General features: G+C 66.6%; 420 protein-coding genes, 4 tRNA genes, 1 other RNA gene and 1 other annotated feature (2 of these 426 running past the window's edge). Of the genes, 212 read left to right on the forward strand and 213 right to left on the reverse strand.

Annotation, left to right across the window (positions count from 1 at the left end; translation table 11 throughout):
• Positions 1-692, forward strand: the 3' portion of a protein-coding gene (locus tag V5F89_RS00595) for a retroviral-like aspartic protease family protein (RefSeq protein ID WP_338446330.1). 286 nt of this gene lie to the left of the window's left edge; the window shows 692 of its 978 coding nt (coding positions 287-978); the start codon falls outside the window, past its left edge; its stop codon occupies positions 690-692.
• A gap of 65 nt (positions 693-757) precedes the next feature.
• Positions 758-2,575 (forward strand): ABC transporter ATP-binding protein/permease, encoded by a 1,818-nt coding sequence (locus V5F89_RS00600; protein ID WP_338446331.1) that lies wholly within the window; start codon positions 758-760, stop codon positions 2,573-2,575.
• A gap of 63 nt (positions 2,576-2,638) precedes the next feature.
• Here the strand turns inward: V5F89_RS00600 and V5F89_RS00605 are convergent, their stop codons facing one another.
• The 4 genes from V5F89_RS00605 to V5F89_RS00620 form a co-directional block, all read right to left on the reverse strand.
• On the reverse strand, positions 2,639-3,067 hold the full coding sequence (locus V5F89_RS00605; protein WP_338446332.1) for a GFA family protein: 429 nt from the start codon (positions 3,065-3,067) through the stop codon (positions 2,639-2,641).
• An 18-nt stretch (positions 3,068-3,085) separates the two neighbouring features.
• Positions 3,086-4,387 (reverse strand): ATP-dependent protease ATPase subunit HslU, encoded by a 1,302-nt coding sequence (gene hslU, locus V5F89_RS00610; RefSeq protein WP_338447474.1) that lies wholly within the window; start codon positions 4,385-4,387, stop codon positions 3,086-3,088.
• A gap of 122 nt (positions 4,388-4,509) precedes the next feature.
• Positions 4,510-5,070: an ATP-dependent protease subunit HslV gene (gene hslV, locus V5F89_RS00615; protein WP_338446333.1), complete on the reverse strand. Its 561-nt coding sequence runs from the start codon at positions 5,068-5,070 to the stop codon at positions 4,510-4,512.
• 51 nt (positions 5,071-5,121) lie between these two features.
• Positions 5,122-5,592 (reverse strand): outer membrane protein assembly factor BamE, encoded by a 471-nt coding sequence (locus V5F89_RS00620; RefSeq protein ID WP_338446334.1) that lies wholly within the window; start codon positions 5,590-5,592, stop codon positions 5,122-5,124.
• 167 nt (positions 5,593-5,759) lie between these two features.
• Between V5F89_RS00620 and V5F89_RS00625 the strand changes: the two genes are divergently transcribed.
• Complete coding sequence (locus V5F89_RS00625; RefSeq protein ID WP_338446335.1) at positions 5,760-6,278, forward strand: ubiquinol-cytochrome C chaperone family protein; 519 nt, start codon at positions 5,760-5,762, stop codon at positions 6,276-6,278.
• On the forward strand, positions 6,275-6,793 hold the full coding sequence (locus V5F89_RS00630; RefSeq protein ID WP_338446336.1) for a DUF177 domain-containing protein: 519 nt from the start codon (positions 6,275-6,277) through the stop codon (positions 6,791-6,793). Before V5F89_RS00625 ends, V5F89_RS00630 begins: the two co-directional genes overlap by 4 nt.
• A gap of 38 nt (positions 6,794-6,831) precedes the next feature.
• Here the strand turns inward: V5F89_RS00630 and ssb are convergent, their stop codons facing one another.
• The 7 genes from ssb to V5F89_RS00665 form a co-directional block, all read right to left on the reverse strand.
• Positions 6,832-7,362 carry a single-stranded DNA-binding protein gene (gene ssb / locus V5F89_RS00635; RefSeq protein WP_338446337.1) on the reverse strand — a complete coding sequence of 177 codons (531 nt, stop codon included), beginning with the start codon at positions 7,360-7,362 and terminating at the stop codon, positions 6,832-6,834.
• A 106-nt stretch (positions 7,363-7,468) separates the two neighbouring features.
• Positions 7,469-7,933 (reverse strand): Rrf2 family transcriptional regulator, encoded by a 465-nt coding sequence (locus V5F89_RS00640; RefSeq protein ID WP_338446338.1) that lies wholly within the window; start codon positions 7,931-7,933, stop codon positions 7,469-7,471.
• 125 nt (positions 7,934-8,058) lie between these two features.
• Positions 8,059-8,469: a nuclear transport factor 2 family protein gene (locus tag V5F89_RS00645; RefSeq protein ID WP_338446339.1), complete on the reverse strand. Its 411-nt coding sequence runs from the start codon at positions 8,467-8,469 to the stop codon at positions 8,059-8,061.
• Positions 8,470-8,618: 149 nt separating this feature from the next.
• Positions 8,619-9,041, reverse strand: coding sequence for a nucleoside-diphosphate kinase (gene ndk, locus V5F89_RS00650; RefSeq protein ID WP_338446340.1), 423 nt, complete (start codon positions 9,039-9,041; stop codon positions 8,619-8,621).
• A gap of 106 nt (positions 9,042-9,147) precedes the next feature.
• Positions 9,148-9,645 (reverse strand): hypothetical protein, encoded by a 498-nt coding sequence (locus tag V5F89_RS00655; RefSeq protein ID WP_338446341.1) that lies wholly within the window; start codon positions 9,643-9,645, stop codon positions 9,148-9,150.
• 53 nt (positions 9,646-9,698) lie between these two features.
• A complete protein-coding gene (locus V5F89_RS00660) occupies positions 9,699-10,142 on the reverse strand; it encodes a DNA polymerase III subunit chi (protein WP_338446342.1) in 444 nt (147 codons plus the stop codon).
• Positions 10,143-10,152: 10 nt separating this feature from the next.
• Entirely contained in the window at positions 10,153-11,610 is a 1,458-nt protein-coding gene (locus V5F89_RS00665; protein ID WP_338446343.1) for a leucyl aminopeptidase, read from the reverse strand.
• A 114-nt stretch (positions 11,611-11,724) separates the two neighbouring features.
• Between V5F89_RS00665 and V5F89_RS00670 the strand changes: the two genes are divergently transcribed.
• From V5F89_RS00670 to rsmA, 4 genes are all read left to right on the forward strand, one after another.
• On the forward strand, positions 11,725-14,088 hold the full coding sequence (locus V5F89_RS00670; protein WP_425334363.1) for an LPS-assembly protein LptD: 2,364 nt from the start codon (positions 11,725-11,727) through the stop codon (positions 14,086-14,088).
• A 155-nt stretch (positions 14,089-14,243) separates the two neighbouring features.
• Positions 14,244-15,575, forward strand: coding sequence for a peptidylprolyl isomerase (locus V5F89_RS00675; protein ID WP_338446344.1), 1,332 nt, complete (start codon positions 14,244-14,246; stop codon positions 15,573-15,575).
• On the forward strand, positions 15,572-16,597 hold the full coding sequence (pdxA, locus tag V5F89_RS00680) for a 4-hydroxythreonine-4-phosphate dehydrogenase PdxA (RefSeq protein WP_338446345.1): 1,026 nt from the start codon (positions 15,572-15,574) through the stop codon (positions 16,595-16,597). The genes V5F89_RS00675 and pdxA overlap by 4 nt, the downstream gene beginning before the upstream one ends.
• Positions 16,594-17,415, forward strand: coding sequence for a 16S rRNA (adenine(1518)-N(6)/adenine(1519)-N(6))-dimethyltransferase RsmA (gene rsmA / locus V5F89_RS00685; RefSeq protein WP_338446346.1), 822 nt, complete (start codon positions 16,594-16,596; stop codon positions 17,413-17,415). Before pdxA ends, rsmA begins: the two co-directional genes overlap by 4 nt.
• Positions 17,416-17,455: 40 nt before the next feature.
• On the opposite strand, the gene V5F89_RS00690 is transcribed toward rsmA, so the two are convergent.
• Together V5F89_RS00690 and V5F89_RS00695 are read right to left on the reverse strand one after the other, a co-directional pair.
• On the reverse strand, positions 17,456-18,340 hold the full coding sequence (locus V5F89_RS00690; protein ID WP_338446347.1) for an OmpA family protein: 885 nt from the start codon (positions 18,338-18,340) through the stop codon (positions 17,456-17,458).
• 281 nt (positions 18,341-18,621) lie between these two features.
• Positions 18,622-20,721: a malate synthase G gene (locus tag V5F89_RS00695; protein WP_338446348.1), complete on the reverse strand. Its 2,100-nt coding sequence runs from the start codon at positions 20,719-20,721 to the stop codon at positions 18,622-18,624.
• A 227-nt stretch (positions 20,722-20,948) separates the two neighbouring features.
• Here V5F89_RS00695 and V5F89_RS00700 point away from each other — a divergent pair, with 227 nt between their 5' ends.
• From V5F89_RS00700 to V5F89_RS00715, 4 genes are all read left to right on the forward strand, one after another.
• On the forward strand, positions 20,949-22,157 hold the full coding sequence (locus V5F89_RS00700) for a hydrolase (RefSeq protein WP_338446349.1): 1,209 nt from the start codon (positions 20,949-20,951) through the stop codon (positions 22,155-22,157).
• A complete protein-coding gene (locus V5F89_RS00705; RefSeq protein ID WP_338446350.1) occupies positions 22,154-23,170 on the forward strand; it encodes an arginine N-succinyltransferase in 1,017 nt (338 codons plus the stop codon). Before V5F89_RS00700 ends, V5F89_RS00705 begins: the two co-directional genes overlap by 4 nt.
• Before the next feature lie 52 nt (positions 23,171-23,222).
• Entirely contained in the window at positions 23,223-24,473 is a 1,251-nt protein-coding gene (locus V5F89_RS00710; RefSeq protein WP_338446351.1) for an N-succinylarginine dihydrolase, read from the forward strand.
• Positions 24,474-24,604: 131 nt separating this feature from the next.
• The gene (locus V5F89_RS00715) at positions 24,605-24,850 is read left to right on the forward strand and encodes a hypothetical protein (RefSeq protein ID WP_338446352.1); all 246 of its coding nucleotides are present in this window, start codon (positions 24,605-24,607) and stop codon (positions 24,848-24,850) included.
• 49 nt (positions 24,851-24,899) lie between these two features.
• Here the strand turns inward: V5F89_RS00715 and ssrA are convergent.
• Both ssrA and mscL read right to left on the reverse strand, forming a co-directional pair.
• Positions 24,900-25,246, reverse strand: a transfer-messenger RNA (tmRNA) gene (gene ssrA, locus V5F89_RS00720).
• A 43-nt stretch (positions 25,247-25,289) separates the two neighbouring features.
• Complete coding sequence (mscL, locus tag V5F89_RS00725) at positions 25,290-25,727, reverse strand: large conductance mechanosensitive channel protein MscL (protein WP_338446353.1); 438 nt, start codon at positions 25,725-25,727, stop codon at positions 25,290-25,292.
• Between the two features lie 157 nt (positions 25,728-25,884).
• Between mscL and V5F89_RS00730 the strand changes: the two genes are divergently transcribed.
• Genes V5F89_RS00730 through V5F89_RS00750 form a run of 5 tightly spaced genes read left to right on the forward strand, consistent with a single transcriptional unit; the run spans position 25,885 to position 29,411 of the window.
• Positions 25,885-26,565, forward strand: coding sequence for a LemA family protein (locus V5F89_RS00730; RefSeq protein WP_338446354.1), 681 nt, complete (start codon positions 25,885-25,887; stop codon positions 26,563-26,565).
• 5 nt (positions 26,566-26,570) lie between these two features.
• Positions 26,571-27,410 carry a TPM domain-containing protein gene (locus V5F89_RS00735; RefSeq protein ID WP_338446355.1) on the forward strand — a complete coding sequence of 280 codons (840 nt, stop codon included), beginning with the start codon at positions 26,571-26,573 and terminating at the stop codon, positions 27,408-27,410.
• A gap of 3 nt (positions 27,411-27,413) precedes the next feature.
• Positions 27,414-28,088 carry a TPM domain-containing protein gene (locus V5F89_RS00740; protein WP_338446356.1) on the forward strand — a complete coding sequence of 225 codons (675 nt, stop codon included), beginning with the start codon at positions 27,414-27,416 and terminating at the stop codon, positions 28,086-28,088.
• Positions 28,088-28,627, forward strand: a complete 540-nt coding sequence (locus V5F89_RS00745) for an NUDIX hydrolase (protein ID WP_338446357.1) — start codon at positions 28,088-28,090, stop codon at positions 28,625-28,627. The genes V5F89_RS00740 and V5F89_RS00745 overlap by 1 nt, the downstream gene beginning before the upstream one ends.
• 1 nt (position 28,628) lies before the next feature.
• On the forward strand, positions 28,629-29,411 hold the full coding sequence (locus V5F89_RS00750; RefSeq protein ID WP_338446358.1) for an SDR family oxidoreductase: 783 nt from the start codon (positions 28,629-28,631) through the stop codon (positions 29,409-29,411).
• A 37-nt stretch (positions 29,412-29,448) separates the two neighbouring features.
• Here V5F89_RS00750 and V5F89_RS00755 read toward each other — a convergent pair whose 3' ends face one another.
• Entirely contained in the window at positions 29,449-29,670 is a 222-nt protein-coding gene (locus V5F89_RS00755) for a PspC domain-containing protein (protein ID WP_338446359.1), read from the reverse strand.
• Positions 29,667-29,786: a recombination protein F gene (locus V5F89_RS00760; protein WP_338446360.1), complete on the reverse strand. Its 120-nt coding sequence runs from the start codon at positions 29,784-29,786 to the stop codon at positions 29,667-29,669. The genes V5F89_RS00755 and V5F89_RS00760 overlap by 4 nt, the downstream gene beginning before the upstream one ends.
• Positions 29,787-30,014: 228 nt before the next feature.
• On the opposite strand from V5F89_RS00760, the gene recF reads away from it, so the two are divergent.
• Entirely contained in the window at positions 30,015-31,094 is a 1,080-nt protein-coding gene (recF, locus tag V5F89_RS00765) for a DNA replication/repair protein RecF (RefSeq protein WP_338446361.1), read from the forward strand.
• 255 nt (positions 31,095-31,349) lie between these two features.
• On the opposite strand, the gene V5F89_RS00770 is transcribed toward recF, so the two are convergent.
• Positions 31,350-32,054 (reverse strand): arylesterase, encoded by a 705-nt coding sequence (locus tag V5F89_RS00770; RefSeq protein ID WP_338446362.1) that lies wholly within the window; start codon positions 32,052-32,054, stop codon positions 31,350-31,352.
• A gap of 47 nt (positions 32,055-32,101) precedes the next feature.
• On the opposite strand from V5F89_RS00770, the gene V5F89_RS00775 reads away from it, so the two are divergent.
• Entirely contained in the window at positions 32,102-32,791 is a 690-nt protein-coding gene (locus V5F89_RS00775) for an ABC transporter ATP-binding protein (RefSeq protein WP_338446363.1), read from the forward strand.
• Positions 32,784-35,303 carry an ABC transporter permease gene (locus V5F89_RS00780; RefSeq protein WP_338446364.1) on the forward strand — a complete coding sequence of 840 codons (2,520 nt, stop codon included), beginning with the start codon at positions 32,784-32,786 and terminating at the stop codon, positions 35,301-35,303. Before V5F89_RS00775 ends, V5F89_RS00780 begins: the two co-directional genes overlap by 8 nt.
• A 943-nt stretch (positions 35,304-36,246) precedes the next feature.
• On the opposite strand, the gene V5F89_RS00785 is transcribed toward V5F89_RS00780, so the two are convergent.
• The 4 genes from V5F89_RS00785 to ligK all read right to left on the reverse strand — a co-directional run bounded on the left by V5F89_RS00785 (position 36,247) and on the right by ligK (position 41,810).
• Positions 36,247-38,871: a TonB-dependent receptor gene (locus V5F89_RS00785; RefSeq protein WP_338446365.1), complete on the reverse strand. Its 2,625-nt coding sequence runs from the start codon at positions 38,869-38,871 to the stop codon at positions 36,247-36,249.
• Between the two features lie 332 nt (positions 38,872-39,203).
• Positions 39,204-40,091 (reverse strand): amidohydrolase family protein, encoded by an 888-nt coding sequence (locus V5F89_RS00790; RefSeq protein WP_338446366.1) that lies wholly within the window; start codon positions 40,089-40,091, stop codon positions 39,204-39,206.
• Complete coding sequence (locus V5F89_RS00795; protein ID WP_338446367.1) at positions 40,084-41,142, reverse strand: 4-oxalomesaconate tautomerase; 1,059 nt, start codon at positions 41,140-41,142, stop codon at positions 40,084-40,086. Before V5F89_RS00795 ends, V5F89_RS00790 begins: the two co-directional genes overlap by 8 nt.
• Positions 41,139-41,810, reverse strand: coding sequence for a 4-carboxy-4-hydroxy-2-oxoadipate aldolase/oxaloacetate decarboxylase (ligK, locus tag V5F89_RS00800; RefSeq protein WP_338446368.1), 672 nt, complete (start codon positions 41,808-41,810; stop codon positions 41,139-41,141). The genes V5F89_RS00795 and ligK overlap by 4 nt, the downstream gene beginning before the upstream one ends.
• A 94-nt stretch (positions 41,811-41,904) precedes the next feature.
• Between ligK and V5F89_RS00805 the strand changes: the two genes are divergently transcribed.
• From V5F89_RS00805 to V5F89_RS00840, 8 genes are all read left to right on the forward strand, one after another.
• Positions 41,905-43,056, forward strand: a complete 1,152-nt coding sequence (locus V5F89_RS00805; RefSeq protein ID WP_338447476.1) for a LysR family transcriptional regulator — start codon at positions 41,905-41,907, stop codon at positions 43,054-43,056.
• Positions 43,057-43,119: 63 nt separating this feature from the next.
• The gene (locus V5F89_RS00810) at positions 43,120-43,929 is read left to right on the forward strand and encodes an NAD(P)-dependent oxidoreductase (RefSeq protein WP_338446369.1); all 810 of its coding nucleotides are present in this window, start codon (positions 43,120-43,122) and stop codon (positions 43,927-43,929) included.
• Complete coding sequence (locus V5F89_RS00815) at positions 43,926-44,951, forward strand: amidohydrolase family protein (RefSeq protein WP_338446370.1); 1,026 nt, start codon at positions 43,926-43,928, stop codon at positions 44,949-44,951. The genes V5F89_RS00810 and V5F89_RS00815 overlap by 4 nt, the downstream gene beginning before the upstream one ends.
• On the forward strand, positions 44,948-45,982 hold the full coding sequence (locus tag V5F89_RS00820; protein ID WP_338446371.1) for an aromatic ring-hydroxylating dioxygenase subunit alpha: 1,035 nt from the start codon (positions 44,948-44,950) through the stop codon (positions 45,980-45,982). The genes V5F89_RS00815 and V5F89_RS00820 overlap by 4 nt, the downstream gene beginning before the upstream one ends.
• Complete coding sequence (ligA, locus tag V5F89_RS00825) at positions 45,979-46,380, forward strand: protocatechuate 4,5-dioxygenase subunit alpha (protein WP_338446372.1); 402 nt, start codon at positions 45,979-45,981, stop codon at positions 46,378-46,380. Before V5F89_RS00820 ends, ligA begins: the two co-directional genes overlap by 4 nt.
• Position 46,381: 1 nt before the next feature.
• Entirely contained in the window at positions 46,382-47,281 is a 900-nt protein-coding gene (locus tag V5F89_RS00830) for a class III extradiol dioxygenase subunit beta (protein ID WP_338446373.1), read from the forward strand.
• 31 nt (positions 47,282-47,312) lie between these two features.
• Complete coding sequence (locus V5F89_RS00835) at positions 47,313-48,275, forward strand: Gfo/Idh/MocA family oxidoreductase (RefSeq protein ID WP_338446374.1); 963 nt, start codon at positions 47,313-47,315, stop codon at positions 48,273-48,275.
• Positions 48,275-49,261 (forward strand): aldo/keto reductase, encoded by a 987-nt coding sequence (locus V5F89_RS00840; protein WP_338446375.1) that lies wholly within the window; start codon positions 48,275-48,277, stop codon positions 49,259-49,261. The genes V5F89_RS00835 and V5F89_RS00840 overlap by 1 nt, the downstream gene beginning before the upstream one ends.
• 176 nt (positions 49,262-49,437) lie before the next feature.
• Here the strand turns inward: V5F89_RS00840 and pobA are convergent, their stop codons facing one another.
• From pobA to V5F89_RS00865, 5 genes are all read right to left on the reverse strand, one after another.
• Positions 49,438-50,610, reverse strand: a complete 1,173-nt coding sequence (gene pobA / locus V5F89_RS00845) for a 4-hydroxybenzoate 3-monooxygenase (protein WP_338446376.1) — start codon at positions 50,608-50,610, stop codon at positions 49,438-49,440.
• Positions 50,607-51,497, reverse strand: a complete 891-nt coding sequence (locus V5F89_RS00850) for an amidohydrolase family protein (protein WP_338446377.1) — start codon at positions 51,495-51,497, stop codon at positions 50,607-50,609. Before V5F89_RS00850 ends, pobA begins: the two co-directional genes overlap by 4 nt.
• 1 nt (position 51,498) lies before the next feature.
• The gene (locus tag V5F89_RS00855) at positions 51,499-53,613 is read right to left on the reverse strand and encodes an acetate--CoA ligase family protein (protein WP_338446378.1); all 2,115 of its coding nucleotides are present in this window, start codon (positions 53,611-53,613) and stop codon (positions 51,499-51,501) included.
• Positions 53,614-53,627: 14 nt separating this feature from the next.
• Positions 53,628-54,470 carry a p-hydroxycinnamoyl CoA hydratase/lyase gene (locus V5F89_RS00860; RefSeq protein ID WP_425334364.1) on the reverse strand — a complete coding sequence of 281 codons (843 nt, stop codon included), beginning with the start codon at positions 54,468-54,470 and terminating at the stop codon, positions 53,628-53,630.
• A gap of 137 nt (positions 54,471-54,607) precedes the next feature.
• Positions 54,608-56,035, reverse strand: coding sequence for an aldehyde dehydrogenase (locus tag V5F89_RS00865; RefSeq protein WP_338446379.1), 1,428 nt, complete (start codon positions 56,033-56,035; stop codon positions 54,608-54,610).
• Between V5F89_RS00865 and V5F89_RS00870 the strand changes: the two genes are divergently transcribed.
• Both V5F89_RS00870 and V5F89_RS00875 read left to right on the forward strand, forming a co-directional pair.
• Positions 55,950-57,479 (forward strand): MFS transporter, encoded by a 1,530-nt coding sequence (locus V5F89_RS00870; RefSeq protein ID WP_338446380.1) that lies wholly within the window; start codon positions 55,950-55,952, stop codon positions 57,477-57,479. The genes V5F89_RS00865 and V5F89_RS00870 overlap by 86 nt on opposite strands.
• 15 nt (positions 57,480-57,494) lie before the next feature.
• Complete coding sequence (locus V5F89_RS00875) at positions 57,495-57,965, forward strand: MarR family winged helix-turn-helix transcriptional regulator (protein ID WP_338446381.1); 471 nt, start codon at positions 57,495-57,497, stop codon at positions 57,963-57,965.
• Between the two features lie 98 nt (positions 57,966-58,063).
• Here the strand turns inward: V5F89_RS00875 and V5F89_RS00880 are convergent, their stop codons facing one another.
• Complete coding sequence (locus V5F89_RS00880) at positions 58,064-59,089, reverse strand: LacI family DNA-binding transcriptional regulator (RefSeq protein ID WP_338446382.1); 1,026 nt, start codon at positions 59,087-59,089, stop codon at positions 58,064-58,066.
• A gap of 63 nt (positions 59,090-59,152) precedes the next feature.
• Entirely contained in the window at positions 59,153-60,334 is a 1,182-nt protein-coding gene (locus V5F89_RS00885; protein ID WP_338446383.1) for a cytochrome P450, read from the reverse strand.
• 198 nt (positions 60,335-60,532) lie between these two features.
• Between V5F89_RS00885 and V5F89_RS00890 the strand changes: the two genes are divergently transcribed.
• The 4 genes from V5F89_RS00890 to V5F89_RS00905 all read left to right on the forward strand — a co-directional run bounded on the left by V5F89_RS00890 (position 60,533) and on the right by V5F89_RS00905 (position 66,528).
• The gene (locus V5F89_RS00890) at positions 60,533-61,825 is read left to right on the forward strand and encodes an MFS transporter (protein WP_338446384.1); all 1,293 of its coding nucleotides are present in this window, start codon (positions 60,533-60,535) and stop codon (positions 61,823-61,825) included.
• 209 nt (positions 61,826-62,034) lie between these two features.
• Positions 62,035-64,227, forward strand: coding sequence for a TonB-dependent receptor (locus V5F89_RS00895; RefSeq protein ID WP_338446385.1), 2,193 nt, complete (start codon positions 62,035-62,037; stop codon positions 64,225-64,227).
• Positions 64,228-64,288: 61 nt separating this feature from the next.
• Entirely contained in the window at positions 64,289-65,761 is a 1,473-nt protein-coding gene (locus tag V5F89_RS00900) for a hypothetical protein (RefSeq protein WP_338446386.1), read from the forward strand.
• Entirely contained in the window at positions 65,758-66,528 is a 771-nt protein-coding gene (locus V5F89_RS00905) for a hypothetical protein (RefSeq protein WP_338446387.1), read from the forward strand. Before V5F89_RS00900 ends, V5F89_RS00905 begins: the two co-directional genes overlap by 4 nt.
• A gap of 10 nt (positions 66,529-66,538) precedes the next feature.
• Here V5F89_RS00905 and V5F89_RS00910 read toward each other — a convergent pair whose 3' ends face one another.
• The 17 genes from V5F89_RS00910 to V5F89_RS00990 form a co-directional block, all read right to left on the reverse strand.
• Positions 66,539-67,915 (reverse strand): MmgE/PrpD family protein, encoded by a 1,377-nt coding sequence (locus V5F89_RS00910; RefSeq protein ID WP_338446388.1) that lies wholly within the window; start codon positions 67,913-67,915, stop codon positions 66,539-66,541.
• Entirely contained in the window at positions 67,905-69,470 is a 1,566-nt protein-coding gene (locus V5F89_RS00915) for a tannase/feruloyl esterase family alpha/beta hydrolase (protein ID WP_338446389.1), read from the reverse strand. Before V5F89_RS00915 ends, V5F89_RS00910 begins: the two co-directional genes overlap by 11 nt.
• Entirely contained in the window at positions 69,470-72,094 is a 2,625-nt protein-coding gene (locus V5F89_RS00920; RefSeq protein WP_338446390.1) for a TonB-dependent receptor, read from the reverse strand. The genes V5F89_RS00915 and V5F89_RS00920 overlap by 1 nt, the downstream gene beginning before the upstream one ends.
• Positions 72,095-72,158: 64 nt before the next feature.
• Positions 72,159-73,202: a hypothetical protein gene (locus V5F89_RS00925; RefSeq protein ID WP_338446391.1), complete on the reverse strand. Its 1,044-nt coding sequence runs from the start codon at positions 73,200-73,202 to the stop codon at positions 72,159-72,161.
• Positions 73,199-74,308: a CapA family protein gene (locus V5F89_RS00930; protein ID WP_338446392.1), complete on the reverse strand. Its 1,110-nt coding sequence runs from the start codon at positions 74,306-74,308 to the stop codon at positions 73,199-73,201. The genes V5F89_RS00925 and V5F89_RS00930 overlap by 4 nt, the downstream gene beginning before the upstream one ends.
• A gap of 204 nt (positions 74,309-74,512) precedes the next feature.
• Entirely contained in the window at positions 74,513-77,005 is a 2,493-nt protein-coding gene (locus tag V5F89_RS00935) for a CocE/NonD family hydrolase (RefSeq protein WP_338446393.1), read from the reverse strand.
• A gap of 175 nt (positions 77,006-77,180) precedes the next feature.
• Positions 77,181-78,332 carry a CoA transferase gene (locus V5F89_RS00940; RefSeq protein WP_338447478.1) on the reverse strand — a complete coding sequence of 384 codons (1,152 nt, stop codon included), beginning with the start codon at positions 78,330-78,332 and terminating at the stop codon, positions 77,181-77,183.
• Positions 78,329-79,270: a hypothetical protein gene (locus tag V5F89_RS00945; RefSeq protein ID WP_338446394.1), complete on the reverse strand. Its 942-nt coding sequence runs from the start codon at positions 79,268-79,270 to the stop codon at positions 78,329-78,331. The genes V5F89_RS00940 and V5F89_RS00945 overlap by 4 nt, the downstream gene beginning before the upstream one ends.
• A 1-nt stretch (position 79,271) precedes the next feature.
• Entirely contained in the window at positions 79,272-80,300 is a 1,029-nt protein-coding gene (dctP, locus tag V5F89_RS00950) for a TRAP transporter substrate-binding protein DctP (RefSeq protein WP_338446395.1), read from the reverse strand.
• Positions 80,297-81,586 carry a 2-hydroxyacyl-CoA dehydratase family protein gene (locus V5F89_RS00955; RefSeq protein ID WP_338446396.1) on the reverse strand — a complete coding sequence of 430 codons (1,290 nt, stop codon included), beginning with the start codon at positions 81,584-81,586 and terminating at the stop codon, positions 80,297-80,299. The genes dctP and V5F89_RS00955 overlap by 4 nt, the downstream gene beginning before the upstream one ends.
• Complete coding sequence (locus V5F89_RS00960; protein ID WP_338446397.1) at positions 81,583-83,673, reverse strand: CoA transferase; 2,091 nt, start codon at positions 83,671-83,673, stop codon at positions 81,583-81,585. The genes V5F89_RS00955 and V5F89_RS00960 overlap by 4 nt, the downstream gene beginning before the upstream one ends.
• Complete coding sequence (locus V5F89_RS00965) at positions 83,670-84,518, reverse strand: hypothetical protein (protein ID WP_338446398.1); 849 nt, start codon at positions 84,516-84,518, stop codon at positions 83,670-83,672. The genes V5F89_RS00960 and V5F89_RS00965 overlap by 4 nt, the downstream gene beginning before the upstream one ends.
• Before the next feature lie 28 nt (positions 84,519-84,546).
• Positions 84,547-85,854 carry a TRAP transporter large permease gene (locus V5F89_RS00970; protein ID WP_338446399.1) on the reverse strand — a complete coding sequence of 436 codons (1,308 nt, stop codon included), beginning with the start codon at positions 85,852-85,854 and terminating at the stop codon, positions 84,547-84,549.
• The gene (locus V5F89_RS00975) at positions 85,851-86,297 is read right to left on the reverse strand and encodes a TRAP transporter small permease subunit (RefSeq protein WP_338446400.1); all 447 of its coding nucleotides are present in this window, start codon (positions 86,295-86,297) and stop codon (positions 85,851-85,853) included. The genes V5F89_RS00970 and V5F89_RS00975 overlap by 4 nt, the downstream gene beginning before the upstream one ends.
• A complete protein-coding gene (locus V5F89_RS00980; protein ID WP_338446401.1) occupies positions 86,294-87,400 on the reverse strand; it encodes a CapA family protein in 1,107 nt (368 codons plus the stop codon). Before V5F89_RS00980 ends, V5F89_RS00975 begins: the two co-directional genes overlap by 4 nt.
• A 24-nt stretch (positions 87,401-87,424) precedes the next feature.
• Positions 87,425-90,109 (reverse strand): TonB-dependent receptor plug domain-containing protein, encoded by a 2,685-nt coding sequence (locus V5F89_RS00985; protein ID WP_338446402.1) that lies wholly within the window; start codon positions 90,107-90,109, stop codon positions 87,425-87,427.
• 53 nt (positions 90,110-90,162) lie between these two features.
• Positions 90,163-91,881, reverse strand: coding sequence for a CocE/NonD family hydrolase (locus V5F89_RS00990; protein ID WP_338446403.1), 1,719 nt, complete (start codon positions 91,879-91,881; stop codon positions 90,163-90,165).
• A 127-nt stretch (positions 91,882-92,008) separates the two neighbouring features.
• On the opposite strand from V5F89_RS00990, the gene V5F89_RS00995 reads away from it, so the two are divergent.
• Both V5F89_RS00995 and typA read left to right on the forward strand, forming a co-directional pair.
• A complete protein-coding gene (locus V5F89_RS00995) occupies positions 92,009-92,683 on the forward strand; it encodes a GntR family transcriptional regulator (protein ID WP_338446404.1) in 675 nt (224 codons plus the stop codon).
• A gap of 172 nt (positions 92,684-92,855) precedes the next feature.
• On the forward strand, positions 92,856-94,691 hold the full coding sequence (gene typA / locus V5F89_RS01000) for a translational GTPase TypA (protein WP_338446405.1): 1,836 nt from the start codon (positions 92,856-92,858) through the stop codon (positions 94,689-94,691).
• 22 nt (positions 94,692-94,713) lie between these two features.
• Here the strand turns inward: typA and V5F89_RS01005 are convergent, their stop codons facing one another.
• Entirely contained in the window at positions 94,714-95,475 is a 762-nt protein-coding gene (locus V5F89_RS01005) for a hypothetical protein (RefSeq protein ID WP_338446406.1), read from the reverse strand.
• A 212-nt stretch (positions 95,476-95,687) separates the two neighbouring features.
• Here V5F89_RS01005 and putP point away from each other — a divergent pair, with 212 nt between their 5' ends.
• Positions 95,688-97,160, forward strand: a complete 1,473-nt coding sequence (putP, locus tag V5F89_RS01010) for a sodium/proline symporter PutP (protein ID WP_338446407.1) — start codon at positions 95,688-95,690, stop codon at positions 97,158-97,160.
• A 64-nt stretch (positions 97,161-97,224) separates the two neighbouring features.
• Positions 97,225-97,899 carry an extensin family protein gene (locus tag V5F89_RS01015; protein ID WP_338446408.1) on the forward strand — a complete coding sequence of 225 codons (675 nt, stop codon included), beginning with the start codon at positions 97,225-97,227 and terminating at the stop codon, positions 97,897-97,899.
• Positions 97,900-97,943: 44 nt separating this feature from the next.
• Here the strand turns inward: V5F89_RS01015 and V5F89_RS01020 are convergent, their stop codons facing one another.
• From V5F89_RS01020 to V5F89_RS01045, 6 genes are all read right to left on the reverse strand, one after another.
• A complete protein-coding gene (locus tag V5F89_RS01020; protein WP_338446409.1) occupies positions 97,944-98,702 on the reverse strand; it encodes a proteasome-type protease in 759 nt (252 codons plus the stop codon).
• Positions 98,699-99,517 carry a transglutaminase family protein gene (locus tag V5F89_RS01025; RefSeq protein ID WP_338446410.1) on the reverse strand — a complete coding sequence of 273 codons (819 nt, stop codon included), beginning with the start codon at positions 99,515-99,517 and terminating at the stop codon, positions 98,699-98,701. Before V5F89_RS01025 ends, V5F89_RS01020 begins: the two co-directional genes overlap by 4 nt.
• 3 nt (positions 99,518-99,520) lie before the next feature.
• Complete coding sequence (locus tag V5F89_RS01030; RefSeq protein ID WP_338446411.1) at positions 99,521-100,465, reverse strand: alpha-E domain-containing protein; 945 nt, start codon at positions 100,463-100,465, stop codon at positions 99,521-99,523.
• 16 nt (positions 100,466-100,481) lie between these two features.
• Positions 100,482-101,909 (reverse strand): circularly permuted type 2 ATP-grasp protein, encoded by a 1,428-nt coding sequence (locus V5F89_RS01035; RefSeq protein ID WP_338447479.1) that lies wholly within the window; start codon positions 101,907-101,909, stop codon positions 100,482-100,484.
• A gap of 71 nt (positions 101,910-101,980) precedes the next feature.
• Positions 101,981-102,754, reverse strand: a complete 774-nt coding sequence (locus tag V5F89_RS01040; RefSeq protein WP_338446412.1) for an alpha/beta hydrolase — start codon at positions 102,752-102,754, stop codon at positions 101,981-101,983.
• Positions 102,755-102,879: 125 nt separating this feature from the next.
• On the reverse strand, positions 102,880-103,422 hold the full coding sequence (locus V5F89_RS01045; protein WP_338446413.1) for a DUF3617 domain-containing protein: 543 nt from the start codon (positions 103,420-103,422) through the stop codon (positions 102,880-102,882).
• A gap of 102 nt (positions 103,423-103,524) precedes the next feature.
• Between V5F89_RS01045 and uvrB the strand changes: the two genes are divergently transcribed.
• The 6 genes from uvrB to V5F89_RS01075 all read left to right on the forward strand — a co-directional run bounded on the left by uvrB (position 103,525) and on the right by V5F89_RS01075 (position 108,962).
• Positions 103,525-105,714 (forward strand): excinuclease ABC subunit UvrB, encoded by a 2,190-nt coding sequence (gene uvrB, locus V5F89_RS01050; protein WP_338446414.1) that lies wholly within the window; start codon positions 103,525-103,527, stop codon positions 105,712-105,714.
• A 63-nt stretch (positions 105,715-105,777) separates the two neighbouring features.
• Entirely contained in the window at positions 105,778-106,245 is a 468-nt protein-coding gene (locus V5F89_RS01055) for a hypothetical protein (protein ID WP_338446415.1), read from the forward strand.
• Positions 106,232-106,606 (forward strand): type II toxin-antitoxin system RelE/ParE family toxin, encoded by a 375-nt coding sequence (locus V5F89_RS01060; RefSeq protein ID WP_338446416.1) that lies wholly within the window; start codon positions 106,232-106,234, stop codon positions 106,604-106,606. The genes V5F89_RS01055 and V5F89_RS01060 overlap by 14 nt, the downstream gene beginning before the upstream one ends.
• Positions 106,587-106,871 (forward strand): addiction module antidote protein, encoded by a 285-nt coding sequence (locus V5F89_RS01065; RefSeq protein WP_338446417.1) that lies wholly within the window; start codon positions 106,587-106,589, stop codon positions 106,869-106,871. Before V5F89_RS01060 ends, V5F89_RS01065 begins: the two co-directional genes overlap by 20 nt.
• 38 nt (positions 106,872-106,909) lie before the next feature.
• Entirely contained in the window at positions 106,910-108,397 is a 1,488-nt protein-coding gene (locus tag V5F89_RS01070; protein ID WP_338446418.1) for a S10 family peptidase, read from the forward strand.
• Entirely contained in the window at positions 108,369-108,962 is a 594-nt protein-coding gene (locus tag V5F89_RS01075) for a hypothetical protein (protein WP_338446419.1), read from the forward strand. The genes V5F89_RS01070 and V5F89_RS01075 overlap by 29 nt, the downstream gene beginning before the upstream one ends.
• Here the strand turns inward: V5F89_RS01075 and V5F89_RS01080 are convergent.
• Positions 108,880-111,009: a protein-disulfide reductase DsbD family protein gene (locus tag V5F89_RS01080; protein WP_338446420.1), complete on the reverse strand. Its 2,130-nt coding sequence runs from the start codon at positions 111,007-111,009 to the stop codon at positions 108,880-108,882. The genes V5F89_RS01075 and V5F89_RS01080 overlap by 83 nt on opposite strands.
• 64 nt (positions 111,010-111,073) lie before the next feature.
• Here V5F89_RS01080 and V5F89_RS01085 point away from each other — a divergent pair, with 64 nt between their 5' ends.
• Positions 111,074-112,285, forward strand: a complete 1,212-nt coding sequence (locus tag V5F89_RS01085; protein WP_338446421.1) for an FAD-dependent monooxygenase — start codon at positions 111,074-111,076, stop codon at positions 112,283-112,285.
• A gap of 58 nt (positions 112,286-112,343) precedes the next feature.
• Here the strand turns inward: V5F89_RS01085 and V5F89_RS01090 are convergent, their stop codons facing one another.
• From V5F89_RS01090 to hemC, 3 genes are read right to left on the reverse strand one after another with little or no spacing between them, the layout of a single operon-like run.
• Positions 112,344-113,258, reverse strand: a complete 915-nt coding sequence (locus tag V5F89_RS01090) for a hypothetical protein (protein ID WP_338446422.1) — start codon at positions 113,256-113,258, stop codon at positions 112,344-112,346.
• 51 nt (positions 113,259-113,309) lie between these two features.
• On the reverse strand, positions 113,310-113,993 hold the full coding sequence (locus tag V5F89_RS01095; protein WP_338446423.1) for a uroporphyrinogen-III synthase: 684 nt from the start codon (positions 113,991-113,993) through the stop codon (positions 113,310-113,312).
• Entirely contained in the window at positions 113,990-114,919 is a 930-nt protein-coding gene (gene hemC, locus V5F89_RS01100) for a hydroxymethylbilane synthase (RefSeq protein WP_338446424.1), read from the reverse strand. The genes V5F89_RS01095 and hemC overlap by 4 nt, the downstream gene beginning before the upstream one ends.
• A 45-nt stretch (positions 114,920-114,964) precedes the next feature.
• Here hemC and tsaD point away from each other — a divergent pair, with 45 nt between their 5' ends.
• From tsaD to V5F89_RS01145, 9 genes are all read left to right on the forward strand, one after another.
• Entirely contained in the window at positions 114,965-115,993 is a 1,029-nt protein-coding gene (gene tsaD, locus V5F89_RS01105) for a tRNA (adenosine(37)-N6)-threonylcarbamoyltransferase complex transferase subunit TsaD (RefSeq protein WP_338446425.1), read from the forward strand.
• The gene (locus tag V5F89_RS01110; RefSeq protein WP_338446426.1) at positions 115,990-117,015 is read left to right on the forward strand and encodes an NAD(P)H-dependent glycerol-3-phosphate dehydrogenase; all 1,026 of its coding nucleotides are present in this window, start codon (positions 115,990-115,992) and stop codon (positions 117,013-117,015) included. Before tsaD ends, V5F89_RS01110 begins: the two co-directional genes overlap by 4 nt.
• The gene (locus V5F89_RS01115) at positions 117,012-118,511 is read left to right on the forward strand and encodes a lipopolysaccharide biosynthesis protein (protein ID WP_338446427.1); all 1,500 of its coding nucleotides are present in this window, start codon (positions 117,012-117,014) and stop codon (positions 118,509-118,511) included. The genes V5F89_RS01110 and V5F89_RS01115 overlap by 4 nt, the downstream gene beginning before the upstream one ends.
• Positions 118,512-118,597: 86 nt before the next feature.
• Positions 118,598-119,338, forward strand: coding sequence for an OmpA family protein (locus V5F89_RS01120; protein WP_338446428.1), 741 nt, complete (start codon positions 118,598-118,600; stop codon positions 119,336-119,338).
• A 112-nt stretch (positions 119,339-119,450) separates the two neighbouring features.
• Positions 119,451-120,038, forward strand: coding sequence for a hypothetical protein (locus tag V5F89_RS01125; protein WP_338446429.1), 588 nt, complete (start codon positions 119,451-119,453; stop codon positions 120,036-120,038).
• Positions 120,039-120,122: 84 nt separating this feature from the next.
• Positions 120,123-120,488 carry a response regulator gene (locus V5F89_RS01130; protein ID WP_338446430.1) on the forward strand — a complete coding sequence of 122 codons (366 nt, stop codon included), beginning with the start codon at positions 120,123-120,125 and terminating at the stop codon, positions 120,486-120,488.
• A 153-nt stretch (positions 120,489-120,641) separates the two neighbouring features.
• Positions 120,642-121,817 (forward strand): acyl-CoA dehydrogenase, encoded by a 1,176-nt coding sequence (locus tag V5F89_RS01135; RefSeq protein ID WP_338447480.1) that lies wholly within the window; start codon positions 120,642-120,644, stop codon positions 121,815-121,817.
• Positions 121,817-122,467, forward strand: coding sequence for a maleylacetoacetate isomerase (gene maiA / locus V5F89_RS01140; protein WP_338446431.1), 651 nt, complete (start codon positions 121,817-121,819; stop codon positions 122,465-122,467). The genes V5F89_RS01135 and maiA overlap by 1 nt, the downstream gene beginning before the upstream one ends.
• On the forward strand, positions 122,464-123,474 hold the full coding sequence (locus tag V5F89_RS01145) for a fumarylacetoacetate hydrolase family protein (protein WP_338446432.1): 1,011 nt from the start codon (positions 122,464-122,466) through the stop codon (positions 123,472-123,474). The genes maiA and V5F89_RS01145 overlap by 4 nt, the downstream gene beginning before the upstream one ends.
• A gap of 95 nt (positions 123,475-123,569) precedes the next feature.
• Here V5F89_RS01145 and V5F89_RS01150 read toward each other — a convergent pair whose 3' ends face one another.
• The 4 genes from V5F89_RS01150 to V5F89_RS01165 all read right to left on the reverse strand — a co-directional run bounded on the left by V5F89_RS01150 (position 123,570) and on the right by V5F89_RS01165 (position 130,807).
• The gene (locus V5F89_RS01150; RefSeq protein ID WP_338446433.1) at positions 123,570-126,773 is read right to left on the reverse strand and encodes an autotransporter outer membrane beta-barrel domain-containing protein; all 3,204 of its coding nucleotides are present in this window, start codon (positions 126,771-126,773) and stop codon (positions 123,570-123,572) included.
• A gap of 127 nt (positions 126,774-126,900) precedes the next feature.
• On the reverse strand, positions 126,901-129,285 hold the full coding sequence (locus V5F89_RS01155) for a TonB-dependent receptor (RefSeq protein ID WP_338446434.1): 2,385 nt from the start codon (positions 129,283-129,285) through the stop codon (positions 126,901-126,903).
• Positions 129,286-129,287: 2 nt separating this feature from the next.
• On the reverse strand, positions 129,288-130,223 hold the full coding sequence (locus V5F89_RS01160; protein WP_338446435.1) for a FecR family protein: 936 nt from the start codon (positions 130,221-130,223) through the stop codon (positions 129,288-129,290).
• A 56-nt stretch (positions 130,224-130,279) separates the two neighbouring features.
• A complete protein-coding gene (locus tag V5F89_RS01165; protein ID WP_338446436.1) occupies positions 130,280-130,807 on the reverse strand; it encodes an RNA polymerase sigma factor in 528 nt (175 codons plus the stop codon).
• 192 nt (positions 130,808-130,999) lie between these two features.
• On the opposite strand from V5F89_RS01165, the gene V5F89_RS01170 reads away from it, so the two are divergent.
• The 5 genes from V5F89_RS01170 (at position 131,000) to V5F89_RS01190 (ending at position 137,573) form a co-directional block, all read left to right on the forward strand.
• Positions 131,000-132,304 (forward strand): acyl-CoA dehydrogenase family protein, encoded by a 1,305-nt coding sequence (locus V5F89_RS01170; protein ID WP_338446437.1) that lies wholly within the window; start codon positions 131,000-131,002, stop codon positions 132,302-132,304.
• Positions 132,301-133,836, forward strand: a complete 1,536-nt coding sequence (locus V5F89_RS01175; protein WP_338446438.1) for an MFS transporter — start codon at positions 132,301-132,303, stop codon at positions 133,834-133,836. The genes V5F89_RS01170 and V5F89_RS01175 overlap by 4 nt, the downstream gene beginning before the upstream one ends.
• Positions 133,837-133,854: 18 nt before the next feature.
• Complete coding sequence (locus V5F89_RS01180; RefSeq protein WP_338446439.1) at positions 133,855-135,066, forward strand: acyl-CoA dehydrogenase family protein; 1,212 nt, start codon at positions 133,855-133,857, stop codon at positions 135,064-135,066.
• A gap of 121 nt (positions 135,067-135,187) precedes the next feature.
• Positions 135,188-136,258: an acyl-CoA dehydrogenase family protein gene (locus tag V5F89_RS01185; RefSeq protein WP_338446440.1), complete on the forward strand. Its 1,071-nt coding sequence runs from the start codon at positions 135,188-135,190 to the stop codon at positions 136,256-136,258.
• A 4-nt stretch (positions 136,259-136,262) separates the two neighbouring features.
• The gene (locus tag V5F89_RS01190) at positions 136,263-137,573 is read left to right on the forward strand and encodes an MFS transporter (protein WP_338446441.1); all 1,311 of its coding nucleotides are present in this window, start codon (positions 136,263-136,265) and stop codon (positions 137,571-137,573) included.
• On the opposite strand, the gene V5F89_RS01195 is transcribed toward V5F89_RS01190, so the two are convergent.
• The 3 genes from V5F89_RS01195 to V5F89_RS01205 form a co-directional block, all read right to left on the reverse strand.
• Positions 137,574-138,806, reverse strand: coding sequence for a TetR/AcrR family transcriptional regulator (locus tag V5F89_RS01195; RefSeq protein ID WP_338446442.1), 1,233 nt, complete (start codon positions 138,804-138,806; stop codon positions 137,574-137,576).
• Positions 138,807-138,870: 64 nt separating this feature from the next.
• Positions 138,871-140,625, reverse strand: a complete 1,755-nt coding sequence (locus V5F89_RS01200; protein WP_338446443.1) for a class I adenylate-forming enzyme family protein — start codon at positions 140,623-140,625, stop codon at positions 138,871-138,873.
• Positions 140,626-140,628: 3 nt separating this feature from the next.
• The gene (locus V5F89_RS01205) at positions 140,629-141,807 is read right to left on the reverse strand and encodes an acetyl-CoA C-acyltransferase (protein ID WP_338446444.1); all 1,179 of its coding nucleotides are present in this window, start codon (positions 141,805-141,807) and stop codon (positions 140,629-140,631) included.
• Between the two features lie 194 nt (positions 141,808-142,001).
• On the opposite strand from V5F89_RS01205, the gene V5F89_RS01210 reads away from it, so the two are divergent.
• The 8 genes from V5F89_RS01210 to V5F89_RS01245 all read left to right on the forward strand — a co-directional run bounded on the left by V5F89_RS01210 (position 142,002) and on the right by V5F89_RS01245 (position 152,490).
• Positions 142,002-143,237, forward strand: coding sequence for a serine hydrolase domain-containing protein (locus V5F89_RS01210; RefSeq protein WP_425334365.1), 1,236 nt, complete (start codon positions 142,002-142,004; stop codon positions 143,235-143,237).
• A gap of 15 nt (positions 143,238-143,252) precedes the next feature.
• The gene (locus V5F89_RS01215) at positions 143,253-145,292 is read left to right on the forward strand and encodes a 3-hydroxyacyl-CoA dehydrogenase NAD-binding domain-containing protein (RefSeq protein WP_338446445.1); all 2,040 of its coding nucleotides are present in this window, start codon (positions 143,253-143,255) and stop codon (positions 145,290-145,292) included.
• A 124-nt stretch (positions 145,293-145,416) separates the two neighbouring features.
• Positions 145,417-145,638 (forward strand): hypothetical protein, encoded by a 222-nt coding sequence (locus tag V5F89_RS01220; RefSeq protein WP_338446446.1) that lies wholly within the window; start codon positions 145,417-145,419, stop codon positions 145,636-145,638.
• Between the two features lie 83 nt (positions 145,639-145,721).
• On the forward strand, positions 145,722-148,712 hold the full coding sequence (locus V5F89_RS01225) for a TonB-dependent receptor domain-containing protein (RefSeq protein WP_338446447.1): 2,991 nt from the start codon (positions 145,722-145,724) through the stop codon (positions 148,710-148,712).
• A gap of 230 nt (positions 148,713-148,942) precedes the next feature.
• On the forward strand, positions 148,943-149,866 hold the full coding sequence (locus V5F89_RS01230) for an acyl-CoA thioesterase (RefSeq protein ID WP_338446448.1): 924 nt from the start codon (positions 148,943-148,945) through the stop codon (positions 149,864-149,866).
• Positions 149,863-150,879, forward strand: a complete 1,017-nt coding sequence (locus tag V5F89_RS01235; protein WP_338446449.1) for a phosphotransferase family protein — start codon at positions 149,863-149,865, stop codon at positions 150,877-150,879. Before V5F89_RS01230 ends, V5F89_RS01235 begins: the two co-directional genes overlap by 4 nt.
• A gap of 37 nt (positions 150,880-150,916) precedes the next feature.
• On the forward strand, positions 150,917-151,681 hold the full coding sequence (locus tag V5F89_RS01240) for an SDR family oxidoreductase (RefSeq protein ID WP_338446450.1): 765 nt from the start codon (positions 150,917-150,919) through the stop codon (positions 151,679-151,681).
• Positions 151,678-152,490 carry an SDR family NAD(P)-dependent oxidoreductase gene (locus tag V5F89_RS01245; RefSeq protein ID WP_338446451.1) on the forward strand — a complete coding sequence of 271 codons (813 nt, stop codon included), beginning with the start codon at positions 151,678-151,680 and terminating at the stop codon, positions 152,488-152,490. Before V5F89_RS01240 ends, V5F89_RS01245 begins: the two co-directional genes overlap by 4 nt.
• A 29-nt stretch (positions 152,491-152,519) precedes the next feature.
• Here the strand turns inward: V5F89_RS01245 and feoB are convergent, their stop codons facing one another.
• The 4 genes from feoB to V5F89_RS01265 all read right to left on the reverse strand — a co-directional run bounded on the left by feoB (position 152,520) and on the right by V5F89_RS01265 (position 155,976).
• The gene (gene feoB, locus V5F89_RS01250) at positions 152,520-154,376 is read right to left on the reverse strand and encodes a ferrous iron transporter B (protein ID WP_338446452.1); all 1,857 of its coding nucleotides are present in this window, start codon (positions 154,374-154,376) and stop codon (positions 152,520-152,522) included.
• Positions 154,373-154,612 carry a FeoA family protein gene (locus V5F89_RS01255; protein WP_338446453.1) on the reverse strand — a complete coding sequence of 80 codons (240 nt, stop codon included), beginning with the start codon at positions 154,610-154,612 and terminating at the stop codon, positions 154,373-154,375. The genes feoB and V5F89_RS01255 overlap by 4 nt, the downstream gene beginning before the upstream one ends.
• Positions 154,613-154,682: 70 nt before the next feature.
• Positions 154,683-155,357: a COQ9 family protein gene (locus V5F89_RS01260; protein ID WP_338446454.1), complete on the reverse strand. Its 675-nt coding sequence runs from the start codon at positions 155,355-155,357 to the stop codon at positions 154,683-154,685.
• Between the two features lies 1 nt (position 155,358).
• Positions 155,359-155,976: an ankyrin repeat domain-containing protein gene (locus tag V5F89_RS01265; protein ID WP_338446455.1), complete on the reverse strand. Its 618-nt coding sequence runs from the start codon at positions 155,974-155,976 to the stop codon at positions 155,359-155,361.
• A 103-nt stretch (positions 155,977-156,079) separates the two neighbouring features.
• Here V5F89_RS01265 and V5F89_RS01270 point away from each other — a divergent pair, with 103 nt between their 5' ends.
• From V5F89_RS01270 to V5F89_RS01300, 7 genes are all read left to right on the forward strand, one after another.
• On the forward strand, positions 156,080-156,703 hold the full coding sequence (locus V5F89_RS01270) for an SCO family protein (RefSeq protein WP_338446456.1): 624 nt from the start codon (positions 156,080-156,082) through the stop codon (positions 156,701-156,703).
• The gene (locus V5F89_RS01275) at positions 156,691-157,134 is read left to right on the forward strand and encodes a YcgN family cysteine cluster protein (RefSeq protein ID WP_338446457.1); all 444 of its coding nucleotides are present in this window, start codon (positions 156,691-156,693) and stop codon (positions 157,132-157,134) included. Before V5F89_RS01270 ends, V5F89_RS01275 begins: the two co-directional genes overlap by 13 nt.
• Positions 157,131-157,856, forward strand: a complete 726-nt coding sequence (locus tag V5F89_RS01280) for a SprT family zinc-dependent metalloprotease (protein WP_338446458.1) — start codon at positions 157,131-157,133, stop codon at positions 157,854-157,856. The genes V5F89_RS01275 and V5F89_RS01280 overlap by 4 nt, the downstream gene beginning before the upstream one ends.
• Positions 157,825-158,370, forward strand: a complete 546-nt coding sequence (locus V5F89_RS01285; protein ID WP_338446459.1) for a hypothetical protein — start codon at positions 157,825-157,827, stop codon at positions 158,368-158,370. The genes V5F89_RS01280 and V5F89_RS01285 overlap by 32 nt, the downstream gene beginning before the upstream one ends.
• Entirely contained in the window at positions 158,351-159,397 is a 1,047-nt protein-coding gene (gene ribD, locus V5F89_RS01290) for a bifunctional diaminohydroxyphosphoribosylaminopyrimidine deaminase/5-amino-6-(5-phosphoribosylamino)uracil reductase RibD (protein WP_425334366.1), read from the forward strand. Before V5F89_RS01285 ends, ribD begins: the two co-directional genes overlap by 20 nt.
• Positions 159,397-160,014 carry a riboflavin synthase gene (locus V5F89_RS01295; RefSeq protein ID WP_338446460.1) on the forward strand — a complete coding sequence of 206 codons (618 nt, stop codon included), beginning with the start codon at positions 159,397-159,399 and terminating at the stop codon, positions 160,012-160,014. Before ribD ends, V5F89_RS01295 begins: the two co-directional genes overlap by 1 nt.
• 311 nt (positions 160,015-160,325) lie before the next feature.
• On the forward strand, positions 160,326-160,766 hold the full coding sequence (locus tag V5F89_RS01300) for an META domain-containing protein (RefSeq protein WP_338446461.1): 441 nt from the start codon (positions 160,326-160,328) through the stop codon (positions 160,764-160,766).
• Positions 160,767-161,097: 331 nt separating this feature from the next.
• Here the strand turns inward: V5F89_RS01300 and V5F89_RS01305 are convergent, their stop codons facing one another.
• Positions 161,098-161,700, reverse strand: coding sequence for a DUF4168 domain-containing protein (locus tag V5F89_RS01305; RefSeq protein ID WP_338446462.1), 603 nt, complete (start codon positions 161,698-161,700; stop codon positions 161,098-161,100).
• A gap of 90 nt (positions 161,701-161,790) precedes the next feature.
• Here V5F89_RS01305 and V5F89_RS01310 point away from each other — a divergent pair, with 90 nt between their 5' ends.
• Positions 161,791-162,294: a hypothetical protein gene (locus tag V5F89_RS01310; protein ID WP_338446463.1), complete on the forward strand. Its 504-nt coding sequence runs from the start codon at positions 161,791-161,793 to the stop codon at positions 162,292-162,294.
• Between the two features lie 47 nt (positions 162,295-162,341).
• On the opposite strand, the gene V5F89_RS01315 is transcribed toward V5F89_RS01310, so the two are convergent.
• Together V5F89_RS01315 and V5F89_RS01320 are read right to left on the reverse strand one after the other, a co-directional pair.
• The gene (locus V5F89_RS01315) at positions 162,342-163,517 is read right to left on the reverse strand and encodes an amino acid aminotransferase (protein WP_338446464.1); all 1,176 of its coding nucleotides are present in this window, start codon (positions 163,515-163,517) and stop codon (positions 162,342-162,344) included.
• Between the two features lie 90 nt (positions 163,518-163,607).
• Positions 163,608-164,438, reverse strand: coding sequence for a DUF1134 domain-containing protein (locus tag V5F89_RS01320; RefSeq protein ID WP_338446465.1), 831 nt, complete (start codon positions 164,436-164,438; stop codon positions 163,608-163,610).
• Positions 164,439-164,666: 228 nt separating this feature from the next.
• On the opposite strand from V5F89_RS01320, the gene V5F89_RS01325 reads away from it, so the two are divergent.
• From V5F89_RS01325 to V5F89_RS01340, 4 genes are all read left to right on the forward strand, one after another.
• Positions 164,667-164,757: transfer RNA gene (locus tag V5F89_RS01325), tRNA-Ser, on the forward strand.
• 126 nt (positions 164,758-164,883) lie between these two features.
• On the forward strand, positions 164,884-165,033 hold the full coding sequence (locus V5F89_RS01330) for a hypothetical protein (protein WP_338446466.1): 150 nt from the start codon (positions 164,884-164,886) through the stop codon (positions 165,031-165,033).
• Complete coding sequence (locus tag V5F89_RS01335) at positions 165,026-166,465, forward strand: DUF5935 domain-containing protein (protein WP_338446467.1); 1,440 nt, start codon at positions 165,026-165,028, stop codon at positions 166,463-166,465. The genes V5F89_RS01330 and V5F89_RS01335 overlap by 8 nt, the downstream gene beginning before the upstream one ends.
• A gap of 49 nt (positions 166,466-166,514) precedes the next feature.
• Positions 166,515-169,364: an EAL domain-containing protein gene (locus tag V5F89_RS01340; protein WP_338446468.1), complete on the forward strand. Its 2,850-nt coding sequence runs from the start codon at positions 166,515-166,517 to the stop codon at positions 169,362-169,364.
• 91 nt (positions 169,365-169,455) lie between these two features.
• Here V5F89_RS01340 and arsB read toward each other — a convergent pair whose 3' ends face one another.
• From arsB to V5F89_RS01375, 7 genes are all read right to left on the reverse strand, one after another.
• Positions 169,456-170,526 (reverse strand): ACR3 family arsenite efflux transporter, encoded by a 1,071-nt coding sequence (arsB, locus tag V5F89_RS01345; protein ID WP_338446469.1) that lies wholly within the window; start codon positions 170,524-170,526, stop codon positions 169,456-169,458.
• Positions 170,523-171,023, reverse strand: a complete 501-nt coding sequence (locus tag V5F89_RS01350) for an arsenate reductase ArsC (protein ID WP_338446470.1) — start codon at positions 171,021-171,023, stop codon at positions 170,523-170,525. Before V5F89_RS01350 ends, arsB begins: the two co-directional genes overlap by 4 nt.
• An 8-nt stretch (positions 171,024-171,031) precedes the next feature.
• Entirely contained in the window at positions 171,032-171,502 is a 471-nt protein-coding gene (locus V5F89_RS01355) for an ArsI/CadI family heavy metal resistance metalloenzyme (protein ID WP_338446471.1), read from the reverse strand.
• Positions 171,502-171,840, reverse strand: coding sequence for a metalloregulator ArsR/SmtB family transcription factor (locus V5F89_RS01360; RefSeq protein ID WP_338446472.1), 339 nt, complete (start codon positions 171,838-171,840; stop codon positions 171,502-171,504). The genes V5F89_RS01355 and V5F89_RS01360 overlap by 1 nt, the downstream gene beginning before the upstream one ends.
• A 144-nt stretch (positions 171,841-171,984) precedes the next feature.
• Entirely contained in the window at positions 171,985-172,614 is a 630-nt protein-coding gene (locus V5F89_RS01365) for a glutaminyl-peptide cyclotransferase (protein ID WP_338446473.1), read from the reverse strand.
• Between the two features lie 10 nt (positions 172,615-172,624).
• Positions 172,625-173,845 (reverse strand): HTH domain-containing protein, encoded by a 1,221-nt coding sequence (locus V5F89_RS01370; RefSeq protein WP_338446474.1) that lies wholly within the window; start codon positions 173,843-173,845, stop codon positions 172,625-172,627.
• A gap of 129 nt (positions 173,846-173,974) precedes the next feature.
• Complete coding sequence (locus V5F89_RS01375; protein WP_338446475.1) at positions 173,975-174,124, reverse strand: hypothetical protein; 150 nt, start codon at positions 174,122-174,124, stop codon at positions 173,975-173,977.
• A gap of 75 nt (positions 174,125-174,199) precedes the next feature.
• Here V5F89_RS01375 and V5F89_RS01380 point away from each other — a divergent pair, with 75 nt between their 5' ends.
• The 4 genes from V5F89_RS01380 to V5F89_RS01395 all read left to right on the forward strand — a co-directional run bounded on the left by V5F89_RS01380 (position 174,200) and on the right by V5F89_RS01395 (position 176,762).
• A complete protein-coding gene (locus tag V5F89_RS01380) occupies positions 174,200-174,913 on the forward strand; it encodes a thioredoxin family protein (RefSeq protein ID WP_338446476.1) in 714 nt (237 codons plus the stop codon).
• 35 nt (positions 174,914-174,948) lie between these two features.
• The gene (locus tag V5F89_RS01385; protein WP_338446477.1) at positions 174,949-175,608 is read left to right on the forward strand and encodes a glutathione S-transferase family protein; all 660 of its coding nucleotides are present in this window, start codon (positions 174,949-174,951) and stop codon (positions 175,606-175,608) included.
• A 129-nt stretch (positions 175,609-175,737) separates the two neighbouring features.
• On the forward strand, positions 175,738-176,313 hold the full coding sequence (locus V5F89_RS01390) for a hypothetical protein (protein WP_338446478.1): 576 nt from the start codon (positions 175,738-175,740) through the stop codon (positions 176,311-176,313).
• Between the two features lie 14 nt (positions 176,314-176,327).
• Positions 176,328-176,762: an EF-hand domain-containing protein gene (locus V5F89_RS01395; RefSeq protein WP_338446479.1), complete on the forward strand. Its 435-nt coding sequence runs from the start codon at positions 176,328-176,330 to the stop codon at positions 176,760-176,762.
• Positions 176,763-176,860: 98 nt separating this feature from the next.
• On the opposite strand, the gene V5F89_RS01400 is transcribed toward V5F89_RS01395, so the two are convergent.
• Positions 176,861-178,561: a M20/M25/M40 family metallo-hydrolase gene (locus V5F89_RS01400; RefSeq protein WP_338446480.1), complete on the reverse strand. Its 1,701-nt coding sequence runs from the start codon at positions 178,559-178,561 to the stop codon at positions 176,861-176,863.
• 3 nt (positions 178,562-178,564) lie between these two features.
• Positions 178,565-179,179 (reverse strand): CPBP family intramembrane glutamic endopeptidase, encoded by a 615-nt coding sequence (locus V5F89_RS01405; protein WP_338446481.1) that lies wholly within the window; start codon positions 179,177-179,179, stop codon positions 178,565-178,567.
• An 81-nt stretch (positions 179,180-179,260) separates the two neighbouring features.
• Between V5F89_RS01405 and V5F89_RS01410 the strand changes: the two genes are divergently transcribed.
• A complete protein-coding gene (locus V5F89_RS01410) occupies positions 179,261-179,773 on the forward strand; it encodes a PadR family transcriptional regulator (RefSeq protein ID WP_338446482.1) in 513 nt (170 codons plus the stop codon).
• A gap of 25 nt (positions 179,774-179,798) precedes the next feature.
• On the opposite strand, the gene V5F89_RS01415 is transcribed toward V5F89_RS01410, so the two are convergent.
• From V5F89_RS01415 to V5F89_RS01425, 3 genes are read right to left on the reverse strand one after another with little or no spacing between them, the layout of a single operon-like run.
• On the reverse strand, positions 179,799-181,193 hold the full coding sequence (locus V5F89_RS01415) for a sensor histidine kinase (protein ID WP_338446483.1): 1,395 nt from the start codon (positions 181,191-181,193) through the stop codon (positions 179,799-179,801).
• A gap of 2 nt (positions 181,194-181,195) precedes the next feature.
• On the reverse strand, positions 181,196-181,939 hold the full coding sequence (locus V5F89_RS01420; RefSeq protein WP_338446484.1) for a response regulator: 744 nt from the start codon (positions 181,937-181,939) through the stop codon (positions 181,196-181,198).
• Positions 181,940-181,969: 30 nt separating this feature from the next.
• Positions 181,970-182,614 carry a TetR/AcrR family transcriptional regulator gene (locus tag V5F89_RS01425; protein ID WP_338447483.1) on the reverse strand — a complete coding sequence of 215 codons (645 nt, stop codon included), beginning with the start codon at positions 182,612-182,614 and terminating at the stop codon, positions 181,970-181,972.
• Between the two features lie 78 nt (positions 182,615-182,692).
• Between V5F89_RS01425 and V5F89_RS01430 the strand changes: the two genes are divergently transcribed.
• The 6 genes from V5F89_RS01430 to V5F89_RS01455 all read left to right on the forward strand — a co-directional run bounded on the left by V5F89_RS01430 (position 182,693) and on the right by V5F89_RS01455 (position 188,376).
• Positions 182,693-183,322, forward strand: a complete 630-nt coding sequence (locus V5F89_RS01430; protein ID WP_338446485.1) for an NAD(P)H-dependent oxidoreductase — start codon at positions 182,693-182,695, stop codon at positions 183,320-183,322.
• Positions 183,323-183,356: 34 nt separating this feature from the next.
• Positions 183,357-183,770, forward strand: a complete 414-nt coding sequence (locus V5F89_RS01435; RefSeq protein WP_338446486.1) for a DUF2946 family protein — start codon at positions 183,357-183,359, stop codon at positions 183,768-183,770.
• Positions 183,771-183,845: 75 nt separating this feature from the next.
• Entirely contained in the window at positions 183,846-184,409 is a 564-nt protein-coding gene (locus V5F89_RS01440; RefSeq protein ID WP_338446487.1) for a copper chaperone PCu(A)C, read from the forward strand.
• On the forward strand, positions 184,402-185,004 hold the full coding sequence (locus V5F89_RS01445) for an SCO family protein (protein ID WP_338446488.1): 603 nt from the start codon (positions 184,402-184,404) through the stop codon (positions 185,002-185,004). The genes V5F89_RS01440 and V5F89_RS01445 overlap by 8 nt, the downstream gene beginning before the upstream one ends.
• Before the next feature lie 35 nt (positions 185,005-185,039).
• Positions 185,040-187,040 carry a TonB-dependent receptor family protein gene (locus V5F89_RS01450; RefSeq protein ID WP_338446489.1) on the forward strand — a complete coding sequence of 667 codons (2,001 nt, stop codon included), beginning with the start codon at positions 185,040-185,042 and terminating at the stop codon, positions 187,038-187,040.
• Between the two features lie 13 nt (positions 187,041-187,053).
• Entirely contained in the window at positions 187,054-188,376 is a 1,323-nt protein-coding gene (locus tag V5F89_RS01455; protein ID WP_338446490.1) for a PepSY domain-containing protein, read from the forward strand.
• A gap of 326 nt (positions 188,377-188,702) precedes the next feature.
• Here the strand turns inward: V5F89_RS01455 and V5F89_RS01460 are convergent, their stop codons facing one another.
• Together V5F89_RS01460 and V5F89_RS01465 are read right to left on the reverse strand one after the other, a co-directional pair.
• Complete coding sequence (locus tag V5F89_RS01460; RefSeq protein ID WP_338446491.1) at positions 188,703-189,284, reverse strand: hypothetical protein; 582 nt, start codon at positions 189,282-189,284, stop codon at positions 188,703-188,705.
• Positions 189,284-201,478, reverse strand: coding sequence for a hypothetical protein (locus V5F89_RS01465; protein WP_338446492.1), 12,195 nt, complete (start codon positions 201,476-201,478; stop codon positions 189,284-189,286). Before V5F89_RS01465 ends, V5F89_RS01460 begins: the two co-directional genes overlap by 1 nt.
• 371 nt (positions 201,479-201,849) lie before the next feature.
• Here V5F89_RS01465 and V5F89_RS01470 point away from each other — a divergent pair, with 371 nt between their 5' ends.
• The 23 genes from V5F89_RS01470 (at position 201,850) to V5F89_RS01580 (ending at position 217,203) form a co-directional block, all read left to right on the forward strand.
• Positions 201,850-202,518, forward strand: coding sequence for a flagellar hook basal-body protein (locus tag V5F89_RS01470; protein ID WP_338446493.1), 669 nt, complete (start codon positions 201,850-201,852; stop codon positions 202,516-202,518).
• Positions 202,515-203,288 (forward strand): flagellar hook basal-body protein, encoded by a 774-nt coding sequence (locus V5F89_RS01475; protein ID WP_338446494.1) that lies wholly within the window; start codon positions 202,515-202,517, stop codon positions 203,286-203,288. Before V5F89_RS01470 ends, V5F89_RS01475 begins: the two co-directional genes overlap by 4 nt.
• A gap of 4 nt (positions 203,289-203,292) precedes the next feature.
• A complete protein-coding gene (locus V5F89_RS01480) occupies positions 203,293-203,979 on the forward strand; it encodes a hypothetical protein (protein WP_338446495.1) in 687 nt (228 codons plus the stop codon).
• Positions 203,976-204,554 carry a flagellar basal body L-ring protein FlgH gene (locus V5F89_RS01485; RefSeq protein ID WP_338446496.1) on the forward strand — a complete coding sequence of 193 codons (579 nt, stop codon included), beginning with the start codon at positions 203,976-203,978 and terminating at the stop codon, positions 204,552-204,554. The genes V5F89_RS01480 and V5F89_RS01485 overlap by 4 nt, the downstream gene beginning before the upstream one ends.
• Positions 204,555-204,559: 5 nt before the next feature.
• Positions 204,560-205,687 (forward strand): flagellar basal body P-ring protein FlgI, encoded by a 1,128-nt coding sequence (flgI, locus tag V5F89_RS01490; protein ID WP_338446497.1) that lies wholly within the window; start codon positions 204,560-204,562, stop codon positions 205,685-205,687.
• A gap of 10 nt (positions 205,688-205,697) precedes the next feature.
• Positions 205,698-206,045, forward strand: coding sequence for a hypothetical protein (locus V5F89_RS01495; protein ID WP_338446498.1), 348 nt, complete (start codon positions 205,698-205,700; stop codon positions 206,043-206,045).
• Positions 206,042-206,479 (forward strand): flagellar basal body rod protein FlgC, encoded by a 438-nt coding sequence (gene flgC / locus V5F89_RS01500; protein ID WP_338446499.1) that lies wholly within the window; start codon positions 206,042-206,044, stop codon positions 206,477-206,479. The genes V5F89_RS01495 and flgC overlap by 4 nt, the downstream gene beginning before the upstream one ends.
• Positions 206,476-206,802 (forward strand): flagellar hook-basal body complex protein FliE, encoded by a 327-nt coding sequence (gene fliE / locus V5F89_RS01505; RefSeq protein ID WP_338446500.1) that lies wholly within the window; start codon positions 206,476-206,478, stop codon positions 206,800-206,802. The genes flgC and fliE overlap by 4 nt, the downstream gene beginning before the upstream one ends.
• A gap of 31 nt (positions 206,803-206,833) precedes the next feature.
• Complete coding sequence (fliF, locus tag V5F89_RS01510; protein WP_338446501.1) at positions 206,834-208,045, forward strand: flagellar basal-body MS-ring/collar protein FliF; 1,212 nt, start codon at positions 206,834-206,836, stop codon at positions 208,043-208,045.
• A 4-nt stretch (positions 208,046-208,049) separates the two neighbouring features.
• The gene (locus V5F89_RS01515) at positions 208,050-208,421 is read left to right on the forward strand and encodes a hypothetical protein (RefSeq protein ID WP_338446502.1); all 372 of its coding nucleotides are present in this window, start codon (positions 208,050-208,052) and stop codon (positions 208,419-208,421) included.
• Positions 208,418-209,161, forward strand: coding sequence for a hypothetical protein (locus tag V5F89_RS01520; protein ID WP_338446503.1), 744 nt, complete (start codon positions 208,418-208,420; stop codon positions 209,159-209,161). The genes V5F89_RS01515 and V5F89_RS01520 overlap by 4 nt, the downstream gene beginning before the upstream one ends.
• Positions 209,158-210,480, forward strand: coding sequence for a FliI/YscN family ATPase (locus tag V5F89_RS01525; RefSeq protein WP_338446504.1), 1,323 nt, complete (start codon positions 209,158-209,160; stop codon positions 210,478-210,480). Before V5F89_RS01520 ends, V5F89_RS01525 begins: the two co-directional genes overlap by 4 nt.
• Positions 210,470-210,928, forward strand: a complete 459-nt coding sequence (locus V5F89_RS01530) for a hypothetical protein (protein WP_338446505.1) — start codon at positions 210,470-210,472, stop codon at positions 210,926-210,928. Before V5F89_RS01525 ends, V5F89_RS01530 begins: the two co-directional genes overlap by 11 nt.
• 614 nt (positions 210,929-211,542) lie before the next feature.
• Complete coding sequence (locus V5F89_RS01535; protein ID WP_338446506.1) at positions 211,543-211,701, forward strand: hypothetical protein; 159 nt, start codon at positions 211,543-211,545, stop codon at positions 211,699-211,701.
• Positions 211,702-211,703: 2 nt separating this feature from the next.
• Positions 211,704-212,159, forward strand: a complete 456-nt coding sequence (locus V5F89_RS01540) for a flagellar hook assembly protein FlgD (RefSeq protein ID WP_338446507.1) — start codon at positions 211,704-211,706, stop codon at positions 212,157-212,159.
• Position 212,160: 1 nt separating this feature from the next.
• Entirely contained in the window at positions 212,161-213,336 is a 1,176-nt protein-coding gene (locus tag V5F89_RS01545; protein WP_338446508.1) for a flagellar hook-basal body complex protein, read from the forward strand.
• Entirely contained in the window at positions 213,333-214,097 is a 765-nt protein-coding gene (locus V5F89_RS01550) for a FliM/FliN family flagellar motor C-terminal domain-containing protein (protein WP_338446509.1), read from the forward strand. The genes V5F89_RS01545 and V5F89_RS01550 overlap by 4 nt, the downstream gene beginning before the upstream one ends.
• Positions 214,091-214,369, forward strand: coding sequence for a FliM/FliN family flagellar motor switch protein (locus V5F89_RS01555; protein ID WP_338446510.1), 279 nt, complete (start codon positions 214,091-214,093; stop codon positions 214,367-214,369). Before V5F89_RS01550 ends, V5F89_RS01555 begins: the two co-directional genes overlap by 7 nt.
• Positions 214,366-214,776 (forward strand): flagellar biosynthetic protein FliO, encoded by a 411-nt coding sequence (locus tag V5F89_RS01560; RefSeq protein WP_338446511.1) that lies wholly within the window; start codon positions 214,366-214,368, stop codon positions 214,774-214,776. The genes V5F89_RS01555 and V5F89_RS01560 overlap by 4 nt, the downstream gene beginning before the upstream one ends.
• Before the next feature lie 26 nt (positions 214,777-214,802).
• Positions 214,803-215,492, forward strand: coding sequence for a flagellar type III secretion system pore protein FliP (gene fliP, locus V5F89_RS01565; RefSeq protein WP_338446512.1), 690 nt, complete (start codon positions 214,803-214,805; stop codon positions 215,490-215,492).
• Between the two features lie 2 nt (positions 215,493-215,494).
• Complete coding sequence (locus tag V5F89_RS01570; protein ID WP_338446513.1) at positions 215,495-216,241, forward strand: sigma-70 family RNA polymerase sigma factor; 747 nt, start codon at positions 215,495-215,497, stop codon at positions 216,239-216,241.
• An 11-nt stretch (positions 216,242-216,252) separates the two neighbouring features.
• A complete protein-coding gene (locus V5F89_RS01575; protein ID WP_338446514.1) occupies positions 216,253-216,831 on the forward strand; it encodes a hypothetical protein in 579 nt (192 codons plus the stop codon).
• A 12-nt stretch (positions 216,832-216,843) separates the two neighbouring features.
• Positions 216,844-217,203: a hypothetical protein gene (locus V5F89_RS01580; RefSeq protein WP_338446515.1), complete on the forward strand. Its 360-nt coding sequence runs from the start codon at positions 216,844-216,846 to the stop codon at positions 217,201-217,203.
• A gap of 6 nt (positions 217,204-217,209) precedes the next feature.
• Here the strand turns inward: V5F89_RS01580 and V5F89_RS01585 are convergent, their stop codons facing one another.
• The 6 genes from V5F89_RS01585 to V5F89_RS01610 all read right to left on the reverse strand — a co-directional run bounded on the left by V5F89_RS01585 (position 217,210) and on the right by V5F89_RS01610 (position 225,982).
• Complete coding sequence (locus V5F89_RS01585; RefSeq protein ID WP_338446516.1) at positions 217,210-218,322, reverse strand: tetratricopeptide repeat protein; 1,113 nt, start codon at positions 218,320-218,322, stop codon at positions 217,210-217,212.
• A complete protein-coding gene (locus tag V5F89_RS01590) occupies positions 218,319-220,373 on the reverse strand; it encodes a flagellar biosynthesis protein FlhA (RefSeq protein WP_338446517.1) in 2,055 nt (684 codons plus the stop codon). The genes V5F89_RS01585 and V5F89_RS01590 overlap by 4 nt, the downstream gene beginning before the upstream one ends.
• Before the next feature lie 8 nt (positions 220,374-220,381).
• Entirely contained in the window at positions 220,382-221,470 is a 1,089-nt protein-coding gene (locus V5F89_RS01595) for an EscU/YscU/HrcU family type III secretion system export apparatus switch protein (RefSeq protein WP_338446518.1), read from the reverse strand.
• A gap of 2 nt (positions 221,471-221,472) precedes the next feature.
• Complete coding sequence (locus tag V5F89_RS01600) at positions 221,473-222,243, reverse strand: flagellar biosynthetic protein FliR (RefSeq protein ID WP_338446519.1); 771 nt, start codon at positions 222,241-222,243, stop codon at positions 221,473-221,475.
• Between the two features lie 11 nt (positions 222,244-222,254).
• A complete protein-coding gene (fliQ, locus tag V5F89_RS01605) occupies positions 222,255-222,524 on the reverse strand; it encodes a flagellar biosynthesis protein FliQ (RefSeq protein WP_338446520.1) in 270 nt (89 codons plus the stop codon).
• A gap of 125 nt (positions 222,525-222,649) precedes the next feature.
• The gene (locus tag V5F89_RS01610; RefSeq protein WP_338446521.1) at positions 222,650-225,982 is read right to left on the reverse strand and encodes an amidohydrolase family protein; all 3,333 of its coding nucleotides are present in this window, start codon (positions 225,980-225,982) and stop codon (positions 222,650-222,652) included.
• A gap of 112 nt (positions 225,983-226,094) precedes the next feature.
• Here V5F89_RS01610 and V5F89_RS01615 point away from each other — a divergent pair, with 112 nt between their 5' ends.
• Together V5F89_RS01615 and V5F89_RS01620 are read left to right on the forward strand one after the other, a co-directional pair.
• The gene (locus V5F89_RS01615; RefSeq protein WP_338446522.1) at positions 226,095-228,284 is read left to right on the forward strand and encodes a dehydrogenase E1 component subunit alpha/beta; all 2,190 of its coding nucleotides are present in this window, start codon (positions 226,095-226,097) and stop codon (positions 228,282-228,284) included.
• Positions 228,281-229,324, forward strand: coding sequence for an ACP S-malonyltransferase (locus tag V5F89_RS01620; RefSeq protein ID WP_338446523.1), 1,044 nt, complete (start codon positions 228,281-228,283; stop codon positions 229,322-229,324). The genes V5F89_RS01615 and V5F89_RS01620 overlap by 4 nt, the downstream gene beginning before the upstream one ends.
• Here V5F89_RS01620 and V5F89_RS01625 read toward each other — a convergent pair.
• Positions 229,318-231,342: a TonB-dependent receptor gene (locus tag V5F89_RS01625; protein ID WP_338446524.1), complete on the reverse strand. Its 2,025-nt coding sequence runs from the start codon at positions 231,340-231,342 to the stop codon at positions 229,318-229,320. The genes V5F89_RS01620 and V5F89_RS01625 overlap by 7 nt on opposite strands.
• Before the next feature lie 307 nt (positions 231,343-231,649).
• On the opposite strand from V5F89_RS01625, the gene V5F89_RS01630 reads away from it, so the two are divergent.
• From V5F89_RS01630 to V5F89_RS01645, 4 genes are all read left to right on the forward strand, one after another.
• Positions 231,650-233,167: an NAD(P)/FAD-dependent oxidoreductase gene (locus V5F89_RS01630; RefSeq protein WP_338446525.1), complete on the forward strand. Its 1,518-nt coding sequence runs from the start codon at positions 231,650-231,652 to the stop codon at positions 233,165-233,167.
• Between the two features lie 88 nt (positions 233,168-233,255).
• Positions 233,256-234,017, forward strand: a complete 762-nt coding sequence (locus V5F89_RS01635) for a competence/damage-inducible protein A (protein ID WP_338446526.1) — start codon at positions 233,256-233,258, stop codon at positions 234,015-234,017.
• A 35-nt stretch (positions 234,018-234,052) separates the two neighbouring features.
• The gene (locus tag V5F89_RS01640) at positions 234,053-235,015 is read left to right on the forward strand and encodes a hypothetical protein (protein ID WP_338446527.1); all 963 of its coding nucleotides are present in this window, start codon (positions 234,053-234,055) and stop codon (positions 235,013-235,015) included.
• The gene (locus tag V5F89_RS01645; RefSeq protein WP_338446528.1) at positions 235,015-235,926 is read left to right on the forward strand and encodes a GNAT family N-acetyltransferase; all 912 of its coding nucleotides are present in this window, start codon (positions 235,015-235,017) and stop codon (positions 235,924-235,926) included. Before V5F89_RS01640 ends, V5F89_RS01645 begins: the two co-directional genes overlap by 1 nt.
• A 48-nt stretch (positions 235,927-235,974) precedes the next feature.
• Here V5F89_RS01645 and V5F89_RS01650 read toward each other — a convergent pair whose 3' ends face one another.
• The 5 genes from V5F89_RS01650 to secE all read right to left on the reverse strand — a co-directional run bounded on the left by V5F89_RS01650 (position 235,975) and on the right by secE (position 238,405).
• Positions 235,975-236,154 (reverse strand): hypothetical protein, encoded by a 180-nt coding sequence (locus tag V5F89_RS01650; protein ID WP_338446529.1) that lies wholly within the window; start codon positions 236,152-236,154, stop codon positions 235,975-235,977.
• Positions 236,155-236,281: 127 nt separating this feature from the next.
• The gene (rplA, locus tag V5F89_RS01655; protein ID WP_338446530.1) at positions 236,282-236,977 is read right to left on the reverse strand and encodes a 50S ribosomal protein L1; all 696 of its coding nucleotides are present in this window, start codon (positions 236,975-236,977) and stop codon (positions 236,282-236,284) included.
• Positions 236,978-236,981: 4 nt separating this feature from the next.
• Positions 236,982-237,413 carry a 50S ribosomal protein L11 gene (gene rplK / locus V5F89_RS01660; RefSeq protein WP_338446531.1) on the reverse strand — a complete coding sequence of 144 codons (432 nt, stop codon included), beginning with the start codon at positions 237,411-237,413 and terminating at the stop codon, positions 236,982-236,984.
• A gap of 228 nt (positions 237,414-237,641) precedes the next feature.
• Positions 237,642-238,178 (reverse strand): transcription termination/antitermination protein NusG, encoded by a 537-nt coding sequence (gene nusG, locus V5F89_RS01665; protein WP_338446532.1) that lies wholly within the window; start codon positions 238,176-238,178, stop codon positions 237,642-237,644.
• Between the two features lie 32 nt (positions 238,179-238,210).
• A complete protein-coding gene (gene secE / locus V5F89_RS01670; protein ID WP_047806895.1) occupies positions 238,211-238,405 on the reverse strand; it encodes a preprotein translocase subunit SecE in 195 nt (64 codons plus the stop codon).
• 257 nt (positions 238,406-238,662) lie between these two features.
• Between secE and V5F89_RS01675 the strand changes: the two genes are divergently transcribed.
• A complete protein-coding gene (locus tag V5F89_RS01675) occupies positions 238,663-240,201 on the forward strand; it encodes an alanine/glycine:cation symporter family protein (RefSeq protein ID WP_338446533.1) in 1,539 nt (512 codons plus the stop codon).
• 78 nt (positions 240,202-240,279) lie between these two features.
• On the opposite strand, the gene V5F89_RS01680 is transcribed toward V5F89_RS01675, so the two are convergent.
• Positions 240,280-240,429, reverse strand: a complete 150-nt coding sequence (locus tag V5F89_RS01680; protein WP_338446534.1) for a hypothetical protein — start codon at positions 240,427-240,429, stop codon at positions 240,280-240,282.
• 272 nt (positions 240,430-240,701) lie between these two features.
• Between V5F89_RS01680 and V5F89_RS01685 the strand changes: the two genes are divergently transcribed.
• Complete coding sequence (locus tag V5F89_RS01685) at positions 240,702-241,583, forward strand: LysR family transcriptional regulator (protein ID WP_338446535.1); 882 nt, start codon at positions 240,702-240,704, stop codon at positions 241,581-241,583.
• 69 nt (positions 241,584-241,652) lie between these two features.
• Here V5F89_RS01685 and V5F89_RS01690 read toward each other — a convergent pair whose 3' ends face one another.
• The 7 genes from V5F89_RS01690 to V5F89_RS01720 form a co-directional block, all read right to left on the reverse strand.
• Positions 241,653-244,505, reverse strand: coding sequence for a TonB-dependent receptor domain-containing protein (locus V5F89_RS01690; protein WP_338446536.1), 2,853 nt, complete (start codon positions 244,503-244,505; stop codon positions 241,653-241,655).
• Between the two features lie 127 nt (positions 244,506-244,632).
• Entirely contained in the window at positions 244,633-246,264 is a 1,632-nt protein-coding gene (locus V5F89_RS01695) for an N-acyl-D-amino-acid deacylase family protein (protein WP_338446537.1), read from the reverse strand.
• Between the two features lie 99 nt (positions 246,265-246,363).
• A complete protein-coding gene (dgcA, locus tag V5F89_RS01700; protein WP_338446538.1) occupies positions 246,364-247,353 on the reverse strand; it encodes an N-acetyl-D-Glu racemase DgcA in 990 nt (329 codons plus the stop codon).
• On the reverse strand, positions 247,311-248,390 hold the full coding sequence (dgcN, locus tag V5F89_RS01705; protein ID WP_425334367.1) for an N-acetyltransferase DgcN: 1,080 nt from the start codon (positions 248,388-248,390) through the stop codon (positions 247,311-247,313). Before dgcN ends, dgcA begins: the two co-directional genes overlap by 43 nt.
• A gap of 209 nt (positions 248,391-248,599) precedes the next feature.
• Positions 248,600-249,355 (reverse strand): Fe-Mn family superoxide dismutase, encoded by a 756-nt coding sequence (locus tag V5F89_RS01710; protein WP_338446539.1) that lies wholly within the window; start codon positions 249,353-249,355, stop codon positions 248,600-248,602.
• A gap of 12 nt (positions 249,356-249,367) precedes the next feature.
• On the reverse strand, positions 249,368-250,681 hold the full coding sequence (chrA, locus tag V5F89_RS01715; RefSeq protein WP_338446540.1) for a chromate efflux transporter: 1,314 nt from the start codon (positions 250,679-250,681) through the stop codon (positions 249,368-249,370).
• Between the two features lie 232 nt (positions 250,682-250,913).
• Positions 250,914-251,000, reverse strand: a tRNA-Leu gene (locus tag V5F89_RS01720).
• 203 nt (positions 251,001-251,203) lie between these two features.
• Here V5F89_RS01720 and V5F89_RS01725 point away from each other — a divergent pair.
• A complete protein-coding gene (locus tag V5F89_RS01725) occupies positions 251,204-252,154 on the forward strand; it encodes an SDR family oxidoreductase (RefSeq protein WP_338446541.1) in 951 nt (316 codons plus the stop codon).
• Between the two features lie 43 nt (positions 252,155-252,197).
• Here V5F89_RS01725 and V5F89_RS01730 read toward each other — a convergent pair whose 3' ends face one another.
• The gene (locus V5F89_RS01730; RefSeq protein ID WP_338446542.1) at positions 252,198-252,683 is read right to left on the reverse strand and encodes an NfeD family protein; all 486 of its coding nucleotides are present in this window, start codon (positions 252,681-252,683) and stop codon (positions 252,198-252,200) included.
• Positions 252,684-252,699: 16 nt separating this feature from the next.
• Positions 252,700-253,710, reverse strand: a complete 1,011-nt coding sequence (locus V5F89_RS01735) for an SPFH domain-containing protein (RefSeq protein ID WP_338446543.1) — start codon at positions 253,708-253,710, stop codon at positions 252,700-252,702.
• Between the two features lie 246 nt (positions 253,711-253,956).
• Between V5F89_RS01735 and V5F89_RS01740 the strand changes: the two genes are divergently transcribed.
• Complete coding sequence (locus V5F89_RS01740; protein WP_338446544.1) at positions 253,957-254,322, forward strand: hypothetical protein; 366 nt, start codon at positions 253,957-253,959, stop codon at positions 254,320-254,322.
• 92 nt (positions 254,323-254,414) lie between these two features.
• Entirely contained in the window at positions 254,415-254,765 is a 351-nt protein-coding gene (locus tag V5F89_RS01745) for a response regulator (RefSeq protein ID WP_338446545.1), read from the forward strand.
• A gap of 825 nt (positions 254,766-255,590) precedes the next feature.
• Here the strand turns inward: V5F89_RS01745 and V5F89_RS01750 are convergent.
• A complete protein-coding gene (locus V5F89_RS01750) occupies positions 255,591-256,472 on the reverse strand; it encodes a dienelactone hydrolase family protein (protein ID WP_338446546.1) in 882 nt (293 codons plus the stop codon).
• 132 nt (positions 256,473-256,604) lie between these two features.
• Between V5F89_RS01750 and V5F89_RS01755 the strand changes: the two genes are divergently transcribed.
• Positions 256,605-258,119, forward strand: coding sequence for an aldehyde dehydrogenase family protein (locus V5F89_RS01755; RefSeq protein WP_338446547.1), 1,515 nt, complete (start codon positions 256,605-256,607; stop codon positions 258,117-258,119).
• A 12-nt stretch (positions 258,120-258,131) separates the two neighbouring features.
• Here the strand turns inward: V5F89_RS01755 and V5F89_RS01760 are convergent, their stop codons facing one another.
• The 3 genes from V5F89_RS01760 to V5F89_RS01770 all read right to left on the reverse strand — a co-directional run bounded on the left by V5F89_RS01760 (position 258,132) and on the right by V5F89_RS01770 (position 260,622).
• Positions 258,132-258,677 (reverse strand): DUF421 domain-containing protein, encoded by a 546-nt coding sequence (locus V5F89_RS01760; RefSeq protein WP_338446548.1) that lies wholly within the window; start codon positions 258,675-258,677, stop codon positions 258,132-258,134.
• Positions 258,678-258,749: 72 nt separating this feature from the next.
• Positions 258,750-259,604 carry a formyltetrahydrofolate deformylase gene (gene purU / locus V5F89_RS01765; protein WP_338446549.1) on the reverse strand — a complete coding sequence of 285 codons (855 nt, stop codon included), beginning with the start codon at positions 259,602-259,604 and terminating at the stop codon, positions 258,750-258,752.
• Position 259,605: 1 nt separating this feature from the next.
• Positions 259,606-260,622, reverse strand: a complete 1,017-nt coding sequence (locus V5F89_RS01770; RefSeq protein ID WP_338446550.1) for a nitronate monooxygenase — start codon at positions 260,620-260,622, stop codon at positions 259,606-259,608.
• Between the two features lie 238 nt (positions 260,623-260,860).
• Between V5F89_RS01770 and katG the strand changes: the two genes are divergently transcribed.
• On the forward strand, positions 260,861-263,080 hold the full coding sequence (katG, locus tag V5F89_RS01775) for a catalase/peroxidase HPI (protein ID WP_338446551.1): 2,220 nt from the start codon (positions 260,861-260,863) through the stop codon (positions 263,078-263,080).
• Between the two features lie 126 nt (positions 263,081-263,206).
• Positions 263,207-265,258: a S46 family peptidase gene (locus tag V5F89_RS01780; RefSeq protein ID WP_338446552.1), complete on the forward strand. Its 2,052-nt coding sequence runs from the start codon at positions 263,207-263,209 to the stop codon at positions 265,256-265,258.
• A 34-nt stretch (positions 265,259-265,292) separates the two neighbouring features.
• Here the strand turns inward: V5F89_RS01780 and purT are convergent, their stop codons facing one another.
• From purT to V5F89_RS01805, 5 genes are all read right to left on the reverse strand, one after another.
• Positions 265,293-266,459, reverse strand: coding sequence for a formate-dependent phosphoribosylglycinamide formyltransferase (gene purT, locus V5F89_RS01785; RefSeq protein ID WP_338446553.1), 1,167 nt, complete (start codon positions 266,457-266,459; stop codon positions 265,293-265,295).
• Positions 266,460-266,511: 52 nt separating this feature from the next.
• Positions 266,512-267,669: a DUF3089 domain-containing protein gene (locus V5F89_RS01790; protein WP_338446554.1), complete on the reverse strand. Its 1,158-nt coding sequence runs from the start codon at positions 267,667-267,669 to the stop codon at positions 266,512-266,514.
• A 68-nt stretch (positions 267,670-267,737) separates the two neighbouring features.
• Positions 267,738-268,646: a GGDEF domain-containing protein gene (locus tag V5F89_RS01795; RefSeq protein ID WP_338446555.1), complete on the reverse strand. Its 909-nt coding sequence runs from the start codon at positions 268,644-268,646 to the stop codon at positions 267,738-267,740.
• A 224-nt stretch (positions 268,647-268,870) separates the two neighbouring features.
• Positions 268,871-269,536, reverse strand: a complete 666-nt coding sequence (locus V5F89_RS01800) for a helix-turn-helix domain-containing protein (protein WP_338446556.1) — start codon at positions 269,534-269,536, stop codon at positions 268,871-268,873.
• An 84-nt stretch (positions 269,537-269,620) separates the two neighbouring features.
• The gene (locus tag V5F89_RS01805; protein ID WP_338446557.1) at positions 269,621-270,901 is read right to left on the reverse strand and encodes an aspartate kinase; all 1,281 of its coding nucleotides are present in this window, start codon (positions 270,899-270,901) and stop codon (positions 269,621-269,623) included.
• Between the two features lie 80 nt (positions 270,902-270,981).
• Between V5F89_RS01805 and ubiG the strand changes: the two genes are divergently transcribed.
• Positions 270,982-271,740: a bifunctional 2-polyprenyl-6-hydroxyphenol methylase/3-demethylubiquinol 3-O-methyltransferase UbiG gene (gene ubiG / locus V5F89_RS01810; protein WP_338446558.1), complete on the forward strand. Its 759-nt coding sequence runs from the start codon at positions 270,982-270,984 to the stop codon at positions 271,738-271,740.
• Here ubiG and V5F89_RS01815 read toward each other — a convergent pair.
• The 11 genes from V5F89_RS01815 to V5F89_RS01865 all read right to left on the reverse strand — a co-directional run bounded on the left by V5F89_RS01815 (position 271,737) and on the right by V5F89_RS01865 (position 278,533).
• Complete coding sequence (locus V5F89_RS01815) at positions 271,737-272,795, reverse strand: glycerophosphodiester phosphodiesterase (protein ID WP_338446559.1); 1,059 nt, start codon at positions 272,793-272,795, stop codon at positions 271,737-271,739. The two genes, ubiG and V5F89_RS01815, sit on opposite strands and share 4 nt — an antisense overlap.
• A complete protein-coding gene (locus tag V5F89_RS01820; RefSeq protein ID WP_338446560.1) occupies positions 272,774-273,124 on the reverse strand; it encodes an arsenate reductase in 351 nt (116 codons plus the stop codon). The genes V5F89_RS01815 and V5F89_RS01820 overlap by 22 nt, the downstream gene beginning before the upstream one ends.
• An 85-nt stretch (positions 273,125-273,209) precedes the next feature.
• Positions 273,210-274,181, reverse strand: a complete 972-nt coding sequence (locus V5F89_RS01825; RefSeq protein WP_338446561.1) for a CorA family divalent cation transporter — start codon at positions 274,179-274,181, stop codon at positions 273,210-273,212.
• A 118-nt stretch (positions 274,182-274,299) separates the two neighbouring features.
• On the reverse strand, positions 274,300-274,614 hold the full coding sequence (locus V5F89_RS01830; protein ID WP_338446562.1) for an antibiotic biosynthesis monooxygenase: 315 nt from the start codon (positions 274,612-274,614) through the stop codon (positions 274,300-274,302).
• A gap of 7 nt (positions 274,615-274,621) precedes the next feature.
• The gene (gene ruvC / locus V5F89_RS01835; protein ID WP_338447485.1) at positions 274,622-275,092 is read right to left on the reverse strand and encodes a crossover junction endodeoxyribonuclease RuvC; all 471 of its coding nucleotides are present in this window, start codon (positions 275,090-275,092) and stop codon (positions 274,622-274,624) included.
• Between the two features lie 133 nt (positions 275,093-275,225).
• The gene (locus tag V5F89_RS01840) at positions 275,226-275,969 is read right to left on the reverse strand and encodes a YebC/PmpR family DNA-binding transcriptional regulator (protein ID WP_338446563.1); all 744 of its coding nucleotides are present in this window, start codon (positions 275,967-275,969) and stop codon (positions 275,226-275,228) included.
• 93 nt (positions 275,970-276,062) lie between these two features.
• Complete coding sequence (locus tag V5F89_RS01845) at positions 276,063-276,524, reverse strand: AAC(3)-I family aminoglycoside N-acetyltransferase (protein ID WP_338446564.1); 462 nt, start codon at positions 276,522-276,524, stop codon at positions 276,063-276,065.
• Positions 276,525-276,538: 14 nt separating this feature from the next.
• The gene (locus tag V5F89_RS01850; RefSeq protein WP_338446565.1) at positions 276,539-276,886 is read right to left on the reverse strand and encodes a heavy metal-binding domain-containing protein; all 348 of its coding nucleotides are present in this window, start codon (positions 276,884-276,886) and stop codon (positions 276,539-276,541) included.
• A gap of 12 nt (positions 276,887-276,898) precedes the next feature.
• Complete coding sequence (locus V5F89_RS01855; RefSeq protein ID WP_338446566.1) at positions 276,899-277,780, reverse strand: SDR family oxidoreductase; 882 nt, start codon at positions 277,778-277,780, stop codon at positions 276,899-276,901.
• Between the two features lie 96 nt (positions 277,781-277,876).
• Positions 277,877-278,113, reverse strand: coding sequence for a DUF2312 domain-containing protein (locus V5F89_RS01860; protein ID WP_338446567.1), 237 nt, complete (start codon positions 278,111-278,113; stop codon positions 277,877-277,879).
• Between the two features lie 96 nt (positions 278,114-278,209).
• Positions 278,210-278,533 (reverse strand): DUF1244 domain-containing protein, encoded by a 324-nt coding sequence (locus V5F89_RS01865; RefSeq protein WP_338446568.1) that lies wholly within the window; start codon positions 278,531-278,533, stop codon positions 278,210-278,212.
• 47 nt (positions 278,534-278,580) lie between these two features.
• Here V5F89_RS01865 and pyk point away from each other — a divergent pair, with 47 nt between their 5' ends.
• Positions 278,581-280,035 (forward strand): pyruvate kinase, encoded by a 1,455-nt coding sequence (gene pyk, locus V5F89_RS01870; protein WP_338446569.1) that lies wholly within the window; start codon positions 278,581-278,583, stop codon positions 280,033-280,035.
• Between the two features lie 59 nt (positions 280,036-280,094).
• Complete coding sequence (locus V5F89_RS01875) at positions 280,095-280,733, forward strand: cation diffusion facilitator family transporter (RefSeq protein WP_338446570.1); 639 nt, start codon at positions 280,095-280,097, stop codon at positions 280,731-280,733.
• Positions 280,734-280,739: 6 nt separating this feature from the next.
• On the opposite strand, the gene gltX is transcribed toward V5F89_RS01875, so the two are convergent.
• From gltX to rpoB, 4 genes are all read right to left on the reverse strand, one after another.
• Positions 280,740-282,083, reverse strand: coding sequence for a glutamate--tRNA ligase (gene gltX / locus V5F89_RS01880; RefSeq protein WP_338446571.1), 1,344 nt, complete (start codon positions 282,081-282,083; stop codon positions 280,740-280,742).
• A gap of 27 nt (positions 282,084-282,110) precedes the next feature.
• Positions 282,111-282,545 carry a hypothetical protein gene (locus V5F89_RS01885; RefSeq protein ID WP_338446572.1) on the reverse strand — a complete coding sequence of 145 codons (435 nt, stop codon included), beginning with the start codon at positions 282,543-282,545 and terminating at the stop codon, positions 282,111-282,113.
• Between the two features lie 163 nt (positions 282,546-282,708).
• Positions 282,709-287,034 (reverse strand): DNA-directed RNA polymerase subunit beta', encoded by a 4,326-nt coding sequence (gene rpoC, locus V5F89_RS01890; protein ID WP_338446573.1) that lies wholly within the window; start codon positions 287,032-287,034, stop codon positions 282,709-282,711.
• A gap of 118 nt (positions 287,035-287,152) precedes the next feature.
• Positions 287,153-291,346, reverse strand: coding sequence for a DNA-directed RNA polymerase subunit beta (gene rpoB, locus V5F89_RS01895; protein ID WP_338446574.1), 4,194 nt, complete (start codon positions 291,344-291,346; stop codon positions 287,153-287,155).
• A gap of 420 nt (positions 291,347-291,766) precedes the next feature.
• Here rpoB and V5F89_RS01900 point away from each other — a divergent pair, with 420 nt between their 5' ends.
• The 3 genes from V5F89_RS01900 to rplL all read left to right on the forward strand — a co-directional run bounded on the left by V5F89_RS01900 (position 291,767) and on the right by rplL (position 293,336).
• Positions 291,767-292,036, forward strand: a complete 270-nt coding sequence (locus V5F89_RS01900) for a hypothetical protein (RefSeq protein ID WP_338446575.1) — start codon at positions 291,767-291,769, stop codon at positions 292,034-292,036.
• A gap of 329 nt (positions 292,037-292,365) precedes the next feature.
• A complete protein-coding gene (gene rplJ, locus V5F89_RS01905) occupies positions 292,366-292,881 on the forward strand; it encodes a 50S ribosomal protein L10 (protein ID WP_338446576.1) in 516 nt (171 codons plus the stop codon).
• A 74-nt stretch (positions 292,882-292,955) separates the two neighbouring features.
• Positions 292,956-293,336, forward strand: coding sequence for a 50S ribosomal protein L7/L12 (gene rplL, locus V5F89_RS01910; RefSeq protein WP_338446577.1), 381 nt, complete (start codon positions 292,956-292,958; stop codon positions 293,334-293,336).
• A 98-nt stretch (positions 293,337-293,434) separates the two neighbouring features.
• Here the strand turns inward: rplL and V5F89_RS01915 are convergent, their stop codons facing one another.
• Positions 293,435-293,830, reverse strand: coding sequence for a c-type cytochrome (locus V5F89_RS01915; protein WP_338446578.1), 396 nt, complete (start codon positions 293,828-293,830; stop codon positions 293,435-293,437).
• Between the two features lie 214 nt (positions 293,831-294,044).
• Here V5F89_RS01915 and V5F89_RS01920 point away from each other — a divergent pair, with 214 nt between their 5' ends.
• The 4 genes from V5F89_RS01920 to V5F89_RS01935 all read left to right on the forward strand — a co-directional run bounded on the left by V5F89_RS01920 (position 294,045) and on the right by V5F89_RS01935 (position 299,724).
• On the forward strand, positions 294,045-295,400 hold the full coding sequence (locus V5F89_RS01920) for an MATE family efflux transporter (protein WP_338446579.1): 1,356 nt from the start codon (positions 294,045-294,047) through the stop codon (positions 295,398-295,400).
• A 150-nt stretch (positions 295,401-295,550) separates the two neighbouring features.
• Positions 295,551-295,838 carry a co-chaperone GroES gene (groES, locus tag V5F89_RS01925; protein WP_338446580.1) on the forward strand — a complete coding sequence of 96 codons (288 nt, stop codon included), beginning with the start codon at positions 295,551-295,553 and terminating at the stop codon, positions 295,836-295,838.
• A gap of 60 nt (positions 295,839-295,898) precedes the next feature.
• On the forward strand, positions 295,899-297,542 hold the full coding sequence (gene groL / locus V5F89_RS01930) for a chaperonin GroEL (protein ID WP_338446581.1): 1,644 nt from the start codon (positions 295,899-295,901) through the stop codon (positions 297,540-297,542).
• A 217-nt stretch (positions 297,543-297,759) separates the two neighbouring features.
• On the forward strand, positions 297,760-299,724 hold the full coding sequence (locus tag V5F89_RS01935) for a protein-L-isoaspartate(D-aspartate) O-methyltransferase (RefSeq protein ID WP_338446582.1): 1,965 nt from the start codon (positions 297,760-297,762) through the stop codon (positions 299,722-299,724).
• A 61-nt stretch (positions 299,725-299,785) separates the two neighbouring features.
• On the opposite strand, the gene V5F89_RS01940 is transcribed toward V5F89_RS01935, so the two are convergent.
• The gene (locus V5F89_RS01940; RefSeq protein WP_338446583.1) at positions 299,786-302,011 is read right to left on the reverse strand and encodes a DUF305 domain-containing protein; all 2,226 of its coding nucleotides are present in this window, start codon (positions 302,009-302,011) and stop codon (positions 299,786-299,788) included.
• On the opposite strand from V5F89_RS01940, the gene V5F89_RS01945 reads away from it, so the two are divergent.
• From V5F89_RS01945 to V5F89_RS01955, 3 genes are all read left to right on the forward strand, one after another.
• The gene (locus V5F89_RS01945; RefSeq protein ID WP_338446584.1) at positions 302,010-302,183 is read left to right on the forward strand and encodes a hypothetical protein; all 174 of its coding nucleotides are present in this window, start codon (positions 302,010-302,012) and stop codon (positions 302,181-302,183) included. The two genes, V5F89_RS01940 and V5F89_RS01945, sit on opposite strands and share 2 nt — an antisense overlap.
• Before the next feature lie 27 nt (positions 302,184-302,210).
• Positions 302,211-302,618, forward strand: a complete 408-nt coding sequence (locus tag V5F89_RS01950) for a host attachment protein (protein ID WP_338446585.1) — start codon at positions 302,211-302,213, stop codon at positions 302,616-302,618.
• 115 nt (positions 302,619-302,733) lie between these two features.
• The gene (locus V5F89_RS01955; RefSeq protein ID WP_338446586.1) at positions 302,734-303,786 is read left to right on the forward strand and encodes a serine hydrolase; all 1,053 of its coding nucleotides are present in this window, start codon (positions 302,734-302,736) and stop codon (positions 303,784-303,786) included.
• A gap of 148 nt (positions 303,787-303,934) precedes the next feature.
• Here the strand turns inward: V5F89_RS01955 and V5F89_RS01960 are convergent, their stop codons facing one another.
• Positions 303,935-304,240 carry a hypothetical protein gene (locus tag V5F89_RS01960; protein ID WP_338446587.1) on the reverse strand — a complete coding sequence of 102 codons (306 nt, stop codon included), beginning with the start codon at positions 304,238-304,240 and terminating at the stop codon, positions 303,935-303,937.
• Positions 304,241-304,448: 208 nt separating this feature from the next.
• Between V5F89_RS01960 and polA the strand changes: the two genes are divergently transcribed.
• The 3 genes from polA to V5F89_RS01975 are packed head-to-tail and all read left to right on the forward strand — an operon-like array spanning position 304,449 to position 309,705.
• Entirely contained in the window at positions 304,449-307,307 is a 2,859-nt protein-coding gene (gene polA / locus V5F89_RS01965) for a DNA polymerase I (RefSeq protein ID WP_338446588.1), read from the forward strand.
• On the forward strand, positions 307,307-308,578 hold the full coding sequence (locus V5F89_RS01970; RefSeq protein ID WP_338446589.1) for a sensor histidine kinase: 1,272 nt from the start codon (positions 307,307-307,309) through the stop codon (positions 308,576-308,578). The genes polA and V5F89_RS01970 overlap by 1 nt, the downstream gene beginning before the upstream one ends.
• Positions 308,579-308,625: 47 nt before the next feature.
• Positions 308,626-309,705: a mechanosensitive ion channel family protein gene (locus V5F89_RS01975; RefSeq protein WP_338446590.1), complete on the forward strand. Its 1,080-nt coding sequence runs from the start codon at positions 308,626-308,628 to the stop codon at positions 309,703-309,705.
• Positions 309,706-309,757: 52 nt separating this feature from the next.
• Here the strand turns inward: V5F89_RS01975 and V5F89_RS01980 are convergent, their stop codons facing one another.
• Positions 309,758-312,064: a CDC48 family AAA ATPase gene (locus tag V5F89_RS01980; RefSeq protein WP_338446591.1), complete on the reverse strand. Its 2,307-nt coding sequence runs from the start codon at positions 312,062-312,064 to the stop codon at positions 309,758-309,760.
• A 446-nt stretch (positions 312,065-312,510) separates the two neighbouring features.
• On the opposite strand from V5F89_RS01980, the gene V5F89_RS01985 reads away from it, so the two are divergent.
• Genes V5F89_RS01985 through V5F89_RS02000 form a run of 4 tightly spaced genes read left to right on the forward strand, consistent with a single transcriptional unit; the run spans position 312,511 to position 315,804 of the window.
• Positions 312,511-313,233 (forward strand): CoA transferase subunit A, encoded by a 723-nt coding sequence (locus V5F89_RS01985; RefSeq protein WP_338446592.1) that lies wholly within the window; start codon positions 312,511-312,513, stop codon positions 313,231-313,233.
• Complete coding sequence (locus V5F89_RS01990) at positions 313,230-314,018, forward strand: hypothetical protein (protein WP_338446593.1); 789 nt, start codon at positions 313,230-313,232, stop codon at positions 314,016-314,018. Before V5F89_RS01985 ends, V5F89_RS01990 begins: the two co-directional genes overlap by 4 nt.
• A gap of 3 nt (positions 314,019-314,021) precedes the next feature.
• On the forward strand, positions 314,022-314,657 hold the full coding sequence (locus V5F89_RS01995; RefSeq protein ID WP_338446594.1) for a CoA transferase subunit B: 636 nt from the start codon (positions 314,022-314,024) through the stop codon (positions 314,655-314,657).
• A 4-nt stretch (positions 314,658-314,661) separates the two neighbouring features.
• Positions 314,662-315,804 (forward strand): CoA transferase, encoded by a 1,143-nt coding sequence (locus V5F89_RS02000; protein WP_338446595.1) that lies wholly within the window; start codon positions 314,662-314,664, stop codon positions 315,802-315,804.
• A gap of 46 nt (positions 315,805-315,850) precedes the next feature.
• Here the strand turns inward: V5F89_RS02000 and metK are convergent, their stop codons facing one another.
• The 6 genes from metK to hisS form a co-directional block, all read right to left on the reverse strand.
• Positions 315,851-317,059 (reverse strand): methionine adenosyltransferase, encoded by a 1,209-nt coding sequence (gene metK, locus V5F89_RS02005; RefSeq protein WP_338446596.1) that lies wholly within the window; start codon positions 317,057-317,059, stop codon positions 315,851-315,853.
• Between the two features lie 46 nt (positions 317,060-317,105).
• A complete protein-coding gene (lnt, locus tag V5F89_RS02010; protein ID WP_338446597.1) occupies positions 317,106-318,692 on the reverse strand; it encodes an apolipoprotein N-acyltransferase in 1,587 nt (528 codons plus the stop codon).
• Positions 318,693-318,734: 42 nt separating this feature from the next.
• Positions 318,735-319,418, reverse strand: coding sequence for a DUF4167 domain-containing protein (locus V5F89_RS02015; protein WP_338446598.1), 684 nt, complete (start codon positions 319,416-319,418; stop codon positions 318,735-318,737).
• 234 nt (positions 319,419-319,652) lie between these two features.
• On the reverse strand, positions 319,653-320,495 hold the full coding sequence (prmC, locus tag V5F89_RS02020; protein ID WP_338446599.1) for a peptide chain release factor N(5)-glutamine methyltransferase: 843 nt from the start codon (positions 320,493-320,495) through the stop codon (positions 319,653-319,655).
• Positions 320,488-321,558: a peptide chain release factor 1 gene (prfA, locus tag V5F89_RS02025; protein ID WP_338446600.1), complete on the reverse strand. Its 1,071-nt coding sequence runs from the start codon at positions 321,556-321,558 to the stop codon at positions 320,488-320,490. The genes prmC and prfA overlap by 8 nt, the downstream gene beginning before the upstream one ends.
• A 118-nt stretch (positions 321,559-321,676) precedes the next feature.
• Positions 321,677-322,987 (reverse strand): histidine--tRNA ligase, encoded by a 1,311-nt coding sequence (gene hisS, locus V5F89_RS02030; protein WP_338446601.1) that lies wholly within the window; start codon positions 322,985-322,987, stop codon positions 321,677-321,679.
• A gap of 106 nt (positions 322,988-323,093) precedes the next feature.
• On the opposite strand from hisS, the gene ppa reads away from it, so the two are divergent.
• Positions 323,094-323,621: an inorganic diphosphatase gene (gene ppa / locus V5F89_RS02035; protein ID WP_338446602.1), complete on the forward strand. Its 528-nt coding sequence runs from the start codon at positions 323,094-323,096 to the stop codon at positions 323,619-323,621.
• Between the two features lie 101 nt (positions 323,622-323,722).
• On the opposite strand, the gene V5F89_RS02040 is transcribed toward ppa, so the two are convergent.
• From V5F89_RS02040 to V5F89_RS02050, 3 genes are all read right to left on the reverse strand, one after another.
• Entirely contained in the window at positions 323,723-325,099 is a 1,377-nt protein-coding gene (locus V5F89_RS02040) for a mechanosensitive ion channel family protein (protein ID WP_338446603.1), read from the reverse strand.
• Positions 325,096-326,439: a TldD/PmbA family protein gene (locus V5F89_RS02045; protein WP_338446604.1), complete on the reverse strand. Its 1,344-nt coding sequence runs from the start codon at positions 326,437-326,439 to the stop codon at positions 325,096-325,098. Before V5F89_RS02045 ends, V5F89_RS02040 begins: the two co-directional genes overlap by 4 nt.
• Positions 326,440-326,585: 146 nt before the next feature.
• Complete coding sequence (locus V5F89_RS02050; protein ID WP_338446605.1) at positions 326,586-326,978, reverse strand: hypothetical protein; 393 nt, start codon at positions 326,976-326,978, stop codon at positions 326,586-326,588.
• Positions 326,979-327,144: 166 nt separating this feature from the next.
• Here V5F89_RS02050 and lptB point away from each other — a divergent pair, with 166 nt between their 5' ends.
• From lptB to V5F89_RS02080, 6 genes are all read left to right on the forward strand, one after another.
• Entirely contained in the window at positions 327,145-327,930 is a 786-nt protein-coding gene (lptB, locus tag V5F89_RS02055) for an LPS export ABC transporter ATP-binding protein (protein ID WP_338446606.1), read from the forward strand.
• Between the two features lie 67 nt (positions 327,931-327,997).
• The gene (gene rpoN, locus V5F89_RS02060; RefSeq protein WP_338446607.1) at positions 327,998-329,455 is read left to right on the forward strand and encodes an RNA polymerase factor sigma-54; all 1,458 of its coding nucleotides are present in this window, start codon (positions 327,998-328,000) and stop codon (positions 329,453-329,455) included.
• A 180-nt stretch (positions 329,456-329,635) separates the two neighbouring features.
• Complete coding sequence (gene ctrA, locus V5F89_RS02065) at positions 329,636-330,331, forward strand: response regulator transcription factor CtrA (RefSeq protein ID WP_160734401.1); 696 nt, start codon at positions 329,636-329,638, stop codon at positions 330,329-330,331.
• Between the two features lie 199 nt (positions 330,332-330,530).
• Positions 330,531-331,295, forward strand: a complete 765-nt coding sequence (locus V5F89_RS02070) for a sulfite exporter TauE/SafE family protein (protein WP_338446608.1) — start codon at positions 330,531-330,533, stop codon at positions 331,293-331,295.
• A gap of 52 nt (positions 331,296-331,347) precedes the next feature.
• Positions 331,348-332,049, forward strand: a complete 702-nt coding sequence (trmB, locus tag V5F89_RS02075) for a tRNA (guanine(46)-N(7))-methyltransferase TrmB (RefSeq protein ID WP_338446609.1) — start codon at positions 331,348-331,350, stop codon at positions 332,047-332,049.
• A gap of 146 nt (positions 332,050-332,195) precedes the next feature.
• The gene (locus tag V5F89_RS02080) at positions 332,196-333,410 is read left to right on the forward strand and encodes an MFS transporter (RefSeq protein ID WP_338446610.1); all 1,215 of its coding nucleotides are present in this window, start codon (positions 332,196-332,198) and stop codon (positions 333,408-333,410) included.
• 87 nt (positions 333,411-333,497) lie between these two features.
• On the opposite strand, the gene V5F89_RS02085 is transcribed toward V5F89_RS02080, so the two are convergent.
• The 4 genes from V5F89_RS02085 to V5F89_RS02100 form a co-directional block, all read right to left on the reverse strand.
• Positions 333,498-333,740: a TraR/DksA family transcriptional regulator gene (locus V5F89_RS02085; RefSeq protein ID WP_338446611.1), complete on the reverse strand. Its 243-nt coding sequence runs from the start codon at positions 333,738-333,740 to the stop codon at positions 333,498-333,500.
• Positions 333,741-333,837: 97 nt separating this feature from the next.
• Positions 333,838-334,689 carry a universal stress protein gene (locus tag V5F89_RS02090; RefSeq protein ID WP_338446612.1) on the reverse strand — a complete coding sequence of 284 codons (852 nt, stop codon included), beginning with the start codon at positions 334,687-334,689 and terminating at the stop codon, positions 333,838-333,840.
• Positions 334,690-334,702: 13 nt separating this feature from the next.
• Positions 334,703-336,187 (reverse strand): SulP family inorganic anion transporter, encoded by a 1,485-nt coding sequence (locus V5F89_RS02095; RefSeq protein WP_338446613.1) that lies wholly within the window; start codon positions 336,185-336,187, stop codon positions 334,703-334,705.
• A gap of 61 nt (positions 336,188-336,248) precedes the next feature.
• A complete protein-coding gene (locus V5F89_RS02100; protein ID WP_338446614.1) occupies positions 336,249-337,538 on the reverse strand; it encodes a cyclopropane-fatty-acyl-phospholipid synthase family protein in 1,290 nt (429 codons plus the stop codon).
• A gap of 137 nt (positions 337,539-337,675) precedes the next feature.
• Positions 337,676-337,729 (reverse strand) — a sequence feature (sul1 is cis-regulatory element that is thought to sense ions involved in sulfur or methionine metabolism; They are found in Alphaproteobacteria).
• Between the two features lie 115 nt (positions 337,730-337,844).
• Between V5F89_RS02100 and V5F89_RS02105 the strand changes: the two genes are divergently transcribed.
• A complete protein-coding gene (locus V5F89_RS02105; RefSeq protein WP_338446615.1) occupies positions 337,845-338,576 on the forward strand; it encodes a hypothetical protein in 732 nt (243 codons plus the stop codon).
• An 80-nt stretch (positions 338,577-338,656) separates the two neighbouring features.
• Here the strand turns inward: V5F89_RS02105 and V5F89_RS02110 are convergent, their stop codons facing one another.
• Positions 338,657-340,921: an NADP-dependent malic enzyme gene (locus V5F89_RS02110; protein WP_338446616.1), complete on the reverse strand. Its 2,265-nt coding sequence runs from the start codon at positions 340,919-340,921 to the stop codon at positions 338,657-338,659.
• A gap of 159 nt (positions 340,922-341,080) precedes the next feature.
• On the opposite strand from V5F89_RS02110, the gene mutS reads away from it, so the two are divergent.
• The 3 genes from mutS to V5F89_RS02125 are packed head-to-tail and all read left to right on the forward strand — an operon-like array spanning position 341,081 to position 344,547.
• Positions 341,081-343,717: a DNA mismatch repair protein MutS gene (gene mutS, locus V5F89_RS02115; protein WP_338446617.1), complete on the forward strand. Its 2,637-nt coding sequence runs from the start codon at positions 341,081-341,083 to the stop codon at positions 343,715-343,717.
• Positions 343,718-343,742: 25 nt separating this feature from the next.
• Positions 343,743-344,168, forward strand: a complete 426-nt coding sequence (locus V5F89_RS02120; RefSeq protein ID WP_338446618.1) for a hypothetical protein — start codon at positions 343,743-343,745, stop codon at positions 344,166-344,168.
• Positions 344,146-344,547, forward strand: a complete 402-nt coding sequence (locus tag V5F89_RS02125; RefSeq protein ID WP_338446619.1) for a DUF202 domain-containing protein — start codon at positions 344,146-344,148, stop codon at positions 344,545-344,547. Before V5F89_RS02120 ends, V5F89_RS02125 begins: the two co-directional genes overlap by 23 nt.
• An 18-nt stretch (positions 344,548-344,565) precedes the next feature.
• Here V5F89_RS02125 and V5F89_RS02130 read toward each other — a convergent pair whose 3' ends face one another.
• The 5 genes from V5F89_RS02130 to gluQRS all read right to left on the reverse strand — a co-directional run bounded on the left by V5F89_RS02130 (position 344,566) and on the right by gluQRS (position 347,600).
• A complete protein-coding gene (locus tag V5F89_RS02130; RefSeq protein ID WP_338446620.1) occupies positions 344,566-344,904 on the reverse strand; it encodes a hypothetical protein in 339 nt (112 codons plus the stop codon).
• A 53-nt stretch (positions 344,905-344,957) separates the two neighbouring features.
• Positions 344,958-345,827: a 3-hydroxyacyl-CoA dehydrogenase NAD-binding domain-containing protein gene (locus V5F89_RS02135; RefSeq protein ID WP_338446621.1), complete on the reverse strand. Its 870-nt coding sequence runs from the start codon at positions 345,825-345,827 to the stop codon at positions 344,958-344,960.
• 94 nt (positions 345,828-345,921) lie between these two features.
• Positions 345,922-346,491 carry a cob(I)yrinic acid a,c-diamide adenosyltransferase gene (locus V5F89_RS02140; RefSeq protein ID WP_338446622.1) on the reverse strand — a complete coding sequence of 190 codons (570 nt, stop codon included), beginning with the start codon at positions 346,489-346,491 and terminating at the stop codon, positions 345,922-345,924.
• A gap of 19 nt (positions 346,492-346,510) precedes the next feature.
• The gene (locus tag V5F89_RS02145; protein WP_338446623.1) at positions 346,511-346,741 is read right to left on the reverse strand and encodes a hypothetical protein; all 231 of its coding nucleotides are present in this window, start codon (positions 346,739-346,741) and stop codon (positions 346,511-346,513) included.
• A gap of 16 nt (positions 346,742-346,757) precedes the next feature.
• Positions 346,758-347,600, reverse strand: a complete 843-nt coding sequence (gluQRS, locus tag V5F89_RS02150) for a tRNA glutamyl-Q(34) synthetase GluQRS (protein WP_338447486.1) — start codon at positions 347,598-347,600, stop codon at positions 346,758-346,760.
• A gap of 136 nt (positions 347,601-347,736) precedes the next feature.
• Between gluQRS and V5F89_RS02155 the strand changes: the two genes are divergently transcribed.
• The gene (locus V5F89_RS02155) at positions 347,737-348,342 is read left to right on the forward strand and encodes an HNH endonuclease (RefSeq protein WP_338446624.1); all 606 of its coding nucleotides are present in this window, start codon (positions 347,737-347,739) and stop codon (positions 348,340-348,342) included.
• Between the two features lie 154 nt (positions 348,343-348,496).
• Here V5F89_RS02155 and kynU read toward each other — a convergent pair whose 3' ends face one another.
• The 6 genes from kynU to dksA form a co-directional block, all read right to left on the reverse strand.
• Positions 348,497-349,729: a kynureninase gene (gene kynU, locus V5F89_RS02160; protein ID WP_338446625.1), complete on the reverse strand. Its 1,233-nt coding sequence runs from the start codon at positions 349,727-349,729 to the stop codon at positions 348,497-348,499.
• On the reverse strand, positions 349,729-350,520 hold the full coding sequence (locus V5F89_RS02165; protein ID WP_338446626.1) for a tryptophan 2,3-dioxygenase: 792 nt from the start codon (positions 350,518-350,520) through the stop codon (positions 349,729-349,731). The genes kynU and V5F89_RS02165 overlap by 1 nt, the downstream gene beginning before the upstream one ends.
• 35 nt (positions 350,521-350,555) lie before the next feature.
• A complete protein-coding gene (locus V5F89_RS02170) occupies positions 350,556-350,963 on the reverse strand; it encodes a DUF4112 domain-containing protein (RefSeq protein ID WP_338446627.1) in 408 nt (135 codons plus the stop codon).
• Between the two features lie 17 nt (positions 350,964-350,980).
• Complete coding sequence (locus V5F89_RS02175) at positions 350,981-352,456, reverse strand: ABC transporter substrate-binding protein (RefSeq protein WP_338446628.1); 1,476 nt, start codon at positions 352,454-352,456, stop codon at positions 350,981-350,983.
• Between the two features lie 80 nt (positions 352,457-352,536).
• A complete protein-coding gene (locus V5F89_RS02180; protein WP_338446629.1) occupies positions 352,537-352,914 on the reverse strand; it encodes a PilZ domain-containing protein in 378 nt (125 codons plus the stop codon).
• Positions 352,915-353,055: 141 nt separating this feature from the next.
• Positions 353,056-353,514 carry an RNA polymerase-binding protein DksA gene (gene dksA / locus V5F89_RS02185; RefSeq protein ID WP_338446630.1) on the reverse strand — a complete coding sequence of 153 codons (459 nt, stop codon included), beginning with the start codon at positions 353,512-353,514 and terminating at the stop codon, positions 353,056-353,058.
• Between the two features lie 321 nt (positions 353,515-353,835).
• Between dksA and V5F89_RS02190 the strand changes: the two genes are divergently transcribed.
• Complete coding sequence (locus V5F89_RS02190) at positions 353,836-354,138, forward strand: hypothetical protein (protein WP_338446631.1); 303 nt, start codon at positions 353,836-353,838, stop codon at positions 354,136-354,138.
• A 48-nt stretch (positions 354,139-354,186) separates the two neighbouring features.
• Here V5F89_RS02190 and V5F89_RS02195 read toward each other — a convergent pair whose 3' ends face one another.
• From V5F89_RS02195 to V5F89_RS02215, 5 genes are read right to left on the reverse strand one after another with little or no spacing between them, the layout of a single operon-like run.
• A complete protein-coding gene (locus tag V5F89_RS02195; protein WP_338446632.1) occupies positions 354,187-355,326 on the reverse strand; it encodes a GNAT family N-acetyltransferase in 1,140 nt (379 codons plus the stop codon).
• The gene (locus V5F89_RS02200; RefSeq protein ID WP_338446633.1) at positions 355,323-356,087 is read right to left on the reverse strand and encodes a glycerophosphodiester phosphodiesterase family protein; all 765 of its coding nucleotides are present in this window, start codon (positions 356,085-356,087) and stop codon (positions 355,323-355,325) included. Before V5F89_RS02200 ends, V5F89_RS02195 begins: the two co-directional genes overlap by 4 nt.
• Positions 356,084-356,542: a RidA family protein gene (locus tag V5F89_RS02205; protein ID WP_338446634.1), complete on the reverse strand. Its 459-nt coding sequence runs from the start codon at positions 356,540-356,542 to the stop codon at positions 356,084-356,086. The genes V5F89_RS02200 and V5F89_RS02205 overlap by 4 nt, the downstream gene beginning before the upstream one ends.
• Positions 356,539-357,183 (reverse strand): HAD family hydrolase, encoded by a 645-nt coding sequence (locus V5F89_RS02210; RefSeq protein WP_338446635.1) that lies wholly within the window; start codon positions 357,181-357,183, stop codon positions 356,539-356,541. Before V5F89_RS02210 ends, V5F89_RS02205 begins: the two co-directional genes overlap by 4 nt.
• A complete protein-coding gene (locus tag V5F89_RS02215; protein WP_338446636.1) occupies positions 357,180-357,452 on the reverse strand; it encodes a DUF3572 domain-containing protein in 273 nt (90 codons plus the stop codon). Before V5F89_RS02215 ends, V5F89_RS02210 begins: the two co-directional genes overlap by 4 nt.
• Before the next feature lie 101 nt (positions 357,453-357,553).
• On the opposite strand from V5F89_RS02215, the gene V5F89_RS02220 reads away from it, so the two are divergent.
• The 5 genes from V5F89_RS02220 to V5F89_RS02240 all read left to right on the forward strand — a co-directional run bounded on the left by V5F89_RS02220 (position 357,554) and on the right by V5F89_RS02240 (position 361,277).
• Complete coding sequence (locus V5F89_RS02220) at positions 357,554-357,931, forward strand: response regulator (protein WP_338447487.1); 378 nt, start codon at positions 357,554-357,556, stop codon at positions 357,929-357,931.
• Between the two features lie 337 nt (positions 357,932-358,268).
• The gene (locus tag V5F89_RS02225; RefSeq protein WP_338446637.1) at positions 358,269-358,514 is read left to right on the forward strand and encodes an acyl carrier protein; all 246 of its coding nucleotides are present in this window, start codon (positions 358,269-358,271) and stop codon (positions 358,512-358,514) included.
• On the forward strand, positions 358,511-359,761 hold the full coding sequence (gene spt / locus V5F89_RS02230; RefSeq protein WP_338446638.1) for a serine palmitoyltransferase: 1,251 nt from the start codon (positions 358,511-358,513) through the stop codon (positions 359,759-359,761). Before V5F89_RS02225 ends, spt begins: the two co-directional genes overlap by 4 nt.
• 68 nt (positions 359,762-359,829) lie before the next feature.
• Positions 359,830-360,807 (forward strand): GSU2403 family nucleotidyltransferase fold protein, encoded by a 978-nt coding sequence (locus V5F89_RS02235; RefSeq protein WP_338446639.1) that lies wholly within the window; start codon positions 359,830-359,832, stop codon positions 360,805-360,807.
• A gap of 38 nt (positions 360,808-360,845) precedes the next feature.
• Complete coding sequence (locus tag V5F89_RS02240; RefSeq protein ID WP_338446640.1) at positions 360,846-361,277, forward strand: OsmC family protein; 432 nt, start codon at positions 360,846-360,848, stop codon at positions 361,275-361,277.
• An 86-nt stretch (positions 361,278-361,363) separates the two neighbouring features.
• On the opposite strand, the gene V5F89_RS02245 is transcribed toward V5F89_RS02240, so the two are convergent.
• Positions 361,364-362,002, reverse strand: coding sequence for a YqaA family protein (locus tag V5F89_RS02245; RefSeq protein WP_338446641.1), 639 nt, complete (start codon positions 362,000-362,002; stop codon positions 361,364-361,366).
• 412 nt (positions 362,003-362,414) lie between these two features.
• Here V5F89_RS02245 and V5F89_RS02250 point away from each other — a divergent pair, with 412 nt between their 5' ends.
• The 20 genes from V5F89_RS02250 (at position 362,415) to V5F89_RS02345 (ending at position 379,761) form a co-directional block, all read left to right on the forward strand.
• Positions 362,415-362,912, forward strand: coding sequence for a hypothetical protein (locus V5F89_RS02250; protein ID WP_338446642.1), 498 nt, complete (start codon positions 362,415-362,417; stop codon positions 362,910-362,912).
• The gene (locus V5F89_RS02255) at positions 362,902-364,254 is read left to right on the forward strand and encodes a DNA-packaging protein (protein ID WP_338446643.1); all 1,353 of its coding nucleotides are present in this window, start codon (positions 362,902-362,904) and stop codon (positions 364,252-364,254) included. The genes V5F89_RS02250 and V5F89_RS02255 overlap by 11 nt, the downstream gene beginning before the upstream one ends.
• Positions 364,255-364,659: 405 nt before the next feature.
• On the forward strand, positions 364,660-365,796 hold the full coding sequence (locus tag V5F89_RS02260) for a phage portal protein (protein WP_338446644.1): 1,137 nt from the start codon (positions 364,660-364,662) through the stop codon (positions 365,794-365,796).
• A 173-nt stretch (positions 365,797-365,969) separates the two neighbouring features.
• Positions 365,970-366,278, forward strand: a complete 309-nt coding sequence (locus V5F89_RS02265; RefSeq protein WP_338446645.1) for a DUF6127 family protein — start codon at positions 365,970-365,972, stop codon at positions 366,276-366,278.
• Complete coding sequence (locus V5F89_RS02270) at positions 366,278-366,679, forward strand: HK97 family phage prohead protease (RefSeq protein WP_338447488.1); 402 nt, start codon at positions 366,278-366,280, stop codon at positions 366,677-366,679. The genes V5F89_RS02265 and V5F89_RS02270 overlap by 1 nt, the downstream gene beginning before the upstream one ends.
• Positions 366,680-366,854: 175 nt before the next feature.
• Complete coding sequence (locus tag V5F89_RS02275) at positions 366,855-367,997, forward strand: phage major capsid protein (RefSeq protein WP_338446646.1); 1,143 nt, start codon at positions 366,855-366,857, stop codon at positions 367,995-367,997.
• Between the two features lie 309 nt (positions 367,998-368,306).
• Entirely contained in the window at positions 368,307-368,858 is a 552-nt protein-coding gene (locus tag V5F89_RS02280) for a head-tail connector protein (protein WP_338446647.1), read from the forward strand.
• Positions 368,855-369,025, forward strand: coding sequence for a hypothetical protein (locus V5F89_RS02285; RefSeq protein WP_338446648.1), 171 nt, complete (start codon positions 368,855-368,857; stop codon positions 369,023-369,025). Before V5F89_RS02280 ends, V5F89_RS02285 begins: the two co-directional genes overlap by 4 nt.
• A gap of 3 nt (positions 369,026-369,028) precedes the next feature.
• Positions 369,029-369,421, forward strand: a complete 393-nt coding sequence (gp17, locus tag V5F89_RS02290; RefSeq protein ID WP_338446649.1) for a tail completion protein gp17 — start codon at positions 369,029-369,031, stop codon at positions 369,419-369,421.
• 103 nt (positions 369,422-369,524) lie between these two features.
• Positions 369,525-369,932, forward strand: a complete 408-nt coding sequence (locus V5F89_RS02295) for a phage major tail protein, TP901-1 family (protein ID WP_338446650.1) — start codon at positions 369,525-369,527, stop codon at positions 369,930-369,932.
• The gene (locus V5F89_RS02300) at positions 369,929-370,258 is read left to right on the forward strand and encodes a gene transfer agent family protein (protein ID WP_338446651.1); all 330 of its coding nucleotides are present in this window, start codon (positions 369,929-369,931) and stop codon (positions 370,256-370,258) included. The genes V5F89_RS02295 and V5F89_RS02300 overlap by 4 nt, the downstream gene beginning before the upstream one ends.
• Positions 370,259-370,663 (forward strand): phage tail assembly chaperone, encoded by a 405-nt coding sequence (locus tag V5F89_RS13905; protein WP_425334368.1) that lies wholly within the window; start codon positions 370,259-370,261, stop codon positions 370,661-370,663.
• Positions 370,650-371,210 carry a tail tape measure protein gene (locus V5F89_RS02310; RefSeq protein ID WP_338446652.1) on the forward strand — a complete coding sequence of 187 codons (561 nt, stop codon included), beginning with the start codon at positions 370,650-370,652 and terminating at the stop codon, positions 371,208-371,210. The genes V5F89_RS13905 and V5F89_RS02310 overlap by 14 nt, the downstream gene beginning before the upstream one ends.
• Positions 371,211-371,627: 417 nt before the next feature.
• Complete coding sequence (locus tag V5F89_RS02315) at positions 371,628-373,952, forward strand: DUF2460 domain-containing protein (RefSeq protein WP_338446653.1); 2,325 nt, start codon at positions 371,628-371,630, stop codon at positions 373,950-373,952.
• Positions 373,949-374,764 carry a DUF2163 domain-containing protein gene (locus tag V5F89_RS02320; RefSeq protein WP_338446654.1) on the forward strand — a complete coding sequence of 272 codons (816 nt, stop codon included), beginning with the start codon at positions 373,949-373,951 and terminating at the stop codon, positions 374,762-374,764. The genes V5F89_RS02315 and V5F89_RS02320 overlap by 4 nt, the downstream gene beginning before the upstream one ends.
• On the forward strand, positions 374,761-375,177 hold the full coding sequence (locus V5F89_RS02325) for an NlpC/P60 family protein (protein ID WP_338446655.1): 417 nt from the start codon (positions 374,761-374,763) through the stop codon (positions 375,175-375,177). The genes V5F89_RS02320 and V5F89_RS02325 overlap by 4 nt, the downstream gene beginning before the upstream one ends.
• A gap of 5 nt (positions 375,178-375,182) precedes the next feature.
• Positions 375,183-377,366: a phage tail baseplate protein gene (locus V5F89_RS02330; RefSeq protein WP_338446656.1), complete on the forward strand. Its 2,184-nt coding sequence runs from the start codon at positions 375,183-375,185 to the stop codon at positions 377,364-377,366.
• A gap of 28 nt (positions 377,367-377,394) precedes the next feature.
• Positions 377,395-377,856: a DUF2793 domain-containing protein gene (locus V5F89_RS02335; RefSeq protein WP_338446657.1), complete on the forward strand. Its 462-nt coding sequence runs from the start codon at positions 377,395-377,397 to the stop codon at positions 377,854-377,856.
• Between the two features lie 193 nt (positions 377,857-378,049).
• Positions 378,050-379,138: an OmpA family protein gene (locus V5F89_RS02340; RefSeq protein ID WP_338446658.1), complete on the forward strand. Its 1,089-nt coding sequence runs from the start codon at positions 378,050-378,052 to the stop codon at positions 379,136-379,138.
• A gap of 92 nt (positions 379,139-379,230) precedes the next feature.
• Positions 379,231-379,761, forward strand: coding sequence for a superoxide dismutase family protein (locus tag V5F89_RS02345; protein WP_338446659.1), 531 nt, complete (start codon positions 379,231-379,233; stop codon positions 379,759-379,761).
• Between the two features lie 87 nt (positions 379,762-379,848).
• Here V5F89_RS02345 and V5F89_RS02350 read toward each other — a convergent pair whose 3' ends face one another.
• The 7 genes from V5F89_RS02350 to V5F89_RS02380 form a co-directional block, all read right to left on the reverse strand.
• Positions 379,849-381,465, reverse strand: a complete 1,617-nt coding sequence (locus V5F89_RS02350) for an MFS transporter (protein ID WP_338446660.1) — start codon at positions 381,463-381,465, stop codon at positions 379,849-379,851.
• A complete protein-coding gene (queC, locus tag V5F89_RS02355) occupies positions 381,446-382,150 on the reverse strand; it encodes a 7-cyano-7-deazaguanine synthase QueC (protein WP_338446661.1) in 705 nt (234 codons plus the stop codon). The genes V5F89_RS02350 and queC overlap by 20 nt, the downstream gene beginning before the upstream one ends.
• Positions 382,151-382,214: 64 nt before the next feature.
• Positions 382,215-382,598 (reverse strand): hypothetical protein, encoded by a 384-nt coding sequence (locus V5F89_RS02360; RefSeq protein WP_338446662.1) that lies wholly within the window; start codon positions 382,596-382,598, stop codon positions 382,215-382,217.
• A gap of 100 nt (positions 382,599-382,698) precedes the next feature.
• Positions 382,699-383,592, reverse strand: coding sequence for an Hsp33 family molecular chaperone HslO (locus V5F89_RS02365; protein WP_338446663.1), 894 nt, complete (start codon positions 383,590-383,592; stop codon positions 382,699-382,701).
• Between the two features lie 46 nt (positions 383,593-383,638).
• Positions 383,639-384,568 (reverse strand): ornithine carbamoyltransferase, encoded by a 930-nt coding sequence (argF, locus tag V5F89_RS02370; protein ID WP_338447490.1) that lies wholly within the window; start codon positions 384,566-384,568, stop codon positions 383,639-383,641.
• On the reverse strand, positions 384,568-385,758 hold the full coding sequence (locus V5F89_RS02375; RefSeq protein WP_338446664.1) for an aspartate aminotransferase family protein: 1,191 nt from the start codon (positions 385,756-385,758) through the stop codon (positions 384,568-384,570). The genes argF and V5F89_RS02375 overlap by 1 nt, the downstream gene beginning before the upstream one ends.
• Positions 385,759-385,888: 130 nt before the next feature.
• Positions 385,889-386,635: a cold-shock protein gene (locus V5F89_RS02380; RefSeq protein ID WP_338446665.1), complete on the reverse strand. Its 747-nt coding sequence runs from the start codon at positions 386,633-386,635 to the stop codon at positions 385,889-385,891.
• 250 nt (positions 386,636-386,885) lie between these two features.
• Here V5F89_RS02380 and V5F89_RS02385 point away from each other — a divergent pair, with 250 nt between their 5' ends.
• Together V5F89_RS02385 and V5F89_RS02390 are read left to right on the forward strand one after the other, a co-directional pair.
• Entirely contained in the window at positions 386,886-387,692 is an 807-nt protein-coding gene (locus V5F89_RS02385) for a TerC family protein (protein ID WP_338446666.1), read from the forward strand.
• Complete coding sequence (locus V5F89_RS02390; protein ID WP_338446667.1) at positions 387,689-388,129, forward strand: TIGR01244 family sulfur transferase; 441 nt, start codon at positions 387,689-387,691, stop codon at positions 388,127-388,129. The genes V5F89_RS02385 and V5F89_RS02390 overlap by 4 nt, the downstream gene beginning before the upstream one ends.
• Positions 388,130-388,154: 25 nt before the next feature.
• On the opposite strand, the gene V5F89_RS02395 is transcribed toward V5F89_RS02390, so the two are convergent.
• Positions 388,155-389,588, reverse strand: coding sequence for an amidohydrolase (locus V5F89_RS02395; protein WP_338446668.1), 1,434 nt, complete (start codon positions 389,586-389,588; stop codon positions 388,155-388,157).
• Between the two features lie 168 nt (positions 389,589-389,756).
• Here V5F89_RS02395 and V5F89_RS02400 point away from each other — a divergent pair, with 168 nt between their 5' ends.
• Positions 389,757-391,343, forward strand: a complete 1,587-nt coding sequence (locus V5F89_RS02400; protein WP_338446669.1) for a GMC family oxidoreductase — start codon at positions 389,757-389,759, stop codon at positions 391,341-391,343.
• 199 nt (positions 391,344-391,542) lie between these two features.
• Here V5F89_RS02400 and V5F89_RS02405 read toward each other — a convergent pair whose 3' ends face one another.
• From V5F89_RS02405 to glpX, 15 genes are all read right to left on the reverse strand, one after another.
• The gene (locus V5F89_RS02405) at positions 391,543-392,880 is read right to left on the reverse strand and encodes an ammonium transporter (RefSeq protein WP_338446670.1); all 1,338 of its coding nucleotides are present in this window, start codon (positions 392,878-392,880) and stop codon (positions 391,543-391,545) included.
• 29 nt (positions 392,881-392,909) lie between these two features.
• On the reverse strand, positions 392,910-393,248 hold the full coding sequence (locus V5F89_RS02410) for a P-II family nitrogen regulator (RefSeq protein ID WP_338446671.1): 339 nt from the start codon (positions 393,246-393,248) through the stop codon (positions 392,910-392,912).
• A 149-nt stretch (positions 393,249-393,397) separates the two neighbouring features.
• Positions 393,398-394,099: an endonuclease/exonuclease/phosphatase family protein gene (locus tag V5F89_RS02415; RefSeq protein WP_338446672.1), complete on the reverse strand. Its 702-nt coding sequence runs from the start codon at positions 394,097-394,099 to the stop codon at positions 393,398-393,400.
• Between the two features lie 17 nt (positions 394,100-394,116).
• Positions 394,117-394,707 carry a pyridoxamine 5'-phosphate oxidase family protein gene (locus V5F89_RS02420; protein WP_338446673.1) on the reverse strand — a complete coding sequence of 197 codons (591 nt, stop codon included), beginning with the start codon at positions 394,705-394,707 and terminating at the stop codon, positions 394,117-394,119.
• A 103-nt stretch (positions 394,708-394,810) separates the two neighbouring features.
• On the reverse strand, positions 394,811-396,331 hold the full coding sequence (locus V5F89_RS02425) for a peptide chain release factor 3 (protein ID WP_338446674.1): 1,521 nt from the start codon (positions 396,329-396,331) through the stop codon (positions 394,811-394,813).
• A gap of 75 nt (positions 396,332-396,406) precedes the next feature.
• Positions 396,407-397,159, reverse strand: a complete 753-nt coding sequence (locus V5F89_RS02430; protein WP_338446675.1) for an SDR family NAD(P)-dependent oxidoreductase — start codon at positions 397,157-397,159, stop codon at positions 396,407-396,409.
• Positions 397,156-399,546: a phenylalanine--tRNA ligase subunit beta gene (gene pheT, locus V5F89_RS02435; RefSeq protein ID WP_338446676.1), complete on the reverse strand. Its 2,391-nt coding sequence runs from the start codon at positions 399,544-399,546 to the stop codon at positions 397,156-397,158. The genes V5F89_RS02430 and pheT overlap by 4 nt, the downstream gene beginning before the upstream one ends.
• Positions 399,543-400,643 (reverse strand): phenylalanine--tRNA ligase subunit alpha, encoded by a 1,101-nt coding sequence (pheS, locus tag V5F89_RS02440; RefSeq protein ID WP_338446677.1) that lies wholly within the window; start codon positions 400,641-400,643, stop codon positions 399,543-399,545. Before pheS ends, pheT begins: the two co-directional genes overlap by 4 nt.
• 60 nt (positions 400,644-400,703) lie before the next feature.
• Complete coding sequence (locus V5F89_RS02445; RefSeq protein WP_338446678.1) at positions 400,704-401,597, reverse strand: helix-turn-helix domain-containing protein; 894 nt, start codon at positions 401,595-401,597, stop codon at positions 400,704-400,706.
• Positions 401,598-401,747: 150 nt separating this feature from the next.
• On the reverse strand, positions 401,748-402,107 hold the full coding sequence (rplT, locus tag V5F89_RS02450) for a 50S ribosomal protein L20 (protein ID WP_338446679.1): 360 nt from the start codon (positions 402,105-402,107) through the stop codon (positions 401,748-401,750).
• A 113-nt stretch (positions 402,108-402,220) separates the two neighbouring features.
• The gene (rpmI, locus tag V5F89_RS02455) at positions 402,221-402,424 is read right to left on the reverse strand and encodes a 50S ribosomal protein L35 (RefSeq protein WP_160733362.1); all 204 of its coding nucleotides are present in this window, start codon (positions 402,422-402,424) and stop codon (positions 402,221-402,223) included.
• Between the two features lie 148 nt (positions 402,425-402,572).
• Positions 402,573-404,594: a sulfatase-like hydrolase/transferase gene (locus V5F89_RS02460; RefSeq protein ID WP_338446680.1), complete on the reverse strand. Its 2,022-nt coding sequence runs from the start codon at positions 404,592-404,594 to the stop codon at positions 402,573-402,575.
• Between the two features lie 56 nt (positions 404,595-404,650).
• Entirely contained in the window at positions 404,651-405,439 is a 789-nt protein-coding gene (gene hisN / locus V5F89_RS02465) for a histidinol-phosphatase (protein ID WP_338446681.1), read from the reverse strand.
• Positions 405,440-405,449: 10 nt separating this feature from the next.
• A complete protein-coding gene (locus V5F89_RS02470) occupies positions 405,450-406,385 on the reverse strand; it encodes a ribose-phosphate pyrophosphokinase (protein WP_338446682.1) in 936 nt (311 codons plus the stop codon).
• 246 nt (positions 406,386-406,631) lie between these two features.
• On the reverse strand, positions 406,632-407,615 hold the full coding sequence (gene glpX, locus V5F89_RS02475) for a class II fructose-bisphosphatase (protein ID WP_338446683.1): 984 nt from the start codon (positions 407,613-407,615) through the stop codon (positions 406,632-406,634).
• A gap of 57 nt (positions 407,616-407,672) precedes the next feature.
• On the opposite strand from glpX, the gene V5F89_RS02480 reads away from it, so the two are divergent.
• Positions 407,673-408,203, forward strand: coding sequence for a hypothetical protein (locus V5F89_RS02480; RefSeq protein WP_338446684.1), 531 nt, complete (start codon positions 407,673-407,675; stop codon positions 408,201-408,203).
• 9 nt (positions 408,204-408,212) lie between these two features.
• Here the strand turns inward: V5F89_RS02480 and V5F89_RS02485 are convergent, their stop codons facing one another.
• Both V5F89_RS02485 and V5F89_RS02490 read right to left on the reverse strand, forming a co-directional pair.
• On the reverse strand, positions 408,213-409,523 hold the full coding sequence (locus V5F89_RS02485) for a homoserine dehydrogenase (protein WP_338446685.1): 1,311 nt from the start codon (positions 409,521-409,523) through the stop codon (positions 408,213-408,215).
• 89 nt (positions 409,524-409,612) lie between these two features.
• Positions 409,613-410,461 carry a hypothetical protein gene (locus V5F89_RS02490; RefSeq protein WP_338446686.1) on the reverse strand — a complete coding sequence of 283 codons (849 nt, stop codon included), beginning with the start codon at positions 410,459-410,461 and terminating at the stop codon, positions 409,613-409,615.
• A gap of 334 nt (positions 410,462-410,795) precedes the next feature.
• Between V5F89_RS02490 and V5F89_RS02495 the strand changes: the two genes are divergently transcribed.
• The 5 genes from V5F89_RS02495 (at position 410,796) to V5F89_RS02515 (ending at position 414,010) form a co-directional block, all read left to right on the forward strand.
• A complete protein-coding gene (locus V5F89_RS02495) occupies positions 410,796-411,467 on the forward strand; it encodes an energy transducer TonB (RefSeq protein ID WP_338446687.1) in 672 nt (223 codons plus the stop codon).
• Positions 411,468-411,544: 77 nt separating this feature from the next.
• The gene (locus V5F89_RS02500; protein ID WP_338446688.1) at positions 411,545-412,348 is read left to right on the forward strand and encodes a MotA/TolQ/ExbB proton channel family protein; all 804 of its coding nucleotides are present in this window, start codon (positions 411,545-411,547) and stop codon (positions 412,346-412,348) included.
• 74 nt (positions 412,349-412,422) lie between these two features.
• Positions 412,423-412,956: a biopolymer transporter ExbD gene (locus V5F89_RS02505; RefSeq protein ID WP_338446689.1), complete on the forward strand. Its 534-nt coding sequence runs from the start codon at positions 412,423-412,425 to the stop codon at positions 412,954-412,956.
• Positions 412,957-412,988: 32 nt separating this feature from the next.
• A complete protein-coding gene (locus tag V5F89_RS02510) occupies positions 412,989-413,435 on the forward strand; it encodes a biopolymer transporter ExbD (RefSeq protein ID WP_338446690.1) in 447 nt (148 codons plus the stop codon).
• Between the two features lie 152 nt (positions 413,436-413,587).
• Entirely contained in the window at positions 413,588-414,010 is a 423-nt protein-coding gene (locus V5F89_RS02515; RefSeq protein WP_338447491.1) for a biopolymer transporter ExbD, read from the forward strand.
• A 57-nt stretch (positions 414,011-414,067) separates the two neighbouring features.
• Here V5F89_RS02515 and V5F89_RS02520 read toward each other — a convergent pair whose 3' ends face one another.
• The gene (locus V5F89_RS02520; protein ID WP_338446691.1) at positions 414,068-416,527 is read right to left on the reverse strand and encodes a ligase-associated DNA damage response DEXH box helicase; all 2,460 of its coding nucleotides are present in this window, start codon (positions 416,525-416,527) and stop codon (positions 414,068-414,070) included.
• Between the two features lie 242 nt (positions 416,528-416,769).
• Between V5F89_RS02520 and V5F89_RS02525 the strand changes: the two genes are divergently transcribed.
• A complete protein-coding gene (locus V5F89_RS02525) occupies positions 416,770-417,630 on the forward strand; it encodes a BON domain-containing protein (protein ID WP_338446692.1) in 861 nt (286 codons plus the stop codon).
• 52 nt (positions 417,631-417,682) lie between these two features.
• Here V5F89_RS02525 and V5F89_RS02530 read toward each other — a convergent pair whose 3' ends face one another.
• The 4 genes from V5F89_RS02530 to V5F89_RS02545 are packed head-to-tail and all read right to left on the reverse strand — an operon-like array spanning position 417,683 to position 421,073.
• Positions 417,683-418,501: a hypothetical protein gene (locus V5F89_RS02530; protein WP_338446693.1), complete on the reverse strand. Its 819-nt coding sequence runs from the start codon at positions 418,499-418,501 to the stop codon at positions 417,683-417,685.
• A 28-nt stretch (positions 418,502-418,529) separates the two neighbouring features.
• Positions 418,530-419,933, reverse strand: coding sequence for a phosphoglucomutase/phosphomannomutase PgmG (gene pgmG, locus V5F89_RS02535; protein ID WP_338446694.1), 1,404 nt, complete (start codon positions 419,931-419,933; stop codon positions 418,530-418,532).
• A 9-nt stretch (positions 419,934-419,942) separates the two neighbouring features.
• Entirely contained in the window at positions 419,943-420,242 is a 300-nt protein-coding gene (locus V5F89_RS02540) for a J domain-containing protein (RefSeq protein WP_338446695.1), read from the reverse strand.
• Positions 420,243-420,245: 3 nt separating this feature from the next.
• Positions 420,246-421,073, reverse strand: coding sequence for a division plane positioning ATPase MipZ (locus V5F89_RS02545; RefSeq protein WP_338446696.1), 828 nt, complete (start codon positions 421,071-421,073; stop codon positions 420,246-420,248).
• A 58-nt stretch (positions 421,074-421,131) separates the two neighbouring features.
• Between V5F89_RS02545 and panC the strand changes: the two genes are divergently transcribed.
• Entirely contained in the window at positions 421,132-421,998 is an 867-nt protein-coding gene (gene panC / locus V5F89_RS02550; RefSeq protein WP_338446697.1) for a pantoate--beta-alanine ligase, read from the forward strand.
• 55 nt (positions 421,999-422,053) lie between these two features.
• Here the strand turns inward: panC and V5F89_RS02555 are convergent.
• Positions 422,054-422,127: transfer RNA gene (locus V5F89_RS02555), tRNA-Gly, on the reverse strand.
• A 143-nt stretch (positions 422,128-422,270) separates the two neighbouring features.
• Between V5F89_RS02555 and cysD the strand changes: the two genes are divergently transcribed.
• From cysD to V5F89_RS02570, 3 genes are read left to right on the forward strand one after another with little or no spacing between them, the layout of a single operon-like run.
• Positions 422,271-423,206 carry a sulfate adenylyltransferase subunit CysD gene (cysD, locus tag V5F89_RS02560; RefSeq protein WP_338447492.1) on the forward strand — a complete coding sequence of 312 codons (936 nt, stop codon included), beginning with the start codon at positions 422,271-422,273 and terminating at the stop codon, positions 423,204-423,206.
• Positions 423,206-425,131, forward strand: a complete 1,926-nt coding sequence (cysN, locus tag V5F89_RS02565) for a sulfate adenylyltransferase subunit CysN (RefSeq protein WP_338446698.1) — start codon at positions 423,206-423,208, stop codon at positions 425,129-425,131. The genes cysD and cysN overlap by 1 nt, the downstream gene beginning before the upstream one ends.
• Positions 425,132-425,133: 2 nt before the next feature.
• Positions 425,134-425,871, forward strand: coding sequence for a 3'(2'),5'-bisphosphate nucleotidase CysQ (locus tag V5F89_RS02570; RefSeq protein ID WP_338447493.1), 738 nt, complete (start codon positions 425,134-425,136; stop codon positions 425,869-425,871).
• A 3-nt stretch (positions 425,872-425,874) separates the two neighbouring features.
• Here the strand turns inward: V5F89_RS02570 and V5F89_RS02575 are convergent, their stop codons facing one another.
• The 8 genes from V5F89_RS02575 to pepN form a co-directional block, all read right to left on the reverse strand.
• Complete coding sequence (locus tag V5F89_RS02575; protein WP_338446699.1) at positions 425,875-426,462, reverse strand: OmpA family protein; 588 nt, start codon at positions 426,460-426,462, stop codon at positions 425,875-425,877.
• A 17-nt stretch (positions 426,463-426,479) separates the two neighbouring features.
• Positions 426,480-428,333 carry a sodium:proton antiporter gene (locus tag V5F89_RS02580; RefSeq protein WP_338446700.1) on the reverse strand — a complete coding sequence of 618 codons (1,854 nt, stop codon included), beginning with the start codon at positions 428,331-428,333 and terminating at the stop codon, positions 426,480-426,482.
• A gap of 63 nt (positions 428,334-428,396) precedes the next feature.
• Complete coding sequence (locus tag V5F89_RS02585; RefSeq protein WP_338446701.1) at positions 428,397-428,933, reverse strand: adenine phosphoribosyltransferase; 537 nt, start codon at positions 428,931-428,933, stop codon at positions 428,397-428,399.
• 74 nt (positions 428,934-429,007) lie between these two features.
• On the reverse strand, positions 429,008-429,868 hold the full coding sequence (locus tag V5F89_RS02590; protein WP_338446702.1) for a cytochrome c1: 861 nt from the start codon (positions 429,866-429,868) through the stop codon (positions 429,008-429,010).
• Positions 429,869-429,895: 27 nt separating this feature from the next.
• Entirely contained in the window at positions 429,896-431,188 is a 1,293-nt protein-coding gene (locus V5F89_RS02595) for a cytochrome b/b6 (protein ID WP_338446703.1), read from the reverse strand.
• A 17-nt stretch (positions 431,189-431,205) separates the two neighbouring features.
• On the reverse strand, positions 431,206-431,793 hold the full coding sequence (gene petA / locus V5F89_RS02600) for a ubiquinol-cytochrome c reductase iron-sulfur subunit (protein WP_338446704.1): 588 nt from the start codon (positions 431,791-431,793) through the stop codon (positions 431,206-431,208).
• 177 nt (positions 431,794-431,970) lie between these two features.
• Complete coding sequence (gene pgeF / locus V5F89_RS02605; protein ID WP_338447494.1) at positions 431,971-432,672, reverse strand: peptidoglycan editing factor PgeF; 702 nt, start codon at positions 432,670-432,672, stop codon at positions 431,971-431,973.
• Between the two features lie 43 nt (positions 432,673-432,715).
• Entirely contained in the window at positions 432,716-435,370 is a 2,655-nt protein-coding gene (gene pepN, locus V5F89_RS02610) for an aminopeptidase N (RefSeq protein WP_338446705.1), read from the reverse strand.
• A gap of 54 nt (positions 435,371-435,424) precedes the next feature.
• Here pepN and V5F89_RS02615 point away from each other — a divergent pair, with 54 nt between their 5' ends.
• Positions 435,425-436,222, forward strand: coding sequence for an SDR family NAD(P)-dependent oxidoreductase (locus V5F89_RS02615; RefSeq protein ID WP_338446706.1), 798 nt, complete (start codon positions 435,425-435,427; stop codon positions 436,220-436,222).
• Positions 436,223-436,231: 9 nt separating this feature from the next.
• Here the strand turns inward: V5F89_RS02615 and V5F89_RS02620 are convergent, their stop codons facing one another.
• Both V5F89_RS02620 and V5F89_RS02625 read right to left on the reverse strand, forming a co-directional pair.
• Positions 436,232-437,152 carry a DMT family transporter gene (locus tag V5F89_RS02620; protein ID WP_338446707.1) on the reverse strand — a complete coding sequence of 307 codons (921 nt, stop codon included), beginning with the start codon at positions 437,150-437,152 and terminating at the stop codon, positions 436,232-436,234.
• Positions 437,149-438,144 carry a threonine aldolase family protein gene (locus V5F89_RS02625; RefSeq protein ID WP_338446708.1) on the reverse strand — a complete coding sequence of 332 codons (996 nt, stop codon included), beginning with the start codon at positions 438,142-438,144 and terminating at the stop codon, positions 437,149-437,151. The genes V5F89_RS02620 and V5F89_RS02625 overlap by 4 nt, the downstream gene beginning before the upstream one ends.
• 52 nt (positions 438,145-438,196) lie before the next feature.
• Between V5F89_RS02625 and V5F89_RS02630 the strand changes: the two genes are divergently transcribed.
• Complete coding sequence (locus tag V5F89_RS02630) at positions 438,197-438,517, forward strand: GNAT family N-acetyltransferase (RefSeq protein WP_338446709.1); 321 nt, start codon at positions 438,197-438,199, stop codon at positions 438,515-438,517.
• Between the two features lie 67 nt (positions 438,518-438,584).
• Here the strand turns inward: V5F89_RS02630 and V5F89_RS02635 are convergent, their stop codons facing one another.
• Positions 438,585-440,129 (reverse strand): PH domain-containing protein, encoded by a 1,545-nt coding sequence (locus tag V5F89_RS02635; protein WP_338446710.1) that lies wholly within the window; start codon positions 440,127-440,129, stop codon positions 438,585-438,587.
• Positions 440,130-440,131: 2 nt separating this feature from the next.
• Positions 440,132-440,599, reverse strand: coding sequence for a PH domain-containing protein (locus V5F89_RS02640; protein ID WP_338446711.1), 468 nt, complete (start codon positions 440,597-440,599; stop codon positions 440,132-440,134).
• A 131-nt stretch (positions 440,600-440,730) separates the two neighbouring features.
• On the opposite strand from V5F89_RS02640, the gene V5F89_RS02645 reads away from it, so the two are divergent.
• Complete coding sequence (locus V5F89_RS02645; RefSeq protein WP_338446712.1) at positions 440,731-441,759, forward strand: LacI family DNA-binding transcriptional regulator; 1,029 nt, start codon at positions 440,731-440,733, stop codon at positions 441,757-441,759.
• Positions 441,760-441,853: 94 nt separating this feature from the next.
• On the opposite strand, the gene V5F89_RS02650 is transcribed toward V5F89_RS02645, so the two are convergent.
• Positions 441,854-444,859 (reverse strand): TonB-dependent receptor, encoded by a 3,006-nt coding sequence (locus V5F89_RS02650; protein ID WP_338446713.1) that lies wholly within the window; start codon positions 444,857-444,859, stop codon positions 441,854-441,856.
• Between the two features lie 291 nt (positions 444,860-445,150).
• Between V5F89_RS02650 and V5F89_RS02655 the strand changes: the two genes are divergently transcribed.
• Complete coding sequence (locus V5F89_RS02655; protein ID WP_338446714.1) at positions 445,151-447,643, forward strand: exo 1,3/1,4-beta-D-glucan glucohydrolase; 2,493 nt, start codon at positions 445,151-445,153, stop codon at positions 447,641-447,643.
• A gap of 15 nt (positions 447,644-447,658) precedes the next feature.
• Here the strand turns inward: V5F89_RS02655 and V5F89_RS02660 are convergent, their stop codons facing one another.
• The 3 genes from V5F89_RS02660 to V5F89_RS02670 form a co-directional block, all read right to left on the reverse strand.
• Entirely contained in the window at positions 447,659-448,861 is a 1,203-nt protein-coding gene (locus V5F89_RS02660; RefSeq protein ID WP_338446715.1) for an MFS transporter, read from the reverse strand.
• Between the two features lie 58 nt (positions 448,862-448,919).
• Entirely contained in the window at positions 448,920-450,194 is a 1,275-nt protein-coding gene (locus V5F89_RS02665; protein ID WP_425334379.1) for a sugar MFS transporter, read from the reverse strand.
• A 308-nt stretch (positions 450,195-450,502) separates the two neighbouring features.
• Positions 450,503-450,577, reverse strand: a tRNA-Thr gene (locus V5F89_RS02670).
• A gap of 89 nt (positions 450,578-450,666) precedes the next feature.
• Between V5F89_RS02670 and V5F89_RS02675 the strand changes: the two genes are divergently transcribed.
• The 9 genes in view from V5F89_RS02675 to ileS are tightly spaced (at most 49 nt apart) and all read left to right on the forward strand, a layout consistent with a single transcriptional unit that may run on beyond the window.
• The gene (locus V5F89_RS02675) at positions 450,667-450,828 is read left to right on the forward strand and encodes a hypothetical protein (RefSeq protein ID WP_338446716.1); all 162 of its coding nucleotides are present in this window, start codon (positions 450,667-450,669) and stop codon (positions 450,826-450,828) included.
• A 32-nt stretch (positions 450,829-450,860) separates the two neighbouring features.
• Positions 450,861-451,547: a 2,3-diphosphoglycerate-dependent phosphoglycerate mutase gene (gene gpmA, locus V5F89_RS02680; protein WP_338446717.1), complete on the forward strand. Its 687-nt coding sequence runs from the start codon at positions 450,861-450,863 to the stop codon at positions 451,545-451,547.
• Between the two features lies 1 nt (position 451,548).
• Positions 451,549-452,058: a 5-(carboxyamino)imidazole ribonucleotide mutase gene (purE, locus tag V5F89_RS02685; RefSeq protein WP_338446718.1), complete on the forward strand. Its 510-nt coding sequence runs from the start codon at positions 451,549-451,551 to the stop codon at positions 452,056-452,058.
• The gene (locus V5F89_RS02690; protein ID WP_338446719.1) at positions 452,055-453,110 is read left to right on the forward strand and encodes a 5-(carboxyamino)imidazole ribonucleotide synthase; all 1,056 of its coding nucleotides are present in this window, start codon (positions 452,055-452,057) and stop codon (positions 453,108-453,110) included. The genes purE and V5F89_RS02690 overlap by 4 nt, the downstream gene beginning before the upstream one ends.
• Before the next feature lie 7 nt (positions 453,111-453,117).
• On the forward strand, positions 453,118-453,612 hold the full coding sequence (locus V5F89_RS02695; RefSeq protein WP_338446720.1) for a dihydrofolate reductase: 495 nt from the start codon (positions 453,118-453,120) through the stop codon (positions 453,610-453,612).
• Entirely contained in the window at positions 453,609-454,808 is a 1,200-nt protein-coding gene (locus tag V5F89_RS02700; RefSeq protein WP_338446721.1) for a dipeptidase, read from the forward strand. Before V5F89_RS02695 ends, V5F89_RS02700 begins: the two co-directional genes overlap by 4 nt.
• Positions 454,805-455,731: a bifunctional riboflavin kinase/FAD synthetase gene (locus V5F89_RS02705; RefSeq protein ID WP_338446722.1), complete on the forward strand. Its 927-nt coding sequence runs from the start codon at positions 454,805-454,807 to the stop codon at positions 455,729-455,731. Before V5F89_RS02700 ends, V5F89_RS02705 begins: the two co-directional genes overlap by 4 nt.
• Positions 455,731-456,771, forward strand: coding sequence for a glycerophosphodiester phosphodiesterase family protein (locus tag V5F89_RS02710; RefSeq protein WP_338446723.1), 1,041 nt, complete (start codon positions 455,731-455,733; stop codon positions 456,769-456,771). Before V5F89_RS02705 ends, V5F89_RS02710 begins: the two co-directional genes overlap by 1 nt.
• A gap of 49 nt (positions 456,772-456,820) precedes the next feature.
• Positions 456,821-458,121, forward strand: the 5' end (the start) of a protein-coding gene (gene ileS / locus V5F89_RS02715; protein ID WP_338446724.1) for an isoleucine--tRNA ligase. The gene runs 1,666 nt beyond the window's last position; 1,301 of the gene's 2,967 nt are visible here — the first part of the coding sequence; it begins with the start codon at positions 456,821-456,823; its stop codon lies beyond the right edge, outside the window.

The following is a 458,121-nucleotide window of genomic DNA, read 5'->3' on the forward strand; positions in this document are numbered from 1 at the left end:
CCTCGCTCGGCAGCGCGACCGTGGTGGGAATGGCCAGCGCGCGCGAAGTGGAACTGGTGCAGCTCGACGGTCTCGAATTCGCGGCGCGCACGTTCGACAATATCCATGCGCCACTGCTCGAGGCCCGGCACATCGGCGCCGACGGCATCCTCGGGCTCGACAGCCTGCAGGACCTGCGCGTGCTGATCGATTTTCGCGAAGGAACGATCGCAGTCGACGATGCCGAGGCGCTGGGCGGCAATCGCGGATACGAGATCGTCGTGCGCGCGCGGCACAAGCTCGGCCGCCTGATCATCGCCGACGCCGAGGTCGACGGGATCCGCACCGCGGTGGTGATCGACACCGGTGCGCAGGGCAATCTCGGCAATCCGGAGCTGCAAAGACGGCTTCGTGCCAAGAAGCGCGAGGAGGTCCGCACCACCGACATCCATGGCGCCGAGCTGGTCGGCAACCTCGATTTCGTGGATCGGCTGAAGATCGACAAATTCCAGTTGAGCAACGTGCCGGTCGCTTTTGCCGATGGCCCCGCCTTCGCCGCACTCGGCCTGACCAACAAGCCCGCGCTCGTGCTCGGCATGCGGGACCTGCGGCTGTTCGACCGGGTGGCGATCGATTTCGATTCGCGCACAGTCCTGTTCGACCTGCCGCGCGGGACGAGCGTGCGGTCGCGCCATTGGCCCGGCCGCCTCTAGGCTTCAGCAAGGCCCGCACCCCCGCTCCATTGCGCGTCCCTGGTCGCGTCGCCACATAGCGCGCGATGCAGCGCGCACGCCCCTCTCCGGCCTCGACCGCTCACGACGGCTGGGCCACCATTCGCCGCTTTCTCCCGTATCTCTGGCCGCGCGACAACGCCGCGCTGCGGCGCCGGATCGTCGGCGCGCTGATCCTGGTCCTGCTGGCCAAAGGAACGACGCTCGCCCTCCCCTATGCCTACAAGCGGGCGGTGGACGCGATGACGACGCCGGACAACGAAGTCGCGATGGTCGCGATCGCCTTCGTGCTCGTCTATGCCGCGGGGCGCTTCGCCAGCGTCGTGTTCGACAACATGCGCAACGTCACGTTCGAACGGGTCGGGCAGGAAGCGACACGACACCTGGCGGAAGATACGTTCGCCCGACTGCACAGCCTGTCGCTGCGGTTCCACCTCTCGCGCCGCACCGGCGAGGTGGCCAAGACGGTCGAGCGCGGAACCAAGAGCATCGATTCGATGCTCTACCTGCTGCTCTTCAACATCGCCCCGACCGTGATCGAGCTGATCGCTGTGGCCGTGATCTTCTATCTCAACTTCGGCTGGGGACTCGTTCTGGCGACCGCGCTGACCGTCGCCGCTTACGTCGCGGTCACGCGCTGGATCACCGAATGGCGCGCGCGGCTGCGCAAGGAGATGAACGATCTCGACGGGCAAGCCCTGTCGCGCGCGGTCGATTCGCTGCTCAATTACGAGACGGTGAAATATTTCGGCGCGGAAGCGCGCGAACGCGCGCGTTACGGGCAGTCCGCGCGCGCTTATGCCCAGGCCGCGGTTCGCAGCGAGAACTCGCTCGCCCTGCTCAATGTTTCGCAGTCGCTGATCACCAATCTGCTGATGGGCGGCGCGATGGCCTATACCGTCTGGGGCTGGAGCCGGGGCGACCTGACGACCGGCGACCTCGTTTTCGTCAACACCTACCTCACGCAGCTTTTCCGGCCGCTCGATTTGCTCGGTGTGGTCTACCGCACCGTGCGCCAGGGGCTGATCGACATGGCGGCGATGTTCGAACTGATCGACACCCCGGCCGAAGTGGAGGACGCGCCCGGTGCACCCGCGCTCATCGTGCGCCGCCCCAGCGTCGCGTTCGAGAATGTCGTGTTCGGCTACGAACTCGACCGGACGATCCTCCACGGGCTCAGCTTCGAGGTCCCGGCGGGCGCCCAGGTCGCGATCGTCGGCCCTTCGGGCGCGGGCAAATCCACGATCGCGCGCCTGCTGTTCCGTTTCTACGACCCGTGGTCGGGACGGGTAACGATCGACGGGCAGGACATCGCGCGAGTGACGCAGGCCAGCCTGCGCGCCGCCATCGGGATCGTGCCGCAGGACAGCGTCCTGTTCAACGATACGATCGGTTACAACATCGGCTACGGCCGCGACAGGGCGACGCGTGAAGAGATTGTCGCCGCTGCGCGCGATGCAGCGATCTGGTCGTTTATCGACCGGCTTCCCGATGGGCTGGAAACCGAGGTCGGCGAACGCGGCCTCAAGCTCTCGGGCGGGGAGAAGCAACGGGTCGCGATCGCCCGCACCCTGGTGAAGGACCCGCCCATCCTGTTGCTCGACGAAGCGACGAGCGCTCTCGATTCGCGGACCGAGCAGGATATTCTTGCAACCCTGCACCGCGTCAGTGCGAACCGAACCAGCATATCCATCGCTCACCGCCTCTCCACCATTGCCGATGCGGACGAGATACTGGTGATGGATCAGGGCCGCCTGGCCGAAAGGGGGAGCCACGCGGCTCTGTTGCGGGCAGACGGCCTCTATGCCGAAATGTGGCGACGCCAGCAGGCCGCGCGGAGCCGCGATGCCCTCTCCTCCGGCTAGGGACTTGTCATCGCGGCGGCACCGGCCCGCGCCCCCGGCCATGCAGCACGCCATTTCGGCGCACTATCCGGGATATCTTTCGAACCGGGGCAGGTCGGCCAGCTGCGATTCCCACGAAAGCTCGTCCGCAGTCTGGATATGGGCTTGCGGAGCGTAACGCTCCGGGTCGTCCAGCGTCGCGATCTGGACGTCGACCAGGCCGGGCAGCATCTTCTCGTTCACGTAATAGAGCCCGCTGCCGCAGGCGCCGCAGAAATAGCGCCGACCGTCCGCAGACGAGCGATAGAGCGTCGGTTCGCCTTCGACGACCGCGAATTCGTCGACGCCCACCGCCATCCAGGCGACCCCGGCGGCGCCGGCACACTTGCGGCAGTCCTCGCAATGGCAAACGGCCGCATGCCGCGGCTCACCCTCGATCTCATAGCGAACAGCACCGCAATGACATCCACCACCCGTCATGCCCGAATCTCCTTGGAAACCGAAAGAGAACATAACAGGTACAAACGGGCATTACAAGATGTATTTCGAAAGATCGCTGTCTTCCGCCAGGTCCTCCAGCCGCTCCCGCACATAGGCGGCATCGATGGTCACCGTTTCGCCGGTGTGATCCTCCGCCGCAAAGCTCAGTTCCTCGAGCAGCTTTTCCATCACCGTCTGCAATCGCCGTGCGCCGATATTCTCGACGCTCTCGTTCACTTGCGCCGCGATCCGCGCGATCTCGCGCACGGCGTCGTCGCCGAGCGCCAGGGTCACCTGCTCGGTGCCGAGCAGCGCCTTGTACTGCGTGACGAGGTTGGCGCGCGTCTCGCTCAGGATACGCACGAAATCCTCCTCGGTCAGCGCGCGCAGCTCGACCCGGATCGGCAGGCGGCCCTGAAGTTCGGGCAGCATGTCCGAAGGCTTGGCGACATGGAACGCGCCGCTGGCGATGAACAGCACGTGATCGGTCTTCATCGGGCCGTATTTGGTCGAAACGGTCGTGCCCTCGATCAGCGGCAGCAGGTCGCGCTGCACGCCCTCGCGGCTGACCGACCCGCCGCGCACGTCGCTGACCGCGATCTTGTCGATCTCGTCGAGGAAGACGATGCCGTTGGTCTCGGCATTCTCCAGCGCGACCCGGGCGACGTCGTCCTGGTCCATGCGCTTCTCGGCCTCCTCCTCGACCAGCTTGTCCCAGGCATCGGGCACTTTCAGCTTGCGGCGCTTGAGGTTCTGCCGGCCCATCGCCTTGCCCAGCATATCGCTGAGGTTGATCATGCCGACGTTGCCGCCCATGCCGGGAAGCTCGAACGGCATCTGCGGCGTGTCCTCGACCTCGATCTCGACCTCGACGTCGTTCATCGCGTTCTGCGTGATCCGCTCGCGGAACGATTCGCGGGTCGCCTCGCTCGCGTTCTCGCCGACGAGCGCCTTGAGCAGCCGGTCCATCGCCGCCTTCGACGCGGCTTCGCGCACTGCCTCCCGCCGGCGGTCCTTCTCCAGCCGGATCGCCTCTTCCACCAGGTCGCGCGCGATCTGCTCGACGTCGCGGCCGACATAGCCGACTTCGGTGAACTTGGTCGCCTCGACCTTCACGAACGGGGCATCGGCGAGGCGGGCGAGGCGCCGGCTGATCTCGGTCTTGCCGCAGCCGGTCGGGCCGATCATCAGGATGTTCTTGGGCGTCACCTCGTCGCGCAAGTCGGGCGCGAGCCTCTGCCGGCGCCAGCGATTGCGCAGCGCAACCGCGACGGCGCGCTTGGCTTCCTTCTGGCCGACAATGTGTTCATCGAGCGCGGCGACGATCGCCTTGGGGGTCAGTGCTTCGGTCAAGTTCATCTGTCCAATTTCAAACTATCTCGTCATCCCGGCCTTCGAGCCGGGATCCCGCTTTCTTCTGGCCCGCTGCGAGAAGAAAGCGGGACCCCGGATCAAGTCCGGGGTGACGTGGGAACTCAGACGGTCTCCACCGTCACATTGCCGTTGGTAAACACGCAGATGTCGGCCGCCACGGCCATTGCCTTGCGCGCGATCGTCTCGGCGTCGTCTTCGTAGGCGTCGAGTGCGCGGGCCGCGGCAAGCGCATAGTTTCCGCCCGATCCGATCGCAGTGATTCCCGCCTCCGGCTCCAGCACGTCGCCATTGCCGGTCAGGACGAGAAGGCTGTTCTTGTCGGCCACGATCATCAGCGCCTCCAGGTTGCGCAGGTACTTGTCGGTCCGCCAGTCCTTCGCAAGTTCGACCGCGGCGCGCATCAGTTGGCCGCTGTACTGCTCCAGCTTCTTCTCGAGCCGTTCGAACAGGGTGAAGGCATCGGCCGTCGCGCCGGCAAACCCGGCGACAACCGCGTCGTCCTTGCCGATACGGCGCACCTTGCGCGCATTGGGCTTCATCACCGTGTTGCCCATGGAGACTTGCCCGTCCCCGGCGATCACGGTCTTGCCGCCCTTACGCACACCGATGATGGTGGTCCCGTGCCACTGGATCAGGCCGTGGCTTGCTGCGTTTTCGTTCATGCCGCGCGATATGGGGAGGCGCCGGCGCCGGTCAAGCGAAGCCGGCCGGCGTCAGGTCCCCGGCCCCGCGCCCCCGCCCACGCCGGCGGCGCCGACCTGGCCGATATTGCCGAACAGATCTTCGAAGAACCCGCGCTCGCGCCCGAGGGTGGGAGTCCTGTCGCCGTCGGGATCGAGATAGACGACTTTGTCCAGCCCCGATTGCTCGGCTGCCACGACGTTCCCGTTGGCATCGAACTTTACCGCAAGAACCGAGTGCTCCCGGATCGTCGGGGTGACAAAGGGCCGGCGGCCGGTAACGCTGGACACATAATACCAGGTCGGCTGGCCGAACTGGCTGGTGAACGTCGGGCGGCCCAGCGTCGCGGCCACCGACTGCTGGTTGTCGATGCCCGGCTGAATGGCCGAAACGAGTGTCGGGTCCTGGATATAGCCGCGACTTTCGCGGATCGCGCTGCATCCGCTCGCCGCCAGCGCCGCCGCCAGAACAGCCGCCACGCCGAGAACCTTGCCTGCCTTCATCGAGAAACCTTCCGAAATCGTCGCCGGCGCCCTTTGCCAGGCGCGGAGAAACCCTCTATCGGCGCGAGCCTTACGGCGATGCGCGCGCGCTTGCAACTTTGCCACTTGCGCGGATTGGGCGCGGCGGCTTGAATTGCCGCTGAACATTCGGACAGGCACGACGGGCGATGGCATTTCTTGCGAAGATTTTCGGGCGGAGGAACGATCCGAGGGACGAACTCGTGCCCTTGTGGCGCGCGGTCGTCGCCACGGCGCGGCAGCCGGAATGGTACAGCGAATGCGGCGTCGCCGATTGCGAGGAAGGGCGCTTCGACATGCTCTGCGCCGCGCTCGCGACCGTGATCGTCCGCATGGAACGCAACGAAAGCCTGCATGCGCGCACCGCCCTGCTGACCGAGCTGTTCGTCGAAGACATCGAAGGGCAACTGCGCCAGCAGGGGATCGGCGATCCCACGCTGGGCAAACGGATGGGCAAGCTGATGAGCGCGCTGGGCGGACGGATCGGGGCCTATCGCGCCGGCTTTTCGGCTGCCGACGATAGCGCTCTGGCCGAAGCGGTCGATCGCAACGTCACCTTTGCCGGAACGCCCGACCCGCGGTGCGTCGCGCGCCGTCTTCGCGCGTTCCATGGCGCGTTGCTGGGCCTGTCCGACGCCGGGCTTCTGAATGCGGAGTTCGATCGATGACACCCGGCGAAATGCCGCGAATCGTGCGGCTGCGGCATGCCGATGGCGAGACCGTGACGATCGAGGCCGATCCGGACGAGCGCGTCGCCCTGGCGAAGCGGTTCGATGTGGTTGCCGTGAACAGCCTGCGGGCCCGGGTCTCGCTGGAACGCGAAGGAGACGAAGTCGCCGTCGACGGCCGCATCGAAGCCGATCTGATTCAGACCTGCGGCATTTCGGGCGAGGACTTTCCGGTTCGCATCGAAGAGCCTGTCACCATCCGCTTCGTGCCCGAAGTCGCGCGCAGCGTGCCGGACGAGGAGATCGAGCTGGAGGAGAGCCAGCTCGACGAAATCGAATATTCGGGCGATTCCTTCGATCTCGGCGAAGCGATCGCCCAGACGCTCGGCCTCGCGATAGATCCTTATGCCGAAGGGCCCAACGCCGATGCCGCGCGCCGGAAAGCCGGCATAGTGTCCGACGAAGAGCCTTCGGGGCCGCTCGCCGACGCGCTCAGGAAACTGCAGGGGGAATAGGGGCGGCGGAGAAAACCGCCGATCCCGCGAACGCTATCTCAGAACGGGATATCGTCGTCGAGATCGTCGTAATTCGCGCCGCCGCCGGAAGCGGCACCGCCGCCCGATCCCGATCCGCCGCCGCCCTGGTTCCAGCCGCCGCCGCTTCCGCCGCCAGGGCCGCCATCCGATCCGCCACGATCCCAGCTTCCGCCACCGCCGCGCTGACCGCCGCCGGGGGCGCCATCGAGCATCGTCAGCGTTCCGTTGAAACCGCGCAGCACGATCTCGGTCGAATAGCGGTCCTGCCCGTTCTGGTCCTGCCATTTGCGGGTCTGGAGCTGGCCTTCGATATAGACCTTCGATCCCTTGCGCAGATAGTTTTTCGCGACGTTGATCAACCCTTCGGAAAAGATCGCGACGCTGTGCCACTCGGTCCGCTCCTGGCGCTCGCCGGTGTTGCGGTCCTTCCACTGCTCGCTGGTGGCGATGCGCAAGTTGCAGACCGCGCCGCCGTTCTGAAATTCGCGCACTTCGGGATCGGCGCCAAGGTTGCCGATCAGCATGACTTTGTTGAGGCTGCCCGCCATTGGAATCGCTTTCCTCTCGATATCTTGCCCGTGGCTTAGCCAATGGCTCGGTGGCGCGCCACCCCGGGGCGGCGCCAAATTGAAGATAGTTTCGCGCCCCCTGCGCTCAGTCCGAACAAGGGCCCGCACCGCCCTCGCCGCCGGCGAGGCGGGCGAAACGGTCTTCGAAATCGCGGGCCAGATCCGAAACCGCGATCGATTCGAAACGGGCACGCAGCATGGCCTCCGCCTCGCCCAGCGCCTCCGCCATGCGCGCATCGACCGCCTGTTCGACCAGACAATCGGGCCGTTCGGCATTGGGGCCGATATTGAACAGGGCCGGTTCGCCGATCGCACGATAGACGTCCAGCAGGGTGACGGCGTCCAGCGCGCGCGTCAGTTCCCAGCCGCCGCCATGCCCTTTCTCCGACGCGACGATCCCGCGGTCCCGCAACCCCGCCATCATCCGGCGCACGACCACCGGATTGGTCCCGAGCATCTTTGCGATTTCATCCGACGTGGCACGCTTCACGTGGCGATCCAGGTGGATCAGCACGTGCAGGGTTCGGGCCATGCGGGTATCGCGGGACATTCGGCTTTGCCTTCTCGGGAAGCCCGCCGGATATGTCGGATCGGCCGCGCTGGCAACGGCGGGCCCGAACCGGGGCGACGTTCGCATGGCGAGAGCTGCGGCCGGAACCGGCCGGCGCCCCGCCTTCAGCGCAGTTCCGCGCCGCGAGCCGCCTCGGGCATGAGGATACGGGCGAGAGCCGGCGAATCCTCGCCATAGCTTTGCCAATGGGTCAGCTTGCCCCCTCGCGCACGGGCGCGCCACAGCGTGTCGTGCGCCAAACGCTCCTCGCATGCCGAAGTGCGTCCTTTGAGCAGGACATCGCCTTCGTGCATCACGATCGTCATGTCGTGCATCTTGTATTCGGGGTCCAGCTCGAACAGGCGCCGTGTCGCGGTGGCGACGTTTTCGCGCCCCTCGATCCATTCGCCCCGGCTATCGACATAGCGCACATGCTCGTCGAGCAGTGCATCGACACGTTCGGCATCGCGCGAATTCATCGCCGCGACATACGATTTCACGACCCTGATCGGCTCGGGCGTGTTCCATTCGAACATAGGTCGGCCTTCCCGTACCGTCCACGTCGACCGCACCCCCTGACACGGAAATACGGCCTTCGAACGGTACGGTCGCGATCCTAACATTCCCGCCCGAGTCGCGCCTAATCCCGAATATCTGTTCGCCGCGAAATCGGCACGGGCGGCAATCAGCCGACGATTTCGTCCTCGTCGAAGAAGAAATCGATTTCGATCTTCGCGTTCTCGTCGCTGTCCGAACCGTGGACCGTGTTCGCCTCGATGCTTTCGGCAAAGGTCTTGCGGATCGTGCCTTCTTCGGCGTCGGCCGGGTTGGTCGCGCCCATCACGTCGCGGTTGCGCTTGACCGCATCGACACCTTCGAGAACCTGGACCACCACCGGGCCGCTGGTCATGAATTCGACCAGTTCGCCGAAGAAGGGGCGTTCCTTGTGAACGGCGTAGAAGCCTTCGGCCTGTTCGCGGGTCATGCGAATGCGCTTGGACGCGACGACGCGCAGGCCGGCTTCCTCCAGCATCTTGGTGACCGCGCCGGTCAGGTTGCGGCGGGTGGCGTCGGGCTTGATGATCGAAAAGGTGCGGGTGACCGCCATCGGGTGTTCCTTCGGTATCGGGGAGAGGGAAAATTACGCGGCGCGCAACTAGCCTCGCCCGGCGCCCGCCGCAAGCCCGCTCGATCGCCGGCCCGGTTCGCCGCCCCTATTCGAACGCCTCGCCCACCATCAACTGGCCGGTGGTCCGTTCGCCCTCGTCCGATGCGGTGAAGCTGAAAGGGGAATCGTCGGGCGCCTTGCCGCCGATCATGCGCATGGTGTCGGTCGTCATGTCGAGCGTGATGTCGACACCCGCGCGCTCGGCCTGCGTGCGATAGAACGCGACCAGCTCCTCGGGCCCGGCATCCGTTTCCATCGTCACCAGCGCGCCTTTCGATCCGGCTTCCTCGAACACCGTGTTGGTCGTCACGGTCGCGCCGGGATAGATCGTGAAGCCGTGCGGCAGGTCGACCGGGACATCCGGTCCCGAACGCATGACGGCGGTGCCATCGGCCGTTTCCATCCGCGCGGTGACCCCATCGCCGCCGCTTTCGACGGCATAAGTCCCCGACTCGCCCCGGCCATCGCCGATCTCGCCGGAGGTTTCGCCGCCACATGCGGCCAGCAGCAGCACGAGCGCCGGCCCGATCGTCGATTGCTTCATCCGGTCTCTCCTCAGCCCGTCGCGTCGCCAGCCTAGATCGGTTCGGGCAAAGTTCAACGCTTGCGGACCCATTTGCCCGCCTCAAGCTCGTGGAACTCGCGCGCGACATCCTCGCGCCCGTCGAAGCGGCGCCAGACATCGCGCGCGGCGGCGCGGCCGTCTTCGTCGAAGAACAGCAGGGCGCGGTCGAACCCTTCGGCCTCCTCGCGCCATTTCCCGTCGGCCAGGGCCACCACCCGCGCGCCGTTTTCCGCAGCGCAGGCGTGCGACAACAGCACCGGCTGGTGCGCGGCATACGGGCGGTCCGCGCGGCCGTTGGCGAGGAATTCGGCCGGCGCGTATTCCCACAGCGCGCTACCGATACGGTCGAGCAGCGCCCCGTCCTCCGCCACGACCAGCAGGCGCTGGCCTCGGCCCAGCGCGGCGCGCGCGATCAGCGGCAGGACCCGCTCGACCGGCTGCCCCGGCGCGAGATAGAACCCGACGCGCGAGGGCATCCCGCCAGCCTCAGCCTTCGAGCGTGTTGCGCACGAATCGGTCGATCAGCCGGGCGCCATAGCCGGTTGCGCCCTTGTCCCAGGTGGCGCCGGGCTTGTCCGCCCAGACCATCCCGGCGACATCGCAATGGGCCCAGGCCACGCCCTTGTCGATAAAGCGCTGGAGAAACTGCGCCGCGGTGATCGACCCGGCAGGCCGCGGCCCGACGTTCTTCATATCGGCGATCTGGCTGTCGATCAGCTTGTCGTATGCCGGATCGAGCGGCATGCGCCACAGCTTGTCGCCGCTGGCCCTGCCCGCGGCGAGCAAGTCTTCGGCCAGGCTGTCGTCGTTGGCGAAAACGCCCGCGTGCTCATGGCCAAGCGAGATTACCATCGCCCCGGTCAGAGTCGCGAAATCGACGATCCGCGCGGGCGAATACTCTTTCTGCGCCCAGTGCAGCGCGTCGCACAGCACCAGCCGCCCTTCGGCGTCGGTGTTGATGACTTCGATCGTCTGGCCGGACATCGACGTGAGAATATCGCCGGGCCGGATGGCGTTGCCATCGGGCATGTTCTCGACCAGGCCGACCACGCCGACGACATTGGCCTTCGCCTTGCGCCGCGCGATCGCGAGCATCCCGCCGACGACCGCGCCGGCGCCGCCCATGTCCCACTTCATGTCTTCCATGCCCGCGCCGGGTTTCAGCGAAATGCCCCCGGTGTCGAAGGTGACGCCCTTGCCCACGAAGACCGTGGGCGCCTCGTCGCCGCCTCCGTTCCAGCGGATCGCGAGCAGGCGCGACGGCTGGGCCGAACCCTGCCCGACGCCGAGCAGCGCGCCCATGCCGAGGCGCGCCATCTCGTCCTCGTCCAGCACCGTCAGTTCCGCACCGGTCCCGTCGAACGCCTCGCGGCATTTTTCCACGAAGCTCAGCGGATAGACCTTGTTCGGCGGCTCGGTCACCAGTTCGCGGGTGAACTCGACCCCGTCGGCCAGCGCCGCCGCGTCCGCCCAGGCGGCTTCGGCACCGTCGGGCCCCCCCACCGCCACGACGGTTTCGAGCGAGCGCTTCTGCTCGTCCTTCAGCCGGGTGCGATAGGCATCGTGCCGCCAGGCCCGCAGGCGCAGGCCGAGCAGGACCGCGGCAATCGCATCCGCAGGCAGGTTCGCAGCGGAAAAGTCGATCGTCAGCGTTGTCTCGCCCGAGGTCAGATAGCGGGCCGCAAGCGCCGCGCCGGCTTTTTCCAGATTGGCCGTGCGGTCCTCGCTATCGGCCTCGCCGGCGCCCGCGAGCGCCACCCGCACGACCGCCCCGTCGCGCTCGACGAACCCCTCGAACAGTTCGCCCGGGCGGCCCTTGAACCGCGCGGACCGCGCCCCTTCGCCCAGGGTCGCCTCGATCCCCTCGGGCAGCGCGTCCTTGTCGGCAACGCAGGCAACCAGCCGGGTTCCTGACGGGAGGGTGGGGGAAAATTCGAAATTCATGAAAACTCCGGGAATTTGCTTTGCGCGGCACTATGGCGCCAGGCTGCGCCGGGCCGTTGGCGGCGAAATGCGATGGCGATTGCGATTAGGCGCGACCGGTGCAATAGGCAAGCCATGCTCCCCGCTTCGCCGACCGTGCCGCAAGCCGACAAATGCCGCTTGCTTCGCGCTGCATGGCTCGCGGGCGCGGCGCTGGCGGCAATGGCCATGCCCGCAGGCGTGCAGGCGCAGGGCGGGCCGCCCGCCGCGGCGGAGGATGCGAAATCCGGGACCGAGGCGACCGGCGAGAATGCCGGGAACGAAGCCGATCTCCTGCGGACACCCTCGCCCCCTGCCGACCCGGCGGACATGCCCGCCCGCCCGGCGAGCGACGACGAGATCGCGTTCGAAACCGACACGCTGGCTTACGATTCCACCGGCGATATCGTGACCGCCACCGGCAACGTGGTTCTGCGCAGCGCCGACCGGTCCGTCCGGGCCGACCAGGTCACCTGGAACCGCGCGACCGGGCAAATCGTGGGCAGCGGCAATGTCCGCTTCGTCGATGAAGAGGGGAACCAGCTCTACACCTCGCGGATCGAGCTGACCGACGAGTTCGAAGCCGGCGCGATGGAAGATCTGCTACTCGCCCTTCGCGAAGGCGGGCGACTGGCGGCCGAGGCCGGCGCGCGGGGGGAGGACGGCACGGTCGTCCTGACCACCGCGGCCTATACCGCCTGCGCGGTGAGCGACGCCGAAGGCTGCCCCAGGAACCCCAGCTGGCGGGTCACGGCGGACCGGGTGGTTTACGACCCGGCGGACAATCGCGTGCGCTTCACCGGCGCCTTTCTGGAAATCTTCGGTGCCCGGCTGCTCCCTCTTCCGGGCCTGTCGATCCGCACCGACGGCAAGGCGGTTTCGGGCTTCCTGGTTCCCGACCTGCGGGTTTCGGAATCGAACGGGGTGGAGGTCAGCGGCAGCTATTACTGGCGACTGGCGGAAAACCAGGACCTGACGCTGGGCGCCCATGTCTTTACCGAGGCGCCGCCGATGGCATCGGCCCAGTGGCGCCATCTGATGGACAACGGCGCCTACCAGATAACGGCCTATGGGACGCACAGCAGCCGCATCTCCGACATCACCGGCGCGGCCGTTTCGGAAAGCGATCCGCGCGGGTATCTGTTCGCCAACGGCAAGTTCCAGTTCGACCCGAACTGGAGCCTGACCGGATCGATCCGCCTCGCAAGCGACCGCACGTTCCTGCGCCGGTACGATATCAGCCGCGACGACCGCCTGCGATCGACTTTCGATCTGGAGCGGATCGACGACAGTTCGTATCTCTCCATCGCCGGGTGGGCGACGCAGACCCTGCGCATCGGCGCGCCGCAGGGCGAAGTGCCGGTGGCTCTCCCGGTCATCGACTATCGCCGCAGGCTGGCCGATCCCGTCGGCCTGGGCGGCACGCTGGAACTGCAGCTCAATTCGCTGGCGATCATGCGCGACGAAGGGCAGGACACGCAGCGCGCCTTTGCCGGGGCGCGGTGGGATCTGAAGCGCATCACCGGCCTGGGCCAGGTGGTCACCCTGACCGGAATGCTGCGCGGCGACGTCTATCACAGCGACGAGAACGCGCTGACCGAAACCGCCGTCTACCGCGGAAATCCGGGGTGGAAAACGCGGGGGATCGCGGTCGCCGCGCTCGACGTCGAATGGCCTTTCGTCGGCGAGGCTTTCGGCGGCACGCAAGTCTTCACCCCGCGGGTGCAATTCGCGGTCAGCCCGCCGATCCGCAATCTCGCGGTTCCGAACGAGGATTCGCGGGCGATCGACCTGGAGGATTCGAATCTTTTCGCGCTCAACCGTTTCCCCGGTTACGACCGGGTCGAAGACGGCGCGCGGTTGACTTACGGGTTCGATTGGGAACTCCAGATCCCCGACTGGCGCCTTCGCACGACCGTCGGCCAGTCCTATCGCCTGGACAAGGACCCCGGCGTCTTCATCGACGGCACCGGCCTCAGCGAACGGGTATCCGATTTCGTCGGGCGCACCGAAGTGCGCTATCGCGACTTCGTCAGCTTCACGCACCGGTTCCGGCTCGACAAGGACAACCTGGCCGTGCGGCGCAACGAACTCGACGCCACTGTGGGCAGCAAGCGGACTTACGCCGAAATCGGCTATCTCAGGCTCGACCGCGACATCGCCGAGGAGATCGAGGATCTGCAGGACCGCGAAGAGCTGCGCCTGGCGACCCGCATCGCCTTCGCCCGTTACTGGTCGATCTTCGGCGCGGGGGTGTTCAACCTGACCGACCGCCAGGAAGATCCGACCTTCACCTCGGACGGGTTCGATCCGATCCGCACTCGGCTGGGCATCGCTTACGAGGACGACTGCCTCGAACTCGGCGTGACCTGGCGGCGCGACTATACCGACGCGGGCGATGCACGGCGCGGCGACACGTTCCAGTTCTATTTCGCGCTGCGCAATCTCGGCTTCCGCTAGGGCCGGATCGGGCACCGGCCTATCGCGGTTGCCATCGCGATTGGCAGTGCGGCGCAAGTGCGCTATCCGCCCGGTCACTCAGCTTCGGTTAAGTCGACGTCGACGATAAGCCGGGCCAAATGCGGGCGCCAGTTGCGCCGTAACGGGATTTGCACGTGATCGAATACAGGTTTTCCAAGCTGCTTGCCGGACTGGCCGCGATGAGCCTTGCGAGCGCGCCGGTCGCGCTTCAGGCGCAGTCGGCCGTGGCGTCCAATCCGCTCGACATTCCCGACGACGTGTCGCTGCTGGGGCAGAGCGATCCGAACGTGCGCACCGCGACGGCCGTGGTCAACGGGTCGGTCATCACCCGGACCGACATCGAGCAGCGGCTGGCGCTGCTGCTGTCGTCCGCCAACCTCCCGCCCGAGCAGATGCAGGCGGCCCGCATGCGGATTTTCCGCAACCTGATCGACGAGACCCTGCAGATCCAGGCCGCCGAAGCGCAGGAAATGCCCGTCAGCGATCAGGAAGTCGACGCGCAATATGCCGAGATCGCCCGCCGCAACGGGCGGGACATCGCTGCCATGGACAAGGCGCTGATCGCGATGGGATCTTCCCCCGCGTCGCTCAAGCGCCAGATCCGCGCGGAGATTGCCTGGCAGCGCCTGCTGAGCCGCAACGTCGCCCCGTTCGTCAATGTTTCGGCCGAAGAGGTGAAGGAAGTTCTCGCAAGGCTGGAGGCCGACCGGGGCAAGGAGGAATACCGCCTGGGCGAAATATTCCTTGCCGCCACCCCGGCAAACCGCGCCGCGGTGCAGGAAAATGCGCGGCAGATCGTCGAACAGCTGCGCCGCGGCGCCGACTTTTCGGTCTATGCGCGGCAGTTTTCCGAAGCGACCACGGCCGCCAACGGGGGCGATCTCGGTTTCGTCCGGCTCGAGACTCTGCCCGCCGAAATGGCCGCCGTCGCGCGCGAAATGCAGCCGGGGCAACTGGTCGGGCCGTTCGAAATTCCCGGCGGCTTCGAAATCCTCTATCTGATCGACAAGCGGCAGATCGGCATGGCCGATCCGCGCAATGCGATCCTCAGCCTCAAGCAGATTTCGATCAGCTTCCCCCCCGACATCACCGAAGCGCAGGCAAGTGCCCGGGTCGAGCAGTTCGCCGCCGCGATCCAGAGTATGCGGGGCTGCGGCGATGCCGAGCGTGTCGCCGCGGAAATCGACGCCGAGGTGGTAACCAACAACGGTATGCGCGTGGCCCAGTTGCCCGAACAGCTTCAGCCGGCCATCCTGGAATTGCAGGTCGGCCAGGCGACGCCGCCGTTCGGGTCGATCGAGGACGGCGTGCGCGTTCTCCTGATGTGCGGGCGCGACGATCCGCAGGGCGATAGCGGGCCCACGTTCGACCGGGTCATGTCCCAGATCGAAGACGACCGGATCGCCAAGCGCGCGCAGAGCTATCTGCGCGATCTGCGCAACGACGCCTACATCGAGTACAATTGACTCGCGCGCGTCCCGGTCCGCTGGCCATTTCGCTGGGCGATCCGGCAGGGATCGGGCCCGAGTTGATTGCCGAGGCATGGGCGCGGCGCGAGAGTGAGGGCCTGCCGTCCTTCGCGGCTCTCGGCGGGGCCGAGATACTGCAAGCGGCGGCGCGCACGCGTGGGATTGATCTTCCGCTGAAGGTGGTCGCGAACCTGCTCGCGGCCAGCGAGGTTTTTGCCGACGCCCTCCCCGTCATCGGCACCGACGACGGCCCCTGGTCGCCGGGCGCGCCTTCGCGCGAAGGCGCCGAACTGGCGCTGGGCTCGCTCGCGGCGGCCACCCGTCTCACGGTCGAGCGCGAGGCGGCGGCGCTGGTTACCGGTCCTATCGCCAAGGCCCGGCTGGCCGAAGTCGGCTTCGATCATCCCGGGCAGACCGAATACGTCGCCGCCGCTTGCGGGATCCCACCCGCAGACGCGGTGATGATGCTCGCCGGGCCGCGGCTGCGCGCAGTGCCTTTGACTGTCCATGTCGCACTGGCCGAGGTTCCGGCCCTGTTGACGTCGGACCTGATTGCACGGCGCGCGCGAATCGTCGCCGCGGCGCTTAAGCGGGATTTCGGCGTTTCGCGTCCGCGCCTCGCAGTCGCTGGGCTCAATCCCCATGCCGGCGAAGGCGGCAAGTTCGGCGACGAAGAGCAGCGCGTCATCGCCCCTGCCGTCTCCATGTTGCGCGACGAGGGGATCGACATCGTCGGCCCCTTTCCGCCCGACGCCATGTTCACCGCCCGCGCACGGGCGCGATACGATGCCGCGCTGTGCATGTATCACGATCAGGCGCTGATCCCTCTCAAGGCGCTCGATTTCGACGAAGGCGTCAATGTCACGCTGGGGCTTCCGATCGTCCGCACCAGTCCCGATCACGGAACGGCTTTCGACATTGCCGGCAAAGGGCTGGCCGACCCTGGCGCGATGATCGCGGCGATCCGCATGGCGGGCGATTGCGCGGCACGGCGGGCGGGCGACCGCGCATCGGGATGAGCGGTGCGCTTCCGCCCTTGCGCGAAGTGATCGCGCGCCACGGTCTCAGCGCGTCGAAAGCGCTGGGGCAGAACTTCCTGTTCGACGCGCAGCTGCTCGACCGGATCGCCGCGATCCCCGGCGACCTGCGCGACCGCGCGGTGCTCGAGATCGGCCCCGGCCCCGGCGGGCTTACCCGCGCGCTGCTCAAGGCCGGCGCGCGGGTGACCGCGATCGAGATGGACCGGCGCTGCCTTCCGGCCCTCGCCGAACTGGCTCTCGCCTACCCGGACCGGTTGCGCGTGATCGAAGGCGACGCGATGAAGATCGACAACGACGCCACGATGGGCGAATCTTATGCGGTGGTCGCCAACCTGCCTTATAACGTCGGCACGGCGCTGCTGGTGCGCTGGCTGGGCAGCGCAGCCTGGCCTCCGCGGTGGCGCAGCCTGACGCTGATGTTCCAGCAGGAAGTCGCCCAGCGGATCGTCGCCCGGCCCGGCACCGGCGCCTATGGCCGCCTGGCAGTTCTGGCACAGTGGCGCAGCACCGCCCGGCTGGCGATGAAGGTCCATCGCAGCGCCTTTACACCGCCGCCAAAGGTGATGAGCGCAGTGGTTCACCTCGAACCCGCCGCGATGCCCGAAGGTGTCTCCGCGCGCACGCTGGAACGCGTGACGGAAGCCGCGTTCGGGCAGCGCCGCAAGATGCTGCGCCAGAGCCTGAAAGGCGTGCCCGGCGCGCTCGATGCCCTGGCCGCGATCGGTATCGACCCGCAGCGACGAGCGGAAACTTTGTCTGTCGACGAGTTCGTGGCGGTGGCGCGCGCCGTATCGTAGAGCCGGGGGCAGACCCGCAAGGCCCGCCCCCGAACGCGATTTACAGGCCGTCTACACTTTTGCTGACGAGGATGTTCACTGCAACGCGGCGGTTCTGGGCCTTGCCCTCCGGGGTCGAATTGTCCGCCAGGGGATCGGCTTCGGCCATGCCGGTCGGCGTCAGCATGCGATAGGGCGCCCAGCCGCAGGCCTGCTGCAGGTGGTTGACGACGCGGCTGGCCCGCTTCTCGCTGAGCTGCTGGTTAAATTCCTGGCTGCCGGTCGAATCGGTGTAGCCGACGACCAGCATGAGGGCGTTCTCGGTCGCATCGGCCTGGGCCGCGGTCGCGCAGAGATCGGCCTTGGCCTGTTCGGACAGCACGGCCTTGCCCACGTCGAAGTGGACATTGGTCGTGCCCTTGATGTTATACTTGTCGATATCGCCCATGCGGCCGCGCAGCGCCTCGGTCGCCGCGGCCTGCTCGGCAAAGCCCTGGGCGGTGCCGTTGCGGATCATCGACGCGATGCGCAGATCCTTTTGCTTGAGATCGATCCTGCTGGCGATCAGCCCGCCGCCCCATTCCACGGTCTCGACCGATACCGGCAGACCGTTGAGCAGTGCATCGGCGGCGAGCCGATCCCTGTCGAGGCCCAGGAAACCGCCGCGCGCCCTGATCTCGGTGGCAGGACCGACGGCGATCGCGGTACGGGCGCCGTCGGCCCCGGTGACCTGCAGCCTCTCGCCCTCGCGCGCGGAGATAACCCCTTCGACCTCGGGGCCTTCGGGAAGGCCGGACAGATCGGCCGGAAACGAACCATAGACCGTCGCCGCGTACTCGCCCTCCGGCACGTCCTGCGGATGCTGCGCATAAGCGCTGCCGGAAGCCGATACCGAAAGCATCGCCAGCAGGAAGAGACCCTTCGGCCTTCTGGAACTCACATTCATTACGCTACTCCTTGATCTGCATCGGCCGGCCCTGCGCGGCCGGCCGTCGAGACCCCCCTTGTTCTCACAGCACGTCGGAAGCGGCATATCCGCCGCGTTTCGACCATGCGGGGATCAGGGCTGTTCAGACCATCCTTTCGGGCGGATGAACGCCGCGAACGTGTCGCGCGCGGCACGGTTGGCCCGGGCGCGTCTTGCGATGAACCGATACCGCCACCCGCGCAGCGCGGAGACGCCCGGTGCCCGGACATGGGGCGTTCGCAACGCCAACGTCGCGCAAGTTACCTTCGCTTTGCCGCTGCCCGCCACTGGTGAAGCAGCGGTTCGGTATAGCCGCTCGGCTGCTCCACGCCCTTGAACACCAGGTCGCACGCGGCGCGGAAGGCCGGGCCGTCCTCGTTGCCGGTGAGCGGCACATAGAACGGATCGCCCGCGTTCTGCTCGTCCACTTTCGCCGCCATGCGGCGCAGGCTGTCCATGACCTGCTCGCGCGAACAGACGCCGTGGAGCAGCCAGTTGGCCATGTGCTGGCTGGAAATGCGCAGCGTCGCGCGGTCTTCCATCAGGCCAATGTCATGAATGTCCGGCACTTTCGAACAGCCGACCCCCTGGTCGATCCAGCGCACGACATAGCCGAGCAGCCCCTGCGCATTGTTGTCCAGCTCTTCGCGAATCTCCTCTTCCGACCAGTTCGTGCCGTCGGCGAGCGGGATCGTCAGAAGCGCATCCAGCCCCGGCGCCTCGCCCAGCTCCGTCTGCCGGGCGAAGACGTCGAGCCGGTGGTAATGCAGCGCGTGCAGCGTCGCCGCTGTGGGGCTCGGCACCCAGGCGGTGTTGGCGCCGGCCTGCAAGTGGCCGATCTTCTGTTCCATCATGTCGGCCATCATATCGGGCGCGGCCCACATGCCCTTGCCGATCTGCGCCTTGCCCGAAAGGCCGCAGGCAAGCCCGATCGCGACATTGCGCTTTTCATAGGCGTCGAGCCAGACGCTCGATTTCATCGCGCCCTTGCGGATCATCGGCCCCGCCTGCATCGAAGTGTGAATCTCGTCCCCGGTGCGGTCGAGGAAACCGGTGTTGATGAACACGATCCGGTCCCTCACGGCACGGATGCAGGCAGCCAGGTTGGCGCTGGTGCGCCGTTCCTCGTCCATCACACCGACCTTGATCGTATGCCGTTCCAGGCCCAGAAGATCTTCGACCGCGTCGAACAGATCGTTGGTGAACGCGCATTCGTCCGGCCCGTGCATCTTCGGCTTGACGATATAAATGCTGCCCGCCTGGCTGTTGCGGAACCGGGTATGGCCGCGGACATCGAGCGCGCCGATCGCCGCGGTGAAGACCGCGTCCATGATCCCTTCGGGAATCTCCGACCCGTCGGACAGAGCGATCGCCGGACTCGTCATCAGGTGGCCGACATTGCGCACGAACAGCAGGCTGCGCCCCGGCAGCGCGCGATCGCTGCCGTCGGGTGCGGTGTAGCGAACGTCATCGGCCAGCGCGCGGGTCACGCTGCGCCCGCCCTTCTCGAACGTTTCGCTCAGGTCGCCGCGAATGACGCCCAGCCAGTTGCGATAGGCCAGTGCCTTGTCCTCGCCATCGACCGCGGCAACCGAATCCTCGCAGTCGCAGATCGTCGTCAGCGCGGATTCGAGCACGACGTCGGCGATCCCCGCCGGATCGTCCTTGCCCACCGGATGGTCGCGATCGACGACGACCTCGATATGCAGGCCGTTGTTGACGAACAACGGCCCACGCCCGGTCCGTCCGGCGAACTGTGCCGGATCGGCCAGCGGGATATCGCCCGAAAGGTCCGACACATCGGCCCAGCTGCCCGAGGCCAGCGGCACCGTGTCGTCGAGGAACCGGCGCACGCGCGCGATCACCGCGGCGCCGCGTTCGGCATCGTAGCCGCCGGGACGCGCGGCCGGCGCGTCAAGCGCATCGGTGCCGTAGAACGCGTCGTAGAGGCTGCCCCAGCGGGCATTCGCGGCATTGAGCAGGAAACGCGCGTTGAGCACGGGCACGACCAGTTGCGGGCCGGCCATCGTCGCGATTTCCGCGTCCACGTTCTGTGTGCCGATAGTGAACGGCTCAGGCTCGGCAACGAGATAGCCGATCTCTTCCAGGAACGCGCGATAGGCGCGGGCGTCGTGCGCCTGCCCCTTGCGCTCGCGGTGCCAGGCGTCGATCTTCGCCTGCAAATCCTCGCGCCTCGCCACAAGCGTGCGGTTGCGCGGAGCGAACCGGGCCACGAGATTGGCAAAGCCGCGCCAGAAGGCTTCGGCATCCTGTTCCAGCACGGGAAGGACTTCGCCCTCCAGAAGCTCCGCAAGCGCGGGGTGGACCTGCAATCCGGCGCGTTCGATCTTGTCGTTCATCTGTCCTCACTCGTTACTGGCCACACGGACTCCGTGCGCGATTATGGCAGTATCCCGGGGAGGAGGACAGCCGCGCTATGGCCAAGCCGGCGGCGGATTGCAACGGGGCGGCGATGGGGTTGGACTGGCGGCCCCGCGCGGCTAGAGCCGTTTTCATCGAGACGCCATCGGCCCGCGCCGCTTCAGCCTTGCTGAACTGCTGAAAACACCTCTAGACCGGGTTACGAATGAAACCGGATTTCGACAGCAATGCCGCGCTCGACGCGATCGACGCTTCCGCCATGCTCGCGCAAGTGCAGGCGTGGAGCGCGATCAACACCGGCACCGCCAACCTCGAGGGGCTGGCGCGCCAGGCCGATGCACTGGCGGAGGCCTTCGCCGAGCTTCCGGGCGAGATCGAGATGGTCGATCCCGCGCCGGTGACCGCGATTGCCGCCGACGGGACCGAAGTGGAGCGCGAATTCGGCCGGCACCTCGTTCTCAGGGTTCGTCCTGACGCGGAACGGCGGCTGCTGCTCACCGGGCATATGGACACGGTGTTTCCGGCAGACCATCCGTTCCAGGATCAGCGCTGGCTCGACGAGGAAACGCTGAACGGCCCCGGCCTCGCCGACATGAAAGGCGGGATCGCGGTCATCCTCCATGCCCTGAAAGCGTTCGAGAATACCGGCGAGGCCGCGCGTCTGGGTTACGACGTGATGATCAATTCGGACGAGGAAACCGGATCGCTGGCCTCGGCCCCGCTGATCGAACGGCTGGCGCAGGGCAAGTATGCCGCGCTGACTTACGAGCCTTCGGCGCTGCCCGACGGAACGCTCGCCCACGCCCGCGGGGGCAGCGGCAATTACTCGCTCACCGTCACCGGCAAGTCCGCCCACGCCGGGCGCAATCCGGAAGACGGGCGCAATGCCATTGTCGCCGCCGCCGCGCTGACGATGGGCCTGAAGCGGCTCCAGGACGCGGATTGCCCGGTCAATCCGGCACGGATCGAGGGCGGTTCGGCCAACAATGTCGTGCCCGACCACGCCGTCCTGCGCTTCAATATCCGCCCGAAACACCCGGAGGCTGCCGAGCGGTTCGAGCGCGCCCTTTCCGCGCTCGTGGGCGAAGTGCAGCAGGCGCACGAGGTCGCGATCCACCGGCACGGGGGGATCACCCGGCCCCCCAAGCCGGTCGATCGCCGGGCGCAGAAACTGTTCGACCTGGTCCGCGAATGCGGCGCCACGCTGGGCCAGGACATCGGCTGGAAATCGACCGGGGGCGTGTGCGACGGGAACAATATCGCGGCCACCGGCGTCCCCGTGGTCGACACGATGGGCGTGCGCGGCGGCGCGATCCATTCGCCCGACGAATTTCTTGTCGTCCCCTCGCTCGCCGAACGCGCTGCCTTGAGCGCGCTGGTGCTGGGCAGACTTGCCAGTGGAGATCCCGTTTGACTTTCGCTCTGCGCGCCGCGCGCACCGACGACCTCGAGCCCCTGTACGAAATGGCCAAGCTGACCGGCGGGGGGTTCACCAACCTGCCCCCGGACCGCGATGCGCTGGCCGCCAAACTGGCCCGTGCCGACGCCGCCTTCGCCCGGCACGAAGACGAACTGGGCGACGATCAGTTCGTGCTGGTGCTCGAAAACACGGCGACCGGCGAAGTGCGCGGCACCTGCCAGCTGTTCAGCCAGGTCGGCCAGCAATGGCCGTTCTATTCCTATCGGCTGACCACGCTCACCCAGCACTCGCAGGAGCTGAACCGGACCGTTCGGGCCGAACTGCTCAGCCTCGTCACCGATCTGGAAGGGTCGAGCGAAGTCGGCGGCCTGTTCCTCCATCCGGGGGAACGCGCCGGCGGCCTGGGCCTCCTGCTCGCCCGCAGCCGTTACCTGTTCATCGCGATGCACCGCAGGCGCTTTGCCGACCGCGTGCTGGCCGAACTGCGCGGGATCATCGACGAACGGGGCGGCTCCCCCTTCTGGGACGGGGTGGCCGGCCGCTTCTTCGGCATGAGCTTTCAGGAAGCCGACTATTTCAACGCGATCAACGGCAACCAGTTCATCGCCGACCTGATGCCCAAGCACCCGGTCTATGTCGCCATGCTCGACGACGACGCGCGCAGCGTGATCGGCATGCCGCACCCCTCCGGCCGGGCGGCGATGAAGATGCTGGAGAACGAAGGCTTCGCCTACGAAGGCTATCTCGACATCTTCGACGGCGGGCCGACGATGACCGCGCGGACCGACCGGGTGAAAAGCGTCGCCGCCGCCAAGCCGCACGCAATCGAACGCTGCGATCTCGAATACGGCGAGCGGGCGATCCTCGCGACCGGCGAACTCGAAGGCTTCCGCGCGGCATACGGGATGCGCGAGATTGCCGCCGAAGGCACGGTGGCGATCGACCCGACCGCGGCCGAAGCCCTGCGGGTTTCCCCCGGGGACGTGATCTGGAGCGTGGCGCGGTGAGGCCGCCTTTCAAGCCGACGCCACGGAGACGCATTGCGAAGGACAACGCGCGATGGCGCTGACGGAAATCAATTTCGACGGCATCGTCGGCCCGAGCCACAACTACGCGGGCCTGAGCCTGGGCAATATCGCCAGCGCGAGTCACAAGGGCGATCCGTCCTATCCGCGCGCCGCCGCGCTGCAGGGGCTGGCCAAGATGCGGGGCAATCTCGCGCGCGGGCTCGCGCAGGGTTTCCTGCTGCCCCTGCCGCGCCCCAACGACGCGCTGCTGCAGCGGCTGGCGGTCGACGACACTGCCGATCGCGCGCTGCTCGCCGCGGCCTGGTCTGCCAGCTCGATGTGGACCGCCAACGCGGCGACGGTCAGTCCGGCGCCGGATACGGCCGACGGGCGCTGCCACCTGACGCCGGCCAATCTGTCGACAATGCTCCACCGCGCGCAGGAATGGCCCGATACCGCGCGCCAGCTCGCCATCGCCTTTGCCGACAGCCGCCATTTCGCGGTTCACGAGGCCGTGCCGGGCAGTTTCGGCGACGAGGGCGCGGCCAATCACATGCGCTTTTGCGAAGGGCACGGCGCGCCCGGAGTCGAAGTTTTCGTCTATGGCCGGCCCGGCGGCCGCTTCCCGGCGCGTCAGCACGAGCAGGCGAGCCTTGCGGTCGCGCGCCTGCACGGCCTCGCCCCGGATCGCACGGTGTTCATCGAACAGAACCCCGCCGCGATCGAGGCCGGCGCGTTTCATAACGACGTGGTTGCCGTCGCCAACGAACGTGTGCTGTTCTGCCACCAGCAGGCTTTCGCCGACCAGGCCGGCGCCTACGAAGCGATTCGCCAGCGGTTTCCCGCGCTCGAAGTGGTCGAGGTTCCCGCCAGCGCGGTCAGCCTGGCCGAAGCGATCCGAACCTACCTGTTCAACGCGCAACTGGTGACGCTGCCCGCCGGCGAAATGGCGCTGGTCGTGCCCGAGGAGTGCCGCGAAAGCCCGTCGGTATGGAAGTGGTGCGAGGCGATGATCGCGGGCAACGGCCCCATCCGCCAGGTCGTTCCGGTCGACGTGCGCCAGTCGATGGCCAATGGCGGCGGCCCCGCATGCCTGCGGCTGCGCGTGGTCGCCGATCCGGCAACGATCGACCCGCGCTTCCTGCTCGACGAGCGGAAGGCCGAAGCGATGGAACGAATCGTCGCCGCCGCCTGGCCCGAGCAGATCGACCCGGCGGATCTGGGCAGCGCCACGCTCGCCGAACAGGTGCGCGCGGCGCGCCGGGCGCTTCTGGAACAGCTCGATCTGGCACAGCTTTATTAACGCGCTGGACTCGCCGTCGGTGCGGCTTACAATTCCGCGGCGGTTAACCATCGCGCTCCGCAGGCGTCCGCAGCTGGCATGTCGCTTGCTTCGCCGGCCGTTAACCGGGACCTGCTCGCCAAGGGAATGTCATGCTTCGCAAACTGGCCCGGCTGTTCGTGATCAAGACGCGGTTCGAGGCCTATCTGATCATCTACGCCCTGGCGCTGGGCGCCACCGCGCGCGGCACGGCCTATCTCGACCAGTATCCGGGCTGGGGCGGCAAATTGCTGTTCCTCGCCTGCACCGGCGCGGTGTTCCTCGCGGGCGCCAAAATACTCGACGCCCTGCGTTACGAGCGCGAGCGCAAGCAAGCGGACGATCGCGGGGCTGGCTGAAGGGGGGAGCGAAGGTGGGGGATTCTGTTGCTAGGCTCCCCCGGGCCCCCGGTATCCGTTCTGTTGACCGGTCGGTCCAACCGCGCTCTTAGCTTTGTAAATTCAGGCCGCTAGGCCGTCACATTACGCAGCGAGAGCAAGTGCTTCGTTGTCGTTGGCACTTGTGAGTTTTGAGCCTTTAACGGGTTACTCAGCCCGGGCGAAAACAGTGCCTTTCAACACACGTCGATCCTGGTTCGGCCCCATCAGGAAACGTTCGACACCGAACGCCTTTTGGTGGAGCCGCCGGGTACTGCCCCCGGGTCCGTTGTGCCTATTGCACACCGCAATTTATCGCCATAGCCGACTGACGCCGGCACCGCCCTATATAGGGAACTGGCGATTAATGTGAAGTGACCGGAAACCCACCGCCGTGCAAAGCGGGGAAGAAGCGCGCGCTTCACCCGCGCTTCTTCAGCTCGTCGCGGATTTCCTTGAGCAGGTCGAGTTCGGTCGGCCCGGCGGGCTTTTCCTCCGGCGGCTTCTTCTCGAACTCGGCCATGACCTTGTTGGCATAGCGCACAAGCAGGAAGATGATGAAAGCGAGGATCAGGAAATTGATCACCGCGGTCACCAGCGCGCCATAACCGATCATCGCCGCGCCCGCTTCCTTCAGCGCGGCATAGTCGTCGGTCGCCCCCTCGTACCCCTCGGGCACGCTGAGCAGGATGAAATAGCTGGAGAAATCCACGCCGCCGAAAATCCACCCGACGACGGGCATGATCACGTCTTCGGTCAGCGAAGTGACGATCGTGGCGAAAGCCCCCGCGATGATGACCGCGACGGCCAGTTCCATCACATTGCCCTTGGCGACAAATGCCTTGAATTCCGCAAGCACTTTTCCGCACCTCCCTGAAGCTTCACCGCCGAACAGTGCCACCGGGGCGCGCTCCTGCCAAGCCCGGGGTAATTCTTGAAATGCGCTTTGGGTGTGCTATCTGCGCAATACAGACTGCCGCGGCGCATGGTGCTGCCGCGCAAGGGGAGCTTTCTCGATGAACTGGAAGTCCGTCCGCCGTTTTTCGCTCGTTGCCCTCGCCTCGATCGGGCTGGCCGCCTGCGGGATCAACTCGGTGCCCGCGGCCGAGGAGAATGCCAAGGCCAAGTGGGCCGACGTCCAGGCCGCCTTTCAGGAGCGGGCGAACCTGATCCCCAATCTGGAACAGATCGTGCTGTCGTCCGCCGAGCAGGAGCGCGAGACGCTGAATCAGGTGATCCAGGCCCGCGCCTCGGCAACCCGGCCCGAAATCCAGGTCGATGCCGACGATCTCAGCAATCCGCAGGCGATGGCGCAGTATCAGCAGGCACAGAGCCAGCTCGGCAGCGCGCTGAGCCGCCTGCTCGTATCGGTCGAACGCTATCCCGAACTGCGCAGCCAGGAAAATTTCGGCCGCTTCATGACGCAGATCGAAGGCCAGGAGAATCGCATCCGGGTGGCCCTGCGCGATTACAACGAGGCGGTGCGCCAGTATAACACCACGATCCGCACTTTCCCCGACACGATCGGTGCCAACATCATCCACGGCGCGAAACCGATGGTGCCTTACGAGGCGGTGAGCGAAGGGGCGGAAGTCGCGCCGACGCTGAACATGCGCGCCGGCGGCAACGGGGCCGCCGCGCCCGTGGGCGCGAACGACAACGCCGCCCAGCAGTCCGCCGCCGCGGCGAACAATTGAGCCCCGTGCCATCGCGCGCCTTGCGTGAGGGCCTGCGCCTGCTGCTGATCCTGGTGGCGGCGCTGGGGCTGGCGCTGCCTGCCGCGGGGCAGGATTTCCCCGAACGCGGCACCGCGCCCGTGGTCGACGCGGCGAATATCATCGACGATGCGACCGAGGCGGAGCTGACGCAGGCGCTCACTGCGTTCGAACAGCGCAACCAGCGGCAGTTCGTGATCGCGACGATCCCCGATCTGCAAGGCTACGAGATTTCCGACTACGGATACCGCCTCGGACGAACGTGGGGCCTGGGCGATACCGAGAACGACGATGGCATCATCCTGATCGTGGCGCCGAACGAGCGGCGCGTGCGGATCGAGGTCGGCTATGGCCTCGAGGGCGTGATCCCCGACGGCCTGGCGTTCGAATATGTCGAAGAGATGAAGCCCTATTTCCGCGACGGCGACTATTCGCGCGGGATCGCGCTGGGCGCGCAGCGAATCATGACCCAGCTCGAACTGCCGCCCGAGGAGGCGGCGCAAGTCGCCGCCCAGGCCGAACAGGCGCGCGAGAGCGAAGGCGGCGTTCCCTTCGGCGCGCTGATCTGGCTCGCCTTCTTGTTCCTCTTCTTCGTCCTGCCGATGTTCGGCCGCGGCCGCAGGCGCCGCTATCGCAGCGGCATGGGCGGTGTCGTCGGCGACATCGTGCTGTGGGAAGCCGGCAAGGCGATCGCGCGCGGCCTGTCCGACGACGACTGGGGCGGCGGCGGATTCGGAGGCTTCGGCGGCGGCGGAGGCGGCGGCTTCGGCGGCTTTTCCGGCGGCGGCGGAAGTTTCGGGGGCGGCGGCGCCTCCGGGGGGTGGTAGGCGATGGCATATCTCACGACCGACGGGCATCGCATTGTCACCGAAGCGGTCGCCGCGGCCGAGCTGGAGACCTCCGGCGAGATCGTGACCGTGATCGGCGATCGTTCGGACGATTACAACGATATCGCCCTGCTCTGGGCCGTGGCCGCCGCATTCACCGCGATGAGCGCGGTCGCGCTGCTGCCCGAAGTCTTCCTGGCGGGGATCGACTGGCTGATGGGCGGGTGGACCCACGAATGGACCCCGGGCGAGCTGTTCGGCATTCTCACGGCCGTCGGCCTGCTGACCTTTGCCGGGGCCTGGGCGCTTCAGCTGTGGCAACCGCTCAAATTCGCGCTCGTCCCCGGCCCGGTGAAAAGCGCGCGCGTGCACGCCAAGGCGGTCAAGCTGTTCAAGGTCGGCGCGGAGCGGCGCACCCACGGGCGCACCGGCGTGCTGATCTATCTCTCCATGCGCGAACATCGCGCCGAAATCGTCGCCGACCAGCCGATCGCCGAGAAAGTCCCGGCCGAAGTCTGGGGCGAGGCGATGGCGGACATGCTCGCGGAAATCCGCAAGGGCTGCGTCGCGGAAGGGATGGCGGCCGGGGTGCGCGATGTTGGCACGGTGCTCGCCGGCCATTTCCCGCGCGCGGAGGACGACCGGAACGAACTGCCCGACCGGCTGATAGAGGTCTGATGACGGCAGACCGGGACGCGCCCGAAGACATCGTCTGGCAGGGCAACTACGTCGTCGCCAAGAAGCGCGGGCGGTGGGAATATGTCTCGCGCCCGCGCAATATGCGCGCGGCGGCTATCCTGGCGGTGGAGGACGACCACGTCCTTCTGGTGGAGCAGTATCGCGTCCCGCTGGGCCGCGTGTGCCTGGAACTGCCCGCCGGGCTGATCGGCGACGACCCGGGATGCGAAGACGAAACGGCGCAAGCCGCCGCGGTCCGCGAGCTGGAAGAGGAGACCGGCTATACCGCCGCGCGGATGGAGGATCTGGGCGAGTTCCACTCCTCCCCCGGCATGCTGAGCGAAAGCTTCAACCTGCTGCGCGCCCACGGGCTGACCCGGATCGGCGAAGGCGGCGGAACCGACAGCGAAGACATCGCGGTCCACCGCGTGCCGCTGGACGAAATCGGGCAATTCGTTGCCCGGCGCCGCGCGCTGGGCCATGCCATCGACGTAAAGATCGCCCTCTTGCTGGCGGCAGGATTCATCGGGGAGGATTGACATGGCAGGCAGATGCGCGGGCAAGCTGGCGCTGGTGACCGGGGCAGCGCAGGGGCTGGGGGCGGCCCATGCCCGGCGCCTGGCCGAAGAAGGCGCGCGCGTGCTTTGCACCGATATCAACGGCGACGGGGCGGCGGCGACAGCGGCGGCGATCGACCGCGACCTGGGCGACGGCACCGCGTTCGCGTGCGCGCACGACGTGACCGAGCCGGAGCAGTGGGAAGCTGCGGTCGAGGCTGCCCGCAGCCAGCTGGGCGGGCTCAACGTGCTGGTCAACAACGCCGGGATCGGCGTCGGCGGCAATATCGAGGCGTGCGATTTCGCAGATTGGAAGCGCTGCTTTTCGATCAACGTCGATTCGATCTTCCACGGATGTCAAAAGGCGCTGCCGCTGATGCGCGAGCACGCGCCGGGATCGATCGTCAATATCTCCAGCATCGCGGGGCTGATCGCGAGCGACACGATGCCCGCCTATAACGCCAGCAAGGCGGCGGTCTGGATGCTGACCAAGTCGATCGCGCTGCACTGCGCGAAGAACAACATGGACATCCGCTGCAATTCGGTGCATCCCACGTTCGTCGACACGCCGATCCTCGACGGAACGGCGCGGCACCATAATCTGGAAAAGGGCGTGTTGCTCGAGAAGCTGGCGCGGCAGATTCCGCTCAAATTCGTCGGCGAACCGAACGATATCGCCAATGCCGTGGTCTATCTGGCGAGCGACGAAAGCCGCTTCATGACCGGGGCCGAGATCAAGCTCGACGGCGGCATTTCGGCGATGTGACGGGTCGGCGATGTGACGGGCCCCGCCGGGGAGCCCGTCAGTCGGCGATCAAGGCGATGGCGAGATAGACCAGGATCAGCGATCCGAACCCGATCAGCGTTCCGGCGACGAAGCCGATGCGAACCCAGGTGGGATCGATAGCGAAGTAATTCGCGATTCCCCCGCATACGCCGAACAGCTTGGCATTGCCCTTGTCGAGGCGGAAGCTGCGGTCCGGCGATACGGCGGGCTTTTCGGTATGGCGGTCGAGCCGGCTCATACCAGGATACCGGCGGGGCTGGCGGGGACGATCGCGGCGGCGAAGATGACGGCCGAGACGGCGAAAGCGGACACCGCGGCGAGGACCCGGTTGCTCATGTCGTTGAACGATTGCATGGTAATTTTCCCTTCCTTTGTTGCGGTCCGAGGGGCGATCCCTGCGAACACCCGGTGCTTTGCAGGGGGCGTGCCAGTTTCGAAAAACCGCGGAAATCCGCGCTTTGTTGAGCCAGCCGACCCGGTTCACCAGTCATTCATTCCCGCTCCTTGGGAATTTTCGCCACATGTCGGGAGCGGGAAAATCGATAGTCTTGGCCAAGCCGCCCGGCTATCGCCTGCGCTTCGATGGCGCTCGATCTCATATCCCTTTCCGACTTCCGCAATCATGCGCGCAGCGAGCTGTCGGGCACCGGGCATTTCAATCTGCTCACCGGAGAAAACGGCGCGGGCAAGACCAACGTGCTCGAAGCGCTGTCGCTGCTCGCGCCCGGCCGGGGGCTGCGCCGCGCGCCGCTGGCCGAAATGCCGCTGGGCGGCGGCGACGGTTTTTCGGTCGGCGCCACCCTGACCGACGGATCGGGCGAGCCGGTGCGATTGGGCACGTTCGTTCGCCCCGATCGCCCCAATCGCCGGCGCGTCCAGGTCAACGGCGCGGAAGCGAGTGCCGCGAGCCTGGGCGAATGGCTGGCGCTGAGCTGGCTGACGCCTGCCATGGACCGTCTCTTCGCCGACAGCGCGGGCGGGCGGCGGCGGTTCGTCGATCGTATGACTCTGGCGCTCGATCCCGCCCATGCGAGGCAGGCAGCGCGGTACGAAGCGGCCCTGCGCGAACGCAACCGGCTGCTGGGCGACGAGGCCCCGCCCGATCCGGTCTGGCTCGACGGCGTGGAACGGCACATGGCCGAACACGGAAGCGCGCTGGCCCGGTCCCGCGCGCGCACGATCGCGGCGGTGGCGGCGGCTCTCGCCGAATTCCCCGACGAACCGTTCGCGCGCCCGACGCTCGCCTATGCCGCGGGGGGGCCGGTCGATTTGGCCGATTTCGCCGCGGCCCTGCGCGAAAGCCGCCGCCGCGACCGACAGGCAGGGCGTACGCTCACCGGCCCGCATCGCGACGATATGGAGGTCGTCATGGCCGGCAAGGACGTGCCTGCCGCGATCTGCTCCACCGGCGAGCAGAAGGCGATGCTGATCGCGATCACGCTGGCCCATGCCGAGCTGGCCGCGCGGGGGAGGCCCGGCGTGCTCCTGCTCGACGAAGTGGCCGCCCACCTCGATCCCGTGCGGCGGGAGGCGCTGTTCGACCGGCTGCGCGCCGGCGGCTCGCAAGTCTGGCTGACCGGGACCGAACCGACGCCTTTCGCCGCCATCGCCGGCGAGGCGGCAATGTGGATGGTCGAACGCGGACAACTTGCGCGGCGTTGAACTCTAGCGCCGGGACCGATCGCGATTCTGGTGGCTGTCAGCCTCGCCCTACGCCGAAGCCCGGGGGCACCTCTCGCTCCCTCTGTCATTCCCGCGAAAGCGGGAATCGATAGTCGGACCGGCCGGACCCTGGATCCCCGCTTTCGCGGGGATGACAACAGAGGTTGCGCGGGGATGACAACGGAGGTTGCGCGGCTATCGGCCACGCGCGGCTGCCTGTGGCTCGGCCCCCGCTGCACTCGCCGTCGTCCGGGCCTAGTCGCCGCTCGTCTCGTCTTCCGGCAGGGCGGCCGCCACTTCGTCGGCGGTTGCCGCGACCAGCGCATCGATCCCTTCGGCGGTCGGGTGAATGCGGTCGGGCTGGATCAGTTCGGGCCGATCGTAGACCGGCTCGAGGAAGAACGGCACCAGATCGGCGCCGTACTCCGCCGCCAATGCCGGATAGAGCGCGTCGAACGCCTGCTGGTATTCCGGCCCGTAATTGGGCGGCGCGCGCATTCCCATCAGCAGAACGGGAATATCGCGCTCCCGCAGGATCTCCAGCATGCGCGCGAGATTGGCCTGCGTCTCTGCCGGTTGCAGCCCGCGGAGCAGGTCGTTGCCCCCAAGCTCCAGGATCACCAGGTCGGGCGCGCGTTCCTGGGCATCGAGCGTGAAGGCAAGCCGCTGCAGCCCTGCCGCGCTCGTATCGCCGGAAACGCCGGCATTCGCGACGCGCGCGTCGATCCCGCGTGCGCGCAGCGCTTGTTCCAGCCGTGCGGGATAGCTTTCGCCGTCCGCCAGATTGTATCCGGCGAACAGGCTGTTCCCGAACGCGAGAATGCGCCGTTCAGGCCCGCTGACCGGTGCCGCTTCCGCCGCGATGTCCTCGCGCGCGGCGGTTTCGCGCGGCGGCGCGTCGCCGCTGCCGCATCCGGCCAGCAGAATGACGGCAATGATCGACGAACGGGCGAGACGCATCGGCAAGGCTCCTTGTTCCTTCCCCATGCCTATGCCATCGCCGGGACGTGACAAGTCCCCCTCTCGCCGTTTCGGCACGAAATCTTACTCTCACCCTCGGCCAGTCGGGTGCTCCGGTCGAAATCCTTCGCGGGATCGACCTCGACGTGCGCACCGGCGAGATCGTCGCGCTGCTCGGCCCCTCCGGCTCGGGCAAGAGCTCGCTGATGGCGGTCCTGTCCGGCCTCGAACGCGCGAGCGGCGGCACTCTGCAGGTCGCGGGCGAGGATTTCGCGACGATGGGCGAAGACGCGCTGGCGCTGGCCCGGCGGGGACAGATCGGGATCGTCCTCCAGGCTTTCCACCTCCTGCCGACGATGACCGCGCTGGAAAACGTCTCGACCCCGATGGAACTGGCCGGCGAGAGCGACGCGAGGGGCCGCGCGCGCGCCGAACTGACGGCGGTCGGCCTCGGCCACCGGCTCGACCACTATCCGCAGCAGCTGTCGGGCGGCGAACAGCAGCGCGTGGCGATCGCCCGCGCGATCGCGCCGCGGCCGCAATTGATCTTCGCCGACGAACCGACCGGCAACCTCGACGTGGCGACCGGACACGCGATTATCGACCTGCTCTTTGCGCGCCGCGCGGAAACCGGCGCCACCCTGCTGGTCATCACCCACGATCCCGAGCTGGCCGCGCGGTGCGAACGGGTCGTGACGATCGAGGACGGCCGGATCGCGAGCGACACCGGTGGCTAGGGCGCTGCCGCTCGCCACCGCATGGCGGATCGCGCGGCGCGACCTCAATGCGCGGTTCAAGGGGCTGCGCCTGCTGCTCGTGTGCCTGTTCCTCGGCACCGGCGCGCTTGCCGCGATCGGCACGCTGACCGGCGCGATCGAGCAGGAACTTGCCGAAAGCGGTCAGGTCCTGCTCGGCGGCGATCTGGAAGTCGAGGTGTGGCAGCGCGACCTGCGCCCCGACGAAAAGGCCGCGCTTGCCGAATATGGCCGGGTTTCCGGGGGAACGCGGTTGCAGGCGATGGCGAGCGCGGGCGACAGCGCCGCGCCGGTCGAGCTGAAGGCGGTGGACGACGCCTGGCCGCTATACGGCGCGCTGACGCTGGCCGACGGGCGGACGGCCGGCGCACCGGCGGCGGGCGAAGCGTGGCTGGCCCAGGGTGCGATGGACCGCCTGGGCATTGCGGTCGGCGACCGGTTCCGCATCGGCACGCAGGAACTGGTCGCGGCGGGAATCATCGCCGACGAGCCCGACCGCCTTTCCGAAGGGTTCCAGCTCGGCCCCACGGTTATCGTCGCCGAGGACCTGCCGCAACGCGCCGGCCTGATCGCGCCCGGGGCGATGTATCAGAGCAAATACCGCGTGGCCTTCGCGCCCGACCGCGACCCCGAAACGGTGGAGGAGGCGCTGGAGGAGCGCTTTCCCAACGCCGGGTTCGATTTCCGCACGCGCGATCGCGCCTCGCCCGGGGCGGACCGCTTCGTCGGGCGCATGGGCGAATTTCTCACTCTCGTCGGGCTGGCCGCGCTGGTGATCGCGGGCATCGGGATCGGCGGCGGGGTCACCTCCTATCTCGAGGCGCGCCGGGCGAGCATCGCGACGCTCAAGGTGCTCGGCGCGACCAGCGGCGACATTGCGCGGATCTACGCGCTGCAGATCGCCGCCGCCGCGCTGGTCGGCAGCGGGCTGGGGCTGGCGGCGGGCGTGCTGGTCACGCCGCTGCTGTCCGCCGTGCTGCAGGATCTCCTGCCGGTGCGCAGCGGCTTCGTATTCGCACCCGGCGCTCTGGCATTGGCGGCGGGATATGGCCTGCTGGTGGCGCTCGTATTCGCCGCGACCCCGCTCCTGCGCGCGCGGCGCTTTCCCGCAATGGCCCTGATGCGCGCAGGGATCGTCCCCCTCGTCCGCGATCGAACCGCGCTGCGCTGGGTCGTTGCCGGGCTGGCGGGGATCGTCGCGCTCGTCCTGCTCACCTCGCGCGATCCCGGGCTGGCGGCGCTCTTCCTGCTCGGCGCGGCGGCGACGCTGGGTATGCTGACCTTGCTCGGCCGCGCGATCGCCCTGCTCGCGGCGCGCCTGCCGCGGCCGGCGAACCCGCTGCTGCGCAATGCGATCGCCAACTTCCACCGGCCCGGTTCCTCGACCGGCCCTCTGGTCACGGCGCTCGGCTTCGGACTGTCGGCATTCGTCCTGCTGGCCGGGATACAGACCGCGATAAACGGCAATATCGAACGCCGCGTGCCCCAGCAGGCGCCCGACTATTTCGTGCTCGATATCCCGCGCGATCGCGCCGCGCAGTTCGAGGCGCTGGTGGAAAGCGAGCATCCCGACGCCGCGATCAGAATGGTGCCCGCGCTGCGCGGATCGGTTCTGGCCTACGGGCCGCGCGATGCCATGACGCGGGTCGCCGACCTGGAGGAAATTCCCGAAGGCGCCTGGGGCCTGCGGGGCGAGCGCGGGCTGACTTATGCCGACCAGGTTCCCCCGGGAAACACGCTCGTCGAAGGCGAATGGTGGGGCCCGATGTGGAGCGGGGAACCGCTCGTCTCGGTCGACGCGGAACTGGCCGAAGCCGCCGGGATCGCGGTCGGCGATTACATCACGATCGGCGTTCTCGGGGTGGAGCGCACCGCGCGGGTCGCCAGCCTGCGCCGGATCGACTGGGAAAGCATGGGCTTCAACTATGTCTTCGTGTTCAGCCCCAATGTCCTGCGCGACGCGCCGCACAATCTCGCGGCGACCGTCCAGCTGCCCGAAGGCTCGGATACCGGCCCCTTGCTGCGCCGGCTGGTCCGCGCGTTTCCCTCCAGCTCGGTGATCGAGATCGGCGGGGTCCTGGCCCAGGCCCGCACGATCCTGGGCCAGGTGGGCATTGCGACGTTCGCCGCGGCCTCGGTCGCGGTGCTTGCCGGGCTGGCGGTGCTGATCGGGGCGATCGCCGCGGCGCGCGCCGCGCGGACATACGATACGGTGATCCTGCGCGTGCTCGGCGCAAGCCGGCGGCAGGTCCTGACGATGCAGCTGGCCGAATACGGGTTGCTGGCGCTTGCCCTGGCGGCGGTCGCCTTCGCCCTGGGGTCGGCGCTGGCCTGGCTGGTCGTCACGCGCCTGTTCGAATTCGACTGGCTGCCCGACTGGGGCGCGATGCTGGCCGTGCTCGGCGCCGGGCTGGCCGTGGTCGTCGCATTCGCCCTCGCCGGATCCCTCCCCCTCCTCCGCGCCCGCCCGGCACAGGCGCTGCGCGCGCTGTAGCCGCGTTTGCGCGCCCCTCCGAGCCCCTGCGAAGGCAGGGGCCTCAGGCGGTTGGCGCTGTGCCTGATGCCTCCCGATCCCCAGCGCAGGCTGGGGCCTTAGGCGGTTGGCGTGTCGCCTGACAGCACGAGACCCCAGCCTGCGCTGGGGCTCGGGGAGGGGGAGAGGAAAGGGGAGAGAAACGGAGGGAGAGAAACGGAAAGGCAGACAGGCACACCCCACCATCCGCTGGCGAGTGCGGACCTTACGCCGGGGCATGAAGGCAAGCGGACGGAATCGGCCGGTGCCGCCTGGGCATCACAGGATTGCCACCTGGGCGTCACAGGGTTGCCTTGGTAACATCGTTGCGAACGGCGAAAGGGGTTACGGCAACCTTTCGCTCGGCCCTTAAGGGCTGCGAGGCGAGATACGGCCAGGGCTCGCCGGCACCGTATCCGTCGGGGGCATCCCTGGGCTCTGCGGCGTTGAGGCCCACCGCAGGGCCGAAAGGGACAGGTCCCCCGAAAACTCCTCGCAAACCGGCAAAGGGGGCTTTCTCTAAAAGGTCACTAGCCCCCCGAGGCACCGGCCGTCTGGACGAAGCGGCCTGCGTGACGCGTACACGCTCCGCCCCCGTCGCTGTGTGCCAGAGTGGACTGGCGGGGCTCCTATAACCCAATGGGTTATAATTGTCAAGCCATTTTTGCCATAACCTGCCCCCCTCCCGAGTCCCAGCGCAGGCTGGGACCTCGTGCTATCGGGCGACACGCCAGCGGCCTGAGGCCCCAGCCTACGCTGGGGCTCGGGAAGTTTCAAACGCAGCGCCGGTGGCCTGAGGCCCCAGCCTGCGCTGGGGCTCGCGAGGGTTGCCGGCGTTGCGCCGGAAGTCTCTCGATCGCGATACGAAAAGGGGCCGCCTTGCGGCGACCCCTTTGTCGTTGGCAATCGGCCGGACGCCGTACGGTCAGAACTTGAACCGCACGGTGCCGCCGTAAGTGCGCGGCTGGTTGGGATAGCCCGAGACGGTGCCCGCCTGCGCCACGCCGTCGAAGATCTGCGTCATATACCGGTCGTTGGTCAGGTTGCGCACGAAGCCGCTGATTTCCAGCCCCATGTCCAGCGCCAGCGTCAGCGATGCGTTGACCTGGTTGACCTCGCGCCGGAACAGGCGCGCCATCGCGATGCCCGTCTCGTTGCTGTCGAAGCCGGTCAGGCCGTCGGTGATCTGCGTGTTGCTCTCGTGATAATAGTCGAGCCGGCCGATCAGCGCATTGCCCGACATGCCGAACTCGTGCGTGTAAGTGGCCGAAGTCGCGATCGTCCACTCGGGAATGCCCGCCGGGCGCATCCCCGAAAGATCGCCCAGCGTCGAATTCGGGAAGCTGTCGTACTTCGGATCGAGGTAAGTCAGCGCGAAGGTGAACACCAGCGGATCGGCGGGCTGGATCACCGAATCGAACTCGAACCCGCGGGTCGACTGCTCGCCCGCATTGGCCAGCGCGAAGCCGGTTCCGGTGAAGACGTTCGACTGGAAGCCTTCCAGCGTCTGGTCGAACAGCGCCATGTTGAACTGCAGGCCGGGGAAATCGCCCTTCAGCCCGACTTCGTAGACCTCCGCCTCTTCCGGCCCGGCGAAACGGGTTCCGGTGGTGAGGTTGGCCACGCCCAGCCCGGCATCGCGGATCGGCGACGAAGGCGCGAGGATCGTGCTGCCATACGGCCCCGGCGTATAGTCGGCCGGCAGCGGGCGGCTGTCGCGCGAGAGGTTGACCGAGGACGCCTTGAAGCCCGTCGCATACGTGACATAGGCGTTGAGGCGGTCGGTCACGTCGAACGCGGCGCGCAGCGTATAGCTGAAATCGTCGTCGCGCGTGCGCCCCGGCTCGACCGCGTTGGGCACGTTCAGGAACGGCGGCAGGAACTGCAGCGGCTGCAGCGCCAGCAGCGGATTCGTCGCCGGATCGGTCGCCCCGGCGGCAATCGCCTCGAACGCCGCCGGATTGTCCTGCCGGAAGGCCGCGATGGTCGCGCCGTCGACGCTCCCCGGCGGCACGCCCAGCGCATTGGCGATCTGCCCCACGATCACCACGTCGACCAGGTTGACGTTGGCGAGCGGGTCGAACGAATCCTGCTCGAGCGTGAAATCCTTCTTGTCCTTGGTGTAATTGAACCCGGCGGTCAGCGTCAGGCCGTCGAACGGTTCGAAATCGACCGTGCCGAAAACCGAATAGGCTTCGTTGTCGAGGGTGAAATATTCGCGGGTCGACGGCCCTTCGGCGAAGATCGACCCTTGCGCGAAGCCGAGCTGGTTTTCGACGAAGCCGAGCGTGCCGGGCGTGCCGCCGCCGGCCAGCAGGTCGAAGAACGGGCGCGCGTCGGGGCCGTTGGCAAGGCCGCTGTGCTGTTCGACCTGTTCGTTGAAGTAGAACCCGCCGAGGAGGAAGTTGACCGGCCCGTCGAAATCGGAGGCGATCCGCAGTTCCTGCGTGAAAGTGTCGTAAGCCTGGTCGCGCATTTCGCTGACCACGTCGGCGCTGGAGAAGTCGACATCCTGCCGGCTGAGCGAGCGCAGTTCGCGATAGGCGGTGATCGAGGTCAGCGTCAGCGCGCCAAGCTCGAGATCGGCCTGGAGCGACCCGCCGTAGCTCTCGATCTCGTTGACCGGCAGGGTGTTGAGATAGGTCCGGTCCGAAAACAGGTTCTCCGGGTCGATCTCCCCGCCCACCGCGAACAGCAGCGGCACGGTCGGCCCGGCGACGACATTGCCGGCGAAGCAGCACAGCTCGTCGATCTGGGAATAATCGCCGATCGCGCGGATGCGCAGGGGGCCGCCGTTTTCGAACAGCAGTTGCCCGCGCACCGAATACCGGTCGCGCTCGTTGATCTTCTCGTCGAGATTGACGACGTCGACATAGCCGTCGCGCTTGTTCAGATTGCCGTCGAGCGAGAAGGCGATGCTGTCGCTGATCGGGCCGGTGATGTCGCCCTTGAGCACGATCTGGTCGAAATTGCCGTAAGTCGCGCTGACCGATCCGCCGAAGTCGAACTGCGGCGCGCGCGTCACGACCGAGATGACGCCGGCCGAGGCGTTCTTGCCGAACAGCGTCGATTGCGGTCCGCGCAGGACCTCGACGCGCGAGACATTGGCGATATCGGCGATCTGCCCGGCCGAGCGGGAGCGGAACACGCCGTCGATGAACACGCCGACCGACGGTTCGATGCCGGCGTTGTTGGCGCCGTTGCCGAACCCGCGGATGATGAAGGTGGTGTTGGCCGAGCTTTGCAGCTGGCTGACGCGCAGCGACGGCGCCACGGTCTGCAGATCGATGAGATCGCGGATTTCGGCCCGCTCCAGAGTCTCGCCCGACGTCACGCTGACCGAAACGGGCGCTTCCTGCAGCGTCATCTCGCGCTTGGTCGCGGTCACCACGATCGTGGCGCCGGTCGAGACCGGGGGCGGTGCCTCGCTGTTTTCCTGCCCGGATTCGGGCGGCGATGCCGGTGCATCCTGCGCGAACGCCGAAACCGGCAGGGCGACGCCGGCCACGCCTGCGAACAGGGCCGAGCGAACGGAAGCTGAAAAGCGCATTGAGTTTCCTCTCCAAAACCTTCGTGAACGAGGCCATGCGGGATTAGACCCCGTCGGGGCCGCGAATAAGTCCTCGATCGAGACCTCTCAAGCGCGCGAATAGGCCCGGCAGGATACCGGGAAAGGCAATGTGCCTTTCGAGTCACAGGTGCCGCTACGGCAACGCGGCAGACACGGCCGGCAGGATTTCGGGCCTCGCGAAAAAGCGCTTACCTCTGCCGTTTTTCGACGCCGGGGTGGCGCCAGCCGTCCCCCCACAGGTAAACTCTCGCCCAAAGGGAGGAGGCCTGCGCTTGTCCGAAAGCTCCAGGGAGCCTTGCGGACTGTTCGGCTTACGATTCGCCCCAATAGAGGCGCAGCGGATTGCGCACCAACAGCTTCTCCTGAAGGTCTCGATCAGGCGCGATTCGCGGGATCATATCGACGAGATGGCCATCGTCGGGCACCTCGTCCTGCATGTTCGGGTGCGGCCAGTCGGTCCCCCAGATACAGCGGTCGGAATATTCGGCGACCAATGGCGCGACAGCCTCTGCGAAAGCGTCCCAGGGATCCCCGCCCCCGCCGGCCTTCTTCGCATCCAGGCGATCGGGACAGGTCGGCTTGAAGAAAATATCCTCGCGGCTGTCGAGCAGCGCACGAAAGGCCCTCATGTCTGCCCCCTCGGGCCCTTGGGATACGTCCGGCCGTCCCATGTGATCGATTACCACGGGCACGGGGATGGCGTCGATGAACGGCCGCAGTTCCGAGAGAATGTCCGCCTCGAAATAGACGACGACGTGCCAGCCTTCCGGCAACCGACGCGAAACCTCGAGAAACCTGTCCTGCGGCGCGTCGTCGACGAGGCGCTTGAGGAAATTGAACCGGACGCCTCGAACGCCCCCGCTGTGCAGCGCCGCGAGTTCGGCTTCGCGGATCGCAGGATCGACCACCGCCACGCCGCGCGCCCTGCCCTCGGACCTGGCGATGGCGTTAAGCATCGCGGAATTGTCGGTGCCGTGGCAACTCGCCTGCACGATGACATTTTTCGCGAAGCCGAGGTGATCGCGCAGTGCAAACAGATCGTCCGGCCCGGCATCCGCGGGCAGGTACTTCGCCCTGGCGCTGAACGGGAACTGCGCCATCGGGCCGAAAACATGACAGTGCGCGTCGACAGCCCCCGGCGGGGGCAGGAAGCGCGGCTTCGACGGATTGCGGTGCCAACTGGTTATACGATCAGGCATATACGATCCCGTCCATCAGTTTGCGCGCGGTCCGAAGCAGCGCGCTCGAGACCACCTCGCCCGCATCGTTCACTTCGAGGACGCAGCGCATTTCTCCGGTCGGATGTTCGATCCCCAGGGTCTTGCGGGGACCATCGGGCACCCGTGCGACATCCGCCGCCGGAGAACCTTGCACCAGGCAAGCGGTTGCGACGGTAACGGCGCCCAGCACACCGATACTGGCGTGGGCGCGGTGGGGAATGAACACCCGCGCGGTTATGGCCCCCCCGCCGCGCGGCGGGGCGACGAGCGTCATCTTGGGAACCGACTTGGCCGAAACGTCGCCAAGGTTCATCAAGGGGCCGGCGGCCAGACGAATGGCTTCGATCTTATCGCGTATCGGCGCGAACGCCTCGCTTTCCAGTTGCTCACGCGTTTCATAGCCGGTCGCCCCCACGTCGCGGGCGTCGAACACCACACAGGGCATTCCGTTGTCTATCAGCGTGCAGCGCACTCCATCGACCAGGTCGACGGAACGTCCGGTGGGCAGCAAGGCGCCGCAGCTCGATCCGGCGGTATCGAGGAATTCGACCGGTATCGGCGCGTGCGTCCCCGGGACCCCGTCGATCGATGCCTCGCCAGCATAGCACACAGTGCCGCCCGGGGTACGCACGTCCTCGATCGCGACCTGCCCGGTGTTTTCCATGTATATGGTCACGCGCGTCCGGCCATCGGCGGCCGGCACCAGGCCCCGTTCGATAGCGAACGGTCCCACTCCGGCCAAGATATTGCCGCAGTTCTGCTGGTCGCTCACAATGGCCCGATCCACGAACACCTGCAGAAACAGATAGTCGACATCGATCCCCTCGCGTGCCGACTTGCGGACGATGGCGACTTTGCTGGTGAGCGGATCGCCGCCGCCCATCCCGTCGATCTGCCGCGGGTCCGGGCTGCCCATTATGCGAAGAAGGAATTCGTCCCGGGCGCGGCGATCGTCGGGCAGGTCGTCGGCAAGGAAATACGCCCCTTTCGAGGTTCCGCCCCGCATCCACATCACGGGTGCGGAAATCATATGTACCTGAGCCCTTCGCGTTCGAGCCTTTCGCGCATGTCGTACATGTCCAAGCCGAGTTCGCCGTTCGCCAGCCGCTTCCGCTTCGTTTCCTCGCTTGCTTCCCGTGCGCGCGCCTTTTCGAGCACTTCCGCCGCCTCGGCACGTTTCACGACACAGACACCGTCGTCATCCGCCACGATCACGTCCCCCGGTTCGACCGCCGCCCCGGCGCACACCACAGGAACGTTCACGCTGCCAAGGGTGTTCTTGACGGTCCCCTGGGCGAAGACCGCTTTCGACCAGACCGGAAAGCCCATCTCGGTCAGATCCCGTACATCGCGCACGCCTGCATCGATGATAAGCCCGCGGCACCCGCGCGCCTGGGCACTGGTGGCAAGAAGATCGCCGAAGTAGCCATCCTCGCACGGCGAAGTGGGCGCCAGCAGGAGCACGTCGCCTTGCCGCAACTGTTCGATCGCCACATGCACCATCCAGTTGTCTCCGGGCGGCGAACTGATCGTCACGGCGCTTCCGGCGATCCGCGCACCGGAAAAAATCGGGCGCATATAGCGCGCGAGAAGCCCCTTGCGGCCCTGCGCTTCGTGCACGGTGGCAACGCCGCATGCGGCAAGCCCGTCGATCACCTCGCTATCGGCCCGATCGATATTCTGCACGACTACGCCCACCGGAAATCTCCTTTTGCCGCGAGGTTGCGCGTCCGACCCGCAAACCGCCAATGGGAACGTTTCACTCGCTATAAAAAAGTACTAATGACGCATGATGTCGAAGGCGATTCCGAATATCCGCCACCTCGCCGCGTTCGCCGCCACGGCACGCCACGGGAGCGTGACCCGCGCGGCCGAGGAGATTGCCTTGACCCAGCCCGCCCTGACGCAGGCGATCGGAACGCTGGAGCGTGCGCTCGATTGCCAGCTGTTCGAACGGGAGCCCGGCGGCATGCGCCCCACGGAACCCGCCTTGCTGCTGGCGCCGCGCGTTGAGATCGCGCTCCGGCTGATCGGATCGCCGCGAGTGACCGCGACCCAGCTGCGGGCATTTGTCGCGCTTGCCCGCAAAGGCAGCTACGCAGCCGCTTCCGAGGCGGCGGGGGTATCCGCGGCGTCGCTTCACCGGGCAGTCGCCGACCTCTCGCTGGCCCTGGGCGAGCGCCTCGTCGAACGCAAAGGGCGCCATCTTGTCCTGACCGGAAAAGGGCAGGCACGGGCGCGCAAGTTCGGGCTGGCCCTGGCCGAACTTCGTGCCGGCTATGCGGAAATCTCGGCCTGGCTTGGCAAAGCCGGAGAGCGCATAGTGATCGGAGCGCTGCCGCTGTCTCGCGCCCGCTGGCTCCCGCGCGCCCTCGTGGCATTCAGAAAGCGCCGGTCCAACGTGGCGGTGTCGGTGATCGAAGGCAGTCACGCGGAACTGGCCGGGCCACTACGCGACGGGGAGATCGACTTCCTGCTCGGCGCATTGCGTCAAGAGGAGTCGATCGACGATCTCGAACAGATCGCGGCATTTGCCGATCGGCCGCAAATCATGATGAGCGCACAGCATCCGCTGGCGGAAGCGCCGCGGATCCTGCCCCAAGACCTGCTCGCCTATCCCTGGACCTTGCCCGCGCCACGCACCCCGCTGAGAACATACTGGGAAGAGATGATGCTTGCCTGCTGCGGGCGGGTGCCGGACATCGACATCGAATGCGGCTCGGTCCTCACCATTCGGGAATTCATGCTGGAGACCGACTTCCTCACTTTGCTGTCGCCCGACCAGCTCCGGGTCGAGATCGCAGCGGGCACGCACGTATCCAGGGCGCCGCCGCGCCTGATCGAGCGGACGATCGGCATTACGACGCGAAAGGACTGGCGCCCCACCTCCGCCCAACGGGAGATGATCGCCCTCCTGCACAGCTCCGCAAAACACATTTCGTAAAAATTTATCGGCGGCGCAGGCTATTCATTGGCTCCCCGCCGTCCACTCCGACATGCTGGCGGCATGAGCAAGTCGATTGCCCTCATCGGTTTTGGCGAGGCTGCGGCCACGTTTGCCGACGCAGCCCGGTGGGCGGAGCAGGCGACGGCATTCGACACCGATGCAGCCCGCAGCGATGCAATGGCCCGGCTCGGCGTGTGCGCGGCTCCCAGCGCGCGGCGGGCGTTGGAAGGCGCCCCCTTGATCCTTTCGCTCGTCACCGCCGACCAGGCGCTGGCGGCTGCGCGCGACTATGCCGCTTGCATGAAGCCGGGCGCGATTTGGTGCGACATGAATTCGGTCGCCCCCGAAAGGAAACGCGCCTCCGCGCGCTATATCGAGGAGGCCGGGGGATACTACGTCGATGCGGCGATCCTGGCGCCGGTCGATCCCGCACGGCTCGACGTGCCGATCCTCCTTGCAGGGGCGGCCGCGGACCGCGCGCGCGAATCGCTCTTGGCGCACGGGTTCTCCAATGTCCGGCCGATCGGCGAGGAAACAGGCCGCGCCTCGGCGATCAAGATGATCCGTTCGGTCATGGTCAAGGGGATCGAAGCGCTCACCGACGAAATGATGGAGGCGGCGCAGGCCGCCGGCGTGGCCGACGAAGTTCTCGCCTCTCTCGATGCGAGCGAGAAGCAGGAGAGCTGGACCCGCCGAGTGGCCTACAACCGCGAACGCATGGCGACTCACGGTCTCCGGCGCGCCGCGGAAATGGAAGAATCCGCCAGGACGCTCCGGTCGCTGGGCGTCGAGCCGATACTGACGGAAGGCACTGCGAAGCGCCAGCGCGACGCCGCCGAGCGCACGCGAAGAACGGGGGGAACCGCATGAGTCTCGTCATCGATTGCCACGGGCACTACACCGTGCTGCCCAAGGCGCACGACGAATGGCGCGAGCAGCAGAAGATCGCGTTCGAGCAAGGTCGCCCCGCCCCGCCTTATCCCGAAATTCCGAACGATGAGATTCGCCGGACGATCGAGGACAACCAGCTCCGGCTGATCAAGGAGCGGGGAGCCGATTGCACCATCTTTTCGCCGCGGGCGAGCGCAATGGCGCACCATGTCGGGGACCAGCAGGTCAGCGCGGAATGGGCGCGACACTGCAACAACCTGATTTATCGTGTGACGCAGCTGTTCCCCGAAACATTCGTCGGCGCATGTATGCTGCCGCAGAGCCCCCGGTCGGACCTGTCGGAAAGCGTCAAGGAATTGCGCCGCTGCGTGGAAACGCTCGGGTTCGTCGGTTGCAACCTCAATCCCGACCCCGGCGGCGGCCATTTCGACCATCCCCCGCTTACCGACGAGTTCTGGTTCCCGCTGTACGAGGCGATGTGCGAGTTGGACGTACCGGCGATGATCCATGTGTCGGGGAGCTGCAATCCGGCGATGCATGCCACCGGCGGCTTCTACCTGGCGGCGGATACGGTGGCCTTCATGCAGCTGCTGCAAGGGGACCTGTTCGCCCGCTACCCCGACCTGCGGTTCATTATCCCCCATGGTGGCGGAGCGGTGCCTTTCCACTGGGGCCGCTACCGCGGCCTGGCCGACATGCTCGGGCAGCCGGCGCTCGACAGGCATCTGATGAACAACGTGTTCTTCGATACCTGTGTCTACCACCAACCGGGCATCGATCTGCTGGTCGATGTTATCGAGCACAAGAATATTCTGTTCGGCAGCGAGATGGTCGGTGCAGTGCGCGGCATCGATCCGCAAACCGGACACCATTTCGACGATACCAAGCGCTATATCGATGCTCTCGATATCGGCGAGGAAGCGCGCAGTGCCATCTTCGAGGGCAATGCCCGCCGCGTCTTCCCCCGTCTGGACGCCAGGCTGAGGGAGCGAGGCCTGTGACGACATGGCTCGAGAATGCCTGGTACGTCGCAGCGTGGGATTCGGAGGTGGATTCCACCCCCTTGGCACGAACGATCTGCGGTGTGCCGATGATGATGTACCGCAAGCTGGATCGCGCGGTCGTGGCCATGCGCGATGCCTGCCCCCACCGGATGCTTCCCTTGTCGATGGGCCTGCGCGAAGGCGATTCCATCCGATGCAAGTATCACGGCCTCAAGCTGGGGCCCGATGGTGTGGCGCAGGAAATGCCGCTGACCGGCGAGCGCGTGAACACGCGCATCTGCGCCGAAACGTTCGTCACGCATGAACGCCACCGCTTCGTCTGGGTCTGGATCGGCGACAAGGACAAGGCCGATCCGGCCCTGATACCCGACCTGTGGCCCTGTTCCGCGAACGGGTGGACATTCGACGGCGGCTATTACCACGTCGCCTGCGATTATCGCCTGATGATCGACAACCTGATGGACCTGACCCACGAAACCTACGTGCATTCAGGCTCGATCGGACAGCCCGAAATCCTCGAAGCTCCGCTGGAATGCAAGACAGAGGGCGATACGGTCTATCTCTGGCGATGGATGCCAGCGATCGAAGCCCCACCGTTCTGGCGCGGAGCGCTCAAGCAAGATTGTCCCGTCGATCGTTGGCAAATCTGCCAGTTCCTCCTCCCCTCGTCGGTAATGATCGACGTTGGCGTGGCTCCCGTCGGAGCCGGGGCCACGCTGGAAAACCACGACCAGGGCGTGCGCGGCATGGTGGTCGACTTCATGACGCCCGAAAGCGAAACGACCCACCACTATTTCTGGGGCATGGCGCGCAATTTCGACGTCGACGATGCCGGCTTCACCGCCCGGTTCAAGGCGCAACAGGGCGGTGTATTCGCCGAAGACAAGGAAATTCTGGAGGCGCAGCAAAACGCAATCCAGGCCAATCCGGATCTCAAGCTGAACGCCTATTCGATCGACCAGGGCGGCGTTCGAGCTCGCAAGATCATCGAAAAGGCAATCCGGCGGCAACAGGAAGCGAACCGATGATCGACATTCACGAATACCTGGCCGAGTTCGACGATATTCCCGGCACGCGGGTCTATACCGCGCAACGGGCACGGGCGGGCTACCACCTCAACCAGTTCGCGATGAGCCTGATGAAGGCCGAGAATCGCGAGCGCTTCCGTGCCGACGAACGCGCCTATCTCGAACAGTGGCCGATGACCGAGGATCAGAAGCAGGCCGTGCTCGTTCGCGATTACAATCGCTTGCTCGACCTTGGCGGGAACATTTACTTTCTTGCCAAGGTGTTTGCGTCGGACGGGCTCAGTTTCGTCCAGGCCGTATCGACCATGACCGGCATGACCGTGGACGAATACCAGAAGATGATGCTGGATGGCGGGCGCTCTCCCGAAGGGCTCCGCTCCACGAAGGAAGGCAACTGACATGGCGCAGATCACCGCCGGCATCGCGTGCAGCCATATCCCCGTCCTGGGGTTCGCGCACGATCAGGACAAGGAAGGCGATCCCCTGTTCAAGCCGGCCTTCGACGGATTCCGATGGACCCGCGAATGGATCCGCGCCGAAGGCAGGCCCGACGTCGTCGTGCTGGTCTACAACGACCACGCATCGGCGTTCGATATGGATATCGTGCCCACTTTCGCCATCGGCTGTGCCGAAACGTTTCCCATCTGCGACGAGGGATATGGCCCCCGTCCCGTCCCCGAGGTCGTCGGCCATCCCGATCTTGCCTGGCATATTGCGCAGAGCCTGATCCTCGATGAATTCGATATGACGATCCTCAATCGGCTGGAAGTGGATCACGGCCTGACCGTGCCTCTGTCGATGATGTACGGTCGGGTCGACGAATGGCCGGTCAGGGTCATTCCCCTCGCGGTGAATGTCGTGACCTATCCCCCGCCTTCCGGCAATCGTTGCTGGATGCTGGGCGAGGCGATTGCGCGTGCGGTCGCAAGTTTCGGAGAGGATCTGAACGTCCATGTCTGGGGCACCGGGGGAATGAGCCACCAACTGCAGGGACCGCGTGCCGGACTGATCAATCGCGAATGGGACAACATGTTTCTCGATCGGCTGATCGGCGACACGCAGGATCTGCGCCACGTTCCCCACATCGAATATCTGCGCGAAACCGGTAGCGAAGGCATTGAAATGGTGATGTGGCTGATCATGCGGGGCGCGTTGGGGCGCAAGACGCGATGCCTGCATCGGCATTACCACGTTCCTGTCAGCAACACGGCCCTGGGGCACCTCGTGCTGACGCCGGTGGACGGAACGGTTCCTCCTTCCCCCACACTCGAAGGCAACCGCGCGGCCCCCGGGCACTGATCGACTGAACACGCGAACAACGGAGCACAACATGACTGGCATTGCACTCATCGGCGCCGGGGCGTTCGGCGAAAAACACCTCGACGGTCTCAGGAACATTGACGGCGCGGAAATCGTCTCGGTCATATCGCGCCGTGCCGAACAGGCTGCCGAGGTGGCGGCAAAATACGGCGCCCGACACTCCGGGACCGAATTGTCGGAAGCCCTCGCCCTGGACGATGTCGACGCCGTTATCCTTTGCACGCCCACCCAGATGCATGCCGAACAGGCGATCCAGTGCATGGACGCGGGCAAGCATGTCCAGGTCGAAATCCCGCTGGCCGACAGCTGGGCAGACGCGCAGGCCGTGGAAGTGAGGCAGAGAGAAACCGGGCTCGTCTGCATGGTCGGCCACACCCGCCGCTTCAACCCCAGCCATCAATGGATCCGGCGGAAAATCGACGCCGGAGAATTCAATATCCAGGCAATGGATATCGAGACGTTCTTCTTCCGCCGAAAGAACATGAACGCCAAGGGCGAGCCGCGCAGCTGGACCGACCACCTGTTGTGGCATCACAGCGCGCACAGCATCGACATCTTCCAGTACATGACGGGCAGCAGGGTCATCGCCGGCAACGTGCTGCAGGGGCCGCAGCACCCCGAACTGGGCATTGCGATGGACATGTCCATCCAGCTCAAGACCGAAGCCGGCCAAATCCTGACTCTGGCGCTTTCGTTCAACAACGACGGACCCCTGGGGACATTCTTCCGTTATATCGGCGACACCGGAACCTACATCGCGCGCTACGACGATCTGGTCACCGGTCGCGAAGAACCGGTCGACCTGTCGGGCGTCGCGGTATCGTCCAACGGTATCGAGCTGCAGGATCGTGAGTTCATCGCGGCAATAGAGGAAGGGCGCGAGCCGAACAGTTCGGTCGCCCAGGTCCTCGATTGTTACCGGGTCATCGGCGAATTGGCCGCCAGTCTCGAAGCGCAGGACGGGTGGTCCTGATGCAGCGCCGGCTTTGCGGCCGCAGGGTCCATCCCATCGGGCTGGGATGCATGAACCTCTCGTGGGCCTATGGCGATCCGCCATCGCGCGAGGGATGCCTGCGCCTCCTCAACGAAGCGCTGGATCTGGGATACGACCACCTCGACACCGCCAATATCTACGGCAAGGGGGCGAACGAGGAACTGCTGGCCAATGCCGTCATGCACCGCCGGGACGAGTTTCTGCTGGCGAGCAAGACGGGGATTGTCGTCGACGGGCCGAGAAGGGGGGTCGACTGTTCGCCCGCGGCGATCGCTGAATCGCTCGACGCCAGCCTCAGGCGGCTGGGCACGGATCACATCGACCTGTTCTATATGCACCGGTTCGATCCGAAGGTGCCCGTTGCGGACAGCGTTGGCGCAATGATCCGCGCCATGGAAGCCGGCAAAATCGGCGCCTACGGGGTTTCGGAATGGTCCAGCGATCATATCCGCCAGGCCCACGCCGTCCATCCGATGGCCGCGGTGCAGACCGAATATTCGCTCTGGACCCGCAACGTGGAACTCGGCGTCTTGCAGGCGACCCGCGAACTGGGCATCGCGCTCGTTGCATTCTCGCCCGTTGCGCGCGGCGCTCTTGGCGGCAGGTTGAAAGATCCCTCGTCGCTCGCCGAAAACGACCTGCGCCGCTCACATCCGCGATTCAGTGCCGAAAACTGGCCACGCAACCTCGCCCTGCTCGATCGGTTCGACGCCTTGGCCAGCAGTGCCGGCGTGAAACCCGCGCAACTGGCGCTCGCCTGGCTGCTGGCCCAATCCGCCCATGTCCACGCAATCCCCGGCACGACCGATCTCGGCCACTTGCACGAGAACTTTGCCGCGCCGACATGCGAGGTGCCGCAGGCAATCATCCATCAGGCGGGGGAACTGATCAATCAGCAGACTGTGTCGGGCCATCGCTACCCCGAAGTCATGCGGGGCACGATCGACACCGAAGACTTCGTCTAGAGCCGCTTCCGGCAAAGTTGAAGCGGCACCGGCCCGCCCCCGACCACCCAACGGCAGAGTATTTCCTGGGTGGCCGGAAGGGCGCGCGGGCCGGTGCCGTCTCAATGAAAACGAGCCTGGCCAGAACCGCATTCCGCGGACCCCCTCGACCCGATTCAACCTGGGTGAAAACGGTTCTAAACCGGCAAGCCGACGTAGTTTTCGGCGATGCTGGTCTGGGCAGCACGGCTGTTTGCGATGTAATCGAGTTCCGCCACCTGCATCGCGCGCTCGAAAGCGCCGTCTTCCGGGAAACGGTGCATCAGGCGGGTCAGCGACCAACTGAACCGTTCCGCCTTCCACACGCGCGCCAGCGCAGTATCGGAGTAGGCGGCAATCGCATCGTTGTCCGAACGCTGGAAGAAGGCCGTCAGCGCTTCGGCAGCATAATAAACGTCGCTCGCGGCGAGATTCAGCCCCTTCGCCCCTGTAGGAGGGACGATGTGGGCGGAATCGCCGCACAGCATCAGCGCGCCAAGCCGCATCGGCGCGAAGACGTAAGACCGCAGCGGAGCGATGCTTTTCTCGATCGAGGGGCCCCGCGTGATATGCGGGGCCGCGTCAGGCCCCAGCCGGGTTGCCAGTTCGTCCCATATCCGATCGTCGGACCAATCTTCCACGTTTTCGCTGGTGGGAACGTCGATGTAATAGCGGCTGCGTGTCGCGCTGCGCATCGACGCAAGCGCGAAACCCCGCGCGTGATTGGCATAGATCAGCTCGTGATTGCACGGCGGAACGTCTGCCAGGATACCGAGCCAGCCGAAGGGATAGACGCGCTCGAACTCCCGCCCACCCCCGGTGCCGATGATGGCCTGGCGGCTCGGGCCGTGGAATCCGTCGCATCCCACGACGATCCGGGCATCGATCGTGTTCGATGTGCCGCCTTTGGAAAAGGTTACATGCGGGGCGTCGCCATCGATGCCATGGAGGGCGACGTCCTGGGCCTCGTACACGACCTCCAGCCCGCGTTCGTCACATGCTTCCATAAGATCGCGGGTGATTTCCGTCTGTCCGTAGACCATGACCTGCCGACCGGTCAGTTCGGCGCAATCGATGCGGATCAGGCGCTCGCCGTCGGCAAGATTGAAGCCATCGTGCGGCAGCCCCTCTTCCTTCATTCGCGCATCGAGGCCCAGGCGCTCCATCAGGCCCACGGTTACCTGCTCCAGCACCCCCGCCCGGATCCGCCCGAGAACGTATTCCGGTGTCCGTCGTTCGAGCACGATGCACTCGACGCCTTCGGCGCGCAGCAGATGCCCCAGCAAGAGGCCTGCGGGTCCCGCGCCGATGATGCAAACCTGCGTCTTCATTCCATCTCCTCCGCGCCGAACAAGAGATCGAGGGCATTGTCCTTGAGAATGGGCTGGCGCAGGTGAGACTTGAATCCCGCTTCGTCGAACGCCGCGATCCACTTGTCCGGCGGGATCAGCGGGAAATCGGAACCGAACAGGAATTTCCTGCCGAGCTGGCCGTTGGCATAGCGGACAATCTGCGGCGGAAAATACTTGGGCGACCACCCCGAAAGATCGATGAACACGTTGGGCTTGTGCAGCGCCATCGACAGCGCTTCGTCGGTCCACGGCCAGGATGGATGGGCCAGCACGATCTTCATCCCCGGAAACCGGACCGCAACGTCGTCGACCAGGATCGGCTGCCCCCACTTCAGACGGATTCCACCGCCGCCCGGCATCCCGGTTCCCATGCCCGAATGCCCCGTGTGGAAGATTGCCGGCAGGCCGAAGTGATCGATCACTTCATAGATCGGCCATGCAATCGGGTCGCCGGGGTCGAAATCCTGCAAGGGGGGATGAAACTTGAACCCCCGGACCCCGTACTCCTCGATCAGCCGCCTTGCCTCCAGGGCGCCCTTCTTGCCCTTGTGAGGATCGATCGAAGCGAACGCGATCATGATGTCCGCATTGTCCCCGGCCGCTTCGGCGATTTCCTCGTTCGGAATGCGGGTGATCCCGGTTCCCGCCTCCATGTCGACCGTGAACATGACCAGGCCGATCTGCCGTTCGCGGTAGTAGGCGATCGTGTCGGGAATGGAGGGGCGTTCGACCGGAATCCCGAAATACTCCGAAGCCGCCCGATTGAACTCGGCCTGGATCGGATCAAGCGGCTGGCAGCAACTGATCTCCGCGTGGACGTGAACGTCGATCGCGTTCAGCCTCGCCGCTTCTTCGCGGGTCCGCATCTCAAGCCACCGTCACCAGGGCGTCCAGCGCAACGCACCCCTGCCCTTCGGGAAAGACGACAACCGGATTGAGGTCGATTTCGAGAATCTCGCCAGTGCCGCGGACCACCCGCCCCAGTCGCTCGACCAGGCGGGCCACGGCGGCGATATCGAGCGGCGGAGAGCCCCGGAAACCCGTCAAAAGGGCCGCGCCCTTCAGTTGCAGCAACTCCGCTTCGATCGCGGCCGGCGACAGATCGGGACTGAGCAGTCGCACGTCCCGGTACAGTTCGGCCTGAACCCCGCCAAACCCCACCAGGCTCACCGGTCCCCAGTCTGCATCGTTCCTCGCCCCTACGATCAGCTCGGTGCCGCGCGGGCCCATCCGTTCGACGAGCACCCCGTCCAGCGCGAGGTCCGGTGCATGGGAAGCGACATTCGCGAAAAGTCGCGCCCATGCGACCTCAAGCTCGGCGTCGCTGCCGATGTCGAGAAGAACTCCCCCGGCATCGCTCTTGTGCGAAAGCCCGGCGGACTGCGCCTTGATGGCCACTGGATAGCCGATCTGCGATGCAATGGTTCGCGCCTGATCCAAATCGGTCGCAAAGCCTGCCTCCGGAAACGGTATTCCAGCCGGCGCGAGCAGGTCCTTGGCGCGATATTCGGGAATCGTGCCGGATGCGCCTACATCGATCGCGACGGGCGGGGCGACGCTGCGCTCGCGCATCCGTCCGGCCGCCTCCCCGAATCGGCGCAGGGCGCGCAAGGCCCTGTCTGCCGAAGGAAAATACGGCACGCCCAATTCGCGCAGACGCCGGATATACTCGGGCTGAACTTCGGCGCCGTCATCCATCCCAGCAAACACGACGGGAACGTCGGGGCGCAATTGCTCCACCGCATCGATGACTGCAGGGAACTTGCGCGCCGAAGTCTCATGGTCAGTCTGGATGATGGCGAACACCACGCTTCCGAACTGAGGGTCTCGCAGCAGGCCCTCCAGCGCGCGCCGATAGAGGCCTGGATCGACCAGGGCCTGGGCGGTCAGGTCCATCGGGTTCGACACAGGGATGAAGTCCGGCATCGCTTCGCGGAGAGCAGCCCCCGCCGCCGCGTTCGGTGTCGGAAGCTCCAGTCCGATCCTGTCGCACAAATCGAGAGTCAGCGCCTTGAATGCTCCGCTCTCCGTCAGGACCGCGCATCCGCCAACCGGCGGGGTTCTGCAGCGCGCCGCCAGATCGAGGACATCGCCAAGCTCTTCGAGGTCTTCGGCCAGGATCACGCCGGCATCGCGGACTTTAGCCTCCATCAGCTTCCAGTCGCCAGCCATCGCGCCGGTGTGGGTCGCGGCGCTTTCACGCGCTGCGGCGGACTGGCCGGGATGCAACAGAACGATCGGCTTTCCGATTTCACGCGCCCGATGCGCCAGCGATAGAAATCGCGCCGGATCCCTGAACTGCTCGACAATCATCCCGACGATCTGAACGTCGTCGTCTTCGAGCAATGCCCCGACATAATCTTCCACGCCGGTGGCCGCTTCGTTCCCGGTCGACACGAAGTACGAAAGACCCAGTTCCTTCGCGATCAGCGTCGTCGTCTCGACGATGGCCATGGCGCCCGACTGCGACACCAGAGCGATGTTCCGCCCCGGCGCCTTGCGCACTTGCGGGATCTCGACAAAAGTCAAAGGCACCCCATCGACGAAATTCGTCATCCCCAGGCAGTTGGGACCTTCGACGATCATTCCGGCCTCGCGCGCGATTCGCGCGATTTCGCGCTGCGCCTGCATTCCCGCATCGCCCCCTTCGGCAAAACCTGCGGAAAAGATGATCGCCGCGCCGACCTTCCGGGCAGCCGCGGCCTCGATAGCTGGAAGCACCGCCGACCCCGGAATCGCCAGCACCGCAACGTCCACCCCCTCGGGCAGGTCGTGGATCGATTCCAGCGATTGGCGCCCGTCGATCACCGGCCGCTTGGGGTTCACCAGGTGGACCTCTCCGGAAAAGCCCGAGCGGTCGAGATTGCGCAGCACGGAATTGCCCAGCGCACCGCGCGTGGCCGAAGCGCCGACAATGGCCACCGACGCAGGGCGCAACAGGCGGCCGAGGTCGGGCGTCGGGCGAGGAGCAGAATCAACCATCGTTCGAAGGGCCCTCAGTCCTGCTGCTTCGATTTGTCGTAAGCGCCCAGACCAGGGCGGTAGCTCTTCTCGTCGATGAACTGCTTGATCCCTTCCTTGCGCCCCTCGTTATCGTAGCTGTTCGCAGCTTCCTGGGCCCGGACGAGGTAGTCCTCCGCATTGTCGTATGTCATTTCGCCAACCCGCCGGATGGCGTCCTTGGTCGCTTTGAGCGCGACCGGATTCTTTTCGAGCAGCACGCGGGCGACCTCGGTGACGCGCGCTTCCAGAGCGTCGGCGGAAACCGCCTCGTTGATCATGCCCCATTCCGCGGCCGTCTTGCCGTCGACGTTCTGCCCCATCAGCGCGTGGAACATCGCGTTGCGGAAATTGGTCAGTTCGCGGATGATCTTCGTCGCACCGCCGCCGGGCAGGATGCCCCAGTTGATCTCCGACAGGCCGAACTGCGCATCCTCGGCCGCGAAAGCGAGGTCGCAGGCAAACAACGGACCATAGGCCCCACCGAAGCACCAGCCGTTGACCATCGCGATAGTCGGCTTCTGGTACCACCGAAGCTTGCGCCACCAGCCATATGCGTCGGCCTGCGCCCTGCGCGTGGCGCCAAGGCCCTGAGCCTCGGTTTCGCGGAAGTATTCCTTCAGGTCCATACCGGCGGACCAGGCCGTCCCTTCGCCACGCAAGACCAGCACGCCGAAATCGTCGCGAAACTCCAGCTCGCTCAGCAGGTCGCCCATCTCCTTGTTGAGGGTGGGATTCATGCAGTTCCGCTTGTCCGGGCGATTAAAGGAAACCCACGCGATATCGTCCTTGATCTCATAGGCTGCGACGCCGCTCGGCGTGGTGTGCTTGGTCATCATCTTGCTCCTGAAAAGGCGAAAAGGAAAAAAGGGGGATGGCCGGAAACCGCCGTCGCAATCGCCGCGGCGGGAGGGGGGCGAGAATCGGGCCCTCCCTGGGCACGTCCGGCGCCGAAATGGAAACCACGGTTCTCCGCTCAGATGGGGAAATGGCCGGCCTCGGTCTCGACGGTGATCCAGCGAAGCTCTGTAAAGGCGTCGATCCCGGCCTTGCCGCCGAACCGGCCGTAGCCCGAAGCTCCCACGCCGCCGAACGGCATCTGGGCTTCATCGTGAACGGTTGCCCCGTTTACGTGGCATATTCCCGAACGAATCTTGCGAGCGACCTTCAGCCCCCGCGCAGCGTCCTTCGTGAAAACGGCGGCAGACAATCCGTATTCGCTATCGTTCGCCAGTTCGATCGCATGGGCTTCGTCACGCGCGCGGACAATGCCGACGACAGGGCCGAAACTCTCGTCGCGGAAGAGCTTCATCTGCGGGGTTACCTTGTCGATCAGATGCGCCGGCATCACAACGTTGAGAACGGTATCGCCCCCGACAAGCTGCTCCCCCCCTTGCGAAAGGGCGTCCTCGATCAGAGCCCGACAATGGGCGACGGTCTTTTCATCGACCACCGCGCCCAGCGGCGCAGCGCCCTCCCGCGGATCGCCGGCCGACATCGTGTCGACCTTCGCCTTCATGCGGCGAGCGAACTCGTCGGCCACGGCATCGACCACGATAATGCGTTCGGTCGACATGCAGATCTGCCCCTGGTTCATGAATGCGCCGAAAGCAGCAGCCTTGACCGCCTCATCGAGATCCGCGTCCTCCAGAACGACGAGGGGCGCCTTGCCGCCCAGTTCGAGGAGGCAGGGCTTGAGGTGTTCGGCCGCCCGCTTGGCGATGATCTTGCCGACAGCGGTCGAGCCGGTGAAGTTGATGCGCCGAACCTGCGGGGCGTCGATCAGCGCACCCACCACTTCGGCCGCGTCGTCGGGTGCGTTGGTGACGAGATTGACCGTCCCTTCGGGAAAGCCCGCTTCCGCGAAGGCATCGATAATCAGCGAATGGGTCCGCGGGCATTGTTCGCTGGCCTTGAGGATCACGCTGTTTCCGCAAGCGAGCGGAACGGCGATCGCCCGCACGCCGAGAATAATCGGTGCATTCCAAGGCGCGATCCCGAGGATCACCCCGACCGGCTCGCGCAAAGCCATGGCGAGACAGCCAGGCTTGTCGGACGGAATGACCTCTCCCTGGATCTGCGTGGTGAGTGCCGCTGCTTCGCGCACGATGCTTGTGGCCAGGCCGTGATTGAACATTGCCCAACCGGCAGTGGCGCCGATTTCTGCCATCATGGCATCCACGAAATCCGACTGCCGGGCATGCAGGGCATCGGCAGCCTTCGTCAGCACGGCACGACGTGCATTGGGGCCCATCGCCGACCATTCCGGAAACGCATCATGCGCTCGCCTGGCAACATCGGCCGCTTCCGCAGCATTCATGGCCGCGGCCGTGGATGCCACATCGCCGGTGATCGGGTTGATTCGCCTGAATTCACTCGTCCGCTCGCCTGCCGTCGCGGCCATTGACCTTTCTCCTCGATTGCGCATTGTTATGTGTCATAACAAGATGGACATAGCGCCACAAGCGCTTTCACAAAATGTTGCCCCATATAACATTTACGACCAAAAGCGCGCCAGCGCGAATGGATGGGAGAGATCGAGAATGGACCCGCGTAAGATAATCGACGAAGAGCGTATGTCCGGATTTCAGTGGTCCGTGGTCGCCATCATGGTCGGGTTGCTGGCCCTGGATGGCTTCGACGTGCTTTCGATCAGCTTCGCCTCACCCGGGATCGCTGCCGACTGGGGTATCGATCGGGCGGAACTGGGCATCGTCCTTTCGATGGAACTTGTCGGAATGGCGATAGGATCGGTGCTGATCGGGCGGATTGCCGATAACGTCGGTCGTCGGGCGACCATACTGGGCTGCCTGACCATCATGGCTGCCGGAATGTTCGCGGCCGCCACGTCCCCCGATATCACGATGCTCTGCATCTGGCGCGTGCTCACGGGCCTTGGCCTGGGCGGAATGCTGGCCGCTACCAACGCGGCCACGGCTGAGGTCGCCAACAACCGCTTCCGCTCGCTCTGCGTGATATTGATGGCGGCAGGCTATCCGCTGGGCAATATCATCGGGGGATCGGTCGCCGCGGCGCTGCTGACGGCTTACGACTGGCGTTCCGTCTTTATCTTCGGCGGAGTAGCCTCCCTGCTCTTTATTCCGATCGTATGGTTCTACGCCCCGGAATCGATCGCCTTTCACATGCACCGCCGAAGCGCCGATTCGCTGGACAAGATCAATGCGACCCTGCGTCGGATGGGGCATCCCGAAATTGGCGAAATGCCGGCCGAGTCATCGGAGGAGCGTGCGGTGCGGTCCGATGGAAAGACGCTGATGGCTCCTGCCTTCAGGATGCAGACGATCCTGCTGACGCTGGTGTATTTCATGCACATCATGACGTTCTATTTCATCCTCAAATGGATACCCAAGATTGTCGCCGACATGGGGCACGAACCGTCGGCCGCCGCCGGCGTGCTCGTTTCGGCCAGTGTCGGCGGCCTGATCGGGTCCGGCCTGCTGGGCCTCGCCACGCTGCGGGCCAACGTGTTCTGGCTGACGATAGGTGCCATGCTCCTGTCTTGCGGCCTTGTGATCGGATTCGGACGCTCGCCGACCGACATTGCTTCCCTCTCGCTGATCGTGGCTCTTGCAGGATGTGCCACGAACGCTGGGATCGTGGGCCTCTATGCGATTATCGCTTTGGCATTTCCCACTTCGCTGCGAGCGACGGCTACCGGCGCCGTAATCGGGTTCGGGCGAGGCGGGTCGGCACTGGCGCCGGTGCTGGCAGGGTTCCTGTTTGCAGCGGGATACATGCTCGACACGGTGGCGTTAACAATGGCACTGGGGTCGATGCTTGCCGCATTCATACTCATCTACGTGCGGCGGATCGCGCGCGATTTTTAGAGGGGCTTTCGTTCGATGTCACAATCACGCCGCGAAAATGCGGACCAGCAGATCGGCCCGCTGGCAGATATTCTGGGATATCACTTTCGCCGTGCATGGAACGTCCTGCGGAAGGATTTCGAGGCATCCGTCCACGACCTCGGGGTGCGTCAGGCACATATCGGAATTCTTTCGGTTATCCGTGCCAACCCCGGCATCAATCAAGGCCTCGCCGGTAGAACGCTCGATATCCAGCGAGCGAACATGGTTGCTCTGATCAGCGAGTTGTCCGACGCGGGCTGGGTGGCGCGCGGCGAAGATCCGGGGGACCGTCGCGCTATCGCCCTTTCGCTGACTCCCGAAGGCGAGAAGCTGCTTTCCAAGGCGCTCGAGCGAATCGAGGTGCACGAAAACCGGGTCTTCTCGGTCCTGAGCGCGCGCGAACGTCAGTCGTTGCTGGAAATGTTGCAGCGGCTGGGTGAAAGCCGTCCTGCCGGCGCCGAGTAGGCGCCAACCCCGGCGGCCGTGTCCATTTCGCCGCTCTGCACGGCCGCCCCACCATCGCTCACGAACCCCGGTGCGCACTGCCCGCCGGACGCGAACGATCAGGCGCTCTCCCGCGCAATCAAACGAAACCCCAGGTCTATCGTCCGCGGCTGCTCCTCGCTCCCCGCATGCCTTCGCACTGCCGCGAGAGCCTCACGTGCGATTCGCGCACCATCGATATCGACTGTCGTAATCGTGGGGCGCATTTCCCCGGCGATAGAGCTGTTTCCGAACCCGATCACCGCAAGTTGATCCGGCACGCGCAGCCCCGCGCTTTGCGCTTCGACGATAAAACCCTGGGCTAACCAGTCCGAACCGCAAACGACCACGTCCGGCATCTCGTCCAACCGGCGCATTTCGGAGAAAACCCGCCGGGCGTGGCCGAAGCGGGAGGGAATCTCTACCGCGCTTTCGGTCGCAGGCTCTCCGCCCAGCAGGGCCCATTCCTCGACGAAACCGTCCCGCCGCTGGCGCGCGCGGGCGCCGGCGGCGGTGACCACGTGCGGCCTGCGATAGCCGCGCGAGACCAGGAAGCGCGCGATATCGCGCCCTGCCTCGAGATGGGAGAACCCGATCGCAATCCCCACGGGATCGGGCGGAAGCTCCCATATCTGGATAAAAAGAGCACGACTGCGCTGCACCATGTCGCGGATCTCGTCGTTCAACGGGCCGCTGGAGATGATGGCATCGACCCTGCGCGCCAGTGCGGCACGAATCAGCTCCTGCGTGCGCGCTACACTGACCCCGGTAAGACCGAGCATGACGTTCGTGCCGCTCGCCGCCAGCTCGCCCACCATCGTTTCAATCGTGTCGTTGAAAATCGAATCCACCAAATGGGGGATGAGCACCGCCACCATACGGCTGCGGGATGAAGCCAACCCACCAGCCAGCGCGTTGGGGATGTAGCCGACCTGTTCGACAGCAGCCTTGATGCGCTCACCCGTTCGTGCGGCGACGACTTCGGGGTTGTTCAGATACCGGCTGACGGTCGCAGCCGAGACGTTGGCTTCCCGCGCCACGTCGTCCAGTGTGGGGGCCCTGTCGCCCTGAAGCAGGGTCAGGCCTCTTTCCTGCGAGGTTTCCATAAGTGCCCTGGCGTGATGCCCCATCCCCGGGCGTAGTGCAATCGGGGCAAAGCGGCGGGCCGCCTAAGTGAACCGCAATGGAACGGCGAGCGCGCCGATCTCGGGCCAGCGAGTCATCGTGATCTCGCCATCGAGCTCGAACCCGTCCGTTGCGGCGAGTATCTCCTCCCACGCAATGCGCAGTTCCATCCGCCCGATATGCGCGCCGGGGCAGTGGTGCGGCCCCCGGCCGAAGGCAAGGTGCCTGTCGATATTGGGACGATCGAGAACGAACTGATCGCTGTCGGCAAAAACCCCTTCGTCGCGATTGGCGGAGGCGTAAAGCAGGGCCACCGGCTCGTCCTTCGCAATGCAACGCCCCCCGATCTCGATATCGCGAGTCGGCGTTCGCGCAAAACCCCGATAGGGGGAATAGAGCCGCAGGAATTCCTCAATCGCGGCCGGGATCAGCGCAGGTTCAGCGCGCAGCTTCTGCTGCAGCTCCCGATCGCGCGACAGATGCACGGCAATGCTGCCGATCATCACCATCGGCGCCACCATTCCCACGACCAGGATTTGTCGGACGGTTCCGACGATCATTTCGTCCGGCAAGGGCTTACCGTTCCACCGGGCCGCCAGCAATGCGCTGGTGGGATCGATGTCAGGGTCCTGCGGCGTCGTCCGCCGATCCGCGATCAGTGCCCGGGCCATTTCGTACAATCTGAGGCTTGTATCCTTCATCGCCTCCGAACTTTCGGAATGGACGGCCAGAATGAAAGCCCGCCCGGAATCGTGCAGCGTGTCGAGCCACTCTGCAGGAACGCGCATCCATTCGCCGAACACGTGAACCGGCAGATAGCTAGAGAACTCGCCACAGATGTCGCCCCCGCCCCGAGCAATCATCGGTGCCAGCAACGATCGCGCGAGCTTGCGTGTTGCCGGCTCCAGCATGTCGGAACGCTCTTTCGACAGTAGGGGATTCAGCGCCCGGCGATACGGCGTGTGTTCGGGCGGATCGAGGTGCAACGGAGGCCGGCGCCCCGTGAATGCGACCTTGGGCACCACGTTCTGCACCGCCGTGGTGAATGTCTTCGGGTCCGCCGCCGCCCGCTCCACGTCGTCGTACTTGGTCAGCGCCCAGAAGCCTCCCAACTTGTCTGTGCGTGCGACCGGACATTCCCGACGCAGCCGGGCATAGTCGTCGTGCGCGCTGTCGAAGCTCTCGGAAACGTCGGGATCGAAATCGCGGGGGGCGGCAGCTTTCATGTTCGGTGCATGTCCTGGTCGATCCGGCATCCGGCCGGCATTTATCGGCGGCGCCCGGCGGTTCGCGGCCAATAGGCCAACCGCCAAGTGCCGATGGATCGCCACGGAACTAACCGGGGCAAAAAGGTTGCGCAAGCGCTTTCATTAAAATGTTATGCATACTACCTAGTTCCGCTGATCCTGAGAGAGAGGTGAGTTATGCAGGGCGCCGACGAAGCCTTAATCGGCCGGAAGATCTTGCTGCGGTTGGTGGTCCCCAGCGCGCTTTTCGTCCTGATGGGTGCGATAGACCGCACGAACGTCGGTTTCGCAGCGTTGCAAATGAACGAAGCCCTCGGGTTGAGTGGTACGCAGTATGGATTCGGCGCCGGCGTGCTCTTCGTCGGCTATCTTGCGGCCAAGTATCCCAGCGTCCTCCTCTATGAAGCGATCGGGATGCGGCGCTGGCTCGGCCTGATCACGGTGTCGTGGGGCGTCGCCGCATGTCTGATGGGCTTCATCTCCAATCAGTGGGAACTTTACGGTCTGCGCGTTTTCATCGGCTTCGCCGAAGGCGGGCTGTCGTCCGGCCTGATGATCTACCTGAGCAACTGGGCGACAGAGCGTTACCGCGCATCTATCCTGGCCATCCCCATCATGGCGATTTCCATCGCACAGGTCATCGGCGCACCGGTTTCAGGCATTCTGCTGGAAATGGACAACCCGCTGAACCTCGAAGGCTGGCGTTTCATGTTCCTGGCAGAAGGCTTGCCGGCCGTCCTGCTGGGGATTTTCGCATGGTTCTATTACCCCGACAGCCCGCGCGAGGCGGGGTGGCTGTCCAGCACGGAAAAGGCATGGCTGACAGACAACGTCAAAGGTGCGCAGAAGCCGTCGGCCGGCAACGACCTGCGTTGGGGCGCAATCAAGAGTCCGATCGGATGGACATGCGCGGCGATCTGGTTTTGCATCCTCGCCAGCAATTACGGCGTGATGTTCTGGCTGCCGCAAATCGTGCAGGGAATGGCTGGACTAAGTGCCGAGGAAACCGGCTTGATTGTGGCGCTGCCTTGGGCGGGGAGCGCGCTCGGGCTCTATTTCAACGCCTGGCATTCCGACAGAACGCAGGAACGCTATTTCCACGTGGGCATCCCGGCCCTGATCGGTGGTGCCGGGCTCATCGCCGCCTATTTCCTGGGTCCCGGCATCCCCGGCCTCGCTGCCCTGGTGCTGGGCGGTGCCTGCACCGGCTGCACCGTGGCGGCGTTCTGGGCGATCCCCACCAAGCTCCTGCCGCCTGCCTCCTTGGCGATGGGAATCGTGATGATCAATATCGTTGGCAGCATGGCAGGTGCCAGTATCCCGCCATTGATGGGCTATCTCTCCGAAAGCTCGGGCTCGTTCCTTCCCCCGACTCTCTTGCTCTGCGGGATCTCGACTTTCTGCTTCGTCCTGTGCCTGTTCGCCAGAATGCAACATAGCCAACTCGAACCGGCTCAGCCGGCGGCGTAACGTAACGGGCGCGCCCAGAGGCGCCGCAGCGCTTGCGCGATCGGAAACCTGACTGCCGTTTTTCGGGATTGGCGCAATCGCCTCCGTCAGCCCATCCGTCCGGCGCCTCGGTCCGGGACCGTTTCTCGCTCGTCACCAAGCGGGATGAAAGATCCCCTTGCAAGGGCTTTCAATATTGTTATATATAACAACAAAATGGGAGAGGGCTGATGAATACCAAGCGCGCATGCGGGCTGTTTGCCCTTTTGATATCGAGTGTTTCGGCGCCGGCGCTGGCTCAGTCGGCCGACGATGGTGCGGCACGGCAAGACGAAGGCCTCAACACGATCATTGTGACCGCCGAACGCAGGGAACAGAACCTGCAAGACGTGCCGGTTTCGGCCACGGTCCTGTCAGGTGACGAATTGATCCAGAAGGGCGTCGTCAATCTCAACGACATGCAGCAGGTCGCCCCGTCAGTCGCGATCAACACGTTCAATCGTTCGACGTTCATCAACATCCGCGGCGTCGGCATCGCCCAGTCGGCACCCACTTCCAATCCCGGCGTTGCCTATTACATCGACGGCCAGCTCATCCCGCACGAACAGTTCATCGGGCACAGCTTCTACGATATCGGATCGATCGAGGTTCTCCGCGGCCCTCAAGGCACGCTGACCGGACAGAATTCCACCGGCGGTGCAGTCTACGTCCGGTCGCCCGAGCCCGAATTCAACCTCGTCAGCGCAAGCGGCGATCTGACCGTCGCGAACTACGGCCGCTACCGAGGGGTGGTCACGGGCAACATCGGCGGCGAAAGAGTGGCACTGCGCATCGCCGCGGTCCACGAGCAGCGCGGCAGCTTCACGAAGAACATCGGCCCATCCGGCAGCCAGCCGGGCAATCTCAACATGGACGCCATGCGGGCAAACCTCCGAATGGAAAGCGTCGACGGCCGCATGACGATCAATGTCCGCGGCGAATACTTCGACGTGCGTTCGGACAACAACGCCGTAAAAAATCGCAACGATGCGGTGACCGACGACCCGTTCGTGATCGAGGAAGACGGTCGCTCGTTCCAGAACCAGGAAGGCTACCGGCTTTCGACCGAAGGACGCTACGATCTTTCGGATGCGGTGCAGCTGCGCGGCCTCGTTTCGTGGCAGGACGGGTCGACCCTCGACCAGACAGACGGGGACCGCACCGCCACGGCCGAGCCCGTGCCGGCGGGCCTGCCGGCGAGCAGCGCTAACCGCCGCCTCTATCCGGGCCGGGTGAGCCGTGCCTCGACGGTTTTCGAAACGCTGATTGCCGAAGTGAACCTGCTGTCGACCCAAGCAGGACCGCTACAATGGGTGGTCGGAGGATTCTATATGGACGAAGACGTTCCTGTTACCCTGGAACGCGACAACTACCATACCGATGACTTCTACGAATCGTCCAGCGACATCATCACCCTGGCGGAAAACACGTCCAAATCCCTGTTCGGGCAGGTAAATTACTATGCAACCCCCGAACTGGAGCTGCTGGCCGGCGTACGGCACAGCTGGGACAAGCAGGTCTACACCCGCTTCGCTGTGCCCGGCCCTCCACTGGAGGAGCCGTTTGTTTCACAGCAGACCTCGAACGAATGGACGGGCAAGGTCGGGGCGAACTACCATTTCAGTAGCGGCAACATGGTCTATCTCACCGCGTCGAAAGGCTACAAGGCGGGCGGCGTCAACCTGACACCGGGCCAGGATCCGTTCGGGCCGGAGACGAACATCGTTTACGAAGCCGGCTTCAAAACTGAAGTTATCGATCGGCGCCTGCGCGTAAACGGCGCTGCATTCTATTCCGACTACCAGGACATCCAGCTCGCCAGCCTGGTAAACGGTCTGCCGACCACGCAGAACGCGCTCTCGGGCCGGGCGAAAGGTGCTGAGCTGGAGGTCGTCGGACAGTTCGGCGGTTTCGGCATCAATGGCGGCGTCGGCTACCTCGATGCAAGGTTTGCAAATGCCGACTGCATCAGCGACACGAATGCACCAGGCACCGACGCAGGCTGCCCGACCAACCTTCGCCTCGTGCCCAAAGGGCGGCGCCTGCCGTTCAGTCCTGAATGGACACTGCACACGGGCGCCCGCTACACCTTCTATTTCGACAGCTTCGAGCTGACCCCTTCGGTCAACTACGCATATACCTCCAGGCAGTACGCCACGCCTTTCCCAAGCGACAATACTCTCGTGCCCGGACGCGGGTTGGTCAATGCGCGGCTGACCTCGAAACTCGACAATGGCCTGTTGATCGAAGGCTTCGTCAACAATCTTACCGACAAGACCTATATTGCAGCACAGATCCAGAACAGTTCAAGCGCCGACGGCGGCATAATCTACGGCGCGCCCCGGACCTATGGCGTGCGGGTAAAGGTCGCGTTCGGGAACTGACGCAGTGGTTGCCCGATCTTTGTCGAGGCAAGTCTGCAAGTGGCGGCTGGCACCGCTTGTCATGGCAGGTTGCCTTACCGCAATCGCGATTGCCACGGCTTCGACTGCGAACGAAGACGGGCTGGACAGATGGTGGTCGCCAGGTGAGGGCAGGGTGTTTCCGGCAACGCTGGACTACCCCAACGAACACGGCGTTCTGAGAACTCTCCTGGTCGGCGGAGCGCTCGACACGAGGGGCCATCCCTTTTTCGAGCCGATCGGCCCCACAGGCCGCGCCTGCGTGACCTGTCACCAACCGGCCGACGGCATGTCGCTTTCGGCAAAGACGGCCGCGGCCCGCTGGGATCAGACGGGGGGCACGGATCCCTTGTTCGCAGCTTATGACGGCTCCAACTGCCCGCTACTGCCGCAGGGCGACAGGGCCTCCCATTCGCTCCTGATCGAACGGGGGTTGATCCGGATAGAGCGGGAATGGCCGGTCAAGAAATGGAACGAGCTTGACGTCACGCCCGATTTCAAGATCGAGGTCGTTCGCGACCCCAATGGCTGCAATTCGGGGCCGCATTACGGGCCGGAGGCCGGGATCATTTCGGTCTATCGGCGCCCTCGCCCTGTCGCGAACTTGAAATACCTGCTCGCAGTCGGCTTCGCCTACGACCCCAAACAGGGGCTGCCGCTGCCGCTGGACCCGGACACCGGCGAGCCGATGAGCGGCAATCTCATGGCCGATGATCGGGCTGGCAACTTGCGTCTGCAGATGGAGGACGCCAGCGCCACGCACCTGCGCATGTTGTCCCGCCTCGGCAAGCGCGATCGGGAGCTCATCAGAAACTTCGAGATGCGCGTCTATGCCGCACAATACGTGGGCAAGGGCGGCGCGGTCGACGACGGCGGTGCGAGCGGCGGCCCTGCGGCGCTGCGCGATTCAGAGCCCGGTGCACTGGGAAGCATCGGCTTCCCGGTATGGGGCGAGTTCGAGGCCTGGGAGACGATCGGAGAAGTCGACAAGGCGAAGCTGACACCGGAGCAAATAGAATTTCGCCGCTCGGTTGCGCGCGGGGCACGCATCTTCCGCGAAAAAACCTTCTTGATCACCGACAGCGCGGGCATCACCACGCCGATGGGCTTCGGCAATCCGGTCCGCAACGCCTGCAACTTCTGCCACAACATGACGCGCATGGGTAACGACGTCGCACCGGGACAGGTGGACCTTGGCACGACAACGCTTCCCTTTGCCGACCCTTTCGATGACCTGCCGCTGTTTCGCATCACCTGCCTGAACGATCCACACCCCTATTACGGTCGCACTTTCGAAACCTATGATCCGGGCTTTGCCCTTACGACCGGCCGGTGCGCAGACGTCGGAAAGATCACCCTGCAATCCATGCGCGGCCTGGCGGCGCGGGCGCCCTATTTCTCGAACGGTCTGGCCAAGGATCTGGAGGCCGTCGTCGATTACTACGAACGCCGATACCGCATCGGCTACACCGAACAGGAAAAACAGGACCTGATAAACCTGATGAGCGTATTGTGAGAGCCTTGTCCGCCCTGCTCGCTCTTGTCGCTCCGGCGTCCTTGCTCGCGCACGAAACGGGCGATCTGGTGGAATTCGTGAGCTGCCCTGTCTATCGCGACACCGATGCCGGGCGAAAATCCGGCTGCTGGCTCGCATACGACGGCGCGAGCGGCACCCGCTGGGATGTCAGCCAGTCACCGTATAAGCCGGACTATAACTTTGCGGTTCTCGTCGAAGGCAGGGTGTCGGCAGAGGCCGGGACTCTTTGCGGCGCGGCCGTTCTCGATCCGGTAAGAACGTCACGGCTGTCGATCCGCTGCCCGGCCCACATGCTGCCGGCCGAGGGCTTTCCGGGGCGCAAATACTCATTGCCGGAACGCAATATCGCGCCTCTGGCCGTCCAGCGGGACGCTCCACCCGGGCCTTATAAAGCGCGAAAATTCTACACCTTTTTCGAATTCGACCGGGATTTCCTAGTCTATCAGTACGACGATTATCTCCTCGACAAAGCCGTAACCTGGATCAAGGCGGCCCAACCGAAAAAGCTGATCGTCACCGGCTTCGCCGCGACCGAGCCCGTTATCATAAGCGGTCGGCCTCTCGCCGAACGGCCTGAAACTGCCGAATCGCGCGCACGGCGGGTGAGCCTGGCGCTCTCACGTCTGCTTCCCGGAATCGAGATCGAAACACGATGGCAAACGGGTTCGTTGCCCGTAGATGCGATCGATGCCGACGGCCTGCCGATGCAATCGCAGCGCCGGACGGAGATAGAGGCCGTGTTCTAGCTGCCGCGCACTATCGGAAAATGCCGCCCACATCATCGCAAGTTTCCAGCCGCAATATTGCGTCTGCAACTCTTTCCGGTTCGAGCGAAGGACGGGCGGCGCGGCGCGCGCAATCCACGAACTTCGCATAGAGGTCGTTTTCGTTCATCGGCGCGGAAGGCGCACCATATGCCTGCGCGATCTCCTCGCGCACAACGGACCCATCGTTGCGGGTGACGGTGACCGCCCCTCCTGCCCCTCGTGCCCAGCCAGCTTCCGGCGAAACCCGGTATGTCATCCGGGCCGCCAGTTCGCGGACCTCGCGATCGACCAGACTTGAGTCCGAAAAATCATCCAGCGTAACCTGACCGCGCACCAGCGCCAGTGCAGTGCAGAACGGGATGGAGAATTTGGCGTCGATCACGACGGCCGGCGACTGCTTTCGCGCCGTCGGTTTGACAAGCATGAGCTGCACCGGGTCGATCGCAAGCTCGACCCGGGCGATATCGCCCGCCGCCAGCCCTGCATTGCGCAGTCTCAGTGCCGCCTCGATAAACGGATGCGTTCCACGGCAGCTAGGCCAGGCCTTGAACGTCAGTTCCTCTGTCCAGAATTTCTCGCCCAGGCCGTTCAGCAGCCGATCGGCATCGAACTGTCCCATTGCATAGAGCGCGTAGAAGCCGCCCTGCCCCTCGATCGGCGTTTCGAATCCTGGCGTGCCGGCAAACGCCAGCAGCGCGGACTGAACCGCGGACTGGGCAGGGAAGCTTTCGCGTACGGCGCGCAACACCGTGCCGCGGCTGTACTTGATTTCACCCGGCATCGTCACCTGGCACAAGGCCAGGGACAAGCAATCGCGAATCCCCCCTGCCGGCAAAGCCAGCAGGCGTCCCGCGCCCGCCGCAGCGCCGAAACCGCCGATTATCGGGGGTGGATACCAATTCCCCTCTTCCATCGGCCGATCGAGCGCGAGAGCGAGCCTGCACGCCAAGTCTCCCCCCGCGGCAAGCGCAGTCAGAAAATCCTGCCCGGAGATCGGACCATGCGATTGCGCCAGGGCAATCAGGGCGGGGACAAGAGACGCATTGGGATGGCCCGGTGCGAGGTCGAACGTATCCTCGAAATCGAGCGCATGGGCCATGGCGCCGTTCGCCAGTGCAGCGGATGCCGGAGACACGCGAGCCCCCGTGCCCAAGATCGCCGACGGACCGGCACCGCCCATTTGGGCCAGATCGATGAACGGCGCGATCTCGCGGGCCATGCCGCTGGCCGCAAGCATGACGCCGACGGCATCGAGGAGCACGTGCCTGCTCGCAGCGATAGTGGCCGGCGGCAGATCGCAAAACGAAAGATCGGCAATGTGGGACGAAATCCGGTCGCTGATGTCGGCCTCGTGTTCAACCGCCATCGGTCAAAAACCTCGCCAACACGGGATCCGTCACACACCTGTAGGACGCCGCATCGCGCGTCGGCCCCTCCCCATCGTACCTGGCGATCTGTGGGAACGGGCATAGCTTGCGGGTGAATCCGGGCGCACTATCCAGATTGCGGGCGGCCACCAGTTCTTGCGGTGCCTTGCCGTCCTCTACCCAGCGGATCAGGGCCCACAGAATATCGCGGGAAGGATCGGCGCCGTTGGCCAGAGGGCGATGACCGGAAGCCCCGAACAGGTCCGCCCCCGGCCCGCCGCGACAATGGTACATACCGGGCACCATGAACAGGCGGGCGGACTGCGAAATTTCCGTCAGGCCCCCATTTGCCCTCGCCAAACGGGCATAATATTCAATCGTCGGACCGGCGTTGGTCGATGGATCCTGCCAGCCCTGATAGAGGATTGCCTTCCCACCGCGGCGCACAAACTCATCGATAGCGACGCTGTCGGCCCGCAGTTCCGGCATCGCTTCATTGGCCATCGCCAGATCTGCTGTGCGACGAAAGGTCATTTCGTCCCAGTCGGGATCGTCGTACACGCCATCGGCCCACATCGCCCGGAGCAAGGGGGACGGCGGCCCCGGTCGGGTACGTACGCCAGGGAACAGTCCACTGTCCATCGCCTGACCATGCTCGTCCGGCATTGGCGAAACGATCGATTCCAGCATTGCAAGGCGCGGTGCGGAAATGCACTTGTCGTCTTCGCCCGGCCGACAAAGCAATGTATGCAAGGCGAAGTCGCAGCTTGCAGGATTCTCCACAATGCCATCGTGCACGCCGTCGTCGGCGTCACATTTGCGCGTCACCTCAGCCTCGTAGAGCGCCCAGTCCTGCTCTCGCAAAGCGGCCTTCGGGTTTCGCTGTTGTTCCAGGGCGAACCACAGCATCCGGACGGACTGCAATGGCATATACGGCCCCGGTGCTCCGGCGATCACACCGTCGTAATCGCCGGGATACCTTTGCATTTCCTTCAAAGCCTGACGGCCGCCGCCGGAACAGCCTGTGAAGTAGCTGCGTCGGACCGGTTGTGCATAGAAGCGGGCGGCAATGGCTTTGCCGGCCTGTGCGGTGAGGTGCACCGCGCGGTGTGTGTAGTCCTCGCGCGCCTTGGGATCGCTCATCCAGCGGGCCTGGCCAGCCTTGTGCCCGCCGTCGGTGGTGATCGTGGCGAAGCCTTGCTCCACGCGCAACGACATGTCGGTAAAGTTGTACCGGCCGGCATCGCCGCCCACGCCGGCCCCCAGCATGCGACCGTTCCATTTGAGCGGCAGCCACATCTCGAATCCGATGTTCCCTTCGATCGTACCTTCGACCCGGCAGAACGAAACCGAGACCGGAAGCCCCCGATAGAAGCTGTCGGTTTCAACCGTCCAAAGAGGATCGGGATCGATCGGCGTCGCCCTCTCGACCTTCACATCGCCACTCTCGCCGATCAACGCCGCGCAGTTGCCCACCGGAGCCGTTATCGATGTCTCGGTCTGCGACGGTGCCGCCATAGCGGCGAGCAGCGCGATCAGCGAGAAGCCCGGCATTACAGCTTGATCCCCGCAGTCACGGCGATGACACGCGGTGTTGGATTGGCCGATTGCGGATCGTAGCCCTGGTTGAGATCGACGAACGGCGGATCGCTGTCGAACAGATTGCGTACGTCGATGCCGAACCGGAACCGGTCGTTGACCTTCCACCCCAGGTTGAGATCAATCGTGTCGTATGCCGAAACCTCCTGGACCGGCGTCACGGTGTCGTTCCGGTAGCCCGCGAGGTGATTCCAGACCACGCGCGCGCTAAAAGCGTTCCAGGTCGCGCCCAGATCGGCCTTCCAACGATATTCCTGCGGGAAGTTGAGCGTGCCGAGCACGTCGGAAAGGCCCGCGCCGGGCACGGATTCGAACTTGTACTGCGTGTACAGCGTACCTTGCATCGCCGCGTCGAAGACAACGTTGCCGACATCCCAGTTGGCGTAGAGCCCGAAATCAACGCCCCGCACCACAGTGCGGCCAAGATTTTGCCGGCGCCCGTCGGAAATGAACTGCACGTTGTCCCGGTCGATCGGCGAATTGATCGGCAGGCCGGAATTGATCAGCGCATCAATCTCTGAGTCGGTCGGATTCAGGTTGTTGAACTGGGCGTACAATGGATTTGTCAGCAGGCCCGGCGTGCGCCGCAAGGCCAGGATCTGGTCCTTGTAGTCGATGTCGAAGTAAGTGAGCGTCGCCCGCAAACCATAAATCGGTTCGAACTCGGCACCGATCGACCAGGTCGTCGCCGTTTCCGGTTCAAGATCGGGATTGCCGCCCGCGATTCCGATACCGTTCAGCAGCGTGTTGTTCGGGCCGGGCTGGTTGCGATCGTAATAGAGGCCCGCGCCACCGGCGACTTCCGACACCTCTGTGAAGGTGGGCGCTCGGAACGATGTGCCGTAGCTGCCTCGGATCGTAATCGATTCCGTCGGCTTGTAGGTCAGGCCGAATTTCGGGTTCGATGTACTGCCGAAATCGCTGTATTTCTCGTAGCGGCCGGCAATCGACAGGGACAGTTCCTCCAGGCCGGGACTGGCGTTGGCCAGTCCCACGATCGGAACGAACAATTCGCCGAACACTGCCTTGACGTTTCGTGACCCGCCGTCGCCTACGTGGATGCTGGACACACTGGAGCCGATTTCCAGATCGGTGAAAGTATACTCGTCACGATACTCTCCACCGACCGCGAGACGCACCGATCCCCCGGGCAGTTCGAAGATGGAACCGTCCATCTGAAGATTGAACACATCGAGCTTTGTCGAACCTAAGATCACGAACAGCCGGTCGCGGATGGCCGCTACCGTGGCCGGGTTGTTCGGCCCGCCGAACACGTTCAGAGCGGTAGCCGGATCGGTATCGGCCAGAGCAGCGGCGAGCGCCCCCGAATTGATCCCGACGCGCCGGTCGGTGAAATCCTCGGATTCGCCGTGTTGATAATACGCGGTCGCCCGCCAGTCCCCGAAAGGCTGGACTTCGATACCGCCGGCCAGGTTCCAGAACGTTCCTTCGAAGGGATTCACGTCGGGGCCGAACGTCGGTGCCAGCGAAAACGCCACCGAGACCGAAGACGCCGGAACCGGCGACACGAAGAACGGATTGGTGCTGGGAACAACCGCGTTGATCGACGAGGTGCCGGTGATCCACCCGCTGCGATGCGAATAGAAACCGTCGGCAAAGATACGTACCGACGAGCCCAGGTCCTGCGAGATGCTGCCGACAAAACTATACCGTTTTTCGGAAGGCAGAACCGAATTGTACTGGCTGTAGTCGCACAAGTTTCGCGTTCCCGCGACCAGCGAACCGGCATCGCCCGGCGCCACGCCGCCCGCCGGAATAGCATACGTCGTCCCGCCGACGGAAATCGTACCCGGATCACAGTTGTCGTCACGGAAGTCCCGCCCGCCGCGGTCGGTATTGTTCTCGCGATAGAAGTCGAGATCGCGCCCATACAGGGCGGTATTCTTTGCATACTCTGCCGCGAACATGGCCGATCCGCCCTGCCAGCTCTTGCCGAGCAGACCGGCGACCTGGCGTTCCGCGTAATTCGTGTCGGTGAAGCCCGATCGGGCGCGCAGCTCGACTCCGCTAAAGTTCTTGCGAAGGATAAAATTGACCACCCCTGCAATGGCGTCCGAACCGTAGATCGCGGAAGCGCCATCGGCGACCACCTCGACCCGTTCGAGCGCTATTGCCGGGATGACCGACGGATCGGTGTATTGCCCCTGGGTGCCCTGCGGAGGGAAGCGCTTGCCATCATACAGCAGCAAGGTCGCATTGGTGCTGATGCCGCGCAGGTTGATGCCCCCGCCGCGGGTGGCGTTCGCCGCACCGTTTTGCGCCGTGCCGCCCTGGCGATTCGCGCCCAGCGAAACGACCTGCGGAACGCGCCGCAGGAGATCGTTGGTCGACATCACCGGCTCTCGCGCGATGACGTCGACGTCGATCGCGATCACGTTGGAGCCGACCGGCTCGATGCCGCGAATGCGGCTGCCCGTCACGATGATCGGAGCCGAAGCTTCGGCCGTTTCAGGCTGGACCGGCGCTTCTTCTTCCGATGCGGGTTCCACCCCTTGTGCGGCAGCCTGGGCGGAAATCACACCGATTACCAGAGCGCCTGTTGCGGACGTCAGGCGCAAGCCATTGCGAAAGTTCATCGCCACTCTCCCTTGCAAGTTTTCGTTTTGTCGTTTTCGTATTCGTTCAGCTTGTTTCGGCTCGCGCTGCGATCACCGGTCTTCGCGCGGCCATGCGCGGAGCGACCGAGAGCAACACGATCGCGCCGACCAGGATGCCCGCGCCGACAAGTTCGGCCGGTCGCGGGGCCGTCAGCCCGAAGAACCAGGCGAGGAGAGCTGCAGCGCCCACCCCCGCCACGAGGCTGGCGGCACGCTCCAGCGGCACGCAGTAAGCGTTCTCGCGCGGGTCGAGCAGGATGATGATCGCGACAACCGAGATCACTGTCAGCGTCAGTCCGATCCAGAAGATCGGCCACATCGCATCGCTGGTCCAGACGTCGATAAAGCCCCACTGCAACTGGTTGTCGCCCCCGCCAATTCCGCTGGCGGCAAGCACGGCCAGGGCCGCGATTGCGAGCGGCAGGGCGACGATCTTCTCTTCCACGAAGTAGCGCCGGACGAGGGCAGGATCGCCGTTCTTCGCGGTCTTGGTCATCACCATCAGCCGGATGAAATAGCCGAGCGTGTAAAGGACGATCGTGACGATCGCGATCGGCGGAAGCCTCAGCCCCCCGCGATCCACCAGCGTTATGGCCATCGCGCCCAGCACCATCACCAGCGCCACCCAGCTCCACCAGCGCACCTTGCGGCCAAAAATGAAGTCGACGAACGGCGCAATGATCAGGATATCGCCCCGCATGAGCAGTTGCATGAACGGGATCGACACGTCCTTGATCGTGAACGACAGCGGCACGGTAAACAGGATCAGCGCCGTGCCGAGCCCGGAGAGGAAAGTGTAACGGGTTGGCATGGGAATCTGCCTGCCGGCAAACTGCACGGTGTTGGCGTCGCGATACCAGCCGGACAGCCAGATAAAGAGATAGGTGAGCACCAGCGAGATGGTCAGCGAGGCCGGCAAGGTCTCAAGCCCGGTCAGAGGCCGGCCCAGGCCGATATCCGCCTCGCTCGTGATCAGCTTGGTGATCATCGCATTCGGCAGGTAGAGAACAAGATAGAGGACTATCCAGCCTTCCATCGGCATCCAGGCGATCATGCTCGTTTTCTTCATGTCGCCTGCTCCACCAGGACCATGTCGCTCGTGACCGAATATCTCGCATTGAGGCCGGCCTCGACGGTGACGGCGGACATGTAATCGACGACTTCGGCGAACTCGGCGCTGTCGCGGTCTGCAAGCATCGGAACCGCATCGCGACCGATATGCAGAGGAAGGAAACCTGCACGGATCAGCTTGCCCTCACCGATCTCCAGACGAGCGATCATGCCGAGGCGCGATTCCTTGGGAAAGTTGTACAACCCCTCGAAATCCGGCTCCCACTCCTCGGCGAGAACGCGGATCTCGTTCCAGCTCTTCGATTTGGCGTGAGCCTCGTCCATCCTGAGATCGGTCGCGAAGTTGGACAGCGAGTAGAACACGGGCTTGCTATCGATCACTTCGCAGCCTTTCAGTACGTGCGCATGTCCGCCGAGGATTGCGTCGGCTCCAGCCGCAATCGAGGCTCTCGCCACGTCCCTCTGATAATCGGCGATTTCGGCGCGAACGAAGTGAATGCCCCAATGGTGCGAAACGACCACGACGTCGGCCCAATCCTTCGCCGCCGCGATATCGGCGCACATCGCCGCAAGATCTTCGCGATGCGGCCAAGTATGCGTCCGCGGAGGGGTGCCAGGCTGGTCGTGCTCGATTTGCTCGTAATGCGTGAACGCCCGCATCGGAGCGCATCCCGGCCGCCGCTCTTCCGCCCAGTAACCCTGCGGAAGGATCGAAGAGTATGCCAGGACAGCCACGCGCGTGCCGTCGCCGAGCATGAACTTGGCGGGCATGCGGGCCTCGGCAATGTCGCGACCGGCACCGACCACCTGCATCCCCGCTCCGCGCAAGTTGTCGCGGGTCTCGAAGAATGCCTCGTTTCCCCAGTCCAGACAGTGATTGCCCGCCATCGACACGCAGTCGAAACCTGCCTTGGCGAGCGCCGTCGCACCCTCTGGCCGAGCACGCACAGCGTGGCGTGCCTGGGGAAGTCGCGTCCCTTTCTCGGCAAAACTGGTTTCGATCTGCCCGAAGGTGATATCGGCCGACGACAGGAGTTCGTGCGTGCCGACGAAACTTTCGTCGTAGTCGTCGCGATCCATCGCCAGGTCGCCTGTGGCCAGCATTACGTGCGGCATCCCGATTCAACCTCCCCAACCGGATTGCCCCTGCCTCCGCCGGGTCTGCGCCCGGCTACGCCGCGGAATCGAATCCGTTTTGTTTTGTCTCATAACATCCTTACCACCCATCGAAGGCCTTTTGCAAGCGCTTGCGTAAGCGGTGGCCAGGAACGATGGGGAGGCGGAACACACCGACTTCCCGGAGCGCGGTCAGTCGGCGATGGAAAGCGGCAACTCGATCGCAGAAGGATGCGCAGCGTCGCGATAAACCTCTATGCGGGGTGTTCCGTCTGTGAGCGGCGGATTCTGATAGTCATTCCCGATCGTGGTGCTGATGTTGAGCCGGACCCGATGGCCTGCCTTGAACACGTACGAAATGGGGAAGAAGTCGAAAACCAGCTCAACCGGATCGCCAGGAACCAGAGGGGCAATGTCATCCGCATGGCCGCGATGCCAGGTTTGTCCGGCTTCCCCCCATGCGGGCTGCACCGATTTGCGCCAGGAGGCGCGCAGAAAGCCATCAGTGACATAGGTGGACCGTCCGTCCGGAGCGACATCTTCGATCATCGCGAAGACGTTCACATCCCTCCGGTCGGACGACACCCAGATCCGCGCGCGCGCCGTACCCTCGAAAAGAGCATCGTCTTTCAGCGGCTCGCCGGTATGGACCAGGCTTTCCCCCTGGACTGGAGGCCCGTTGCCATCCCACCAATGGGCCAGCGGCGAATAGCGCCCGCCAAACCAGGTAACCCCGTCGCCGGTGTAGGTGGCAGCGGGCCTATCCGACGAAGGCGCTTCGCGCGTCAGCCCATCCGGCGAAAGGAACAAGCGGGTGGCATTGTCGCCGCCGGGCCATGTCTCTGCGATTTTCCATTCTTCGCCTGCCGGTGCCCCAATCGAGTAGTATTCGATACCTTCTTCGTTCACGCCGTTCTTGGCGCCCTTCAGGTGATAGTCGAACCAGCGCAGGGCCTCCTTCTTCAGGTCGTAGTCCGCGGCGGGAAAGTCGCTGCCCCTCGGCGGAACATTTCCATGCACCCACGGTCCCAGAATCAGCCTTCCGCCCCACAGGCGTTGCCCCTCGATCTGGCCGGCGACCGCTGCATCGAACCAGCCGCCCAACTGCAATATGGCAACGCCCGATTCCTGAATTTCCCGCCAGTAGGTGATTGGTGAGTCGGCGATCCCCGGCCGGCCGCCAGTGAATCCGTTGACACCATCGCGCGCCATATTGAGCCAGTACTGGCCCAGCATCGGTGCCGCGCACTTGCGTTGGGCCAACACGCTGGCCAGATCGTGCCCGGCTACCGGTCGGGGCTTCGCAGCCCCTCCGACTGCGGCGTTCGCGCCAGCCGGCGCTGCAATACATTCGCCGGAAAAATGGCCTTCGCCGGTCTCGAAAATCGGGATTCCGCCACGCGATACCGCATGGTCGAAAAACCGGGGGCTGGCGCAGGCAGGTGCGATCGCCTTGAGCCCGAGTGGCTTGAGCGCCGCCGCGCCATATTGCCAGACCCCCTGGTTGGAGCAACCCATCGCGCCGACGTTGCCGTTCGAGAAGGGCTGGCTTGCAGCCCATTCGATAACCGCTTTTGCATCTCTGCGATCCGCGTCGGTCACAAAACCCTCCTGGCGACCGTAGGATGCCCCCGTGCCCCGGCGATCGTGAGACACCACCACGTAGCCATGCGATACGAAGTATCGCCGGATCGGCTCGAACCGTTCGGGATCCTGGCTGCGATCCTGTGTAACGATCACCGGTAGAGGCGCAGTTTCCACGACCCCGTCCCGGACGGGACGATATATGCTGACTGCAAGCCGGGTGCCGTCAAAGCTCGGCAGATAGAACGAGCTTTCCCTTGTACCGTCGAATGGCGGTTGTGCCTCCGCCGACAGGAAACCGCGCTCTTCCATCCATTCGAGAGCGCGCGGACCCCATAGCGAAAACGGCATGGCGAACGTAGCGACGTCATAAACGTGCAATTCGACGTGCTGGCCGGCATCCCGCCAGAGGTCCGCAAGGGCCAGAATGCCGTCGGTCACGGGGCCATGATCAAGCTCGGTAGCAAGAAACAACGGCGGGGCATCCACCGGAACGTCGACGTCCTGCAAGGAGGGGCCGTAGATCGAAATAATGAAGTCCGGCGTTGCGCCCGGGGCGCCGGCCAACATGGCACCGATCGCCACACCGCCCCCGGCGGACGTCCCTATCATTCCGACGCGTGCCGGATCGATGCCCCAGGCTGCGGCGTTCGATCGCGTTACCCGCAGGGCTTCCTGGGCATCGGCCGTGGCGAGGCGAAGGACCTCGTCCAGCGCGGCATCCCCCTTGGCGGGATTCGCATTGGCTTTGACGATATCGAGCTTTGGGAAGGACATCGGTCCGGGCGGTGTCATGGAACGCGAACCGATTGTCTTCGGATCGATTTGCAGCGTGCGATATTTCAACAGGATGACCGCTATGCCCCGCCTGTTGAATTGCCTGATCTGCTCGTCGGTCTCTGCTCCGACGCCCAGTAGCCGCAATCCTCCGCCAGGAAGCATGACCAGCGCGGCCCCCGTCCGGTCGCCCGGTTCCGGCAGGTAAACGCTGATTTCCGGCTCGCGAACGTTCCTGATTATCCTTCGCTGCCCCTCGGACGAGACAGTTTCGGGCTGGGTCCAGGCCTCCGAACCGGTCGCCCCGTTCGGATAGAGCTGCATAACGCGATCCTGCGCCACGACAGGAGCGCTGAAAGCTGCAAGGATCGCCGCACAAACGGCACTGAGAAGCCGCATTTATCCTCCCCACGAATCTCTTTTTGCAAGCGCTTGCAACTATAGCGCGGGAGAGGCGGCCCCGGTCAACCCCGGCCTGCGTTGAGGCGTGCGATTCCGATCAGTCGCGCGACAGCCACTCGAGGATCTCGTCGCGATTTCCGTCCAGCGTAGGCGGCGCTTCGCGCGTGCCCGGTGAACCGTTACTGATCTCGAAACCGACGTTGGGGACCCGCATTTTGCCGGGGAACTCGTCGGGCGTTTCCAGATCCAGGAGGGCTGCCTCGCCGGCAAGCTCGGCGGCCTCCTCGACACGGCGGACCATGCCACACGGAATGCCGGCCTCGCTCATGCTTCGCTCCCAGTCGGCGGCATCGCGCTTGGCGATCTCTCCGGCCAGTTCGATCTGCATGAGATCGAAGTTTTCCCGCCGCGCCGCGGCGGTGGCAAATCGTGCATCGGCCAGCCAGTCCGTGCGATCGAGATGCTTCGCAAGCGATGCGAACTGGTTATCCTGCACAACTCCCAGAGAAATCTGGCGTCCGTCGCGTGCAGTGAACAACGATGCCGTAGGCAGGCCGGAATACCCGGTGTTGCCCATGCGCCGCATCACATTGCCGGTCACGAGAAACGGCGTCAGCGTCGAGGTCATAAAGGCCAGCGAAGCATCGAACATCGAAACGTCGATGTGTGCACCCTCGCCCGTCTCCCGCTTTCTGAGCAGTGCGGCAGTGATGGCCAGCGCCGCGCTCTGGCCGGTCAGTGTGTCGACGATCGGAAACCCGACCCGCACCGGCGGCATGGATTCGTCCCCGCTCAGCATCATCATGCCGGTGGTGGCCTGTACGATATTGTCGATCGCCGGCCAGTCGCGATAGGGCCCTGTCTGGCCGTAGCCCGAAACCGAACAGAACACGATATCGGGTCGCAGCTGTTTCACGGTTTCGTAGCCGAGACCGAGACGACCGATGACGCCGGGGCGAAAATTCTCGAGCAAGACCTCGCTCTTGGCGACGATAGACCGCGCGATTTCGAGATCTTCCGTATTCTTGAGGTCGAGCGCGATCGATTTCTTCCCGGCATTTGCCGCGATGAAGGCCGGGGCCATCCCATCGTACCGACCGTCCCCCCCATAGTTGCGAAACTGGTCACCATGCTTGGGCTCGATCTTGATGACCGTCGCCCCCATCAACCGCATAAGATGCGAGGCATAGGGCCCCGCCATGACGTGACTGAAATCTGCAACGACGACACCTGAAAGGGGCTGGCTCATGGAGTCTCCGGCATGTTCTTGCTCACGACATCCCACCCGAAGGTGGTGCACAATCGGCAGTTTTCACCGATAAACCAAAGACCTGCGTTCGCGTCGTTCTTCAGCTGCCAGTCCAGCCAGTGCACGGATACGCGAGCCCAGTCACCGCCATCGAACTGCGAGAAAGTGCCGCCATGGCCGACCGGCAGACTGGCCGCCAGAACCGGCACGTGGTCGATTCTCGCGAAATCGTCCATTCCATTGGCATAGGCAATGTCTTCTTCGCCACCCAGAATGTAGGCGATCGGGCCCTGGAGCCTTGCAAGATCGTCTTTGCCAACATCGACGCCGCTTCGGCCGTCCCGCTCGCGAACATAGACCCCGCTTGCCAGCGCGATTACCGTGTCGATCCGCGGATCCGTACCAGCCGCAATCGCCTGCAACCCGCCGCAGCTGTGGCCGAGCACGGCGATCCGATCGGTCGCTATGCGCCCGTAGAATGGACTGTCGGGATCGGAGTTTGCCGCCTGGGCCCAATCGATGCCGGCCAGAAGTCCTGCAACCGACGTCTCGTCCGCGGATCGGGTGGGGGGTGGGATCGCACTCGCGGGGATCGGCTGGACAGACCGCGAAGCGGGGCGTTCGCTGCGGGCCCTGCCGTTCGCAACGACAACGTAGCCGTGACTGGCGACTTCGCGCAGAAAGTGTGCTGCGCTCAGCCCGTTGTCACGACATGCCCCGTTGCCCCATAGCACCAGCGGCAGCGCTTCGTCCGGCATCGTGCCGGGACGATAGATCGTGTACTGCGGGGCTTCGGCGCGCACTTCCGCGACAGCGGGATAACCGCCCGTCCCGGCCGCCCCGCCGATCGCTCCCGGAGCCGGGTCGTCACCGTTCGCCGCGGACAACGGCACGCTCGCGAGCGCAAGTGCAATAGCGAAAATGCTTCTGCCGGTCATATCAAATTCCCCTGCTGCATGAGATTCCGTCGCGGGTTATGCTTGCACGCGCCGTCTTGAACGCTTGCTCTCCATCGATTCCAAAGGCCGCCAGCTCTGCCGCACTGGCCGCCGCTTGGCGCAGATAGAGGGCATCGAACCGGCGCTGTTCTTCGGCCGGTACGGCGAAGACAGTAACACCGTTGGCAAGCGCCTCTTCCATGCCCGACTGCGCGGCCAATGCGATTTCCGCTGCCAGGGCAGCCTCCCAGACCCGCGTCGAGCGCAAAAGCAGATCGCGGTGCTCTTCGCTCAATCCGTCCCACGCCTGCTCGCTCATAGCGCGAGCCGGATAGGCGCCGCGCGGTACGGTCAGGGCTGTGTAGAAGTTCGCAACATCCGCAAAGTGCATCGCGCGAAAAGTATCCGGCGGTGCAATAACGCCGTCGATTACTCCTTTCGCCATGGCAGAGTAAACTTCCCCCATCGGCAGATTGACCGGGTCCGCGCCAAGGGTCTCGAGCAGCGATAGCAGTTCGACGGGAGCCCGAATGCGCATGCCGCGGAGCTGTTCGATCCGCTCTACCGGCCGATCGCGCGTAATGATCCCGGGGTTATCCCCCCCTTGGACCGCAAGGACCCGCAGCCCTGCCAACTCCCGCCCGATCTGGGGCAGCGTTCGCTCAAGGCACCGATAGAGCGCAACCTGGTTTTCGAAACCCGAAACCCCTGAATAGAAGCCGGACTGGGTGCGGATAAGATGGGTCCCGCCGCGCACATATATCGGGGTCACGAGCCCGATGTCGGCGACACCGTGGCGCAGTTCCTCCATCGACATATCCGACGACAGCACTGCCCCAGACCATAGCGGGCGGATGCGCAAGGTGCCGCCCGACTGTTTATGGACATATTCCATCCAGCGAATGTCGGCCCGACTGAACGGATGCGAGGGGGCGTAGGGCGTGGCATAGGTGAGCAGCGTCATGCCCTCGGGAACGGGGCGCGAGCACGCGGCAACCAGCAGCGCGAGGAGGGCGATCGCGAACCTCACGCCAGACCGTGCTCGTTCAGAAAGTCAGCCACTGTCCCAACCATGCGTTCATGGTTCCAGTTGCGCGCATCCACCATGTCCGCATCGATCGAAAGGACCGGGATGCCTGCCTGCTCCAGCGTCATCGCAGTCAGCTTTGTCCCCGATTGTGATAACCTGTTATCGGGAGGGAGCAACACAACCGCGGCGTCGATCGCGCACCGCTCTGCCTCGCTTTCCATCCAGGTGTTCATCCATGGCGGAAGGTGCAGCACTTCGTTCATGGAACAAATGCGGCTCGCCAGGGCCTCCATCGGCTTGCCGTGGATTTCACGAATGTACTGCGGACCAGCGAAGGGCATGTACATCGACCACACGAACACCGCGCCCAGCTTTTCTTCGAGCGCCTGATAGAAACCGGGATCGTGCCACACCCCGGCACCGATCCACATCAGGCGGAGCCTCTCGCGACCCGCGGAGGCACCGAGGCCCGCATTGACGCGCTCCAGCACCTCGTCGCGAAACTTGCGCGCATGCGAAACGGCCCAATCCGACCCGCGATGCCATTGCGGTATCATCGTATTCGGCATTTGCTCGGCAATCGACACCGGGCACGGGCGGGCCGTTCCGATGGCCTGGGCAGCCTCCCAGATATAACCTTCCTGCTCGTTGATCCTTTCCATCAGATGGTGGAATCTGTCGGCATCGAACCTGCGCCCCGTTCGCTGTTCCAGCAGGGCGATCAGATCCTGCATCTCGTCGACCATCAGCGCAATGCGATCGGGTTCGTAAACACGCTCCCAATCATCGCGCGAATGTGCGAACCAGCGTGGTTCCTTCTCGCGCCAGGCGGGCGCTTCGAGGGGGAAGAACTCGCTATCGAGCGCTTCTGCCCAACGGCCGAAAACCTGCTGGATGCAGTCGCAGGTAAGACGTGCGACGAGCACTGTCGGCTTGGGCAGACCGCCCCATGGCGCGGTCGTCGGGTCGTTGGCCAGGGTGCAGGCCAGGCCAAGCGAACAATATTTGCAGTTGTTCGCCGGGAAACCCGCTTTCGCCATGACCTCGAAATACTGCGCGGAAAGCTGCTTCGCCGAGATATAAGCCGACCACCACTGGTTCGTGACGATCGGAATGTCCATCACATGGAATATTTCGTGCGGGGTATCGGCTTGCACGATGGCGAACGGCTCCCCTTCGTCAACCACGCGCCGCTTGAGATCCTGCCCGAACGCTTTCTGATATGCATTGGCCTCGGCCGTGCAGGCCAGCATCTTGCGGCTCCGTTGCCCTGTCGCTGTGCTCATTTGAAAACTCCGGCATCCTGCAAGGCATCGAACCGATCATCGTCGAGGCCGCAGATCGAAGTCGCAATCTCTCTCGTATGCTCGCCCATCCGCGGCGCGCGATAGGGCGCGAGCGTATCGCGACTGAAAGTCATCGGGGTCGCCACATGCCCGAACGGGCCGAGCAGGGGGTGGTCCAGATCGATCAGCGCTCCGCGAAATGCGAGTTGGGGATCGTGCTCGATCATATCCTCGGCATCCTGCACGACACCCGCTGCCAGACCGGCCGCCTGCAGTTGTGCCACCGCCTCGGCATCGGTCATCCCCGCTATCCAGCGGGCGACGTCGCCGCCGCTCAGCGCGTCCAGCTTCGCCTGTTCGATATCGTCGAAGATGCTCAGGGCGACCCAGCGGTCGTCGCCCGCAGCGGCATAGACGCCCTGGCTCTTCACCGCCGGATCGCCGTTGCCCAAACGCCGGGGGCGTTCACCCTTCTGTGCCTGTGCGAGGAAGCAACGCATCTGCTGGACGCATATTTCATACATCGAAGCATCGATGCGGGCCCCGCGCCCGGTTTCGCGACGCCGTTGCAGCGCCGCAGAAATATGCGCGGCCATGACATAGGGCACGATCACGTCGCCATAGGGTACGGCCCCGGGGATTACGGGGTCGCGTTCCGGATACCCGGTCAGATAAGTCCGCCCGGAAAGAGCTCCGCCTGTTCCATCGACACCCCATTCCTGGGCCATCGGTCCGGTCTGGCCGAACACGCTGCCCGAACACATGATGACAGCAGGGTTGCGTTCGGCGAGGGCCCGATATCCAAGGCCGAGGCGATCCATCGTTCCGGGCGAGAAATTCTCCACCACCACATCGGCCCAGTCGATCAGCGGCTCCAGAATTTCCCTGCTGCTGCGCTCCTTCATGTTCAGCGACAGGCTGCGCTTCGAAGAATTGAGATGGGCGAACCAGGGCTTGTCGTCCAAGTTCCCCGCTTCGCTGGCCGAAACCTGAACGTCCAGCCGCGCGAGATCGGGACGGGTCCTGCTCTCCACCTTGACGATATCGGCACCCAGATCGCCCAGCGTCTTGGTCGTGATCGAACCGACCAGCGCCCATGCGAAGTCCAAGACCTTGACCCCGGATAGCGGGCCGGGGCGTGAACCCGCATGTATGGCCGGGGCCCGTGCGACCGACCGCGCGCCCTCGTCGACGATCGCGAAGCGATCCGGCAGGCCATCCGAAGTATCGAAGAATCGGCGGTCGGCGAGATGGGGATCGGCCAGAACATCGCCGGGTTCGTTGACCACGCAGGCGTTGATACCGCGTTCGTGGCCAGTGGTGGCGATATCCCGCTTGGTGCGCCCGGCGAAGAATGCGGCGATGGCCGCTTCCCATGTCGCCCGCGTTTCCGAAGGAAGCGTGGAACGGTTGTAGGTCGACCAATCGGTGTCGCGGAGCGGGTTGTCGGCCCCGACATCGTCCATCCAGTCCGACAGGGCCTGGTTGGCCGGCGCCCCCAGCCTGCCGGTCATCAACGAATGGAAGCACCACCCGTCGGCAAGCTTCCAGATGGCTCGCACCTTGGCTTTCCCATAGGCCAGCGCTCCCCCGACGCGGTGCAGTTTGCGCCGGTCGAACTGCCACACCAGCACGCCGTTATAGTTGCGGCTGAAGGTGACCTGCTGGACCGAAATATCGACATGCTGGCCAACCCCCGTCCGGCCGCGGGCAAAGTGTGCCGCCATAGCTCCCGACGCAGCAACCATGTCGGCGTGGAAGATGCACGCATCGCCGGCTTCCTTCACCGGTGGCAGTCCCATCTCTCCGGTGACCCGCAATGCCCCGCCCATCGCAGAGGCGACGAGCTCGCTTCCGCGCCAGCCCGCTCGCGGGCCGTTGGAACCAAACGGAGTCACCGAAACGTGGATTGCGGTTTCCGGGATCGGGAGGTGGGCGGTGGCCTGTTGTCCCAGATCGTCGATCACGAACGACGCAGAAGCAACGTCGTTGTCCAGTATCGCGCCGAGGGACAGGAGATAGCGAGCCAGGGATCGCTCCCCCATTTCGCCCAATGCCACCAGCGAATGGCCTTCCAGTGGTTTCATTCCGAATTCTCGCCCACGAATTTTTCGATCTCGTCTTCCGCCCCGTCCGCCAGATGCGGATCGCGACAGGTCATCTCCAGCAACGGTATCCCGGCCGCTTCGAACGGCTCCCTGAGCGCAGGGATCTGCCACCCGGTGCTTTCATCGTCGTTGCTGAGCCAGAGAACCCCGCAGACCGGAGCCAGCGAGGCAATGTCCGCGGCGACGGCAGCCCCCGCATCGCCGAACGATCGCGGGCCTGCCCGCTCCCTGATCTGCCGCGCCAGAGCAAGTGCGGGATCGCTTGCGCTTTCGTCCACCGCGGGCCCCAGATCGGCCCACAGTTCCTGCAGCGTGTCGCCAACCGGCGTACAGCCTGCCCGCGCAATGGCCGCGTGAAGGCGATCATCGGAAGGCGGCGTCCCCACCAGCAGGCAAACTTTGCCGGCCGGCGGCGGGGAGGCCTTACGCGCGGCATTGGTCGATACGATGGCCTCGCGCAGCCGGCTGTCGGTAACGTTCAGACGTTTGGCGAGCGCGCGGACCTCGCGATACTGGCGAGCCTCGCTGCTGGCGCGCGGGATCAGGCTGACGTCGAACATGATCGCCTCGGGCCCGGCCAATGTCCCGCGCCTCTGAAGCTCGCAAACATAGTAATACAGCCTTTGAACCGTATCGTCAGCGCGACTGAAGACGATCGTTTCGAAGTGGTCGTAGGCGCCTGCCATCCAGTTCGCGATGACCGCCGAACACCACGGCGCAAATTTGCTCTCGAGGATGCCGGCCGCAGGCGCGGTGTCGTATTCGCAATCGAGCGATACCCCGCGCACTTCCTTCCCGCTGGCGCGGAGCAGGTCATGCGGCAAACACGGGCCAATCGTTCCAATCATATCGCTACTGTCCCAGAACTTGCGGCAACCACATCACCATCGCCGGAAACAGCATCAGCAAGACCAGGTGAAACAGGTCGGCGGAAAGGAAAGGCACCACACCCTTGAAAATACGATTTATCGAAATATCCTTCGCAACACCCTGAATAACATATAGATTCATGCCAAGGGGAGGATGAATGAAGCCGATCTCCATCGCTCGCGTCAGAAAAATTCCGAACCAGATGGGCGACATACCGGCGGCCGAAACGATCGGCAGGAGGATCGGCGTGGTGAGCAGCATCAGTGCCAGACCGTCGAGCACCGAGCCGAGAACCAGCAGGATCACGGCAACCAGCAGAATGGTCATCAATGGCGACAACGCCAGGCTTTCCACCCACATTCCGGCGGCCTCGGCCAGACCCGTGATGCCCACGAATACGGAGAAGATCAGCGCGCCGATAATCACCAGCAGGATCAGCCCGCTGGTCTGCAGCGTTCCGGCGAAAGCTTCTTTGAGCATGGCCATGTTCAAACGCCCCCGGATGGCAGCGATGGCAAGCGCGCCGGCGACGCCGATCGAACCTGCTTCCGGGGGCGATATCCAGCCGAGAGCGATCCCGCCGATTGCAAACCCTACAAGGGCGAGCATGTCCCAGATGCGCGCAAGGGCGATCCCGCGTTGCCGCCAAGTGGCCCGCTGAGACGGCGGGGCGATGGACGGGCGCAGCCAGGTGATGACGGCGATCACCGCGCAATAAAACAACGCCTGGGTGATGCCAGGGACGATCGCGGCGGTGAACAGGGTGCCGATCGACTGCTCGGCGATGATACCGAAGACGATCAGTGCACCTGATGGCGGGATCATCTGCCCCAGCGTTCCGCCAGCGGCCACCGTGCCCGTCGCGAGCGCAGGAGAATAGCCGCGCTTCTTCATTTCCGGCAGCGCGACCAGCCCGACAGTGGCGGTAGTGGCCAGGCTGGATCCGTTGATCGCGCCAAAGCCGGCACAACCTGCAACCGAAGCGTAGGCCAGTCCGCCACGCCGGTGGCCGATCATCTTCGCCGCGGCATCGAACAGATCGCGGCTGGCATCGGCCGCAAAGAACAGCTGTGCCATGAGAATGAAGAGCGGCAGCGTTCCAAGCTCGTACTTCGTGAGGGTGTCGATGAAGACCACCCCGCTTTTGATCGCGGCAGCCTCGGGGCCGAGGAGCAGGAGCAGGCCGCCGACACCGACCAAACCCAGAGCCACGCCGATCCTGAGTCCGGCGAGCAGCAGCAAGAGCAGAATCGCAACGCCGATCAGGCCTGTTTCGGGCGTGGCTATCACGAAGTTTTCCCCCACCGGAACAGTCGCAGCGCGGTGATTGCAATCGTCGCACCCAGCGCGAGATTCGCGGCCAGCCGCATCCATCGCCAGGGCACCCCCACGATCTCGCTGATTTCAGACGAAGGCCAGAGATCGAGCATCAGCCAGACCGAACCGACCAGGATGATCGACAGCATGGCCAGCATCGCCAGTTCCGAACAGAAGTCCGCCATCCATCGCCAGGCGGAATTCAGGCGATCGTAAACCAGGCGGACCCGGGCGTGAGCATCGACCAGCGTGCCAAAGACGATCGCGATCGCCCCCGCCACCAGCACGGCGGGCTGAATCAACTCGATCGATCCCAGCAGACGAAAGCCCGCATGGCGTCCGATCATCGCCAGGGTATCGATCGCAGCCACGAACAGCAGCCCGATCCCGCCGGTCCAGACAAGGAAGGACTTCATGCAGCCTCGATCCGTCCGTCGGGCAAGATAGCAATTGGCGGCAACCCGCCCTGGACGGTTATTCGTTCGATATAGCGGGCGATTTCGCTCTTCCTTTCGCCAGCTGCCAGAACCGGCCGACCGGGCGCTTCGACGTGCACGGGGATTACCGATGGAACCACGGTGCCGTCGACCGTCACGGCAAGATGCCCGATGAAGGCGTTTACCGCTTCCGGGTGGAAGGGCGCGAGTTCGTAGGCCGGGTCCGGCTCGAACCCGAACATCGCCTTGCGCCGCTCTGCCCATTCGCGGCGGGCAGGGTGGTCCTGATCCGGGCTGAGCGCGCGCGTGACAACACAGCCGTTGCCGAGACCGTGGAAAATCGGTCGGCCGCGATAGAGTTCGATCCCGCGCACGATGTGGGCATGATGGCCTGCGACCGCATCCGCACCGGCGTCAATCGCGGCACGTGCTACGGGGATCTCGTATGGGGCAAGCAGGGCGGGAGTGTGGACGATTCCCTTGTGCAAGGCGACGATCACGAAATCCGCCTGGCGCCGCGCTGCGCCGATGTCGCTTTCCAGAATCGCGGGGACATCGGCTGCCATCGAGCCGAGCTTGCGTGCCGGGCTGACGGGTGCGCCATCGTCGGTTTCGATACGCAAATAGGCGCAACCCGCCCGGCCTCTCGCAGCCCAGGCCGCTTCCGGTCCGACGCAGTTATAGCTGAGAAGCGCTACGCGCAGGCCGCGTCGTTCGACTATAGCCGGCGCACGGGCCATCGCAAGGTTCGCACCTGCCCCGGCGTGGGCGATGCCGAGGTTGTCGAGCCTCGCGATCGTCTCGGCAATCCCTTCGGCACCGCAATCGGCGATGTGGTTGCCGGCCAGACTGACCATGTCGAATCCCGATCGGGCCAGAGCATCGAGATGTTCCGGCGGCGCGCCAGGGGCCGGAACATCGCCCTGCAACTCCGCAGAGCATTGCGTATGAGGCACCTCCAGATGCCCCATCCCGATGTCGGCGGCATGGAGGGCCGGAGCGATGCCCGACAGCCAGTGCCCGGGCTCCGGCTCGTCAAGCACGAGATCCCCGGTCAGGGCGATGGTCAAGATATTCGACATTGTGTTGGTGCGACCCTGGCCCGATCAGAACGATTTTCGCACGCCGACCGCGATCACACGTCCGATCGGATTGGCGGCCGTCGCGTCATAACCGCCGCTTCCGTTGCCTCCCGGCGCTAGATTCACATAAGGCGGATCGATATCGAAAAGATTGCGGACTTCCACCGTGAAGCTGAGCCCTTTTTCCAAGAAGCCCGCCGCGTAGGGATCGCCGGCCTTCCAGGTCAGGGACAGATCGATCGGGGTATACGAATCGACATCCTCGAACGGGGTCACTGCGTTGTTGGTGTAACCGCCGACATGTGTCGCCGCGAACCGGGCGGTAAACGGCCCCCGTTCCCAGGTCAGCGACCCGCGCGCCTTGAACTTCAGCGGCAGGAAGATGTTGTTCAGCTGGTCGACCGGCTCCGCGCTGGCGGTAACAGCCTCTTGGTAATCGAAAAGATAGGTGCCCGACAGGTTGAGAGACAGCGTATCGGCCGAGGAAAGATCGATCGAATACAGCGCGGCAAAATCCATTCCCCGCGTGATCGAGCGGCCTAGATTCTGCGAACGACCGTCGATGAAAAGCTGCACGTTCGCCGGATCGCCGCCGGGGATGGGGATGGCAAGATTGGGAATGCCTTGCGCGAGCAGGTCGGCCACACGAGACTGCGCATCCACTCCAGTCAGAATCACGCCCGTTCCCGCGTAGTCTTGCTGCCGGGTCAGGATCGACAGGTTGGAAAGGTTCGCCGTGACCTGGTTCTTGTAGTCGACACTAAAATAAGTCAGCGACAGCCGCAGCCGGTCGATCATATCGAAATCGGCACCGATCGACCAGGTTTCGGCCGTTTCCGGCTTGAGATCCAGGTTCGGGCCCGAAAGCGCGAAACCGACAATGGGCGCCCCGCCGTCCGGGTTTTGATAGTTCTGTCCGAACAGCGCATTGGAGTTTCCGTAAATTTCCGGAATCGTGGGCGCGCGGAAAGACGTGCCGTAGCTGCCACGAAGCTTCAGGCCGCGAACCGGCTCCCAGTTTATCCCGAACTTGGGGTTCGTCGTACTGCCGACATCGCTGTAATCGTCATAGCGAACAGCTGCATTCAGCTCCAGCCGCTCGAGGCCCGGCCGCCCGTTGCCCGGCCCGAAGATCGGCACGAACAGTTCGCCGTAGGCGGAATTGACCCTGCGCCCGAACTCGCGGAACTGCACTTCCGTGCCCGGGGCGCCGCGTGCCAAGCCAAGGGCGACTTCGAACTCCTGCCGTTCAAGCCCTGCTGCGAGCTTGACCTCCCCGCCAGGCAGCGCGAACAGGGGGCCGTCGGCACGCGCCTCGTATGCTGTCAGATCGCCATTGGTCGGAGCGATAAAGATCTGGTCGGAAATGGCATCGAGCACGGCTTGGTTCGTTCGCCCATATCCATACGGATCGAATGCAGTGGCCGGATCGCTGTTGGCGAGTGCTGTTGCAAGATCGCGATTGTCCAAGCCATTGAGCGAATTCGAGATGTCCCTGGTCTTCCCGACGCCGACAAGCCCTTCCACGCGCCAGGGCCCCAGATTGAGCCGAATCCCCGGGGTGATCTGCCAGGATTCGGCCGACCCAAATGAATCGTTGGAAGGAAGATCGTTCTCGAACGAATAATCGATGACGTAGCTGGAGCCGGTGAAACCGGGAGGGCGGACGAAAAAGGCATTGGTTTCGGGCACGGTGATCGAGGCGCTGCTGTAACTGCTGCGTCGTACGAACTTGCGTTTCGAATAGAAGCCATCGGCGAAAACTTCGAGCCATGGGGCAAGATGAAAAGTCGCCGTCGCGTTCACAGTGTTATAGCTCTGCGCGGGAACCAGGTCCTGCCCTGCATTGGAATCGCACAAGTTGCGCGTACCGGCGACAAGGCTGGCGGCACCGACCTGATCGAGCTGGTCGGGCATCGCATAAGTCGTGCCGTCGGCTTTCAGGGTCCCCGGGGCGCACCGGGTCACGCGATAATCGCGCCCGCCGAACGGGGTCTGGTTGGAGGTGAAGAAATCGCGATCAAGGCCGGAAAGGTTGGAACGATCGACATGTTCGTAGGCCACCATGACCTGGCCGCCGTCCCAGACCTTCCCGATGGCGGCGCCAAGGGCATATTCGGTAAAATCGCCACTGTCCGATACGCCATAGCGAGCGAAAGCTTCGCCGCCATCGAGATTGCGCCGCGGAATGATGTTGACCACGCCGGCTACGGCATCGGAGCCGTAGATCGCGGAGGCACCGTCTGCGACGACTTCGACACGTTCGACCCCCAGGGTCGGTATGATGGAAGGGTCGGTAGAGCGGGAGTTGTTCACCACCCGATGCCCATCGACGACTACCAGGGTCGCGTAGGGCCCGATCCCGCGCAGGTTCACGCTGTTGCCAAACACGATATTGCCGGAACCGCCGGCCTGGGCACGGGAGTTTTCCGAAACGCCAAGATCGAAGTTCTGCGGCAACTCCTTGATTATGCGGTCGACGGTGAGAGCGGGGGAGTTTTCGATCTCGGCCCTGCCCACGGCAATAACGGTTGCGCCCACAGGGGCCTCCCCGCGAACACGGCTGCCGGTAACGACGATGTCCTGCCCCACGCTTTCGTTTGCCGCAGGCTCGCTATCCTGGGCCACGGCCGTGCCTGGGAACAAGGCCGCCAGCGAGGCTCCGCCCAGAAGCAGCGCCATCACATCCTTGCGGAAATCCTTCTGCATCAATTCTCTCCCGATCAGTTCAGGCGTCTGCGCGCCTCTTGTTTTTCCGCCGGCTATCTCGCCAGCGGCAGTTCCAGCCGCGATGCGTCCAGGCCGCCGCGCCGCACGGCAATCACCGGCGGGGGGTCGATCTTCACGTCATCCAGGTTGCGCTGGCGGGGGTCCGCGCCGGTGACTGTGAATCGCAAGCGGGTCCCCGCGGAAACAACGCGCGACAGCGGCGTCAACGAGATGGAAACGGGCACCCATTCATCGGCATCGGGTGGCTGGATATCCGCTTCGAGACCGGAATGGTACGGCAGCCCCAGGTTTTCGAACGGCGCCTGCGACAGCTTGCGATGCGAAATCTTCAGCCGCCCGAACGAGACCACTTCCGCCTCGCCTTCGGCATCGATGCGGTCGAGATAAACCCAGAGGTCGGCGTCCGGGTGGCTGGTCCTGACCGTCAACCTCGCCACGGGGAAGCCCACCAGTTTGATGTCGCGGTCCAGCGGCGCGGTCGTGTACGACAAGCCATGCGCATCCATCGGTCGAGGCCAGAACGCAAAGTACTCGGCCGAAGGCAGGTCGTAGTCTACCGTAAATGCATCGCTTCCGACCAGGTTCGGAGGCGCGAGCCCAAGCGCCCCATCGTTGGCGGACTGCACGGCCCCGCCGCCACCAGTGGCCAGGAAAAAGGGCACCGGGCGTGACTGTATGCCGGGCAACTGGTCCGAACGTTCGTAGGTATCGGCCCCTTCCACCCAATAGATCGCGCGCGGTTCGCGATCGATACCGTTTTCCACCCCTTTCAGATGATGGTCGAAATAGCGCACGACCTCGCCAGTGAAGTCGAAATCCGCCGGCGGCACGCAGTGATTGCCCGGCCCGGCCAGGAACTTCCCGTCGAGGTTGGCAGCCCCGAGGATAGCCTGCCCGGTCGGTTCATCGCGCCAGTTGCTCCAGAAATAGGTCGCGATCCCGGCCTGACGGATCGCGTCGAGATAGCGATACGGGGCAACCTCTTCCCAGAACGCATTGCCGGTGAACTCGGAAACACTATCGCGATAGGGCATGGAGTACCACAGCGGCGCCATTGGCGTATTCGCCCGATGCTCCGCGACCGCAGCGCGCAGCATCGCTCCATCGCTGTCCGCGTCCACGGGAACACTGGCCAGATCCACTTCGAGCGGTTCGTCAGGGCGAGTGTTGAACTGCGCGGTGATTCCACCGTTACGGACGAAGCTGTACTTGTCGAGATCGGTCGCCCCGACAAAAACCGCCTTGAGCGACGGAGGCGCCGTAGTCGCGGTATGCATCGTGGTTCCGCCGAGATAGGAGCAACCGAGCATACCCACCGCGCCAGTGGAAAAATCCTGCCTCGCCAGCCATTCCACGAGATCGTAGCCATCGCGAGCCTCGGTCCTGTCCTGGAACCCGCGCCGATGGCCGAACGACGCCCCTTTTCCGCGAATGTCGGCGACAGCCACGACATAGCCGGCGCGGATCAGGGACCGAAGCGCCAGCCGATCGGAAAGCGCGATCTCCCGAACCAACCCGTCTTTATCGAAATAGCGGGCGCGGTAGGGCGTGAAGACGAAAATGACCGGGAGTTTGCGCCGCTCGACCACGTTACCGTTCGCCGGTCGGTAGATGTTGACGGCCAGGCGCGTTCCGTCACGAACAGGAACATAGAGCGAAGACCGGCTGTAATCCGTATATTCCCCGGCCGCAGCCGGGACACCCAGCCCAAACATCGCCAACACGGCGACAAGGCGGAAAAGCATCGCCATGATCACCCTCTCCCACGTCTTCTTTGTCAACAATTTGATCGGCAATCTGCATCAATGCAAGCGATTTCTTCGACAATATTATTGACAAAATTGCTTGCGGGATTCATGCAGGGATTCAAGGGATCACATGGAAAAACCACTCGGAAAAAGAACCAAGTCGTCACCCAGCGGGCAGGACATTGCCGACTGGCTGCGCGAACGAATCCGCAAGGGGCGATTCGTCCCGGGGCAGCGACTTGTGGAAATCGATATCATCGAAAGCACAGGTGGCAGCCGGGCCAAAGTGCGAGAAGCCTTCCAGCGGCTCGAAGCCGAGCGCCTCGTCGTAATCGAGGAATTTCGCGGCGCGTCCGTACGCAAGGCCAGCATGCGCGAGATCCGCGAGATATATCGCCTGCGGGTTGCACTGGAAGGTCAATGTGCGGCCGATTTTGCCTCGGACGGGACAGCGAAGGACAAAGCCCGGCTTCGGGAATTGCAGCGCGAACTCGACGCTTGCGTCAACGACAATGCGTCCGAACGCTTTGCAAGGCTGAATGGCGAATGGCACGACCATGTGATCAAGGGAGCGAAAAACCGCCTCATCCGCGATGTTCTCGCGCGCCTGACGGTACCCATAAATCGCCTGCTGTTCGAAAGTTTCTATGATACCCGTTGGCTGCGCAAGGCGAACATCGACCACCAGGGCATCACCCATGCGATCCTGGCCGGGGATTCGGCCAAAGCCGGCGCTTTGATGCGCCGTCACATCGAAGACGGCGAGAAAACGCTATCCACGATCGCATCGGAGTTCAGCGAGTAAACTGGGCGAGCGCGCCGCGCCGGCTGCCGGTGCGGTTCCTCTCCGTCCATCCCGTATACTGTCCGGTTCGATACGGCACCGCTTGCCCCGCGTCCCGCGCTCGTCTAGGGCGCGCGCGATTATTGCGCTGCACCATCGTCGCGCGCCAGCACCGAACCGAAAGCTCCGAAAGATGTCCGAACGTCTCCGCAACGTGGCGATTATCGCCCACGTCGACCATGGCAAGACCACTCTGGTCGACCAGCTCTTCCGCCAGTCCGGCACATTCCGCGACAACCAGCGGGTCGACGAACGGGCGATGGATTCGAACGATCTGGAAAAAGAGCGCGGGATCACGATCCTCGCCAAGTGCACATCGGTCGAATGGCAAGGCAAGGACGGCGAGCCGACGCGGATCAATATCGTCGACACCCCCGGCCACGCCGACTTCGGCGCCGAAGTGGAGCGGATCCTGTCGATGGTCGACGGGGTGATCCTGCTGGTCGATTCGGCCGAAGGGGCCATGCCGCAGACCAAGTTCGTCACCGGCAAGGCGCTCGCGCTCGGCCTCAGGCCCATTGTCGTGGTCAACAAGATCGACCGTCCCGACGGCCGCCCGCAGGAAGTGCTCGACGAAGTGTTCGACCTTTTCGTCAGCCTCGATGCCAGCGACGAGCAGCTCGATTTCCCCGTCCTCTACGCCTCCGGCCGCGACGGCTATGCGAGCGAGGACCAGAGCGCGCGCGAGGGGACGCTGGAACCGCTGTTCGAGCGGATCGTGGAGCACGTGCCGCCCCCCGGGCTGGACGACAGCGGCCCGTTCACCTTCCTCGCCACCCTGCTTGATCGCGACAACTTCATGGGCCGCGTGCTGACCGGCCGCGTCCAGTCGGGCACCGTCAACGTCAACGACCCGATCCATGCGCTCGACATGGACGGCAACGTGATCGAGACGGGCCGCGCGACCAAGCTGCTCGCCTTCCGCGGGCTGGAACGGGTCCCGGTCGACAGCGCGCGCGCCGGCGACATCGTGGCGCTCGCCGGGCTGGAGAAGGCAACCGTCGCCAACACCCTGGCCGATCCTTCGGTGAAAGAGCCGATTGCCGCGCAGCCGATCGATCCGCCGACGCTGGCGATGCGCTTTTCCGTCAACGACAGCCCGCTGGCGGGGCGCGAGGGGAGCAAGGTCACCAGCCGCATGATCCGCGACCGCCTGCTGCGCGAGGCGGAAACCAATGTCGCGATCCGGGTGACCGAGAGCGACGACAAGGACAGCTTCGAAGTCGCCGGGCGCGGCGAGCTTCAGTTGGGCGTGCTGATCGAAACCATGCGCCGCGAAGGCTTCGAACTCGGCATCAGCCGCCCGCGCGTGCTGTTCCGCGAGGAAGACGGCAAGCGCCAGGAACCCTACGAAACCGTGGTCATCGATGTCGACGACGAGCACTCGGGCACGGTCGTCGAGAAGATGCAGCGCCGCAAGGCGGAGCTGACCGAAATGCGCCCCTCGGGCATCGGCAAGACCCGCATCACCTTTTCCGCGCCGAGCCGCGGCCTGATCGGCTATCACGGGGAGTTCCTCTCCGACACGCGCGGCACGGGGATCATGAACCGCCTGTTCGAGAAGTACGACACGTACAAGGGCCCGATCGAGGGCCGTCAGAACGGCGTGCTGATCTCGATGGTCGCCGGCGAGGCGGTGCCCTATGCGCTGAACGCGCTGGAGGAACGGGGCGAGCTGTTCATCGGCGGGGGCGCGAAGATCTACGAAGGCATGGTGATCGGCGAGAACGCCAAGCCCGACGATCTCGAAGTCAACCCGATGAAATCGAAGCAGCTGACCAACTTCCGCTCCACCGGCAAGGACGACGCGATCCGGCTGACCCCGCCGCGGCGGATGAGCCTGGAACAGGCCATCGCCTATATCGACGACGACGAAATGGTCGAAGTGACCCCGCAATCGATCCGGCTGCGCAAGGCGATCCTCGACCCGCACGAGCGCAAGAAGGCGAAACGCCGCGCCGAGGCCTGAGCGCCTCGGCCAGGGCACGGCGTCAGGTCGTCAGGTGAAGCTCCGCCAGGGCGAGCGCGGCATATAGCGCGGCACCGGCGAAGAACGGCAGGAAGTAGCTCTTGCGCTCTTCGGGCAGCTCCTCCTTCAGCACGACGAGGACGATCGCGCCGCCGACGAAAGCGAAAAGCCCGCCGATCGCCAGAGGCGAGAGAGCCAGGAGCACGCCGGCCAGCCACCCGCCCAGCGTCGCAAGCACGAGCGCCCAGCGCCCCCGGCTGTCGTAAAGCTCGACATGGTGCCGGCGCACCCCGTAATCGGCGGTGACGAAGTGGAGCATCATCGCCACGAAGTAGAGCGCCAGACCGGCCAGGCTGTCGTCTTCGCGATGGTTGAGGAGGTAGGCGATGACGAAGATCAGCAGGCCGCTCGCCCCGATATGGAGGCGGAACATGGCATGTTCCGGCCGGTCCGTCCCTTCGGTTTTCCGGCGCATGTCGCGCGACGAGACGATCGCCCGCTCCATCCCGTAGAACAGGATCAGGCCGGCCAGGGCCAGCGTGTAGACGACCGCTTCGGCCAGCGGCGCCGCGAGGCCCGTGGCCCGCTCGAAACTCGCGGCATGGGCCCCGATCTCGGGCATGATGTGCAGGAAGACATAGCCGACGGCGACCCCGCCCGCGAAACTGAGCCACCGGCTGCGCGGAACGGCATCGAGAAAGCGCAGCCGCCCGACGAACAGGTGAACCGCGCAGAATGCGAGAGCCATGACGAAAGTGACGAGGAGGAACGTGCCGGCCGCCATGCAACGATAGTGACCCTGGCCGCATGGTGCTGACAACCGCAATTGCGGTCCTGCCCCATATTGCGGGCAATATTACGCATGATGCGAATATTATTTCGTAATAGCTTATGAGATTGTAATAACATGCCGGCAGCGAGTGGCAGGAGACGGATCGCGACCAAATTCGCCGAACCGGTAGTAATTGTGCCGGTAGCTTGTTACCCCCTCGCCCCATGCAGACAGGGACCCTCGCTTCACTCGCCATCTATTTCGTCCTGATGCTGGGCATCGGGCTCTATGCCTGGCGCAAGTCGACCGACACGTCGGAAGGCTACCTGCTCGGCGGGCGCCAGCTTCACCCGGCGGTCGCGGCGCTGAGCGCCGGCGCATCGGACATGTCGGGCTGGCTCCTGCTGGGCCTTCCCGGCGCGCTCTATGCAGCCGGCCTGGTCGAGGCCTGGATCGGCATCGGCCTGTTCCTCGGGGCGCTGGTCAACTGGGTCGTGGTCGCGCCGCGCCTGCGCGAGCAGACGGTGCATTACGGCAACGCGCTAACGATCCCCGAATTTCTCGCCAACCGTTTCCCCGACAAGGCGACGGCGCTGCGCGTGGTCTCGGCGATCATCATCGTCGTGTTCTTCACGGTCTATACCGCAGCGGGCCTGGTCGGCGGCGGCAAGCTGTTCGTCACCAGCTTCGCCAACCTGTTCGGCGACACGGGGATGAGCGATTACATGTTCGGCATCCTGCTGACCGCCGGCGTCGTGCTCGCCTACACGATGGTCGGCGGGTTCCTCGCCGTCAGCCTGACCGATTTCGTGCAGGGCTGCATCATGGTGGTCGCGCTCGTGCTCATGCCGCTGGTGGTGATGTTCGGCCCGGGCGGCAGCGGCGGCGAATCGCTGACGCAGGTTCAGACGGGCTTTCTCGACATCGGCTACGGCCTCACCTTCCTCGGCTTCCTGTCGGCGATCACCTGGGGGCTGGGCTATTTCGGGCAGCCGCATATCATCGTCCGGTTCATGGCCGTGCGCAGCCTCAAGGACGTGGCCGTGGCGCGCAATATCGGCATGGGGTGGATGTTCGTCTGCCTGATCGGCGCGATCGGCGTCGGGATCGCCGGGCGGGCCTATATCGTGCGCAACGGGCTGGCGGTGGACGATCCCGAAACGATCTTCATCGTCCTGGCCAACGTGCTGTTCCATCCGCTGATCACGGGCTTCCTCCTGGCCGCCCTGCTCGCCGCGATCATGAGCACGATCAGCTCGCAGCTCCTCGTGTCGTCGAGTTCGCTGACGGAGGATTTCTATCGCCTGTTCCTGCGCAAGGAAGCGAGCGAGCGCGAAATCGTGAACGTGGGACGCGGCGCCGTGCTGCTGGTCGCGCTGGCGGCGATCTACATCGCCTCCGACCCGGACAGCAAAGTCCTGGGCCTGGTGTCCAACGCCTGGGCCGGGTTCGGCGCGGCGTTCGGCCCGCTGATCATCCTGTCGCTGACGTGGAAGCGGATGACCGGGGCCGGCGCAGTGGCCGGCCTGGTGGTCGGCGCCGGCGTCGTCGGCCTGTGGATCGCGATGGGCTGGAACGGCAGCTTCATGGGCGGCGAAGGCATTTACGAGATCATTCCCGGTTTCCTGGCCTCGTGGCTGGCGATCTGGGGCGTCAGCCTGGCGACCGCGCCGCGGGCGGCGGAACCGGCCGTCTGACCCGATGCGCGCCGGCGTGCCGGCAGCAATGCGGCATTAACCCGGGGCATCGCACAAGGGCGCCATGGTTCGCGCGGTCGCAGTCGCTCTCAGCCTCCTGGCGCTGGCAGGTTGCCAGATCCTGCCCGAAAGCGAACGATCCCAGCGCCCCCGCCCCCCGGCAAGCGGCGCCGGCAACGCGATCTCCAACAATCCCCAGGCGCGCCAGTGCCTGGCCGAGCTGGGTGCGGCCGGCGCCGGGTTCACGCCCCTGCCGGACCGCTATGCCGGGCCGGGATGTTCCCTGCTCAACACGGTCGAACTGTCGCGCCTGCGGGGCGACGGCGGGAGCTTTACGGTCACCAACCTCGGCCCGGTCGCCTGCCCGACGGCCACGGCCTTTGCCGCCTGGGTCCGCTACGGCGTCGACCGCGCGGCGCGGGTCTATCTCGGCAGCCCGATCGTCAGGGTGGAGACAATGGGCAGCTACGCCTGCCGCAACGTGGCGGGCAGCGGGCGCCGCTCCGCCCATGCCACGGCCGAAGCGATCGATGTGGGCGCATTCCATCTCGCCGACGGGCGGCGCATCAGCGTGCTCGACGACTGGAACGGGGGGACCTCTGCCGAGCGGGAGTTCCTGCGCGTGGTCCAGCGCAGCGCCTGCAAGCGGTTCGAGACCGTGCTGGGCCCCGAATACAACGCCGCGCATCGCGACCACTTCCATCTCGAACGCGGCGGCGACGGGGGCTTCTGCCGCTAGCGTGGTTTTGCGCAGGCCGAAACGGCACCGGCCCGCAAACGCCTTCAGTCCCCGTCGCCATCGCCGAAGTAGAAGCTGTAGTCGGGCAGCGAGTGGAATGCGCTGCGCAGCGCGTCGCCCCAGCTCGACGAAATCGCCTGGAAATAGGGATCGTCGTGGGTGATCCGCCGCGTATGCGTCGGTTCGAAACCGTCGCGCGCGATGACCATGAGGTCGAGCGGCAACCCCACCGAGAGATTGGCCTTGAGCGTCGAATCGAACGAAACGGTCAACAGCTTGACCGCGTCCTCGAAGCTCATCGCCCGGTCATAGCCGCGGATCAGGATCGGGCGGCCGTATTTCGTCTCGCCGATCTGGAAGAAGGGGGTGTCGAAACTGGCTTCGATGAAGTTGCCTTCGGGATAGATCAGGAACAGGCGCGGCTCCATCCCCGCGATCTGCCCGGCGAGGATGATCGAGGCGGTGAAGCGCCCGCGCCCGCGCTCGCCATTGGCGAGCTGGCGTTCCTCGATCGTCGCGCGCAGCAGGCGCCCTATCTCGGTCGCGACCTGGAACATGCTCGGCGCTTCGAGCAGCGAATTGTGCCGCTCGCCGGGCGCCTTGGTCCGTTCTTCGAGCTGGCTTATCACCGCCTGCGTGGTGGCGAGATTGCCCGCCGTCATGACCGCCAGCATGCGTTCGCCCGGCACCCGCCAATGGAACATCTTGCGGAACACGGAAATGTTGTCGACGCCCGAATTGGTCCGGGTGTCGCTCATCAGGACCAGGCCCCTGTCGAGCACCATGCCCACGCAATACGTCATTGCTGGTCCACCTGCTGCTGTTCCACTTCGACGTCGACGTCGAGATCCTCGCTCACGGCACCGAAGCTGATCCCGGTGATCGGCGCGGCATCGCGATAGTCGCGGCCGGTCGCGACCCGCACATAGCGCGGATCGGGGCTGATCCCGTTGGAAATGTCGAAACCGACCCAGCCGAGCCCTTCGACGTGCGCCTCCGCCCAGGCGTGGGTCGCTTCCTGTTCGATCCGGTCGTTCATCATCAGATAACCGCTGACATAGCGCGCGGGGATCTGCGCCGCGCGCGCGGCGCCGATGAATATATGGGCATGGTCCTGGCATACGCCCCGCCCGGCCCCGGTCGCTTCCTCGGCCGTCGTGTCGACTTTGGTGGTGCCGGTGCGGTATTCGACCGCGGTGCGGATACGCCGGGACAGCGCGTGCAGGTAATCCAGCTTCGCATCCGGCGCGCAATCGAGGTCGCGCAACATGCGCCGCACCGCCTCGCCCGGCCGGGTGAGCGGCGTCTGCGCGAGAAAGCTCCACAGGGGCAAGTGGCCCGAATGGCGGCCGATCACGCCGGCGTTGTCTTCGGTATCGACGATGCCCGAGCAGCTGACCACGACTTCGCGCACGCCCTGCTCGACAGCGATCAGCGTGACCCGGTTGAAATGCTGGTCGTCGTATTCGAGCTGGGGAATGGCATTCTCGTACGTCATGTCCCAGGCCAGGATGTCCTGGCCCTGCGTCGCCTTGGGCGTCAGCCGCAGGCGCTGCAATGCGTGAACCACCGGTTCGGCAAAGGCGTATCGCGTTCTATGGCGTATCGACAAGCGCATGGGTCAGCTCAGGAACCTGTAGTCGTCGGCAATGCCCTTGGCGATGGCATCGTTCGCCTGCGTGAAATCGCGCAGGAAATCGTGCAGCCCGCGCTCGAAAATCTCGTCGATCGTGAGATCGGACAGCCGCGTCGCGCTCTCGCGCATCAGCGCATTGCTCACCCCCTCGCGGCCGTGCATGCGCGCCAGCGCCGCCAGCTCTTCGCGCAGCGCGGAATGGCAGAACGCGAGGCTGCGCGGGAAACGGTCGTCGAGCACGAGGAATTCGACAATGCCGCGGGCATCGATCCGCCCGGCATTGAGCCAGCGGAAAGCGCGGTCGCCCGAAACGGAGCGCAGGACCTGGTCCCACTGGCCCGTGTCGAGCGTGGTCCCGACGTAGGACAGCGAGGGCAGAAGCAGGTAATACTTCATGTCGAGAATCCGCGCGACGCTGTCCGCCCGTTCCACGAACGTGCCGGCGCGGGCGAAATGAAATCCCTCGTTGCGCAGCATCGACCCGCTCATCGCCCCATGCACGACCGTGCCCGCGCGGCGGATGATCTGGACCGCCTCGCCCACGCTGTTCTGGGGCACGGGCCGCGAAAGCAGGCGCGAAATCTCCATCCAGCTTTCGTTGATCGCTTCCCACAGTTCCCCGCTGATCGCATTGCGGACGGCGCGCGCATTGGTGCGAACCGCGCCGATCATGGCAAGGACGCTGGTGGCGTTGTCGGGATCGCGCAGCAGATAGTTCCACACCTGGTGGCCGGTATAGGTGCCATGCTTGGCCTCGTACCCGGCGCGTTGCCCGAACGCCTCGACGACCGAGCGCCATTCCTCTTCCGCCGTCGCCACGTCGCGGGTCAGCGCCATGTGGAAGCCGGCCTCGAGCAGGCGCGCGGTGTTCTCCGCCCGCTCCAGATAGCGGCACATCCAGAACAGGCCATGGGCGGTTCGGCCTAGCATGGGCTGGTCCTGTCCATCAGTCTTTCAGCACCCAGGTATCTTTCGTGCCGCCGCCCTGGCTCGAATTGACCACCAGCGAGCCCTTGCGCATCGCCACCCGGCTGAGCCCGCCCGGGACGATCTCGATCCCCTCGGGCGACACCAGCACGAACGGGCGCAAGTCGACATGGCGCGGGGCCAGCCCGCGGCGGGTGAAGATCGGGCAGGTCGAAAGCGACAGCGTCGGCTGGGCAATGTAGTTTTCGGGCCGCGCCTTGAGCTTGCGGCGAAACGCGGCCAGTTCCCGCTTCGACGCGGCGGGGCCGATCAGCATTCCGTATCCGCCCGATCCGTGCACTTCCTTCACCACCAGTTCGGCAAGATTGTCGAGAACGTAGGCCAGGCTGTCGGCATCGGCGCAGCGCCAGGTCTCGACATTGGGCAGCAGCGGCTTCTCGCCGGTATAGAACTCGACGATCTCGGGCATGAAGCTGTAGATCGCCTTGTCGTCCGCCACCCCCGTCCCCGGGGCGTTCGCGATCGTTATCCCTCCTGCGCGATAGACATCCATGATCCCGGGGACGCCGAGCACCGAATCGGGGTTGAAGGTGAGCGGATCGAGGAAATCGTCGTCGACCCGCCGATACAGCACGTCGACCGGCTCGTATCCGCGCGTGGTGCGCATCGCCACCCGCCCGTCGGCGACGCGCAGATCGCTGCCCTCGACCAGTTCCGCCCCCATTTGATCGGCGAGGAAGGCGTGTTCGAAATAGGCGCTGTTGTAGATGCCGGGCGTGAGCACCGCGACGATCGGCTTGCCCGTCGTCCCCGCCGGGGCGCAGGCTGCCAGGCTCTTGGCCAGCCGGCGCGGATAGTCGGACACCTGGCTGACCGGAATGCGCGTGAACAGTTCGGGGAACATGGCCATCATCGTCTCGCGATTCTGGAGCATGTAACTGACGCCCGAGGGCGTGCGCGCATTGTCTTCGAGGACGTAGAAATCGTTCGGGCCGGTGCGCACCAGATCGATGCCGACGATATGGGTGTAGACGCCTCCGGGCGGAGTGAAGCCGACCATATGCGGCAACCAGGCCGCGTTGTCGCGCAGCAGCCGCTCGGGAATTCTTCCGGCCCTCACGATTTCCTGCCGGTGGTAGAGATCGTGGATGAAGGCATTGATCGCGCTCACCCGCTGCTCGATCCCGCGCGTCAGGCGGCGCCACTCGCTGGCGGTGATGATCCTGGGGACCATGTCGAACGGGATCAGCCGTTCCTCGGCCTCGTTCTCGCCGTAGACGTTGAAGGTGATGCCGGTGCGGCGGAAGGCGGTTTCGGCGTCGCGATGCTTGCGCATCAGGAAATTCGACTGCTGGTCGTCGTACCAGTTGCGGTAGTCGCGGTAGGCCGGACGAACCGAACCGTCGGCGGCCCGCATCTCGTCGAATGTCGCGTCCGCCTCGTACATGAACCCCCTTGCCGCGATCGTGGGCACGGAGTGCAGCCTACACCGGCCGGTCCGCGTACCAAACAAAAGGTTTAGTCGGCGTCGAGTTCCCGCAGCACCGCATGGATCGATTCGGGCGAATAGGTGAAACCCATGTGGGTGCAGCGCAGCGCGACCGCCCGGTCGCGTTCGCTGTTGCGCCCGCGGGCGCTGCGCGGGCTGACGATTCCGTCGCGCGGGCTCCACAGCGCAACCGTGGTGACCGGCGGTTTTTCGCAGATGTCGGTTTCGATGGGAGGCTGGTCGACCCGGTGGCCGGTCACGAACTGGTACACCCGCCAGGCATGGTTCGCGCGCGGATCGCCCGAGAACGGCGAACCCATGGTGATCACCTTGGCCACGCGGTCGGGATGACGCTTGGCGATCTCACGCGCGAACAGGCCGCCCAGGCTCCAGCCGACGAGATAGACATCGCGGTCGTAACGTTCGTGGACTTCGACAAGGCGGCGTTCCAGATAGCAGACATTATCTTCGGTCGGCCCGAAATTGACGCCCAGCCCCCAGCGCTTGGCCTTGTGCCCGGCCCGCTCGATCAGGCTCGCCATATAGCGCATGCGTATCGGATGGGTCGCGAACCCGGGCAGCAGCATCACCGTGCGGGGGTGTTCCGCCCGGGGAATGTCGATCCGGCGAAACGGCCGGCGAAACGGTTCGGCGAGGTGCGAAAGCTCGCCGATCAGATAGCGCAGCTTCGGCCTGCCGCCGGCATCGGGCACCGGCTCGCTGGCCAGTTCCCACCGCTGCACCAGCTCTTCGCGGGAGCTGGGCAGTTGCGCGAACGAGGAAGGGACGGGCGAAGCGGTCATGGGATCGTTATGCCCTTGTTCGTCTAACCGCTGCTGAACGGCTGCGTTCCCCCCGTTTTCCTCCTCGGTTCCCTCGTCGGCCGTTTCTGGCGCTCTGAGCCCGCGCGCGGGGTCCGGCTGCCGGTTCAGGGACACTCGCCGACGCGCTCGGACACGACCTGCATCGTCATCCGCATTTCGCCTCCCGGTATGGCGGCCGACTTCTGGCGCATTTCCATGCGCATACGGCTCGATTCGGCTTCCACCGTGCCGTCGATGGTCATGTCGGAGCTTGCATCGCCGGGGCCGGAGCAGGTCAATTTCGCATCCAGATCGCTCCCCTGCGCATCGAACTGCGAAAATTCGCACGAAACGCCGTCGTCGCCTTCGCCCAGCCCCCGCACGATACGGCGGAAGCCTTCGTCGGCCTGGTCCTGGGTGAGGCACTGGGTCCTTTCCTGCCCCTGCAGCCCGGCGGCCATTTCGCGCATCCGCGCCGCCTGATCGGGGGCGACCCCGGGGATATCGAAATCGACGATCTCCGCACTGCTGCGATAGAGGCCCGGTCGCGGTTTCACCAGCTTGTCTGCCGCCGCGACGACTTCGTCCGCCGTCTTCGGCTCGTCGGGCTCGCTCCCGCAAGCCGCCAGCGCCAGCGCGCTTCCCACAACCATGATCACTGCGCGCATAGCCACCGCTCCTTGCCGGATTGCCCCAGCACGCTAGCTACCAATCGCACCGCGCGCTGCCAAGCGCTTGCCGCAGACGGTGGGCGGGTCCATATCTCCCGGATGGCCGAACTCGTCATCCGCCGGGGTCTCGAAGAACCCGACACGTCCGATAGCTTCACCCCGCACAAGCCGCAGCGGCCCGAAAAAAGCATGGGCGGGCGCAAGTTCGAACTCGTTTCGGACTATCGGCCCGCGGGCGACCAGCCGAGCGCCATCCGCGAACTGACGGCCGCCGCCAACGAAGGCGAGCGAACCCAGGTCCTGCTGGGCGTGACCGGTTCGGGCAAGACCTTCACGATGGCCAAAGTGATCGAGGAGCTTCAGCGCCCCGCGCTGGTGCTGGCCCCGAACAAGATCCTCGCCGCGCAGCTCTACGGCGAATTCAAGAGCTTCTTCCCGAACAACGCGGTCGAGTATTTCGTCAGCTACTACGACTATTACCAGCCCGAGGCCTATGTCCCCCGGTCCGACACCTATATCGAGAAGGAAAGCTCGGTAAACGAAGCGATCGACCGGATGCGCCACAGCGCCACGCGCGCCCTGCTCGAACGCGACGACGTGGTGATCGTCGCATCGGTATCCTGCCTCTACGGCATCGGCTCGGTCGAGACTTATTCGGCGATGATCTTCGACATCAAGAAGGGCGAGACGGTCGACCAGCGCGAGATCATCCGCAAGCTCGTGGCGCTGCAGTACAAGCGCAACGATGCCGCCTTCGCGCGCGGCAATTTCCGCGTTCGGGGGGACAGCCTGGAGATTTTCCCCAGCCACTACGAAGACATGGCCTGGCGGGTGAGCTTCTTCGACGACGAGATCGAGGAGATCAGCGAGTTCGATCCGCTGACCGGCAGCAGGGGCACCCGGCTCGACAAGGTGCGGGTCTACGCCAATTCGCACTACGTCACGCCCGGCCCGACGATGAAGCAGGCGAGCGAGGCGATCCGGTTCGAACTGCAGGAAAGGCTCAAGGAGCTTCATGCCGAAGGCCGCCTGCTCGAAGCGCAGCGGCTGGAGCAGCGGACCAACTTCGACCTGGAGATGATCGCCGCCACCGGCAGCTGCGCGGGGATCGAGAACTACAGCCGCTTCCTCACCGGCCGCCTGCCGGGCGAGCCGCCGCCAACGCTGTTCGAATACCTGCCCGACAACGCGCTGCTCTTCGTCGACGAGAGCCACCAGACGATTCCGCAGATCGGCGCGATGGCGCGGGGCGACCATCGGCGCAAGCTGACGCTGGCCGAATACGGTTTCCGCCTGCCGAGTTGCATCGACAACCGCCCCTTGCGCTTCAACGAATGGGACGCGATGCGGCCGCAGACGATCGCCGTTTCGGCGACCCCCGGCGGATGGGAGATGGAGCAGACCGGCGGCGTCTTCGCCGAACAGGTCATTCGCCCGACCGGCCTGATCGACCCGCCGGTGGAAATCCGCCCGGTCGAGGACCAGGTGCAGGATTGCATCGCGGAGGCCAAGGCGACCGCGGAAAAAGGCTATCGCACGCTGGTGACCACGCTGACCAAGCGCATGGCCGAGGACCTGACCGAATTCATGCACGAACAGGGCGTCAAGGTCCGCTACATGCATTCGGACGTCGAAACCCTCGAGCGGATCGAGCTGATCCGCGACTTGCGCCTTGGCGTCTACGACGTGCTGGTCGGGATCAACCTGCTGCGCGAAGGGCTCGACATTCCCGAATGCGGGCTGGTGGCGATTCTCGATGCCGACAAGGAAGGCTTCCTGCGCTCGGAAACCTCGCTGATCCAGACCATCGGCCGCGCCGCGCGCAACGTCGACGGGCGCGTGATCCTCTATGCCGATCGCGTGACCGGTTCGATGGAGCGCGCGATGGCGGAAACCGAGCGCCGGCGCGAAAAGCAGCGCGCCTACAACGCGGAGCACGGCATCACCCCGCAGACCATCCGGCGCGAGATCGCCGACATCGTCGCGCATACGGCTGCTCGGGACGGCGTAACGGTGGATCTGGAGGCCGAGGACGGGCGCAACAACCTCGTCGGCCACAATCTGCGCGCCTATATCGAAGACCTCGAGAAACGCATGCGCGAGGCCGCCGCCAATCTCGAGTTCGAGGAAGCCGGCCGCCTGCGCGACGAAATCCGCCGCCTCGAAAAGGACGAACTCGGCCTGCCCGACGACGAGAAGAAGGCACCGCTCGTCGGCCGCAGCAACGAGGGCAAGCCCGGAACGCGCAAGCTGCGATATGGCAAGACGCAGCGGAAGTGGGGGCGGTAGCGCCTATTCCACTGATTGACATAGCGCTAAATAGTGCTATTAGCGATTCAGTGGAGGCAAGGAATGGAAATTTCTGTTGATCTCGATGTCTACAAGGCTCTTACCGCACGCCTGGAGCATGAAGGACAAACTTATAGCGATGTAATCCGTGAACTTCTCGGTTTGGACTTCATAACCGAAGAGTCCCCGCCTGAGTCAGCAATGGCAGCGCCCCTCGAACGGCTGGCCGGGGTAACCGATACCTGGTCAAAGCCTGCCGAAAGCGGATTTTACTCGAGAGGACTGTTTCTTCCGGACGGAACGAAACTGCGCGCTCGATACAAGGGCGAGCTTTTCGAGGCTAAGATTGTGGACGGGCATTGGCTCGACAAGAATGGCGACGAGCATGGCAGTCCCTCTGCAGCGGCATCAGCAATCACTGGCAACAACGTGAACGGCCTTCGATTCTGGGAGGCGTGCCGTCCGAGCGATAGTGGATGGCGAAGGCTGGAATTCATCAGAAATCGGCAGGTTCACAATGGTGGGGCCTGAGCAAATCGTTGACGATCCGCAATCTGTCTCTTATAAAGGACAAGCTTTCCAGCTGGAGGAAACACAAGTCTTCTCCGACTGGCTTGGTTCGTTGCGGGACCGCCGGGCGAAGGCACGGATCGTCGACCGGCTGAAGCGCGCGTCGAACGGCAATTTCGGGGATCACAAATCCGTCAAGGGCGGAGTCTTCGAAATGCGGGTCGATGTCGGACCGGGCTATCGGGTGTACTATTTCCAGCGCGGAAGGCGGCTTGTCATCCTGCTTTGCGGGGGTGACAAGGGCACCCAGAGAGCCGATGTCGCGGAAGCGAAGCGGCTCAAGGCCGAGATAGAAAGCTTCGATGAAGGTAACGCCGTTTGATCCCGCCAACTATCTCGAGACGGAGGAAGATATCCTCTATTACCTCGAGGCGGCGATGGAAGGAAACGATCCGAAGCACATAGCCAGTGCCTTGGGCGATGTTGCACGCTCGAAGGGGATGAGCGAAATCGCCGCAAAGGCCGGGGTGGGCCGGCAAGCCCTCTACAACGCCTTATCGGAAAACGGCAATCCGACTCTGGAGACTCTCACGTCGGTGTTGTCGGCACTTGGTTTGCAGCTATCGGTTCACAGGCGAGCCGCGTAACGATTTACGCGCTGCGTCGCTTTTGCCATAGCGAGCGCATGATTCCCCGTATAGTTATGGCGCTCGCCGCCGTCGCACTTCCCGTTTCCGCGATCGCCGAGGACGAGCCCAAGCCAACAGCTCCGGCTGCTTCCTACGAACCCAATTCCGCTTCCAGGACCTTCACCGGCACGTTCGGCGGGCGCAGTCTGCGTTATACCGCAACGGTGGAGGAACAGGTGCTGAAAGGCGACGACGGCACGCCCAAGGCGGCGATCGTGACAACCGCCTATGTCGCCGAACCGCGCGACCCCTCGCGCCCGGTGACGTTCCTGTTCAACGGCGGGCCGGGTTCCGGTTCGGTCTGGCTGCAGATGGGCGCTTTCGGCCCGCAACGGGTCGCCATTCCGTCCGACGCGCGCGACGACGGTGCGCCGCCTTTTCCCATCGTTCCCAACCCGGACTCGATCCTCGACGTCACCGACCTCGTCTTCATCGACCCGGTCGGCACCGGGTTCAGTCATACGATCGGCGACACCAAGGGCGAGGAATACTGGGGCGTCACCAAGGACGCCAAATCGGTCGCGGCGGTCATCCGCAAGTGGATCAGCGAGAACGGCCGCTGGAACAGCCCCAAGTTCCTCGGCGGCGAAAGCTATGGCACGACCCGCTCCGCCGCTGTCGTGCACGAGCTGGAAGGCGGATACAACGACGTGTCGCTGAACGGCGTGATCCTGATTTCGACCGTGCTCGATTTCGGTGCCGGAGCAGAAACCGAAGGGGCGGAGCTGGGCTATATCACCACCCTGCCGACTATGGCGGCCACCGCGCTCTATCACGGCAAGGCTACGGCGCCTTCGGTCGAACAATTCGTGGAGGAAGCGCGTCGGTTCGCGATCGGCCCCTACGCCGCTTTCCTGCTGAAAGGGCAGAATGCGAGCGCCAGCGAGCGCGCCGCGGTGCGGGCCGAACTGGCTCGCTTTACCGGCTTGTCGGAACAGTATCTCGAGCAAGCCGATCTTCGGGTGACCTCGGGGCGATTCTACAAGGAGCTGCTGCGCGACCGCGGGCTGACCGTGGGCCGGCTCGACAGCCGTTATACCGGCATCGATTACGACAATGCCGGCGAAACGCCCGACAACGATCCCAGCTTCTACGGGATCGACGGCGGTTACGCCGCTGCCATCAACCACTTCATGCGCGATACGATCGGTTATCGCACCGAGCGCGAGTACGTCACCATCGGCAATGTCGGACCGTGGGATTGGCGGCTCCCCGGCGGACGCGACACCAATGCCTACCTCAACGTCGCCCCCTACCTCGGCAAGGCCATGCGCGAAAACGCCGATATGCGGATCCTCGTCGCCCAGGGCTGGTACGATTTCGCCACGCCGTTCTTCGCTGCCGAATATGCCCTGACCCGCACCGGCTTTCCGCAGGATCGGATCGAATGGCGGTATTACGATTCGGGCCACATGATGTACGTCCGCGACGAGGATCGCCGGAAGTTGTCAGACGATGTCCGCGCCTTCATCCGCGCGCGCTGAACCGGGCGGCAGCGGTCGACTGGCGCTCTGCGCCGTCGTGTTCGCGCTGGCCGCCTGCAAGCCGCCGGCGGTCGACGACTATGTCGAGCGCGTGGCTCTGGACGCTGCACAGTCGCGCGCAAGCGATCCGCTCCCCTCGCCCGACACGACGGGTGCGCTGTGGGCGGAAAGCGACCGGCCCGGGCGCATTCTCTATGGCAAGCCGGGCGAGGCGCCGTTGCTCGCGCTCGCGTGCGAAGCGGGCGCGGGCGCGCCGCGGATCCACATCACCCGCTATGTCGCCGCCGATCCCGAGGCGAAAGCCATACTGGCGCTGATCGGCAACGGGCATGTCGCCCGCGTCCCCGTCGACGCGACGTGGAACGGGCGGGCCTGGTTATGGGAAGGCTATATCGACGCCGACGACCCCGGGCTGGACGTGCTGACCGGCCCGCGCCGCATCGAGGCGACCGTGCCGGGCGGAGGAACGGTCGACATCCACCCTAGCGCGCGCCCGCAGCATCTGGTCGAGGTTTGCCTTGGGCAACGTCCGCCGGGCGATCCGGTGCCGCCCGAGCAAGGGTGACCAGCGCATCCGGGCCCAGGACCTGTGGCAGTTGCCGCCCTTCCTTGCCCGGTTCGTACCAGAGATAGAGCGGAACGCCGGCCGCGCCGTGATCGGAAAGAAACTCGGTGATCGCCGGATCGCGGCGCGTCCAGTCCCCGCGCAGCGTCACCACGCCCGCGTTCAGGAAAGCCTCGCGCGTCGCCTCGCGCTCGATCGCGACGCTTTCGTTGACCTTGCAGCTCACGCACCAGTCGGCGGTAAACCAGACGAAGACCGGCCGGCCGGTGGCCCGCGCATCCGCCAGCGCCGCTTCGCTGAAGGGTAGAGGATCGAGCAGGCTTTCGGCCGCTTCGACCTCTTCGCTCACCAACCGCGGGAGAAAGGCGATCGCCGCCCCGGCGACCAGCAGAACCGCGAGCAGCCCGGCCCCGGATCGCGCGGCGGCACGGCGGCCGACAATCGCCAGAATGGCGACGGTAGCGACAGTCAGGCCAGCCGCGCCCCACCCGAAAGCCGCGCCGCCGAGCCGGAAACACAGCCACAACAGCGCAAGAGCGGTCAGCGCCATAGGAACGGCCATGATCCTGCGGAACGTTTCCATCCACGGCCCCGGCCGCGGGAGCAGCCGCCGCAAGGCCGGAATCAAGCCGATCGCCAGGAAAGGCAAGGCAAGGCCAAGCCCCAGCGAAGCGAACAGCACCAGAGCTTCAAACGGCGGCAGGACCAGCGCCGCGCCCAGCGCCGCCGCCATGAACGGGCCGGTGCAGGGCGTGGCGACGAAGGCCGCCAGCACGCCGGTGGCGAAGGCCCCTGCCGGCTCGCCCCGGCGCGTCAGCGAGATCGAAGGCAATTCGAACACCCCGGCAAGGTTGGCGGCGATCGCGGTCGCCAGCGCCAGAAGCCCGATCACCACACCCGGTTCCTGAAGCTGGAAAGCCCAGCCGACCGCTTCGCCGGCCGAGCGCAGCGCAAGCAGCAGCGCGCCCAGCCCGATGCAGGCGGTCAGCACGCCGGCAGTGTACGCGAACCCCTCGCGCCGCGCCTCGGCCTGGCTTTCGCCCGCTCTGGCGAGGCTGAGCGCCTTGAGGCTCAGGATCGGGAAGACGCAAGGCATGACATTGAGCAGCAGGCCGCCGGCGAGCGCTCCGAAAACGAGAATCCAGAACGGTGGCATCTCGCGCACCGGCACCGGCTTGCCGGCGCTCGGCACGGCCCCCGGCACCGCGGTGAAGCGAACCCCGACATCATGCGAAAATGCCAGAATCCCTTCGAGCCTGGTCGGCTCGGGCTCACGCACGATCTCCGCCGGAAGGTTCAACTGGTCGAGGGGAACCTCGGCAACAAGCAGGTCGCCATCGCGAAAGAATGTCTGTTCGCCCGCATAGCGCGGGCGCAGACCCCTGCCCAACTCGCGCTCCTCGACGAACAGATGCGGTGCGGAAAGGGCCATGTCGGCCGGGAGAGGAATGCCGACGCGCAGGCGCCGGTCCTCGATCGCGAAGTTCGCCCGGCTGTCGAGCATCGGTGCGATCGACGCACGCCAGCGCACGAAACGCGGATCGTCGTCGGCTGCGGCCGGATCGAGTTCGAGTTCGGCCCGCTGGGGAACGCACAGCTTGTCGGTACAGGCCAGATAGTCCGCCACGACGCCGATCGGTTCGATCTCTTCGATATTCGCCCCGCGTGGCACGCGAATCGGCACGAGGACCGTATAAGGCCCTTCGTAGACGTGATTCATCAACCCGCCGATCACCAGCCGGCGCGGCACCGGATAGAGCGGCTCGCCTGCCGACCAGCCCCGCGGCAGGTCCCAGGCCAGCTCCATGCCCAGCCCGGCATCGCCCGGGTTCGACCAGTATCCGTGCCATTCGTCCGTCCGGGGCACGAAATGGAGCGCCAGCATCCATTCGTCGCCCGCCGTCGGCGGACCGTCGGCGGCCAGTTCGGCGCGGATATTGTCGTCCGCGATCTCGGGCTGCGCCGCCGCGCCGGCGGGAATCAGCAGGGCCAGCGCGGCAAGCAGTGCCAGCACGGCCCACGCGAACCGGCGCGCGCCCCCGTCCATTGTCCTTGCTTCGATCACAGCCATGGCCCTAGGACGGCGAAAGGATTACCGCAACGAGAAGGCGATGAACGACACGCGCGACCTGCTGATCCTGGGCGGTGGCCTGGTGGGCATGACCCTGGCCCTGACCGCAGCGCGGCAGGGATTGTCGAGCCACGTGGTCGACCGGGCGGACTCCGCCGAACTGACCGCCGACGGTTTCGACGGCCGCGCAAGCGCGATCTCGACCGCGAGCTGGAACCTGTTCGCGAATATCGGCCTGGCCGCCACGCTGGAGCCGCATGGATGCCCGATCGAATCGATCGCGGTGACCGACCAGCTGCGCCCGGGCAGGATCGATTTCCGCCCCGAACCGCACGAGGGATCGCTGGGGCGCATGTTCGCCAACCGCACCCTGCGCCTCGCCCTGTTCGAAGCGGCCGCGCAGGAACCGCTGATCGCCTGGCATGCGAAAGCCGAAATAATCGGACGCGACAGGGGAGAGCACGCGGTTTCCGCCCGGCTGGCGGACGGCCGCACGCTGCACGCCGGCCTGATGGTCGGGGCGGAAGGCCGGATGTCGCCCACGCGCGAAGAGGCCGCGCTCAAGGTCGCGAAGTGGCAATATGGCCATCGCGCGATCGTCGCCGGGCTCGAACATGCCCTGCCGCACGAAGGGGTTGCGTGGGAGATTTTCTATCCCACCGGTCCGTTCGCGCTGCTTCCGATGCGCAGCACCGACGGCTCGCACCGGAGCGCGCTGGTCTGGACGGTGGACGAAAAGGACGCGGCCGGGACGCTCAAGCTGTCCGATCGCGCCTTCCGGGCCGAAGCGGAAAAGAGAATGGGCGACATTTTCGGCGGTGTCGTCGCGGTCGGGCCGCGCTCGTCGTTCCCGCTGGGGTTCCATCACACGGCGCGGATCACCGGGCAGCGCCTGGCGCTCGTGGGCGATGCGGCCCACGGCATCCATCCCATCGCGGGCCAGGGGCTCAACCTCGGCCTGCGCGACGTCGGCGCGCTGGTGGAAGTGCTGGCGGAAGGGGCCCGGCTGGGCCTCGATCCGGGCGATGCGCAAATGCTCGCGCGGTACGAACGCTGGCGCGGGCTCGATTCGTTCATGGTCGCGCTCGCGACCGACGGCCTCACACGGCTGTTCGGCATTCCCGGCCGAACGGCCTCGGTCATCCGGCGCACCGGCATGGCGGGCGTCCAGCGGATTCCCGCGCTCAAACACTGGTTCATGGACGAGGCGCGCGGCGTGTCGGGCGACGTGCCCGAACTCATGCGCGGATGACCCGGCGTCGTTCCCGGCGAGGCCGAAACGGCGCCCGCCCGCCGCGACGAAAACGGCGCTATTCGTCCTCCGCCGGATTCTCCGCCGGGCTGGGCTGTTCGATCTGATTGCCCAGCCCGTCGCGCAGGCGGCGGGGTTCGAGCACGGCCGAGGTTTCGATCAGGTCGAGCGCCTGCCGGGCCGCGACATAGCGCTCGGCATCGGCAATCCATCGCTCCGCCTGGGCCGCGCCGGGCATCTTGCCCACTTCCTCAATCGCCTTGTTCACCCGGCCGCTTTCGAGGAAGAACCGCGCCCGCTCTATTCGCCGCTGCGGCTGGGGCGAGGGGGTCGTTTCGCGGCGTATCACGAACAATTGGCCGAGTTCGTGGCCGATCCGTTCCAGAAGCGGGGCATCCTTCGCTTCGGTCAATTGCGGGGCGAGCCCTTCGAGCCGGGCGACGAGAACATCCAGCGTTACCGGATTGCGCGAAAATTCGATGATGGTGTTGACCGCATTGGGCTTGGCGTCGCCGAACCGCAAGCGCAACTGGTCGGCGAGATAGCCCAGTTCGGCCCCCCGATCGAGCGCGCGCCGGGTGGCGAAGGCGATCAGGAGCCCTTCGGCCCGCGCCGCATTGCCGGCGGCGGCCTGCGCCTGCAGGTCCAGCCGCGCGAGCCGCTGCTCGGCCGCGGCCAGCCGCTGATCGAACCCGCCCTGCTGCTCCGCCGCCTGCTCGGCCCGTTCTTCCGCGACCGTGGGCGGTGTAGCGGAAGGAGAAGGCAGCGGCGCGGGGGAGGCAGAACCGTCGCCCGCAACCGGTTCGGCCACCGGCTGCGCCGGCGCCTCGTCGCCGGCCATGCCGAAATCGACGCCGGAACGCCACGCGAAATAGCCGACCAGCAGCGCGCCCAGCAGGAAAGCGGCCACCGCAACCGCCAGAATGGGCTTGAGAGAGCCGCCGGAAGGGGTTTGATTTGCGTATCTGTCCATCGAAATCCGTTCTGCTACCCGCATGCCCTTGCAGGTGCCGACCCCCACCGGTCAATGGCACATGTCGCGCGCCAATGCCAGCAGGGCGCTATCCGACGGATGCGAAGCGGCGCCCACGTCTCGCCAGCCCTCGCCGGCGAGCTGCGCAATCCGCGGCGCGAGCGCGGCGATCGCCACGGCCGCGCGGCTCACCCCGCAACGGTCGCACTCTTGCGCGAAATGGCATGCAGCCTCGCCCGAATGGAGGAGCACCAGCGCTCCGTCGCAGAGGCGCTCGGCCAGGCCGGGCGGGAACCGGCCGTAGTCGACGCGATAGACGATGCGCGTTTCGATCGACACGCCCGGCGGCGGCGACAGCGGTCGATGCCGTTCTCCGGCCAGGCGCAGCAACCGCAGCGGCGCCTGCGGCCGCAGCGCGTCCACCACGCGCTGCAAGCCGCCTTCGCCCGCTATCCCCACCCGCAACCCGGCATCGCGCGCCGCATCGGCCGTTGCCTCGCCCACGACATGCGCCGTGCCGCCCTGCCAGCGCGCCAGTGCCGGGCCGGCGTGGCGCACGGCATTGGCGCTGCCCAGCAGCAAGGCGTCGAAGGCGGCTGCGGACGGCGCCTCCCAGGCGACCGGGGCGACGCTGGCCAGCGGATGCCCTTCGGCGGGCAGTCCGGCCGCACGGGCCGCATCCAGCGTCGCCGAAAGGCCGGGTTCCGGCCGAATGACGACAATCGGCCGAGTCATGCCGACCCGGTGAAATGGACCGCTATCCCCGCGCTCGCCCGGGCAAGCAGATCGGCCGCGAGCGCGGCAGGCGGGCCGGCATCGCCGGGGGCGGCACGGCATTCACCCTCCACCCGTTCGTTGCCGTCGGGGCTGAACAGCGCAGCGCGCAAGCGAAGGGCATCGCCTTCGCGGGTCGACAGCGCCGCCACCGGGCTGTGACAGGTCGCGCCGAGAGCGGCCAGCAGCGCGCGCTCCGCCATGACGCTCGCGCGCGAGAATCCGTCGTCGATGGCCGCGATCAGTGCGCGCGTCTGCGTGTCGCCTGCCAGGCATTCGATGCCGATCGCCCCCTGAGCCGGCGCCGGCAGCCAATCGCCGGGGTCGAGCGGGGTGCCGACCCCGTTCTCGCCCAGCCGCGCCAGCCCCGCTGCTGCGAGCAGGGTCACGTCGGCCTCGCCCGCGGCAAGCTTCGCCAGCCGCGTCGCGACGTTGCCGCGAAACGTGACGATCTCGCAATCGGGCCGGCGATGGAGCATCTGCGCCGCGCGTCGCGGGGCGCTGGTCCCCACTCTTGCTCCGCGGGGAATTTCCGCCAGGCTGGCCGCCCCGATCAGCACGTCGCGCACATCGGCGCGCGGCAGGATCGCCGCGATGGCGAGTATTTCCGGCCGCAGCGTCTCCACATCCTTCATCGAATGGACTGCGCCGTCGATGCGCCCTTCTGCAAGCCACTGGTCGAGTTCTTTCGTCCACAGCGCCTTGCCCCCGATCTCGGCCAGGGGGCGATCCTGGACCTTGTCGCCGCTGGCACGCACGGGCACCAGCTCGATCGCGCTTTCAGGCCATCCGTGGGCGGCGCACAGCCGCGCCCGCGCCTCGCGCGCCTGGGCCATGGCGAGCGGCGACTGACGGGTTCCGAGGCGAAGCTTTGGCGGATCGATCATGAGCGATGCTTGCCCTAGCGAGCCAATTTGTTCAGGGAAAGCGGCATGGGGATCGTGCTTGGCATCGAATCGAGCTGCGACGAGACTGCGGCCGCCCTCGTCACCACCGACAGGCGGATCGTGGCGCAGCGCATTGCGTCGCAGGACGCGGAGCACGCACCCTATGGCGGCGTGGTGCCCGAAATCGCGGCGCGCGCCCATGCGGAACGGCTGACCCCGATGATCGAAGCAGTGATGGCGGAGGCGGGCCTCGAACTCGCCGATCTCGACGCGATCGCGGCGACCGCCGGGCCGGGGCTGATCGGCGGGGTCATGGTCGGGCTGGTCAGCGCCAAGGCACTGGCGATGGCGGGCGAGGTGCCGCTGATCGCGATCAATCACCTCGAAGGCCATGCCCTTTCTCCGCGCCTCGCCGACCCGGGCCTTGCCTTCCCTTACGCGCTCCTGCTGGTTTCCGGCGGCCATTGCCAGATCCTGCGGGTCGAGGGTGTCGGCCGGTATCGGCGCCTGGCGACCACGATCGACGACGCGCTGGGCGAAGCGTTCGACAAGACGGCCAAGATTCTCGGCCTCGGCTTTCCCGGCGGCCCTGCGGTCGAGCGGCTGGCGCGCGAAGGCGACCCCCGTGCCGTGCCCCTGCCCCGGCCGCTGGTCGGCAGCGGGGAGCCGCATTTCAGCTTCGCCGGGCTCAAGAGCGCGGTCCTGCGCGCGAGGGAAAGCGGCCGCTATCGGGACGCGGACATCGCCGCCAGCTTCCAGCAGGCCGCGCTCGATTGCGTGATCGACCGGCTGACGGTCGCGCTGGAAGCGATCGAGCCGGTGCCGGCGCTGGTCGTGGCGGGCGGAGTGGCCGCGAATCAGGCGATACGCGGCGCGCTGGAAGATTTCGCGGGCAAGCGCGAGCTGCGGTTCGTGGCGCCGCCGCTCGCGCTGTGCACCGACAACGCGGCGATGATCGCCTGGGCGGGCTGCGAGCGGCTGGGCCAGTCCGACCCGCTCGACATCGCGGCGCGACCGCGCTGGCCGCTCGATCCCGAGGCGGAGCCGGTGCGCGGCGCGGGGTACAAGGCATGAGCGGAACGCGGCACGCCCCGGTCGGCGTGATCGGCGCCGGGGCCTGGGGCACGGCGCTGGCGCAGATGCTCGCGTCGGACGGGCGCGAGGTCCTGCTATGGGCGTTCGAACCGGAGCTGGTGGAGCGGATCAATACCGATCACCGCAATCCGATCTACCTGCCTTCGGCCGAACTGGCCGCCACGATCCGCGCCACCGGAGCGCTGGAGGACCTTGGCGATTGCGCGACCGTCCTTGCGGTCACGCCGGCGCAGCATCTCGGCAAAGTGCTGAGCGGCCTGCGCGCCGCGCCGCGTGACCTGGTGCTGTGCAGCAAGGGGATCGAGGCGGGGAGCGGACGGCTGATGAACGCGGTCGCGTCGCAAGCCGCGCCGGGCAGCGAGATTGCCGTGCTGTCCGGCCCGACTTTCGCGCACGAAGTCGCCACCGGACTGCCGACCGCCGTGACGCTCGCCTGCAGCGGCGGAGAGAGCCAGTGGGACCGGCTCGCCCCCACGATCGCGCGGCCGCGGTTCCGGCCCTATTATTCGGATGATATCGTGGGCGCGGAAATCGGGGGATCGGTCAAGAACGTTCTCGCCATCGCCTGCGGCGTGGTCGACGGCCTCGGCCTCGGCCAGAACGCGCGCGCCGCGCTGATTGCGCGCGGCTATGCCGAGATGCTGCGTTTCGGCGAGACGCTGGGCGCGCGGCCGGAAACGCTCGCCGGGCTGTGCGGGCTGGGCGATCTGGTGCTCACCTGCTCTTCGACCTCCAGCCGCAATTTCTCGCTCGGCAAGGCGCTGGGCGAAGGGCAGTCCGCCGACAGCCTGATGGCCGACAGGCGCACGGTTGCCGAGGGCGCGCATACCGCGCCCGTGCTTGCCGAACTGGCCGCGCGCCACGGGATCGCCATGCCGATCGTCACCGCCGTCCACCACTTGCTGGGCGGAGCCCCCGCGCGCGATATCGTCAGCGAACTGCTCGCTCGCCCGCTCCGGTCCGAACAGGACGGTCCCGGCGCCCAGGGTTCCCCTGCGTGAGCGAAACCGCGCAGCAGGGCGATATCGCCGCACTGGCGAAAGGGGGGCGGACGAACTTCTTCGGCTTCCTGCTGCGGCTGGCCGCGAGGCTGCCGTTCCTGTTCATCGCCGGCCGCCTTTACGGCGCGGAAGAGCTTGGCCGCTTCGCCTCCGCCCTGGTGGTGGTGGAACTGACCGCGCTCGTCTGCTCGATGGGCGAGAAGCGCGGGCTGGCCCAGCGCCTTTCCGAAGGCGAAGGCATCCGGCCCGCCAATCTGGTGTTCGACGGCCTGCTGCTCGCGCTGCTGCTCTCCTGCGCGGCGGCGGCATTCCTGTGGTTCGTGCCCGCCCCGATGTTCCCCGCAGGCGAATACGGCGTGCTCGACAAGCTTCTGGTGACCGCGATCCCCGCCTATGCGCTGACCGAGATCCTGCTCGCGGCCCAGGCCTATCGCTACGACATAGCGACCACCGTGCGCGCGCGCGCGATCGTCGAACCCTGGACGATCTCGATCATGGCGGGCGTCTTCTTCTACGTGATTCCGCGTTCGGGCCTGTCGCTCGCCTATATCGCCTCGATCTATGCCGGCCTGGCGGCAGCGGCCTGGCCGTTCCTGCGGACATACGGCCTGCCGCACAACTGGCGCCCCAACCTCGGCGACATGTGGGGCATGTCGGCCCGGGCCTTCCCGCTCGCAACCGCCGATGCGGTGGAATGGGGAACCCGCCGGCTCGATATCTTCATCCTGGGCCTGTTCGCCGCGCCCGCCGCGGTCGGCATCTATTACGTCGCGCAACAGGTGGCGAGCCTGCCGCAAAAGCTGAAAACCAGCTTCGAGCCAATTTTGGGCCCGGTGATCACACGCAATCTGAAGGAAAACAACTTCCCGGCGATCGCGAAGCAGGTCTGCCAGGTCGGCTTCTGGATCGTCGCCGCGCAGGCCGGAATCGCCCTGGCGCTGGGCGTTCCGGGCGAGGCGGTCATGGGGCTGGTCGGTCCCAATTTCGTGGGCGGCACGGGCGCGCTTTCGTTTCTGCTCGCCGCCGAAGTCGTCGCCGCCACCGCCGTCGTTTCCGAAGCGGCGCTGGTCTACGTCGCGCGCAAGCGCAACCTTGCCATTTCGCTGGCGACCATTGCGCTCCAGGGCATATTGACCGTGGGCGCCATCATGCTGGTCGAGCGCATGGATCTGGGCGAGCCCTACAAGGCGGCTGCCGCGGCGATTTCGCTGATGGTTGCGCTGGGCGTCGCCTCGCTCGCCAAGGCATGGCTGCTGTCGCGCATTCTGGGCGAGCGGGTCAACAACTGGCGCTGGGCGCTGGTCTGGGCGGCGGTGCCGGCGATCGCGGTCGGTTATCTGGCGACACGGATGCCCGAATGGGCCGAGCTGATCTTCGGCGTCCCGTTGATTCTGCTGATGTACGGCTGGATCATATGGCGCAAGGGGTTCGGCCCCGAAGACCGCGTGCTGTTTCGCCGCGAGATCGGAAACGACGGGGAAGCGCCCGCGGAATAGGCGCATGGCGAGCCCCGCGCCCCCTCTCCCCGGCCCGGGCGCTCTCGCGATTGCGCCGGGCGCGGGCAGGCATTAAGGCGCGGGCAATGCCCCTGCGCCCGACCATAGCCATCGTCGCCGGAGCGCTCGTCACAGCTGCGCTGGCGCTCGCCGGCGCCACGATGTCGGCGCACGACATCCAGGCCGATCTGGAACGCCGCGCCGCCGAAGCTATCGACCGCGTCGGCGGAAAAGGCGTGCGGGCGCATTTCACTTCGCCTTCGGGCTGGCCTTCGCGCCATCCGGTTCTCGAAAGCGACGGCAATCTCGACGAGGGAACGCGCGCCGAAGTCGCACGCGCAGTCGCCGCGATTCCCGGGATCGGGGGCGTGCGCTGGGCGGACGGCGAAGCGCGCGCGCAAGTCGCGGGCATCGAATATACGCCGATGCATTGCCAGGAGGACGTGGACGCCCTGCTCCGCGCCCGGACGGTGCGATTCGAACAGTCGCGCAGCACGATCGACCGGTCGAGCCAGCAACTGCTGGACGAAGTCGCGGCCGCGCTGCGCCCCTGCCTCGGCAGCATTATCGCGATCACCGGCCATACCGACAGCTCGGGCACGGAATCGGGCAACCTCGCCTTATCGCGCGAACGCGCGCATGCCGTGCGCCAGGCACTGATTCAGCGGGGCATTCCGGGCGACGGGCTGCGCGCGCGCGGCGTCGGCTCCGCCGAGCCGGTCGAAGGGTTGGCCCCGACCGACCCGGCCAACCGCCGGATCGAATTCTCGGTGATCGCGACCGAGCCGCTGGAAATCGCACCGGTCGACGTTCCGGGAGCACGCTGAATGGCAATCTGGTTCGAATTGATGGTAATGTTGCTGGTCACCTACGCGATCGGCCTCGGCGCAGGCTGGCTGGTCTGGGGCCGGGTGTCGCGGGATATGGGAGAATGATCGCATGATGCAGATGGTGCAGACGTGGTGGCCGCTTTTCATCGTTGCCCTCCTGCTGGGCATCGCCGTGGCATGGTGGGTGTTCAGACCCTCGCGCAGCGCACGGGTGATCGATCGCGACGGGTCGGACGTGCTCGACGAAGGCGCGGCCCCTGCATCGCGCAACCAGGCGCTGATCGACGCGCCGCCGGCGGCATCGCCCCTGCCGCCCGTGGTCCCTCCCGGCATTGCCGGGACCGGCACGGCGGTCGCTGCCGCGGTCGAGGCGCAGCGGGACGCGGCGGAGCCGGCCCGGACGGAGGCCGACGATGCACCGCCGCCCGCGCCGGCCGCCGAACCCGCGCCAGCGGGAGAGGGCGACGATCTGACCCGGATCAAGGGGATCGGCCGCAAGCTCGACGAACTTCTCCGCTCGCTCGGCGTCACCAGCCTGGAACAGATCGCGGCGTGGAGCGATGCCGATATCGACCGGATCGACGCCCGGCTGGGCCGGTTCCAGGGCCGCATCCGGCGCGACGACTGGGTGGAGCAGGCACGCCTGCTTTCGGCCGGAGACACGCGCGGCTACGAGGACAAGTTCGGGAAGCTCTGAACCGGCCATCCGGCAAGAGTGGGGAACATTTTACCTGCCTGAGATTTGGTCGATCAAGCGCAATCGCAATCTCGACAGGTTCCTATGTCCAAGCATTTTCGTATTCTCGTCGCCGAAGACGAATTCATCGTCGCATTCGATTTATGCGATACGGTCAAGGAGGCCGGCTTCGAGGTCGAAGGCCCGCATTCGGCAATTTCGTCCGCGATGCTCGCGGTCCAGAAGGCGCGCCCGGACCTTGCCATTCTCGATGTCCGTCTGGAGGACGGCGACAGCTTCAGCCTGGCCGAAACCCTGATGGCCGAAGACGTGCCGGTCATCTTCCATTCGGGCCAGTTCAGCCCGGACGAGGTTCGCCAGCGCTATCCCGCGGCGATAGCTTGCGCCAAGCCGTGCCCGCCGAACGTGATTTTGCAAAAGGTCCAGCAGGCGCTTTCGACGACTCACTAAGACCGCCGCGTGCGCCGGGAGCTTGCGGCGCCTCAAGGATTTCTCCGCAACAGAACCGGCATCTTCGCCCGAACGCATGGCGGGTGGACTTGTCGTGCCCGCGCAAGCCTGCAAAGGAAGGTGGCGACAGTTACAGGAGAAACCATGGCCGGAATGGTGCCGTTCAACTGGCAGGACCCGTTCGATCTCGACGGGCAACTGAGCGAAGACGAACGCATGATCCGCGACGCCGCGCGCGGTTTTGCGCAAGGCGAGCTGCAGCCGCGGGTGCAGCAGGCGTTTCGTGACGAGGCCGACGCGCCCGAGCTGTTCCCCCTGATGGGCCGTGCCGGGCTGCTCGGCGCGACGATACCGGAGGAATTCGGCGGGGCAGGCGCGGGCTATGTCGCCTACGGCCTGATCGCGCGCGAGATCGAACGGGTCGATTCGGGCTACCGCTCGATGGCGTCGGTCCAGTCCAGCCTCGTGATGTATCCCATCCATGCCTACGGCACGCAGGAGCAGCGCGAGAAATACCTGCCCGGCCTGGCCAGCGGTGCGTTGATCGGCTGTTTCGGTCTGACCGAACCCGACGCCGGTTCCGACCCCGGCGCGATGAAGACTTACGCAAAGAAGGACGGCAACGGCTATTCGCTGTCCGGGTCGAAGACCTGGATATCGAACGCCCCCTTCGCCGACGTCTTCGTGATCTGGGCCAGGAGCGAGGCGCACGGCGGCGCGATCCGCGGCTTCGTGCTCGAAAAAGGCATGGCCGGCCTGTCCGCACCGAAGATCGAGGGCAAGCTGAGCCTGCGCGCATCGACCACCGGCATGGTGGTGATGGACGAGGTCAAGGTCGGCGCCGACGCGCTCCTCCCGGAAGTGGAGGGTCTCAAAGGGCCCTTCGGCTGCCTCAACCGCGCGCGCTACGGCATATCGTGGGGCGCCATGGGCGCGGCCGAATTCTGCCTCGAGGCCGCGCGCCGGTATGGCCTCGACCGGCACCAGTTCGGCGTCCCGCTCGCCTCCAAGCAGCTTTACCAGCTCAAGCTCGCGAACATGACCAGCGAGATCGCGCTCGGCCTCCAGGCCAGTCTGCGCGTCGGGCGGCTGATGGACGAAGGGCGGTTCGCGCCCGAGATGATTTCCATCGTCAAGCGCAACAATGTCGGCAAAGCGCTGGAAATCGCGCGGGCCGCGCGCGACATGCACGGCGGCAACGGCATTTCCGACGAATATCAGGTGATCCGCCACATGGTGAACCTCGAAACGGTCAACACCTACGAGGGGACGCACGACGTCCACGCCCTGATCCTGGGGCGGGCGATCACCGGGATCGCGGCGTTCTGATGAAGCTCCACGGATACTATCGCAGCTCGACCAGCTACCGCCTGCGGATCGCGCTCAACCTCAAGCGCATCGATTACGAATACGTGCCGGTCAACCTGCTCGCCGGCGAGCAGGCCGGCGGGCCGTATGCCGCGCGCAATCCATTCGCGAGCGTCCCGCTGCTGGAGGCGGACGGGCGCGACCGGGCGCAGTCGATGGCGCAGCTCGAATGGCTCGACGAAGCCTACCCCGAACACCCGCTGCTGCCGGCCGACATCGAACAGCGCTTCACCGCGCGCGAACTGGCCTATGCCATCGCGACCGAAACGCACGCCCCGAACAACCTTCAGGTGCTCAAGTACCTGAAGGCCAACTTCGGCGCCTCGCAGGAGCAGGTCGACACCTGGTACCGGCACTGGCTGTCGCGCACGTTCACGCCGATCGAGGCGCGGCTGGCGCAGCTCGGCACCGGCGATTTCCTGTTCGACAGCCCCGGCCTGTTCGAGGTCGTCCTCCTGCCGCAGCTCTACAACGCACGCCGCTTCGCGCTCGACCTGTCGGCCATGCCGCATATCGAGCGCATAGAGGCGGCCTGCCTTCCGCTCGACGCCTTCCGGCGCGCGCACCCCGACAATCAGCCGGACAACCCGGAAAAAGGACAAGGCACATGAAGCTCGCAAGCCTCAACGATGGAACCCGCGACGGCAAGCTGGTCGTCGTCTCGCGCGATATCACCCGCTATTGCGCGGCCGACAATATCGCACCGACAATGCAGTATGCGCTCGACAACTGGGCCGACGTCGCGCCCAGGCTGGAAGTGCTCTATCGCGATGTCGAGCACGAGGCGGTGCCCTGCGAACGCTTCCACGAGCGCGAGGCGCATTCGCCCCTGCCGCGCGCCTATCAGTGGGCCGACGGGTCGGCCTACATCAACCACGTCGAACTCGTGCGCAAGGCGCGCGGCGCCGAAGTGCCCGAAAGCTTCTATCACGATCCGCTGATGTATCAGGGCGGGTCCGACGATTTCCTGCCTCCGCGCGCGAATATCCCGCTGAAGGATACCGCCTGGGGTTGCGACATGGAGGGCGAGATCGCCTGTATTGTCGACGACGTGCCGATGGGCGTTTCGGCGGAAGAAGCGGCGGAGCACATCAAGCTGCTGATGCTGGTCAACGACGTATCGCTGCGCGGGCTGATCCCCGGCGAGCTGGCCAAGGGCTTCGGGTTCTTCCAGTCCAAGCCGGCGAGCGCGTTCAGCCCGGTCGCGGTCACGCCCGACGAGCTGGGCGATGCCTGGCGCGGCAATGTGATCCATCGCCCGCTGATGGTCGATTACAACGGCGAGCCGTTCGGACGGGCCAATGCGGGGAAAGACGCAACGTTCAGCCTGGCCGAGCTGGTCGCGCATGCCGCGAAGACCCGCAACCTGGGCGCGGGCGCGATCATCGGGTCCGGTACGGTTTCCAACCAGGGGCCCGAAGGCGATCCGGGCAAGCCGGTCGCCGAAGGCGGCGCCGGCTATTCGTGCATCGCCGAAATCCGCATGATCGAAACGATCGCCCAGGGCGAGGCGAAGACGCGTTTCATGGCACCGGGCGACACCGTGGCGATCTGGATGGAGGACGAATCCGGCCATTCGATCTTCGGCAAGATCGAACAGGAAGTCGTCCAGGCCTGATCCCTTCCCCTTCGGCCCGAAGAGATGGCCATGCCGCCCGGCCGGAGGGGACCGGGCGACATGGCCGGCCCGCGTAGAACGCGGGCTGGGGGGGCTCAAAATCCCATGCGGATCGTTCCCCGCAGGGTGAAACCGACATCGTCGTGGCGCTCCTCCGCGCCGGCTTCGCCGGAGATGGTGAAGGCCTCGTCCCCGCCAAGCGCCCGCAGGCGCGCATACCAGCCGTTGGCGCTCTGCTCCGCCTGCAGCGTGAACGGGTCCCCACCCTCGAAGTGCGCGGTCGTATCGCCGAGCGAGCCGCCGACGACTTCGCGCCAGCCGCCTTCGCCCTCGACCCGGAACCAAGTTTCGTCGCGCGCGCGCATCCCCTTGAAATCGACGCCGAGCGTGAGGCCGCCGTTCACCGCGAACTCGTCGCTCGTGCGCTCGGCCACGGTCAGGTTCAGCCCGCCGCCGCCGGTATCGGTATAGCCGTCTTCCTTCAGGCGGACGTAATCGAAGCTGACCGCCGGCCGGAAGAAGAAGAACTGGCTGCCCCCTTCGAACGACGCGCCGCCCATGAAGCTGGTGACGGTGCCGTTCCATTCGCGCTCGATATCGCGCGAGACGACCTCGTCGCCCACCGTAGCGTCGAAGTGGCGGGTCCCGTCGAAATCGACCATGCCGATGCCGGCGCGCGCGAAAGTCTGCAGGCCGCCCCACTTGCCAACCCAGTGCGCGGCAATCTCGTAAGTCCCCGAATGGACCGCGCTGGTGTCGCCGATGTCATGGCGGTTCCACAGATAAGTGATCGTCCCGCCGAAACGGCCGAGCCCGGTGGAGATTTCCGCCCCCGCGGCAAAGCCGAGGCCGCTCTGGTCGTAGGCGGCCGTTTCGCCCTGGTCCTTCTGCGAGCCCCAGCCCCCGGCATCGAAGATCAGATGGATCTTGGACGTCGGTTCGATCGGTCCCTGCGGATCGGTCAGGAAACGCGACATCGTCCGCATACCCAGGCTCACGCCTTCGAATGCGCCGCCGGCGTGATCGGGAAGCATAAGGGTGACGGTATCGCGAAACGAATCGCCATCGGTGATGTTGAGGAAGACGCCGGCGATTTCCTCGTCCTCGCCCAGCGCGTCGAGGATCGCGTCGTAGGCAGCGGACTGCGACCGGTTGAGCCCCAGTTCGGTGGTCGTCTTGCGGTCGATATCGACCGCCAGCTCGTTCGCCGCCTCGTCCGCGTCGATCGTCGCCTTGTACATGAACGGCAGCAGCGAGCTGTCGCCCTCGAGTTCGTCGCCGACCTGCAGGTCGCCCGCAGTGAGCACGACATAGCGCCCTTCGGCATCGTCGATATCCGCCAGGCGGAAACGCAGCTTCGCATCGTCTTCGAACGTGGCCGTTCCGGCCACGTCGATCATCGTGCCTTCGCCCGCGTCCTTGTCCAGCGTCACGTCGAGGATCGCGCCCGACGCCAGATCGAGCGAGCCGATCGCCGTCGGCCGCGAAAGCCCGAGAACCCCGCCATCGACCCTGACCGCAAGATTGGCCGCGTTGGTCAGCGTTCCGACGAACTGCGCCGACCCGGCAAGCGTGAGTTCGTCCGCGCCGCCGCCGAAATCGACCGAACCGTCGAACACCGACTTGCCGGCGAGGCTCATCGTATCGTCGCCGCCGCCGAACACGACCGAACCGGTCTGCTCGGCGTCGCCCGACAGCGCGAGCCTGTTGTCGCCCGCGCCGAAGGCGACTTTGCCAGCGACCGTGCCGTCGGCGATCTCGAACGTGTCGTCGCCGCTGCCGAACAGGACATTGCCTTCGATCGAGGGGGCGTCCTTGCCCGATGCCACTTCCGTCTGCCGCACGGTAACGCCCGCGGTGTTTGCCGACAGGTCGATCGCAATATTGCGATCCGAAGCGGCATCGGCACCGGTGGCCGAAATCGCGCCGCTGTTTTCGATCAGCGCGACGCCGCCGCTGCGGTCGACGATCGCGGTCGCGGTGCCATCCTTGCCCGAAACGCCGGCCTCGATCGTTCCACTGTTGCGGATCGTTTCGACGCTGGCGCCTTCGTCCACCACCACGGCCACGGCCAGCGATTCGTCGTCGTTCCCCGCGCTGGCGCTGATGGTCCCGGAGTTGCGGATTTCGGGCACGGTGGCGTCGGCGCCGATGCGCAGCGCGGTCGCCTCCGCCGCGCCGATCGCCTTGGCGGCCACCGTACCGGAGATCGAGACGCCGTTGGCGATATCGACCGCCCCGCCGCGCCCACCGATCACCAGACCGTTGCCGTCGACGCCCGAGTAGACGCCCGATCCGCCGACTTCGCCTTCGATAATGACGCCGAAATCGCTGCCGCTGCCCGCGACCGGTCCGATGGCGATGTCGCGATCTTCGGCACCGATCACCATTGCCGGCGCTTCGCCGGCGGAAACGACTTTGGCCGTGCCTTCCTTGTCGTCGTCGATCCCGTCGCCGTCTTCATCGTCGTTATTGGAATCGCTATCCTTAGGAGCTGCGGCGAGGACGATGCCGCCGGTCACGTCGCCTTCCACCACGAGAGCCGATCCGCCCTGGAGCTTGTCGTCGGCATCGAGCTTCGACTGGTCCGAAGGCGGTGTGGGGTAACGATATCCGGTGGAAGTGATTTCCCCCTGCACGACCATTGCGCCATCGACATCCCCGCCGAAGCGCGCGCCGATCGCGCCTTCGCCCTGCGCCGTCACTTTGCCGGCCAGACGGACATTCCCGGTGATATCCTGCGTGTCGACCCCGACCGAATTGCTGCCGGTCACGGTGGTTTCGCCGTTGTGGGTGAAATCGCCGGTCAACGGCCCGCCCAGCGCGATGCCGGCGGAATCGTTGCCTTCGACGACGATCTTGCCGCTGTTGGAAATGTCGCCGGTGTGCGCGCCCAGCGTGCGGATCCCGGCGCGCCCGGTGCCGACCGCGAAAGGTCCGTCCGCGTCGCCGTCGTTGTCGATATCTTCGGGGGTATAAGTCTCGTCGATCGTGATCGTGCCTGAATTGACGATATCGCCGGTGGTGCCCGCCTCGGCCGCGATGCCGGTGGCGCCGTTGGCATTGGTGATCTTGATCGCGCCTTCGTTGGTGACGGTATGGTCGCTGTCCATCGTGACCGCGGTGCCGCCGGTGACGACGACCGAGCCATCCTCGTCGATTCGGATCGAATCGGGTGATCCGCTCTTGACCGTCGACGTCCGCACCGGCTGGGTCCGGTCGTCGGAGATCACGGTCTGGGCGGCCAGCGGGGTGGCAAGTGCGGCAATCGCGGTGGTCGCGAGCAAGTAGCGATTCATGGGTCCTCCGGTCGGTTATCGACCGCAAGACGGAGCCGTCGCCGGCCAGCCTTGGCCCGAGCGCGGGAAATTTTTTCGCGTGCCGACAATATGCGGCAGCGCCGGTGCCGCCTCGATGAGAACGACCCTAGAAGGAAAGATCCAGCCCCAGCCGGAACGTGCGCGGACGCAGCGGCGTGATCTGTTCGCGCCCGATCTCGAACGGGGTGCCCAGCGCGAAGCGATTGCCTTCGGTATCGAAGAGGTTGGATATGCCGAGCGAAATGCCCAGATCCTCCCGCCCGATGCGGACGGTCAGCCCGCTGTCGAGATAGTCGCCCTGCTCCTCGCCCAGTTCGGGGCCGATCCCGAGGCGCGATTTGCCGACGTAACGGGTCCATCCCTGGGCGGTGAGCACGAGATCGCCCTGCAGCGGCCGCTGGTAGTCGAACCCCGCGCGCACATTGATCCGCGCGATATTGGGGATCTGGCCGATCCGGGTGGAGACCAGGGTCTGCGGGCTGTCGATCCGGCTGTCGTTCCACGAGAGGCCGCCTTCGATGCGCAAGCCGCGCGTTACCGCAACCCCGCCCGACAGGGTCGCCGTCCAGACCTGGCCGTCGCCGATATTGGCAGTGCTCGGCAGGCCGAGCGGATCGATGAAATCGGCCTGAATGTCGCGCCAGCGGGTGAAGGCGAGACTGCCGGCGAGATCGAACGCCCCCCGGCCCGGCTGCCCGTGGCGCGCGCCGACTTCGAAGGTGGCGGTGCGGTCGCTGCGGAACCGGCGGACGAAATCGCCGTCGATCGCAAGGCCGCCCGGCCGGAACCCTTCCTGATACTTGATGTAGAGCGCGGTGTCCGCGATCGGGCTGGCGGTGAGCGAGACCGATGGCAGAAACACCGTTTCATGGCGCTGGGCGGTCACTTCGGCACGCAGGAGCGCGAGGAACTGGTCGACATCCTCGCCCTGCCCGCCAAGCTCCGAACGGGTGACGCGCCCGCCCGCCGTGGCGACCAGGCCTTCGCGCAGGCGATAGCTCGCCTCGCCATAGACCGTCAGCTCGTCCACCGTATTGCGCACGCCGGTGCTCGCGGCCGTGGTCGAGCTGGCATTTTCGGGCCCGATCGTTTCGAAACCGCGCGTCAGCTGCGTGCGGCTGCGGGTATAGCTGGCCCCGGCAACCCAGCCGAAACGATCCTCCATCGGCTGCCAGATGCGGGTTTCGTTGGCGATCATGCGCGAATCGTTGTCCTGCACGAACAGCCGGGCGGCGGTCGCGTCGGGCTGGGTCGCGTCGTAGCGTTCCTGGAGGTTCTGCCGGACAATGCCGGTGGAGGAACGGAACCGCGCCGCCCCCAGTCTGCCGCTCACCACCACCTGCCCCTGCAGGTAATCGGCATCGAACCCCTCGGTGACATTGGCCGAACGGGTCAGCGGCGGCCCCTCGCGGTCGGCATACTGGCTGTCCTTACCCTCGGTCCACTGGCCGAGGCCGATCAGGTCGACGGTCCACCCACCACCTGCATCGAGCCGGGCGATGGCCCGCCCGCCGTAGATGTTGGTGCGGTTCACGTCGTCGCGGCCGATCAGGGGCTTATCGATATAGCCGCCCTGGCTTTCGGCATCGAACACCGCGCGCAGGGTCGCCCTCTCGCCCGCGAGCGGCAGGTTCATCACGGCGCTCAGGTCCGCGCCCAGCGCGCCGTGCTGGGTCGCCGAGCCGCCCATGCCCGCCGAAAGCGCGGTAACCCCCGGCTCCGGCTCGTTCGGCACCAGGCGGATGATCCCGCCCAGCGATCCCGCGCCGTAAAGCGTGCCCTGCGGCCCCTCGAGCACCTCGACCTTCTCCATGTCGGACAGGCGCAAGTCGGGATCGGGCGAATTGTAGCTCAGCCGCAAGTCGCCCAGATATTGCCCGACCGTCGCCTGTGTCGGCCCGGTAAAGCTCGAATCGGCGATGCCGCGAATGAACAGCTTGTTGCGCCCGCTGCCGAGATAGGTCGAGGTGACGCTGGCCACGCGATCGGCGATCCGGTCGGTTCCCACGGGGCCGCCCAGGGTCAGCGAATCGCCGTCGAGAATCGTGATCTGCCCGGCATAGTCGCGCAGTTGCACGTCGCGCTTGCTGGCCAGAACCACGATCGGCACGGTCCCCACCCCGGGCGGAGGGGCCGCGGGCGGCGCCGCGGCGGGCCGGGCGGAGGCGCGCCGCGCGCCGCGGCCGGGCGCCGCGCGGCGATCGTCGGCAACCAGTCGCCAGCCCATCGATCCGGCGGCGATCGGCCGTGCGCCGATGGCTTGCGCCAGCCGCCTGACGGCTTCTTCCGTGCTGTACCGGCCGCGGATCGCCGGCACCCGCCGCGCGGCCAGCTCGGGCGCAGCGATTACGATGCTGGTGCCGGTCTGGCGCGCGATCGCCGCCGCCGCATCGCCCGCCCGCCCCGCCGGCACGTCCACGCGCCGCTCCTCCGCCTGAACGGCGGTGGCGGCGAGAAGCGCGGCCATGACTATCGGCAGACGGTAAGGCATCCTCAACGGCTATCGATCATCCAGCTATCCCCTTTGCGCCGCACGGCAACGCCGAACAGCGGCCCCACCGCCTGCGGGTCCTGCGCCAGCGGAGCGAGCGCGACGCTGCCGGTCGCGCGGCGGCCGGCAACCGCCGGGGCGGCGGCGAACGCGATCCCGGTGCTGGCGGACAGTTCGCGGGCAATCTCGCCCAGGGGGGCATTGTCGAACGTCAGGCGGCCCGTCTGCCACTCCCCGATCCGCGCGACCGGCACGGTCGACCGGCGATAGGCGTCGCTGCCGTCGGTCACGCTCAGCATGTCGCCGGGTTCGAGCCGGGCCGGCTTCCGCCCCGGATTGACCAGCACGACGCCTTCGGAAACGGCCACGCTGGTCGTCGTGCCGGCGCGGGTCACGTCGAAGACGGTGCCGGCATCGACCAGGGTCTCCTCGCCGACCGAAACGGTGAACGGATCGCTCTCGTCGTGGCGGACGGTGAACAGCGCCCGGCCCCGCTCCAGCACGGCGAAGCGCGGCCGGTCCCGGTCGAGCGTCACGCGCGCGCCGCCGCCGAGGGCGATCTCGCTCCCGTCGTCCAGCGGCACGACCAGGGTTTCGCCGGCCTCGGTCTCGATCGTATAGCCCGATCCGCGCAACTGGAGAAAGCCGACCATCGCCACCAGCACCACGGTCGCCGCCAGCGCGGCCCAGCGCCAGCGCCCGGCCTGAGAAGCAACGCCGCGGCCGGGCGCGCTTGCCCCCACCCCGGGCAGCGAAGCGTCGTCGTTGACCACGCGCGACGGCAGATCGGCTTCGGCCGCATCGGCCACTGCCGCCACTGCCCGGTCGTAGGCGCGCGCATGTTCGGGGTCCGCCTCCAGCCACAGGGTGAAGGCGTCCCAATCCTCGAACGAGGGGTCGCCGGTCTTCACGGCCCAGGCAATTGCGTCTTCGGTCATCCGGTCATCTTGCCCCATTGCGAGCCCCTTTCGCAGACAAGACGGAGCCATGCGCCTCAATCCTCATCCAGCCGCTCCCTGATCTCCAGAAGAGCGCGGTAGGCGCGCCTCAGATCGCTTTCCACCGTGCTCAGGCTGACGCCGAATTCCTCGGCCACGATCTTCTGCGGAACACCGTCGATCCGGTGCCGCCGGAAAATCGCGGCCGGACGCCGGCCGAGCGCATTGAGCGCGTCGGCCACGATCCGCGCGTGCTGGCGGCCGATCACGACCCGTTCTCCCGAAGGCGCGTCGGAGACGCCGGGATTTGCCGAACCCGCGACTTCGCTCCACGCCTGTTCGCGCCTGCGCGCCTGGCGTTCGGAGCGATAGCGGTCGATCATCACCAGGTCGGCGGTGCGGAACAGATAGGCCAGCGGAGAGGCCAGCGGGCCGGTGCGCGCGGCCGAGATCTTCAGCCAGACCTCGTGCACCAGATCCTCCGCCGCATCGCCCGCCCCGCGCGCGCGCAGGAAACGCACCAGCCGCTCGCGATTCGCGAGGAAAGCGGCTTCGAGACCGTTCGGAGCGGGGTTGCTGGGCACGGCAAAACCTTTTTGGCGGCCGCGCGCGATACGGCAAATCCCGCCCCGGGGGAAGACGGCACCGCCCGGCATCGGCGGCCGCGCCCGGCGGCCGCGACGACTTTCTCCGCTCCGTCTTGTTCCTTTTCAAATATCGGGTATGTTGATTCGGCACGACCCGGAAAACGGGCGGCGACAATGGGAAGGATACCGATGGCCTGGGATTTCGAGACCGAGCCCGAGTTTCAGGAGAAGCTCGACTGGATGGAGGATTTCGTCCGCGAGAAAGTGGAGCCGCTCGGCCTGCTGGACATCCATCCCTACGATGTGAAGAATCCGCGCCGCAACGCGCTCGTCCGCCCTCTGCAGGACGAAGTGAAGGCGCAGGGCCTGTGGGCCTGCCACCTGGGGCCGGAGCTTGGCGGGCAAGGCTACGGCCAGGTCAAGCTGGGCCTGATGAACGAGATTATCGGCGGCGCCAGCTTCGCGCCGATCGTCTTCGGCTGCCAGGCGCCCGATACCGGAAATGCCGAGATTATCGCGCACTTCGGCACCCCGGAACAGAAAGAGCGGTATCTCGAGCCTCTGCTCGCCAACGAGATCGTCTCCGCCTTCTCGATGACCGAACCCCAGGGCGGATCGGACCCGACCGGCTTCGTCACCCGCGCCGAACAGGACGGCAATCACTGGAAGATCAACGGCGAGAAGTGGTTTTCCACCAATGGCAAATGGGCCGACTTCCTGATCGTCATGGCGGTCACCGATCCCGACGCGCCGCGCCACGAGCGCATGAGCATGTTCATCGTCCCCGTCGACACCCCGGGGGTCGAGATCGTGCGCAACGTCGGCGTCTATGGCCAGCAGGAAGGCAGCGAGAGCTATATCCGCTATACCGACGTGCGCGTGCCGGCCGATCACCTGCTCGGCGAACGCGGCGGGGCCTTCGCCATTTCGCAGACCCGGCTCGGCGGCGGGCGGGTTCATCATGCGATGCGCACGGTCGGCAACTGCCGGCGCCTGCTCGATCTGATGAGCCGGCGCGCCGTCAGCCGCACGACGCGGACCGGCACGATCGCCGATTACCAGGCGGTTCAGATGCAGATCGCCGACAGCTATATCGAGCTGGAACAGTTCCGGCTGTTCGTGCTCAAGACCGCGTGGATGATCGACAAGCACCGCGACTATCGCAAGGTGCGCAAGGATATCGCCGCGATCAAGGCGCTGATGCCGAAAGTCTATCACGATATCGCCGCGCGCTGCATCCATATCCACGGATCGCTGGGCGTCTCGAACGAAATGCCGTTTGCCGGCAATCTCGTCGCCGCGATGGTCATGGGCATCGCCGACGGCCCGACAGAGGTGCACAAGGTCACCGTCGCGAAGCAGCATCTGCGCGGCTATCGCGACGTGGCCGATCCGGTCTTCCCCGATTACTCTCTGCCCAACCGCCGCGCCGCCGCGCGGGCACTTTTCGATCCGGTTGACGAACTGGCCGAAGCGGCGGAGGCCACGGCATGAGCGCGAGCCGCGCCGCCCCCGCCGATCCTCCGGCGAGCGCGACCGATGCCGCAGACGCGCCGCCGATCACGCTCGCCACCCGCGTCAGCTACGGCGCGGGCGCAATGGCCAACGGGATCAAGGGCGCGGCATTCTCCAGCTACCTGATGCTCTATTTCAACCAGGTGGTCGGGGTGCCGGCAGCCATCGTCGGCACCGCGCTCGCCTGCACCCTGCTGGTCGATGCGATCGTCGACCCGTTCCTCGGCCGCTGGGCGGACGTCACGCGGTCGCGCTGGGGCCGGCGCCATCCGTTCATGTATGCCGCAGCGATCCCGACCACGGTATTCTTCTTCCTCACCTGGTTCCCGCCCGAGGGGCTGAGCCATATCCAGCTCGGCTTCTGGATTTTCGCCTTCGCCGCCGCCACCCGCGCCGCGATCAGCGCATTCGAGATCAACGCTTCGGCCATGGCGCCCGAGCTGACCGGCGATTATACCGAACGGACGCGGCTGTTCTCGCTGCGTTACTGGTTCGGCTACGCCGGTGCCTACGGCTTCACCGCGTTCTCGCTGGCGTTCATTTTCATCGAAAGCGACGCCTACCCGCGCGGGCAGCTCAACCCCGACAGCTATGTCAACTTCGCCGCACTGGGCGCGGCGCTGATTTTCCTGGCGATCCTGGTCTGTGCGGCGGGCACGCACAACCGGGTGCCGTGGATGCGGCAGGCGGACGGGCAGGCCGGCGATCCGGGAATGCCGGTGCGCGAGCACTTGCGCGAAATGTTCGCCGCTTTCCGCAACCGCGCGTTCCTCTCGATCTTCGGCTTCGGCGTATTCAAGTACACCGCGATCGGGCTTTACAGCGCGACCACGCTCTATTTCGGGACTTATCTGTTCAAGCTCAACACGGCGCAGCTCGCGCTGCTGACGCTGGACAGTTTCGTGGCCGCGACGCTGGCGGCGCCGCTGGCGCCGATCTTCTCCCGCTGGTTCGGCAAGCGCACGAGTTCGATGGTCTTCGCCGTGCTGGGCGTCTCGATCGGGCTCAGCCCCCTGCTGCTCAGCCTGTTCGGGCTGTTCTTCGTCCCCGGCGACACCCTGCTGGTGCCGGTGCTGTTCGCGATCGGGGCGATTTACGGCGCGATGGTCGCCATCTCGCTGATCAACACCAGCGCAATGCTCGCGGACGTGGTGGAAGACAGCGCGGTCGAAACCGGCCGGCACGCGGCCGGCACGTTCTTTTCCGCCTCCAGCTTCATGCAGCAATGTTCCAACGCGCTGGGCATTTTCGTCGCCGGGCAGGTCCTTGCGCTGGCCGAATTTCCCGAACGGGCGGATCCCGACACGATACCCCGGCCAGTGGTCGACAGCCTGCTGTTGCATTATATCCCGACGTCCATTTCGCTCTGGACGATTGGCGCGCTGATCCTGCTGTTCTATCCGATCACCCGCGCCCGGCACGAACGGAATATCGAAATTCTTCGCGCGCGCGAAGCCGAGGCGCGCGAACAGGAGCAACGCGACGCGGCCCTGGGGGGGCCCGCCCGATAACATGTTGAGGAGAATCGAATGGCCACCCAGCCCGATGTAAAAGCCCCCGGCGCGGACGACGCCTTCCGCGAGGAAGTGCGCCAGTTCCTGGCCGACAACTTCCCGCCCGAGTTGAAAGGCAAGGGCAACGCGCTCGCCGGTGTCGACGGGCCGACGCAGGAAAGCGACGCCCAGCGCAAGTGGCGCGAGGCGATGGGCGAACGCGGATGGGGCACGCCCACCTGGCCGCGCGAATACGGCGGCGGCGGGCTGACCCGGCGCCAGGCGCGGATTCTGGACGAGGAAATGGCCCGCGCGGGCGCCTACAACCCGATCGGCGGGATGGGCGTGATGATGTTCGGCCCCACGCTGCTCGAATACGGCAGCGAAGCGCAGAAGAAGGAACATATCCCGCCCATCTGCCGGGGGGAGATCCGCTGGTGCCAGGGCTATAGCGAACCCAATGCCGGCTCCGACCTCGCCAATCTGCAGACGACGGCCGAGGACAAGGGCGATCACTATCTGGTAAACGGGCAGAAGACCTGGACCAGCGGCGGCCAGTGGGCCGACAAGTGCTTCTGCCTCGTGCGCACCGACAAGAGCGACAAACATCGCGGGATCAGCTTCCTGCTGATCGACATGGACGCACCGGGCGTCGAAGTCCGCCCGATCCAGATGATCAGCGGGATGAGCCCGTTTTGCGAAACGTTCTTCACCGACGTGAAAGTGCCGAAGGAAAACCTGGTCGGCGAAGAAGGCCAGGGCTGGACCATCGGCAAGCGGCTTCTCCAGCACGAACGCACCAATCTTTCGGGCGGCGGCAGCCTGGCCCGGATGATGGGCGCGAGCCTTTCCGACCTGGCGAAGAAATATCTCGAAACCGACGAAAGCGGGGCGATCGCCGACAAGGTGCTGCGCGACCGCATTGCCGATTTCGAAATCCGCTGGAGCGCCTTCCTGCTCACCGCCCGGCGCGCGGCGGAAGAGAGCAAGGCCGCCGGCGGAGTCTCCGAAATCAGCTCCGTGCTCAAGAAGCTGGGCACGAAGCTGGGCCAGGAACGGGCCGAACTCATGATCGAGATCATGGGTTTTCAGGGCTTGGGCTGGGAAGGCGAAGGCTTCTCGGAAGCCGAGCTGGCCGGCGTGCGCGCCTGGCTCTTCGGCAAGGCGACGACGATCTACGGCGGTTCGACCGAGATCCAGAACAACATCATCGCCAAGCGCGTGCTTGGCATGCTCGACCATCAGTAAAGGCCCTCTCCCCCGAAGGGGAGAGGGTTGGGAGAGGGGAACGCGTCTCCCGCAGGATCAACAGGGCCGGGAAAGAGTCCCCCTCTCCCGGCCTCTCCCCTGAAGGGGAGAGGAGATAGACATGGCGGTTCTCAACGAAGAACAGGAAATGCTGCGCGACATGGCGCGCGAATGGGCCACCAACGAAAGCCCGGTGGCGGCTTTCCGCAAGGTCCGCGCGAGCGGCGATCCCGAGGCGTTCGATCGCGACGCCTACGGCGCAATGGCGCAGATGGGCTGGAGCGGGATCATCGTGCCCGAGGAACACGGCGGGTCCGATTTCGGCTGGCTTTCGGCCGGCCTGGTGGTGGAGGAACTGGGCAAGACCCTGACGGCGAGCCCGCTGGTCGCCACCACGCTGGCCGCCGCGGCCATCGTGCTGGGCGGCAGCGACGAGCAGAAGGCGAAGTGGCTGCCCCGGCTCGCGAGCGGGGAGACGATCGGCACCCTGGCGATCGACGAAGGGCCGCGGCACGATCCGGCGAAGCTGTCGGCCAGCGTGGCGGGCGGCAAGCTGTCGGGCACCAAGGCTTTCGTCCACGAGGCGCACGGCGCCGACCTGTTCGTGGTCGCGGCGGCCAACGGCCTCTATCTGGTCGAGAAGGGCGACGGCGTCTCGCTCGCCACGCGCAAGCTGACCGACCAGCGCAGCCATGCGCAGGTGACCTTCGATGCGGCTCCGGCGGACAGGCTCGACAGCGGGGGCGACAGTCTGCTCGACGACGTGCTCGACCGCGCGCGCATTCTTACCGCGTGCGAGATGCTCGGCATGGCGCAGGCCGTGTTCGACATGACGCTCGACTATCTGAAGCAGCGCGTGCAGTTCAACCAGGTGCTCGCGACCTTCCAGGCGCTGCAGCATCGCATGGCCGACCTGTTCGGCAACCTTGCGATGATGCGCTCCGCGGTCGAGGGCGGGCTCCAGGCGCTCGACAGCGGCTTCGGCATCGCGCGCGCGGCGACCATCGCCAAGGCCGAAGCCAACCGCGTGCTGCATACGATGAGCCGCGAGGGGATCCAGCTCCACGGCGGGATCGGGATGACCGACGAATACGACGTCGGCTTCTATCTCAAGCGCGCGCGGGTGCTGGAAACGAGCTGGGGCGGCACCGCCTACTTGCGCGACCACTTCGCCGGGACGAGCGGCTACTGACCCCTTGGGGCCGGATCGCGATAGCGAAGACGACGATGCATCGGCCGGCGCCCGGGAACGGGCGCTGGCCGAACATGCGCGGTTCGTCGATGCCAATCTGAAGCGGAACTTCCGCGCCAATTTCATCCACGGCGTGCTGGGCATGACCGGCTTCCGCCTGATCTACGCCCCGACGATCATTCCCGCCTACCTGATGCTGCTGACCGGCAGCGCGGCCGCGGTCGGGCTCGGCACCGCGTTGCTGCAACTCGGCGCGACGATCAGCCCGATCGCCAGCGGCGCGCGGATCGAGCATCGCAGCCATATCCTGCCTTACGCGATCCGGGTCGGCTCGCTGATGCGGCTGATGATCCTCGCGCTCGCGCTGGCAGGCTGGCTCCTGACCGGCGATGTCCTGCTGCTCGTCACCTTCGGATGCTTCCTGTTGCTCGGGTTCTTTTCCGGTGCGCAGCGGGTCGCCTTCCAGATGTTGATGAGCAAGCTCATCCCCATCCGCAAGCGCGGCCGGCTCCAGGGCTATCGCAACTTCGCCGGCGGACTGATCGCCGCCGTCCTCGCCTGGGTTGCGGGCAACTGGTTCATTGCCGACGAATGGCTGGGCAACGGCTACGCCACGACCTTTCTGTTCGCTTTCGTGCTCACCAGCGCCGGGCTGGTCGTGCTCAAGACGATGATCCGCGAGCCGGCCGCCCCGATGGCCCGCCCGCGAATGCCGATCCGCGACCGGATCAGGGAATTCCCGCAGCTTCTCGCCGATCGCGACTTCGCCAATTTCCTGGGCGTGCACAGCCTGGCCACGATGGCCCGCGTCGGGGCGCCGTTCTGGACCGTCTATGCGGGCACCCTGCTCGGCCTCGACGGTGCGCTGGTCGGCGGGCTGAGCTTCATGTTTCTCGGCTCGGACACGGTTTCCAACATCGTCTGGGGCCCGATGGGCGACCGGTTCGGCTTCCGCATCGTCTATGCCCTGTCGTTGCTCTGCTCGATCGGCGGGGTTGCGCTGCTGGTCGCCGCCGAAACCGCGCCCCCGGTCTACGCCGCCTTCATGCTGCTGGGCTTCGGCGGATCGGGCTGGATGCTGGCCGCGAGCACGATGGTGCTGGAATTCGGTTCGGCCGAGGACATCCCGATGCGGCTTGCCTTCGCGACCACGGTGGAGGGCGCGATTGCGGCCGGCGGGCCGATCGTGGCCGGGCTGCTGGTGGCGACCTGGGGATTCGCCCCGCTGTTCGTGCTGGTCTTCGCTACGCTGGCGGCGGCGCTGCTCGTGCTGATGCTGCGCGTGCGCGAGCCGCGAAACCGCGCGCAGGGCTGATCATTCGACCGGGGCGAGCAATCCGGCCGAAAGCGTCGAGACATAGGTGCGGATCGCCAGTTCGGGATCGCCGAAACGGTCCGCCCAGTTGCGCGCCTCGTACGCGCCGTTGAGGGTGGACATGATCACCTGGCTGGCCACCAGCGGGTCGATCGGCCGCACCGATCCGTCGGCCACCCCGTCGATCAGCATTCCGGCAAAGCGGCGCGCGAGCCGGTTGGAGCGGGTCACGACGTCGACTTTGTGATCGCTGTCGAGCGCCTGGAGCGCGGTCGTGCGCAGCAGGGGCATGGCATCGAAGAACTGCACATCCAGCAGCTCCCCCAGCACGCTGGAAAGCCGGGTCCAGTAATCGGCATCGATGGTCTGTCCGGCCATCTGCACTGCCGAAAGCCGGTCGTAACTGCGCTGGAAACAGGCGAGGACGAGATCGTCCTTGGCATCGTGATGGTGGTAGAAACTGCCCTTGGTCACGTTCAGCGACCGGGCGATGCGATTGACCGAGGCGCCGCGATAGCCGCGCTGGTTGATCATCACCGTCGCGGCGCGCAGGAATTCGTCGTTCTGGCTCGGCTTCGCCTCGTCTCGCGTGCGCCAGTCGCCGTTGTCGAGCGGACGCGGGCGCCACTCGCCGGGCCTGGCAGGGATGCCGTGGGCGAGGATGTCGAACATGCGCTCGCTCACACGCGGGAAGTCGAGCGTGGAATAGCGCAGCGACCAGACCGGCCACCACATCATCGCCTCCAGCAGGACATGGGCCCGGGCGGAAAACAGCGCGTGCGCGCGATCCGATTGCGGCTCTCCGAAAAAGCGGCGCACATGGCCCACGATCTCGCGATAGCGCGCGAGGAGCGGCGCCTGGGCGGCGGGATCGAGCGTGCGAATCTCGGACAGGGCAGTAACCAGCCCTTTCTCCCCGCGGCGGATGCGGGTGCGCAGCGCGACATGTTCGTCGATATAGCGGCGCAGGCGCGCGGGGGGATCGGGCTCGGCCAGGGCATCGACGGCGATCCGCCCCATAAGGTCCAGCGTCGCCTCGTACACGGCAACGACGAGCTGTTCCTTGCGCGAGAAGTAATAGGTGATGCTGGTGGCGTTCAGCCCGATGGCACGCGCCACGTCCGACAGGGTGGTCGCCTTGACCCCCACCTCGTTGATCAGCACCGATGCAGCATGGATGATGGCCTGGCGCTTCTCGCCGAACCGTCTCGTTTCCGCACTCTTGCTCGCCATCGGCTCCCCCGGGTTTCAGGCGCGTTACATCAGCAGGGATGAAACTGCCAAGCGGGCAGCGGCGCTATTCCCCGTCGAAGAGCACGGCCAGATCTTTCTTCAGGATCTTGCCGTTGGCGTTGCGCGGCAGGGTATCTTCGACGAAGACGATCCGCACGGGGACCTTGAACTTCGCCAGCCGGGCTGCGACCCAGGCCTTCAGTTCGTCTTCGCTCGCCCGGGCGCCCGGGGCCAGATGGACGACCGCCGCCGGCTCCTCCCCCAATTGCGGATGGGGCAGGCCGATCAGCGCGGCGTCGGTCACCGCCGGATGATCGTAAAGGACGTTCTCCACCTCGGACGAGTAGATGTTTTCCCCGCCGCGAATGATCATGTCCTTCGCGCGGTCGACGATATAGCAGAAGCCCTCCTCGTCCAGCCGCGCGAGGTCTCCGGTCCTGACCCAACCGTCGACGAACGTCTCGGCGGTCGCTTCGGGATTGTTCCAGTATCCTTTCACCACCATCGGCCCGCGGGCCCACAGCTCGCCCACTTCGCCGGTCGGCAGCTCGCGCTCGCCATCCTCGCTCATGATCTTGAGGTCGGCGACCGCGACCGGCGGGCCGCAGCTGTCGGGCCGGTTGAGATAGTCCTCGCTCGAATGGCCGGTCACCGTGGCCATCGTTTCGGTCATGCCCCAGCCGTTGCCGGGCAGCGCGCCGAACACCTCGCGAATCTTGCGCACCAGCTCGGGCGCGGCGGGCGCGCCGCCATAGGCGATCGCCTCTATGCTGGAGAGGTCGTAGTCCTTGCGCGCCGGATGCTCGATCAGCTGCCAGGCGATCGTGGGAACGCCGCCGGTGACGCTGACCTTTTCGCGCTCGATGATCTCGAACGCCTTGATCGGGTCCCACTTGTGCATGAAGATCAGCGTGTTGCCCGCCGCCAGGTTGCCCATCAGCCCGGCCGAGCAGGCCGTAACGTGAAACAGCGGTATCACGGTGAGGCCGACTTTGTGCGCCGGCTCGGGGATTTCCTCGCCCCGGCGGAGCACGGCGCAGGCCGCGTTATAGCCGCTGGACAGGATATTGGTGCACAAGTTGCGATGCGTGCCCAGCGCGCCCTTGGGATTGCCGGTCGTGCCGCTGGTGTAGAAGATCGTCGCATCGTCGTCCGGCGCGATCTCCACTTCGGGCAGTTCCGCGGACGGCAGGCCGGCATAGTCGCCCGGCGCCCCGATCACATCCTCCAGCCGCTCGGCGCCGTCCAGGGGGCCGTCGCTGCGCGAAACGAGCACGCTTTCCAGCTCCGGGCATTCATCCCGGTGCGGCGCGATCCGCTCCCACCGCTCATCGTCGCAGATGAGCACGCGGGTGCCCGAATTGGACAGGCCATAGGCCAGTTCCGGCCCGGTCCACCAGGCGTTGAGCGGCACGCAGATCGCGCCGATCGTCACCGCCGCGAAGAAGGCGACCGGCCATTCGGGCAGGTTGCGCATTGCGACCGCGACCCGGTCGCCCTTCTGCACCCCGCGCGCCTGCAGCGCATGGGCGAGCGTGGCGACCGCGCGGAACCAGGCGTCGTAAGTGACGCGCTCGTCCTCGTAGATCGTGAACTCGCGGGGCCCGTACATCCGCCCGAGCAGCGCGATGGCGCGCAAGTTCGGCGGCGCGTTCTTCCACACGCGCGTCGGCACACCGCGAATGTCGACCGTTTCCATTTCGAACCGCTGGCCCGGCGCCGTGAGAATTTTCCGGCACTCCTCGCGCGAGATCGCGGGCCACCCTTCGGGCGGAGTCCAGCCGATGGCCGAAGCGAGATCCTTTGCCTGTGTCGCCATGATTCAGAGCACCTCGAACAGGCCGGCGGCGCCCATGCCGCCGCCGACGCACATTGTCACAACCACATGCTTCACCCCGCGCCGCCGCCCTTCGATCAGCGCGTGGCCGACGCAGCGCGCCCCCGTCATGCCGAAGGGGTGACCGATGGAAATGGACCCTCCGTCGACGTTGAGGCGATCGTTGGGAATGCCGAGCTTGTCGCGGCAATAGAGGACCTGGACCGCGAACGCCTCGTTCAATTCCCACAACCCGATGTCGTCCATCGACAACCCGAAACGCTCGAGCAGGCGGGGAATGGCGAAGACCGGGCCGATTCCCATTTCATCGGGCTTGGCCCCGGCTACGGCCATTCCGACATAGCGGCCCAGCGGTTCCAGCCCCCGGGCCCTGGCCACTTCGGCTTCCATCAGGACCGAGGCGGCCGAGCCGTCGGAAAGCTGGCTGGCATTGCCCGCGGTGACGGTGTGCCCCTCGCCCATTACCGGCTGCAGCTTTGCCAGCCCTTCCAGCGTGGTGTCGGGCCGGTTGCAGTCGTCCATGGCGATCGTCACTTCGCGCTGGCTGACAGCGCCCGTTTCCTTGTCGGTCACGTGCATCGTCGTCGTCACCGGCACGATCTCGTCGTCGAACCGGCCGGCCTCCTGCGCCGCGGCGGTCCGCTGCTGCGACTGGAGCGAATATTCGTCCTGCGCCTCGCGGCTTATGCCATAGCGTTTCGCGACCACCTCCGCCGTGCCGATCATCGGCATATAGATGTCGGGGTGCATTTTCAGCAGCTCTTCGTCGCGCTGCGTGTTCTGCTGGCCGGAGCGGATCGCGGTGATCGATTCGACCCCGCCCGCGACGCAAATATCCATCCGGTCGACGATGATCTGCTTGGCCGCCGTGGCGATCGCCATCAGGCCGGACGAGCACTGGCGGTCGATCGTCATCCCCGCGACTTCGACCGGCAGGCCGGCGCGCAGGGCCACCTGGCGGCCCATATTGAACCCCTGCTGCCCCTGCTGGTTGGCCGCGCCCATGACGACATCGTCGATCTCGCTGCCGGCGACCCCCGCCCGCTCGACCGCGGCGGCGACCGACCAGGCGCCGAGCTGCACGGCATGGGTGGCGTTGAAGGCACCGCGCATCGCCTTGGCCAGGGGCGTACGGGCAGTGGACACGATCACGGCGTCGCGCATTTCGGGCAGGTTCCTCTCGTCTTTCGCTTGTGCGATTCTTGTTTCGCGATTTATGCAGAAGCGGCGCGCTGTTGCAAGGCGGGAGACACGATTTTCTGAATTTGAGGTATGAGGGTTCAAAACCGGGTAAAATCGTCTATCGTCCGGTGTCAGAAGAAAAGGTATGCCCAAGACGGGCCTGTGCGGGAGGGAGCATGATCGAACTGGCGGATGCGGAGGCGCTCGGCTTCGACAAGGGGCGGCTGGCCCGCATCGACACCTTTCTGCAGGAAAACTATATCGACACCGGCCGTCTGCCCTGCGCGCAGATCGTGGTCGCGCGCGAGGGGCGCCCCGTGCACTACGCGCATCTGGGGACCTTGCGCGAAGACGGCACGCCGATGCGCGAGGATGCGCTGTTCCGCATCGCCAGCATGACCAAGCCGGTCACCTCGATCGCTTTCATGCAGCTGGTCGAACAGTGCCGCGTGGCGCTGGAGGACCCGGTCACCCGCGTGTTTCCCGAGTTCGCGAACCTCGCCGTCTATGCCGGCGGCGGCGGGTCGATCCCGTTCGCACCGGGAAGCCCGGCCCCGCCGATGCGTTTCGTCGACCTGCTGACACACATGTCGGGCTTCACCTACGGCCTGCAGAACCGCACCAACATCGATGCGCTTTACCGCGAGCACAATCTGGACTTCGCCCGCGACCACCTCGATTCCGATGGATTCGTGGAACGGCTGGCGCAGCTCCCGCTCGAGTTCGCGCCCGGGACCGGCTGGAACTATTCGGTATCGACCGACGTGCTGGGCATCGCGGTCGAGCGGCTCAGCGGAATGCGGCTCGGCGACTATCTTGCCGAGCACGTCTTCGGCCCGCTGGGCATGACCGACACCGCCTTCGGCGCCGGGGATGCGGGGGCGGAGCGGCTGGCCGACGCCTATGCCTATCGCCCGGGCAAGCCGCCGCGCATGATCGATGCGGGGGCGACCAGCAAGCTCAACCGCCCCGGCACTTTCGACAGCGGCGGGGGCGGACTGGTCGGCACGATCGCCGACTATCAGCGCTTCGCGACCATGCTGGCCAACGGCGGCGAGCTGGACGGCGCGCGAATCGTTTCGCCCAAGACGCTCCGCCTGATGCGGACCAACCACTTGCCCGGCGGGGCCGACCTGACCGAAATGTCGCGCAGCCTGTTTTCCGAATCGCACAACGCCGGGACCGGCTTCGGCCTGGGCTTCGCCATGGTGATCGATCCGGCACGGACGCTGATGCCCGCGAGCGAAGGCGAATTCTATTGGGGCGGTGCCTATTCGACCGCTTTCTTCGTCGATCCGGTAGAGCGCGTGACGATGGTGTTCATGACGCAGCTCTACCCCTCGTCCGCCTATCCCATCCGCCGCCAGCTCAAGACGCTGATCTATGCGGCGCTCAGCCACAGCAACGCCTGAAGGAGAATCCCTGCAATGACATCGCCCATTCGCACCGAACGGCACGACAACGTGCTCGTGATCGTTTCCGACAATCCGCCCGTGAACGCCCTGGGCCAGGCCGTGCGCGCCGGGCTGGCGGCTGGTATCGAGGAGGCCCTGGCCGACGATGCCGTGGAAGCCGTGGTGATTCGCTGCGACGGACGGACGTTCTTCGCCGGTGCCGATATCACCGAATTCGGCAAGCCGCCGCAGGGTCCGAGCCTGCCGGAAACGCTCGACAAGCTGGAAGCGAGCGACAAACCGGTGGTGGCCGCAATCCATGGCACCGCGCTCGGCGGCGGGTGCGAGGTCGCGCTTGCCTGCCACTACCGCGTGGCAGTGCCGAGCGCGAAGCTGGGCCTGCCCGAAGTGAAGCTCGGCCTGATCCCCGGTGCCGCGGGCACGCAGCGCCTGCCGCGCCTGATCGGCGCCGAAGCTGCCCTGCCCATGGTCGCGACCGGCGATCCGATCCCGGCAAAGAAAGCGCAGGCGATCGGGCTGGTCGACGAACTGGTGGGCGAAGACAGCCTCGAAGCCGACGCGATCGCCTTCGCCCGCTCGAAGATCGGCCAGCCGGTGCCGCGCACGTCCGAGGGCACGGCGAACCAGGACGGGGTGAAGAACCCCGCCATCTTCGACGAATTCCGACAGAAGAACGCGCGCAAGATGCGCGGGTTCGACGCGCCCAACGCCGCGATCGAGGCGGTCCGCGCGGCCGGCGAACTGCCCTATGCCGAAGGGGTGAAGAAAGAGCGCGAGCTGTTCGCCAAGCTGATGGACGGCACGCAGTCCAAGGCCATGCGCCACTATTTCTTCGCCGAACGCGCGGCCAACAAGATCGACGATGTGCCGGCCGACACGCCGCTGATCCCTGTAAAGAAAGTCGGCGTGATCGGCGCCGGCACGATGGGCGGCGGGATCGCGATGAACTTCCTGTCCGCCGGCATTCCGGTGACGATCCTGGAAATGAAGCAGGAAGCGCTCGACCGCGGCACCGGGGTCATGCGCAAGAACTACGAGAACACCGCGAAGCGCGGGCGGATGACGGCCGAGCAGGTCGAAGCGGCGATGGGCCTGCTCACCCCCACGCTCGATTATGCCGATCTCGCCGATTGCGATCTCGTGATCGAGGCGGTGTACGAGAACATGGATGTGAAGAAGGAGGTGTTCGCCAAGCTGGACGAAGTGGTGAAGCAGGGCGCAATCCTGGCTTCCAACACCAGCTATCTCGACATCGACGAGATCGCCACCGCGACAAAGCGCCCGGGCTATGTTCTCGGCCTGCACTTCTTCAGCCCGGCCAACATAATGAAGCTGCTGGAAATCGTGCGCGGGGCGAAAACGCGCGACGACGTGCTGGCGACCGCGATGAACCTGTCGCGCAAGATCGGCAAAGTCGCGGCCGTTTCGGGCGTCTGCCCCGGCTTCATCGGCAACCGTATGCTGTCCAGGCGGCAGGAGCAGGCGAACCAGCTGATCATGGAAGGCGCGAACTATTGGGAAGTGGACGACGTCCTGCTCGAGTTCGGTTTCCCGATGGGGCCGTTCCAGATGGGCGACCTCGCCGGGATCGATATCGGCTGGCACCGCGATCCGTCGAAAGTCACCACCGTGCGCGAGGCGCTCTGCGCCGTCGGGCGCTTCGGCCAGAAAGCGGGCAAGGGCTTTTACGACTACGACGAGGCGCGCAACCGCACCCCGTCGGACGAAGTCAAGGCGATCATCGCCGATTTCGCGACCAGGGAGGGGCATGAACAGCGCGAGATTTCGAAGGACGAGATCCGCGAACGCCTGCTCTATCCGATGGTCGACGAAGGCGCGAAGATCCTCGACGAGAAGATGGCCCAGCGCGCCAGCGACATCGATGTCGTCTGGATCAACGGCTATGGCTGGCCGCTCTATACCGGCGGGCCGATGTTCTGGGCCGACACCGTCGGGCTCGACACCGTGGTCGCCGGGCTGGAGAAGCACGGCCTTCCCGTGAGCGACTATCTGCGCGGCAAGGCCGAGCGGGGCGAGCGCTTCACCGGCTAGAGTCGCTTCAGCAAGGCCGAAGCGGCACCGGCCCACCGACAAGACATGGCGGCACCACCGGCGAGGGCCGGTCGGTGCCGCGCGTGCATCCGCGCGAGGCGCGGCAGCTCTTCGAATATTCGGTATGAGTATCAACCTGCAACCGAACCCGTCCCGGCGGGGACCCGCGCACAAGACTCGCGAAAACTATCGCAGTGAGTTCGCGGTATGCCCGATATCGGCAGCATTCATCACCGAAATTCGTGCTCTGCGGACGAAAGGATTCCGTATTCAGGATAAAGGTTTGGCGAAATATCCGAACACGCAGCGGCGCCGCAACGATCGCACCGTTTCACGAATCGCTTGACATATCATGCCCAAACTACTCCACTTTCGATGACCGGGTATGTGTCGACAAAGAACGCAACCCGGCAAGGAGAGGAGAGGATCATGAGGAAACGGGCCTTACGGCACACGTGCGCCCTGCCGGTGCTGGCAGCGGCGCTCACCGCCACATCGGCACTGGCGCAGCAGGCGGAGCCGGCGCCGGCAAGCAGCGAGACGGCCGCATCGGGCAACCCCGTCATCGTCGTCACCGGATCGCTTATCCGCGGCACGCCGGAAGATGCCGCGCTGCCGGTCGACGTGATTTCGCAGGAAGAGCTGATCGACCAGGGTTCGCCGACCGCGCTCGACCTGATCAAGAACCTGCCGGGATCGAGCGGGGTCCTGGGCGATTCGAACCAGTTCGATTCGCGCTCGCAGGGCGGCGAAGGGATCGCGACCGTGAACTTGCGCGGGCTCGGCCCCTCGCGCACGCTGATCCTGCTCAACGGCAGCCGCCTGGCCAATTCGCCGATCGGGGTTCCGGCGGTCGATGCCAATCTCCTGCCGTCCGCGGCGATCGGGCGGATCGAGGTGCTCAAGGACGGCGCGGCCGCGACCTACGGGTCGGACGCGATCGGCGGCGTGGTCAACTTCATCACCAACAAGCAGCTCGACGGGCTGGTCGTCAGCGGCGACTATCGTTTCATCGACGATTCGGACGGCGACTGGACCGCGTCGGCGGCGTTCGGGCACCAGGGCGACGGGCTGCGCGTGCTGGGCAGCTTCGGGTATCAGCACCGCTCCCCCCTCGCGGCGAAAGACCGCGACTTCGCGCTCCGCCCCTATGCGGAAAACCCCGCGGGCGGCTTCACCCAGGGCGGCAATCCCAGCGCCTTCCTGCCTTTCGCGTTCTACCCGGGGACGTTCATCGGCCTGACCGGCGGCTTCCAGGTCGATCGGGGCTGCGACGATCTGGGCGGGGTGCCGGTGCACAATTCGGCGCCGACCGATATCGACAGCGCCACGCGCTGCGCCACGCAATACACGCCCTTCGACCTGCTGGTCGAACGTGAGGACCGCTGGCAGGCCTATCTCGAAGTCGAAGTGGCGCTGACCGACGCGATCAGCGCCGAAGTGACCGGGCTGCTCGGCAATACGTCGGTCTCCGCCAATACGTCGCCCAGCTATATCCTGCTCAACACGCCGACCCCCGGGCTGGCCAACCCCATCGGGTCGCAGTTCTGGGTGGCGCCCAACAACCCGGGCCTGATCGCCTATCGCGCGGCCAACCCGGACCAGTTCCCCTCCGGCGCCAACAGCGCGCTGCTGGCGGCCGGGGTGTTCCGCACCGCCCTGCTCGGCGGGCATCCCAGCTTCACCGACCAGAACGGGATCGACGGCGCGGCGCCGGTCACCCGCGACAGCGAATCGACCCGCTTCACCGGCGCGCTGCGCGGCGAACACAGCGATGCGTTCAACTGGGAACTGCGCGGCACATACCATCGCTACACGCGCGAATCGACCGGTTACGACACGATCATCGACCGGGTCCAGCTCGCCTTGCGCGGCCTCGGCGGGGAGGACTGCGATCCGCTGACCGGCACGCCCGGAGTGGGCCCGTGCATGTTCTACAACCCGTTTTCCAACGCGATCGAACGCCATCCGGTCACCGGCGCGACCAACCCGGGCTACGACGCCTCGGTCGCCAACGATCCGGCGATCTTCGATTATTTCACCAAGAAATCGAGCAGCCGGATCGAGAACACGCTGAAAGTCGTGGACTTCGTGGTCAGCGGCAACACCGGGATCGCGCTGGGCGGCGGCAACGGGATCGGGTACGCGGTCGGCGCCCAGTACCGCCAGAACGATTACAGCGCGAAATACGGGCCCTACAACAATCTCGACATCTATCCCTGCCCGGCTTCGCTCGATTTCGGGGTCGATACCTGTCCGCGCCCGATCGGCCTGTTCGGCTTCCTCGGTTCCGACCAGCCGAATGCCAGCTCGCAGGACGTGCGCGCCCTGTTCGCCGAGCTGCAGATCCCCGTCGGCGATCGCATCGATCTCCAGCTCGCCGCGCGGTACGAGGACTATGGCGGCGCTGTCGGTTCCACTTTCGACCCCAAGGCCAGCGCCCGGGTCCAGCTCACCGACTGGCTGGCGCTGCGCGGATCGTACCAGACGACCTTCCGCGCCCCGCCCTCGAACTTGCTGACCGAAGGCGATTACGTCACTTCGCTGCAGTTCGTCGGCGGATCGTTCCGCGCGGTGCAGGTCAACGACAACCCGATGCTCGTTCCCGAAAGCGCCGAAAGCTATGGCGGGGGCGTGCTGGTGGACCTGGGCAGGTTCCGCGCCAGCGTCGATTACTGGCGATACGATTTTGCCGACGACATCGCGGCAGAGCCGGTTTCGGGTCTCCTCAATTCGGTCTTCGACAGCACGCTGGGGTCGAACACGCCGGGCACCGCCCCGGCCGATTGCTCCAACCCGCTGGCGGCGCGGTTCACCTTCTCGGGCGGACCGGCCGGCGGGGGCTGCGGCGCGCTGACGCCCACTCTGGCCGATGTGACCACGATCGACACGTTCTATACCAACGGCGCCGGGCTGAAGACCTCGGGCATAGACTTCCAGGCCAGCTATCAGGGCGACTTCGCGGCGCAGGGCACCTGGGGCCTGGGGCTGAGCGGAAGTTACGTGATCGATTACGAAACCAACGACTTCTTCATCGGCGACGCTCTGATCCAGCCGGGCTTCTCCGCGGTCGGCAAGCTCAATTACCAGACCACCGCCTATCCCTTGCCCGAATGGAAAGTGAACGGCCATGCCGAGATCGGCTGGGCGCGGCACAACGCGCGCCTGACGGTGACCCATATCAAGGGTTATATCGACCAGCGGCAGCAGCCGGGCGATCCGGGATACAAGATCCCCGATTTCACGACGCTCGACTTCACCGTGCGGCTGGGGCTGCCGTTCCAGACCGACCTGACGCTGTCGGTGCTCAACCTGCTCGACAAGGAGCCCGGCTTCGCCGCGCTCGACTACAACTACGATCCGTTCACGGCCAATCCGCTGGGGCGCAATTTCAAGGTCGGCATTCGCAAGCACTTCTGACCGCTTCGGCGATGGCGACAGGGGCCCGGCATCCCGCGATGCCGGGCCTTCGCGTTTCGGGCGCGGGCGCGATTCGATTCCCGCTATGGGTATGCCGGAATGTTGCCGGAGGGGCGAGGCCCCTTCCGCCCTTCGCAAAGGCTGGATGTTTGTCGAGGCAAATAAATCTGCCGGTTGCAATATGCGCGCGAAATGCGCATCGATTGCAGGGAGAAAGCAGGGGAGCGGATTTGGAACATCGGGTACGTGCCAGCGAGGAAACGGAAGAAGAGCGGCTGGAGGTCATCCTGCGCCCTGTGGCCAATGCGGCGGACACCTGGATCGGCGCCCCCGGCCCCGCGATGGGGCCGCGCCTGTTCGGCGGGCAGGCGGTCGCCCAGGCCTTGATGGCGGCGTCGCTGGAGGAGGATGCCGGGCGGCTGGCGCATTCGCTGCATTGCTACTTCCTCAAACCCGGCATGGCCGACGAGCCGGTCGAATACCGGGTCGCCCACCTGACCGCCGGCCGCAGCTTCGCCGCCCGGCGGGTGGAGGCCTGGCAGGGCCAGCTGTGCATCTTTTCGATGATCGCCTCTTTCCACCGGCCCGAGCCCGGCTTCCGCCACGCGGTCGAATGCCCCTACCCCCTCGATATCGAGGGCGCGCTGGCGACGCTGGACGGATGGCGCGAAAGCGACGATGACAGCGGCCAGCATCCGCTCGTCCGGCGGTTGCAGCAACGGCCGATAGAGATCGTGCCGCTCGACCCGTCGGCCGTTTTCGGCGGGTCCGCGCACGAGCCCCGGGCCGCATGGTGGATGCGCCTGCGCCGCCCGGCCCAGGCGGACCCGGCCATGCAGCGCGCACTGCTCGCCTATGCCTCCGACATGCTGTTCATGCGCAATGCCATGCTGCCCCACGGCATCCGGCCGGGCAGCCGCAAGGTCCAGGCGACCAGCCTCGACCATGCGCTGTGGTTCCACGAGACGCCCGATTTCGACCGCTGGCACCTGTTCGTCAGCGAAAGCCCCTGGGCGGGCGGCGCGCGCGGGCTCAGCCGCGGGCACTTCTTCGCCGAAGACGGCCGCATGGTCGCGACCGCGCAGCAGGAGAACCTGATGCGCCCGCTCGGCGAAGCGCTGGAACGCCTGGCGGAGCAGGAGCAGGGCGCGTGACCGCCGACCGCTTCGCCGATCTCGACGGGGAGGCGCTGGCCCGCTGGCTGGGGCAGCCGGTGTCGGCCATCGCCAAGTTTCCGGGCGGCCAGTCGAACCCCACTTACCGCGTGGAGACGGCGACAGAGGCGATGGTCCTGCGACGCAAGCCGTTCGGCAAGCTGCTGCCTTCGGCCCATGCGATAGAGCGCGAGCACCGGTTGATCGCGGCGCTCCATCCGATGGGGATGCCGGTCGCCCGCCCGATCGCCTTGTGCGAGGATGCAGGCGTGATCGGCGCGCCGTTCTACCTGATGGAACTGGTCGAAGGGCGCACGTTCTGGGCGGGGGGCCTGCCCGATTGCGCGCCGGAAGAACGCGGCGCGATCTATCGCGCGATGATCGAAACGCTCGCCCGGCTGCACGCGATCGATCCGCAGGCGGCGGGGCTGGAAGACTATGGTGCGCCGGGCAATTATTTCGCACGCCAGGTGGGCCGCTGGACCCGGCAGTACCGCGCCGCGCAGACCGACGAGATCGCCGATGTCGAATGGCTGATCGAATGGCTTCCCGCCACCCTGCCGCCGCAGGAACGGACCGCGATCATCCACGGCGACTATCGCATCGACAATCTGATTTTCGCCCCTGACGGCCCGCAGGTTCTGGCGGTGATCGACTGGGAGCTGTCGACCCTGGGCGACCCGCTGGCCGATTTCGCCTATCTCGCGATGAACTGGGCCATGCCGCACGGCGAGCGCGGCGCGCAGCTGGGCGGGCTGGACCTCCCGGCGCTCGGCATCCCCACGCTGGAGGAAGCGAGCGCGCTCTATTGCGAACTGACCGGCCGCAGCGCGCTGCCCGACCTCAACTGGTTCTTCGCCTATAACCTCTTCCGGCTGGTCGGTATCATCCAGGGAATCAAGAAACGCGCGCTCGACGGCAATGCCTCCAGCGCCAATGCCCAGGCCACGGGCGAGCGGATCGTGCCGCTTGCCCGGCAGGCGCGGGCCTTTGCCGAACGTGTCGGGGCATGAACCCGGCGTCCGCCGCATCACCAGGAGAGGAACCACCATGTCGCTATTCGACCTGACCGGAAAAGTCGCCATCGTTACCGGATCGAGCCGCGGGATTGGCCGCGCCATTGCCGAGGAGCTGGCCGCCCACGGCGCGAAAGTCGTGATATCCAGCCGCAACCAGGAAAGCTGCGACGAAGTCGCCGCGGCGATCGAGGCAGAGCACGGGGCCGGCAGCGCGCTCGCGCTGGCCGCGAGCATTTCGGACAAGGCGCAGCTGGAGGACATGTTCGCCCGCACGCGCGAACAGCTCGGCCCGGTCGACATCCTCGTGTGCAACGCGGCGAGCAACCCGCACTACGGCTCGCTCGACGCGATCACCGACGAGCAGTTTCGCAAGGTGCTGGACAACAACATCCTGTCGAACCACTGGCTGATCCAGCTCGCGCTGCCCGACATGCGGGCGAAAGGCGACGGCGCGGTGATCGTCATCAGTTCGATCGGCGGCCTGCGCGGATCGCCGACCATAGGGGCCTACAACGTCTCCAAGGCCGCCGATTTCCAGCTCGTGCGCAACTATGCGGTCGAAAACGGCGAGCACGGCGTGCGCGTCAACGCGATCGCGCCGGGGCTGGTGAAGACCGACTTCGCCCGCGCCCTGTGGGAAAACCCCAAGGCCCTGGCCGCGACCGAGGCGCGCCTGCCGATGCGCCGGATCGGCGAGCCGCGCGACATTGCCGGGGCGGCGGTCTACCTCGCGTCCCCCGCCGCGCGCTGGACCACCGGCCAGATGGTCGTGGTCGACGGCGGGGCAACGATATGAGCCGGCGGCTGGACGGCAAAGTCGCGGTCGTCACCGGTGCAGCCTCGGGCATCGGCCGCGCCAGCGCGCTGCTGTTCGCGCGCGAGGGCGCCCGCGTGGTCGCCTTCGACCGCGCGGAAGCCGTGCACGAAACCGCCGATGCCGTGCGCGCAGCCGGCGGGCAGGCGCTCGCCCGCACCGGCGACGCCGGCAGCGAGGACGACGTGGCCGCGCTGGTCGCCATGGCAGGAACCGAGTTCGGCGCGCTGCACCTGTTCTTCGCCAACGCCGGGATCACCGGGGGAGTGCGCGGGGGGTTCTTCGACGCATCGCCCGACGATTGGGCGGAAGTCCTGCGGGTCAACCTGATCGGCCCGTTCCTGGCGGTGAAGCACGCCGCCCCCGCGATCCGCGACAGCGGCGGCGGCGCGATCGCCTGCACCGCATCGGTTGCCGGCCTGCGCTCGGGCGCCGGCCCAGCGCAATATTCGGCGAGCAAGGCCGGCGTGATCAACCTGGTGCAAACGGCGGCGCAGCAGCTCGCCGGCACCGGGGTGCGGATCAATGCCGTGCTGCCCGGCCTGACCGAAACCGGGATGACCCGCCCGCTCTACGAAGGCGCGCGGGCGGCGGGGAAAGAGGACCGGATCGGCCAGCTCAACCCCCTGCTGCGCGGGGGCGAGCCGGAGGAGATCGCGGCGGCGGCGCTGTTCCTGCTGTCGGACGAGGCAAGCTACGTCAACGGGCAGGCGCTGGCGGTCGACGGCGGGCTGTCGAGTTCGCACCCGACCTCGCGCCCGCCGGGCGACCCGAACCGGCCCAGTTCCTGACGGGCCGGTGCCGTCTCGAGGAAAACAATCTAAAGCCCGGCGGCGACTGCGATCCAGTATGTCGCGCCGGCGAAGACATAGGCGAGCGCGAAGAGATAGCCGACCATGAACATCGGCCATTTCCAGCCGTTGGTTTCGCGCCGGGCGACCGCGATCGTCGAAAGGCACTGCGGCGCGAAAACGAACCAGGCGAGGAAGGCGAGCGCGGTCGGCAGGCTCCAGCGCGCGGCGACTTCCTCTTCCAGCGCCATCGCGGTCTCCTCCTCGTCGTCGGACGCAACCGCGTAAGTCGTAGCGAGCGAGGATACCGCGACCTCGCGCGCCGCCATTGCGGGCACCAGCGCCAGCGCCATTTCGCGGTTGAAGCCGATCGGTTCGACCACGGCATGGACCCCGGTCGCCAGCCTCCCGGCGATGGAAGCGTCGATCTGGCTTTCCCCCGGCTCGGCCTTGGGAAAGGTCAGCAGGACCCACAGCACGATCGTCGCCATGAAGATGATCGTGCCCGCGCGGCGGAGGAACACCCAGGCGCGCTGCCACAGCCCGATGCCGAGGTCGCGCAGGCGCGGCATCTGGTAACGCGGCAGCTCCATGATGAAGCCGCTGGCCGAACCCTGCGCCACGGTGCGCCGCAGAACCAGCGCGACCACCATCGCGCCGAAGATCCCGGCGACATAGAGCGCGAACAGGACCAGCCCCTGCAGGCCGACGCCCGGCCCGACCGTGGTGTTGGGAATGACCGCCGCGATAATCAGCGCATAGACCGGCAGGCGCGCCGAACAGGTCATCAGCGGAGCGACCAGGATCGTCGTCAGCCGGTCTTTCGGATCGGCGATGCTGCGCGTCGCCATGATCCCGGGGATCGCGCAGGCGAAGCTCGACAGCAGCGGGATGAAGCTCTTGCCCGACAGGCCGACGCGGGCCATCAGCCGGTCCATGATATAGGCCGCACGGGCCATATATCCGCTCGCTTCCATCACCAGGATGAAAGCGAACAGGATCACGATCTGCGGCAGGAAGACGACCACCGAACCGACGCCGGCAAGCACGCCTTCGGTCACCAGGTCGCGCAGGAAACCGCCGGGGAAAGTCGCAACAACCCATTCGGATATCGCCCCGACGCCCGCCTCCAGCCCGTCGGCGAACGGCGTCGCCCAGGCGAAGACCGCCTGGAACATCACGAACAGCAGCACGAACAGGATCGGCACCCCCAGCCAGGGGTGCAGCAGAACCTTGTCCAGCCCGGTGTGAAGCCGGTGACGCGCCGATTCGGACAGGACCGCCGCCTTCGCCATATGCCGCGCGGCCAGCCGCCGTTCGGGCAAAGTCATGTGCTGGCGCGGCTGCGCGTCCGCCCCGCCCTCGCCCGCCGTCACTTCGGCCCGCGCGATCGCCTCGGCCAGTTCGGCCAGCCCCTTGCGCCGCACGGCGACGGTCGGAATCACCGGCACGCCCAGCGCCTGCGACAGCGCGGCGGGGTCGAGCGTCAGCCCGTCGCGTTCCGCCAGGTCGATCATGTTCAGCGCGACCACGGTGGGGCGGCCCAGCGCGATCACTTCCTGCGCGAAAACCAGGTGCTGTTCCAGATTGGCCGCGTCGAGGACGATCACCAGCACTTCGGGCAGCACTTCGCCCGGAAATTCGCCGTGAACGACCTTGCGGGTCACCTCCTCATCGGGGCTGGCCGCATCGAACGAATACGATCCGGGCAGGTCGATCAGTTCCAGCGGCTCGCCCGAAGGCAGGATCAGCCGCCCCGCCTTGCGCTCGACGGTGACGCCCGGATAGTTGGCGATCTTCTGGCGCGCGCCGGTCAGCGCGTTGAACAGCGCGCTCTTGCCGGCATTGGGATTGCCGACCAGCGCGGCGGTGCGTTGCCGGGTCATGCGCGCTCCACCTCCATCGCGGCGGCGTGCGCGCGGCGCAGGGCCACGGTCATCCGGCCGACCGTCACCGCCAGCGGGTCGGCGCCGCCGAACATGCCGCGATGCGCCACGGCCACGCTGGCGCCTTCGTCGAGGCCCATGGCGCGCAGGCGCTTTCCATCTTCGGGTGCGAGACTGGCCCAGTCGACCGAAACGACGGTCGCACGCTGGCCGTGATCGAGCTGATCGAGCGTCATACCCCGCCCGCTATGAGATACGCGCTACATTTGCAACTCGTTATCAATAAAAGGTGGCGAGTTGCCGCGATCAGCGCGCCGGATAGCGCAGCCGGCCGAGGAAGCGCGCGATATTGAAGCTATCGCGACCGCCGCCGAGCAGTTGCGCCTTGGCCTTTTCGAATCGCATGATTCCGTCGATCCGGCGGTCGAGGAAAGCGCGCGTCTCGCTCTTGTCCTCGCTCTCGTCGTCGACGAACACGGTCAGCGTGGCGCCGTAGATCGCGCCCAGCATCGTGCGCTTGGTATAGTGGTTGTAATCGGTCGCGGTGTCCCCGGCGCAGCGCCACATGACGTCCGCCGTACGCCAGCCGAGCTGCAGCGCGCGCGCCGCGTTCTGCGGCATCGCCATGACCGACAGCGCCCGGCGCAAGGCCTCTTCGCGCCCGCGCATCGCATCGAGCCGGGCGAGCACGAGGCCCGCGATCCGCTCGCGGATCTTCATTTGCGCGAGCCGTTCGGCCGGCAGGGCGGCGATCATCGCGAGATCGACCGATTCGATCCACGCCGCGATCATGTCTATCGGCCCGCCCGGATAGGCCAGGGCGGCCACGTCGGGGTCCGCCCCCTCGGCCGCCGCCGCGGCGCGCACCGCCGCTTCGCTCCAGCCGTCGAAAACGGCGGCATCGGCCACCGCGGGGGCGAGCGCCAGCCGCAGTTCGTCCAGCGTCGGATCGTCGGGCAGGGCTGCCGGGCCGGTCGCCATGTCAGAACCGCGGGCCGTAAGTCGGGCCGCTGCTCTGTTCGCGCTTCGCATCGGCATCGGCGATCGCATCGGCAATCCGCGGGTCGCTGCCCGGCAAGGCGGCATAGTCGCGCGCGGAGCGGCCCGAATTGTCGGTCCGGTCGGGGTTGGCCCCGTGCTCCAGCAACATCTCGACCATTGCCGTGTCGCGCCGGTGGATCGCGGCGATCAGCGGGGTTTCGCCGGTGGCATTGGTCTCGTCGATCCGGGCCCCGGCCTCGATCAGTTCCCTCGCCCCTTCGACGAAGCCGAGGCTGACCGCGATCGACAGCGGCGTGTTGCCGCGTTTATCGCGCACGTTGGGATTGGCGCCTTTCTGCGTGAGAAACCGGATCCACACCGCATCGCGCCGCTCGGCCACGATGTGCAGCGCGCTTTCGCCGCTGGAGATGTCGCGCGCGTTGACGATGACGGAGCCGGGCTGGCTCAGCGCCTCGGTCACCGCCGCCCCGTCGCGGTCGCGCACGGCCTTGAGGAACTCGTATCCTTCGGACATCATCTGGGCCGCAGCCGGCGCCGTGAGGAGCGCGGCCGCGAGGCCGGTGATCGCAATCGCCTTGCGCAAGATGGCGCGGGCCATGCCTGTTCTACCTTTCATCGCTTCGTCGCATCGCGGGCGACCGCTGGCCGCTCGCCGGTTGGCGGGGCGGCGACGCCCCTTGCCGAACAGCGATTAGCAGAGCATGAAGCGCCGCGCCATGCCTCTCCCCAAGACCACCCCGTTTCGCCGCGCGACCCTGGCCCTGGCCGGCGCGCTCGCGCTATCCGCCTGCGACAGCCAGCCCGATCTCCAGACCGCTCCGCTCCACGGCGCGGCGATCGGCGGGCCTTTCGCGCTGACCGGGCAAGACGGCGCGGTCCACCGCTGGTCCGACTTCGCCGGCCAGTGGCGGATCGTCTATTTCGGCTATACCTATTGCCCCGATATCTGCCCCACCGATGTCCAGCGCCTGTCGCAGGGGCTGGCGCAGTTCGAGCAGGCGAATCCCGAACGCGGCGCGAATGTGCAGCCGATCTTCATCACGATCGACCCGGCGCGCGACACGCCCGAGACGCTGGGCCAGTTCGTCTCCAACTTCCACCCCCGCCTGGTCGCGCTGACCGGCAGCGACGAAGAGATCGCCGAAACTGCGAAAGCCTTCGGCGTCTTCTACTCGCGCGGGCGCGAGGGCGAAGGCGGGGCCTACGACATGAACCATTCGAACATCGCCTATCTCTTCGCCCCCGATGGCGCGCCGGTGGCGATCCTGCCGACATCGGAAGGCGCCGGCGCGATTGCCGCGGAACTCGACCGGTGGGTGCGCTGAGGACCCGTTTCTGGGAGCTGCCGCTGGCCGAGCTTTCGCGCGAGGAGTGGGAAAGCCTGTGCGACGGCTGCGGCCGGTGCTGCCTGCACAAGATTGAGGATGCCGATACCGGCGAGATCGCCGACACCAACGTCGCCTGCAAGCTGCTCGATACCGGCACCGCGCGGTGCCGCGACTATCGCCACCGCAGGGCCTATGTGCCCGATTGCCTGCGCCTGACGTTGCAGATCGTGGACGAGGTCGAATGGCTTCCCGAAACCTGCGCCTATCGCCGCCGCGCGGCGGGCCGGCCGCTGCCCGATTGGCACTACCTGCTCTCGGGCGACCGCGACGCCGTTCACCGCGCCGGGGCCTCGGTCGCCGGGCGCGTGATCAGCGAAAGCGACGCGGGGCCGCTCGAACATCATATCGTCGACTGGGACGAAACGTGATCGACTGGCTCCGCCGCGAACCGCGCGAAGAGCCGGTGATCGCGCTGGGCGAGCGGCGGCTGCCGGTGGTCGTGGTGCGCCACCCGCGCGCGCGGCGCATGACCCTGCGCCTCGCGCCGTCGGGCGATGCGGTGCGCGTCACCCTGCCGCGCTGGGGCCGCACCGCCGAAGCGCTCGCCTTCGCCCGCTCGCGTGCCGAATGGCTCGCGGCGCAGCTCGACAAAGTCCCCCTTGCCGATCCGCCGCGCCCGGGCGGGACCGTGCCCTATCGCGGGCAGCCGCTGGCGATCCGCTGGGCCGCCGACGCGCCGCGCAGCCCGCGCCTCGCCGGCGATGCCGTGACGATCGGCGGGCCGGAGCGACATCTCGCATCGCGCCTGGCCCGCTGGCTGGAGCGGGAGGCGCTGCGCCTGACGGCCGCCGATCTGGCCGATTTCTGCGCCGTTGCCGGCGTGGCGCAACCCGCGCTGCGCCTGTCGCGCGCGCAGCGGCGCTGGGGCAGCTGCGCGAGCGACGGGACCGTGCGGATCAACTGGCGCCTCGTCATGGCCCCCGACGCGGTGCGCCGCTCGGTCGTCGCCCACGAAGTCGCGCACTTGCTCCATTTCGACCACGGCCCGGCGTTCCGGGCCGCGCTCGCGCGCATCTACGACGGCGACCTCGCCGCTGCCGACCGCTGGCTGAAGGATCGTGGCCGCACGCTCTACGCCCCGTTCGGGTGAGCGATGCGCCGCCCGCGCGTTTCCGGCACTGGCGCTGGCGCGGCCAAATCCCTATCTTGCCGCCATGCGACTGATCAGCCGCCTCAATCCCGCCGAAGGCGTGAGCGATTTCTGGGCCTATATCCGCCGGCCGCAGCCCTATCGCTGGCCGATCCTGGGTCTGTCGGTCCTGATGACCGGCAGCCTGCTGTTCTGGGTGGTGCAGGAACGGTACTACCTGCCGCCCGAGCGGCCCGAAATCACCTATATCACCACTTTCGCGCCCGGCCGCACCGATGCGGAGATCGCCGCGTCGAACCGCGCGAACCAGGAACGGCAGGAAGCGCTCGCCGCCGAACGGGCCGAGCGCGAGGAGATCCGGCGCGAAATCTACCGCACCCTCGGCCGCGCCACGGGCATGGACGTGGAGCGGATCGAGCGCGAAGCCGCCGAGGAGCGCGCGCGCGAGGAAGCCGCCGAGGCCGCCCGGCGCGCGGCGATGACCGGCGATTCCATTGCCGACCGCTCCCGGTAAAGCCGATCCGCGCGATACCGGCCGCGATACGGCGGCCGAGGACGCCCGCTGGCTGGCCGCCGCCGCCCGCCTCGCCGCGCGCGGCAGGCCGCTCAGCCGCCCCAACCCGGCAGTCGGCTGCCTCGTGGTCCGCGACGGAATCGTCGTCGGGCGCGGATGGACCCGGCCCGGCGGGCGCCCCCACGCCGAAGCCGTCGCCCTGGCCGAAGCGGGCGCGGCGGCCCGCGGCGCGACGGTCTATGTCACGCTCGAACCCTGCGCCCACCGTTCGGACCGGGGCCCGGCCTGTTCGGACCTGATCGTCGAAGCCCGCCCCGCCCGGGTCGTAATCGGCCAGCGCGACCCCGATCCGCGCACGTGCGGGCGCGGGATCGAGCGCCTCACAGAGGCCGGGATCGCGGTCGCGGCGCGCGCCTGCCCGGTCTCTCGCGACAGCCTCGCCGGATATCTTGCGCGCGCCGAACGCGGGCGGCCGCATGTGACGCTCAAGCTCGCCACTTCGCTCGACGGGGCGATTGCCACGGCGGCGGGCGAAAGCCGCTGGATCACCGGCCCGGCCGCCCGCGCGCACGTCCATTCGCGCCGCGCGATGGCCGATGCGATCCTGGTCGGCGGCGGCACCTGGCGCGCAGACGCCCCGCGCCTCGACGTGCGCCTGCCCGGCCTGGAGCCGCGCAGTCCGCGCCGGCTGGTGCTGTCGCGCACGATCGCGGACGAGACGGTGGAAACCCTCCCCGCGCCAGAGGCCATCGCGGGGCTGGAGGCCGTGCAATACCTCTATGTCGAAGGCGGCGCGCAGACCGCCGCGGCCTTCCTCGCCGCCGATCTGGTCGACCGGATCGAGCTGTACCGCGCGCCGATCGTGATCGGCGGCGGCGCGCCCGCGATCGGCGATATCGGCCTCGCCTCGCTCGCCCAGGCGCACGGGCGCTGGCACCTGGCGGAGCGGCGACAGCTTGGCAGCGACACGTTCGAAGCCTATCGGCGGCAGGCGCAGGACCAGCCGCGAGACGGGGATAAGCGATAATGTTCACCGGAATAGTCGACGCCATCGGCACGATCGAGGATGTCCGCGAAGGGGGCGACTTGCGCCTGCGGATCGCCTGCCCCTACGACCCGGCGAAGATCGCCATCGGCGCCTCGATCGCCTGCTCGGGCGTGTGCCTGACGGTGGTGGAGCGCGGCGGAGAGCCGGGCGCGGCGTGGTTCGCGGTCGACGTGTCGGGCGAAACCGTTTCGCGCACGGTGCCCGGCATGTGGCGCGCGGGGCGCCGGCTCAACCTCGAAACCGCGCTCAAGCTGGGCGACGAGCTGGGCGGACATATCGTCACCGGCCATGTCGACACCGTCGGCGAAGTCCAGCTCGCCCGCGCGGAAGGCGGATCGACCACGGTTGCGATCCGCACCGGCGCCGCCTTCGCGCCGTTCGTCGCGCCCAAGGGCTCGATCACGGTCGACGGCGTCTCGCTGACCGTCAACGACGTGCGCGACCGCGACGACGGGGCCTGCGACTTCCTGCTGAACGTGATCCCGCACACCGCCGAAGTCACCACGCTGGGCGATCTGGCCGAAGGCGACCGGGTCAACCTGGAGATCGACGTGCTCGCGCGCTACCTCAAGCGAATGCAGAGCCTCCAGCGGTAGCCGTTCTGCAGCGCGCCCCTTCCCCGACGCATCCGCCTGTCGTCCCGGCGACTCCGAAGCCGCCTTGCGCGCAGCATCTGTCCGTTCGACGTCACGGAAGAGCCTCCTTCACGGATAGGCTGCAATGAAGGTGACGAAGAAAGATCGCGAGATCGTGAAACGATAGACTTATCGATAGTATTCAACTTCATATCACCGGGCACCCTGCCTGAAATGAAATTGAAACAGAATCTCCCCACTTGCGTTATGCAAATCATGTCGTCACCTAATGACTCGCATAATTAGGGCGGATGCCGAAAATGATCTTGAGCATGAGGACAGGTATTCTGGCGCTCTGTTCTCTGACGTTTGGGTCCCTGGCCTCGTGCTCTACCGTGATGACCGGCACGTCCCAAACCGCGGATTTGGTCAATGCGCGATGGAGTGTAGAAAGCGTCGCAGGAACAGTGGAGCCACAGCAAGGGAGCCCGTCGGCAACAATTCGGTTCGGGGACGACGGCGCTATCAGTGGCACGCTTTTGTGCAACTCCATCGGAGGGGGAATTCGCTGGAGGCCGGATGGCCGGTTCGAGTTTACGAACGAGCCGACGGTTCAAACGATGGCGGGTTGTGTCGCCACGGACGAGGCAAGGCGGTTTGGTCGCAAATTTTGGGATGCGATGAAGACCGCCCGATACTGGAATTTCCATCGCGACAATTTGCGCATCGCGTTCGCCGATGGTGAGGTGGCGGAATTGTCCGCACTCGATTAGCGAGGCACGCCACCCCAGCCACCCCATATGATGAGATAGAAGCGGTCGGTTCCGCGCTTGCAGAAAGCCGCATCCGCAGGAAAATCTCGACCGCATGCGAGGATTGGCATTGGCACTTTCTCCGGCACGGCCAATGCCCATACCTCTTGCGCCAAGAGCCGGTCCCCGCTGCAGGGGCGCAACGTCGTGATCGGCATGCGGCGCGCCTTCTAATCGTTTTCATTGAGGCAGCACCCCCGGCCGACGCAAAGCGCCCCGCCCGGCCTGGGGCCGGACGGGGCGCGGATCGGTGCGGGGAGGCGTCGCTGCCCGCGCACGAAATCGGTGAGGATCAGCGGCTGCCGGAGGGTCCGGCGGGCTGCGCGGCCTCGACATGGGCCGAGGCGGCGGCCTGGATGCGTTCCTGCAACTGCGGATCGCCCTGGCTGGCCACGGCAATGGCGTTGAATTCCTGCGGCGCCATGCCGCTCTCTTCGACGGCGGCCATCATCTTCGCCTGCTTCTCTTGCTGGTCCATGGTCGTGTCGCCCGCGATCTGTTCGACCTTGAGCGCGGCGAGCGCGAAGCGATCGACCTGTTCGTCGGAAATATCCGCCGATTGCGGCGCGGCCTGCGCGGTCTGCGGCGCGGCCGCTTCCTGGGCGAATGCGCCCCCGCTGACGACAAGCGACGCGGCGGCCAAAGCAAAAACGGTCTTCATGCAATCCTCCATGTTGGAGGCGGCGACATACGCGCGGGGTTTGGGTTTTATAACCGCAAGCGAGACGGGGCGTGCGGGTGCCGGGGCGGCTCGTGCGCGCAAACCGGCGCGGTTTCGCTTCGTATTGCCGGGCCGTCCTACACGGGAATACAGTCGTTCATCCGGGATTCTACGCGGCGGATGGCGCGCTTTATCTGCGATTCGCCATGCCTGCCGCCCGGTTTTTCCGGTCAATTCGGTCTTTTCTTTTCGCAGCGGCGCGGCCTTTTGCCCGATTGCACGCGATGCTTTCCTACTCGGCGCAAATCTGTCTTATCGTACCGGATGAAGCACTATCCGCCCCCTCAGTTGCGAGAGCGACGCCCCCCGCCGCCGCGCATTCCGCTGTTCCATGCCGTGCCCGGCCGCACGCGGGCCGACGGGTGGACCCCGCGGCGGCAGGCGCTGTTCATCGGCTATCTCGCCGAAACGCGCTCGGTCGCCGAGGCGGCGCGGCGCGTTTCGATGGCGCGCGAAACGGCTTACCGGCTGCGCCGCCGCGAGGGCGCGGAAGGGTTCAACCGGGCGTGGGACGCGGCGCTCGGCAAGGCGGCTCCGCATGGTGACAGCGAAAGGTCACAGGCGGGTGAGACCCGGTCGCGGAAGGTCACGAACGCGCTGCTCGCCTGGCGCATGGAGACGGGTCTGTGGCACGTCCGCATGTATCGCGGCCGCTTCGTCGGGGTATGGCAGAAGCCCGATATTGCCTCGCTTTTTCAGCTACTTGCGCGCATGGACCGGGCGGACGGCCGCGCCCGGCGCCCCGGACGGGACGGGGAAGCGGCATGAAAGGTCACACCGCACAAGTGCCCCGTCCAGTGTCAACCTGCCGGCGGTCAGCCGGTGACGGCGGCGAGCGCTTTCACGAACTTGTCGATATTGCCCTGGTGCAGCCCGGCGACATTGATCCGGCCCGATCCGGCCATGTAGATCGCATGGTCGGTCCGCAGCCGCTCGACCTGCTCCTTGGTCACCGGAAGGGTGGAGAACAGCCCGTTCTGGTGCGCCAGCGGGGCAAGGTCGACCGAACCGGCGGTCCCGGCATCGGCCAGCGCTTCGCGCACCTGGCGCATCCGTGTGCGCATCGTTTCCAGCTCGTCCAGCCACTGCTGCGTCAGGTCCGGGTCGCGCAGGACGACCCGCACCGCCGCGCCGCCGTGATCGGGCGGCATCGACCACGACGCGCGGGCCAGCGCGTTGAGGTTCGACTGGATCGCCGGAAGCTGCCCGGCATCGCGCGCCAGCACGTAGAGCGCGCCGACCCGGTCGCGGTACATGCCGAAGTTCTTGTCGCAGCTATAGGCGACCAGCGCCTCGGGCACTTCGGCCAGGACGCGGCGCAGGCCATAGGCGTCCTCGTCGATCCCGTGGCCCAGGCCCTGGTAAGCGAGGTCGAGGATCGGCAGCGCCGCGCCGTCGGCGAAGGCGCGGGCGATCGCATCCCACTCCTCGGGCGAATAGTCGATGCCCGTCGGGTTGTGGCAGCAGCCGTGGAGCAGCACGGCATCGCCGTCTTGCGCGCCGCGGATAACCTCCAGCAGTGCATCGGCATCGGCGGTGCCGTCGGGCCGGGCATGGTCGAACGTCGCCACGTCGACGCCTACGTCGGCCAGGATCTGCGCGTGGTTGGGCCAGCTCGGCGTGCCGAGGTGGACGCGGTTCACGCCCGCGCGCCGCGCCAGCGCGACCGCCAGCCGCACGCCGCCGGTGCCGCCCGGGGTCTGCATCCCGGCCAGCCGGCCGCCCATCGTGCCGTCCTTGCCGAAAACATAGGGCATCAGGGCATGGACGAAGCCCATGTCGCCCTCGGGGCCGAGGTAGGATTTCGAATCCTGCTCCTCCACCAGGCGGGCCTCGGCTTGCTTGATCGCGGCGAAGACCGGGGTGTCGCCCTGGCCGGTGCGATAGACGCCGACGCCGAGGTCGATCTTGTCGCTCCGCTCGTCATCGGCGTAGAGCTTGATCAGCGCCAGCAGCGCATCGGGCGATTGGGGTTCGAGTCTGTCGAGCATGGCCAGCGCCATGCCGAGACGCGTGAGGGGCCGCAACAGGAAATACCGTTGCGGCCCCCCGCGGACCCCCGAGTTTTTCTTGCGGTGCGACTAGAACGGCAACCAGCGCTGCTTCTTGGAGAACTTCATGTACCCGGCATTCACGCCCAGCCGCAGGCCGGCGCCGACCCGGATCGGGATCAGCACGACGTCGCCCTTGCGCAGATAACTGGCGGTGAGGCCGCCGACGACATAGGCCTGCCCCTCGCCCGCCGGATAGCGCTCGTAAAGCTCTTCGGTATCGTAAAGGTTGTAGACCAGCACGAAGGTGTTGCCGGCGTTGGCACCGACATCGAACCCGATCGACGGGCCGGTCCAGTATACCGGACGCTGCCCCTCGACCTTGTGATAGAGCGTGCCCGAGCCGTAGCGCGCGCCGACCACGAAAGCTCCGCTCGCCTCGCGCCCGACGATATAGGCGTTGGGCTCGCCCTGCTTGTCCAGCAGGTTCTCGATCATCCGCGCGACGCCTTCGGCGCCCTTGCCGAAGACGCCTTCCGCGGCGCCGATCAGATCGTCTTCCTTGTAGGTTTCGCCGGGCGCGGCCGCGACCTGCGGGCTGGCGGTCGCCGATCCGGCGGCGGCCGCCGTCTCGCGCGCCCCCGACTCGCCGGCTGGCGCCGCCGGGTCCGACCAGGCCGGAGCGACCGGCGCGTCGGCCGGCGGGGTGGGCGAATAGACGACGCTGTCGCCGCCGGCCTCGGCCTGCGGCTCGGGCTCGGCATAGACGGGCTGGTCGCCCGGCCGCTCCATCAGGTCGCCGTCGATGGCGGTGTCGGGATCGAACGTCTCGATCGTCTGTGCGGAAACCGGCGTGACCGCGAGCGCCGCCGCGCCGGCAAGCATCGCGAGCGTGCCGCGGATTGCGGGAATGATTGTCATCGGCCCCTCCTGGCTCGAAACTCCGGCCCGCGACGCGGACCGGTCCATCCACGAACAGAATCCTTCGCGGCTGAAGCGGCAATGAACCGGCGACGAAGCGAATCGAAAACACGGCGAAACGAGTCGTGCGCCGGGCCCCCGCGCCGCCGGCCGGCGCGGCGACAGGCGGCTTGCAGCGCCCGGCAGGGGCCGTTATAGCGCGCCCCTCGCACGGCCCCCCGGGCATGCGGAGACGTGGGTGAGTGGCTGAAACCAGTTCCCTGCTAAGGAACCATACCCTTTCCGGGTATCGAGGGTTCGAATCCCTCCGTCTCCGCCACCGGGCCGAAGGCCGGCGACCGCCGCGAGCGACCGCCTCTGCCGCGCGGCACAGCAAGCTTAACGGGCCGTCAACCGGCCGGTGCTAGTCGGCATCGACGCGCGCCAATCGAAAGCACTTTCCCGGTTGATCGACTATTTCGCCCTCGGCCTGATCCACGCATTGATCTTGATCGCGCTGCTGCGGCTGGCGGGGCGCGACGCGACCGACCGCGATCCGGCTTTCGAGGAGCCGCGCGGCGACGGCCGTGACGGCGGGCAGACGCCCGATGCTTGATCTCGCGCTGTTCGCCTTCGTCCTGGCGTTCCTCGCCATCGGCCTGCGGCGGCCGTTCCTCTGGGTGCTCGCCTACTGCTACATCGACATTCTTGCGCCGCAGAAGATCGGCTGGTCGATCACCTCGGCGCTGCCGATCTCGCTGATCGCCTTCTGCGCCGCCTTCGCGGGGTGGCTGCTGACCGACAGGAAGAAGGACGTCCGCTTCACGCTCCGCCAGTTCCTGCTCTCGGTGCTCCTGCTGTACTGTTTCTGGACAACGACGACGGCCGACTTCCCGGTCGAGGCGCTGGAGAAGTGGGACTGGGTGTGGAAGGCGCTGGTCTTCGCGATCTTCCTGCCGCTCACGCTTACCACCCGCCTCAGGATAGAGGGCGCGGCGCTGATCATGGTGCTCACGGCCGGCGCGATCATCATCAGCGCCGGGATGAAGACTGCGCTCGGCGGCGGCGGCTACGACTCGCTCTATTTCTTCGTCAACGACAACACCGGGATCTATGAAAGCTCGACGCTTTCGACGGTGGCTATCGCGATCATTCCCCTGATCCTCTGGTTCACCCGCCACGGCACGGTGTTCCCGCCCGACTGGCGGGTAAAGACGTTCGGCTATGCGCTGATCTTCGCCTGTCTGCTGGTCCCGGTGGGGACCGAGGCGCGCACCGGGCTGCTGTGCATCGCCGTGCTCGCCGTAGTGGCCCTGCGCGAGGTGAAGCGGCGCTTCGCCTTTGTCGCCGCGGGCGCCGCTCTCGCGCTGATCGCGCTGCCCTTCCTGCCGCAGAGCTATTACGAGCGGATGTCGACCATCGGCAACCACGACCAGGATCAATCGGCTTCGACCAGAGTCGCGGTGTGGCGATGGACGCTCGATTATGTCGCCGAAAACCCCCTGGGCGGCGGGTTCGACGCTTACCGCGGAAACAGCTTTACCTACAAAATGCCCGTCCTTTCCGACCAGGGCAACACGACTGCGATCGAATACCGGGACGTGGTCGACGAGGCGCGCGCCTACCACTCCGCGATATTCGAAATGCTGGGCGAGCAGGGCTGGCCCGGCCTCGGGCTGTGGCTCTGGCTCCACGCGCTCGGCTTGTGGCAGATGGAGCGGATCCGCCGCCGGTGGCGCGGGCGAACCGGCGCGACCGAGCAATGGCAGGCACCGCTCGCGAGCGCGCTGCAGGTGGCGCAGATCATCTATCTCGTCGGATCGCTGTTCCAGGGCATTGCCTATCAACCGTTCGTGCTCATGCTGATCGGCCTCCAGATCGGCCTCTGGTCCTATTGCAAACGGCTCGACACGGCGGGGCGCACGGCGCGCCACGTGCGCCGCGCGCCCGGCCACCCGTCCCCGGCCGGGGTCAGCTTAACGCCCCGTCGCGGAAAAGCCGGCGCCGCCTCGGAACTCGGGAATCTTCAAGGCGAAAAAATTAGGTAAATAGAAAGCCTTGGCGAATAGGATAGGTCTCCCGAAATGCGAGGCGATCTTGTACCAAGCGAAAATCCAATCGAATTCGGACGCCGCTCATCCGGCGGAGACGGTGGTCGCCTTCGACTTTCGCTCCGCTCTCCATCTTCTGCCGCAGATGGTATGGATTCACGGTCCCGACGAAGGCGACGAATTCTACAATCGGCACTGGGTCGAATTCACCGGAGTCGATCTGAAGAAGGCCAATGCCGTCAGGCGGAGCGACCTCGTGCACAAGGAGGATCGCGAAAGAGCCGACCGGGCCTGGAATCACAGTCTCCGCACCGGAGCGCCGTACGAATGCGAGTACCGGCTCCGGCACCGGTCCCAAGGCTTTCGATGGGTGCTGAGCCGCGCGTCGACCGAAGACGGCCGAATCTGGTTCGGGATATGCACCGACATCCATGACCGCGTCACCGCCCAGTCGATCGTCGAGCGCAACCAGGACCGATTCCGGCGGATACTGGACTCGATGCCCCAGATGGTCTGGTCCATGCCGGAAGGGAAGGATCGCCCCGACTATTATAGCCAGCGCTGGTACGAATTTACCGGCCTGCCGGAGGGATCGACATTCGGCGACGCCTGGGAAGGGTTCATTCATCCCGAAGATGTGCCCGGAGCCCTCGCGGCGTGGCGGGCGTGTCGCCGGAGAGGGGATGGGTATGAGACAGAATACCGGCTCCGCGATGCCAGCGGCGCCTATCGCTGGGTAATCAGTCGCGGTCGCCTGGAGGAGGACCCATCCGGCGGGCGCAGGTGGTACGGCACATGCACGGATGTTCACGAACGCCGCCTCGCCAACGAGGCGCTCAACGAGAGCCAGCGTCGAATCCATACCACGCTCAATTCCATTCCACAGGTGATCTGGACCGCCGGCGCCGACGGAAAACTCGACTTCATCAGCGAGCAATGGAACGATCTGTTCGAGCCTGTGGACCGGCCCGCACTCGAAGATCACTGGCTGCTGTCGATCCACGAAGACGATCAGGATGGCGCATGGAGGGCCTGGTCGAAGGCAATCGCCACAGGCGAGCCATACGAGACCGAGTTCCGAATTGTCGAACCCTCGGGCGTAGCGAGATGGGTTCTGGTCCGGGCGCGTCCCGAGCGGGACGAGGACGGGCAGGTGTCGCGCTGGTACGGGACCTGTACGGATATTCACACGCGGGTGCTCGCAGAACAGTCGGCAGCGGAGAGCAACAGATTGAGCCGGGGCATCATCGACGCGAGCCCGGATTGCATGTCTCTGATCGGCCTCGACGGCAAAGTCGTTTTCGCCAACCGCGCCACCGCGGCGGCCTATTCCGTCGACGCTGGCGCCGAACTGATCGGGCGCCACTGGGAGGAGGCCTTCCCCAAGCCCCTGCGGCCGAAAGCCGCAGGCGCGATGCGCAAGGCGCTGCAGGGCAGGATCGGGCGAGTTCTCCTGCAGTTCGGGCGCCGCGATCCGAGGTGGTGGGACATCGTAATGGCGCCGATCCTGGCGGCAGACGGCAGCGTCCACCGCGTCATGATCGTGTCCCGCGATGTCACCGACCAGAAGGCGGCAGAAGAGCGCGCCCAATGGGCGGCGAACCACGATTCCCTGACCGAACTGCCCAATCGCTTTCTGCTTCAGAAGCAGCTGCGCAGCGTGGCTGCTCGCGCAGAAGCAGGCGCGAAGGGCTACGCCCTTCTGCTGCTCGATCTCGACCACTTCAAGCGGATCAACGACACGGTCGGCCATGACGCCGGCGACGCCTTCCTCGTCACTTTTGCGAACCGGCTGAAGGAAGTCGTGCGGCCGGGGAACCTGGTGGCTCGGCTCGGGGGCGACGAGTTCGCTATCCTCCTCTCGAATATTTCCGAGCGGAACGATCTGTCGAGGGTGATTGGAGAGATCAGCGATGCGCTTCACGAACCTTGCGTCTATTCCGGGCACATCCTCGAGTTGAGCGTCAGCATAGGGGCGGCGCTGCTGCCCCAGTCGGGGCCCGAAGACCCGCTGAAGCAGGCGGATATCGCGCTCTATGCCGCCAAATCCGCGGGGCGGGGGTGCTGGAAGCTGTTCGAGCCATCGATGTTGAACGAGGTCCGGAATCGATCTTCGATGCTGAACCTCGCTCGATCTGCCATCGACGGGCAGTGGATTCAGCCGCACTATCAGCCGAAAGTCGATCTTCAGACCGGCTCGATCGTGGGGTTCGAAGCGCTCCTCCGCTGGCAGCGGCCGGGCGAAGACGCGCAGCCGCCGGCATCGCTCGCCGCAGCTTTCGACGACCCGAAACTCGCTTGCGAGATCAGCGCTTCCATGCTGGCACAGGTCATGACCCATGTTCGGCAATGGGAGCAGGAGGGCGTTCCCTTCGGCCATATCGCAGTCAACGCCGCCGCTGCCGAGTTCCGGCACGGGGATTTCGCCGAACGCTTGCTGGAAAAGATCGCGAACTGTGGGATCAGCACCGGATCGATCCAGGTCGAAGTGACGGAAACCGTCTTTCTGGGGCGCGGCGCCTGTCTGGTGGATGCGGCCCTGCGACTCCTCCACGCGAACGGCATCACCGTCGCCCTCGACGACTTCGGAACCGGCTATGCCTCGCTGTCGCACCTTAAACAGTTCCCCGTCGACCTGATCAAAATCGACCGTTCGTTCGTTCGCGGGCTCGAGGAGAGCGCAGGCGATACCGCGATCGTGGAGGCCGTCATCGGACTGGGCGGCAGTCTGGGCATCGACGTTGTGGCCGAGGGGATCGAAACGCCTTCGCAGCACCACATCCTGAGGAAGATGGGATGCCGATACGGCCAGGGCTTCTTCTATGGTCGGGCGGCCCCCAGCGATCTGGTGCCCTCCCTGTGCAGAGCAAGCTACGGTCCCGAGCTGCAATCCTGACGCAGCCGGGCGCATCTCCGGCATGTCGGTGCGCGGAAGACCGCTCGATCGGGCTCCGCCAGGCCGGACCCGTGGGCCGGGGGCGATCGGCCTACGGCGCCGGGAAGCTGCCGCGCGTCCGGTTGGCGATCGCCACCAGCGAGAGCATCACCGGCACTTCGACGAGCACGCCCACGACCGTCGCCAGCGCCGCCCCGCTGCCCAGCCCGAACAGGCCGATGGCCACCGCCACGGCCAGCTCGAAGAAGTTCGACGTGCCGATCAGCGCGCAAGGGGCGGCAACCGCGTGCGGCACGTTCCACGCCTTGGCCCAGCCATAGGCGATCAGGAAGATGCCGTAGCTCTGAAGGACGATCGGCGCGGCGATCAATGCGATCAGCAACGGGCGCGCGACGATGGTTTCCGCCTGGAAGCCGAACAGCAGCAGCACGGTGAGCAGCAGGCCGACGATCGAGAGCGGCTTCATGCGGCCGACAAAGCCGGTCACCGCGGCTTCGTCCCCGCCGCGGCGGGCCAGCAGCCGATGGCGCACGAAGGCCCCGGCGGCGAGCGGAATGACCACGTAGAGCGCGACCGAGAGCAGCAGCGTCTCCCACGGGACGGTAATATCGGTGACGCCCAGCAGCAGCGCGACGATGGGGGCAAAGGCAACGATCATGATGAGATCGTTCGCCGCCACTTGCACCAGCGTATAGGCCGGATCGCCCCTGGTCAGTTGCGACCAGACGAACACCATCGCCGTGCAGGGCGCGGCGCCGAGCAGAATCAGCCCGGCGATATATTGCTGCGCATCGGCAGGTGCGATCAGATCGGCGAACACGACTTCGAAGAACAGCACGCCGAGCGCGGCCATCGTGAACGGCTTGACGAGCCAGTTGACGACCAGCGTGATGATCAGGCCCCTGGGCTTGTCGCCCACGCGCCGCACCGCGCCGAAATCGACCGAGACCATCATCGGGAAGATCATCGCCCAGATGAGCGCCGCGACGACGAGGTTGACCGACGCATATTCGATCGAGGCCAGCGCGGCGAACACCCCCGGCGCCAGATTGCCGAGCGCAATTCCCGCAAGGATCGCCGCACCGACCCATACCGAAAGCCATTTCTCGAACAGGCCCAGCCCCACCGCCCGGGCATCCATTTCGGCCGTTGTCGCGGTCATTGCGCGTCGGCCTCGCGCCCGATGTCCTGCAGCTTTTCGCGCAAGGCGATCTGTTCGATATCCTCGATCGGGAGGGCGAGCATGAGGTCGATCCGCCGCTTGAGCATGCGAAAGGCATCGAGGAATGCCGCGCCCTTCTCCGCATCGCTGCCGTCGACAGCGGCCGGATCGGGTATGCCCCAATGCGCACTCGTCGGGCGGCCCGGCCATACCGGGCAGGCCTCTGCCGCCGCGCTGTCGCAAACGGTAAAGATCAGGTCGAATTCCGGCCCTTCGGCGAAATCGCTCCAGCTCTTGGAGCGATAGCCCTCCGCCGGATAGCCGAGCGTCTGCAGCGTGTGAATCGCCCAGGGGTTGACGGTGCCGGTCGGATTGCTGCCGGCGCTATAGGCCGCGAAGCGCCCGGCGCCGTCGTGGTTGAGGATCGCTTCGCCCAGGATCGAGCGGGCGGAGTTGCCCGTGCACAGAAACAGCACGTTGAACGGTCGGTCGGACATGGATCGCCTCAGCAGCAGGAGGCGCCGGCGGGCGCCGGTTGCGGCGCGCAGCAGGCGTCGGGCGAGGCATGGGCCGATGCGAGCCGGTCCAGGTCCGGGCTGCCGCCATAGGTGGTGCTTTCGCCTTCGGTCAGGAAAGCCTCCCACACCACGCCATCGGGATCGGCAATCCAGCTCTTCTCCGATTGCGCGTAGCAGCAGGTCGTCGCGCCCTCTTCGAGCACGGGGCGGTCGGCAGCCTTCAGGCGGCCGTAGACCTGTTCGAGTTCGGCCTTGTCCGCCACCTGCAACCCGACGTGTTCGATACCTTTCGCCGCATCCTCTCGCATCGAGATCGCGAAGTTGACGCACGGATCGTCGAGCATCCACTTGGCATAGTCGGCCTTCACAACCGCGGGTTCGGTCCCGAACAGGCTCGAATAGAAAGCGATCGACCGGTCGATATCGGTCACGCCGACATGTACATGGAAACGTTTCATCAGGCGCTCTTTCGTTGAGGGGAAGGGAGACAGGCGGCATCCTGCGCGCAAGGCACTCCGCCGCAGCAGTTTTCCGTGAGGTAGCCCATAAGGGCGTTCATCGCGGCATAGTCCGCCGAATAGATGATCGACCGGCTCTCGCGCCGCTGCGTGACCAGCCCCGCATTGGCGAGCTGGGCCAGGTGAAAGCTCATCGAAGACGGCGGCACGTCCAGCCTCTCGGCAAGAACGCCGGCCGCCACCCCGTCCTCCCCCGCCTGCACAAGCAGGCGAAAGGCGCCAAGGCGATGTTCCTGCGCCAGAGCGGACAGCGCCCGGATCACATGGTCGGCTTGCATCGATCGCTCCTATGATTCGATAAATATCGAAATATGGAACGATTTGCGGTTTGGCAAGCCCGGTTCGGGATCGATCGGCTCAGACGGCTCGGTCCAGAGTTGTTTTTGTCGGGCCTGCGCCGCTTCAGCCCTGCTCGAATCCCTCTAGATTCGACGGATCGCCCGCACCACCCCGCCGGGTCCGCCGCCGCAGAAGAAGCGGTCGTTGCCATCGGAATCGAGCCCTGACACACAGACCCCCGGCGGCATTTCAAGGCGTTCCAGCACCTCACCCGTTTCCGGGTCGACGCGCCGGACATCGCTCTGCTCGTCCTGCCAGGTTCCGTGCCACAGCTCTCCGTCGACCCAGCACACGCCCGTTACGAAGCGATCCGAATCGATGGTGCGAAGCACCGCCCCGGTATCCGGGTCGACCTGATGAATCTTCCTGCCGCGGTGCTTGCCCACCCACAGCGACCCTTCGGCCCAGGCGAGGCCCGATGCGCCGCCCTCCCCGGGCGTGGCAATTTCGCTCAACACTTCGCCGGTGGCGGGATCGATCTTGCGGATCGTCATCTCCGCAATCTGGAAGAGATGGGTGCCGTCGAAGGCCGTGCCCGCGTCGGCGACGACGGGCAGGGTTGTGCGAACCTCACCCTTGTCCGGGTCGAACGCGACCAACCCGTTGTCGGACGCGAACCATACGTGCGTCCCGTCGAAACTCACCCCGGCCACGTTGTTGGCATCGGGGAACGGTCCGTATTCGCGAAGGATCTGTGCTTGTCTGTGTGTCATGGGCGCATCCCTATCCTATCGCCAGCGGACCGGGGAGTAACAAGCCTGTCGGGAAGCCCGGAACCTGTCGCGCGACCCAGCGGCGCGCGCGCCCACGGCCGAACGGTTCCACCTGGCCATCGGCAGCAAGGGTCTCCAGCGCACGCTGGACTGTGCGGGCGCTGACCCCGAGCGCAAGCGCCAGAGCGGAGCTGGACCAGGCTTCCCCATCGGCAAGGAGAGCAAGGACGTCGCCATGCTCGCATTCGTGCGGGGGCGCGAGCACGGCAAGCCCGCATCGGTCGGGAAGCACCAGCAGGAAACCGCGCCGGGTCGCGCGGACCTCCGCCAATCCGCGCAGCGCCTTGCGGAGACGGCCGATCTCGACGCGGAGGCGCGCGCGGTGCGTTTCATCGATGTGCCGGGTCTTGCAGGCCCTGGCCAGAAGCTCCTCGCGCGAGGCATCCGAAGGCCACGCCTCCCCCAGAGTTCGCGCAAGGGCGAAAAGAACGGGCCTGCTCGCGAGGGATACGATGGCGCCGTCCGCCCGAATGGCATTGCGGCAGGCGTCGATCACCACTTTGCCGGAACGGATCAGAGCCTCGACCTCGGCCAGCGCGAGCAGCCGCCGGTCGTCGCCTGCGATCAGGCGCGCCGCAGGGGCCGCCAGGGCATCCCGCGCGCGTTCGACTTCGGCCGACAGCGGAGGGATCGCCAGCGACCGGGCGGCATGTTCGGCGCGCTCCAGCGCCTGCCGGGCCGGAGCCGCGCGAACGCGCCGCATCGCGATGCCGGCGGCGACCAGCCAATAGCCGACCAGAGATGCGGGAGGGAGCGCGCCGGGGTCGACGGTGCGCATCGTGTCCTCCGCCTCGTCCAGACGGCCGATCAGGAGCAGCCGGCGCGCGGCGAGCGAACCGGCGTGGGCTGCATTGCGCCGGTCGCCGCTGGCCTCCAGCGTCGCTCTTGCCTTGCTCAAGGTCTCCGCCCTGCCTGCCAGATCGCGCGAGACAAGCGCGATCTCGGCTTCGGCCACCAGGCATCTCGCTCGCGCAACGGTTTCCTTCGGTCCGAACGCGCGCCCCGCCCTCTGCAACAGCTGTCTCGCTCGCACGAGATCGCCGAGCTGGGCCATGGCAATGCCGCGCAAGGCCAGCGCAGGCGGATCTTCCCGCAAGGCCACCGGTTTGAGCGCCGCCAGCGGATCGCCTGCCCCGAGCGCGCGAGCGGCGGCCGCGATCAGCGAGTCCATATCAATCCCGTCACACTTGTCACTCTCACCCGATCGCCCCTCCGCCTAAATCCGCAACCTCACGATGCGGAGCGAACCAATGGCAATGTCAGCGGCCCCAACGAAAACCGCAAGGGCACCCCGCCTGCGCTACCTGGCCCCGGCGCTCAGCCTTGCGGCGTCCCCGGTATTCGCCTTGATGGCATGGAGCGCGGCAACCGATCCGCGCATCGGGGCGCTCTGTTCGTCGGGACCGGTCTGGCTGCCGGTCGACGGCATGACCGCAATGTACCTGCTCATGGCCATTTTCCACCTGCCGCCCTGGCTGAGAGCCGGGGCGGCGCCAACACCCCAGCCCGGAGAAGGAGGAACTCTATGACCACGGCAACGACAGTGGACCACCCGGTGGTCCCCCGCGACAAGTGGATCGAAGCGCGCAAGGCCCTGCTTGCGAAAGAGCGCGCGCTGACTCACCAGCTTGACGCCCTGCGTGCAGAACGACGCCGGCTTCCCTGGGTCCGGCTGCAGAAGACCTACCGGTTCGCCGGACCGGAAGGTGAGGTCGAACTTGGCGAGCTGTTCGGCCCCTGCAACCAGCTCGCGATCTATCATTTCATGCTGCCGCCAGACTTCACGCAGATCTGCAAAGGCTGCGCATTCATTGCAGACCACATCGACGCGGCGCGGCAGCATTTCGAACATGCCGACCTTGCCTTCGCGGCGGTGTCGCGCGCGCCGATCGACCAGATCGAACAGGTGAAGCGGCGAATGGGCTGGACGTTCCCGTGGGTCTCTTCGCACGACAGCGACTTCAACTACGACTTCGGCGTCTATTTTCCGCCGCACGAGCGGGCGAGCGGCCAGGCATTCTACAACTACGGCGTCACCCCCATCCAGAACAGCTCCGACATGTTCGGGGCGAGCATTTTCACCAGGGACGACCGGGGGACCGTCTTCCACACTTATTCGACGTACCATCGCGGTGCCGAGCTGCTGATGGGCGCTTTCAACTGGCTCGATCTGGCGCCGAAGGGCCGGAACGAAGCGGGAGAGATAATGAGCTGGCTCCGCCTGCACGACGAATATTGAGCGCGCCGGCGAACATCCGAAAAAGGAGACAAGCAATGGAAAACTGTACCGTCACCGGCTTCGACTGGGTTCCGCCGTTTGCCCGGGGCATAGTGCGCGATCTGCGGGTGCGCTGGGCGCTGGAGGAGGCCGGCGTGCAATACGCTGTCGAGTGGATCGGCCTGTCGGCGCGAAAATCCGAAGACTATCGCCGCAAGCAGCCGTTCGGGATGGTGCCCGCCTTGGCCGCTGGCGATTCCCGCCTGTTCGAATCGGGCGCGATCGTGCAGCTGATCGCCGAACGAAGCGAGGCGCTCATGCCCGCGGAAAGCGCGGGCCGTGCGGAAACGATCGTGTGGATCTACGCGGCGCTGAACACGGTGGAACCGCCGCTCGACAGCCTTCTCGCGCTCGACCTGGTGCACGGCGACGAGGAATGGGCCCCGCTCCGCCGGCCCGGACTGGTCGAGGAAGTCCAGGACCGGCTTGCCGTGGTTGCGGCCCGGTTGGAGGGGCGCGAGTTCCTGCTGGATCGCTTCACCGCCGCCGACATCCTTATGGCAACAGTGCTCAGGCTCGTTCGCCATACCGACTTATGCTCCACTTATCCGCCAGTGGATGCGTACCTTCGGCGGTGCGAGGGGCGCGAGCCGTTTCAAAGGGCGCTTGAGGGGCAATTGGCCGACTATGCGCGGAACGAGCCTGCTGCGGCCTGACTCTCGCCGCATCGCCCGATACGAGATGGCGAACGCGGTTACACTTTGTCGCGAAGCGACATGGGCGGGACAACCGCCGGTTACCGAACCGGTCGAAAAGCGAAGGATCGACGAAAAAGGAGTTCTTCGATGATCAGACTCGGTTCCACAATAACGCTTGCCTCGCTCTTGCTCGCCGGTGTGGTCACCGCTTCGGCCTCCCCCGCCGAAGCGCGTGATCGCGTTCGCGTAATCCACGGACACGGCCCCAATGGCGGGGCCTATCACGCCGGGCGAGCGGTCTCTCGCCAGCCCGGCTCCACCCAGGTCCGTCGCGGTGCGATAACCGGCAACGGACGCGGCTATCGCCAGACGCGTTCGACCGACTGGGGCGACGGGCAGGTCCAGAACGACGTTCGCCGCACCTACCGCAACGGCGCCGAAGTGCGGCGCGACGCGACCTACACTCGGAACGGCGACGGATCGGCAAGCGTCAGCCGCAATCGCACCGGCGCGCAGGGGAACAGCCAGTCCGGATGGAGCACGGTCTATCGCACCGACGACGGCTATTCCCGAACGCGCGGCGCCACCACGTCCAGCGGACGCGGCTATACGGCAACGCGCGATGTCTCGGTCGGCGACGACTATGTCACCGTGCAGCGATCGCGTTCGAACGCGCGCGGGGACGCGGTCGACAGCACCCGCAGCTACCGCCGGCCCAAGTGAAGGGGATGAGCAGGATGAAACGCCATATGCTTCTGTTCGCGATGGCCGGAACGGCCATTGTCCTCTCGTCCCCGGCGCTGGCCCAGCAACGCGATCCGGGTCAGCTCCTGGTTCGCGCCGACGCCAATGGCGACGGCAGAGTCACCCGCGAGGAATATACGGCGAGCAAAGCCAGGCTGTTCGACCGGCTGGACCGCAACAGCGACGGCGTACTCGACCAGAGCGACGGCGGCCGCGGCGGGCTGCTGCGGCGTCGCTCGGGCGACAAGCTCCGGCAACTGATCGACGCCATCGACGAGGATGGCGATGGCAGGGTCGAACGCAACGAGTTCGTATACGGCCGCGCGCTCGTATTCGATCTGGCGGACACCGACCGCAACGGCGTGGTCGATCGCGAGGAAATGGCCGAATTCAGAAGGCTCGCGGAAGAGCGGCGCCGGCAACGCTGACACGCTCTTTCGCAGCCGCCAGCGTGCCGGCCCTGGCTCCCGTGCCGGCACGCTGGCTCCTCGCCGTCGATACGGCCTGCGGAACCTGCGGCTGGCCGCTACCCGGCCCCGCGCTCCGGCCGCTCGACCGGCAGCGAATTCGGCGCAAACCCGTGCATCAGGGGATCGTCCCTGTACCAGGCCGGACGCGGCCCGTTGGCAATGTTCAGGATCGTTTCGCGGATATAGCGCTCCCACCGGGCGGCGACATCCCAGCGTATCGGCAGCGAAGTGTCGTCGGACGGCTGGTGGTAGCTGTTTTCCTCGTAAGCCTGCCAATTGGGGTGCACGGCCATCCCCGTCGCCGGATCGCGCGGGCCGGGATTGGGGAAGAGAATCGGAATGCCCAGGCGCAGAAAGGGATACTGGTCGCTCAGCGCGAGATTGCCCCGCTGCGGATTGGGGTCGGGAATATGTCGCGCGCCGATTGCAGCGGCCGCGCGCCGCGACGCCTCGCCGAGATTCGAGTGATCGGCGCCCAGTGCCACGATATCCTCGAAATCGTGCCACGCCATCAATCCGTCGACGCTGATGGCCGCGACGATGCGGTCGATGTCCACCACCGGATGGGCGGCGAAATAGTCCGCTCCGATCAGGCCCCTTTCCTCTCCGGTCGTCGCGACGAAGAGCACCGAGCGCGAGGGGCGAGCGGATACGATGCGTCGCGCGGCCTCCAGCATGACGGCGACGCCGCCGGCATTGTCGATCGCGCCATTGTAGATCGCATCGCCGGCCACCGGCTCGCCAATGCCGACGTGATCGAGATGCGCGAGAACCAGGACATATTCGTCGCGGAGCTGCGGATCGGACCCCGGAACCATCCCGACGACATTGGGCGATACAAGATCGTCGTGACGCGTTTCGCGGCGGATCGAAATCCTCGCATCGAGTTCCCGGGCGGCTGGGGGCGTGTCGCTCGCACCGGCGTATATGGCGGCGAGATCGAGGCCGTGAGCGTCGAACAGGCGCGTGGCCATGGACGGCGAGAGCGAGACCGTGGCCTTGATCGGGGCGGCCTGTTCCGCATTGCCGGAATACCATGAGAGGGCGGGCTGCAGCCTGGCCCGGCGCGTGTAGTCCCACGGGGAAATACGCTCCCGTTCCGGGCTCTTGATCGTGACGACCGCAACCGCACCGGCTGCCGCGGCCATCCGTTCCTTCTGCTGGACCCAGCTGAAATGGGCGCGCAGCGCGCCGGGCAGGGTCGCCGGGGCGCCTTCGATAAGAACCACGGCCTTGCCGCGAACGTCGACACCGGCATAATCGTCGAGGCCCAGCTCGGGGGCGGTGATCCCCCAGCCCACGAAGACCAGCGGCAGGTCCAGCTCTTCGGCGGTTTCGGTCCGGCTCCCGTCGACGACGACGGTCTCTCCGTTGACGAGTTCGACCGGGCTCCCCTTGATCGCCAGGGCAAGCCGCGACGCCGCAAGGGTCCGGCGACGGAGCGGGACCTGCTGGAAATAGCCATCGGTCCCCCTGGCTTCGACTCCTATGGCAGCAAGCTGGGCGGCGACATAGCGGGCAGCGATCTCGTGCCCCCGCGTCCCAGTATCGCGGCCCTCGAGAAGATCGTCGGCAAGGAATTCGGTATGGGCCCGGATCGCGGCCTGGGACGAATCCTGTTGCGCCCACACGGCCGGGGCGAAAAGGATGGCAGCGGAAGCGCCGATGACGATCGTCGCGGCTCTGACCCGCCGGAGGCGTTGCCCCCGGCCGGCCAGGACCGCGCGGGGATCGGGCGCAATGGGGATGCGCTGCATCGCTTATTGAACTCCGTACAGATAGATTGCGGTGATTGCGATCGCATTGCTCGTCGCGTGCATGGTGACCGCCGGGAGCAGTTTCCGGTCGCACAGCAGATAGACGGCGCCATAGCACAGGCCGCTCAGCCCGGTGGTGATCATGCCTGCCGTCCCCTGCCATGCGTGGGCGAGGCCGAAGCCCAGCGACGTGAGCAGCAGCAGCGGGATGGCCCACGCCTCGCCGAACTCCGCCGTCCCCCAGCCAAGGAGGAAACCCCGGTCGATCAGTTCCTCGATAATCCCGCCGAAAAGCACGCCGAGGGCGAGCAGTTTGAGATAGTTGCCCAGATCGCCGTGAACGGCGGCCAGCGAGGAAAGGTCCGGCTCCGCCCCCGTCACCTGCCTGGCCAGGAGGTCGAACAGCGGATTCATCGCGAAATGCATGGCCGCGCCCGCCAGCGCCCCGACGGCAAGCGACACCGGAATGCTGCGGAACACCGCCGAGAATGTCGGCCCGCGGGTCCGCTTCACGAAAATCAGGATGAGCGCGACGATCGGGATCGAAATCAGCATGCCGTTGGGAATGGCCACCGACGGCGCAAACACGGCGAGCCAGAGGAGGATCGACAAGGTCATGGGCAACTCTTCTGCATTTAGTACGAATCGGACTATTGCCTCTGGATGGTCGTCCGGGCAAGGGAAAACGATATGTCGGAGATGACCGAACTCGAAGGCACCGTGCTCGGCCTCCTCGCCCTGAAGCCGAACAGCACGGCTTACGAAATCCGGCGCGAATTCCAGAAATCGGGGACGGCGCACTGGCAAGCCAGCGCTGGCGCGATCTACCCCCTGCTCGAACGTCTCGCCCGAAAGGGCCTGCTGACCGCCACGGCGATCGGTCACGACCGGCGCGGCACGAAGCATCTCGAACTCACCGATGCCGGGCTGACGGAGGCACATGGCTGGATCGTGGGCGACAAGCCGGGGCTGGCCACGGCCGCCCCCGATCCGATCCGCACGCGGTGCCACTTCCTGGCGCTGCTGACGCCGGCGGAGAGACGAAGGATTCTCGATCGATGGATTGGGCAGACCGAGCGGGAAATCGCGAAGCTGCAGGACGCGGAACCGTTCGAGGACATGTACGAGCAATGGGCGGTCGAGGGGGCTGTCGCCCAACTGGCTGCTCGCCGGGACTGGCTCGAAACGCTGTCTGCCAAGTCCGCCCGATAGCGGGGCAGCCGAACACCGTGTCCAGCTACCCATGTTCCGGCTTCGCAGCCGAGACCGGGCGGCCGCCAGCCACAGGCAGGTGCACGACAGCCCGCAATCCGCCCGCGGCGCCGTTCTCGAGCCGCAGACTGCCGCCATGGCTTTCCGCAAGCGCCTTCACGATCGACAGTCCGAGCCCGGCCCCGCCGGAGTGCCGGCCGCGCGATTCCTCCACCCGTTCGAAGGGCTCGGCGATCCTGCCGAGCCTGTCTTCGGCAATGCCCGGCCCTTCGTCGCTGACACTCAGCTCGATCGCTGGCCCGGCTTCCTCCGCCCTTTCCAGGCGCACTTCCGCACGGCGGCCATAACGGATCGCATTGTCGACGAGATTGGCCAGTATTCGGCGATAGGCGAGCCGCCCGCAGGCGCAGGGCAAGTTCCGTTGTTCGCCCGCAAGCGATACGTCGTCGCCCGCCTCCCGGCGCATGGCGACATAGGCCACCGCCTCTTCCCAGGCGCAGATTTCCTGCTGCGGATCGTCGCCGTGCGCTTCGGTCCGCGCGAACAGCAGCACATCGTCGAGCAGGAGGCTCATCTCCTCGATATCCGCGATCGCCATGCGCCGCTGATGGTCGTCGGCAATGCGCTCCGCGCGCAGTCGCAGACGGGTGAGATAAGTGCGCATGTCGTGGGCGATCGCGGCGAGCATGCGGGTACGTTCCGCCACCAGTTCGGCGATCCGCGCTTTCATCGCATTGAACGCGGTGCCGAGCGCCTGGAGTTCGCGCGCGCCGCCGACCGACACGTCGGCCGCGGCAATGTCCCGGCTCAGGTCTTCGGTCGCCTTTGCCAGGCGCCCGAGCGGCCGGACCACCTGCCAGTAAAGCACCAGCACGAGCACGGCCAGCACCGCTGCCGCCACCAGCGCGACGATGAGATAGCGCGAAGCCAGCAGCTGGAGCACGACCGGTGCCCGTTCGATGGCCAGCAATTCGCCCGTCCGCAGCCTGACGACGACCCGCATCGGGCCGCGCGGCGGCGCATCCGGGCGGACAACGCGGGACAGCCTGCCGACTGCGCGGACCTGTATCTCCACCGGCCGCCCCTCAAGCTCCGCGGCATAGCGAGCATAGCGCTCTTCCAGCTTCGGGGCGGGTCGCAGCGTGCCGGCGGTGACGGCCAGTTCCGCATCGGAGCCGAACAGCTCGACCGTCGTGGAACCACCGCTGGCCGCCCGCGCGATCAGCGGGCGCACCTCGGGCGGCGCACGCTCCACCGCCTCGGCAATTTCCCGGGCGTCGGCGGGGTCGACAAGGCGATACATCAGCGGCCTGCCATCGGGCCAGATCACCGCCAGGAGGATGGCGATCTGCAGGGCGATCGAACCGAAGAGGAAGATCGCGCCGATGCGGAACGGCAGCGAGCCCGGAAGGCCGCGCATTTTCAAGGCCCTGCGAATTCGACGGGAGGGGCGAACAGATATCCGCCGCCCCTGACCGTGCGGATGATCGCGGGCTTCCGGGGGTCGTCGCCGAGCTTGCGGCGCAGGCGGCTCAATTGCACATCGATCGTGCGGTCGTAAGGCGCCGCATCGCGTCCCCGCGTCCAGTCGAGCAACTGATCGCGCGTCAGCACCCGCTGAGGATGGTCGAGCAGGGCAACGAGAAGATCGTACTCGCCCCCGGTCAGTTCGACGGCCTCGCCCTGCGGGTCGAGCAGCTCGCGGGAACCGGCGTCGAGCACCCAGCCGGCGAAACGATAACGGCGCCCCGTCAAGGGCGAAGGGCGGTGCGCCAGTCTCGTCCGCCGCAGCACCGCCCTCACGCGCGCAACCAGCTCGCGCGGGTTGAACGGCTTGGGAAGGTAATCGTCCGCCCCCACCTCCAGCCCGAGAATGCGGTCGATGTCGTCGCCCTTGGCCGTAATCATGATCACGGGCAGGCGAACCGGGGCGGAATGCAGCCGGCGGCAGATCGAGAGCCCGTCCTCCCCCGGAAGCATCAGGTCGAGCAGGACCAGGTCCAGGCGGCGCCGGGCTGCGAGACGATCCAGTTCGGACCCGTCGCGGCATATTGCCACCTCGTAGCCTTCACGCGCCAGCAGTTCGGCCATCAGCTGGGCGATCTCCCGGTCATCCTCGACGATCGCGACGACCGTGCGCCGATCCGAAGGTTCGTTGATCTGCATGGCGCGTGTTTCCCCGATGCGCCGCGAAAGTTACAAGCGCGATCTCGCCGTCGTTACACTTTGTTGCCGAGGGTCGTCCGGCGCCCTTCGCACGGTGTCGCATATCAGCGCGGACAGTTCCGACGTGGCCTCGTCTTGCGAAATTTCGTTTCGAACCGCCGCGAAGGACAGGGCTTCCGCCGCCCCCAGGATCGAACGCAACGCAGGCAGCGCGATTTCACCGGTGGGGCTGAATCGCGCCAGCGCCGTCCGCACGCGTTCCATGAAGCCGCTTTCATAGCTCAGGCGAATGGCTTCCAGTTCTGCCGAGCCCGCCAGCGCGGCCGATACTCCGGGGATCTCGCTGCCTTGCGTGACGACACACGCGACGTAGGAATCGGCAATGACGGCCGCCTGGCTCTCCAGCTCGGGCGGAGCGGCCGCCAAGGCTTCCGCCATCCGTGCATTCTGCCGATCGTCGTACGCGCGATACAGCGCCGCCAGGAGCCCGGTGCGCGATCCGAAGTGGTCGTAGGGGATCGGCTTGGAGACTCCGGCCCGCTGGGCCAGGTAGCCCAGCGTCAGCGCCTCGTTCCCTTCGCTACGGACGATGTCGCGCGCGACTTCCAGAAGCTGTCGACGGCGCTCTTCACGCGAAAGCCGGCGACCCGACGATGGCACATCCCGAATTGACACAATCAACCTACTACTAGTAACCTACTACTAGTAAGTTACTCGTTTCCACTCCCCTCAATGTACAGAAAGGATCTGGCCATGCACGCGCTGATTGTCGTCTCCCACCCCGATACCCGATCGATGACCTCATCGGTCGCCCGCGCCCTTGCGGATAGCGTGGAAAAGGCGGGTCACACGGTCGAATTCGCCGATCTGGCGGAGGAGGAATTCGATCCGCGGTTCCGGCAGGCCGATGTCGAGGCCCATTTGCTCAAGTCGCCGCCGCCCCGCGACGTCCGGGCCGAGCAGGAAAGGCTCGAGCGCGCCGATGCGCTGGTGCTGATCTATCCGGTCTACTGGTGGTCGATGCCCGGCCTCATGAAAGGGTGGATCGATCGGGTGTTTTCCAATGGCTGGGCCTACGACGACAGCGACCCGTCGCGGATAGTCAAGAAGCTGGGGCACTTGCCGATCCACCTTATCGCCCTTCCCGGCGCGTCGGAGCGAACCTATCTCCGGCACGGTTATCTCGACGCGATGAAAACGCAGATCGATCACGGCATCTTCGACTATTGCGGCGCCCCAGTCGTTCGTCACGAACTGCTGTTCGGGATTGCCGACGACGACGGCACGGACCTCCTCGGCATCGTGCGGAGCATCGGTGCCGGGCTGTTCGATCGCGAGCCTCGCCGGCAGCAGATGACCGCCCATTCTGCGCGAGCCGGATGACAATCGCGATCCGCGGCGGTAAGCCGCGCCGACCATGACGCAGCTGCGCGCCTTGATTCGTCGGCATCGCCATTTGGCGATCGCGCTGCTCGTGCTCGCGTTCTGCTTCAAGATCGTGGTCCCCGCCGGCATGATGGTCTCGTCGGCGCCCGACAGGCTGCTGACGGTGACGATCTGTACCGGCGGCGTCGACCGGATCGAAACGGTCGATATCCTCGTACCCGGCTCTCCCGACCATGGGCCCGCGCATCCCGACGGATCTGCCAAGGCCGAACATTGCGCCTTCGCCGGTCTCGCCAAGGCTGCATTGGGCGGCGCGGGCCCGATCCTGCTGGCGGCCGCCTTCGCCTTCATCCTCGTGCTCGGCCTTGCGCCGTCGCGCATCGCGCCGCTGGCGCGCATCCCCTACCTCCGCCCGCCGCTGCGCGCGCCCCCGGCACAAGCCTGACGATCTGAACCGATCCTGTTTGGCCGATCCGGCCGCGTCCACGGGCGCGCGTCCGGGTTGTCGGAGGTATATCCCATGAAGAAATATGTTCGCCGCCTTCGCGGGCGGCAGGGGGCGACCGATTTTGCTCCCCATCGCATCCGCCGCACAATCGCCGTTTCGCTGTCCGTCGCCATGGCCCTGGCCGCTTGCGACGGGGCACCGGGCGACGCCCCAACGACCGAAACCCGCACCGCTGCGACCGGCATTGCCGTCGAACAAGCCTGGTCCCGCGAAACCGCGCCCGGGCAGGATGTCGGCGGCGCCTTCCTGACCATTCGCAACACCGGCGACGAAGCCGACCGCCTCGTCGGCGGCACCACGCCGATCGCCGGAGACGTCCAGATCCATACCGTCGACATGGAAGGCGGCGTGATGCGCATGCGCGAACTGGCCGAAGGGCTGGAGATCGCAGCGAAGCGGACGGTGACGCTTGCACCCGGCGGTTATCACATCATGCTGATGGACCTTCGCGAACCGCTTGCCCGCGGCGCGCACGTTCCGCTGACGCTGGAATTCGAGAAGGCCGGCGCAGTCGCCGTCACGCTGGACGTGCAGCCGATCGGCGCCGAAGGGCCCGGGGAGGCGCACCATGACTGATCGCCTGAAAACGCTTCGCCTGGTTCTCTGGTTCGCGGTTCTGGTTTCCGCCGGTTTCGCGCTCTACGCCTTTACCAACCGACCCGGCGATCCGCCTGTCGCCGACGGCTATGCCGACAGCGTCGGTGGACCGTTCACCCTGACCGCAGCCGACGGTTCGACCGTCACCGAGCGGGACCTGGCCGGCAAACCGTTCGCCATCTTCTTCGGCTTCACCCGCTGCCCCGATGTCTGCCCGACGACGCTCGCCCGCCTCGCCCAGCTTCGCAAGCGAATGGGCGAGGATGGCGACAGGTTCGAGATCGTGTTCGTCTCGGTCGATCCCGAAAACGACAGCCCGGAGGATATCGGAAACTACGTCGCGCTATTCGACACCCCGATCCTCGGCCTGACCGGCGCGCCCGATCAGCTCGCGCAGATCACGGATGCCTATCACGTGTTCTACGAGAAAGTGCCGATCGACGGCGGCGGATACACGATCGACCATTCGGCCTCGGTGTTCCTGATGAACCGCGAAGGGCGGCTTCAGTCGATCATCGATCATCACGAGGACGCCGAGACTTCGCTCGCCAAGCTCGAGCGGCTCGTCGCCTGACGTCCCTTCGGAACCGTTTCAAAGAAAGCACAGACATGACCATCTCACGTATCGCCTTCGCGGCGTCGCTTGCGGCCGTCGCCATACCCGCGCATGCCGAAACCTCTGCCGGGGCAGCCCGCGACGACGGCCGAACCATTATCGTCACCGGCGCGCGCGCAGCCGACGAGGCGGAAGCGCGCGCGGACGCCACCCCCGGCGGCACCGATGTCGTCACCCACGAAGACTATGCCGACAAGTCGCCCGTGTCGCTGCGCGACGCCCTCGCCTTCTCGCCCGGAGTCTATCTCCAGCCGCGCTATGGCCAGGAAGTGCGCATCGCGATCCGCGGATCGGGCCTCTCGCGCGGCTATCACATGCGCGGGATCACGCTGTTGCAGGACGGGGTGCCGATCAACCTTGCCGACGACAACGGCGATTTCCAGGAACTCGACCCGATCTTCTTCGATCATCTGGAGGTCTATCGCGGCGCCAATGCCCTGCGCTTCGGCTCGGGCACGCTGGGCGGCGCGATCAACGGGGTGACGCCGACCGGCAAGACCGCCGGCGGAATCTACCTGCGTGCCGACGCCGGCAGTTTCGACACCGTCCGCGGCCTCGCCTCCGCCGGGGTGGATGCCGGGCCGGGCGATGCCTGGGGCGCGATCGCCTTCGACCGTTCGGACGGCGACCGCGACCACGCCGGGCGCCGCTCGTTCCGGTTCCACGGCAATGCCGGGATCGAGCTGACCGAGGCGGTCGAAACCCGCTTCTATGCCAGCGTGAACGCGATCGACCAGGACCTGCCCGGCGCGCTGGACCTGGAAACCGTGCGCGACGCGCCCGAAACCGGCAATTTCGCAGGCGACCAGGCGCGCGACGTCGATTCGATCCGCCTGCAGAACCGCACCCGTTTCCGCTTCGATCGCGGGCAGCTCGACGCCGGGGTCTTCGTCAACGCCAAGTCGCTCTACCACCCGATCTTCCAGGTGGTGGACCAGGAATCGCTCGACCGCGGGGTCTATGCCCGGTTCGACTATGCCGCCGGTCGGTTCGAACTGACGCTGGGCGGAGAGGCGCGTTTCGGCGACACCCGGTCGAAGCGTTTCGTCAATATCGATGGCGAGCGCGGCGATCTCACTTTCGATGCCGATCAGGATGCGCGCAGCGCCAACATCTACGGCGAAATCCGTTTCCGGCCGGTCGAACCGCTGCAACTGATCGCCGGCGGGGTCTATGCCGACGGCTATCGCAGGCAGCACTTGCGCTACAACGCGTTCATGGGCGGCGCGGTCGACGTCACCGGGCGGGCGGACTACGATGCCTTCTCGCCCAGGTTCGGGGTCCTGTTCGAACCCGCCCGCGATATCCAGGTCTTCGCCAACTACAGCCGGTCGGTCGAATTTCCCGGCTTTATCGAGCTGGCGCAACTCGCGGAGTTCGTGGACCTCGCCCCGCAACGCGCCTGGACGCTGGAGGCGGGGACACGCGGGCGGAGCGGAATCGCCGAATGGGATATCGCCGCCTATCGCGCCGACCTGAAGGGCGAGCTGCTTCAGTTCGATATCGGCCCCGACATTCCGGCGGCGACGTTCAATGCGGGCGAGACACGCCATCAGGGGATCGAAGCGGCCCTGGCGTTGCACTTCGCGCCCTGGGCGCAGCTCCGGCAGATCTACCAGTACAGCGATTTCCGCTTCGTCGGCGATCCGCAGTACGGCGACAATCGCCTGCCGGTGGTGCCCGAGCACCTCTATCGCGCCGAGCTGCGCCTGGGCACCGACGCGCTCCATCTGGCGCCGAGCGTCGAATGGGTACCGCGCGGGGCCTGGGCCGACTACTCCAATACCCTGCGCGTGGACGGTTACACTCTTGTCGGCCTGACCGCCGGCGCGACGGTGGCCGAAGGGATCGACCTGTTCCTCGACGCGCGCAACCTGCTGGGCGAGACCGCGGTGGGCGATATCGGTGCGGCCATCGCCGCAACGCCGGCCTCGGCGATCTTCTACCCGGTCGAACGCCGCGCCGTCTTCGGCGGCGTCCGCGCCCGGTTCTGACGGGGAGCGCACAATGGCCGATGCGGCGCTCTATCGCAGGGTCTGGCGGTGGCATTTCTACGCCGGATTGTTCGTCCTGCCCTTCGTCCTGATCCTCTCGGTCACGGGAGCGATCTATCTGTTCAAGCCGCAGATCGATCGGTGGGAAGAACGCGACTACCGCGCGCTTGCGAGCGAAAGCGCCGTGTCGGCCGACACGCAGTTGCGGGCCGCGCTGGCCGCTTATCCCGGCAGCCGGTTCGATCGCTATCGCCTGCCGGAGAACCCGGGCGACGCGGCGATGCTGCGGCTCACGCTGCCATCCGGCGAGGCGGCCGAAGTCTATGTCTCGCCGGCGGGCGAGGTGCTCGGCACCCTTGCACCCGACGACCGCATTTCCGCCACGGTCGCGCGAGTCCACGGATCGCTGCTGCTCGGCGAGTGGGGCGATCGCCTGGTCGAACTGGCGGCGAGCTGGACCATCGTTCTGATCCTGAGCGGGCTCTACCTGTGGTGGCCGCGGCCCTTCCGCGCGGCGGGCACGCTCTGGCCCCGCCTCTCGCTGCGCGGGAGGCCGCTGCTGCGCGACATCCATCGCGTCACCGGCTTCTGGATCGCGGGGCTGGTCCTCGTCATGCTGGCCAGCGGCCTGCCCTGGGCGGGCGCATGGGGCAGCGCATTCCAGTGGGCGCGCACCGAGCTGGGGCTGGTGAAAGGGCCGCAGGAATGGACGATCGGCAGCGACGACGGCCACAAGCACACCGCCGCCCCTCCCCGCTTGACCGAGACAGTGCAAGCGTCGTCGTCGGCCGAGAGCCTGCCCCTGTCAGTCTTCGTCGCGAAGGCCCGGGCGGAGCGGCTTGCCTTCCCGGCCCTGATCCTGCCGCCGTATGCGCCGCAACCCTTCGGGCCGCCCACCGGCAAGGTGTGGACGGCCATGTCGATGAGCCAGAACCGCCCCCTCGCCCGGACTGTCACTTACGACCCGGTGACCGGCGCCGAAACCGGCCGCAGCGGCTTTGCGGACAAGCACCCGATCGACCGCGCGGTGGGCTACGGGATCGCCTGGCACGAAGGGCAGCTGTTCGGCCTTCCCAACCAGCTGCTCGGCCTCGCCACCGCGCTCGCCCTGATCGCGGTCAGCGTGCTCGGCGCAACGATGTGGTGGAAACGCCGCCCGCACGGACGGATCGCCGCCCCCGAGGCCGAAGGACACCGCGCCGGCCCCGGCCTCCGGGCACTCGTGATCGCCCTGGCGATCCTCCTGCCTCTTTTCGGCCTTTCGCTGCTGACGATCCTGGCGCTCGACCGGCTCGTTTCGATCTTGCGTAGGAACAGAGCGACTGCGCGAACGTGACACTCGTTGCGGATGTTGTGTGTGTGACCTTGCGGCGAACATTGGGGATTCTCAACAGGTTGCACCCGACATGACGCGGTCGTGTGCGACCTTCCGATCTGGCGGATAGCAGGGTGCTGTCAGTGTCCCCGGTGGGTCTGCCCCGCGGCGTCTCGATCCGTCGCGGCGGGTCGTCGGTGCCGGCGCGGCAATCTGCGGCACGGCCAAAGAGCACACGCGGCAAGCCATCCCGGTCCCGGACACGCCGGACGGTAGGAGGTGTGAAAGACGGACGGTGTGAAAGAGCGATTCGTCAGCAGCTAGCAGGTCCGGGGCGTGTAGGAAAATCAGCGGTGCCTGTCCGCCCATTCGGCGAGGCGCTGGCGCACCACCTCCGGCAACATGCCGGGGCACTTCGTATCGAGCTGGCGCAACAGTGGCGCCAGTTCCTTGTCGCGCAGCGCCAGCGAGTAGAGCCAGATATGACGCTCATCGTATTCCTCAGTCGCTCCCTTGGCGGTCAGGCGGAGCAGTTGGAACGGGAGCAGGAAGGACCTGGCCCCCGGATCGTTGACGGTGATGGCATCAAGGCTGGCAATCTCGTCATAGGCCAGGCTGCGCCACGGCAGGCGCTCAAGCCACGGCCTGTGCCAGCTCGGCGGCCTGAAGCTCTGCGGGCGCATGTAGACCCGGTGCTCGTCCCATGCGAGCTTCAGACCAGTGCCGTTGGTGTAGAGGAACAGCCAAGGGAGGCCGCCGCATAGAAACACCGTGGCCGCCAGACCATATCTGCCGATACACAGACCGCCCACTCCCCCATAAAGGATGAGAGGAAGCATGATGATCGATATGAACAACAGCGGTCCCGGTATTTTTTCGCGCAACCAAATCGCGTGAGGCGAAGGATAGTTGGGGTCGGCGCTCGCCACTATCTACCTACCCTCTGCTTCGTGCCGTCGATCAGCGTCCCAACCGCTTGCCGACCAGACCCTACCACGGCATTGGCCGCGCCCGCGTTCACAGGATAGCGCAACCGCATCTGCACGATATTGCCACTATCCAGCCTAGTGTTCAGGCCCTGATAGATGCTGAGGCTGCTGTTCCTGCCGGACGTGAAGCCGTTGAGACGCACGTCCAATGGCGTCACAGCGCCTAGGCCGCCTCCCAGCCCAGTCGCTAAGGCAAGCTGGCCACCATCTAGTTGGTAAAGAAGCCCACCGTTGGTCACCAACTGACCGGCAAAGTCGCCAGTAAAGCCCGAAGCCGCCCCCAAGGTCACCGTCTGCGCGCGGGCGCTGACCGCTCGTCCCAGCACGGTATTCGGCAGGAGCCGCAAGCCCGAGCCACCGACGCCGCCGGCAAGGATCGCGGTCGTGTATCCGCCCGCCGTATGCTCGAGCCCGAAGACCTCGCTCTTCGAGAACTCGAACCCCGCGCCGAACAAGCCACCTGTTGCAAAGCCGGCGCTGCCCGATGCGATCGTGCTGGCCGTGCCGCCGACATAGAAGCTCCCGGCATAGCCGGCAGCAGCCGGTGCCGCGACCATGCCGCCAGCGATCAAAGCCGGCGCCCCCAGCCCGGCGAACAGCAGCTTGTTCACCTCGCCGCCCGCATAGGCATCCAGCTCATCGACATACACCTGGTTCACTTGCAGATTGTGGTAGCGCTGGTCGATATCGGCGCGCAAGGCTGCTTGCTCGGGTGCGGCAAGAGTGGGAAGAACGTTTTCAAGCACGTCCGCCTTCCAGGCATTGAAAGCACCCCACCGCTGGCGCATCTCGAACCCGAAGATCGCATAGCCGCCATCCGAGAACGCCTCGCGCCCGGCATCCGTCCGGTAAGGGTCATAATCGACATCAGCCGCCCCGTTCCCGAACGGCCCGCCCCTGCGCGCATGTTCGGCGAGGATGATGTCGAGCCTGGCCGCCTCGCGCGCTTCGAGCAGGGTCGTGCCCACCGCCAGCCCATCGCCAAGCGGCAGGACCGGCGCAAGCAGGGCGTCAAGCCCCGTATCGCCGATATAGCCCGCACTCGACAGGTTGACGATCGCCCCGCTCAGTTGCTCGCCGGTGGTCATGCGCACCCCGAGCGTGGCGGTGGTTTGGTCGGCGGGGGCCGTCAGGGCCTGGCGCGCCGCCCCGCCGATCGCCCGCCCCAGTGCCTGTCCGATCACATCGGGCAGGCCGGCGCGGATGTTGGCGCCGAAGCTCGAGCCCTCGATCGCGCTGCGCGTGGCGGCCGAGGCGAACAGCGAAGCGGCGCCGGTTGCGGTATGGCGGGTGATGTTGGCGAGCGAGCGGTCGGAGCCCTCGCCGCTCAGCGGCTTGAGGTTGCCTCCCAGCGCCTCGCCCAAACCGGCCGCGACACCCGCCGCGGCAACACCCGCCCAGTTGAACTTGCCTTGCAAGCCCGTGGCGGTGGCGATGCCCTGCGTCAGCGCGTTCGCCGCCGCACTGCCGACCGCCGCGTTGACGCTCGCCTCCAGGCTGCCGCGCGCGGCATTGCCGAACACGTCGAACTTGCCACCCACACCCCGCGCAACCCCGCCCGACAGCGCCGTCAGCGCCAGGCCCTTGAAGCTGAACTTGTCCTGGATACCGGTCGCCAGCCCCACACCCTGGCTCACCACGCTGCTCAGCCCCGCATTGGCCATCGCCGCCGCGATCCCCGTGCCACCGATCGGCGCGATCACGCTCACCGCAACCGCCACCACCGCGAGCAGCACCGCACCGAACACGCCGCAGTCGTCGCCCTTCTGCTTCTTCGGCTGCGGCGTGGCGGGCGAGGTGTCGCCCAGCGCGGCGGACGGATCGTAGGGCCGGACCGTGCCCGCGTTGTGGCTATTGACCTGCACGCCGGCCGGAATGCGCAGGCTCTGCCCGGCACCCAGGATCGCGCCCGCGCCAAGGCTGTTCGCTTCGGCCAGCTTGTACCACAGCGAGGCATCGCCCCAGATCGCCGCGGCGACCTGCTGCAGGCTCTCGCCCCCGCGTGCGGTGTAGCTCGACCCATTGACCTGCGAGGTCGCCGCCAGCGTGCGGTGGTTCAGATCGAAGTCGGCATGGAGCTGGCCGCTTGTCGCTCCGCCGCGAAACGAGCCCGTCCCCGTATCGTCGCGCCGCGCGATCGTGGTCGCAAAGTCGACGTTGTCGCTCCCGTCGGTCCCGATTTCCCCCATCGCCCGGCCGCCGAAGGCATAGTACCGCGCCGAGGGATCGTAGGTCGTCCCACTGCGATAGAGATCGCGCGTCAGAATGCGCCCGTCGATGTCCGTCCGGTAATGCTGCGTCTGCACCGGAGCAGACCCCGACAGCGTGCTCGACGAGGCACGCTCGATCGCACCGTCCGCCCCGTAGATGTTGGTCGTCTGCGTCGTCCCGTCGCGGTTGATCAGCTTGTGCGTCGCCTGCCGTGCACCGCCCCCGCCGCTCGCATCGCGCCAGTTATATGTGTAGGTCGAATACTCATCGGCCCAATTCGTATCGGGTGTGCCGGGCGAACCCGTCCCGCTCGAGTTGCCGGGATACTGGGGAGGGTACGGGCCGTTCAACCAGTTCTTCGTTTCCGAAGCATACAGCAGATCGCCGCTCGAACTGCCAGTATCCCAACTGTTGGCAATGTACCACGAATGCGACCCCGTGCCCGTATCGCTGTAGTAGTTGACCGTGTGCGTATAGTTCCAGTTGCCGTTGTCGAGCTTGCGCCGCCCCTTCTCCGACAGAACCTGATCGCGCTTGTCGTAAACGAAGCTGTGACGCTCATAGACGAGGCTACCGCTTGCATTGCGTTCGATATGGCCCGTTAGCCGCCCGAGCGCATCGTAGCTCGCGCTCATCCGCGTCACCGAACCGACGCGTACCGAGGTGATCCGGTCGTTTGCATCGTAGGTGTAGCTTTCCTGCGCGGCGTATCCCGCCTTCGACGTCACCCGACGTCCGGCTGCATCGTAAGCCAGCACGATCCCGCTGCTTCCCGCGACGATCGTGCTACCCGAACGGATGCCCTTCGACACCACCACCCGGTCGAGCGCGTCGTATCGGTAGTGGTAGCTGGTCGTTACTGCGCTCCCCAGCGTCTTGTTCAGGTTCATCGGACGATAGGTCGTGGTGATGGAGCGAACGTTGCTGTTGGCATCGAAAGCCCATCTCTTGTCGACCAGCGTGCTCCCGTTCGCATCGCGGTCGAGGTATCGGGTCATTCGCCCGAGAGCGTCGTACTGCGCCGTCCCGTGCTGCAATACCGCGCGGTTCACAGAGTAGCTGTCAGGAACCCAGACCCATTCGCCCTGCTCCGGATCGTCCGGAATGATTATCGGTGTGTCACCGCCGGGGAAGCCAGACCCACCGTCTTCGGGCGGGATGTATTGCATATGGCCGGGAATGAACGTGCCCTGCGCGCTTTCGAGCCGCTCGAAAGTCAAGCGACCGAGTTTGTCGTATCCATAAGTGGCGATCTTGTTCTTCCAATCGGTGTTGGCCACCTCGCTCTCGCCCGACAGGACACTCCGCACCAATCCGGAGTTGTAGTAATCGTATTCCTTATTGAGGATGAGACCGTTCGACGCGACAACCGTCCGTTCGCGCGTCAATCGCCCGGCGATGTCGTAGGTGTAGGCGTATTCCTCGCCGCTGGCATCCGTGCGGGATACGGTCCGGCCGAACACGTCGGTCCTCGTCACGCTTGCCTTGATATTATCGCTGCTGCTGGCACGATCGGCGTCGGTGCTGACCGTCTTCACCCAACCACCGAAGTTGCCAATCGCATTGGTGGCGGAGCCGGCCTGCCAGGCGTAGGTCGTGCGCACTTCATCGCCGCCATATGAACGCTTTGTGATCACCCGGCCTTGAACGTCATAGTCGGTCGTTTCCCGATTGGCGGCGCCGTAGACGTTGTTCCAGCGACTGACCTGCTGCCCCAGGCTGTCGTAAGCGTAATAGTCGACGAGGCCGCCGGCGTGGTTCACCCGGGTGACGCGGCCCAGCCTGTCGAAGCTTTGCGTGGTCACGCGGCCGATCTCGTCGGTGATCTTGCGCGCATCGCCGTGAATGTCGTAGGCGGTGCGCCGGATGCCCCCGTCGGCGTGGGTTTCGGCGGTGACAAGCGCGTCGCTGCCGTCGTAGCCGGTTCCTGCGAGCAGCGTCAGACGCGTGAGGTTGCCAGTGTTCGCGGTCTTCGAGGTCCCATTGGCGCTGGTGCCGCCGCTGGCATAACTGCCGTTCGCGTCGCGCATTGCAACGAGACGGCCCGCTGCATCGTAGTAGTAATCCTGTGACGGCTTGATCCACTGGCTCGTGCCGTTTTCGTTGGTGATCTGAACCGTCGGGCCTTCAGAGCGGATCATGCGCCCGGCCCTGTTGTAGCTGTAAGTGGTGACGGCGCCGGCGGCATCCGTCTCGCTCGCCACCTCGCCGAACGCATTGTAGGTTCGGCCCGTGGTCAGGGTCGCGGTAGTGCTGCTGCTGAGCTGGCGCCCCTCCTCGACCACGCTCTTCGCAAGGCCGCGCTTGTCGTAAACCGTATAGGTTGCATTGACTCCGCTGCCCGATATCAGCGCGCGCGCCTGGTCGAAGGTCTTGCCGGCAAGGTTGGTGCCGGCGCTGGTAATCGCGATCGTCTGGTTGCCGTTCCTGTCATAGCCGAAATACTTCCACACCCCGTCGCCCGCGTTGGTTGCCCACAGGCGCCCGGCAGCGTCGTACTTGTTCTGGGTCTGCCAAAGCCGGCTGCCTTCGGCAATCGCGCCGCCGTTGATACCGCTGCGGCTCACTTCGCCGAATGCATTGTAATCGGTCGTTGCGACCTCGCCCTTGGTCCAGCCCGAGCCATTCCACGCCGCCACCGTCCGTTCGGTCGTGCGGCCCAGTTCGTCCACTTTGGTCAGCACGGCATTGAGCGTGCCGGTGCCGCCCGCCGAACCGGCGCGATAGTACTGATCGCGGATCAGGATCCCGCGCTTGTCGTAGGCATAGCTGTGCGTCACCCCCTCGGCATCGGTCATGGAGGTAAGTAGCCCGCCCGCACCATAACTGTAGGTCGTCACGCGCGCCGTGGCATCGCCCGCGCCGGCCGCGGCGGTGCGCACGAGATCGCCGAGCCCGTTGTAGCGATAGTGGACTGTCGGGGTGACACCTCCCCCTTGGTGACTGGTGAACGCCGCGCGCCTTTCCTGAAGCAGGCGGCCGCCCACATCGTAAGTATAGTTGGTCTGGTCGCCGGTCGCCTCGGTCTTGCGGATGACTTGCCCAAGGCCGTTGTAGAGCCACGACACCGTGGCGGTGACCGTCGAAGTGCCGCCCGAGCCATTGTGCACGGTGACGCCGCTGCGCGCTTCGGAAAGCCGGTTGCCGGTCCGGTCGTAGGTGAAAGTCGTTATCCGGTCGGCGCCGTTCGTCGAGACGCTCGGCGGTGCGGCGGTCGACGGCGTGCCGGTGTAACGGTTGGCATAGCGGCGCTCGGTCAACACGTTGCCTTCGCCGTCGTAAGTCCAGACCGTCTTGTATCCCTCGGCATCGAGCGCAGCCGTCTTGCGCCCGAGCTTGTCGTAATAGCTGTAGGACGCATTCCCGTTGGGATCGGTCGCCTTCACGACATTGCCGCGCGCATCGTATTGATAGGTCGTCGTGATCGCACCGGTCGCTGCGACCCAGCCCGATCCGTTCCAGTATCCCGTCTTCACGCCCGCCACGCTGCTGGTCAGCAGGCGGCCCAGATTGTCGTAGGTGAAACTCGTCGCGCGCGATGCGCCCGAAGGCGCCGCGGGCGCCTCTTCCTGCGAGCCGCCGTCGGCCGGAACCGCTACTGCGGTTTCATAGACGCGCGTCGCAGTGACATTGCCGTTCTTGTCATAGCTGTGCACGGTATAGGTGCCGGCCGCGTCGATCTCGACCACCCTGCGATCGAGATCGTCGTAATAATAGACCGTCCGATTGCCCGCGGCATCGGTTACGCTCGTCACATTGCCACGGCCGTCGTAACGGCGGGTCTCCCTGGGAACGAAGTTCGCAGTGGTCGTCTTGTGATCGGCCTGGCTGAGCACCGCGCGCGCCTCGCCGCGCGTCTCAATGAGCCGGTCGGCCTTGTCGTAAACATAAGTCGTGGTGCGCGCCTCGGCGAGACCGGCGGCTTCGATCATCTGCGTGCGATTGCCGCGCGCGTCGTAGCTGTAGCTGTTGGTGACTCGCGACGTCTGCACGCTGCCGTCGGCATTGTAGGAACTGGTCGGCAGAATCTCGCTGACAAGCAGGCCGCGCTTGTCATAGACGTAGTTCGTGACGCCGCCGAGCTTGTTCGTCGCGCTCGTGCGGTTTCCGAAAGCGTCGTAGACATAGGTTTCGGAGAAACCTTCGGCATCGGTCGTCTTGGTGACGAGGCCACGCTTGTCGTATTCGAAGCGGGTCAACGCGTCCTTCGCATGCGCCGCTACCAGAGGCAGCGCAGTGGTGCTCGGCGTGCTAGCGGTCTTGTTGTAGTAGCGCCTGACGCTCGCCACCTCGCCGAAAACGGTATAGCTCGTCACGGTTATATGGTTTTCGGCATCGCGCGTTCTTACTTCCCGGCCAAGCGCGTCATAATAGTGGTAGGTTGCGCCGCCGCCCGGGTCGGTCGTTTTCACCACTTCGCCGAATGCATTGTATTCGTAGTGCGTGACCCCGCCCGCCGGGTCGGTCGTCGTCAGCCGCTGGCCGCGTTCGTCGTATGTATAGTGGGTGACCTTGCCATTGGCGTCGGTCATGCTCGTGCGGTTGCCTAGCCCGTCGTACGCATAGGCCACGTTCGCACGCTCGGCCTCGCCATAGGCGCGGTACTCCCTGATAATCCGACCAGCACCATCATTGACGAAAACGGTCACGCTCTGATCGGCGGTGCCATAAGCGCGATAGACCGCGTATCGCGCTCCATTCGCTCGCCAACCGTAAATAGTGCGATTGCCCTCGCCATCATAGACACTGTGGCGCCGCCCAGCTCTATCGTAAGAATATCTGACATCCGTCCAGCTGCCGGCACTGCCGGTCAGGGCATCGATCTGCGCAATCGTCGTCGTTCCGGTGGCTGCCACCGCGTTGGCCCAGCTCACCTCGCGCGTGAGCCGTCCTTCGGCATCGTAGTCGAAGCGTTTCACATAGCCTTCGGCGTCGACCGTGAAGCGCAGCTCGCCCCCTGCGGTATACCAGTTGCGCGTGACGCGATTGCCGCCATTGCCTGCCTGGGAAGACGCCCAGCTGTTCATCGTCAAGAGGCTCGGCAGGCTCGGCGTGCTGCGCAGCGCGGCATAGCGCAACGTCTCGGTCACATTGCCGGTGAGGTCATAGCTGAATCCGGTCACCACATTGCCGGCATCGATCGTATAGGCGACCTGACCTGCGCCATTGTAGACATTGTAGCTTTCGCGATCGTTGGTCTCGCTCGCGATTGCATTCACCAGCGCTTTCACATTGTCATAAGTAAAGTCGCTGGTGCTGATCGGTGCGGCATGAACGATCGTCGTCGTCGGTTTGCGCGCATAGTTGTAGGCATGGCTCGTGACGTAGCCGCCGTTGTCGACGGTGTAGCGCAGCAGCCCCTGGCCATCGTAGACATAGCGTGTGCGCCGATTTGCGCTCGATGACGGCGCGGCGCTTGCCCTCAGCTGACTGAATGTTCCCGACGCCCAATAGCTCGCCGAAGTCTTCGTCGCGTAAGCGACCTCCTCGACCTTTTGCCCGGCGCGGTCGTAGACGATCTCCGTCAGATAGCCTTCGCCATCGAGCTTGCCGATCAACTGGCCGTCGCGATCGTAGAAGCTGCGGCTCACCGCATCCTTCGCGGCGTTGGCCGCCGGCAACACCAGTGCCGTCGGCGGCTCCGCCTTGAAAGCCGCAAGCTGGGCGGCGCTGAGCTTGCCCGCATAGCTGACCGTCTTGATCAGGCGGTCGGAGGCGTCGTAGCTGAAAACCGCCACCCCGCCTCCGCCGTCGATACTTTCGATCAAACGGCCCGCATCGTCGTAGACCGACCAGCTCCAGATATCGTAACTGTGCGCAGCGGGCCGGATATCGGCCATCTCGAGCGTGTTGTCCGGATCGCCGAGCGCTGCAATCTGCGCCGCCGTCAGCGCATAGGTGTAGTTGGCCGTGGCAATGACCCTGCCTGCGGAGTCGTAACGGTATTCGGCGACGTGGCCATAGTGATTGATATCGGCGATCTTGCGCCCGACCTTGTCGTAGAGATAATAGCTCTTGTGCCCCGTCGCGTCGGTCGCGACGCGCAGCCGGCCGTTCCGGTCGTAAAGAAAGTTGGATTCACTGGCCCGCGATTTGGATATGCTGGGCGCCGATGCAATGATTGCGTTGCCCAGTATAGAGCCGTTGGGCAAATCGGGGTAAAGGCGGACGGAAGCCGTTTGGGTTTGATCGAAACGTCTTTGGATTTCGACTACTGTCGGCTCGGTCGTCGACAGGCCGGAAACATAGAAGAATCCTTCCGAATTCCAGGCCTTCACCACCGTTCCCGGGCCCGACACGATCCGGGCGACGCCCAGATCGGCGTTATCGTATCCCCAACCTGTCACGCTGCCAAGAATGCCAAATGCCGCAGAACTGGAACTCGCAGTTGCCTGGAGGGTTATGGTGGCCGTTATGACATCCTTGTCGGAAGCGACTGTCGAGCTGGGCGCGACGATCTGTTGCGATTTTCCACTCGCATCGCCGGCTACCGTATAGCGCACGGCTGGCTCGCCGTTGATCGTTCCGGCGGAGGACGAAGTTATCCCCCCCAGCGACCAGTTGCCGAGATTCTGTGCGGCGACGAGATTGCTGGTTGCGGTATCGCTAAAGTTCTCCGTCTCGATTTCGCTGATCAGATCCCCCGCCCTGTTGAAGACAGAGGTGGTCACTTTGCCCGTGCCCAACGCGACGATCGTCGTGCTGGCGGCATCGTCGTAGATTATCCTGGTCGTTCCCCCCGCCAGATCGGTCGAGGCCGTGCGCCGCCCGAGGCCGTCGTAGACGAAGCTTTCGGTGTTCTGCCCCGGAACGAATTGGCTGAGAAGCCGTCCGGCCTGATCGTAGTTGTAGTACGTCCGGCTGTAGCCTTCCGTCGTCCTCGCGGCTCCCGCTGTCGTGGCCGTGCCATATTCGAGCGTCGAAATGAGGTTGTCCCGCGTATCGTAGATATAGAGACGAGGCTTTACCGACGATCGGTCGGCAAGTCCGTCGCGCCAGGCATTCATCGTCGCCTCGGTCAGCGCACCGGAACCGATCGCGTAGCTGTGCTCGGGATATTCGATGGCGTAATAGAGTGCGCCCCAATAGGTATAGCTGTACTCCGTAACTCGTCCATCGGCGCTCACCACATAGCGCAGGTGATTCTCGCTGTCGTAGACATAGCGCGTCGTGTGATTGACGTTCGCCCCGGCCGCATTCGATCCGGCGCGCGTCTCGGTGAGCAGTTCGTTCTTCGCCCCGTAGGTGCGCCTGACGACATTGCCGTTGGCATCGGTGCGGGTCAGCACATTGCCGTTGGCGTCGTAGGTATAGCGCGTGATCCGGCCGCTCTCGTCATAGACGATGCCGAAGGGGTCGGCATTGTCGGCGGCCAGGTCGCCAGCTTCGATCGCGACGACTTCCGGGGCCAGCCAGTCGGTCGACCAGCCGTGCTGGGTTTGATCGTAGTAAGTGAAAAAGCGTGCGTAGACTTGTTCGCTCGGCATCGATTCGTGCCAGCGAAACGTGTTGACGCCAGCGACCCGCTCGCCGGTTTTCGCATCGTAGACGCCACCGAGACCGCCCGAGGCCACGTTGGCCGAGCCTCGCGGCAAGACATAGCCGACGATCTTGTACCAGCCATCCTCCTCCATATTGGCCTGCTGGGTGCCAGGCGCCCATGCCAGAAAATAAGGATTGGTATTGTCAGCCCCGTTGGTGGCGTTTTTGACATAGGGGGCGCTCGCATTCGTCAATCCGAAATAGATATTGTGCCGCGTCAGATCCGATTTGCGGACGTACTGGGTGAAGCGATAGGTCTTGGTCGGATCGACGGTGAACCTGTTGGTATAGCCCCCACCCCCATCGCCGACACTGTCGAACTGGCCGGTCTCGAGCCCGATTTGCCAGGCCCCGTCGGGGCCGACGACTTCGCTCCATCGCGCCTCGCCGTCGCCGGCGATCGTGGGCACGTTCGCCCATCCGCCGGGGTAAGGAACCTCCAGAAGGTTGCGGTCACGGTCGATATCGAGCGCATCGCCGCTGCGCAGGATCGCCGCGTCGGACACCTCGCGCACTTCCGGCTTGAAGAAATGGGTGAATTTCCCCTGTCGGTCCTGGTTGTAGTAGTTGAAGAAGCGAGCAAGGGTTGTGCTGCTTGCCTGAGTTTCATCCCAGATGAAATGTTTGACGGTCGTTAGCCGTTCGCCTGTTTCAAGATCATAGATGCCGCCGTAGCCACCATCGGCTTCGAGCGGCGTCGATCCTGGTAGAACATAACCGACGATCTTGTACCATTTTCCCGCTTCCATGCCGGAATTCGGATAACTGGTGGTAAAGTAGGGATTCCCATTATAGGCACCGTTGTTTCCGTTCTTGACGACACCACTGCCTAAACCGAACAAGATCCGGTGCTTATCCAAGGCATCGACCTTGAAGTAGAGGGAAAACTCGTAGGCCTTCGATTTATCGATCGGAAAAGGCTGGCTATATGCACCGCCGCCAGGGTCGTCGGCATCGTCCTGGCCGGCGTGCAGCGACACGACCTGCTTCCCGTATGGTCCGGTCGTTACCGTCCATTCGGTTTCGCTGACGTAGCTGCCGGTCCACCCCCGCCCGATGGTGCCGTTGGCCGGCAGCGTGCCGTCGACATCCTGCGGCCAGCCGCTGTCGTCGACCAGATTCTCCCCACGCCCCGCCGTTTCGCCGTCGCCCCAGACGGAAGCATCGACCAGATTGTTCGGAATCGAGGCATTGACGCTATCGGTCTCGATCGTGCGGATCAGGTTGCCGGCATTGTCGTATTCGTATTGGACGACCTGCGAGATCCCGCCCTGGGTCGCCGACGGGCCCATCACCTGGACCAGTTGCTTCTTGTTGTCGTACCACAGCCGCGTCACCCCGCCGTCGGGGCCGGTGATGCTGGTGACGTTCACGCCATAGCCGATCCGCGTCACCCGCGCCTCGCCCGCCGCCACCTTTTGGGTCAGCGTCGCAACGCGACCCGATTCGTCATAAGTGATCGCGAGGCTCGAGCCGTCGGTCTGGGTGATCGAGGCGACGCGATTGCTGTTGCCGTCGTAAGTATAGCTGGTGACATATGTCTTGCCGTCGAGAATGCTGTTGTCCTCGGGACTGAGATCGACCGTCACCTCGATCAGCCGGTTCTGCGCATCGTAGGCATAGCGCGTGCGCGTCAGCGTGCGGTTGACGTTGTCGGCCGCCGTCGACGAATCGCCGTAATCGGTATAGCCGGTCACGATCCGGGCGATATTGTTCCCGGACCAGACATACTGGATATAGCTTTGCTCGGCGATGCCGGTGTCCGCATTGGCATAGCCGTGGTTGTGCGTCGTAATCCGATCGAGCTTGTTGGTGCCCGACACATAGGTGAAACTCACCCTGTAGCCGTCGCTGTCCTTCCGCTCTTTGATCCGGAATACCGAGGGATCCGCGACATAGGCCTCGTAAGTCTCGGTCACCCGGCTCGAGCCGTCGGTCCAGATCCAGGTCGACCCGGATTTGACGATCGTGTCATGCGCGCCGTCACCGTCGGTCGCGACGTAGGCGGCTTGCGCCGCGTTCCACGTATGGACGATCACGGAGCCGTCCCCAGCCTGCCGCTTGATCGTGCTCCCCGCAGTATTGAGCGTCCCTGTCAGGCCGAACAGCCGCCGCACGGTCGATTGATGCCACTGATCCCCATTGTCGCCATCGGTCACCAGGGTCAGACTGTTGTATGTCCGCTCGACCATCGCGTCGGGCCCGCGACCGGCCAGAAATTCATCGCGCCTGGCAATGACCAGATTGCCCGTCGCGGCGTTGACGGAAACGTTCTCCCCGCCACGTCCCAGTGAGGCATTGCCGATTTGCCCCGCAGCGCCGAGAATGTTGGCCGAACTGCGCAGCAAGCCTTCACCGCCGCCGCTGAAAATCGCAACCATCCGAAAACTCCCCCGGCATCTTCACCGCATGCGAACCCTGGCGTGGGCCGGCATCTCGAACGGTCAATCCGACGGATCGGAAAAAAGTTTAGCTCCGAACTGGTGCTAATTTTCGCGCGAGCATGGCACGAACATGGCTCGCCCGGAATTTTTGGCGCGATCCGAGAGGCTTGGCAGAGAGAGCCGGCAGTCTCCGAAACCGGCGAGAGCGCCTTCGGAAATGCGGACCGCATGCGGTTCCGCATAATATCCACAGAGACCGGCCGACTCTTGTTTGACACATACATCGCGCATTTTACCTAAACGACTAACGGGATCGAATCTGGGGGCTGCGAATGCCGGATTTAATTGAGTCCGCACGCGCTATACTTGTGTCCAGCGAGCTGAGGGCACGGTCGTCTGCACAAGACATCGCGAATTCGTCGACCGCGGCCTACAAGCAGCAGATATCCTTCGCCCAAATTCTCGAACAGGGCGAACGCGACGGTCTGCCGGCCACGCGGTTCGTCAGCCAGTTCGCACAGGGCCGACTTACGCATACCGGTCGCGATTTCGATCTGGCGATCGTCGGTCCGGGCCTGCTGCAGATGCGCGACGGCGAAACGCTGGTCTATTCGCGCGGCGGAAGCTTCGTCCGCGGCCCCGATGGCGTGATTGCCGACGCGCAGGGCCGCGTTCTGCAAACCGCCAGCGGGGGCGATCTGGCCGCGGTGGGCGAACGGATCGAAATTCTCTCGGACGGAACCGTCCTTGCGGACGGCATGCCGGCAGGCGCCGTCGGGATCTTCGAAGCATCCGCGCCCGAAACGATCGAAGCGCTGGGCGGCAGCCTCTACCGCGCACCGCCCGGCGCGATCGTCGAAGCCGAAGCGTCTTCGTTGCGCCAGGGATATCTGGAGAGCGCCAACGTGGTGCTCAGCGACGAACTCGTCGCGATGATGGCAGCATCGCGCCAGGCGGAAAGCGGCGCGCGCATTTCCCGGGTTTACGACCAGTTGATCGGGCAGGCGATCACGACTTTCGGCAGGGGGACGCAATGAACGGAGCATTCGAAGTCGGCGCGGCGGGACTGCGCGCCGAGCAGAAGGCACTGGAAATCCTGGCGAACAATATCGCCAATGTAAACACCGCCGGATTCAAGCGGTCGGAAACGCAGTTTTCCGAGATACTGGCGCAACGGGCGAATGCGGAGATCGCCGAACCGGTCGCGACCGGCGATATCCTGGCTGCAGCCGGCGGCGTGCGGGTCACGGCGCGGGAGACCTTCCTCTCCCAGGGGACGCTAAGACCGACCGACAACCCGCTCGACATTGCGATCGACGGCCAGGGTTTCATCGAACTGATGGGGCCGAACGGCCGGTCGCTTTTCTGGCGCGGCGGCCGTCTTCAGGTCAACGAGGACGGCCTGTTGGCCACGGCCGCCGGCCTTCCCCTGCGCGCGACGATCAACGTTCCGATGGACCTGTCCGCTCTGGCGATTTCCGCGGATGGGATCGTCTCGGCCGAGACGACCGCTGGCGACCGGCTTGAGCTGGGGCAGATAGGGCTGGTCAGAGTCGAACGCGAAACCGAACTCGAACGCGTGGAAGGCGGGCTCCTGCAGCTTGTCGACGGCGCTCGACCGATCGACACCGTCGCCGCCGAGGATGGCAGCGGTCGCCTGGTTCAAGGCAGTATCGAGGAATCGAACGTCGCGCTGACCGAAGAGATGGTTCAGATGATGATCGTCCAGCGCGCCTATGCGGCCAATGCGCAGGCGGTGCAAATTGCCGACCAGCTTGCCGCGATTACCAACAACTTGCGGCAATAGACGGATGCGCGCCTCGACACTCCTCACCCTGCCGGCAGTCCTGTGCGCAGGCACGGCAGCCGCGGCGCAGGGCGCACCGCCGCAAGTCGATCTCGAACAGCGGGTGATCGCGGTTGCGGATATCGCGAACCTGAAATGCGCCGTCGGCAGCGACCTGTGCGATCGCCCGATCGCGATCGTCCCTGCCGGCGCCAATACCGTCACGCTATCCGAAGCGCGCCGCCGCGAACTTCTGCGCCGCCATTTTCCGCTGACGATGATGACCCTGCGGCACAAGGGCACTGTCACGTTTCATGCCCCGTCTGCCGATCGTTCGATTCCTGCTCGCCGCTGCCTGAAATTGCGCGATGCGATCCAGGCTGGCGAGTATATCGTTGCCAAGCATGTCGAGCCGGCGGCTTGCCGAGCGGAATCCTCTACGGCGGCCGTCCGTTACGATCGCGGCGCACGCGCCGTTCGGGCAACGGCGAACCTCGATCGCGGCACTTACCTCGGGCCGCTCGAGGTTCGCAACCGTCGGCCTTTCGCCGCCGGGTCGATGCTGACGCTCGTGGCCCGGTCGGGTTCCGTCGAACTGAGGCGGGAGGTTCGCCTGATGCAATCCGGCCGACCGGGCCGGGCCGCTTTCGTCCAGACCGGCGATGGAGAAGTCTTTCCCGTTCCGCTGTCCGGCGGGGAGGAGGGCGAATGAAGCTGCGTTCTGTCACATGCGCTGCGCTTCTGGCATGCACCATGTCGCCTGGGGCCGCTGCCGCCGATCAGCTCTACAACGGGGATCGCTGGGCTTCGGTCGCGAGCGACGAACGCGCCTCCGAAGTGGGCGACATCGTGACGGTTCTGATATCGGAATCGGCGAGTTCGTCGAGCCGGCTGCAGCAGAATTCCTCGCGCAATACCGGCCTCGGCGGATCGTTCGCGGCCGGACCGATCGACGAATCCGCGTCGCTCGATTTCGGCAACAGCCATGCCGGACGCGGCGAAATCGTTCGCAACGAACGGTTTGCAACGCAGATGTCCGCTCTCGTCGTGGCAGTCCTCCCGAACGGCGACCTCGCGATAGAGGGATCGCAGTTCATGCAGATAAACGGCGAGGAAACGCGCGTCGCCGTGCGCGGACAGGTCCGCAAGCAAGACATTCAGCCGGGCAATTACGTGCTCTCGTCACGCATCGCGCGGGCCGAGATCGATTATGACGGCAAGGGGTTCGTGACGCGGAGCGCCAAACCTGGCCTCATCAACCGCATCTTCAATTTTCTCGGACTGTGACGACGATGCTGCCTTCCCCCTTGTGCCGGACGCTGCTTGCCGCGCTGCTCGGCATCGCGATGCTACACGCCATCCCCGCGTCGGCGCAGGAAGTCCCGATCAAAGGGCTCGGCAGATTCGACGGTTGGCGCGAAAACGCGCTGATCGGATACGGGATTGTGACCGGACTGGCCGGATCGGGCGACTCCCGCCGAAACGAAGTCACCCGCCAGGCACTGCGCAACGTGCTCTCGCGCCTCGGCAGCGTGGTTGCCGAAGACCAGATCAATAGCCGCAACGTGGCCGTCGTGATCGTAACCGCCAGGCTCCCCGCATCGGCCAACCCCGGGGACCGCATCGATGCCGTCGTTTCGTCGATCGGCGACGCGCGCTCGCTTGCAGGTGGCACTCTCCTGATGACGCCTTTGCTTGGTCCCGATCAAAGACCCTACGCCCTGGCACAAGGGTCGCTCACCGTCGGTGGATACGATTTCGAAGCCAACCTGAACCGGCAACAGCGCAACTATCCGACCAGCGCCGTGCTCCCTGGTGGGGCAACGATCGAGAATGCGGTCGATGCCTCGGTCCTGAAAGACGGGTACATTTCGTTCCTCCTCACCGAACCGGGCTTCACGACCGCGCAGGCGATCAGCGATGCGATCAACCTGCGGCTTGGCTACGGCACGGCCACAGTGCGAAATGCCGACGAGGTCGTGATCCGCTTCGATCAGCCCGCCAGTCAACTGGCGACGTTCCTATCGACCATCGAAAACCTTCCGGTCAGGCCCGATCGCACGCCGCGGATCGTGATCAACGAACGGACCGGCACGATCGTGGCCGGCGGCGACGTACAGATTTCGAGCGTCGTCATCTCGCAAGGCGACATCAAGGTTTCCGTCAAGAGCGAAAGCTACGCCTCCCAACCCAGCTTCATCGCCGGTTTCGCCAGCGACATTTCCAGCCTGGTTGTGACCAATACCGAACTGGCCGTCGAGCAGGGCGATGACGACGCAGTGCTGTCGCTGCCCGACACCAATGTCGCCGCGCTGTTCCGCACGCTTGCCCAGGCCAAGGTCGATACGCGCCGAACGATCGGAATTCTGCAAGCGATCAAGGCCGCAGGCGCACTGCACGCAGAAATCGTGATTCAGTGAGGAGATGAGGATGGATGCGCTGTCCATAGCATTGGTTTCGAAGGCGCTCGACGGATTGAGCCTGCGCGCCGCCGCAACCGCGCAGAATATCGCCAATGCCAACTCCGAAGGCTATAGCCCGGTCGGGGTTTCCTTCGAGGAAAGCCTGCGCGAGGCCTCGCGCATGGGGATCGATGCCGTCGGCAAGGTCCGCCCGGAAATCGCGCGCACGTCGCAAGGCGACATGGACGGCGGCATACGCCTCGATCTCGAAATGGCCGAGGCATCGCGGACCTCGCTGCGATATTCCGCGCTCGTCGAAGTGCTCAACCGGCAACTGCAGATCGGCCATACCGTCGTACGGGGAGGGCGGCAATGAACGCTATGGAAATCAGCCGCACGGGTCTCGATGTCGAATGGCGGCGGATGGAGATCATCGCGCAGAACATCGCGAACATGAACACGTCGCGGACCGCCAGTGGCGATCCCTTTACGCCGCTGCGGCTCGTCTCCGGCCCGGATCGCACTTTCGCCGAGAGCCTCGTCGAAGCCCGGCGCGAACAGGTCGAAATGCAGCCGGCAGGCGTACGCGTTTATGGCGTGGAGCGCGAAGACGGCGGGGTGCGCAGAGTCTACGAACCCGGCCACCCGCACGCCGATCCCGAAGGATTCGTTTCCTACCCCGACATCAGTCATGCACGAGAGATGACCCTGATGATCGAGACGGCACGGGCCTACGAAGCGAACCTGGTCGCGATGTCGAGCGCACGGCAGATGTATTCCAGCGCGCTCCAGCTCGGGCGCCCGGCATGACCGAGATAGCAGCGGTAAGCAGCGCGATTGCGCTCGACGGGACGACGCCGGCTATCGACCGTCTGGGCCCGCCCCTCCCTTCCCGGATCGCCGTGGACGATGCCGCGAGCTTCGACGCGATCCTGGCGGCAGGGCTGGAATCGGTCGATCGGAAGATCGCGACGGCCGACAACCTCGTTCGTCAGTTCGCCGTCGACGACGATATTCCCGTTCACCAGGTGACGCTTGCGCTGGAACAGGCCCGCATGTCGGTGGAACTCGCGCTCGAAGTGCGCACCCGCATGCTCGAAACCTATCGCGAGCTGATGAACATGCAGGTCTAGCGACGGGCCGCAGCGGGGGAAGACTTCACACATGCAGCGCAAGCAACTCATTCTGGCCGGCGGTCTGTTCGCAGGCGTGACGGCAGTGCTTCTTGCCGCATACGTCCTGCTGCTGCGTCCGAACCAGGTCGTGCTCGTGCAGGACGTTCGGTCGGAGGATGCCGCTGCGATCGTGTCGGAACTCGAAAGCCAGGCGATTCCCTACAAGCTTGAAGACGGCGGGAAACGGATCATGGTTCCCGAGAATCAGATCGGCCAGGCTCGCATTGCCATCGCGGGCACCGAACTGATGGCCGGCGGCGCCGTGGGCTTCGAATTGTTCAACGAAACGGACATGGGCCTCACCGAGTTTGCCCAGAAGGTCAACTATCAACGCGCGTTGCAGGGGGAACTCGCGCGAACGATCATGATGATGGAAGGGGTGTCGTTCGCCCGCGTACACCTGTCGCTGCCGGAGCGAACGCTGTTTCGTGGCGATGCGCCTGCGGCCAAGGCTGCCGTCAGCGTGCAATCGGCAGCCGGGCGGCGGATCGGCCGCGAACGCGTCGAGGGGATTCAAAGACTGGTGGCATCCGCGGTGGCCGATCTGTCGCCGCGGGACGTTGCCGTGCTCGACGGGCGAGGCGAGTTGATCAGTGCAGTTCCCCTCACCACCGGGGCGCCCGCCGAACCGCGGGACGAGCGAACAGCGCTGGAGGACTATTTCAGCGCCAGGGCCCGCAAAGCTGCCGAGCCTTTCCTCGATGGGTTCCGCTATACGATCCGGGTGACCGCCGTCGATCTCGATCCGACAGGCGATACCGATCCTTCGGAGTCCGGCCCGCAGGGGCGCAACTTCGGCCTGCGAATTGCCGTTCGCACCGAGGTGGAAATCGATCCGGACGATCGCGCCGAACTCGAACGGGCCATAGCCAACGCGGTGGGGTTCGATGCCGGAAGGGGGGACAGGCTCCGGTTCGAAGTCGCACCGCTGGAAACCTTTGTCCCACCCGAATTGCCCGCCTCCTCCCCGGTCGCGATCGGGGAGGAGGCCTTGCCTCCCCACACGCGAAACACCGACTGGATCACCTGGCTATTCGCCTGGCTTTCGAGCCGGTGGTTCTGGCTCGGCGTGCTTGCGGTCGTGGCTGTCGCAGTGCCTCTCGTCAGGCGGTCGCGGCGCATGTCGGAGGAAGAGCGGCAAAGCTTCGCGCAGCTTCTCGGCGAACATATCGAGGCGCGTCGGGATCAAGCCCATGTCTGACGCAATGGCCAACGATAATCCGGTGCTGGCGCGATGGCGAACACTTCATCCGGCCGATCGCGAAGCGATCCTGCATGCGCTACCTGCTGAACAGCGCGAGATTTTCGAACAGATGCTTGCCGAGGAAGCGAACGATGCTGCCGGGAAGCGCAAGAGTGAGTTTCGAAGCTACTCCGCATGGGCTGCGCGGCTTCTCTCCGATTGCACGGCGCAGGATGGCGCCGGGCACACAAGATTGCCAGTGACACCGCTGGTCGCATCGACACTGATCGAAATTCATGGCGAGTTGCGCGATCGGCCCGGTTCTTCGCGCAGAGGATCGGGCCTTGCCGATCGTATACGGCCGCTGCTTCAGGCGTGGGGCCTGGCGGTATGATCGGCATCCTCAAGCATGGCGATCGCGGGCGCCAGAACACGGTCGAGCGTTTCACAGGGCGTATCCCTCGCACACAGCGGCCCGGTGGGGGCACGAGCCCGGTCGTGGACGATCCCGACAGCCGGACGCATTCGTCGCCGGAAGTCGTGCAGGCATCCGGCGAGCGTTCTGCGCCAAGGCACACCGCTCTCGAGCAGGAGATCGAGAGGCTGCGGCAGCAGATCGAAGAAACGGAAGCGAGCGCCGAACGGCGGATTGCGGAGGCGTTCGGCAAGGGCCGTGACGCAGGCCTCGCAGAAGCTCGTGAGGGAGACGACAAGCGGATCGCGCTGCTCGAACAGGCACTCCACCGCGCGCGGCAGGATTTCACCGACAAGACCGCCGATGTGGAAGCGCTTGCGATCGCAGTTGCGCGTGCAGTCCTCGCCAAGATCTTCGGCGATGGAGCATTGGAAACCCATCGGATCGAAGCCGCTGTTGTCCATCGACTGGCGCAGATCGATCCAACCGAAGTGCGTTCGATCCGCGTGTCGGCGGATGATTTTCCCGACGCATCCGAACTGGCGCGTATCGCCGGGAAGTTTCCCGACCTGACCGTGCATCGCGATCGCGGCCTCGCGGCGGGGGAAAGCGTGATCGAACTCGATCTGGGAAGGATCGACGTTTCGCCAATGCGGCAATGGGCGCACGCCGAAGCCCATCTTGCCACGCTGGCCGAAAGCCGGGGCCAGATCCGATGATCGACGCGCTCGTCTCACGCATTCTCGAAGCCGATTTCGCGCCCCCTTGCGGAGCGGTCACCGCGCTGGGCCAGGGGTTCGTTGCTGCCGACGGGCCGGCTGCCAGTGTCGGCGATTATTGCAGCATCGGTGCCGCGGGGACAGACACTATCCTGGCCGAAGTCGTCGCGGTCTCCCGAACGGGGCTTCGCCTGTCGCCGCTGGCGCCGACCCGGGCGATTTCCCTGGGCGCGAAAGTCGTGCGGATGCCGGGCGGACGCGACTTTCCGGCAGGCGATGCATTCGCTGGCCGGGCCATCGATGCGCTGGGTCGGCCCATCGACGGCCTGGGCGACATCGCATGTTCGGACCGGGCGGCAGCCGGGGGCGCAACACGAGTCCAAGCGCTCGACCGAGGGATCGGGGCAAACCGCTTCATAACCGGCATTCGGGCGATCGACGGTTTGCTCCCATTGGCTCGGGGACAGCGTGTGGGCATTTTTGCCGCTAGCGGTGTCGGCAAGACGAGCCTGATCGAACAGTTGCTGGAGCAAGCGCAGTTCGATCGCGCGGTGATCTGCCTGGTCGGCGAACGCGGGCGCGAAGTCGCCAAGTTCTGGGATGCGGTGGCCAACGGGAATCGGGAAGACTGCGTTGCCCTGGTGGCCGCCACCGCCGACGAAAGCGCAGCCTTGCGCGTGCGCGCGATCGAGCAGGCACTCGCCCTGGCCGAGCACTGGCGCGCGAACGGCAAGGACGTGCTGCTGCTGGTCGATTCGATCACGCGCGTCGCAACCGCGTTGCGCGAAATCGGCCTTGCCGCGGGCGAACCACCGGCCGCACGCGGCTATACCGCCAGCGTTTTCGCGACCTTGCCGCGCCTCGTCGAACGCTGCGGCGCAGCACGCACCGGTGGTGCCATTACAGCCATCCTGTCTGTGCTGAGCGAAACCGACGACGTCGACGACCCGATCGTCGAACTGATGAAATCGGTTCTCGACGGTCATATCGTGCTCTCGCGCGCCCTTGCGGAGCGCCGTCACTATCCGGCGATCGACATTGCGCGGAGCGTTAGCCGACTGTCGGACGAACTGCTTGCCGAAGAGCAAGCCGCGGCGGCAGCCAGCGCCTTCCGCATGCATGCGACATACGAGGAAGCGCGTCCGATGATCGAAAGCGGTATCTACGCCCCCGGCAGCAGTTCCGAAATCGATCGCGCGATAGAGGCCAATCCGCGCCTTATGCGGTTCCTGCGACAAGGCAGGCGCGAGGCATGTCCGATAGACGAGACCGAGGCCGAACTCCTGGCGCTGACTGCAGGAGCGCGTCATGCCGCGTAGCGGACCCGGATCGCAGGACCTGGAGCGACTTGTCCGATTGCAGGCGTTGCGGGCGGCACGCGAGCAGCGCAAGCTCGAAAGTGCCGTTGCGGCGCATCGCAAGGTCCAGGCTGCGATGAAAAGTGCCGAGCGGCGGCATCGAACCGCAAGGGAGGAAGCCGCCCGGGCCTTGGCATCGGACGTACTCGACCCCGAACGCATCGTCCGTCTCAACGCAATCCTTCGGCTTTGCGACCAGGCGCATGGGCAAGCCCGGCAGGACGTCCTGCGTGCCGCCCGCCTCGAAGATGCCGCCCGCAGCAACTGGCACACCGCGGACCGGCAGGGCGACCACCTGCGCAAGCGCCATGCCAGCCTGAAGAAGCAGGAGGTGGAGGCGCGCGATGGGCGTGCGGCGCTGGCGGTGATCGAACATCTCGCAGCGACATCGGCGGAGGAACGAGAGTGAAGATTGCAGCCCCCTTGCCTCCGGTCGAGCGGCAGACCGGAACGCCGGGCGAGGCCGTCGCCCGAGCGACGATTTCGTTCGGCGATCTCCTCGCACAGCTTGGCGTTTCGGCCGCAAGCCAGCCCGAACGCGGCGCGATGCGATCGAACCCGGCACCGGAGATCGGCGATTCCGCTATCGGATTCGGCGAAAGGCCGGTCGTCCTTTTGACAGCCCCACCAGGCTCCCACGAGCGCGCGTCGGGAAGGAAACGCGCGATCGAAGGAATCGCACACCAGGCTGCAGATGCGGCTCGCGCGCTCGCCCGACCGGGGCAGCATCCCGGCGCTGCTGACGCTCATGCCGCGACTGCATCCCCGGTGACGACCAGACCGTCGCCATCGATGACGGGATTGCCCCCGGGTGCGACTGAGGCTTCGTTGCCTGCTCACCACGGGTCGAGCACAAAGCCTGCTGCCGAGGCAATATCGGCAGGCCGCTTCGCAACGCAGACCGACGGAACCGTCCAGAACCGGCAAGCCGCCAGCCAGCCGGGGCCGGCCGCAAGCGCGACCGCCCGCGCCGCGAACGCCCTCGCTGTCCGATCGGCACCCATTCAGGCTGCGCTGGTCGCCATGGACGACGGTTTCCGGCTGATCGTGCGCGTCCCGGGCTTGAGCGACGAAGAGCAGGCGGACCTTTCCGAACGCCTGGCGGAACTTTTCGCGCAAATGGGCGAAGCACCGCCCGAACTCGTGATCCACCGGTCCGCCATGTCCAGCGAGGGAGATTGACGATGCAAATTGGCCCGACCGACACCATGGCCGCGAATCAGGTTACTGCCGCCCAAACACCGCCCCCCGAACACTCCATGGCTGCCACCGATGCGTTCGGTCTAGGGTTCGAGGACTTGCTGAAGATCGTCCTGACTCAGCTGACCTACCAGGATCCGCTGAAACCGATGGAGAATTTCGAGTTCGTCTCGCAGCTCGCGCAATTCTCGCAGATTCAGCAGGCGCAGGAAACCAACAGCGCCTTGCAGACGCTCGTGACCGCGCAAGCGAGTTCGCAGGCGGCAAGCCTGCTTGGCAAGACGGTGGACGTGGGTTCGGGTGCCACCGCGCTGAGCGGAGAGGTAGTCGCGGTCACCTTCGGCCAGGCCGGCCCCACCGTGACGATCGAAACCGGCGAAGATCAGACGATCAGCAATCTGCCACTCAATGCGATCGTGCAAATCAGGGAGGGCGACTGACATGTTCGGCGCAATCTACATCGGCCTGAGCGGCCTTAATGCCTATTCGGACGGCCTGCGGGCTGTGAGCAACAACGTCAGCAACCTCAACACGACCGGCTTCAAGGCTGCGGACATATCCTTTTCCGACCTTTTCGGGCTGGGAAGTCACGGCGGCCTGGCGCTCAGCCGCGAACGCGGCGGCGAGGGATACGGTGTAGGGCTCAACACCCTTTCGATAGATTTCTCGCAAGGCGAATTGCGCCAGACCGACCGCGATCTCGACCTGGCAGTGGAAGGTTCGGGTTTCCTGGTCCTGATCGACGGCGACCGGACCTACTACGCCCGCACGGGCACCTTCGTGGTCGACCAGGAAGGCTATGTCGTGCTCGGCGAGACCGATATGCGCCTTGCGGTTATCGATGAAAGCGGGCGCCCGGTCGCCGTCAATATCGATGACAAGCGGACCGACCCGCCGGTCGAAACGACCAGAATCGCTTTTGCCGACAACCTTTCCTCGACCGCGACCAGCCATACGATCCCCGATCTGGAAGTGTTCGACGCGCGCGGCGAGCGGCACGAATGGACGATCGACTTCGCGCGCGCGGAGACCGAATTCGATAGCTGGACGGTCACCGTCAGCGATGCCGCCGGCGAAGAGATCGGCACCCAGACGCTGCGCTTCGCAGCCGGCAAGGTCGCGCCGGATAGCGCAGAACTCGTCTTCGCCCAGGACGGCGAGGACTTTGCAGTCACGTTCGACTTTTCGAATGCCACCTCGTTTTCGTCGGGCACGGTCTCATCGCTACGTGCCACGGATATCGATGGCCATGCGGTCGGTTCCATAACCACCATCGCCATCAACGCGTCCGGCGAGCTGGAGATCGCCTATTCCAACCAGGAAACGCTTGGCCTCGGAGCCGTGGCGCTGGCAGATTTCCGCGATCCGCAGGCGCTGGAGCAAAGAGGCAACGGACTCTTCGCCCACGATGGCTATGGACAGGTGCAATATCTTTCCGCTGAGGACGACAGGGTCGGTTCGATCCTTTCGCGCAGGCTGGAAGCATCCAACGTCGACCTCGGCGCACAGTTCGGCGATCTCATCCTGGTTCAGCGGGGCTATCAGGCCTCCTCGCAGATCATCAGCGTCAGCAACGACATGATCCAACAGCTCTTCGGCATCCGGGGGCAAGGATGACAGCCGAGCCGGAACTCTGGTTACCCGATTGTGCATTCACGGGACTGGCAACGCTTGCGCCGCTCGTATCCTGTTCGTCGGAGTGGAGTGCAGCGTGGCTCGCCGATGGGACGCTCGAACCCGATCTCGCCTGGACGCGTGGGAGCATCGATCCCGCTTTCACCCCTCAGGCATCGTCGAACGGGTTCGTTCTGTTCGCGAACCAGGAGCGCAGGCTGCGGCTAGCGTCGGCCCTGCTCGGCCGGGTGCTGGATTCCAGGCATTTGCGGACCGAGCAAGACTGCGCGCTTGTCAACGGGCTCGTGGACAGGGCGCTCGGCGATCTCGCGGAACGGATCGGACGAAGCTTTCCGGATTCAACGCCGCCGCGGCCTCCATCGACGACAGATTGCAAATTCTGGGTCGCCCTGCGTATCGACAACAAGCACGACGTGCTCCGCGTTGCGACCAGTAAAAACACTTTGGTCCAAATCGCGCGGCGCCGTGCACCCCGCGCGCGAGCACGCCACCCGATAGGTCCCAGAACTCACGCAATCGAAACGCAGATCGTCGAACTGTCGGCACTGGTGGGACGCACCAGGCTCAGCTTTCACGATCTTCAGGAGCTCGAGACTGGAGACGTCATTGCGCTCGACGACCGGGCGGACGAGCCTCGCGATCTGTTCGCCGGCGGGCGATTGTCCGCAAAGGCCTGCGTCGAAATTGCTGCCAACGACGATCGTCTCTCACTCATCATCGAAAGGGCTGCAAACGAATGGTAGACGAGCAATCGCCTTCCCCGCTCCGCGACGTTTCCACATCCGGCGCACGTCGCTTCGTCGACCATGTCGACGTCGAGGTGGAGGTGTTCCTCGGCGGCGCTCGCCTGACCATTGCCGAGATGACGGCTCTCGCCGAAGGGGCGGTTGTCGAAGTCGATCGGCTGATCAGCGAAGCGGTCGATATTCGCGTCAACGGCAAAGTGATCGCGCGCGGGGAAATCGTGACCGTCGGAGACAAGTTCGGCGTGCGGGTCACGCAAATCGGGGAATGAGACTGCAAACGATGCGCGCGCTTGCGACAGTCCCGACCTGGTTGCTCGCCGAACCTGCATGGGCGGGCGTCCAGCTCGCGGGCGGATCTTCGCCCGATATACCCTGGCTGCGCCTCGTGCTGAGTTTTGCTGTATGCCTTCTCGTGGCCGCCGGTGCGATTGTCGCCCTCAAGAGATTCCAGGGCACGACGCGCGGCAACCGTTTTGCAGGAATGCTCGGCCGCGATGCCAAGCGTGCGGGGCCGGCGATACGCCTGCTCGAAACGCGCCGGATCGGCTTGCACGCCGACCTCTGTCTGGTCGAGTTCGAGGACCAGCAGATGCTCCTCGCCGCAACCGCGCATGGGGTCGAGATTCTGGATAAGCGCGCGATTTCGCGTTCGACCGAGGTAGGAGGCGCCGGGTGAAGCGCTCTCTGCGCAGGCTATCGTGCATGCCGGCGCTGGCCGCTCTTGTTCTGCCGGCGCCCGCGATCGCCGCGTCGGCCGACCCCGCCGCCACCACCGAGGCGGTTCGCGTCGGCGTCATGCTGACCGTGCTTGCGATCATTCCGGCATTGCTGATCAGCACGACGAGCTTCATTCGGATCGTGGTCGTCCTCGCAATGATCCGCCACGCTTTCGGCATGCCCCAGACGCCGCCCAACGCCGTATTGACCAGCCTTGCCCTGTTCCTGACAGCCTTCGTCATGGGGCCGACGCTGACGGACCTCAACCGGGACGCGGTGCAACCGTTTATCGAGGGACGCACGGAAATTTCCGAAGCGATGGAAAGCGGCGCGCAGCCGCTCAAGGAATTCATGCTTCGCCACACCCGCGATGCGGATCTGGAAATGATCTACCGCATCTCGGACTCGCCCTTGCCCGCCACCGCCGAAGAGGTCGACCTGCTCAAGCTGACGCCTGCGTTCATGCTCAACGAACTGCGCGTCGCCTTCACCATAGGGTTCGTCATCCTCCTGCCTTTCCTTCTTATCGATCTCGTCGTCGCCAGCATTCTCCTCTCGCTCGGCATGATGATGGTCCCGCCGACCACGATCTCGTTGCCGATAAAGGTTCTGATGTTCGTGCTGATCGACGGCTGGAGCCTGGTGGTGGAAGGTCTTTTGGGAAGCTTTGTCTAGCGATGCCCGAGAGCAGGCGGGAAACCAGCGGGCTCGCTATTCTCCTTCGGCCCGATCGGATGGAGGCGGCATGGTGGCGGGCATGGACGCAGGACGCCTGCGAGGAAGCGCGCCGCAAGCTGTTCGACCATCACCGGAAACTCGCGGACTCGATCGCCCGGGCGCAACATGGCAAGCGCCCGCCCGGCATGCACGAACTCGGCGACGTTCGGCAACTCGCCTACGAGGGCCTGATCCAGGCGATCACCCGATACGATCCGACGAGGGCAGTTCCCTTCGACGCCTTTGCCCGCGCGCGCATTGCGGGGAACATCGCCACTGGCCTTGCATCGATGTCCGAAGCCGGCGCACAATATGCCTACGCACGCCGGGCGGAACGCGACCGCCTGCGTTCGCTAGAACCGTCGCCGGCGGAAACCTCTAGTCCGATCTCCGCCTTGGCCAGCCTTGCATCGCGCATCGCCCTCGGCCTGATGCTGGAGGATCGCCAGCCGGTCGAGCCGGATACGATTCCCACGCCCGGGCCCGATGCGTACCAAAGCCTCGCTTGGCGCGACATGCAGGAACGTTTAGCCAAGGCAATGGAACGGCTTGGCGAACGCGAGGCCTATGTGCTCACGCAGCACTATCATCACGCGGTCAGCTTCGTGCAGATCGCGGGGCTGATGGGCGTAACGAAAGGAAGGGTCTCGCAGATTCATCGCTCGGCGTTGGATCGACTGCGACAGATTCTCGGAGAGATCGGGTAGGGCTTTCGAACATGACTTTGTGCAGCGAAAACGAAATGCGCGATCTCGTCGCGAAACTGGAGCGCGGCGACGGCGGCCGCGATGCGATCGAAGCCTGCCTTTCGTCCCACCCCGACGATCCACGACTGCATTTCATGCTTGGCTCGGTGCTGGCCGAACGGGGCGATGCGATAGCGGCGCACGGCGCGCTTGAGCGCGCGGTGGCACTGGCGCCCGAATTTCATATCGCGCGCTACCAGCTCGGATTTTTCGAGCTGACGTCTGGCGAAGCCGATCGGGCGTTGTCGACCTGGGGGCCGCTCCTGCGGCTCGCAGACGACAACTATCTGCGCAAGTTCGTCGAGGGCCTCACGTTCCTGATCCGCGACGAATTTTCCGCGGCTGCAACCAAGCTGCGCGAAGGCATTGCGCTCAACCGGGAAAACGAACCCATAAACAACGATATCCGGCTAATCCTATCGCAAGTGGAGGAGCTGGCGCAGACCCGCGCCGGGACCGATACGACCGACAAAGACGATCAAGACGGCACCGACCAATCGGCGACATCGGTGCTGCTGGGGCAATTCGGCGCGAACCGGACCCGGCACTGAGGAGATCGGCGGATGACGCGCATCGGCAACGTCGACCACATCATGGTGCTGCTGCGCCAACAGCTCCAGCGTATGGGAAAGGTCGACGGCAAGGCGCGGGGCAGCAAATCCGGTGCAACGGCACACACTGCCCGCCGCAGCGCTATCGATCGCATCGCTCCGCTTGCCCGATTGGACGATCTCGACGAACGCGAATTCGAACGCGCGTTGATCCGGGCGCTGCTCACCGACGAGTTCGGCGCTTCGATCGCAGAAGATCACCGGTTCGAACGCATTGCAAGCGAGGTTCACAGGATCATTCGATCCGACGAACAGGCACAGTCGCTCCTGACCGCCGCAATCGGTCAGGCGCGCTCTCAGGAAAGCAACTGAACCGGTTCAGCGCGCGATGCGGGAGACCGCGTCGAACAGCGTGCGGCCGCTCGACCCGATCGGCTCGCGAAAAGCCCGCTCGACGATTTTCGCCACCGCTTGCTCATCGCCTTTGCCGCTGGCGACAAGGACTTTGGCGAGCGCGGCAGAAAAGCATCTCCGGTCGAGACGCAAGGCGACCTCGGCCCTCCTTTCCGCTTCCGCCATATCGCCTTCCATCGCGGCCAATACCGCCAGCGATCCATGCGATTCCGCGAAAGTGTCGTCGAGCGCAAGCGCGCGGTCGAAACGTTCGCGCGCGGCGCTTCGATCGCCGGCCACGAGATAGGCCCAGCCGGCGCCAATCCAGCTTCCCAGATGGTCGCCGAACTGGCCGGCGCCCTTGTCGATCAGCGGCCCGGCCTTTCCGGCTTCGCCCGCGGCAAGGCTGGCGAGCCCCAGCCCCACCCAGGCCCGCGGATTCCGCTCGTTGATCGCCAGCGCCTGCTCGAACATCGCCTGCGCCTGTGGCAGCTCCGCGGCGCCGAGGCTCAACGTGGCCAGAGTCGTCAGGGCGTCGGGGTGCGTCCCGGCTTCCTCCGCGCAGCGCCGCGCCAGCGCCTCGTCATCCAGATCGAGCGCGAGCACGGAAACTGCGGCGAGCAGGGGCCGATACTCCGGAAACCGCGCAATATGTTCCCTGGCGCGCTCGGCGGCCTGTTCGAACGCCTGCGCTTCGTGAAGCAGTTGCACGTCGAGCAGCGCCGCCTGCGGCAGCACCTCGATCGCTGTATCGGTCAACGCCGCGCGCGCGCCGACGAAATCCTCCGCAAGCGCGCGCGACCATGCGAGATTGAACTGCAGAGCCGGGTCGCCGCCCGCACTCGCCAGCAGCTCCTCGAACAGGGTGGCGGCCTTCCCGGGCTGCCCGCTGCGCATCAGGGCAACGCCGCGCAAATTGCGATCCTCGCGCGACACCGCTTCCGCGTCGAGACCGTCGAGCAGTTCAAGAACCGTATCGAACCGCCCCGCGTCCAGCGCCGCATGGGCGGCATCGCGGCGCAACTCGTCATTGCCCGGGTCGTGTTCCAGATAACCCAGCAGCGTTTCCACTCTGTTGGCGGCGTCTCGATCGGTCATACGTTCTCCAGCGGCCGTGTCCCGGCAGCTTCCTCGAGTTTGACGACGTCGAACGATTGCAGCGTTATCCGCATCGGAATCTCCTCGACTGCAAGCACCGAAAGTTGTGGGATCGAGCGACGCACGAGCTTGGCCAGAACCCGACGGACCGAGCCCGAACAGAGCAGGACAGGCGACTTGCCCTGCCTCATCATCGCATCCGACAATTGGGCGAGCTTGCGCAACAGGCGATCGGCCAGGCGCGGGTCCATCCCCAGCGCGCCAGCTTCCGGGGTCTGCATACCCTGAATGATCCGGTTCTCGATCGCTGGATCGATGCTGAGAACGGAGAGCTGGCGATGGTGCCCGCGCAGGCCGTTGCATATCGCGGAGCCCAGGGTTCTCCGCACGTGCTCGGTCAATTCATCGGGATCCTTGATCGAGCGACCCACGTCGACCAGCGTCTCGACGATCAGATCCAGATTGGCGATCGAAACGCGCTCGGCCAGCAGGTTCTGCAGGATACGCTGCACGTCCGATATCGTCATGACATTGGGGATCAGCTCTTCGAGAAGCCCCGGCTGGCGCTCGCGCAGCGCTTCGAGCAATTCCGCCGTGGCCGAACGAGTCAGCAGATTGGTCACGTCGCTACGCACGATTTCGGTGAAGTGGGCGATCAGCACAGTCTCCGGGTCGACGATCTTGTAGCCCGCACTCTCCGCAGGGCCGGCACTCTCCGGTTCGATCCACACCGCGGGAATGCCAAAGGCCGGGTCGGTCCCGGCAATCCCTTCGATCTTCGGCAGCGAGTCCCGATGTGCGACAGCCAGCATCCTGTCGGGATATATCGTGCCGACCGCATGCGGCACGCCATGCAGGTTGATGGCGTAATCGAGTTTGCCGAGATCTTCCGAATCGACGAACCTGACCGGCGGAAACGGCAATCCATAGCGCTTTTCGTGCTGATCGCGGCTTATCGCGATCCGCTCCAACAAAACGGTGCGGCTGGCGGCCCAGCGTTCGGCGAGTTTCGAGCCCAGCGCGATCTCAATCTCCGCCATGCCCCGGCTGGAGGGGTTTGCCTGATCATCCGGTTCCACCCCCTCCCCGGCCTCCTCGCGAGCTTGCCGCGCACGACGGATGCGGACCCAGGCGACCAGCGCGACCGCGAGCAGGATCAGGATCGGCCACTTCGGCATGCCCGGCAAAAGCATCAGCGCGCCGATCACGCCCATGACGATCAGGGGAATGCGCGGCTCGCTCGCCAATTGGCGGAAGATTTCGGTGCTCAACTGCCGGTCGGCCGAAGACCGGGTGACGATGATGCCGGTCGCGATCGCGATGATGAGCGCGGGCAACTGGGTCGCGATCCCGTCGCCGATCGTCAGCAGCGTGAAGCGTTGAATCGCCTCGCCCCAGCTCATCCCCATCTGCGCAACGCCTATCGTCAATCCGGCGATGATATCGATCAGCAGGATCAGGATTCCGGCAATGGCATCGCCTTTGACGAACTTGCTGGCGCCATCCATCGCGCCATAGAACGATGCTTCCTTCTCCAGTTCCTCGCGCCGCGCGAGCGCCTGCTTCTGGTCGATCAGCCCAAGATTGAGATCGGCGTCGATGCTCATCTGCTGACCCGGCATCGAATCGAGCATGAACCTGGCGGCGACTTCCGATACGCGCTGCGCCCCCGAAGTGACGACCACATACTGAACGACGATCAGGATGGCGAAGACGACCAGGCCGATCACGAAATTGCCCTGCACGGCGTAGTCGCCGATCGATTCGATCACATGGCCCGCGTCCGCATCGGTCAGGATGAGCCGGGTCGCCGCAACGTTGAGCGAAAGGCGAAAGAGCGTGGCCACCAGCAGAAGCGACGGGAAGGTCGAGAACTCGACCGGCTTGGTGACGTAGAACGTCAACAGCATGATCGTCAGCGCAAAGCCGAAATTCACGATGATCGCGAGATCGAGCAGCGCCGGCGGAACCGGCGAGAACAGGATCAGCAGGATCAGGATCGTGCCGAGCACCAGCAGCAGATCCTTGTTGCGGTCGAATAGCTTACCCATCGCTCAATCTACCTATCGCTCCGGCCCGGCGATTCTTCGCTCGCACGGCGACCCAGAATTCTGCTGTAGTGACCGGCGACCGCGCGGAAATGCCTGGCGGGGATAGGGGCCCCCTGCCGCGAATCCCTGTAGAGCGCGCGTGCGAGCGGTGCGTCCGCAACGATGGTCATGCCAAGAAGGCGCGCCTTGCGCTTGAGCAACTGGGCAAAATGATTGCGCCCTTTTGCGCGGACTTCGGGCGCCTCCATTTCGCCTTGCCGGTAGCGCAGGGCGACCGCGAAGTGCTCGGGGTTCACTATCAGCACGTCGGCCCCGCCCAGGCCGGCCAGCCCTTCGGCCTGCTGGCGCATCTGCAGGTGCAGTTCGCGCCGCTTCTGCTTGAAACGTGGCTCTCCTTCCCGGTCCTTCGTCTCACGCTTCACTTCGCTGCGGCTCATGCGCATCTGCTTGCGAAACTCGCCGCGCACGATGATCTGATCCACCGCTGCGAAAAAGACCGCCGCCAGAACGAATGCGAAGAGCAGGCGCCTCGCCCCTCCTTCCATCGCACTCGCCAGCGCAGCGGCATCGGACAGACTGTCGCCGAAAATCTCGATCGCACCGACGATCATCAGCCAGGCCAGGCTCGCATAGACTGCCATCTTGACGATGTTTTTGAGGGTTTCCTTGAGGAGCCGCATCGAGAACAGGCGCTTCAGACCCTTTACAGGGTCGAGCCGCTTGAAATCGGGCTTGAGCGGCGCGGTCGTGAAGATAAAACCGCGCAGTTGCACGAGTTCGAGTGCGATCAGAACCATCATCACGATCGCACCCAGCAGCACAAGCGGCTGGAACGCCGGCCAATAGACCGACCGCATCGTGGCAAACACGTCGCCGGTTTCGGCCGCCCTTTCGACACCCGTGATCAAAACCGCTCGCATGAGTTCGCCAAGCCGGGCTACGAACGCCGGGCCGGCGAGCACTGCAAAGCCGGACAAGGCGAGGAGGCTGCCCACGAAACCGAGATCCAGCCCGCGCGCGACCTGCCCCTTTTCGCGCGCCCGCTTGAGCTTGAACGGCGTCGCTTCCTCAGTGCGATTCTGCTCCTGCTGCTCCATCGCTAGGCGCCTCCCGGAACCAGGAGGCGCGGCGCCGTTTCCAGCGCAACGCGCAGCAAGCGCAGAACGATCGCACTCGAGAGCGCCACCGCCATCGGAAGCGTCGCCAGCATTGCCAGCGATTTCACCTGGAACCCGAGCAGCAGCACGTTCATCTGCGGCAGAGTGCGCGACATGAACGCTATCGCCACGTCGAGCAGGAAAACGACCAGCATCACAAGCCCGAACAGCCCGGTTGCGAATAGAAAGGTACTGCTCAGCAAGACGGCCAGAGCGGCGGGATCGAACGAACGCGTGCCGGCTGCAAACGGGAATATTTCAAGCGATGCGGACCACAGCGCCAGCAGGTCGAACATGCCGCCCGTTCCGAAGAACACCGCCGCGGCGACGTAGACGAAAACGGTGCCGGCAAGCGGCATCTGCGCCTGCGTTGTCGGATCGGCGACCATGGCGAGCCCGAAACCGGCCTGAATGTCGACGGCACCGCCAGCCCACAGAATTGCACCGAAGGCAAGCTGCAGGCAAAGCGCTATCGCCCCTCCGATAAGCAACTCCCCGGCGGCAATCGTTACAAGCGAGCTTCCCGCCGCGAGCACCGCCACGATCTCGTCTTGTCGCCCGCCGACGAGCGCAAGCGCAAGCGCGAGCCCCACGAGAACCCGTATCAGAGGCGGAATACGCAACAGCGTGAACGGCGCTGCGAAAACCAGCGTCGGAACGACGCGCAGCGACACCAGCAGGATCGCCTCGAAAGTCAGGACGATTTCCTGCACGGACGCCTCCCTCAACTGCCGAGCGAGGGAATAAGCAGATAGAGCGAGCGCGAGAAATCGCTCAGCTTGGCGACCATCCATGGACCGAGAACGATCAGCGCCAGCCCTGCGGCGATCGTTTTCGGAACGTAGCTGAGCGTGATTTCCTGAATCTGCGTGGCGACTTGCAGCACCGAGACGAGCAAGCCCACCACCAGTGTGATCAGAAGCACCGGACCGGCGATCAATGCTGCATTCCACAGCATGTCGTTCATCAGGCCCAAGGCCCGGTCAGCCCCCATCTCGCATGCCCCCTGCGATTCGCCGATCCCGCATGCACATCAACAAGAGCGGCCCGCCTCGGCAAGGCGAATCTGCAAGTCATCCCCAGCTACCTGGCAATCGTGCTTGCCGCGCCCCGGCGCTCCTAGTCCTCCCACCAATAGGGAAGGCGTCGGGCGTTGCCGGTTTCGACCTCGTTCATGGTCCGCGCGTCGTAGAGGCGCCCGCCCAGCATGACCCGGTCGATGTCGTCGCTGGCCATGATGTCCTGCGACGGATCGGCGGAAAGGATCACGAGGTCGGCCAGCTTGCCCGGTTCGATGCTGCCGATGTCCCGGTCCATGCCGAGCGAGCGGGCGGCGGCGATCGTGCCGGCGCGCAGGGCCTCGACCGGGCTCATCCCGCCGCGCACGAAAGACCACAGTTCCCAGTGCGCGGCGATCCCCGCCTGCTGGCCATGCGCGCCGATCGCGACTTGCACCCCGCGCTCGGCCAGCTTGCGGGCCTCGCGCGCGGCATCGTCGTCGACGAAGGCCCATTCGGGAGCCTTGGTTCGCCGCGCGGTGGCCGCCAGCAATTCGCGCGGCGGCGTGTGCACCAGCAGCGGGTTGTCGAATACATCGGTCGCCTGGCGCCAGTAGGGATCGGCCGCGAGCCCGCCGTAAGTGACCACCAGCGTCGGGGTATAATTGGTCTGGCTTTGGCCGAAGAACTGCAGCACGTCCTCGTAGAAGACCTCGCCCGGCACGTTGTGCTCGATCGTCGAATTGCCATCGGCGATCAGGTTCATGTCCATCCCGAACAGCGAACCGCCCTCGGCAACGACCAGCATGTTCTCGGCGCGGCTGGCGGCGGCCACCTGCTGGCGCTGCTCGCGGCGCGGCTGGTTGTAGTTCTTGATCGAAATCCCGCCCTGCGCCTTGATCCGCCGGACGTGGGCGAGCGCGTCCTCGTAGCTGTCGATCCGGGCATAGATGCCGGGCGCCTTGGCGCCATAGACGATCTCTCCGGTGGAGAAGATGCGCGGGGCCAGAAGGTCGCCTGCCCGCTGGCGTTCGGCGGCTGCGAAGATCATGCTCGCGCTCGACGAGGGATCGTGGATCGTCGTGACCCCCATGGCGAGCGCTTGCGTCATCGCCCAGTTCTGCTGCGGCACCAGGTCGCCGACGCCCTGCGGCCCATGCGCATGGGCATCGACCAGGCCGGGCATGACCGTCTTGCCGGCAGCATCGATCACTCTTGTCCCCGGCGGCACTGCGATTGCATCGGCCGGTCCCACGGCGGCAATGCGGTCCCCTTCGATCACGATCGTGCCCACGGGGATTGCGCCCGCGCCGTCGCCGCGCATGGTGAGAATGCGTGCATTCGTGATCGCTACGGTGCCTTCCGGCCGCTCGGCGCGAACAGTGCGCGCGATCGAAATGCCGGTTTCGGGCGGAACGAAGGCCGGCGCATCCTCCGGCTGGGGCGCTGCGGGGAACAGGGCGGCGGTCGGTGCGCGATAGACCGTCGGTCCCATCGACCAGTACAGCGTATCGCCCGGGCCCGACCAACCGATATATTCGGCGCCCCCCTTGCTCGCCTGCACGACCGGCAAGGCCTTCGCGTCCTCGCCCACTTCGACCGCCTGCCCCCCGGGCATCAGCGGCATTGCAAACGCCTCGTAATTCTGCCGGAAGGCGACGTAGCGGCCATCGGGCGAAACGCGGAACTCGCTGACCAGCTCGCCCTGCGCATGCACCCGCCGCGCCTCGCCATCGAGATCGGCGGAGATGAGCTGGAGCTTGCCCCCGTCGCGGCCGAGCATGAACACTCGCCCCGGATCGGCGCCGAACTGCGGATCGCCGAGATCGCGCGCCACCAGCTCCGCTTCGCCACCCGCGGCGGGCATCCGGTACACGCCCGGATTCTCCGAATATTCGGGCGCGGTCATTCCCCCGCCGGCGCGCCGTTCGAAGACCAGCGTGGCCCCGTCGGGCGAGAAGCGCGGAACGGCGTAATGCCCCGGCCGGCGCGTGACCACGCGCGCATTGCGGCCGTTCGCATCGGCCACCACGATTTCCCCCAGACCGGCATCGGTCCAGCGCACCCATGCCAGCTTGCGCCCGTCGCGGGACCATGTCGGCCACAGCTCCAGCGCCTCATCCTGCTGCGTCAGCCGCCGCGGTTCGCCGCCGGCGACATCCTTGAGATAGAGCTTGCCGAGGCTTTCGAACACGATCCTGCTGCCATCGGGCGACAGCGCCGCAAACTTGGGCATGCGCGTCACGAATGTGTCGGGTGCCACGTCGATCTGCGGATGGGGGGCATCGGCAATGCCGCGCGTATCGTCGATCGCGAAGGGGATTTCCGCCAGGCCGCTGCCGTCGGCATTCACCCGGCGCAGCTTGCCGCCCGCCCAGAATACCACACTGCGACTATCGGGCGTCCAGTCCATATTCGGATAGACGCCGTAGACGGCCCAGGTCTCCTGCATGTCGCGGTCGAGATCGCCGTAGATCATCCGTTCCGCGCCGTTCGCCAGATCCTTGATCCACAGCTGCGACCGGTCCTTGTCGCGGCGGACGAAGGCCATCAGCCGCCCGTCGGGCGAGGGCGTGGGGCGCACCGACCCGCCATAGCCCGATACGGCGGTCGTCACTTCGCCGGTTTCCAGGTCGTAGCGTTCGATTTCGAACATGCTCTGGGTCGAATCCTGCGCATATTCGAAGATCGGGCCGGGGGTGACATTGCGGGTGTAATAGATCGCGCCGCCATCGGGGGCGTAGACCGGTTCGCCCAGCTCCTTCTGCAACTGCTCGCTCGCGCGTTCGACCAGCGCGACCCCGGCGCCGCCCGAAACGTGATAGATCCACACTTCCCCGGTGCCGAGCGAGCGGCCGGTGGTGAAGTGCTTCTTCGCCGCGATGAAACGCCCGTCCGGGCTCCAGGTCGGCTGGTTGAGCAGGCGGAACTTTTCCTTGGTGACCTGGCGCTTGTCGGAGCCGTCGGCGTTCATCACCCAGATATTGTCGCCCCCGCCGCGATCGGAGGTGAAGGCGATCCGGCTGCCGTCGGGGGAAAAGCGCGGTTGCACTTCCCATGCGAGCCCTTCGGCGATGCGCCGCGGCGCCCCGCCGGCGATCGGCATCGTGTAGATGTCGCCCAACAGAGCAAAGGCCAGCGTGCGCCCGTCGGGGCTGACGTCGACGTCCATCCAGGTGCCCTCGGCGGTGCGGATCGGCACCTGGCGGATCGTGGCGCCGGGCGGCGCGGTAACGTCCCACTCGGGCGCGCCGGCCGCGTCCTCCGCCGCGTCGAGCGGGGTGGCGGCGACCGGCTGGCCGCTGCCTTCGGCGGGCAAGTCGTCTTCGCCCTGCGAGGCCTCCACCTCGGATTCCTCCACCGGGTTGGGCGAAGGTTGCGACCCGGCCTCCTGCGCGCTCAAAGACGTGGCGAACAGGAAGCCGGCAATGACCGATGCGACGCTGACTTTCATGTGATCTCCCCTGAAACCGGCGCTTTGTAGCAAGCCGTCGCGCCAGGTCCATGTCGCCCGTCGATCCGCCGCCCCCTTTTCTTTTGTCCCGAAAAGTCTAGCAAGCCCGGCCATGGATCGCGCTTCCATCGTGCACGAGAACTTCCTTCGCCGCGTGGCGCAAGGGGACCTTCCTGTGGGCAAGGCACCGCATGGCCCGCTCGCCGCGCCGGCCGCTGTGCAACTCTATCGTTCGGCGTGCCTCACGCGCGCGCTCGATATCGTCAGCCGGCGAATGCAGGCCGCGGGCGAGGGGTTCTACACCATCGGTTCCTCGGGCCACGAGGGGATGGCGGCGGTCGCCGCGGCGCTGCGACCGACCGACATGGCCTTCCTCCACTATCGCGATGCGGCCTTTCAGATCGAGCGCGCGAACCAGGTGCCCGGCCAGTCGATCCTGTGGGACATGCTGCTGAGCTTCGCCTGCTCGCGCGAGGACCCGATTTCGGGCGGGCGGCACAAAGTGCTCGGTTCGAAAGCGCTCAACATTCCGCCGCAGACCTCGACCATTGCCAGCCATCTGCCCAAGGCGGTTGGCGCGGCCTATTCGATCGGTCTTGCCCGGCGGGTGAAGCCGGAGCATCAGGCCCTGCCCGACGATGCCATCGTCATCTGCAGCTTCGGCGATGCCAGCGCCAATCACTCGACCGCGCAGGGCGCGATCAACAGCAGTTGCTGGACCGCGTTCCAGAAAGTCCCGATGCCGCTGTTGTGGGTGTGCGAGGACAACGGGATCGGCATTTCCACCCGGACACCAAGCGGCTGGATCGCGGCCAACTTCGCCCACCGTCCGGGCCTCGGCTATTTCGCCTGCGACGGCCTCGATATCTACGACACTTACGCCACGGCGCGTGCGGCGGCCGAATTCGTCCGCACGCGGCGCAAGCCGGCTTTCCTGCATATCCGCACTGTCCGGCTCTACGGCCATGCCGGGGCCGACATGCCCACGACATATATGACGAAGCAGGAAGTCGAGGCCGAGGAGGCCAACGATCCGCTGCTCCATTCGGTGCGCCTGTTGAGCGAAGCGGGGGCGCTGGAGCGCACGGACGCGCTGGCGATCTATCGGGAGACGCTCGCCCGCGTCGAACGCGTCCGGGCCGAGGCGGTCACACGGCCGCGGCTGAAAACCGCGTCGGAGGTCATGGCCAGCCTGATCCCGCCCAAGCGCGAGAACACATCCGACAACGGCCCGACCGACGAAGCGCGCGAAGCCGCGTTCGGCGCCGAGCGCAAGGCGATGGAAAGCCCGCAGATCATGAGCCGGCTGATCAACTGGGCGCTGACCGATCTGATGCTGGAACACCGCGAGATCGCGCTGATGGGGGAGGATGTCTGCGCCAAGGGCGGCGTCTACGGCGTCACCCAGAAACTGGGCCAGCGCTTCGGCCGGGCGCGCGTGATCGACACCCTGCTGGACGAGCAATCGATCCTCGGCCTCGGGCTCGGCATGGCGCAGAACGGGTTTCTGCCGATCCCCGAGATCCAGTTTCTCGCCTATTACCACAATGCGGAAGACCAGATCCGTGGCGAGGGCGCGACGCTGCCGTTCTTCTCCAACGGGCAGTACACGAACCCGATGGTCGTGCGCATTGCGGGCCTCGGCTATCAGAAGGGCTTCGGCGGCCATTTCCACAACGACAACAGCTTCGCCGCCTTCCGCGACGTGCCGGGGGTGATCCTCTGCTGCCCTTCGAACGGCGCCGATGCGGCGAAGCTGCTGCGCGAATGCGTCCGCCTGGCGCGCGAGGAACAGCGACTGGTGATCTTCCTCGAGCCGATCGCGCTCTACGCGATGCGCGACCTGCACGAGGCGGGCGACGGGCTGTGGCTGCGGCGCTATCCTGCACCGGACGAACGAATCGACTTCGGATCGGTCACCACGCACGGCGACGGCTGCGATCTCGCTATCGTCAGCTACGCCAATGGCCTTCACCTCTCGCTCCAGGCGCAAAAGCGGCTGGCCGACGAAGGGATCGCCGCGCGGGTGATCGACCTTCACTGGCTGAACCCCCTGCCCGAAGAGGCGCTGCTGGAGGCGCTGGGCGATGCGGCGCGCGTGCTGGTGGTCGACGAGACACGCCGCACGGGCGGCCTGGCCGAAGCGCTGATGACGCTTCTGACCGAGCGCAGCGACAAACCGCACGCTCGCTATGTCGCGCAGGACAGCTTCATTCCGACCGGCCCCGCCTATGCCGCGACCATGCCCAGCGCGGAAGGCATTGTCGAAGCCGCACGCGCTCTGGCAGGAGGCGAGCGATGAGCGACCGGAAAACCGCGGTGGTCGTATGCCCCGGGCGCGGCACATACAACAAGGCGGAACTGGGCTATCTCGCCCGGCATTTCCCCGACGCCGCCCTGCTCGCCGCATTCGATGCGCAGCGCGCCGCGGCCGGGCAGGACACGCTGACCGCCCTCGACGGGGCGGAGCGCTTCAGCCTGGCCCGCCACACGCGCGGCGACAATGCCTCCGGCCTGATCTACGCCGCAACGCTGGGCGATTTCCTCGCCATCGACGGCGAGCGGATCGAGGTGGTCGCCGTCACCGGCAATTCGATGGGCTGGTACTCCGCCCTCGCCTGCGCCGGCGCGACTTCGCCGGAGGACGGCTTCACCATTGCCAACACGATGGGCACGCTGATGCAGGAGGCGCTGATCGGCGGCCAGCTGGTCCACCCTTTCCTCGGCGACGACTGGCGGCCCGATCCCGCACGCAAGGCGCAATTGCTCGCCATCGTCGAGGGAATCGACGCCCGGCCCGGCCATGTTCTGGCCCTGTCGATCGACCTGGGCGGGATGCTGGTCCTCGCCGGCAATGCCGCGGGGCTGGACGCTTTCGAAAGCGCGGTCGAACCGGTCGATGGCCGGTTTCCGATGCGGCTCGGCAATCATGCGGCATTTCACACCGAGCTTCAGGAACCGGTCGCCGAACGCGGACGCGAGGCGCTGGGGACCCATCTGTTCGGCCAACCGGCCCTGCCGATGATCGACGGGCGCGGCGCGATCTGGTGGCCCGGCGCCACCGACACAGCGGCGCTGCGCGACTACACGCTTGGCCATCAGGTCACGCGGCCATACGAATTCACCCGCGCGATCACGGTCGCCGCGCGCGAATTCGCGCCCGACCTGTTCGTCGTCACCGGGCCGGGCACGACATTGGGCGGCGCGGTTGCTCAGTCGCTGGTGCTCGCGGACTGGCGCGGGATGGGCGACAAGGCCGCGTTCAAGGCACTGCAGGCCCGCGACCCGTTGCTGATTTCGATGGGCCTTGCCGAGCAGCGCCCCCTCGCCACCGGTCAGTAACCCCAGCGCAACCCCGCCCAGAACGTGCGCGGCGCGCCCAGATCGATGCTGCCGCCCGAATTGCGCGTCACGACCGTCTCGCCGGTCAGGTTCTCGCCCCGCAGGACCAGCGCCAGCCGGGCACCGAGCGGCACCTGCGCATAGCCGCCCAGTGTCGTCGCGGCGGGCAGCACATCTGTCTCCAGATCGTCTTCGAACTGCGCGCCGACGTGCCGCAGCGAGGCCGCGAGGCGCCAGCCCGGCGCGGGCGTCCAGGCCAGCGAAGCGCCGGCTGCCCAGCGCGGGGTCTGCGCCGGGCGATTGCCGTCGAGCGCGGCCGAAGGGCCGCTGCCTTCCACAGCGGCATCGGTGAAGGCGACCGTTCCGTCGAAGCGCCAGGCCCCGCGGGCGATGGAGAGCGCGCCTTCGATCCCGCGCGCCTCGATCGCCGGCAGGTTGCGCCGCTGGCGCAAGTTCGGCGCCAGCGTGACATTGGCGATTGCACCCTCGACCCGGTTGTCGAATGCCGTCAGCGCGATCTCGACGCCTTCTGCCGGGGCGAGATCGACCCCCGCCTCGACCCCCTCGAGCCGCTCGTTGCCGAGCGCGGCATTGGCCTGCGTCACCACCGGAAAGACCACGAAGGGGCGGTAGAGTTCGTTCAGCGTCGGCTGGCGCAGCCCGGTATAGGCCGCCGCGCGCAGGCGGAAGCGCGGGTCGGGCGCGAATGCCGCCCCGGCACGCCAGCCCAACGCCCAGTCGGCCCGGTCGGGCGCGATCGTCTCTTCGACAAGGGCACCCTCCGCATCCACCGCGCGGTAGAAGCCGTCGGAAACGGTCGTGCGGTCGAGCCGCAGGCCGCCCGTGAGCACGAGCTGCTCGACCGGTGTCCAGTCGTTCTCCAGAAACAGGCCCAGGTCGCTGTTCGTGCCGCCGGCCCGGCGGCGTTCGGTCAGCGCGCCGGAAAAGGCGCTATAGGCTTCTTCCTGCAGCTCGCCGGAAGCGCGCCGGTAATCGAGGCCCAGGCGCAATACGTGATCGCGCCCCACCGGCGGGCGAAGCTCCAGCTTGCCGCCAAGGCCGGTCGACGGCGTGTTCCGCTGGTCGAGCACGCGCGTGAACCGGCTGGAACTGATCACGATATTGGAGAAGTTGCGCGCCTGGACATATCCCAGCGCCTCGAACTGCCAGGCCCCGCGGCCGACGATGCGCAGGCTCGCGTCTTGTCCCTCGCTGGACGAATCCGCCCCGTCGAAGCGCAAAGTGCGATCGTCGCGGAACACCAACCCACGCGCCTGCAGTTCGACCGCATCGCCCAGCGGCGCCACGCCCCTGAGAGCCGCGGACCAGCTGTCGAATGCCGCACGCGCCGAAGCGGGCACCCGCTGATCCGCGGGCGTTGTGAAAAAGCCCTGCCCCCGGTCCCAGCGCGCATCCGCCACCACGAAACCGGCGCCAAGCGGACGCGCCAGGCCAAGGCTCGCCTCCGTCGCGCCCCGGTCGTTGGCGAGCAGCGACGCCGACAGCGGCGCGAGCTGGGCGATATCCGCGCTTTCCAGCTCGATCCGGCCAGCCAGCGCGCCGGCGCCGAACGGGCCCGTACCGCCGCCGCGTGCCACGCGCACCGCACCCAGGCGTTCGGGCGCGATCGCGCTCAGAGGAATATAGCCGAAGAACGGATCGGCCATCGGCACCCCGTCGAGCAGCACGAGCGCGCGGCTGGTCGCATTGCCGCCCAGCGCGCGCAGGGTCACCCCTTGCGCGGAAGGGTTGGACGATCGGCTGTCGGAACGGCGGTACTGCTGGAAACCGGCGACGGCGCCCAGGACGTCCTCGATCCGCCCCGAAGGCGCGGCAACGATCTGTTCGCGCGCTATCTCGATCGTGTCGTAAGCCGGCGCCGCGGGCGTGGGATCGAGCCCGCTGCCCTGGACCACGATGATCGGGTGCGCGTCGTCTTCCGCCACATCCTGCGCGGTTGCAGTGGCAGCAAGCGCAAGCGGCGGCAGGGCGAGAATAGCGAGGCGATGGCGGGACATACATGCCCCCTAACCTGTCGCGGGCGGTCAGTCAGTTGCAATCTTCCAGGTAGTGTCTCGGTTTGGCCTTACTGTCAGTAAGTCGCGTCACCCCGGACTTGATCCGGGGTCCCACTGTCCTTCCGACGTTGCACCTGAACAAGCGGGACCCCGGATCAAGCCCGGGGTGACGGGGAAGGGATTTGAGCAGCGGATGTTCTCAACCGGATGAAGGGCCGCAGTTCGAACCGAACGCTAACATCGTCCGTCGGGACTCGCCAATTGCGGCGGGATGATTTACGTTTGCGTCAAGAGGAGAGAGAGGCCCATGCCAGCAACACCGCCCGATTACGAGGTTCTGATCGTCGGTGCCGGCATTTCCGGTATCGGCATGGCCGCGCATATGGAAATGCTCTGCCCCGGGCGCAGATACGCAATTGTCGAGCGGCGCGAGAATCTGGGCGGGACCTGGGACCTGTTCCGCTATCCCGGTATCCGGTCGGACAGCGACATGCATACGCTGGGCTTCAATTTCGAACCGTGGAAGCACGAAAAATCGATCGCCGATGGGCCTGCGATCCTGGAGTATCTTCACCGCATCGTCGACGAACGCGGCATCCGCGACCACATCCGCTTCGGCCACAAGGTCGTGTCGGCCGACTGGCGCGGCGACGAGGCGCGCTGGCATGTCGGGATCGAGCTGGCCGACGGCTCGACCACCCGCATCACCGCCCGGTTCCTCTATCTCGGCTCCGGCTATTACGATTACGACGAGCCTTACGATCCCGGGTTCGATTTCGGCGAGTTCGCCGGCCGGGTCGTGCATCCGCAATTCTGGCCCGAAGATCTCGACTATGCCGGCAAGCGGGTGGTCGTGATCGGTTCCGGCGCGACGGCGGTGACGCTGGTCCCGGCCATGGCGGAGCGCGCCGGCCACGTCACCATGCTCCAGCGCACGCCGACATGGATGTTCTCGCGCCCGGCGAAAGACCGGCTCGCGAACTTCCTGCGCAAGATCCTGCCCGAAGAACTCGCCTACCGCATTACCCGGTGGAAGAATATCAAGCTGCAGGACATCGGTTTCCGCCGCGCCCGAACGCGGCCGGAAAAGGTGAAAGCGTTCCTGCACAGGCGGATCCGCAAGGTGTTCGGCGACGCGCCTTACGATCCCGCCGATTTCACCCCGCCCTACAACCCGTGGGAGCAGCGGCTGTGCCTGGTGCCCGACAACGACCTGTTCGAAGCGATGAAGCGCGGCGATGCGGCGATCCGCACCGGGCGCATCGCCCGTTTCGCGAAGGAAGGCGTGGTGCTGGAAGACGGCGAACTGCTGCCCGCCGACGTGATCGTGACCGCGACCGGCCTGCGCCTTGCGATCGCCGGCAAGATCGCGTTCAGCCAGAACGGCACGCCGGTCGATTTCGCACAACGCTATTACTACAAGGGATGCATGTTCTCGAACCTGCCCAACCTGGCGGTGGTGTTCGGCTATCTCAACGCCAGCTGGACGCTGCGTGCCGACCTCAATTCCGACTATGTCTGCCGCCTGCTCAACGAGATGGAGCGGCGCGGCGCGGATGTCGCGGTTCCGGTGCTGAGCGCCGAGGACGAGGCGGCGCTGGAAGACGACGACATCTTCGATTTCTCGTCCGGCTATATCCAGCGTTCGAAGCACATCATGCCCCGCAATGCCGTGGCCTATCCCTGGCGGCTGAACCAGGAATATGTCAGCGATCGCAAGCGCATGGCGCAAGATCCGGTGGACGACGGCATTATCGCTTTCGGGCAGGCGGGCGACGCACTGGCGGGGGGCAACAAGCAGCGGCAGCTCGAAGCGGCCGAATGATCCGCTCTCTCCCGAAAGGGTGCGGGCCGGTGCCGTCTCGACGCAAACGACTCTGGCGCCATTGCCGGCACTCGCCTAACCCGTCCGCATGACCGCAACCGATCGCATCTACACCGCCGGCCTCGTCGTGATCGGCGACGAGATTCTTTCGGGCCGCACGCACGACCGCAACATCGCGCAAGTCGCCTCGTGGCTTCAGGTTCAGGGCATCAGGCTGGCGGAAGTGCGGATCGTGCCGGACGTGCTGGATCGGATAGTCGAGGCGGTCGACGCGCTGCGCCGGGCGAACGACTATCTCTTCACCACCGGCGGGATCGGCCCGACCCACGACGACATTACCGTCGACGCGATTGCCGCAGCGCTGGGCGTCCCGGTGGTGATACACCCGCAGGCGCGCGCGATCCTCGAACGATACTATGCCGACAAGGGCGGCCTGACCGAAGGGCGCCTGCGCATGGCGCGCGTGCCCGAAGGGGCAGAGCTGATCCCCAATCGCATGTCGGGCGCCCCGGGCATCGCGATCGGCAATATCCGCATGATGGCGGGGGTGCCGCATATCGCCGCGCAAATGCTCGATTCGCTGACCGGCACGCTGGAAGGCGGGGCGCCGCTGCTGAGCGAGACCGTGGGCGGCTACATTCCCGAAAGCGAAGTCGCCGTGCTGCTGCGCGAAGTCGAGCTGGCGCACGAAAACTGCCAGATCGGCAGCTATCCGTTCTTCCGCGAGGGCAAAGTCGGGGCCAACTTCGTGATCCGCTCGACCGATGCCGATGCCCTGCAAAGCTGTATGCACACGCTGTGCGAAGGCCTGGGCGAACTGGGGTTCGATTTCACCCCGGGCGGCATCTAACCCACTCTTAACCCCGATCGGGTAGACCCCCGCGCATGACGGCGGTCTACATCACGATCGACACCGAATATGCGGCCAGCCTGGCCTCGCGCGGGCGCGCGGAAAATTTCGCGCGCTCGATCGCGTGCGAGACGCCGGCCGGCCCGGCCGGCCTGTTCTACAAGATGCAGCTGATGGATCGTCATGGGTTGAAGGGCGTGTTCTTCGTCGATCCCATGCCGGCCCTGCTGTGGGGCCGCGAAGCGATCGCGGATGTCGTCGGCCCGATCGTCGAGGCGGGCCACGACGTCCAGCTGCACTGTCATACCGAATGGCTGGCGCTGGCCGGCGCCGCCAATCCCTTCGGCGGCCGGACGGGCCGGAACATCGCCGACTTCGCGTTCGATGATCAGTGCGCGATCCTCGACTGGGCGCGCGAGACCCTGATCGCGGCCGGCGCGCCGCCGCCGGTCGCCTTTCGCGCCGGCAACTACGGCGCCAGCGACGACACGCTTCGGGCGCTGGCAGCGATCGGGTTGCGATACGACACCAGCCACACGCCGGGCATCGCCAACGGCGCCTGCCGCATTTCGCTGACACCGGAACATCGCCGGCCGATGCGGCATTGCGGGATCGTCGAAGTCCCCGTCGGCTGCATCCGCACGTTCGGCGGCGCCCTGCGGCATGCGCAAGTGACGGCGATTTCCGCGCGCGAGATGCTCGCCGCGATCCGGCACGCGCGCGATCACGGACTGTCCAGTTTCACAATGGTCTCCCACAGCTTCGAACTGCTGTGCCGGGCGCGCGCGCGGATCAACCGCGTGGTGCGCCACCGGTTCGAACGGCTCTGCCGCGGGATCGCGGCGATGGCCGGGGTCGAGAGCGGCACTTACACGAGCCATCCCCCCCGCCCCTCCATCGTCAGGACCGCCCGCCCGGTCCTGCCGAGCGACCGGCTGCGCACCGGCCTGCGCCTGGCGGAGCAGATCGTGTCCAACGGCCTCTACGGCGCGCGATAGTGCTGCGCGAAACGCCAGTTCGCTTCGTCGTCGGCTCGCGTCAGCTGCTTGCGGTGCCGCGCCGGCTGCTGGTCGTGAACCATCCGCTCGATCGCCTTGTCGCCGGGCAGGCAGCGCCCCTGCCGGACCTGCCGCCCGATGCCGACGGATACCGGGTGCTTTCCGCCCCGGCCGCGACGGTCCCCCGCTTGCTCGCCGCGTGCCCCGACATGGTGCCGGGCGGTCTCCAGCGCTACCGCCGGCACTATATCGCGATGGAGGGCGGTTTCGAGCGCTACATGGCCGGCTTTTCGGGCAAGACCCGTTCGACCCTGCGGCGCAAGCAGCGCAAGTTTGCCGAGGCGGACGGCGGCCGCCTCGACATTCGCGAATATCGCGGAGCGGCGGGGCTGGACGAATTTCTCGCCGCCGCCCTGCCGCTCTCGCGCCGCACCTATCAGGGCAAGTATCTGGGCGCCGGGCTGCCGGAAGGGGCGGATGAGTTGCAGGCCCTGCACGTCGCGGCCGCCGAAGATCGCCTGCGCTGTTTCATCCTCTATCTCGAAGGAAAGCCGGCGAGCTATCTCTGCCTGCCGGTCGAGGGGCGCACGCTCGTCTATGCCTGGCTGGGATACGATCCCGAAACCGCGCATCTTTCGGCCGGCACGGTGTTGCAACTGGCCGCGCTGGAGCGCCTGTTTGCGGAAGACCGGTTCGACCTGTTCGATTTCACCGAAGGCGACGGCCCACACAAGGCGCTGTTCGGAACCGCCAGCATCGAAGCCGCGAGCTTCCTGCTGCTGCGCAAGCGCGCGACGAACCGCGTCCTGCTGGGCGCTCTGCGGATGTTCGACGATTCGGTCGCTGCCGGCAAGCGCATCGCCCAACGCAGCGGCGCGCTGGCCGGTGCGCGGCGGCTGCTCCGGGCCTAGAGCCGTTTTCAGCAAGGCTGAAGCGGCAGCGGCCCGCACCCGGCGATCCTATAGATCGACGGTCCGGTCCTGCTTCTCCTCCAGATCCTCGCGCAAGTCGCGCGCGCCGCGTTCGGACCGGCGGATCGATGCGCGGTTCGCGTTCCGGTTCCTGGCCCAGACGTAAATGGCCACTGCGAGCAGCAGGATCGGTCCCACGATTACGGCCACGGCCCAGATATTGCCCATTGGTACGCTCCTCGAAAGCTATACTACCGGCAACGCCCGGCCGCGGCGATCTTTCCGTTCCTGCATAGGAAAGGGGCCGGGAAGATCGCTCCTCCCGGCCCCCTGCCGTTCGTTCGGTGATGCAGGTTCAGGCGCCTTCGACTTCGCTCAGGTCGAGCTTGAGGCCCGGGCCCATCGTGCTGGTCAGCGAAACCTTGCGCACGTACTTGCCCTTCGCGCCGCTCGGCTTGGCCTTCACCACCGCATCGGTCAGCGCCTTGAAGTTCTTCTTCAGGTCCTCGTCCTTGAACGAGAGCTTGCCGATGCCCGAATGGATAATGCCCTGCTTCTCCACGCGGAATTCGACCTGTCCGCCCTTGGCGTCCTTCACGGCCTGCTCCACGTTCGGCGTCACGGTGCCGAGCTTGGGGTTCGGCATCAGCCCCTTGGGGCCGAGCAGCTTGCCGAGCCGGCCGACCACGCCCATCATGTCGGGCGTGGCGATCACGCGGTCATAGTCGAGGTTGCCGTTCTGCATGTCTTCCATCAGGTCCTCGGCACCGACTTTGTCGGCCCCGGCCGCCGCCGCCTTCTCGGCATTGTCGCCGCGCGCGAAGACCGCGACCTTGACGTCCTTGCCCGTGCCCGAAGGCAGCGAGACCATGCCGCGCACCATCTGGTCTGCGTGGCGCGGATCGACGCCGAGGTTCATCGCGACCTCGACCGTCTCGTCGAACTTCTTGCTCGCGAACCGGCGCAGCGTGGCCAGGGCCTCGTCGACGCCGTAGAGCTTCTCGCCGTCGAGTTCGGCGAGCGTCTTCTGCTTCTTGGTCAGCTTTGCCATCGGATCAGCCCTCCACCACTTCGAGGCCCATCGAACGCGCGGAGCCTTCGATGATCTTGGTCGCCTGATCGATGTCGTTCGCGTTCAGGTCCTTCATCTTCGTCTCGGCGATCTCGGCCAGCTGCGAGCGCTTGATCGTCCCGACCGAAACCTTGCCCGGTTCCTTCGAACCCGACTTGAGCTTGGCCGCGCGCTTGATCAGGAAGCTCGCAGGCGGGGTCTTGGTGACGAAGCTGAACGAGCGATCCGCATAGACCGTGATGATGGTCGGGATCGGCATGTTCTTTTCCATGTCCTGCGTAGCGGCATTGAACGCCTTGCAGAATTCCATGATGTTGACGCCGCGCTGGCCCAGCGCGGGGCCGATCGGCGGGCTGGGGTTGGCAACGCCAGCCGGCACCTGCAGCTTGATATAGCCGTCGATTTTCTTGGCCACGGGTGGCCTCCTTTCTCACTGTCGCTCCGGCCGAGACCGAAGCTCATGGTAAGCGGTCAAGCAGCCTGCCCCGACGCCGGGAATGCAGGCCTTCCGCACGGGTTTCTCTGTTCGCCCGGGAATCGGGCCGATCAGCGAAGGCGCGCCGATAGGGGCAAATGCTTCGGAATTCAACTCATCGATAGACGGCAGGCCGCTGGACGCCCGGAGGGAACGGCCCCTTCGGGCTCACTTCACCAGTTCGACCTGCTCGAAATCGAGTTCCACCGGGGTCGCGCGGCCGAAGATCGACACGCTGACCTTGACCTTCTGCTTGTCGAAATCGAGTTCTTCCACCACGCCGTTGAAGCTGGCGAACGGCCCGTCGAGCACTTTGACCTGATCGCCGATCTCGTAATCGACGCTGATATCCTTCTTGGGCGCGGATTTCGCTTCCTCGACCCCGCCGAAATAGCGCGCCGCCTCTTTCTCCGAAATCGGCTGCGGCTTGTTGTTCGACCCCAGGAAGCCGGTCACTTTCGGCGTGTTCTTGACCAGGTGATAGACATCGTCGGTCATCTTCAGCTTGGCGAGGACATAGCCGGGCATGAACTTGCGTTCGACCTGGACCTTCTTGCCCCGCTTCAGCTCGGTCACCGTCTCGGTCGGGACCTGCACTTCCTCCACGGCTTCGGACAGCCCCAGCCGCTCGGCTTCGGCGATGATCGCATCGCGCACCTTGTTCTCGAAGCCCGAATAGGCGTGAATGATGTACCAGCGAGCCATTGTGATCCTTAGTCTAGTCTTTGGCGCCCGAATCAGGCCAGCGTCAGCAGCCAGCGCACGACGGCGCCGAATGCCGAATCGATCCCCAGGAAGAACAGCGAGAGAATCACGACCATGATGCCGACGAAGATCGCCGTGCGGACGGTCTCCTCGCGCGTCGGCCAGACCACCTTGCTGCCCTCGCTGCGGACCTGGCGGATGAATTCTCCGGGATTGGTCTTGGCCATCTGCTCGTTTCCTGCCTGGTAGAACCTGTCTCGCCTTCCGGGATGGGGCCATCGCCGCCCCGGATCAAGTCCGGGAAGGGCTGGCGAAAGCTCCGATGTCGGAAAGCGCGGTCGCATTTAGGCGCCGCGCGGCACAAAAGCAAGGCGGCGCACGTAGAGGTTGGGAACGGTTGCAAACGAAACTTAAGACTGGCCTTGCACGCGCCGCGCCTCTAGCGTGCCGGTCATACAAGGGACGTTTGAGGGGAATATTGCGAATGGCGACGAGCCAGGCACTCACGCTGGGCGAACGACTGGTGCAGCCGGTCACCAACGTATCGGATTTCATCTGGGGGGGCACCTGGAACGGAGAGCAGCTGATACCGATCCCGCCGCTGGCGGTGATCCTGCTGGGCATCGGCCTGTGGATCATGATCGGCCTGCGCTTCTATCCGATCGTCAAGCTGGGCGCCGCCGTGCGCGGGCTGTTCGCCGGCCGGAAAAGCGCCGGATCGGGTGAGATCAGCCCGTTCGCCGCGCTGTCGACCGCGCTGTCGGGCCAGGTCGGCACCGGCAACCTCGCCGGCGTCGCGACGGCAATCGCCCTGGGCGGGCCCGGCGCGGTGTTCTGGATGTGGATCACCGCCTTGTTCGGCATGGCGCTGGCATTCGCGGAAGGGAGCCTCGCGATCCGTTACCGCGAGACGACGTCCGACGGCGTCCGACGCGGCGGCCCGATGAGCTATATCATGCTCGGCCTCGGCCCCAAGTGGACCTGGCTCGCCATCGTCTTCTGTCTCGGCACGCTGTTCTCGGCCCTGGTGACGGGCAATTCGATCCAGGCCAACGAGGTCGCCAGCGGCCTTAACGAGCTGTTCGGATTCGAACGCTGGCTGGGCGGCCTGATCGTCGCGATCGCGGTCTTCGTCGTCATTATCGGCGGAATCCGGTCGATCGGCAACGTGGCGGAGAAGGTCGTGCCGTTCATGGCGGCCACTTATCTTCTGATGGCGATCACCGCGCTGATCCTCAACTTCGGCGACCTGCCCGAAACCTTCGGCCGGATCTTCGCCGGGGCGTTCAATTTCCAGAGCGCGAGCGGCGGTTTCGCCGGGGCGGCGATCATTCTGGCGATCCGTGCCGGCGTCGCGCGCGGCCTGTTCTCGAACGAGGCGGGACAAGGCTCCACGCCGATCGCGCACGCCGTCGCGCAGACCGACGATCCCGAACAGCAGGGGCGCATGGCGATGCTGGGCACGTTCATCGATACGATCGTGATCTGCACCATGACCGCGCTGGTGATCCTGACCGTGCAGGGCGACTTCACCTATCAGGGCCAGCCGGTCGATCACGTATGGCAATCGGACCTCGGCACCACGGCGATGTCCGGCTTCGTCACCACCTCGGGCGCCTTTGCCGCGGCCTTCCCGTTCGAAATCGCCTCGATCCCGCTCGGCACGCTGGTGGCCAGCGTCGCGCTGATCCTGTTCGTGTTCACCACGCTGCTCACCTGGTCCTACTACGGCGAGCGGGCGATCACCTTCATCTACGACCGCTTTCCGGGCTCGACCCGGGGCGGCGAGAAAGTGCTGCACGTGATCTGGCGCGTCATCTGGTGCGTCGCCATCTTCATCGGCGCGACCCAGCCTTCGCAGCTCGTCTGGCGCCTTGGCGACATTTCGAACGCCACGATGGTGCTTCCCAACCTTCTTGCCCTCGTGCTGCTGTCGGGCGTGGTGTTCAGGCTGGCCCGCGGCGAACGCGACGCGGGGCGGGACTTCCATCGCGAAACGCACGAAGAACCCGAAGAATACTGACGGCTTTCGCAAACGAACTTCGCCAACGAACAAGGGGCCGGCCGCCTTGGCGGCAGCCGGCCCCCGTTCCCGATCGCGTCAGCGTAGCCCGAACAGGCGGGCGAGAAATCCGGGCTCTTCCATCGGCTGGATCGGCCCGTGCGTCATGAAGCGCAGCGTGGCGTCGCGGTACGGGCGGGGTTGAATCCACCCGTCCGGACGACTGCTGCGGAAGGAATAGCTCGACATGGGTTCTCCTCCATGAACTTACACTTTCCTCCGTCCATCCCGCACAACGCACGTCTCGTCGCGCGGGTTCCCGGCAAATGCCGCTCGGTATCGTTGGGAGCCGGGGACGGGAAACCTCCGATCCGTCCGCACGGCGAACCGCTACGGGCCCCGGGCGGTTCCCCAGCCGCCGTCCCCGCGGTGCGGCAAAGGCACGGCTGGCGCCCCGTTTGTCCGGGCGAAAAAGCCGCAGGCGGACTGGTCGCCGTTCCGCGCCTTGCTATGGGCATGTCATGAAGCTTCGCCACATCGAGATATTCCACGCCGTCTACGTGAACCGAACCGTCAGCGCGGCCGCCCGCGCGCTCAACGTTTCGCAGCCGGCGGTCACCAAGACGCTCAAACATGCCGAGCAGCTGCTCGGCTTTGCGCTGTTCGATCGCCGCGGCGGACGGCTGGTGCCGACAGACGATGCTCACGCCATTTTCGCCGAAGTGGCGCAGATCCATACGCAGGTGGCGTCGCTGCGCCAGACGACGCGCAACCTGCGCCACGGCACCGGCTCGCTGCGGGTATCGGTCCTGCCCTCGCTCGCGCTCGACGTGCTGCCGCGCGCAGTGGCCATGTTCTCGCGCCAGCACCCCGAAGTCCACTTCGATCTCCAGACCGTCCATCACGACGGCATCGCGCGCGTTCTCTACGAACGCGAGGCGGACATCGTCGTCGCGTTCAAGGGGCCGCCGGGGCTGCCGCTGATTTCGGAATGGTTGGGCGAAGGCGAACTGGGGCTGCTCTATCGGCCTGCCGACCTGCCCGACGCGCCGCCGCGCATTCCGCTGGAGATGGTGCAGGATCGCCGCTTCATCAGTCTCATCGAAAGCGGGCCGATCGGCGAGCTGCTGAGGGGTGAACTGGACCGCACGAACATCGAACTGCACGAGGCCGCATCGGCGCGGACGTTCTATATCGGATCGGCCCTGGTGCGCGAAGGACTGGGCATGGCGGTGCTGGACAATTTCACCGCGCAGGCCGCCACGAGCGAGGAGGTCGCGTTTCGTCCCTTGAAACCGGCGCTGGCGTTCGACGTCTATGCCATGACGCTGGAAAGCCGCCCCTTCTCGCACGGGGCCAGGGAGTTTCTGGATATCTTCAGGACCTGCCTCGACGCTGCCTGAGCCGCACAGCCGACAAGAAAGACGGGAGCAGCCTCGGCCGCTCCCGCAGGCAGGGTGAAACGGGACCGGTCAGAACGCGATCTTCGCGCCGATGCGGAAGGTCCTGCCGAGAAGGTCGTAGAGCGACTGATTCGTCGCCGGCGTCGCATAGGCGCTGCCGGCCGGGCCCGAGGCCACCACCGGCGGATCCTTGTCGAGGAGGTTGGTGACCGCGAGGAACAGCCGGAGATCGGCCGAGCCGAGCACGAAATCGCGATGCGCGGACGCATCGAGATAGAACGCACCGTCGATGCGGTTGGTGTTGATCGTCCGCGCGGTGGCGGTCGATTCCGGGCATCCCCGGGTGCACTCGACATAGCTGTTGTCGTACGTGCCCGAGCTGATCCCGCGCCCGATCAGGTTCAGGCGCAGCGGGCCGTCGCTCCACGAGGCGGTGACCCGGTAAAGGAACTCGGGATTGCCGCCGCTGGTGTTCTCGCCCACGATGTCGACTGCCGGGTCGAGGCCGTTGTCGACCGTGTTTTCCAGGTAGAGCGTCGCCAGCCCGCGCAGACTGAAAGTGCCCGGGCCGATGTCGGTGCTGTAGCTCGTCTCGAAATCCAGCCCCCGCGCCCGCTGCCGGGCGAAATTGAACGGGCTTTCGAATATCTGCAGGTCGGTGCCGAATTCGTTCGGGCCGCGCACGATCGCGGCGCAATATTCATCGACCCCCTCGTGGCAGCGGTCGATGATCGTCTGGGCATCGAGCGAGTCGATCGCATCGTTGATCTCGATATCGTAGTAGTCGACCGAGACCGAGAAGCCCGGCACGAAACGGGGCTGGAACACGACGCCGACACCCCATTGATCCGCCTTTTCCGGGTCGAGATCGGGGTTGCCGCGCCTGGTCCCGCTGAACGGCGTGGACTGGTTGTCGTTGAAAGGATCGAGCACCGTATTGGTGCGGGTCGAACCGGCGGTGAAGAGTTCGCCCAGGTTGGGCGCGCGAATATCGCGCGAGCGCGTCGCGCGGAAACGCAGGCCGTCGATCGGCTCGAACGTCGCGCCGATCTTCCACGTGGTGACATAGCCGGAGGTGGTATAATCGGTCGCCCGGATCGCGCCGTTGACATTGAGGGTGTCGAGCACGGGGACGAGAACCTCAAGGTAGCCCTCGGTCACCGAATATTCGCCGAAGCTGGGCAGGAAGTTGCCCACGAACCAGCCCGACCGGTATTGCGGATCGACGAAGCCCCTGACTTCCTCGCGCCGATGCTCTCCGCCCACGGCGACGGCGACCGCGCCCGCAGGCAGATCGAACGCATCGAACGAGAGGTTCGCGGCAAACACGTCCTGCTGGAATCGCTGGTTGCGATAGGGGTCGCCGACAACCCAGGCCACCGCCTCCGGGTCGGCGACACCGATGCCGAAACGATTGAGCGGAATGCAGCCGTTGTCGGGATCGGCGAGCGAGGACCGGCAAACGATCGTGCCTTCCGCGACCCCCAGGGCATTGCCCGCCGGTGCGAAGACGGCATCGGTGGCGGCCGCCAGCCGCGCATTGTTGCTGATGCCCGCCGCCATTTCGCGGGTCTTGGCGATACCCAGCTGGTAATAGGCGTCCCACCGGGCGGTGCTGCCGAACAGGTCGAATTCGCCATCCGCACCGATCACGTAGCGCTGCACGCTGCGCTTTGTGTCGTTGGTGCGGACCGGCAGGTCCGCATTGGTCGTGCCGAAGCGGAACGAGGTTTCGCCCGCGTCGGCCAGCGCCTGCCTGATCGATTCGGGCAGGAAGGCATTGTCGGCCATGATGGTGACATTGCCCTGGTTGCGCTGGATGCCCAGTTGCCCGCGGTTGCGCGAGCGGGCGTAGCTTGCCTGGCCGAAGACGTTGAGCCACGGCGCGATCTCGTAGCTGATGCGTCCGAAGAGGCTCCTGCGGTTCGCTTCGGGGTCGAGCGACTGGTCGTCGTTCACCTGCGTCATCGCCCAGTCGCCGCCGACGATCCACGGGTCGCGGCGCGTCCCATAGTCGAACTGGCCGAGTGCGCCGCCGTCGCCGAAGAACGTGCCGGCGAGCGAACCGCTGGTGATGATCCCGCCCGGCGTCGCCAGGCTGAGGCCCGCCTTGTCGGTCACCAGCCGCTCCGGTTCGCCGTTTCCGGGGGCGTAGGCCGGATTGTTGATCAGGTACCAGCCCCTGTCGTTCCAGTCGCGCGGAACGCCGTGCAGCCCTTCGCGAATGGATAGCTCTCCGTTCAGCAGGATATGCCCGCGCCCGTCGGCGAAAGGCGTGCCGAACGTGGCGTCGAACTTGTGGCTCGGGGCATCGCCGTAGGTCGTTATGCCGGTCTCGGCACCTGCCTTGAAGCCGGTGTAATCGTCGTCGAGGATGAAGTTCACCACGCCTGAAACGGCATCCGAACCGTAAGCCGCCGAGGCGCCTCCGGTCACCACCTCGACGCCCGAGATCAACCCTTGCGGGAAAGTGTTGACATCGACCTGCCCGCCGATCGCCGACCCGACCGAGCGCTGCCCGTTCAGAAGAACCAGCGTGCGGCTGGAACCGAGCGAGCGCAGGTTGATCGTGTTCAGGCCCGACAGGCCCGAACTCATCGACAGGTTGGAGTTCGCCGGCGTGGCGCTGCCCACGACAGAGGGGATTTCGTTGACGAAGTCGGCGATATTCGCGGGCGCGGCCGATTCTATGTCCTCGGCTCCGATAACCGTGAGCGGGGTCGGGGCGTTATAGCCGTCGCGCTGGATGCGCGTGCCGGTCACCACGATAATGTCGGACGACGGCGCCCCCCTGGCGGCCGCGGGCGCGCCGTCGTCGATCCCCGGGGAAGCGGCGGACCCGGTGTCCTGCGCGAAAGCCGCCGTTGCGGAGAGCAGGCCCGCAGCCAGTGCGACGGCAGAGCTGAAGTTTCGTCCCATCATGTTATTTCCCTCTTTCCGGGCGGTCGCGGCCGCCGGGCGGCGGACGCCATCGCCGTCTCTCACTGCCCTTCGGGCTCCCTCTCACGTCGTTCGAGATCGGCTATGCGGCTCTTCCCGAGCGCCTTGTTCACTCCGCCGCGCAACCCGCCCCCGCGCGGGCGAGCGGGCGCCCGGCTGCGCGACCGGTCGGCCGGCCCTCGTCTATCGCAAGCACACCGTTCACCAGCACGGTTCGCACGCCTTTGGAGAACAGGGTCGGTTCGGCGTAGGTCGCCGCGGGGGCGAACCCTTCCGGGTCGAACACGACGATATCGGCGAAATGGCCTTCCGCCAGCCGGCCCCGTCCCTCCAGTCCGAACAGGGCGGCAGGCACGGCCGTGCTCTGATCGATGAACCGGCGCAGGTCGATCACCTGCTTCTGCCGGACATAGACGTCGTACTTGCGGGCGAAACTCGCGTAATACCGCGGATGCCCGGCCGAAGCGTCGGAGCTGGTGACGACCCACGGCCGCTGCATGAAGGCGGCAATGTCCGCCTCGCTCTGGTTGAACGAGGCGACTCCCGCCTCCGAACGCTCGAGCAGGTCGATCGCCGCCTGTATCGGATCGTCGCCTGCCTCCCCGGCGAGATCTTCCAGCGTCTTGCCGAGCGCGTCGGCCGGCCCCCGCGTGATGAGAAGCGATGCCGCCCCGCCGCGGCGGCGGAGATTCTCCGCCATCTCCTCGCGGATCCGGGGAAGCTGCGCCGAATCCGCGAAGCGGCCGAGCATCGCCTGCCGCCCGCCATCCTGCGCCCAGCGCGGGACCAGAGCGGCGGAGAGACCGGTCCCGGACGCGCTCCAGGGATACTGGTCGGCATGGACGACCTGGCCTTCGGCCTGCGCCTGCTCGATCTGCGCGATGACCGCCGGCGCTTCGCCGTGCACGTCGACCCCCAGCGCCTTGATATGGGCGATGTGGACCGGGATGTCCGCTTCCCGGCCGATGGTCAGCGCTTCCTCCACGGCGCCGGCGAGGCCGATCGTGTAGGACGATTCGTCGCGGATATGCGTGTCGTAGAGGCCGCCGTGCCGGGCCGCAGCGCGGGCCAGGCTGACGATCTCGCCTTCGCCGGAATAGCTCTGGGGGGCGTAGAACAGCCCGCTCGACAGCCCCAGCGCGCCTGCGCACATCGCCTCTTCGGTCAGCGCCACCATTCGCGCGAGCTCGGCCGCGGTCGGCGCGCGGTCCTCTTCGCCCACGACATCCCGCCGCAAGGCGCCGAGCCCGACGTAAGTGGCGAAATTGACGCCGTAATCGCGTCCGCTATCCCGGCCCAGGGTGGCCGCGACATCGACATCGCCGCCACCGTCGACCCCGATGAAGGCAGTGGTCACGCCCTGCGTCAGGAACGGCAGGACGAGACGCGCCGCCGGTATCCCGCTCGCCAGGGCCTCGCCGATGTGGGTGTGCGGATCGACGAACCCGGGCGCCACGATCAGGCCGCTCGCGTCGATCACGCGCTCGGCCGAACGATCCGCCGGGGGGCCGACATAGACGATGCGATCGCCCGACACGGCGATGTCGCCGACGAGGGGCTCGCCGTTGCCGGGATAGATCGTCCCGCCGGCGATCAATATGTCGTAGGGCGCGTCGCCTGCCGCCGCCTTCGCCGCCTCCGCCGATCGCGCCGATTGCGCCGATTGCGCCGCGGCCACCGTCGGCATCTGCCAGGCCAGCGCAGCCGCGGCCGCCGCCAAGATCACGAGTTTCCCGTTCATGCCCGCCCCTCTGCAATGTGTTGCAGCATTATTACGGAGCCGCGGGGCGGGGGGAATGGGCGGAGCAATCATATGTTGATTACCGCCCATAACGCGCAGTTATAGTGCGCCCCAGAACCCGGGCTCCGCCGGTTTCATCACGCCTTCGATTTCCGTGACCCCGCCCGGCCGGTCCGCCGCAAGCCAGGTCGGACCGTCGAGATCGACGAACGCGCAACGCTGCGCCAGCACCAGCGCGGGCGCGATCGAAAGCGAGCTGGACACCATGCAGCCCACCATCAGCCGCAGGCCCGCCTGCTGCGCCGCGGTGGCAACCTCCAGCGCACTCGTCAGCCCGCCGGTCTTGTCCAGCTTGATATTGATGACCTGATAACGGCGGGCGATCCGCGGGATATCGTCCCGCAGATGGCCCGATTCGTCGGCAGCGAGCGGGACCAGCGGCGCAAATCCTTCCAGCTCCGCGTCGTCGCCCGCCGCCAGCGGCTGCTCCAGCAAGTCCACCCCCAGATCGGCCAGCGCCGACTGGCGATCGGCGAGCCCCTGCATCGACCAGCTCTCGTTGGGATCGACGATCATCCTGGGCGCGGGCGCGACCTCGCGGACGGCGCGGATCGCGGCCAGCGGATCGTGGTCGTCGACCTTGACCTTGAGGAGCGGCACGTTGCGCAACGCACGCGCGGCGGCCGCCATATTGGCGGGGGTGTCCACCCCGATGGTCATGGCCGTGGCGACCGGGGCCGGTTCGGGCCAGCCCGCCATTTCGGCAACGCTCCGGCCCGCGAGCTTCGCTTCCAGGTCCCACAACGCGCAATCGACCGCGTTGCGTGCCGCCCCGGCCGGCATCAGGCCGAGCAGCTCGCGCCGATCGACGCCGGCTTCGATCGCGGGGCGGGCCGTTTCGATCTGATGCAGCGCGCTGTCGAGCGTCTCGTCGTAGCGGGCATAGGGAACCCCTTCCCCGCGCCCCGTGACGCCGCCCTGCGCGATCTCGACCGTAATAACCTCTGCCGCCGTCCTGGTCCCGCGCGAGATACGAAACGGCCGGTTCAGGCGGAACGAAGACTGGACTGCAGAGATTCGCCGAAGCATTGTTCCATCCGATCGATGATGTTCTCCACGCCGAAGGCGACGGGGTCGGTGACGGGCAGGCCGGTCTCTTCCGCAGTGCGCCGGCACAGCGCCAGCGCATCCTCGCGCGCCAGGCTCGACGTGTTGAGCGCGATCCCCACGGCGATCACGTCCGGGCTGGTCAGCCGGCCGACCTGCAGGTTCGCCGCGATCGTCTCGGTCAGCGAAGGCACCGCGTAGTGCGGCAGCCCCCGCATGCGGGTGCGCGACGGATCGTGGCAGACGACGATCGCATCGGGCTGCGCGCCGTGCAGCAGCCCGGTCGACACGCCTGCGAAAGACGGGTGGAACAAGGACCCCTGCCCTTCGATCACGTCCCACCCTCCGTCTTCGCGCGCGGGCGAAAGCCGCTCGATCGCCCCCGAGATGAAATCGGCGATGACGGCATCGAGCGGCACGCCCGCCCCGGCAATCAGAATGCCGGTCTGTCCGGTCGCGCGGAAATCGGCCGCGATGCCGCGCGCCCGCATGGCGCGCTCCAGGTGAAGCGCGGTCACCATCTTGCCGACCGAGCAGTCGGTGCCGACGGTCAGCAGGCGCCGGCCCGCACGCGGCAGGCCGTTGCCCACGGGCAGGTCGGATCCGGCGTCGCGGACATCGATCAGGCGCCGCCCGTTCCGCTCGGCAGCGGCCACGAGGCGCGGTTCGTCGCGCAAGCGGGCGTGCAGGCCCGAGGCGATATCGAGGCCGGCCTCGAGCGCAGCTTCGCAATCGTCGATCAGTTCCTCGCTCAGCATCCCGCCGGCATTGGCGACGCCGAGGATGAGCGTCCTGGCGCCGGCCGCCGCGGCTTCGGCGAAACCCATTTGCGGAAGGCCGAGCGAAAGCGGCCCGCCCTCCCGCACGAATTCGCCGATCGCGTCCTCCGGCCGGAACATGGCAATGCCGCGAGAGGTCTTGATGGCCAGCGGATCGACGGTCGATCCCAGATAGAGCAGGTAAGGTGCCTTGATCATGATCCACGACGTTGCTGCGATCGCGCCAGTCTTGGCAGCCATCCTCTCCGAAGACGTATCAAATTGATCCGGCAACCTATAACCTGCGGGAATATTTGTTCCCGCATCTTTGGCTGCATGTGGGGGCGCGATTGGCCGAGCGGGACCGGGCACCGACCGAAACGGCGGCTATTCAATGGCCGAAGCGGACCTTCGAACAGCCGATATCTTCGCGCATTGCCGGTGCCGGCGCACCTTTGCGGCCGTGCAGGCTACGGCCCTGGGCGCCGGGGCGTTTCACTGCCGAGCCATGACACCGCCGCGCTGTAGCGCGCGTCGATCACTTCCCAATCGAGGTTGGCCATGAAGGCATCGATATACCGCGCCGCGGCGGTGCCGTAGTCCATGTGGTAGGAGTGCTCGTACATGTCGAGCGCGATCAGCGGCACGCCGGTGACGGCAGCGTGCATATGATCCCACGCCCAGTAATTGTGCAGCGAGCCGGTGTGCGGATTGAACGCCAGCACCGTCCAGCCGGAGCCGCCCGCCAGCGACATCGCCGTGCGGCGAAATTCCCGTTCCCACGCCTCGACGCTGCCGTGCGACCGCGCCAGCGCCTCGGCAATCGCGCCCGCCGGGCGGCCGTCGCCGCCGAGCCCGTCGAAATAGTATTCGTGCAGGATCACCGAACCGGTCCGGTGCAGCTCCTCGCGCTTGAGGCCGCCGTAAAGGAGCGGCGGGAAATCCTCGTCCGCCATGGCCGCGGCGAGCTTCTCCTCGACCGTGTTCAGCGCCCGCACCGAGCCCTGGTAGTTGTTCTCCCAGTGCGAAGTGATCAGCCGCTCCGAAAGGCCGGAAAGCTTCGCGGGATCGAACCGCAGCGGCTTGGGCCGATGCCCTCCTGCGAAGGCCGGCGCACGAGGCAATCCGGTTTGCGCAGCGGCCGATCCGGCCGCGCCCGTCAGCGCCAGCCCGGTTGCCGCCGCCGAGACCGTTCCGATCGCCTCGCGCCGTGTGATTTTGCTCATCTCCTGGCTCCCCTAACCGATCGCGCCGAAAACAAGTCCGCCGATCGCTGCGACGCCCAGCACCCGGACCACCGACCACCTTGCACCGAACACCAGCAGGCACGCAACCGCCGCCAGGACGGCCGCCCGCCAGTCGAGGCTCGCCCACTCCGGCATGTAAAGCCGCACCGGCCCGAACCAGGCTTGCGAAACTTGCGCGAACAGGACGTGGAGCGCGAACCACACGGTGAGGTTGGCGATCACGCCGACCACCGCGGCCGTGAGAGCGGCGAGCCCGCCCTTGAGCCTGGTCGCATGGGCCATCCGGTCGATCCACGGCGCGAATGCGAAGATCCACAGGAAGCACGGCGCAAAGGTCACCCAGGTGGTCAGGCCCGCCCCGATCAGCCCGGCCACGAAAGGCGTGAACGGCTCGGGCGCCCTGAACGCGGCGAGATAGCCGACGAACTGCGTCACCATGATCAGCGGACCGGGTGTGGTCTCCGCAAGGCCCAGGCCGTCGGCCATTTCGCCCGGGACAAGCCAGCCGTAACCCTGCACCGCTTCCTGCGCCATGTAGGCGAGAACCGCATAGGCGCCCCCGAAAGTCACCACGGCCAACTGCGAGAAGAACAGGCCGATGTCCCACAGGACGTGCCCCGGACCGAGAGTCGCCAGCACGACGAGCAGCGGCAGTGCCCAGACGCCGCCCCAGACGAGCACTGCGACGAGGCTCGCCCGCCACGGCCGGGGTCCGTTCTCCCCTGGTCCGCTGGCCGGCACCAGCGCCAGCCACCCGGGCCGGGTGGCGGCGACAGCCATGCCGAGCGCGCCCGCACCCAGCACGATCAGCGGAAATGGCAGGTCGAACAGAAACAACGCGACGAAAGCAGCGAGTGCGAGGGCCTTCTTGAACCCGGTATTCAGCGCCCGGCCGGCGATGCGAATCAACGCCTGCGCGACGATCGCCAGCACCGCCGCCTTGACCCCGAGAAACAGCGCCTCGAACCAGTCCAGCTGCGCAGCGACCGCATAGAGCGCTGAGAGAACCAGAATCACGAGCGCGCCGGGAATGACGAACAGGAGCCCGGCGGCGAGTCCGCCGCGCAAGCCATGCAGCCGCCAGCCGATCCAGGTCGCCAACTGCTGCGCTTCGGGGCCGGGCAGGAGATGGCAGAAATTGAGCGCGTGGAGATAGTCCTCCTCGCCGATCCAGCGCCGCTCCTCGACCAGTTCGCGGTGCATCAGCGCGATCTGGCCGGCCGGCCCGCCGAAGCTGAGCAGGCCGACGCGCAGGAACGCTTTCAGGAGAGATCGAAAATCGGAAGCCTGGAAATCGCCTGTCATAGAGCCGCATGCCTCCCTCCCGCCCGAAGGCGGATCATCACGGCAACACTTGGGCGCGGCGCCTGACCGGGAGGTTGCATGGACCCGGGCCGGCGAGTTTGGCCGATCGGATCGGGGCCTGCAACCGGTTCTGCATCGGACAGGCGCTCTCGTCGCAGTGAAATTCGCCGGAAGGCGCCCGGTCGCCGACGGCTCACTTCGCGCCGGCAGGTGCCCATCTTTGACCGTAAAATGGTGCCCAGAAGAGGACTCGAACCTCCACGCCCTTGCGAGCGCCAGCACCTGAAGCTGGTGCGTCTACCAATTCCGCCATCTGGGCACCGGATGCGGCCCGGATCGTCGAAGTCCGGCTCGCGGGTAGGGGCGGGCCACTAGCGAAGCGGGGGGGACCTTGTCAACGCTTTGTGCGAGCGGTTGCGGGTTGCGCCGCATTGGGGCAAGGCAGCGGCAGATTCGCGAACGAACGCGCGCAGGCGCGACCCGAAGAACGCACAACGGCACGGAAACGAACGGCAAGGGGCCATGGCAGCAAACGATCCTCTGAACGGCAAGCTGGTGACGCTGACCGGGGGCAGCGGCTTCTTCGGCCGCCATGTGGCCCAGGCGCTGCTCGAACGCGGGGCGCGCCTCAGGATCGCCAGCCGCAACCCGCGCAAGGCCTACTCGCTCCGGCCGCTCGCCAATCTCGGGCAGATCGCCTTCATGCCCTGCGACGTGCGCGATCCGGCGCAGGCGGCCGCCGCGGTGCGCGGGGCCGATGCCGTGGTCAACCTGGTCGGATCGTTCGAAGGCGATCTAATGAAGCTGATCTGCGGCGGCGCGCGGCACGTCGCCGAGGCCGCTCGCGAAACCGGCGCCGCGGCGATGGTCCATATCAGCGCGATCGGCGCGGACGCCGCTTCGCCGGCCGGCTATGCCGTGGCCAAGGCCCGCAGCGAGGAGGAAGTCCTGCGCGCCTTCCCCGGCGCGACGATTCTGCGCCCCTCGCTGCTGTTCGCTGAAGACGGCGGGTTCGTGAACATGCTCGCCGGGATCGTCGCATCGTTCCCAGTCGTGCCGGTTTTCGCCCCGCAGGCGAAGCTGCAACCGCTGTTCGTCGACGATGCCGCCGATGCCGTCGCCGCGGCCCTGGCCGATCCCGCGCGGCACGGCGGCAAGACGTACGAAATCGCCGGGCCGGACACGATCGGCATGATGGCGCTGCACCGGCGCATTGCCGAGGCGCAGGGCCGCAACCGCCATTTCATCGCAGTGCCCGACGCGCTGTCGGCGCTTTTCGCCGCGCTGCCCGGGACGCCGATGAACGCGGACCAGTGGACCATGCTGCGCCAGGGCAACACGGCGTCGGGTACATTGCCCGGCCTCGACAAGCTCGGCGTGCAGCCGCGCCCGCTGGACCTGTTCCTCGACCGGTGGATGACCCGTTACCGCAAGCACGGCCGCTTCGCCGATCGCACGCGCGGCACCGCCTGAGCGCCGGGCCACCGGGCCGGTGCCGTCTCGATGAAAACGACTTCTAGCCTTTGGCGGGCGGGGTCGTGCCTTCGTCGGCGAGCAGGGTGAGCGGCTCGACCAGCAGCACCGAGCCTTCGTGCCCGATAATGCGCACGCGCTGCCCGGCCGCGGCGTCGGCCCCGCGCGCGAGCCATTCGCTGTCGCCGTAGCGGATGCGGCCCATCCCGCCCTCGAACGCCTCGGTGACGAGCGCGGTTTCGCCGATCAGCCGGCCGCCGCGCTTGTTGAGCAGCGGATCGGCCCCGACGATCGGCTTGTCGCGCAGGAACCGGCGCGCGGAAAAGGCGAGGATCAGCGCGAGGAAGACGAAGTTGCTGACCTGGACCGCAAGGCCGAGGTCGAGAACGAACGTGAGGATGCCGGTGGCAAGCGCCGCCGCGGCCAGCCAGATCAGATAGACGCCCGGCACGAGCAGTTCGAGCGCGGCCAGGGCAAGGCCGATGGCGATCCAGATCCAGTGCGGATCGAGCGAGTCGAGGCCGTCCATCCGCCAGCCCGCCCCGTCAGCCCGCGTCGCCCGAGCGCGGCACGCTGGCGCGCGGCGCCCGTTCGCGCTCCTGCGGCAGCGGACTGCCGCGATCGCCGGCCCGCGTGGTCACCGCGCCCTCGACCGGGCCGACCGCATCGCGAACCAGCTCGCCGATCCCACCGAGCGATCCGATCAGCTGGGTCGCTTCGACCGGGAACAGGATCGTCTTGGCATTGGGGCTGGTGGCGAACCGGCTCACCGCCTTGGTATATTCCTGCGCGACGAAATAATTGATCGCGGCATTGCCGCTCTGCGCGATCGCGTCGGAAACCAGTTGCGTCGCTTTCGCCTCGGCCTCGGCCGCGCGTTCGCGGGCCTCGGCATCGCGGAAGGCCGCCTCGCGCTTGCCTTCGGCCTTGAGGATCGCGCTCTGCTTGTCCCCTTCGGCCCGCAGGATGTTCGAGGCGCGGTCGCCCTCGGCCTCGAGAATCTCGGCCCGCTTGAGGCGTTCGGCCTTCATTTGCCGCGCCATCGCCTCGGAAATGTCGACCGGGGGCCGGATATCCTTGATCTCGACCCGCGTGATCTTGACGCCCCAGGGCGAAGTCGCGTGGTCGACCACGCTCAGAAGCCGGGCATTGATCTCGTCCCGCTTGGACAGCGTTTCGTCGAGGTCCATCGAACCCATCACGGTGCGCAGGTTGGTCGTCGTGAGCGCCATGATCGCGTTGTAGAGATTGGCGACCTCGTAAGCCGCCTTGCCCGCGTCGAGCACCTGGAAGAACACCACCGCATCGACGCCGACCATGGCGTTGTCCTTGGTGATGATCTCCTGCCCCGGAATGTCGAGCACCTGCTCCATCATATTCACTTTCTGCCCGACGCGGTCGATGAAGGGGATGATGAGGTGCAGCCCGGGTTCGGCCGCGAGCGTATACTTCCCGAGCCGTTCGATCGTGTAGACATAGCCCTGCTTGACCACGCGCACCGCCATCAGGAGGAACAGCACCGCCAGCACCAGCAACATTATCAGCGCGATGCCCATCGGCATTCTCCTCACGTCCGCGTGCCCGCATGGTAGCGCAGCGGGGGTCGGGGGCAAGCGAAACCGGCGACGGGCCGTGCCGCACCCGAACAAGCGGGACCCCGGATCGAGTCCGGGGTGACGGGGAAAGGACCGGCGCGAGCCGGCGGTGCGAGCCGGCGGCGCGATCCGACGCGGGCGCGGGCGTTACCATTCGGCAAGGATTGGCCCCTAGATTGGCGCAAAACGACCACCGGGGGCTCGCGCGTGATCGAAATCGAGGTTCAGAACGAAACGCACCAGACGCAGGAACGGCTGCGCTTCGCATCGGTGCCCCGCATCGGCGAGGGCATTCGGCTGCGCGAGCCCGACGGCTGCTGGGCATCCTACGACGTGCTCGACGTCTGGTACCAGAAGGCCGAGTTCGGCGATGTCTGGATGCCCTATCTTCATGTCTGCATGACGCCGGACGAGCAACCGGCAGCCCCGGCCGCCGCGGCCGCGCCGCCGGTACCGGGCGCGAATTCCCCGCTGCACGAGGCGCCGGCGCACTCCCCGCTCGCCGGGCCGCGCCCGGACCAGCCCCGCGCCTCCGTCTGGGGCGAGGAGGAGGTGCCGCCATTCACGGGCTGATCAAACGCGCCGTCCCGCCGGCCGCCAGAGCCGCGCGAGAGGATGCCCCGCCGCCTCCGCCGCCCCCTCCGGCGCAGACGCGGCGGTGCCTCGTGGTCGACGATTCGCGCATGATCCGCAAGGTCGCGCGCCGCATCGTCGAGGAGCTGGGGTTCGAGACGGCCGAAGCCGAAAACGGCGAGGAGGCGCTGGCGCGCTGCAAGGCGGCAATGCCCGATCTTGTCCTGCTCGACTGGAACATGCCGGTGATGAGCGGGATCGAATTCGTCACCCGCCTGCGCGCCCTCCCCGCCGAACGCCCGCCGCGCGTGGTGTTCTGCACGTCGAACTCGGGCGCGGTCGACATTCACAAGGGACTGGACGCCGGCGCCGACGAATACGTGATCAAGCCGTTCGACGAGAAAACCCTGCAAGCCAAGCTGCGCGATATCGGACTGGTCTGACCGAACGGCACCACCGCCCGATACCTCCCCGAGCCCCAGCGCAGGCTGGGGCCTCAGGCCGCTGGCGCTATGCCCGATAGCACGAGGTCCCAGCCTGCGCTGGGACTCGGGAAAGGGGGAAGATTGTGGCAAAAATAGCTTGACAATTGTAACCCATTGGGTTATAGGGGCCCCGCCAGCACACTCTGGCAAAAGCGACGGGGGCGGAGCGTGTACGCGTCACGCAGGCCGCTTCGTCCAGACGGCCGGTGCCTCGGGGGGCTAGTGACCTTTTAGAGAAAGCCCCCTTAGCCGGTTTGCGAGGAGTTTTCGGGGGACCTGTCCCTTCCCGCCCTGCGGTGGGCCTCAACGCCGCAGAGCCAAGGGACACCCCCCGACGGATACGGTGCCGGCGAGCCCTGGCCGTATCTCGCCTCGCAGCCCTTAGGGCCGAGCGGAAGGTTGCCGTAACCCCTTTCGCCGTTCGCAACGATGTTACCAAGGCAACCCTGTGACGCCCAGGTGGCAATCCTGTGATGCCCAGGCGGCACCGGCCGATTCCGTCCGCTTGCCTTCATGCCCTGGCGTAAGGTCCGCACTCGCCAGCGGATGACGGGGTGTGGGTGATGGGCCGTGCCTGCTTGCCTGCCTTTCCGTTTCTCTCCCTCCGTTTCTCCCCCCCCTTTCCTCTCCCCCCTCTCCGATCCCCAGCGCAGGCTGGGGTCTCGTGCTAGCAGGCGACACGCCAGCGGCCTGAGGCCCCTGCCTTCGCAGGGGCTCGGGGAGGCATCAGACGACACGCCAACCGCCTAAGGCCCCTGCCTTCGCAGGGGCTCGGGAACGGCGTCAGGCCAGTGTATCGCCGTACAGCTTCAGCAGGTTCGCCCAGGCGCGTTCGGCTTCGGTCCGGGCGTAGGCGGGCGAATCGGGGACGGTCCAGCCGTGGTCGCCGGCGTAGACTTCGACCTCGGCCGGGCGGACCGCGGCCTTTGCCGCTTCGCGCAGGGTGTTCTTGTGTCCGGGCGCCTCGGCATCGTCGTCCTGCGCGATGGCGATCAGGAAGCTGGCCTGCGTGTCGCCGAACAGGTTGTGCGGGCTTGCCGCATCGCTCTCGCGCACCAGGCCGCCGCCGTGGAAGCTCGCCGCCGCCCGCACTCTGGAAGGCACCGCCGCCGCCGTCCACACCGTGAACGGCCCGCCCATGCAATATCCCTGCGTGCCGACCCCGCGCGCGCTGTCGACAGCCTCCTGCCCGTCGAGCCAGGCGATCGCGGCCCGCGCATCGCGCATGATCGCCGCGGCATCCAGTTTCGCGCGCCACGGGGCGACCTGGCGGAAGCCGTCGTTCCCCGCGAAATCGGCGAAATCCTCGAACTGTTGCCCGGCCACGTCGCGGTAATAGGGATTGGCGACGAAGACCGCGTAGCCGTGGCTCGCCAGCCGGCGGGCCATATTGCGCTTCGCCTCGCGCAGCCCCGCGATATCGGGCCAGAACAGAACCGCGGGCGCCGGGCCGGAAACCGGGTGGACGAAGAACCCGTCCATCGTGCCGTCGCGCGTCGCGAAGCCGAGGCTCTTTTCCGTCACCGCGGGCAGAGTCGCTTCCCCGCCCCCGCCCGGCACCGCCGGGGTGCAGGCCGCCATCGCGGCCATGCCCCCGAGCGCCCCGAACTGCCGCCGGTTCAGCCCCTCGCGCGCCCAGCGGGCCAGCTTGTCCTCGTCGCACATCGTCCGCCTCCGTCTCGCCGTCGCCGGCATCGTGTCGGCTTGCCGGCGCCGATGCAAGCGGAACGCGATTGGCATGGGCGGCAGGCGTGGTAGGTTGCGGCGAAAGACCGATTCTGACCGGGAGAGAGAGCGATGAACGAACAGACGACGATCAGCCGCGAGCAGCTCGAATATTCGCAGGCCGCCAAGGACTTCCTGGCGCGCAAGCCGCAGCTCTTCGTCGGCGGCGAATGGGTCGACAGCACGCACGGCAAGACGCTGGCGGTCGAGGACCCGTCGTGCGGGCGCGAAGTGGCGCGAATCGTCGATGCCTCGACCGAGGACGTCGACCGCGCGGTCGCCGCGGCGCGCGCCGCCTTCGACGACGGGCGCTGGTCCAACCTGCCGCCGATGAAGCGCGAAGGGGCGATCCACCGGCTCGCCGACCTGATCGAGCGCGACGGCGAACTGCTGGCCGAGCTGGAGGCGATCGACAACGGCAAGCCCCGGACGATGGCCCACGCGGTCGACGTCAACGGCGCGATTTCGATGCTGCATTATCACGCCGGCTGGGCGAGCAAGCTGGGCGGCGAGATGATCGAGCCGGCGAATGCGCCGCGCGGGGCGTTCCACAGCTATACCCGGCGCGAGCCGGTCGGCGTCGCGGCGCAGATCGTGCCGTGGAACTTCCCCCTGCTGATGGCGGTGCAGAAGATCGCCCCCGCGCTCGCCGCCGGCTGCACCCTGGTGCTCAAGCCGGCCGAGCAGACCAGCCTGACCGCGCTCAAGCTGGCCGACCTGATTGCCGAAGCGGGTTTCCCGGCGGGCACGGTCAACATCGTCACCGGCCTCGGCGAAACCGCGGGCGACCGGCTGGTGCGCCATCCCGATGTCGACAAGGTCGCCTTCACCGGATCGACCGAAGTGGGCAAGATCATCAACCGCACCGCGACCGACAGCCTCAAGCGCGTGACGCTGGAACTGGGCGGCAAGAGCCCGGTGATCGTGCTGCCCGATATGGACCCGGCGGTCGTCGCGGGCGGCGCGGCCAATGCGATCTTCTTCAATTCGGGGCAGGTCTGCGTCGCGGGCAGCCGGCTCTATGCCCACAAGGACGTGTTCGACCGCCTGATCGAAGGGATTGCCGAAACCGCCCCCGCCTGGGCCCCGCGCCCCAGCCTCGACCCGCAGGCGCGCATGGGCCCGCTGGTCAGCCACGAACAGTTCGAGCGGGTGATGGGCTATATCGAAGCGGGCAAGAAAGACGGGGCGAGCGTCGCCATGGGCGGCGATGCGGCGCCGTCCAACGGCGGATATTATGTGAACCCGACCGTGATGGTCGACGTCAACCCTTCGATGAGCGTGGTGCAGGAAGAGATCTTCGGCCCGGTCGTCGTCGCCCAGCGGTTCGACGATCTGGACGAAGTGGCGAAGCAGGCGAACGACACGCTCTACGGCCTCGGCGCCGGGGTCTGGACGCGCGACGTGGGCGCGTTCCACACGCTCGCGGCGAAGATCAAGTCGGGCACCGTCTGGGGCAATTGCCACTCGATGCTCGACAGCGCGCTGCCCTTCGGCGGCTACAAGCAGTCGGGGATCGGGCGCGAACTCGGCAGCGAGGGGGTGAAGGCCTATACCGAGCTGAAGACCGTCATCCTCCAGCTCTAGGGCCGGAGGCGGTCAGGCGGTCAGGCCGTCGGGCCGTTCGACGCTCTCCATCACGGGCGCATCGGCGAGCGGGGTATCGCTGCGCGGGATCACCGCCAGGGTGCCGTCGGTCTCCAGGATGACCCAGTTCGCGCCGGCGGGGTCGACGATCCCCTCCTGGCGCAGCGCGGATTCGACTTCGGATCGCGTCACCCGCGTTCGCTTCAGCGCGTCGTCGATAAACGTGCCCTTGTGCAGCAGCAGGGTCGGCTCCGCCTTGACCGCTTTGGTGAAGGTGGAAGACCTGACCGACACGAACGTCACTGCATATTGGCACACACCCAGCGCGACGATGGCGGCGGTCGCCTCCGCGTAGGAGACATCGCGCAGCAGGATGCCGCTGGCCGCCAGGCTCCCCACCACGACGGTGATGATCCAGTCGAAGTTGTTCATCTGGCTGGTCGTGCGTTTGCCCGACAGGCGCGTGAGGACAACGATCGTGACGTAGAACGCCAGCGACAATATCGCCACTTCGGCCAGTCGCGAGTGATGGGCCAATAGGCTCGGATCGAATTCCATCGGGGGTCCTCCTGCCTGATACCTGCCTGACAAAAGACACGAGCGCGCGATCCGTTTCCGCGGCGCCGGCTTTCAGTTCCTGAACACGACCGTGCGCGCGCCGTTCAGCACGACACGCTCTTCCAGGTGCAGCCGCACCGCCTCTGCCAGGACGCGGCTTTCGATCTCGCGCCCCTTGCGGACCAGGTCCTCCGGGCTGTCGGCATGGCTGATCGGCTCCACGTCCTGGTGGATGATCGGCCCTTCGTCGAGGTCGGCGGTGACATAGTGCGCGGTCGCGCCGATCATCTTCACCCCCCGCGCGTGCGCCTGGTGATAGGGCCTGGCCCCCTTGAAACCGGGCAGGAAGGAATGGTGGATATTGATGCAGCGGCCGGCGAAATGCGCCGCCTGCTCGTCCGACAGGATCTGCATATAGCGCGCGAGCACGACCAGCTCGGCATCCCCCTCTTCCGCGATTGCGCGCACCTGCGCTTCCTGCCGCGCCTTCGTCGCCGCGGTCACCGGCAGGTGATGGAACGGGATATCGCCGATATGGGTATGGCTGATCGCCTCGCGCGGGTGGTTGGACACGATCGCCACCGGGTCGATCGGCAGTTCCCCTATGCGCCAGCGATAGAGCAGGTCGGCCAGGCAATGGTCGAACTTGCTGACCAGGATCAGCACCCGCCGCGGCCGGTCGCGCCGCACCAGTTTCCAGCGCATTTCGCTGCGCCCGGCAAACGGCGCGAAGGCGGCGCGCAGCGCGGCGGCGTCGGACCGCCCGGGATCGAAGGCGATGCGCATGAAGAAGGCATCGCTCGCGCGGTCGTTGAACTGCTGCGCCTCGAGGATATTGGCCCCGCGTTCGTAAAGCAGCCCGGTGACCTGCGCGGTGATCCCCGGGCGGTCGGCGCAGCTCAGGGTCAGGATCAGCGGCTCGCCCATCTCAGCGCCGTCCCAGCGCCTCTTCGCATTCGGCCATCAGCGTGGCGACGATCTGCGCGACCGGCTCCTCCTCGCGCACCATGCCGACCGACTGGCCGGCCATCAGGCTGCCGCCTTCCACGTCGCCGTCGATCACCGCGCGGCGCAGCGCCCCGGCCCAGTAATGCTCGATCTGCAATTGCGCCTCGCCCATCTCCACCTCGCCCCGGTCGAGCCTGCCGGCGACTTCGATCTGCTTGGCAGTGAAGGTTTCGGTGCCCTTGTTGCGCAGCGCGCGCACTGGGATCACCGGCAGGCGCGGATCGACCTGGACGCTGGCGATCGCATCGCGCGCGCTGGCGCGGAAGAACGCCTTCTTGAAATCGGGATGCGCGATCGATTCGGTGGCGCAGGCGAACCGGGTGCCGAGCTGGACCCCGGCGGCGCCCATCTCCAGATATCCGGCGATCGCCTGCCCCTTGCCGATCCCGCCGGCAACGAAGATCAGATGGTCTTCGGCCAGCGCGGGCAGGATCTCCTGCGCCAGCACGCTGGTGGAGACGGGGCCGATATGGCCGCCCGCCTCCATCCCCTCGATCACCAGGGCATCGGCGCCGGAGCGCAGCAGCTTCTTCGCCAGCGCCAGCGTCGGCGCGAAGCAGATCACCCGCGCCGGGCTGTCGCCGCCCTTGATCGCCTCGACGCTGCCCTTGGGCGGAATGCCGCCGGCGAGCACGACATGGCCGACCGCGTGGCGCGAGCAGACCTCTATCAGGTCGAAGAGCTGCGGGTGCATGGTGATCAGGTTCACGCCGAACGGCCTGTCCGTCATCGCTTTCGTCGCGGCGATTTCCGCATCGAGCAGCTCGGGCGTCATCGCGCCGCAGGCGATCACGCCGAACCCGCCGGCATTGCTGATCGCGGACACCAGGTTGCGTTCGGACACCCAGCTCATCGCCCCGCACAGGATGGCGCTCTCGCAGCCGAGGAAATCGGTGCCGCGCTGCATCAGGCGGCTCGTCTTGGGATAGTCGGTCATCGCCGGGCGCTTAGGGCGCGGGCGGCGGAGCGGCAAGGGCCCTGAACGCACCGGCGGGAACCGCCGCGCGGCTCGTCCCTTGTTTCGACAGGGAGCCAGCGCGTGATACTCAATCGGATTCATCGATAAGCCTGACAGGACTTAATTGCTTTGATCGATTGCCATGCAGGCGTAGCCTCCCGTCTCTATCGACTCGCCAGGCCGCCGATGCGCGGCCGCAGAAACCGGAGATGCCGACATGGACGTAGCGACTGGATCGATTCCCGGGGGCGGCTGCCCCTTCAGCGGCGACGGCGGCGTGCGCAGCCTGCTCGGCCGCACCAACCGCGACTGGTGGCCCGACTCGCTGCAGCTCGAAATCCTTCACCAGGGAACGCAGAACCCCGATCCCATGGGCGACGATTTCGATTACTGCGAAGCCTTCAACGCGCTCGATTACGAAGGGATCAAGCGCGACCTGAAAGCGCTGATGACCGACAGCAAGCCCTGGTGGCCGGCGGACTACGGCCACTACGGCCCGTTCTTCATCCGCATGGCCTGGCACGCGGCGGGCACCTATCGCACCGGCGACGGGCGCGGCGGCGCCTCCAGCGGCCAGCAGCGCTTCGCCCCGCTCAATTCCTGGCCCGACAACGCCAACCTCGACAAGGCGCGGCGGCTGCTCTGGCCGATCAAGCAGAAATACGGCAAGCATATCTCGTGGGCCGACCTCTTCGTGCTGACGGGCAATGTCGCGATCGAATCGATGGGCGGCCCGATCTTCGGCTTCGGCGGCGGGCGCAAGGACGTGTTCGAACCCGAAACCGACGTGTTCTGGGGCACCGAGGAACAGTGGGTCAACGAAGGCGTGCAGACGCGCATCGACCCGGACAAGGGCCTCAAGCTCGAACACCCGCTCGCGGCCATCCAGATGGGGCTGATCTACGTCAATCCCGAAGGGCCGGGCGGCCAGCCCGATATCGAGGGTTCGGCGCGCGACATCCGCGAAACCTTCGCGCGCATGGCGATGAACGACGAGGAGACCGTCGCCCTCACCGCCGGCGGCCACACGTTCGGCAAGTGCCACGGCGCGGGCGACGCCTCGCTGGTCGGCGCGGACCCGGAAGGGGCCGACATCGCCTTCCAGGGCCTGGGCTGGACCAGCGGTTATGAAAGCGGGATGGGCGAACACACGATCACTTCGGGCCTCGAAGGGTCGTGGACCAACACGCCGATCGAATGGACCGGCAACTATTTCCGCCTGCTGCTCGATTACGAATACGAGCTGGTCAAATCGCCGGCGGGCGCACATCAGTGGCAGCCGATCGACCAGAAGGAAGAGGACATGGCGCCGGCGGCGCACGATCCTTCCAGGAAGGTCCCGACGATGATGACCACCGCCGACATGGCGATGAAGGTCGATCCCGAATACCGCAAGATCTGCGAACGCTTCCGCAACGATCACGAGGCCTTTCGCGATGCTTTCGCGCGGGCCTGGTTCAAGCTGACGCACCGCGACATGGGGCCCAAGGTCCGCTACCTCGGCCCCGAAGTGCCCGAAGAGGACATGATCTGGCAGGACCCCGTGCCCGCCGGGACGATGCCGTCGGACGGCGACGTCGCCGCCTTCAAGGCGAAGATCCTCGATAGCGGGCTGTCGATCGGCCAGCTGGTGCGGACCGCCTGGGCCTCCGCCTCCACCTTCCGCAAGTCCGACCACCGCGGCGGCGCCAACGGCGCGCGCATCCGCCTTGCGCCGCAGAAAGGGTGGGCGGTCAACGAGCCGGACGAGCTGGCGAGAGTGCTCGACAAGATCGACGAACTGCGCGGGCCGCTGTCGATGGCCGACGCGATCGTCCTCGCCGGAACGGCCGCGGTCGAGAAGGCGGCGCGCGACGCCGGCTTCGACGTCGAGGTTCCTTTCCTCGGCGGACGCGGCGATGCCGGCGACGAGCACACCGACGCGGAAAGCTTCGAACCGCTCGAGCCGCAGGCCGACGGGTTCCGCAACTATCTGAAGACCAAGATGAGCGTGCGGACCGAGGATCTGCTGATCGACCGCGCCCAGCTGCTCGGCCTGTCGGCGCCCGAAATGACCGTGCTGGTCGGCGGGCTGCGGGTCCTCGGCGCCAACTACAAGGACAGCGCGCACGGCGTCTTCACCGACCGCAAGGGCCAGCTGACCAACGACTTCTTCGTCAACCTGCTCGACATGAACACCGCCTGGGAAGTGGTGGACGAGAGCGGCGACGAGGAATTCGTCGGCCACGACCGCGCCACCGGCGACGAGAAATGGCGCGCGACGCGGACCGACCTGATCTTCGGATCGAACAGCCAGCTGCGCGCAATCGCCGAAGTCTATGCCGAAAACGGGCACGAGGAGAAATTCGTGCGCGATTTCATCAAGGCCTGGACCAAAGTGATGAACGCCGACCGCAGCGACGTGACATACGCGAAGTATCACAAGAAGGCGGCCTGACCCCGTTGCGCCGCCGCCGGGGGCCTTTCCCGGCGGCGGCGCCCCGCGCGGGCGGGCAAAATCGCTGGACTTTCGGACGGCGGAAGAGAACAGATCGCCCAGCACGAATCTGGGAGATAATGTCTCATGACCACCCGTACCGCCCTGCTCGCCGCCGCTTCCCTGGCGGCCATACCCCTGCTTGCCGCACCGGCCGCCGCCGACGAAGGCATGTGGACCTTCGACGGCTTTCCCGCCGAAAAGGTCCGCAAGGCCTATGGCTGGGCGCCGGATCAGGCCTGGCTGGACCGGGTGCGCAATTCGTCGGTGCGCCTGACGGGCGGCTGTTCGGCCAGCTTCGTCTCGCCCGAGGGGCTGATCCTCACCAACCATCACTGCATCGCCAGCTGCCTCTACGACAATTCGACCGACGCGAAGGACTATCTGGCCGACGGCTTCACCGCCCGCCGGCGCGAGGACGAGCTGACTTGCCCCGGCCAGCAGGCCGAAGTGGTCACCGCGATTGCCGATGTGACCGGCGATGTCATGGGCGCGATCGGCGACCTTTCGGGCGAGGCGCTGACCAAGGCGCGCGACGCGAAGATCGCCGAGATCGAATCGGCCGGCTGCCCCGATACCGAAACCACCCGCTGCCAGGTCGTCACCCTGTTCGGCGGCGGGCAGTACAAGCTCTATACCTATCGCAAGTATTCGGACGTGCGCCTCGCCTGGGCGCCCGAAGCGCGCGCGGCGACCTTCGGCGGCGACCCGGACAACTTCAATTTCCCGCGCTATTCGCTCGATGCCTCGTTCCTGCGCGCTTATGAGGACGGGCGGCCGGTTTCGACCCCGGCCCATCTGCAATGGAACCCGCGCGCGCCCGAGGAAGGCGAGATCACTTTCGTCGTCGGCAACCCCGGTTCGACCAGCCGCCTGTTCACGCAGAGCCAGCTCGCCTTCGAACGCGAAGTGCGCCTGCCGCTGACGCTGGCGACGCTGAGCGAGCTGCGCGGCCGGCTGATCCGGGCGATGGACGAAAGCCCCGAACATGCCCGCGAGGGGCAGGATCTGCTGTTCGGCGTGGAAAACAGCCTGAAAGTCTATATCGGCCGGACCAAAGCGCTCAACGACCCCGCCTTCACCGCCAGGCTCGCCGCCGCCGAAGCCGACCTGAAGGCGAAGAGCGCGGGCAATGGCGAGATCGGCGATCCCTGGAGCGCGGTGGAAGAGGCGGTCGATGCCTATCGCGCGCTCTACCTGCCGCTGCGCTTCACCCAGCCTTCGGGCGACCTCTACGGCTATGCCCAGACGCTGGTTTTCGCGGCGCAGGAACGCGCCAAGCCGAATGCCGAGCGGCTGCCCGGCTATACCGACAGCGCGCTGCCGCTGACCGAAAAGCGGCTGCTCGACGAGCGGCCCGTCTACCCGTGGGTCGACGAACTGACGATGGAATGGAGCCTGTCGAAAGCGCGCGAATATCTGGGCGTCGACGATCCCGATTCGCAGCTCCTCCTCGGCAAGGAAAGCCCCGAACAGCGCGCCGAGCGGCTGGTGAACGGCACCAAGCTGGCCGACCCCGCGGTGCGCAAGGCGCTGTGGGACGGCGGGCTCGAAGCGATCGAGGCGTCGGACGATCCGATGATCCGCTACGCCCTCGCTCTCGCCCCGCGCCAGCGCGAACTGAAGGCGCTGGCCGATGCGCAATATTCGGGGCCGCTTGCGGCGGCCGGCGCGAAACTGGCCGATGCGCGCTTCGCCGCCTATGGCGACGCGCTCTATCCCGATGCCACGTTCACCCTGCGCATATCCTATGGCCAGGTGAAAGGCTGGACCGAACGCGGCAAAGACGTGCCGATCCGCACGACGCTGGGCGGCACGTTCGAACGCGCGACCGGCAACCCGCCGTTCGACCTGCCCCCGGCCTTCGCCGCGAACGAGGCGCGGATCGACAAGGACACGACGTACGATTTCGTGACCACCAACGACATTATCGGGGGCAACTCGGGCTCGCCGGTGATCGACCGCGCCGGCACGGTGATCGGCACCGCTTTCGACGGCAACATCCATTCGCTGGGCGGCAACTACGGTTACGACGGCACGCTGAACCGCACGGTCGCCGTCTCGACCGCCGCGGTGCAGGAAGCGCTCGAAACGATCTACCCCGCCCCCGCGCTGGTCGCCGAACTGGCGGGCGAATGACGCGCGGCGGGCGGGGACCGGCGCCCCGCCCGCTTCACCCGTATTCGATCCGCACTTTGCCGGCCGCTTCGGCGGCGATGCGGCGGGCGGCGTCGGTGTCGCCCGCGCTTGCCAGCGCCACGCCCATGCGGCGCCAGGGCCGGCTGGTCGGCTTGCCGAAAAGGCGCACGTCCACCGTCCCGCCGCCCACGGCGAGCGCGTCCGCCAGCCCGGCATAGCGCAAGGCCGCGCTGTCGCGATCGGCCAGGATCACCGCGCTTGCCGAAGGGCGCGCGCGGATCGGCGCCGGGATCGGCAGGCCCATGATCGCGCGGGCGTGGAGATCGAATTCGCTGAGGTTCTGGCTCACCAGAGTGACCATCCCGGTATCGTGCGGGCGCGGGCTCAGCTCGGAAAAGATCGCGTCATCCCCGCGGACGAAGAATTCGACCCCGAACAGGCCGTAGCCGCCCAGGTCGTCCACGACTTTGCGCGCCATGTCCTGCGCGGCGGCGATCGCAGCCTCCGACATCGCCGCCGGCTGCCAGCTTTCCCGATAGTCGCCGCGTTGCTGCCGATGGCCGATCGGCGGGCAGAACAGCACCCCCTCCTTCGTCCGCACGGTCAGCAGCGTGATCTCGTAATCGAAATCGACGAACTGCTCCACGATCACCCGCCGGCGATCGCCCCGCATATTGGCCACGGCATAAGTCCACGCGGCCTCCAGCCCGCCGGCCTCGTCGACTTTGCTCTGGCCTTTGCCCGACGACGACATGACCGGCTTGATCACGCAGGGGAAGCCGGTGTGCTGCGCCCCCGCGCGCACCTCTTCCAGCGTTTCGGCATAGCGATAGCGCGATGTCGCCAGCCCCAGCTCTTCGGCCGCGAGGTCGCGAATGCGGTCGCGGTTCATGGTCAGCTGCGTCGCGCGGGCCGAGGGGACGACGTTGACCCCTTCGCCTTCCAGTTCGACCAGCATCTCGGTGCGGATCGCCTCGATCTCGGGCACGACATAGTCGGGCCGGTGCTTCTCCACCGCCGCGCGCAAGGCCGCGCCGTCCAGCATCGGGAACACTTCGCGGGCATCGGCCACCTGCATCGCCGGGGCATTGTCGTAAGCGTCGCAGGCCACGACCCATGCGCCCAGGCGCTTGGCCGAAATAACGAACTCGCGGCCGAGTTCGCCCGCGCCGAGGATGAGAATTTTCGCTGTGAAAGCCATGGCCGCGGCTTTGCCGGAAAGCGGCGCCGCGGCCAAGGCTGTCTTCGCTACGCTACTCCCCCTGCGCGGCCGCCCAGGCGGCGTGCTGCCGCGCGGTGAGCGCGACGAGGTCGCCCATCGCCACCGGCATGTCGATCAGGTGCAGCCCCCAGTCGTCGAGCCGCGTCTCGCCCACGAAAACGTCGCCCGTGATATCGTCGACGCGCGGATCGGCGGGATCGCCGTTGACCGTCACCGCGAGATATTGCGCGCCGTCGGCATCGACGCATTCGGTCGAGATCAGCCCGGGCACCGCCGTGAACCCGGTCGTGGGCAGAGGCCGGCCCGCGACCCACTCGGTCATCGGCTTGCTCGACGTTCCGACGCCGCCGGTCGAAAAGATGGCGCGCGCGCTTTCCCCATGTCCCATCAGCGCCGCCGGATCGACGCACAGCACCGCGTTCCCCGCGCCCCGGGCGCGGCCGAATCGGCTGCCGGCCGGGGGCGGCGCATCGGCGCGGAACGTCACGTAACTGACGAGACAGCCGTACTGGTCCGCCCGGGTGCATGGCGGCATCCAGGCAATCTCGCCGCGTGCCGGGTCATCGGTCGCGCGTTCGACATTGGTGCCGATCAGCAGCGCGGAAATCACCCTGCCCCGCTCGCTTTCGGGCATCGCCTCCAGCAGCTGCTTCAGCATTCCGCTGCCCTGGCTGTGCCCGATGAGGACGACGCCGCGGCCGCCGTTGTCCTGCGCGAGATAGGATCGCCAGGCGGCCGCGACATCGCCGAACGCTACCGCCGCGGCCGCCACCGGCCGGCGCGCTTCGCCCCGCTCCACCATCTCGCGCAGCGCAGTCAGGGTAATCTGCCGATAGAGCGGCGCGAACACGCGGCAATGCTGGCGGAATCGCGCGGCTTGGGCATGCGCGACGCGCCGCTCCTCAGGGCCGGCGACCATATCGCTGTTGGCGCCCTGGTCGAGCGACACCGTGGGATAGACGTAAAAGCAATCGAATGCGCGGTCTGTATCGGGGACCAGCGGTTCGACGCGGGTCGTCCCATCGCTTTCGATCACGGAAACCGACTGATCGGTGGCACATGCGTCGATCCGGTCGGGCCGGCAAAGCCAGCTTTCGTCTTCCGTATAATCGGGCGCTCCGGCCGGCGCCTGCGCCGATACGGGGGCGAGCCCGGCCATTGCCAGGGCCAACGTCAACCATACTTTCATCGAATCTCTCCTCCTACCCGATTCGAGAATGCGGTATGTTCCGGAAGAGGTAAAGAGGGTCGTCGCCGTCAGGCGCGTCGCCGCTGGCCGGGCGGCGTGTCGCCACACGCGATCCGGCCGCGCCCGCGGGCACGCGCATGGACGAGGGCCAGCTCGGCGCGGCGCAAGGTCTCGTCCGCATCCCCGCAGATGGCCGAGATTCCGACGCTGGCCCGCAAGTCGATCGGCTCGGGGGCGCCGTTGTCCGTCGCCCGCGCCAGTTCGGCCAGCGCCGATGCGGCCACGGCCTCCGCAGCCGGGGGCGCGTCGTCCGGCATCAGCACTCCGAAGCGCTCGTCGCCGATCCGGGCGAGGATGTGATTTCGATGGAGCAGCTGGCGCAACAGGCCGGCAAAGGTGGAGACGATGCGGTCGCCCGCGCTGGCACCGTGGCGCAGCCAGAGCGGATGGAGGTGGCCGATATCGAACAAGGCCAGCGAACCGCCCGGGCGGTGACGCGCCAGATGGCGCAACATCGTGCGAAAGGCGCGCCGGTTGGCAAGCCCGGTCAGCGGATCGGTCAGCGTGGCGGCGAACAGCCGTTCTTCCAGCGCGCGCCGTTCCTCGATCGATCGCATGATCCCGATCGCGCCATAGGCCGTCCCGTCGCCGTCGAGCAGCGGCCGGAGCTGCAGCGTGAACCAATCGGTTCCGCCATCGGCTCTTCGCGCCGCGAATTCGAACCACCCCGACGCGCTTCCGCCGCGCATGACCACGCCGAGGAAAGCGCGCAAGGTATCGGCCTGATCGGGCTCGGCCAAATCGGCGAGATGAGGGTTTATCAGCATGTCGGGAATGGTGATCCCGAGCCGTTCGATCCCCGACGACGCGTGCACGACGAAGCCCTCGCGATCGATCTTGAGCACGACGTCGCGCGCCTCCTCAGCCAGCAAGCCGTAGAGTGCCACCCCCTCGTGGAGGGTAAAATCCTGAATCATTCTGTGCGTCCCGACCCTGTTATTCGCAATTTCCCGGCAAGCGCCCATTCTAACAAGAACAAACGCAAGACCATTACTGCAAGACGACCAGAAAGATAATTAGGTTAGTTTTGTTAAATTGGATCACCTAACTAGCGAATCGCCTTGATTACATATTAACCAAGACGCGCACTTTGTGGAGTCATTCGTGAACCCCGATATCGGCTTATCGCAGATCTGCGACGCTACAGTTCGATCATTATGCGGATCTTGCCCGGATCGATACCATAGGCACGGGCGATGGAATTGCGGCTGCGTGCGAGGGCCTCGCGTAACCCGGCGCTTCCTTCCGCCTCGTCCAGGGCTTCGCGCGAGACGCCCAGAACATCGGCAATCGCGCCGATGCGGCTGTCGAGTGGGCGTGCCTTGCCTTTTTCCCACGCCCACACCGTGGGCTTGCTAACACCCAGGCGATCGCCGAGCTGCGCCAGAGTCAGCCCGCGCTCCTTGCGCAGGCGCTGGAGCCTGCCGCCGAACGATTCGCCCAGCCCCTGGGGCGGCCGGCCGCTCTCGCCGAGATCGAGGCCGCTTTCGCTCTTCAATTCGGCCGCGGAAAGGGCCGCAGCCGACAGCGGCTCGTCGAAGCGGCAGCCGTAGAGCGTGCCGCTCGTCCAGACGACGCGCGCCGAGACCATGCCGGCTTCCGGGAAATCGATATCGATCGGATCGTCGACGGCAAGTTCGACCGGGCTTTCGAGCAGGAGGCCGGTTGTCGACGCGTTGTGGATCCGCACCGGGTGCCCGCCCCCCGACGGGCCGCTCCCGATCGTTTCGAGGCGCAACGCCCTGCGCGGGGCGCGTCGCTTGTCGCCCGACGGGCGCTTCTCCTCGAGATGTGCCGCAATCGCCATTCGCCCTTCCTTTCGGCGGAGAGGCTCCGACATGCGAGTTAAGGAAAGGTTAGCCGGGCCGGCGGAAGGCCGGCTAACGGCGCGCTATGCCGCCTCGTCGTCCACGTCGAGGCCGTAGGCGGTGTGGAGGACGCGCACGGCAAGCTCGGTTTCGTCCTCGTCGATCATCACCGAAACCTTGATCTCGCTGGTGGAAATCGCCTGGATATTGATCCCGCGATCGGAAAGCGCGCGGAACATCGTCGCGGCGACGCCGGCATGGCTCTTCATCCCGACCCCAACGACCGAAATCTTCGCGATCTTCGAATCGGTGATGATCCGGTTGAACCCGATATCGCCGCGCCGGTCCTCCAGCAGGGCCTGCGCGCGCGCGAGGTCGGCCTGCGGGACGGTAAAGGTCACGTCCGTCTCGCCCTTGTCGCGGCCGACGTTCTGGATAATCATGTCGACGTTGATCGAGGCCTGGGCGAGCGGTTCGAAAATATAGGCGACCGCGCCCGGCTTGTCGGGCACGCGGGTGAGGATGACCTTGGCCTCGTTCTTGTCGTGCGCAATGCCGGTGACGAGCTGGCGTTCCATGTCGCCCTTCTCCACTAGTTGATTCATCTCTTCTTCGGATACGATCATCGTGCCGGGAAGATCGTCCGCCGCCACCGCGTCGTCGCCGATAAAGCTCGACAGCACCTGGATACGGACGTCTTCCTTCATCGCCAACCCGACCGACCGGGTCTGCAACACTTTCGCACCGACCGAGGCGAGTTCGAGCATTTCCTCGTACGTCACCGCCTTCAGCTTGCGCGCCTTGGCCACGATCCGCGGATCGGTGGTATAGACCCCGTCGACGTCGGTATAGATGTCGCACCTGTCGGCGCCGACCGCCGCCGCGACGGCCACGGCCGAGGTATCCGAACCGCCACGCCCCAGCGTGGTCAGCCGCCCGTCGCCGCCGATGCCCTGAAAGCCGGGGATGACCGCGATCTCCCCCGCCGCCATCGAGGCGACGAGGGCATCGGAATCGATCGCGTCGATCCGTGCCTTGGCGTGGGCTTCCACCGTGCGCACCGGCAATTGCCAGCCCAGCCACGACCGCGCCTTGCAGCCAAGCGATTGCAGCGTGAGCGCCAGCAGGCCGCTGGTGACCTGCTCGCCGCTGGCCACCACCACGTCGTATTCGGCCGGGTCGTAAAGCGCATTGGCCTCGCGGCAGAAATTGACCAGCCGGTCGGTCTCGCCCGCCATGGCCGAGACGACCACCGCCACCTCATGCCCGGCGGCCTGCTGCTTGCGGACGATATTGGCGACGCGGCGGATGCGCTCGGTCCCGGCCATCGAGGTGCCGCCGAATTTCATCACTATGCGCGCCACGTCTCGTCGCTCCCCTGCCTTGGAGCCCGCCTCGAATGCGGGCGCTGGTGCCGGTCCCTGCGCGCTGTTAGGGGTGGCGCATGGGCGATGCAACAATCTCGGGTGAAACCAATTCTAGGGGCGGCCAAACCATCCGCCCGCGCGAGGCCGAACACTTCGGCGCCCTGGCGCGCGACTGGTGGGACCCGAAAGGCGCCTCGGCCATGCTGCACCGGCTCAACCCCGTGCGGCTCGCCTTCCTGCGCGAGGCGATCGATGCGCACTGGGGCGGCGACCGACGCGCGCCGAAGCCGCTCGCCGGGTTGAGCGCGCTCGATATCGGCTGCGGCGCCGGCCTGCTGTGCGAACCGCTGGCGCGCCTCGGCGCCGAGGTGACGGGCGTGGACGCCGCGCCGGAGAACATCGCCGCCGCCGCGCATCATGCGCAAGGGAGCCGGCTCGACATCCGCTATATCGCCGGTGATGTCGCCACGCTCGATCTCGGTACCTTCGACCTGGTGACATCGATGGAAGTGATCGAGCATGTCGCGGACAAGCCCGCGTTCCTCGCCGCGCTGGCGAACCGTCTGGCGCCGGGCGGACTGATGATCCTCTCCACTCCCAACCGCACTCTCCGTTCGCGCCTGCTGCTGGTCGGCGCGGCCGAGGCGGTCGGCGCGATTCCGCGCGGCACGCACGACTGGGATGACTTCGTAACGCCCGAGGATCTGCGCGGCCTGCTGGCCGATGCCGGGCTGACGATGGGCGAACCGCGCGGCATTGCCTTCTCCCCCGCGAAAGGCCTGCACCTGTCGGACGACCTGGCGCTGAACTATATCGTCACCGCGCGGCGCGCCTAGCCCGGGCAGCTTGCGCCGTCGCGCGCCGCAACCGCGATGGCCGGATCGTCGGTGAAGATGCCATCCACTCCGGTTCGCGCGAGGATCGTCCAGAGCTTCTCCGGGCAGCCGCGGGCTGCGTCGTCTTCCCCGCGGCGCAGCGATGGCGGGAGGAAGGCGTTTTCCTTGCGCAAGGTCCAGGCGTGGACCTGCAGCCCGGCGGCGTGGGCCGCGCTCACCAGCCCGCTCGGCGTGCCGTCGATCTCGATCGCCAGCAGGATATCCGCGCCGACCGCATCGGCATATTCGGCGATCCGTTCCATGCCCGCCATCGTGACCATATCGGCATAGCGCAGCGCCGGCGCGTCCGCCGGACCGCCCTCGGCCGCGACGAGCTGCACCAGGCGGTAATCGCTGAGGGCATCGAGCCGGCGCAGGGGCGCAATCTCGAAGCTCTGGATGAAGACCGGATCCTCCGCCCCGATTCCCGCCTCCGCCAGCTCGCGCAGCAGCAACGCCACCGTGTCGATCCCGGCCTGTTCGCGCAGATGCCCCGGGTGCTTGAGTTCGGGATAGATGCCGATCCGGCGCCCCGTTTCCGCCTCCTTGGCGCGGACGAGGGCGATCACTTCCGCCAGCGTCGGCACCTGATAGAGCCCGTCGTATCGCGCATTGGCCGGACGCAGCGCAGGCAGGCGCTCCTTCGCCCGCAGCCGCCGCAGTTCGGCAAGCGTGAAGTCCTCCGCGAACCAGCCGGTCACGGTATGGCCGTCGATCGTGCGCGTGCGGCGCCGGTCGGCGAACTCGGGCCGTTTGGCCACATCGGTCGTGCCCGAAATCTCGGTTTCGTGGCGCGCCACGAGCACACCGTCGCGCGTGACGACGAGATCGGGCTCGATATAGTCGGCGCCCTGATCGATCGCCCGTTCGTAAGCCGCCAGCGTATGCTCGGGCCGCTCGCCACTGGCGCCGCGATGGGCGATGACCAGCGGCTCGCCGAAATCCTGCGCCCCGCCAGGCACGGCAATGCCGGCGCCCAGCAGCGCCAGCACGCTCAGGAAAAGGCCGCGTCCCATTCGTCCTCCGCAAAACCGATCAGCAAGCCGCCCGGATGTTCGACCACCGGACGCTTGATCATGCTCGGGTGTTCTTGCAGCAGCGTTACGGCCTTGTCCGCGTCGATATCGGCCTTCTGCGCATCGGACAGCTTGCGATAGGTCGTGCCCCGCCGGTTGAGCACCCTGTCCACCCCCGCTGCCGCGATCCATTCGCGCAGCCGCGCCGGATCGGCGCCTTCCTTCTTGTAGTCGTGAAACACGTAGTCCGCTCCGCGCGCATCGAGCCACTTGCGCGCCTTCTTGACCGTGTCGCAGTTGGGAATGCCGTAAACGTGAATGTCAGTCATAACCTCGATACCTTGTAATGTCGGCAGTCTTCGCAAGGGTCCTTGTTCCCGGGCCGGGGCGAACGCCGATATGGCGAATTGCCGGTCAGTCTTCCAGCCAGTGCCGCGCGGCGAACCACCCGAGCACGATGGCCGCGATCAGCAGGCAGAAGCCGAGCACGCCCCAGAAGGCCCACTCTTCCCGGGCAAAGGGTATGCCCTCGACGTTCATCCCCAGCAGCCCGGTGACGAAAGTCAGCGGCAGGAAGATGAAGGCGACGACGGCAATGGCCAGTGACCGCCGATCGACGATCTCCGCCCGAAGGTCGGTCAATTGCTCGTGCAGCAGCGCTGCGCGCTCGCGGACCGCCTCCAGCTCCTCGGCCATGCGGGCGAAGCGATCCGCCGCCTCGCGCAGATGCATCCGGTCTTCCTTGCTGATCCATTCGAATTCGAGCTGCGCCATGGTGGAAAGCGCATCCCGGTCGGGCGCCACGAAGCGCCGCAGCGCGATGGCTTGCGAACGCAAGGCGGCGATACGGCGCCGCAGCGCGTAGATGTCGGCCTCCTCTATCTCGCCTTCGCATTCGTCCAGCCGGTCGCCCAGGGCGGCGACCTCGGGATCGAGTTCGGTGCTGATCGCCTGGGCCAGCGCGGCGACGAAATCGCCGCCGTCGCGCAATCGGCCTGCGCGCATCGCAGCCTCCACCTTGCCGAGCGCGGCAAGCGGGTTGCGCGTAACAGAGGTTGCACGCCGGCCTTCCACCCAGACGCGGATCGAGACCAGCCGGTCGCTGTCGGGCTTCGCCTCCAGCCCGGTGCCGCGCAAGTTGATGAGCACGGCCTCGTCGACCTCGTCGCAGCGCGGACGGGTCTCGCCGGCGAGCAGGGCATTGGCGGCATGGTCGGGGACATAGGCGGGAAGATCGGGGCGGCCGTTCTTCCCTGCCCCTTCGACATGGAGCCAGACGAAGCCGTCGCCCCGGTAGGCCGCGACCTCGCCGGGCGGGAGTTCGGCGACCGTGCCGTTCTCCGACACCAGCGCTCGCAGAACAACGGGGCTTGCACTTTCGGTCATGCCGACCGGCTGGGGCAAGCAGGCGGGCAGGCAAGACCGGCGAGCCGGGGTTTCGGCGGCTTCGCGCACGATCGACCGGCCTGCGGACCGCGCTGCGTTTCGTTCCCGATCGCCGCCCTCATGACCTGTCCCCGTTTTCGAATCGGTGGATGCGGGGGTCGAGGCAGGCGAACAGGGTATAGCTTTCGTAATACGTCTCGCGCCCGCGGGTCTGGACGATCCGGTGTTCGGCGACCCGCCCCCAGCCGCGCGCGGCGGCCTCGTCTTCCCATTCGGACAGCGCGATCACTTCGCCATCCTCGCTGGTGTAGCTTTTGAACGAGACGAAGCCCGGCTGCGCCTGCGCGAGTTCGAGCATGCGCTGCGCATCGGCTTCGTATGCGGCGTAGTCGATATCGGCGCGCTTGCGGTTGCGGAAAACGACAAGGAACATCGGCCTGCTACCTCCCTCCCAGATGCGCGTCGGCGATCGCCGCCGCCAGCGCGTCGGCCGCGTCGGGCCCGGCAATGGCGGCACCGGGAAGCAGGACCTTGAGCATGGCCTGAACCTGCCGCTTGTCCGCCCCGCCGGTGCCCACGACGGCCTTCTTCACCAGCCGGGCGGCATGTTCGCGCACTTCGAGTCCAGCGGCGCCGCAGGCGGCGAGCACGGCGCCGCGGGCCTGTGCCAACTTGAGCGTCGACTGCGGATTCTTGTTGGCAAAGACTTCCTCTGCCGCAGCGCGGTCGGGACGATGGTGCGCGACGATTTCGGCAATCGCGCGATGAAGCGCGGCAAGCCGCTGCGCCATCGGCGCCCCCGAATCGGTCGGAACCTGTCCGTTGGCGACATGCGACAGCCGCGCGCCCTCCGCCCGCACCAGGCCCCAGCCGGTGCAACTGAGCGATGGGTCGAGGCCGAGGATCAGCACGACAAGCACCACCCCCTCCGGGGGAAGGGGATCGCCCGGCGCAGCCGGGTGGTGGAGGGGGCCGGTGGCTGACGCCAGGCCCCCTCCGTCGACCCTTCGGGTCGCCACCTCCCCCCAAGGGGGAGGAGCTTCTTCAACCCAGCTTCTCCATCACCGCGTCGGGAATCTCGTAATTGCCCCACACGGTCTGGACGTCGTCGTCGTCGTCGAGCGCGTCGACGAGCTTGAGCAGGGTGCCGGCGGAGCTTTCGTCCATCTCCACGGTGATGTTCGGCTTCCACGCGAGCTTGACGTTCTCCGCCTCCCCCAGCGTCTTTTCCAGCGCGCCCGCGACTTCGTGCAGCGCCTCCATCTCGGTCCAGATCGTGTGGCCGTTCTCGTCGCTTTCGACGTCGTCGGCACCCGCCTCGATCGCGGCTTCGAGAACCTTTTCCTCGTCGCCCACGCTCGCCGGGTATTCGATCAGGCCCTTGCGCTCGAACCCGTGCGCGACCGAGCCTTCGGTGCCGAGATTGCCACCGTTCTTGGAAAAGGCGGTGCGCACGGCGGTGGCGGTGCGGTTGCGGTTGTCGGTCAGCGCCTCGACGATCAGCGCCACCCCGCCCGGGCCATAGCCTTCGTAGCGGACTTCCTCGTAATTCTCGTCGTCGCCGCCGCTCGCCTTGTCGATCGCGCGCTGGATATTGTCCTTGGGCATCGACTGCGCCTTGGCGTTGTTGACCGCCAGCCGCAGGCGCGGGTTCATGTCGGGATCGGGGGCGCCCATCCTGGCCGCGACGGTGATCTCGCGGCTGAGCTTGGAGAACAGGTTGGAGCGCTTCTTGTCCTGCGCACCCTTGCGGTGCATGATGTTCTTGAACTTGGAATGGCCTGCCATGGTCACCTACGATCTGTGTGGATCATGCGGGCACCACGTTCGGCGCGGGCCGCATCGTCAGCCGCTCCTAGCGAAGCATGAAGGGCCGGGCAATCAGGGCGCGATATCGAAGTGCAGAACGTTCTCGCGCGTGCCGAGCTTGTCGTAGAGCGCGATCGCCGCCGCATCTTCCGCCCCGGTATCGGCCTGGACGTAGATCACCCAGGCGCCGATCTCGCGCGCGATCCGGCGAACCTCGTCGATCAGGGCGGTCGCGACCCCGCGCCGGCGCCACGGCTCGGCCACTGCCAGATCGTAGAGATAGATTTCGCTCCGCGCCTGTTCGAACTTCGGCAAGACGTAAGCGGCAAGCGCGCCGACGGTTTCGCCCCCCGCCTCGGCCACGAGCAGCACCGTATCGGGCCGGGCAAGCAGCGCCCCGGCATAGCGGTCGTCGGGCGGATGCGCAGCGTAGCTTTCGCGGTCGTCGAAGACTTCGCCGAACAGGCGGTTCATCGCACGAAAGCGCGGCAGGTCGTCCGGCCCCAGCCGCGCAACCGTGAACGCGCGATCCATCGTCGGATCTTCCGTCAGATCTTCACCGCGGTCCCGCTGGCGGAGACCATCAGCATCGATCCGGTATCGCCGATCACCTCGTAATCGAGATCGACCCCGACCACGGCATTGCCGCCGCGCGACCCGCATTCGGCCTGCAGTTCCTCGATCGCCTGCTCGCGCGCATCGCGCAGGATGCGTTCGTAACTGCCCGAACGCCCGCCCACGATGTCGCGGATATTGGCGAAAAGATCGCGAAACAGGTTGGCCCCCACGATCACCTCTCCGGTGACGACGCCGAGATAGTCCTGAATCGGACGCCCTTCGATCGTATGCGTGGTGGTGACGATAATCCCGCGCGCGTCCTTCCAGGGACCTGCCATGCCGTTCGTTCCTCAGCCGTTGACGACGATCCCGCCGTTGGGGTGCAGGACCTGCCCCGACATATAAGACGAATCCTCGCAGGCAAGGAAGAGGAATGCCGGCGCCACTTCGTTGGGCTGGCCCGGGCGGCCCATCGGCGTGTCCTCGCCGAAATGCTCGACCTTTTCGGGCGGCGCGCCGCCGCAGGGGTTCAGCGGCGTCCAGATCGGCCCGGGCGCCACCGCGTTCACGCGGATGCCGTCGCCCACCAGGTTCTCGCTCAGCGAACGGGTGAAGGCAGTGATCGCGCCCTTGGTCGCCGAATAGTCGAGCAAGCCGCCAGAGCCCTTGTACATCGTCACGCTGGTGCAATTGACGATCGCGGCGCCGGCCTTGAGATGCGGCCGGGCGGCCTGGGTGAGATAGAACATCGAGAAGATATTGGTCTGGAACGTGCGCTGAAGCTGCTCTTCGGTGATATCGGTCACGTCCTCGTCGGGATGCTGCTCGCCCGCATTGTTCACCAGCACGTCGAGCTGCCCCCATCTGTCGATCACCGCGCGCACGAAACCGTCGGCGTGTTTCGGATCGCCCAGATCGCCGGCGGACAGGAGCACTTCGGCGCCCTCCGCCTCGCACAGCGCGCGGGTCTTGTTGGCGTCGTCGTGCTCTTCGAGATAGGCGATCGCGACATTCGCCCCCTCGCGCGCGAAGAGCACCGCCGTCGCGCGGCCGATCCCGCTGTCGCCGCCGGTAACGATTGCCACTTTGCCCTTCAGCCGCCCCGATCCGGGATAGCGCGGCTGCCAGTCGGGCTTGGGCTCCAGCGCCGATTCGTGGCCGGGCAGGCCGGGTTCCTCGCCGGTCTCGTCGATATGCGCCTTGTCGAGTGTCTTCAGGTCTTTATCCGCCATCGGTGGCTCCTGCATTGTCGCTTGGGGACATGCAGAACCAACCGCCGCGCGGCGTCGCCCGTTCCGGACAGCTTCACGGTTCGACCGGCAGGAACGTCAGCCCAGCCCGAGCGCGGCCTTGTAGGTATCGAGCACCATTTCCATTTCGGCACGGTCGTCGGGCGACATTTTGCGCAGGCGAACGACCTGGCGCATGATCTTGGTGTCGTAGCCGACGGCCTTGGCCTCCGCGTAGACATCGCGGATGTCGTCGGCGATCCCCTTTTTCTCCTCTTCGAGGCGCTCGATGCGCTCGATCAGCAGGCGCAGGCGATCGTCGGTGGTTTCAGCCATCTGGTGCTTCTCCGAAATAAGGCAAGAATCGTTCGGCCCGTCCGTTAGCGGGCGCGTGGGGGGCGGTGAACCCGCCTTTCCACAGCTTGCGCGCTTTCAGCGCAAATCGGCGCGATTGCGAGTCAGGCTGGCTTCCATCCGGGCGATCTGTTCCTCGGTCGCGGGGGACTGGTAGCGGTCCTTCCATTCGTCTTGCGGCATGCCGTGGATCAGTTCGCGCGCCGCGGCCTTGTCGCCGGCATAGCCTGCCTCGCGAATCCAGTCGGCCAGGCAGTTGCGGCAGAACCCGGCGAGCCCCATCAGATCGATGTTCTGCGCATCGTGCCGGTGGCGCAGGTGGCGAACCAGCCGGCGGAAGGCGGCGGCCGCCACTTCGTCGTCGAGCCGGTCGAGCGGGTCGGAGGAATTCGTATCCGTCATCGCGTTTTCCTTGTCTTGCAACGTTCGTCTGGCATAGCGCATCGCACATGCAAAAGCTCGATCCGCGCGCCCGCAAGGTCAAAATCCTGGCCACGACAGGCCCCGCCAGCCGCGAACCGGAGATGCTGCGCAAGCTTTTCCGTGCCGGTGCCGACGCCTTCCGCGTCAATATGAGCCATGGCGATCACGCCACCCATGCCCAGACGATCCGGGCGATCCGCGCCCTGGAAAAGGAGTTCGGTCGCCCGATCGCGATCCTCTGCGACCTGCAAGGGCCGAAACTGCGCGTCGGCGAGTTCAGGGACGGGCAGGCCGTGATCCGCCATTCGGGCCACTTCACGCTCGATCGCAATCCCGAACCGGGCGACGAAACCCGCGTTCACCTGCCGCATCCCGAGCTGTTCGGCCTGCTCGCCAAGGGGCAGCGGCTGCTGATCAACGACGGCAAGATTCGCCTGCGGGTGATCCGCGCCGACGACAACGAGATTTTCTGCTCGGCCGAAGTCGGCGGCATGATCTCCAACCGCAAGGGCGTGAACGTCCCCGATGCCGAAGTGCCGATCCCCGCGCTGACCGAAAAGGACCGGCGCGACCTCGCCTTCGCCATGGAGCAGGGGGCCGACTGGATCGGTCTCTCGTTCGTCCAGCGGCCCGAGGACCTGGCCGAGGCGCGCAAGCTGATGGGCGGGCGCGGATCGCTGTGCGCCAAGATCGAAAAGCCGATGGCCGTGCGGCGTCTCGACGAGATCGTGGAACTGGCGGACGGCATCATGGTCGCGCGCGGCGATCTGGGCGTGGAGCTGGAGCCGCAGGAGGTTCCGCCGCTGCAGAAGAAGATCGTCAACAAGGCGCGCATGGCGGGCAAGCCGGTGATCGTCGCGACCCAGATGCTCGAATCGATGATCGAAAGCCCGGCGCCGACCCGCGCCGAAGTGTCCGACGTCGCCAATGCCGTTTACGACGGGGCCGACGCGGTCATGCTGAGCGCGGAGACCGCCGCCGGCGAATGGCCGGAAGAAGCGGTGACGATCATGGACAAGATCGCCACCCAGGTCGAGCGCGACGATGCCTATCTGGGGCGGGTCCGCTTTCTCGACACACCGCCCGATCGGACAACCGCCGATGCGCTGTCGCACGCCTGCATGACGATCGCCGACACCGTGGCGATCTCGGCAATCACCGTCTTTACCGGATCGGGCAGCACCGCCCGCCGGGTGGCGCGCGAACGGCCGAGCGTGCCGATGCTGGTGCTGACCCCCTCGCTGGCGACGGCGCGCCGCGTCGCCTTGCTGTGGGGCGCGCACGCGGTGGCGACCAAGGATATCGGCAGCTTCGAAGAGATGATCGCCAAGGGCAAGCGCATGGCGCTGCGCCACGGCTTCGGCAAGGCGGGCAGCAAGCTGATCGCGCTCGCCGGGGTGCCGTTCGGAACGCCCGGCAGCACCAACCTGCTTCACGTCGTGACCCTGACGGGCGACGAGCTGGACAAGCGCGCGCACTGATCGGCCGCGGCGGCGGTGCGCGGTTGATCCGCCCCGCCTGTCGCGCCATACCGCGCGGAATGGCGGACGACTGCTGCTCTGCGAAAGGCCCCGAACTCGAACGTCTCGCGCGCAGATCGGGGCAGCGCCGCGTGCTCATCGCCGTTCTGGCGATCAATTCCGTAATGTTCCTGGCCGAATTCGGCGCCGGGCTGATCGCCGGGTCGGCGGCGCTAATGGCCGACGCGACCGATATGCTGGGCGATGCGCTGATCTATGGAGTCAGTCTTTACGCTCTCGACCGCAGCGACCGGTGGAAAGCGGGCGCGGCAGTGACGAAGGGGCTCTTCATCCTCGTGCTCGGCCTGGGCATTCTCGTCAATGTGGGCCTCAAGATCGCGAGCGGCGTACCGCCGTCCTCCACCCTGATGCTGGCGTTCGGCGCACTGGCGCTCGGCGCCAATCTCGTATGCCTGCGCCTGCTGTGGCAATTCCGCGAGCAGGACGTGAACATGGCCAGCACGGTCGAGTGTTCGCGCAACGACGTGATCTCGAACGTCGGCGTGCTGTTCGCCGCGGGCGCGGTCGCGCTGTTCGATTCGCCCTGGCCCGACATTGTCGTCGGCCTGGCGATGGCGGCGATCATCCTGCGTTCGGCGGTCCGCGTCCTGCGCGAGGCCTGGCCGCAGCTGCGCATGGACCCTGCATCGAGCGGGTGAGCGCGATCAGGCCGCAGCGCTTTCCAATCGCGCCCTTGCCTCGGCCTCCCCGATCAGCGGGAGCAGTTCGGCCATGTCGGGGCCGTGGTCCATCCCCGTCAGCGCCTGGCGCAGCGGCAGGAACAGGGCCTTGCCCTTGCGCCCCGTGGCCTCTTTCAGCGCGGTCGTGAGCGAACGCCAGGGATCTTCGTCCCATGCAAGCAGGCGCGCGGCTTCGCGCAAGTAAGCGCGATCGCCATCGGAAAACGCCGGCAGCTCGATCGGGCCGGTCACCAGCCGCCACCACTCCGCCGCTTCGCCGACATGCGCGAGGTTGGGCCGGATCGCGTGCCATCCGGCGGCATCCATCCCTTCGGGCAGACGGCCCGCGACCGCGTCGAAATCGAGCCGGTGAACGACCGCGGCATTGATCCGCTCCAGCTCCGCATCGTCGAATTTCGCCGGGGCGCGGCCGAATGTCGCGAGGTCGAAACTTTCGATCAGCTCCCCGCGCTCGGCGATCGGTTCGACCGGCAGCGCGGTGCCGAGCCGCGCCAGCAGCGCAACCAGCGCCTGCGGCTCGATCCCGCGTTCGCGGAAAGCGTCGCAGCCGAGCGAGCCCAGCCGCTTCGACAGCTTGCCCTCGCTGCCCACCAGCAACGCCTCGTGCGCGAAGCGGGGCACCTGGCCGGGGTGGCCGGCTGCGATCAGCGCCTCGAACATCTGGATCTGCACCGCGGTGTTGGAAACATGGTCTTCGCCGCGCAGCACGTCGGTGATCCCCATCGCCAGATCGTCCACTGCGCTCGGCAGCATATAGAGCCACGATCCGTCGGCCCGGCGGATCACGGGATCGGAAAGCTGCGCGGGATCGAACTTCTGCAACCCGCGCACGCCGTCCTCCCATGCGATCGGTGCGTCATGGTCGAGGCGGAAACGCCAGTGCGGCGCAATGCCGGCCGCGGCCTTTTCGGCATGGTCCGCCTCGGTCAGCGCCAGCGCCGCGCGGTCGTATATCGGCGGCAGGCCGCGGCCGAGCAGGATCTTGCGCTTCAGCTCCAGCTCCTGCGCGGTTTCGTAGCAGCGATAGACCCGGCCGGCGGCGCGCAGCGTTTCGAAGGCGCGCTCGTAGAGATCGAGCCGCTCGGACTGCCGCTCCTCGCCGTCCGGCTCCAGCCCCAGCCATGCGAGATCGGCGCGGATCGCTGCGACATATTCCTCGCGGCTGCGCTCTGCGTCGGTGTCGTCGATCCGCAGCAGGAAACGCCCACCGCCTTTGCGCGCGAGCATCCAGTTGTGCAGCGCGGTGCGGAGATTGCCGACGTGCAGCCGTCCGGTCGGCGAAGGGGCGAAACGGGTGGTCGTTGTCATGGACGGCCCGATAGCCGAGCCTTGCACCTATTGCGAGAACAGGGTGACGCTGCGCTCGCCGCCGGTCAGCTCGATGCCGTTCGCTGGGGTCCGCTCGGCCCGGGTGACGGAATCGAGCGCGGACGCTAGACGCCGCTGTTCCGGGGGGACGCCGATCGCGCAGACCGGCCTGTCGGCCGGCCGCTCGGTCGTCAGCGCGCCGGCCTCGTAGGTATAGGTCCAGTCGAATCCGGCGCAGCGCGGCTGATAGAAGATGTTGGTTTCGGTGATCGACAGACCGATGCCGATATCTCCCCCCAATTCGGCGCCGTCGATCCCGGCGACGCGATATTCGCCGACCAGCGAAGCGGGGGCCCTGTCCTCGACCGGCGCGGCCGGGGCGGATGGACCGGCGGGATCGGCCGCTGGCTGGCACGCTGCGAGCAGGACGGCGGGGACGATAACGAGCAAGTGGCGGGACATGTCGGCGCTCCATCGGTTGCGGTCACGGCCCGGTGTCGTTTTCGGCGCGGTCGACGCGCACCGGACGCCGTGTCGCCGACATTCACTCTAGCCCCGAACGGCCGCACGAAAAAGCCCCGCCGGATCGCTCCGGCGGGGCTCGTTGCCTGCGCTCGCGAGGGGTTTATTCCTCGTCCGCAGCCTTGGCGGTTTCGCCTTCGTCCGACTGCTGCAGGTATTCGCCGGCATCGGCGTCGGTGCCGTGGGTTTCGCCCTCGACCCGGGCGAGCGGATCGTCGCCGACCGCTGCTTCGGGGCCCTGCGCCAGTTCGGCCTCATGCTCCTCGGCGGCTGTCTGCGCGGCGAGCAGCGCTTCCTGCTGCTTCTTCCACGTCGCCCGCAAGGCCGCATCGCGGCTGGAGGCGGTGACCCGCGCCCGGTTCATCGCCGCGCCGGTGCCGGCGGGAATGAGACGGCCGACGATCACGTTTTCCTTCAGACCGACCAGCGTGTCCTTCTTCCCTTCGACCGCCGCCTGCGTCAGCACGCGGGTGGTTTCCTGGAACGAAGCGGCCGAGATGAAGCTGCGCGTCTGCAGGCTCGCCTTGGTGATGCCGAGCAGGATCGGATGCCCTTCGGCCGGCTTCTTGCCCTTCGGCAGCTTCGCGTTGATCTCGTTCATCTCGCCCAGATCGACCTGCTCGCCCGGCAGCAGCGTGGTGTCGCCGCCATCGGTGATCTCGACCTTCTGCAGCATCTGGCGAACGATCACCTCGATGTGCTTGTCGTTGATCTTCACGCCCTGGAGCCGGTAGACTTCCTGGATTTCGGTGCAGAGGTATTCGGCGAGCGCCTCGACCCCGAGCACTTCCAGAATGTCGTGCGGATTGGGGCTGCCCGAGATCAGCGTATCGCCCTTCTTGACGAAGTCGCCTTCCTGAACGTCGATCACCTTGGTCTTGGGCACCAGGTATTCGACCGGATCGCCCTCCTCCGGAACGATCGCGATCTTGCGCTTGGCCTTGTATTCGCGAACGAATTCGATCTTGCCCGAAATCTTGGCAATGATCGCGTTGTCTTTCGGAATACGCGCCTCGAACAGCTCGGCCACCCGCGGCAGACCGCCGGTGATGTCGCGCGTCTTGGCCGCCTCGCGCGAGGCGCGGGCGAGAATGTCGCCCGCCTCGACGCGCTGGCCGTCCTCGACCGAAAGCGACGTACCGGGTGCGAGCATGTAGCGCGCAGCCTCGGTTTCCTCGCCCTTCTTGTCGCCTTCCTCGCCCAGCAGGGTGAGGCGCGGACGCAGATCTTCCTTCTTCTTGCGCCCGCTGGTGCGCAGCTCGGTGACGACGCGCTGGGCAATGCCCGTCGCTTCGTCCACGCGCTCTTCCATCGTCGTGCCGTCGATCAGGTCCTGATAGCGCACGACGCCCGACTGCTCGGTGATGATCGGCAGGGTGAACGGATCCCACTCGGCCAGCCGGTCGCCTTCCTTCACCTTGGCGCCGTCCTCGAACATCAGCACGGTGCCGTAGGGCACCTTGTGGATCTCGCGCTCGCGCCCTTCGGCGTCGATCACCGCCAGCTCGCCGTTGCGGGCGAGACTGAGGATGCGGCCTTTCTTGTCGGCGATGGTCGGCATGTCGCGATAGACGACCTTGCCGTCCGACACCGCTTCGAGATGGCTCGTTTCGTTGAGCTGCGCCGCGCCGCCGATGTGGAACGTCCGCATCGTCAGCTGGGTGCCCGGCTCGCCGATCGACTGCGCGGCGATCACGCCGACCGCCTCGCCGATATTGACCGGCGTGCCCCGGGCCAGATCGCGGCCATAGCAGCGCGCGCAAACGCCCTGCTCGGCCTCGCAGACCAGCGGCGAACGGATCTTCGCCTGCTGCACTTCGGCGTCCTCGATGGCCTTGACCATCGCCTCGTCCAGCAGAGTGCCGGCCTTGACGATGACTTCCCCGCTGGAGGCATCGACGATGTCCTCGGCCACCGTCCGGCCAAGGATGCGCTCGCCGAGCGACGCGATGACCGAGCCGCCCTGCACGATCGCGCGCATTTCCAGACTGTTTTCGGTCTTGCAGTCTTCCTCCACGATCACGCAGTCCTGCGACACGTCGACCAGGCGGCGGGTCAGGTAACCCGAGTTCGCCGTCTTGAGCGCGGTGTCGGCCAGGCCCTTGCGGGCGCCGTGGGTCGAGTTGAAGTATTCAAGGACGGTCAGGCCTTCCTTGAAGTTCGAGATGATCGGCTGTTCGATGATCTCGCCCGAAGGCTTGGCCATCAGGCCGCGCATCCCGGCGAGCTGCTTCATCTGCGCGGGCGAACCACGCGCGCCCGAATGGCTCATCATGTAGATCGAGTTGATTTCCGCCTCGCGGCCGTTCTCGTCCTTCGGCCGGGCCTTGATCATCTCCATCATCGCATCGGCCACCTGGTCGCCGCAGCGGCTCCAGGCGTCGATCACCTTGTTGTATTTTTCCTGCTGGGTGATCAGGCCGTCCTGATACTGCTGCTCGTAATCGGCGACGAGCGCCTTGGTTTCTTCGACCAGCTTTTCCTTCTCGCCCGGGATAATCATGTCGTCCTTGCCGAACGAGATGCCGGCGCGGAACGCGTGGCGGAAGCCCAGCGACATGATCGCGTCGGCGAACAGCACCGTGTCCTTCTGGCCGGTATGGCGATAGACCTGGTCGATGACGTCGCCGATTTCCTTCTTGGTCAGAAGGCGATTGACGATGTCGAACGGCACCTTGTGGCTCTTGGGCAGGCATTCGCCGATCAGCATCCGGCCCGGCGTGGTCTCGAACCGCTTCATCGCGATCTCGCCGTTCTCGTCCGCCTGCGGCACGCGGCTGGTGATCTTGGAGTGCAGCGTGACGGCACCGACATGCAGCGCCTGGTGCACTTCGGCCATGTCGGCCAGCGCCATGCCCTCGCCCGGCTCGCCCTCGCGGTCCATGGAGAGGTAATAGAGGCCCAGCACCATATCCTGCGAGGGAACGATGATCGGCTTGCCGTTGGCCGGCGAGAGGATGTTGTTGGTGGACATCATCAGCACGCGCGCTTCCAGCTGCGCCTCGAGGCTCAGCGGAACGTGCACGGCCATCTGGTCGCCGTCGAAGTCGGCGTTGAACGCGGCGCAGACCAGCGGGTGAAGCTGGATCGCCTTGCCCTCGATCAGCACCGGCTCGAACGCCTGAATGCCCAGGCGGTGGAGCGTCGGCGCACGGTTCAGCAGAACCGGGTGCTCGCGGATCACCTCATCGAGGATGTCCCAGACTTCCTTGCGCTCTTTCTCGACCCACTTCTTCGCCTGCTTAAGGGTCATCGAAAGGCCCTTGGCGTCGAGGCGGGCGTAGATGAACGGCTTGAACAGCTCGAGCGCCATCTTCTTCGGCAGGCCGCACTGGTGCAGCTTCAGCTCCGGCCCGGTCACGATGACCGAGCGGCCCGAATAATCGACGCGCTTGCCGAGAAGGTTCTGGCGGAAGCGGCCCTGCTTGCCCTTCAGCATGTCGCTGAGCGACTTGAGCGGACGCTTGTTGGCGCCGGTGATGACGCGGCCGCGGCGGCCGTTGTCGAACAATGCGTCGACCGCTTCCTGCAGCATGCGCTTTTCGTTGCGGACGATGATGTCCGGCGCGCGCAGCTCCATCAGCCGCTTCAGCCGGTTGTTGCGGTTGATGACACGGCGATAGAGGTCGTTGAGGTCCGAGGTCGCGAAGCGGCCGCCGTCGAGCGGCACCAGCGGGCGCAGTTCGGGCGGGATGACCGGCACGACTTCGAGGATCATCCATTCGGGGCGGTTGCCCGATTCGATGAAGCTTTCGACGACCTTGAGACGCTTGATGATCTTGGCCGGCTTGAGCTTGGACTTGGTGGTTTCCAGCTCTTCGAGCAGGTCCGCACGCTCCTGCTCCAGATCGAGATCCATCAGCATGTGCTTGACCGCCTCGGCGCCGATCCCGGCGGTGAAGGCGTCCTCGCCATATTCGTCCTGCGCCTCGAGCAGTTCGTCCTCGGTCAGGAGCTGGAATTTCTCCAGCGGCGTCAGGCCCGGCTCCGTGACGATATAGGCCTCGAAATATAGCACGCGCTCGAGCTGCTTGAGCTGCATGTCGAGCAGCAGGCCGATGCGGCTCGGCAGCGACTTGAGGAACCAGATATGCGCGACCGGCGCGGCCAGTTCGATATGGCCCATACGCTCGCGGCGGACCTTGGTCACGGTGACCTCGACGCCGCACTTTTCGCACACGACGCCCTTGTACTTCATGCGCTTGTACTTGCCGCACAGGCACTCGTAGTCCTTCACCGGGCCGAAGATGCGCGCGCAGAACAGGCCGTCACGCTCGGGCTTGAACGTGCGGTAGTTGATCGTTTCCGGCTTCTTGATCTCGCCGAACGACCAACTGCGGATACGCTCGGGCGAGGCGATCCCGATCTGGATCTGGTCGAACGTCTCGGGCTTGGCGAGCTGGTTGGTGAATTTGGTCAGTTCGTTCATTTCTTCTTCCTTTGTCCCCCTCCCGCTTGCGGGAGGGGTTAGGGGTGGGTCTTGTTCCGGGCGGGCGATCAGGCCCACCCCCCGACCCCCTCCCGCAAGCGGGAGGGGGAGAAGCGCGTTACTCCGCCGCCTCCGGCCACTGGTCCGCGTCGTCCTCGTCCTCGGTCAGCGACTTGAGTTCGACGTTGAGGCCCAGGCTGCGCATTTCCTTGACGAGCACGTTGAAGCTCTCGGGAATGCCCGCCTCGAACGTATCGTCGCCCTTGACGATCGCCTCGTAGACCTTGGTCCGGCCGATCACGTCGTCCGACTTCACGGTGAGGATTTCCTGCAGCGTGTAGGCGGCGCCATAGGCCTGGAGCGCCCAGACCTCCATCTCGCCGAAGCGCTGGCCGCCGAACTGCGCCTTGCCGCCCAGCGGCTGCTGGGTGACGAGCGAGTAGGGGCCGATCGAGCGGGCGTGGATCTTGTCGTCGACCAGGTGGTGCAGCTTGAGCATGTACATGTGCCCGACGGTCACCTTGCGGTCGAAGGCATCGCCGGTGCGCCCGTCATACAGCGTCACCTGGCCCGAACCGTCGAGCCCGGCACGTTCCAGCATCCGGGTCACGTCGGCTTCGCGGGCACCGTCGAACACCGGGGTGCCCATCGGAACGCCCTTGACCAGATTGCCCGCCAGTTCGACGATCTCGGCCGGCGAACGCGCCTCGATCTCGTCGTGGTACTGATCGCCGTAGACCTCTTTCAACGTCTCGCGAACCGCCTCGGGCGGCTTGCCCGCCTGCGGGTCGGGGTTGGCGGCGCGCCATTCCTCCAGCGCGGCGGCAACCTGCTGGCCCAGGCCGCGCGCGGCCATGCCCAGATGGGTTTCGAAGATCTGCCCCACGTTCATGCGCGAAGGCACGCCGAGCGGGTTGAGCACCATGTCGACGGGGGTGCCGTCTTCCATGAAGGGCATGTCCTCGACCGGCAGGACGCGGCTGATAATGCCCTTGTTGCCGTGGCGCCCGGCCATCTTGTCGCCGGTCTGCAGCTTGCGCTTCACCGCGACGAAGACCTTGACCATCTTGAGCACGCCGGGCGCGAGTTCGTCGCCGCGCTCGAGCTTCTCCTTGCGGTCTTCGAACTTCTCTTCGATGACCTTGATCGCCTCGTCGTATTGCGACTTCACGGCCTCGATCTGCGCCTGGCGATTGTCGTCCGCCACTGCGAACTTGAACCATTCGTGGCGATCGACGCTCTCGAGCACCTCCTCGGTGATCTCGATGCCCTTCTTGGTTCCCTTCGGTGCCGCAGAGGCGGTCTGGCCCAGCAGCATGTCGCGCAGGCGGTTGTAGGTCGCACGGTTGAGGATCGCGCGTTCGTCCTGGCTATCCTTGCGCAGGCGCTCGATTTCCTCGTTCTGGATCGCGCGGGTACGATCGTCGATCTCGATCCCGTGACGGTTGAACACGCGAACTTCGACCACGGTGCCCGACACGCCCGGCGGCAGGCGGAGCGAGGTGTCGCGCACATCGCTGGCCTTTTCGCCGAAGATCGCGCGCAGCAGCTTTTCTTCCGGCGTCATCGGGCTTTCGCCCTTGGGCGTGATCTTGCCGCACAGGATATCGCCCGGATGCACTTCGGCACCGATGTAGACGATACCCGCCTCGTCGAGGTTGCGCAGCGCCTCCTCGCCGACATTGGGGATGTCGCGGGTGATGTCCTCCGGCCCGAGCTTGGTGTCGCGCGCCATGACTTCGAATTCCTCGATATGGATCGAGGTGAAGACGTCGTCCTTCACGATACGCTCGGAAATGAGGATCGAGTCCTCGTAGTTGTAGCCGTTCCAGGGCATGAAGGCGACGAGGCTGTTCTTGCCCAGCGCCAGTTCGCCGAGATCGGTCGAGGGACCGTCGGCAATGATGTCGCCCGGCTCGACCGTCTCGCCCACTTTCACCAGCGGGCGCTGGTTGATGCAGGTGTTCTGGTTCGAACGCTGGAATTTCTGCAGGGTGTAGATGTCGACCCCCGACTGGCCGGGCTCGACATCGCCGATCGCGCGGATCACGATGCGGGTCGCGTCGACCTGGTCGACCACGCCGCCGCGGGTCGCGGCGATCGCGGCACCCGAATCGCGGGCCACGGTCTCTTCCATGCCGGTGCCGACGAACGGCGCCTCGGCCCGCACCAGCGGGACCGCCTGGCGCTGCATGTTCGACCCCATCAGCGCGCGGTTGGCGTCGTCGTTCTCGAGGAACGGGATCAGCGAGGCGGCGACCGAAACGAGCTGCTTGGGGCTGACGTCCATCAGCGTGATCTGCTCGCGCGGGAGCATCACGAACTCGCCTTCCTGGCGGGCCGAAACCAGCTCCTCGACGAACGAACCGTCCTCGTTAAGCTCGGCCGAGGCCTGGGCGACAGCATGCTTCTGCTCTTCCATCGCGGACAGATAGATGACCTCGCCGGTCACCTTGCCGTCCTCCACCTTGCGGTAAGGCGTTTCGATGAAGCCGTACTTGTTGACCCGCGCGAAAGTCGAAAGCGAGTTGATGAGGCCGATGTTCGGCCCTTCGGGCGTTTCGATCGGGCAGATGCGGCCATAGTGCGTCGGGTGCACGTCGCGCACTTCGAAGCCGGCACGCTCACGGGTGAGACCGCCCGGCCCGAGCGCCGAGACGCGGCGCTTGTGGGTGACTTCGCTGAGCGGGTTGGTCTGGTCCATGAACTGCGAGAGCTGGCTGGAGCCGAAGAACTCGCGCACCGCGGCCACGGCCGGCTTGGCGTTGATCAGGTCGTTCGGCATCACGGTCGACACGTCGACGGAGGACATGCGCTCCTTCACCGCGCGCTCCATGCGCAGCAGCCCGACGCGGTACTGGTTCTCCAGCAGCTCGCCGACCGAACGGACACGGCGGTTGCCGAGGTTGTCGATGTCGTCGACTTCGCCCTTGCCGTCCTTCAGGCCGACCAGTTCCTTCACCACGGTCAGGATGTCTTCCTTGCGCAGCGTGGTGACGGTGTCTTCGGCATCGAGGCCGAGGCGCATATTGAGCTTCACGCGACCCACGGCGGAAAGGTCGTAGCGCTCGGGATCGAAGAACAGGCCTTCGAACAGCGCCTCTGCCGTTTCCTTCGTCGGCGGCTCGCCGGGGCGCATGACCTTGTAGATCGCCTCCAGCCCCTCGTCGCGGTTTTCGGCCTTGTCGACCTTCAGCGTGTTGCGGATCCACGGCCCGGTGTTGACGTGATCGATGTCGAGCAGCGCGATCCGGTCGACGCCGGCCTTGTCGAGCAGTTCCAGGTTCTCGGGACCGATCTCATCGCCCGCCTCGACCCAGATGCGGCCGGTCGATTCGTCGATCATGTCGTTGGCGGCGTAACGGCCGATGATTTCCTCGGTTGGGATCAGGAGGTTTTCCAGCCCGTCCTTCTTCGCCTTGTTGGCGGCGCGCGGCGAAATCTTCTGGTTGGCGGCGAAAATCTCCTCGCCGGTGGCGGCGTCGACCAGCGGGAACGCCGGCTTGGCCCCGCGCCACTGCTCGGGCACGAACGGCATTTTCCAGCCTTCGCCGGCCTTGCCCGAAACCCGTTCCCACACGACGGTGTCGTAGAAGTAGTGAAGGATTTCCTCGCTATCGAGGCCGAGGGCATAGAGCAGCGAGGTGACCGGCAGCTTGCGCTTGCGGTCGATACGGACGTTGACGATGTCCTTCGCGTCGAATTCGAAATCGAGCCACGATCCGCGATAGGGGATCACGCGCGCGGCGAACAGCAGCTTGCCCGACGAATGCGTCTTGCCCCGGTCGTGATCGAACAGGACGCCCGGCGAACGGTGCATCTGCGACACGATCACGCGCTCGGTGCCGTTGATGAGGAACGTGCCGTTCTCGGTCATGAGCGGCATGTCGCCCATGTAGACGTCCTGCTCCTTGATATCGAGGACGGAGCGGGTCTCGGTCTCCTGGTCGACCTCGAACACGATCAGGCGCAGCGTCACCTTCATCGGCGCCGCGTAAGTGATGCCGCGCTGGCGGCATTCGGTCGTGTCGTACTTGGGCGGTTCAAGCTCGTAGTGGACGAAGTCCAGCTCGGCCGTGCCGGCGAAGTCGCGGATCGGGAACACGCTGCGCAGGGTCTTCTCGAGACCCGAGACGTAACCGATCGAAGGGTCGGAGCGCAGGAACTGTTCGTAGCTCTCGCGCTGCACCTCGATCAGGTTCGGCATCTGCACCACTTCGTGGATGTCGCCGAAAATCTTGCGGATGCGCTTCTTCGCGGTGCCGGTGTTGGCCGATGCCTTCGCGCCGGTCGCCTTAGCCTTGGTCGCCATGGAGGTGATTCGCCTCTTCGTGCTGCGCCGGAAGCGTTGCGCCGCCGGCCTTGAAAATCATGCGTTGCGCGAGTGCCATCCCGCGAGACGCCGGAAAGCCGCAGCACAGCGCCCTTGCGGGGCCTGCTGCAGCTCGATCGAACGTCGCGAATATGGAAAGCCGCTTCCATCCCTTGGTCCGATCCCGCGCATGAACGGACCTTGCTCGAAGCGTGCGGTCGGGCGTGCATGTAGGATTTCGCCCCCGCGCTGTCAACACGCGGCGGATGCCGGGAACGCTCGCTGCGCGCGTCCCAGATCGGTGTCGATCTGCGTCGTTGCAGCGGAAGCGGCGATTATATTCCGTCGATCGGGGAACTTCGGGCAATTGTGGCAATTGTATGGCGAGTAGTGTATGGCGAGTAGCGAAAGGAATTTTCCATGAAACAGCTTGCTATCGCCGCCCTCCCTCTCGCGCTCGCGCTCGGTGCGTGCGACAATGCCGCCGACGACACGACGCTCGAAGAGACGCCCGAAGATACGATGGCGGAAGACACCATGACCGATCCGGCGATGACCGATCCGGCAATGACGGACGAAACCATGACCGATCCCGCCCTGAGCGAAGACCCGATGGCCGGCGATCCGCTCGCCGACGAAACCGGCCAGGATACCCAGCCGGACGACGAACCGGTCGCCGACACGATGTAATCGTCGCAATCGTCCAGGCGCGAACGGTCGCCGCGGCGGCTTGACCCGCCCGGACTTTCTGCTAGAGGCCCGCCCCGACCGGCGGGCCTCTTTGCGTTTGCCGGTCATCCGTCCGAGACAGCTGGCGACCCGGATCTGCCGGGTCTTAATTTCCGGCCGAGACGGGGAAAAGAGATTTCGCGGGTTCCGGCATCGCCGCCCCGCATCGCACGCCTGGCGTGTCTCCTTCCCTTGTCGAACGGACTGCCCCGTGCCGGTCAGCGGCGCGGAGCGATGTGAGCCGGTCGCGTTCGCGCCAGCGGGTGCGGCCACATGTGAAGGAGTATGGCATGGATCGTTCGCAGAAAACCGATGCGGTCGCCCAGCTCAATGCGGTCTTCAACGAGGTCGGCGTGGTGGTTGTCACCCGCAACCTCGGCCTGACGGTGGCCCAGTCCACCGATCTGCGTTCGAAGATGCGCGAAGCGGGTGCGTCCTACAAGGTTGCGAAAAACCGTCTTGCCAAGCTCGCCCTGAAGGAAACCCGGTACGAAGGGCTCGAGGAATATCTCTCGGGTCCGACGGCCCTGGCCTGGTCGGAAGACCCGGTCGCGGCAGCCAAGGCCGTGGTGGATTTCGCCAAGACGACCGACAAGATCGAAATCGTCGGTGGTTCGATGGGCGGGCAGCTGCTCGACGAAGCCGGTGTCCGGGCGCTTGCCTCGATGCCTTCGCTCGACGAGCTGCGCGGCACACTGGTGGGCCTCGTCAACGCCCCGGCGACCAAGATCGCCCGGGTCGTCAACGAACCCGCGTCCAAGCTCGCCCGCGTCTTCGGTGCCTATGGCGCCAAGGAAGCGGCGTAAGCGGTTTTTCGCACGACGCGATTTTTCCGGGGCGAACCGCCCCAGCCGACAAGATCTATCTGGAGTGAAACATCATGGCCGATATCGCCAAGCTGGTTGAAGAACTTTCGAAACTGACCGTCCTCGAGGCGGCCGAACTCGCCAAGGCGCTGGAAGAAGAGTGGGGCGTTTCCGCCGCCGCTGCCGTCGCCGTTGCCGGCCCCGCCGCGGGTGGCGGCGACGGTGCTGCCGCTGCCGAGGAAAAGGACGAATTCGACGTCGTCCTCACCGGCGACGGTGGCAAGAAGATTCAGGTCATCAAGGAAGTCCGCGCCATCACCGGCCTGGGCCTGACCGAGGCGAAGGCCCTGGTCGAAGGCGCGCCCAAGCCGCTGAAGGAAGGCGTGAACAAGGCCGAAGCCGAAGAAATCAAGGGCAAGATCGAAGCCGCCGGCGGCACGGTCGAACTCAAGTAAGGCTTTCCGCCACCGAGTATATGCGAAGGGCGGTGCCGCAAGGTGCCGCCCTTTTCATATCGGTTTCCGGCAACGGCCGCCGGGCCGGCCGAAACCGTTCAGAGCGTTTGGAGATAGGCGACGATCGCGGCGCGCTCCTCCGCCGAGCGGACCCCGGCAAAGGCCATCTTGGTCCCCGGGACCACCCCGCGCGGATCGGCGAGATAGGCATCGAGCGTCTCGGCGTCCCAGACCAGACCCGAATGGCGCAGCGCCTTGCTGTAGGCATAAGTGGCTTCGTGCCCGGCAGGGGCGCCGTATACCCCGGCCAGCGATGGCCCGACACCGTTGCGGCCGGGCGCCGTCTGGTGGCAAGTGGCGCATCGCGCGAAGGCGGAAGGGCGGCCGCCCCCGTCCGCTCCCATTTCGGCCACGCGCGGCGCCTGCTTCGTTCCGTCCCGCTCGCCCGCCCGATCGCCGGCGCCGCAACCTGCCAGCGCCAGCGCCATTGTCATCAGTGTGCAATTCCAGCCGGCTTTCATGGCCGTGCGTCATGCCGCGCAGGCCCGCTGTGCGCAAGCTGTGGCCGCATGGCCGCACCCTCCCATCGAAGGCGGCCGGCGGCGGAAATTTCGCTTTCCCCCGCCACCCGCCGACCCTAACCGGGACGGCTTTATGTCCGACGCACGCATCCTCCCGGCCCCGTCCCCCCACCCCTGGCGGACCGAAATGACGGCCACCTTCAAGCTGGCCTGGCCGCTTGCGCTCGCCAACCTGCTGCAGATGCTGACTTATGCAGTCGACGTGATCTTCATCGCGCGCCTGGGGGACGCGCCGCTGGCGGCATCGGCGATCGCGGTTGCCGTGTTCGGCCTGGTGCTCTGGGCCCTGTCGGGGCTGACAGGCGCGGTCGCTCCCCTGATCGCGGAAGAGCTGGGCGCGCGCGCACCGGCGCTGCGTCCGGTCCGCCGGGCGACGCGCATGGCGCTGTGGCTCGCGGTGCTGAGCGGGGCCGCCGGCATGGGCCTGTGCCTGCTGCTCGAACCGATCATGCGCGCCACGGGCCAGCAGGAAGAGATCATCGCGCTGGCCACGGCCTACAACCTGATGATCGTCTGGTCGCTGATCCCGATGCTGATCAACAACGTCCTGCGAAACTTCGTCTCGGCGCTCGGCCGGCCGGTGTTCGCGACCGCGATCACGGCGGCCGGGATCGCGGTCAACGCATTGGCCAACTATGCCTTCATCTTCGGCAATCTGGGCGCGCCCGAACTGGGCCTGCGCGGCGCGGCGGTGGCGACGATCGTCACCGGCGTGACCACGATGCTCGCCTATATCCTCGCCATCCGGCTCGATCCGCGGCTGCACCGCTATCGCATCTTCGGGTTCTGGTGGCGCGTCGACATGCAGCGGTTGATGCAGATCGTGCGCCTGGGAACACCGATCGCGCTGACCGTCACTGCCGAGGGAGGGATTTTCGGCGGCGCGGCCTTCATGATGGGCAATATCGGCACCTCGCAACTGGCGGCGCACACCGTTGCGCTGCAGATCGCGGCGCTGGCTTTCCAGGTGCCGTTCGGAATCGGCCAGGCGGCGACGATCCGCGTCGGCTATTTCTTCGGCGCGCGCGACCGGGCCGGGATAATGCGCGCCGGCTGGACGGCTATTGCGATGGGCACCGGCTTCATGGCGGTCACGGCCACGGCGATGATCGTCATCCCCATGCCGCTGCTGGCGATATACGTCGATCCCTGGGCGCCCGAAAATGCGGTGCTGGTCGCATTCGCGCTGCGATATCTGGTGATCGCCGCCGCTTTTCAGCTGTTCGACGGAATCCAGGCCGTCGCGGCCGGGGCGCTGCGCGGCCTGCAGGATACGCGCATACCGATGTGGATCGCGATCTTCAGCTACTGGGTTCCGGGCATGGGAGCGTCTCTCCTCCTCGGCTTCGCCACGCCGCTGCAGGGGCGCGGCGTGTGGCTGGGCCTCGCCATCGGGCTGACGGTCGCCGCGGCGCTGCTGGTCTGGCGCTGGCGGCGGCGCGACGCGCTGGGCCTGACCCTGCGACAAGTCGCACCCGCCTGACCGGCCGGAAACGCCCGCCCGGCGGCGCGTTTTTTTGCCGGGGCGCCTGTTGACTCGTGCAGGCCCCACACACATATGCGGCGCGCTGGCACTCTCGGGTCGAGAGTGCCAGACCAGATCATCCACTCTTAACTAGAAGAGGTCACACCAATGGCATTTCGTCCGCTGCACGACCGTGTCCTGGTCCGTCGCATCGAAGCCGAAGAGAAGACCGCCGGGGGCATCATCATCCCCGACAGCGCCAAGGAAAAGCCGAGCGAAGGCGAAGTTATCGCCGTCGGTTCCGGGGCCAAGGCCGAAGACGGGACGGTCACCCCGCTCGACGTGAAGGCCGGCGATCGCGTCCTGTTTGGCAAGTGGTCCGGCACCGAGGTCAAGCTCGATGGCGAAGACCTGCTGATCATGAAGGAAAGCGACATCATGGGGATCATCGGCTGATCGCCGTTCCCTGCCCGACGCACTTCTTCAACTAACTCACCAATTCCAGGAGAAACACCAATGGCTGCCAAGGACGTAAAGTTCAGCCGCGACGCGCGCGAACGCATTCTCGCCGGTGTCGACACGCTGGCCAACGCCGTCAAGGTCACACTCGGCCCCAAAGGCCGCAACGTTGTCATCGACAAGAGCTTCGGCGCGCCGCGCATCACCAAGGACGGCGTCACTGTCGCCAAGGAAATCGAGCTTTCCGACAAGTTCGAGAACATGGGCGCGCAGATGCTGCGCGAAGTGGCCAGCAAAACCAATGATCTTGCAGGTGACGGCACCACCACGGCCACTGTGCTTGCCCAGTCGATCGTGCGCGAAGGCATGAAGTCGGTCGCCGCCGGGATGAACCCGATGGATCTGAAGCGCGGCATCGATCTGGCCGTGACCAAGGTGGTCGAGAACCTCAAGGGCCGCTCGAAGGACGTTTCCGGTTCTTCCGAAATCGCCCAGGTCGGCGTGATCTCCGCCAACGGCGACCGCGAAGTCGGCGAGAAGATCGCCGAGGCGATGGAGAAAGTCGGCAAGGAAGGCGTGATCACCGTCGAGGAAGCCAAGGGCCTCGAATTCGAACTCGACGTCGTCGAAGGTATGCAGTTCGATCGCGGCTATCTCAGCCCCTACTTCATCACCAACCCGGAGAAGATGACGGTCGAACTCGAAAACCCGTACATCCTGATCCACGAGAAGAAGCTGTCGAACCTGCAGTCGATGCTGCCGGTGCTCGAAGCCGCGGTTCAGTCGGGCCGTCCGCTGCTGATCATCGCCGAGGACATCGAGGGCGAGGCGCTCGCCACGCTCGTCGTCAACAAGCTGCGCGGCGGCCTGAAGGTCGCGGCGGTCAAGGCGCCGGGCTTCGGCGATCGCCGCAAGGCCATGCTGCAGGACATCGCGATCCTGACCAAGGGCGAAATGATCAGCGAGGATCTCGGCATCAAGCTCGAGAACGTCACGCTGAACATGCTCGGCCAGGCCAAGAAGGTCACCATCGACAAGGATAACACGACCATCGTCGATGGCGCCGGCGATGCCGACGACATCAAGGCCCGCGTCGGCGAGATCCGCACGCAGATCGACAACACCACCAGCGATTACGACCGCGAGAAGCTGCAGGAGCGTCTCGCCAAGCTCGCCGGCGGCGTTGCCGTGATCAAGGTCGGCGGTGCGTCCGAAGTCGAAGTGAAGGAACGCAAGGATCGCGTCGACGACGCGCTCCACGCGACCCGCGCCGCGGTCGAGGAAGGCATCGTCCCGGGCGGCGGCACGGCGCTGCTCTATGCCACCGCGGCCCTCGCCGATCTCAAGGGCGCGAACGACGACCAGACGCGCGGCGTCGACATCGTTCGCCGCGCGCTCCAGGCGCCGATCCGCCAGATCGCCGAAAACGCCGGCCACGACGGCGCGGTCGTTGCGGGCAAGCTGATCGACGGCGACGACGAAACGCTCGGCTTCAACGCTGCGACCGACACGTACGAGAACCTCGTCCAGGCCGGCGTGATCGACCCGACCAAGGTCGTGCGTGCCGCGCTGCAGGATGCGGCCTCGGTCGCCGGCCTGCTGATCACCACCGAAGCGGCGATCAGCGAAAAGCCGGAAGACAAGTCGGCTGCCCCCGCTATGCCCGACATGGGCGGCGGCATGGGCGGCATGGGCTTCTAAAAGCCGCGCAGACTGCCGGCTCCCGCCCGCCGCGCGGGAGCTTGCAAAGAACCGGGGACGGCCCGGCGGAGCGATCCGCCGGGCCGTTTTCGTTGTCGGGCACGATCGCGGGCGGACATCGTTGAGCGGGGGAAGCGATCATCACGACGGGCGGGCCCGCCCCGATCGCGCCCCGATTATGCGCGGCGCGGGCACTCGCCGGAAAGGCGCGACCTTGATGAGCTACGAGAAGCAACGCGAAGCCATGGTGCAGCGGCAGATCCGTGCCCGCGGCATTACCGGCGAAGCGATCCTGCGGGCATTCGGCGAAGTGCCGCGCGAACGGTTCGTGCCCGCGGACATGGCCGAATTCGCCTATGAAGACGGCCCGCTGCCGATTGGCGAGGGGCAGACGATCTCGCAGCCCTATATCGTCGCCAGCATGATCGACGCGGCGGCGATCGGGCCGGACGACCGGGTGCTCGAAGTGGGCGCAGGCTCGGGCTATGCGGCCGCGGTCCTGTCGCGGATCGCACGGCAGGTTTTCGCCGTCGAACGCCATGCGATCCTCGCCCGGCAGGCGCGCGAGCGGGTCGAGGCGCTCGGCTACGACAACCTGGAGATCGTTGCCGGCGACGGGATGGACGGCCTTCCCCACGAAGCGCCGTTCGATGCGATCCTGGTTGCCGCGCGCAGCGACGAAGTGCCCCAGGCCCTGAAACGCCAGCTGGCGAAAGGCGGCAGGCTGGTCATACCCGTCGGGGGCGAAGACATGCAGCAGCTACGCCACGTACTGCGCACGGGGGAGGAGTCCTGGGAAAGCCACGACATCGCGCCCGTGCGCTTCGTGCCCCTGCTGCCCGGCGCCGTGCCGGAGGACGGCGCACCCGCCGCCAGCAACCATCGGCCCGCGCGTGCGAAGACCCTGCCCGAGTCGATCGCCGATGCCGCAATCCCGCTCGGCGATATCGGCGACGATTCCTTCGCGGCGGCTTTCGACCGCTTTGCCGACCGGCGCGTGGTCATGCTGGGAGAATGCAGCCACGGCACGCACGAGTTCTACGCCGCGCGCGCCGCGATCACGCGCCGCCTGGTGGAACGGCACGGTTTCACCGTGGTCGCGGTGGAAGGCGACTGGCCCGATGCCGCGGCTTACGACCGCTATATTCGCGGGCTACCGCAGCGCGAGGGTGCGCCACGGCCCTTCCGGCGCTTCCCCACATGGATGTGGCGCAACACGGTCATGCCCGGTTTCCTGGGCGATCTGAGGGCGATCAACAAGCGGCGGGGCGAGAACGACCGGGTCGGTTTCTACGGTCTCGACATCTACAACATGTCCGGTTCGATCGCGGCAGTGCTCGCCTATCTCGACGAGCACGATCCCGAAGCCGCCGCCATTGCCCGCGAACGCTACGGCTGCCTCACCCCGTGGCAGGCCGATCCCGCGACTTACGGCCGAGCGGCGCTGCGCAAGGGCTATGCCGAGTGCGAGCAGCCGGTCGTCGCGCAGTGCCGGGAACTGCTGAAACGGGCGCTGGAACAGGATGGCGAAAGTTTCGGCGCGGCGATGAACGCGCGCCTGGTGACAGCGGCGGAGCGCTATTACCGCATCATGTACTACGGCGGCGCCGAAAGCTGGAACCTGCGCGACAGCCATATGGCCGAAACGCTCGACCACCTGCTCGAGGCGCGCGGGCCCGGTGCCAGGGCGGTGGTCTGGGCCCACAACAGCCATATCGGCGACGCACGCGCGAGCGAGATGGGCTCGGTCCGGGGCGAGCACAATCTCGGCCAGCTCATCCGCGAGCGATGGGGGAAGGAAGCGGCCCTGATCGGCTTCGGAACCCATGCGGGCACCGTCTCCGCCGCCGACGACTGGGACGGGGAGCGTGCGACCAAACGCGTCCGCCCCTCGCGCCGCGACAGCTACGAGCGGCTGTGCCACGACAGCGGCGTGGCGCGTTTCCTGCTCGACCTGTCGAGCGATCCCGCGCTGGCCCGGCGCCTGGCGGAGCCGCGGCTCGAACGGTTCATCGGAGTGATCTACCGGCCCGAAACCGAACGCTGGAGCCACTACAGCGAAGCCGCCTTGGCCGGACAGTTCGACGCCTACGTCTGGTTCGACGAGACGCGCGCGCTCGAACCGCTCGCGCCGCACGAACCCCACGATCGCGGGCCGCAAACCTGGCCGTTCGGGGTTTAGAGCCGCTTTCGGCAAGGCTGAAGCGGTGCCGGCCCGATGAAAACGAGCCTGCCCTTGCCCGTCAGCCCCCTTGGCGGCTTGCCTCCGCCGCGGCGACGGCTTCGGCCGGCCAGGTCACTTGCGTCTGCGTCTGCGGATTGAAGACATCGCCCGGATACTGCGCCGCGGCCGCGGCGGCGATTTCGGCTTCGGTCAGGAACTCGCTCGGTTCCAGCGCGAAAACGTCGAGCCCGCGGGTGATCTCGGTCGCGTAGATCCGGCCCCTGTACCAATAGGCCGACCAGTATCCGCCGGTGACCAGCTGATCCTTGTCCACCGGGCCGCGATCGAAATAGGCGATTTCGATCGGATTTTCGGCATCGGTGAAGTCGATCACGCTGATCCCACCCTGGTACCAGGCCTGCACGAAAATATCGCGCCCGGGCACCGGAATGATCGAGCCGTTGTGCGCGACGCAGTTCTCCTTGTCGGTCTGCGGGGCCGGCAGCTTGTAGAGGCTGCGGAAGGCGAGCTTGCCGTCCTCGATCGCGTAGATCGCGTTCGCGCCCCAGTTGCGCGGATCGCCCGCCTGGCAGCGCGGCCGGCCACCGCCGCCCCATTCGTCGGTGAACAAGACCTTCGTTCCATCGTTGTTGAACGTCGCCGAATGCCAGTAGGCGAAACCCTTGTCGGTCACGTCGTCGATCCGCACCGGCTTGAGCGGGTCGGAGATGTCGAGGATGATCCCGTTGCCCGAACAGGCGCCGGCGGCGATGTTCTTCGCCGGAAACACCGTGATGTCGTGGCACTGGTCGGTCCGGCTGGTCTTCTGCGTGCCTTCGCCATGGTCGCCGCCGCGCCAGAGACCGGCGATCCGGCCGTCGCTGGCGAAAACGCGGGGGCGGTCGACGATGCGCGCCGCTGCCGGGTTGGCCATCGGGATTTCGATCACGTCGATGGAAAACAGCGCGGTATCGTCGCCGGCCGTGTCGCTGCACCCCTCCAGCTCGTCCTCCTCGCGCACATAGGACGTGCCCGAATTGTACACCACGATCCGATCGTCGTCGGCCGCCACGATCGAGTGCGTGTGGCTGCCGCGGCAGGTCTGCACCTGGCCGACCTGAACGGGGCGGGTTATGTCGGCGATGTCGAAAATGCGCAGGCCCCGGAAGCGCTCGGGACTGGTGCGGCCGTCGACCCCCTGCAACCCGCAGTCGACCCGCCCGCGGCTGTCCTCGACGCTCATGATCAGCAGGTCGCCGACGATGGAAACGTCGCCCTGCCCGCCCGGGCAGACGGTCGAGCTGACCAGCTGCGGCACGCCGTCCTCGCCCAGGCGATAGGCGTTGAACCCGTGATAGTTGCCGGCGACGAGCAGGTCGCCGGAAAAGGCCATGTCGGTATTGGCGAACGAGAGCAGCGATCCGCGCTCGCCGAACTGCGGCTTGTCGTCCTCTTCGTCCGCGGCGCCGCCGTCCTCGCCCGCGGTCCGATCGGCGTGCCCCTCGTGCGCGGAATCGCCGTCCTTTTCGGGCTTGAGCGGGCGCAGCTGGGCCGGGTTTTCCGGGTCGAAGAAGCCCGGCGGCTTGGGCAGGGCGGCCACCAGGCGCAAATTGCCGATCGCTTCCCCCGCGTCGCGCAAGCCGGGGGCCAGCGCCACCCGCGGATCGTCGGACAGCCCGGCGAGCACCGCGTTCATACGGTCGATTTCGGCCTGCTGATCGCTCACCACGTCGTTGGTGAACTCGAACAGGACCGGCTCGTAGGCGGTGCCGGGCTGCTCATGCAGCTCTTCGACCATGTCGATGGCGCCCCTGTGGTGCGGGATCATCAGTTGCAGGAACAGCCGGTCGAAGGCCGTGCCGCGCGAATCGGCGAGCTGCGCCATCTGCTCGGGCGTTGCCATGCCTCTCATCGCCTCATGCCGGTGCGCGTGGCCCATCCCCGCCATCGCGATATCCTGGCCCCGCTCGCGCAGCCATTCGGTCATGAAGCCGATCTCGTCCTTCTGGCTGGCGTCGATGCGGCCGGCAATCGCCACGATGTCGGGATTGTTGGTCCGCTCCTCCACCAGCGCGGCCATGTCGACGGCCTGCCGGTGGTGAACGATCATGGCCTGCATGAAGGCCACGTCGGCCGGCGAGAAGGCCGTATTGGCAAGGCGCGTCGCCTCGTCCGCGGCAAGCGTGCGGGTCGGCTGCCCGGGCGCACCGGGCTGGAGGATCGGCACGTCCTGCGCGGCAAGGGCGCTCGTCCCGGCGAGCAGGCCTGCGGCAAGCGACAGGCGGGCGAAACGGCGTGCGATCATGGTAGGCGTCCCCCTCGAACAGTTCACGGCGGAAAATGGGGACTATCGCGACGCGCAAGTCAATACGACGCTCGTCGAGCGGCATTGGCCGTTCGTCGCGCCTGCGCTTCGCTCGGCGCGGCAGGCGGCGCGCGGCGCGCGGCGCGCAACATTTTCTCCGCTGGACCGTTGAATGGCCGGACAACGAGGAGGAAAACGCATGAAATTGCCGCACAACGCTCACGTCGCGCTGGTCGACGGGACCACTTTCGTCGTCATGCAGAACAAGGGCAAGCCGTTCGAGCCGGAGTTGGAGACGGTCGCCAAGCCCGAGTTGTCGACGACCAACTTCAGCGCCGGGGTGCGCCATCAGGACCCCGTCAGCCAGCAGCAGGGGCGTACCGATCTCAACGAACTGGCCCACGGCGCCGCGGCTGCGGAGTGGCTCAATGCCCGCGCCATCGCCGACGAGATCGATCGGGTGCTGGTGATTGCCGATCCCAAGACGCTGGGCGAAATGCGCCGCCACTATCACACCGAACTGGAAAAGCGGCTGGTCGGCGAAATTGCGAAAACCATGACCGGCGAGACGAGCACGCGGATCGCGGAGGCAATCGCCGCCGCCTGACAGGTTTCAGCCGGTGTTCATCGCTGTCGCGCCACCACTCGTCGCCGCCCCGCTTGCCGGCACGAATTCGTACCCGTTAAGTTGTTGCAAACCAAGGGAGGGTTACGACAGCCGCATGGCATTGGGATCGCACATCACGAAAACGCTGACGGGACTGGCCGCCGCGCTCGCGCTCGGTCTCACCGCTTTTCAGCCGGCGCAGGCGCAGACGGCGGACTTCAACGCGATGTTCGACAGCGTCCTGGGCACGGAAGCGCGGGCACCGCAGACGTTCGAGGCGGTGTACCAATCCGGTTTCGAGCAACGCCTCGCCCAGGCGGCCGACGGGTCCGACGGCCGCATCGGCGTTTCCGTGCTCGACCTGGCCACGGGGCAGGAGTTCTCGATCCTCGGCGATCAGCGGTTCCCGATGGCGAGCACCAGCAAGATCGCGATCGCCGCCACTTTCATGGAAGGGGTCGAGCAGGGCCGCTGGAGCCTTTCGAGCGAGTTTCCACTGCTCATCCCCGTCCGGTCCGAACCGTTTTCGAGCCCGAAGGCGCCGGTCAGGCGCGGCCGGCACCTGCCGGCCAGCGAACTGATAGAACTGATGATCACGCGGTCGAGCAATCCGGCAACCGACGCCCTGCTCGCCGCAGTGGGCGGCCCGGCCGCAGTCAACGACTGGATGCGCCGCGCCGGGATCGAGGATTTCCAGCTGACCCGCGACATCGCCACGCTGGTGCGCGACGATGGCGAAATCGATCCGGCGGCGGCGATCGACCTGCGCGACAGCGCCACGCCGCGGGCGATGACCAGGCTTCTGGCCGGACTTTACCAGGGCCGCTGGCTTTCGCCCGCCAGCCGCGCCGTCATCATCGGTGCGATGGAACGGTGCCGGACGGGCAAGCGCCGGATTCCCGCGCTCCTGCCGGCCGGAGTCACCGTGGCGCACAAGACCGGGTCGCTCAACAATACGTCCAGCGACATCGGCATCATCAACACCCCGGACGGGCGCGCGTTCGCGGTCGCGATCTACGTGACGGGCCAGGGGAGCCGGTCGGCGCGCGAGAACCGCATCGCCCGGATCGCCCGCGCCGCCTATGCCGGGTACGACAATCCCGGCGGCGTCACCTGGGCGGAAGCCGTCTATGCCAATGCCCGCGAAGGCACGGCCGCCAGCCCCTGAACCCGGCCCCTGAACATCGTCCTGTTCGCAGGCCCCGGGGCGCAGGCGGACAGGCCGGGCATCGCGCACGCAAAGCGAACAAAGAGAAGGAGAAAGGGCGGCGCCTCGCGGCACCGCCCTTCCCTTTTTCGCCAGGCGAAAGCGAAGATCAGTCGGCCTGAGCTTCGGCTTCCGTTTCGCCGTGCACTTCGGCTTCCGCAGCGGCGGCAGCTTCGTCCGCAGCAGCGGCGGCTTCGTCGGCAGCGGCAGCGGCTTCTTCGGTCGCGCCTTCGACGGCGGCACCGGCATCGGTCGCGGCGTCTTCGACGGCGGCGCCCATGGCGTCGGCGTTGGCTTCGGCGTCGGCAGCGGCGCCTTCAACGGCGTCGCCGGCAGCGTCCTGCGTGCCTTCCGAGCAAGCGGCGAGGGTCAGGGCAGCGCCAGCCGCGGCAGCGGCGAGAACGATCTTACGCATATGTCAGTATCCTTGAACAGCGAGTGGTTTCATCCCGGCCAGAGGCCGAAACGCGAAGCCCACAAGCGTGCAGACTTCGAGCGGGATGAATAATGGCGAATTTGTGGCGATGCAAGCGGTTTGACACTTTTAGGCCGCAATTGCCCCACTGTCCTCCGCCGCACGAAAGCGGCTGACCGGGGGAAATTGCGCTGCTACCAACCATGCGATGGCAGACAAGCAGCACCTCTACCTCGTCGACGGATCCTCGTACATTTTCCGGGCCTATCACCGCCTGCCGCCGCTGACCGACCCTGAGGGGACGCCGGTGGGCGCGGTCTATGGCTACACCACGATGCTGTGGAAGCTGGCCGACGATCTCGACAAGGCCGAAGGGCCGACCCACCTGGCGGTCATCCTGGACAAGGGATCGACCAGCTTCCGCAACGAGATCTACCCGGAATACAAGGCGAATCGCCCCGATCCGCCCGAGGATCTGGTGCCGCAGTTCCCGTTGATTCGCGATGCCACGCGCGCTTTCAGCCTGCCCTGTATCGAGGAAGAGGGGCTGGAGGCCGACGACCTGATCGCCAGCTATGCGCGCGCGGCGACCCGCAGGGGATGGGACGTGACGATCGTCTCGTCGGACAAGGATCTGATGCAGCTCGTCGGCAAGTGTGCCGAACCCGACGAGGGTGTGGCCGAGGGCGGCTGCATCGACATGCTCGATACGATGAAGAATGCGCGGATCGGCCCGGACGAAGTGGTCGAGAAGTTCGGCGTGCCGCCCGAGCTGGTCGGCGACGTGCTCGCGCTGATGGGCGATTCGGTCGACAATATCCCCGGCATCTACGGCATCGGCCCGAAGACGGCTTCCAAGCTGATCGTCGAACACGGCGACTTGGCGGCAGCGCTCGACGCCGCGCCGGCGATGAAGAAATCCAAGCTGAAGGATCGCCTTCTCGAAGGTCGCGAAATGGCGGAGCTGAGCCGCGTGCTGGTGCAGCTCAAGGAAGATTGCGACCTGCCCATGGCGCTCGACGAGTTCGCGCTGACCACCATTCCGCCCGAACCGCTCGCCGCATTCCTCAGCAAGCATGGCTTTACCAGCCTGCTGCGACGGCTCGATTCGGGCAGCGGCAGCCCCACCCGCGCGACCGACCTCGATCCCGCCAGGCCCGTGACCAAGGGGGCCGGCAGCGCACCCGACGGAAATCGCCAGCCTCTCCCCGACCTGCCGGCGGTGGATCGCAGCGCCTACGAGTGCGTACAGACGGCCGAGCGGCTCGAACACTGGATTGCGCGGGCGTTCGCCGCAGGGCTGGTCGCGGTCGATACCGAAACCAGCGCGCTCGATGCGATGCGGGCGGACCTGGCGGGGATCAGCCTGGCGCTGGGAGCGAACGACGCCTGCTACATCCCCCTCGCCCACGGGGGCAGCGACATGTTCGCCGAACGGCCCGAGCAGGTCGCGCGCGAGACCGCGCTCACCCTGCTCAAGCCGCTTCTGGAAAGCGAGGCGGTGCTGAAAATCGGCCAGAACGTCAAATACGATCTCAACGTCCTGGCCCGCCACGGGATCGCGATGGCGCCGGTCGACGACACGATGATCGTTTCCTTCGCGCTCGATGCGGGCCGCAGCCTCGACGGGATCGGCGGCGGGCACGGAATGGACGAGCTTTCGCAGCGGCACCTGGGCCATACGACTCTGACGTTCAAAGACATTTGCGGCACGGGCAAGAAGACGATCCCGTTCGGGGAAGTGCCGCTCGACCGCGCAACCGAATATGCGGCCGAAGACGCGGACGTGACCTGGCGCCTGCACCGCCTGCTCAAGCCGCGGCTGGCGACCGAAGGCGGAACCCGGGTCTACGAGCGCGTGGACCGGCCGCTGATCCCGGTCGTCGCGCAGATGGAGCGGCACGGAATCCGCGTGGACAAGGCGCAGCTGGGCAAATTGTCGGACGAGTTTGCGGCCGAGACCGGCCGGCTCGAAAGCGAAATCCACGAAATCGCCGGAACCCGGTTCACCATCGGCAGCCCGCGCCAGCTGGGCGACGTGCTGTTCGACAAGATGGGCTACAAAGGCGGGCGCAAGGGCAAGAGCGGGCAGTATTCGACCGATCAGGCGATGCTGGAGAAACTCTCCGCCCAGGGCGCCGAGATTGCCGACAAAGTGCTGGAATGGCGCCAGCTGACCAAGCTCAAGAGCACTTATACCGACGCGCTGCAGGCCGCGATCAACCCGCAGACCGGGCGCGTCCATACCAGCTACAGCCTCGTCGGCGCGCAGACCGGGCGCCTTTCCTCGACCGACCCGAACCTGCAGAACATCCCGATCCGCACCGAGATCGGGCGCCAGATCCGCGACGCCTTCGTGGCGGAGGACGGCAATGTCCTGCTCGCCGCCGACTATTCGCAGATCGAGCTGCGCCTGGCCGCGCACATGGCCGACGTGCCCGAATTGAAGCAGGCCTTTGCCGAAGGCGAGGACATTCACGCGCGCACTGCCACCGAGATGTTCGGCGAAGTCACCCGCGACACGCGCGCCCGCGCCAAGACGATCAACTTCGCGATCCTCTACGGCATCAGCCGCTGGGGCCTCGGCGCGCGGCTGAAGGTGGAGCCGGACGAGGCCCAGGCGATGATCGACACTTATTTCCAGCGCTTCCCCGGCATCCAGCGCTATATCGTCCATACGCTGGAGACGGTGCGCGAGCGCGGCTATTCCGAAACGCTGTTCGGCCGCAAGACGTGGTTCCCGCGGATCGGCTCGAAGAACCAGGGGGAGCGCCAGGGGAGCGAGCGCGCCGCGATCAACGCACCGATCCAGGGCACCAGCGCCGATATCATCAAGCGCGCGATGGCGCGGATGATGCCCGCGCTGACCGATGCCGGCCTGGGCCATGTGCGCATGTTGCTCCAGGTCCACGACGAACTCGTGTTCGAACTGCCCGAAAGCGACGTCGCCGCGGCAAGGCCGGTGATCGAGCGGGTCATGGCCGAAGCCGCCCTTCCGTCGGTGTCGCTCGACGTGCCCCTGGGCATAGAGATCGGCACCGGGCCGAGCTGGGGTCAGGCGCACTGATGGGCAGGATCAGGCTCCGCCTTCGGCGGCCGCGGGCGGGCAATCTGGTCATGCTGGGGCTGATCGCCTTCGCGCTGCTCGCGGGCATGGCCCTGGTGTTCCAGACGATCGAGGCGGAGCGCGCCGAGCGCCGGCAGGTGCGCGAAACGAGCGAAATCCTGCTCGAGCTGCGCAACGTCACGCGCGCGGCGCTCAATGGCGAAACCGGACAGCGCGGCTATCTGCTGACGCTCGATCGCCGCTATCTCGAACCCTATCACATCGGGCGCGAGCAATATCGCCCCGCCCTGGAGCGGCTGCGCCGCCTGGTGGGGGCGGACGCGCCGCAGCGTCAGCAGGAACTGCTCGACGAGATCCAGGCTCTCGCCGAATCGAAATTCGCCGAAATGGCCGAGGTTGTCGCCCTGGTCGACGAACGGCGGGTGATCGAGGCGCGGCGGCGCCTGCTCGACGACGAAGGGGCCGAGGCGATGGCGCGGCTGCGCCGGGCAACGCGCGAAATGGAACTGATCGAAAACCGCATCCTGCTGAACGCAGCGAGCGAGACCGCGCGTGCGGAAGGCCGCGTGCTGCCCCTGCTCGCGGCGGTCATGCTCGTCCTCCTGATAACGCTGGTGCTCGGTTACCGCCTGGTCACGCGGGCCGCGCGGGCCGAGGCGGAGGCGGCCCAGGCGAGCGCGCTTGGCGAAGCGCGCGACCGGGCGGACCTGCTCGCGCGCGAGTTGAACCACCGGGTCAAGAACCTGTTCGCGGTGATCCTTGCGATCATTCGCATGAGCGCCAAGGATTCGCCCGAAGCGAAACCCGTGATCGAGCGCATAACCGAACGCATCCACGCCTTGCTGACCGCGCATGACGTGACCCAGGGCACGCTGGAGCGGCCCGTGGCTTCGCTGCGCACGCTGGTCGAGACGACGCTTGCCCCCTATCGCTCGGAGAAGCTGCCCGCGAGGATCGAGGGGCCCGATATCGAATTGCCGGCAAAGCAGGTCACGCCGCTGGGCCTCGTGCTGCACGAGCTGACCACCAATGCGGTCAAGTACGGGGCCTGGAGCAAGGGCGGCCTGCTGGAAATCGCCTGGCGGGAAGACGAAGGCCGCGTCACGATCGACTGGCGCGAACATTGCGAGGCGGACGGCACCCCGCCCGAACGCACCGGTTTCGGCAGCCTGCTGATGACCAGCGCCGCCCGCCAGCTGCGCGGGGAGATCGACCGGCGGTTCCGGGCCGACGGGGCCGAGATCACGATCGCCTTCCCTCTCGGCGCCTGATCGCAGTGCGCTTGCCAGCGCCGGCCGCAAGCCATATTCACGCACCAATGCCCGAACGTTTCGATCCACGTAACTGGACGATCGCCTGGGGCGAAGTCGCGATCATGGCGGTCGCCATCGTTCTGGCCGTGGTTGCCGCCTTCCTGATCCACAAGGCGGTCTTCACCATCCTGCGCCGGCTCGCCCGCGGTTCGCAATCGCAGGTCGACGGAATCGTGTTCGATCGGATCGCGCAGCCGATACGCTGGGCGGTCGTCGCCCTGGCGATCGCGCTGGTCGCGCAGACCCATTCGGGCGTTGCCGGGGTCTGGCGCTGGATCGCCCCCTTCCTGGCGCCTGCCCTGGTCGGCTGGCTCGCCCTGGCACTGGTCCGCGCCTTCGCCGCGGCAATGCAGATGCGCAGCGAGCTTTCGTCGGACCCGATCGCGGCGCGCAGCCGCCGCACCCGGATCGCAATCCTGTCGCGAACCGCGGGATTCCTGATTATCCTGCTGACGGTCGCCATGATGCTGCTCGCCATCCCCGGCGTCCGCGACGTGGGCGTGACGCTGATGGCCTCCGCCGGGCTCGCCGCCCTGGCCGTGGGCGCTGCCGCCCAGCCGGCGCTCAAGTCCCTGATCGCGGGGATGCAGATGGCCCTGACCGAGCCCATACGGATCGGCGATCTCGTGGTGGTCGATGGCTTCGGCGGGCGGGTCGAGGAAATCCGCATGAGCTTCGTGATCGTCCGCACCTGGGACGAGCGCCAGGTCGTCGTGCCGACCAGCACCTTTCTCGACACCAGTTTCGAAAACTGGTCGCGCGATAGCGAACAGCTTTCCGGCCCCGTCTTCCTCCATCTCGATCCCGCGACAGAGGTTGCGCCGGTCCGCGCCGAGTTCCAGCGCTATGTCGCCACGCGGGAAGAATGGGACGGGCGCACTGCCGAACTGCTGATGACCGAAGCGCACCCGGAAAGCATCGAGCTGCGCATCGCGATCAGCGCGGCGACCATCGGCGACTTGTGGACCCTGCGCTGCGCGGTGCGCGAGCACATGCTCGACTGGTTGCGCGTCAACATGCCCGATGCGCTGATCCGTCACCGCCTGGGCGTGGAAGAGGCCAACGCCCGGGCACAGCAAGGCTGATCGGAGCGGATGAAGCCGCACCGTCCCGCGCTGCGGGACAGGGGCCGCCGCTCTATCCGTGTTTCTGTTTGCGAGTCGGCTCCACCATCCCCTCGCTGATGAAGCCGATCGGCATCGCTTCCGCCGCGCGCTTTTTCAGCTCGCCGCGCATCTTGCGGTACTCGGCTTCCATTTGCGGGGTCACGGTGGCGCGCGAATCCTCCAGCGCTTCGGCAAAGTCGGCCGCGCTCACTTCATGGACTTCACCCCCGACGCGGCGCAGGGCATTCAGTCCAGCCCGGCGCACGATATCTTCCAGGTCGGCCCCGGTGAAACGGTCGGTCTTGGCGGCAACCGCGGCCAGGTCCACGTCGTCCGCCAGTGGCATGTCGCCGGTATGGATGCCGAGAATCTGCGCTCGCCCCTTCTGATCGGGCGTCCCGACATAGACCAGTTCGTCGAACCGGCCCGGGCGCAGCAGCGCGGGGTCGACCAGGGTCGGCCGATTGGTCGCTCCGATCACCACAACCGACTGCAGTTCCTCAAGCCCGTCCATTTCCGCGAGAATGGTGTTGACCACGCGGCCGGTCACCTGCGGTTCGCCCTGCCCGCTGCCGCGCGCGGGCACGAGGCTGTCGATCTCGTCGATGAAGACCACGCAGGGCGCGACGGCGCGGGCGCGCTGGAACATGCGGGCGATCTGCTGCTCGCTTTCCCCGTACCATTTGGAAAGGAGGTCGGAACTCTTCATCGAGATGAAGTTCGCTTCCGCTTCCTTGGCGACGGCCTTGGCCAGCAGGGTCTTGCCGGTGCCCGGCGGGCCGTAGAGCAGGAACCCCTTGGCCGGGCGGATGCCCAGCCGGCGGAAGGCGTCGGGGTTCTTCAGCGGCAGCTCTATGCCTTCGCGCAGCATCTCGATCGCGTCGTCCACGCCGCCGATATCGCCCCAGCTCACGCGCGGGACCTGGACCATCACTTCGCGCATCGCGCTCGGCTGCACGCGCTTGAGCGCGGACAGGAAATCCTCGCGCGTCACCGACAGGTTATCGAGCACTTCGGGCGGGATCGTCCGCTCGTCGAGGTCGAGCTTGGGCATGATGCGCCGCACGGCGTCGATCGCCGCCTCGCGCGCAAGCGCCGCAATGTCGGCGCCGACGAACCCGTGGGTGACGCGCGCAAGCTCGTCCAGATCGACCCGATCGCCCAGCGGCATGCCGCGCGTGTGAATCGCCAGGATCTCGCGCCGGCCCTTCTCGTCGGGAACGCCGATCACGATCTCGCGATCGAACCGGCCGGGCCTGCGCAGCGCTTCGTCGACCGCGTCGGGCCGGTTGGTCGCGGCGATCACCACCAGGTTGGAACGCGCTTCCAGCCCGTCCATCAGAGTGAGGAGCTGCGCGACAAGGCGCTTTTCCGCCTCGCCCGTCACTTGCGCCCGCTTGGGCGCGATCGAATCGATCTCGTCGATGAAAACGATCGCCGGGGCATGTTTGGTTGCGTCTTCGAACACCTCGCGCAGGCGCTTCTCGCTCTCGCCGTAACCCGAACCCATGATCTCGGGGCCGTTGATGATGAAGAACTGCGCATCGCTTTCGTTCGCCACGGCTTGCGCCAGGCGCGTCTTGCCGGTGCCCGGCGGTCCGTGGAGCAGCACGCCCTTGGGCGGGTCGACGCCGAGCCGGGTGAACAGTTCGGGATAGCGCAGCGGCAGCTCGACCATCTCGCGCAGCTGCTGGATCGTGTCGTCCATCCCGCCGACGTCGTCGTAGTTGACCACCGCGCGTCCGGTGGGCGATTCCTCGTATTCCGCGCGCAGTTCGACTTCGGTGTTCTCGTCGATATGGACGATGCCCTTCGGCGCGGTCGAGACCACGGTAAGGCGGATCTGCGTCAGCGCATAGGCGGGGGCGTTGAACATCCGCTGCACTTCGGGCGGCATGTTCTGCACCGGCTGCTGGCCGGTGGTGGCGACGAGATCTCCGGCCGTCAGCGGCTTGCGGAAGAAATTGCGCTTGAGCGCCTGCGTCGGGCCCTGCAGGCGCATTTCCCGACTGGCCGGGGCGAACACCACCCGAGTGGCCGGGCGCGACCGTGCGGCCGAGACGCGAACGTGTTCGCCCGATCCGCATTCCGCATTGTTGCGCTGCAACCCGTCGAGACGGACCACCTCGAGCGACTGGTCTTCGTCGTAAGCCGCCATCGCGATCGCCGCGGTCGTGCGCTTGCCGGTGATTTCGACAACGTCGCCTTCGGTGATTCCCAGCGCCTGGAACGTCGAACGCGGCAGGCGCGCCACGCCCCGGCCGCTTTCCTCCTGCCGGGCGGCCGCGACCTGGAGCCGGACCGCCTTGCCTTCTACTGTCGCGTCGACTTCGGCCATCCGGTCGTATCTCCCTGCATCGTTGCGGTTCCGGGTCTGTATGGTTGGATTCCGGCGATCCTTCCTTAGCTAGGAACGGATTGCGTCGAGTCAAACGAACAAGCGATCCGCAGGTGCCCGAAGGCGCGATGTTCGCGCGCACCGGGCAAAGAAAAGGCCCGGTCACGAGGACCGGGCCTTGAAAGTCTTGGGAGAGGATGCCTGAAAGGCCCGCCCTATGTGCATCGCAGCACGAATTTGTGCAAGTGCGAAAAGCGCATTCGATGTTGAGAAAAACGCAACACATGGCATTCGTCCGTTGTAAAGTATGACACTTTCGCGACGCCCTCCCGGTCGCGCTTCGCGCTTTGCTGCAATGCACCATACGAAACCGGCGGGCGGGCGCGCGTCCGGGGGTGACAGCCTGACGCTTCATGCTTAGACGCTGGGGCCGTTTAGGAGGTTCGATGCAGAAGCTATATCGCGATGCCGCCAGCGCCCTCGACGGGCTGCTCAGGGACGACATGCTTATCGCCGCCGGGGGCTTCGGCCTGTGCGGGATCCCCGAAAGGCTGCTCGATGCGATCCGCGACAGCGGCGTGAAGGGGCTCACGTTCTGCAGCAACAATGCCGGGATCGACAACGAAGGCATCGGCAAGCTGCTGCGCACGCGCCAGGTGAAAAAGATGATCTCGTCCTACGTCGGCGAGAACAAGGAATTCGAACGGCAGTTCCTTTCGGGCGAGCTGGAGGTCGAATTCTGCCCCCAGGGCACGCTGGCCGAGCGCATGCGCGCCGGCGGCGCGGGCATTCCCGGCTTCTATACCAAGACCGGAGTCGGCACCCAGGTGGCCGAGGGCAAGGAAGTCAAGACCTTCGACGGGGAGGATTATATCCTCGAACGCGGCATCTTTGCCGATCTTTCGATCGTGAAGGCGTGGAAGGCCGACGAGACCGGCAATTTGATGTTCCGCAAGACTGCACGCAATTTCAACCTGCCGGCCGCCACCTGCGGCAAAGTCTGCGTCGTCGAGGTGGAGGAAGTCGTGCCCGCGGGCAGCCTCGATCCCGACTGCATCCATCTGCCCGGCGTCTATGTCCAGCGGATGATCGTGGGCGCGCCCTACGACAAGAAGATCGAGTTCCGCACGACCCGGGAGCGGACCGGGAAGAAGCACGAGGCTGCGTGAGCGCGCGGCGGCTCCATACCGCCTGCGCGGTATCGGCGCTTGCCTTGACGCTGGGCGGCTGCGTCGCCGCGGCAATCCCGGTCGTCGCCGGGGGCGCTATCCTGAGCGCGCACGAGCACCGGGCTCCGCGGGCGAATGCCGCGGCGGCCTCGACATCCGCGGCGGAAAGCCCGATGGCGCACGGCGCGACCGGAGGCACGGCGGCGGGCGATCCGTCCCGGGCGACCACGCCGTTCCAACCCTTCATCGACTACGCTCTCGCCGAAACGGCGCGCCACCCGACCGACGACCGGCGCCGCTCCGCCATTCTTGCCGATCCCGGCACGCTTCAGCCCGTCACGACCGACTGTTCGATCCTCCCCCCGGCGGTGCTGATCGATCTCGACCCCGCCGGCGGCGCGCTCGACATCGCCGCACTGGCATCCGACACGGCGCTTGCCCAGGCGCTCGAAGACTTGCGCGCGCAGGATGTCGAGGTCTTCTGGATCAGCGCGACATCGGCCGGCGAGGCGGGCACGCTCCGCACCCGCCTGCGCGAGACCGGGCTCGATCCCGCCGGGCGCGATCCTCTTCTACTGATGCGCCGGCCCGGCGACCGCAAGCAGCTTCGCCGCAAGGAACTGTCCCGCACGCACTGCGTGGCGGCCATCGCGGGCGACGAGCGTGCCGATTTCGACGAACTTTACGCCTATCTGAAGGAACCGGCCGCGGCTTCGGCGCTCGAGGCGCTGATCGACCGGGGCTGGTTCCTCGTTCCGACACCTCCAGAGACCAAGGAAGACTGATCGATGCCCTGGGACCGCAACCAGATGGCCGCACGCGCGGCACAGGAACTGCAAGACGGATACTATGTGAACCTGGGGATCGGCATTCCCACCCTGGTCGCCAACCATATTCCCGAAGGGATGCATGTCACGCTGCAAAGCGAGAACGGCATGCTCGGCATCGGGCCGTTCCCTTACGAGGACGAAGTGGATGCCGACCTGATCAACGCGGGCAAGCAGACGATCAGCGAGCTGCCGCACAGCGCCTATTTCGACAGCGCCGCCAGCTTCGCGATGATCCGCGGGGGCCATGTCGACCTGACCGTGCTGGGCGCCATGGAAGTGGCCGAGAACGGCGACATCGCCAACTGGATGATTCCCGGCAAGATGATCAAGGGCATGGGCGGGGCGATGGATCTCGTCGCCGGGGTGAAGAAGATCATCGTGGTGATGGAGCACACGGCGAAAGACGGCAGTCCCAAGTTCATTCCCCAATGCACCCTGCCGCTGACGGGCACGAATGTGGTCGACATGATCGTGACCGATCTTGCCGTGTTCCAGCGGCCCGATCACGACAGTCCGTTCCGCCTGATCGAACTGGCACCCGGCGTCACGGCGGAAGAAGTCGCCGAGAAGACGACCGCGCACTACCTCGCCTGAGCTTGTGAGCGAGCCTCGCGCCCCGCTTGCCGGCCTTCGGGTGGTCGAGCTGGCTCGTGTCCTGGCAGGGCCTTTTGCAGGCCAGATCCTCGCCGATCTGGGAGCCGACGTGATCAAGGTCGAAAGCCCCGAAGGCGACGGCACGCGCCAGTGGGGCCCGCCGTGGATCGAGCGCGACGGCGAACGCGCGGCCGCCTATTACCACGCCTGCAACCGGGGAAAGCGCTCGGTCGTCGCCGATTTCGCCGACGCGCAAGACCGCGCGATGGTGACCGGCCTGTGCGCCGGCGCGGACGTGGTGATCGAAAACTTCAAGGCGGGCACGCTGGCCCGCTACGGCTTCGACTATGCCACTCTCTCGGCCGGCAATCCGCGCCTCGTCTATTGCTCGATCACCGGCTTCGGGCAAGACGGCCCGCGACGCGACGAACCGGGATACGACTTCGTGATCCAGGGCATGAGCGGCCTTATGGCATTGACCGGCGAACCCAACGACGAACCGATGAAGATGGGGGTTTCGATCTCCGACCTGGCCTGCGGCCTCTACGCGACGATCGCGATCCAGGCCGCGCTGCTGATGCGCGAGCGAACCGGCGCCGGCCAGCATATCGACATGGCGCTGCTCGACTGTTCGGTGGCGCTACTCGCCAACCAGGCGATGAGCTTCTTCGCCAGCGGGGCCAACCCGCCGCGAATGGGCAATGCGCACGCGCAGGTCGTGCCTTACGGCGTGTACCGCACGAACGATGGCGAGATCGTTCTGGCCCCTGCCAACGACCGGCTGTTCGGCGCGCTCATGCGCGCGCTCGGCCGGGCCGATCTGGCGGACGACCCGCGCCTTGTCGACAATGCCGGAAGGATCGCCCACCGGGGCTGGCTGGAGGCGGAAATCGCGCAGGAGATTGCCGGCTGGACCAGCGCCGACCTGCTCGCCGTCTGCCGCAAGAGCGGCGTCCCCGCCGGACCGATCAACGATTGCGCGGCGGTGTTTTCCGATCCGCAAGTCGCGGCGCGAGGGATGAAGATCGCGCCCGGGGGCATTCCCGGCGTGCGCAGCCCGATCCGCTTTTCCGATGCCCAACTGGCGCTCGACCGCCCCTCTCCCCGCCATGGAGAGCACGGCGCGGACATCGCCTGGCACGATTAAGTCGACTTCATTGAGACGGCACCGGCCACTTCAAAACGACTCCAGATCAGGCCAGCGCGGCCTTCAGGTCGTCGACCAGATCGGTGCGCTCCCAGGGGAAGTAATCGCCTTCGGCCGCGCGCCCGAAATGCCCGTAGGCCGCGCTGCGGCGATAGATCGGCTTGTTGAGTTTTAGGTGCGTGCGAATGGCCCGCGGCGTCAGCCCGCCAAGCTTGTCGATGCTGCGGATCGCATCTTCGATACGCTCGTCGTCCACGTTCCCGGTGCCGTGCGTGTCGACATAGAGCGAAAGCGGCTCCGACACGCCGATGGCGTAGGAGAGCTGGATCGTGCAGCGCCGGGCGATCCCCGCCGCGACGATGTTCTTGGCCAGATAGCGGCTGATATAGGCAGCCGAGCGGTCAACTTTGGTCGGGTCCTTGCCGCTGAACGCTCCGCCGCCGTGGGGCGATGCGCCGCCGTAAGTGTCGACGATGATCTTGCGCCCGGTGAGCCCCGCGTCGCCATCGGGCCCGCCGATCACGAACGTGCCGGTGGGATTGATGTGCCAGCGCGTTTCGTCCGACAGGAAACCCTCCGGCAGGATTTCCGCGACGACGCGCTTCACATAGTCCTTCAGCTCCGCTTCCTTCGCCCCTTCGTCGTAGCCCGGGGCATGCTGGGTCGATACGACGATCGCGGTCGCGGCGACCGGCTTGCCGTCGCGATAGCGCAGCGTGACCTGGCTCTTGGCGTCGGGTTCGAGGAACGGCGCCGCGCCGCTCTTGCGATCGGTGGCAAGCCGCTGGAGGATCTTGTGGCTGTAATCGATCGTGGCCGGCATCAGGTCGGGCGTTTCGTCGCAGGCGAACCCGAACATGATGCCCTGGTCGCCGGCGCCCTCATCCTTGTTGCCGCTGGCGTCGACCCCTTGCGCGATATGCGCGCTCTGCCCGTGGAGGTGGTTTTCGAAGGTCAGCGTTTCCCAGTGAAAACCGTCCTGCTGGTAGCCGATTTCGCGCACGGTGCGGCGCACCGTCTGCTCGATTTCCTCAAGCGCGCCATCGATCCACGCCCCGTTCTCATACACCCCCTTGCAGCGCAGCTCGCCGGCCAGCACCACGCGCTGCGTCGTGGTCAGCGTTTCGCAGGCCACGCGCGCTTCGGGGTCCTTCGACAGCAGAAGATCGACGATGGCATCGGAAATCTGGTCCGAAACCTTGTCGGGATGCCCCTCGGAAACGCTTTCGGAGGTGAAGAGATACGTGCTGCGCATGCCTGATATTCCGATATAAAGATAGCTTTATGTCCAAACCGGCTTCCTAGCCGCGTCGCAACCGCGTGGCAACCAGCGATCCGGCGATCAGCAGCAAGGCCCAGCCCATGGCCAGCCAGTTGCCCCATCGGGCGAACCAGGTTTCGGGCGCGGGCGGCGGGACGAGGCCGTCGATCCGGCCGGGAACGCGCATGCCGATATGATCGCGCACGACCCCGCGCGCGTCGATCACGGCGCTGATCCCGGTCGTGGTCGAGCGCAGGACCGGCAGCCCTTCCTCGATCGCCCGCATCCGCGCCTGGGCGAGGTGCTGGGGCGGGCCCCAGGCGCCGAACCAGCCGTCGTTGGACGGGTTGAAGATATAGTCCGGCCGCTCGGTGCGGTCGGTGACCTGGCCCGAAAACACGATCTCGTAACAGATCTGCGCCCCCGCCCGGCCCCAGGGGCCGAGGTCGAGCGTGCGCGGGCCGGGGCCGGGAATGAAATCGAGGGTGCCCGCGACCAGCCGCGTCAGGCCGAGCGGCGAAAGCCAGCTGCGCAGCGGCAGATATTCGCCGAACGGCACGAGATGGGCCTTGGCATAGCGCTCCCCCAGCGTCCCGTCGGCCATGATCGGCGTGATCGCGTTATAGGCACCGGTCGCCCGTTCGCGCCCGTCGACCGTTTCGATCTCGAGATCGACTGCGCCGGTAAGCAGCGCCGAACCTTCGCCGATGACCCGACCGATCCGCCAGCGGGCATAGCCGGGATTTCCGGCGGCGGTCATCTGGTCGTAGTAACGCTGGGGATAGCCGTCGCGCAGATAGTCGGGCACGCCCGATTCGGGCCACAGCACCAGGCGCGGGCCGCCCGGCTCGCGCGGCACCGAAAGCCGGGCCAGCCGGGCGAACTGTTCTTCGAACTTGGCCGGGTTGTCGAGATCTTCCTGCCGGATATCGGGCTGGACCAGCGTGAAGCGCAGCGAACCCTCCTCGGGCGGCGGCGCCGGCCAGTACATGCCCGCCGTCAGCAAGGCGACAGCCAGGGCGAGAGGGATCCAGCGCCGTTCGCGCAGCAGCACGACGATGAGGAAGGCGATCAGGGCGGCCAGGCCCGACAGCGCGTAAGTTCCCGTCCACGGCAGGATTGCCGCCAGCCCCGGCCGGTCGAACATGCCGAGAAAGATCAGCCCGAACGGATCCCAGGCATAGCCGCTAAGGACCCAGCTGCGCAGCCATTCGGTTACCGCCCAGACCCCGCCGAACAGGCAGGCGGCTGCGCCTGGCCCCATCCGGCTGGCCAGAACGCGCAGAAGCAATGCAGCAAGGGCGGGATAGAGCGCGAGGTAGAGCGATACGAGCGGAACCGCGAACCAGCCCAGCCAGACCGGCATTTCGGCCTGATAGGTGAAGGCCGTGGCGATCCAGTTGTTGGCGAGCGTGAAGTGGGCCAGCCCGAACAGCCAGCCACGCAGGAAAGCGCTTCGCCGATCGGGCGCTTCGAACGCTATCCAGGCGAAGAAGCCCATCGCCAGCAGCGCGATCGGCCACAAGTTGAGCGGCGGAAATCCGGTGGCGGAAAGCGCGCCGCAAAGCAGCGCGGACAGTCTCGGTCGCGCGTGGAACCAGTTGGCGATCCGGCCGATCCGATCCATCCGCGCCTCGTTTCTCGCTGCCAGCCCGCGACCGGCGGCCGGTCAGCCGAGCGCCTGCACCGTTTCGCCGTCTTCGGCAGGTTCGGCCTTCTTGCGAGCGCGGGTCGCGCGCTTCTTCTTCGGCGGTTCGGCTTCGTCCGAGGCGCCGATGGACGGCGGCAAGACCGCGGCATCGATCTCGCCCGCATCGTCGGTCGGGGTCGCTTCGTCCTTGCGCTTGCGCGGCTTGCGCGGCGGGCGCCCTTCGCCCCGCGCCTGGCGGCCTTCGCCGCGCGGCGAGCGCTGGAACGGGTTTTCCGACGGTTCGTAATCCCCGTCGTCGCCGGCGCTTTCGCCGTCGTCGCGATCGCCGCCATCGTCGCGTCCGTTGGCGTCCTCGCGACGGCTGCGCGCGTTGCGCGGTTGCCGCCGGCGGTTGTTCTCGCCTTCGTCCTCGTCGCTATCGTCGTCGTCCTGGTCGCGCTCGTCCGAGCGCTTGCCGCGCTGTTCGTCCTGCCGCGCCTTGTTGTCGGCGATCACGCGGAAATAGTGGTCGGCAAACTGCAGGTAATATTCGGCCTGCACGCGATCGCCATTGTGCTGCGCGTCCTGCGCCAGCTTCTTGTATTTATCGAGCAGCTGGGGCGCATTGCCGCGCGCCCTGCTGTCGATCCGGTTTGACTGGTTGCCGCCGCCCTGCTGGCGATTGCCGCGTCCGCGACGGCGATTACTACGATGATTGTTCAAGGAATGATCTTCCTCATCCGTGACCGCCCCGTCGGCACCATTGCCCGTGCGGTCGCATGACCCCTCGCCGCGTCCGCTTCCCTGCGGCCCGCGGATGTTCCATCTGCACCTGTGCGCGGATCTTTCGCCCGGCCGGTTTGCAAATGTCGGAACCAGGCCTTTCCGGGAGGCGAACGCGTCGCGAACCGGGGGCCTGCATCAAGAGTTAGCTATCGCAGGGGTCTTTGCCAACCCCTAACGCAAAATCAGCGCGCGCGGCCGCCCTGCGAGATCGCGCCGCAGTGTCGCGGAAAACCCCGCCTCGCCGGCGATCCGGGCGACGGCACGGTCCTGCGCGGCACCGATCTCCAGCACTGCGGTGCCGCCGGGGGTCAGCAGGGCCGGCAACTGCGGAACGAGCGCGCGATAGTCGTCCAGCCCATCGGCGCCGGCGAACAGCGCCCCTGCCGGCTCGAACTCGCGGACCGAAGGCGGCAGCGCGGCATCGTCCTCGACATAGGGCGGGTTGGCGAGGATCCGGTCGAACCGGCCAAGCCCGGCCGCCCACCCCTCGCAGTGCCAATCGGCTTCCACCAGTTGCACCCGCGCTGCGAGGCCAAGCCGCGCCGCATTTTCCCCGGCAATCTGCAGGGCACCGGCCGAGCGGTCGATCCCGACCCCGTGCCAGCCCCGCCGCTCGGCGAGGAAGCTGAGCAGCAAGGCGCCGGAGCCCACGCCGCAATCGAGCACGCGCCCCCCCTCGCCCGCATCCTCCAGTGCGCCGGCCAGCGTCGCCTCGCTGTCGTCGCGCGGGATCAGGACGTCGGGCGTGACCCGGAACGGGAGGCCGTGAAACTCCTGCTCCCCCACGATGTAGGCGACCGGTTCGCGCAGGGCGCGGCGATCGACCAGGGCGGCGAAGCCCGGCGGCGCACCGCGCTGCATGTGCCGCAGCAGAAGATCGGAGCGCGACACGCCGAGCGCGTGTGCCATCAGCACTTCGGCATCGAGCCGCGCGGTGTCCGACACCTGCGAAAGCCGCTCCGCCGCCTGCCGCAGCGCCGCTGCAACGGTGGTTTCGGCGGCGCCGTCAGCCATCCATTGCCGCGAGGCGCTTGGCTTCGTCCTCGGCGACCAGCGCATCGACCAGTTCGGCAAGGCCCGGCCCGGCCAGCACTTCGTCGAGCTTGTGCAGCGTCAGGCCGATCCGGTGGTCGGTAACACGGCCCTGCGGAAAGTTGTAGGTGCGGATGCGTTCGGACCGGTCGCCGCTGCCGACCATCGCCTTGCGCGCTTCCGCCTCGGCCCCCTGCGCCTCCGCGCGCTTGAGGTCGTAGAGGCGGGTGCGCAGGACCTGCATCGCCTTGGCGCGGTTCTTGTGCTGGCTGCGCTCGTCCTGCTGGATCACCACCAGGCCGGTGGGCAGATGGGTCAGGCGCACCGCGCTGTCGGTCGTGTTGACATGCTGCCCGCCCGCCCCGCTGGCGCGGTAGATGTCGATCTTCAGATCCTTCTCGTCGACCTCGACGTCGACTTCGGTCGGCTCGGGCAGGACGGCGACCGTCGCCGCCGAGGTGTGAATGCGCCCGCCGCTTTCCGTGACCGGCACGCGCTGAACCCGGTGGACGCCGCTTTCGAACTTCAGCTTGGCGAACACGCCGGTGCCGGAGACATTGGCGACGATTTCCTTGAAGCCGCCGATGTCGGAGGCGTTCACGCTGATCGTCTCGACCCGCCAGCCGTTTTCCGCGGCGTAGCGTTCGTACATGCGGAACAGGTCGGCGGCGAACAGCGCCGCCTCGTCACCGCCGGTGCCCGCGCGAATTTCGAGCATCGCGGGCCGCGCATCGGCGGCATCGCGCGGCAGCATGGCGACGGCGAGCTGGCGTTCGGCCTCGGGCAGCCGTTCGTGCAGGCTGGCAATTTCTTCCTCTGCCAGTGCTTTCATCTCGGGATCGGTGTCGTCAAGCTGTTCCAGCTCCGCCAGTTCGGCGCGCATCGTGCGCACCGCCTCCGCCGCGCGGGCAACCGGCTCCAGCTCGGCATAGTCGCGGCTCGCGGCGACGAACGCCTCGCCCTCGAGCGTGCCCGAGGCCAGGCGCGCCTCAAGCTCGGCGAAGCGATGCGCGATCTGGTCCAGACGTTCGGCAGGGATGGTCAACGCGCTACTCTCAATTCTTCGTCATCCCGGACCCGATCCGGGATCCCGCTTCTGGTTCACCCGCCGCGAGAAAGAAAGCGGGACCCCGGATCAAGTCCGGGGTGACGTTGGCTAGAAGCTATCCTTCGCCAGAGAGGCTCTTGTAAGGCTCGGGAAGCCTTGCAAGTATGCTCCACAAGTCGGTCATAGCGTCATTTGGCCCCGCTTTCACATTTGTGAGGTGCAGGACGTCATTGGGGTTATCGGCCTGTCGTACGAACAGAATGGCATCCACCCCATCTTTCTTCGCCTTCTCGGCCAGTTTTTTCCCGTGCCCTCGATAAGCTGTCCAAACGTGGAAGTCTTTCCGACTGTTCTGACGAAGATGGAACGCGATACGGTCGGCCTCTTCGCGCATTGCCGGTTGATCCGGCACGACGGCGTAAACGGGTGTGGGGTCAAATACACCACCCACCAGCATCGCCAGCCGCTCGATCCCGGCCGCCCAGCCGACCGCAGGGGTCGGCGCGCCGCCCAGGCTTTCCATCAGCCCGTCGTAGCGCCCGCCGCCCAGCACGGTGCTCTGGCTGCCGAGCGCGTTCGCCGCGGCGGAGCCTTCGTCGGGGACGAATTCGAAGGCGGTGTGCCGGTAATAGTCCAGCCCGCGCACGAGGCTTTCGGCGCGACGCCATTTCACGCCCGCGGCATCGAGGCCGCCGGTGACGCTTTCGAAGAAGGCCAGTGCCTGATCCGACAGGAAGGCATCGATCTTCGGCGCATCGGCCACGAACGTGCGGTCGCGCGGGTCCTTGCTGTCGAGGATGCGCAGCGGGTTCTTTTCCAGGCGGTCCTGCGAATCTTCGGACAGCTCACCTTTCACGGCGCGAAAGTGCTCGACGAGGGCAGCGCGCCAGGCCTCCCGGCTGTCGGCATCGCCCAGGGTGTTGAGCTGCAGTGTGACCCCTTCGATCCCCAGTTCGCGCAGCAACTGGTCGGCCATGGCCAGCAGTTCCACGTCGGCCTGCGGTTCGGCCGCGCCGATAACTTCGGCGTCGATCTGGTGGAACTGGCGGTAGCGGCCCTTCTGCGGCCGTTCGTAGCGGAACAGGGGCCCGTGCGTCGCGATCTTGAGCGGGGCGTGCTGCTGCCATCCATTGGTGAGCCAGGCGCGGGCGATCCCGGCGGTGAATTCCGGGCGCAGGGTCAGCGATTCCCCGCCGCGATCCTTGAACGAATACATTTCCTTCGACACGATATCGGTCGTCTCGCCGATCGAGCGGGCGAAAACCTCGGTCCGTTCGAACACCGGCATTTCGGCCCGGCGGAAGCGATAGAGCCGCCGCACCCGTTCGAACGTTTCGACCACGTGCGCGAAGGCCTCCGCATCGGGGCCGAAAATGTCCTGCGTGCCGCGGATCGCCTGGGGGGTCTTGCCGGATGTCTTCGCCATGGCGCGCGCTTAGGCGAGAGCGTGGCTTGCCGCAATATCGCCGGCCCGCTAGAGGCCGCGGCGCGAAGTCCTTTGGGAGAGGGGCCGACCGCAACAGAGAGACAATATGCGCATCGACAAGGTTCCCGTGGGCGACAGCCCGCCCGACAGCCTCAACGTCATCATCGAAGTGCCCACCGGCGGGGAGCCGGTGAAATACGAATTCGACAAGGAATCGGGCGCCCTGTTCGTCGACCGCATCCTGCACACGCCGATGCGCTATCCGGCGAACTACGGCTTCGTGCCGCACACGCTCAGCCCCGACGGCGACCCGCTGGACGCGCTGGTGATTTCGCGCAGCCCGTTTATCGCCGGCTGCGTCGTGCGCGCGCGCCCGATCGGCGTGCTCAACCTGGAAGACGAGCACGGCGGCGACGAGAAGCTCGTCTGCGTTCCGATCGACACCACGTTCCCCTATTACTCGGATGTCGCCGAGACCAAGGACCTGCCTTCGATCATCTTCCAGCAGATCGAGCACTTCTTCACCCACTACAAGGATCTGGAGAAGGAAAAGTGGGTCCGCATCGGCCAGTGGGGCGATGCGGCGGAAGCCAAGCGGATCGTGCTCGAATCGATCGAGCGCGCGAAAGGCTGATCGCCGCAGCGTCTCGCGATGGCGGGGACCTTCAGCAACCGATGGACGACCGGGCAATGGACAGCCAGAGGGCCTGAGGTTCCGGCTTTCGCCGAAAACAGCTACTCGACCGGCCGTTCCGGGTCGAGCAGGTCCCTGCCGCCATCCTGCGCACGCTCCGCATCGACCATCTTTGCAACCTCTTCCTGGGGTGCGACGTCGTGCGGCTTTTCCTCGCGCGCCCGTGGCGCGGATGCGGCAGGCGCTGCGGCTTCTCCGCCCGGCGCCTTCGCCGCTTGCGCCAGCGGGAACGGCGCGGAGCGGGGATCGAAGCGCAGGCGATAGATCGGCTCGGGCAGGGCGAAACCGCCCGCTTCCAGCGCCGCCTTGACCGCCGCGATCGCGCGGCTGCGCGCCTTGAGCCAGTCGCTCTCGCGCTGATCGATCCAGCCGAAGAAGCGCAGCACGATGTTCGAATCGCCCACTTCGGCCACGGCGGCGTCGGGCGGCGGATCGGCGAGGACGAAGGGCAGAGCCGCCAGCGTCTCGCGCCCGAGCTGCCGGCCGGCGTCGGGATCGTCGTCGGCATCGATCCCCAGGTCGAACGTGAACCGGCGTTGCGGATTGCGCGTGTAGTTGAGAATCACCGCCTTGAAGACGGTCGAATTGGGAATGCGCAAGTGATTGCCGTCCAGCGTCATCAGCACGGTCGCCCGGCTGGTAAGGCGGACGACGCGCCCCTCCTTGTCGTCGATCAGGACATGATCGTTGGCGCGGAACGGCTGGCGCAGGCTCAGCATCAGCGAGGCGACGTAGTTTTCGATCGTATCGCGCATGGCGAAACCCAGCGCGATCCCGATAACCCCCGCACCGCCCAGAACCGCCCCCATCAACGCCCCCGCGCCGAGCAGGTCGAGCGCGATCACCAGGCCGGTCAGGATAAAGACGAAGCGGATCGCGCTCGCCACCAGATCGGCCAGGAAGACGTTCGGCAGGAGCCGCCGCCAGAGCGGGCGGAATCCGGCGACAAGGTGGCCGGCCAGGGCGATCCCGAGCGCCAGCGCGATCGCCACGCCGATCAGCGGAAGCATGGCGACGAATGCGGCGACTCTGCCCGAAAGGCTTCCCAACGCGCCGAGATTGCGATCGAGCGATACGTCGCGAACGATCGCGTTCTCCACCGTGGCGACGCCTGCGACGCGGCTCGCAATCCGTTCCGCCCGCGCGCCATCGCCGCTGCCGGGCACCGTGCCCGACAGTCTGACGACGCCTTCGCGGACCGAGACCTCGACCTCGGACAACGCCTCAATCTCGCCGAAGATCGCGCGGATGCGGCCCGCGATGCGGCTGTCGGCTCCGGCGTCCTGCCGGTCGGCGATCGCGGCTTCGGCAGGCGGCGGCGCCGCTGCCGTCTCTTCGGGAACGCCCGGCATGGCCAGCGCCGGCGTTGCCAGAAGCAGCATCGCCGCCGCGATGGCCCGGAGCCGGGGGGCGATCATGTTCCCGCCACCGTCATCCCCTCGACCCGCAATGTCGGCACGTTGACCGAACGGTGCATTTCGAGGTCGTCCGCGGCGCGAAGCGTTGCGAACATGGCAAGCAGGTTGCCGGCCACGGTGAACTCCGCAATCGGACCCGCGATCTCTCCGTCGACGACGCGAAAGCCGCTGGCGCCGCGGCTGTAATCGCCGGTCACCGCATTGACCCCCTGCCCGGCCAGCTCGGTCACCAGCACGCCTTCGCGGATATCGCCGATCAGTTCGGCCCGGCTCGGCTCGCCTGCCGGAATATGAAGGTTGCTCGCCGAAACGCCCGGCGCCCCGGCTCCGCGCGACGCATGGCCGGTGGGGCGCAGGCCGAGCTTGTTCGCGCTCGCCACGTTCAGCAACCAGCCGCCCAGCACCCCGCGATCGATCAGCTTGCGCGGGGCGCAGCCGACTCCCTCCCCATCGAACGGGCGCGAACGCAGCCCGCGCGGGCGGTGCGGGTCTTCGATCAGGTCGATTGTCTCGGGGAAAATGGCGGTCCCCTCGCGGCCGAGCAGGAAACTCGACCGGCTGGCGATCGCCGGCCCGGCCATCGCGCCGATCAGATGCCCGATCAGCGAGGCCCCGACGCGCGGATCGAACACCACCGGCATCCGGCCGCCGCGCGGAATCTGCGGATCGAGGCGCGCCACCGCGCGCTCGCCCGCAAGACGCCCGATCTCCTCGGGGGCCGGGAGATCCGCAAGGTGCCGCGCGCTGCGCTGGGCATAGTCGCGCTGCATTCCGGCCCCGCTGCCCCCGATGGCCGCCGCCCCGATCGCATGATGGGTGGCGCCATATGCGCGCGCGAAACCATGGCTTGTCGCAAGGGCGAAAAGCGAACGGCCGAACGAAGCGGAGGCCCCCTCGCTGTTGGTGACGCCGGTTGTCGCACGCGCCGCATCCTCGGCGGCTTCCGCGCGCCGGCGCAAGCAAGCGGGGTCGGGACCGACGGCATCCTCCAGGTCGAGTGCCGGCGCCGCGCCGCGATCGAGACATTCCTCCGCCGCCAGCCCGGCATAGGGATCTTCGGGCGCCGCGCGCGCCATGGCGACCGCGCGCTCGGCCAGATCGTCGAGAGCGGCCGGTGTATAGTCGCTCGTCTCGATCGAGGCCGAGCGCCGGCCGACGAAAACGCGCAGCGCGATGCCTTCGCTTTCCGAACGCGCGACATCTTCGAGCTTGCCCAGGCGCACGCCGACGCTTTCGGACGACTGCGCCCGCGCAGCCGCGTCGGCCGCATCCGCGCCGTGGCGGCGGGCCGCTTCGATCAGGCGGGCGCAGCGATCGAGTGCCGTCGCCGCGTCGATCATCGGGAAATTCGCAGAGCTGTCATATGCCGCCTGCCAGAGTCGCTTTCATCGAGACGGCACCGGCCCGCCACCCCGCGGGCGGGGGTGCGGGCCGGTGTCGCTTGAGCCGCACTCTACGAGCGCGCGCGGTCGGTCGCAAGGCGCGCTCAGACAGCGGCGGCGATGCCCTTGAACAAACCGGTGAGTAGAAACGGCAGACCGATCGCCAGAAGCCAGAGCATTATCTGGTCGCGGTGGAAGGCGCCCCTGAGTGCGGGGTCGGCCGCTGCCTCGTCCGACAAATCGCGCCAGCGTTTCTCGAACCAGCGGCACGCCGGGATGATGCCCGCCACCAGGACCACCAGGGCGAGATAGGGAAGGATCGACGCGCCCACTTCCTTGATCGCGTGGACGGTGACGAAAATCTGCAACGCGGTGTAGACGAGCAGGGCATAGGCGACATTGTCGCTCATCGCCTTGCGCCAGTCGCGTACACCCGACCGTCGCGGTGCGTGATCGCGGCCTTTGCGGTCGGCAGTGCGTTGAAGCGCCTTGGTCATAGCGCCCTCTCCTCCGTAATCCCCCATCCGAATCGAAGTATTTCAGACGCAAGACATGAAGACAAGGGCGATAACCATCGCGCCGCCCGGCATGCCATGCACGAATCCTGCCAGATCGCCGCATCGGGGGTTTCCTGCCGCCGCAGCGATGCTACATGATTGCGCGATGGAAACCGCCGAACCCGTTGCCGAAAACGCCCAGAGCGTCGCAGCCACCGCCCCGATGCCCCATGGCGGGCTGGAAGTCGTGTCGATCGCCAAAAGCTACGACAAGCGCAGCGTGCTGACCGACATCTCGCTCACCGTCGACAAGGGCGAAGTGCTCGGACTGCTTGGCCCCAACGGTGCGGGCAAGACGACTTGCTTCTATTCGATCATGGGCCTGGTGAAGCCCGATGCCGGCCGCATCCTGATGGACGGGGAGGATGTCACCAATCTCCCGATGTATCGCCGCGCGATCCTGGGTCTCGGCTACCTGCCCCAGGAAACCAGCATCTTTCGCGGGATGACCGTCGAACAGAACATCAATTGCGTGCTCGAAATGGTCGAGCCCGACGCCCAGACCCGCGCGGGCGAGCTGGAGCGCCTGCTCGACGAATTCGGCCTGACCCGGCTGCGCGACAGCCCCGCCATGGCGCTTTCGGGCGGGGAGCGGCGCCGCTGCGAGATTGCCCGCGCGCTGGCTGCCAAGCCTTCGATCATGCTGCTCGACGAACCTTTCGCGGGCATCGACCCGCTGTCGATCAGCGACATCCGCGACCTCGTGATCGATTTGAAGCAGCGCGGGATCGGCGTGCTGATCACCGATCACAACGTCCGCGAAACGCTCGATATCGTCGACCGCGCCTGCATCATCTACGGCGGGCAGGTCCTGTTCGCGGGAACCCCGCAGGATCTGGTCGCGGACGAGAACGTGCGGCGGCTCTATCTCGGCGAAGGGTTCACGCTGTGAAATCCGGGGCCGCCCCGGCCATCCCCACTGTGGCACCGGCCCGGCACGCACGGGTTTAAGGGCGGGTATGGCGCTGGCGCCTCGCCTCGATCTGCGGCAATCCCAGTCGCTGGTGATGACGCCGCAGCTGCAGCAGGCGATCAAGCTGCTGGCGCTGTCGAATCTCGAAATCGAAACCTTCATCGGCGATGCTCTCGAAGCCAATCCCTTGCTCGAGGCGGGCGAAGTGCGACGCGAGGACGGCGAGCCCGCCGCCCCCTCCGCGCCCGAGCCGGCGGAGCCCACTGCCGACACCGCGACCGGCGATGAAAGCGCACTCGACATCGATCCCGGCGCGCTCGACCGCGACCGCGATACCGGCGATGGCGAATGGGGCGCCACACACGCAAGCGGGCTCGCCGGCGATCTGCCGGGGATCGACGAACGCGGCGCCGAAGCGCCGACACTGGCCGAACATCTCGAGCTGCAGGTCGGCGCCGCGGCGGGCGATACGCGCGAGGCCTTCGTCGCCCGGCATCTGATCGGGCTGCTGGACGAGGCGGGCTATCTTGCCGCCGACCTGGACGAGGTTGCCGCCGAACTGGGCATTCCCCGGGCCGAGGCGGAGCGCGCGCTGGCAGTCGTGCAGTCGCTCGATCCCACCGGAGTCGGGGCGCGCAGCCTGAGCGAATGCCTCGCGCTCCAGGCGAAGGAAGCCGACCGCTACGATCCGTGCATGGCGCGCCTGATCGACAACCTCGACCTCGTCGCGCGCGGCGAATTCGCCCGGCTGAAGCGCATGTGCGAAGTCGACGACGAAGACTTCGCGGACATGCTGGCCGAACTGCGCAGCTACGATCCCAAGCCCGGCTGCCGCTTCGGCGGCGCGGGCGAAAGCACGGTCGTGCCGGACGTCCTGGTGACCGCGGCGCGCGACGGCGGGTGGGACATCGCGTTGAACGAAGAGACGCTGCCGCGCCTCGTGGTCAATCGCGCCTATTACCTGGAGCTGCGCCGCGGCTGCGCCGGCAAGGAAGCGCAATCGTGGCTGGGCGAGAAACTGGCCGACGCGAACTGGCTGATCCGCGCGCTCGACCAGCGGCAGAAGACCATCCTCAAGACCGCGGCCGAAATCGTCAGGAAGCAGGAAGGGTTCTTCCGGCGCGGCGTGTCCGGGCTGCGCCCCCTCACCCTGCGCGAAGTGGCCGAGGCGATCGACATGCACGAAAGCACGATCAGCCGCGTGACCAGCAACAAGTACCTCCACTGCGAGCGCGGCACGTTCGAACTGAAGTATTTCTTCACCAGCGGGGTCGGCAGCGCCGATGGCGAAGGCGCGAGCTCGCAAGCGGTCAAGGCGCGGATCAAGGCGCTGATCGATGCCGAAGATGCGAAGAAAATCCTCTCCGACGACACGCTGGTTGCCATGCTCAAGGCCGAAGGGTTCGACATCGCCCGCCGCACCGTGGCCAAGTACCGCGAGGCGATGGGGATCGGCAGTTCGGTGCAGCGCCGCCGGCAGAAACGGCTGGCCGCCGGCGGGTAGCGGCGCGCTTCGCGAATCGGGTTGTCATTTGCCACGCACGGCTCGCCGTCTTTCATGGCTTTAGGGATTGTTAACCTTTCCCGTTCATATCTTATGTGGTTAACGTTGGGCTGGGTTTCGAAGTGGGGCAGCGCGGCCGCATTCGCGAGACCGGGCCGAAGGGGCAAAGGGGGGCTTCCCATGCGCGTGTTGTTGATCGAGGACGAGCCGACCACGGCGAAGGCCATCGAACTCATGCTTACGACCGAGGGTTTCAATGTCTATTCGACCGATCTGGGCGAAGAGGGCCTCGATCTCGGCAAGCTCTACGATTACGACATCATCCTTCTCGACCTGAACCTGCCCGACATGCACGGCTACGACGTGCTGAAGAAGCTGCGTGTCGCGAAAGTGCAAACCCCGGTTCTCATCCTTTCGGGCATTGCCGAAATGGACAGCAAGATTCGCAGCTTCGGCTTCGGCGCCGACGATTACGTGACCAAGCCGTTCCATCGCGAGGAACTGGTCGCGCGCATCCATGCCGTCGTGCGCCGTTCGAAAGGGCACAGCCAGTCGATCATCCGCACCGGCAAGCTGGCGGTGAACCTCGACGCGAAGACCGTCGAGGTCGACGGGGCGCGGGTCCACCTGACCGGCAAGGAATATGCGATGCTGGAGCTGCTTTCGCTGCGCAAGGGCACCACGCTGACCAAGGAAATGTTCCTCAACCACCTTTACGGCGGGATGGACGAGCCGGAACTGAAGATCATCGACGTCTTCATCTGCAAGCTGCGCAAGAAGCTGAGCCATGCCTGCGGCGGCGAGAACTATATCGAGACCGTATGGGGTCGCGGCTACGTGCTGCGCGACCCGGAAAGCCAGGCCGAAGCGGCCTGATTGCTCGCTGCGCGAGGGCGACAAAAACGCGCGGCCGGGCGATCGCCGGTCGTGCGCGCGTTCATGCGCGGCCGCCAGGCGCCGGCACAGGTGCGGCCCGACGTTGCATTTCTATCACCGTGCGTAGGTTTTCGGCCATCGCCAGCCGGATCGATCGGGCCTAGCGCCTGCTCGGAAAGGCCGGGACGAAAAGCGCGCGATGGACATTTTCGGATTCGATCTTGCGGGGATCGTCCCGTTCATCGCGATCGGTTTTGCCGCCCAGCTGGTCGATGGCGCGCTGGGAATGGCCTTCGGCGTCATCACCAATACCCTGCTCGTCGGCGTTCTTGGCCTGCCCCCTGCGCAGGCATCGCAGCGGGTCCATGTGGTGGAATGCTTCACCACCGCCACCAGCGGCATCAGCCACCTGCTCAGCGGCAATATCGATCGCAGGCTGTTCTTCCGCCTGCTGGTGCCGGGCATGATCGGCGGCGTGACGGGGGCCTATCTCCTTACGTCGATCGACGCTTCGGTCGTGAAACCGCTCGTGCTCGCCTATCTCGCGATCATGGGCCTCTACCTGCTCGCGCGCGGCCTGATCTACCCGCCGAAACTGCGCGAGGCGAAGCATGTCGCCCCGCTCGGGCTGATCGGCGGATTCCTCGACGCGGCGGGCGGCGGCGGCTGGGGGCCGGTGGTGACGTCGAACCTGCTGGTCCAGGGGGCGGAACCGCGCAAGGTGGTGGGCACGGTGAATTCGGTCGAATTCTTCCTCACCCTGACAATTTCGGCCACGTTCATCGTCCAGCTCGGGATCGCCGATCTCGCCGGCGCCACGCTCGGCCTGCTGATCGGCGGTATCGCCGCCGCGCCGCTGGGCGCGATCGCGGCCAAACGCTTCAGCCCCAAGCTGATGCTGATCCTCGTCGGCGCCGCGCTGACCGTGACCAGCACCTATGGCATCTGGACGGCGCTGGCCTGATCCACGCTGCGAGCGCTTGAGGCCGAAAGCGAATGATGTATTCGCCCCAAGCATGACCGCGAACAAGCCCGGCGATCCGACGACTCTCAACCGGCTCTACGGCCGCAGCCAGGGCAAGCCCCTGCGCAAGGGCCAGGCCGAACTGATCGACAACCTCCTGCCGCAAATCGCCGTGCCCGCCGAGGGACCGGTAACGGCGCAGCGGCTGTTCGGCCACGACCGGCCCCTCCATTTCGAGATCGGGTTCGGCGGCGGCGAGCATCTCGCCTATCGTGCCGATCTGCTGCCCGATCACGGCTTCATCGGGGCCGAGCCGTTCGTCAACGGAGTGGCCCAGGCACTCGTGCACGTGCGCGACGGGGCGCTGGGCAACGTGCGGCTGCATCTGGGCGATGCGCTGGAGGTCCTCCGCCGCATTCCCGACGGGGCGCTGACGATGCTCTACCTGCTCCACCCGGACCCGTGGCCGAAGGCCCGCCATGCCAAGCGGCGGATGATGAACGACGGCCCGGTGGAAATGTTCGCCGCCAAGCTGAAACCGGGCGGCGAGTTCCGCTTCGGCACCGATCATCCCGTTTACCTGCGCCATGCCCTGTCGGTCATGCGCCGCCATACCGACGCCTTCGAGTGGCAGGTCGACGGGCGCGCGAGCTGGGAGAACCGGCCCGGCGGCTGGTGCGAAACCCGCTACGAAGCCAAGGCGCGCGCGGTCTACGGGCACGAGGTCTGGTACTTCCGCTATCGGCGCCGTTGATCGCCGCTCTTTCGCGGCAGAGCCATTGCACTTTTTTGTCCGGCGCCGGATCGCGCGGTCTTCCCGGCGAGGCGCGCTGCCGCCAAGAGCAGCGCCGGGCCATAAATGGTTTGCCGGAGGTTACCGGTATGCCTAACCGGAACCGCATGCTGAGCTTTCTGACCCGGAACGCACGCTGGCTTGCCGGCGGCCTGCTTCTGACGCTGTTCTCGTCTTTCGGGCAGACGTTCTTCATCGGGCTTTCCGGGCGGTACATTCTCGAAGAATTCGCGCTGACGGACGGCGAATTCGGCATGATCTACATGATCTGCACGCTGGCCAGCGCGGCCACGCTGCCCTGGCTGGGGCAGCTGGTCGACCGGCTGCGCGGCGCGCGCATGGTCCTGGCGGTCATGCCCGGGCTCGCGCTTGCCTGCGTCCTGATGGCGATCGCACCCGTCGTGCCGGTCCTGGCGCTCGCCATCTACCTTCTCCGGCTGCTGGGCCAGGGGATGATGACCCATATCGCGCTCACCGAAATCAGCCGATGGTTCGACGCCAACCGCGGCCGGGCCATCTCGCTCGTCGTTCCCGGTCATCAGCTGGGCGAGGCCGTTCTGCCGATCCTGTTCGCCGTCGTCGCGCTGGCGAGCGACTGGCGCTTTGCATGGCTGGTGTCGGCGGCGCTGATCCTGCTCGCCGCCTTGCCCGCGATCTACCTGCTCATCCGCGTCGACCGCGTGCCGGCGGAACACGATCCGGTCGGATACGCCCCCGCGCAGATCCAGCAGTGGACGCGGCCGGAGGTGCTGCGCGACCCGGTTTTCCACGTCATGCTCGCCGGCGTGCTCGCACCGGCCTTCATCGGGACGACGATCTTCTTCCACCAGGCGCACCTCACCGAATTGCGCGGCTATCCCCCGCTGGCCTTCGCAGGGGCCTTCCCGCTCATGGCAGGAACGACGGTCGTATGCGGCCTTGTCGCCGGGCAGCTGGTCGACAGGTTCGGGGCGATCCGGCTGCTGCCTTTCTTCCTCGTCCCGCTGACTTTCGCCACGCTGGCCGCGGCCAGCATCGAGGCGCCCTGGGGCGTCTATCTGTTCATGGTGATGTTCGGCGTCAGCTACGGCATGACTTCCACCATGATGGGCGCCCTCTGGCCAGAGGTTTACGGGACGCGCCATCTCGGCTCGGTGCGCGCGGTCGTGGTCGCCGCGATGGTCTTCGCCACCGCATTGGGCCCGGGCCTGACAGGCGCGCTGATCGACCGCGGGATCGCGCTGCCCACGCAGCTTTACTGGATGGCGGGGTGGAGCGTCGCGGCCAGTTACGGCCTGTTTCTGGCGGCGCGCGCAGTGACCGATCGCCGGGGCTCTGCCTGACGCCTTCGGCGCCTTTGCCGCGGCGGAAGATAGGGCCTGCCCCGCGCTCCCGCCTACCCGGAGGCCCCCGCGCGGTGCTTCGGAAACTTACGTCTCCTTCGCGCAGTCGATGCAGGTCGTGACGGTGGGGCTATGCTCCAGGCGGGCCGGGGCAATGTCCTCGCCGCACCTGATGCAATACCCGTATTCCCCCTCGTCGATGCGGCGCAAGGCAGCCTCGATCGCCGCATGCTCGACCCGGCGGCGCTGCTGCTGCGCCAGCGCCATCGCCTGGACCTGCATGGCATCGATCCGCGAGAGCCGGCCAACGCTTTCCTGATCCAGGGTCACGGGCGCCCGGTCGGCTTCGCCTCTGCGGTCTTCGGCGCGAAGCTCCTCCCGCCGGGCAAGCAGAAGCTCCCGAAAACGATCGTGCTGCCGCGCCATCTCACCGCACCAGCAGCACCGGCACGCGCACGGTGCGGATCATGGCCGTGGTGGTGCTTCCCACGATCAGGGTGCGGATCGGCGAATGGCCGTATGCGCCCATCACCAGCACGGCGTCGGGCGTCTGTTCGACGATGCCGGCGATAACCGCCTCGGGCTTGCCCTTCTCGAGCGTCGTTAGCACCTCGCGCCCTTCGGACAAGCGGCCGGCCGCCTCGTCCAGCGCGCGACGATGGGCGGCATTGTCGGTGTCGGCCATGACGAGGTGGACCGGAAGCCTCGCATAAGTCGGCAGCGCGACCAGGCGCGCGAGCGCCCGCTCGGCAGCAGGGCTCGCGTCATATGCAAGAACCACGTTGCGCGGCTCGCGATACTGGCGCGACGCGACGAACACCGGGCGCGCGCTGGCCCGCACCACGCGTTCGATCTTGGACCCGATGTGTTCGGCCGCAAACTCGTGATCGGCACCGCGCTTGCCGACAATCACGACCTGGGCGTTCTCCTCGCGCTCCAGGATCGTTTCGACGACCCCGCCGTGGCGGTGGAGCGTCCGCACGTCGAAAGCACCGCCTTCGCGCAGGCGCTTCTCGCCGGCAGCGAGGAGGGCGCGCCCCCGCTCGACTTCGAGCCTCGTGGCACTCGCCTCCAGTTCGACCAGCTCCTCCATCAGGTTCGTCTTGACGCCCAGACCGATGGCGCCGGACAAGTCGCTGCGGGCGGACACCGCATCGGCGCGCTGCACGACGTGCAGCAGCTCCACCGGCAGCTGAAGACGTTGCGAGGCCCAGGCAGCATAGTCGCAGACGCTGTTCGCATAGCTCGAAGCGTCGATGCAGGCGAGAATATGTTTCATGCCTTTCCCTCTCTCAATGCCCACCGAGCTGCTCCCCGGCGCCAGGCTTGTCGTGGGTGGCGAAGCGTTCCACCATCGAAGCGCTGGCTTCGTTGAGCCCGACCACCTCGACCGCAGTGCCCTCGCGGCGGAACTTGAGGATCGCCTTGTCCAGGGTGCCGATCGCCGAGATGTCCCAGAAGTGCGCATCTGACACGTCGATCACGACGCGGTCCAGCACTTCCTTGTAATCGAAGGAGGAGACGAAGCTCTCCGACGAGGCGAAGAAAACCTGCCCCGATACGGCATAGAAACGGGTGAGGCCGTCGGAGGCCAGCTCCGACGTCACGGTGAAGAGGCGCTTGACCTTGCTGGCGAAGAACAGCCCGGAGAGGATCACGCCCGCGAGCACGCCCTGCGCCAGGTCGTGCGTCCACACGACGATGACGACCGTGACCACCATCACCACCGAAGACTGCCAGGGGTGATGGCGGATGTCGCGGATCGAACGCCAGGAGAACGTGCCGATCGACACCATGATCATCACCGCGACGAGCGCGGCCATCGGGATGATCGCCACCAGGGGGCCCAGGACGACGATCAGGAACAGCAGGAAGACGCCGGAAACGAAAGTGGACAGGCGCGTCTCGCCGCCCGACTTCACGTTGATGACCGACTGACCGATCATCGCGCAGCCGCCCATGCCGCCCAGGAAGCCGGTGAAGAAATTGGCGATCCCCTGCCCCTTCATCTCCCGCTGCTTGTCCGAAGGCGTATCGGTCAGATCGTCGACGATCTGCGCGGTCATCATCGATTCCAGCAGGCCGACCGCGGCCATGGTGAGCGAGAAGGGGAAGATGATCCGCAGCGTCTCGAACGTGAACGGCACGTCGGGAACAAGGAACGCCGGCAGCGAGGACGGCAGGTCGCCCATGTCGCCGACCGTGCGCACGTCCATTCCGGTGTAGAACACCGCCGCCGTAAGGATCGCGATCGATACCAGCGGCGAAGGGACCACTTTGGTCAGATAGGGAAACAGGTAGATGATCGCGAGCCCCGCCGCGACGAGCGGATAGGTGATCCAGGGGACCCCGATAAGCTCGGGCAGCTGGGCCATGAAGATCAGGATCGCCAGCGCGTTGACGAAGCCGGTGATGACCGAACGGGACACATATTGCATCAGCACGTTCAGCCGCAGCAATCCGGCAATCATCTGCAGCACGCCCATCAGGATCGTGGCCGCGAACAGATAGTCCACGCCGTAGTCGCGGACAAGCGGTACGACGAGAACCGCGATGGCCGCAGTCGATGCCGAGATCATCCCCGGTCGTCCACCGACCAGCGAGATGATCACTGCGATCGAGAACGAGGCATAGAGCCCCACGCGCGGGTCCACCCCGGCGATGATCGAAAAGCCGATCGCTTCGGGAATGAGCGCGAGGGCGACGACGGTGCCGGCGAGGATGTCGCCCCGCGGGTTCGACAGCCACTCTCTCTTCAGCGTTTGCAAGTTGGGCATGATGGTCCTGAACTTCGATGACGGCCGGGCAGTGGCCGGGTGAACGGTTGTACGGGGCGGTTTACGCTGCGGCGACAGCCCGGTCGTGATCGGTCATGTAATTGCGGGTAAGCGGCACCGTATCGACGCGCTTGGCGAGCTGTATCTGAAAATTCATGTGGCCCTGCGCGCGAAAGGCGGATTCGCTGCATGCGAGGTAGAACTCCCACATGCGGCAAAAGCGTTCGTCGTAAAGCCGCCGCGCCTCCTCCCGGCGTTCCATGAACCGTTCGAACCAGTGGCGCAGGGTCTCGGCATAGTGCAGGCGAAGAATCTCGATGTCGGTCACCCACAGTCCGGCGCGCTCTATGGACGGGAGCACTTCCGACAGGGCGGGGATATAGCCGCCCGGGAAGATGTACTTTGCGATCCACGGGTTGGTCAGACCCGGCCCGTCCTTGCGGCCGATGGAGTGCACCACGGCCACGCCGTCGTCGGAAAGCAGGCGGGCCACCGTGGCAAAGAAGGCGTCGTAGTGCGGCACGCCGACATGCTCGAACATGCCGACCGAAACGATCCGGTCGAACGTGCCGGAGACATCGCGATAGTCGGCCAGCGAGAAGCGCGCCCTGGTGCCGCGTCCGCGCTCGGAAGCGATCGCGAGCTGTTCTTTGGAGAGAGTCACGCCCAGGACATCGACATCGGCCGAACGGGCGATTTCCAGGGCCATTCCGCCCCACCCGCAGCCGATGTCGAGCACCGACTGGCCGTCCTCCAGCAGCAGCTTGCCGATCAGGTGCTGCTTCTTGGCATGTTGCGCCTGCTCGAGAGTGGCATCGGGACGGGCGAAGTACGCGCAGCTGTACTGGAGGTCCTCGTCGAGGAAGAGGCGATAGAGATCGGCCGACAAGTCGTAATGATGCGCGACGTTGCGGCGGGAGGTGGCGCGATCGTTCGCCTGGCGCAAGGCCCGCAGGAGGCGCAGCTTCAGCGGACCGGCGGTCGGGCGCGAAACTGCCGCCGCTTCCGGATTGCGGAAGATGACCGCGAACAACCCCCTGATGTCGCCTTCCACCACGCTCAGCGAACCGTCCATGTAAGCCTCGCCCAGAGCAAGGTCGGGGTTGGCCGCTATGCGCGCGGCGCCCTGCGCCGTGACGCCCACGACCACGCCGGGGCCTGTGCCGTCGCCGAAGCGGAGCCGTTCGCCGGTGCGGCTGTCGACAAACGAAAGGTTCCCCTTCCTGATCGTGCGATCGATCAATGCCGCCAGAGGGCGCGGCGGATGGACGAAAGCCGGTCCCGCTTGGCTGGATCGTCCCGCGCCGGATGGCGAGCCGGTCGGTTCTTCGGGCACAAAGGTGCTTGTCATGATCGATACCCCCATTTTGGCCGAGCACGACGATGGCAGCGCGGCGAGCAAAGCGGCGCTGCATGAAGTGCTGCAGATGAAATGAAAGACGTGTCGAGCGACGCGGTTCGAACCGCGCTCCGCTCCGTCCGGTATATGGTTGTCCCGGGGATAGGCGCCGGGCCGAGCCACCCGGCACGGCCGGGTCCAGCGGATGCAAGTCGGCTATGAGCGAAATTCGGGAATAGCAACTGCATTTTTCGCAACTTCGTCCGCGGCATGCTCAATGGTCTCGCCCAGTATAAGCGATTGCACTAGGGTCGCGCGATGGTGCCATTGTTCGAAGAAATTGCCTTCCGCCAGACTGCCATCGGCGAGCTGTCCCTGCGTCGCAGGCGCTTGACCGCGGACGGTGCCGACATCTGGGAAATCAAGCTGAACGACGGTTACCTGATGTCGAGCCGGTTCGTCGCAGGCGAAATTGCGCTGGCCGAGCTGGCATTGGCGCAAACCCGGGGCGATCGGCTGGATGTGGTCGTCGGCGGGCTGGGTCTCGGCTACACAGCCGCAGCGGCGCTGCGCGATCCGCGGGTTGCCGAACTGACCGTGATCGAACTGATCCCGGAAGTGATCGAATGGCACCGCGACCGGCTCCTGCCCTTGGGAGAGGCGGTGGCCGGCGATCCCCGCTGCCGGCTGCTGGACGGCGATTTTTTCGACATGGCGGTGAACGCCGCGGGTTTCGTACCGGCCGATCCCGCGCGACGGCACGATGCGATCCTCATCGATATCGATCATTCGACAACCCATTTCATCGATTCGGGCAGCGCCGGTTTCTACCGTGCGGAAGCGATAGCCGCGCTCGCGCAGCGCCTCGTGCCCGGCGGCATATTCGCCTTGTGGTCGACGGACCCGGAGGATGCCGCCTTCGTCGATGCCATGCGGCACAGCCTTGAAAACGTGCACGTCGAGCGCGTCGAGTTCGAGACGCCTTATCGCGACGAGCCAGCCTTCAATCTCGTCTATCTCGGGCGCAAGGGTCGAACCGCGGCGCGCTGAGCGATCTCCGGGCCCTCGGGAATCTCTCGGGGCCCAAACTCTTCCGACCGTGCGACGGCGCCCCCCGGCCGGCCCGGCGGTCAGCCCACCACGCCGGCCGCCGCGAGCACGGCCAGGGTCAGCACGTCGGGCGCGATCGCGGTCATCGGGGCGATCTGAACCGGCTTTTCCATACCGATCAGCATCGGGCCGATCGTCGCATCGCCGGCGATTTCACGCAGGAGCTTGGCCGACAGGTTGGCCGATTGCAGGCCGGGCATGATCAGCACGTTGGCCGGCCCCGAAAGGCGGCTGAAAGGATAGAGTTCCATCACCTTGGGATTGAGCGCCGCGTCGGGCGCCATTTCGCCTTCGTATTCGAAGCCGGGCTTTTCCGCGTCGAGGATCGCGACCGCATCGCGGATATTGCCCAGCCATTGCCCCGGCGGGTTGCCGAACGTGGAATAGGACAGGAAGGCCACGCGCGGCTCGTGCCCCATGCGCCGGGCGACCGCCGCCGTCTCGCGCGCGATATGGGCCAGTTCCTCGGCCGTCGGCCGCTCGTTGATCGTCGTATCGGCCAGGAAGGTCGTGTGGTTCTTGCCGATCATCATGTGGATGCCGAAGGGCACCTGCCCCGGCTTGGGATCGAGCACGAGGTTCACCTCGCGCGCGGTTTGCGAGAAAGTCCGCGTCAGCCCCGAAATCATCGCGTCGCCGTGACCCAGCGCAACCAGCAGCGCGGCGAACACGTTGCGTTCCTGGTTGACCAGGCGGCGCACGTCGCGCTCCGTCCGCCCCTTGCGCTGCAGCCGCTGGTAGAGGAAATCGACCATCTGCGGGACGAATTCGGAATCGGCGGAGTTCTGGATTTCCCATTCGTCGGGATCGTCCACTGCCAGCTCGACCAGCCGTTCACGCACTTTCTCGGTCCGGCCGACGAGCACCGGCGTGCCGTAGCCGAAATCGCGGAACTGGATGGCCGCGCGCAGGACGACATCCTCTTCCGCTTCGGCGAAAACCACTCGCTTGGGGTTGTTGCGCGCCACCTCGTAAGTGTTGGTCAGGGCGGCCGTGGTCGGGTTGAGCCGCGCCTTCAGCGACAGGCGATAGGCGTCCATGTCGGCAATCGGCGCCAGCGCGACGCCGGTGTCCATCGCCGCCTGCGCCACGGCGGAGGAGACCACTTCCATCAGCCGCGGATCGAACGGGGCGGGAATGATGTAGTCGGTGCCGAACGCGTGGCTCTTGCCATAGGCCGCGGCGACCTCGTCCGGCACGCGTTCGCGCGCCAGTTCGGCAATCGCGCGCGCGGCGGCGATCTTCATCTCCTCGTTGATCGCGGTCGCCTGCACGTCGAGCGCGCCGCGGAAGATGAAGGGGAAGCCGAGCACGTTGTTGACCTGGTTGGGAAAATCGCTGCGTCCGGTAGCGATGATCGCGTCGGGGCGCACGGCCTTCGCGTCGTCGGGCATGATCTCGGGCACCGGGTTCGCCATCGCGAAAATGATCGGCTGGTCCGCCATCTTCGCGACCCATTCGGGCTTGAGCGCACCGGCCGCGGAAAGGCCCAGGAAGATGTCGGCCCCTTCCAGCGCCTCCTCCAGGCTGCGCGCATCGGTGTCGATGGCATGTGCGCTTTTCCACTGGTCCATCGAATCGGTCCGGCCGCGATAGATCGGGCCCGACCTGTCGCACACGGTCACCTGGTCGTGCGGCACGCCCATCGCCTTGATCAGCGCGGTGCAGGCCAGCGCGGAGGCGCCCGCGCCGTTCACCACCATGCGCACGTCTTTCAGCGTGCGGCCGGTCAGGTGGCAGGCGTTGATCAGCCCCGCCGCGGCGATGATCGCGGTGCCGTGCTGATCGTCGTGCATGACCGGGATGTTCATCCGCTCGCGCAGGGCCTGCTCGATGATGAAGCATTCGGGCGCCTTGATATCCTCAAGGTTGATGCCGCCGAACGTCGGCTCCATCAGCGCGACCGCCTCGATGAACTTCTCCGGATCTTCGGTGTCGAGTTCGATGTCGATCGAATCGACGTCGGCGAAGCGCTTGAACAGCACCGCCTTGCCTTCCATGACCGGCTTGGAAGCGAGTGCGCCGAGATTGCCGAGGCCCAGGATCGCCGTGCCGTTGGAAATTACGGCGACGAGGTTGGACCGCGCGGTGTAGCGCGCGGCATTGGCCGGGTCTTCGGCAATCGCCTCCACCGGCGCCGCGACCCCGGGCGAATAGGCCAGGCTGAGGTCGCGCTGAGTCGCCATAGGCTTGGAGGCGACGATCTCGATCTTACCGGGGCGAATCGTCTCGTGGTAGAACAGCGCCTCGCGCGCGGTGAAGCTCGCCTGTTTTTCCTCGGCCAAGTTGTCGTCTCCTGATCTGCGGCTCGGTAGTGGGGCGCGGGAGGCCCGGGGTCGAAGCCCGATTTGCGGCCCTAAACCACACTAGGCGCGCGAGCGGTAGGGGAAAGGCGCGGGGCCCGCTCTTTCCGAATCGCCATAGCGGGGGCTAGGCCCGAGACGATGGCGGGCAAGAGCACCCCGATGATGGACCAGTACCACGCGCTGAAGCGCGAGGCGGGCGATTGCCTGCTGTTCTATCGCATGGGCGACTTCTTCGAGCTGTTTTTCGACGACGCGCGCACCGCGGCCGGCGTGCTCGACATCGCGCTGACCACGCGCGGGGAGCATGGGGGGGAACCGGTGCCGATGTGCGGGGTGCCGGTCCATTCGGCGGAAAGCTATCTCGCCCGCCTGATCCGCGCGGGATGCCGGGTCGCCATCGCCGAGCAGGTCGAAACCCCGGAAGAAGCGAAAGAGCGCGCCCGGCGCGAAGGCTCGCCCGTGTCGAAAGCGCTGGTGAAACGCGACATCGTGCGTTTCGTCACCGCCGGGACGCTGACCGAAGAGGCGCTGCTCGAACCGCGCCGCGCCAACGTGCTGGCGGCGGTCTGCGACCTGCGCGGGACGGCGGGCATTGCCGCGGTCGACATCTCGACCGGGCGCATGGCGCTGGAAGAATGCGCACCCGAACGGCTGGGCGCGGCGATCGCGCGCCTGGGGCCGAGCGAGATCGTGATCCCGGAGGACTGGCCCGCCGAATGGGGCGAACGCCCGGCCGAAGCGATCGAACGCGCGCGCGGCGATTTCGCCAGCGACGCAGGGCAGCAACGGCTGCAGACCATTCACGGCGTCGCCACGCTCGACGGGTTCGGCGCTTTCACCCGGCCTATGCTGGCCGCGGCGGGGGGGCTGATCGCCTATCTCGACCACGCCGGCCGGGGCAAACTGCCCCTGCTGCTCCCACCGGAGGTGCGCGCGGGCGAGGCCACCCTGGCGATGGACGAGGCGACCCGGGCGAGCCTGGAAATCGTCCGCTCGCAGCAGGGCGGGCGCGAGGGCAGCCTGCTGGCGGCGGTCGATCGCTGCGCCACCGGCGCCGGCGCGCGGCAACTGGCGGAAGACCTGTCGGCGCCGCTCACCGACGGCCGCGCGATCGAGGCGCGGCTGGCGCTGGTCGGCTGGCTCCATGCCGATCCCCTGCTGCGCGCCGAGCTGCGCGAAGTGCTGCGCGCCCTGCCCGATATCGGGCGCGCGCTCGGGCGGATCGTCGCCGGGCGCGGCTCTCCGCGCGACCTGGGGCAAGTGCGCGACGGCCTGGCCGAGGCGCGGCGGATCCGCGAACACCTGCAGGCGCGGCCCGACCGCCCGGCCCTGCTCGACACACTGTTGCCGCAGCTGGGCGGACACGGCGCGCTGGTCGATCTGCTCCAGCGCGCGCTGGTCCCCGCACCGCCGACCGAGCGGCAGAATGGCGGCTTCATCGCCGAAGGCTACGACGCCGGGCTCGACGAATTGCGGCAGACCTCCGGCAATGCGCGCCGGGCCATTGCCGCGATGGAAAGCCGCTATCGCGAAGAGACCGGAATCGCCGCGCTCAAGATCAGGCATAACGGCGTGCTCGGCTATTTCATCGAAGTGCCGAGCAAGCACGCCGACGCGCTGATGGCGCCCGACAGCGGCTTTACCCACCGCCAGACGATGGCCGGCGCGGTGCGGTTCAATTCGCTGGGCCTGCACGAGGAAGCCGCGCGTATTGCCGAGGCGGGCGGCCACGCACTCGCCGCGGAAGAGGCGCATTTCGAGGAGCTGACCGGCGCGGTGGCGGAACGGCGCGAGGCGATTGCGCAGACCGCCGCGGCTCTGGCGCGGCTCGACGTCGCGGCCGGCAATGCCGAACGCGCGGCGGAAGGCGACTGGTGCCGGCCCGAGATCGTGGAGGATCGCTGCCTCGAAATCGCCGGCGGGCGCCATCCGGTGGTGGAGGCCGCGCTGGCGAAGGCGGATCAGCGGTTCGTCGCCAACGACTGCCGGCTCGACGACGACGACCGGCTGTGGCTGATCGGCGGCCCCAATATGGGCGGCAAGTCGACCTTCCTGCGGCAGAACGCGCTGATCGTGCTGCTGGCCCAGGCCGGCTGTTTCGTGCCCGCTGCAAGCGCGCGGATCGGCCTGGTGGACCGGCTGTTCAGCCGCGTGGGCGCATCGGACAACCTGGCACGCGGGCGGTCGACTTTCATGGTCGAGATGGTCGAAACCGCAGCAATCCTGGCGCAGGCGACCGAACGCAGTTTCGTGATCCTCGACGAAGTCGGGCGCGGGACCTCCACTTACGACGGCCTCGCCCTCGCCTGGGCGGTGGTGGAGGCGGTCCACGAGACGTTGCGCTGCCGGTGCCTGTTCGCCACCCATTATCACGAGCTGGCGCGCCTTGCCGAAACCTGCGAGGCGCTGAGCCTCCATCACGTCCGCGCGCGCGAGTGGAAGGGCGATCTCGTGCTGCTGCACGAACTGGCGCAAGGGCCCGCCGATCGCAGCTACGGCCTCGCGGTGGCGCGCCTCGCGGGGGTGCCGGACGGGGTGGTCGCCCGCGCGCGCTCGGTGCTGGAGCGGCTGGAGAAAGGCCGCGCCGAGACCGGCGGCCTTGCCGCGGGGCTGGGCGATCTGCCGTTGTTCGCAGCGGCGAGCGCGGTGGAGGAGGAGCGCCGCGACACGCTGCGCGAGCAGCTCCAGACGCTCGACATCGACGCGCTTTCCCCGCGCGAGGCGCTCGACACGCTCTATCGCCTCAAGCACGAGGCCGCATCCACCAAGCCTTAAGCTTTCGCGCCTAGTGTCGCGCATCATGAACGCCAATCCGTTCACCAACAAGTGGGCAGCGATCGCGCTCGCCCTGCTCGTCATCATCGCGGCGATCGCGCTTGTCGGCGACGAAGAGGGAGAGGGCGTGCTGAGCCGCCTGACCGAACGCGCCGCGGATCAGCGCGCACGAGCAGGCGACAGGCCAGTCCCCGCCGCCGAGCTGGCACCGCCGCCCGGCCTCGTTTCGCGCCCGCCCGCCGCGCCCGTGCCGAGCTTCGACGAAAACCCGGACAACGGCTTCGACGACGCGATCGAATTCTTCCCCGATGATGCGCTCGTCGACGATGCCGAAGGCTTCGATTCGCCCCCCATGATCGTCCACGAGCGGGAGCCGGACGGCGGGGCCGTGTTTGAAGCGGAAGGAGAAACGGCTATCGTCGTGCCGAATGACGGAGGAGAAGGACTCTAACGATCTTGCGGCCGAACGGACCCGCTTCGCCGAGGACCGCAATATCATGGCGACCGAGCGAACTTTCGCCGGGTGGATTCGCACGGCCTTCGCCGCGATCGGCATAGGCCTGGCGTTCCGCGTCCTGTTCGGGGAATTCGAACCGCCATGGCTCGCGAAAGCGATCGCGACGCTGTTCATCGCGGCCGGGGGCGTGCTGGCCCTTTCCGCCCAGCGCCGCGCCAGTCGAACGCTTGCGCGCCTCGATTCGCACGAGTTCGAGCGCGCCACCATCCCCGATTTCCGGTTGCTCGCCTATGCCGTCGTCCTGGGCGCGGCGATCCTGATCGCCGGGCTGTGGGTGCTCAACGACGGCAGTCTCGCGAAGACGGATGGCTGAGGGTCGCTTTCGTTGCGATCAGGTTCCGTCGCCGCGAAGCCCATCGGGCTTGCGCGGCTTGCCGTACTTGTCGACGTTGTCGTCGTGATTGGGTTCGCCGCGATAGGCGCCCATATCGATCCGGCCCGAGCTTTCCATGTCGCGCATCCGGTCGACCACGTCCTGCGTCGAATCGTTCATCAGATCGCTGGAATTGTCGTCCTTTTCGCTCTCGGTCGGACTGACGCCGGCCGGCTCGCGCGCGTCCTCCGCGATCTCCTGCGCCTGGGCGCGGTGATCGTCCTGCTCGTCGTTATGCATTTCGGGCGCCAGGTCGCGCTGGCGCTCTTCCTGGCTCTTCACCGGTTTGTCGGTCATGCGAATTCTCCTTCGCAGGGCCAACGGACGGCGGGCGGCGCGCGTTCCGCGGTTCAGCGCGTCGGGACCGGCTCCTCGCCCGAATAGTCGTAGAACCCGCGCCCCGTCTTGCGGCCATACCAGCCCGCCTCGACATATTTCACCAGCAGGGGTGCCGGGCGATATCGGGGATCGCCGGTCGTGCCGTGGAGCACCTTGATGATTTCCAGGCAGGTATCCAGCCCGACGAAGTCGGCCAGCTGCAGCGGCCCCATCGGATGGTTCAGGCCAAGGCGGCACCCCTTTTCGATATCCGCGACATTCGCCGTGCCCTGGCCCAGGACGCAGATCGCCTCGTTGATCATCGGCAGCAGGATCCGGTTGACGACGAAGCCGGGCTCGTCCTGGCTCAGCACGACTTCCTTGCCCAGACTTTCGGCAAAGGCGCGCATACGCGCGGTCGTCTCGTCCGATGTGGCGAGGCCGGGGATGACCTCGATCAGGCCCATCACCGGCACCGGGTTGAAGAAATGCAGCCCGATGAAGCGCGCCGGATCGGGCGCCCAGTTGGCCATGCGGGTGATCGGGATGGAGCTGGTGTTGCTGGCGAGGATGGCTTCGCTGCCCAGCACTTCGCCCGCGGCTTCGAAGATCGAGCGCTTGATGTCTTCGCGTTCGGTCGCAGCCTCGATAATCAGGTCGGCGTCGGCCATCGCGTCGTAGCCGGCGACCGGGGCGATCCGCGCCAGCGCGGCCTCGGCATCGGCGGCCTCGACCTTGCCCTTGTCGACCAGCCGGGCCAGCGCGCGCCCGATCCCCGCTTTCGCCTTTTCCGCAAGGCTCAGCTCCACGTCGGCGAGCAGGACATCGATCCCGTGCCCGGCCACGGTCTGCGCGATTCCCGAGCCCATCTGGCCCGCCCCGACGATCGCCACCTTTTGCATTTGCACACGTCCTTCGCAGTTGCAGCACGGGCGCCTCGTAACCTCTGGCGTCAGCCCTGGCTAGAGCCGCCCGCCCGGCCCGGCACCGCGAAGGTCAGCGATTGGCGCCGGGGGCCCATTTCACGTCGCGCGCGCCGTTGTCGTTGAGCACGCGCGCGAGCACGAAGAGATGGTCCGACAGGCGGTTGATATAGGCCAGCGCAGCCGGATTGACCGGCTCGCTTTTGGCCAGGGCGGTCATCGCCCGCTCCGCCTCGCGCACCGCCGCGCGCGCGACATGGACGCGCGCCGCCGCCTCGCCGCCGCCCGGCAGGACGAAGCTCCTGAGCGGCTCGAGCGTCTCGTTGTGCCGGTCGATCTCGCGCTCGAGCCACTCGACCTGTGCCGGCACGACGCGCAGCACCATGTCCGACGGTTCGAAATCCTCGCCCGGCGTGGCGAGATCGGCGCCGAGATCGAACAGGTCGTTCTGGATGCGATAGATCGCTTCGGCATGGGGCCCGCCGGCGAGCGCCGCGGCAGCCAGGCCGAGCGCGCTGTTGGCCGCGTCCACCCGGCCGATCGCGGCGATGCGCGGCGAATGCTTGGCCGTGCGCGAACCGTCGACGAGGCCGGTCGTGCCGTCGTCGCCGGTGCGGGTATAGATCCTGTTGAGCTTGACCATAAGCGCGAAGGCCCGCGCGTCAGTTGGCGATCGCGAGCAGGACCGCCACGACCACGACCGCAAGCGCCTGATACTTGATGCGGGCGAACATCATCTTGTTCTGCATCAGCTGCATCTCGCTGGCGGTGCCGGTATCCTCGCGCTCCAGGTCCATCTTGGTGCTTTTCAGGAACGCAATGATCCCCCGCACGAGCGAGAACACCACCAGGGCGACGAGGATCAGGAGGACGATGACGAGAAAAGTGGTCATGGCCACGATGTAGGCGCTAGCCGAGCGAAATGCCAGCGGGGAAGCGCTGGCGGCGCAAGGCCGCCGCGATCGCCGCGCCGTCCTCGCCCGCCCGGCGCCGGTCCGCCAGCGAGGGGGAGTGGCGCCGCTTGGCGAGCTTGGTGCCGGTCGCGTCTTCGATCAGGAGCGGATGGTGGTGCCACGTCGGCACCGGCAGATCGAGCAATGCCTGGAGCAGGCGGTGCACATGGGTCGCCGCGAACAGGTCGCGCCCGCGGGTGACCAGCGTCACCCCGTCCGCCGCATCGTCGAGCGTCGCGGCGAGGTGATAGCTGGCCGGCTCGTTCTTACGCACCAGCACGACATCGCCCAGCCGCGCCGGGTCGACCGCCTGCCGGCCCGCCAGCGCATCGACCCATTCGAGCGGCCCGGTGCGTTCGAGCGCGGCGGCAACGTCCAGCCTCCAGGCGACCGGTGCGCCCTCGCCCCCCGCGACATCGCGAACCGGCCGGCCCTTGCACGTTCCGGGATAGACCGGCCCTTCCGGCCCCGCGCGCGTCGCGCTGGCGGCAATTTCCGCCCGGGTGCAGGTGCAGGGATAGAGCAGCCCCTCCGCCCGCAGCCGCGCGGCCGCCGCGGCATAGCTGTCGAGCCGGGCCGACTGGGGCGCGACTTCGCGCCATTCGAGGCCGAGCCAGGCGAGATCGGCGCGGAATTCCTCCGCCAGCTCCGGCCGGCTGCGCGCGCCGTCGATATCCTCGATCCGCAGCAGGAACCGCCCCTGCGCCGCCTGTGCGAGGTCGTGCGCGGTAACGGCCGAGAAAGCATGGCCGAGGTGGAGCGAACCGTTCGGACTGGGGGCAAAGCGGGTAGTGACCAGGGGGCACCTTTGTGACTCGAAAGCCGCGACTCGCGCAAAAAGCTTGTGGATTCGCATTGTGTAACAGGCTTGACGCTTTTTGCCGCAAGTGCTCCCATCACGGCATAAGGGAGGACACGCGAACGTGTCATGACCAATGTTCAGGGCTGAACTGATCGAGCGCGCGGCGCGGTTCAGGAGCGCCGATGAAGACCCGACACGCAACCTGTCGGCCTGCCCGTCGCTTGTCCTGAACGCCGATTATACGCCGCTGTCCTATTATCCGTTGAGCCTGTGGCCGTGGCAGACCGCGATCAAGGCGATCTTCCTCGACCGGGTGGACGTGGTCGCGACATACGAGCGCGAAGTGCACTCGCCCTCGCTCGACATGAAGATCCCCAGCGTGATCGCGCTGCGGCAATATGTGAAGCAATCCGAATTTCCGGCCTTCACCCGCTTCAACGTGTTCCTGCGCGACCGCTTCACCTGCCAGTATTGCGGCTGCCCCGACCACCTGACGTTCGACCACGTCGTGCCCCGCCGCCAGGGGGGCAAGACGACGTGGGAAAACATCATCACCGCCTGCGCGCCGTGCAACATGAAGAAGGGCGGCCGCACGCCCCGCGAGGCGCATATGCCCGCGGTCAGCCCGATCCGCCCGACCAGCTGGCAATTGCAGGAACGCGGCAAGGCCTTCCCGCCGAACTACCTCCACGAAACCTGGCGCGACTGGCTCTACTGGGACATCGAGCTGGAGGAGTGAGAGCAGGTTGCGACCCTTCTCATACTCTCTCCCCTTCGGGGGAGAGATACGCAGGCTTGGCGCGAAGCGCCTAGCCGGAGTTGAGAGGGGGCGGTTGCGCGACTCCCCCTCTCCCAACCCTCTCCCCTGAAGGGGAGAGGGCTTGTTCCAACGCTCACGTCACCGCCGCCCTCTCGCGGAACTCGTCGCGCTGCCATTCGCCGGTCTCGAGCACTTCGGCCAGATGCCGCGCCGCCTCGGCGACATCCTCGAACGCGACGTAGGCCGGGGCGAAGCCGAAGCGCAGGATGTCGGGGTCGCGGAAATCGCCGATGACGCCGCGGGCGATCAGCGCCTGGCAGATCGCATAGGCTTCCGGGTGGCGGAAGGAGAGCTGGCTGCCGCGCTGCATGGGGTCGGTCGGACTGACGAGGTCGAGTTCGATGCCGAGGCGGTCGAGGCCGATGCGGAAGAATTCGGACAGCGCACGCGACTTGGCGGCGAGGCGCTCGATGCCGATCTCCGCGATCAGCTCGACGCCGGCCTCCAGCGCAGCAAGGCCGAGGATCGGCGGAGTGCCGGCGAGCAAGCGCTCCACGCCCGGCGCCGGCGCATAATCGTCGGAGAAGGCGAAAGGCGCGGCGTGGCCCATCCAGCCGGTCAGCGGCTGCTCCAGCGCCGCGTGGTGGCGCCGCGCGGCATAGGCGAAGGCGGGCGCGCCGGGGCCGCCGTTGAGATACTTGTAGCCGCAGCCGACCGCGAAATCCGCCCCCTCCCCATCGGGCACACAGCCGTTCAGGTCGACGGGAACCGCGCCGGCGCTGTGCGACAGGTCCCACAGGACCAGCGCCCCGGCCGCGTGCGCGGCACGGGTGAGCGCGGCCATGTCGAACACTTCGCCCGTCTTGTAGTGCACGTGGGTCAGCAGGAGCAGCGCGACGTCGCCGTCCAGCGCCTCGGCCAGCCGGTCGCGCGGGGCGAGGCGGCGTTCGGCAAGGCCCTGCGCCTCCAGCCCGGCGATCATGTAGAGGTCGGTCGGGAAATTGCCCGGCTCGGACAGGATCGCCTTGCGCCCCGGCCGCATACGGAGCGCGGCGGCGATCAGCTTGAACAGGTTCACCGACGTGCTGTCGCAGGCGATCGTTTCGTCCGGCGCCGCGCCGATCAGCGGGGCGATCTTGCCGCCGACGCGCCGGGGAAGGTCGATCCAGCCGGCGCTGTTCCAGCTGCGGATCAGCCCTTCGCCCCATTCGCCGCGGATCGCTTGCGCCATCCGCTCGGCAGTGGCCGTCGGCAGCGCGCCGAGCGAGTTGCCGTCGAGATAGATCACCCCGTCGGGCAGGGCGAAGCGGGCGCGATATTCGCGCAGGGGATCGGCGGCGTCGCGCGCGCGGGCGTCGTCCAGCATCAGATCGCCGTCCTGACGCTGAGGAGTTCGGGGAAGAACGCCTGCTTCAGCACGCCTTCGAGATAGGGCACGCCCGGCGTGCCGCCGGTCCCCTTCTTGAACCCGATGATCCGCTCCACCGTCTTGAGATGGCCGAAGCGCCAGCGCTGGAAATGGTATTCGAGGTCGACCAGCTTCTCGGCCAGCTCGTAGAGGTCCCAGTGCGCCGAGGGTTCGCGGTAGATTTCGGCCCAGGCCGCCTCGACATCGGCCGAATGTTCCCACGGCAGGCGATGGTCGCGCTCCAGCACCGCGTCGGGGATTGCGAAACCGCGCCGCGCAAGCAGGCGCATCGTTTCGGCATAGATGCTGGGCCGGTCCAGCTCCGCGCGCAGCGCCGCGGCCACGTCGGGCGTCGCCTCGTGCATCGTCACCATGTCGGGATTGCGCCCGCCGAGGAGGAATTCCATCATCCGGTACTGGGCCGACTGGAACCCGCTCGAATTGCCGAGATGCGGACGCACGGTGGAATAGTCGTGCGGCGTCATCGTGGAGAGGACGTCCCAGCTCTGGATCAACTGCCCCTGCGCGCGGGCCACCCGGGCGAGCATCTTGAACGCCGGGCGCAGGCGATCCTCGCCGATGCAGTCGCGCGCCGCCTCCAGCTCGTGCAGGCAGAGCTTGAGCCACAGCTCGCTCGCCTGGTGGACGATGATGAACAGCATCTCGTCGTGCGCGCCCGAGACCGGGTGCTGCGCCGCCAGGATGCGGTCGAGATCGAGATAGGAGGAATAGGTGACGTCGCGGGCCATGCCGCGGCCATAACGCGAACCGATTGCGAGCGAAACTACCCCTCGACCACGCGCGTCGCCGGGTGATGCTTGTCGAGATGCTTGCGCACGATCTTCAGGTTGCGCGTGTTGGACCGGAACACGAGGTCGAACGCGTCGCCGGCAAGGGGGATGGCGCCGATCGCGGTGTCGAAGGCGATATTGCCGGCCATGCGCCACAGCTTCCACTTGGGCAGCCCCAGATTGCGCGCTTCCCACACGATGTAGGCGCCCATCGCCGCAGCGATCACGTCGCCGACGACCGGAACCAGCCCGACGATCGAATCGAGGCCGACCGGATAGTTGATCCCGGGGATGCGGAAACTGCGCTCCAGCAAATGCTCCATCGTCTCGATCCGGCGGCGGATCGATTGGGGATCGGTTCCAGTGGGCAGTTCGATAGCCATCGGGCGGGGCCGGTTCATCGCATTCTCCTTGCCCGCTAGATGGGACGCATGGCGAGCGGGAGCAAGGGATGGATACTCCAGCGGTTTTCCTGGAAGCCCTGGACGCCGCCGCGCACCAGCGACCAGCGAATCGGCGCGCCGATCGGGATATAGACATTGCTCGCGGCCAGTTCCGCCTCCGCCTCGGCATAGAGCGCGGCGCGCACGATGGCGTTCTGGGCCGAAAGCGCCTCTTCCACGCGGGCGTCGGCCTCCGGCGAACAGAGCCCGCCGCGCAGCGGACAGGCGAACTGGTTGAGGAACCATCGCGCCGCGCCGTAGCGCGCGACGCGGTCGACCAGAACGAGATCGGCCTGCTCCGGGTCGTCGACGCGGTCGAGCGCGACCCCGATCGCGGCGAAATCGTCCGCCAGCCGGGCGAACAGCAGGTCCGACCCGGGGCCGGGCGGCAGAGCCAGGGTGACGCGCGCGATGCGCCCCTCCCCCTCGCCCAGCCAGCCCGCGATACGGCGCGCGGCAAGCGCGCGGCGCTCCTCCAGCGAAAGGTCGCTCCAGCGCTCGTCGATCGTTCCGATGTCGTCGGGCAGGCCCGGCGCGACGATCCGCGTGGTCGGGACCCAGCCGCCGATGTTGAACGGCTGCAACAATTGCGGGCGATCGATCGCCATGGCCAGCGCCTCGCGCCGGGCGGCATCGGCCAGCAGCCCTTCGTCCGAACGCACGCGCAGGCCGAACAGGCCGAGCGCGGCATCGAGCCGGACGGTCCCGCGCGAGAGCGCACCGACATCGGCAAGCGGCAGATTGGCCAGCGTGCCGTTGAGCACGAGATCGGCCTGCCCCGCATCGAAGGCGGCGACCGCCTCTCGCGCCGGGAGGACGCGCACGAACACCTGGCGGATACGCTCGTCCCAGTCGGGATCTTCGGGCAGCCCGCGGGTTTCGGGCGGGCGCGGCTCGAGCAACCAGCCGTCCTCGGTGCGGCTGGCGGCCATCGGCCCCATCCCCGCCCCGCCGCGGCGCAGCCCCAGTTCGGGCTGGGCGAGGATTTGCAGGAGGTCGGGCAGCGGGCTGGTCAGGCGGATTTCGACCACTCGCCCGGTCATCGCCCGGACTTCGCTGATCTTGGCGAGATCGCGCCCGAGCGAGGTGCCCTGCAGCCGGCGGAGCACCGTCCGCAGCTCGTCGCGCACCTCCTCCGCCTCGATCTGCTCGCCGTCGTCCCATGCCGAATTGCGCAGGCGGAAGATGTAGCTCAGGCCGTCGTCGGTGACGACCCACCGCTCCGCCACCGCCGGGACGACCCCGCCCGAAGCGTCGAGAGCGACCAGTCCTTCGGCCGTGGCTGCGCGCAAGTGCTGGCCGGCGGGGGAAAGCCGCAGGCCGCTCTCCTCCAGTTCGCCGGGTTCGCCGATAAAGACCACGCGGACCAGGTCGTCGCCCCCGCCGCTGCACCCGGCAAGCACGAGCGCGAGAGCGGCGCAAAGGAGAGCGATCGGATTGGAGAGACGCATCGCCGCCTGCCTAGCAGGCAAGAGGCGTCAGGTCAGCGCAGAAGAACGGCACTGCCGGCAATCGCATGCGGTCGTCAGGCCTAGAGCTTGCGCAAGCGTGTCAGGTCGACCGCCGCGTGGCCGGGCAGGATTGAGGACGGGCGCGTGAATCGCGGGGACGAAGTGTCGCCCTGGGCGACCGGCTCGCGCACCGCACGGGCATCGATTTCTTCCGAGAAGGCAATGCCGAAGCGCTTGTCCTGGACCCACGCCACGGCCCCTTCGACCCAGCCGACATTGCGCAGATCGACCGCCAGCCGCGTGCCGCGTTCGACCGACACGTCGCCTTCGGCCATCATCCCGCCGGCGGAAAGGTTGCGCACTTTGACCCGGTGCTCCGCCGAATCGCCGGCGATGCGCACCGTGGCCAGAAGAAACAGGCTGTCCCTGGCAATGTGTCGCGTATCGACGCCGGACATGGGCTCTTCCGTCCTTTCCTCGGTCAACGATTCGACCTCGCAGGCCTCTGCAAGAGTCGGGAGTCCAATAGCCCGCGACAGGCTAACGAAGCTTTAAGCCTGTCCGGGGGGCCTGCGCCGTTCGGGCGCGTGCATCCCCGTTCAATCGTCGCGCGAGATCTTCTCGCGGCGTTCGTGCGCTTCCTGCGCCTCGACCGTCATCGTCGCCACCGGGCGCGCGATCAGGCGGCGCAGGCCGATGGGATCGCCGGTCACCTCGCAATAGCCGTATTCGCCATCGTCGATCCGGCGCAGCGCGGCATCGATCTTGGCGATCAGCTTGCGCTGCCGGTCGCGCGTGCGCAACTCGATGCTCCAGTCGGTTTCGCTGGATGCGCGATCGTTGAGATCCGGCTCGCGAATCGGCCCGTCCTGCAACGACTGCAGCGTGGCCGAAGACGCATTCAGGATCGACCGCTTCCATTCGAGCAGCAGCATACGAAAGAAATTCGTCTGCCGCTCGTTCATGTAAGGCTCGTCGTCGCTCGGTTCGTAATCCGGCGCGATCGACTGCCTGGCCTGTTCGAGAACTTCGATGTCGGTGGACGTGGCCGACGCCATACTTGCCTCTCAACCCCTGCCGGCCGCAGCCGGCGCTTTCCAGTCCGGTCCGCCGGCGTGTCCGACGGTCCGGGCCCCGCATGGGGCGGGCCTATAAGCGGGGGGTCGGGCACGCACAAGCGGCAAATGGGGGCTGCCGGGCGAATTCGTTTCGCGGCCGCCCCGGCCCCCGCTCCGCCTCCCGCTCCGCGCCTCTGTCGCCCCGACGAATTAACCTTTTGTTGACCATGTTCGGCGCAAGTCATGCATCGGGCGCCGTTGGGGAGCGCCGGAAAAATGACGGGGGGCAGACAAATGGAGCTCACTCCAATCGATGGCGGGATGGCAGTTCCCGCGGATACGACGATCGCGGACAAGCTGGTCGCGCGCTGCCTGGCCGCTGCCGCCCGGGGCGAAGCGGCCGCCTTCTTCGACCTCGGCGTGGCGTTTTCCACCGGCAGCCACGACGTCGGCTGCGACCTGGTGGAAGCGCACAAGTGGTTCAACCTCGCGGCCGTCTACGGGCACGAGGACGCGGCCCGCTGCCGCGCCGAAATTTCCGACGAAATGACGGCGCGCGAAATCGCCGAGGCCCAGCGCCGCGCGCGCGAATGGCTCAATGCCGATGCCCGCCGCGCCGCCTAGAGACGTTTTCGGCAAGGCTGAAGCGGCACCAGCCCGATCAAAACGACGCTAGCCGTTCTTGAACGGCGTGTGCCCGGCCATGGCCGATCGGTCGTGCGCGACGGCCTCGCGCTCGTGCCGCAGGAATTCGCCGACCGCCTCGCGCAGGCCGGGATCGGCGATCCAGTGGGCGGACCATGTTTCGACCGGCTCGTAACCGCGCATCAGCTTGTGCCCGCCCTGGGCCCCGGCCTCGACCCGGGCCAGGCCGCGTTCGATCGCCGCGTCGATCGCCTGGTAATAGCACAGCTCGAAATGGAGGAACCGGCGCTGCTGCGTGCAGCCCCAGTACCGGCCGAACAGCGTGGTGCCGCCGATGAAGTTCAGCGCGCCGGCAATCGCCTCTCCGCCATCGTAGGCGAGGACCAGCAGGATGCGATCCGCCATCCGCTCGCCCAGCAGCGCGAAGGCCTCGCGCGTGAGATAGGGCCGCCCCCATTTGCGCGCGCCGGTGTCCTGATAGAATTCCCAGAAGGCGTCCCAGTGCTCGGCCCGGATGTCGGCGCCGCTCAGGTGGCGGATCGCCAGCCCCTCCTGCGCCGCGGCGCGTTCCTTGCGGATCGCCTTGCGCTTGCGCGAACTGAGCGCGGCGAGGAAGCCGTCGAAGCTGTCGTATCCGCGGTTTTCCCAGTGGAACTGGATATCGCTGCGCATCAGCCAGCCGCCATCGGCGAACACTGCGCGCTGCTCGGGCGCGAGGAACGTGGCGTGGGCGGACGACAGGCCGAACCGGGTGCAGACCGCCTCCGCCGCGCGCAGCAGCAGCGCCGCGTCGGCATCGCTTGCCGCGAGCAGCCGCGGCCCGGTCGCGGGGGTGAACGGCGCCGCGATCTGGAGCTTGGGGTAATAGCTTCCGCCGGCGCGCTCGTAGGCATCGGCCCAGGCGTGATCGAACACGTATTCGCCCTGGCTGTGCGACTTGGCATAGGCCGGCATGGCCGCCGCCAGCGACCGGTCCGCGCCGCGCTCGACCACGATCGGCAGCGGCTGCCAGCCGGTGCCGGGGCCGACGCTGCCCGAATCCTCCAGCGCGGTCAGGAAATCCCACGCGACGAAGGGATTGTCGCGCCCGGCCAGCCGATCCCAGGCGTCGCGCGGCAGCGAGCCGACCGCATCGGCCACGCGAATCCGCTCGTCCCCCGCACTCACGCCAGCCCTTCCCCTTCGGCGATCGGCGCATCGGCACTGGCGGCGGCGCGTGCGCGCTGTTCCGCATCGCGCACGGTCCAGGTCAGAACCGGCAGCCCGCGGCGGCGCTGGGCCGCCGCAAAGCCGCTGGGCAGATCGCGAATGTCGTAAGCGAGGAAATCGGGTCGCGCGTGCCACAGCGCGGCGTGGCGGCGCCAGCTTCCGAGGAGGCCGCGCTCGTTCTCCTCGGTCACCACCAGTCCGCGCACGGTGCGCGGCGAATGGATCGCGAACCAGCGCGATACGCGCGGATCGAAGCTCATCACCGCATGGCGGCCCTGGTATCCGTCGAGCGCGCGGTGCACGGCGAGGCACAGCGGCGCGACCCGGCGTTCGCGCTTCGACTTGAGTTCGATCAGCAGCGGCACCCGCCCGCCGACCTGGACCAGCGCCCGCTCCAGCGAGGGAATGCGGTCGCTGCTGCCCGCCAGCGCGATCCGCTCGATCGCCGACAGCGGGCGGCGCAGCAGGGGGCCGCGTTCGTCGGTCAGCCGGTCCAGCTCCCAGTCGTGAAACACCGCAGCATGCCCGTCGCCGGTGCGTTGCACGTCGCATTCGATGCCGAAGCCGCGCGCCATCGCCTCGGCAAAGGCGGACGGCGAATTCTCGGGCACGCCGGGCGAATGCAGCCCGCGATGGGCATAGGTCGATTGCCCGAGCCATTCGACGCGCCGGGGATCGGGCGCCGGCGCGCGCCAGGCGTCGAGCAGGCGCAGAATCACGGCCGCACGGCGACGATCGCATCCACTTCGACCGCCACGCCCAGGGGGAGGACCGGCACGCCCACCGCGCTGCGCGAATGGCGCCCGGCCTCGCCGAAAACCTCGAACATCAGGTCGGATGCGCCATTGGCGACTTTGGGCTGATCGGTGAAGTCGGCCGTGGAACTGACGAAGGCGCCGAGCTTGACCACGCGCTCCACCCGGTCGAGCGAGTCCAGCGCGGCCTTGAGCTGCGCGAGGATCATCAGCCCGCAGGCGCGCGCCGCCGCCGCGCCCTCTTCCAGCGAGACATCCTCGCCCAGCCGGCCCTTGACCAGATCGCCGTCGACGAAAGGCAACTGGCCGGAGACATGGGCGAACCCGCCGTGGACGACGACGGGCTGATAGCTGGCGACCGGCGCCGCGGCCTGCGGCAGTGCGATTCCCAGTTCGGCGAGTTTGGCGTCGATGCTCATGCGTTTTCCCGGTTCTGTGTTTCACTGGCAAGCTGGTCGAGGAGCCACGGCAGCGCCTCTGCCCAGCGGTCGATCCGCGCATGTGCATGGCCCGCGCGGTGGGCGCAATCGATATGCGGCGCCAGCAGCGGCTCTCCGCACAAATGCAGGCGGCGGACCTCGGGCGCGATTTCGGCGACCGAGTGATGATGCTGCGGCAGATCGTCGATGAAGACCGCGCGGCTGGGCGCATATTCGTCGAGGATCGCCCGCAGCGCCGGCCCCTTGGGCCCCTGGTTGGTGAAGACCCGCGCGTCGATCCCGTGCTCGGTCAGCTGGCGCGCCCGGCGCTCGCGCCGTTCGTCGTTGAGGTTGGTCAGGATGACCACGTCGGCGTGCTCGGCCAGCGCGGCGATGCTTTCGACCGCCCCTTCGATCGGATGCTGGCGATCCATTTCGGTATCGAAGAAGCGCCCGAGCAGGCGCCAGATGTCGCGCTCCGCCACCGCCTCGCCGCTCTCGCGCCAGCGCATGGCCCGGGCGAAATTGCTGCTGCCGATGGTGAAATCGACGCCCTCGCTTTCGCCCAGCCAGTCGCGGAAATGGGCGACCATGTGCAGCAGCACTTCGTCGCAGTCGGATATGATCAGCGGTCGGTTCATTGCGAAGGGCTCCGGTCGGGCGCCAGCGCCCGGTGCGCGGCGATCAGCGTTTCGGGCGCGACATTGAGCGCATCGGCCGCCAGGACCAGATCCGGCTCGTGATTGGCGAGGAATTCGAGCACCGCGCCGAGCACTGCGCGATCGGTCAGCCGCTCGCGCAGGATATCGGGCGTCAGCCCGGTCAGGGCGAGCAGGCGCTGCGCCCGATCCTCGTCCTGCAGGACCCAGCCGAGCGCGCCGAGCGCCAGCGATTCGGGATCGCCGGGCACATGGTCGGGGGATGGGGTCCGGTGAATAATTGTCAGCGTCCTTGTCCGCTCATAAAGCATGCGGGCGGCAGAATGGGAGCGCGCCGGCGGTGAGCGAGGCTGTGGCAAAGAGAATACTGGTTGTCGAGGACAACGACCTCAACCGGAAATTGTTCTGCGACGTTCTGCGCGCGAACGGGTTTACGGTGGAGCCGGTGGCCGACGGCGAACTCGTGCTCGACGCAGCGCGCCGCTTCGCGCCCCACCTGGTGCTGATGGACATCCAGCTGCCCAATGTCTCGGGCCTCGACCTGATCGCCGCGCTCAAGCGCGAACGCGCGCTGGCGCACGTGCCGGTGCTGGCCGTGACCGCCTATGCCGGCAAGGGCGACGAGGAGCGGATTCGCGCGGCGGGGGCGGCCGACTATCTCGCCAAGCCGGTTTCGATCGGCCCTTTCATGACCGCGGTGCGCCGCCTGGTCCCCGACGAACCTGCATAAGCCGGGAATCGGGTGCCACAGATCCTCCCCATCGCCTTGCGATGGGGAGGGGGACCGCGAGACGCGAAGCGGCTCGTGGTGGAGGGGCCTTTCCCGGCACAGCCCCTCCGACCGACGCCTGCGGCGTCGCCCACCTCCCCATCGCAAGACGATGGGGAGGATTGAAACGAATGCGAGTCCCAGCGCAGGCTGGGACCTCGGGCAGGCTTCGCGATTCGCGCAAAGGCGCAGGCCTCACCCCCGCGACGCTTGACAAGCAGGGGGTCCAGCCGCTTTTCCGCCGCATTCGCATGGCAGGCGCAGCGCCCGCCGCACACGAGATTGGAAACCGCCCCCTATGGACCGCGCCGAAACCGACCAGACCATCCGCCGCCTGATCGAGCCGTTCGACAAGAAGGGCGTCGAGATCACCGATGCCACCACTTTCGCCGGCGATCTGGAATTCGACAGCCTGACGGTGATGGATTTCGTCGCCGCGATCGAGGACGAGTTCGACGTCATCATCTCGATGAACCAGCAGGCCGAGATCGAGACTTACGGCCAGCTGGTCGACGCGGTCCACGAAATGCAGGCCGACCGATGAGCGAAGGGATCCGACAGCCCGACCGGCCGCAGACGCTGGAGAGCGAATCGCGCGACCTGTTCAGCAAGTTCGACGATCTGATCGCGATGCGCGAAGGGCTGCTCGCCAGCGGGCAGGAAGATCCGTTCAGCCTGGTGATGGAGGAAGTCCTCTCCCCCACCCGCGCGATCTGCAACGGGCGCGACACGATCCTGCTCGGCACCTACAACTACATGGGCATGACCTTCGACCCCGACGTGGTCGCGGCGGGCAAGCAGGCGCTCGACGATTTCGGCAGCGGCACGACCGGCAGCCGCGTGCTCAACGGGACGTATCAGGGGCACAAGGCGTGCGAGGACGCGCTGCGCGAATTCTACGCCATGGATCATGCCATGGTGTTCTCGACCGGCTATCAGGCCAACCTCGGCATCATCTCGACCATCGCCGGCAAGGGCGACTACATCGTCCTCGACATCGACAGCCACGCGAGCATCTGGGACGGGTGCGCGATGGGCAAGGCGGAAGTCGTGCCGTTCAAGCACAACGATGTCGAGGCGATGGAAAAGCGCCTGCGCCGCATTCCCGAAGGGGCGGGCAAGCTGGTCGTGCTGGAGGGCGTCTACTCGATGCTCGGCGACGTGGCCCCGCTGGCCGAGATGGTCGCGGTCGCCAAGAAACACGGCGCGATGGTGCTGGTCGACGAAGCGCACTCGATGGGCTTCATCGGCGAGCACGGGCGCGGCGTGTGCGAGCAGGCGGGCGTGATCGACGACGTCGATTTCATCGTCGGCACCTTTTCCAAGAGCGTCGGCACGGTCGGCGGCTTCTGCGTTTCCAACCATCCGAAGTTCGAGATCATGCGGCTCGTCTGCCGCCCCTACGTCTTCACCGCCAGCCTGCCGCCCAGCGTGGTCGCAACCGCGACGACCAGCATCCGCAAGCTGATGCAGGGATCGAACAAGCGCGCGCACTTGTGGGAGAATTCCAGGCGGCTGCACGGCGGGCTCAGGGACCTCGGCTTCCAGCTCGGGACCGAGGAACCGCAAAGCGCGATCGTCGCCGTCATCATGCCCGATCTGGAGCGCGGGGCCGCGATGTGGGAGGCGCTGCTCAAGGAAGGCCTCTACGTCAACCTCGCCCGCCCGCCGGCCACCCCGGCCAATATGACCCTGCTCCGCTGCTCGCTCTGCGCCGAACATTCGGCCGAGGAAGTCGAAACGATCCTCGGCATGTTCGAACGCGCGGGAAAAGCGGTGGGGATTATTTAAATATCTGTAATTACAATATTTATCCCACGATTTCGGGAATCGTGGAAAATGTGGGATAAATGCCGTCTATGGCGCTGACGGACTACACCGACGAGCAGGCGCGGGCGCTGGTCAATCTGCGCCAGCGCTATGACGCATGGCGCGATGCGGAGCGGGCCTTCCGCGCCTTGCCTTACGACCTGCGCCGCAAGCGGGTGGGGCCGTACGCGTATCTCTACGAGATCCGCGACCGTTCGGGCAACGGCACCAGCCTAGGCCGTTGGGACGAGGAGGCGGAGCGGCGCCTGACCGGGTTCAAGGCGGAGAAGGCGGCCGCAAAGGACCGCCTTGCGAAAGCGCGGGCGCGGCTCGAGGAAGGCGGGCGGCTGGTGCGCGCGCTGCGGGTGCCGATGCTCGCCGCCGCGCCGGGGCCGATTCTGCGCGAGGCGGATTGCCGCGGACTGCTCGACGGCGACCTGCTCGTCGTCGGCACGAACTGCCTCGTCGCCTATCAGCAGGAAGCGGTCGCGCGGTTCGACGTGGCCGACGAGACCGAGGATTTCGATCTCGCCTGGGCCGGCGAGGAGCGGCCCGATGGCGCGCCGGTGTGGGATCTGCTCAAGGCGGTCGACCCGACTTTCTCGGTCAATACCGAGCGGGGGTTCCAGGCGCGCAATGCCGATGCCTACGAAGTCGAGCTGCTCGTCGCCCCCTCGCGCGCGGCTGCCCTCGCCCGGCGCGACCGGCCGCGCCCGATCCCGCTGCCCGAGCAGGAATGGCTGCTGCTCGGCACCCCGGTCGACCAGGTCGTGGTATGCCGCGACGGGAGCGCGGCGCGGATCGTCGCCCCCGACCCGCGCTGGTTCGCGCTGCACAAGCTGTGGCTCGCCGATCAGGCGAAGCGCGATCCGCTCAAGCGGCGCAAGGATCGTGCGCAAGGCCGTGCGGTGCTCGACGCGGTGGCGCAGGCCATGCCGCACTATCCGCTCGACGCCGCGTTCGCGCGATCGGTCCCCGGCGAACTCGCATCGTACTGGCGGGACTGGCGCGAAGGCGCGGAACGCTAGCGGCGATCATCCGTCTGTGAGGTGAAGGAGACCACACGATGAAAACCACCAATACCGCCAGCGCGCGTTACGAAGGGCTGGGCAAGGACGGCAGGGGCAGCGTTTCGACCGGATCGGGCGCGCTCGACGGCCAGCCTTACGGCTTCACCACCCGGTTCGAAGGCGCGCCGGGGACCAATCCCGAGGAACTGATCGCCGCCGCCCATGCGAGCTGTTTTACCATGGCGCTGAGCTTCGCGCTGGCGAAAGCCGGATACGAGCAGGGCACGCTCGACACCGAAGCCAAAGTGACGCTGGAGAAGGACGGCGATGGCTTCACCGTGACCCGGTCCGACCTGACGCTGACCGGCCGGGTCGACGGCATAGAGCGCGCGGCATTCGAGAAGGTCGCGGCCGAGGCGAAAACGAACTGCCCGATCTCCAAGCTGCTCAAGGCGGAGATTTCGCTGGAGACGACGTTCGAGGGTTAGAGGTCGTTTTCATCGAGACGGCACCGGCCCGCACCCCCGGCCCGGGACTCCCCCTCTCCCAACCCTCTCCCCTGAAGGGCAGAGGGCTAGTGCGTCGCTTCGATCGCGGCGGCGGCGCAGGGGTCTTGCCCCGTCTCGTCGCCGCCCGAGAGCCAGGACAGCGCGACGAAGCCGCCGACCACCAGCACCGCGAAGACTGTCGTGACAGTGGCCAGATATTCGTCGATCACCCGCTTGATCGGCGCGCCGAACAGGCGGAACAGCACGCCGACGGTCAGGAAGATCAGCGCCCGGCCCGCGATGCTGGCGAGGATGAACGGCACCAGCGCCATTTCGATAAAGCCGGCGGTGATCGTCAGCAGCTTGAACGGCACCGGCGTGCTGCCGGCGAGGAAGATCACTTCCCAGTCGCGCTCGCGCAAATGGCAGGCGGCGACGGGGAATTCCTCGACTAGGCCGATTGCGGACAGCATCGCCACGCCCAAAGTGTCGTAGAGGAAATACCCGATCGCATAGCCCAGCAGCCCGCCGAGAACCGAGGCGACCGTGCAGATCAGCGCGAAGCGAATCGCCTTCTTCGGTTCGGCCAGGCACATCAGGCCGAGCAGCGGGTGCGGCGGGATCGGGAAGAAGCTGGATTCGATGAAGCTAATCAGCGCCAGCCACCCCTCGGCATGGGGGTGCGACGCCTTTTCCATCGTCCAGTCGTAAAGTCTGCGCAGCATCGCCGCGCCCTATGCCAGCGCCCCCGGCGGCGCAAGCGAGTCGCGCAGCGCCGGGCCCTCCTAACGTAGTCCTCCCCATCGTCTTGCGATGGGGAGGTGGGCGACGCCGCAGGCGTCGGTCGGAGGGGCGATGTCGCACAAGGCCCCTCCACCACGAGCCGCTTTGCGTCTCGCGGTCCCCCTCCCCATCGCAAGGCGATGGGGAGGATTGAAACGAGCGCGAGTCCCCGCGCAGGGGATCGGTGAGAGGGTCGGTCGGAGTCCTCTTAAAAATAACCTATTTGGAATTTTCTCCTTGACATCGTGACGCTGTTTGGTTAGGAATACGGAACATCGCGATAGTGCGATTCGGCGAAAACCGCATCGCACCCGATCCACCCCTCCTCCCCCTTTTTCCCGAATGGAACCGATCATGACCAAGGCGAACGCTTCGCCCGCTGGCGGCCGTGCGGCTGCGGGCAGGGCCTGGCGCAAGACATTCCTGGCGGAGCTTGCCCGCACGTCCAACGTATCGGCCGCCGCGCGCGAGGCGCAGGTCGACGTCAGCACCGTCTACCGCATCCGCCGCGCCGAGCCCGCCTTCGCGCGCCAGTGGTTCGAGGCGCTGTGCGAAGGTTACGACAATCTCGAGCTGGACCTGCTGTGCCGCCTGCGCGAAGGCGAGCTGGCGGGCACCACGACCCCCGCGGGCAAGGCGCGGCGCAAATTCGACAATGCGACCGCGTTCCGCCTGCTCGCCGCGCACCGGGCGAGCGTCCAGCGCGAGCGCGGCCGCAACGATTATGCCCACGAGGACGAGCTGCTCGCCTCGATCGACGCCAAGCTGGAGAAGATGCGCCAGCGGCGGATCGCCATGCGCGAAGCCGCCCGCGAGAACGCCCCGACCGAGGTTCCGGGCGATGGAGGATGAACCGCTCGACCCCAAGTTCGCGGAGCTGCTCGATCTCCCGGAAGACGAACGGCAGAAGGAACTCGCCAGGCTCACCGACGAGGAACGCAAGGAGCTGCGCCATCACTGGACCCTCTGGGCCCGGCGCGACCAGTTGCCGCCCGCCGGCGACTGGTCGGCCTGGCTGATCTGCGCCGGGCGCGGCTTCGGCAAGACCCGCGCGGGCGCCGAATGGGTGCGCGAAGTGGCCAAGCGCGAACCGGAAGCGCGGATCGCGCTGGTCGGCGCGAGCCTGGCCGAAGCGCGCGCGGTGATGGTCGAGGGCGAGAGCGGCATTCTCGCCTGCTCGCCGCCGCACCGCTGCCCGCTCTACGAACCCTCGTTGCGGCGGCTCACCTGGGCCAACGGGGCGCAGGCGACGCTCTATTCGGCGGCCGAGCCCGAGAGCCTGCGCGGGCCGCAGCACAGCCATGCCTGGTGCGACGAGATCGCCAAGTGGGACATGGCGGGCGAACGGGCGACGCGGGCGTGGGACAACCTCCTGCTCGGCCTCAGGCTGGGCGACCTGCCGCGCGTGCTGGCGACCACGACGCCGCGCCCGGTGCCGCTGGTCCACCGCCTGTTCGAAAGCGAGGCGAAGGGCGAAATCGCGGTGACGCGCGGCACGACCCACGCCAACCGGCCGAACCTGCCCGAACGGTTCGTCGAGGATATCGGCCGGCGCTTCGCCGGCACCAGCTTCGCCCGGCAGGAACTGGGCGGCGAGCTGCTGACCGACATCGACGGCGCGCTGTGGAGCCGGGCGCTCCTCGAACAATGCCGCGCCGAGGGGCCGGACGGCGATCCGGCGGCGCAGCCGGCACGCGTCGTGGTCGGGGTCGATCCCCCGGCCGGCGCGCGGGGCGATGCCTGCGGGATCGTGGTCGCCGGGCTTTGTCCGGCGGGCAAGGCGCTGGTGCTGGCCGACGCCTCGGTCGAAGGGGCCAGCCCCGAACGCTGGGCCCGCGCCGTGGCCGAGGCGGCGCGCGCATGGCAGGCCGACCGCGTGGTGGCCGAGGCGAACCAGGGCGGCGCGATGGTCGCCAGCGTGCTGCGCGCGGCGGAACTGACCCTGCCGGTCCGGCTGGTCCACGCCAGCCGCGGCAAGGCGGCCCGCGCCGAACCGGTCGCCGCGCTCTACGAAGCGGGCCGCGTCCGCCACGCCGGCCTGTTCGCGCAGCTGGAGGACCAGATGTGCGGGCTGATGGCCGCGGGCCGCTACGAAGGCCCCGGCCGCAGCCCCGACCGCGCCGACGCCCTCGTCTGGGCGCTGACCGAACTGATGCTGGGCCGGCGGGCGCGGCCGCGGATCTCGCTGATTTGAAATGTCGGGCGAGTCCCCGCGCAGGCGGGGACCTCAGGCCGCCGGCACTCCGCCCGACAGCCTGAGGCCCCAGCCTTCGCTGGGGCTCGCCCTTCTCGATCCTCCCCATCGGCTCGCGATGGGGAGGGGGACCGCGAGACGCGCAAGCGGCTCGTGGTGGAGGGGCTGTGACGCTCCGCCCGACAGCCTGAGGCCCCGGCCTTCGCCGGGGCTCGCACTCCTTCTCGATCCTCCCCATCGTCTCGCGATGGGGAGGGGGACCGCGAGACGCGAAGCGGCTCGTGGTGGAGGGGCTGTGACGCTCCGCCCGACAGCCTGAGGCCCCGGCCTTCGCTGTGGCTCGCTCTTCTTCTCGATCCTCCCCACCGCGATGGGGAGGATTTTCGCACTACGAAAGGTAACCTCATGTCCTTCCTCTCCACCATCGCTTCCGCCTTCAAGGGCGGGGGCGGGGCTCGCGTGCCGCTGGCGCGCGGGTTCGTTTCGCCCTGGGCGCTCACTGCCGAAAGCGCCGGCGCGCCGCCTTACGAATATACGCGCAGCGTGCGGCGGGCCTATCTCGACAATCCGGTGGCGCAGCGCAGCGTGCGGCTGGTCGCCGAAGGGGTCGGCAGCGCGCCGATCCAGCCGGCCGACCCGGCGCTCGAGGCGCTTGTCGGCGCGACCAGTGCCGGGCAGGCGCTGGTCGAGACGGTCGCGGCGCACCTGCTGCTGCACGGCAATGCCTATGTCCAGGTGATGAAGGACGCCGCCGGACAGCCGGTCGAGCTGTTCGCGCTCCGGCCCGAGCGGGTTTCGGTCGTGGCGGGGGAGGACGGCTGGCCCGCCGCCTATGCCTACAAGCTGGCCGAGCGGACGCTGACCATCCCGGTGGAGGACGAGGCGGGCTGGCCCAACCTGATCCACTTGCGCGGCTTCCACCCCGGCGACGATCACTACGGCGCCGGGGCGCTGGCGGCGGCCGAGCAGGCCGTGGCGATCCACAACGCCGCCTCCGCCTGGAACCGCGCGCTGCTGGAGAACGCGGCGCGGCCTTCGGGCGCGCTGGTGTTCGAAGGGGGCGACGGCGCCCCGCTGACAGGCGAGCAGTTCGACCGGCTGAAGGACGAGCTGGCCGCCGGGTTCCAGGGCCAGGTCAACGCCGGGCGGCCGATGCTGCTCGAAGGCGGGCTGAAGTGGCAGGCGATGGCCCATTCGCCGGCGGACATGGACTTCGCCGCGCTCAAGGCCGCCGCCGCGCGCGACATCGCGCTCGCTTTCGGGGTTCCGCCGATGCTGCTCGGCCTGCCGGGCGACAACACTTATGCCAATTACCGCGAGGCGAACCGCGCGCTCTGGCGGCTGACGCTGCTGCCGTTGGCGGGCAAGATCCTCGCCGGGCTGGCCGAAGGGCTGGCGCCGTGGTTTCCGAACGCCGCGCTGGCGGTCGATCTCGACCGGGTGCCCGCGCTGGCGGAGGATCGCGAGAAGCTGTGGGCGCAAGTGAGCGCCGCCGAGTTCCTCTCGGCCGAAGAGAAGCGCGCCCTGCTGGGCCTGGAATAATACGAGAAAGATCCTCCCCATCGTCTTGCGATGGGGAGGTGGCGCCCGCCGCAGGCGGGTGACGGAGGGGCGATGTTGCACAGGGCCCCTCCACCACGAGCCGCTTCGCGTCTCGCGGTCCCCCTCCCCATCGCAAGGCGATGGGGAGGACTGAAGAGAAGGACACCGATCCCATGGACAGAACCGACATGATCGCCCGGCTGATGGCCGAGGCGAAGGATCGCGGCTGCGAGCTGGTGACGCTGCGCGCGATCGTCGAGGAAGCGACCGACCTCGGCGCCGACCGCGCGCTCCAGCGCACCGGCCTCGCCGATCCCGATGCGCGCGAGGATCTCGCCGAGCTGCGCGAGCTGCTCCAGGCCTGGCGCGATGCCAAGGCGAGCGCCTGGCGCGCGGCAATCGCCTGGCTGGTGCGCGGGGCGCTGGCGCTGCTGCTGATCGGCATTGCCGTGCGGCTGGGCCTCGCCGGGGCGCTGCGGTGATGCGCCTCGCCGGATATGCCGCGCTGTTCGGCCGGGCCGACGCGGCGCGCGACACGATCCGCCCCGGCGCTTTCGCCCGCACGCTGGCCGAGCGCCAGGCCGCGTCGCTCGGCCCGCTGCCGCTTTTCTGGCAGCACCGGCCCGGCCAGCGGATCGGCTGGATCGAACGGATCGCGGAGGACGCGCGCGGCCTGCGCGTGATCGCCGCGCTCGACAACCCCGCCGGGCGCGCGGCCGCCCTCCTCCGCCGCCGCGCGGTCAGCGGCCTCAGCTTCGGCTACCGCGCCCGCCGGTTCCGCCGCACCCCCGAAGGCCGCGTGCTGGAGGATGTGGAGCTGTTCGAGGTGAGCCTCGTGACGCATCCGCTCCAGCACGGCGCGCGGGTGTTTTTGGTTGTTTAGCCTCAAGCGCCGGCGGCCGCATCCGCGGCCTTGGCTATCCCGCCCATAATTTCGTGAGTCCCAGCGAAGGCTGGGACTTCGTGCCACCGGCGCTTCGCCAGTGTCTCCTGAAGCCCCTGCCTCCGCAGGGGCTCATACAAATTTACCACCACCCCCCAAAGAAAGGTGAATACCCATGGATACCGCTACCCCCACCACCCCCGCCGATCTGCTGGAGGAAAGCTTCGACCTCCTCGCCCGGCAGGAGAAGACCGAGACCGAAGTCGCCGCGCTGCGCAGCGATGTCGACGAAGTGAAGGCGCGCGTCGACCGGATCGGCAAGGCCGCCGCGCGGCCCGCGCTCGCGCCGGCCGGCGACAGCCCCGAAGTGAAAGGCTTCGTCGAAGGCTATCTGCGGCGCGGCTCGACGGCGGAGGTCAAGTCGCTCTCCACCGGCGTGCCGGCCGACGGCGGCTATGCCGTCCCGCGCGAGATCGACGCCGCGATCGCCCGCGAACTGACCGCGATCAGCCCGATCCGCGGCATCGCGCAAGTCGTGCAGACCGGCAGCAGCGGCTATCGCAAGCTCGTCAGCACCGGCGGCACCGCCTCGGGCTGGGTCAGCGAGACGACCGCGCGGCCCGAAACCGACACCCCGCAATTTGCCGAGATCGCCCCGCCGACCGGCGAGCTTTACGCCAACCCGGCGGCGAGCCAGGCGATGCTCGACGATACCGCGTTCGATGTCGAAGCCTGGCTGGCGAGCGAGATCGGGCAGGAATTCGCCCGCGCCGAAGGGGCCGCCTTCGTCAACGGCAGCGGCGCCGACCAGCCGCGAGGTTTCCTCGCCGGGCCGAACACCGCCGCCAACGACGGCGCGCGCGCGTTCGGCACGCTGCAATATATCGGCAGCGGCGATGCCGCGGGGCTGGGCAGCGAGCCCGACCTGACGCTGATCGTCCTCGTCCACACGCTGAAGGCCGGATACCGCCAGGGCGCGAGCTTCGTGATGAACTCGTCCACGCTGGCCGAAGTGCGCAAGCTCAAGACCGCCGACGGCGCGTTCCTGTGGCAGCCGGGGCTGGTCGAGGGGCAGCCGGACCGGCTGCTCGGCTATCCGGTGGTCGAGGCGCAGGACATGCCCGATATCGGCGCGGGTGCCTGCCCGATCGCCTTCGGCAACTTCCGCGCCGGATACCTGATCGCGGAACGCAGCGCCACGCAGATCCTGCGCGATCCCTTCACCAACAAGCCCTTCGTCCACTTCTACGCGACCAAGCGCGTGGGCGGGCAAGTGCTCGATTCGAACGCGATCAAGCTGCTGAAGGTCGAAGCGTAGCGGGGGCGCATTTCCTCCCCATCGTCTCGCGATGGGGAGGTGGCGCCCGCCGCAGGCGGGTGACGGAGGGGCTGTGCCGGGAAAGGCCCCTCCACCACGAGCCGCTTCGCGTCTCGCGGTCCCCCTCCCCATCGCAAGGCGATGGGGAGGATTGGATCGAAACTCTCGACAGTGGCCGGGAAAGGTCCGGTCCGCGACCAGCGGACCGCAAGCGCGACCGCGCGCCCGGAGCGCTCTGCGCGGAGGACAGCCAAGGCCGCGGACGCGGCCGCCGGCGCCTGAGGCAAACAGGAAAGAAAGGAACCCCGCATGAAGCGGACCATATTGACGCCGCCGGACTTTACCGGCGGCGCGCTGGCCGATGTCAAGCAATGGCTGGCAATCGCCACCCCCGCGCACGACGATGCGCTGGCCGGGTTGATCGGCGCCGCGGCAGAGGCTTGCGAGGCCTTTACCGGCACGCTGCCGCTGGAGGCGACGTGCGAGGACGTGTTGCCCGCCAGCCGCGAATGGCAGGTGCTCGACGCGCGGCCGGTCAACGCGATCCTGGCGGTCGAGGGCATTCCGGCCGAAGGGCCGCGCTTCGCCCTGCCCGCGCAGGATTACGCACTCGCGCTGGACCCCGACGGATCGGGCCGCGTGCGGGTGATGCGCCCGGGCGCCGCGGGCCGGATCGCGGTGCGCTATCTCGCCGGCTATGCCCCCGAATGGGCCGCGCTGCCCGACACCCTGCGCCACGGGATCGTGCGCCTCGCGGCCGAGCTGTTCCGCGCGCAGGACGGCGGCGGGGAGAGGGCGCGCATCCTGCCCGCCGCCGTCGCCGCGCTGTGGCATCCCTGGCGCCGGACCCGGCTGATATGATCGCCGCCCGCACCCGCCGCTCGCACGCTGCATTCGCCGCCGCCCTCGCACGCAAGGCCGCCCGCCTTGCCCGGGCGCGGGCGGAAGCGGCGCTGCGCGCGCGCAAGGACGACCCCGGCCGCTGGCGCGATCCGCGCCTGCTCTGGCCCCTGTTCACGAAGGATTGAGCGATGGAACATGCCCTGCGCGCCGCGCTGATCGACTGGCTGCGCGCCGCCCCCGCCCCGCTGAACGCGCTGAACGCCGTGGAGGAGGAAACGCCCTTGCGCACCGCCCCGCCCTGGCTCGGCATCGCCGCCAGCGCGAGCGCCGACTGGAGCACCAAGGATCGCAAGGGCCGCGAGATCCGCCTGGCGCTGGAACTGCACACGCGCGGCGACGATCCGGCTGCCGACGGCGCGCTGGTCGCCGCGATCGACCGGCGAGTGGAGGACCTGCCGCCCCGGCAGCCGGCGTTCGCGATCGCCTCGACCCGGTTCCTGCGCGCCCGCGCAGAGCGCCGCGCGAACAACCGCCGCAGCATGTTGCTGGAATACCGGTTCCGCTGCCTCGCGAACGCCTGACCTACCCGAGCCCCTGCGCAGGCAGGGGCCTCCCACCATCTCGCGTCGCGCCAGCGGCACGAGACCCCTGCCTACGCAGGGGATCAGCTCTGGAGTAATCTTCATGACCGCCCAGAAAGGCTCCGCCTTCCTTCTCAAGATCGGCGATGGCGGACAGCCGCCCGCCTACACCACCGTCGCCGGCCTGCGCACGACGCAGATGTCGGTCAACGGCGATACCGTCGTCGTCACGCACAAGCAGAGCGGCGGCTGGCGCGAGTTGCTGTCGGGCGCAGGAACGCGTTCGGTCTCGGTCTCGGCCAGCGGCATCTTCCTCGCCAGCGAGGCCGAGGCCGCGATCCGCACGCACGCGCTGGCCGGAACGATCGACGATTACGAACTGTCGTTCGAAGGCGGCGAGCGGCTGCGCGGCCGCTTCCTGGTCCAGCGGCTCGACTATGCCGGCGATTTCAACGGCGAGCGGACATATACGCTGCAGCTCGAAAGCTCGGGCGCGGTGGTGCCGGCATGAGCGGGCGCGCGACGGAGGCCCCCGCCAACCCGCACAGGGGCGAAGCGAGTCTGGTCGTCGCCGGCCAGCCGCGCGTCCTTCGGCCGAGCTTTTCCGCCCTGGTCGCGGCCGAGGAAGACCTCGGCCCGCTGTTCGCGCTGGTCGAGCGCGCGGGCGAAGGGCGGCTGGCGCTGTCGGAGATGGCCGCGCTGTTCTGGCACTGCCTCGCCGATCGCGGCGAGGTGACGCGCGAGCAGGTCGGCGACGCGGTCATGGCGCACGGCCTCGCCGCCTGCGCCCGGCCGCTGCGCGTGCTGCTCGGCCAGATCCTCCAGGGATCGGGTTAGATGGGCACGACCCACCCCTCCCCCCTGCGGGAGGGGCGCGAGACCTGGCGGCGCGCGGCGACGCCCGGTCGCAGCGGGGTGGGCTTCTGCGAGGCGGGGCAGAGCATCGGGCCCACCCCCGACCCCTCCCGCAAGCGGGAGGGGGGATTGTCGTTCGGCCCCTCCTCCCGCCACGCGCCTTCGCGAGCACATGGGGTGGGGGGGCTGTCGTTCGGCGCCGCCGCTCTCTCGCTCGCCGCGCTCGCCGCGCGGGCGCTCGGGTGGCGGCCCGACGAATTCTGGCGCGCCACTCCGGCGGAGCTGGCTGCCTGCCTCGCCGACCCCGCCGGCCCGCCCACACCCGCCGCGCCTTCCCGGGCCGAAATCGAACGCATGATGGAGCGCGAGAACGATGGACGAGATTGACGAACTTCTGATCGAGGTGCGCGCGGGCACGCAAGGCTTCGCGCAGGATATCGCGCAGATGCGCGGGACGTTCGACGCCACGCTGGTCGAAGGGTTTCGCGATGCCGGATCGGTCCTCGAACGCGGGCTGCTTTCGGCGATCCGCCGGGGCAGCCTGGGGTTCGACGACCTCAAGCGCGTGGCGCTGGGCGCGATCGACCAGATCGCCGCCCATTCGCTGAAACTCGGGTTCGACGAACTGTTCGGCGGCCTTGGCGGCGGAAGCGGCGGGCTGCTGGGCGGCCTCGTCGGCGCGCTGTTCGGCCTGCCCGGCCGCGCGACCGGCGGCCCCGTCTCGCCCGGACGCGGCTACCTCGTCGGCGAGCGCGGGCCGGAACTGTTCGTGCCGACCAGCGCCGGGCGGGTCGAACCTTCGCTCGCCCCCGCACCCGCGCGCGAGGTGCGCGTTTCGATCGCCCTCGCCGCCCCGCGCGGCACCGACGCGCCGGTCGCGCTGCAACGCTCGAGCCGCCAGGTCGCGAGCGCGGTGCGGCGGGCGTTGCTGTAGCCCCCCGTGACCACCCGCGAAGCGCCAGCGGCCTGAGGCCCCCGCCTTCGCGGGGGCTCGCGCTCTTTTCGAACCCTGCTCGATCCTCCCCATCGCAAGGCGATGGGGAGGTGGCGCCCGCCGCAGGCGGGTGACGGAGGGGCTGTGCCGGGAAAGGCCCCTCCACCACGAGCCGCTTCGCGTCTCGCGGTCCCCCTCCCCATCGCAAGGCGATGGGGAGGATTGGAAAGCGTTGGACCGTCCCCAGCGTTTGAGGGTTCGGACAAGCCGGTTCCGGTCCGCGCCCCGGTCCGCGCAGCGGGCCGCGCGGCGGGCCGCAAGCGCGACCGCGCGCCCGGAGCGCTCTGCGCGAAGGATAGCCAAGGGGCCGGATGGCCCCGCCGGCGCTTGAGGCCAAACAAAAAAGGATACAAAACAATGCCCTACTGGCTTGCCCGCGAATGGCGCGGGCAGGACCGCGACTGGATCCAGCGGTTCGATCCGCGGTTCTGGACGGTCGATTTCCCCCGCCCGATGATGGCCTGCATCGTCGCCACCGCGCCCGATGCGCTGCGGGTCGATTGCGAGTTTCTCTACCGGGGCCAGCTCGCCGGGCTGATCTGGGCGAGCGAGGACCGGCTCGACCATCCGCTGCTCGCCTATGAAACCCGGCGCGACTATTCGCATACCGTCCTGCGCTTCCGCTGGCGGTCGAGCGGGATCGTCGCGCTCGACCGGGCCAATGGGCCGACCCTGACGATCGAGGGGCGCGACGCGGCAGGCGAGGCGCGCAGCTGGTATGTCCGGCTGTGGAACTACGCCCGCGGCAGCCCCACCGACGCGCATGTCGAACTGCCCTTCTCCGCGCTCGAAAGCGGGTGGTCGCTGCCCGGCGAGCCGGTCCACCCGGCCGATATCGACCGCATGTTCGTCTCGCTGGTGCCCGAAGGCTATGTCCCGGGCAGCGACGCGACGCTGCCGGCACGGGCGGAAGGCCATGCCGAGCTGAGCGAAATCGCCTGCCACGGCGACCACGCGACGCTGGCGATCGGCGATGTCATGCTGCCCCCGCACGGGGAGCGGATCGCGACCGCCTACGACGATGCCTACAACCAGGAACCGACCCGGCTGCTGCGCAATATCCGCGGGCTCGGCTATCGCGACCGGGTCCTGCACTATCTGGGGATGAGCCACTTCCCCCGGTTGCGGGCGGAAGGCGGAGCGATGCCGGTCGCGCGGCCGGCGGCGATCTGCACGCCCGCGCGCCGCTGGCACGAATGCTTCTACGCTGCGGCGCAGGCGGCGGGCTATGCGGTTATCAACTCGCTTTCCTACGAGCTGCTGGCCGACCATTGCCCCGCCGAGTGGCAGCAACGCGCGCACGACGGCAGCGCGGCGCGCACCGGGTGGGACCCGCCCTCCGCGCTGCTTTCGCCGGCCAATGGCAAGGCGATGGCCTGGCTGCAATCGGCGGCGGTGCAGTTCACCGCGATGCAGCAGGCGGCCGGGCTGCCGGTGCTGTTCCAGGTGGGCGAGCCGTGGTGGTGGGTCGTGCCCCACAGCGGCGCGCCCTGCCTTTACGACGCTGCCGCATCGGCGGCCTTCGGCGGATCGCCGCCGGTCATCGCCGACATGCGCGCGCCGCTCGACAGCGCGCAGACCGCGCTGCTCGACGAGGCAGGCGCGCTGCTGGCGCAATCGACCGCGGCGCTGGGGCAGGCGGTGCGGGATGCGGCGGGGGGCGCGGCGGAGATTCTGCTGCTCGCCTTCACCCCGACGATCCTCGATCCCGCCATGCCCGAATTGAAACGCGCGAACCTGCCGACAGGCTGGGCCTGGCCGGCCTTCGACCGGCTCCAGCTCGAAGACTACGACTGGCTAACCGCGGGCTTCGACGCGCGCTGCCGGGCGGCGATCGCCGAAGTCGACGCGCGGCTCGGCTATCCGGTCGAGCGGCAGGACTACCTGTCGGGCTTCGTGCTCGACCCCGCCGATGCCGAAGCGTTCTGGGCGCGGATCGACGCCGCGCTCGACCGGGCCGCGGCGCGCGGGGTCGGCCAGCGATATGTCTGGGCGCTGCCGCAGGTGGCGCGCGACGGATACACGCGGCTCGCGCCGCCGAAGGAGGACGACGTGCAGGCTTTCGACGACGTGCAATATCCGCTCGCGCCGGGGCGCGACGCGGCGGTCAGCCCCGAATTCTCGACCGCGATCGCGGTCACCGCCTCGGGGCACGAGCGGCGCAACACGCTCTGGTCCGACGCGCGGCTGCGGTTCGATGTCGGGCCGGGGATCCGGTCCGAAGAGGAGCTGGGCACGCTGATCGCCTTCTTCCGCGCGCGGCGCGGGGCGGCGCGCGGGTTTCGCCTGTGCGATCCGTTCGACTTCAGCTCGAACGGCATGACCGGCCCGCCCGGCCCGCTCGACCAGCCGCTCGGCACCGGCGACGGTGCGCGCGACAGCTTCGCGCTGGTCAAGGCCTATGGCGACGGGGCCGAGCCGCAGTTGCGCCCGATCACCCGCCCGCGCGAGGGCACCGTGCGCGTCTCGGTCGGCGGGGCGGAGACTTTCGCCTGGACGCTGGCCCCCGGCGGGCGCATCCGGTTCGTCGAGGCGCCGCCCGCGGGGGCGGAGATCCGCGCCGGGTTCCTGTTCGACGTGCCGGTGCGCTTCGCGCAGGACCGGCTCGACGTGACCGGCGCGAACTTCGCCGCCGGCGAGGCGCCCTCGGTGCCGCTGATCGAAATCCGCGAGGCGACATGAGCCGGGCGTTCCTTGCGCGCGAGCTGGACACGGTCGCGACCTTCTGGCGAATCTTCCGCCGCGACGGGGTCACGCTCGGTTTCGTTACCCACGACCGCGACTTGCGATTCGACGGGCTGCTCCATCGCGCGGCGCCGGGCATGATGCCCCATGCGCTGCGCAGGACGGCCGCATTCGCCGACGACAGCGCCGAAGTGCGCGGCGCGCTGACGCACGACGGGATCGCCGCCGCCGACCTTGCGGCGGGCCGGTTCGACGGCGCCCGGGTCGAAATCGGCGCGGTCGACTGGGAAAGCCGCGAGCGGGCGATATTGTACAGCGGCACGATCGGACGCGTCGGCGAAAGCGCGGGACAGTTTTCGGCGGAGCTGCGCTCCGCCAAGGCGGCGCTGGACGAGGACTTTGTCCCGCGCACCGGCCCCACCTGCCGGGCGGATTTCTGCGGCCCCGGCTGCGATCTTCCCGCGGCCCGCTTCACGCACGAGACGGTGCTGGAGGCGGTCGATCTCGACGCCAACGCCGCCGTCTTCGCGGCGCCCGGCTGGGACCTGATGGCCGGCGGACGGGTCCGCTGGATCGACGGGCCGCATTGCGGGATCGCCATGCGCGTGCTCGCCGCCTCGGCCGACGGGCTGGTGCTCGACCGGCCGCTCGATCCGGCGCCGGCGCCGGGCACGCGGGCGGAGCTGCGCGAAGGCTGCGACCGGCGGCTCGCGACTTGCGCCGGGCGGTTCGGCAACGCCGCCAATTTCCGGGGCGAGCCTTACGTCCCCGGCCTCGACCTGCTCGCGCGCTACCCGGTCGGCCAATGACCTGCGATTCGGCAGCAGCCGTGGCCCGCGCGGCCCAGGCGCTGGTGGGCGCGCCCTATCGCCTCCACGGGCGCGATCCGCGATCCGGGCTCGACTGCGTCGGCCTCGTCGCCGCCGCGCTCGCGGCGGCCGATCTGCCGGTCGATCCGCCCGCCGGCTATGGCCTGCGCAACCGCGATCCGGCGGCCCCCGACGCGATCGCGCGCCGCTGCGCCCTGCGGCCGGTGAGCACGCCGGTGCGGCGCGGGGACATCGTGATGGCGCGGCCCGGCCCCGCGCAGCTGCACCTGCTCGTCTGCGCAGACCCCGACACCTTTATCCACGCCCACGCCGGCCTGCGCCGGATCGTGGCAATGCCCGGGCCGCTGCCCTGGCCGGTGCTCCGCCACTGGCGGCCCGGCGGAAAGGACTGATTGCAATGGCTACTCTGGTACTCGGCACGATCGGCGCGCTGGTCGGCGGCCCCGTCGGCGGCGCGCTCGGCGCGCTGGTGGGGCGCGGGATCGACAGCGCGGCGATCGGCGGCGGCCGGCGCGAAGGCGCGCGGCTGAAAGACCTGGCGGTCACCACCTCCAGCTATGGCCAGCCCCTGCCGCGCCATTTCGGGCGCGTGCGCGTGGCCGGCAGCGTGATCTGGGGCACCGACCTTGTCGAAAACCGCGAGAGCGGCGGCGGCGGGAAAGGCAGGCCGAAGACGACCACCTACAGCTATTCCAGCTCGTTCGCGGTCGCGCTTGCCAGCCGCCCGATCGCGGGCCTGGGCCGGATCTGGGCCGACGGAAACCTGCTGCGCGGCGCGGCGGGCGATCTCAAGACCGGGGGCACGATGCGGCTCTATCGCGGGCATGGCGACCAGACGCCCGATCCGCTGATCGCCGCTGCCCAGGGCAGCGCGTGCCCGGCCTTTCGCGGCTGCGCCTATGTCGTGTTCGAGGATCTCGATCTTGCGGATTTCGGCAATCGCATCCCCGCCCTGACCTTCGAGGTTATCGCCGACAGCGACGGCTTCACGCTCGCCGACCTCGTCGAACCGCTGGTGCCCGGCGCCGTGGGCGGGGTCGCGCTGCCCGGGCTCGGCGGCTTTTCCTACGAAGGGGGGAGCCTGCGCAGCAGCCTGGAGACGATCGGCGACCTCTTCCCGCTGGCAAGCGACTGCGCCGGCGCGCGGCTGACGATTGCTAGCGCCGCCCCGCCCGTGCAATCCGCCGTGGCGCTGCCCGAACCCGTCGTGGTCGCGAGCGCCGACGGTTCCGGGCAGCAGGCCGGGCCCGAGCGCGAGCGCGACGCCGGCAGCCCCGGCGGGCCCGACGCGGTGCGCTATTACGACAGCGAACGCGATTTCCAGCCGGGCCTGCAGCGCAGCGAGCTTGGCGGCGGCGCGGGGCGCACGCTCGAATTTCCCGGCACGCTCGCGCCCGACGATGCCCGCGCCCTGGTCGATGCCGCCGGCCGCCGCGCCCACGGATCGCGCGAACGGCTTTCGCTGCGGGTGGCCGAAGTGAACCCGGCCATCGGCCCGGGCGCGCTGGTGCGCGCACCGAACGTCGCCGGGCTGTGGCAGGTCGAAAGCTGGGAATGGGATGAGCACGGCGTCGCGCTGGTCCTGCGGCGGCATCCGACGGCTCGCCTCGCCCCGCTACCCGGAGAAGCGGGGACGCCCGCCCTGCCCCCGGACGGCGCGGCGCCGCCGACTCTGCTGCGCGCGTTCGATTTGCCGTGGGACGGCGCGGGCGATTCGTCCGCTCCGCCGATCTATGCCGCCGCCAGCGCGCAGAATGCGAACTGGCGCGGGGCGGCGCTCTATCTCGAACGCGCGGGAGTCCTCGAAGACCTCGGCCCCGCCGGGCGCACCCGCAGCGTCACCGGCGCACTCGCCGCGCCCCTGCCCCCGTCGCCGGCGCGGCTCCTCGAACGCGGCGCGGTGCTGACGATCGATCTCGCCGCCGAGGACATGGCGCTCGATTCGGCCACTGCCGAAGCCCTGGCCGCGGGCGCCAACCGCCTGCTGGTCGGCGGAGAGATCGTGCAGTTCGCCGGCGCCGCTCGCGAGACCGGCAATCGCTGGCGGCTGGAAGGCCTCTTGCGCGGACGCGGCGGAACCGAGGCGGCGGCGGCGGCCGGTCACCCGGCGGGCACGCCGGCGACTTTGCTCGATGCCGCGCTGGTGCCCCTCGCGATCGATCGATCGCGCCACGCCGAACCGCCGGTCGTCGCCGCGATCGGCCGGGCCGACGACGATCCGGTCATGGCCACGGTCGAGAATTTCGGCCGGGCGCGCAAGCCGCTGACGCCGGTTCACCCGCGCGCCCGCTCGCTCCCGTCGGGCGCCCTCGCGCTCGGCTGGATTCGCCGCGCGCGCGGGGCGTGGCGTTGGCTGCCCGAAGTCGAGGCCCCGCTGGTCGAGGAGGCGGAACGTTACCGCGTCGGCGTCGGCCCGCTGGAAAGCCCGCTGGCCAGTTGGGAAACCGCCACGCCCCGCCTGACCATCGACGCCGACCGGCGCGCCGCGCTTTCCGCCAGCGCCCCGGCCGCCCCGGTATGGGTGCGGCAGATCGGCAGCTTCGCCGCTTCCGACCCGCTGCATCTGTGCCACCTCGACTGATTCGTTCTTATCGACTGGAGCCAAGACAATGCCCGAACCGACCGATTTTGCCGCCGCCACCGCCCGATTCGCGCTGCCACACCTGTTCCCGGCGCAGGCGCAGAAGGAATTCGTGGTCAACGAATCGCTCGCGCGGATCGATTCGCTGCTCCACTGCGCGATCGAAGGGGCAGCGGACGAACCGCCCGCCAGCCCCGGCGAAGGGGAGTGCTGGATCGTCTCCGATTCGCCGGCCGGCGAATGGGCCGGACATGCCGGCGATATTGCCGCGCACCAGGCGGGGACATGGCTGTTTCTTTCCCCGCGCGAGGGGATGCGCATCTACGACAAGGCGCAACGCGCCTTCGCGCACTATGCCGGCGGATGGCAATACGCCCATTCGCCGGCGCCCCCGGCAGGCGGCGAAACGGTCGACGCGGAGGCGCGAGCGGCGATCGGTAACCTCATCGAAACACTTGAGGCCGCAGGAATCCTTCCGGCAAGCACTTGAGGAACCCGATCGGCAATCGCGCGTTCGGGGGGAACAGGAGGGTCGTTTTCGATCAAGATTTCGGTCACAGCAACCTAAAGCGAGGCATTAATGCAACAGTTTTGGGCTATTGGCCGCTTGCCTCCCTCTTGGGGAAAAGTTAGAAAACCGGCCACTCGGTGGCTCCAATTTCGCTAAAAAGGGGAATTATATAATGCGGAAACTCGTCATAGGAATGGCGATGGCCTCTACGGCCCTTGCGTCGCCTGCCCTCGCCCGTGACGGCCAATGGTACATCGAAGGCCAGGGTGGCCCGATGATCGTCGAAGATCTCGACTTCGACATTGTCGACACCGACGGCGAGGTTGTCGATACCGCGAAGGCCGACACCAAGACCGGTTATGATTTCGGCGGCGTTGTCGGCTACGACTTCGGTGCTTTCCGCCTCGAAGCGGACGGCAGCTATCGTCGTGCGGCAATCGATTCGCTGACCATGGAAGGCGACCAGTTCGAAGCCGGCGGCAGCGCGAGCGCCCTTGCGTTCATGCTGAACGGCCTGCTCGACTTCGGCGATGACGACGGCCTGCAGGGCTTCGTCGGCGGCGGTGCCGGTGTTGCACGCACCAGCATCGACGCGATGATCGGCGGCCCCGATCTTATCGACGATTCGGACACGGGCTTCGCATGGCAGGCTCTCGCCGGTGTGCGCGCGCCGCTGACCGACAGCGTCGATGTCGGCCTGCGCTATCGCTTCTTCAACGCGCCCGACGTCAGCCTGATCAACGCGGCCGGCGAAGAAATGGAAACCCGTTTCCGTTCGCACTCGATCCTCGGCACGCTGACGTTCAACTTCGGTGGCGCTCCGGTCGCCGCGGTGGCTCCGCCCCCGCCGCCTCCCCCGCCGCCGCCGCCGCCGCCCCCGCCGCCGCCTCCGCCGCCCCCGGCTCCGGCGTGCAACAAGGGCCCGTACATCGTGTTCTTCGACTTCGATAAGTCGGACATCACGCCCGAAGCTGCCACCATTCTGGACAACGCGGTTTCGGCCTACACCAACTGCGGCACTGCGGCAGTCATGCTTGCCGGTCACACCGACCGTGCCGGCTCGGCTCGCTACAACATGGGTCTGGCCGAGCGTCGCAACGCTTCGGTTCAGAGCTACCTGACCGGTCGCGGCATTCCGGCCGCGCGGATCTCGAGCGAAGCCTTCGGCGAATCGCAGCCGCGCGTTCCGACCGCGGACGGCGTTCGCGAACCTCAGAACCGCCGGGTGGAAATCACCTACGGTCCGGGTTCGGGCATGTAAGTCTCGCGAAAGCGAAGAACTCGGAAAGGGGCCGGAGCAATCCGGCCCCTTTTTCGTTAGGGGTCATGAAACCCATCGCAACAGGAGCCTTCATGACACGCATCTCCCTTCTCGCCGCCCTGGTGGCATCGGTTTCGCTCGCCGGATGCACCTCGACACCGGCCCCATCGACAGACAGGCTCGGCGTCGCGAGGCTCTCGCTCGCCAGCGGCGTCCCGGCCGGCACGGTCGAACTCGTGGCCGATGGCGAGCACTTGTCGCTCGACGTATCGGTCACCGGTATCGCCGAAGGCGCGCATGGCTTCCACTTGCACACCACCGGAGAATGCCGCGCGCCCGACTTCGCCTCGGCCGGCGGCCATCTCAATCCGACCGACAACGCGCACGGAGCGAAGAATCCCGACGGCAGCCATTTCGGCGATCTTCCCAATCTGCAGGTCGGGCCCACCCGCACGGCAAGCGCGACGTTCGATCTCGGCCACGGCCGCGCCCGGGCGCTGGAATGGCTGTTCGACGCGGACGGCACCGCCGTGGTGATCCATGCAGATGCCGACGACTATCGCACCGATCCGTCGGGCAATGCCGGCGCCCGCATCGCCTGCGGCGTGCTCGAACGGGTCTGAGCGCCCGCGCGCGACTGCCCCGCTATCGTCCGGCGACGAGCGACCGGGTGCCCGCCGCCGAACGGCCGGGGCCCGATCGCGCGCGCATTACGGCAGGGGCTCGCCCGCGGCGCGGGCCCGTTCGACCACCGAAGCGGCGGCCGCGGGGACCAGCTTGATCGCTGCCACCAGCAGCACGAAGCCGATCGGCACCGCGATCAGCGTCGACATGATTCCCAGCGAGAGATCGTCGCCGTTGATGGCCGAGACGTATCCGGCCATGAACGGCCCGATCCCCAGGCCCACCAGCGTGGTCGAGAGGAAGAACGTCGCCGTCGCCAGCCCGCGCATACGCGGCAGAACCAGCGCCTGACTGCTCGCCGCCGCCGCGCCCAGCGCCGATGCCGAAGTCATCTGGGCGAAGAAACTCGCCACGTAGAAGAGCGGCAGGCTGGGGGTATTGTAGGCGATAATGAGCGGCGGAACCGACGCCAGCAATCCGAACATGACGACCCACAGGCGGCCGGTCGCGTAGCGTTCGAGCAGGTAATCGGCCATCCGGCCGCCGAGGATGACCCCGAGGAAGCCCGCAACGGCCGACGGTGCGCCGAGGAACCAGCCGAGGTCGCTCTTGTCGGCGCCCAGCGCCCGCTCGGCATAAGGGGCGCCCCAGTAGGCCGCCGAATACGAGATGAAGGCCACGGTGCCGTAACCGAGCACGACCGTGAGAAAGGCCGGCGATCCCCAGGTCAGGCGGAATGTCGGCAGATCGCGCGACTTGAGCGAGATCGCCCAGCTGAACACCGCGTAATAGCCCACGCCGAGAAACAGCCACTGGTCGGAAATGCCCCCGATCAGCGACGAGGTCGCCGGAACCGCACGCGATAGCGCCATCGCGACGATCGCGAAGAACGCGACGCCGGCCAGGTTCAGCGCCAGCGCCGGCAGCCCCCGGATCGCCGCGCCGATCACGGTGAACGGCGGGATCACCTGGAGCAGCTCGTTTACGAAACCTTTGAAGGGACGGGGATCTTCGGGCGTGGGCAGCCCGTCGATCGCGCCCCGCACCGGCTCGCGCAGGGTCAGGACCCACAAGGCCAGAAGAATGCCGGGGATGCCGACCGCGAGAAAGGCCGCCTGCCACCCGGCCAGGCCGAACGGGCCGCCGTCGGGGTAGGCGGCGTTCCAGTTTTCCACCACCAGGCCACCGATCAGCAGCGAGACGCCGCCGCCGAGATAGAGGCCGGAGGAATAGATCGCGAGCGCGGTCGCGCGCAGGCGGGCGGGAAACCAGTCCGAAATCAGCGAGTAGGCCGCCGGGCTGGCGGTCGCTTCGCCGACCCCGACCCCGATACGCGCCACGGTCAGCGTGGCGGCATCGCGTGCAAAGCCCGAAAGCGCGGTCATCGCGGACCATAAGGCAAGCCCCAGGCTCATCAGCCGGACGCGTTTCCAGCTGTCTGCCAGGCGCCCGAGCGGGATGCCGAACAATGCGTAGAAAACCGCGAAAGCCGTGCCGTAGAGGAAGCCGAGGTAATCGTCCTCCACCCCGAGATCGACCTTGATGTCGTTCGCAAGGATCGAAAGGATTTGCCGGTCGATGAAATTGAGAACGTAAACGACAACCAGCACGCCGAGTGCATACCAGCTGTAGGCGGGCACCTTGTCGTTGTCGGGAACGGCGCCCGACTGCGCCGGCGGTGCCTCAGCCTCTGTTTCGTTCATACGTTATCCCGTCCTCTATCCCAGCCTCTGCAAATCCCTTCTGCCGCAAACGGCAGCTGTCGCAAAGCCCGCAGGCCAGCCCGGCCGCCGTCGGGGCGTAGCAGGACCAGCTCATCCCGGTGTCCAGCCCCAACCGCGCCGCCTCGGCGGCGATCTGCGCCTTGCTCATGAACTGCAGCGGGGCGCGGATCGTCAGTTCGGCGCCCTCCGCCCCCGCCTTGGTGCCTATGCGCGCCATCCGCTCGAACGCCGCAATGAATTCCGGGCGGCAATCGGGATAGCCGGAATAGTCGAGCGCATTGACGCCGATGAAGATGTCGCTGGCGCCGACCGTCTCGGCCCAGGCCAGCGTCAGCGAAAGGAACACGATATTGCGCGCCGGCACGTAAGTGACGGGAATGCCCGCGCCCACCCCGCCGGTCGGAACGTCGATATCGTCGGTCAGCGCGGAACCGCCGAAAACCGTCAGATCCAGCGGCAGCACGACGTGACGTTCGCACTCCAGAGCAGCGGCAATTCGCCGCGCCGCATCCAGTTCCACCCTGTGGCGCTGTCCATAGTCGATCGTCAGCGCATTGAGGCGAAAGCCCTGCTCGCGCGCGATCGCCGCCGCGACCATCGAATCGAGGCCGCCCGAAAGCAGTACGACGGCCGGATCATTCGGCTTGCCAGGTTCCGATCCCATGTCCCGGAGCTAGGGCGAAAAGCGGGTCCAGGCAATCACAACCGTGACGCGCACGGCGGCGCGGTCAGCGGCAGGTGCCGACCCGGCGCGCTTCGGCCGTGAACTGGAACGGCCGGCCCTGCGCGATTCCCTGGCTTTCGATCTGGACCAGGGCGGCATTTTCGCGGCGAATGCTGGTGCGGCCGTAATTGCTGCCGCGGCAGGTGTACTGCACGGTAACCTCGCTGGCGCCGTCTTCGACCACATAGTGCGAGCAGTCGCTGCCCGGATGGCGCAGCTGGATGAGGTCGCGCCCGTTCGCGACGCAGATACGCCGCCGTTCGCCCCCATCGCGCGGGCGCAGATCCCACGCACCGGGCTCGAGCCGGTCGAGCATCGCGAGGCCCGGGGTCTGCGCCGTCGCGGGGAACAGCGCGCTGCCCGCTGCCAGCACCGCGGCGATTGCCATGCGCCTGAACGCCATCTTTCGACCTCCGATCAATCCGGGCAACAGACTATCCATAGAACCTGTGCCTCGGCAAGACGTTGCACAGACGCGACAGGCCGTTTCATGCCTCGATTTCGAACACTTTCGAACAGAACGCGCAATCGACCAGGATTTTCCCGTCCGCATCGCGCATATCGGCGCGATCCTGTTCGGGAAAACGGCCGATGACCTGTTCGTAATGCTCGGCCGAGCAGCGGCATCCGCGAACGATATCGGGTCCGGTCCGGATGCGAACTTCGGATTCCTCGTGAAACAGGCGCCAGATCAGCGCTTCGAGCGACAGGCCGGGATCGACGAGTTCCTCGTGGCGGGTGCTGCCCGCCAGAACCGCCACATGTTCCCATTCGGGATGGTCCATGCGCGCGTGAAGGCGTTCGCGCCCTTCCTCACCATCGGCAAGGTGCTGGACCAGTATCCCGCCGGACACGCACCCGCCGTGGTCTGCACGCGCCGCGACGCGGATTAGCGTGGGCACCTGCTCCGACTGCGCGAAGTAGCTTTCGCACGCTTCGGCCAGCGATTCGCCTTCGAGCGGGACCACGCCCTGATAGCGCCCGCGGCCTTCGGTCATGTCGAACGTGATCGCGAGGTAGCCTTTGCCGAACAGCGCCGAGAGCGAGGGATTGGCGCCCAGCTCCGCCAGTCGTTCCCGATCGAAATCGACATAGCCGCGCAAGGCCCCGTCGCGATAATCGCAGACCAGCAGGCGCACGACGCCGCCTTCGGTCTGCGCCTGCATCGTCAGCTGGCCGCTTTCGTCCTTCAGCAATCCGCCGATCAGAGCGGCGAGCACCAGCGCTTCGGCCAGAAGGTGCGTGATCGCCGGAGGATAATCGTGCGCCGCGAGAATCGCGTCCACCGTCCGGTCGAGACGCACCGCCCTGCCGCGCGCGTCACGGCCGGGAATGGTGAAACCGAGCAGCCTGTCGGCGAATGTTTCGACCTGTTGCGTCATGGCCGCGATATGGGGGTCTTGCCGCGGAAAATAAGGCGCGCGCGAATCAGAGCCTGCCGAGGCACCACAGAAGGATCGATTTCTGCGCGTGGATCCGGTTCTCCGCCTCGTCGAACACGACCGACTGCGGGCCTTCGAACACCGCTTCGTCCACCTCTTCGCCGACGTGGGCCGGCAGGCAATGGAGAAAGCGGGCATCCGGCTTGGCATGCGCCATCAGGCGTTCGTTGACCTGGTAAGGCGCCATCGCCGCCAGCTTGTTGTGTGCGTGATCCTGGCCCATCGACACCCAGGTGTCGGTCACGACCACATCGGCGCCATCGGCCGCCGCTGCGGTATCCGAAGTGAGCGAAACCTGCGCCCCGCCCGCGCGCGCGCGTTCCACGAACTCCGCTTCGGGTTCGTATCCCGCCGGCGTTGCCACGCGGACGTTGAACTTGAACAGCCCGGCAGCTTCGAGCACCGAATGCAGCACGTTGTTGCCGTCGCCGAACCAGGCCAGTTCCAGTCCCGGCAAGGGCTTGCCCTGCTCGATCACGGTCAGAAGGTCGGCCACGATCTGGCACGGATGCGAACGGTCGGTCAGCCCGTTGATGACCGGCACCGTCGCATGATGTGCCATCCCCTCCGCCTTCGCATGGTCGCCGGTGCGCAGCATGATTACGTCGCACATCCGGCTGAGCACGCGCGCGGTATCGGCAATCGATTCGCCGCGCCCCAGCTGGCTCGACGCCGAATCGAGCACCAGGGCCGAGCCGCCGAGCTGGCGCATGGCGATATCGAAACTGACGCGCGTTCGGGTAGAGTTCTTCTCGAACACCATGCCAAGCACATGGCCGGCGAGCGGCGCATCGGCATCGGGCCGCCCTTTGGGCCAGTCGGCGCGCGCAGCCTTGCGCCGCTGCGCATCGTCGATCATCGCCGCGAGGGCATCGGCGCCCGCATCCGAAAGGTCGAGGAAATGACGCACCGGCATCATCCCGCCTCGGGGATCCGATAGTCGGCAGCGCCGGCCGACAGCTTCTCGAAGAACTCGTCGATCTCCGCATCGCCGATGACCAGCGGCGGCAGAATCCGCAGCGTGTTGTCGCCGGCGGCGACGGTCAGCAGCTGGTGCTTGTCGCGCAAATGGGCGAAGAACGGCCGGCTTTCGACCTTCATCTTGATGCCCAGCATCAGCCCGGCCCCGCGAACCAGTTCGAACAGCTCGGGATAGTTGCCGATGAACTGTTCGAGTCGCGCGCGAATGCGTTCGCCCTTCTCGGTCACTTCGGCGAGGAATTCGTCGTTGGCGACCGCGTCCATCACGGCCATGCCCGCGGCCATTGCCAGCGGATTGCCGCCGTAAGTCGAACCGTGCGTGCCGAACGTCATGCCGCGCGCCGCCTTCTCGGTCGCGAGGCAGGCGCCGAGCGGGAAGCCGCCGCCGATGCCCTTGGCCGTGGCGAGGATGTCGGGCTCGATGCCGTAGTGCTCGTGAGCATAGAACTTGCCCGTCCGCGCGACGCCCGACTGGACTTCGTCGAGCACCAGCATCAGGTCGTGCTCGTCCGCCAGCGCGCGCAGGCCGGTCATGAAGTCCTGCGAGGCCGGCCGGATGCCGCCCTCGCCCTGGATCGGCTCGACCAGGAAACCGGCCGTGGCGGGGCCGATCGCCGCCCTGGCGGCATCGAGATCGTCGAACTCGACATAGCGGAAACCGCCGAGCAGGGGGGCGAAGCCCTTGTGCATCTTCTCCTGGTTGGAGGCGCTGATGGTCGCCATGGTCCGCCCGTGGAAGGCACTGGTGAAGGTGATCAGCTCGTGGCGCTCCTCGGCGCCCGCCGCCTGGTGATAGGCGCGCGCGGTCTTGATCGCGCATTCGACCGCTTCGGCCCCCGAATTGGTGAAGAACACGGTATCGGCGAAAGTCCGGTCGACCAGCCGCTGCGCGAGGGCTTCGCCCTGCGGGCTGCCATAGAGGTTGGAGACGTGCATCAGCGTCGCCGCCTGGCGCTGGATCGCGCCGATCAGCCCCTTGTGGCTGTGCCCGAGCAGGTTGACCGCGATCCCGCTCGCGAAATCGAGATAGCGCGTGCCGTCCTCGTCGATCAGATGGCAATGGTCGCCGCGCACCGGGCGCACTCCGCAGCGTGGATAGACAGGCATGAGCGGCGTGATCGACATCGGCAGGTTCCTTCGCAATGGGACGATCGGGCAATTCGGAAACGAGAAATGGCGGCCCCTCGGAGCCGCCATTCGCACCGTTTAGATTTTTGCATTCGCCCGGTCAAACGCCGGGCGTGAAGCGGGCGGGTCAGCCCTGTACGGGCACCAGGTTGACCGCCGAGTACTTGCCTCGTCGATCGACCTCGAGGTCGAACTCGTAGCGCTCGCCTTCGTTGATCGCGGACAGGCCCGAACGTTCGACCGCGCTGATGTGCACGAAAGCATCGGGCTGGCCATCGTCACGCACGAGAAAGCCGAAGCCCTTCATCGAATTGAAGAACTTCACCGTGCCAGTGGCCTTCTCGCCGGTCAGTTCGCGCTGCGGTGCCGCGGGGCGATCGCCGCCCGCTGCGGGGCCGCGCGACTGTATGGGGACGACATCGCCCACGATCTGCAGATCCTGCGCGGAAATCTTCCCGCCGCGATCGACGAGGTTGAATTCCAGCTCCTGCCCCTCGCCAAGCCCCTCGAGGCCGGCGCGCTCGACCGCGCTGATATGAACGAACACGTCCTCGCCGCCGGTTTCCTGCTGGATGAAACCGAAACCTTTTTGCGCGTTGAAGAATTTCACCGTGCCCTTGCCGGTGCCGACGACTTGCGCGGGCATGCGGTTGAACCCGCCGCCGCCGGTCCGCGGACCGCCGCGGTCACCGCCGCCGAAACGGTCGCCACCGCCGCCACCACCGAAACGATCGCCTCCCCCGAACCTGTCGCCGCCGCCGAAATTGCCCTGGCCGAAATCTCCGGGAGGTCCACCGAAAGGATCGAAACCGTCTTCACCGAAACCATCGCGCTTGTCGCGTCCGCGACCCCGGCGGCCTCTATCATAACCCATAACCAACAACGTACCTTCGCACCGCCCCCAGCATTCCATGCCATGCGGGCGGACGGGTCCCGCAAGGTCACGTGGTGTCCCAACCGCGAAGAAATCGCCGGTTTCCCCACCTGTCAGATGCCGATCATAGCGCAGAAACCCGCTCTGCGCGAACGATTTAACGGCTCGTGGCCTGATGAAGCAAAAATGTGACATTTTCGCATTGCGTTGCCCGCTTGCGCGACATCCCGGCTTGAGGCATCAGCCGCGCATGGACATCGTCGCGCTTCTTTCCGATCCGGCCGCCTGGGCGGCGCTTCTGACACTGATCGCGCTCGAGGTCGTCCTCGGGGTCGACAACCTGATCTTCATCGCGATTCTTTCGAACAAGCTGCCCGAGCATCAGCAGCAGCTCGCCCGCAGGATCGGCCTCACGCTCGCGCTGGTCATGCGCATCGCGCTGCTGATGCTGATCGGCTGGATCGTCACGCTGCAAACGCCGCTGTTCGATCTCGGGCTGGAGGGCGCACCCAACGCCTATGGCGAACCCAGCTTCGAAACCGCATTCTCAGGCCGCGATCTCATCCTGCTCGTGGGCGGGCTGTTCCTGCTGTGGAAGGCGACCAAGGAAATCCATCATTCGATGGAGCCCGAAGATCATTCGGGCGACCTGCTCGACAAGACCCCCGGCATTGCCGATGCGGCCAAGGCGACTTTCGGCACGGTGATCGCACAGATCGTGGCGATCGACATCGTGTTTTCGGTCGATTCGATTCTCACCGCCGTCGGGATGACCGACGAGATTCCGATCATGGTCACAGCCGTGGTGATTACGGTCGGGATCATGATGGTCGCCGCCGACCCCCTGGCCCGCTTTATCGAGAAGAACCCGACCCTGGTAATGCTGGCGCTCGCCTTCCTCGTGATGATCGGCCTGGTGCTGATCGCCGACGGCTTCGGCTTCCATGTGCCGAAGGGCTATATCTACGCGGCGATGGGCTTCTCCGTCGGGGTCGAGATTCTCAACATCATCCAGCGCCGCCGCCGTATGGGCCCGGCGAAAGGAGACGCCGGATGAGCGCTTTTCGCCGCCTGAGCGACACCGTCTTCGCCAGCCCGCAGATCGCGCCCGGCGATATCGCCGCGGCAAAGGCCGCGGGAATCACGCTGGTCGTCAACAACCGCCCCGACGGCGAAGCGGACGACCAGCCGAGCGGTGCGGAGATAGAGGCCGCCGCGCGCGAAGCCGGGCTGGACTATCGCGCGATCCCGGTGGGCGGATCGGGCTTCGGCGAGGCCCAGGTGGACGCGATGGCCGAGGCGCTCGACTCCGCGGAAGGCGCTGTGCTGGCCTATTGCCGGTCGGGGACGCGCTCGACCCTGCTGTGGTCGCTTGCCCAGGCCCGCGCGGGCGGGGACCCGGAAGAGATCGCCGCCGCGGCCGCCGCGGCCGGGTACGATATTGCGCCCGTCCGCCCGGCGGTCGACATGCTCGCCGCCCGCGCCCGGTCCTGATCGCCGGCCTTACTTTCGGAAAGCCTTATTTGCGGAAATCGAGCGGCGGATCGCGATCGCCCAGCAGCGAGCGGTATTCGTAATTCTCCCCGCGTGCGGCCTCGAACTCGGCCCGGGCCTGCTGCCGCAGGTCCGGGTTGGTGAACAGTTCGATGGCAGCCAGCGTCATGGCCTTGGCCGCGACTTGCGCGCCCTTGTAGCCGATCGTGGTGCCGCTCGCCGCCGCCGACTGCCACGAATGCGCCGCGGTTCCCGGCACCCAGGTCGCAGTCCGCACGCCGACGGTGGGCGTCGCCCACGAGACATCGCCGACATCGGTGGAGCCGTAGCCGAGCGAGGTTTCGTAAGGCTGGATCTGCTCCGCCACGTCCAGCGGCCGCGCCGCCTCTCCCAGGCTGCTCGCCAGCTCTTCGGCCCAGGCGCGCTCCTGCGCCGTATATTCGACCCCGCCGACCTGCCGCAGCTTGGCATCCATCATCCGCGCCAGAGCCTGGTTGACGAGGAGCGGATTGTTGCCGTGGATGACTTCCCATTCCACCCGCGTGCCCGTGCCCATCGCCGCGCCTTCGGCCGCCGCTTCCAGCCGCTTCCACATCGCCTCGACTTCCGCGGGGTCCGAATGGCGCACGTAGTAGAACACTTCGGCGAAATCGGGGATCACATTGGGTGCAGTGCCCCCTTCGGTGATGACGTAATGAATGCGCGCGTCCATCGTCGTGTGTTCGCGCATCATGTTGACCATCATGTTCATCGCCTCGACCCCGTCGAGCGCGGAACGCCCCTGCTCGGGCGCACCGGCAGCGTGCGCGGAGCGGCCGTGGAAGCGGAACTTGGCGGAACGATTGGCGAGGCTGGTCTTGGCCGCGGCGCTGTTCTCGTCGTCCGCATGCCAGTGGATCGCGAAGTCCGCATCGTCGAACAGGCCCGCGCGGGTCATGTAGACTTTGCCCGAACCGCCCTCTTCCGCAGGCGTGCCGTAGAACCGGATGCGCCCCGGCGTGCCGGTGGTTTCGAGCCATTGCCTGATCGCGATCGCCGCCGTCAGCGACCCTGCGCCGAACAGGTTGTGACCGCAGGCGTGCCCGGCATGGCGCCCGGCAACCGTTTCGCGCCTGGGCGCGTCGGACTGGCTGATCCCGGGCAGGGCATCGAATTCGCCGAGAATCGCGATCACCGGGCCGCCGCTGCCATATTCGGCGACGAAAGCGGTCGGGATATCGGCGACGCCACTGGTCACGGCAAAGCCGTTGGCCGCGAGTTCGGCCTGCAGCAGTTCGCTCGAGCGGGTTTCCTGATAGCCGACTTCCGACCATTCCCACAGCTGGCGCGCAACACGCGCGGTGCGCTCGTACTGCGCGTCGACCGCGGCGGCAGCATCGAACGTTTCGGCCAGAGCCGGCGGCGCGCTGGCGAAAACCAGAGTTCCGGCAAGCGCTGTCAGGAAGGCGGCTTTGTTCATCGATCTCTCCTCGTGGCCCGCAAGCTCTAGGTTCGATGCCGCCGCCTGGCAACGCCCGCGCTCGACAGGTTCGCGCGCAGGCGGCGAAGGGGAAAAGGTCTCGAACGAAAACCCGATTGCAGTCGGGGGCGAGGCTGCCTAACCCTGTCTCCCGGGCGAGGAGAGGGCATGATGGAATTCGACGTGATCGTCATCGGGGGCGGCAGCGCGGGAAGCGCGGTCGCCGGCCGGCTGGCGGAAGACGGCCGCCGCAGGGTCTGCCTGCTCGAAGCCGGAGGGGCCAACGACAATTTCCTGGTCAAGACGCCGGGAATGATGCCCTTCCTGCCCAAGGCGGCGAACTACCGTTACGACACCGTGCCGCAGAAGGGGCTGAACGGGCGCACCGGATACCAGCCCCGCGGCCGGGGCCTTGGCGGATCGAGCGCGATCAACGCGATGATCTATATCCGGGGCCATCGGTGGGACTACGACAACTGGGCCGCGCTCGGCTGCACCGGATGGAGCTACGACGATGTCCTGCCCTATTTCAAACGCGCCGAGGCCAACGTGCGCGGGGCGGACGATTTCCACGGCGACGCGGGGCCGCTGCACGTATCCGACCAAAAATGGGCCAACCCGGGCAGCCTCGCCTTCGTCGAAAGCGCGGCAGCGCTGCAATTGCCGCGCAACGACGATTTCAACGGCGCCCGCCAGGAAGGCTTCGGCCTTTACCAGGTCACCCAGAAGGGGGGCGAGCGCTGGTCGGCCGCGCGCGCCTATGTCGAGCCGCTGCGCGAGCGCGACAACCTGGCGATCCTGACCGGCACGCTGGTCGAACGGCTGACGATCGAGGGAGGCCGGGTCACCGGCGTCGCCATCCGCCGCGGGTCGCGCCGCGAGACGGTGCGGGCACGCGGGGGCGTGGTTCTTTCGGCCGGGGCGTTCAACAGTCCGCAGATCCTGATGCTGTCGGGGATCGGCCCCGCGGCCCATTTGCGCGAACACGGCATCGAACCCGTGGTGGACCGGCCCGCGGTCGGCAGCGACCTGCAGGATCACATCGATTACGTATCGAGCTGGGAGACGGAAAGCCGCGACTTCATCGGTGACAGCCTGGCCGGGACCTGGCGCATGTTGAAGGCGATCGCCGAACACCGCAGGCGGCGCACCGGCGCGATGACGACCCCCTATGCCGAAGCCGGCGGCTTCTGGCGGGTCATGCCCGATGCGCCCGCGCCCGACGTGCAGTGGCACTTCGTGCCCGCCATGCTGGAGGATCACGGGCGGACCAAAGTGAAAGGCCACGGCTTCTCGCTCCACGCCTGCGTCCTGCGGCCCGAAAGCCGCGGCACGGTGCGCCTGGCTTCGGCAGACGCGGCCGACGCGCCCTTGATCGATCCCAACTTCCTCGACCGCGAGAGCGACCTGGCGACCCTGCGCGCAGGCGTGCGACTGTCGCACCGGATCGTCGATGCCCCGCCGATGCGCGATTACCGGCCGAAAGACCGCTATCCGATCGACCTTGCCGACGACGAGGCGCTCGACGCGCTGATCCGCAACCGCGCGGATACCGTCTATCACCCGGTCGGCACCTGCCGCATGGGAAGCGACGGCGATGCCGTGGTCGATCCCGCGCTGAAAGCGAACGGAATCGACGGTCTGTGGGTGGCGGACGCTTCGATCATGCCGCGCATCGTCAGCGGCAATACCAATGCCCCCAGCATCATGATCGGCGAACGCTGCGCCGATTTCGTGAAGCGCGCGCTGCGATAGGCCGCTGCGGGCGCCCGGCTCGAGGAGCCGACCGGTCGACCGCAGACCGAAGGGGCGAGGATAGCCAAGGCCAGGCACAAAAAACGGGCCGGAGCGGCTGGCTCCGGCCCATAAAGGCGGTGTTCGCAGGAGGAACATCGCTTGGCGGGCCGGAAGGTGGAGAGGAGAAAACCCCGCCGGCCCGCCAATTTCGTGAACGTCAGTTGTAGGCGCGCTCTCCGTGTTCGGAGATGTCGAGCCCGTCGACTTCGGCTTCTTCGGAGACCCTGAGGCCGATCAACGCCTTGACGATCAGGCCGGCGATCAGCGTGCCCAGCGCCGCCCAGGCGATCGTGACGACGACGCTGAAGGTCTGGATGCCGAGTTGCGCGCCCAGCGCGGTCGAGCCGTCGCCCGGGCCGCCCAGGAAGGGCTGATAGACAATCGCCGTACCGATCGCGCCGACGATGCCGCCCACGCCGTGAATGCCGAAGGCATCGAGCGAATCGTCGTATCCGAACTTCGCCTTCGCCTTGGCCACGGCGAGATAGCAGACGACCGAGGAGACGATGCCGAGCAGGATCGCGCCGAACGGGCCGGAATTGCCGGCAGCCGGGGTCACCGCGACAAGACCGGCGATCACGCCCGAACAGAAGCCGAGCGCCGAACCCTTGTGGCCCGCAAGCCGCTCGACCACCATCCAGGTCAGCGCTGCGGCGGCGGTGGCGACGAAAGTGTTGATCATCGCCAGCCCGGCGAAGCCGTCGGCTTCGAGCGCGGAACCGGCGTTGAACCCGAACCAGCCGACCCACAGCAGGCCGGTGCCGACCATCGTCAGCGTCATCGAATGCGGCGGCATGGGCTCTGCCGGATAGCCGCGACGCTTGCCGAGCAGGTAAGCGAGCACGAGGCCCGAGATGCCGGCATTGATGTGGACCACGGTGCCCCCGGCGAAATCGAGCGCGCCGTCTTCGAACAGGAGCCCGCCGCCGGCCCAGACCATGTGGGCGATCGGGAAATAGACGATCGTCAGCCAGATCGGCACGAACGCCATCAGCGCGGAGAACTTCATCCGTTCCGCCGTGGCGCCGAGGATCAGCGCCGCGGTGATCGCGGCGAACGTCATCTGGAAACTGATGAAGACGTACTTGCTGATCACTTCGTCGGTGAACGTCGCGGCCGTGCTGGCGGCATCGGTTCCGGCGAGGAAATAGCTGCCCCCGCTGATGAACAGGCCCAGCGTCCCCTCGTAAGTCGTATCGCCGAACGCGAGCGAATAGCCCCACATGACCCAGATCAGCATCGCCAGCGCAGCGGTGGCGCCCACCTGGGTCATCGTCGAAAGCATGTTCTTCTGGCGCGTCAGGCCGCCGTAGAACAGCGCCAGACCGGGCAGGATCATCATCAGGACGAGGACCGTCGCGGTCATCATCCAGGCATTGTTGCCCGGGTTGGGCACGGCGGCGGCGGCTTCGGCCGCCTCCTGCGCGAAAGCCGGCGCGGCGGCGAACAGCGCGGCGCCGACCGCACCCGCACGGCAAAGCGTTTTGCGGATCATTGTCTGGTCCCTCATCTCTTGTCCCGCGCTCACAGCGCAGTGTCCCCCGTCTCGCCGGTGCGGATGCGCGTCGCCTCGGCGAGATCGAAAACGAAGACCTTGCCATCGCCGATGCTTTCGGTGCTGGCGGTCTGCGTAATCGTTTCGACCACTTGCGGCGCCAGGTCGTCGCTGGTGGCGATTTCCAGCTTCACCTTGGGCAGCATGTTGGTGGAGTACTCGGCACCGCGATAGATCTCGGTCTGCCCTTTCTGCCGCCCGAATCCCTTGACTTCCGAAACGGTCATCCCGGCCACGCCGACACCCGCCAGCGCCTCGCGCACCTCGTCGAGCTTGAACGGTTTGATGATGGCGATGATGAATTTCATCGATCCCCCCTGGTTCGTCGCCGGAACCCCCCGGCCTCGCAAAGTCTGCAAGGGTCGTGCCAGAAGAGAAATTTCCTGTCTTTCCAGGACCGGGCAGCGGCAGGCCGTTTCCCGGACAGCGAATATGATGATTGTTTGTTAGGCAGTGCCTATTTTTCAGGCATCTCCAGTCGCGCCCAGACCGGCAGATGGTCGGAGGCCTGGGCAGCCAGCCTGCTATGGTGCACGCCTTCCTCACGCGCGGACCAGTGGTGCGATGCGACGATCCGGTCGAAACGCGCCACCGGGCGGCGGCTGGGGAAGCTGCGCCCCGGATCGAGCACCTGCCATCCCGCCCCGAACTCGCGCATTGCCCCGGTGCGCGTGCCCCACTGGTTGAAATCGCCCATCAGGACTGCCGGGCAGGCGGGTTCGCATTGCGCATCGTGCGTCAGGATCGCCTTGACCTGATCGCGCCGCCGCAGGCCCGACAGGTCGAGATGCGTGCCGATCACCCGCACCCTGCGCCCGTGGCAGTCGAGGTCGGCCCGCACCGCCCCGCGCGGTTCGAGCGTCGGCAGATCGAGCGGCTCGGCCTCCAGCACGTCGTAGCCGCGCCGCACGAGGATGGCGTTGCCGTGCCAGCCCAGGCTGCGCGGTCGCCGCGCAAGCGCCACCGGCTTCCACGGCGTATCGTCGAGCGCCGCGCGCGACAGCACGCTCGCGCGCTCGCCGATCCGCCGGTCGACTTCCTGCAAGGCGACGATATCCGCGTCGATCTCGCGCAGCACCGCGATGATCCGGTCGGGATCGCGCCGCCGGTCGAGCCCGACCGCCTTGTGGATATTGTAGCTCGCGAAAGTCAGCTGCACGCGGGGGCGACCGATCCTCAGGCCCGGTCGGTGCCGGGCTCGCCCGCGATGTAGCGGTCGGTCGGCCGCGTCGGCAGGCCGTCGATGCTGCGCGTGCGGCGGCCGGTCTTCTCCGCCCATGTCCGCGGATCGGCCTGGGCGTGATATTTGATCAGCGTCGGGCGCGGCTTTTCGAATGCCATCAGCGGCACGCCCCAGCCGCAGCTCGTCTGCACGCTTTCGACCGCGATGTCGAAGATCTGGCGCGTGCCCGGCATCAGCGTGAAGCGGGCGGCCAGTTCGTCCCACTCGGGATCGGCGGGCAGCACCGGGCGGCCGCGGCCATAGATGCGCAGGATCAGCGCAGGCTGCTCGAAATTGCAGAACATGACCGTGATCCGCCCTCCCTTGCCGTTATCGTCGGCCAGCAGGTGCGCATTGGTCTCGTTGCCCGAACCGCCCAGGTCGAGATAGCCGACCCGGTCGGGCGAAAGCACGCGAAACGAATCGAGCCCCTTGGGGCTGAGGTTGATCCGTGCCCCCTCCGCCGCAGTGGCGACGAAGAACACCGGCTGCTTCGCGATCATCGCGATATGGGCATCGGTGAGCGTTTCGGTGAAGTCGGCCATGTGGGCGATCTATCGCACCTTCCCTGTGCCGTCACCCCTGCACCGCCCGTCAGGGGCTGGCGTCGTCTTCATCGACACGGCACCGGCCTTGCAGACGACGAATCTAGCGTTCCTTGGTCGCCGAAAACGTCAGTTCCGGGTTCTTTTCCTGCTGATAGTTCACGTCCCACGCGCTCTTCGCCATGAACACAAGATCGCCGTCGCGGTCGCGGGCAAGGTTCGCACGATTGAAGCTTTCGAACTCGTCCATCGCTTTCGCGTCGCCGGCCAGCCAGCGCGCGGTCGCGAAGGGCGAGGGTTCCAGCACCGCCTCGACCTTGTATTCCGCCTCCAGCCGCGAAACGAGCACGTCGAGCTGCAATTGCCCGACCACGCCGACGATCCACTGCCCGCCGATTTCGGGATAGAAGACCTGGATCACGCCTTCTTCGCTCAGGTCGTCGAGCGCCTTCCTGAGCTGCTTGGTCTTGGTCGGATCGCGCAGGACCACCCGGCGCAGGATCTCGGGCGCGAAATTGGGCAGGCCGGTGAAGCGAATCTGATTCTTCTCGCTCAGCGTATCGCCCACGCGCAGCGTGCCGTGGTTGGGAATGCCGATGATGTCGCCGGCCTGCGCGGTATCGGCCAGCTCGCGGTCCTGCGCCATGAACAGGATCGGGGAATGGATCGCGATCGGCTTGCCCAGGCCGCTGGGCGTCAGCTTCATCCCCCGTTTGAAGGTGCCCGAAACCTGGCGCATGAAGGCGATGCGGTCGCGGTGGTTCGGGTCCATATTGGCCTGGACCTTGAAGATGAAGCCGGTGACCTCGTCGCGGTCGGGCGTGACCTGCTCCTCGCCTGCCGGCTGCGGACGCGGCGGCGGTGCCCAGCGGGCGATCGCCGCGATCAGTTCCTCGACCCCGAAGTTCTTGAGCGCCGAGCCGAAGAACACCGGCGTCAGGTCGCCGTTGCGATAGGCCTCCAGGTCGAATTCGGGATAGCCGATCCGGGTCAGCTCGATTTCCTCCGCCAGGTCTTCGGGCAGGTCGCCCGGCGCATCGCGCTTGCCGCGGTACTCGCGGCTGTCGCCTTCGGGGCGGGCCACCGTTCCGCTCGCGAAATCGAGCACGCCGGTGAACAGGCCGCCCATGCCCAGCGGCGCGCTCTGCGGCGAAACGTCGAGCGCGAGGGCATCGGCGACTTCGTCCAGCGTCTCGAAGATGGGGCGCCCCTCGCGGTCGACCTTGTTGACGAAAGTGATGATCGGGACCGAACGCAGGCGGCAGACTTCGAACAGCTTGCGCGTCTGCGGCTCGATACCCTTGGCGGCGTCGATCACCATGATCGCCGAATCGACCGCGGTCAGCGTGCGATAGGTGTCTTCGGAGAAATCCTCGTGCCCCGGCGTGTCGAGCAGGTTGAAGGTGATCCCGTCCTTCTCGAACGTCATCACGCTCGACGTGACCGAGATGCCGCGCTGCTGCTCGATCTTCATCCAGTCCGATCGCGCGCGCCGGGCCGCGCCCCGCGCCTTCACCTCGCCGGCAAGGTGGATCGCCCCGCCTTGCAGCAGGAGCTTCTCGGTCAGCGTGGTCTTGCCCGCGTCGGGGTGCGAAATGATCGCGAACGTACGGCGATTGGACATGGCCGGCGCGCCTAGCCGCAGCGCGCTCTTTCGTCCACCGAAGATGCGCCCGGGGCCGCCGCGCGCTGGCCGGGATCAGCCCTCGCGCGCGACCTGGAAGCCGGCGTAGCTCTGGCTCACGGGCATCAGCTCGAGCGTGTTGATGTTGAGGTGCGGCGGAAGCTCCGCCACCCAGCGCACCGTTTCGGCGATGTCGCCCGCCGTCATCGGCTGCGCGCCGCCGTAGAGCCGTTCGTGCGCTTCCCGGTTCCCGCCGGTGCGCACCAGCGTGAACTCGGTCTCGACCATTCCCGGCTCGATCGAGGTCACTCGCACGCCGGTTCCGTGGAGGTCGCTGCGCAGGCCCAGCGTGAACTGGCGCACGAACGCCTTGGTCCCGCCGTAGACGTTGCCGCCGGGGTAGGGATAAGTCGCCGCGACCGAGGCGATGTTGATCACCGCCCCCTTGCGCTCGACCAAGCCCGGCAGGAGCTTGTGCGTCAGCGAAACCAGCGCGGTCACATTGGTTTCGATCATCGTTTTCCAGTCGTCCAGGTTCGCTTCCTGCGCCGGCGCGGTGCCCAGCGCCAGCCCGGCGTTGTTGACCAGCAGATCGATCCTCGCGAACGCCTGGGGCAGGTTGTCGAGCGCCGCGTCGCGCGCGGCCGTATCGCGCACGTCGAAAACCGCGGCGTGAACATTGTCGGCGCCGAGATCGGCCACCAGCGCTTCCAGCCGCTCCGCGCGCCGCCCGGTGGCGATGCAGCGCCAGCCGCTGGCGACGAGGTTGCGCACGCAAGCCTCGCCGATGCCGGCGGTTGCCCCCGTGACGAGTGCCGTTCTGCTCATGCTCTCAACTCCGCTCCCAGTTTTCCCGCTGAAGCGACGATCCTGTCGGATATGGCCTTGATCTCGGTGTCGGTGAAGCTCTTGTCTCCCGGCTGGAGGACGACTTCCACCGCCACCGACTTGCGCCCTTCGTCGACGCCCTGGCCGGTGAAGACGTCGAACACCCGCGCATCGACGATCGCGGCCTTGTCCGCCCCGCGCACGGCGCGCACCAGATCGCCGGCGGCAAGATCTGCCGGGACGAGGAAGGCGAAATCGCGCGTCACCGGCTGCAGCGCCGGCGGGGCATAGGCCGGGCGGGCGAACCCGGCCGAGGCCTTGCGCGCAGGAATCGCGTCGAGGAACAGTTCCGCCGCGACCACCGGCCCTTCGATGTCGAAAGCCTTCAGCGTGTTCGGGTGCAGCGCGCCGAACCGGGCGAGCACGTTCTTCGGCCCCAGGCGAAGCGTGGCCGACTGGCCGGGATGGAACTGCGATCCCGCCTCTCCCATGACCATCAGGTTCGCGACCGGCGCCCCGGCCGCTTCGAGCAGGGCCAAAGCCTCTGCCTTGGCATCGAACGCGTCGAAGCCCTGCGCCTTGCCGCTGGCCCATCCGCGAGCGGCCTTCTCCCCCGCGAGCACAAGCCCGAGCGTCGGCCTTTCATCGCTCGCGCCCTTCGCGCCGCGGAAATAGCGGCGGCCGATCTCGAACAGACGGCTGCCCGATGCACCGCGATCGGCATTGCGCTTGGCCGCCGCAATCAACCCGGGCAGGAGCGAGGGCCGCATGACCTTCATATCCTCGCTGATCGGGTTCTCCAGCACCCACAGCGGCGCGTCGTCGGCGAAATGTTCGGCCTCGGCAACCGGAAGGAAGGACCAGGTCACCGCCTCGTTCAGACCGCGCGCGGCGGCACTGCGGCGCAGCTTGCGTTCGAGCTGCTGGAGCGGGGTGGCAGTCGGCCGGGCGACGCCTTCCGCGCTCGGCAGCGCCACGCTCTTCACTTTGTCGAGACCGTGGATCCGCACGACTTCCTCGACCAGATCGGCCGGCCCCTCGATATCGTGGCGGCGCGCAGGACATGCGACCTGCCAGTCGTCCCCGACCGAGAAATCGAGCGCGTGCAGGATGCGACGCTGTTCCTCGCTGTCGATTTCGACCCCGCCCAGGCGCCGGGTCAGATCGGGATCGAAAGCCACGATCTTCGGCCCGGCAGGCGGCGATCCGGCGCGGACCGCCTCGCTCGGCTCCCCGCCGCAGGTCTGCACGATGATGTCGGTCAGAATGGCCAGCCCTTCGTCGAGAAAGGCGGGATCGACCCCGCGTTCGAACCGGGTCCGCGCATCGCTCGCAAGGCCCAGCTTGCGCCCGGTCACCCCGATGCGCTCCGGGTCGAAATAGGCGATTTCGAGCAGGATGTCGGTCGTCCCGGCCGTGACCCCCGAGTGTTCCCCGCCCATGATCCCGGCGATGTCGTGAACCCCGGCCTCGTCGGCGATCACGGTCATCGTTTCGTCGAGGGTGTAGGTCTTCTCGTTGAGCGCCAGCACCTGCTCGCCGGCCCGGGCGCGCCGCGCGACCATCGCTCCGGTCAGCTTGCCGAGGTCGTAGGCGTGCGCCGGACGGCCATAGGCGAGCATGAGGTAATTCGTGGCATCGACGATCGCGCCGATCGGCCGCTGGCCCGCGGCGAGCAGGCGGCGCTGCATCCATTCGGGAGAACTGCCGTTGGTTACGCCTCTGATGACACGGCCATGGAACGCCGGGCACCCCTCGGGGTCGTCGATGCGGATCTCGATCGGGCAGGCCCCCTTGCCCGCGACGGGACCGGTCGCCGGCATGCGGAACGTGCCAAGGCCCGCCGCGGCCAGATCGCGGGCGACACCCATAACGCCCATGCAATCGGGCCGGTTGGGGGTGATCGCCACGTCGAACACCGGACTGGCCCCATGATAGGCGGCGAAATCGGCGCCGACCGGCGCGTCGCCGGGCAGCTCGATGATCCCGCTGTGCTCGTCGCCCAGCTCCAGCTCGCGCACCGAACACATCATGCCGTTCGATTCGACGCCGCGGATCGCACTCTTGCGCAGCCGCATCCCGTTGGCCGGGACGACCGCGCCGGGCAGGCCGAGCACGCCCTTCATCCCGGCGCGCGCATTGGGCGCGCCGCAGACGATCTGTAGCGTTTCGCCCTCCCCTGTCGAGACGGACAGGACCTGGAGCTTGTCCGCATCCGGGTGCGGGGCGGCGTCGAGCACTTCGGCCACGCGGAAGCCGGCGAGCCTTTCGGCCGGGTCCTCGATCCCCTCGACCTCGTGCCCGATCGCGTTCAGCGCGGCGGCAATCTCGGCCACCGAGGCATCGGTTTCGAGGAAATCATGCAGCCATTCGAGCGAGAACTTCATGCCCGCGCCCCCACACCGCCGGAAAGGGTCGGCTGGTCGAACGGCGAAAAGCCGTAGTGCGCCAGCCAGCGCCCGTCGCCATCGAAAAAGGCGCGCAAGTCGTCCATCCCGTATTTGAGCATGGCAAGCCGATCGACCCCCAGGCCGAAGGCGAAGCCCTGCCACTCTGCGGGATCGAGCCCCGCGCAGGCAATGACGCGGGCATTGACCATGCCGCTGCCGAGCAGTTCCATCCACCCGTGGCCCGGCGCGTCGCCATCGCCGCCAAGCACGCGCCGGCCGTTCACGTCCTGCCAGCCGACGTCGACTTCGACCGAAGGCTCGGTGAAGGGGAAATAGCTGGGGCGCAGGCGCAGGACGATGTCGTCGCGCTCGAAAAAGGCTTTGAGGAAGGTTTCCAGCGTCCACTTGAGATGGCCCAGGTGGATATCGCGGTCGATCGCCAGCCCTTCGATCTGGTGGAACATCGGGGTGTGGGTCGCATCGCTGTCGCTGCGATAGACGCGGCCGGGTGCGATAATGCGGATCGGCGCACCGTCTTTCACCATCGACCGGATCTGCACCGGCGAAGTGTGGGTGCGCAGCAGCATCCGGTTCCCCCCGGCATCGCGGTCGGGGAAATAGAACGTGTCGTGCATCGCGCGCGCCGGATGCGTTTCGGCCATGTTGAGCGCGGTGAAATTGTGCCAGTCGTCCTCGATCTCAGGCCCGGTCGCGACCGAGAAGCCGAGATCGGCAAAGATTTCCGCCAGCTCGTCCATCACCTGGCTGACCGGATGGACCGAGCCGGTCGGTGTTTCCGGCGCCGGCAGCGTCAGGTCGAGCGTCTCGGACGCCAGCCGCCGTTCGAGCGCGGCGGCCTCGAGCGCCTGCTTGCGCGCGGCGATGGCGTCGGCGACTTCACCGCGCGCCGCCTGGATTGCGGGCGCGCGCGCCTGCCGTTCCTCGGGCGTCATCGCGCCCAGCGTCTTGAGCAGCTGGCTGATCCAGCCCTGCTTGCCCAGCGCCTCGACGCGCAGAGCCTCGACCGCTTCGGCGGTGTCGGCGGCATCGATCGCGGCGAGCGCTTCGTCCTTGCGGGTCTGCAGTTCGTTCATGGCCCCGGCCCGCTAGCGCCAAATCGCCGGCAAGGCAAAGCGCATGTGGTGTGCCGCCGCTCAGGCGGCGGAAGGCCGGTCGAGCGTCTGCACCGCGCTGCCGTAAAGACGATGCCGTTCGCGCACGAAACTGGCCATGACCGGATGGTCCATCGCCGCATATTCGCTCGGCGTCACGCCCAGGAAGCGGTGGCAATCGCGAACGAAGTGGGACTGATCGTAATAGCGGCCGTCGATCGAGCCGCTCCAGTTCGCCTTCGGGTCGAGCATGAAAGCGCTCAGACTGCGCATGAAGCGCTGCCGCCGCAGCAGCAGCTTGGGCGGAAATCCGAAAGCCCGCCGGGTCAGCCGCTCCAGCGTGCGCGTGGTCAGCCCGGCCCGGCGCGCCATCGCGGCGACATCGCCGATATCGTCGTCGAGCAGCATGGCATGGATCGCGGCTATGCGCGGGTCCTCAGGGTCATGTCGGGGCGCATCGTGGCGAAAGAACCGGACCAGCCGTTCGTATTCGTCATGCGCGCGGTCGGCCTCTCCGGTAAGATCGTCCGCCAGCGGCACGAAGGCGGCGAAGGCGGGCTCGGCGCGCCCGTCGAAAACGCGATTGGCCAGGAGGTGCGCCGGCTGCCCGACGAACGTCGTCCAGCCGAGCGGAAGGAGACCGATCCCCCATAGCCGCGTGTTGCCGAGCGTGAAGTCGAGCGGCCCGCTGCTCGGCCCCGTCGCCACGAAATCCGCATTCTCGACCAGATCGCCGCCCGACGAGCGGCTCACCGGAAGATCGCCTGTGAAAAATCGCAGGTTGCCCCATTCGGGTTGCAGCGCGTCGGCCACGCGCCGGCCGCCCGGCACGACAATCTCGACGCGATAGAATGTCGTGAAGAACCGTGCCAGATCGGCAGGCGGCGCATGGAAACGCACCGCAATATCGCATTGCGCCGAAGCCACGACAGGCATGTCCCGTGCAATTTCCCCCGGGGCGCAGAATACCGCAAAACCGCCGCCTTGGCAAAGCGTCCGCCCGCCATGCGGGCCGCACGGCAAAAGGGCGCGGGAAGCGCTTGCCTCCCGCGCCCTTTCAGGCACTTGCGTGCGCGCAGGTCCGCGTCAGGCGGGAAGCGCCTTCTTCGCCTGGGCGATAATCGTCTTGAAAGCGCCGCCTTCGTTCATCGCCAGGTCGGCCATGACCTTCCGGTCCAGTTCGATCCCGGCGAGCTTGGCGCCGTGCATGAACTGCGAATACGTCAGGCCCTCGGCCCGGACGGCCGCATTGATGCGCTGGATCCACAGGGCGCGGAAGTTGCGCTTCTTCACCTTGCGGTCGCGGTAGGCATATTGCCCGGCCTTCTCGACCGCCTGGCGGGCGATGCGGATGGTGTTCTTGCGGCGACCGCGATAGCCCTTGGCCTGGTCGAGAATCCGCTTGTGCTTCTGGCGCGTGGTAACGCCGCGTTTGATGCGAGGCATGTCTTATCCTTTCAGAGATGCGGTGCCGGCCCGCTCCCCCGCCTTCCGCCCGGATCCTCCCCGGACATGATCCGGTCGGACGAGCGGGGGAGCGGGCTGGAGCCGCTCGGCTGTCAGTCGAGGCCGTAGGGGGCCCACTTCTTCACCGTCTTGGTGTCCGCTTCGGACAGGACGGTGGTGCCGCGGTTCTGGCGGATGTATTTGGCATTGTGGCTGATCAGGCGGTGGCGCTTGCCGGCGACCCCGTGCTTGACCTTGCCGGTGGCGGTGAGCTTGAAACGCTTCTTGACGCCGCTCTTGGTCTTCAGTTTGGGCATTTTCGTCTCCTGTTTCAGAAACACGTCCAGCCAGCCCTGGCAGCCCTTTCGGCCAGACCGGCAGATATCTGCGTGTCGGTGAAGCGCGCGCCACTAGTGCCGATTTCGGCAAAAGGCAAGCGATTCGGCTTTGCCGTGGCGCGCGCGGTCAGTCGGCCGCGGCGCGCCGATGCGCGCGCCAGCGTTCGGAGCCCCAGCGGGCGATCAACGCTTCGACCCGCTCCCTTCCGGCACCTTCGAGCGCACTGTAGAGTGCGCATTCGCCGCGCTCGACAACGCACGCCTCCCCGGTATCGAGCCGCAGGCTGGTAAGCGCCCCGTCGGGCCCTGCAAGCCCGATCGCGGTCGGGGCCGCGAGCGGCCCGATATGCAGGAACGGCGGCACGGCCGGCGCGGACGGCGCCTCGCCCCGGATCGCCGCCGACAGGATCGCGCGATAGTCGGCCAGCCCCACCGGGCCCGGCGGGAGCATGTCCGGCCGATTGGCGACCAGAACCGTGCCGAACTGGCGGCCGTTGATCACATGCCCGTGGCCGAGGAAACCGTCTTCGAACAAGTCCTCCCCATGATCGCCGGAAACGATCAGAACGGTATCGTCCCATACCCCCTTGGCCTTCAGCCGCGCCACGACTTCGCCCAGCCAGGCATCGGCGTGGGCCACCGCGTTCCAGTACGTCGCCTGGACGTCCTCCGCCCGGTCCGCTCCGATCGCCCCGCGCGCAATCGGTTCGTCGACCAGGCGCCCGGGCACGTCGCGATGGTGGTAGGGGAAGTGAGGGGTCTGAAAATTGAAATAGACGAAATGCGGCGCCGCCTGCCAATCGTCCGCGCCCAGCGTGCGATCGAAGGCCGCGAGGAGGTGGCTTTCGTCGACCAGCAGGCTGCCCTTGGCCGCGAAGTCGAACGCGCGCTTTTCGCGCAGCAGCTCGGCATCCACATAGGTATCGGCGCTTGGACGCATTCCCACCGTCTGCGAAATGCCGCCGAAATCTTCCGGCTGGCCGGAGAAGACGCCGATGCGATAGCCGCTGGCCTTCAGGTCGCGGAACAGCGAGGGGTCGCCCGCTTGCGGTGCCAGCTGGCCGGAAAACAGCGATTTCAGGCTTTCGGTGGTGAAGCCGACGTGGCTGTAGGCCGGGCCGGCCACGCTGCCCGCTGCGGCCAGCGCCTCCAGATTGGGCGCGACCGGTTTGCCGTTCACCCGTTTGCCGAGAACATCTCCGCGCATCGATTCCATGACCACGACGACGACGTGCGGACGGCGCCCGGCGAAGACCTGCGGCCCGAGCGGCGTTGCCAGCGGAACGAGCGCAAGATCGCCGCCGTAGCCATCCTCGTCGATCCCGTTGCCCGGGATGTCGAGCGCGAGCGGATGGCGCGCGGCGTCGAACGGCGCGCTGTCGCGCTGGACGGCGAACAGGCCGTAGCCGTCGCGGTCGAAATCGGTCGCGCGGTCGAGCATCGCGGTCAGCGCCGACCAGGCGAGCGTGCGATCGAGCCCGAACGCCGCGTCGGAACGGATCGCGAAGAGGCCCTGGGCGGCGACCAGGAAGGCGCCGGCCAGGGCCAGCTGCGTGACCGTGCGGGGCCGGCGGGGCCGGCGGGGCCGCGGCATGTCGACCGGGAGGATGCGCAGGGCAAACCGCCAGACCGCCCAGGCCCCCAGCAGGAGCGCGCCCAGCCCGGCAAGCGCGATCCCGATCTCGCTCGCGGCAAACAGCAGCGCATCGGCCAGGCTGCCCCCGCCCAGCTTGCCGAGCAGCGCGAAATTCACCGTGTCGCTGAAATAGGAATGGAGCTGATACTGCGCCGCGAGCAGGAGGCAGAAACCAACGCCGTTGACGAGAGCGAAGACATAGGCGGCGGTCCAGCTCGGCCGACCGCGCGCCAGCCGCACCGCCAGCAGCCAGCCGGCCACTGCAACGACTGCCTGGGCGAGTGCATAGCCGATCGCAAACTGTGCCAGCTCGCTCGCCGTATCCACCGCACGCGATTGTCCGAACCCGCCGGTGAACAGCCCGTATTTGCGGTCGGCCAGCGCCAGCTCGATGGCAGAAGCGGCCAGCACCACCGCAATCGGCACGAGCGCAAGCAGACGTGCCGACAGGCGGCGGCCCGCATCGCCGGAAAGGGATTCGTCGATCCCGACCTGTGCCGCGGCAGTTGCCATCGCCGTCCCCGTTCTTTCGCAGCGAGCGGCGTTAGCGCGGCAGGGTTATCATCCTGCTAACCGTGATCGTGCCCGGCCATCGCCTCGAGCACGTCCTCCAGGCGGGCGGGATCGCCCAGGGCGATGACTTCGCCGGTGGAATTCGCGTTCAGCGGCTCCCCCTGCCAGTCGCACATCGTGCCGCCTGCGCCTTCCACGATCGGGATGAGCGCGGCGAAATCGTGCAGCTTGAGCCCCGCCTCGCACACGATATCCATATGGCCCGACGCGACCAGACCGTAGCTGTAACAATCCCCGCCATAGACGATCTTGCGTTCGGCGACTTTGCCGGCCAGTCCCATGAAACCGTCGACCTGCTCGCCGGAAAAGCAGTGGGGGCTCGTCGTTCCGAGCACGGCCCCGGCAAGGTCGGGACACGGCGCAGTGCGGGCGGGCCTGCCGTTGAAAGTCGTCCCTTCGCCGACCCGCGCGGCCCAGCGTTCGCGCAGCACCGGCTGATCGATCACGCCGATGACCGGCCAGCCGTCTTCCATCAGCGCGATCAGCGTGCCGAAAATCGGCCGCCCCGCGATGAAGCTGATCGTCCCGTCGATCGGATCGAGCACCCATTGCCGCGCCGCGCCGGGATTGCGATTGCCGTACTCCTCCCCGATGATCCCGTCGTCGGGCAGCTCGCTTTCGATAATCGCGCGCATTGCCGCTTCGGCCGCGCGGTCGGCCTCGGTCACGAAAGTCGAATCGGCCTTGCGCTCCTCCGCCCATTCGCCGCGGAACAGCGGGCGGATCGCTTCGCCGGCGGCGTCCGCCAACCGGTTGGCGAGGGCAAGATCGGCAGGGCTTGGCATTGCCGCCAGCTCAGTCGAACAGGCTCGATACCGAGCTTTCGTCGGCGATGCGGCGAACCGCCTCGCCGATCAGCGGGGCGATGGTGAGGATGCGAATCTTGTCGCTGTCCTGCGCCGCGTCGGTCGGGCGGATGCTGTCGGTAATGACCAGCTCGGTCAGCATCGACCCGTCGACCCGCGCCACCGCGCCGCCCGACAGGACGCCGTGGGTGATATAGGCCGCAACCGAACTCGCGCCCTGGTCGAGCAGCGCCTGCGCGGCGTTGCACAGCGTGCCGCCCGAATCGACGATGTCGTCGATCATGATGCAGTGGCGCCCCTTGACCTCGCCGATAATGTTCATGACCTCGCTCTCGCCCGGCCGGTCGCGGCGCTTGTCGACGATGGCGAGCGGCGCGTTGTCGAGCCGTTTGGCCAGCGCGCGCGCGCGCACGACGCCCCCGACGTCGGGCGAGACGACCATCAGGTCCCGCTCCCCGTAACGCGCCTGGATATCGGCGGCCATCACCGGCGCGGCGTAGAGGTTGTCGGTCGGGATATCGAAGAAGCCCTGGATCTGCCCGGCATGGAGATCGACCGCGAGGACGCGGTCGGCCCCCGCCTGGGTGACCAGGTTGGCCACCAGCTTGGCCGAAATCGGCGTGCGCGGGCCGGGTTTGCGGTCCTGCCGGGCATAGCCGAAATAGGGCACGACCGCGGTGATCCGCTTGGCCGAGGCGCGCTTCAGCGCGTCGATGCAGATCAGCAGTTCCATCAGGTTGTCGTTGGCCGGGAAGCTGGTCGGCTGGATCAAGAAGACGTCCTCGCCGCGCACGTTCTCGTGAATCTCGACGAAGACCTCCTCGTCGGCGAAGCGGCGGACGCTGGCGTCGGTCAGCGGCAGCTCGAGATAGGCCGCAATCGCGCGGGCGAGCGGCAGGTTCGAATTGCCGGACATGATCTTCATGACGAGGGGTGCCCTTCGGTTGCTGCGGCGGGAATCGGCTTCGCCCCGCTTAGCCGGGAGTCACGCGATTGCAACAGGGGGTGGGGCTCAAATCCTCCCCATTTTTGCAAAGCACAAATGGGGAGGTGGCGCCCGCCGCAGGCGGGTGACGGAGGGGAACCGGAGCGCAGGCCCCTCCACCACGAGCCGCTTGCGCGGCTCGCGGTCCCCCTCCCCGTTTGCGCCTTCGGCGAAAACAGGGAGGATCTAGGAAAGCCGGTGCTCGCCCTTGATCCAGCGCACGGTGCCGCTGCTGGCGCGCATGACGACGCTTTCGGTCGTCATGCGTCCGCCGCGCAGGCGCTTGACCCCGTCGAGCAGCGAACCCGGAGTGACGCCGGTCGCCGCGAAGATGCAATCGCCTTTCGCGAGGTCCTCCAGCTTGTAGATCCGGTCGAGATCCTCGATCCCCCACTTGCGCGCGCGCGCTTTCTCGTCCTCGTTGCGGAAAACGAGACGACCGTTGAACTGCCCGCCGACACAGCGCAGCGCCGCCGCGGCGAGCACGCCTTCGGGTGCGCCGCCCTGGCCCATGTACATGTCGATCGTGGTATCGGGATCGGTCGTCGCGATCACGCCCGCGACGTCGCCGTCGCCGATCAGCACGACCCCGCAGCCGAGCGAGCGCAGCTCGGCAATCAGTTCCGCATGGCGCGGCCGGTCGAGCACGCAGACGATGATCTCGCCCGGCTCGACCCCCTTGGCCTCCGCCACTGCGCGCACGTTGTCGCTCGGGCTCCTGGCGAGATCGATGATCCCCTCGGGATAGCCGGGACCCACAGCCAGCTTGTCCATATAGGTGTCGGGCGCGTTGAGCAGGCAGCCTTCTTCCGCAGCCGCCAGAACGGCCAGCGCGTTGGGACCGGCCTTGGCGGTGATCGTGGTGCCTTCCAGCGGATCGAGCGCGATGTCGATTCGCGGCCCCCGGCCCGGCGCACCGCCGACTTTCTCGCCGATATAGAGCATCGGCGCCTCGTCGCGCTCGCCCTCGCCGATCACAACGGTGCCGTCGATTTCGAGCTGGTCGAAAGCCTTGCGCATCGCTTCCACCGCGGCGGCGTCGGCGGCCTTTTCATCGCCCCGTCCGATCAGCTCGCTCGCCGCGATGGCGGCGGCTTCGGTGACCCGGACGAGTTCGAGCACGAGCACCCGATCGAGCTGCGAGCCGGCGGGTGGAAGGTCGGTGTTCATACTGGATTCAGTCCCCCGGGAGTGCTTGAAGGCGGCGCTTAGCCACCGGGAGCGGGAATGTCGAGAATACACCTGACGCTGGCCCTCGCCGGGGCTGCCTGGGCGGCGCCCCTGCCTGCGCAGGATACCGGCCCCGATCCCGTGGACGAAGCCTTCGAGGCTGCGCGCGAGACTTATGGGCCGCCTCCGCCCTCGCCTCCGCAACCCGACTGCAAGCAGCCCGAAGGCAACGAGATCGTGGTCTGCGCGCGGCTGGAAGAGCAATCGCAGTTCCGCATACGGTCCGACGAAGATGCCGAGGACGAATATGCCGCGGCGACGATGAACAAGGGCAACCCGCAGGCCCCCGATGTCGCCGGGCCGGGAATTTTCCGCGGTCCGGCGAGCGTTTCCGGGCTTTGCCTGATCCCGCCCTGCCCGGCGCCGCCGGCCTATATGGTCGATTTCGAGGAATTGCCCGAAGCGCCTCCCGGTTCGGACGCGGAGCGCGCCGCGCGCGGCCTGGCGCCGCGCGGGTACGACGGCGAATTCACGCCCGAATCGACCGAACCCGAGGTGGGCGACGGGGCAACCGAAACGCCCGACTGAACCTGCCGATCAGCCTTCGAGGATCTGCATCGACAGCGGCGGCGCGGTCAGGCTGTCCGAATCGCGCAGGAGATCGAGCGCGCGGGCAACGTTGCGCTCCGGCCCCTCGTGCGCGACCATGGCCACCAGGACTTCGCCGCCCTCTTCCTGCCTGCCCTGCTGGATCAGGCTTTCGATCGAAACGCCCGCATCGCGCATCGCGGCGGTCAGCTCGGCCAGCACGCCCGGCCGGTCGGCGACGGTAAAGCGCAGATAGCTGCGGCCCGTGCGATGCCCGGCTTCGGCACGCGCCATCGGCACCATTTCGGCCGAGGGGATCGAGAACGGCGCGCCGATTTCCCCGCGCGCGATATCGATCAGGTCGGCAACCACCGCGCTGGCAGTCGGCCCGGCCCCGGCGCCTGCGCCCTGGAACAGCAGGCGGCCGGAGAAATTGCCTTCGGCAACGACTGCGTTGGTCGCGCCGGTGACATGCGCGAGCGGATGCCCTTTGGGCACCAGGCACGGCTTGACCCGCTGCAACAATGCGCATGAGCCGTCGTCGCCCCGCTCCAGGTCGGCCATGCCGATCAGCCGGACGACATAGCCCAGGGTGTCGGCGCGGGCGATGTCCTCGGCCCGGATGCACGCGATCCCCTCGCACTCGACTCCGGCGAAATCGACGCGCGCGCCGAAGCCGATCGCAGCGAGGATGGCCAGCTTGTGCGCGGCGTCGGTGCCCTCGATATCGAACGCAGGATCGGCTTCGGCGAAGCCCTGCCGCTGCGCCTCCGCCAGCGTCTCGCCGAAGTCCGCGCCGCTCGTCTCCATTGTCGAGAGGATGTAGTTCGAAGTGCCGTTGAGAATCCCGTAAATGCGCTCGATCGCGTTGGCCGCAGTGCCTTCGCGCAGCGCCTTGACCACGGGGATGCCGCCGGCGACCGCCGCTTCGAACTTGAGGGCAATGCCGCCCTTCTCGGCCATTTCGGACAGCGCCTGGCCATGATGGGCGATCATGGCCTTGTTCGCCGTGACCAGCGCCTTGCCCGCGCCGAGCGCGCCGCGGGCGAGCGTCAGCGCCGGGCCGTCCGCACCGCCGACGAGTTCGACCACGACATCGACATCGTCGCGCGCGGCCATTTCGGCCATGTCGTCGTGCCAGTCGAAGCGCGCCAGTTCGACGCCCCGGTCCTTGTCGCGATCGCGTGCGCTGACCGCCACGATCTGCAACTCGCGTCCGGCGCGGGCACGCAGCAGTGCGGCATTGGTATCGAGCAGGCGGATGACGCCTGCCCCGACGGTGCCGAGCCCGGCAAGGGCGATTCGCAGCGGCTCAGCCATCGGAGCGGTCGGTTCGTTTGGCGGGTTTCATGCCCGCGCCCCTAACGCGCCCGTGCGCGGCATGGGAGCCAGATTCGCTTGGGACGGCGCTAGCTGCGGTTGCGGCGGCAGGGGCCGAGGCTCTGCCGCACGAAAGCGAAATCCTCTTCCGCCTGGCTTCGGGATGCGGGATCCCGCGCGATATTGGCTTCGCTCGGCAATTCGCGCGGCAGGAAGCAGGCTATCCGATACCAGGCGAGCGTGTTGCGGGCGGGCGGGCGGGCGGCCTGGTCGACGATCTCGGTCCAGGAAACGCCCCATACGGGGGCCATGTTGGGCCGTCGAACCACGGTGACGGAGACAGGCCCCTCGCCCTCCGTCTCGAGGAACATCTGCGTCTCCGATTCACCTGCGAGATTGCCTCGCATCGACAGGATTTCACGCACCCCGGTGACCGAAGGCGGCGCATCGGGCGCGGCAAGCTCCGCCAGAATCGGACGCAGCCGGGCTTCGAGCGGTTCGCTCCAGCGCAGTTGCGCGGTTGGCGCGATCAGCTGGATTTCCCCCGGGCGCCCGCGCGCGCGGGCGAAAAGGACGACCTGCTGCTTTTTCAGCTTGGGCGGATCGCCGTCCGCATCGAGCGGCACGTCGACCAGATAGCGAATCGATTCCCCGATCGGGGCGCTCCCGGCGATCAGCGAAACGGTCCGCGCCTCGATATAGAGGCGCCCGTATCCCGGCCGGACGTTGGGCGCGCGCTCCGGCTTGAGCCGCGCCTGCCGGCGAACCTCGGCGCGGATCACCAGTTCGGCCGGATCGGCGAGATCGGCAAGATCGGCGTATGTCGGGCCGACGCCGATCGGCGCAGCCGGCTGGGCGAGGGCCGGGGAGGAGCAGGCAAGTGCGAAGCCCCCGGCGATCGCGACGCAGAACGTATTGAGAGATCGGGTATGGGTCATGAGTAATCCATTCTGATGCCGGATCGCCATTTCGTGAACCGTTTGCCATCTCGGGCGTTCCAAGGCTTGCCGCCTGAATCGGCGGTTAACCGATAAAGCGTTTGCGCACCCCGGGTATCGAAGCTAATGAACGCGCCAGTCCGAGGCAACGATACGATAAGTGTCACGGACGGGCCCATGCTGGCCGAAGCGGCGCCTGGGTCCGATTGGCCTACGCGTCGCCGTAGCGCCGGCAGGGTGGACAATTGGGATTGCCCTCTGGCAAGGGTTTGGCTTGTCGTGAGGAGAGTCGCCGGGTCTACGCCGGCGAGAGACGATGGAGTGACGCGACTGAATGGCTTACGCTGACCAACAGATGAGCGGAAACCGGGTTGTCGCCCTGATCATAGTGGCGATCATCCATGTTCTGGTCGGGTATGCGCTGATCACCGGGCTTGCCTACGAGGCGGTGTCCCAGGTGGTGGAGCGTGTGACGACGGTCGATATCGAGGAACCGCCGCCCCCCGAACCGGAAGACGAACCGCCACCGCCGCCCGAGCCCGACACGGCCCCGCCGCCGCCGGTTGCTCCGCCCCCGCCGATCAACATCGCGCCGGCTCCGCCGCCGATCCGGACGCAGCCGACGATTCCGCCGCCGGCTCCGCCCGTTCTGCGCGTGCCGCCGCCGGCTCCGCCGGCTCCGCCGCCACCCCCGCCGCCGCCGCGCGTCCAGCCCAAGTCGCCGGAACCGCGGAACAACCCTGGCAGATGGCTGACCGATTCGGATTACCGCAGCAGCTGGATCAACCGCGAGTACAGCGGCACGGCCTCGTTCACCTTGCGCGTCGGGACCAACGGGCGGGTCGAATCCTGCTCGATCACCGGCGGTTCCGCGCCGCAGGAGCTCAAGGATGCGACGTGCGACCTGGTTCAGCGCCGCGCGCGGTTCCGTCCGGCAACCGACGGCAACGGCAACGAAGTTGTCGGCTCGTACTCGAGCACCGTCCGCTGGCAGATCCCGAACTAGCAATTCCCATGGGGCGCGCCCCGCGCGCCCCATGGTAACTCCTTCCCAATTCGCTTCTTTCTGAGAGGACTTTCGCAATGCTTATCGAACTTCTTGCCGCGGCGGGTGAAGCTGCTCCGCAGAACTCCTTCGGCTTCATGGAAGCCATGAACCAGGGCGGCGTGATCGCCTGGTCGATCTTCGGCGTGCTGGTGATCATGTCGGTCGGATCGTTCTACATCCTCATTACCAAGCTGCTCGAGCAGCAGAAGATTTTCAGCCAGTACAAGGACGTGCGGACGCACTTCTGGAAGGCGGGAACGCTGCGCGAAGGCGCGACCAAGCTCGAAAAGAACAGTGCGTGGCGCCAGCTCGTCGACGACGGTCTCGCCGCCGAAGAAGCGCACACCAAGATGACCGACAGCCTCGAGGCGCACGACTGGCTGCACGGTTCGCTCGCCCGCTCGGAAGCGACCATCAATTCCAAGCTGGCCGGCGGCCTGCCGTTCCTCGCGACGGTCGGGGCGACCGCACCGTTCGTCGGTCTTCTCGGTACCGTCATCGGCATCTATCGCGCGCTGATCAACATCGGCATCGCCGGTTCGGCCTCGATCGACAAGGTCGCCGGCCCGGTCGGCGAGGCTCTGATCATGACCGCCATCGGCCTTCTCGTCGCCGTTCCGGCTGTGCTCGCCTACAACTGGCTGCAGAGCCGCAACAAGCGCATCGCCGAGCTGCTCTCGGGCTTCTCGACCGATCTGCTGGCCAATATCAACTCGAAGGGCGCGGTGAAGCCGACCGTGCTGACCAAGCCTTCGACGCAGCAGGCCGGCAAGGCCGCAGCCACCGCGCCGGCGGCAAAGCCGGCCGGAACGACCACAACCACCGCGCCGAAGCGCTGATTGCGCCGTGACGCCGGGCCGGACATTTCGGCCCGGCGACGCAGGCAAATGGAATAGTTGGATAGGATATAGCCATGGCGATTTCGATGGGAGGCGGCGGTCAGGAAACGCCGATGTCGGACATCAACACCACGCCGCTGGTGGACGTGATGCTGGTGCTCCTGATCATCTTCCTGATCGCGGTTCCGGTCGCGATCCAGACGATCGAGAAGCTGCGCATCCCGGTGTTCGAATCGACCGAATCGAAGGACAAGGTCGAGAACCTGCAGCTCACGGTCAGCACGACCGACGCCGCCGGGCGCAGCGCTGGCGAACCCGGGTTCGAAGGGGCCTCGCGCGAAGGCGAATGCCGCGTGTACTTCGGCAACACGACTCCGGTGGATTCGCAGGAACTTTACGACCGGGCGTTCGAGCGGCTCGATGCGATCGTCCAGCGCGCCGGCGGTGCCGAAGCGATCATGGACGACCCCGACAAGATTCCGCAAGTGCACATCCGGGGCGACGTGAACGCCCCCTGGCAGTGCATAGCCGGCACGATCTATAACGTGCAGGCGGCCGGCTATCCGACCGTCGGTTTCATCTCCAACCCGGTCGATCCGAACGGTTGATCGGCAAGGACAGGATTCAGGAGTAGCCCACCATGGCAATGTCAGGCGGCCGCGACGACGGCTCACCGATGATGGAAATGAACACGACGCCGCTGATCGACGTCATGCTCGTGCTCCTCATCATGTTCATCATCACGATTCCGGTGGCGACCCACTCGGTCGACATCGACCTTCCGGCACCCAACCCCAATCCGCCGCCAGAAGACCAGATCGATCCGATCAAGAACAAGATCGTCATCACTCAGGCCGGCGAAATCCTGTGGAACGGCGATTCGATCGATCAGAGCGAGCTGGTCCGCAATCTGGAGATCAGCAAGACGATCGACCCCGAACCCGAACTGCAGTTCGAGCCCGAGCAGTACGCCAGCTACGACCTGTCGGTGAAAGTGCTCAACATCATCAAGGGGTCGGGCGTCAGCAAGTTCGGCTTCGTCGGCAACGAGAAGTACCGGACTTTCGGCAAGCCCGCCGGCGCCTGACGCGCCAGCATCGCACGAAATCGGGAAAGGGGGCGGAGCGATCCGCCCCCTTTTTCGTGCCCCCATTTTTTCGCGTCCACGGGCCTTCGGCTCGCCTGGCTGCGCCCCGCCGGTTTGGCGTTCCGGCGATGTGATGATATCCTGTCGTAAAGATCGCAGAGGGTAGAGCCGCAACGCCGGTCGACAGTGCCCCGATAGGAGAGATCAACACGACACCGCTCATCGATGTCATGCTGGTCCTCCTGATCATGTTCGTGATCACGATCCCGGTCGCCACGCATTCGGTGGAGATCGACCTGCCGCGCGAATGCAGCGACTGCCCACCCACCGATCCGATCAGGAACAAGCTTTCGATCGATGCGAGCGATCGCCTGTCCTGGAACGGAACCGGGGTGGACGAGCGACAACTGGCCGCGACGCGCGCGATGGCGGTGGAGCCGGAACTCCAGTTCGAGCCCGCGGCACGTGCCAGCTATCGGGTTTCGGCACGCACCTTGCGCTTGATCCAGATGTCGGGGGTTTCGCGCTTCGGCTTCGTCGGCAACGAGAAATACCGCACCCTCGCTCAGCGCTGAAGCTGGAGCCGTTTCCATTGTGACGCGCCGTCCCGCTGCAGCCATGCTGAAACGACGTTAGGCTCCGCGTTCTTCGGCGACCGGATCGACGCGCATGGCCTCGGCGGCGAGGGTTTCGGCCTCGATCAGCAGTTCTTCGTCCACCGCACCCTGCGGCATCGCCTCGCGGCCGATCATGGTCATCACCGGCACGGCGAGCGGGCTGACACGATCCAGTTCGACGTGGACCAGTTGCTCGGCCGACCGTTCGAGCAGGTCGGCCAGCCTGCCGACATCGGTCAGGCGGGCGCGCGCATCGGCCCAGGCCGCTTCGAGCAGGACATGGCCCGGCTCGTACTTGCGCAGGACATCGTAGATGAGATCGGTCGAAAACGTCACTTGCTTGCCCGTCTTGCGCTTGCCGGGATGCTGCCGCTCGACCAGTCCGGCAATCACCGCCACCTCGCGGAAGGCCCGCCGTAGCAGGTGCGATTCGGTCACCCAGTCGACGAACTCGTGCGCCAGGATATCGGGCGAGAGCAGCGGGGCCGGATCGCCCACCGGCTTCAGGCCCCAGACCGCCAGCGAATAGTCGTTGGCGACGAAGCCGCCGGGCGCGAGGCCGCGATCCTCCATCCGCCGGGTGATGAGCATGCCCAGGCTCTGGTTCGCGTTCCACCCTTCGAACGTGTAATAGACGCTGTAGTGCTTGCGCGCGTGGGGGAAACTTTCGACCAGCAGCTGCCCCGGCCCCGGCAGGCGGCTGCGCCAGTCCTGCACCTCCAGCCACTCGCGCACATCGTCGGGAAAGCGCGCCCAGCCGGCGCGATCGACCAGCATTGCCCGGACACGGTCGGCCAGGTGCGTGGTCAGGGGCAGGCGCTGTCCGCCGTAGGACGGGATCGCGGCCGAGGCTTTTGCCGCCCTTACGATAACATCCATGTCCTTGAGCTGATCGACTTCCAGGCTCATGCCCGCGAAGAAGAACGTGTCGCCGGGCGAAAGCGTGGCGGCAAACCGCTCCTCCACTTTCCCGAGTTGGCGGCCATTGCGGAAACGCACGGTGAGCATTTCGGAATCGACGATGATCCCCGCGTTCATCCGGTGGCGCTGCGCCTGCTCGGGATGGGCCAGGCGCCAGGTCCCCTGCCGGTCGCGGACGATCCGCCGGAAGCGGTCGTAGGCCCGCAGGGCATAGCCGCCGTTCTCGACGAAACCGAGCACCCTGCGCCAAATCTCCTCGTCGAGCCAGGCATAGGCAAGGCTGGACCGGATCTCGGCCAGCAAGGCCGCCTCGTCGAACGGGGCGGCACAGGCGCAAGCCATTACGTGCTGCGCCAGCACGTCCAGCCCGCCGGGGCGAAAATCCTCGCCGTCGCGCTGCCCCTCGTCCACCGCCTCCTTGGCCGCGGTCGCCTCGAGAAATTCGAACCGGTTGCCCGGCACCAGGATCGCCCGGCTCGGCAGGTCGAGGCGATGGTTCGCGCGGCCGATGCGCTGGAGCAGCCGGCTCGATCCCTTGGGGGCGCCCATCTGCACCACACAGTCGATATCGCCCCAGTCGACCCCGAGATCGAGGCTGGCGGTCGCGACCAGCGCGCGCAGCTCGCCCCGCGCCATCGCCCCTTCGACCTTGCGCCGCGCCTCTTTCGCGAGCGAGCCGTGATGGATCCCGATCGGCAGGTTGTCCTCGTTCACGTCCCACAGGAGCTGGAAGACGAATTCCGCCAGAAAGCGGGTATTGGTGAAGATCAGCGTGGTCCGGTTGCGGCGGATCCGCTCGTAGAGTTGCGGGATGGCCCAGCGCCCGGCGTGCCCGCCCCAGGGAACGCGCTCCTCGTCGGGCAGCAGGATCTCGACGTCCGCCGGTGCGCCCGGTTCGCCCTCGACCAGGGCGACCGTCTCGACTTCCCCCCAAGGTGCCAGCCATTCGCGATAGGCTTCGGGCCGGGCAACGGTGGCCGACAGCGCCGCCCGCTGCATCTGCGGGGCCAGGGCCTGCAACCGGGTCAGCGCCAGCGCCAGCAGGTCTCCCCTTTTGCCGGTGGCGAAGGCATGGACCTCGTCGATGACCACGCGCCGCAGGCCCGCGAACATCTCCATGCTTTCGGGATAGCTGAGCAGCAGCGACAGCGATTCGGGCGTCGTCAACAGAACGTGCGGCGGGCGGCCCCGCTGGCGTCGCTTGCGATCCGCCGGAGTATCGCCGCTGCGCGTTTCGACCCGGATCGGCAGGCCGATCTCCTCGATCGGCGCCATCAGGTTGCGCTGGACATCGTGCGCCAGCGCCTTGAGCGGCGAGACGTAGAGCGTGTGGAGCCCTGCAGCCGGAACGCCCTGCCCGGCCCGGGAGGGGCAGAAATCCGCCAGTGTCGGAAGGAAACCGGCAAGCGTCTTGCCCGCTCCCGTATCGGCGACCAGCATGGCATGACGGCCCGCGTCGGCCGCCGCCAGCATCTCCGCCTGGTGCCGCCGCACCCGCCAGTCGCGCGCGGCGAACCAGGCCTCGATTTCGGGAGGGATCGCCGCGTCAGGCATCGCGTGGACAAGCAAGGTGCATCGCGGTCACTCCAACAGATTTCTCCGGTCGGGGAAAGGTTCCGCTCCCCCGCACCCCGTCCGACGACGCGGTTGCGCTGGAACGTCCGCCATGCACGCCGAACGACGCAACGGGGCCCGGCGCCATGCGTTGATCGAATGCAACAGGGTGGCGCGGCGGAGCCGCAGGCCTCTTCGCGCCAGGGGACCTATCGATTCAGACCAGGCAGGAGAGCTTTACCATGGCACACCGAAACGACGACCGACCGCGTTATCGCGAGGATCCCGCCTATCGGGGCGCGGATCGCTATCGCGAGCGCGACAGCTATTACCGCCAGAGCGACCAGTTCGAGGCCGACGATTACGGCCAGCACGGCTATCGCGAGGATTATTACGGCGATTCCGGCCCCGGCCAGATGGGCGAGCGGGCGGGGTATCGCCCCGGTTACGAGCGCGACCATCGACGCGATGCCGGCAACGGCGGGAACGAGCGCGGTCCCGGCCGGCCCAGCCATCCGGGGCACGAGTCCGGCTTCGGCCCGGCACGCTACGGAGCGCGCGAAGGACGCGGGTTCGCCAGCTTCACCGGCAACGACCAGGCGGGGGCGGATTTCGTCGCCGGCGCGCGCAGGCCCCAGGGCGGCTATGGCCCCGGCCTCGGCGGGTTCTCCGCGGACTATGCCTCGGGGCATTACGACGCGGCGCCGCACCGCGGCTATACCGACCGCTACGAGGATCGCGGCTTCATGGAGAAGGCCGGCGACGAAGTGGCAAGCTGGTTCGGCGACGAGGATGCCGCACGCCGCCGCCGGATGGACCATCGCGGACGCGGCCCGGCGAACTATACCCGTTCCGACGAGCGCATCCTCGAAGATGTCTGCGACGCGCTGACCGACGACCGCGACCTCGATGCGCGCAACGTTCAGGTCAGTGTGAAAGACGGCGAGGTGACGCTGGACGGCACGGTCGGCAGCCGGTTCGAGAAACGCCGGGCGGAGGATCGCGCCGACTTGATCTCCGGCGTCGGCCACGTCCAGAACAACCTGCGCGTGAACATGCGGGATTACCGGACGGACGGCGACGAAGAGGAAAGGTCCGCCTGAGCCGCTGCCGGGCGGCCTGCGCTGCCCCGCCATGCGATGGCGAAGGGCCGTACTATTCGCGCCCCTTCCCGTCGCTCGCGGCTGCGTCGCGCACGTCCTCCACCGGAACGCCGAGCAGGCGCGACAGGCGCTCGATTTCGTCGTCGGTGAGGTCGAAAAGCCGCCGCGGCTCGGGCAACTGCGCGCTCCGTTCCTGCAAGTTCTCGATCATTGCCGGCATCATCTCCAGCACTGCCGGCATCACCTCGTTCATCGCCGACATCACTTGCGGATCGGCGAAGATGAGCATCGATTCGGCGGCATAACGGCCCCCGGTCGGGGTTTGGAAAAACCGGTCGAGCTCGACCAGGTCCGAACGCTCGAACCGCACCGCATAAGCGCGCGCCAGCCCTGCACGATACGAAGGTTCGATCCGTTGCATCAGGGCGCCGACCATCTCCGACGTGACTTGCGCAAAAATGGCGTTGCGCTGCTCATGAGCCGGGTCGAGGATCGCCAGCACCTCTCCCAGCCGCGCGTCGCCCATTTCGGCAATGTCGCTCTCGTCCAGCCCGCCGATCGCGGCGAGCTGCGCCAGCGGCACCTGTTGCATCGAGCCCATGATCGCCTCCATCATCGGCTCCATGGTTTCGTCCATCATGCGGGCATAGGTCCCTGGCGGGAAGATCCGCGCAACCACCGCTTCGGCTTGCGGCAGGCGCGCTTCCTGTTCGGCAGTCAGCGGATCGCTGGGGAAGAGGTTCGCCAGTTCGGCCGCCAGAGCCTCCACCTCTTCCATGCTTTGGGCGGCAGGGTCCGGTTCCTGCGCGGCGAGGGTGGACAGGGGTGTCGATATCAGGGCCGCCGCGACGACCAGAGTCTTTGCCTTCACGATTCGCTTCCTCGCTCGATTGCCGATCTCAGTGCCCGGCCTGTGAACCGCGCTCCAGGCCCGACAGGGCAAGCTGTTCGTCGATCTGCGCCATCAGTCGTTTCAGCCCCGCTTCGCTGTCGCTTTCTGCCCGGGCAACGAGCACGTCCTGCGTGTTCGAGGCGCGCAGCAGCCACCAGCCGTCCTCGGTCGTCACTCGCACGCCATCGGTGCCGTCGACTTGCGCCGGCCCCTCGGCCAGCCGCGCGCGAACTTCGTCGATGGCAGCGAACTTGCGCTCTTCATCGACCTGGAAACGCATCTCGGGCGTATTGATCATCGCCGGCATCGCCCCGCGCAGCGCGGTGACCGACTTGCCCAGCCGAGCACTCGCGGCCAGCAGGCGAACCCCGGCGTAAAGCGCATCGTCATAGCCGTAGTAATCGTCGGCGAAGAACACATGCCCGCTCATCTCGCCCGCGAGCGGCGCGCGAGTTTCCTTCATTTTGGACTTTATCAGCGAGTGCCCGGTCTTCCACATGATCGGCTGCCCCCCCAGCGCCGCGACCTGGTCGAACAGGGCGCGGCTGGCCTTCACATCGGCGATAACCGTCGCGCCCGGCTGTCGCGTCAGGAGGTCTTCGGCATAGATCGAAAGCAGCTGGTCGCCCCAGATCACGCGCCCTTCGCCGTCGATCGCACCGATCCGGTCGCCGTCACCGTCGAATGCGACGCCGAAATCGAGGTTCTTTTCCGCGACCAGCGTGCGCAGGTCCGCCAGATTCTCCTCGACAGTGGGGTCGGGATGATGGTTTGGGAAACTGCCGTCGACATCGGTGTAGAGAAGGTGGTGTTCGCCCGGCAGGCGCGCGGCAAGCGCCTCGAGCGCGGGACCGGCCGCACCGTTGCCCGCATCCCAGCCGACCCGCAGATCGGCCAGCATGCCGCGATCGATCCCGTCGAGGCCGGCGAGCAGGCGATCGACATAGGCTTCCATGATCTCGCGTGTTTCGACAGTGCCGGAACCGTCGTGCCAGGCCCCGTCGCCGGCCAGCCGGCCGAGCCGCTGGATGTCCTCCCCGAAGAACGGCCGGCCCTGGAATACCATCTTGAAGCCGTTGTAATTGGGGGGATTATGGCTGCCGGTTATCTGTATGCCGCCATGCACTTCCTCGGCTGAGGCTTCCGCGAAATAGAGCATCGGCGTCGGTCCCATCCCGATCCGCACCACATCGCAGCCGCTCGCCGTCAGCCCTTCGACCAGGGCGTGCTCGAGCGTGGGCGAGCTGACGCGGCCGTCGTATCCTACTGCGACGGTGCGACCGCCCGCCTCGCGCAGGAGAGTGGCAAAGCTGCGTCCGATGGCCCGGGCATCGTCCGGGCCGAGCGTTTCGCCGATGATGCCGCGAATGTCGTATTCGCGCAGAACGGTGGAATGAAACTGATGCGCCATGCGATCCCTTCAGGATTGGTCGAGCCCATGCGGGGGCAGTTGATCGAGCAGCAGGTCGCGCGCAGCGTTGGCTTCGTGCACCTGCCCGGCGGTCCCGCCCCGATCGGGGTGGACCACGGCGACCAAACGCTTGTGCGCGGCAATTATTTCCGCGCGATCGGCATTGTCGGCCACGCCGAGCAATCGCCGGGCGCGCGACACCGCCTGCCGGCGCGGAGAGCCGGCGCGGAGATAGTCCCACGGCCATTTGCCGAGGAGCATTCTGCAGCCGATCGAAATCGCCGCCACGATGACGATCAGCCGCAGCATGGCTCAGGCCAGCTCCAGTTCCGAAGATCGGCGCGCCGTTTCCGGCAGGTGGAGCCCGGCCACCAGGCTGCGCAGTTCCTGGCGTGCGACGAGGTGGCTGGTGCCAAGCTCCCCCAGATGCCCCTTGTCGAGCAGGGTCAGGCCCGACGGGAACAGTTCGCGATAGATCACGCGTTCCGACAGGCCGCGAGCCACCCGGAAACCGGCGCGCTTGGAAAGTTCGGCCAGCGCGCGTTCGATCCGCTGCATATTGCGCGCCTCGACATGGCCGGTGCGATTGCGCACGACGACCCAGTCGATTTCCTGGCGCCGCTCGAGCGCGCGGGTCTTGCGGGTTTCCCAGATCAGCTCGGCATAGAAACTGAGCCTGCGGACCTTGAAACTTTCGGCGTCGACCTGCCCGATCAGATCGAAATCGACGAAGCTGTCGTTGAGCGGCGTGACAAGGGTGTCCGCCCCGGTCGCTGCGTGGCGGGCCAGGGGATCGTCGCGGCCGGGCGTATCGATGACGATGAAATCCGATCCTTCGCCCAGACGTTCGAGGGCGCTCTCGAACTCATCGGTATCGCGGCCGCCGAAGACCTCGCATTGCGCGCTCGGCAGACGGATAGAGCGCCGTTCTTCCGTTTCTCCGCGATTCTCGAAATAGCGGTGCATCGTGCGCTGGCGCGAATCCAGATCGAGCGCGGCAACCCGCGCGCCGCGATAGGCCAGCGCCACGGCGACATGGACCGCGGTCGTCGACTTGCCGGTCCCGCCCTTTTCGTTGGCGAAGACGATCCGATGGGGGCGCTGGTCGGGCACGGGGGCAGGCTTCCTGTCTGTTGTCATTGGCGGGCGCCAGCGGCTAGTTGGCGCGCAGTCCAGCTTTATCGGAGGCCCCGGGCCCGTGCAAACCGCGACCGAGCTTGAAATGTTGAGAACGGCCATCGCCCGGCTGCGGGATGGGGGCAAGACCCTCGCCCTGGTGCCGACGATGGGCGCATTGCACGAAGGGCACCTGACGCTCGTGCGCGAGGCGCGGCGGCGGGCGGACCGGGTGGCCGTGTCGATCTTCGTGAACCCGACGCAGTTCGGACCCGGCGAGGATCTCGACGCCTACCCCCGCCAGCTAGCCGAAGATGCGCGGATGCTGGAGGCGGAAGGGGCCGACCTGCTGTGGGCGCCCGATGTGGCGCAGATGTATCCCGATGGCTTTGCCACTGCGATTTCCGTAGCCGGGGTCAGCGAAGGCTTCTGCGGTGACAGCCGCCCCGGACATTTCGACGGGGTGGCGACGGTGGTGTGCAAGCTGTTCAACCAGGTCCGCCCCGATCTCGCGCTGTTCGGCGAGAAGGACTGGCAGCAGCTCGCGGTGATCCGCCGCATGGCCCGCGACCTCGATCTGGTCGCACCGCATGCGGGCGCGATTCACGGCGTGCCGACCGTGCGCGAGGCGGACGGGCTCGCGATGTCGAGCCGCAATCGCTATCTCTCGCCGAAAGCGCGAACGGCGGCGGCCGTTCTTCCCCGCGCGATGCGCGAAGCGATTGCGCGGATAGAGGGCGGCGCCGAGGTGGCGCCGACCCTTGCCATGCTGGAGGAGGCGCTGCTGGGCGCCGGCTTCGCACATGTCGATTATGCGGACCTTGCCGATGCGGCAACCCTCGCCCCGCTCGACGCGCTCGGCCCTCGCCCCGCCCGCCTGCTGGTGGCGGCCCGGATCGAGGGAACCCGGCTGATCGACAACATGCCGGTCGGGCCGCAAGGCGACTGAACGCCGGTGGCCGCAAGCTGTTCCGCCCGGAATCTTGTCGGGGATGGAGGAGGGATGGAGCGGGTAGCGGGAATCGAACCCGCATAACCAGCTTGGAAGGCTGGGGCTTTACCACTAAGCTATACCCGCCCGCTCGATCCATGCGTTGCCATCATCGGCGCGGATTCGCAATATCGCGTTTGGAAAACCTGCATAGGGGCAGGCTTACCTTGCCGCCCCCCAAGCAAATCCGCTTTTGCGCCGGTCTGCCAATGGGCTAGCCAGCATGGCCGATCTCCAGCAGGGGCAGAACTTTCCATAACGTCATGCGTCGACTGACTCATCTCGAACGGCTCGAGGCCGAGAGCATCCATATCATGCGCGAAGTCGCGGCCGAGGCCGTGCGCCCCGTCATGCTCTATTCGGTGGGCAAGGACAGCGCGGTCATGCTACATCTCACCCGCAAGGCCTTCCACCCGTCGCCCCCGCCCTTCCCCCTGCTCCATGTCGATACGACCTGGAAATTCACCGCGATGTACGAGATGCGCGACAGGATGGCCGAGAAGGCCGGAATGGAACTGCTCGTCTGGCGCAATCCGGAAGCGATGGAGCGCGGGATCAACCCGTTCGACCACGGTCCGCTGCACACCGACATGTGGAAGACGCAAGGGTTGAAACAGGCGCTCGACCATTACGGCTTCGACGCCGCATTCGGCGGAGCGCGCCGCGACGAGGAGAAGAGCCGCGCGAAAGAGCGGATTTTCTCGTTCCGTACGGCGAGCCACGGCTGGGACCCGAAGAACCAGCGCCCCGAACTGTGGAACCTTTACAACGCCAAAAAGGCCAAGGGCGAGAGCATCCGCGTTTTCCCGCTGTCGAACTGGACCGAACTCGACATCTGGCAATACATCATGGCCGAAGGAATCGAGATCGTCCCCCTCTACCTCGCCGCGCCGCGCCCGACGGTGGAACGCGACGGATTGCTGCTGATGGTCGACGACGACCGCTTCCCGCTGGAGCCGGGGGAGGAACCGGTCATGCGCTCGATCCGCTTCCGCACACTGGGCTGCTATCCCCTGACCGGCGCGGTCGAGAGCGAGGCGGCGACCTTGAGCGAAGTGGTGCAGGAAATGCTCCTCACCACCACCAGCGAACGCCAGGGCCGCGCGATCGACAAGGACGAGGGCGGCGCCGGCATGGAGAAGAAGAAGCAGGAGGGGTACTTCTGATGGCCCACGACGCTTCGCACGAGCCGGCCTACAAGGCGGACAGCCTGATCGCCGAGGATATCGACGCCTATCTGGAGCAGCATCAGAACAAGGGGCTTTTGCGCTTCATCACCTGCGGCAGCGTGGACGACGGCAAGTCGACCCTGATCGGGCGGCTGCTTTACGATTCGAAGATGATCTTCGAAGACCAGCTCGCCAGCCTGGAAGCGGATTCGAAGAAGGTCGGCACCCAGGGGCAGGATCTCGATTTCGCCCTGCTGGTCGACGGCCTGGCGGCCGAGCGCGAGCAGGGCATCACGATCGATGTCGCCTATCGCTTCTTCGCGACGCAGAAACGCAAGTTCATCGTCGCCGATACGCCGGGGCACGAGCAATATACGCGCAATATGGTCACCGGCGCATCGACCGCCGACCTCGCGGTGATCCTGGTCGATGCGCGCAAGGGCGTGCTGGTCCAGACGCGACGCCATTCCTACCTTGCGCACCTGATCGGCATCCGCCACGTGGTGCTGGCGGTGAACAAGATGGATCTGGTCGATTACGACAGGGACCGGTTCGAAACGATCGTCGCCGACTATCGCGCGTTTGCGCAGGAGATCGGCATCGAGGATTTCACGGCGATCCCGATTTCCGGGTTCAAGGGCGACAATATCACCGCCGCACCATCGGCCAACACGCCGTGGTACGAGGGGCCGAGCCTGATCGAGCATCTTGAAACAGTGGAGATCGCCAATACGGCAGCGCAGGCGCGAGCCTTTCGCATGCCGGTGCAGTGGGTGAACCGGCCCAACCTCGACTTCCGCGGCTTTTCCGGCCTCGTCGCCGGAGGCACCGTCAAACCCGGCGACAAAGTGCGCGTCGTCCCATCGGGCAAGACCAGCACGATCCGGTCGATCGTGACGTTCGACGGCGAACGGGACGAGGCTGTCGCCGGCCAGTCGGTCACGCTCACGCTGGAAGACGAAGTCGATTGTTCGCGCGGCGACGTGATTGCCGCGGCCGACAATCCGCCGGAATCGTCCGACCAGTTCGAGGCGACGATCGTGTGGATGAACGACGAGGCGCTCAAGCCGGGGCGCGGATACTGGCTCAAGCTCGCCACCCAGACTGTGACCGCCACGGTGCAGGAGCCGAAATACGAGATCAACGTCAATACGATGGAGCATCTCGCGGCCAAGACGCTCGGCCTCAACGCCATCGGCGTCGCCGAACTGCGAACCGAGCGGCCGATCGTGTTCGAACCGTATGCCGAGAGCCGTGCGCTGGGCGGGTTCATCCTGATCGACAAGATGACCAATGCCACGGTCGGCGCCGGCATGCTCCATTTCAGCCTGCGTCGCGCGCAGAACGTCCACTGGCAGCCGACCACAATCACGCGCGAGGATCACGCCGCGATGAAGAACCAGCGCCCGCGGGTGCTTTGGTTCACCGGGCTTTCCGGGTCGGGCAAGTCGACCATCGCCAACGCGGTCGAGCAAAAGCTCAACCTGATGAACCGGCACACGTTCCTGCTCGACGGCGACAACGTCCGCCACGGGCTCAACAAGGACCTCGGCTTTACCGAAGCCGACCGGATCGAGAACATTCGCCGCGTGGGCGAAGTGGCCAAGCTGATGACCGATGCCGGCCTGATCGTGCTGACCGCCTTCATCAGCCCGTTCCGCGCGGAGCGGCAGATGGTCCGCGCGATGATGGACGAATGCGAGTTCATCGAGATCTTCGTCGACACCCCGCTCGAAGTGGCCGAGGCGCGCGATGTGAAGGGGCTGTACAAGAAGGCACGCAGCGGCGAGTTGAAGAACTTCACCGGGATCGACAGCCCTTACGAGGAACCGGAAGACCCCGAGATCCGCGTCAACACCGTCGAGATGACGGTCGAAGAGGCAGCCGACTACATCATTTCCAGGATTCTCCCACTCAAATGACGATGACCGATGCCGAATTGGCCGCGCACCTCGCCCGCATTGCCGGACGCATTCTGATAGAAGTGCGCGAAAGCGCCATGTTCGAAGGCAAGCAGCTCGGCAGCGCGGGAGACGAAGTCTCCAACCGCTACCTGCTGCACGCGCTCAGGGCGCAGCGCCCGGACGACGGGATCCTGTCGGAGGAAAGCCGCGATACACTGACCCGCCTCGACAAGGATCGCGTCTGGATCATCGATCCGGTCGACGGGACGCGCGAATATGGTGAGGCCCGCACGGACTGGGCGGTCCACGTCGGGCTGTCGATCGAAGGCGAAGCCGCCGCCGGGGCCGTCGCGCTGCCCGACCTCAACGGCGGGGAAGTGCTGCGCAGCGATCGCGTGGCGCCGCTCCCGCCGGCGGCCGACCGGCCGCGCCTGGTCGTCAGCCGCACCCGTCCCGCCAAGCAGGCCGAGGCGGTCGCGCAGGCGATCGGCGGCGAACTGGTCGCAATGGGCTCGGCCGGGGCCAAGGCCATGGCCGTGGTCCGCGGCGCGGCGGAAATCTACCTCCACACAGGCGGGCAATACCAGTGGGACAATTGCGCCCCGGTCGCGGTTGCCGCCGCCCACGGGCTGCACTGTTCGCGCATCGATGGCAGCCCCTTGCGTTACAACGGCCCCGATACGTCGCTGCCCGATGTCCTTATCTGCCGGCCGGAATGGGCCGAGCGCGTGCTCGAGGCAGTTCGGCAGACCGCCTGATCGCTATTCGGCCGCAGGCGCGCCTTCGGGCGACGATCCTGCCTCGCCCGCCTCTTGCGCCGCGCCGTCCGCATTATCGGCGGGAACGGCGATGGCAACGTCCACCCGGCGGTTGGCAGCACGGCCGGCTTCGTCGGGCGAACCGTCGGGGTTGGCATTGGGCGCGATCGGGCGTTGCTCGCCCAGAGCGATGATGCGAATCCGCTGCTCGTCCACCCCGTGTTCGACCAGCCAGTCGCGCACCATTTCCGCGCGGCGGCGCGAAACGCGCAGGTTGGTTTCGTCGTCGCCGACCGAATCGGTGTGGCCGCGCAGAACGATCGCACCCCCTGCTTCCATCTGGGGCGACCGCACGATCGCCTCGAGATCGGCGATCGCATCGTCCGACAGCGTGCCCCCGGCATCCGCGAAAGTAACGCTGGCCTCCAGCGGTTCGAGCGCGGGTTCGATCCGGTCGACCTCCACGTCGGGCCGTATGATCGACGTCGGCTCTGTCGTCGGCGCGGAGCTGGGTTCCGGCGCAGCGGGCTCCTCGCTGCCGTTGCAGCCCGCGAGTGCGAGTGCGGCCGTCGCCGCAGCCCATCGTTTCATAGTGCTTGTCCTCTCGCTCATGCCGGCTGCGCATCCGGTTCGTCGGACGCCGGAGACCGCACTGCCTCCCCCGCCGGCCGGCTTTTGGGCGGGGTGAACGAAATGATCGTGTCGCCCGGCCTCGGGTCGGGCCGCGCGGCATGGGTGAAGAAGCGCAGCGTTCCTCCCTTGCGCACCAGCAGGAGAAGATGACCCTCCTCCGGCAGCAATTCGCGTGCGTCGTCGAAGTCGAATTCCTCCGAAAGCTTGGTCTTGCGGAACACCCAGCCTTTGGCCTGGCGTTCGTTCACGTCCGCGACGCCGAAGCCCGATTCGAACAAGGCGCGCCCGCGCAGGGACGAAGGGATGGCATGTTTGTCGGCCTCGTCGGCGGCTTCGCCGAGCTGGTACACGGTATCCCGCCCGATCTCGTAAGCGAACTCGTTGCAGACCAGCGTATTGTACGCCTCGTTCTCGGTCGCGGCGACGAGGACCTGGAACGGGGAGAGGTCGAGATTGTGTTCGGTCGCCTCGTTCAGGATCTCCCCATGATAATAGGGCAGCCCCGCCCGCCGGGCGGCCGCCAGGCGTTGCCAGCTGGAATCGACGATCATGACCGGAGTCTTGAGCGACAGCATCTCCTGCGCCAGCGCGATCGTCCAGGGCGTGCTGCCCACGATCAGCAGTCCCGGGCGACTGGTGCCTTTCACGCCCAGCAGCCGCGCCACGAGGTTGACGGTGAAACCGTGCGCGACGATCGTCACGACCACCACCGCGAAGCTGAGGCCGATCAGAACCTCGCCATCGGCATAGCCGAGATCGGACAGGCGCAGGGCGAAGAGGCCGGAAATCGCCACCAGCACGATCCCGCGCGGAGCGATCCAGGCAAGGAACAGCCGCTCGTTCCACGGGACCGAGCTGAACAGCAGGCTGGTCAGGATCGTCAGCGGGCGGACGAGGAACAGCAGCGCGAGCAGGAACAGCCCGAAGCGCCAGTTGAGATAGCTGAGCTCGCTGTAGTCGAGCGAAGCCGACAGCAGCACGAAAATGCCCGAAACCAGCAGGACGGCAATGTTCTGCTTGAACGGATGGATCGAGCGGAGGCTGGAGACGTTCATGTTCGCGAGCGCGACGCCCATCACCGTCACGGCGACCAGCCCGGCTTCGTGCTCGATCTTGTTGCTCAGCACGAAAACGCTGATCACCATCGTCAGCAGGACCGGAACTTTCAGGTACTCCGGGATCAGCCCGCGCGGGAACGACCAGGCGACGAAACGCGCGGCGACATAGCCGATTCCGCCCGCCAGGATGGCCGCGATGATCATCGGCGGGACGACCTCGACCACGGTGGCATCGGGCGCGGCGGCGACCATGCGGAAATATTCGTAGGCGATCACGGCACAGAGCGCCCCGATCGGATCGTTGACGATCGCTTCCCACTTCAGCACCGCCGCGGGGCGCGGCTGGACATTCGACTGGCGCAGCATCGGCAGGACCACGGTCGGGCCGGTCACCACCAGGATGCCGGCGAACAGGATCGCCACCGGCCAGACAAGGCCGGCGATGTAATAGCCCGCGAAACTGCCCAGCAGCCATCCGATCGGCACGCCGAACAGCACCAGGCGCCAGACCGCATCGCCGGCATGGCGCAGTTCGCGCAGATCGAGGCTCAGGCCCCCTTCGAACAGAATGAGCGCGACCCCGATGGCAACCATCGGCTCCAGCAGTTCGCCGAACGCGTGTTCGGGATCGAACAGGCCGAGCACAGGACCGGCAAGAAAACCTGCCGCCAGCATCAGCACGATGGCCGGCCAACCGGTGCGCCAGGCGACCCATTGTGCGCCGATCCCGAGCACGCCCACCAGCGCGATGACGAGAGCCTGTTCTTCCATCTGTCGGAGTGCTCCCCCTCTGCCGCCCTTCGCAAATACGCGCGAAGGGCGGAATCTATCCCGTCAATCGCCCTCGAACTGCATCAGCGCGTCGACCGCGATCCCGTCGGCGCGCAACCTCTCCGCCCCGCCCAGATCGGGCAGGTCTATCACGAACAGCGCGATCGGCACACTGGCGCCGGCCTTGCGCAAGAGCGCCGCGGCCGCAAGCGCCGTACCGCCGGTCGCGATCAGATCGTCGACGATGACCACGCTCGTCCCGGCGGCGATCGCATCGGGATCGACCTCCAGACGGTCGCTGCCGTATTCGAGGGCATAGTCGACCCCGATCGTTGCCGCCGGCAGCTTCCCCGGCTTGCGCACCGGCACGAAACCGACGCCCAGTTGCACCGCCACCGCGGCGCCGAAAATGAACCCCCGCGCCTCCATGCCTGCGATCGCTTGCGCTCCCGCGCTCCGCGCCCGGCCGGCCAGATGCCCGACTGCCGCCGCAAAGCCGGCGCCATGGCCGATCAGAGTGGTTATATCGCGGAACTGCACGCCGGGCGCGGGGAAGTCCGGCACGGTTCGGACGATGGCCTTGAGATCCGCAAGCGTCATCGCTCATATCCGACGCAAAAGCCCCCTCGCATCGCTGCCGATGGAGGGGGGCATTCTGCGCGTCGCAAACCGTGTCAGCCGTGTTCGCGTTTCGGCGAAACGCTGGACCAGACCTGCTTCTTGGCGAAGAAGGCCAGGATCGTGGCGAAGATCAGGAAGCCGAGCACCGGCCACCCCGTCTGGCGGCGTTCCACCATCTTGGGCTCTGCCGTCCAGGTGAGGAACGCGGCCACGTCGGCGCTCATCTGCCGGATCGTCGGCTCGGGATTCCCCTCGGCATAAGTCACCTGGCCATCCGCCGTGATCGGCGGCGCCATCGCGAGGTTGAGATTGGGGAAATACCGGTTGAAATGCAGGCCCGCCGGCGTTTCGAAGTCGGGGAATTCCGCCTTCAGCTCGTCGGGGATCGGTCCGTAGCCGGTCAACAGCGAATAGACGTATTCCGGCCCGTGATGACGCGCCTTGGTCATCAGCGAAAGATCGGGCGGAATCGCATTGTTGTTGGCCGCGGCAGCCGCAACCGCATTGGGATAGGGCGAGGGGAAATAGTCGGTCGGCAGGCCCGGGCGAAAGGTCTCTTCGCCGGTGTCCGGGTTGATGCCCGGCACCTGGTAGCTGGCCGCCTCGGCCTTGATCTGGCCTTCGGTGTAACCCAGCCCCGCAAGATCGCGGAAGGCGACGTACTTGAGGCTGTGGCAGGCGGCGCAGACTTCCTTGTAGACCTGATAACCGCGCTGGAGCTGCGCCATGTCCCAGGTGCCGAAGGGCCCGTCGTGCTGGAAGCCGCCCTCGGGCCCATGGGGCGCGAGATGGAATTCGTGCTCGGCAGTGTGCTGGGCCTCTTCGGTCGCCCAGGTGTAGGCGCCGGTGACGAAGGCCAGCAGCACCACGATGCTGAAGCCGAGACCGACGAGGATTGCGATAGGCCGGATCATTGTGCGTCTCTTTCTCTCGTCCTCAACTCAGGTCGCGGGCGTCGTGTTTTCGCCGAGCACGGCCTTCTTGTCCGACCCCAGCACGGCTTCGGTGATCGAGTAGGGCAGCGGCTCGGGCTTCTCGAACGAGGAGACGAGCGGCAGGATCACGAGGAAGTGCAGGAAGTAGTACGCGGTCGCGATCTGGCTCAGCATGACGTAGGGCTCTTCCGCCGGGGCGCCGCCGCAATAGAACAGCACCGCCATCGCCGGGATCAGCCCGAACCAGAAGAACTTGCGGAACAGCGGGCGATAGTGGCCGCTGCGCACCGGCGAACGGTCGAGCCAGGGCAGGAAGAACCACAGCAGGATCGCGGCGAACATCGCGATCACGCCCCACAGCTTCGCCGGCAGGATGAAGTCCATCGTGAAGGCGCGCAGGATCGCGTAGAACGGCCAGAAGTACCATTCGGGAACGATATGCGCCGGGGTCGAGAGCGGGTTCGCCTCGATATAGTTGTCCGGGTGGCCCAGGGCATTGGGCAGGAAGAACACCATGATCGCGAACAGGACCAGGATCACGCCCAGCCCGAAACCGTCCTTCGCCGTGTAGTACGGGTGGAAGGGCACGGTGTCGCTCTCGCTCTTCACCTCGACCCCGGTGGGGTTCGACGATCCGGGAATGTGCAGCGCCCAGATGTGCAGGATGACGACGCCCGCAATCACGAAAGGCAGCAGGAAGTGCAGCGAGAAGAAGCGGTTGAGCGCCGCGTCGTCGGGCGCATAACCGCCCAGCAGCCAGACCTGCAGCGGCTCGCCGACCACGGGGATCGCGCCGAACAGGCCGGTGATGACCTTCGCGCCCCAGAAGCTCATCTGGCCCCAGGGGAGCACGTAACCCATGAACGCGGTCGCCATCATCAGCAGGAAGATGACCACGCCCAGCAGCCACACCATCTCGCGCGGCGCCTTGTACGAGGAGTAGTAGAACCCGCGGAAGATATGCAGGTAGATGACGATGAAGAAGAAGCTCGCACCGTTGGCGTGGGCATAGCGCATCAGCCAGCCCCAGTTCACGTCGCGCATGATGTGCTCGACTTTGCCGAAGGCGACGGTCGCGTCCGATGCATAGTGCATCGCCAGCACGATCCCGGTGACGATCTGCAGCACGAGGAAGAACCCGGCCAGAACGCCGAAATTCCACATGTAGTTGAGATTGCGCGGCACCGGATAGCCGGCGCCGACGGCGTTGTAGACGAGCCGCGGCAGAGGCAGTTTCTCGTCGAAGAATTTCATGACCGGGTTGGTCGGCGTATATTCCTTCGCCCAGGGGAAGCTCATTTTCTGTCTCTCGCTCCTCAGCCGACGCGAATCACGGTGTCGGACGTGAACTCGTATTCCGGCACTTCGAGATTGGTCGGTGCCGGACCTTTGCGGATGCGCGCGGCCGTGTCGTAGTGCGAGCCGTGGCAGGGGCAGAAATAGCCGCCGAATTCACCCTTGTTCTCGCCTTCCGCCGCGCCCAGCGGCACGCAGCCCAGATGGGTGCACACGCCCATCGTCACGAGCACGTCCTCGTGCCCTTCCTTGGTCCGTTCCTGCAGGGTCTGCGGGTCGCGCAGCGAACTGACGTCGACCGCGTTGGCTGCCGCGATTTCCTTCGCCGTAAGGCGGCGCACGAACAGCGGCTGCTTGCGGAAAACCGCCTTGATCGACTGGCCCGGCTCGATCGCCGAAACGTCGACCTCGGTCGTGCTTTCGGCAAGGACGTCGGCCGAAGGCGCCATCTGGCTGATCAGCGGATAGAGAACCGCAACCCCGCCGAAACCCGCGGCGCTGACCGCCGCAATGTTGATGAAATCGCGCCGGTGCACCCCATCGCCATGCCCCGCATCGTGCGGATCGGCGACGGCTTCGGGTGTCGCGGCGCCAGTCGTATCAGCCATCAGTTCTGCCTTAGTTCCGACGTGTCTTGCCCTGATCCGGCCCGCTGCCGGCGGGGAGGACCCCCACACGACCGTCATCCGCACACATGCGGACGAGGCCCCCTGCGGAGCCGGTTTGGGCGGCCTGTAGACGCGAAAGCCACCGCTGCCAACCGCCTTTTTCCAACGATGGAAAGCCTATGCGGACAACCCGACCAGCGAGATCAGGCGCCCGTAATTCGGCTCCCCCCGGTGTGTGGCCCGGCGAAACGAATAGAAAAGCTCCGGCTCCGCATAAGTGTCGCGGCAAAGAGCCTCGACCCGTTCCACACCCGCCGAGCGCAATCGCATGGCGGCATAGGCGGGCAGGTCGAACTGCCAGTGGCCAGGCCGGCCCGGTACGAAAAAGCGGCTTTCGCGGCTACCGAAACGGGCGCGGAACCCGTCGTCCACTTCGTAGCTTTGCTGCATGATGCAGGGCCCGATCGCCGCCGCGATTGCGGAGCGGTCCGCCCCCAGCGCGACCATCGCCTCGACCGTATTTTCCAGCACGCCGGCCTGCGCGCCGCGCCAACCGGCATGGGCGGCGCCCACCACCCCGGCCGCGCGATCGGCCAGCAGGACCGGCGCGCAATCGGCGGTGACGATGCCGAGCAGAAGGCCCGGCCGGCCAGTCACCAGGGCATCGGCCCTGGGGCGCTCTTCTTCAGGCCAGGGATCGTCCACGACCACGACATCGGACGAGTGGACCTGGTGCAAGCCGACCAGCCGCGCCCCGGGCAGGACCGCTTCGGCGGCCAGCTGCCGGTTCCGCCGCACCGCCGCCGGATCGTCGTCGGCGCCGAAACCGCATTGCAGCCCGGCCACCGCGCCGCCCGAAACGCCGCCCCGCCGGGTCATGAATCCGTGCGGCACCCCTTCGAGCGCGCCTGCCGAAAGCGCCTCAACCAAGCGAGCGCCCCACCTGCTCGCGCGTGTCCCGCGAAAGACCGGGCGCAGCGGCAATCCGTTCCAGCTCCGCGCGCATCAGCGCCGCACGCTTCGGCTCGATCCGGCGCCAGCGGCCGAGTGGTGCGACGAAGCGCGCCGCGGTCTGCGCGTTGATCGGATCGAGATCGAGGATCAGATCCGCGATCAGGCGATAGCCTTCGCCGCTCGGCGCGTGGAAGGCGTGGGGATTGCCGGCAAAGGCCATGTAGAGCGCACGCACGCGATTGGGGTTGCGCAGGGTGAAATCTGCGTGCTCGCGCAAGGCCTTGACGTGTTCGATCGCTGCCGGATGGAGCGACATGGCCTGGAGGCTGAACCACTTGTCGATCGCCAGCGCATTGCCCTCGTAACGGCGATAGAAATCGATCAGCCGGTCGGTTCGCGCCGCGCTGTCGAGCCCGCACAGCACCATCAGCGCGCCCTGGCGGTCGGTCATGTTGTCGGCCGCATCGTATTGTTGCGCCGCCAGCTCCGACGCCGCATCGGGATCGCCGGCGGCAAGGTATGACAGCGCGAGCGTCTTGACCTTGCGCGCACCCCGCGCGCCCCGGTCGAGGCTGTAGGGGACCGCGCTTGCCCTGGCGTGCAGGGCGCGCAGACGGTCGCCGAGTTCGCCGGCCAGCCAGCGCTTCAACCCTTCGCGCTCGCGATGGATGCGGCCGGGATCGGCGACCAGCATCTGTTCGGCGAGGTAGGTCTCGCCCGGCAGGACCATGAGTTCGCCGCGCATCGTATCGTCCAGCCGATCGTCGTCGAGCACGGCGGCGAGGGCCTGCGCAATGGCATCCTGCCCCTGCCCGCGGCCCTTCGCGTCGAGCCCTTCGCCCGCTGCGGCGACCAGGTGGCCGACGACGAGTTCCTGCATCGCCTCCGCCCGGGCGAAGGCGTCGTCATCATGGGCGGCGAGGAACACCAGGTCGTCGCGCGGCACCTGGCGTTCGATCGAAACCGGGGCCGAGAAGCCCCTGTTGATCGAAAGCACGGGCGGGGTGGAGAAGCCGGCGAAGGCGATCGTCGTCTCTTCGTCTTCCAGAACGACCAGTTCCTCTCCGCGATGGGCGCCGGTCTCGCGATCGAACAGCGCCAGGCGCAACGGGATCGGCATCGGCTGCTTGGCCGGCTGGCCCGGCGTCGGGGGCACATACTGGCGCAAGGTCAGGGTCGCGGTCTCGCCCCGGTGCTCAAGCTCGGCCGAGACCTTGGGCGTGCCCGCCTGCGAATACCAGCGGCGGAACAGGCCGAGGTCCAGGCCGGCGCCGTCTTCCATCGCCTTGATGAAATCCTCGCACGTCGCCGCTTCGCCGTCGTGGCGATCGAAGTAGAGATCGGTCCCCGCGCGGAACGCCTCGGGGCCGGCCATCGTGCGCATCATGCGGATGACTTCGGCACCTTTGTTGTAGACGGTCGCGGTGTAGAAGTTCGAAATCTCGCGAAAGCTGTCGGGCCGGATGGGATGGGCCAGCGGGCCCGAATCCTCGGGGAACTGGACCGAGCGAAGGACGCGCACGTCCTCGATCCGCTTGACCGCCTCGCCCTGAAGATCCTGGCTGAAAAGCTGGTCGCGCAGAACGGTGAAACCTTCCTTGAGCGACAGCTGGAACCAGTCGCGGCAAGTCACCCGGTTACCCGACCAGTTGTGGAAGTATTCGTGCCCGATGATCCCCTCGATCGCGTCGTAATCGCCATCGGTCGCGGTTTCCGGGTCGGCCAGAACATATTTCGTGTTGAAGATGTTGAGGCCCTTGTTCTCCATCGCACCCATGTTGAAATCGCCCACGGCGACGATGTTGAACTGATCGAGATCGTATTCGCGCCCGAACGTCTCCTCGTCCCATTTCATCGCTCGCTTGAGCGATTCCATCGCGTGTTCGGTGCGCGGCAGGTCCTCTTCGCGCACCCAGACGTTCAGCGCGACCTTGCGCCCGCTCATCGTGGTGAATTCATCCGACCGGGCGACGAGATCGCCTGCCACGAGCGCGAAAAGATAGCTAGGCTTGGGCCAGGGATCGTGCCATTCGGCCCAGTGCCGGCCATCGCTCGCCTCGCCTTCGGCCACTTTGTTGCCGTTGGACAGCAGCACGGGGAACTGCGCCCGCGGCCCTTCCATCCGCACCCTGTAGGTCGAGAGGACGTCGGGCCGGTCGGGGAAGAACGCAATGCGGCGAAACCCTTCGGCCTCGCACTGCGTGCACAGCATGCCGTTGGAGGCATAGAGCCCCATCAGCTGCGAATTGGCCGAAGGATTGACCCCGGTCTCGATCGCGATTTCGTGCGCGTCGCCCGAAAGGGGCAGGATCAGGTCGCCTTCGTCCATCGTCCAGCCATCGGTCGGCGTGCCGTCGATCGCGACCGACAGCGGCTCCAGCCCGTCGCCGTGCAGACGGATCGTGTCGGCCCGGTCGCCGCGGGCATTGCGCGCCACGGTAAGCCTGGCCTTCACCCGCGTCCACTCGAGGCCGAGATCGAAATCGAGCGCGATTTCCGGGACCAGCCAGGGGAAAGGGCGGTAATCCTCGCGCCGGATCAACGGCGGTTCCTTCGGTTCGGGAGCCGCATCGGCCATTTCGGGATTGTCGTCCGGGGTGGTGGGGTCTGTTCGAATATCCATGGTTTGCAGCTTCTAGGTCCTTTCGCTTGCGCGTCCATCGGATAGAACGCGGATATGCGCACAATGTTCATCTTCGGCATGGGCTACGCCGCCAGCCGCGTCGCCCGCACGCTGTCCGCGCGGGGCTGGGCTGTTACCGGGACCGGGCGGCACGGCGATATCGCCTTCGACGACGCGGAGGCCGTGCACGCCGCGCTCGCGCGGGCCGACCACGTGCTGTCGTCGGTCCCGCCCGACCGCGCGAGCGGCGAGGACCCGGTTCTGACGCGATACGGCCAGCAGCTTGGAGCGGACGGCGGCCGGTGGACCGGATACTTGTCGTCCACCGGGGTCTATGGCGACACGGGCGGGGCCTGGGTCGATGAAAGCGCGCCGGTCGGCACCGGGCGGCGAGCGGCCCGCGCGGCCGCCGATGCGCTATGGCTGGAACGGGGTGCGCGCGTTTTCCGCCTGCCCGGAATCTACGGCCCCGGGCGCAGCGCGCTCGACCGTGTTCGCGAGGGCAAGGCGCACCGGATCGACCTCGGCCCCGGCGCGCCGGACCAGGTGTTCAGCCGCGTGCATGTGGACGATATCGTGTCCGGCGTGCTCGCCGCGCTGGAGGCGCCGGCAGGGGCATACAATCTCGCCGACGACCTGCCCGCGAGCCAGAACGCCGTGGTGGAGGAAGCCTGCCGCCTGCTCGGCCGCGACCCGCCGCCCCTGCTGACCCCGGACGAGGCCGGCCTGTCGGTGATGGCGCGCGGCTTCTACGCCGAAAACCGCCGGATCGCCAATGGCAAGGCGCGGCGCGTGCTCGGCTGGCGGCCGCGCTATCCGACCTTCCGCGAAGGGCTGGCGGCGCTGATCTGATCCGCGCGGTCAGACGTGGCGGGCGCGCAGGGCGATGATCATTCCCCCCAGGCCCAGCACGGCCCCTGCCACGGCGAGCGGCGACCAGGCGTATCCTTCCACCAGGGTCGAGATCAGCATGGCGACCACGATCACCAGAACCCCGTTATAGGCCGCCCTGCCCGCGCCGATCTGCCGGACGATGGTGTAGTAGAGCGGAAAGGTCACGACGGAACCGGCAATGGCAAGCCAGACCGTCCCCGCCCAGAACGCCGGCGCGGCGGGGATCACGGGCGGGCCGGCCAGGATCCATGCGATCGCGACGTCGAACCCGGTGCCGTAGAGCATCGACCAGGCCAGAAGGCTCGCCATCGGCAGCGCGCGGCCCGTCTCGTTGGCCTGGATGACGTTGGCGATCGAGGCGGACAGGATACCGCCCACGGCCAGCGCCACGCCCAGCAGGACGCTGCCGCCCAGCGGCGAGAGACGCGCCTCGTGCAGCAGCAGCAGCGCGATCCCGGCGATCGCGACCGCGCTGCCGGCGAGGAAGCGCGGAGTCACCTGCTGGCCGAGCAGCCAGCGGCCGAAGAGCGCGTTGGGCACCATCAGCATGCCGAACATGACCGCGACGACGCCGGACGTCAGGTGCAGCTCCGCCCGATAGACGAAATTGAAATTGCCGCAGAACTGGGTCAGCCCCACGGCCAGCGCAAGCAGGTGCCCCGCCCGGCCGACGACCAGCGAGCGCCGCATCGCCAGCGCCACGACGAACATCGCCGGGGTGGCGATAGCGAAGCGATAGGCGACCGACCAGCTCGGCGGAACGTCGTGAATCTGGCCTGTGATGACATACCAGGTCGAGCCCCAGATCAGGGCCACGATCAGGAACGGCAGCGCGATCCGCAGGCGCAGGAGCGCGTGCGGCGGCGCGCCGTTTGCAGGGTTGCTCACAGGCCGGAAATCGCGCGGGCGAGCGCGGAGACGGCATTCGGGTCGCTGTTCCACGCCGTCACGAACCGGGCGGCATCCCGCCCCCAGTCATAGAATCCGAAACCCTGCGCGCGCAGCACGGTCCGCTCCTGCTCCGTCAGGCGGACGAACAGCTCGTTCGCCTCCACCGGGTGCATCAGCCGGTCGCCGCACGCGGCGGCGATTTCGCGGGCGGCGGTATTGGCCGCGCGCGCGTTGTCCAGCCACAGACCGTCCTCGATCATCGCCAGGACTTGCGCGGCAAGGAAACGGCCCTTCGATTGCAGATGTCCCGCCCTCTTGCGGCGATAGCGGGCGAGGTCGGCGGCGGCGGGATCGAAGAAGACCACGGCTTCCGCGCTCATCGCGCCGTTCTTGATACAGCCGAAGCTCAAGGCGTCGGCCGGCCCCGCCGCCGCCGCCGCCGAACAGCCGAGGAAGGCAACCGCATTGGCAAAGCGCGCACCGTCGACATGCAGGCCCAGCCCGCGTTCGCGCGCCAGGCCGGCGATCGCAGCCAGTTCGTCAGGGCGGTAGCAAAGGCCGTATTCGCTTGCCTGAGTGACCGAGATCGCATGGGGCTGCACCTGGTGGACATCGTCGCGGATCGGATCGATCGCCGTGCGAATGGTGCCGGGATCGAGCTTCGCCCCCTCCCCGCCGGCAAGGATCAGCTTGGCTCCGTGGAGGTAGAACCCCGGCGCGCCGCCCTCGTCCATCTCGATATGGGCTTCGCTGTGGCACACGACGCCCCCGTGCGGCTGCACCAGCGTTGCAAGCGCAAGGCAGTTCGCCGCGGTCCCGGTCGCAACCCAGATCGCCGCACACTCGCGCCCGAACAGTTCGCCGAAGGCATCGTCCAGCCGATGCGACAGCCGGTCGCCGTCGTAAGGGGCGTCGGCCGCATCGGCGGCGCGCATCGCGTCCCACACGCGCGGGTGGACGGCGGCGGCATTGTCGGACAGGAACTGCATTGCGGAACGCGTCTAGACGCCGCAGCGTTGAGCGCAAGAAGGAGCGCATGCGATGACTGTCGAAGGCCTCGAAATCACGCGCCACCCCGGGCCGGGCGCGGAACCGGTCCATGGCGAATACCGCGCCCGCGTGCCCGGCAGCGACCATGTCGGGCGCCTGACCTGGAAAGCGCGCGGGAATGCGCGGATCGCCGATCACACGCTTGTGCCCCCCGAAATCGGGGGACGCGGCGTCGCTGCCGAACTGGTCAAGGCGCTGGTCGCGGACGCGCGGGAGGAAGGATTCACGATCGTTCCGCAATGTTCCTATGTCGAGGCGCAGTTTCGCCGGCATCCCGAGTGGAGCGAGCTTCTCGCGCCAACGCCGTCCTGAGTCGGATCGGGCGCTCAAGTCGCTTTCATCGCGACGGCACCGGCCCGCTTCAGCCTTTGTCGAAACGTCAGCCCAGCTGCGAGAAATCGCGCGCGCAGATGCTGTCCAGAATCGCCTCGCGCAGCGCTCGTGCACGCGCGAGGGGGATCCCGACAATCTCCAGCTTGCCCCCGGCAAGGCCCAGGTGCAGCGCGGCATAGCCACGCCGCCGCGCGATCGGCCCCTGGGCGATTTCGGCCGAGTGCAGCTTGACCCGGCTGGCCACGTCGGTTCGCGGCGCAAGCCATCCCCGGCGCGAATAGAGCCAGGTATCGTCGATCGCGTGCCGCTCGAACCGCCAGAGAACCCATTGCCAGGCCGCCAACGCGCCGCCCAGCGCCAGCGGCACCAGCGCGAGAAGCGGGCTGGCCGCGCCGCTGGCCGATAGCGAGGGGAAGACGGCAAGGGCGACAGCGGCGGCCAGTGCGCCGGCCAGCAGCGCGCTGTCGAACCGGTAGCGGACGCTCGCGCGGTGCCAGTCGAGCTGTTCGGTCGGCATGGCGAATCCCGCCGCCTGCACGATCGGCGCCAGCTCGTTCCAGCGCGCGAACGGTGCGACATCGTGGCTCGCCGCGCCGGCATCCTGCGCCAGGCTGACGAACTTGAGCCCGTGCCACCCGAAGCGCCGCCGGATCAGGCCGGTGCGGAACTTGAGCGCCTGAACCCGATGCACGGGCATGACCACGTCCGTCCGGGTCAGCAGCCCCCGGCGGCGGCGGAAGCCCTTGGCGGTGCGTTCGAGCACGAAGCCCCATTCGCGCAGCACGGTGCGGACAAGCCCGGTGGCGATGCCGAGCGCGACCAGCGAAGCCACCGCCAGCGCGCCGCCCACGATCTGCGCGGTCGGGCCGAGGCCGGAAAGCCACGATCCCGGACCGGCCAGCCGCTCCTCCCACTGGTCGAAATCCCACAGGTCGAACGGCAGGAGGAAATCGAACTGCTGCGCCGCGCCCGCCACGACGGCCACCACTGCGAGCGAGAATTCGAACAGTCCGAAAACGAAAATCCTGCGCGGCCCCATCGAAAACAGCGGCGCGGCGGCGCCCGCCGTCTCTTCCTGCCTCGATTCGCCCGACGTCGATTCGCCGGATATGCTTTCGGCGTCCCTGCGCGCACGGACGACTTCGCGCAGACGTTCGCCTTCGGCCTCGCGCAGGAAGGACAGCGTGAGTTCGTCCTTGCCCCCGGCGCCGGTTTCGAAGCGCACTTCGACCAGGCCGAAAAGGCGGGCGAGCGGTCCCTGTTCGAGGCTGACGTCCTGGATTCGGTCGTAGGGTACCGAACGCGCCGCGCGGCTCAGCACGCCGCTCTCGACCCGAATGTCCTCGGCGCCGACGCGATAGGTCAGGCGCCGCCATTGAAGCCAGGCGACCGCGAGCGTCACGGCCAGCATGAGCAGGGCCAGCGGGATCACGGCAAGCAGCCAGCGCCCCTCGTCGCGCAGGACGAAAGCGGCCGCGATGACGGCGGGAACGATCTGGCGCAGGCCGGTGACCGCATGGAGGACGAGTCCCACCGGCTCCGTCCGGCGCTCGCGCACGTCCCCCGCGTCGCTATCTGCCACGTCGGGCACGGTCACATCGTGTCGCGCCGGATGCGCGCGCGGATCGTTTCGCGCATCGCCCGCGCATCGCTCTCGGCAAGCCCGGGCAGCGCGACCGAGGCGTTGTGGTTGCCGGCGGTGTGCAGGGTGAGCGTGGCGAGGCCGTAAGCACGCTCGAGCGGCCCCTGGTCGACGTCGATATGCTGGACCCGGCCGAACGGAACCACCGTGTCCGAACGGAACAGAATGCCGCGCACGACCCGCAGCCGGTCCTCACCCATGACATAGCCGCGCGCTGCATAGCGGCGCAGCGGGACACGTATGACAAGGAAGGCGGCGACCAGCAGGACCGGCCCTATGAAAGCGCCGGTCGGCAGAACATCAACCGTTTCGAGCACGAGCGAGCCGATCACGAACGGCACTGCCGCGATCGAGGCCGCGATCCGCATGACCTTGACATGATTCGGGTGCAGCGCGGTCAGCTCTTCGCTCTCTTCCATGGTGGATTACATGGATAAGACGGTCGCCAAGGGCAAGAGACTGTTTTCGCTTCAGGTCAGGCCGAGCGGCTGAAAGGCGCCGGGCCATCGCCTCGTTGACAGCGTGGGACAACTGCGCCACGAAATGATGAATGGCTCGCGGGAACAAGCGTTCGACAATCGTCGATGTCGCCAAGCTGGCGGAAGTCTCGCCCAAAAGTGTGTCCCGCGTGTTCAACAACGAACCGCACATCACCCCGGCACTGCGCAAGAAGGTTCTGCGCGCGGCGGAACAGCTCAACTATCACCCCAATGTCATGGCGCAGGGGCTGGTGCGGCGCCAATCCTATCTTATCGGGCTGGTCTATGAAAAGCCCAGCCCGAGCTATGTCGTCGAGCTGCAGCGCGGCGCGCTGGAACGGCTGCATGGCGAACGCTACCGGCTGATCGTGCTGCCGGTCGAATCGGTCGGCGATCACCCGAACGACGTGGTGGACACGATCCGTTCGGCCGCGCTCGACGGGGTCATTCTTGCCCCGCCCGCGGCTGATCACCCGGTTGTGCTCGATGGGTTGGTCCAGGCCCGCATTCCCTTTGCCCGCATCACCCCGCAATCGCGTGAAGGTCTTGGCCTGGCGACGACGATGGACGGCCTCGCCGCCGCGCGTGAGATTGCCGAGCACGTCATAGGCTATGGTCACAGGCGTATCGCGATCATCAAGGGCGACCCGGACCACCCGGTCAGCGCGCAGCGACTGATTGCCTATCGTGCGGCCTTTGAGGAGGCGGGGATCGAATATCTTCCCGAACTGGTCGAGGCGGGCGACTTCAGCTTCGAATCCGGCTACGAGGCGACCAAGCGGATCCTCTCGCGAAAATTGCGCCCGACCGCCATCCTCGCGCAGAACGACGACATGGCCGTGGGCGCAATTTCGGCCGCGCGGGAGCTTGGTTTCGAGGTGCCGGACGATCTCAGCGTGGCAGGGTTCGACGATTCCGAAATCGCGCGCGTGGTCTGGCCGCGGCTAACCACAGTGCGCCAGCCGGTCGTGGAAATGGCCCATACCGCTGCGGACATGTTGATACGGCAGCTCGCCGGCGAAGACCCTGGGCCCACCGTGGTCCACGCGCATAGCCTGATCGAACGACTGACCGTAGCGTCACCGCCAGCCGAAACGTGAACCTGGCCCGCTCAGTTGTCGGCTGAGACGGGAAAGAGCAATGGCGGCCATTGCCAGCAAGGGCCGCCATTACTCTTTCGGGACGACGCGGATATCAGAAGGTGAATTTGACCCCGCCGTAGATCCGCCGCGAGCCGGATTGATAACGGAAGGGCAGTTCAGGGAACTGCAGATAGACGCTGGCATTCGCCTTGGTGATATTGATCGCCTCGGCAAAAACCTCGAAATTGTCGGTCAGCTGGTAGCTGATCTGACCATCGAGCTGGCCGTAGGATTTCTGGTAGATCCCCAGCGTCCGCGTGACCGATCCGTCGGCAAAGCTGAAATTGCCCATGTACTGCTTCGAACGCCAGGAGTACGACGCGCGAGCGGCAAAGCCCGAGTGTTCGAAATAGACCTGACCGTTGGCCGAATGCTTCGACACCCCGGGCAGTGGCAGGTTGTCGCTGAAATCGGTGCTGAAGTCGGTTTCGGTGTCCGAGAATGTATAGTTCGCGGTGAAGCCCAGACCGAAATCGAACGCATACTGCGCCGCCAGCTCCAGGCCCCTGACCCGTCCGCCCGAGCCGTTGGCCGGTTGCGACACCGGACCCATGCGCCCGCCGCCCTGATCGTTGACGAAGACCGTGACGGTTTCGTTGACGATGAAGCTGTCCACTTCCTTCCAGAACAGCCCTGCCGAAAGCAGTCCCTGATTGCCGAAATAGTGTTCGAAGCCCAGATCGAACTGATAGGCGCGGAAGGGATCCAGCTCCGCGTTACCGCGCTTGCCGTTGGTGAACTTGAACAGGTCGTCCGCCGGGTCGCGGGTGAACGTGGTCGAAAACCCTTCGCCCAGCGAAACCAGCGGCTGGCGGGCGACGACCCGCGCGGCGGAAAAGCGAACCTTGCTGCCCTCTGCCACGTCGAACACCGCGTTCGCGCTCGGCAGGAAATCGGTATAGCTGCGGACGATGGTATTGGTCGTGTAATCGCGCAGCACGCCGTTCCAGCTGTCGGTGCCCCAATAGCTCGGATCGGCATTGGCCGGCTGGTTCTGGTCCACTGTCAGGTTAGTGTTGACGACCCGCAAGCCCACGTTGACGTGGTAGGAATCGTCCAGCCCGCCCAGGTCGACCATGACATAGCCCGACTTGGTCTCCTCCTTCACCCGATAGCTCTGCAGCGGATCTTCGAAGAAGGTAAAGGGCGTATCCGGATAGAGCGCCTGAATCCATTCGAGGGCGTTCGTCATTTGCGAACGGTCGGCGACCAGGACCGTATCGCCCTGGATCCGGCCCCCGCCGGCGAAGTTGCGGATCGCTTCCATCCGCTCGGGATTGCTCACCAGGGTTTGATACGGCGTGATCAGCGCAGGCGAATTGCCGAAACGGGTGCAACCGGCGAATGCCGCAGGCTTGTTGGATTCGGGCAAGTCGCAGATCTTGTAGCCGATCGCCCCATCCTGGAAATAGCCATAGGGCGTCCAGTTGTAAGAATAGCCGTCCACACGCTCATCTTCGGGAATCGCGGTGGCATCGAGCTCGCCCTTGCCGCTGTAATCGGCGAGATAGCGGCCCGAGACGAAATCGACCGTGCGCTGGCCATAGCGGAAGCCCGCGCTGAGCGTGATCGTGTCTTCGAAACCGTCGGCGACATCATAAGCGAAATCGCCGCGGATCGAATGGCCGTCGATGTCGGAACGATCGCCGAAGGCCCAGTGCGATTTGAAGAAGCCGTAATCGGGATTGCTGAACAGATCCTGCGGGCTGCCGGGCGCAATGCCGAAGCTGGGGAAATCGCCGTTGGTGTAAGTGAAATCGAATGTCGGCGGGGCGTCCGCATTCGGCGTGAAGCCGGGTTGCGGCCCGGAAGTACCCGGCCCGCGCACGCCATAGGCAGTGTACCGCACGTCATTGTTGGCGACTTCGCGCTTCATGCTCGACGATGCATAGTTGGCCATGACAGATGCGCGGAAATTGGTGTCGTTGTCCCATTCCAGCGCGAACTGCACGTTGTCCGATTTGATTTTCGACACGTCGACGAACGAAATCGCCTCGGCCGACTGGGCGCGCACGGTGCCTTCGGTCAGGACGCCGTTTTCGTTGATCGAATAGTCGCCGACCAGCCCCTGCGATTCGCCCTGCCCGAACGGGAATTTGACCGACGCTTCGCGCGTGTCGATCTTCATGTCGGAATGGAAATACTGCGCACTGACTTCCAGCGTATCGGTCGGGCGATAGGTAATCCCCAGCGATGTGCCCCAACGCCGGCGATACTGGTCGCGATCGGTGACGTAACGATACTCGGGCGCGTAATAGTTGGTCGGCACGGTTGCCGTGTCGCGCCGCCCCTCGTCAAACGCCCAGTTGCCGCGATTGTCACCGCCCAGCACGTTGACGTGATTGTTGGTCTTTTCATAGCTGAAAGAGGCGATGACGCCGAGCCGGTCGTTGAAATTGTAGCCGAGGACGGCCGCACCCGCCGGCTCCCAGCCGGAGATTTCGCTGCCCTTGCTCATCTTCGCATTGCCCGCCAGCGTCAGGCCGGACTTCAGATTGAGCGGATTGCGCGTCTTGAGATTGACGATGCCGCCGAGCCCGCCTTCAAGCAGGGAGGCATTGGGCGATTTGAACACTTCGATCCCGCCGATCAGTTCGGAAGGCACGCCTTCGAGACTGTCGTAACGGTTATAGTTCCCCTCGCCGACCTTGTAGACTTCCAGGCCGCTGACGAAGAGCTCGCCATTCAGCAGCGTGACATTTTGCTCAAGCCCGCGGATGCGCACTTTGGAACCCTGGCCGTTCTCGCGGTCGATCTGGATGCCCGGCAGGCGCTGCAACGATTCGGCCACGTTCTGGTCGGGGAACTTGCCGATATCTTCCGCTGTAACCGATTCGATGATCAGGTTCGATTCGCGCTTGGCATTCAGCGCACTTTCCAGCGAGGCTCTGAAGCCGGTGACGACGATAACGTTTTCGCCCGCTTCCTCGCTTGCCGCCTGCCCGGTGTCGGTCGCATCCTGGGCCTGCGCGAAGGCCGGTGCGGAGCCGGCACCCAATGCCAGTACCGATGCGGCGGCCAAAAACGTCGACCGGTTGCGTAAAATTCCGCTGTGCATTTCAGTATCCTCCCCAAAACCGCATCTTCGCGTGCGGATCTTTCGTGGTGTGCCAATCCCCTGCCCCGACTCGGAGAGCAGTCGACCTGACGTGACTTTACTGGTTGCATATTTCTGTCAACGTTGTCAAACATCATGCGTCGTTTGGCAAAAAATCGCGCTTTTCCGCGGAGTTTCTGTCAAGGTTGTCAGACTCAGTCGAGACGCAAAACGCGCCGGCTGGAGCCGTATGGGATGGGATCTATGCTTTCGAAAATGCTTCTTTTGTCGGCGGCTGCAGCCGCACTCGCAGTGCCGGCCCCCTCCTTCGCCCAGGCCCGCGATACGGCAATCGACCATCCAGGCGAAGCCACCATCCATCCCGAGCAATGGCCCGAAGTCGCCTTTCCAAAGGTACTGACCGAGGAAGGCGAAGCGCATGTGCAGGCGCTGCTCGCGCAGATGACGCTCAGGCAGAAGGTGGGCCAGATCATCCAGGCCGATATCGCCAGCGTGACGCCCGAGGAAGTGCGCGAATACCGCCTCGGGTCGGTACTCAACGGCGGCAATTCAGGGCCCTGGGGCGACGATCTCGCCCCGGCGGCGAAGTGGCTCGAACTCGCCGATGCGTTCTACGACGCTTCGATGGACGTGCCCCCCGGCGAACCCGCGATCCCGATCGTATGGGGCACAGATGCGGTGCACGGGCACAGCAACATCGTCGGCGCGACCATATTTCCGCACAACGTCGGGCTCGGCGCCGCTCGCGATCCCGAACTGATCGAGCGCATCGGGCAAGTCACTGCGGTCGAGATTCGCGTAACCGGTCAGGAATGGACCTTCGCCCCCACCGTGGCCGTGCCGCAGGATTATCGCTGGGGCCGCGCCTACGAAGGTTACTCCTCCGATCCCGCGCTGGTCGCCGCCTATGTCGGCAGCATGATTCGCGGGTTGCAGGGGCCGCCTTCGGTCGCGCCGATCCTTGCCGGGCCGCACGTGGCCGCCTCCACCAAGCACTACCTCGCCGATGGCGCCACCACCGATGGCAAGGACCAGGGCGACGCGGCGATTTCCGAACTCGAGCTACGGCTGGTGCATGGCGCGCCCTATATTCCCGCAATAGAGAACGGCGTCGCCACGATAATGACCAGTTTTTCCAGCTGGAACGGGGTCAAGCTGTCGGCCCATCGCGGACTTGTGACCGACGTGCTGAAAGGGCGCATGAACTTCGGCGGTCTGGTCGTCACAGACTGGAATGCGCACGGGCAGGTGGCAGGCTGCAGCAACGCCAGCTGTCCCAAGGCAATCAATGCCGGAATCGACATGCTGATGGCGCCCGACAGCTGGCGCAACCTTTACGACAGCACGCTGTCGCAGGTCCGCGACGGCACGATTTCCATGGAACGGCTGGACGATGCTGTGGCGCGTGTGTTGCGCGTCAAACAACGGCTGGGCCTGTTCGAAATGGGCAAACCTTCGCAGCGCGCGCTGTCCGGGCGGTACGAACTGCTAGGCGCGGCAGACCATCGCGCCGTCGCGCGTGAGGCTGTGCGCAAGTCACTGGTCCTGCTGAAGAACACCGGCGTCCTGCCGCTCAGGGCCGATGCCCGAATCCTCGTCGCCGGCGACGCGGCCGACGATATCGCGCGCCAGTCGGGCGGATGGACGCTGAGCTGGCAGGGAACCGGGCTCGACAACGGCCTGTTTCCGGGCGCGACTTCACTGTGGGACGGCATCGAACAGGCGGTCACGTCCGCCGGGGGCAGTGCTGAACTCTCTGTCGAGGGTGAATATACCGCACGTCCCGACGCGGCGATCGTCGTCTTCGGCGAAACGCCCTACGCGGAGTTTCAGGGCGACATCGCTTCACTGCAATTGCGCCCCGAGCTGCGCCAACCGATCGCGACGATGCGGCGCCTGAAGGAAGAAGGCATTCCCGTGGTCGCCGTGATGATCACCGGTCGCCCGCTTTATGTGAACGAGGCGCTCAATGTCGCTGACGCCTTCATTACCGCCTGGCTGCCGGGGTCGGAGGGAGGCGGGGTGGCCGATGTGATGTTCGCCGGGGCTGGCGGTGAACCGGTCCACGATTTCCAGGGCCGGCTGCCAGCGGCGTGGCCCGCCAGCGCGCGGCATGATGGGGAAACGCTGTTCCCCTTCGGTTATGGCCTGCGCTACGCGGATGGACCGGGCGCATGGACGCCCTTGCCGGAAGACAGCGGCGTAAGCGACGATGGCAGCGACGGGGGCGTGTTTTTCGAGCGCGGCCTCCCCGCATCGTCCTGGTCGCTCACCGTGTCGCGTGCCGATGGCGGCGAATCGCTGCGTGTGACCACCGTTCCCGCGGAAGCTGTGCAGGGTCGTGTGCGTATCACCGCCACCGATTACGGCGTGCAGGAAGGCGCGCGCAGCTTCGCCATCGATCCCCACCCTGGCGGGACTGCAATCGAGCTCGGCACATTCGATCCGATCGACCTTTCGCGCCAGACCAATGGCGACATGCTGCTTCTCACCACCGTTCGGCTGGACGCTCAGCTTTCGCAGGCACCGCGCATGGCCGTGCGCTGCGAAGGCACGGATTGCAGAGGGGAAGTCCCAATCGCCGAGTTTGGGGCACTGCCTGTCGGAGAATGGCAGACCCTGGGCATCCCCCTCAAGTGCTTCCAGACTGCGGGCGCCGACATGGGCGCGATCAGCGCGCCGTTCCGTCTGACGACGTCGGGCCCGGCACGCTTCAGCCTGGCGCGCGTGGCCTTGGGCAGCCTGTCCGATGTCGATGTCCTTGCCGGTTGCCCGACCGACTGATGCATCTGCCGCGTCTCACTGTACGGCGAAGGCGCGCGGGCGTTCGCGCGCGGCCAAGATCACGACCGCACCAAGGGCCTTGAGCGCAGCGAAGGTCAGCAGCACGGGCGTGAAGTTTTCCGGTGTGGCCAGGTGCCAGACGATCAGCGTCCCGATAATTGCCGGTACGGTATTGGTCAGATTGACCAGACCCAGGTCGCGCCCCCTTCGGTCCGGCCGCGGGAGCAATTGCATCGCGAAAGTGACATGCAGGCTCAGGAACACCGCGGTGCCGGTTGCATAGACGCAGAATGCAATCGCCCCGTGCCAGGCAGTTTCCGCGAATGCCATACCGATCAGGCCCACCGTTCCGACCAGGGCTGCACCGAACAGAAACGGCTTGCGCGTTCCCGCCAGGTCCGACCACCGGCCGATCGCCAGCGCGACCGGCAGGGGAATGATGTAGGAGATCGTCAGCACGCGGCCGACCAGCCCGGCCGCATCGCCTTCGACCTGCGTCAGCGTCTTGAAATAATAGAGCAGGTAGAGCGTCAGGGTCGCGCAGCTTAGCTGGACGAGCAGCCTGGAGATCGACGCGATCACGATGTCGCGCCTCTCCCACGGTACGGCAAGTTCCGGTGCGAGAAATTCCTTCCTGGGGCGCAGTGCCAGCAGCGGGAGGATCAGCGCGAAGGCAGCAGCGGGGACCAGGGCGAACCGGGCCATCTCGACCAGATCGGGTTGCGCCAGAAGTGCGACCGAGAAAGCGGCCGCAACGGGATTGCCCAGTGCCAGCATCCCGCCCGCTATGCCTTTCCGCCTGGCCGGCACTTCTTCCGCGATGATGGCGAAAAGCGGCGCGAGCACTGCGTTGATTGCCGCTTGCGCCAGTGCGACCGCGAGCACCAACTGGGCCGGCGTTCCGGCAAGGCTCAGGCCGATATAGGACAGCGCCAGCGCGACCAGTCCGCCCACTACCCAGCGCCGGCGTCCGCCACCTTTCGTCGCCGAAAGATCGCTGAGCCAGCCGAACAGGATGTTCGCGCCGCTGGCGACAATTCCGCCGACAACCGCTGTCGCCGTCAGCAGGTCGATCTTGGCCAGCTCGTCCAGTGCCTCGACCCTCAGCGGCAGCAGGAGGGTGAACAAGGGAAGATAGGAGACCACACCGCCGGCATTGGCCAGCGCGACTGCCAGAAGGAGCGCCGCCGTGCGCGCGCGGGGCTGGAACCTGTCCATCAGGCTCCCGCCTTGCCGACCATGAAGGCGCAAGGCAATCCGCGGCGGCCTGCCGGGTTCAGCTTGCGGCAGGGCGCCGGGCGTAGATGCCGAACACCGCGATCACCGCATAGCAGGCGGCGGGCAGCGCCAGCGACATGGCGAGGCTGCCACTGAGATCGGCCAGCGCGCCCATGGCCAGCGGGATCACCGCCCCGCCGAAGATCGCGACATTGATGATCCCCGATCCGTCGGCCGCGCGGCTGCCCAGCCGCTCACAGGCGAGCGAGAAAATGGTCGGGAACATGATCGAGTTCATCAGGCCGATCGCCAGCAGGCTATAGGCCGCCAGCGTGCCGTTGCTGTTGGTCGACAGCGCGATCAGCGCGATGGCGCCGACCGCAACCGCGGCGAGGATCTTGCCCGGGCTCACTATGCGCAGCAGCGCCGAGCCTATGAAACGTCCGACCATCGCGCCGCCCCAATAGAGGCTAACCATCCAGCCGATCACGTTCTCGGGCTCGCCCAGCACGTCGTCGAGCATCAGATAGTTGATCACCACCGAACCGATCGCGACCTCGGCGCCGACATAGAGGAAGATGCACAGCGCGCCGAAGCCGAAGCGCGGGCGCTTGAGCAGGTCGAAGCCGGCCAGCGCGCTCGAGGCTTCGTGCTTTTCGCCCTGCAGCCGGTTGCGGAACAGCCACACTGCGCCCGCGACCACGGTGATCGCCACCGCGAGGCCGAGATAGGTCTTCACGATCATCGCCGATTCCGCGGTGCGATAGGCGGCCAGCGCGGCGCCTTCGAAATCCTCCGCCGAGACATCGGCCAGCTTGCCGAGGATCAGCCCCGCGCCGACCAGCGGGAAGACGAAAGTGCCGAAGGAGTTGAACGCCTGCGCGAAGGTCAACCGGCTGTGCGCGGTCTTCTGCGGGCCGAGCAGGCTGATCAGCGGATTGACCACCACCTGCACGATCACCACCCCGCTGGCGAGGATGAACAGCGCCAGCAGGAACAGCGGATAGGTGGCGGTGGTGCTGGCGGGGATGAACAGCAGACAGCCCGCGGTCATCGTCATCAGCCCGGCCACCGCGCCGCGTATATAGCCGATCTTCTTGACCAGCTTGGCCCCCGGAATGCCGATCACCAGATAGGCGGCGAAGAAGCAGAACTGCACCAACATCGCTTGCGTGTAATTGAGCGTGAACAGCTCTTTCAGCTTGGGGATCAGGATATCGTTTAGGCTGGTGATCCCGCCGAAGATGAAGAACAGCGCGAAGACGAAGGGCGGCAGGCTGGGCGCATGGACATGGCCCTCGCCCTCGGCTGGCCCCGGATCGCTTGAGGAGATTTCCTTCGCCGTGATCGCCGCGGAATCCGTTACCACCAACTTCCCTCCCGATACTGGTCCGCCGCCTCTCGTGTGCAGGGTGCCTGTCTCCGGAAATATGAGAGCGAACCTCCATTGTCAACGCTGTCAGACACAAGCCTGCGCCACACAGGAATGCAGCCCTGATCTCTGCGCCGACGGTATCGACAGGCCGCCCGTTTCGACGAATCGCCGCCTTCCGACCCGAGGTCCGGAAACGGCGGCCATCATTAGGCCGCTCGAGAATTTTTCATGGATTGCGACGCTGACATCGCGAGCACCGGGAAGAATGGTGCTGCTGGGGAGGATTGAACTCCCGACCTCACCCTTACCAAGGGTGCGCTCTACCACTGAGCTACAGCAGCGCCTGACAAGGCGGGCGCGCTATTGTCGTGCGCCATACGAAAGTCAAGCCAAGCTTGAGCCTTGGGCGCATTCACGGCAAGACATTTCCATGCCCGACGATCCCGATACCAGGACGACACGCGAAGAACGGCTCGCGGCGAAGCTGCGCGAGAACCTGCGGCGGCGCAAGGCGCAGGCGCGGGCGAGCAAGGGCGCGCAGGTGGGCGATACCGGCGACAGCGGGCTTTCCAATCCGGGCACGAAAAGCTAACCGCACACCCCCACCGATAGAGGAGCTTTCGCTTGCCCACGCTGATCCTAGTCCGTCACGGCCAGAGCCAGTGGAACCTGGAAAACCGTTTCACCGGATGGTGGGACGTGGACCTGACCGAAAAGGGCGTGGCCGAGGCGATCGCGGCGGGCGAGCTGCTGGCGGCGAAAAACGTGCTGCCGACCCGCGCCTTCACCTCGTTGCAGACGCGCGCGATCAAGACGCTGCATCTCGCGCTCGAGGCCTGCGGACGGCTGTGGATTCCCGAAACCAAGGACTGGCGCCTCAACGAACGCCACTATGGCGGGTTGACCGGCCTCGACAAGCAGGAGACGCGCGATCGCCACGGCGACGAGCAGGTCCATATCTGGCGCCGCAGCTTCGACGTGCCGCCCCCGGTGATGGAAGACGGCAGCGACTACGACCTGGCCGCCGATCCGCGCTATGCCGGGATCGAAGTGCCCCGGACGGAAAGCCTGAAGCTGACCATCGAGCGCGTCCTGCCTTACTGGGAAAACGAAATCCTGCCGGTTCTCGCGAGCGGCGAGACCGTGATCGTTTCCGCCCACGGCAATTCGCTGCGCGCGCTGGTCAAGCATCTTTCCGCCATTTCGGACGACGACATCACCGGGCTGGAAATCCCGACCGGCCAGCCGATCGTTTACGAGTTCGACGGCGCAATGAAGCCGGGCGAGCGCCAGTATCTGAAGGACCGCTGAGATGGGCGAGGGGAGCGGAGACGGCGCCGGGCCGAAAGTCGCCATCGTCATGGGCAGCCAGTCCGACTGGCCGACGATGCAATGCACCGCCGACGTGCTCGACGAACTGGGCGTGCCCTACGAGGCGCGGATCGTCTCGGCGCACCGCACGCCCGATCGCATGTATGCTTTCGGCAAGGGGGCCGCGGACGAGGGCTTTGGCGTCATCGTCGCCGGTGCCGGCGGGGCGGCGCACCTGCCGGGAATGCTCAGCGCGCTGACGCACCTGCCGGTGCTGGGCGTGCCCGTCGAATCGAAGGCGCTTTCGGGGCAGGACAGCCTGCTGTCCATCGTGCAGATGCCCGCCGGGGTTCCGACCGGGACGCTGGCGATCGGCAAGGCGGGCGCGACCAACGCCGGCCTGCTCGCGGCCGCGATCCTCGCGCTTGGCGATGCCGGCCTTTCGCGCCGGTTGCAGGACTGGCGCGCCGCGCGCAGCGCCGCGGTGGCGGAGCGGCCCGAAGACGCATGATCCAGCCCGGCGGAACAATCGGCATCCTGGGCGGCGGACAGCTCGGGCGGATGATCGCGATGGCTGCGGCGCAGCTCGGCTATCGCTGCCATGTCTACGAACCGGGGCGCGACAGCGTGGCCGCCGAAGTGAGCGCGCAGTTCACCTGTGCGCCCTGGACCGACGAGGCTGCGCTCGCCCGTTTCGCCGAAAACTGCGACGTGGTGACCTGGGAATTCGAGAACGTGCCGGTCGGCCCGCTGGCCGCGATCGAGCACCTGCTCGCGCCCCATCCCCGTGCGCTCGAAACCGCACAGGATCGGCTGAAGGAAAAGTGCTTCGTCGAAAGCCTCGGCGGCGTGCCCGCTGCCTATGCGCCGGTCGATACGGCGGAGGAGCTGGCCGATGCGGTCGACCGCATCGGCGCGCCGGGCATCCTCAAGACCCGCCGCGATGGATACGACGGCAAGGGTCAATGGCGACTCCGGACCGCGCGCGATGCCGACGCGATCCGCCTGCCGGACGCCCCGACGGTCTACGAGGGCTTTGTCGAGTTCGCGTGCGAATTCTCGGTCATCCTCGTGCGCGGGCGCGACGGCGAGGTGCGCTTCTGGGACAGCCCGGAAAACACCCATGTGGGCGGCATTCTCGCGACTTCGACCCTGCCCGCGAGCGAGATGGTCGTGCAGCAGACGCCGGCCGCGCGCGCGCTGGCGGCCCAAGTGGCCGAGGCGCTGGGATATGTCGGCGTGCTGACGCTGGAATTCTTCGCCACGAACGAAGGCCCGGTGTTCAACGAAATGGCCCCGCGCGTACACAATTCGGGCCACTGGACGATCGAAGGCGCGGCCACCAGCCAGTTCGAGAACCACGTGCGCGCGGTCTGCGGCCTGCCGCTGGGCGACACCGCGACCACCGCCGCCCGGGTCGTGATGACGAATATCATCGGCGAAGACGCGCTCACTGCCCACGGTTGTCTCGGCGACGGCGACGCGCACCTCCACCTTTACGGCAAGCGCCAGGCGCGCGCCGGGCGCAAGATGGGGCACGTGACGCGGATCGCGGCGCGGTGAGGGGCGCATGACGGCGCCGATCTTTTGCATTTTTGCCCGTGCGGCCAATGGCGTTATCGGCGACCGGGGCCGCCTGCCCTGGCACATTCCCGCCGACCTGAAACGGTTCAAGGCGCTGACGATGGGCAAGCCGATGATCATGGGGCGCAAGACGTTCGAAAGCCTGCCCGGCCTGCTCCCGGGCCGGCGCCATATCGTGCTCACCCGCCGCAAGGGGTGGGCCAGCGAAGGGGCCGATGTCGCGCGTTCGCCGCAAGAGGCGCTGGCGCTCGCCGATACGGGCGAGACGGACATCGCGGTGATCGGCGGCGCGGCGATCTTCGACGTTTTCCTGCCGCGGGCGGACCGGATCGAGCTGACCGAAATTCACGCCGACTACGAAGGCGACGTGCTGATGCCCCGGCTCGGCCCCGAATGGAACGAAACCGCGCGCGAATCCCACCCGGCCCGCGGCGAGGTGCCGGCGTTCGATTTCGTCACCTTGCGGCGGGAGAAGGCATGAAACGCCGGCTCGCCTGGGGGGCATTGGGGCTGCTGGCCGCGGCCGCCATCGGCTTCTTCGCGCTCGCGCCCGGCATTGTCGAGCGGAGCATGAACCGGATCGACGGCAAGCCGCCGATCGCGGTTTCCGACGAGGCGCGGGCGCTGCACGCAACGCTCGCCATCGTCGATCTGCATTCCGACACGCTGATGTGGGACCGCGACCTCCTGTCCCGCGCGGATCGCGGGCACGAGGATCTGCCGCGGATGGAAGACGGCAATGTCGCGTTGCAGGTGTTCTCCAGCGTCACCAAGACGCCGAAGGGCCAGAACTACGACGCGAACGGGGCGGACAGCGACAATATCACCGCCCTGGTGATCGCCCAGCTGCAGCCGGTTCGGACCTGGACCTCGCTGCTCCAGCGCTCGCTCTATCACGGCGAAAAGCTCGACCGCGCGGTGGCGCGGGCCGGGGGGCGGCTGCAGAAAGTCGCCGCGCCCGGCGATTTCGACCGCCTTCTGGCGCAGCGGCAGCGCGCCGAAACCGGCCCGGTCGGGGCGATGCTGTCGGTCGAGGGGCTGCAGAACCTCGAAGGCGATCTCGCCAATCTCGACCGGCTCCACGCCGCAGGCTTTCGCATGGCCGGGCTGACCCATTTCTTCGACAACGACCTTGCCGGTTCGATGCACGGCATCGACAAGGGCGGGCTGACCGCGAAAGGGCGCGCGGCGATCCGGCGCATGGAGGCGCTGGGCATGATCGTCGACATTGCCCACTGCAGCCACGCCTGCGTGGCCGACATCCTCGCCATCGCGCGGCGCCCGGTCGTGTCCAGCCACGGCGGGGTCCAGGCGACCTGTAAGGTCAACCGCAACCTGTCGGACGCGGAGATCCGCGGCGTGGCGCGGACCGGCGGGGTTGTCGGCATCGGGTACTGGGATGCGGCGATCTGCGACACCTCGCCGCGCGCTGCGGCGCGGGCGATGAAGCACGTGCGCGATCTGGTGGGGATCGAACACGTCGCGCTGGGCAGCGATTACGACGGAGCGACCACCGTGCGGTTCGACGCCGGCCAGCTGGTCCAGGTGACGCAGGCCCTGCTCGACGAAGGCTTCACCCACGACGAGATCCGCGCGGCGATGGGCGGCAACGCTCTGCGTGTCTTGCAGGCGGGCATTGCGCCGATGGAGCCGGCGCCGATGGAGCCGGCATCGTGAGGTGGCTCGACCATCGCCAGCCGCTGCCGGGCAGCTTGCGCGGCGCGATCATCGCGCTGGGCAATTTCGACGGCTTCCACCTGGGCCACCAGGCGGTCGCGCGCGAAGCCATCGGCTGGGCCCGGGCCGAAGGGCGCCCCGCGATAATCGCGACGTTCGATCCGCACCCGGTGCGCTTCTTCAAGCCCGAGGCGGCGCCTTTCCGCCTGACCACGCTCGAACAGCGGCAGGAACTCTACCTCGCGGCCGGGGCCACCGCGATGCTGGTGTTCCATTTCGACGCCGAGCTGGCCGGCACCAGCGCGGAGGATTTCGTCCACGTCCTGCTGGGCGAACGGCTGGGCGTCGCCGGCATCGTGACCGGGGAGGATTTCACTTTCGGCAAAGGGCGCGCCGGGAACCGCGAGCGGCTGGCGCAACTGGGCGGCGAGGCGGGCATTGCCACGCGCGCGGTCGCGCCGGTGATGGACGGCGGGGCGCCGGTGTCCTCCAGCCGGGTGCGCGAGGCGCTGCGGGCCGGCGAACCGGAAGAAGCCGCCCGCCTCCTCACCCGCCCCTTCGCGATTCGCGGGGTGGTGGAGCATGGCGACAAGCGCGGGCGCGAAATCGGATATCCGACCGCCAATCTGGCGATCGAGAACTATCTGCGGCCGAAATTCGGCATCTACGCGGTAACCGGCCGCGTGCTCGCGACCGGGCGGACGCTGAAAGGCGCAGCCAATATCGGCGTGCGCCCGCAGTTCGCCCCGCCGCGCGAACTGCTCGAACCGCATTTCTTCGATTTCGCGGGCGATCTTTACGGTCAGGAGATCGAGGTGGCGTTCCACCATTTCCTGCGGCCGGAGGCGAAGTTCGATTCGATCGAGGCGCTGGTGTCGCAGATGGACAGCGATTGCGCCCGCGCGCGCGAACTGCTCGGCTGATGCGCTGGCTGCGCTATCTCGCCTTCGCCCTGGCGCTCGCCTTCCTCGCGCTCACCGTGGTCAACGCGAGCTGGCTCGCGCCCGAACCGAAAGGCGCGGTGAAGCTGATCGCCCACCGCGGCCTGCACCAGCTTCCCGACCCCGCGGCCGGCGCTGCCGAACCGTGCCCCGGCACGCGGATCGAACTGCCCGCCCACGACTATCTCGAAAACACCGTCCGTTCGATCGAACGCGCGGCCAGCCTCGGCGCTCATATGATCGCGCTGGACGTCGCCCCCACCGCCGACGGGCAGATCGCGGTGTTCGGCGACGAAACGCTCGATTGCCGGACCGACGGCAGCGGCGCGGTGCGCGAGCATACGATGGCCGCGCTGAAGGCGCTCGATGCCGGCTATGGCTATCGCGCCGAGGGCGAGACATATCCGTTCCGCGGGACGGCCACGGGCGCGATCCCGACTCTGGCCGAGGCCATCCGCGCGGCGGGTCGTGCGCGCCTGCTCTATCGTTTTACCGGCGAGGATGCGGGCGAGGCCGACCTGCTCGCCGCCGCCTTGCGCGCGGCGGGCCGCGATCCGGTGGCTGCCGGCGACGGCTTCTACGGCGCGGACGCGCCGGTTTCGCGAATCGGCGCGATCTACCCCGATGCTTGGGCCTTTTCGAAAGCGCGCGCGGAGGCGTGCACCGGCGCCTATATGCTTCAGGGCTGGTTCGGAATCGTGCCTGCGGCGTGCGAAGGCGGCACGCTGACGATACCGCTCGACCGCCAGTGGGCCTTCGCCGGCTGGCCCAACCGCCTGATCGCGCGGATGGAGGAAGCCGGCGCGCGCGTGATCGTGGTGGCGCCCGGCGAGGGGGAGGACCTGCGCGGCCTCCAATTTCCCGAGCAGCTGGGCGACATCCCGGCCAGCTTCAACGGCTATGCCTGGGTCGACGACGGCTTCACCGTGGTCCCCGCGCTCATCAACCGGTTCGACGACCGCTCGCAGGCCGAAATCGACGCCGCGCAGGCCGCGCTGGAGCGGCGCCGGGCGGCGCGGTGACGCGAACCGGCTTTATCGCGCGCGGCAATTGCCCTAACGGCCCATCCGCATGACTGAACAGCGCGACTATAAAGACACGGTCTTCCTGCCCAGGACCGATTTTCCCATGAAGGCCGGCCTTCCGCAGAAGGAGCCGGGCATTCTCGCGCGCTGGGAAGAACAGGGCCTCTATCGCCAGTTGCGCGAAGCGCGCGCCGGGCGCGAGAAGTTCGTGCTCCACGACGGCCCGCCTTACGCCAATGGCGACATACATATCGGGCATGCGCTCAACCATGTGCTCAAGGACATGGTCGTGCGCACGCAGACTCTGCTCGGAAAGGACGCGCCCTACGTTCCCGGCTGGGACTGCCACGGGTTGCCGATCGAGTGGAAGGTCGAGGAGCGGTACCGCAAGAAAAAGCGGAACAAGGACGAGGTGCCTCCGGCCGAGTTCCGCGCCGAATGCCGCGCCTATGCCCAGCACTGGGTCGACGTGCAGCGTGAGCAGCTCAAGCGGCTGGGCATCAACGGCGACTGGGACAATCCCTATCTGACGATGGATTTCGGGGCCGAGGCGACGATCGTTGCCGAGCTGCTCAAGTTCGCGGAAAGCGGCCACCTCTATCGCGGCGCCAAGCCGGTGATGTGGAGCCCGGTGGAAAAGACCGCGCTGGCCGAGGCGGAGGTCGAGTACGAGGATATCGTCTCCACCCAGATCGACGTGGCGTTCGAGATCGTCGAAAGCCCGATCCCCGAACTGGTCGGCGCCCACGCGGTGGTGTGGACGACGACGCCGTGGACGATCCCGGTGAACCAGGCTTTGGCCTATGGGCCTCGCGTCGCCTACGAGCTTGTCTATGCGAGCGATGGAAACAGGTATCTTGTCGCTCACGAACTCCGCGACGAATTTCTCAAACGTACAGGCTTGGGAGTAGTCGACGCTCCCCAACAGGGCGATGTTGATTCAACTGAGGATGTGACCGACTGGGCGAATCGTCACATGTACCTCGGATCAAAGCTCGAAGGCACCTTCGCGCTCCACCCGATCGCCAAGCTCGTGAGTCTCCGCGAAGGCGGGGACTCGCAGGCGGTCGAATTCTTCCTCAAGCCCCGTCCCTTCCTCCCGGCCGATTTCGTCACCACCGACAGCGGCACCGGGCTCGTCCATATGGCGCCCGACCATGGCGAGGACGACTTCGTGCTGTGCAAGGCGCACGGCCTGACGCCCAAGTTCGTGGTCGAGGCCGATGGCCGCTACCGCGACGACTGGGCCTGGCTCGGCGGCGCGGACGAGCGGCGCATGTCGGTCATCAACCCGAAGTTCAACGCACCGGACGGCCCGATCTGTTTGGACTTGCGCGAAGCCGGCGC

Origin of the sequence: Pelagerythrobacter marensis, from assembly GCF_036700095.1 — a bacterium.
GTDB classification, from domain to species: domain Bacteria; phylum Pseudomonadota; class Alphaproteobacteria; order Sphingomonadales; family Sphingomonadaceae; genus Pelagerythrobacter; species Pelagerythrobacter marensis_A.

Bases quoted from the DNA above. Each gene is read 5' to 3' on its own strand.
- V5F89_RS02710 (WP_338446723.1), top strand. From the start codon at position 455,731: ATGCGCTGGCTGCGCTATCTCGCCTTCGCCCTGGCGCTCGCCTTCCTC.
- V5F89_RS01635 (WP_338446526.1), top strand. From the start codon at position 233,256: ATGACCGCAACCGATCGCATCTACACCGCCGGCCTCGTCGTGATCGGC.
- V5F89_RS01710 (WP_338446539.1), bottom strand. From the start codon at position 249,355: ATGAGCAAAATCACACGGCGCGAGGCGATCGGAACGGTCTCGGCGGCG.
- V5F89_RS01320 (WP_338446465.1), bottom strand. From the start codon at position 164,438: ATGACAATCATTCCCGCAATCCGCGGCACGCTCGCGATGCTTGCCGGC.
- rplT (WP_338446679.1), bottom strand. From the start codon at position 402,107: ATGCCTCGCATCAAACGCGGCGTTACCACGCGCCAGAAGCACAAGCGG.
- V5F89_RS02250 (WP_338446642.1), top strand. From the start codon at position 362,415: ATGACCAAGGCGAACGCTTCGCCCGCTGGCGGCCGTGCGGCTGCGGGC.
- lptB (WP_338446606.1), top strand. From the start codon at position 327,145: ATGGAAACCGCCGAACCCGTTGCCGAAAACGCCCAGAGCGTCGCAGCC.
- V5F89_RS02180 (WP_338446629.1), bottom strand. From the start codon at position 352,914: ATGTCCGGCGTCGATACGCGACACATTGCCAGGGACAGCCTGTTTCTT.
- rpoB (WP_338446574.1), bottom strand. From the start codon at position 291,346: ATGGCGACCAAGGCTAAGGCGACCGGCGCGAAGGCATCGGCCAACACC.
- nusG (WP_338446532.1), bottom strand. From the start codon at position 238,178: ATGGCTCGCTGGTACATCATTCACGCCTATTCGGGCTTCGAGAACAAG.
- ndk (WP_338446340.1), bottom strand. From the start codon at position 9,041: ATGGCGGTCACCCGCACCTTTTCGATCATCAAGCCCGACGCCACCCGC.
- V5F89_RS00990 (WP_338446403.1), bottom strand. From the start codon at position 91,881: ATGGCGATGCTTTTCCGCCTTGTCGCCGTGTTGGCGATGTTTGGGCTG.
- V5F89_RS00760 (WP_338446360.1), bottom strand. From the start codon at position 29,786: ATGCAATCGTTCAACGACATGAGCAACCGGGTCCTCGCCGCGGTGTCC.
- V5F89_RS02325 (WP_338446655.1), top strand. From the start codon at position 374,761: ATGACCTGCGATTCGGCAGCAGCCGTGGCCCGCGCGGCCCAGGCGCTG.
- V5F89_RS02170 (WP_338446627.1), bottom strand. From the start codon at position 350,963: ATGAACCGGCCCCGCCCGATGGCTATCGAACTGCCCACTGGAACCGAT.
- pheS (WP_338446677.1), bottom strand. From the start codon at position 400,643: ATGAACGAACTGCAGACCCGCAAGGACGAAGCGCTCGCCGCGATCGAT.
- dgcN (WP_425334367.1), bottom strand. From the start codon at position 248,390: ATGGCTGCCAAGACTGGCGCGATCGCAGCAACGTCGTGGATCATGATC.
- V5F89_RS02270 (WP_338447488.1), top strand. From the start codon at position 366,278: ATGCGCCTCGCCGGATATGCCGCGCTGTTCGGCCGGGCCGACGCGGCG.
- V5F89_RS02375 (WP_338446664.1), bottom strand. From the start codon at position 385,758: ATGTCGATCACGCCGCTCATGCCTGTCTATCCACGCTGCGGAGTGCGC.
- V5F89_RS02400 (WP_338446669.1), top strand. From the start codon at position 389,757: ATGATGGAATTCGACGTGATCGTCATCGGGGGCGGCAGCGCGGGAAGC.
- V5F89_RS02190 (WP_338446631.1), top strand. From the start codon at position 353,836: ATGGCAGTTCCCGCGGATACGACGATCGCGGACAAGCTGGTCGCGCGC.
- V5F89_RS00945 (WP_338446394.1), bottom strand. From the start codon at position 79,270: ATGACCGGCAGAAGCATTTTCGCTATTGCACTTGCGCTCGCGAGCGTG.
- rplL (WP_338446577.1), top strand. From the start codon at position 292,956: ATGGCCGATATCGCCAAGCTGGTTGAAGAACTTTCGAAACTGACCGTC.
- argF (WP_338447490.1), bottom strand. From the start codon at position 384,568: ATGCCGGTGCGTCATTTCCTCGACCTTTCGGATGCGGGCGCCGATGCC.
- V5F89_RS01770 (WP_338446550.1), bottom strand. From the start codon at position 260,622: ATGACCGACTATCCCAAGACGAGCCGCCTGATGCAGCGCGGCACCGAT.
- V5F89_RS02590 (WP_338446702.1), bottom strand. From the start codon at position 429,868: ATGATCCGGCCTATCGCAATCCTCGTCGGTCTCGGCTTCAGCATCGTG.
- V5F89_RS01420 (WP_338446484.1), bottom strand. From the start codon at position 181,939: ATGCAGATCAACGAACCTTCGGATCGGCGCACGGTCGTCGCGATCGTC.
- V5F89_RS01295 (WP_338446460.1), top strand. From the start codon at position 159,397: ATGTTCACCGGAATAGTCGACGCCATCGGCACGATCGAGGATGTCCGC.
- V5F89_RS01485 (WP_338446496.1), top strand. From the start codon at position 203,976: ATGAAGCTGCGTTCTGTCACATGCGCTGCGCTTCTGGCATGCACCATG.
- V5F89_RS02405 (WP_338446670.1), bottom strand. From the start codon at position 392,880: ATGATCCGCAAAACGCTTTGCCGTGCGGGTGCGGTCGGCGCCGCGCTG.
- secE (WP_047806895.1), bottom strand. From the start codon at position 238,405: ATGGCCAAGACCAATCCCGGAGAATTCATCCGCCAGGTCCGCAGCGAG.
- V5F89_RS01865 (WP_338446568.1), bottom strand. From the start codon at position 278,533: ATGACGGATACGAATTCCTCCGACCCGCTCGACCGGCTCGACGACGAA.
- V5F89_RS01365 (WP_338446473.1), bottom strand. From the start codon at position 172,614: ATGACACACAGACAAGCACAGATCCTTCGCGAATACGGACCGTTCCCC.
- V5F89_RS01815 (WP_338446559.1), bottom strand. From the start codon at position 272,795: ATGGGACGCGGCCTTTTCCTGAGCGTGCTGGCGCTGCTGGGCGCCGGC.
- V5F89_RS00830 (WP_338446373.1), top strand. From the start codon at position 46,382: ATGGCGCAGATCACCGCCGGCATCGCGTGCAGCCATATCCCCGTCCTG.
- V5F89_RS01620 (WP_338446523.1), top strand. From the start codon at position 228,281: ATGAGCGACCGGAAAACCGCGGTGGTCGTATGCCCCGGGCGCGGCACA.
- V5F89_RS01200 (WP_338446443.1), bottom strand. From the start codon at position 140,625: ATGGCGACACAGGCAAAGGATCTCGCTTCGGCCATCGGCTGGACTCCG.
- V5F89_RS01080 (WP_338446420.1), bottom strand. From the start codon at position 111,009: ATGGACGGGGGCGCGCGCCGGTTCGCGTGGGCCGTGCTGGCACTGCTT.
- V5F89_RS02700 (WP_338446721.1), top strand. From the start codon at position 453,609: ATGAAACGCCGGCTCGCCTGGGGGGCATTGGGGCTGCTGGCCGCGGCC.
- V5F89_RS02330 (WP_338446656.1), top strand. From the start codon at position 375,183: ATGGCTACTCTGGTACTCGGCACGATCGGCGCGCTGGTCGGCGGCCCC.
- V5F89_RS02575 (WP_338446699.1), bottom strand. From the start codon at position 426,462: ATGAAACGATGGGCTGCGGCGACGGCCGCACTCGCACTCGCGGGCTGC.
- V5F89_RS01630 (WP_338446525.1), top strand. From the start codon at position 231,650: ATGCCAGCAACACCGCCCGATTACGAGGTTCTGATCGTCGGTGCCGGC.
- V5F89_RS02660 (WP_338446715.1), bottom strand. From the start codon at position 448,861: ATGGACAGGTTCCAGCCCCGCGCGCGCACGGCGGCGCTCCTTCTGGCA.
- V5F89_RS01075 (WP_338446419.1), top strand. From the start codon at position 108,369: ATGTCCGCGCCTTCATCCGCGCGCGCTGAACCGGGCGGCAGCGGTCGA.
- V5F89_RS00955 (WP_338446396.1), bottom strand. From the start codon at position 81,586: ATGAGCACAGCGACAGGGCAACGGAGCCGCAAGATGCTGGCCTGCACG.
- V5F89_RS00700 (WP_338446349.1), top strand. From the start codon at position 20,949: ATGAAACCGGATTTCGACAGCAATGCCGCGCTCGACGCGATCGACGCT.
- V5F89_RS01950 (WP_338446585.1), top strand. From the start codon at position 302,211: ATGAAATTGCCGCACAACGCTCACGTCGCGCTGGTCGACGGGACCACT.
- V5F89_RS02315 (WP_338446653.1), top strand. From the start codon at position 371,628: ATGCCCTACTGGCTTGCCCGCGAATGGCGCGGGCAGGACCGCGACTGG.
- V5F89_RS02360 (WP_338446662.1), bottom strand. From the start codon at position 382,598: ATGGCAATCGCCGCGGTGCTGGCAGCGGGCAGCGCGCTGTTCCCCGCG.
- V5F89_RS01800 (WP_338446556.1), bottom strand. From the start codon at position 269,536: ATGGCGATTGCGGCACATCTCGAGGAGAAGCGCCCGTCGGGCGACAAG.
- V5F89_RS02210 (WP_338446635.1), bottom strand. From the start codon at position 357,183: ATGAACCGACCGCTGATCATATCCGACTGCGACGAAGTGCTGCTGCAC.
- V5F89_RS02395 (WP_338446668.1), bottom strand. From the start codon at position 389,588: ATGAACAAAGCCGCCTTCCTGACAGCGCTTGCCGGAACTCTGGTTTTC.
- dksA (WP_338446630.1), bottom strand. From the start codon at position 353,514: ATGGCGTCGGCCACGTCCACCGACATCGAAGTTCTCGAACAGGCCAGG.
- V5F89_RS01260 (WP_338446454.1), bottom strand. From the start codon at position 155,357: ATGGCGACCGGCCCGGCAGCCCTGCCCGACGATCCGACGCTGGACGAA.
- V5F89_RS00815 (WP_338446370.1), top strand. From the start codon at position 43,926: ATGAGTCTCGTCATCGATTGCCACGGGCACTACACCGTGCTGCCCAAG.
- V5F89_RS01030 (WP_338446411.1), bottom strand. From the start codon at position 100,465: ATGCTAGGCCGAACCGCCCATGGCCTGTTCTGGATGTGCCGCTATCTG.
- dgcA (WP_338446538.1), bottom strand. From the start codon at position 247,353: ATGCTTCGGCGAATCTCTGCAGTCCAGTCTTCGTTCCGCCTGAACCGG.
- tsaD (WP_338446425.1), top strand. From the start codon at position 114,965: ATGGGGATCGTGCTTGGCATCGAATCGAGCTGCGACGAGACTGCGGCC.
- katG (WP_338446551.1), top strand. From the start codon at position 260,861: ATGGACGTAGCGACTGGATCGATTCCCGGGGGCGGCTGCCCCTTCAGC.
- V5F89_RS01360 (WP_338446472.1), bottom strand. From the start codon at position 171,840: ATGCAAGCCGACCATGTGATCCGGGCGCTGTCCGCTCTGGCGCAGGAA.
- putP (WP_338446407.1), top strand. From the start codon at position 95,688: ATGCAGACAGGGACCCTCGCTTCACTCGCCATCTATTTCGTCCTGATG.
- V5F89_RS01685 (WP_338446535.1), top strand. From the start codon at position 240,702: ATGAAGCTTCGCCACATCGAGATATTCCACGCCGTCTACGTGAACCGA.
- V5F89_RS01845 (WP_338446564.1), bottom strand. From the start codon at position 276,524: ATGGATCGCGCGTTCACGGTTGCGCGGCTGGGGCCGGACGACCTGCCG.
- V5F89_RS02260 (WP_338446644.1), top strand. From the start codon at position 364,660: ATGTCCTTCCTCTCCACCATCGCTTCCGCCTTCAAGGGCGGGGGCGGG.
- V5F89_RS00940 (WP_338447478.1), bottom strand. From the start codon at position 78,332: ATGAGCCAGCCCCTTTCAGGTGTCGTCGTTGCAGATTTCAGTCACGTC.
- V5F89_RS01760 (WP_338446548.1), bottom strand. From the start codon at position 258,677: ATGGAATTCGATCCGAGCCTATTGGCCCATCACTCGCGACTGGCCGAA.
- V5F89_RS02300 (WP_338446651.1), top strand. From the start codon at position 369,929: ATGAGCGGGCGCGCGACGGAGGCCCCCGCCAACCCGCACAGGGGCGAA.
- V5F89_RS01860 (WP_338446567.1), bottom strand. From the start codon at position 278,113: ATGGCTGAAACCACCGACGATCGCCTGCGCCTGCTGATCGAGCGCATC.
- V5F89_RS01185 (WP_338446440.1), top strand. From the start codon at position 135,188: ATGGCGGTTCTCAACGAAGAACAGGAAATGCTGCGCGACATGGCGCGC.
- V5F89_RS02470 (WP_338446682.1), bottom strand. From the start codon at position 406,385: ATGAAGATCATGTCCGGCAATTCGAACCTGCCGCTCGCCCGCGCGATT.
- V5F89_RS01210 (WP_425334365.1), top strand. From the start codon at position 142,002: ATGATCGAACTGGCGGATGCGGAGGCGCTCGGCTTCGACAAGGGGCGG.
- V5F89_RS01405 (WP_338446481.1), bottom strand. From the start codon at position 179,179: ATGACCTTGTCGATCCTCCTCTGGCTCGCCGTGTTTGCGCCGTCGGTG.
- V5F89_RS00985 (WP_338446402.1), bottom strand. From the start codon at position 90,109: ATGCAGAAGGATTTCCGCAAGGATGTGATGGCGCTGCTTCTGGGCGGA.
- V5F89_RS01580 (WP_338446515.1), top strand. From the start codon at position 216,844: ATGACGCGCATCGGCAACGTCGACCACATCATGGTGCTGCTGCGCCAA.
- V5F89_RS01060 (WP_338446416.1), top strand. From the start codon at position 106,232: ATGGTGGGGCCTGAGCAAATCGTTGACGATCCGCAATCTGTCTCTTAT.
- pheT (WP_338446676.1), bottom strand. From the start codon at position 399,546: ATGAAGTTCTCGCTCGAATGGCTGCATGATTTCCTCGAAACCGATGCC.
- V5F89_RS02645 (WP_338446712.1), top strand. From the start codon at position 440,731: ATGGCTCGCGGGAACAAGCGTTCGACAATCGTCGATGTCGCCAAGCTG.
- V5F89_RS00600 (WP_338446331.1), top strand. From the start codon at position 758: ATGCAGCGCGCACGCCCCTCTCCGGCCTCGACCGCTCACGACGGCTGG.
- V5F89_RS02675 (WP_338446716.1), top strand. From the start codon at position 450,667: ATGCCCGACGATCCCGATACCAGGACGACACGCGAAGAACGGCTCGCG.
- V5F89_RS01095 (WP_338446423.1), bottom strand. From the start codon at position 113,993: ATGACTCGGCCGATTGTCGTCATTCGGCCGGAACCCGGCCTTTCGGCG.
- V5F89_RS01070 (WP_338446418.1), top strand. From the start codon at position 106,910: ATGATTCCCCGTATAGTTATGGCGCTCGCCGCCGTCGCACTTCCCGTT.
- V5F89_RS01610 (WP_338446521.1), bottom strand. From the start codon at position 225,982: ATGAAAGTCAGCGTCGCATCGGTCATTGCCGGCTTCCTGTTCGCCACG.
- V5F89_RS02050 (WP_338446605.1), bottom strand. From the start codon at position 326,978: ATGACCAAGGCGCTTCAACGCACTGCCGACCGCAAAGGCCGCGATCAC.
- V5F89_RS01385 (WP_338446477.1), top strand. From the start codon at position 174,949: ATGGAAAACTGTACCGTCACCGGCTTCGACTGGGTTCCGCCGTTTGCC.
- prmC (WP_338446599.1), bottom strand. From the start codon at position 320,495: ATGGCTGACGGCGCCGCCGAAACCACCGTTGCAGCGGCGCTGCGGCAG.
- V5F89_RS00770 (WP_338446362.1), bottom strand. From the start codon at position 32,054: ATGCGTCTCGCCCGTTCGTCGATCATTGCCGTCATTCTGCTGGCCGGA.
- V5F89_RS00840 (WP_338446375.1), top strand. From the start codon at position 48,275: ATGCAGCGCCGGCTTTGCGGCCGCAGGGTCCATCCCATCGGGCTGGGA.
- V5F89_RS01625 (WP_338446524.1), bottom strand. From the start codon at position 231,342: ATGTCCCGCCATCGCCTCGCTATTCTCGCCCTGCCGCCGCTTGCGCTT.
- queC (WP_338446661.1), bottom strand. From the start codon at position 382,150: ATGGGATCGGAACCTGGCAAGCCGAATGATCCGGCCGTCGTACTGCTT.
- V5F89_RS01120 (WP_338446428.1), top strand. From the start codon at position 118,598: ATGCCCCTGCGCCCGACCATAGCCATCGTCGCCGGAGCGCTCGTCACA.
- V5F89_RS02595 (WP_338446703.1), bottom strand. From the start codon at position 431,188: ATGAGCTTCCCCTGGGCGAAGGAATATACGCCGACCAACCCGGTCATG.
- V5F89_RS02235 (WP_338446639.1), top strand. From the start codon at position 359,830: ATGGCGCTGACGGACTACACCGACGAGCAGGCGCGGGCGCTGGTCAAT.
- V5F89_RS01575 (WP_338446514.1), top strand. From the start codon at position 216,253: ATGACTTTGTGCAGCGAAAACGAAATGCGCGATCTCGTCGCGAAACTG.
- V5F89_RS00900 (WP_338446386.1), top strand. From the start codon at position 64,289: ATGGCAGGTTGCCTTACCGCAATCGCGATTGCCACGGCTTCGACTGCG.
- V5F89_RS01130 (WP_338446430.1), top strand. From the start codon at position 120,123: ATGTCCAAGCATTTTCGTATTCTCGTCGCCGAAGACGAATTCATCGTC.
- V5F89_RS01985 (WP_338446592.1), top strand. From the start codon at position 312,511: ATGCAGAAGCTATATCGCGATGCCGCCAGCGCCCTCGACGGGCTGCTC.
- V5F89_RS01750 (WP_338446546.1), bottom strand. From the start codon at position 256,472: ATGTGCGACGAGGACAAGCTGGCCCGCTGGGCGCGCGAGGGGCTGAAC.
- V5F89_RS02080 (WP_338446610.1), top strand. From the start codon at position 332,196: ATGCTGAGCTTTCTGACCCGGAACGCACGCTGGCTTGCCGGCGGCCTG.
- ubiG (WP_338446558.1), top strand. From the start codon at position 270,982: ATGGGCGATGCAACAATCTCGGGTGAAACCAATTCTAGGGGCGGCCAA.
- V5F89_RS00695 (WP_338446348.1), bottom strand. From the start codon at position 20,721: ATGAACGACAAGATCGAACGCGCCGGATTGCAGGTCCACCCCGCGCTT.
- V5F89_RS02165 (WP_338446626.1), bottom strand. From the start codon at position 350,520: ATGGCCCGCGACGTCACCTATTCCTCCTATCTCGATCTCGACCGCATC.
- V5F89_RS01840 (WP_338446563.1), bottom strand. From the start codon at position 275,969: ATGGCAGGCCATTCCAAGTTCAAGAACATCATGCACCGCAAGGGTGCG.
- V5F89_RS02500 (WP_338446688.1), top strand. From the start codon at position 411,545: ATGCTTATCGAACTTCTTGCCGCGGCGGGTGAAGCTGCTCCGCAGAAC.
- V5F89_RS01390 (WP_338446478.1), top strand. From the start codon at position 175,738: ATGATCAGACTCGGTTCCACAATAACGCTTGCCTCGCTCTTGCTCGCC.
- V5F89_RS01160 (WP_338446435.1), bottom strand. From the start codon at position 130,223: ATGACCGAAGACGCAATTGCCTGGGCCGTGAAGACCGGCGACCCCTCG.
- fliP (WP_338446512.1), top strand. From the start codon at position 214,803: ATGCCGGCGCTGGCCGCTCTTGTTCTGCCGGCGCCCGCGATCGCCGCG.
- hisN (WP_338446681.1), bottom strand. From the start codon at position 405,439: ATGCCAAGCCCTGCCGATCTTGCCCTCGCCAACCGGTTGGCGGACGCC.
- V5F89_RS01830 (WP_338446562.1), bottom strand. From the start codon at position 274,614: ATGTTCCTTGTCGTTTTCCGCAACCGCAAGCGCGCCGATATCGACTAC.
- V5F89_RS02280 (WP_338446647.1), top strand. From the start codon at position 368,307: ATGAAGCGGACCATATTGACGCCGCCGGACTTTACCGGCGGCGCGCTG.
- V5F89_RS01150 (WP_338446433.1), bottom strand. From the start codon at position 126,773: ATGAATCGCTACTTGCTCGCGACCACCGCGATTGCCGCACTTGCCACC.
- ssb (WP_338446337.1), bottom strand. From the start codon at position 7,362: ATGGCGGGCAGCCTCAACAAAGTCATGCTGATCGGCAACCTTGGCGCC.
- V5F89_RS02525 (WP_338446692.1), top strand. From the start codon at position 416,770: ATGGCACACCGAAACGACGACCGACCGCGTTATCGCGAGGATCCCGCC.
- V5F89_RS02140 (WP_338446622.1), bottom strand. From the start codon at position 346,491: ATGGTCAAGCTCAACAGGATCTATACCCGCACCGGCGACGACGGCACG.
- V5F89_RS01530 (WP_338446505.1), top strand. From the start codon at position 210,470: ATGCCGCGTAGCGGACCCGGATCGCAGGACCTGGAGCGACTTGTCCGA.
- V5F89_RS01780 (WP_338446552.1), top strand. From the start codon at position 263,207: ATGACCACCCGTACCGCCCTGCTCGCCGCCGCTTCCCTGGCGGCCATA.
- V5F89_RS02410 (WP_338446671.1), bottom strand. From the start codon at position 393,248: ATGAAATTCATCATCGCCATCATCAAACCGTTCAAGCTCGACGAGGTG.
- V5F89_RS01555 (WP_338446510.1), top strand. From the start codon at position 214,091: ATGGTAGACGAGCAATCGCCTTCCCCGCTCCGCGACGTTTCCACATCC.
- V5F89_RS01045 (WP_338446413.1), bottom strand. From the start codon at position 103,422: ATGCGCGCAGTGATCATGGTTGTGGGAAGCGCGCTGGCGCTGGCGGCT.
- V5F89_RS02345 (WP_338446659.1), top strand. From the start codon at position 379,231: ATGACACGCATCTCCCTTCTCGCCGCCCTGGTGGCATCGGTTTCGCTC.
- V5F89_RS02175 (WP_338446628.1), bottom strand. From the start codon at position 352,456: ATGCGTCTCTCCAATCCGATCGCTCTCCTTTGCGCCGCTCTCGCGCTC.
- V5F89_RS01435 (WP_338446486.1), top strand. From the start codon at position 183,357: ATGACGCAGCTGCGCGCCTTGATTCGTCGGCATCGCCATTTGGCGATC.
- V5F89_RS00790 (WP_338446366.1), bottom strand. From the start codon at position 40,091: ATGCCTGATCGTATAACCAGTTGGCACCGCAATCCGTCGAAGCCGCGC.
- V5F89_RS00850 (WP_338446377.1), bottom strand. From the start codon at position 51,497: ATGCGGACCCGCGAAGAAGCGGCGAGGCTGAACGCGATCGACGTTCAC.
- V5F89_RS00745 (WP_338446357.1), top strand. From the start codon at position 28,088: ATGACGGCAGACCGGGACGCGCCCGAAGACATCGTCTGGCAGGGCAAC.
- V5F89_RS01245 (WP_338446451.1), top strand. From the start codon at position 151,678: ATGAGCCGGCGGCTGGACGGCAAAGTCGCGGTCGTCACCGGTGCAGCC.
- V5F89_RS01855 (WP_338446566.1), bottom strand. From the start codon at position 277,780: ATGGCGGATAAAGACCTGAAGACACTCGACAAGGCGCATATCGACGAG.
- V5F89_RS00875 (WP_338446381.1), top strand. From the start codon at position 57,495: ATGTCACAATCACGCCGCGAAAATGCGGACCAGCAGATCGGCCCGCTG.
- V5F89_RS00715 (WP_338446352.1), top strand. From the start codon at position 24,605: ATGCTTCGCAAACTGGCCCGGCTGTTCGTGATCAAGACGCGGTTCGAG.
- groL (WP_338446581.1), top strand. From the start codon at position 295,899: ATGGCTGCCAAGGACGTAAAGTTCAGCCGCGACGCGCGCGAACGCATT.
- V5F89_RS02275 (WP_338446646.1), top strand. From the start codon at position 366,855: ATGGATACCGCTACCCCCACCACCCCCGCCGATCTGCTGGAGGAAAGC.
- purT (WP_338446553.1), bottom strand. From the start codon at position 266,459: ATGGCTTTCACAGCGAAAATTCTCATCCTCGGCGCGGGCGAACTCGGC.
- V5F89_RS00795 (WP_338446367.1), bottom strand. From the start codon at position 41,142: ATGATTTCCGCACCCGTGATGTGGATGCGGGGCGGAACCTCGAAAGGG.
- V5F89_RS02545 (WP_338446696.1), bottom strand. From the start codon at position 421,073: ATGACAACAGACAGGAAGCCTGCCCCCGTGCCCGACCAGCGCCCCCAT.
- V5F89_RS01875 (WP_338446570.1), top strand. From the start codon at position 280,095: ATGGCGGACGACTGCTGCTCTGCGAAAGGCCCCGAACTCGAACGTCTC.
- V5F89_RS01020 (WP_338446409.1), bottom strand. From the start codon at position 98,702: ATGACGTATTGCGTGGGCATGGTGCTCGACAGGGGCCTGGTCCTGATG.
- V5F89_RS01995 (WP_338446594.1), top strand. From the start codon at position 314,022: ATGCCCTGGGACCGCAACCAGATGGCCGCACGCGCGGCACAGGAACTG.
- V5F89_RS02240 (WP_338446640.1), top strand. From the start codon at position 360,846: ATGAAAACCACCAATACCGCCAGCGCGCGTTACGAAGGGCTGGGCAAG.
- V5F89_RS01675 (WP_338446533.1), top strand. From the start codon at position 238,663: ATGGCGACGAGCCAGGCACTCACGCTGGGCGAACGACTGGTGCAGCCG.
- V5F89_RS02100 (WP_338446614.1), bottom strand. From the start codon at position 337,538: ATGACAAGCACCTTTGTGCCCGAAGAACCGACCGGCTCGCCATCCGGC.
- cysN (WP_338446698.1), top strand. From the start codon at position 423,206: ATGGCCCACGACGCTTCGCACGAGCCGGCCTACAAGGCGGACAGCCTG.
- V5F89_RS01850 (WP_338446565.1), bottom strand. From the start codon at position 276,886: ATGGCAGGTCCCTGGAAGGACGCGCGCGGGATTATCGTCACCACCACG.
- V5F89_RS02090 (WP_338446612.1), bottom strand. From the start codon at position 334,689: ATGAAACATATTCTCGCCTGCATCGACGCTTCGAGCTATGCGAACAGC.
- V5F89_RS02125 (WP_338446619.1), top strand. From the start codon at position 344,146: ATGACGGAGGAGAAGGACTCTAACGATCTTGCGGCCGAACGGACCCGC.
- V5F89_RS01380 (WP_338446476.1), top strand. From the start codon at position 174,200: ATGACCACGGCAACGACAGTGGACCACCCGGTGGTCCCCCGCGACAAG.
- V5F89_RS00915 (WP_338446389.1), bottom strand. From the start codon at position 69,470: ATGCCGGGCTTCTCGCTGATCGCGCTGCTCGCCGCTATGGCGGCACCG.
- V5F89_RS02045 (WP_338446604.1), bottom strand. From the start codon at position 326,439: ATGATCGACGCGGCGACGGCACTCGATCGCTGCGCCCGCCTGATCGAA.
- purE (WP_338446718.1), top strand. From the start codon at position 451,549: ATGGGCGAGGGGAGCGGAGACGGCGCCGGGCCGAAAGTCGCCATCGTC.
- V5F89_RS00935 (WP_338446393.1), bottom strand. From the start codon at position 77,005: ATGCAGCTCTATCCGAACGGGGCGACCGGTTCGGAGGCCTGGACCCAG.
- pobA (WP_338446376.1), bottom strand. From the start codon at position 50,610: ATGAAGACGCAGGTTTGCATCATCGGCGCGGGACCCGCAGGCCTCTTG.
- hslV (WP_338446333.1), bottom strand. From the start codon at position 5,070: ATGAACGAAAACGCAGCAAGCCACGGCCTGATCCAGTGGCACGGGACC.
- hemC (WP_338446424.1), bottom strand. From the start codon at position 114,919: ATGATCGATCCGCCAAAGCTTCGCCTCGGAACCCGTCAGTCGCCGCTC.
- V5F89_RS01335 (WP_338446467.1), top strand. From the start codon at position 165,026: ATGCTTGATCTCGCGCTGTTCGCCTTCGTCCTGGCGTTCCTCGCCATC.
- V5F89_RS01520 (WP_338446503.1), top strand. From the start codon at position 208,418: ATGATCGGCATCCTCAAGCATGGCGATCGCGGGCGCCAGAACACGGTC.
- V5F89_RS01970 (WP_338446589.1), top strand. From the start codon at position 307,307: ATGGGCAGGATCAGGCTCCGCCTTCGGCGGCCGCGGGCGGGCAATCTG.
- V5F89_RS01935 (WP_338446582.1), top strand. From the start codon at position 297,760: ATGAGCTACGAGAAGCAACGCGAAGCCATGGTGCAGCGGCAGATCCGT.
- V5F89_RS00885 (WP_338446383.1), bottom strand. From the start codon at position 60,334: ATGAAAGCTGCCGCCCCCCGCGATTTCGATCCCGACGTTTCCGAGAGC.
- V5F89_RS01025 (WP_338446410.1), bottom strand. From the start codon at position 99,517: ATGCGCTTGTCGATACGCCATAGAACGCGATACGCCTTTGCCGAACCG.
- V5F89_RS01525 (WP_338446504.1), top strand. From the start codon at position 209,158: ATGATCGACGCGCTCGTCTCACGCATTCTCGAAGCCGATTTCGCGCCC.
- hisS (WP_338446601.1), bottom strand. From the start codon at position 322,987: ATGGCGAAGACATCCGGCAAGACCCCCCAGGCGATCCGCGGCACGCAG.
- rpoC (WP_338446573.1), bottom strand. From the start codon at position 287,034: ATGAACGAACTGACCAAATTCACCAACCAGCTCGCCAAGCCCGAGACG.
- arsB (WP_338446469.1), bottom strand. From the start codon at position 170,526: ATGACCGCGACAACGGCCGAAATGGATGCCCGGGCGGTGGGGCTGGGC.
- V5F89_RS01515 (WP_338446502.1), top strand. From the start codon at position 208,050: ATGGCCAACGATAATCCGGTGCTGGCGCGATGGCGAACACTTCATCCG.
- V5F89_RS02585 (WP_338446701.1), bottom strand. From the start codon at position 428,933: ATGACGCTTGCGGATCTCAAGGCCATCGTCCGAACCGTGCCGGACTTC.
- V5F89_RS02205 (WP_338446634.1), bottom strand. From the start codon at position 356,542: ATGAGCATCGACGCCAAACTCGCCGAACTGGGAATCGCACTGCCGCAG.
- V5F89_RS02430 (WP_338446675.1), bottom strand. From the start codon at position 397,159: ATGAGCAGAACGGCACTCGTCACGGGGGCAACCGCCGGCATCGGCGAG.
- V5F89_RS00995 (WP_338446404.1), top strand. From the start codon at position 92,009: ATGGAAAAACCACTCGGAAAAAGAACCAAGTCGTCACCCAGCGGGCAG.
- ligA (WP_338446372.1), top strand. From the start codon at position 45,979: ATGATCGACATTCACGAATACCTGGCCGAGTTCGACGATATTCCCGGC.
- V5F89_RS01730 (WP_338446542.1), bottom strand. From the start codon at position 252,683: ATGGACGGCCTCGACTCGCTCGATCCGCACTGGATCTGGATCGCCATC.
- V5F89_RS01545 (WP_338446508.1), top strand. From the start codon at position 212,161: ATGTTCGGCGCAATCTACATCGGCCTGAGCGGCCTTAATGCCTATTCG.
- V5F89_RS01110 (WP_338446426.1), top strand. From the start codon at position 115,990: ATGAGCGGAACGCGGCACGCCCCGGTCGGCGTGATCGGCGCCGGGGCC.
- V5F89_RS02245 (WP_338446641.1), bottom strand. From the start codon at position 362,002: ATGCTGCGCAGACTTTACGACTGGACGATGGAAAAGGCGTCGCACCCC.
- V5F89_RS02390 (WP_338446667.1), top strand. From the start codon at position 387,689: ATGAGCGCTTTTCGCCGCCTGAGCGACACCGTCTTCGCCAGCCCGCAG.
- ctrA (WP_160734401.1), top strand. From the start codon at position 329,636: ATGCGCGTGTTGTTGATCGAGGACGAGCCGACCACGGCGAAGGCCATC.
- V5F89_RS01085 (WP_338446421.1), top strand. From the start codon at position 111,074: ATGAACGACACGCGCGACCTGCTGATCCTGGGCGGTGGCCTGGTGGGC.
- uvrB (WP_338446414.1), top strand. From the start codon at position 103,525: ATGGCCGAACTCGTCATCCGCCGGGGTCTCGAAGAACCCGACACGTCC.
- V5F89_RS00630 (WP_338446336.1), top strand. From the start codon at position 6,275: ATGACACCCGGCGAAATGCCGCGAATCGTGCGGCTGCGGCATGCCGAT.
- V5F89_RS01695 (WP_338446537.1), bottom strand. From the start codon at position 246,264: ATGAACGGGAAACTCGTGATCTTGGCGGCGGCCGCGGCTGCGCTGGCC.
- V5F89_RS02320 (WP_338446654.1), top strand. From the start codon at position 373,949: ATGAGCCGGGCGTTCCTTGCGCGCGAGCTGGACACGGTCGCGACCTTC.
- V5F89_RS01195 (WP_338446442.1), bottom strand. From the start codon at position 138,806: ATGGCGAGCAAGAGTGCGGAAACGAGACGGTTCGGCGAGAAGCGCCAG.
- V5F89_RS02505 (WP_338446689.1), top strand. From the start codon at position 412,423: ATGGCGATTTCGATGGGAGGCGGCGGTCAGGAAACGCCGATGTCGGAC.
- rsmA (WP_338446346.1), top strand. From the start codon at position 16,594: ATGAGCGGTGCGCTTCCGCCCTTGCGCGAAGTGATCGCGCGCCACGGT.
- V5F89_RS02285 (WP_338446648.1), top strand. From the start codon at position 368,855: ATGATCGCCGCCCGCACCCGCCGCTCGCACGCTGCATTCGCCGCCGCC.
- lnt (WP_338446597.1), bottom strand. From the start codon at position 318,692: ATGGATCGGATCGGCCGGATCGCCAACTGGTTCCACGCGCGACCGAGA.
- metK (WP_338446596.1), bottom strand. From the start codon at position 317,059: ATGCGCAGCACGTATCTCTTCACCTCCGAAAGCGTTTCCGAGGGGCAT.
- V5F89_RS02510 (WP_338446690.1), top strand. From the start codon at position 412,989: ATGGCAATGTCAGGCGGCCGCGACGACGGCTCACCGATGATGGAAATG.
- V5F89_RS01560 (WP_338446511.1), top strand. From the start codon at position 214,366: ATGAGACTGCAAACGATGCGCGCGCTTGCGACAGTCCCGACCTGGTTG.
- V5F89_RS02695 (WP_338446720.1), top strand. From the start codon at position 453,118: ATGACGGCGCCGATCTTTTGCATTTTTGCCCGTGCGGCCAATGGCGTT.
- gltX (WP_338446571.1), bottom strand. From the start codon at position 282,083: ATGACAACGACCACCCGTTTCGCCCCTTCGCCGACCGGACGGCTGCAC.
- V5F89_RS02070 (WP_338446608.1), top strand. From the start codon at position 330,531: ATGGACATTTTCGGATTCGATCTTGCGGGGATCGTCCCGTTCATCGCG.
- V5F89_RS01155 (WP_338446434.1), bottom strand. From the start codon at position 129,285: ATGCCTTACCGTCTGCCGATAGTCATGGCCGCGCTTCTCGCCGCCACC.
- V5F89_RS01135 (WP_338447480.1), top strand. From the start codon at position 120,642: ATGGTGCCGTTCAACTGGCAGGACCCGTTCGATCTCGACGGGCAACTG.
- V5F89_RS00710 (WP_338446351.1), top strand. From the start codon at position 23,223: ATGGCGCTGACGGAAATCAATTTCGACGGCATCGTCGGCCCGAGCCAC.
- typA (WP_338446405.1), top strand. From the start codon at position 92,856: ATGTCCGAACGTCTCCGCAACGTGGCGATTATCGCCCACGTCGACCAT.
- V5F89_RS02350 (WP_338446660.1), bottom strand. From the start codon at position 381,465: ATGAACGAAACAGAGGCTGAGGCACCGCCGGCGCAGTCGGGCGCCGTT.
- V5F89_RS01125 (WP_338446429.1), top strand. From the start codon at position 119,451: ATGATGCAGATGGTGCAGACGTGGTGGCCGCTTTTCATCGTTGCCCTC.
- V5F89_RS02365 (WP_338446663.1), bottom strand. From the start codon at position 383,592: ATGACGCAACAGGTCGAAACATTCGCCGACAGGCTGCTCGGTTTCACC.
- V5F89_RS01410 (WP_338446482.1), top strand. From the start codon at position 179,261: ATGACCGAACTCGAAGGCACCGTGCTCGGCCTCCTCGCCCTGAAGCCG.
- V5F89_RS00975 (WP_338446400.1), bottom strand. From the start codon at position 86,297: ATGAAGTCCTTCCTTGTCTGGACCGGCGGGATCGGGCTGCTGTTCGTG.
- V5F89_RS01725 (WP_338446541.1), top strand. From the start codon at position 251,204: ATGGCAGCAAACGATCCTCTGAACGGCAAGCTGGTGACGCTGACCGGG.
- V5F89_RS02145 (WP_338446623.1), bottom strand. From the start codon at position 346,741: ATGACCACTTTTCTCGTCATCGTCCTCCTGATCCTCGTCGCCCTGGTG.
- V5F89_RS02130 (WP_338446620.1), bottom strand. From the start codon at position 344,904: ATGACCGACAAACCGGTGAAGAGCCAGGAAGAGCGCCAGCGCGACCTG.
- trmB (WP_338446609.1), top strand. From the start codon at position 331,348: ATGACCGCGAACAAGCCCGGCGATCCGACGACTCTCAACCGGCTCTAC.
- V5F89_RS01820 (WP_338446560.1), bottom strand. From the start codon at position 273,124: ATGACTGACATTCACGTTTACGGCATTCCCAACTGCGACACGGTCAAG.
- V5F89_RS02615 (WP_338446706.1), top strand. From the start codon at position 435,425: ATGCGCACAATGTTCATCTTCGGCATGGGCTACGCCGCCAGCCGCGTC.
- V5F89_RS02335 (WP_338446657.1), top strand. From the start codon at position 377,395: ATGCCCGAACCGACCGATTTTGCCGCCGCCACCGCCCGATTCGCGCTG.
- V5F89_RS00620 (WP_338446334.1), bottom strand. From the start codon at position 5,592: ATGAAGGCAGGCAAGGTTCTCGGCGTGGCGGCTGTTCTGGCGGCGGCG.
- V5F89_RS01310 (WP_338446463.1), top strand. From the start codon at position 161,791: ATGAAGCACTATCCGCCCCCTCAGTTGCGAGAGCGACGCCCCCCGCCG.
- V5F89_RS01825 (WP_338446561.1), bottom strand. From the start codon at position 274,181: ATGACCGAAAGTGCAAGCCCCGTTGTTCTGCGAGCGCTGGTGTCGGAG.
- V5F89_RS00880 (WP_338446382.1), bottom strand. From the start codon at position 59,089: ATGGAAACCTCGCAGGAAAGAGGCCTGACCCTGCTTCAGGGCGACAGG.
- polA (WP_338446588.1), top strand. From the start codon at position 304,449: ATGGCAGACAAGCAGCACCTCTACCTCGTCGACGGATCCTCGTACATT.
- V5F89_RS01270 (WP_338446456.1), top strand. From the start codon at position 156,080: ATGAAGCGCCGCGCCATGCCTCTCCCCAAGACCACCCCGTTTCGCCGC.
- V5F89_RS01975 (WP_338446590.1), top strand. From the start codon at position 308,626: ATGCCCGAACGTTTCGATCCACGTAACTGGACGATCGCCTGGGGCGAA.
- kynU (WP_338446625.1), bottom strand. From the start codon at position 349,729: ATGCTGGACGACGCCCGCGCGCGCGACGCCGCCGATCCCCTGCGCGAA.
- flgI (WP_338446497.1), top strand. From the start codon at position 204,560: ATGCTGCCTTCCCCCTTGTGCCGGACGCTGCTTGCCGCGCTGCTCGGC.
- V5F89_RS00810 (WP_338446369.1), top strand. From the start codon at position 43,120: ATGAGCAAGTCGATTGCCCTCATCGGTTTTGGCGAGGCTGCGGCCACG.
- V5F89_RS01640 (WP_338446527.1), top strand. From the start codon at position 234,053: ATGACGGCGGTCTACATCACGATCGACACCGAATATGCGGCCAGCCTG.
- V5F89_RS00740 (WP_338446356.1), top strand. From the start codon at position 27,414: ATGGCATATCTCACGACCGACGGGCATCGCATTGTCACCGAAGCGGTC.
- spt (WP_338446638.1), top strand. From the start codon at position 358,511: ATGAGCGAAGGGATCCGACAGCCCGACCGGCCGCAGACGCTGGAGAGC.
- V5F89_RS01650 (WP_338446529.1), bottom strand. From the start codon at position 236,154: ATGGGCAATATCTGGGCCGTGGCCGTAATCGTGGGACCGATCCTGCTG.
- V5F89_RS01940 (WP_338446583.1), bottom strand. From the start codon at position 302,011: ATGATCGCACGCCGTTTCGCCCGCCTGTCGCTTGCCGCAGGCCTGCTC.
- V5F89_RS01440 (WP_338446487.1), top strand. From the start codon at position 183,846: ATGAAGAAATATGTTCGCCGCCTTCGCGGGCGGCAGGGGGCGACCGAT.
- V5F89_RS00835 (WP_338446374.1), top strand. From the start codon at position 47,313: ATGACTGGCATTGCACTCATCGGCGCCGGGGCGTTCGGCGAAAAACAC.
- V5F89_RS00805 (WP_338447476.1), top strand. From the start codon at position 41,905: ATGTCGAAGGCGATTCCGAATATCCGCCACCTCGCCGCGTTCGCCGCC.
- V5F89_RS00890 (WP_338446384.1), top strand. From the start codon at position 60,533: ATGCAGGGCGCCGACGAAGCCTTAATCGGCCGGAAGATCTTGCTGCGG.
- mutS (WP_338446617.1), top strand. From the start codon at position 341,081: ATGGCGGGCAAGAGCACCCCGATGATGGACCAGTACCACGCGCTGAAG.
- V5F89_RS01465 (WP_338446492.1), bottom strand. From the start codon at position 201,478: ATGGTTGCGATTTTCAGCGGCGGCGGTGAAGGCTTGCTGCGCAGTTCG.
- V5F89_RS01395 (WP_338446479.1), top strand. From the start codon at position 176,328: ATGAAACGCCATATGCTTCTGTTCGCGATGGCCGGAACGGCCATTGTC.
- fliF (WP_338446501.1), top strand. From the start codon at position 206,834: ATGCAGCGCAAGCAACTCATTCTGGCCGGCGGTCTGTTCGCAGGCGTG.
- V5F89_RS00860 (WP_425334364.1), bottom strand. From the start codon at position 54,470: ATGATGACCAAGCACACCACGCCGAGCGGCGTCGCAGCCTATGAGATC.
- V5F89_RS00980 (WP_338446401.1), bottom strand. From the start codon at position 87,400: ATGTCGAATATCTTGACCATCGCCCTGACCGGGGATCTCGTGCTTGAC.
- V5F89_RS01550 (WP_338446509.1), top strand. From the start codon at position 213,333: ATGACAGCCGAGCCGGAACTCTGGTTACCCGATTGTGCATTCACGGGA.
- V5F89_RS02425 (WP_338446674.1), bottom strand. From the start codon at position 396,331: ATGTCCAATCGCCGTACGTTCGCGATCATTTCGCACCCCGACGCGGGC.
- V5F89_RS01690 (WP_338446536.1), bottom strand. From the start codon at position 244,505: ATGATGGGACGAAACTTCAGCTCTGCCGTCGCACTGGCTGCGGGCCTG.
- V5F89_RS02105 (WP_338446615.1), top strand. From the start codon at position 337,845: ATGGTGCCATTGTTCGAAGAAATTGCCTTCCGCCAGACTGCCATCGGC.
- V5F89_RS01540 (WP_338446507.1), top strand. From the start codon at position 211,704: ATGCAAATTGGCCCGACCGACACCATGGCCGCGAATCAGGTTACTGCC.
- V5F89_RS01945 (WP_338446584.1), top strand. From the start codon at position 302,010: ATGGTAGGCGTCCCCCTCGAACAGTTCACGGCGGAAAATGGGGACTAT.
- V5F89_RS02135 (WP_338446621.1), bottom strand. From the start codon at position 345,827: ATGCAAAAGGTGGCGATCGTCGGGGCGGGCCAGATGGGCTCGGGAATC.
- V5F89_RS00640 (WP_338446338.1), bottom strand. From the start codon at position 7,933: ATGTCCCGCGATACCCGCATGGCCCGAACCCTGCACGTGCTGATCCAC.
- V5F89_RS00930 (WP_338446392.1), bottom strand. From the start codon at position 74,308: ATGCTGGCCACAGGCGACCTGGCGATGGATCGCGACGACTACGACGAA.
- V5F89_RS02580 (WP_338446700.1), bottom strand. From the start codon at position 428,333: ATGGAAGAACAGGCTCTCGTCATCGCGCTGGTGGGCGTGCTCGGGATC.
- V5F89_RS01415 (WP_338446483.1), bottom strand. From the start codon at position 181,193: ATGCGCGGCCTTCCGGGCTCGCTGCCGTTCCGCATCGGCGCGATCTTC.
- V5F89_RS02460 (WP_338446680.1), bottom strand. From the start codon at position 404,594: ATGGCAACTGCCGCGGCACAGGTCGGGATCGACGAATCCCTTTCCGGC.
- V5F89_RS02385 (WP_338446666.1), top strand. From the start codon at position 386,886: ATGGACATCGTCGCGCTTCTTTCCGATCCGGCCGCCTGGGCGGCGCTT.
- chrA (WP_338446540.1), bottom strand. From the start codon at position 250,681: ATGACAGGCGATTTCCAGGCTTCCGATTTTCGATCTCTCCTGAAAGCG.
- V5F89_RS01225 (WP_338446447.1), top strand. From the start codon at position 145,722: ATGAGGAAACGGGCCTTACGGCACACGTGCGCCCTGCCGGTGCTGGCA.
- maiA (WP_338446431.1), top strand. From the start codon at position 121,817: ATGAAGCTCCACGGATACTATCGCAGCTCGACCAGCTACCGCCTGCGG.
- V5F89_RS01570 (WP_338446513.1), top strand. From the start codon at position 215,495: ATGCCCGAGAGCAGGCGGGAAACCAGCGGGCTCGCTATTCTCCTTCGG.
- V5F89_RS01755 (WP_338446547.1), top strand. From the start codon at position 256,605: ATGAACGAACAGACGACGATCAGCCGCGAGCAGCTCGAATATTCGCAG.
- V5F89_RS02650 (WP_338446713.1), bottom strand. From the start codon at position 444,859: ATGCACAGCGGAATTTTACGCAACCGGTCGACGTTTTTGGCCGCCGCA.
- V5F89_RS02540 (WP_338446695.1), bottom strand. From the start codon at position 420,242: ATGCTGCGGCTGATCGTCATCGTGGCGGCGATTTCGATCGGCTGCAGA.
- V5F89_RS01680 (WP_338446534.1), bottom strand. From the start codon at position 240,429: ATGTCGAGCTATTCCTTCCGCAGCAGTCGTCCGGACGGGTGGATTCAA.
- V5F89_RS01240 (WP_338446450.1), top strand. From the start codon at position 150,917: ATGTCGCTATTCGACCTGACCGGAAAAGTCGCCATCGTTACCGGATCG.
- ppa (WP_338446602.1), top strand. From the start codon at position 323,094: ATGCGCATCGACAAGGTTCCCGTGGGCGACAGCCCGCCCGACAGCCTC.
- V5F89_RS01920 (WP_338446579.1), top strand. From the start codon at position 294,045: ATGACGGCCACCTTCAAGCTGGCCTGGCCGCTTGCGCTCGCCAACCTG.
- V5F89_RS01795 (WP_338446555.1), bottom strand. From the start codon at position 268,646: ATGATTCAGGATTTTACCCTCCACGAGGGGGTGGCACTCTACGGCTTG.
- V5F89_RS02520 (WP_338446691.1), bottom strand. From the start codon at position 416,527: ATGCCTGACGCGGCGATCCCTCCCGAAATCGAGGCCTGGTTCGCCGCG.
- fliE (WP_338446500.1), top strand. From the start codon at position 206,476: ATGACCGAGATAGCAGCGGTAAGCAGCGCGATTGCGCTCGACGGGACG.
- V5F89_RS01170 (WP_338446437.1), top strand. From the start codon at position 131,000: ATGGCCTGGGATTTCGAGACCGAGCCCGAGTTTCAGGAGAAGCTCGAC.
- fliQ (WP_338446520.1), bottom strand. From the start codon at position 222,524: ATGGGGGCTGACCGGGCCTTGGGCCTGATGAACGACATGCTGTGGAAT.
- V5F89_RS00870 (WP_338446380.1), top strand. From the start codon at position 55,950: ATGGCCGCGGCCGTGGATGCCACATCGCCGGTGATCGGGTTGATTCGC.
- V5F89_RS01430 (WP_338446485.1), top strand. From the start codon at position 182,693: ATGCACGCGCTGATTGTCGTCTCCCACCCCGATACCCGATCGATGACC.
- V5F89_RS01090 (WP_338446422.1), bottom strand. From the start codon at position 113,258: ATGGACAGATACGCAAATCAAACCCCTTCCGGCGGCTCTCTCAAGCCC.
- V5F89_RS02095 (WP_338446613.1), bottom strand. From the start codon at position 336,187: ATGCCCAACTTGCAAACGCTGAAGAGAGAGTGGCTGTCGAACCCGCGG.
- V5F89_RS01055 (WP_338446415.1), top strand. From the start codon at position 105,778: ATGGAAATTTCTGTTGATCTCGATGTCTACAAGGCTCTTACCGCACGC.
- V5F89_RS00670 (WP_425334363.1), top strand. From the start codon at position 11,725: ATGCTCCCCGCTTCGCCGACCGTGCCGCAAGCCGACAAATGCCGCTTG.
- V5F89_RS00625 (WP_338446335.1), top strand. From the start codon at position 5,760: ATGGCATTTCTTGCGAAGATTTTCGGGCGGAGGAACGATCCGAGGGAC.
- V5F89_RS01455 (WP_338446490.1), top strand. From the start codon at position 187,054: ATGGCCGATGCGGCGCTCTATCGCAGGGTCTGGCGGTGGCATTTCTAC.
- V5F89_RS01015 (WP_338446408.1), top strand. From the start codon at position 97,225: ATGGTTCGCGCGGTCGCAGTCGCTCTCAGCCTCCTGGCGCTGGCAGGT.
- glpX (WP_338446683.1), bottom strand. From the start codon at position 407,615: ATGAACACCGACCTTCCACCCGCCGGCTCGCAGCTCGATCGGGTGCTC.
- V5F89_RS01960 (WP_338446587.1), bottom strand. From the start codon at position 304,240: ATGCGTAAGATCGTTCTCGCCGCTGCCGCGGCTGGCGCTGCCCTGACC.
- V5F89_RS00645 (WP_338446339.1), bottom strand. From the start codon at position 8,469: ATGTTCGAATGGAACACGCCCGAGCCGATCAGGGTCGTGAAATCGTAT.
- V5F89_RS00785 (WP_338446365.1), bottom strand. From the start codon at position 38,871: ATGCGCTTTTCAGCTTCCGTTCGCTCGGCCCTGTTCGCAGGCGTGGCC.
- V5F89_RS01885 (WP_338446572.1), bottom strand. From the start codon at position 282,545: ATGTCCCGCCACTTGCTCGTTATCGTCCCCGCCGTCCTGCTCGCAGCG.
- V5F89_RS02480 (WP_338446684.1), top strand. From the start codon at position 407,673: ATGTCGAGAATACACCTGACGCTGGCCCTCGCCGGGGCTGCCTGGGCG.
- V5F89_RS01585 (WP_338446516.1), bottom strand. From the start codon at position 218,322: ATGACCGATCGAGACGCCGCCAACAGAGTGGAAACGCTGCTGGGTTAT.
- V5F89_RS01205 (WP_338446444.1), bottom strand. From the start codon at position 141,807: ATGCGCGACGCCGTGATCGTGTCCACTGCCCGTACGCCCCTGGCCAAG.
- V5F89_RS01145 (WP_338446432.1), top strand. From the start codon at position 122,464: ATGAAGCTCGCAAGCCTCAACGATGGAACCCGCGACGGCAAGCTGGTC.
- V5F89_RS02485 (WP_338446685.1), bottom strand. From the start codon at position 409,523: ATGGCTGAGCCGCTGCGAATCGCCCTTGCCGGGCTCGGCACCGTCGGG.
- V5F89_RS00655 (WP_338446341.1), bottom strand. From the start codon at position 9,645: ATGAAGCAATCGACGATCGGGCCGGCGCTCGTGCTGCTGCTGGCCGCA.
- V5F89_RS02570 (WP_338447493.1), top strand. From the start codon at position 425,134: ATGACCGATGCCGAATTGGCCGCGCACCTCGCCCGCATTGCCGGACGC.
- V5F89_RS01215 (WP_338446445.1), top strand. From the start codon at position 143,253: ATGACATCGCCCATTCGCACCGAACGGCACGACAACGTGCTCGTGATC.
- V5F89_RS00690 (WP_338446347.1), bottom strand. From the start codon at position 18,340: ATGAATGTGAGTTCCAGAAGGCCGAAGGGTCTCTTCCTGCTGGCGATG.
- V5F89_RS01590 (WP_338446517.1), bottom strand. From the start codon at position 220,373: ATGGGTAAGCTATTCGACCGCAACAAGGATCTGCTGCTGGTGCTCGGC.
- V5F89_RS01900 (WP_338446575.1), top strand. From the start codon at position 291,767: ATGAAACAGCTTGCTATCGCCGCCCTCCCTCTCGCGCTCGCGCTCGGT.
- V5F89_RS01790 (WP_338446554.1), bottom strand. From the start codon at position 267,669: ATGAAAGTATGGTTGACGTTGGCCCTGGCAATGGCCGGGCTCGCCCCC.
- V5F89_RS02155 (WP_338446624.1), top strand. From the start codon at position 347,737: ATGTTCAGGGCTGAACTGATCGAGCGCGCGGCGCGGTTCAGGAGCGCC.
- V5F89_RS01615 (WP_338446522.1), top strand. From the start codon at position 226,095: ATGGATCGCGCTTCCATCGTGCACGAGAACTTCCTTCGCCGCGTGGCG.
- V5F89_RS01300 (WP_338446461.1), top strand. From the start codon at position 160,326: ATGAGGACAGGTATTCTGGCGCTCTGTTCTCTGACGTTTGGGTCCCTG.
- V5F89_RS01040 (WP_338446412.1), bottom strand. From the start codon at position 102,754: ATGACCGCTTCGCCCGTCCCTTCCTCGTTCGCGCAACTGCCCAGCTCC.
- V5F89_RS01005 (WP_338446406.1), bottom strand. From the start codon at position 95,475: ATGGCGGCCGGCACGTTCCTCCTCGTCACTTTCGTCATGGCTCTCGCA.
- gp17 (WP_338446649.1), top strand. From the start codon at position 369,029: ATGGAACATGCCCTGCGCGCCGCGCTGATCGACTGGCTGCGCGCCGCC.
- V5F89_RS02040 (WP_338446603.1), bottom strand. From the start codon at position 325,099: ATGATCGCCCCCCGGCTCCGGGCCATCGCGGCGGCGATGCTGCTTCTG.
- V5F89_RS02340 (WP_338446658.1), top strand. From the start codon at position 378,050: ATGCGGAAACTCGTCATAGGAATGGCGATGGCCTCTACGGCCCTTGCG.
- V5F89_RS02420 (WP_338446673.1), bottom strand. From the start codon at position 394,707: ATGGCCGACTTCACCGAAACGCTCACCGATGCCCATATCGCGATGATC.
- V5F89_RS01445 (WP_338446488.1), top strand. From the start codon at position 184,402: ATGACTGATCGCCTGAAAACGCTTCGCCTGGTTCTCTGGTTCGCGGTT.
- rplA (WP_338446530.1), bottom strand. From the start codon at position 236,977: ATGGCAAAGCTGACCAAGAAGCAGAAGACGCTCGCCGAACTCGACGGC.
- V5F89_RS01035 (WP_338447479.1), bottom strand. From the start codon at position 101,909: ATGTACGAGGCGGACGCGACATTCGACGAGATGCGGGCCGCCGACGGT.
- V5F89_RS01480 (WP_338446495.1), top strand. From the start codon at position 203,293: ATGCGCGCCTCGACACTCCTCACCCTGCCGGCAGTCCTGTGCGCAGGC.
- pgmG (WP_338446694.1), bottom strand. From the start codon at position 419,933: ATGGCGCATCAGTTTCATTCCACCGTTCTGCGCGAATACGACATTCGC.
- V5F89_RS01535 (WP_338446506.1), top strand. From the start codon at position 211,543: ATGGACGACGGTTTCCGGCTGATCGTGCGCGTCCCGGGCTTGAGCGAC.
- V5F89_RS02225 (WP_338446637.1), top strand. From the start codon at position 358,269: ATGGACCGCGCCGAAACCGACCAGACCATCCGCCGCCTGATCGAGCCG.
- V5F89_RS02380 (WP_338446665.1), bottom strand. From the start codon at position 386,635: ATGGGTTATGATAGAGGCCGCCGGGGTCGCGGACGCGACAAGCGCGAT.
- pgeF (WP_338447494.1), bottom strand. From the start codon at position 432,672: ATGACCCGGCGGGGCGGCGTTTCGGGCGGCGCGGTGGCCGGGCTGCAA.
- V5F89_RS01955 (WP_338446586.1), top strand. From the start codon at position 302,734: ATGGCATTGGGATCGCACATCACGAAAACGCTGACGGGACTGGCCGCC.
- V5F89_RS02445 (WP_338446678.1), bottom strand. From the start codon at position 401,597: ATGCCTGTCGTGGCTTCGGCGCAATGCGATATTGCGGTGCGTTTCCAT.
- V5F89_RS02630 (WP_338446709.1), top strand. From the start codon at position 438,197: ATGACTGTCGAAGGCCTCGAAATCACGCGCCACCCCGGGCCGGGCGCG.
- V5F89_RS00925 (WP_338446391.1), bottom strand. From the start codon at position 73,202: ATGAAGAAAACGAGCATGATCGCCTGGATGCCGATGGAAGGCTGGATA.
- purU (WP_338446549.1), bottom strand. From the start codon at position 259,604: ATGGGCGAGCCGCTGATCCTGACCCTGAGCTGCGCCGACCGCCCGGGG.
- V5F89_RS01370 (WP_338446474.1), bottom strand. From the start codon at position 173,845: ATGGACTCGCTGATCGCGGCCGCCGCTCGCGCGCTCGGGGCAGGCGAT.
- V5F89_RS01915 (WP_338446578.1), bottom strand. From the start codon at position 293,830: ATGACAATGGCGCTGGCGCTGGCAGGTTGCGGCGCCGGCGATCGGGCG.
- rpoN (WP_338446607.1), top strand. From the start codon at position 327,998: ATGGCGCTGGCGCCTCGCCTCGATCTGCGGCAATCCCAGTCGCTGGTG.
- recF (WP_338446361.1), top strand. From the start codon at position 30,015: ATGGCGCTCGATCTCATATCCCTTTCCGACTTCCGCAATCATGCGCGC.
- V5F89_RS00960 (WP_338446397.1), bottom strand. From the start codon at position 83,673: ATGAAACCACTGGAAGGCCATTCGCTGGTGGCATTGGGCGAAATGGGG.
- petA (WP_338446704.1), bottom strand. From the start codon at position 431,793: ATGGCTGATACGACTGGCGCCGCGACACCCGAAGCCGTCGCCGATCCG.
- V5F89_RS02495 (WP_338446687.1), top strand. From the start codon at position 410,796: ATGGCTTACGCTGACCAACAGATGAGCGGAAACCGGGTTGTCGCCCTG.
- V5F89_RS01175 (WP_338446438.1), top strand. From the start codon at position 132,301: ATGAGCGCGAGCCGCGCCGCCCCCGCCGATCCTCCGGCGAGCGCGACC.
- V5F89_RS00750 (WP_338446358.1), top strand. From the start codon at position 28,629: ATGGCAGGCAGATGCGCGGGCAAGCTGGCGCTGGTGACCGGGGCAGCG.
- V5F89_RS01220 (WP_338446446.1), top strand. From the start codon at position 145,417: ATGAGTATCAACCTGCAACCGAACCCGTCCCGGCGGGGACCCGCGCAC.
- V5F89_RS00910 (WP_338446388.1), bottom strand. From the start codon at position 67,915: ATGGCGGTTGAACACGAGGCCGACATCAGCGACCGGATTTCGTCCCAC.
- V5F89_RS00755 (WP_338446359.1), bottom strand. From the start codon at position 29,670: ATGAGCCGGCTCGACCGCCATACCGAAAAGCCCGCCGTATCGCCGGAC.
- V5F89_RS02120 (WP_338446618.1), top strand. From the start codon at position 343,743: ATGAACGCCAATCCGTTCACCAACAAGTGGGCAGCGATCGCGCTCGCC.
- V5F89_RS02690 (WP_338446719.1), top strand. From the start codon at position 452,055: ATGATCCAGCCCGGCGGAACAATCGGCATCCTGGGCGGCGGACAGCTC.
- V5F89_RS01595 (WP_338446518.1), bottom strand. From the start codon at position 221,470: ATGGAGCAGCAGGAGCAGAATCGCACTGAGGAAGCGACGCCGTTCAAG.
- V5F89_RS01180 (WP_338446439.1), top strand. From the start codon at position 133,855: ATGGCCACCCAGCCCGATGTAAAAGCCCCCGGCGCGGACGACGCCTTC.
- V5F89_RS00605 (WP_338446332.1), bottom strand. From the start codon at position 3,067: ATGTTCTCTTTCGGTTTCCAAGGAGATTCGGGCATGACGGGTGGTGGA.
- feoB (WP_338446452.1), bottom strand. From the start codon at position 154,376: ATGACCCGGCAACGCACCGCCGCGCTGGTCGGCAATCCCAATGCCGGC.
- V5F89_RS01980 (WP_338446591.1), bottom strand. From the start codon at position 312,064: ATGGCCGAAGTCGACGCGACAGTAGAAGGCAAGGCGGTCCGGCTCCAG.
- V5F89_RS02625 (WP_338446708.1), bottom strand. From the start codon at position 438,144: ATGCAGTTCCTGTCCGACAATGCCGCCGCCGTCCACCCGCGCGTGTGG.
- V5F89_RS01475 (WP_338446494.1), top strand. From the start codon at position 202,515: ATGAACGGAGCATTCGAAGTCGGCGCGGCGGGACTGCGCGCCGAGCAG.
- rplJ (WP_338446576.1), top strand. From the start codon at position 292,366: ATGGATCGTTCGCAGAAAACCGATGCGGTCGCCCAGCTCAATGCGGTC.
- V5F89_RS02490 (WP_338446686.1), bottom strand. From the start codon at position 410,461: ATGACCCATACCCGATCTCTCAATACGTTCTGCGTCGCGATCGCCGGG.
- V5F89_RS01355 (WP_338446471.1), bottom strand. From the start codon at position 171,502: ATGAAACGTTTCCATGTACATGTCGGCGTGACCGATATCGACCGGTCG.
- V5F89_RS02310 (WP_338446652.1), top strand. From the start codon at position 370,650: ATGGACGAGATTGACGAACTTCTGATCGAGGTGCGCGCGGGCACGCAA.
- groES (WP_338446580.1), top strand. From the start codon at position 295,551: ATGGCATTTCGTCCGCTGCACGACCGTGTCCTGGTCCGTCGCATCGAA.
- V5F89_RS02640 (WP_338446711.1), bottom strand. From the start codon at position 440,599: ATGGAAGAGAGCGAAGAGCTGACCGCGCTGCACCCGAATCATGTCAAG.
- V5F89_RS01265 (WP_338446455.1), bottom strand. From the start codon at position 155,976: ATGGCCCGCGCCATCTTGCGCAAGGCGATTGCGATCACCGGCCTCGCG.
- V5F89_RS00665 (WP_338446343.1), bottom strand. From the start codon at position 11,610: ATGAATTTCGAATTTTCCCCCACCCTCCCGTCAGGAACCCGGCTGGTT.
- V5F89_RS01350 (WP_338446470.1), bottom strand. From the start codon at position 171,023: ATGTCCGACCGACCGTTCAACGTGCTGTTTCTGTGCACGGGCAACTCC.
- flgC (WP_338446499.1), top strand. From the start codon at position 206,042: ATGAACGCTATGGAAATCAGCCGCACGGGTCTCGATGTCGAATGGCGG.
- V5F89_RS01255 (WP_338446453.1), bottom strand. From the start codon at position 154,612: ATGACGCTCGATCAGCTCGATCACGGCCAGCGTGCGACCGTCGTTTCG.
- V5F89_RS02295 (WP_338446650.1), top strand. From the start codon at position 369,525: ATGACCGCCCAGAAAGGCTCCGCCTTCCTTCTCAAGATCGGCGATGGC.
- V5F89_RS01065 (WP_338446417.1), top strand. From the start codon at position 106,587: ATGAAGGTAACGCCGTTTGATCCCGCCAACTATCTCGAGACGGAGGAA.
- pyk (WP_338446569.1), top strand. From the start codon at position 278,581: ATGCAAAAGCTCGATCCGCGCGCCCGCAAGGTCAAAATCCTGGCCACG.
- V5F89_RS02255 (WP_338446643.1), top strand. From the start codon at position 362,902: ATGGAGGATGAACCGCTCGACCCCAAGTTCGCGGAGCTGCTCGATCTC.
- V5F89_RS00895 (WP_338446385.1), top strand. From the start codon at position 62,035: ATGAATACCAAGCGCGCATGCGGGCTGTTTGCCCTTTTGATATCGAGT.
- V5F89_RS01315 (WP_338446464.1), bottom strand. From the start codon at position 163,517: ATGCTCGACAGACTCGAACCCCAATCGCCCGATGCGCTGCTGGCGCTG.
- V5F89_RS00855 (WP_338446378.1), bottom strand. From the start codon at position 53,613: ATGGTTGATTCTGCTCCTCGCCCGACGCCCGACCTCGGCCGCCTGTTG.
- V5F89_RS00660 (WP_338446342.1), bottom strand. From the start codon at position 10,142: ATGCCCTCGCGCGTCGGGTTCTATCTCGCGCCGGGGCAGCCGGTCGAG.
- V5F89_RS01375 (WP_338446475.1), bottom strand. From the start codon at position 174,124: ATGAGCAGGTACATTGCGGTCATGCCGTCGACCGGCAGCCAGACCGGT.
- rpmI (WP_160733362.1), bottom strand. From the start codon at position 402,424: ATGCCCAAACTGAAGACCAAGAGCGGCGTCAAGAAGCGTTTCAAGCTC.
- V5F89_RS01735 (WP_338446543.1), bottom strand. From the start codon at position 253,710: ATGGGCATCGCGCTGATAATGTTGCTGGTGCTGGCGGTGCTGTTCCTC.
- V5F89_RS01450 (WP_338446489.1), top strand. From the start codon at position 185,040: ATGACCATCTCACGTATCGCCTTCGCGGCGTCGCTTGCGGCCGTCGCC.
- V5F89_RS00865 (WP_338446379.1), bottom strand. From the start codon at position 56,035: ATGGCCGCGACGGCAGGCGAGCGGACGAGTGAATTCAGGCGAATCAAC.
- V5F89_RS13905 (WP_425334368.1), top strand. From the start codon at position 370,259: ATGGGCACGACCCACCCCTCCCCCCTGCGGGAGGGGCGCGAGACCTGG.
- V5F89_RS00730 (WP_338446354.1), top strand. From the start codon at position 25,885: ATGAACTGGAAGTCCGTCCGCCGTTTTTCGCTCGTTGCCCTCGCCTCG.
- V5F89_RS01400 (WP_338446480.1), bottom strand. From the start codon at position 178,561: ATGCAGCGCATCCCCATTGCGCCCGATCCCCGCGCGGTCCTGGCCGGC.
- V5F89_RS02265 (WP_338446645.1), top strand. From the start codon at position 365,970: ATGGACAGAACCGACATGATCGCCCGGCTGATGGCCGAGGCGAAGGAT.
- pepN (WP_338446705.1), bottom strand. From the start codon at position 435,370: ATGGATATTCGAACAGACCCCACCACCCCGGACGACAATCCCGAAATG.
- V5F89_RS01495 (WP_338446498.1), top strand. From the start codon at position 205,698: ATGGATGCGCTGTCCATAGCATTGGTTTCGAAGGCGCTCGACGGATTG.